This window comes from Rhizobium sp. SG_E_25_P2, assembly GCF_029892285.1.
Classification (GTDB): domain Bacteria; phylum Pseudomonadota; class Alphaproteobacteria; order Rhizobiales; family Rhizobiaceae; genus Rhizobium_E.
Window position 1 is genome coordinate 114570 of the sequence record NZ_JARXVM010000002.1, and the last position, 324045, is coordinate 438614.

Annotated in this window: 317 protein-coding genes, 5 tRNA genes and 1 other RNA gene (1 of these 323 cut by a window edge); 181 read left to right on the forward strand and 142 right to left on the reverse strand. The window is 61.6% G+C overall.

Annotation, left to right across the window (positions count from 1 at the left end; translation table 11 throughout):
* Positions 1-707 carry the 3' portion of a 2'-deoxycytidine 5'-triphosphate deaminase gene (locus tag M2360_RS04415; RefSeq protein ID WP_280773174.1) on the forward strand. The gene continues 385 nt to the left of window position 1, outside the view, so only the last 707 of its 1092 coding nucleotides appear in the window; its start codon lies beyond the left edge, outside the window; the stop codon is at positions 705-707.
* Here the strand turns inward: M2360_RS04415 and M2360_RS04420 are convergent, their stop codons facing one another.
* Positions 708-2060, reverse strand: a complete 1353-nt coding sequence (locus M2360_RS04420) for an HD-GYP domain-containing protein (protein WP_280773175.1) — start codon at positions 2058-2060, stop codon at positions 708-710.
* A 116-nt stretch (positions 2061-2176) separates the two neighbouring features.
* Here M2360_RS04420 and M2360_RS04425 point away from each other — a divergent pair.
* Positions 2177-2250: transfer RNA gene (locus M2360_RS04425), tRNA-Gly, on the forward strand.
* A 60-nt stretch (positions 2251-2310) separates the two neighbouring features.
* On the opposite strand, the gene M2360_RS04430 is transcribed toward M2360_RS04425, so the two are convergent.
* From M2360_RS04430 to M2360_RS04480, 11 genes are all read right to left on the reverse strand, one after another.
* Positions 2311-3456 (reverse strand): hypothetical protein, encoded by a 1146-nt coding sequence (locus M2360_RS04430; RefSeq protein ID WP_280773176.1) that lies wholly within the window; start codon positions 3454-3456, stop codon positions 2311-2313.
* Entirely contained in the window at positions 3440-3646 is a 207-nt protein-coding gene (locus M2360_RS04435; protein ID WP_280773177.1) for a hypothetical protein, read from the reverse strand. Before M2360_RS04435 ends, M2360_RS04430 begins: the two co-directional genes overlap by 17 nt.
* Positions 3643-3981: a hypothetical protein gene (locus M2360_RS04440; RefSeq protein WP_280773178.1), complete on the reverse strand. Its 339-nt coding sequence runs from the start codon at positions 3979-3981 to the stop codon at positions 3643-3645. The genes M2360_RS04435 and M2360_RS04440 overlap by 4 nt, the downstream gene beginning before the upstream one ends.
* Positions 3978-4412, reverse strand: coding sequence for a hypothetical protein (locus M2360_RS04445; RefSeq protein WP_280773179.1), 435 nt, complete (start codon positions 4410-4412; stop codon positions 3978-3980). Before M2360_RS04445 ends, M2360_RS04440 begins: the two co-directional genes overlap by 4 nt.
* A gap of 15 nt (positions 4413-4427) precedes the next feature.
* The gene (locus tag M2360_RS04450) at positions 4428-4772 is read right to left on the reverse strand and encodes an HNH endonuclease signature motif containing protein (protein ID WP_280773180.1); all 345 of its coding nucleotides are present in this window, start codon (positions 4770-4772) and stop codon (positions 4428-4430) included.
* Positions 4769-5311 (reverse strand): hypothetical protein, encoded by a 543-nt coding sequence (locus M2360_RS04455; protein ID WP_280773181.1) that lies wholly within the window; start codon positions 5309-5311, stop codon positions 4769-4771. Before M2360_RS04455 ends, M2360_RS04450 begins: the two co-directional genes overlap by 4 nt.
* The gene (dnaN, locus tag M2360_RS04460) at positions 5308-6447 is read right to left on the reverse strand and encodes a DNA polymerase III subunit beta (RefSeq protein ID WP_280773182.1); all 1140 of its coding nucleotides are present in this window, start codon (positions 6445-6447) and stop codon (positions 5308-5310) included. Before dnaN ends, M2360_RS04455 begins: the two co-directional genes overlap by 4 nt.
* The gene (locus tag M2360_RS04465) at positions 6444-6836 is read right to left on the reverse strand and encodes a hypothetical protein (protein ID WP_280773183.1); all 393 of its coding nucleotides are present in this window, start codon (positions 6834-6836) and stop codon (positions 6444-6446) included. Before M2360_RS04465 ends, dnaN begins: the two co-directional genes overlap by 4 nt.
* Entirely contained in the window at positions 6833-7111 is a 279-nt protein-coding gene (locus M2360_RS04470) for a hypothetical protein (RefSeq protein ID WP_280773184.1), read from the reverse strand. Before M2360_RS04470 ends, M2360_RS04465 begins: the two co-directional genes overlap by 4 nt.
* Positions 7108-7401, reverse strand: coding sequence for a hypothetical protein (locus M2360_RS04475; protein ID WP_280773185.1), 294 nt, complete (start codon positions 7399-7401; stop codon positions 7108-7110). Before M2360_RS04475 ends, M2360_RS04470 begins: the two co-directional genes overlap by 4 nt.
* A gap of 93 nt (positions 7402-7494) precedes the next feature.
* Complete coding sequence (locus tag M2360_RS04480; RefSeq protein ID WP_280773186.1) at positions 7495-7770, reverse strand: hypothetical protein; 276 nt, start codon at positions 7768-7770, stop codon at positions 7495-7497.
* Between the two features lie 375 nt (positions 7771-8145).
* Between M2360_RS04480 and M2360_RS04485 the strand changes: the two genes are divergently transcribed.
* Entirely contained in the window at positions 8146-8745 is a 600-nt protein-coding gene (locus M2360_RS04485) for a hypothetical protein (RefSeq protein WP_280773187.1), read from the forward strand.
* A 313-nt stretch (positions 8746-9058) separates the two neighbouring features.
* Here M2360_RS04485 and M2360_RS04490 read toward each other — a convergent pair whose 3' ends face one another.
* Together M2360_RS04490 and M2360_RS04495 are read right to left on the reverse strand one after the other, a co-directional pair.
* Entirely contained in the window at positions 9059-10072 is a 1014-nt protein-coding gene (locus M2360_RS04490) for a cadherin domain-containing protein (protein ID WP_280773188.1), read from the reverse strand.
* Between the two features lie 87 nt (positions 10073-10159).
* Entirely contained in the window at positions 10160-10846 is a 687-nt protein-coding gene (locus M2360_RS04495) for a LexA family transcriptional regulator (protein WP_280773189.1), read from the reverse strand.
* Between the two features lie 86 nt (positions 10847-10932).
* On the opposite strand from M2360_RS04495, the gene M2360_RS04500 reads away from it, so the two are divergent.
* Both M2360_RS04500 and M2360_RS04505 read left to right on the forward strand, forming a co-directional pair.
* Positions 10933-11184, forward strand: coding sequence for a hypothetical protein (locus tag M2360_RS04500; RefSeq protein ID WP_280773190.1), 252 nt, complete (start codon positions 10933-10935; stop codon positions 11182-11184).
* Positions 11185-11199: 15 nt separating this feature from the next.
* Positions 11200-11496: a hypothetical protein gene (locus M2360_RS04505; RefSeq protein ID WP_280773191.1), complete on the forward strand. Its 297-nt coding sequence runs from the start codon at positions 11200-11202 to the stop codon at positions 11494-11496.
* Here M2360_RS04505 and M2360_RS04510 read toward each other — a convergent pair.
* Positions 11403-12029 (reverse strand): hypothetical protein, encoded by a 627-nt coding sequence (locus M2360_RS04510; RefSeq protein WP_280773192.1) that lies wholly within the window; start codon positions 12027-12029, stop codon positions 11403-11405. The genes M2360_RS04505 and M2360_RS04510 overlap by 94 nt on opposite strands.
* 58 nt (positions 12030-12087) lie before the next feature.
* Here M2360_RS04510 and M2360_RS04515 point away from each other — a divergent pair, with 58 nt between their 5' ends.
* From M2360_RS04515 to M2360_RS04720, 42 genes are all read left to right on the forward strand, one after another.
* Complete coding sequence (locus tag M2360_RS04515) at positions 12088-12306, forward strand: hypothetical protein (protein WP_280773193.1); 219 nt, start codon at positions 12088-12090, stop codon at positions 12304-12306.
* A gap of 240 nt (positions 12307-12546) precedes the next feature.
* A complete protein-coding gene (locus M2360_RS04520; RefSeq protein WP_280773194.1) occupies positions 12547-13014 on the forward strand; it encodes a hypothetical protein in 468 nt (155 codons plus the stop codon).
* Positions 13011-13553, forward strand: coding sequence for a hypothetical protein (locus tag M2360_RS04525; protein ID WP_280773195.1), 543 nt, complete (start codon positions 13011-13013; stop codon positions 13551-13553). Before M2360_RS04520 ends, M2360_RS04525 begins: the two co-directional genes overlap by 4 nt.
* Positions 13550-14299, forward strand: coding sequence for a hypothetical protein (locus M2360_RS04530; protein ID WP_280773196.1), 750 nt, complete (start codon positions 13550-13552; stop codon positions 14297-14299). Before M2360_RS04525 ends, M2360_RS04530 begins: the two co-directional genes overlap by 4 nt.
* On the forward strand, positions 14296-15927 hold the full coding sequence (locus M2360_RS04535) for a DNA translocase FtsK (RefSeq protein ID WP_280773197.1): 1632 nt from the start codon (positions 14296-14298) through the stop codon (positions 15925-15927). The genes M2360_RS04530 and M2360_RS04535 overlap by 4 nt, the downstream gene beginning before the upstream one ends.
* Entirely contained in the window at positions 15924-16229 is a 306-nt protein-coding gene (locus M2360_RS04540) for a hypothetical protein (RefSeq protein ID WP_280773198.1), read from the forward strand. The genes M2360_RS04535 and M2360_RS04540 overlap by 4 nt, the downstream gene beginning before the upstream one ends.
* Positions 16226-17593, forward strand: a complete 1368-nt coding sequence (locus M2360_RS04545; protein ID WP_280773199.1) for a hypothetical protein — start codon at positions 16226-16228, stop codon at positions 17591-17593. Before M2360_RS04540 ends, M2360_RS04545 begins: the two co-directional genes overlap by 4 nt.
* Positions 17587-18228, forward strand: a complete 642-nt coding sequence (locus tag M2360_RS04550) for a transcription termination/antitermination NusG family protein (protein WP_280773200.1) — start codon at positions 17587-17589, stop codon at positions 18226-18228. Before M2360_RS04545 ends, M2360_RS04550 begins: the two co-directional genes overlap by 7 nt.
* 301 nt (positions 18229-18529) lie before the next feature.
* The gene (locus M2360_RS04555) at positions 18530-18826 is read left to right on the forward strand and encodes an HNH endonuclease (RefSeq protein WP_280773201.1); all 297 of its coding nucleotides are present in this window, start codon (positions 18530-18532) and stop codon (positions 18824-18826) included.
* A gap of 82 nt (positions 18827-18908) precedes the next feature.
* Positions 18909-19421, forward strand: a complete 513-nt coding sequence (locus tag M2360_RS04560; protein WP_280773202.1) for a hypothetical protein — start codon at positions 18909-18911, stop codon at positions 19419-19421.
* Entirely contained in the window at positions 19421-21157 is a 1737-nt protein-coding gene (locus tag M2360_RS04565; protein WP_280773203.1) for a terminase large subunit, read from the forward strand. Before M2360_RS04560 ends, M2360_RS04565 begins: the two co-directional genes overlap by 1 nt.
* Positions 21150-22409, forward strand: a complete 1260-nt coding sequence (locus M2360_RS04570; protein ID WP_280773204.1) for a phage portal protein — start codon at positions 21150-21152, stop codon at positions 22407-22409. The genes M2360_RS04565 and M2360_RS04570 overlap by 8 nt, the downstream gene beginning before the upstream one ends.
* A complete protein-coding gene (locus M2360_RS04575; protein WP_280773205.1) occupies positions 22396-23004 on the forward strand; it encodes an HK97 family phage prohead protease in 609 nt (202 codons plus the stop codon). Before M2360_RS04570 ends, M2360_RS04575 begins: the two co-directional genes overlap by 14 nt.
* Positions 23005-23050: 46 nt before the next feature.
* Positions 23051-24343 (forward strand): phage major capsid protein, encoded by a 1293-nt coding sequence (locus tag M2360_RS04580; protein WP_280773206.1) that lies wholly within the window; start codon positions 23051-23053, stop codon positions 24341-24343.
* A 59-nt stretch (positions 24344-24402) separates the two neighbouring features.
* Positions 24403-24765 carry a hypothetical protein gene (locus M2360_RS04585; protein WP_280773207.1) on the forward strand — a complete coding sequence of 121 codons (363 nt, stop codon included), beginning with the start codon at positions 24403-24405 and terminating at the stop codon, positions 24763-24765.
* Positions 24765-25316, forward strand: a complete 552-nt coding sequence (locus M2360_RS04590) for a head-tail connector protein (RefSeq protein ID WP_280773208.1) — start codon at positions 24765-24767, stop codon at positions 25314-25316. The genes M2360_RS04585 and M2360_RS04590 overlap by 1 nt, the downstream gene beginning before the upstream one ends.
* Positions 25279-25521, forward strand: a complete 243-nt coding sequence (locus tag M2360_RS04595) for a hypothetical protein (protein ID WP_280773209.1) — start codon at positions 25279-25281, stop codon at positions 25519-25521. Before M2360_RS04590 ends, M2360_RS04595 begins: the two co-directional genes overlap by 38 nt.
* Positions 25487-25834 (forward strand): phage head closure protein, encoded by a 348-nt coding sequence (locus M2360_RS04600; RefSeq protein ID WP_280773210.1) that lies wholly within the window; start codon positions 25487-25489, stop codon positions 25832-25834. Before M2360_RS04595 ends, M2360_RS04600 begins: the two co-directional genes overlap by 35 nt.
* Positions 25831-26334, forward strand: coding sequence for an HK97-gp10 family putative phage morphogenesis protein (locus M2360_RS04605; RefSeq protein ID WP_280773211.1), 504 nt, complete (start codon positions 25831-25833; stop codon positions 26332-26334). Before M2360_RS04600 ends, M2360_RS04605 begins: the two co-directional genes overlap by 4 nt.
* The gene (locus M2360_RS04610) at positions 26331-26726 is read left to right on the forward strand and encodes a DUF3168 domain-containing protein (RefSeq protein WP_280773212.1); all 396 of its coding nucleotides are present in this window, start codon (positions 26331-26333) and stop codon (positions 26724-26726) included. The genes M2360_RS04605 and M2360_RS04610 overlap by 4 nt, the downstream gene beginning before the upstream one ends.
* A gap of 15 nt (positions 26727-26741) precedes the next feature.
* Positions 26742-27191 (forward strand): phage tail tube protein, encoded by a 450-nt coding sequence (locus M2360_RS04615; protein ID WP_280773213.1) that lies wholly within the window; start codon positions 26742-26744, stop codon positions 27189-27191.
* Entirely contained in the window at positions 27191-27562 is a 372-nt protein-coding gene (locus M2360_RS04620) for a GTA-gp10 family protein (protein ID WP_280773214.1), read from the forward strand. The genes M2360_RS04615 and M2360_RS04620 overlap by 1 nt, the downstream gene beginning before the upstream one ends.
* 20 nt (positions 27563-27582) lie before the next feature.
* Positions 27583-27735, forward strand: coding sequence for a hypothetical protein (locus M2360_RS04625; protein ID WP_280773215.1), 153 nt, complete (start codon positions 27583-27585; stop codon positions 27733-27735).
* Between the two features lie 2 nt (positions 27736-27737).
* Positions 27738-29705 (forward strand): phage tail length tape measure family protein, encoded by a 1968-nt coding sequence (locus M2360_RS04630; RefSeq protein WP_280773216.1) that lies wholly within the window; start codon positions 27738-27740, stop codon positions 29703-29705.
* Positions 29702-30355, forward strand: coding sequence for a hypothetical protein (locus M2360_RS04635; protein WP_280773217.1), 654 nt, complete (start codon positions 29702-29704; stop codon positions 30353-30355). The genes M2360_RS04630 and M2360_RS04635 overlap by 4 nt, the downstream gene beginning before the upstream one ends.
* On the forward strand, positions 30352-30993 hold the full coding sequence (locus M2360_RS04640; RefSeq protein ID WP_280773218.1) for a hypothetical protein: 642 nt from the start codon (positions 30352-30354) through the stop codon (positions 30991-30993). Before M2360_RS04635 ends, M2360_RS04640 begins: the two co-directional genes overlap by 4 nt.
* Positions 30993-31424 (forward strand): hypothetical protein, encoded by a 432-nt coding sequence (locus M2360_RS04645; RefSeq protein WP_280773219.1) that lies wholly within the window; start codon positions 30993-30995, stop codon positions 31422-31424. The genes M2360_RS04640 and M2360_RS04645 overlap by 1 nt, the downstream gene beginning before the upstream one ends.
* A complete protein-coding gene (locus M2360_RS04650; protein WP_280773220.1) occupies positions 31424-33787 on the forward strand; it encodes a phage tail protein in 2364 nt (787 codons plus the stop codon). Before M2360_RS04645 ends, M2360_RS04650 begins: the two co-directional genes overlap by 1 nt.
* The gene (locus tag M2360_RS04655) at positions 33787-34182 is read left to right on the forward strand and encodes a hypothetical protein (RefSeq protein WP_280773221.1); all 396 of its coding nucleotides are present in this window, start codon (positions 33787-33789) and stop codon (positions 34180-34182) included. The genes M2360_RS04650 and M2360_RS04655 overlap by 1 nt, the downstream gene beginning before the upstream one ends.
* A complete protein-coding gene (locus M2360_RS04660) occupies positions 34172-37267 on the forward strand; it encodes a hypothetical protein (RefSeq protein ID WP_280773222.1) in 3096 nt (1031 codons plus the stop codon). The genes M2360_RS04655 and M2360_RS04660 overlap by 11 nt, the downstream gene beginning before the upstream one ends.
* On the forward strand, positions 37264-37659 hold the full coding sequence (locus M2360_RS04665; RefSeq protein WP_280773223.1) for a hypothetical protein: 396 nt from the start codon (positions 37264-37266) through the stop codon (positions 37657-37659). Before M2360_RS04660 ends, M2360_RS04665 begins: the two co-directional genes overlap by 4 nt.
* Positions 37649-38026 carry a hypothetical protein gene (locus M2360_RS04670; protein ID WP_280773224.1) on the forward strand — a complete coding sequence of 126 codons (378 nt, stop codon included), beginning with the start codon at positions 37649-37651 and terminating at the stop codon, positions 38024-38026. Before M2360_RS04665 ends, M2360_RS04670 begins: the two co-directional genes overlap by 11 nt.
* A gap of 71 nt (positions 38027-38097) precedes the next feature.
* The gene (locus M2360_RS04675) at positions 38098-39135 is read left to right on the forward strand and encodes a hypothetical protein (RefSeq protein ID WP_280773225.1); all 1038 of its coding nucleotides are present in this window, start codon (positions 38098-38100) and stop codon (positions 39133-39135) included.
* A 17-nt stretch (positions 39136-39152) separates the two neighbouring features.
* Entirely contained in the window at positions 39153-39518 is a 366-nt protein-coding gene (locus M2360_RS04680; protein WP_280773226.1) for a hypothetical protein, read from the forward strand.
* A 147-nt stretch (positions 39519-39665) separates the two neighbouring features.
* Positions 39666-40304, forward strand: a complete 639-nt coding sequence (locus M2360_RS04685; protein WP_280773227.1) for a hypothetical protein — start codon at positions 39666-39668, stop codon at positions 40302-40304.
* Positions 40305-40329: 25 nt separating this feature from the next.
* The gene (locus M2360_RS04690) at positions 40330-40506 is read left to right on the forward strand and encodes a hypothetical protein (protein WP_280773228.1); all 177 of its coding nucleotides are present in this window, start codon (positions 40330-40332) and stop codon (positions 40504-40506) included.
* 24 nt (positions 40507-40530) lie between these two features.
* Positions 40531-40800 carry a hypothetical protein gene (locus tag M2360_RS04695; protein ID WP_280773229.1) on the forward strand — a complete coding sequence of 90 codons (270 nt, stop codon included), beginning with the start codon at positions 40531-40533 and terminating at the stop codon, positions 40798-40800.
* Positions 40800-41018: a hypothetical protein gene (locus M2360_RS04700; protein WP_280773230.1), complete on the forward strand. Its 219-nt coding sequence runs from the start codon at positions 40800-40802 to the stop codon at positions 41016-41018. Before M2360_RS04695 ends, M2360_RS04700 begins: the two co-directional genes overlap by 1 nt.
* Complete coding sequence (locus tag M2360_RS04705) at positions 41019-41966, forward strand: hypothetical protein (protein WP_280773231.1); 948 nt, start codon at positions 41019-41021, stop codon at positions 41964-41966.
* Positions 41966-42238, forward strand: coding sequence for a hypothetical protein (locus M2360_RS04710; protein ID WP_280773232.1), 273 nt, complete (start codon positions 41966-41968; stop codon positions 42236-42238). The genes M2360_RS04705 and M2360_RS04710 overlap by 1 nt, the downstream gene beginning before the upstream one ends.
* 45 nt (positions 42239-42283) lie before the next feature.
* Positions 42284-42481, forward strand: a complete 198-nt coding sequence (locus M2360_RS04715) for a hypothetical protein (RefSeq protein ID WP_280773233.1) — start codon at positions 42284-42286, stop codon at positions 42479-42481.
* 144 nt (positions 42482-42625) lie between these two features.
* Positions 42626-43009, forward strand: coding sequence for a hypothetical protein (locus M2360_RS04720; protein WP_280773234.1), 384 nt, complete (start codon positions 42626-42628; stop codon positions 43007-43009).
* A gap of 452 nt (positions 43010-43461) precedes the next feature.
* Here M2360_RS04720 and M2360_RS04725 read toward each other — a convergent pair whose 3' ends face one another.
* The 5 genes from M2360_RS04725 to rocF form a co-directional block, all read right to left on the reverse strand.
* On the reverse strand, positions 43462-44142 hold the full coding sequence (locus M2360_RS04725) for a Crp/Fnr family transcriptional regulator (protein ID WP_280773579.1): 681 nt from the start codon (positions 44140-44142) through the stop codon (positions 43462-43464).
* A gap of 146 nt (positions 44143-44288) precedes the next feature.
* Positions 44289-47621, reverse strand: coding sequence for an efflux RND transporter permease subunit (locus tag M2360_RS04730; protein WP_280773235.1), 3333 nt, complete (start codon positions 47619-47621; stop codon positions 44289-44291).
* Positions 47622-47636: 15 nt separating this feature from the next.
* Positions 47637-48830, reverse strand: a complete 1194-nt coding sequence (locus M2360_RS04735; RefSeq protein ID WP_280773236.1) for an efflux RND transporter periplasmic adaptor subunit — start codon at positions 48828-48830, stop codon at positions 47637-47639.
* A gap of 317 nt (positions 48831-49147) precedes the next feature.
* A complete protein-coding gene (locus M2360_RS04740; RefSeq protein WP_280773237.1) occupies positions 49148-50194 on the reverse strand; it encodes an ornithine cyclodeaminase in 1047 nt (348 codons plus the stop codon).
* A complete protein-coding gene (gene rocF, locus M2360_RS04745; protein WP_280773238.1) occupies positions 50194-51114 on the reverse strand; it encodes an arginase in 921 nt (306 codons plus the stop codon). The genes M2360_RS04740 and rocF overlap by 1 nt, the downstream gene beginning before the upstream one ends.
* Positions 51115-51235: 121 nt before the next feature.
* Here rocF and M2360_RS04750 point away from each other — a divergent pair, with 121 nt between their 5' ends.
* Complete coding sequence (locus tag M2360_RS04750) at positions 51236-51673, forward strand: Lrp/AsnC family transcriptional regulator (protein WP_280773239.1); 438 nt, start codon at positions 51236-51238, stop codon at positions 51671-51673.
* A gap of 65 nt (positions 51674-51738) precedes the next feature.
* A complete protein-coding gene (locus tag M2360_RS04755; protein WP_280773240.1) occupies positions 51739-52497 on the forward strand; it encodes an alpha/beta hydrolase in 759 nt (252 codons plus the stop codon).
* A 121-nt stretch (positions 52498-52618) separates the two neighbouring features.
* Here M2360_RS04755 and M2360_RS04760 read toward each other — a convergent pair whose 3' ends face one another.
* The 5 genes from M2360_RS04760 to tkt all read right to left on the reverse strand — a co-directional run bounded on the left by M2360_RS04760 (position 52619) and on the right by tkt (position 60098).
* Positions 52619-53566, reverse strand: a complete 948-nt coding sequence (locus M2360_RS04760) for a zinc-dependent alcohol dehydrogenase family protein (RefSeq protein WP_280773241.1) — start codon at positions 53564-53566, stop codon at positions 52619-52621.
* A 76-nt stretch (positions 53567-53642) separates the two neighbouring features.
* A complete protein-coding gene (locus tag M2360_RS04765) occupies positions 53643-54839 on the reverse strand; it encodes a phosphoglycerate kinase (RefSeq protein WP_280773242.1) in 1197 nt (398 codons plus the stop codon).
* Positions 54840-54908: 69 nt separating this feature from the next.
* Positions 54909-56714, reverse strand: a complete 1806-nt coding sequence (locus M2360_RS04770) for a potassium/proton antiporter (protein ID WP_280773243.1) — start codon at positions 56712-56714, stop codon at positions 54909-54911.
* A 318-nt stretch (positions 56715-57032) separates the two neighbouring features.
* Positions 57033-58043: a type I glyceraldehyde-3-phosphate dehydrogenase gene (gene gap / locus M2360_RS04775; protein ID WP_280773244.1), complete on the reverse strand. Its 1011-nt coding sequence runs from the start codon at positions 58041-58043 to the stop codon at positions 57033-57035.
* 78 nt (positions 58044-58121) lie between these two features.
* Positions 58122-60098, reverse strand: coding sequence for a transketolase (gene tkt, locus M2360_RS04780; protein ID WP_280773245.1), 1977 nt, complete (start codon positions 60096-60098; stop codon positions 58122-58124).
* 321 nt (positions 60099-60419) lie between these two features.
* Between tkt and M2360_RS04785 the strand changes: the two genes are divergently transcribed.
* From M2360_RS04785 to ssrS, 3 genes are all read left to right on the forward strand, one after another.
* Entirely contained in the window at positions 60420-60704 is a 285-nt protein-coding gene (locus M2360_RS04785; protein ID WP_280773246.1) for a DUF4164 domain-containing protein, read from the forward strand.
* 23 nt (positions 60705-60727) lie between these two features.
* Positions 60728-61099 carry a cell division protein ZapA gene (locus M2360_RS04790; protein WP_280773247.1) on the forward strand — a complete coding sequence of 124 codons (372 nt, stop codon included), beginning with the start codon at positions 60728-60730 and terminating at the stop codon, positions 61097-61099.
* A gap of 52 nt (positions 61100-61151) precedes the next feature.
* Positions 61152-61308, forward strand: a non-coding RNA gene (gene ssrS / locus M2360_RS04795) — 6S RNA.
* A 14-nt stretch (positions 61309-61322) separates the two neighbouring features.
* On the opposite strand, the gene M2360_RS04800 is transcribed toward ssrS, so the two are convergent.
* Together M2360_RS04800 and ybgC are read right to left on the reverse strand one after the other, a co-directional pair.
* On the reverse strand, positions 61323-61535 hold the full coding sequence (locus tag M2360_RS04800) for a hypothetical protein (RefSeq protein ID WP_280773248.1): 213 nt from the start codon (positions 61533-61535) through the stop codon (positions 61323-61325).
* Between the two features lie 137 nt (positions 61536-61672).
* A complete protein-coding gene (ybgC, locus tag M2360_RS04805; RefSeq protein ID WP_280773249.1) occupies positions 61673-62113 on the reverse strand; it encodes a tol-pal system-associated acyl-CoA thioesterase in 441 nt (146 codons plus the stop codon).
* A 138-nt stretch (positions 62114-62251) separates the two neighbouring features.
* Here ybgC and M2360_RS04810 point away from each other — a divergent pair, with 138 nt between their 5' ends.
* From M2360_RS04810 to M2360_RS04820, 3 genes are all read left to right on the forward strand, one after another.
* Complete coding sequence (locus M2360_RS04810; protein ID WP_280773250.1) at positions 62252-64033, forward strand: IlvD/Edd family dehydratase; 1782 nt, start codon at positions 62252-62254, stop codon at positions 64031-64033.
* 100 nt (positions 64034-64133) lie between these two features.
* Entirely contained in the window at positions 64134-65369 is a 1236-nt protein-coding gene (locus tag M2360_RS04815) for a putative DNA modification/repair radical SAM protein (RefSeq protein WP_280773251.1), read from the forward strand.
* On the forward strand, positions 65369-66826 hold the full coding sequence (locus tag M2360_RS04820; protein ID WP_280773252.1) for a UdgX family uracil-DNA binding protein: 1458 nt from the start codon (positions 65369-65371) through the stop codon (positions 66824-66826). Before M2360_RS04815 ends, M2360_RS04820 begins: the two co-directional genes overlap by 1 nt.
* Positions 66827-66853: 27 nt before the next feature.
* On the opposite strand, the gene M2360_RS04825 is transcribed toward M2360_RS04820, so the two are convergent.
* Positions 66854-68326 carry an outer membrane beta-barrel protein gene (locus M2360_RS04825; protein ID WP_280773253.1) on the reverse strand — a complete coding sequence of 491 codons (1473 nt, stop codon included), beginning with the start codon at positions 68324-68326 and terminating at the stop codon, positions 66854-66856.
* 169 nt (positions 68327-68495) lie between these two features.
* Between M2360_RS04825 and M2360_RS04830 the strand changes: the two genes are divergently transcribed.
* Positions 68496-69491, forward strand: coding sequence for a KpsF/GutQ family sugar-phosphate isomerase (locus M2360_RS04830; protein ID WP_280773254.1), 996 nt, complete (start codon positions 68496-68498; stop codon positions 69489-69491).
* 14 nt (positions 69492-69505) lie between these two features.
* On the opposite strand, the gene M2360_RS04835 is transcribed toward M2360_RS04830, so the two are convergent.
* From M2360_RS04835 to M2360_RS04860, 6 genes are all read right to left on the reverse strand, one after another.
* Positions 69506-69964, reverse strand: coding sequence for an NfeD family protein (locus tag M2360_RS04835; RefSeq protein WP_280773255.1), 459 nt, complete (start codon positions 69962-69964; stop codon positions 69506-69508).
* Complete coding sequence (locus tag M2360_RS04840) at positions 69961-70965, reverse strand: SPFH domain-containing protein (RefSeq protein ID WP_280773580.1); 1005 nt, start codon at positions 70963-70965, stop codon at positions 69961-69963. The genes M2360_RS04835 and M2360_RS04840 overlap by 4 nt, the downstream gene beginning before the upstream one ends.
* Before the next feature lie 102 nt (positions 70966-71067).
* Positions 71068-72102, reverse strand: coding sequence for a ferrochelatase (gene hemH, locus M2360_RS04845; RefSeq protein ID WP_280773256.1), 1035 nt, complete (start codon positions 72100-72102; stop codon positions 71068-71070).
* Between the two features lie 128 nt (positions 72103-72230).
* The gene (locus tag M2360_RS04850) at positions 72231-74129 is read right to left on the reverse strand and encodes a 5'-nucleotidase C-terminal domain-containing protein (protein WP_280773257.1); all 1899 of its coding nucleotides are present in this window, start codon (positions 74127-74129) and stop codon (positions 72231-72233) included.
* Positions 74130-74216: 87 nt separating this feature from the next.
* Entirely contained in the window at positions 74217-74588 is a 372-nt protein-coding gene (locus M2360_RS04855) for a hypothetical protein (RefSeq protein ID WP_280773258.1), read from the reverse strand.
* Between the two features lie 217 nt (positions 74589-74805).
* Entirely contained in the window at positions 74806-76251 is a 1446-nt protein-coding gene (locus M2360_RS04860; RefSeq protein WP_280773259.1) for a homospermidine synthase, read from the reverse strand.
* A gap of 260 nt (positions 76252-76511) precedes the next feature.
* Here M2360_RS04860 and M2360_RS04865 point away from each other — a divergent pair, with 260 nt between their 5' ends.
* On the forward strand, positions 76512-77156 hold the full coding sequence (locus tag M2360_RS04865) for a hypothetical protein (RefSeq protein WP_280773260.1): 645 nt from the start codon (positions 76512-76514) through the stop codon (positions 77154-77156).
* Here the strand turns inward: M2360_RS04865 and M2360_RS04870 are convergent.
* Both M2360_RS04870 and M2360_RS04875 read right to left on the reverse strand, forming a co-directional pair.
* On the reverse strand, positions 77147-78040 hold the full coding sequence (locus M2360_RS04870; RefSeq protein ID WP_280773261.1) for a DUF3445 domain-containing protein: 894 nt from the start codon (positions 78038-78040) through the stop codon (positions 77147-77149). The genes M2360_RS04865 and M2360_RS04870 overlap by 10 nt on opposite strands.
* Positions 78041-78042: 2 nt before the next feature.
* Entirely contained in the window at positions 78043-78330 is a 288-nt protein-coding gene (locus M2360_RS04875) for a YciI family protein (protein WP_280773262.1), read from the reverse strand.
* A 122-nt stretch (positions 78331-78452) separates the two neighbouring features.
* Here M2360_RS04875 and M2360_RS04880 point away from each other — a divergent pair, with 122 nt between their 5' ends.
* Together M2360_RS04880 and M2360_RS04885 are read left to right on the forward strand one after the other, a co-directional pair.
* Positions 78453-79397, forward strand: coding sequence for a rhodanese-related sulfurtransferase (locus tag M2360_RS04880; protein ID WP_280773263.1), 945 nt, complete (start codon positions 78453-78455; stop codon positions 79395-79397).
* A 24-nt stretch (positions 79398-79421) separates the two neighbouring features.
* The gene (locus M2360_RS04885; RefSeq protein ID WP_280773264.1) at positions 79422-80603 is read left to right on the forward strand and encodes an amino acid aminotransferase; all 1182 of its coding nucleotides are present in this window, start codon (positions 79422-79424) and stop codon (positions 80601-80603) included.
* 19 nt (positions 80604-80622) lie between these two features.
* Here the strand turns inward: M2360_RS04885 and M2360_RS04890 are convergent, their stop codons facing one another.
* Positions 80623-82206, reverse strand: coding sequence for an iron ABC transporter permease (locus M2360_RS04890; protein ID WP_280773582.1), 1584 nt, complete (start codon positions 82204-82206; stop codon positions 80623-80625).
* A gap of 156 nt (positions 82207-82362) precedes the next feature.
* The gene (locus M2360_RS04895) at positions 82363-85890 is read right to left on the reverse strand and encodes a PAS domain S-box protein (RefSeq protein WP_280773265.1); all 3528 of its coding nucleotides are present in this window, start codon (positions 85888-85890) and stop codon (positions 82363-82365) included.
* Positions 85891-86108: 218 nt separating this feature from the next.
* On the opposite strand from M2360_RS04895, the gene M2360_RS04900 reads away from it, so the two are divergent.
* From M2360_RS04900 to M2360_RS04950, 11 genes are all read left to right on the forward strand, one after another.
* Entirely contained in the window at positions 86109-86561 is a 453-nt protein-coding gene (locus M2360_RS04900; RefSeq protein ID WP_280773266.1) for a phasin family protein, read from the forward strand.
* Positions 86562-86713: 152 nt separating this feature from the next.
* Positions 86714-86790 (forward strand) — tRNA-His (locus M2360_RS04905).
* 137 nt (positions 86791-86927) lie between these two features.
* Positions 86928-87959 carry a GlxA family transcriptional regulator gene (locus tag M2360_RS04910; protein ID WP_280773267.1) on the forward strand — a complete coding sequence of 344 codons (1032 nt, stop codon included), beginning with the start codon at positions 86928-86930 and terminating at the stop codon, positions 87957-87959.
* Positions 87960-88206: 247 nt separating this feature from the next.
* Positions 88207-88572 carry a response regulator gene (locus M2360_RS04915; protein WP_280773268.1) on the forward strand — a complete coding sequence of 122 codons (366 nt, stop codon included), beginning with the start codon at positions 88207-88209 and terminating at the stop codon, positions 88570-88572.
* A gap of 239 nt (positions 88573-88811) precedes the next feature.
* The gene (locus M2360_RS04920) at positions 88812-89948 is read left to right on the forward strand and encodes a transporter substrate-binding protein (protein ID WP_280773269.1); all 1137 of its coding nucleotides are present in this window, start codon (positions 88812-88814) and stop codon (positions 89946-89948) included.
* Entirely contained in the window at positions 89948-90529 is a 582-nt protein-coding gene (locus M2360_RS04925; protein WP_348529531.1) for an ANTAR domain-containing protein, read from the forward strand. Before M2360_RS04920 ends, M2360_RS04925 begins: the two co-directional genes overlap by 1 nt.
* Complete coding sequence (locus M2360_RS04930) at positions 90529-91377, forward strand: ABC transporter permease (RefSeq protein WP_280773271.1); 849 nt, start codon at positions 90529-90531, stop codon at positions 91375-91377. Before M2360_RS04925 ends, M2360_RS04930 begins: the two co-directional genes overlap by 1 nt.
* The gene (locus M2360_RS04935; RefSeq protein ID WP_280773272.1) at positions 91377-92297 is read left to right on the forward strand and encodes an ABC transporter permease; all 921 of its coding nucleotides are present in this window, start codon (positions 91377-91379) and stop codon (positions 92295-92297) included. Before M2360_RS04930 ends, M2360_RS04935 begins: the two co-directional genes overlap by 1 nt.
* Before the next feature lie 27 nt (positions 92298-92324).
* Positions 92325-93947 carry an ABC transporter substrate-binding protein gene (locus tag M2360_RS04940; RefSeq protein WP_280773273.1) on the forward strand — a complete coding sequence of 541 codons (1623 nt, stop codon included), beginning with the start codon at positions 92325-92327 and terminating at the stop codon, positions 93945-93947.
* Positions 93948-94130: 183 nt separating this feature from the next.
* On the forward strand, positions 94131-95075 hold the full coding sequence (locus tag M2360_RS04945) for an acetamidase/formamidase family protein (protein ID WP_280773274.1): 945 nt from the start codon (positions 94131-94133) through the stop codon (positions 95073-95075).
* Positions 95075-96763: an ABC transporter ATP-binding protein gene (locus M2360_RS04950; protein ID WP_280773584.1), complete on the forward strand. Its 1689-nt coding sequence runs from the start codon at positions 95075-95077 to the stop codon at positions 96761-96763. Before M2360_RS04945 ends, M2360_RS04950 begins: the two co-directional genes overlap by 1 nt.
* Positions 96764-96949: 186 nt before the next feature.
* Here M2360_RS04950 and M2360_RS04955 read toward each other — a convergent pair whose 3' ends face one another.
* The 4 genes from M2360_RS04955 to M2360_RS04970 are packed head-to-tail and all read right to left on the reverse strand — an operon-like array spanning position 96950 to position 101589.
* Complete coding sequence (locus M2360_RS04955; protein ID WP_280773275.1) at positions 96950-97876, reverse strand: ABC transporter permease; 927 nt, start codon at positions 97874-97876, stop codon at positions 96950-96952.
* Entirely contained in the window at positions 97873-98955 is a 1083-nt protein-coding gene (locus tag M2360_RS04960; RefSeq protein WP_280773276.1) for an ABC transporter permease, read from the reverse strand. The genes M2360_RS04955 and M2360_RS04960 overlap by 4 nt, the downstream gene beginning before the upstream one ends.
* Complete coding sequence (locus tag M2360_RS04965) at positions 98948-100417, reverse strand: ABC transporter ATP-binding protein (protein ID WP_280773585.1); 1470 nt, start codon at positions 100415-100417, stop codon at positions 98948-98950. The genes M2360_RS04960 and M2360_RS04965 overlap by 8 nt, the downstream gene beginning before the upstream one ends.
* Positions 100418-100467: 50 nt before the next feature.
* Positions 100468-101589 carry a BMP family ABC transporter substrate-binding protein gene (locus M2360_RS04970; protein WP_280773277.1) on the reverse strand — a complete coding sequence of 374 codons (1122 nt, stop codon included), beginning with the start codon at positions 101587-101589 and terminating at the stop codon, positions 100468-100470.
* 218 nt (positions 101590-101807) lie between these two features.
* Here M2360_RS04970 and M2360_RS04975 point away from each other — a divergent pair, with 218 nt between their 5' ends.
* Both M2360_RS04975 and M2360_RS04980 read left to right on the forward strand, forming a co-directional pair.
* Complete coding sequence (locus tag M2360_RS04975) at positions 101808-102779, forward strand: LysR family transcriptional regulator (protein WP_280773278.1); 972 nt, start codon at positions 101808-101810, stop codon at positions 102777-102779.
* Positions 102776-103828, forward strand: coding sequence for a 2-oxoglutarate and iron-dependent oxygenase domain-containing protein (locus M2360_RS04980; RefSeq protein WP_280773279.1), 1053 nt, complete (start codon positions 102776-102778; stop codon positions 103826-103828). The genes M2360_RS04975 and M2360_RS04980 overlap by 4 nt, the downstream gene beginning before the upstream one ends.
* A gap of 172 nt (positions 103829-104000) precedes the next feature.
* Here M2360_RS04980 and M2360_RS04985 read toward each other — a convergent pair whose 3' ends face one another.
* Positions 104001-104771, reverse strand: coding sequence for an AraC family transcriptional regulator (locus M2360_RS04985; protein WP_280773280.1), 771 nt, complete (start codon positions 104769-104771; stop codon positions 104001-104003).
* A gap of 203 nt (positions 104772-104974) precedes the next feature.
* On the opposite strand from M2360_RS04985, the gene M2360_RS04990 reads away from it, so the two are divergent.
* A complete protein-coding gene (locus M2360_RS04990; protein WP_280773281.1) occupies positions 104975-105757 on the forward strand; it encodes a helix-turn-helix domain-containing protein in 783 nt (260 codons plus the stop codon).
* Positions 105758-105801: 44 nt separating this feature from the next.
* On the opposite strand, the gene M2360_RS04995 is transcribed toward M2360_RS04990, so the two are convergent.
* Together M2360_RS04995 and M2360_RS05000 are read right to left on the reverse strand one after the other, a co-directional pair.
* Positions 105802-106581 carry an alpha/beta hydrolase gene (locus M2360_RS04995; protein ID WP_280773282.1) on the reverse strand — a complete coding sequence of 260 codons (780 nt, stop codon included), beginning with the start codon at positions 106579-106581 and terminating at the stop codon, positions 105802-105804.
* Between the two features lie 215 nt (positions 106582-106796).
* Positions 106797-107657 (reverse strand): IclR family transcriptional regulator, encoded by an 861-nt coding sequence (locus tag M2360_RS05000; protein WP_280773283.1) that lies wholly within the window; start codon positions 107655-107657, stop codon positions 106797-106799.
* 90 nt (positions 107658-107747) lie between these two features.
* Between M2360_RS05000 and M2360_RS05005 the strand changes: the two genes are divergently transcribed.
* The 12 genes from M2360_RS05005 (at position 107748) to M2360_RS05060 (ending at position 121940) form a co-directional block, all read left to right on the forward strand.
* Complete coding sequence (locus M2360_RS05005; RefSeq protein ID WP_280773284.1) at positions 107748-108185, forward strand: SCP2 sterol-binding domain-containing protein; 438 nt, start codon at positions 107748-107750, stop codon at positions 108183-108185.
* Between the two features lie 31 nt (positions 108186-108216).
* On the forward strand, positions 108217-109065 hold the full coding sequence (locus M2360_RS05010) for an alpha/beta hydrolase (protein ID WP_280773285.1): 849 nt from the start codon (positions 108217-108219) through the stop codon (positions 109063-109065).
* Positions 109066-109258: 193 nt separating this feature from the next.
* On the forward strand, positions 109259-110029 hold the full coding sequence (gene attM, locus M2360_RS05015) for an N-acyl homoserine lactonase AttM (protein WP_280773586.1): 771 nt from the start codon (positions 109259-109261) through the stop codon (positions 110027-110029).
* 44 nt (positions 110030-110073) lie between these two features.
* Positions 110074-111240, forward strand: a complete 1167-nt coding sequence (locus M2360_RS05020) for an ABC transporter substrate-binding protein (RefSeq protein ID WP_280773286.1) — start codon at positions 110074-110076, stop codon at positions 111238-111240.
* A 110-nt stretch (positions 111241-111350) separates the two neighbouring features.
* On the forward strand, positions 111351-113162 hold the full coding sequence (locus tag M2360_RS05025; RefSeq protein ID WP_280773287.1) for a sugar ABC transporter ATP-binding protein: 1812 nt from the start codon (positions 111351-111353) through the stop codon (positions 113160-113162).
* Positions 113159-114553, forward strand: a complete 1395-nt coding sequence (locus M2360_RS05030; protein ID WP_280773288.1) for a hypothetical protein — start codon at positions 113159-113161, stop codon at positions 114551-114553. The genes M2360_RS05025 and M2360_RS05030 overlap by 4 nt, the downstream gene beginning before the upstream one ends.
* On the forward strand, positions 114553-115914 hold the full coding sequence (locus M2360_RS05035) for an ABC transporter permease (RefSeq protein WP_280773289.1): 1362 nt from the start codon (positions 114553-114555) through the stop codon (positions 115912-115914). The genes M2360_RS05030 and M2360_RS05035 overlap by 1 nt, the downstream gene beginning before the upstream one ends.
* Before the next feature lie 48 nt (positions 115915-115962).
* The gene (locus M2360_RS05040; protein WP_280773290.1) at positions 115963-116664 is read left to right on the forward strand and encodes a bacteriorhodopsin; all 702 of its coding nucleotides are present in this window, start codon (positions 115963-115965) and stop codon (positions 116662-116664) included.
* Between the two features lie 48 nt (positions 116665-116712).
* A complete protein-coding gene (locus M2360_RS05045; protein ID WP_280773291.1) occupies positions 116713-118377 on the forward strand; it encodes a flotillin domain-containing protein in 1665 nt (554 codons plus the stop codon).
* Between the two features lie 66 nt (positions 118378-118443).
* Positions 118444-118875 (forward strand): hypothetical protein, encoded by a 432-nt coding sequence (locus M2360_RS05050; RefSeq protein WP_280773292.1) that lies wholly within the window; start codon positions 118444-118446, stop codon positions 118873-118875.
* Positions 118872-120788 carry a hypothetical protein gene (locus M2360_RS05055; protein WP_280773293.1) on the forward strand — a complete coding sequence of 639 codons (1917 nt, stop codon included), beginning with the start codon at positions 118872-118874 and terminating at the stop codon, positions 120786-120788. The genes M2360_RS05050 and M2360_RS05055 overlap by 4 nt, the downstream gene beginning before the upstream one ends.
* Before the next feature lie 27 nt (positions 120789-120815).
* Positions 120816-121940: a zinc-dependent alcohol dehydrogenase family protein gene (locus M2360_RS05060; protein ID WP_280773294.1), complete on the forward strand. Its 1125-nt coding sequence runs from the start codon at positions 120816-120818 to the stop codon at positions 121938-121940.
* 164 nt (positions 121941-122104) lie between these two features.
* Here M2360_RS05060 and M2360_RS05065 read toward each other — a convergent pair whose 3' ends face one another.
* Complete coding sequence (locus M2360_RS05065; RefSeq protein ID WP_280773295.1) at positions 122105-123193, reverse strand: alpha/beta hydrolase; 1089 nt, start codon at positions 123191-123193, stop codon at positions 122105-122107.
* Between the two features lie 311 nt (positions 123194-123504).
* Here M2360_RS05065 and M2360_RS05070 point away from each other — a divergent pair, with 311 nt between their 5' ends.
* Positions 123505-123903, forward strand: a complete 399-nt coding sequence (locus M2360_RS05070; protein ID WP_280773296.1) for a cupin domain-containing protein — start codon at positions 123505-123507, stop codon at positions 123901-123903.
* 239 nt (positions 123904-124142) lie between these two features.
* Here M2360_RS05070 and M2360_RS05075 read toward each other — a convergent pair whose 3' ends face one another.
* The 6 genes from M2360_RS05075 to M2360_RS05100 all read right to left on the reverse strand — a co-directional run bounded on the left by M2360_RS05075 (position 124143) and on the right by M2360_RS05100 (position 130522).
* Positions 124143-124595, reverse strand: coding sequence for a cyclophilin-like fold protein (locus M2360_RS05075; RefSeq protein ID WP_280773297.1), 453 nt, complete (start codon positions 124593-124595; stop codon positions 124143-124145).
* The gene (locus M2360_RS05080; RefSeq protein ID WP_280773298.1) at positions 124592-125830 is read right to left on the reverse strand and encodes an MFS transporter; all 1239 of its coding nucleotides are present in this window, start codon (positions 125828-125830) and stop codon (positions 124592-124594) included. Before M2360_RS05080 ends, M2360_RS05075 begins: the two co-directional genes overlap by 4 nt.
* 72 nt (positions 125831-125902) lie before the next feature.
* Positions 125903-127231 (reverse strand): adenylate/guanylate cyclase domain-containing protein, encoded by a 1329-nt coding sequence (locus tag M2360_RS05085; protein WP_280773299.1) that lies wholly within the window; start codon positions 127229-127231, stop codon positions 125903-125905.
* Positions 127232-127452: 221 nt separating this feature from the next.
* On the reverse strand, positions 127453-127812 hold the full coding sequence (locus M2360_RS05090; RefSeq protein ID WP_280773300.1) for a cytochrome c family protein: 360 nt from the start codon (positions 127810-127812) through the stop codon (positions 127453-127455).
* A gap of 8 nt (positions 127813-127820) precedes the next feature.
* Complete coding sequence (locus M2360_RS05095) at positions 127821-130061, reverse strand: xanthine dehydrogenase family protein molybdopterin-binding subunit (RefSeq protein WP_280773587.1); 2241 nt, start codon at positions 130059-130061, stop codon at positions 127821-127823.
* Positions 130062-130075: 14 nt separating this feature from the next.
* Entirely contained in the window at positions 130076-130522 is a 447-nt protein-coding gene (locus M2360_RS05100) for a 2Fe-2S iron-sulfur cluster-binding protein (RefSeq protein ID WP_280773301.1), read from the reverse strand.
* Positions 130523-130675: 153 nt separating this feature from the next.
* Here M2360_RS05100 and M2360_RS05105 point away from each other — a divergent pair, with 153 nt between their 5' ends.
* The 17 genes from M2360_RS05105 (at position 130676) to M2360_RS05185 (ending at position 146690) form a co-directional block, all read left to right on the forward strand.
* On the forward strand, positions 130676-131566 hold the full coding sequence (locus M2360_RS05105) for a LysR family transcriptional regulator (RefSeq protein ID WP_280773302.1): 891 nt from the start codon (positions 130676-130678) through the stop codon (positions 131564-131566).
* Between the two features lie 343 nt (positions 131567-131909).
* Positions 131910-133691 (forward strand): site-specific integrase, encoded by a 1782-nt coding sequence (locus M2360_RS05110; RefSeq protein ID WP_280773303.1) that lies wholly within the window; start codon positions 131910-131912, stop codon positions 133689-133691.
* Between the two features lie 103 nt (positions 133692-133794).
* Complete coding sequence (locus M2360_RS05115; protein ID WP_280773304.1) at positions 133795-135006, forward strand: phage portal protein; 1212 nt, start codon at positions 133795-133797, stop codon at positions 135004-135006.
* The gene (locus M2360_RS05120) at positions 135003-135437 is read left to right on the forward strand and encodes a gene transfer agent family protein (RefSeq protein WP_280773305.1); all 435 of its coding nucleotides are present in this window, start codon (positions 135003-135005) and stop codon (positions 135435-135437) included. Before M2360_RS05115 ends, M2360_RS05120 begins: the two co-directional genes overlap by 4 nt.
* Positions 135434-136954 carry a phage major capsid protein gene (locus M2360_RS05125; protein WP_280773306.1) on the forward strand — a complete coding sequence of 507 codons (1521 nt, stop codon included), beginning with the start codon at positions 135434-135436 and terminating at the stop codon, positions 136952-136954. Before M2360_RS05120 ends, M2360_RS05125 begins: the two co-directional genes overlap by 4 nt.
* Positions 136955-136957: 3 nt before the next feature.
* A complete protein-coding gene (locus M2360_RS05130; RefSeq protein WP_280773307.1) occupies positions 136958-137590 on the forward strand; it encodes a phage tail assembly chaperone in 633 nt (210 codons plus the stop codon).
* Positions 137587-137937, forward strand: a complete 351-nt coding sequence (locus tag M2360_RS05135; protein ID WP_280773308.1) for an HNH endonuclease signature motif containing protein — start codon at positions 137587-137589, stop codon at positions 137935-137937. The genes M2360_RS05130 and M2360_RS05135 overlap by 4 nt, the downstream gene beginning before the upstream one ends.
* Positions 137934-138392 (forward strand): hypothetical protein, encoded by a 459-nt coding sequence (locus M2360_RS05140; RefSeq protein ID WP_280773309.1) that lies wholly within the window; start codon positions 137934-137936, stop codon positions 138390-138392. Before M2360_RS05135 ends, M2360_RS05140 begins: the two co-directional genes overlap by 4 nt.
* Positions 138389-138727, forward strand: a complete 339-nt coding sequence (locus M2360_RS05145; RefSeq protein ID WP_280773310.1) for a head-tail connector protein — start codon at positions 138389-138391, stop codon at positions 138725-138727. Before M2360_RS05140 ends, M2360_RS05145 begins: the two co-directional genes overlap by 4 nt.
* Positions 138714-139142, forward strand: a complete 429-nt coding sequence (locus M2360_RS05150) for an HK97-gp10 family putative phage morphogenesis protein (RefSeq protein WP_280773311.1) — start codon at positions 138714-138716, stop codon at positions 139140-139142. Before M2360_RS05145 ends, M2360_RS05150 begins: the two co-directional genes overlap by 14 nt.
* The gene (locus M2360_RS05155; RefSeq protein ID WP_280773312.1) at positions 139139-139555 is read left to right on the forward strand and encodes a DUF3168 domain-containing protein; all 417 of its coding nucleotides are present in this window, start codon (positions 139139-139141) and stop codon (positions 139553-139555) included. Before M2360_RS05150 ends, M2360_RS05155 begins: the two co-directional genes overlap by 4 nt.
* A complete protein-coding gene (locus M2360_RS05160; RefSeq protein ID WP_280773313.1) occupies positions 139543-139869 on the forward strand; it encodes a head-tail adaptor protein in 327 nt (108 codons plus the stop codon). Before M2360_RS05155 ends, M2360_RS05160 begins: the two co-directional genes overlap by 13 nt.
* Positions 139866-140258 (forward strand): phage terminase small subunit P27 family, encoded by a 393-nt coding sequence (locus M2360_RS05165; protein ID WP_280773314.1) that lies wholly within the window; start codon positions 139866-139868, stop codon positions 140256-140258. Before M2360_RS05160 ends, M2360_RS05165 begins: the two co-directional genes overlap by 4 nt.
* Positions 140255-141871 carry a terminase TerL endonuclease subunit gene (locus M2360_RS05170; protein WP_280773315.1) on the forward strand — a complete coding sequence of 539 codons (1617 nt, stop codon included), beginning with the start codon at positions 140255-140257 and terminating at the stop codon, positions 141869-141871. Before M2360_RS05165 ends, M2360_RS05170 begins: the two co-directional genes overlap by 4 nt.
* 10 nt (positions 141872-141881) lie before the next feature.
* On the forward strand, positions 141882-144569 hold the full coding sequence (locus M2360_RS05175; RefSeq protein ID WP_280773316.1) for a hypothetical protein: 2688 nt from the start codon (positions 141882-141884) through the stop codon (positions 144567-144569).
* A 1480-nt stretch (positions 144570-146049) separates the two neighbouring features.
* Entirely contained in the window at positions 146050-146220 is a 171-nt protein-coding gene (locus M2360_RS05180; RefSeq protein ID WP_280773317.1) for a hypothetical protein, read from the forward strand.
* 152 nt (positions 146221-146372) lie between these two features.
* Positions 146373-146690, forward strand: coding sequence for a hypothetical protein (locus M2360_RS05185; protein WP_280773318.1), 318 nt, complete (start codon positions 146373-146375; stop codon positions 146688-146690).
* A gap of 19 nt (positions 146691-146709) precedes the next feature.
* On the opposite strand, the gene M2360_RS05190 is transcribed toward M2360_RS05185, so the two are convergent.
* The 3 genes from M2360_RS05190 to M2360_RS05200 form a co-directional block, all read right to left on the reverse strand.
* Positions 146710-147558 carry a serine protease gene (locus M2360_RS05190; RefSeq protein ID WP_280773319.1) on the reverse strand — a complete coding sequence of 283 codons (849 nt, stop codon included), beginning with the start codon at positions 147556-147558 and terminating at the stop codon, positions 146710-146712.
* Between the two features lie 235 nt (positions 147559-147793).
* Positions 147794-148192: a hypothetical protein gene (locus M2360_RS05195; RefSeq protein ID WP_280773320.1), complete on the reverse strand. Its 399-nt coding sequence runs from the start codon at positions 148190-148192 to the stop codon at positions 147794-147796.
* Between the two features lie 202 nt (positions 148193-148394).
* Positions 148395-148468, reverse strand: a tRNA-Gln gene (locus tag M2360_RS05200).
* 273 nt (positions 148469-148741) lie between these two features.
* Between M2360_RS05200 and M2360_RS05205 the strand changes: the two genes are divergently transcribed.
* From M2360_RS05205 to M2360_RS05215, 3 genes are read left to right on the forward strand one after another with little or no spacing between them, the layout of a single operon-like run.
* Positions 148742-150232 (forward strand): exopolyphosphatase, encoded by a 1491-nt coding sequence (locus tag M2360_RS05205; protein WP_280773321.1) that lies wholly within the window; start codon positions 148742-148744, stop codon positions 150230-150232.
* A gap of 3 nt (positions 150233-150235) precedes the next feature.
* Positions 150236-151012, forward strand: a complete 777-nt coding sequence (locus tag M2360_RS05210) for an RlmE family RNA methyltransferase (RefSeq protein WP_280773322.1) — start codon at positions 150236-150238, stop codon at positions 151010-151012.
* 22 nt (positions 151013-151034) lie between these two features.
* A complete protein-coding gene (locus M2360_RS05215) occupies positions 151035-151418 on the forward strand; it encodes a VOC family protein (RefSeq protein ID WP_280773323.1) in 384 nt (127 codons plus the stop codon).
* Between the two features lie 12 nt (positions 151419-151430).
* On the opposite strand, the gene M2360_RS05220 is transcribed toward M2360_RS05215, so the two are convergent.
* The 4 genes from M2360_RS05220 to M2360_RS05235 form a co-directional block, all read right to left on the reverse strand.
* The gene (locus M2360_RS05220; RefSeq protein ID WP_280773324.1) at positions 151431-152813 is read right to left on the reverse strand and encodes a DHA2 family efflux MFS transporter permease subunit; all 1383 of its coding nucleotides are present in this window, start codon (positions 152811-152813) and stop codon (positions 151431-151433) included.
* A gap of 212 nt (positions 152814-153025) precedes the next feature.
* Positions 153026-153439: a tellurite resistance TerB family protein gene (locus M2360_RS05225; RefSeq protein ID WP_280773325.1), complete on the reverse strand. Its 414-nt coding sequence runs from the start codon at positions 153437-153439 to the stop codon at positions 153026-153028.
* Between the two features lie 87 nt (positions 153440-153526).
* Positions 153527-154192 (reverse strand): helix-turn-helix transcriptional regulator, encoded by a 666-nt coding sequence (locus M2360_RS05230; protein WP_280773326.1) that lies wholly within the window; start codon positions 154190-154192, stop codon positions 153527-153529.
* Between the two features lie 132 nt (positions 154193-154324).
* Positions 154325-154984, reverse strand: coding sequence for a response regulator transcription factor (locus tag M2360_RS05235; RefSeq protein WP_280773327.1), 660 nt, complete (start codon positions 154982-154984; stop codon positions 154325-154327).
* A gap of 194 nt (positions 154985-155178) precedes the next feature.
* On the opposite strand from M2360_RS05235, the gene M2360_RS05240 reads away from it, so the two are divergent.
* Positions 155179-155526, forward strand: coding sequence for a DUF952 domain-containing protein (locus tag M2360_RS05240; RefSeq protein WP_280773328.1), 348 nt, complete (start codon positions 155179-155181; stop codon positions 155524-155526).
* Entirely contained in the window at positions 155523-156611 is a 1089-nt protein-coding gene (locus M2360_RS05245) for a quinone-dependent dihydroorotate dehydrogenase (protein WP_280773329.1), read from the forward strand. The genes M2360_RS05240 and M2360_RS05245 overlap by 4 nt, the downstream gene beginning before the upstream one ends.
* Here M2360_RS05245 and M2360_RS05250 read toward each other — a convergent pair.
* Genes M2360_RS05250 through M2360_RS05260 form a run of 3 tightly spaced genes read right to left on the reverse strand, consistent with a single transcriptional unit; the run spans position 156587 to position 158741 of the window.
* Positions 156587-157924, reverse strand: a complete 1338-nt coding sequence (locus M2360_RS05250; RefSeq protein ID WP_280773330.1) for an MATE family efflux transporter — start codon at positions 157922-157924, stop codon at positions 156587-156589. The genes M2360_RS05245 and M2360_RS05250 overlap by 25 nt on opposite strands.
* Positions 157924-158475, reverse strand: a complete 552-nt coding sequence (locus tag M2360_RS05255; protein WP_280773331.1) for a CAP domain-containing protein — start codon at positions 158473-158475, stop codon at positions 157924-157926. Before M2360_RS05255 ends, M2360_RS05250 begins: the two co-directional genes overlap by 1 nt.
* On the reverse strand, positions 158472-158741 hold the full coding sequence (locus tag M2360_RS05260; protein WP_280773332.1) for a DUF6460 domain-containing protein: 270 nt from the start codon (positions 158739-158741) through the stop codon (positions 158472-158474). The genes M2360_RS05255 and M2360_RS05260 overlap by 4 nt, the downstream gene beginning before the upstream one ends.
* A 95-nt stretch (positions 158742-158836) precedes the next feature.
* Between M2360_RS05260 and M2360_RS05265 the strand changes: the two genes are divergently transcribed.
* Complete coding sequence (locus tag M2360_RS05265; protein WP_280773333.1) at positions 158837-159772, forward strand: methyltransferase; 936 nt, start codon at positions 158837-158839, stop codon at positions 159770-159772.
* 83 nt (positions 159773-159855) lie between these two features.
* Positions 159856-160479, forward strand: a complete 624-nt coding sequence (locus M2360_RS05270) for a YitT family protein (RefSeq protein ID WP_280773334.1) — start codon at positions 159856-159858, stop codon at positions 160477-160479.
* 13 nt (positions 160480-160492) lie between these two features.
* Here the strand turns inward: M2360_RS05270 and M2360_RS05275 are convergent, their stop codons facing one another.
* Together M2360_RS05275 and M2360_RS05280 are read right to left on the reverse strand one after the other, a co-directional pair.
* Entirely contained in the window at positions 160493-160954 is a 462-nt protein-coding gene (locus tag M2360_RS05275; RefSeq protein ID WP_280773335.1) for a carboxymuconolactone decarboxylase family protein, read from the reverse strand.
* Between the two features lie 14 nt (positions 160955-160968).
* On the reverse strand, positions 160969-161472 hold the full coding sequence (locus tag M2360_RS05280; RefSeq protein WP_280773336.1) for an Rrf2 family transcriptional regulator: 504 nt from the start codon (positions 161470-161472) through the stop codon (positions 160969-160971).
* A gap of 116 nt (positions 161473-161588) precedes the next feature.
* Between M2360_RS05280 and M2360_RS05285 the strand changes: the two genes are divergently transcribed.
* Complete coding sequence (locus tag M2360_RS05285; RefSeq protein ID WP_280773337.1) at positions 161589-164099, forward strand: ligase-associated DNA damage response DEXH box helicase; 2511 nt, start codon at positions 161589-161591, stop codon at positions 164097-164099.
* Between the two features lie 190 nt (positions 164100-164289).
* Positions 164290-165012, forward strand: a complete 723-nt coding sequence (gene pdeM, locus M2360_RS05290) for a ligase-associated DNA damage response endonuclease PdeM (protein ID WP_280773338.1) — start codon at positions 164290-164292, stop codon at positions 165010-165012.
* A gap of 3 nt (positions 165013-165015) precedes the next feature.
* Here pdeM and M2360_RS05295 read toward each other — a convergent pair whose 3' ends face one another.
* The 4 genes from M2360_RS05295 to M2360_RS05310 are packed head-to-tail and all read right to left on the reverse strand — an operon-like array spanning position 165016 to position 170668.
* Positions 165016-165816 (reverse strand): TIGR02186 family protein, encoded by an 801-nt coding sequence (locus tag M2360_RS05295; RefSeq protein ID WP_280773339.1) that lies wholly within the window; start codon positions 165814-165816, stop codon positions 165016-165018.
* A complete protein-coding gene (locus M2360_RS05300) occupies positions 165813-166736 on the reverse strand; it encodes a sulfite exporter TauE/SafE family protein (protein WP_280773340.1) in 924 nt (307 codons plus the stop codon). Before M2360_RS05300 ends, M2360_RS05295 begins: the two co-directional genes overlap by 4 nt.
* Complete coding sequence (locus tag M2360_RS05305; protein WP_280773341.1) at positions 166733-166897, reverse strand: hypothetical protein; 165 nt, start codon at positions 166895-166897, stop codon at positions 166733-166735. Before M2360_RS05305 ends, M2360_RS05300 begins: the two co-directional genes overlap by 4 nt.
* A 45-nt stretch (positions 166898-166942) precedes the next feature.
* The gene (locus M2360_RS05310) at positions 166943-170668 is read right to left on the reverse strand and encodes a peptidoglycan-binding protein (RefSeq protein ID WP_280773342.1); all 3726 of its coding nucleotides are present in this window, start codon (positions 170666-170668) and stop codon (positions 166943-166945) included.
* A gap of 504 nt (positions 170669-171172) precedes the next feature.
* Between M2360_RS05310 and M2360_RS05315 the strand changes: the two genes are divergently transcribed.
* From M2360_RS05315 to M2360_RS05325, 3 genes are all read left to right on the forward strand, one after another.
* Positions 171173-172966: an acyl-CoA dehydrogenase C-terminal domain-containing protein gene (locus M2360_RS05315; protein ID WP_280773343.1), complete on the forward strand. Its 1794-nt coding sequence runs from the start codon at positions 171173-171175 to the stop codon at positions 172964-172966.
* Between the two features lie 103 nt (positions 172967-173069).
* Positions 173070-174278, forward strand: coding sequence for an acetyl-CoA C-acetyltransferase (locus tag M2360_RS05320; protein ID WP_280773344.1), 1209 nt, complete (start codon positions 173070-173072; stop codon positions 174276-174278).
* 15 nt (positions 174279-174293) lie between these two features.
* On the forward strand, positions 174294-176504 hold the full coding sequence (locus M2360_RS05325) for an FAD-dependent oxidoreductase (protein ID WP_280773345.1): 2211 nt from the start codon (positions 174294-174296) through the stop codon (positions 176502-176504).
* A 108-nt stretch (positions 176505-176612) separates the two neighbouring features.
* On the opposite strand, the gene M2360_RS05330 is transcribed toward M2360_RS05325, so the two are convergent.
* The 3 genes from M2360_RS05330 to M2360_RS05340 are packed head-to-tail and all read right to left on the reverse strand — an operon-like array spanning position 176613 to position 178572.
* Positions 176613-177110, reverse strand: a complete 498-nt coding sequence (locus tag M2360_RS05330; RefSeq protein ID WP_280773346.1) for a hypothetical protein — start codon at positions 177108-177110, stop codon at positions 176613-176615.
* A complete protein-coding gene (locus M2360_RS05335) occupies positions 177091-177528 on the reverse strand; it encodes a nucleotidyltransferase domain-containing protein (RefSeq protein ID WP_280773347.1) in 438 nt (145 codons plus the stop codon). The genes M2360_RS05330 and M2360_RS05335 overlap by 20 nt, the downstream gene beginning before the upstream one ends.
* Positions 177529-177582: 54 nt before the next feature.
* The gene (locus M2360_RS05340; protein ID WP_280773348.1) at positions 177583-178572 is read right to left on the reverse strand and encodes an MBL fold metallo-hydrolase; all 990 of its coding nucleotides are present in this window, start codon (positions 178570-178572) and stop codon (positions 177583-177585) included.
* A 169-nt stretch (positions 178573-178741) separates the two neighbouring features.
* Here M2360_RS05340 and M2360_RS05345 point away from each other — a divergent pair, with 169 nt between their 5' ends.
* Together M2360_RS05345 and M2360_RS05350 are read left to right on the forward strand one after the other, a co-directional pair.
* On the forward strand, positions 178742-179836 hold the full coding sequence (locus M2360_RS05345) for an AI-2E family transporter (protein ID WP_280773349.1): 1095 nt from the start codon (positions 178742-178744) through the stop codon (positions 179834-179836).
* A 9-nt stretch (positions 179837-179845) separates the two neighbouring features.
* Positions 179846-180934, forward strand: coding sequence for a putative zinc-binding peptidase (locus M2360_RS05350; RefSeq protein ID WP_280773350.1), 1089 nt, complete (start codon positions 179846-179848; stop codon positions 180932-180934).
* Between the two features lie 925 nt (positions 180935-181859).
* Here the strand turns inward: M2360_RS05350 and pbpC are convergent.
* On the reverse strand, positions 181860-183881 hold the full coding sequence (gene pbpC, locus M2360_RS05355; protein ID WP_280773588.1) for a penicillin-binding protein 1C: 2022 nt from the start codon (positions 183879-183881) through the stop codon (positions 181860-181862).
* A 66-nt stretch (positions 183882-183947) separates the two neighbouring features.
* Positions 183948-189332 (reverse strand): alpha-2-macroglobulin family protein, encoded by a 5385-nt coding sequence (locus M2360_RS05360; protein ID WP_280773590.1) that lies wholly within the window; start codon positions 189330-189332, stop codon positions 183948-183950.
* Positions 189333-189755: 423 nt separating this feature from the next.
* Here M2360_RS05360 and M2360_RS05365 point away from each other — a divergent pair, with 423 nt between their 5' ends.
* Positions 189756-190682 (forward strand): hexose kinase, encoded by a 927-nt coding sequence (locus M2360_RS05365; RefSeq protein ID WP_280773351.1) that lies wholly within the window; start codon positions 189756-189758, stop codon positions 190680-190682.
* Between the two features lie 184 nt (positions 190683-190866).
* On the opposite strand, the gene M2360_RS05370 is transcribed toward M2360_RS05365, so the two are convergent.
* The 3 genes from M2360_RS05370 to cpdR1 form a co-directional block, all read right to left on the reverse strand.
* Positions 190867-190941, reverse strand: a tRNA-Val gene (locus tag M2360_RS05370).
* A 104-nt stretch (positions 190942-191045) separates the two neighbouring features.
* Positions 191046-191513: a YccF family protein gene (locus M2360_RS05375; protein WP_280773352.1), complete on the reverse strand. Its 468-nt coding sequence runs from the start codon at positions 191511-191513 to the stop codon at positions 191046-191048.
* Positions 191514-191810: 297 nt separating this feature from the next.
* Positions 191811-192176 carry a response regulator CpdR1 gene (cpdR1, locus tag M2360_RS05380; RefSeq protein WP_182828370.1) on the reverse strand — a complete coding sequence of 122 codons (366 nt, stop codon included), beginning with the start codon at positions 192174-192176 and terminating at the stop codon, positions 191811-191813.
* A 254-nt stretch (positions 192177-192430) separates the two neighbouring features.
* Here cpdR1 and M2360_RS05385 point away from each other — a divergent pair, with 254 nt between their 5' ends.
* Both M2360_RS05385 and hisN read left to right on the forward strand, forming a co-directional pair.
* Complete coding sequence (locus tag M2360_RS05385; RefSeq protein ID WP_280773353.1) at positions 192431-193315, forward strand: N-formylglutamate amidohydrolase; 885 nt, start codon at positions 192431-192433, stop codon at positions 193313-193315.
* 276 nt (positions 193316-193591) lie between these two features.
* The gene (hisN, locus tag M2360_RS05390; RefSeq protein ID WP_280773355.1) at positions 193592-194365 is read left to right on the forward strand and encodes a histidinol-phosphatase; all 774 of its coding nucleotides are present in this window, start codon (positions 193592-193594) and stop codon (positions 194363-194365) included.
* 5 nt (positions 194366-194370) lie between these two features.
* Here hisN and M2360_RS05395 read toward each other — a convergent pair whose 3' ends face one another.
* Positions 194371-195336, reverse strand: coding sequence for an alpha/beta hydrolase (locus tag M2360_RS05395; RefSeq protein WP_280773356.1), 966 nt, complete (start codon positions 195334-195336; stop codon positions 194371-194373).
* A gap of 390 nt (positions 195337-195726) precedes the next feature.
* Here M2360_RS05395 and M2360_RS05400 point away from each other — a divergent pair, with 390 nt between their 5' ends.
* On the forward strand, positions 195727-196197 hold the full coding sequence (locus tag M2360_RS05400) for an Hsp20 family protein (protein ID WP_280773358.1): 471 nt from the start codon (positions 195727-195729) through the stop codon (positions 196195-196197).
* An 87-nt stretch (positions 196198-196284) separates the two neighbouring features.
* On the opposite strand, the gene M2360_RS05405 is transcribed toward M2360_RS05400, so the two are convergent.
* Positions 196285-197340, reverse strand: coding sequence for a beta-eliminating lyase-related protein (locus M2360_RS05405; RefSeq protein ID WP_280773360.1), 1056 nt, complete (start codon positions 197338-197340; stop codon positions 196285-196287).
* A gap of 424 nt (positions 197341-197764) precedes the next feature.
* Here M2360_RS05405 and gltB point away from each other — a divergent pair, with 424 nt between their 5' ends.
* From gltB to M2360_RS05425, 4 genes are read left to right on the forward strand one after another with little or no spacing between them, the layout of a single operon-like run.
* Entirely contained in the window at positions 197765-202489 is a 4725-nt protein-coding gene (gene gltB / locus M2360_RS05410) for a glutamate synthase large subunit (protein ID WP_280773361.1), read from the forward strand.
* A gap of 59 nt (positions 202490-202548) precedes the next feature.
* Positions 202549-202824 (forward strand): AbrB/MazE/SpoVT family DNA-binding domain-containing protein, encoded by a 276-nt coding sequence (locus M2360_RS05415; protein WP_170976382.1) that lies wholly within the window; start codon positions 202549-202551, stop codon positions 202822-202824.
* On the forward strand, positions 202821-203219 hold the full coding sequence (locus M2360_RS05420) for a type II toxin-antitoxin system VapC family toxin (RefSeq protein WP_280773592.1): 399 nt from the start codon (positions 202821-202823) through the stop codon (positions 203217-203219). The genes M2360_RS05415 and M2360_RS05420 overlap by 4 nt, the downstream gene beginning before the upstream one ends.
* Positions 203220-203258: 39 nt before the next feature.
* A complete protein-coding gene (locus tag M2360_RS05425) occupies positions 203259-204713 on the forward strand; it encodes a glutamate synthase subunit beta (RefSeq protein WP_280773367.1) in 1455 nt (484 codons plus the stop codon).
* Positions 204714-204750: 37 nt separating this feature from the next.
* Here M2360_RS05425 and M2360_RS05430 read toward each other — a convergent pair whose 3' ends face one another.
* Positions 204751-205935: a DUF459 domain-containing protein gene (locus M2360_RS05430; protein WP_280773369.1), complete on the reverse strand. Its 1185-nt coding sequence runs from the start codon at positions 205933-205935 to the stop codon at positions 204751-204753.
* Between the two features lie 76 nt (positions 205936-206011).
* A complete protein-coding gene (locus M2360_RS05435) occupies positions 206012-207187 on the reverse strand; it encodes a lytic murein transglycosylase (RefSeq protein WP_280773594.1) in 1176 nt (391 codons plus the stop codon).
* A gap of 234 nt (positions 207188-207421) precedes the next feature.
* Between M2360_RS05435 and galU the strand changes: the two genes are divergently transcribed.
* From galU to M2360_RS05455, 4 genes are all read left to right on the forward strand, one after another.
* Positions 207422-208309, forward strand: a complete 888-nt coding sequence (gene galU / locus M2360_RS05440; protein WP_280773371.1) for a UTP--glucose-1-phosphate uridylyltransferase GalU — start codon at positions 207422-207424, stop codon at positions 208307-208309.
* Positions 208310-208459: 150 nt separating this feature from the next.
* Positions 208460-209068, forward strand: coding sequence for an alpha/beta hydrolase (locus M2360_RS05445; RefSeq protein WP_280773373.1), 609 nt, complete (start codon positions 208460-208462; stop codon positions 209066-209068).
* Entirely contained in the window at positions 209065-209202 is a 138-nt protein-coding gene (locus M2360_RS05450; protein ID WP_280773375.1) for a hypothetical protein, read from the forward strand. The genes M2360_RS05445 and M2360_RS05450 overlap by 4 nt, the downstream gene beginning before the upstream one ends.
* 159 nt (positions 209203-209361) lie before the next feature.
* Complete coding sequence (locus tag M2360_RS05455) at positions 209362-209568, forward strand: hypothetical protein (RefSeq protein ID WP_280773377.1); 207 nt, start codon at positions 209362-209364, stop codon at positions 209566-209568.
* Between the two features lie 54 nt (positions 209569-209622).
* Here the strand turns inward: M2360_RS05455 and ureG are convergent, their stop codons facing one another.
* The 6 genes from ureG to M2360_RS05485 form a co-directional block, all read right to left on the reverse strand.
* Positions 209623-210240, reverse strand: coding sequence for an urease accessory protein UreG (gene ureG / locus M2360_RS05460; protein WP_280773379.1), 618 nt, complete (start codon positions 210238-210240; stop codon positions 209623-209625).
* Positions 210241-210302: 62 nt separating this feature from the next.
* Positions 210303-210974 carry an urease accessory protein UreF gene (locus tag M2360_RS05465; protein WP_280773381.1) on the reverse strand — a complete coding sequence of 224 codons (672 nt, stop codon included), beginning with the start codon at positions 210972-210974 and terminating at the stop codon, positions 210303-210305.
* Positions 210964-211425 carry an urease accessory protein UreE gene (locus tag M2360_RS05470; protein ID WP_280773383.1) on the reverse strand — a complete coding sequence of 154 codons (462 nt, stop codon included), beginning with the start codon at positions 211423-211425 and terminating at the stop codon, positions 210964-210966. The genes M2360_RS05465 and M2360_RS05470 overlap by 11 nt, the downstream gene beginning before the upstream one ends.
* A gap of 1 nt (position 211426) precedes the next feature.
* Positions 211427-211723: a putative quinol monooxygenase gene (locus M2360_RS05475; protein WP_280773385.1), complete on the reverse strand. Its 297-nt coding sequence runs from the start codon at positions 211721-211723 to the stop codon at positions 211427-211429.
* Between the two features lie 139 nt (positions 211724-211862).
* Positions 211863-212402: a peroxiredoxin gene (locus M2360_RS05480; protein ID WP_280773387.1), complete on the reverse strand. Its 540-nt coding sequence runs from the start codon at positions 212400-212402 to the stop codon at positions 211863-211865.
* A gap of 145 nt (positions 212403-212547) precedes the next feature.
* Entirely contained in the window at positions 212548-213402 is an 855-nt protein-coding gene (locus M2360_RS05485) for a transporter substrate-binding domain-containing protein (protein ID WP_280773389.1), read from the reverse strand.
* Positions 213403-213456: 54 nt separating this feature from the next.
* Between M2360_RS05485 and M2360_RS05490 the strand changes: the two genes are divergently transcribed.
* A complete protein-coding gene (locus M2360_RS05490) occupies positions 213457-215370 on the forward strand; it encodes a glycosyltransferase (RefSeq protein WP_280773391.1) in 1914 nt (637 codons plus the stop codon).
* Between the two features lie 28 nt (positions 215371-215398).
* Here the strand turns inward: M2360_RS05490 and M2360_RS05495 are convergent, their stop codons facing one another.
* The 16 genes from M2360_RS05495 to urtA form a co-directional block, all read right to left on the reverse strand.
* Positions 215399-216061, reverse strand: a complete 663-nt coding sequence (locus tag M2360_RS05495; RefSeq protein ID WP_280773595.1) for a TIGR02117 family protein — start codon at positions 216059-216061, stop codon at positions 215399-215401.
* 8 nt (positions 216062-216069) lie between these two features.
* Complete coding sequence (locus M2360_RS05500; RefSeq protein ID WP_280773393.1) at positions 216070-216312, reverse strand: hypothetical protein; 243 nt, start codon at positions 216310-216312, stop codon at positions 216070-216072.
* A 56-nt stretch (positions 216313-216368) separates the two neighbouring features.
* Positions 216369-218081 (reverse strand): urease subunit alpha, encoded by a 1713-nt coding sequence (gene ureC, locus M2360_RS05505; RefSeq protein ID WP_280773395.1) that lies wholly within the window; start codon positions 218079-218081, stop codon positions 216369-216371.
* A 4-nt stretch (positions 218082-218085) separates the two neighbouring features.
* A complete protein-coding gene (locus tag M2360_RS05510; protein WP_280773597.1) occupies positions 218086-218715 on the reverse strand; it encodes a Urease operon accessory protein in 630 nt (209 codons plus the stop codon).
* Positions 218716-218731: 16 nt separating this feature from the next.
* Positions 218732-219163, reverse strand: coding sequence for a lysozyme inhibitor LprI family protein (locus M2360_RS05515; RefSeq protein WP_280773396.1), 432 nt, complete (start codon positions 219161-219163; stop codon positions 218732-218734).
* Between the two features lie 69 nt (positions 219164-219232).
* Positions 219233-219649 carry a lysozyme inhibitor LprI family protein gene (locus M2360_RS05520; protein WP_280773399.1) on the reverse strand — a complete coding sequence of 139 codons (417 nt, stop codon included), beginning with the start codon at positions 219647-219649 and terminating at the stop codon, positions 219233-219235.
* Between the two features lie 130 nt (positions 219650-219779).
* Complete coding sequence (locus M2360_RS05525) at positions 219780-220085, reverse strand: urease subunit beta (RefSeq protein WP_280773401.1); 306 nt, start codon at positions 220083-220085, stop codon at positions 219780-219782.
* A 13-nt stretch (positions 220086-220098) separates the two neighbouring features.
* Positions 220099-220353, reverse strand: coding sequence for a DUF1272 domain-containing protein (locus tag M2360_RS05530; RefSeq protein ID WP_280773403.1), 255 nt, complete (start codon positions 220351-220353; stop codon positions 220099-220101).
* Positions 220354-220363: 10 nt separating this feature from the next.
* Entirely contained in the window at positions 220364-220666 is a 303-nt protein-coding gene (locus M2360_RS05535; protein WP_137154701.1) for an urease subunit gamma, read from the reverse strand.
* Between the two features lie 87 nt (positions 220667-220753).
* A complete protein-coding gene (locus tag M2360_RS05540) occupies positions 220754-221572 on the reverse strand; it encodes an urease accessory protein UreD (protein ID WP_280773410.1) in 819 nt (272 codons plus the stop codon).
* 88 nt (positions 221573-221660) lie between these two features.
* Entirely contained in the window at positions 221661-222635 is a 975-nt protein-coding gene (locus M2360_RS05545; RefSeq protein WP_280773411.1) for a PHB depolymerase family esterase, read from the reverse strand.
* A 108-nt stretch (positions 222636-222743) separates the two neighbouring features.
* The gene (gene urtE, locus M2360_RS05550; RefSeq protein WP_280773413.1) at positions 222744-223439 is read right to left on the reverse strand and encodes an urea ABC transporter ATP-binding subunit UrtE; all 696 of its coding nucleotides are present in this window, start codon (positions 223437-223439) and stop codon (positions 222744-222746) included.
* Between the two features lie 177 nt (positions 223440-223616).
* Positions 223617-224369 (reverse strand): urea ABC transporter ATP-binding protein UrtD, encoded by a 753-nt coding sequence (urtD, locus tag M2360_RS05555; RefSeq protein WP_280773415.1) that lies wholly within the window; start codon positions 224367-224369, stop codon positions 223617-223619.
* A 4-nt stretch (positions 224370-224373) separates the two neighbouring features.
* Positions 224374-225540 carry an urea ABC transporter permease subunit UrtC gene (urtC, locus tag M2360_RS05560; protein ID WP_280773417.1) on the reverse strand — a complete coding sequence of 389 codons (1167 nt, stop codon included), beginning with the start codon at positions 225538-225540 and terminating at the stop codon, positions 224374-224376.
* Positions 225537-227156 carry an urea ABC transporter permease subunit UrtB gene (gene urtB / locus M2360_RS05565; protein ID WP_280773419.1) on the reverse strand — a complete coding sequence of 540 codons (1620 nt, stop codon included), beginning with the start codon at positions 227154-227156 and terminating at the stop codon, positions 225537-225539. Before urtB ends, urtC begins: the two co-directional genes overlap by 4 nt.
* A gap of 271 nt (positions 227157-227427) precedes the next feature.
* Positions 227428-228717 (reverse strand): urea ABC transporter substrate-binding protein, encoded by a 1290-nt coding sequence (gene urtA, locus M2360_RS05570; protein WP_280773421.1) that lies wholly within the window; start codon positions 228715-228717, stop codon positions 227428-227430.
* A 229-nt stretch (positions 228718-228946) separates the two neighbouring features.
* On the opposite strand from urtA, the gene M2360_RS05575 reads away from it, so the two are divergent.
* The 3 genes from M2360_RS05575 (at position 228947) to M2360_RS05585 (ending at position 234249) form a co-directional block, all read left to right on the forward strand.
* Positions 228947-229795 carry an SHOCT domain-containing protein gene (locus tag M2360_RS05575; protein ID WP_280773423.1) on the forward strand — a complete coding sequence of 283 codons (849 nt, stop codon included), beginning with the start codon at positions 228947-228949 and terminating at the stop codon, positions 229793-229795.
* 159 nt (positions 229796-229954) lie between these two features.
* Positions 229955-233329, forward strand: coding sequence for an ATP-binding protein (locus M2360_RS05580; RefSeq protein ID WP_280773599.1), 3375 nt, complete (start codon positions 229955-229957; stop codon positions 233327-233329).
* The gene (locus tag M2360_RS05585) at positions 233326-234249 is read left to right on the forward strand and encodes a DNA-binding response regulator (RefSeq protein ID WP_280773425.1); all 924 of its coding nucleotides are present in this window, start codon (positions 233326-233328) and stop codon (positions 234247-234249) included. Before M2360_RS05580 ends, M2360_RS05585 begins: the two co-directional genes overlap by 4 nt.
* Positions 234250-234341: 92 nt before the next feature.
* On the opposite strand, the gene M2360_RS05590 is transcribed toward M2360_RS05585, so the two are convergent.
* Entirely contained in the window at positions 234342-234920 is a 579-nt protein-coding gene (locus M2360_RS05590; protein WP_280773427.1) for an EF-hand domain-containing protein, read from the reverse strand.
* Positions 234921-235474: 554 nt separating this feature from the next.
* On the opposite strand from M2360_RS05590, the gene tolQ reads away from it, so the two are divergent.
* The 13 genes from tolQ to M2360_RS05655 all read left to right on the forward strand — a co-directional run bounded on the left by tolQ (position 235475) and on the right by M2360_RS05655 (position 250358).
* The gene (gene tolQ / locus M2360_RS05595; protein ID WP_280773429.1) at positions 235475-236194 is read left to right on the forward strand and encodes a protein TolQ; all 720 of its coding nucleotides are present in this window, start codon (positions 235475-235477) and stop codon (positions 236192-236194) included.
* A gap of 18 nt (positions 236195-236212) precedes the next feature.
* Complete coding sequence (gene tolR / locus M2360_RS05600) at positions 236213-236683, forward strand: protein TolR (protein ID WP_280773431.1); 471 nt, start codon at positions 236213-236215, stop codon at positions 236681-236683.
* A 9-nt stretch (positions 236684-236692) separates the two neighbouring features.
* Positions 236693-237844, forward strand: coding sequence for a cell envelope integrity protein TolA (locus M2360_RS05605; protein WP_280773433.1), 1152 nt, complete (start codon positions 236693-236695; stop codon positions 237842-237844).
* A gap of 80 nt (positions 237845-237924) precedes the next feature.
* Complete coding sequence (tolB, locus tag M2360_RS05610; protein ID WP_280773435.1) at positions 237925-239229, forward strand: Tol-Pal system beta propeller repeat protein TolB; 1305 nt, start codon at positions 237925-237927, stop codon at positions 239227-239229.
* A gap of 150 nt (positions 239230-239379) precedes the next feature.
* Entirely contained in the window at positions 239380-239904 is a 525-nt protein-coding gene (gene pal / locus M2360_RS05615) for a peptidoglycan-associated lipoprotein Pal (protein ID WP_280773437.1), read from the forward strand.
* Between the two features lie 165 nt (positions 239905-240069).
* A complete protein-coding gene (gene ybgF, locus M2360_RS05620; RefSeq protein WP_280773438.1) occupies positions 240070-241053 on the forward strand; it encodes a tol-pal system protein YbgF in 984 nt (327 codons plus the stop codon).
* A 20-nt stretch (positions 241054-241073) separates the two neighbouring features.
* Positions 241074-242387: a tRNA lysidine(34) synthetase TilS gene (gene tilS / locus M2360_RS05625; protein ID WP_280773441.1), complete on the forward strand. Its 1314-nt coding sequence runs from the start codon at positions 241074-241076 to the stop codon at positions 242385-242387.
* 108 nt (positions 242388-242495) lie between these two features.
* A complete protein-coding gene (ftsH, locus tag M2360_RS05630) occupies positions 242496-244433 on the forward strand; it encodes an ATP-dependent zinc metalloprotease FtsH (RefSeq protein ID WP_280773443.1) in 1938 nt (645 codons plus the stop codon).
* A 375-nt stretch (positions 244434-244808) separates the two neighbouring features.
* A complete protein-coding gene (locus M2360_RS05635) occupies positions 244809-246023 on the forward strand; it encodes an OmpP1/FadL family transporter (protein ID WP_280773446.1) in 1215 nt (404 codons plus the stop codon).
* Positions 246024-246173: 150 nt separating this feature from the next.
* Positions 246174-247526 (forward strand): phosphoglucosamine mutase, encoded by a 1353-nt coding sequence (glmM, locus tag M2360_RS05640; protein WP_280773448.1) that lies wholly within the window; start codon positions 246174-246176, stop codon positions 247524-247526.
* Between the two features lie 192 nt (positions 247527-247718).
* On the forward strand, positions 247719-248573 hold the full coding sequence (locus tag M2360_RS05645) for a porin family protein (RefSeq protein WP_280773450.1): 855 nt from the start codon (positions 247719-247721) through the stop codon (positions 248571-248573).
* Between the two features lie 100 nt (positions 248574-248673).
* Positions 248674-249633: an acetylxylan esterase gene (locus M2360_RS05650; protein ID WP_280773451.1), complete on the forward strand. Its 960-nt coding sequence runs from the start codon at positions 248674-248676 to the stop codon at positions 249631-249633.
* A complete protein-coding gene (locus M2360_RS05655) occupies positions 249630-250358 on the forward strand; it encodes an alpha/beta hydrolase-fold protein (protein WP_280773453.1) in 729 nt (242 codons plus the stop codon). The genes M2360_RS05650 and M2360_RS05655 overlap by 4 nt, the downstream gene beginning before the upstream one ends.
* 40 nt (positions 250359-250398) lie before the next feature.
* On the opposite strand, the gene M2360_RS05660 is transcribed toward M2360_RS05655, so the two are convergent.
* Positions 250399-250932: a DUF992 domain-containing protein gene (locus M2360_RS05660; protein WP_280773455.1), complete on the reverse strand. Its 534-nt coding sequence runs from the start codon at positions 250930-250932 to the stop codon at positions 250399-250401.
* 254 nt (positions 250933-251186) lie between these two features.
* Between M2360_RS05660 and M2360_RS05665 the strand changes: the two genes are divergently transcribed.
* Positions 251187-252023 carry a porin family protein gene (locus M2360_RS05665; RefSeq protein ID WP_280773456.1) on the forward strand — a complete coding sequence of 279 codons (837 nt, stop codon included), beginning with the start codon at positions 251187-251189 and terminating at the stop codon, positions 252021-252023.
* 78 nt (positions 252024-252101) lie between these two features.
* Here the strand turns inward: M2360_RS05665 and M2360_RS05670 are convergent, their stop codons facing one another.
* Positions 252102-252926 (reverse strand): DoxX family protein, encoded by an 825-nt coding sequence (locus tag M2360_RS05670; RefSeq protein WP_280773601.1) that lies wholly within the window; start codon positions 252924-252926, stop codon positions 252102-252104.
* Between the two features lie 66 nt (positions 252927-252992).
* Here M2360_RS05670 and M2360_RS05675 point away from each other — a divergent pair, with 66 nt between their 5' ends.
* Both M2360_RS05675 and serA read left to right on the forward strand, forming a co-directional pair.
* Entirely contained in the window at positions 252993-254171 is a 1179-nt protein-coding gene (locus M2360_RS05675) for a phosphoserine transaminase (protein ID WP_280773458.1), read from the forward strand.
* Between the two features lie 86 nt (positions 254172-254257).
* Positions 254258-255853 (forward strand): phosphoglycerate dehydrogenase, encoded by a 1596-nt coding sequence (serA, locus tag M2360_RS05680; protein WP_280773460.1) that lies wholly within the window; start codon positions 254258-254260, stop codon positions 255851-255853.
* Between the two features lie 65 nt (positions 255854-255918).
* Here serA and M2360_RS05685 read toward each other — a convergent pair whose 3' ends face one another.
* Positions 255919-256266, reverse strand: coding sequence for a DUF2793 domain-containing protein (locus tag M2360_RS05685; protein ID WP_280773462.1), 348 nt, complete (start codon positions 256264-256266; stop codon positions 255919-255921).
* Positions 256267-256409: 143 nt separating this feature from the next.
* Entirely contained in the window at positions 256410-256685 is a 276-nt protein-coding gene (locus M2360_RS05690; RefSeq protein ID WP_137154728.1) for a DUF1153 domain-containing protein, read from the reverse strand.
* 250 nt (positions 256686-256935) lie between these two features.
* Here M2360_RS05690 and mnmA point away from each other — a divergent pair, with 250 nt between their 5' ends.
* The 4 genes from mnmA (at position 256936) to M2360_RS05710 (ending at position 260795) form a co-directional block, all read left to right on the forward strand.
* Complete coding sequence (gene mnmA, locus M2360_RS05695; RefSeq protein ID WP_280773464.1) at positions 256936-258132, forward strand: tRNA 2-thiouridine(34) synthase MnmA; 1197 nt, start codon at positions 256936-256938, stop codon at positions 258130-258132.
* Positions 258133-258263: 131 nt separating this feature from the next.
* Positions 258264-258340: transfer RNA gene (locus M2360_RS05700), tRNA-Met, on the forward strand.
* 170 nt (positions 258341-258510) lie between these two features.
* Positions 258511-259671, forward strand: coding sequence for a CaiB/BaiF CoA-transferase family protein (locus tag M2360_RS05705; RefSeq protein ID WP_280773466.1), 1161 nt, complete (start codon positions 258511-258513; stop codon positions 259669-259671).
* Positions 259668-260795, forward strand: coding sequence for an extracellular solute-binding protein (locus M2360_RS05710; RefSeq protein WP_280773467.1), 1128 nt, complete (start codon positions 259668-259670; stop codon positions 260793-260795). Before M2360_RS05705 ends, M2360_RS05710 begins: the two co-directional genes overlap by 4 nt.
* A gap of 61 nt (positions 260796-260856) precedes the next feature.
* Here M2360_RS05710 and M2360_RS05715 read toward each other — a convergent pair whose 3' ends face one another.
* Genes M2360_RS05715 through M2360_RS05725 form a run of 3 tightly spaced genes read right to left on the reverse strand, consistent with a single transcriptional unit; the run spans position 260857 to position 263072 of the window.
* Complete coding sequence (locus tag M2360_RS05715) at positions 260857-261393, reverse strand: MaoC family dehydratase (protein WP_137154733.1); 537 nt, start codon at positions 261391-261393, stop codon at positions 260857-260859.
* 5 nt (positions 261394-261398) lie between these two features.
* Positions 261399-262241 carry an amidohydrolase gene (locus tag M2360_RS05720; RefSeq protein WP_280773469.1) on the reverse strand — a complete coding sequence of 281 codons (843 nt, stop codon included), beginning with the start codon at positions 262239-262241 and terminating at the stop codon, positions 261399-261401.
* A 51-nt stretch (positions 262242-262292) separates the two neighbouring features.
* Positions 262293-263072: an IclR family transcriptional regulator gene (locus M2360_RS05725; RefSeq protein WP_280773471.1), complete on the reverse strand. Its 780-nt coding sequence runs from the start codon at positions 263070-263072 to the stop codon at positions 262293-262295.
* 147 nt (positions 263073-263219) lie between these two features.
* On the opposite strand from M2360_RS05725, the gene M2360_RS05730 reads away from it, so the two are divergent.
* From M2360_RS05730 to M2360_RS05750, 5 genes are all read left to right on the forward strand, one after another.
* The gene (locus tag M2360_RS05730; protein ID WP_280773473.1) at positions 263220-264287 is read left to right on the forward strand and encodes a Gfo/Idh/MocA family oxidoreductase; all 1068 of its coding nucleotides are present in this window, start codon (positions 263220-263222) and stop codon (positions 264285-264287) included.
* Positions 264284-264739: a MaoC/PaaZ C-terminal domain-containing protein gene (locus M2360_RS05735; protein WP_280773603.1), complete on the forward strand. Its 456-nt coding sequence runs from the start codon at positions 264284-264286 to the stop codon at positions 264737-264739. The genes M2360_RS05730 and M2360_RS05735 overlap by 4 nt, the downstream gene beginning before the upstream one ends.
* A 24-nt stretch (positions 264740-264763) precedes the next feature.
* Positions 264764-265498, forward strand: a complete 735-nt coding sequence (locus M2360_RS05740; RefSeq protein ID WP_280773474.1) for an SDR family oxidoreductase — start codon at positions 264764-264766, stop codon at positions 265496-265498.
* Between the two features lie 24 nt (positions 265499-265522).
* A complete protein-coding gene (locus M2360_RS05745) occupies positions 265523-266368 on the forward strand; it encodes a fumarylacetoacetate hydrolase family protein (RefSeq protein WP_280773476.1) in 846 nt (281 codons plus the stop codon).
* 106 nt (positions 266369-266474) lie between these two features.
* Positions 266475-267752 carry an L-fuconate dehydratase gene (locus M2360_RS05750; protein ID WP_280773478.1) on the forward strand — a complete coding sequence of 426 codons (1278 nt, stop codon included), beginning with the start codon at positions 266475-266477 and terminating at the stop codon, positions 267750-267752.
* 163 nt (positions 267753-267915) lie between these two features.
* On the opposite strand, the gene M2360_RS05755 is transcribed toward M2360_RS05750, so the two are convergent.
* Positions 267916-268776: a DUF2971 domain-containing protein gene (locus M2360_RS05755; RefSeq protein WP_280773479.1), complete on the reverse strand. Its 861-nt coding sequence runs from the start codon at positions 268774-268776 to the stop codon at positions 267916-267918.
* A gap of 379 nt (positions 268777-269155) precedes the next feature.
* On the opposite strand from M2360_RS05755, the gene M2360_RS05760 reads away from it, so the two are divergent.
* The 3 genes from M2360_RS05760 (at position 269156) to M2360_RS05770 (ending at position 270844) form a co-directional block, all read left to right on the forward strand.
* Positions 269156-269410, forward strand: a complete 255-nt coding sequence (locus tag M2360_RS05760) for a hypothetical protein (protein ID WP_280773481.1) — start codon at positions 269156-269158, stop codon at positions 269408-269410.
* A 45-nt stretch (positions 269411-269455) separates the two neighbouring features.
* Positions 269456-269881, forward strand: a complete 426-nt coding sequence (locus tag M2360_RS05765) for a nuclear transport factor 2 family protein (protein ID WP_280773482.1) — start codon at positions 269456-269458, stop codon at positions 269879-269881.
* Positions 269882-270211: 330 nt separating this feature from the next.
* On the forward strand, positions 270212-270844 hold the full coding sequence (locus tag M2360_RS05770) for a CatB-related O-acetyltransferase (protein WP_280773483.1): 633 nt from the start codon (positions 270212-270214) through the stop codon (positions 270842-270844).
* 21 nt (positions 270845-270865) lie between these two features.
* Here the strand turns inward: M2360_RS05770 and M2360_RS05775 are convergent, their stop codons facing one another.
* The 10 genes from M2360_RS05775 to M2360_RS05820 all read right to left on the reverse strand — a co-directional run bounded on the left by M2360_RS05775 (position 270866) and on the right by M2360_RS05820 (position 280156).
* Positions 270866-271276 (reverse strand): DUF2442 domain-containing protein, encoded by a 411-nt coding sequence (locus M2360_RS05775; protein ID WP_280773485.1) that lies wholly within the window; start codon positions 271274-271276, stop codon positions 270866-270868.
* Positions 271263-271511 carry a DUF4160 domain-containing protein gene (locus M2360_RS05780; RefSeq protein WP_280773487.1) on the reverse strand — a complete coding sequence of 83 codons (249 nt, stop codon included), beginning with the start codon at positions 271509-271511 and terminating at the stop codon, positions 271263-271265. Before M2360_RS05780 ends, M2360_RS05775 begins: the two co-directional genes overlap by 14 nt.
* 102 nt (positions 271512-271613) lie before the next feature.
* On the reverse strand, positions 271614-273335 hold the full coding sequence (locus tag M2360_RS05785) for an ABC transporter substrate-binding protein (RefSeq protein ID WP_280773489.1): 1722 nt from the start codon (positions 273333-273335) through the stop codon (positions 271614-271616).
* 73 nt (positions 273336-273408) lie between these two features.
* Positions 273409-273816 (reverse strand): DUF2160 domain-containing protein, encoded by a 408-nt coding sequence (locus M2360_RS05790; protein ID WP_280773491.1) that lies wholly within the window; start codon positions 273814-273816, stop codon positions 273409-273411.
* Positions 273816-274628, reverse strand: coding sequence for a carbohydrate ABC transporter permease (locus tag M2360_RS05795; protein WP_280773493.1), 813 nt, complete (start codon positions 274626-274628; stop codon positions 273816-273818). Before M2360_RS05795 ends, M2360_RS05790 begins: the two co-directional genes overlap by 1 nt.
* 4 nt (positions 274629-274632) lie before the next feature.
* A complete protein-coding gene (locus tag M2360_RS05800; RefSeq protein ID WP_280773494.1) occupies positions 274633-275499 on the reverse strand; it encodes a sugar ABC transporter permease in 867 nt (288 codons plus the stop codon).
* 1 nt (position 275500) lies between these two features.
* A complete protein-coding gene (locus tag M2360_RS05805; RefSeq protein ID WP_280773496.1) occupies positions 275501-276571 on the reverse strand; it encodes an ABC transporter ATP-binding protein in 1071 nt (356 codons plus the stop codon).
* 10 nt (positions 276572-276581) lie between these two features.
* Complete coding sequence (locus tag M2360_RS05810; protein ID WP_280773498.1) at positions 276582-277652, reverse strand: ABC transporter ATP-binding protein; 1071 nt, start codon at positions 277650-277652, stop codon at positions 276582-276584.
* Between the two features lie 61 nt (positions 277653-277713).
* The gene (gene glpD, locus M2360_RS05815; RefSeq protein ID WP_280773500.1) at positions 277714-279234 is read right to left on the reverse strand and encodes a glycerol-3-phosphate dehydrogenase; all 1521 of its coding nucleotides are present in this window, start codon (positions 279232-279234) and stop codon (positions 277714-277716) included.
* Between the two features lie 127 nt (positions 279235-279361).
* The gene (locus M2360_RS05820; RefSeq protein WP_280773502.1) at positions 279362-280156 is read right to left on the reverse strand and encodes a DeoR/GlpR family DNA-binding transcription regulator; all 795 of its coding nucleotides are present in this window, start codon (positions 280154-280156) and stop codon (positions 279362-279364) included.
* A gap of 158 nt (positions 280157-280314) precedes the next feature.
* On the opposite strand from M2360_RS05820, the gene M2360_RS05825 reads away from it, so the two are divergent.
* Positions 280315-281247 carry an SDR family oxidoreductase gene (locus M2360_RS05825; protein ID WP_280773504.1) on the forward strand — a complete coding sequence of 311 codons (933 nt, stop codon included), beginning with the start codon at positions 280315-280317 and terminating at the stop codon, positions 281245-281247.
* A gap of 17 nt (positions 281248-281264) precedes the next feature.
* Here the strand turns inward: M2360_RS05825 and M2360_RS05830 are convergent, their stop codons facing one another.
* Complete coding sequence (locus tag M2360_RS05830; protein ID WP_280773506.1) at positions 281265-282278, reverse strand: hydroxyacid dehydrogenase; 1014 nt, start codon at positions 282276-282278, stop codon at positions 281265-281267.
* Positions 282279-282391: 113 nt separating this feature from the next.
* On the opposite strand from M2360_RS05830, the gene M2360_RS05835 reads away from it, so the two are divergent.
* On the forward strand, positions 282392-283021 hold the full coding sequence (locus M2360_RS05835; protein ID WP_280773508.1) for an AAA family ATPase: 630 nt from the start codon (positions 282392-282394) through the stop codon (positions 283019-283021).
* On the opposite strand, the gene M2360_RS05840 is transcribed toward M2360_RS05835, so the two are convergent.
* The 4 genes from M2360_RS05840 to M2360_RS05855 all read right to left on the reverse strand — a co-directional run bounded on the left by M2360_RS05840 (position 283022) and on the right by M2360_RS05855 (position 287167).
* A complete protein-coding gene (locus tag M2360_RS05840; RefSeq protein WP_280773510.1) occupies positions 283022-284602 on the reverse strand; it encodes an ABC transporter permease subunit in 1581 nt (526 codons plus the stop codon).
* Positions 284592-285389 carry an ABC transporter ATP-binding protein gene (locus M2360_RS05845; protein ID WP_280773512.1) on the reverse strand — a complete coding sequence of 266 codons (798 nt, stop codon included), beginning with the start codon at positions 285387-285389 and terminating at the stop codon, positions 284592-284594. Before M2360_RS05845 ends, M2360_RS05840 begins: the two co-directional genes overlap by 11 nt.
* The gene (locus M2360_RS05850; RefSeq protein ID WP_280773514.1) at positions 285386-286357 is read right to left on the reverse strand and encodes an ABC transporter substrate-binding protein; all 972 of its coding nucleotides are present in this window, start codon (positions 286355-286357) and stop codon (positions 285386-285388) included. Before M2360_RS05850 ends, M2360_RS05845 begins: the two co-directional genes overlap by 4 nt.
* Positions 286358-286429: 72 nt before the next feature.
* Entirely contained in the window at positions 286430-287167 is a 738-nt protein-coding gene (locus M2360_RS05855; RefSeq protein WP_280773516.1) for a 5-formyltetrahydrofolate cyclo-ligase, read from the reverse strand.
* Between the two features lie 105 nt (positions 287168-287272).
* On the opposite strand from M2360_RS05855, the gene M2360_RS05860 reads away from it, so the two are divergent.
* Positions 287273-288121 (forward strand): MurR/RpiR family transcriptional regulator, encoded by an 849-nt coding sequence (locus M2360_RS05860; protein WP_280773517.1) that lies wholly within the window; start codon positions 287273-287275, stop codon positions 288119-288121.
* Positions 288122-288158: 37 nt separating this feature from the next.
* On the opposite strand, the gene M2360_RS05865 is transcribed toward M2360_RS05860, so the two are convergent.
* Both M2360_RS05865 and M2360_RS05870 read right to left on the reverse strand, forming a co-directional pair.
* On the reverse strand, positions 288159-288368 hold the full coding sequence (locus tag M2360_RS05865; protein ID WP_182828450.1) for a cold-shock protein: 210 nt from the start codon (positions 288366-288368) through the stop codon (positions 288159-288161).
* A gap of 292 nt (positions 288369-288660) precedes the next feature.
* Positions 288661-289680, reverse strand: a complete 1020-nt coding sequence (locus M2360_RS05870; protein WP_280773520.1) for an aldo/keto reductase — start codon at positions 289678-289680, stop codon at positions 288661-288663.
* Between the two features lie 151 nt (positions 289681-289831).
* Between M2360_RS05870 and M2360_RS05875 the strand changes: the two genes are divergently transcribed.
* The 3 genes from M2360_RS05875 to M2360_RS05885 are packed head-to-tail and all read left to right on the forward strand — an operon-like array spanning position 289832 to position 293254.
* On the forward strand, positions 289832-290638 hold the full coding sequence (locus M2360_RS05875; RefSeq protein ID WP_280773522.1) for a BtpA/SgcQ family protein: 807 nt from the start codon (positions 289832-289834) through the stop codon (positions 290636-290638).
* A gap of 10 nt (positions 290639-290648) precedes the next feature.
* The gene (locus M2360_RS05880) at positions 290649-291752 is read left to right on the forward strand and encodes a M42 family metallopeptidase (protein WP_280773524.1); all 1104 of its coding nucleotides are present in this window, start codon (positions 290649-290651) and stop codon (positions 291750-291752) included.
* Positions 291753-291760: 8 nt separating this feature from the next.
* Positions 291761-293254: an FGGY-family carbohydrate kinase gene (locus M2360_RS05885; RefSeq protein ID WP_280773526.1), complete on the forward strand. Its 1494-nt coding sequence runs from the start codon at positions 291761-291763 to the stop codon at positions 293252-293254.
* A gap of 9 nt (positions 293255-293263) precedes the next feature.
* On the opposite strand, the gene M2360_RS05890 is transcribed toward M2360_RS05885, so the two are convergent.
* The 6 genes from M2360_RS05890 to M2360_RS05915 form a co-directional block, all read right to left on the reverse strand.
* Positions 293264-294370, reverse strand: coding sequence for a GGDEF domain-containing protein (locus M2360_RS05890; RefSeq protein ID WP_280773528.1), 1107 nt, complete (start codon positions 294368-294370; stop codon positions 293264-293266).
* 130 nt (positions 294371-294500) lie between these two features.
* Positions 294501-295133: an NAD(P)H-dependent oxidoreductase gene (locus M2360_RS05895; RefSeq protein WP_280773530.1), complete on the reverse strand. Its 633-nt coding sequence runs from the start codon at positions 295131-295133 to the stop codon at positions 294501-294503.
* 113 nt (positions 295134-295246) lie between these two features.
* Positions 295247-295687 (reverse strand): RbsD/FucU domain-containing protein, encoded by a 441-nt coding sequence (locus tag M2360_RS05900; RefSeq protein WP_280773532.1) that lies wholly within the window; start codon positions 295685-295687, stop codon positions 295247-295249.
* Positions 295687-296616: a carbohydrate ABC transporter permease gene (locus M2360_RS05905; RefSeq protein WP_280773534.1), complete on the reverse strand. Its 930-nt coding sequence runs from the start codon at positions 296614-296616 to the stop codon at positions 295687-295689. The genes M2360_RS05900 and M2360_RS05905 overlap by 1 nt, the downstream gene beginning before the upstream one ends.
* 10 nt (positions 296617-296626) lie before the next feature.
* Complete coding sequence (locus tag M2360_RS05910; protein WP_280773604.1) at positions 296627-297661, reverse strand: sugar ABC transporter permease; 1035 nt, start codon at positions 297659-297661, stop codon at positions 296627-296629.
* A 178-nt stretch (positions 297662-297839) separates the two neighbouring features.
* Positions 297840-299501, reverse strand: a complete 1662-nt coding sequence (locus M2360_RS05915) for a sugar ABC transporter substrate-binding protein (protein ID WP_280773536.1) — start codon at positions 299499-299501, stop codon at positions 297840-297842.
* 439 nt (positions 299502-299940) lie between these two features.
* On the opposite strand from M2360_RS05915, the gene ugpC reads away from it, so the two are divergent.
* Genes ugpC through rbsK form a run of 3 tightly spaced genes read left to right on the forward strand, consistent with a single transcriptional unit; the run spans position 299941 to position 302449 of the window.
* Complete coding sequence (gene ugpC / locus M2360_RS05920; RefSeq protein ID WP_280773537.1) at positions 299941-301002, forward strand: sn-glycerol-3-phosphate ABC transporter ATP-binding protein UgpC; 1062 nt, start codon at positions 299941-299943, stop codon at positions 301000-301002.
* A 60-nt stretch (positions 301003-301062) separates the two neighbouring features.
* Positions 301063-301518, forward strand: a complete 456-nt coding sequence (locus M2360_RS05925; RefSeq protein ID WP_280773539.1) for an RbsD/FucU family protein — start codon at positions 301063-301065, stop codon at positions 301516-301518.
* Between the two features lie 7 nt (positions 301519-301525).
* A complete protein-coding gene (gene rbsK / locus M2360_RS05930; RefSeq protein WP_280773541.1) occupies positions 301526-302449 on the forward strand; it encodes a ribokinase in 924 nt (307 codons plus the stop codon).
* A gap of 145 nt (positions 302450-302594) precedes the next feature.
* Here the strand turns inward: rbsK and M2360_RS05935 are convergent, their stop codons facing one another.
* A complete protein-coding gene (locus M2360_RS05935) occupies positions 302595-302939 on the reverse strand; it encodes a flagellar export protein FliJ (RefSeq protein WP_280773543.1) in 345 nt (114 codons plus the stop codon).
* Between the two features lie 436 nt (positions 302940-303375).
* Here M2360_RS05935 and ctrA point away from each other — a divergent pair, with 436 nt between their 5' ends.
* A complete protein-coding gene (ctrA, locus tag M2360_RS05940) occupies positions 303376-304077 on the forward strand; it encodes a cell cycle two-component system response regulator CtrA (RefSeq protein WP_280773545.1) in 702 nt (233 codons plus the stop codon).
* Between the two features lie 154 nt (positions 304078-304231).
* Here ctrA and M2360_RS05945 read toward each other — a convergent pair whose 3' ends face one another.
* Positions 304232-304606: a response regulator gene (locus M2360_RS05945; protein WP_280773547.1), complete on the reverse strand. Its 375-nt coding sequence runs from the start codon at positions 304604-304606 to the stop codon at positions 304232-304234.
* Between the two features lie 115 nt (positions 304607-304721).
* Positions 304722-305372: a histidine phosphotransferase family protein gene (locus tag M2360_RS05950; RefSeq protein ID WP_280773548.1), complete on the reverse strand. Its 651-nt coding sequence runs from the start codon at positions 305370-305372 to the stop codon at positions 304722-304724.
* A gap of 245 nt (positions 305373-305617) precedes the next feature.
* On the opposite strand from M2360_RS05950, the gene M2360_RS05955 reads away from it, so the two are divergent.
* Positions 305618-306190, forward strand: a complete 573-nt coding sequence (locus M2360_RS05955; protein ID WP_280773549.1) for an EipA family protein — start codon at positions 305618-305620, stop codon at positions 306188-306190.
* 63 nt (positions 306191-306253) lie between these two features.
* Complete coding sequence (locus M2360_RS05960) at positions 306254-307501, forward strand: hypothetical protein (protein WP_280773550.1); 1248 nt, start codon at positions 306254-306256, stop codon at positions 307499-307501.
* Positions 307502-307523: 22 nt separating this feature from the next.
* Here M2360_RS05960 and M2360_RS05965 read toward each other — a convergent pair whose 3' ends face one another.
* Positions 307524-308357 carry an RNA methyltransferase gene (locus M2360_RS05965; protein WP_280773551.1) on the reverse strand — a complete coding sequence of 278 codons (834 nt, stop codon included), beginning with the start codon at positions 308355-308357 and terminating at the stop codon, positions 307524-307526.
* A complete protein-coding gene (locus M2360_RS05970) occupies positions 308354-308749 on the reverse strand; it encodes a hypothetical protein (RefSeq protein WP_280773552.1) in 396 nt (131 codons plus the stop codon). The genes M2360_RS05965 and M2360_RS05970 overlap by 4 nt, the downstream gene beginning before the upstream one ends.
* 27 nt (positions 308750-308776) lie before the next feature.
* On the opposite strand from M2360_RS05970, the gene M2360_RS05975 reads away from it, so the two are divergent.
* Positions 308777-309817: an RluA family pseudouridine synthase gene (locus tag M2360_RS05975; RefSeq protein WP_280773553.1), complete on the forward strand. Its 1041-nt coding sequence runs from the start codon at positions 308777-308779 to the stop codon at positions 309815-309817.
* A gap of 140 nt (positions 309818-309957) precedes the next feature.
* Complete coding sequence (rpoH, locus tag M2360_RS05980; RefSeq protein ID WP_280773554.1) at positions 309958-310863, forward strand: RNA polymerase sigma factor RpoH; 906 nt, start codon at positions 309958-309960, stop codon at positions 310861-310863.
* A gap of 89 nt (positions 310864-310952) precedes the next feature.
* Here the strand turns inward: rpoH and M2360_RS05985 are convergent, their stop codons facing one another.
* Positions 310953-313376, reverse strand: a complete 2424-nt coding sequence (locus M2360_RS05985) for a hypothetical protein (RefSeq protein WP_280773555.1) — start codon at positions 313374-313376, stop codon at positions 310953-310955.
* Positions 313377-313435: 59 nt separating this feature from the next.
* A complete protein-coding gene (locus M2360_RS05990; RefSeq protein WP_280773556.1) occupies positions 313436-314734 on the reverse strand; it encodes an adenylosuccinate synthase in 1299 nt (432 codons plus the stop codon).
* 178 nt (positions 314735-314912) lie between these two features.
* Between M2360_RS05990 and M2360_RS05995 the strand changes: the two genes are divergently transcribed.
* Complete coding sequence (locus M2360_RS05995) at positions 314913-315797, forward strand: DMT family transporter (protein ID WP_280773557.1); 885 nt, start codon at positions 314913-314915, stop codon at positions 315795-315797.
* Positions 315794-316246 carry a paraquat-inducible protein A gene (locus M2360_RS06000; protein WP_280773559.1) on the forward strand — a complete coding sequence of 151 codons (453 nt, stop codon included), beginning with the start codon at positions 315794-315796 and terminating at the stop codon, positions 316244-316246. Before M2360_RS05995 ends, M2360_RS06000 begins: the two co-directional genes overlap by 4 nt.
* A gap of 6 nt (positions 316247-316252) precedes the next feature.
* On the opposite strand, the gene galE is transcribed toward M2360_RS06000, so the two are convergent.
* On the reverse strand, positions 316253-317245 hold the full coding sequence (gene galE / locus M2360_RS06005; protein WP_280773561.1) for a UDP-glucose 4-epimerase GalE: 993 nt from the start codon (positions 317243-317245) through the stop codon (positions 316253-316255).
* 152 nt (positions 317246-317397) lie between these two features.
* On the opposite strand from galE, the gene M2360_RS06010 reads away from it, so the two are divergent.
* The 4 genes from M2360_RS06010 to M2360_RS06025 all read left to right on the forward strand — a co-directional run bounded on the left by M2360_RS06010 (position 317398) and on the right by M2360_RS06025 (position 323826).
* On the forward strand, positions 317398-318243 hold the full coding sequence (locus M2360_RS06010) for a uracil-DNA glycosylase (protein WP_280773606.1): 846 nt from the start codon (positions 317398-317400) through the stop codon (positions 318241-318243).
* Positions 318244-318909: 666 nt separating this feature from the next.
* Positions 318910-320064, forward strand: coding sequence for a polysaccharide biosynthesis/export family protein (locus tag M2360_RS06015; protein WP_280773563.1), 1155 nt, complete (start codon positions 318910-318912; stop codon positions 320062-320064).
* 47 nt (positions 320065-320111) lie between these two features.
* Complete coding sequence (locus M2360_RS06020; RefSeq protein ID WP_280773565.1) at positions 320112-322136, forward strand: hypothetical protein; 2025 nt, start codon at positions 320112-320114, stop codon at positions 322134-322136.
* A 448-nt stretch (positions 322137-322584) separates the two neighbouring features.
* Positions 322585-323826, forward strand: coding sequence for a capsular biosynthesis protein (locus M2360_RS06025; RefSeq protein ID WP_280773566.1), 1242 nt, complete (start codon positions 322585-322587; stop codon positions 323824-323826).
* Positions 323827-324045: the final 219 nt, after the last annotated feature.

Below are 324045 nucleotides of genomic sequence, written 5' to 3' on the forward strand. Positions count from 1 at the left end.
CGACCGGCTATAGCGGGCCGCTTTACCTCGAAATCTCGCCGAAGACCTTCCCCATCATCGTCCGGCGCGGCTCGCGCTTGTCGCAGATCCGCTTCCGCGAGGGACAGTCGCTGCTGCGCGAAGACGAGATGTTGTCTCTGCACCTGGCCGAAACGCTGGTCGCGGCCGAAAGCCCGATCATTTCAGGGTCATCGATCGCTTTGTCCATCGATCTCCAGGGCTCGGGCCCGGACGGTCTTGTGGGTTATCGCGGCAAGCGCCATTCCGCCGTCATCGACGTGGATGTGAAGGCGGCCCATGACATCTATGATTTCTGGGAGCCGATCTATAGCCGTGGCCGCAACGAACTGATCCTCGATCCCGATGAATTCTACATTCTCGTGAGCCGCGAAGCGGTGCATGTGCCGCCGCTCTACGCTGCCGAAATGGTGCCGTTCGATCCGCTGGTGGGTGAATTTCGCGTGCATTACGCCGGCTTCTTCGATCCCGGTTTCGGTCATGTCGAAGCGGGCGGCGCAGGCGCGCGGGCGGTGCTGGAAGTGCGCAGCCATGACGTGCCGTTCATTCTCGATCACGGCCAGATCATCGGCCGTCTCGTCTATGAGCATATGCGCGAAAAGCCCGAAGCACTCTATGGCACGGGCCTGGGCTCGAATTACCAGGCGCAGGGACTGAAACTCTCCAAGCATTTCAAGGCGCAAGCCTGATCAAGCGGCGTCTCTGACCGACAAGAGATCAGCGCGATTTATTGCACGCTCGAGCGCTTCGATGCAGGCGGGATCATGGGCCTTTCCCGCGCCGTCGTGCAGAATGCCGAGCGCCTTTTGCACCGGCATCGCGGCGCGGTAAGGACGGTCCGCCGTCAGCGCGTCGAACACATCCGCCGTCGAGATGATGCGGGTTTCCGCGCAGATCGCGCCACCGGAAATTCCTCTTGGGTAGCCCATGCCGTCCAGTCGCTCGTGATGAGCGCCAGCGATGCGGGCGAGATCGGAAAATGCGCCGATGCGCGACAGGATCTCTTCCGAATAGGCGGCGTGGCGCTTCATCGCCTCCCATTCCTCGCCTTCGAGACGCCCTGGCTTGTCGAGAATGGAGTTGCTGACGCCGAGCTTGCCGATGTCATGCAGGAGTGCTGCGCGCTTGATGCGCCGGCGGGCGGGCAAGTCAAAGCCCATTTCTTCGGCGATCAGATCAGTGAACAGTGCAACGCGATCGCTATGGCCTGACGTGTAGGGGCTTTTGGCGTCGATGACCTGGGCGAAGGCGGCGGCGATATCGTCGAGATAATCCTCATCGGCAAGTTTAAGGCTTTGTCCCGGTTCGAGGGAGAGAATGCGGGTTTCGAGATCAGGGCTGACGAGATCCGCCCAGAAATGCGGGCCGGCGACAGAGACGAATGCATCGACGACGTGAGGATCAAACCAAGCGCTGCGGCGTGTTCGCAATTCCGCTAGCGCCGCCTCCGGTCCCGCGCTCATGAAGAAGACGTCGATGACCTGTGCGGCAAGCGCGATGCGGGCAAAGATCGAGATCGCCTCGCCTTTAAGCCCCTGCGGACGTCCGCCGCCGTCAAAATGCTCATCGAGATCGAGAATGCCCTGTGCGACATCTTCTGAAAACCGCATCATCCGGGCGATTTCGGCGCCGCGCTGGCAGCGCGTTTCGATCATTTCCTGGGCGATCGCGCTGCCGTTTCTCAAGATATTGAGGACCGAGCGGAAGCGTTCGGCGAGCCCGGCCTGCAGGCCGGTATGGCTGATGACGAAACCGAGAACCTGACTGAGGCTTGAACCGACCAGCTTGAAATCGCGTTTGAAGCGCAGGTCGTCCGCCAGATAGAGTTCGCAGATCCGCGCAGCATTCGAGGAGCAGCCGAGATCCTTGAGCAGCAGTGTGTAATAGAGCTCTTCGAGCGCCTCCTCAGACAAACCCATCCGGGCGCCGATGGTCATACCGATCCGGCAGACTCTGATGCAATGGCCCGGCGGCTGGCCCTCTGTGAGGTCGAGCGCGTGGCTGAGCGCGCTCATGATCTCCGCCAGCCTGATTGCAACCATTGCCACGCTCCGTTTCAAGATGCAGACAGGATAGGGCGCTGGTCCTTCCACCGGGTTAAGGCGGATCGTTTCATCTTGACACATGGGCGGAAGTGATGACATTGAACGCCATCCGAGCGGGTGTAGCTCAATGGCAGAGCAGCAGCTTCCCAAGCTGAATACGAGGGTTCGATTCCCTTCACCCGCTCCAGAAACCTGCAATAAAATCAACAATATACAATAATGCGCGTGTCAACGTTTCAATTGCGTGTCACTGGCGGCTCTTTATGCGGGCCTTGGTGATTTTGCGACTCTCGGCAAGGCCGTCGCCACGGGAGTAGCGCGCGGTCATTTTTATGGATGTGTGAGAGGCCATGTTTCTGCCGGCTTCAAGCGAGCCGGTGGCCTCGACGGTCTCGGAAATTGCGCCCGCTCTGGCATCCATCGACCAGACATTATCGGGCACGCCGGCGGCGTCGCGGACCTTGCGGAACTTTTCCGTGTAGCGATTTTCCCAATAAGGCTTGCCGTGATCCTCGTCGATCACAAGCGGGCCGATCTCGGGTAGCGTGTAGGCCTTGAGAGCTTCGGTGACGAGCGGCATGGATGTGAGGTCGCGCGCCACGGCGGCCTTGGTCTTGCTGGTGCGGATCTTGAGCACCAGGCCCTTGCCGAGATCTCCGACCGTGAGGCCGCGCCAGCGGAACGGGCCGCCGTCCGGATCTGGCGTCCATTCGCCGATGACATCGATACGGCGGAGCGCGCTTTCGAACTTCAGCGCCTCGACGAAGCCGATCGAGGGGCATTGCAACTCGGCGCTCTTGAGCACGATGGCGCGGCACTGCTCATAGGTCATGGCGACCAAGCGCGGCTCCGGCTGATCAAAGCGCAGATCCGACAGGATGGCGCGCGCGCTCGCGCAATGTTTCAGCCGTTCGCCGGCGCCATAGGACAGGATGATGCGCAGGAGCTTGATTGCGCCGGCGGCGCGGCGGTGGCCTTTCTTTTTCCACTTTTCGTACCAGCGCTTGAAATCGGACGCCACCAGCACGTCGATCAAGCGCTCGCCGATGTTCTTTTCCAGCACGCGCAGGCTCGGCTCATAATCACGGATGCGCGTGCTGTGTTTGACGCTGTGCAGGGCTGAGGTTGGGTCGCGGCGAAAGCGCTCAATGAGCGCGGCGATCGTGCCATCAAATGGGATCGGCACTGCTGCGCCGCGCATTTCGGCGCGCAACTCCATCGTGCGCCTCTGGCATTCCACGCTGATCTGCTCGTCGGTCAGATCATTTGGCAGGCGCACGGTTCGCAGCACGGCCGGCGCGCCCTTGATGGCCCGTTTCGGGCTCCAGTAATGCGCCACCGTGCCGTCGCGATTGCGGCGGCATTGATAGCCTGGTCTAGTCCTCGATATCATCCCAGTTTTCCTTTCCATCCCGGGCGTGATCGCCCGGCAAGGAGTCAGCATAGTCATTCTCGTCGATGTCAAGCTTGGGGACGATAACGGTGGCTAGGGTGCGCAAATCGATCTTGATGACAGCGCCGGCATTGCGGGCGGCGCGGATGAGGCGCTCGATATCGGCCTGGCGGAATTGGCCGTGGCTCACTGAATATCCCCCACGCTTTGCTTGTATGGAGCCGTCAACTCCATCACGATTTTTTCAACGCTTCGCTGCGGAAGTATGGTTTTGATGCTACCGTTCCTAAAGTAAATCGGCACAATCCGGCGGGCGGACGGCCACCACACCATCCACATCTTCAGTTTCTTGCGACCTGGCTTCGCAGAAATAAAAATCGCTCTTCCTTCGATTATCTGCTGCCGCATTGCAGCAAGATCATCATCTGTAATCAAAAATCCATAGCGCTCTCGCGCTCGCTGCAAACAGTGCGCCGCATCAAGGAGCTCCACATCAGGAGCTGAAAAATCGTCCAGTTGACTCACGCTCCCCTCCTGATGACTGAAATTGTTTCCCGCCAATCTTTTGCATGCTGAAGCATGCGGTCTTGAGCTTGCCGCTGTCGGCTTTTGGCTGCGGCGTCGGTGCTGCATAACGCAGCAAATAGCTGCATTCCGGCCTTCGCCAAGTGCAGCGACTCCCTTTCCGCCTGGGGAAAACATGTGCTTTCCGAAGAATTCACTGCCAGTTGCGATAACTCGCGCTGCGCAGCCTGGAATGTCTCGATAATACTTAGATCATTGTCGACGCAAATCTGAATGCCATCGAAGAGCCTTGAAATTGCTCTGTTGCCATTTATACCGTCACTCAGCCCGCTGATAACATCGAGAATAAATCCGCGAAAAGCGTCCTTGGCAAATTGCGCCTCAACAGATTTTTTTGAAACTACTTTCCTCGCCAAAGCATCACTCTCCATGCCGGTCTCCTTCTCTCAATTCTCTTCCGTCTTGGGGGGGGGCGCTTTGCGCGCTTTGTCGCGGCGCTTCATGTTTTCGCGGTGCGTGACCATTTCCAGATGCGGGCCATCGGGGCGGACGCAGCGGCGGTTGCGGCAGATGTGATCGAGCTGTTTCTTGCCCGGCACATAGCCGTGTTCATTGGTCCACATGACGATGTGGACGGCGACCGTCTGGCCATCGAGCGACATGCGCGGATAGTCGCGCCCGCGACCCTTGTCGCCGGAGGTCGGGCCTTGCCAGATGTAGCAGCCGGTAGTTTCGTCGATCTCGACGCGGCTCATGATCTTGTCGCGGATCCGGTCGCGGCGGGATGTCATGGGGTTGCCATCCATGCTTGGAATTCCGCCCTGAGGCTGCGCCAGCGAGCGGCGGCGTCGGGGTCGGTGTTGAGTTCGGTGCGGCTCCTGACCTTGAGGAGGGAGCGCACGCGGGTGTCGATGCGCAGCTGGTCGCTGGCGTCTTCAAGGTCATGACATTCGCGCAGGAAGCGGATGAAAGCGGGCTTCTGGGTTTCGATCGCGCAGGCGCGGGCAAGGTCAGCTTTCCTCTCCTGCCGCTCGGCTTCGGCCTGGCGGGCGGCCACGGCGTCCGCCTTGGCGCGCAGCCTTTCGATGAGGCGATCATAGCAGCCAAGCAACCAATCGATATTGTCGATGGCGGCAAGGACGCGGTCGCGATCGATATGGGCGGCGGCGTGATGGACGGTGACGACAAGGGCGCCGGTTTCCGGCTCGTAAAGCCGGGTGGCGTCGGCGTCGGCTTCAATGCGGTAATCGGGCGCGCCGCCTGACAGCGTGGCGCGAAGACGATCCATGCGGCGCTGATTGACGCTTTTGGGCGAGGCGGCGGGCGTCACTCTTCAGGCCTCCAGCTCAGGCGGTACGGCATGATGGTGACGAGGTTCTCTCTATCGCGCGCCGGGCGCAGAACAAAGGCCGCATCCGGCGCCGCTAGCGCGATTTCGATCCGCTCCGCCTTGATGCGGTTCAGCGCCTCGATCGCCTGCGAGCCAATGATGGCGAAGGATATGGATGTATCGACATCGCATTCCATCTGATCGACTGCGTCGCCATCCTGGCTGCGCGCATGAAGCGCCATCGCGCCTGGCGTCAAGACCAGCCACACGCCTCCCTCGCCAGCTTTGGCGTTTGCGATCATCACGCGTGATAAGGCAGCCTCGAAGTGGTCGCGACCAAGCGTCGCGACGATGTCCAAACCCTCCGGGATCACGCGCCGCCAAACCGTGGGAAAGATGTCTTCGATGAGCTTCGTCACAAAACTGACCGCGCCGACGCGCGCCGCCATCAAATTGCTTGCCACCGATAGTTCGCAGCGGTCAGCATCAGCTGCAAGCTTGGCGATACGAAGCGCGCTTTCGGTGGGCAGCGTGACGCGGGGGATTTGGTCGATCTCAATGTCTTCGGCAAAGAGTTCTGGCGGCAGGAGTCGCTTTTCGAGCCGTTTCCCATCCGTAGCGACGACCGACAAGCCGTCTTCGCCGCCCTCTAACAGCACTCCGCAGATCTGAGGCCTGCTGATGTCGTTGCTGGCGGCGTAAGCGACGGCAGACAAAGCCGCCGACAACGCTGCGCCGGACATACGGAAACCAAAGGCGTTTTCTGCCGGCTCCAGACGTGGAAAATCACCGCCGGGAAGGATGGGCAAGCGCAAGCGCGCGCGGCCCGACGTAAACGATACGAACTGGCGCTCGGAGCCTACCGCTGCCGCCGTGATCTCGGTCGTAGGGGCGGAGCGAACGAATTCGAGAATGCTCCGGCTTTCGCAGGTGAAGGCGAAAAAACCGGGGCCAAACTCCGCTGGCAATTCGCCGATCATCTCGACGTCGAGATCGGAGCCGCGCACGATCAGCGTGTCTTCGCGCCGCTCGAACACGACGTGCTGCAGGATAGGGATGGTGTTTTTCGGCTTCACCACCTTGTCCACCTCGGCAAGGATTGCGGCAAATCGAGACTTTTCGACCGTGAACATCATGCCCGCGCCCTCGCCAGCAGATCGGCAATGGCGCATTCATGATGCGCGGGGGGCAGGGCATAGGCGCGCTCCAGTTCCTGCATGGCAAGCTTGATGTCGCCTTCGGCCATCAGGCTGTAGGCGCGCCGCACAGCAGCGGCGTCGACCAGATCGTCGCCAAAGCGCCGTTTGAATTCCGCCTCTATGGCGTCATCGTCAAACTCCTTGAGCGGCATGGCTTCGCCTGTCGCGGCGACGCAGATGGCGTCTCCGATTTCCTCGGCGCGTTTGACAGCATCCTCCAGATGCTCGGCTTGAAGGCCATGGGCGGGTTTGTCGCGAAAATAAGCCGTGAATGGCGGCTCGATGTCTGCTGACGCTTCCAGCCTGACAGTTGCTGCGGAGATCATGGCGCATACTCCTCATCATGAGCGCGCTCGGCGCGGGCAAAATCGGCGAAGTCGGGAAAGGCCTGGTTGAGCCTGTCGTGATGGCCGCCGGTAAACAGGCGGCAGAAATAGGCGGCGTCGCGATCGAGCTGGGCGGCGTATTTGAGCGCGGCGCGATGCTCTGATACCGCGACGCCGATGCGGCGGGTGGTGAACAGCGCAATGGCGATCGCCAGGACAAGGACGATCACAGCGAACCAGGCGAGCGGGGCAAGTGTGGCGAATGACAAGGTCACTGCATCACCTCCGCCGCAATCACGGCTGGCCATGTGGCTTGCGCGGCAAGCCAGGACAAGGCGATGGCGAGGCCGGTGATAAGGATGGCGGCGAGGAAGGCGTCGCGGCGCGCCAGAATGTGGCGGGCGGGCGGCAGATGGATGATATTGACATCCGTGCGCAGCTGGCGCGAGCAAGGCCTGATGCATGCGTCGCCGGCGGAGCAGGCGTCAAAGAGGGCGTGGCCGTCGGGTTCAACCGGGCGCGGGTCTGCGTTCGCCGGGGGAGCCGGCGTCATCGGTGTCGACATGAGCATGATCCTTCTGGAGATCGGGTCCGATATCGCCCGCCGGGGTTGGCCTCGCATGCTGCAAGGCGACGGGCGATGCCGGAGCCGGTCGCTTCAGGCGGCCCGGCGGCTCCAGCGGCGCTGCGCCTCGCGGCGGGCGTCGTTGCCCCAACGCTCGATCTGGCGATCGTCGAAGCCGGCGAGGGCCATGTCGTCGCGGGTGCATTGGGGATTTTCAAGGAAGAACTGGGTCATTTCTTCGCGGGTGTCGCGGAGATGCGTGACGGCGGCGGGGTGGATGTCGGCAAGCGTGATTTCGCCTGAGGCAAGGGCGGCGGCGACGGCCTGCTGGTGCTGGGCAAAGTGAAAGTCGGTGATGGGCTGGCGCATGCGGGTTTCTCCTTTGCGGTTTAAAACTTTGCGGTGAAAAGAACGGAAAGGACGCGCAATTTCCGCTTGACCGGCATCACAGCCGAGGCGCAATTTGAGCGCGTAATTGATCGGCGTCGGCCCGCATCGCACTGCGGACCGACGCCTGCCATCCCCACATGAAGCAACCATATGGAGACGATCGTGAGTGATGAAACAAAAAGCCTGCACACCGCAGGACCGCGTCAGCCCAATATCGAGATCAGATCGCAGGGGACGCGCCAGCCTGTGTTGACGACGAACAACGGCATTGGCGGAGCCGGCGCAGGGCATGGCCCACGGCAGCCAATTCCGACGCCCCCGAAGCCGGGAGGCGGCAAACCATGAGGATTTGAGATGAACCGCGACCTGGTCAAATTCAACGTTTTGAGAAATGCGCTCTACCACACGTCTCGCAGACTGACGTTTGACCGATGGAACCGATGGTTCAACTTCCTGATCATCGCGCTCGGCGCGCAGGCCGTGACCAGCTTCATGCTGCTCGTGCGCATCGATATGACGCAGACGGCGGTTGGGGCGCTGGTGGCAACGGTCGGCGCACTGCAGCTGGTATTCGACTTTGGCGGCAAGGCGCGCGATCACCAGAGCCTGCAGCGTGAATATTACCATCTGCTCGCCGATATCGAGGCGCATCTGGTCGCCGATGATGCGCAGCTCGCCAACTGGCAATCGCAGATGACGCGCATCGCCGCTGATGAGCCGCCCGTGCTGCGGGCGCTTGATTCCAAGGCCTATAACGACGCCATTGGCGCCACCGAACTGTTCGATACATCCGAACGGCTCTACATTCCGTGGACGCATCGCGTGCTTGGCCAGATCTGGTCTTATGACGGATGCGACTACAAGAAGTTGAGCGAGCTTCCGGCCACGCACAAGGCGCATCGCGTTCCCTTGAGCTTCGCTCCGGTCGAAGATACGACGCAAACGGCTGTCTGATTTTATCATCTGCACCACATCTCCTTTCCTGTTTTCTTGACCGGAGCCGGGCGGCGCGCAGGATTGGGGCCAATTGCGCCGCCCGGCGGCCATCCGCTCTTGCCGCCGGCGGGGCGGCAAGGGGTGGATTTCGGGCGGGCCGCACGGCGCTTGGGAGGAAAGCCGCGCGGCCCTTCGACAGGCTTGGAAGGAGGTAAGCGGTGTCGATGGCGTTAGTATTAGCGGTAATTAAACCGCTTGGCAATACGGCGCGGTAAAAAAACCGCCGACTGTTAGCAGCGGCGGTTCCGTCGTTGATTCGTGGCGCGGTTGATCAGAGGATGAAATCGGACGCTGTGAGCTGGCTGGACTTCACGCCCTCAAGAATGAGGGTGTCCTTGCCGTCGACGATCCATGTGTCGTCGCCGTGGGCCTTGATGTAGAAGAATTCGATGTTATCGAATGACGTGAATATCGTGAAGTCGGTAAGATCAATCCAGTCGGCGTTGCCTCTCACCTGAAAATCGGTGACGATGTCTCGCCCGTCACCTTCAGCAAAGTGAAATACATCCCGGCCTTTCCCGCCGGCGAGGATATCAGCGCCAGCGCCGCCATAAAGATGGTCGTTTCCTGCGAGGCCAGAGAGCTTATCTTTCCCGCCATCCCCAAAAATCGCCTCGCTCTTGAATGTGCCGGTGAGCGTGTCATTTTTCTTCGTGCCGATGATATCGTCGCCGAGTTCATAGACGTCCAAAATATTGATCGACATCGTCTGGAGTGATGTCTGCCCTAGCTCATCGGTCGCCGAGATCGTTATTTTGTACGTTGATTGTTTCTCGTAATCGAATTTTGTGGTGGCGGAAATGCGGTCGCCATCAAGTTTGAACCTTCCGTTCGCCGAGTCGACCAACGAAAACGATATGTCGCCACCCTCCGGATCCGTCGCCGACACCTCAGCGAATGAAGAGCCGGGCTTTTCATTTTCATTGATATCGTACTTGTTGAGGGCGATGTTTCGAGGGCGATAATTGAGTGTCGTGCCATCGCCGTCATCGACATCCCATACCCCGTTAGAGAACTGCAAATGCTCAACGAAGCGGAATTCATCCTTTCCGTCAGGCTTGCCGTCGCGTAGATCGCTTGTCTTTACGGTGAAAAAATAAACACCATTGATGATCGATTTCGAAATCGAAACGGCGTAATCATAGCTGGAGCCGGTCAATACTGCCGTGTCCGTCCCTTCCCCGCCAAGAACAAGGTCGTTGCCGCCGCCTGGGGTGAAATAGTCATCCGCAGCGCTGCCGTACAGTGTTTCGGAATTTCCGGTGCCGGGGATATCATTCGCCATGGTTTGCCTCCCTGATTAAACCTGGGCGAGCGCGACAATGCCAGACCGCACAGCAAGAAAGCAACCGCAAATATGTGAGCCGCCTTGTCATTCCCGCGTGACGGAAAACACAACGCGACCGATAATGCGAATGGTGTCGCCATCGCTTGCGCCGTCTTCAATCGAAATCGGCGACTGGTAGCGAGGATCGTCAGATTCCGGCAGCAGCCACGGCTTGCCCTCCTCATCAACGAAAAGTGTCTTCACCGTGTGCTCACACTCGCCGCCCGGCTTGCAGCGCTCAACTATATATCGCTTTCCGGGCACAGGCTCTTCATGCGTCTCAGACACATCCGCGAAGATAAGGACTGTGCGCTCTGGATACCGGCGGTTCATAGAGGGGCCACGAGTTTCTGCGCCGAAAAGTTTCACATGGGCGTAAAGTTTATCATTCGGAACGTAGACGGGGTATTGATCGTCTTCGGGCCATTCCCATGATTCAGACCATTGGCCGGCTTGCACATGGGCCGCCACAACAACGCGCCTGAAGTCGCCTTCCGGCTCGAAAACCTCTTGATCGCCGACGCCGTTCAAGAGCCAGGATGTCGTCGTCTTCAAGACGGGAGCGAGTTTGTCGAGCGTGATGGTGGAGACACCCACTCGCTTGCCGCTCTTGACGCTGCGTTGAATATTACGAATTGCATCCTTGCTGAGACCCGCTTTTTGCGAGGCAGAGGCGGCAGATATGCCGAGCGCGTCGAGGCGCTCTTCAATGCGGCTAAGTACTTCTATCATGGCGGTATTATTACCGTTTATGGAAATGTGAGTAAGCGGTAAAATAACCGTTGACGATGGCGGTTATTTAACCGATATTGCCGCTCATGTTAGAGATCAGCCAACTTCTCACACTTGCCGATGAATATGCGCGGCTTTGCGTGGTCGAGGAAAAGACCGTGAGCAGCCGCGTGTTTGATGATGGCAAAAAGCTGCGCGCACTTCGCGGCGGCTCCGACATTACCGTTGGTCGCTTTAATGCGGCCATGCAGTGGTTTTCCGACAACTGGCCTGAGGGCGCTGACTGGCCTGCCAGCGTGGCGCGGCCTGCGCCGCGCGCGCTGGAGGCCGCGGAATGAAACAGGAGAGAGACGATGCCGGAATGGGTGCTGCATGCCGCGATGGCGGTGAAACATTCGCGTATGGACTGGTTGGGTCTTTCCAACCTGATCTTGATTTCTTCCGCCCCGCCCTTGATGCTCGCGGCGATGACGAATTTTGGATTGTGGATGCTGACGGACTGGCGACTGTTCGAGTGGCTTCTGCGCCTTGCGCTCGGCGTCGCGGCGATCAGCGTTTACTGTGCGTTTCTGTGCACCAACATGTGGCTGATGAACTGCCTCGGGATTGTTTCGTCGCTGAACGCATATGCGACCTGGATCGCGGGGTAACGGCGGCTGCGGAACAGCCGGATGCGCGCGGGGAGCATGAACAGGGCGACGGTATGCCGCGTCGCCGCGACCTGTACGCCGGGCCCGGCGGGCGGACTGATCGCCGCATCGAGCGGCAGGGTCTTTTGGGCCTGATTCTGCGGGAGCGGGTTCTGCGGGCGGCGTCCGCCATATCCGTCGGTCAGCATATACTTTTCCTGCGCAAGGAGCGCGCCCCGGACTGCGGAGACGCTCAAAAGACGCAATTGCGCATCGGCGCGATTGTGGACCGTGACGCTCAGAGCGATCCATTGCGGCTGGCCTTCTATCGGCGTCTCGACAACCTCCAGTATGGGAAGCTTTCGCGCATTGGCAGCCTCGGCGGCGCGCGCCTGACGGCGGGCATAGCAGGCCGACAAGAGCGCGCCGATGGCCGAGAGAGCGGACAGTCCGGCTGTGATGTTCGCCAGCGCCGTGTCCGGGTTGGAAAAGACGGCTGCAAGACACTCCTCCATTCTCTTTCTCCTGTGTGGGTTGCATCCGCAGGAGACCATGCGCGCCGCCGGCTGTCCAGCGGGCGGCGGCGCGCCTTTGCACAGAAAGGCGCAATCCATGGATAGACGTTTTGACATGGGCGATTTCCGTGAGGTCGCCACCACCGGTCAATTTGGCCAATGGCTCGAAGGCAAGGATGTGCTCGACGGCTGGAGGCGCATCGGCGCGTTTCGCGATGCGCGCGGCGTTTACCTGGTGAGCGTCGAGCCGCTGATGCTGCACGGTCGGCCCGTGCGATTTGCGGACGACGCCCGGAGCGGCGAGGCCTCGACATGAACAGGTTGCCTTCTCGCCGTTACCATTCCCTCGGCGGCGAGCGCCTGCCCCCAGCCATTGCAGCGTTAGGCGGACCTTCCGCCAGAGCTGGCGGACCTTCCGATGGCTGGGGGCTTTTTTACTGCTCATGTCGCGGCTCTCCTTACGTGAGTTGATGGCGGCATAAATCCCGGCCTCGCGGGGAAAAGCGAGGAATCACGGCAGACGGTTTTTTCCTTGACCTTGGCGCAGGGGGTTTTCGTGCATTCTATCAGGACCATTTCCGATGAAGAGCGCCGGGCGCTCAAGGGCATGACGGCGGCGGCGCTGAAATTCGTGGGGCTCTCCGCCTTTCAGTTTCTGACCCGCGTGAAAGTGTCGGCGCTGTCGAAATACGGCTCCGCCGGCGAAGAGCATCGCGACGATTTCATCCCTGTTGACGTAGCTGTCGAGGCGGACCGGGCCTGCGGCGAGCCGCTGATCATCGGCGAGGCGGCGCGCATGCTCGGCTATCGGCTGGTGAAGGATGACGGCGCTGAAGACAGTGTCTCGCCGGCGCAGGTGGTGGCGCTCGGCGCGCAGGCCAGCCGGACGATCGAGGCGGCGTATCGGGCGGTCGAAGATCTGCGCATCGACGCGCGCGAGCGGGCGGAGCTGACGCCGATGCTGATCGAGCTGCAGCGCAAGACGGCGGATATGCTGAGCCGCGTGGCGGGAGGGGCGCGATGAGCAGCCTGGCCCTGGAGCGCGCGCGCGCCAAAAATCGCAAAATTCCCGACGACGAGGTGATCTACGCCGCCATCAAGGCCGGGCACGATCATTTCGAGATTGCCGCAGCGCATGGCGGCGAACCGGGGCTCATTCGCATGCATATCAAGCGCAAGGGATGGGACAAGGGCGCGCCGCTCGAACTGGGGATGCGGGTGTGGCCATCGGATGCGCAATTCTCCGCATGGATCGATGAGGGGTTGAGCCATTTCGACATGGCCGGGGCGACCGGATTTCACTGCGACACGATCCGTCAGCGCCTGAAAATGCGCGGGCTTTGGGAGGCCTATCAAGCCAAACAAAGCGCGATCAAGGCTATCGCGCGCCCATCGCGCAGCCAGCGGCGACCGGAAAATGACGGCAGGCGCGTGGTGCTGGACGGGATCACCAGACCTGACGGGACGCGGATCGCGGCGACGGTGTCGCTGCCGCGCGTGAGCATGATTGCGGGCTGGAAAGGCAAGCCGGACTGGCGGGACGGCGAGGGGGCGGGGGTATGAATGCGCTCACGCCACTGGATAGTTCCGGCACCATTACGCTCGTCGACATGGATAGTTCCGGCATCGTCGCGCTCATCGACCGGGCGCGAAGCCTTTTTGACGAGGGCGATGTGATGAATGCGCGGCTGATGGCTGGCGCTGCCTATGACCAGGCGGCGCAGGCGGTGAAGCTGGCGGAAAAGGTGCAGGCTTCAGAACGGCTGCTGGAGAAATCGCGGCGGATGCATGCGGACGCCTTGATTATAGAGTCCCAGTGCAAGATCCGGATTGCCGAACTTTGGAATGCCGCGAAGGCTGAAGGGAAAGTCTCGCCAGGTGGGCGCCCAAAGGCCGGGAAACAACGCCTTCCTACGGCGGTGGATTTTGGGGCCACTCGCAAGGAGTTGCATGAATTCAACATCATCCGCAGCGCGGAAGAGAGATCGCCGGGCCTGATCTCTAGACTGGTCAGTGAACGGCTCAAAATGAGGCTTGCCCCAAGCAGGGCGGATATTGTCAGAGCGGCAAAAAGCTGCGCCTCACAGGCTAAAAATAACCCATTTACCGGCCTGAAGTTACGCTCTGGCGAGAGGATCGCCGAATTGTCGTGGCGAGAAATTGAGCGTGTTTTGAAAGATCACGAAGAGGACATTAAGCTTCTTCGGCGTGTGATGGCGATCGGAGTTCCCGCCTCAGAAGAAGTCAAGGTTCGCGAGATCATCAGCGCCGACAAGCTACGCGAGATCGTTGGCGAGGTGCGCCGATGAACGCGCCAGCCATTGTGACCAACCAAGATTTCATTGCCAAGCAAGACGATATCGAATGCGCCATTCGCGAAGTGCAGCGCCTGTTCGACGACGGCGATCTGGCGCGCGCGCGGCACTTGGCGCGTCGGGTTTACAACGAGGCGGTTCAAGCGTCGGACCTGGCGAACAAGGCCAAAGTATCCGAAGAGCTGCGGGCAAAGGCGCGGCTGTTGCGGGCCAATGCCGTGCGGATCGAATCTCTCTGCACGATCTCGATTGCCGACTATGTCGACGATGCGCAGGCCAAAGGGATGATGCCGAAAAAGGGTAGGCCGAATAATATTTCCGTTGGAAATATTTTCACGCTGGACGATCTCGGCATGTCGCCGAAACAGCTGCATGAGGCGCGCGCGCTGCGCGACCATGTGCGCACACAGCCGGGCTTTATCGATGCGGTTATCCAGACGCAGCTTGACCAAGGGCTGGAGCCGTCACGCGCCGCCGTAAAGCATGCGATCGGCACCAAAACCGCCAGCAAGGAGGATCGCGGCGACAATCTTTACCAGACGCCGATCGAGGGCATTCGCACGCTGATGGCGCGTGAGCGGTTTTTGCCCATCGTGCTGGAGCCTTCCTGCGGGCGCGGGGCGATTTCCGGGCCGATGGGGGAGGCGGGGTATGACGTCATCCTCTCCGATCTCAATGATTACGCGACAGCGGACAGGCATGGCGAGCTGCAGCATGTGGCGGATTTCCTCAGCCTGACGCGCGACCAGGTGCTGGGCTGGACAGGGGGCGACGACTTCGACCTGGTGACCAATCCGCCCTATGGCGATGTGCTCAACGGCTATATCGCGCATGCGCTGAAGCGCATCAAGCCGCGCAAGATGGCGCTGCTGCTCAACCTGAATTTCCTGTGCGGCCATACGAGCGAGGACCGCAAGCTGGCGCGGGAGACGGCGAGCCGGATCATCGTGCATGTGCGGCGCCTGCCGATGATGCATCGCGACGGCTGGGAGGGCAAAGAGGCCACCAGCCAGATGAACACGATGTGGCTGATCTGGGAGCGCGACGCGGAGGGCGGCTATAGCGGGCCTGCCGTGACCGAATATGCCGATTATGAGGACTATGCCTCCGGGCCGGTGATGTCGCCGCTCGGCTGGGCGGATGTCGTGAGGGCCGGCGAGATCCCGATCGAGGAGGATGACGAGGATTTCACGCGTGAGACGCCGCGCGTGGCGATGGAGGACCGTGTGGCGGAGTTTCGTGCGGCCGCTGAGGCTTTCGTCGCGGCGCGCGACAGCGTGACGATGGTGGAGCTGCGCAAGGCATTGAGCGTGCGGCAGCTGCTTGCCGAGGCGCTGATTGCCGATCTCATCGAACGCGGTTTGATTTTAACGCCTGACGGCGATGGGTGGTGTTTGCGCGCCTTGCCTGGCGGCATTCAGCCGTACCCGGCGCAGGTCGACGACGAAGGCTATGCGCAAGCGCTGGTGCTGGTGCGCAAGACGGGCAAGGCGAGCGCGGCGATGCTGCAAAAGGCCATGCAGATCCGCTGGTATACGGCCAATGCGCATGTGGAGCGGATGGAGCGCGACGGCGTGGTGAGCGCCAAGAATGCGGCCGGGCGGCGGCAGGTGCTGGCATGAGCGCGGCGCTGCCAATCATCGACGAACTCAACGACATGGGCGCGCGGATGACCGTGGCGGCCTGGCTGCAGCGCTGCCCGCTCGGGTTGATCGCCCTGCATCACGACAAGATCCGCAAGCTGCTGATCAAGAAGGGCTTTGCCGAGGCGGTGACATGCCTGGAGGCGGAGCTGGCGCTGTCCATGAGCGTGCGCGCGCCGGACGGGACATTTCAACAGGGGCCGAATTTCAGCGCGCATCTGGCGCGGGGGGAAATGCGGATTGCGGCCAAGGGGCCGGAGAGGGACGGGGGGCTGGCATGAGCCAAGTCAGATTTTCAGTGATCCCCGCTTGGGTGGTGACGGATCCGCGCCTGAAAGGGCGGGATTTGCAGGTGCTGTGCCTGCTGGGCCGCCATACCGATCGCGGCGGATGGTGCCGGCGCAGCCAGGTGAAGATGGCCGGTGAAATGGGCGTGGCGCGCTCTACGGTGCAGGCGTCGCTCGATCGGCTGTATGGTCTCGGCGTCGTAGAGAAACATCAGCAGCAAAGCGCCGATGGCCGCGACAGCGCGCATTGGTATCGCGTCATTCTTGACCAGCCGCCGCCGGCGGGCTTTGCATTTGCTGCATGGCTGAATGAGGACGGTGAGAATGATATTTCCGAGACTGAGGACGTTGCCGAAAATGCTGGCTCCACCCCTGCCGATATATCGGCAGGGGGTGCCGGTCCAGAGCTGGCACCCCCTGCCGGCTCTGGACCGGCACCTATTAACGTCCCCTCTTTAACGCCCCCTGATCAACGAAAAGAGAGAGAGGGCGCGAGCGCGAGGTCTGGAGGAGCGAGAGCAGAGACGGCTGTGGATGACGAGGGCGACGACGAGGCGCGGCTCTTGCGCCGGGTGAAGGCGATGGAAGTTGGGCGCGGCGGCGGACAGGCCTGGCCGGGATGCATCGGATCATCGACGAGTTGGGCGGCGGGACATTTCGCCAAGCTGACGCCTGAGGAGCGGCGGACGGCCGAAGAACGGCGCGACGCCTATCTGGCGCTCTGTGCTGCGCAGAAGGTGAAGCCGGTGGCGCTGGGCGTGTATTTCCGCGACCGGAAATGGGAGGGCGTGGCGGATGCGACGATTGCAGCGCGGGCCGCGTCGCGCATCAAGGCCGCGCCGTTCGGGCCTGTGTGGGCAGGCATGAAGGCGCTGGCGCTGGCGGCGGGGCCGAAGCGGATCGAGCTTCCTGATGATGTGCAACGCGAGGTGACGGCGGCCTATGAGGCGTTTGCGTCGCGCTCAGCGACGACAGCGAGCCGCTATCTGATCAGCAAAGGCCTGCGGGTTGAGGGCGGCAGGCTGGTGTTTCCGGCTGATTTTCGCGAGCGGGAGATTGCGCGGCGGGTGACGAGCCAAGGATATCCCGAGGTGAACCATCTGCATGACGAGGCGGGAAAGCGCGAGGCCGTGGTGTGTGAGGCGCGGTTTGCGGGGCTCAAGGATCTCTGCGAGCCGGTTCCTGTCGGCTCGGCGCTCTATGAAGCGTGGCGGGCTGAGCATGAGCGGCGCGGCTGGCCTTGGCATCCGGACCCCGGCGGCATGCGGGTGGTGTATTTCCCCAAAGGCGGGCCGGAGGGATTTGACGCTTGGTCTGAGGCGGCGAAGTCGGCGGTGGATGGAGGCGAGGGATGCTGATGATGGCGCATATCCAGATCGACAAGGGCTTCGACATCCGCGCCATCAAGGACAGAATGACTGCTGAGGAGGCGACGATTGCGGTGTCGCGGATCGCCATGGCGAGCGAGACGGTGGCGGAGGAGTGCGACAGGCGGGTGTGGATCTGCCTGCATGTGCGCGCCGGTCGCGAGAAGATTGTGGAAAACCTCCTGATCAAGGCAGGCGTGAAGGCGCTCTCGCCGCGCTATGAACCAGAGGAAGTGGTGCGTCGCGGACGTAAGATCATCAAGCCTGGCGGGCCGATGTTGCCGGGTTATGTGATGGTGCATTGCGGGTATTTGTGGCAGGCGTTCGCCGGGCTTGAGGCGATCGAGCATGTGCATGGCGTGGTGGGCGGCGTGATGAAGCCGCTTGTGGTGAGTGAGAGAAGCCTGAATGATTTCATTGATTTGGCGGCTAAATCCGCCAAGGCGAAAGAGACGCCTTTGAACGGGTGGATGGTGGGCGAGACGGCGCGGATCAAGGCCGGGCCTTTCGTTTCTTTCGAGTGCAACATTGTGACGCTGACCAAGAAGAAGGCGGAGGTGGAGGTCAGTATTTTTGGCCGTGCGAACAAGATGACATTGCCGCTTGCGACTCTCGAAAAACTGTGAGAGTCATTTGTCACTAGGACGAGTTGAGATCCCTGTGCATCCTTTGACGCCATGGCAGGACCATGGCGGAGCGAGGCGAAAGCCTCCAGGCGGGTAGCCGGTCAACCCCTTTCCTGAGCCCCTCGGATGAGGGCAGCGATTCAGGGACAGTGCGTAAGCTATGAGATGATGACAGATGAGCCGGCGGAGACGCCGGCTTTTGTGTGTTTAGAGTATGGTTCTCAAGTCTCTGCCTCCGCGCCTTGGCCCTGATCGTTCGCGCTCTGGCGGAAACTCAAGACAAGAGGCGGAAGCCGAGCGCTTGAGAGAGCGCGACCGTTCGGTCAAATGGCGCGGTTGGTATAAGACCGAGAGATGGCGCAGGCTGCGCGAAGAGGTGCTTATCCGTGATGGATACATCTGCCAACAAACGGGCGTGATCTGCTCGGGCAAGTATCCTGCGCGGAACAGTCCCGTCGCTGACCACAAAGAGCCGCATCGTGGCGATGAGGCGTTGTTCTGGGATATCAACAATATCCAGACCGTCAGTAAGGAATATCACGACACGGTCAAGCAGAAGCAGGAGCGCGCCCAACCGCGCGGCATTCTCGACTTCTGATCAAAGGGAGGGGGAGGGTCGAAACCTCAGACCCCTCATCCTATGGACCCGCGTCCCCCACATTCAGAGATTTTTTCCTGTGGTGAGCGAAATTTCTTCGGAGGCCAAGATCTTCGACCTCTTTGGAAAAGAGGTTGAGCCGATCCGTGACCGGCGTGGTCGTCCGTCGTTTAAGAAAGACAAGGCGAATCAAGACTTTGTCATGGTGCGCGTTGCTGCGGGCTGGACGCATAAGCGCATTTCCGAAGACATGGGCATCGACGAAAAGACTTTGCGCAAACATTTTTCCCGTGAGCTGGAAATGGGGGCGGTCTTTGTGGATGGGCTTATCCTTGATGTCCTTATGAAGCGTGTTCGTGATGGACATACGCCTTCGATCAAAGAACTGCGGGCAAGGCTGCAAGAGGCTGGGCCGCAAGCGCCTCGCAATCGGCCTGGTCATGGCAAGAATGAAGCCGATGACGAAAGCGAAGAGGACGCCGATGTCGCTGAAGTCGCCGCGCCGGTTGGTAAAAAGGAGCAGCGCATTCAGGACGCGCAGATGATCCCCGAAGATTACGGCGATATCTTCGAGCGCATGAACAGGCGGCATTGATGAGCGGGGTTTCCTTTGCTTGTCCAGACTGGTTTGACCGGCTCAAGGATGGACGGACGCCTATCCCTGATCTTCCGCTCGATCCGGTTCTCGCTGATTGCGCTGTGGCGTTGTTCAACAAATTGCGAGTGCCCGATATTCGCGGCATGCCGACGATGGAGGAGGTCGCCGGTGAATGGATGCGTGACATCGTTCGCGCAGCATTCGGCTCCATAGACGCTGTCACCGGAAAGCGGTTTGTCGGCGAGGTCTTTAACCTGGTGCCGAAAAAGAACGGCAAGACGACAAACGCGGCAGCTCTCGGGTTGATTGCGTTGATGATGAACCGGCGCCCGAACATAGACGGGATGATTGTTGGGCCGACGCAGGAAGTGGCGCAAAAATGCTTTGAGCAGGCAAGCGCCATGATCGCCGCCGACGAATATCTGAACCGGCGTTTTCGCGTTATCGAGCATAAAAAGACAATACTGGATTTGCATGTGGATCCCGAAACCGGCGTTCGCATGAATGCGAAGCTCAAGATCAAGAGCTTTGATCCAAAAGTGGTGACTGGCTCCATTCCTGCCTTCGCCATTCTCGATGAGCTGCATGTCATGGCGCATGCGAGCTTTGCCAGCCGCGTCATCGGGCAGATCCGGGGTGGGATGATCACGAATGAAGAAAGCCTTCTGATCATCATCACGACGCAATCCGAGGTGCCGCCGTTCGGTGTTTTCAAAGATGAACTGAATTATGCGCGGGGCGTTCGCGATGGCAGGATCACCCAAGACGTTCGCATGTTGCCGATCCTCTATGAATTCCCCGAGGCCATGCAGATATCGCGCGACAAGCCCTGGCGCGATCCGGCGAACTGGCCGTTGGTGCTGCCGAATCTAGGACGATCGGTAACGGTTGATCGCCTTCGCTCGGAATGGAACACCGCGCAGGAAAAAGGTGAGTCGAGCGCGCGTGAGTGGGCCTCGCAGCATCTCAATGTCCAGATCGGACTAGCGCTGCATTCTGATCGCTGGATCGGAGCGGATTATTGGGAGGCGGCGGCGGATCGGCGCATCACACTCGACTATATCAAGCAAAACTCCGATGTTGTCGTTGTGGGCGGGGATGTCGGAGGTCTTGAGGATCTTTGGGGGCTTGCTGTTCTTGGCCGGCATAAGGTCACGCGCCACTGGATGCTTTGGGTGAAGGCTTGGTGCCAGCCGATCGTTCTTGAGCGGCACAAGGAGATTGCCGAAAAGCTGCGGGGGTTTGAGGCTGATGGCGATCTCGTCATTTGCGACCGCGTCACGCAGGACGCCGAGGAGGCCGCCGCCATCATTGTTGATCTTCGTGATTGCGGCCTCCTGCCGAACGAGGGCGGCATTGGGCTCGACCCTGCTGGCGTTCCCGCGTTGCTCGAAGAGTTGGCGCTTTATGGAGTTGGGTCGCCTTGCACGGCGTCTGTCAGCCAGGGTTACCGGCTTTCTGCGGCAATCTTCGGCACGGAACGGAAGCTGGCCGATGGAACTTTTAAGCATTGCGGATCTCCTTTGCTGCTTGATTGCGTTGGCAACGTCATGGCTGAAGCGCGGGGGCAGAACATCTATCTGCAGAAGCGTTCGGCTTCTGCAAAGATTGACCCGCTGATGGCGGGATTCAACGCCGTCGAGATGATGAGCCGGAACCCGGACGCCGCAGTCGCTGCGACATCGCCCTGGGATGACCCCAATTTTTCGCTGTTAGGATCGCTCAATGGGTAAGACCAAGGCCGCCAGGCGTGAACAGCGTAGCGCCACGATAGAGAACCCGACAGTTCCCGTGAGCGCCGAGAATTTCATGGCGTTTTTCGGGATCGCGACTGCGGATCTACCGCATGTGACGGTTGACTCTGCGCTGTCTGTTCCGGCTGTGCTGGCAGCGGTCACTTTTCTTTCTCGCACGTTGGCGGCCCTGCCGAAGCGTGTGAAGCGCGAAGCAAAAGATGGAGAGGAACTCGTCGGGGGACGTATCCAGGCGCTGGTCGATGATGCGCCAAACGACGAAGAGGGCGCATTCAAATTCTGGCAGTATTTTTGGCAGCAGGTGTTTACTGGCGGACGGGGATTGGCCTGGATCGAGAGAAGCGGCAATACCGTTCTCAATCTTTGGGCGCTTGACCCAAATCGAACAACGATTTCCCGCATTGGCGGAAAGCTCCGTTATAGCTGTGACGGTGTGACCTACGATGCCTCGGAAGTCATCGATATTCCGTTCATGCTCCGCCATGACCGCACGTTGCACTATGGTCCGATCGGGCGTGCCGCAAAAGCTATTCAGCTTGCTCTTGCGATGAACGATTATGGGTCGAACTTCTTCGCCGGCGGCGGTGTTCCACCGCTTTCGCTTGAAGGGCCTTTGCCTGCGGGCGGCGATGCTCTTAAGCGCGCGCAGTCGGATATCAGGCGCTCGATCGATGCGGCCAAGAGCAGCAACGACCCGGTGTTTCCGATTCCGGCTGGCTACAAGCTCAACCCTGTGGGCTTCGATCCGGCCAAGGGGCAGATGGTCGAAGCGAGGCTATTTCAGATTCAGGAAATCGCGCGTGCATGGCAGATCCCGCCCAACTTCCTACAGGATCTCAGCAAGGCGACGTTTGCTAATGTCGAGCAGGGCGATCTCTATCTGGTGAAGCATCTGATCGGGCAATGGGCGCAGGCGGCTGAAGACGAACTTAGCCTCAAACTGTTTGGCCGGTTTTCGAACCGCTATGTCGAGCACGATCTCGATGGATTGATGCGCGGTGACTTCCTGTCGCGCATGAATGGTCTTGCCCAAGCAATCCAGACCGCGCAGCTGACACCAAATGAGGCGCGCGCCGCGAATGGCCGGTCGCGGCATTCAAACCCGAAGGCAAACGATCTCTTGATTCAGGGGGCGACGGTTCCGCTCGGGACATCGTCACCGTCTGGCGGCGGCAATCCGCTGGGCGCCGATTCAAACGCAAATGGTGGGGATGGCAATGTCAGCCAATGAGATCGAACATCGCAGCGTTGTAATTCCCGTCGAGTATAGGGACGCTGATGGCGAGAAATCTATGGCCGTGGCTGGCTATGCTGCTGTCTTCGGTCAGAAGGCGCAGATCTGCGCTGATTTTGTCGAAGTTTTTGCGCGGGGCGCGTTTCAGAATTCTTTGCGTTCGGCTGATGTCAGAGCTTATTTCGGCCATGATCGCTCTCGCGTCCTGGGTCGCGCTAAGGCGCGGACGTTGCGCGTCAAGGAGGACAGTAAGGGCCTCGCTGTAGAAATTGATCTGCCTGATACAACGGATGGACGCGACGCGCGCACGCTAATTGCGCGCGGCGATATCTCCGGTATGTCGATCGGTTTTCGGACTGTTCGCGACGAGTGGGATATGTCGCAACAGCCGGCGCTCCGCACCATCCACGAAGCGACATTGCTCGAAGTCTCCATTGTGTCCGAGCCGGCCTATGACGGCACGTCCATCGCTCTCCGCTCGCTCGACGCTGCTCGCAGTGAGCAGCGGCAGAAGAATTTCAGCGCCGCCGCGCGTCGCGTCGGTATGAAAATTTCCCTCGACCTGACCACCAGGCTGAGGAGTAAAGCCTAGGCTCCCGCCGAAGCCCAATCCCTTCAACCCATCGAAAGGAAATGCGATGTCTGTTCGCATCAAGGAACTGCGGGAAAAGCAGGCGACCCATGTCGCCGAAGCCCGCGAACGTCTGGATCAGATCGGCAAGACCACCGACGAGGCCCGCGCCAAGGAGCTCGAAACTCAGCATGACGCCGCCATGGCGGAATATGACCGGCTGGAAAAGCTGATCGAGCGCGAAGAGCGCTTCGCCGTGATCGAGAAAAGCGTCGCTGAACGCGAAGAGGAAAGCCGCGCCGCGCGCCGGCCTGGCTCGAAAGCGAGCATCGAAGGGCGCGGCACCGACGAGGGCGAGAGCAAGCTCGAATATCGCTCCGTGTTTCACAAATTTCTGCGCGAGGGCGCCGATATCAGCGCTATGAGCACCGAAGAGCGTGCAGTGCTCAAATCCGGCATCGACGAGCGGGCGGCTGTCGAATTGCGCGCGCAGACTGCTGGCACCACGACCGCCGGCGGCTTCACCGTGCCGACTGAGCTGGACGCCAACATCATCCGGTCGATGAAGGCCTGGGGGCCGATGTATGACGAGGACATCTGCACGACAATTTCGACGGCGTCTGGCTCGGCGCTCAAGCTCCCGACGGTCGATGATACGGCGGTGACTGCGGTGTCGCACACCGAAGCAACGGCGCTAACCGATACCGGCGCAAAGGATGTCACTTTCGGCCAAAAGTCTCTCGACGCGTATGTGTTCGACACGCAGTTCGTGCGCTGGTCGATGGAGCTGTCGCAGGACTCGATCATCAATGTCGAGGCGCTGCTGGCCTCGCTCCTGGCCGAACGCCTTGGTCGCATTGCCAATAGCCAGTTGACGATCGGATCTGGCTCAAGTGCGCCGAATGGCGTCGTCACCGCTGCTACCCTCGGCAAGACGGCGGCAGCGACCGGGGCGATCACCTGGGATGAAATCATCGATCTCGAGCACTCTGTCGACCCCGCCTATCGGACTTCGCCGAAGGCCCGCTACATGTTCAACGATTCTACGCTGCAGGCTTGCCGGAAGCTCAAGGATGGCCAAGGCAATTATCTCTGGCAGATGGGCGATGTGCAGAAGGGCGTTCCGGGCTCGTTCAATGGTCGGCCCTACAGCATCAATCAGGCGATGGCGCCGATCGCCACCGGCGCCAAAACCGTGCTGTTTGGCGACTTCGGCAAATATTTCGTTCGCAAGGTCGGTGGCATCACCATCGGCGTGTTGCGCGAGCGCTTCTGGCCGGATCTCGGTATTGCCGGCTTGATCCGCTTCGACGGCGAATTGGGCGACAGCGCCGCCATCAAGTATTTGCAGCAGGCCTGAGATTGGCTTGTATCGGCGGGCGCTGTCTGCGCCCGCTTCACAAACCAATGGAGTGGATCATGAAAATCAAGATGCTTGAAAGCATGGCGGGCGTCGGATTTGCGCTCGCGATCGGTGAAGAGACTGATCGGTTTGGCGACGAAGAGGCCAAGCGGATCATCAAGGCCGGCTTTGCCGAAAAGGCAGCTCCCCCTGTTGTCAAGAAGCCGGCAACCAAGGCGGAATGGGATGCAGAGCGCGAAACGCTGCTTGCCGATCGCGCCAGCGAACAGGAGGAGCTTGCCATGCTTAAGGAGCAGCAGGCGGCTCTTCAGGCTCGCCTTGATCAACTGGAGGGCTTCCACGCTTCGGTGATCGCGTCGCTTCCGGCGACGGCGGGCGTCGAAACGACCGAAGCCGCTGCTGCTCCCGAGATCCGCTGATGGCCTGGTTGGCGGCAAAGGTTACCACACCGCCAAGCGGCGAGCCGGTGTCATTGGCGCAGGTTCGGCAGCGGCTGCGCATCGACGCGACCGACGATGATAATGATATCGAGAGCATGATCCGCGAGGCGCGAGATCATGTGGAGCGGTATTGTAACCTCCGGCTTTCGCCGCAGGTGATGGAATTGCAGTGCGATAGCTTTGGCGATTTCAACAGGATCTCCGTCAGTCCTATCCGCGGTCTTGGGGCAATTTCTTACATCGACGCCACGGGATTAGAGCAGACGCTCTCCAGCGATGTCTATGAGTTGATCTCGCCGATGGATCTTGAATTTGCCATCACGCTCCGCAGGCTGCGGGCGTGGCCGCAAATTGAGTCAGGGTCGCGGATCACAGTTGTTGTGAATGCCGGATTTAGCGACGTGCCGCCCGCCATTCGTTCGGCAATTTATCTTCATGTAGCCGCTGGATTCGAGAAGCGAGAGGATGCACCCGATCAGGGTGCGACAACCTTTGATCGTCTTCTCTCAAATTTTCGGCGCAGCTTTTGACGCTGTGGCGCGGGTTCGGTTCCTTGAGGATTTTGATTACCGACCGTCCGCGTTTTGCGGGCGGGTGGATATTGCGTATCTGGCCGGGATGGAATTGCCGGTGAAGCGCGAATGTGCGGATGCCGCGATTGCGGCGGGCAAGGCTGTCGAGATCAAGGGGCATCGACGCGATGAGCGGAAAGACTGGCGGCGGGGCGTTGAATGAGCGGGTGACGCTGTCGCGGCCTGTCGCTCAAGAGAATGACTATGGCGGCTCTGTGGATGGCTTTGAGACCGTGACGACGGTCGCGGCCAAATTCACGCCGATGCGCGGCGGCGAGACGCTGATTGCGGCGCGGCTGACGGGGCGGTCGGTGGTGGTGGCGCGCATCCGCGCATCGACCTTGACGCGGCAGGCGCGGCCTGACTGGCGGTTGACCGACGCGCGCGCTGCGACAGTCTATAACATCCGTGATGTTATCTTGTCTGACGATCGCGCCTATCTCGATCTGCTGTGCGAAAGCGGGGTTGCGTCATGAGCATGAAGATCAAGAACCGCGACCGGCTGATCCGCAAACTGGCGATGATTCCGCAGGTCGTGCGCGATGAGCTGACCAAAGCGCTCGACAAGTCTGGCAAGGAAATGAGCGACCTGGCGCAGCGGTTTGCCCCTGTCGACAGCGGCGCGCTCAAGGCCTCGATCGGTTACCAGTTCGGCGACTATGCGGCCGACAACGCCAATGTGCGCGGGGTCAATTCCGGCGGTGGCGGCCATGATCTGGCGGTGACCGTTCATGCCGGATCGAAAGACGCATGGTATGCCTCGCTCGTCGAATTCGGCACATCGTCGCATGAAATCACGGCAAAGAATTCGGCAGTGCTGGCCGATGGCGTCAAGATCTATGGACGCAAGGTCAAGCATCCCGGCTCCAATGCGCAGCCGTTCTTTTTCCCCGCCTATCGGCTTACCAAAAAGCGGGCCAAGGGCCGGCTAAAGCGGGCCATGTCGGCAGGCTGCAAAAAAGCGGTGCAGGGATGATCGGGCCTGAATTTCAGAAGGTGGTGCGTCTGGCGCTCGTCGCTGGCGATGTATGCGGCGGGCGCGTTCATGACCGCGTGCCGAGCACTGCCGTGTTTCCCTATGGGCAACTCGGCGAAGAGCAGGTGATCGACGACGGCAATTCCTGCGGCGATGCATGGGAGGTCTATCTTGACCTGCATTTGTGGTCGCGGCCTGACGACGGCTCCAAGCGTGAGCTGAAGGACCAGGCCAAGGCTGCGGGCGCCGCCATCAAGGGCATTGGGGCAAGCGCCATCGCAGGCCTGCGCATCACCGATATTGTGGCGGAATCTTTTCGGGCGATCGATGACCCGGACGGAATTACCAAGCACGGAATTCTCACTATCCGGGCGCTCGTTGACGAGGCCTGACAAAGGAGCGGACAGATGACTGCAGTCAAGACCATGAATGGCACCAGCCTTTTGGTGCAGATCAGCGACGGGGGCTCTCCGGAATCCTTTGTCCATGATTGCCTTGTAAACGCAGAGCGTTCGATCCAATTTTCATCCGATGGCGACGCCGTCACCATTCCCGATTGCGACGAGCCGGACAAGCCCGGCTGGAAAGAGCAGTTCAAGGACGGCCTGCAGGCAACCATCGAAGGGGCCGGCATGCTGCACACTGCGTCTGTCGAGAAGTGGTTTGACTGGTTTCGCTCCGGCGACCTGAAGCGCGTGCGCGTCCGCGTCGATGTAACCGCCGCCAATGGCGGCGGTTATTGGGCCGGCGACTGGCACCTGATGTCGTTCGGAGTCAGCGGCGCCCGTAAGAGCAAAAGTCAGGTGTCACTAACGCTTATGTCGAGCGGACCTGTCAGCTGGACGGACGCCACCTGATGCATGGTCTTGTTTCCCTGCCATTCGGGTCAGATGGCGTTGATCATGACTTCCGGTTGACGCTGTCCTGTCTTATCGCGGTTGAAGATGAAACCGGCGAGGCGATCACCGTTACGGCGGCGAAGCTGCACACCGCTACGGCGACTACAAAAGAGATCATGTCGGTGCTTGTCTGGGGGTTGGTCGGCTCTGGCCGCAATCTATCAGAGGCTCGCGACCTGGTGCGACTGGCGTTCGACGCCTGGCCGCGCGATGGTCTGACCAAGGTCGCCTATATGGTTGCAGTCGCAGGGTTGTCCCGCGCTTATTCTCCCTCGCTTTCGGGGGAGGCGGAAGCGCCAGCGAGCCAGAGCGGATCGACGCTGGCGTGATCTTCTCAAGATCCGCACTGATGGGCGTCGACTGGCGCTCACTCACACTTTCGGAATTCAACCTGATCTCGCGAGGTTGGGCTCGCGCCAATGGCGTGGATACATCCGAACCTCCGGACGAAGATGAATTCGAAGCGGCGCTCGCCGCTGTTAAAGCACTGGATGGCGGTTGATCATGGCGATCGAAGCGGAACGGCTGGTGGCGGTGCTGGAAGCGCGGTTCACCGAATTTGAAAAAGCGGTGGATCGCGCGCAGCAGAAATTTGCCGGAACCAGCGCCGCTATCGAGCAGCGCGGCGATGCGTTGGCGGCAAATATCACGCGCTCTGCAGCGCGCGGCGCTAGCGGGCTGGAGCGGTTGTCAAAGGCGACGCGCGACACGCAGGTGAATACTGGAAGCCTAACGGCGCAGTTTCAGGATATTGCCGTGCAATTGGCCGGTGGTCAGTCGCCGTTTCTCATCGCTTTGCAACAGGGGACGCAGGTTACGCAGGCGTTCGGCAATTCCGGCGTGCGCGGCGCAATTGCCGGCGTGGGCGGCGCGCTTCTTGGGTTGATTAATCCGGTGTCGCTGGTGACTTTGGGGTTGATCGCCGCCGGGGGCGCGGCGCTTCAGTATTTCATGAGTTCGGAAAATGGCGGCGCACAGACAGAGGACAGTCTTCGCCGGCAAGGCCAGCTCATCGACGATGTTGTACAGAAATATGGCGACGCGCTTCCGAAGCTGCGTGCCTATCGTGAAGAGCAGGCAAGGGCAGTGGAGGCGTCCAATTTGACTGCCGCTGCCGAAGGCCCGGCGCAGGCTGAGGCAAAAAAGATCGAGGACGTTCTCGCTACGATCAACCGTGAATATTCTGCCGCCATGCAAGACTTGCGGTCATATGGCGACGACACCAAAACGGTCGTTGCGGATCTCGCAAGCGCATTTTCAAGTCTGCAAACCAAGATCCAAGACGGCAAGGCGACCACAGAAGATCTGACTTCGGCGCAGAATGCGCTGCAAGCGGCGCTCGACAATTATGGAAAGCCTTCGGTGATTGAGTTCGGAAACGCCTTTGCCGGCATTCTTCCGCAGATTCAGGCGGCCATTTCTGCTGTATCTGACTTTCGGGCGGAAGCTGCCAATGCGGTTGGCGGGCTGTCGTTTGATAAGGCAATCAAGAATTCAACACTGCCGCAGCTTGATCCGCTTGGTTTTATCAACGAGGAACGCGACCGGCAGGCGCGGGCCAATGCGACCAGGTCGCAATATGAGATCGAACAGGAGCGGCTTGCGCGATCGGCGTCGCGCGGCGGCGGCGAAAAGACCAATTCTTACGAGAGCGCCACAGAATCCGTGAAGGAGCGGATAGCAACGCTGACGGCGGAAACGGATGCGTTGTCGCAGCTCAATCCGCTTGTCGAGGATTATGGCTATGCGCAGGAAAAGGCCCGCACCGAGGCGGATTTGCTTAGTTCAGCGCAGAAGGCAGGGCTGGCGATCACGCCAGAACTCAGGGCGGAAATTGCGCAACTGGCGGATGGATACGCCTCGGCGACGGTCGCATCCAAGCAGCTCGCCGAGCAAAGCCAGAAAACCAAAGCAGCGATGGCTTTCGCGAAAGATCTGACCTCTGGCGCTCTCAGCGACATGCGCTCCGCATTGGAGGACGGCAAGATCTCCTGGCAGGAATTTGGCGACATGGCGATCAATGTGCTCAACAAGATCGCCGATAAGGCGCAAGACGCGCTGGTCGACGCGCTGTTTTCCGGCGCGTCCGGTACGGGAGGTTTCAGCCTCTTGTCGCTCTTCGGACTTGGAAGTTCGGCCTCGACTGTGGCGACTAGCGGCGGCGGCGTGTTTTCGGCGACTGGCGCCGCCGCCAGCTCGGCGCGCGTCGCGAGCGGATTGCCTAGCGATCTTGTAAGTTCGGCGTCGGTGAACCGCCTCGGCGCGGCAAGCCTGAAGCCCACTTCTCAGCGCGTCGATGTGAGTGTCGGCGTCGATATGGATAGCGATGGAAATTGGAAGAGCCATGTAAAAAACGTCGCCCGCAGCGCCGCAGCGCCCGTGGTGCGCGACGGCATCAATCTCTACCGCAAACACCAGTTTCACGATGATGTGGCGCGGCATGCTGCCCGGCCGCGCGTGAGGGGCAAATGACAACGCTTCTTTATATCGCGACAGAGTTCTGGCGGCGTATTCGCTTTGCGGATCGTCCTGCATTCCAGTTGATGGAATATCGATCGGAATCCATGGACGGAGCCGGGAACGTACTCGGGTCGCGGCGTGGGCAGCCGAAGTGGATGGTTTCCGTCAAAACGCGCTCCGGCATGCATGACGATGATGTCTATGTCCAGGGATGCTGCGAGGCGCTGCTTGCGCGTAGCGGCGGATTTCTTGCCTATGACATCAGGCGGCCTTGGCCTGTTGGCGATGCTGACGGTGCGCTATCGCAGGGTCACGCGGGCACGATCCGGATCAATTCAAAAGGCAGCGACAATCGCAGTTTGTCGCTCAAGAATATGCCGCTAATCACCTTGCAGCCTGGCGATCTTTTTTCGGTGCGCAATAACGATGGCTATCGGCAGCTGTTTCGCGCGGCTGAAGAGGCGGGCATTACGAGCGCAAATACAACAGGACTTTTCCAGGTGCGGCCCTTCCTGCCTTCGTGGGTGCAGGTCGATGACGAGGTCGCAATTTTCCGCCCGCAGATGATGTTTAAAATCATGGCGGACAGTTATTCCGTCTCGCCCGGCGCGGGCAACGCCTCGGGCGGGCTGAGTTTTACGGCGATCTCGGTGTCGAAATGAAAGTCTATTCGACGGCGACAACGAATTATCGGGAGGCGTTGCGGGATTTCTGGCCTGTGCATCTGCTGTCGTTCCGGGTTCGGGATCGCGAGACCAGCGCTCACGTCTGGTATCACTTTTCGACCCGCGACGACGATGAGGAAATCGCGGTGGTGGATCCCGATACTGGCAATACAGTGCTGCGCAGCTATCGCGGCGGCGGGCATATCGTCTCGGTCGATCCGATCGTGCGGTACGAGGGTGTATCGATCCGCAATGTGAGCGTGCGGATGTCGGCGGTCTCGGACGCCGTTCGCGAGATGCTGTATGGCTATGACGCGCGCGATGCGCATGTGGAATGGCATATCGGCGAGACCGAGGAAGGGACGGGGCTGCTTGTCGATACGCCCAATCTCGAATTCGAGGGGCTGATCGACGAGGCGAACCGGGCCGACAGCGCGCTGTCGATCTGGGCGCAATCGCCGCCGGTATCAGACAGCGATTTCACGCTGTCGCTCGCGCCCTGGCATTCGGTGCTGCAGCGGGCCAACGCCGCCAAGCGGACGCTGGCCGTGGGGCAGGAGCGCGGCGGCGACGGGATATACCGCTATGCCGATGCGGCGCATCGCTGGAATGATCTGACATGGGGCAAAGTGTGATGGGCGGATCGATTGTTTCGCGCGCCGGCTGGCCTGATGACTGGCGGTCGCGGCTGATCCGTTTTCTCGAGAGCCGTGAGCGCGCCGGGTTCGAATGGGGCTCGCGCGACTGTTTCCTGATGGTGGCGGATGCTGTCATGGCGATGACTGATCGTGATCCGGCGGCTGAATTGCGTGGGCGCTATCGCACCGAGACGGGCGCGGCAAGGATGCTGCGCAGCGCTGGCTGCGCCGATATGCGCGATGCCGCCTTGATTTTGTTTCGCGCCATTGATGTCGTCGACGCCACATGCGGGACGATCGGGCTGATCGAGCAAGACGGGCGCTGGAGCCTCGGGATCTTCTGCGGATCGTATTTTTACGTGCAATCATCGCTTGGGCTTGGCATCCTGCCGCGCTCGGCGGCGGCTCTGGCTTTCGAGGTGATCTGATGCCGCAGGTGTTTGCGCCGCTCGTCGCAGCGATCGGGATCACGGGCACGGCTGCGACGGTTGTGTCGTCGGCGTTGGCGCTGGGCGCCACGACGGCGGCGCAATATGTCATTGGCCAGGCGACGACGCAAAAGCCGGAGAGCGGCACAAAGCTGCAGGCGGTCGGCGGCGGCACCATCAATCAGGCGATCCTTCTCGGCGAAAAGGAAACGGCGGGATCGCTGATCTATCGCGGCTCCTATGGCTATGAGAACCGCACGCCCAATTCGCATCATGTGCGGGTCTATGCCTGTTCGGATGCGCCTGCGGACGGAATGATGACGCATGTGTGGGCGGATGGCGGCAAGCGGGCGCTCGGCGAGACTGAGGAATATGAGGGCTATCCGGTTCCCTATTTCGATGAGGATGGCGCAAACCGGCTGTGGATCAAGGCGTTGACCGGATCGCAGACCACGGCGAATGGCTATCTGCGCGCAAAATTCGGCGAGGACGCATCGCGGCCCTGGATGGACGATATGATTGGCCGCCAGCGGACAATCGTGATCGTGACGCAGCGGCTCTACAAGAAAAAGCCGCGCGGGCTGATCGACTGCCGGTTCGTGTTTCGCGGCATGCCTGTCTATGACTGGCGGCAGGATTCGACCAATGGCGGATCCGGATCGCAGCGTTGGGGCAGCGAGGCGACCTATGTGCTTCGCCGCAACGCGATCGTGCTCGCCTATAATATCGCGCGCGGCGTGATGGTCGCAGGCGAGGTGATTTATGGCGGGCCGAACTTTCCGGCGCGGCGGTTTGACCGCGACAGCTGGACGGCGGCGGCAAATGTCGCCGACGAAGATCTTGAGCTTGCCAGCGGCGGGACCATCAAGCGCGGCGCGGGGGGCGCGGAGATCAGCCTTGACGAAGAGCCGTTGACGGTGATCGAGCGGCTGCTGGCGTCGGCGGGATACCGGATGGTGATTTCGGGCGGGGTGATGAAGCTTGCATCCATGGCGGCGGGCGCCAGCGTGATGTCGTTTACCGACGATGATGTGGTGGTGACGCAGGATGCGACGCAACGGCTTTTCCCGGCGCGCGAGGATATCGCCAATGTGATCACCGGCGCCTATACGTCGCCCGAGGATGCGGGGGAGTCTAAACCGTATAGGGAGCGCTCGCGCCCGGCCTATGTGACTGAGGATGGCGGCGAGCGGCGGGCGCGGGAGCTGAACCTGCCTTATGTGCGGCACGGCGTGCAGGCGCAGAAACTGGCGTCGCTGGCGCTCAATGACAACAGGCGGTTTCGCAGTCATGTGGTCTATCTGCCATCGATCGCGCGCAAGCTTGAGCCGGGCGATGCGGTGACATTCACCAGCGACGAATACGGCTATTCAGCCAAAAAATTTCTGCTCGGCGATGTGGTTCTGAACGATGACGGGCTGGTGTCGGCAGCCATTCGCGAGGCGGATGCGACGGATGCGGATTTTCCGACCTCCGACCAGCAGGTGGACACAGCAGGCGTCTATGGCGACATCGTTGCCGAGACGCAAGTTGCGGTGTTTACGGCGTCGCCGGCGGTGGTGAAAAACGCCAGCGGCAAGGCGCGGATCCCGGCGATCCGGCTGGCATGGGAAACCGAGGCCGACGATGTCGACGCCCGGTCCATGCGCTACTGGGTGCGGCGGCTTGGCGATACAGACATCATCGACTCGGGGCGGTTCGATTTCGAGGATGGGACCGGGTTGATTTCCGGTCGCCTGATCGATGCGCTGGTCTATGAGGTGCAATGCCAGATCGCGCCCTATTCGGATCGCGACACCGATCGCAGCGACTGGGTGACGGTGGCGGCGGGGTCGGTCAAGGGCCGGGCAAGCCGGATCGCCTCGTCGGGCTTTGCGCTGATGGCGCGGAAATCGCCGGCGCTCAACTGGTCCGGCGACACGGTTGGACAGACCTATGTCGAGACGATCTCGGTGACCCGGGCGATCCGCGTCAGCAATGACGACGCCAATCCGGTGCGGCTGCAGCTGTCTGGCCGGCTGCGGCTCAATTGCCAGGACGACGGTTCAAACGGCGACGGCGCAAGCTTTTTAATAGCCGTGCTGAAAGTGGAAGCGCGCGCGCCCGGCGCGAGCGACTGGCGCGATATTCGCAACGGCAAATCGCTGCGGCTGGAAAGCCGGGCGGCGGGCCGGGCGAATGTGAAGCCGAAAAACGGGACGATCCGCGAAGTGTTTTCGCACCTGCCCGGAAAGAAGGATGGCGGCGACTGGCGCTATCGCGTGACGCTGATCGTGCGGCACAAGCGCGGGGCGGGACGGGAATGGGACCGGGCGGCGGTGCTGGCCGGGGCGACGCTGGCGGCGAGCTGGGAGCGGGATTGATGGGCATGATCAGCATTTACCAGATCAGCGACGGGCGCGTGCTCTATAGCGAGGAAATCGGCGAGGATGAGACGCCGGAGCTTGAGGCGGGCGAGGCCTGGCTCGACGGGGAATATGACGGGGCGCTGTATTATGTGGTGGATGGCGCGGCGACCGATCGCCCGCAGCTGGTGGATGACGACCGCGATTACACGCTCGACGCCGATGGCGTCACGGTGCTGACGATCCCGCTCGTCGATGGCACGACAGTCTATTACGGGGATACGGAAAGCGTGTCTTCAGGGACCGAAAGCCTGCAGGTGCGCAGCGCCATCGCCGGCGATTTTACTTTCCAGATCCTGCCGCCATGGCCCTATGTCGAGGCCGAAATCGTGGTGACATCCGATGTTGTTTGATTTTTCGCAAAAGCCGGCGCCGACAGGATTTTCGGTGACAGCCAAGCCGCTCGGCAATGTGGCGGGCTGGGCTGCGGTCGATGACAGCCTACATGAATTCTACCGGCTTTACCGCTACGCCTCGGCTGAGGATGCGGATAATGACGCCGATGGCGAGGCTGTGGAAGAGACGGCGCGGCTGACGGTGCGCGACGACGCGCCGCTGACGGCGGGCCATGAATATGGCTATCGGGTCACCAGCGTCGACAGGTTTGGCAATGAGAGCGCGAAAAGCGCCGTGCGGACTGCGACGGCGCGGCTGGTGACGGATGCGGATCTGGATATCGACAGCACGCTCGGCAGCATTTCCACCGATATCGGCGCTGCGGTGGCGGCGGAGGCGGCGGCCAGGGCTGCGGAAATCGCGGCGGAAGCCGAGGCGCGCGCGGCGCAGGATATCGCCACCTATCAGGATCTCAGGGCGCAGGCGGAGGTGAATGCGGAGACCGCCTCCTATGTGATCGAACTGGCGATGATCGCCAGCGACGCGCAACAGAGCCTGCGGCGCGAGGTGGTGACGCAGGCGAATAGCGACCGGGCGTCATTTGTCGAACAGATCTCGACAGCGGTCAGCGCCAATGCGGCGCTGGCGTCGCGCGTGACGACGGTGGAAGCGGAGACGGCAACGCTTTCGGCGTCGATCGAAACGATCGAGCTTGCCTATGTGGCGGGCGACGAGGCGCTGGCGCAGACGATCGAATCGCTGGCGGTGGGCACCAATACGCAATTCGATCCGGTGGCGAGCTGGTATTTCGACGCGAGCGCCGATGGCTGGAGCGGCAACGGGACGCCTGTGGTGACAGACGGATATCTGGTTCCCGCTGCGCATGCGTCCGACCCCTATGTGGTCAGTCCGGAGGGGTTGACGGTTGCGGGCGGCAGCTATCGCCAGGTGCGGGCGCGGGCCAAAAAGACCGGCGCGCCCGCCTGGGAGGGATGGCTGTGGTGGAAGGGCGCCAGCGATACGACCTGGGACAGCGGGCGACGGGCTGCGATCACGGAGCCAGCCTGGGACGGTGCGGGGTTTGGCGAGATTACCGTCAATACCGGGTGGTCAGGCACGATCGCGCAGATCCGGCTCGATCTGACGGCTGCGGCGGATGCGTCCAATCTTGTGGCGCTGGACTGGGTGTCGGTGGGGCGGCCTTCGCCTGGCGCCAGCTCGGCGGCGCTGACGGCCGAACAGACGGCGCGGATTGCGGCGGATTCGGCGCAAGCGGGGCAGATCACCTCGCTGACCAGCCGCATGACCTCGGCGGAAAGCGGGATCACCGGCACGGCTGGCGGGCTTTCGGCGCTGACGGGGCGGGTGGAGACGGCGGAGGATGCGATCACGGCGCAAGCTGTCAGGATCGATGGCGTCGAGGCCTCGCTTGATGACAAGGCGTCGGTGACGGCGGTGGATGTGCTGACGGCGGAGGTGGCGGCGTTTGGCGGCGAGGACGGCGTGGCCAGTATCGGTCAGGCGACGCGGACGATCCGAAACGAGCTTGATCTCGCAGCGTCGGAAGCGATCGAGGCCAGCGTCGCCGACTTTCTGGCGCGGGAGGAATTGCGCCAGGCGACGGCGACAGCGACGCAAGGGTTGGGCACGCGGATCGACGCGACACAGACATCGCTGACTGTGCTGTCGGAAAGCGTCACCAGCCTGTCGACGGCGGTGGCCGGCAAGGCCAGCACGACAGCGGTGGAGACGCTGACGAGCCGGGTGACGGTGACGGAAGGCGCGATCGATGCGCTGAATGAGTCGGTGACGGCGCTCGACACAGAGGTCGATGGCAAGGCTTCGGCCTCCTCAGTGACGGCGCTCGGTAATCGGGTGACGGTGACCGAGAGCGGTATTACGACACTCAACAGCGCGGTGACGGCGCTTGGTACCGAGGTTGACGGCAAGGCGTCAGCCTCGTCGGTGACGGAAATCGGCAATCGGGTGACGGTGACCGAGAGCGGGATTACAGCGCTCAATTCGTCAGTGACGTCACTGACGACCACTGTTGCTGGCAAGGCGTCCGCCTCGTCGGTGACCTCGCTTGGCAACAGGGTTACGGAAACGGAGGATGGTCTTGAGAGCGTCGCGAATGCGACGACCAGTCTTTTTGCTGGCGACGACGCCGGCAACATCGCCTCGGCGCGGATGCGGATGGCGGCGGTGAGCGGACCATCGGGCTGGGCGCGCTTTGCAATACAGGTGCGGGCGCAATCGGATGACGACTGGAACAGCGCTGGATTTTTTCTTGATGTGCGCAATGACGGCTCCGATTCTCGCATCGTGCAAATCGCGGATCGGTTCGTGTTTCGCAATGGCGACGATGTGACGAGCGCGGTCATGCGGGTCGCCAGCGGCGTCATCTATCTCAATGAGGTCAATATTTCCGACGCGATCATCGGGACGCTGCAAGTCGGCGGCGCCAATATCGCGGATGGCGTGATCAAGGCGAGGCATATCGATGTCACAAGACTGTCGGCGCTGGCCGCCACCCTGGGCAATGTCGATATTTCCGAGGCTGATATCGGGAACCTCACGGTCAAGAACGCCAATATCGAGAGCCTGAACGGGTCAAAGCTGGTCGATCTGACGGTCGGGACCGGCAAGATCGAGAATGGCGCAATCACTGAAGTCGATTCGATCGCGCAGTTTTCTGATCTGGTGCAAAGCAACGATAATCCGGCGGCGAAAACGATCACGCTGGCCAATCCGTCCAGTTCGACTGTGTTTATCTGGCTTGAATTGCCGATCAGTCTTTTTGTGGAGGCTGGCGGCGCGAACGGAGCCGACACCCAAGGCAGCATGAATGCCAACTTCTCCTTGATCCGCAACTTTGGCGACAGCAATGCTTATGCACTATTCTCAAAAAGCTTCAGTCTGCTTGCGCAAGGCGGCGGCAATACAGATTTCGCTACCGAGTATGTCCGGGTCTTGGTTGCCGACATCGCTGCGCCAGCCAATGCGAGCTACCGATTCAAGTCAACATTCACCAACCTTGAGGGCACCAAAACCGGCGGTGTGACCAGCGGTCGAATTCGGTTCGGATATCCAAAAAAATGACCCATGTCACATTTTACGATCGGGACGGGCGTATCACGCGCTCGAAAACATGCGGCGTCGAGGACGATCTTGCTGCGTTTACGCCAGAGGGCGGAGGCGCATGGCCGGACTGTCTCGACGACGATCTGTGGATGTTTGTTGATCACGCGCCGACGCTGCGGCCGGAAATCGCGGCGAGCGCGACCTATGAGATCGTTGCCGATGGTGTGGCTGAGATCGCCATTCCACTGCCGGCGGGGACGATGGCGGATTGTGGCGGACGCGCTGTTGTGACCGATGTGGATGAGGACTTGCAATACACCACCACCATCGCCGGTACGCATGAGCTGACGCTCTCGCCGCCCTGGCCGTGGCGACGGAAGGTCATCACGGTGATTGCGCATGCGGTTTGATGATCGACCCACGACGGCGGCGCTTTTGGCAGCGATCGAGGCGGAGCGCGACCGGCGGCTGGCGGGCGGGTTCGACTGGGATTTCGGCGCGCAAGGCGTCCACCACATCGCAACAACAGCAGCGGATATGGCGGGCTGGGAGATTGTGACCAGAGCGGCGACAGCGCTGGCGCTGGCGGGATCCGACGCCACGATCGAGATCCATACCGAGACCGGGACGGCGCATGTGACCGGGCCGCAATGGAATGCGGCGATGCTGCATTACCGCATGACGATCGAGCAGCCGACACTGCTGGCGGCGCTGAAACTGCAGGCCATGCGGCCACTGCCGCAGGATACAGCCAACCCGGCGCACTGGCCGGCCTGACCTGACCCTATCGAGATGAGACGCGCCGCCCGGCCTGCCGGGGCGATGGCGCATGGCCTATGGAGAGACATATGGCGCAGCAGCCAACCTATAATGACGGCACGGTGACGGTGGGGGCGGGCGCCACGACCGTGACCGGCGTGGGCACCGCATGGACCACCTATGTCAAAGCGGGCGATTATTTCTGGGCGCAGGGGCGCTCGGTGCGGATTGCAACCGTCAACAGCGCCACGCAGCTGACGCTCGCTTATGGCTGGCCGGGCGACGCGATCAGCGCCGGCAATTACGAAATTATCTATACGCCGGCGCAGCAGGTGGCGCAGGCCAAGACGACGGCGCTTTTGGGGCAGCTGTCGAATGGCAATCTGTCGTCTATTGCTGGGCTGACTACGGCGGCCAATAAACTCTCCTACTATACCGGCGTCGGCGTGGCGGCGCTGGCGGATTTCAGTGCGTTCGGTCGATCGCTGGTGGATGACGCCGATCAGGTTGCGGCGCGGACGACGCTGGGACTGGTGCTGACAACGAGCGCCACTGACGCCACAGCGGGGCGGGTGCTGAAATATGGAGATTTTGGCGTCGGCACGCCGCTGCCAACGGCGTCCGGCGTAGATTATTCAAGCTTTTCGACATCGACGGGCTTCATTCATAACTCGTCGACATCCAATGCGCCCTCCGACGTGCCTGGCAGCGGCGAGAGCTGGTATGGATTTGCGGCCAACACATCCGGCGGCGGGCGCGGCGCGCAATTGCTGATCGGCAATGTGACGGGGCGGGCCTATGTGCGGGGGCACACGTCTGGCGCCTACACATCATGGGGTGAGCTTGCGCAGGTGGAGCGGGCGCAGACGCTGATCAACAAGACGCTGACCAATCCGACGATCAACGCCGCCACGATTTCCGGCACGATCGGCGGCGGCGCGACCTTCAGCGGCGCGCTGTCGTTCGACCTGCCGCCCCGGCTGCCGAGCTACACGGTGTCAACGCTGCCTTCCGCCTCCGCCTATTCGCGCGGACTGATCTATGTGTCCAATGGCGCATCCAACAAAAGACTGGCGATTTCGGACGGGACCGCCTGGCGGTTCCCGGATGGCGCCGTCGTATCCTGATCTAACGGAGCTGACCCATGCCTGTATTTACAGAAGAGACGCATCCTTACGAAATTCTCATCCGCTTCGACGAGGCGACGGGCGCGCTCAAAGGCGCGCATCAGCAGCGCATCACTGTCGTCAAGCGCGACGGCGCGGTGATTCAGGCGGTGATCGGCGAGGCTGCGCCTGTCGATCTTGTCGATTTCGGCGCATCCGGGCTGATGAGCGAGGCCATGGCGGCGGCGCTGGCGGCCAACGCCAATCTGCAAGGCCAGGTGGCGGCGCTGACAGCGGAGCGCGACGGGCTTGCTGCGCTGGCGTCGGCGCTGACGGTGGAGCGTGATGCGCTGACAGCCGAGCGTGATGCGCTCGCCGCCCGCGTGGCGGCGCAGGACGCCTGATTACCTGCCGCGCCAGATGAACCAGCCGGCGGCGATCAGCGCCAGCGCGGTGAAAATGGTCATGGCCTGATCGAACATCTCAAACATCGCGCGCCCTCACGCCTGCAACCGTCAGGATAGGCCGCGCTTTCCAGAAAGGAAAGATACATGGATCGCTCGAAACTTTTCGACGCCGTGCGCGACCCGCTGTTTGGCGGGCGCTTTACGCAGCCGCAGGTGGATGGCGTCGACGCCATTCTTGACGCCTGGGATGAGCAGGGCCTCACCGATGGGCGCTGGCTGGCCTATATGCTGGCGACCGCCTATCACGAAACCGGCCGCGCCATGGCTCCGGTGGTGGAAAACCTCAATTACTCGGCGGTTGGGCTGCGCAAAGTCTTTCCGAAATACTTTCCGACTGCCGAGATCGCCGCCGCCTATGCGCGCCAGCCGCAGCGCATCGCCAACCGCGCCTATGCCAATCGCATCGGCAATGGCGACGAGGCCTCTGGCGACGGCTGGACATTCCGCGGACGCGGCATGGTGCAGCTGACCGGACGGCGGAACTACGAAATCTATGGAGTGGCCAACCGGCCCGACATCGTGCTGGAGCTGGATTTTTCGGCGCGGATCCTGGTGCTCGGCATGCGCGACGGCGTGTTCACAAGCCGCAAGCTGGAGCAGTTCATCACCGGCGCGCGGTGCGACTATGTCGGCGCGCGCGCCATCATCAACGGCAGCGACAAGGCGCGCGAGATCGCGGCTTACGCCCGCGTGTTCGAGCGCGGCGCGGCCAAGGCGCTGTGACGACCAACCTCAGAAGGAGAGCGAGATGAAAACCTATTCGAAAGCGATCGGGGCGGGCATCGGCGGCGGACTGGCGGGCGCGGGCGTGAGCATCGCCGGGCTGCCGCCTGGATCGCCCTGGTACGCCTATGTGATCATGACCGTGGTGACCACAGTCCTGCCGGCTTTGATCACCTATTTCGCGCCGCAGAACGCGAAGTGACTTCAAGCTTCAAAGGAGAGCAGCATGCCCTATGACCGCAAAACCGCCGGCGCGGGGCCGGGAACATTCGGCCTCGACGGCGCGGCGATCAATCTCGCTGGCGGCGATTACACCGTGCCGGATACGGTGAAGGCGATTGCCGTCATCAACGCCGGCAATGTCGTCTGCCGCCCGCTGAATGCGAGCGCGGACATCACCATCACCGGCGCGCCGGTGGGGATGCTGTTGCCCTGGCATTGTAGCGCCATCCGCCAGACCGGCACGACAGCCACGCTTGCGACGGTGCTGGGCTGATGAGCGCGCTGCCGCAATTGGGGCTGGGGCAGCTTGGGCTGGGGCACACCCTTCCGCCGGGTGGTTCCCCTCGCGGGCTCAGCAACTGGATCTTTGCCGCAAGCACCTGGTCTGATGCTGGCTACTGGCAGGACTTCCGCAACTGGTCCGCGACCGGGCTTTTCATCAACAGCGAATATTGGGGCGGCGGGTCGTGGTCCGACGCGGCGGTGTGGTAAATGACATATAACATCCTCACGCCTATCGCAGATGGTGACGCCTATGACAGCGTCAAATCCCGTCTCGTTACGCTGGCTGAAACCTTCCTGGGCTCCGGTCAGGCATCTGGCGGCAATGCGCCTTCGACTTGGGCCGATATGCGGGCCAAGCTTAATTTGATTCTTGCAGCATTCGGTAAAACGCTGATTTCGGCTGGAGACAGTGGCGCGATCGCCAAGGCAAAGATCAACGGCATCGTGAATACCGAGGCGCTTCTCACCAGCGTCGCTATCCTCTGGTGGAACGCGGATAGGGCCGATCTGGTCAGCCTTTCTGGATCACAGGTCACGAACTGGACCGACAGCATGTCGGGAGCAACCGTTTCACAGGCATCGAGCTCCCTTCGGCCAATCTATTCCGCCACCTCATTCAACGGGTCTCCAGGCCTCACGTTTGACGGCGTTGATGATTATCTCGCCTTCACTTCAGGCGTCTTGGGCGCTCCCGTTGGCGGCAACCCAAGTGAGGCATTTGCTACCGTACAGCAGACTGCGCTGGCGGCCGACACCGGCAACCGGACAATATTGCAGTGGGGTGGCACGGACGGGTTCACACGCCGTTCTGTTCAAAGAGCGGTCGTAACCGGCGTCAATCGTGGACAGGCTGGCGTTGGCAAGGGGTCGTCACCAACCGCTCTTGTTACCGACACATCTGTGGACTTCTCAAGCCGACACGTCATCCGACAGAAAGTATCGGCAACCGATACTGGCGTCGATGTGGACGGCGGCTCCTTGGTAACGGCGGCTGTTGTCCCTGCGACTGCGGCTGAACGGATCGTTGTTGGCGGAGCATTCGCCGGCAACTCGGTCTGGTCTGGCCTGATCCGCGACGTAATCATCACCGGCGCTCTTTCCGGTGATGCGCCAACCTACATCGAAAACTTTCTCAAGACACGGAGAGCCCTCTAATGGCAAACAAGGTCGTCATTTTCCCAGAATCCAAAGAGGCTGAAGCGCGGGCATATGTTGCCGCGTGTGATGCCCACTTCGCCGCCACCTTCGAGCCGGGCGGCATTTTCGGATATGTCCGCAACGATGCGTTCGGTCAGTGGGTTGCCCCGCTGTACGGCCCGCCGTGGGAGTTCATTACCGGCGAGCCTTTCGCCGAGCCCGCCGAATGCGCTGCGCTGCGCGTGGATGGCGTGTTGCACGATTACGCGGTTTGGCCGGAAGACGAGTGATGCACACCCCTGCATAAAATGATTCCGTGAACAGAAGGAAAACCAATGACCAGCAACATCCATGCATTCACCGCGCCAGGCGCGAGCTATCCGGAATACATCTCTGTGAACAAGTCTGGCGACAGCTATTCTGTTTCTGTGCGAAGCCCGCGCAAGGAAGATGGTTCAGTCGGGGATGCTGCGACCATCACGTTGGACGGTGATCAGTTCCGCGCCTTGGCAAAAGCGCTGCAGAAGGCCTGACCCACTCTGAATCACCTGGGTCAAAACAGTACACCTCAAATCGAATTGCGGGGGGGTGTCAGATTCTCCAAAAAAGCCCGTCAGGATCCTGGCGGGCTTTTTTCGTCTCTAGAGTATAGCCAGCGCCATACCCATGAGGCATCGATGACCATCGAACAGGACCGCATCCAATCGCTCATTCTCGATCGCCTGACGCAAATCGACAGCCGGATGAACCGCATGGAAGAGAGGATGGATGATGAGAAGGATGCGGCGAGCGAGAGCAGGCGGCGCATCTATGATCGCCTGGAGCAGCAGGGCTCGACGCTGATCACGGTGTCGCACCGGATGGAAGGGCTTGAAAAAGCGGTGGCCGCCGACAGCGTGACGTTGTCGGATTTTCGCGAGACGCGCGCCAAGGCGGCGGCGGCGGGATGGGTCGGCGGTTGGTTGTGGCGCACCGGCAAGTATGTCCTGGGCGCCGCAGCAGCACTCTATGCCATGCGCCAGGACGTGGCGGCGTGGTGGCACTGGTTTATCGGGCGGTGATATCAGCGCTGCAGTGCGGCCAAAATGCCGAGGAACGCAGCAACCAATGTCGCGAAACAGATAGCGACCCATGGCTGGTTTTGTTGACACGCGCCGTTGATAGCGTTGATCGTTCTCGAAGCTTCCCAAGCTGAATACGAGGGTTCGATTCCCTTCACCCGCTCCAAATTTCCGCTGTTGTCTGTCTTATGATTGTCGGGTCAACTATGCCTGCGGGCCCATTCTGTGGGCGGCTTCACGTATTCGTGAATGCGAATTTCTTCGCGCTGCAAAATAATCTCTTGATTTTTGTGCGACGCAACATTACCTTGATACTTGTCAGACGGTTACTCCTCCTCCCAAACCCCTGACGACGACGGATAGCACTCCTCCTCCCAAGCTGTCTGTCATGATCAAGCCCGGCGCACCTCCTCCCGCGCCGGGCTTTTTTTATCTCACAGAGTAAATTTCGGTCAGATGCGGCGCAGCGCCTCGGCGTCGGTGATCTGCACCATGCGGCCGCGGATCGAGACGCCCGACGTCTTGAGCATGGAGAAGGCGCGGGAAAGAGCTTCCGGCGCGAGACCGAGCTTGCCCGCCAGAAGACTCTTCTGGAACGGCAGACGGAAGGAGTTGGAATTTCCGGCGCCGCTGTGCTGCAACATCTCCAGCAGATAATTGGCGACGCGTTGCGGCGCGGTGTGCAGCCGGTCATTGGCGACATTTTCGCGGGCGTCATGCAGGTGGTGCGCCAGCACACCCATCAGCGCCATCGAAAATTCCGGCTCTTCGGTCATGATCTGGCGGATTTTCGCGACGTCGAAACGGGCCAGCGTGACCGGTTCGGCGGCCTGGGCGTTGAAGGAATATTTGCAGCCGAGAAACATCGCGCATTCGCCGAAGGTCTCCCCGGGACCATAAACGCCGATATCGGCTTCCCTGCCTTCGCGCGACAGCCGAAACAGCCGGACATAACCCGACAGAACGACGTAGAAATTCTCGGCCTCCGCGCCTTCGCGAAACAGGACATCTTTCGCCTCTGCGCCAAAAACTGCCGCACTTTCCATGACCCGGCGGCCAAGCGCGGGGTTGAGCCCCGACATGAGCGGCGTCGACAGCAGGATCTCCCGGTCACGGTGATTCATTTTCAGCATCTTGTTCACGATTGTCCTCCGGAGTTGAACCGAAAATCTTTCCCTTTCATCAAGTGTAGCCAAATGGCCGGATTGGGAATTGATTTCGATCAACGGGCCAGAGCCGGAACAGCAAAAACCCGGCCGAAGCCGGGTTTTAGAGGGGGTTATTCCGCCGCGAGCGGCCTGTCGCCGATATCATTGGCCGGCGGCGAGGCTTTCTTGGCGGTTGTTCGCGTCGTTCCGGCATCGAGAATGTTGAGACGTTCCTCGATACCTGACAGCGCCCGACTGTTCTCGGTGAGGATGCGGGTGAGTTCGGCAGGCTCCAAAGCTTCTGGTTCCGGCTCGCGCTTGCCCACCAGCCGGCCGAAAACCCAGCCGAGAAGGCGCGAGACGTCGTCGATGATCAAAAAGACGCTCGGCACCACCACCAGGGAGAGCACTGTGGAGACGATGATGCCGCCGATCACCGCGATCGCCATCGGCGCGCGGAACGCGCCGCCTTCGCCGACGCCGAGCGCGGATGGCAACATGCCCGCTGACATGGCGATCGAGGTCATGATGATCGGCCGGGCGCGCTTGCGGCCAGCCTCGACCATGGCGTCCGAACGCTTCATGCCCTGATGGATCATCTCTATGGCGAAATCGACCAGGAGAATGGCGTTCTTCGCGACGATGCCCATGAGCATGAGAATGCCGATCAGCACCGGCATGGACAAGGCGTTGTTGGTGACGAGCAGCGCCACCGCCACGCCGCCGGTGGCGAGCAACAGCGAGAAGATGATGGTGATCGGTTGCAGCACGTTCTGGAACAGAACCACCAGCACGGCGAACATCAGCAGCAGGCCGAGCAGCATGGCGTTGCCGAAGCTCGCCACCATTTCCTTCTGCACCTTGGCGTCGCCGCTTTCGACGATCTTGACGCTGGGCGGCAGATTGGCGTCTGTGACGGCTTTCTTGAAGGCGTCCGTTGCAGGATCCAGCGCCACGCCTTTCGGCAGGCTGGCGCCGACGGTGACCACGCGACTGCGGTCATAGCGCTTGATGACGCTCGGTCCTTCGGAATAGGCGATGTTGGCCACAGACGACAGCGGCACCGAGGCGCCGGATGCTGTCGGAACCCTGATCGCCCGCAGTTCCGCCATGTTGCGACGGACGGAGAGATCGAGCTGCACGCGGATCGGGATCATGCGATCATCGAGGTAAACCTTCGAAAGCGCCGTATCGACATCGCCGATGGTCGCCACGCGCACGGTTTCCGACAGGGTTGCCGTCGTGATGCCCAGACGCGCCATGCGCACGGGATCCGGCTTGATCTGGATTTCCGAACGCGGCAGAGCGCCTTCCGAGCCGACATTCTGCAGTTTTGGCTCCTGGCGCAGCTTGGCTTCGAGCACGGCCACCGCATTGTCCAGGTCGTCGGCGTTCGACGAGGTGAAGTTGAAGGCGATGTCGCGCTCGCCGCGGTCGTTCAGCTTGAGCACCCGGGCGTCGGGGATGTCGGCGATCTTCTGGAAAATCTGCTCCTCAATCTCCCATTGCGGGATGGTGCGGCCCTGGATCTCCATCTTCGGCACGAATTGGCCGATGAGCGGCAGGCGCCCGGCGACGTCGTTGACCAGTTTCTTCAGAAGCGAATGTTCGATCTTCCTGAGATTGACATAGACCGCAGCGCGGCGCCGTTCGAGGTCGCCTTTGGGGGACGAGCCGCCAAGCACGAAGATATTCTCGATCGTCGGCATGTCCTTGATGCGCTTGTAAATCTCGGAGGTCGTGGCGTCGGTTTCCTCGAGCGAGGCGCTCGGCGGCAGTTCCAGCGACAGGATCACGCGGCCGGAATCTTCCGGCGGCATGAAGCTGCCCGGCACCTGCATCAGAAGGAAACCCGAGCCGAACAACAGGCCGAGCGTCACCACGAACGTGCCGTAGCGGCCATACCAGCGGCGAGTGAGCGCCCGGACGACGGCGGAGTAGCCGCGCATGATCCAGCCGTCGCCGTCATGCTCGTGACCGACGTCGGCATCGGAGGCGCGCATCAGATAGGCCGCCATCAGCGGCGTGATCAGTCGCGCCACTGCGAGCGAGAAAAACACCGAGATCGCCACCGTCAGGCCGAACTGGATGAAATACTGTCCGGCGATACCGCCCATGAAGGAGACGGGCGCGAAGACGGCGATGATGGTGAAGGTCGTAGCGATGACGGCCAGGCCGATTTCGTCCGCGGCCTCGATGGCCGCCCGATATGGCGTCTTGCCCATTTTGATATGGCGGGCAATATTCTCGATTTCGACGATGGCGTCGTCGACAAGAATGCCTGTGGCCAGAGTCAGCGCCAGGAAGCTGACGAGATTGAGCGAGAAGCCCAGCATATCCATGACCCAGAAGGTCGGGATGGCCGACAAAGGCAGGGCCACCGCCGAAATCAGCGTTGCGCGCCAGTTCCTCAGGAACAGGAACACCACGATGATCGCCAGGATCGCGCCTTCGATCAGCGTATGCATGGCGGCTTCGTAATTGCCATAGGTGAAATAGACGGCGTCATCCACCAACTCGATCCGCACCTGCGGGTCGGCCTTGCGAATGGCGTTCAGTTCCTGCGCCACCGTTTCCGCAACCGTCACTTCGCTGGCGCCCTTGGAGCGGAATACCGCGAAAGACACCACCGGGCTGCCGTTGAAGCGCGAAAAGGAGTCAGGCTCCTCATAAGCGTCGCGGATGGTTCCGAGATCCGCAAGCTTCACGAAGCGGCCATTGCCGACGGAAATCGTGGTGTCTGCGAGTTGCTTGACGTTGCGCTGGTCGCCCAGCGTGCGGATCGCCTGTTCCGCGCCCGCCAGCTGGCCGCGGCCCGAGCCGAGATCGGCGTTGGTGCTGCGCAACTGCGCGTTCACATCCGCTGCGGTTACGCCAAAGGCGTTCAACTTGTCCGGGTCAAGATCGATCTGGACCTCACGGTCAACGCCGCCATAGCGGTCGATACGGCCGACGCCCGGCTTGCCCTGCAGCGCGCGCTTGATCGTGTCTTCGACGAACCAGGACAGTTCCTCGAGCGTCATATCCGGCGAGGAGACGGCGAAGGTCTGGATCGCCGAGCCTTCGACGTCGATCTTGGTCACTTCGGGCGTGTCGGCGGTCGCCGGCAGATCCGCCTGGATGCGATCGACCGCGTCCTTGACATCCTGCAGCGCCTTGTCGGTCGGCACTTCCAGCTTGAACACCACGCTGGTGGTGGACACGCCGTCATTGACGGTGGATTGCATGTAGTCGACGCCGGTTATGCCGGCGACGGCATCTTCGATTTCACGCGTGACCTGCGTCTCGAGTTCGGAAGGCGAAGCGCCGGATTGGGTGACGCTGACCGAGATGACGGGGACGTCGATATTCGGAAAGCGCGTGATCGGCAGATCGTAGAACGCCTTCACCCCAAGAAACATCAGCAGGAAGAAGGCGAGGATCGGCGCAATCGGATTGCGGATGGACCAGGCGGAAAAGTTCATGTCCCATGGTCCTCGTCAGTTGGAAGCGGTTTGCTGGGCGCGAACAGGGGCGATATGGTCGCCGTCGCGGACGAAGACGCCTGCTTTCTCGACCACCACATCCTTGTCCTTCAGGCCCGACGCGATCTCGACAAAATCCCCATCGGCGACGCCGATGACGACTTTGGTCATGTCGACCTCTCCGTTCACGACCTTGCGGACGTAATCGCCGTCTTTCTCCGCTGTTACGGCCGTCAGTGGCAGCGACAGCACCTTGCGGCGGGAAATGATGATCTCGGCAGAGGCGAACATGCCCGCGCGCGCCAGGGACGCATCGGCGATGGAAATCTTCACCTTGCCGAGACGGCTCGTCTGATCGACGACCGGGTCGATGACGCGCACCACGCCTTCGACCTGCGTCGACGTGCCAGCGATCGCCAGAATGGCGGTCTGCCCCGGTTTCAGCTTCAGCAAGTCTCCTTCCGCGACATCGGCTTGAAGCTCGATGGCGCCGTCACGGATCAGAGTGAAAAGCGGATTGCCCGAGGCGCTGGCGATCGCGCCGACCTTGGCGTTGCGCTCGGTGACCAGCCCGGCCACCGGCGCCTTCACCTCGGTGCGGGAGAGGGACAAGTCGTTGTCGGCAAGCTGGCTTCTGGCGACATCCAGATCAGCCTTGTTGGCGGCGATTGTCTGCTCGGCGGCGCGGGTTCGGGCGCGGGCCGCATCGGCCTCCGACCGGAGCTGTTCCAGTTGCGTTTGGGAAACCGCTTTCGTTTTGATCAGCGTTTCCGCCCGCTCGGCCTGGCGGACCGCCTCAGCTTCGTTTGCTTTGGCTTCGGCGAGTTGGGCTTCCGACTGGAAGCCGACGGCTTGCGTCTTGGCGATCGTCGCGAGATATTGCTGCTTCTGCAGCTTCAGAGCGTCACGGCTGAGCGTGGCGAGCACCTGTCCCGCGTTCACGCGGTCGCCGACATCCGCCTTCAATTCCTCTATGCGCACGCCTTCGATCTGTGGTTGGACATAGACGGTTTCCACCGGCTGGATCGTGCCCGAGGCGATCACCCGATCGGTCAACTCGCGCAACGCGACGTCGGTGACGCGAATGGCGGGCAGATTTTGCGACGCCGGCGCCGCGACTGCGGCTGGCGTTTCCGCCCCCCAGGCAAAACCGCTCTGCACAAGCGCCGACGACGCGATCAAGGCGGCGAATAAGATGTTTCTAGGCATTGCTGAACTTTCCTGGCCGGTTGTCGCCGCGAGCCCCAACTTCAAGAGGCTTTACCGCATTCAATACGCATCCTGGATGAACCGGGATTGAATCATCCCCGACGCCTTGAATATCATGGGCGTGTCATGATCCTCCGCGCCGCGCATCCTCCTCGCGGTCGCATTCCTTCGACGCCTATTTGCCCACGGATTTGTTCCCGCACAAGAGACGCGACGATGGCATGGACGGCAAAAAATTGATCCACTTACAAAGAATGGCCGCCGATGTCGCCATTATGTCACGTTCAGCTGTGAATTGCGAGATGCGGCGGCTCTCGTCAGGCGACCGAACGGAGCAACATGCCGTAGAGATCACGCGGTTCGTCCGGATCGGCGAGCAGGTCTAGTTCCTCGTAGACGCCATTGGCGGCCAGTTGGTCGCGCACATAGCGCAGAGCCGAGAAATCCTCGATGGCGAAGCCGACGCTATCGAACAGCGTGATCTGGCGGTCGCTCTTGCGTCCCTCGGTCTGGCCCGAAATGACCCGCCAGATCTCGGTGATTGGATGATCGCGGTCGAGCTGCTGGATCTCGCCTTCGATCCAGGTCTGGGGCGGATATTCCACAAAGATGTCGGCCCGCATGACGATGTCGCGGGCGAGTTCGGTCTTGCCCGGGCAATCGCCGCCCACCGCGTTGATGTGGACGCCTTCGCCGACCATGTTGTCATGCAGCACCGTCGCGCTCTTCTTGTCGGCGGTGACGGTGGTGATGATGTCGGCGCCGGCCACCGCTTCTTCCGCCGTCTTGGCCTGCACGATGGCAAAGCCGCGACCGGCGAGATTGGCGGCGCATTTGCGCGTGGCGGCGGGGTCGATGTCGTAAAGCCGAAGCTTGTCGATGCCGAGCACGGCCTTGAAGGCCAGGGCCTGGAATTCCGATTGCGCGCCATTGCCGATGATCGCCATGGTCTTTGCACCCTTGGGGGCGAGATATTTCGCCGCCATGGCCGAGGTCGCCGCCGTGCGCAGCGCGGTCAGGATGGTCATTTCGGTGATCATCAGCGGATAGCCGTTGGACAGATCCGACAGCACGCCGAAGGCGGTCACGGTCTGGCGGCCGCTGCGGGTGTTGGAGGGGTGGCCGTTGACATATTTGAAGCCGTAAAGCGCGCCGTCGCTGGTCGGCATCAACTCGATGACGCCGTCAGCACAGTGCGAACCCACGCGCGGGGTTTTGTCAAACACTTCCCAGCGGCTGAAGTCCTCCTCGAGATAGGCGACAAGCTCGGTGATGAAACGTTCGACGCCGATCTTCATCACCAGCTTCATCATGCTGTCGACGCTGACGAAAGGCACGACATTCAGTTTGGGCATCGCGTTCATCAAAAGCTCCTTGTGGGTCTGTCCATCACCTGCTTGCCGAGAAGGCTTGCGGCGAGATCGGCCATCAGGATCGCGGTGCGACCCCGTTCATCGAGAAAAGGGTTGAGTTCGACCAGATCGAGGCTGCTGACGAGACCGCTGTCATGCAGTAGCTCCATCACCAGATGCGCCTCGCGGAAGGTTGCGCCGCCGGGAACGGTGGTGCCGACGGCGGGCGCGATCGACGGATCGAGAAAATCGACGTCGAGACTGACATGCAGCATGCCGTCTGCGTCCTTCACCTTTTTCAGGAAGCGCTTCAGCGGCGCGGCGATGCCTTCCTCGTCGATCATGCGCATGTCAACGATGTCGACGCCGGCGGCGGTGATCAACCGGCGTTCTTCGGGATCGACGCTGCGAATGCCGATCATCGACACATGGTTCGGGTCGACAGGGGCGACGACTTCGGGGAAGCTGCCGGCAAAGCCAGCTTGGCCGGTAAAATAGGCCACCGGCGTGCCGTGCAGATTGCCGCTTTCCGTTGTCTCCAGCGTATGGAAATCGGTATGCGCGTCGAGCCAGAGCACGAAGAGCGGCCGGCCCAAGATTTGCGCTCGTCGGGCCATGCCGGTCACAGTGCCTGCCGACAGGCTATGGTCGCCGCCCATGAAAACGGGGAACCCGTCTTCGCTCGCCTCGAAAGCGGCGGCGTCCAGCGCCTCGATCCAGGCGATGGTCTGGTCGAGCTTCTTGATTGCTTTGTTGGTGTGGCTGTGCTGGCGCGGCGCCATGGGCTTCACGTCGCCCGTGTCAACAACCTGATGGCCGAGTTCGGTCAGGCTTTCGGCCAGACCTGCCGCCCGATAGGCCGCCGGGCCCATGTCGCATCCTTTGCGTCCAGCGCCATCCTGCACAGGCGCGCCAACGAGTTTCACCAGCATCGCTAACCCCTCTTCATTCTCCATGATTTGACCATCGTCATCTGGCGAAGTGAACAGAGAGAATTGGCAAAAGAGCTGCTATGGCTTATCAAATTGGAAATTCAAACCGACAGGTTCCGCCATGGACGAGCTAGACCAGAAACTCATCACGCTTCTTCGGCACAATGCGCGGCGCAGCATTTCCGACCTCGCCATAGAACTGGGCGCGGCGCGGGCCACTGTGCGAAGCCGCATGGAGCGACTGGAAGCGATTGGCGAGATCGTTGGCTATACGGTGATCCTGCGCTCGGACACCAGCGCGCTGCCGGTGCGCGGCATCATGATGATCGAGGTCGAGGGCCACAAGACAGAGCGCGTGCTCAAGGCGCTCAACGGTTTTTCGGAAATTTCCGCCGTTCACACCACCCATGGCCAGTGGGATCTGGTGGCGGAACTGGGCGCCGCCGACCTGCCTGGCTTTGACGAATTGCTCAAACGCATCCGTCTCGTGCCGGGGGTGGCGAGCAGCGAGACGACGCTCTATCTCACCACGCCGCGCAGCACCCGCGCGCGGCTTTGAGGCGGCAGGGCTTTATGTGTTTCTTCACGTCAGGTGGATCTATGTTGGTAAGTTCGAGACGGTGGATGATGTGGTTCGCCAGACGTTTAGGTGATGTTTTCTCCCTGGCGCTCGTCATCAGTCTGTGCTGCCTCGCAGCAGATCGATCGCATGCCGAGGACGAAGAGCGACACCCAGTTTCAAAAGGGAAGACGGTCTATATTGACGGGGCCGCCAACATTCTAGCGGAGGTGGAAAACCCGAAAGGAAGTCTACTTCTTTTAGCCGGCGGCAGCGAGCGTCTGAATGTTCGCGCGGATGGATCTTTTACCGATCAAACACTGAGTGCGTTTGTGAGAAACCGAGACAGATTTGCAAAGAGTGGCTTCAACACGTTGCTCGTCGACAAGGAAACCAATCTCCGCGAAGCCGTTGAATATATGAAGCGTCTCAAGCGTCCGGTCACCATTGTTGCTATCAGCAACGCTACGCGACGGACGGCAAAAGCTCTTGTTCAGGGTGCAAAACCTGATCGGGTCGTTCTGGCCTCAGGCGAATTAAACGCGCAATCAGGGCCGTTGGTCGGAGTTGCAGATATTCTTCAAGATCCTGGGCGCTTGCCCCCAACATTGGTGATTCATCACCGGAAAGACGCATGCCGCGTTACAAATCCTGCGGGCGTGGCTCCATTTCACGCTTGGGCTGGGGACGGTGTGCGGAAAGTCTTTTGGATCGACGGAGGAGCCGAAGGAACAGGAGGATGTGCGTCCTTGGGTTATCATGGTTTTGGTGGGCGAGATGCAGAACTGGTTGCGGAAGTTGTCAACTTCGCTGCTGGAGAATGACCGATCCGGCAGAGGATTGTCGCCAAAGTCCAAACCAGGTTGGCTGCAAAATCGCAATCACCAACTTTCTCTGAAGTAACTGGCGAAAAATTCCCTCCCATCAGACATGCTTCCGCCAAATTCAGCTGAAAACCAGAACGGGCTTCTGCCTGCGGCCAGATTCTCTGACGAATGCGAGCGCGTCCCGCCAATCAAGCAGGTCGAAGCGTCGAGAAGGGCCCATGATCCGTTCATCGAGTTTGGGCCAAAGTTCGTCGAAGCGCTGCCTCCACTCCAAGGGGGATAGCCCGACCAGAGTGTCGCGGAGGTGAAAGCGCTCCAGCCGTCCGCCTTCGCCGACAGGAGTGACCGGCATTCCCGACAGCAGACCATAACCGACAAAAGGGACGCCGGGCCTAAGCGACGCCAGAATGAGCGAGGCGATCGGACCGCCCAGCGCATCGAAGACAATATCGGCGCGCCCGGCTGTCGACTTGATGCCGTCGAGCGCATCCTCCGACAGTGGTTGAACGCCGAGAGTGTTCAGACGGTCGATATGAACCGGATTTCTGTAGACGCCCGAAACGCTATCGGCGCCTTCTCGAAAGGACCAGTCAGCCAGAAGATTCGCGCAGACTGATCCAGCGCCGGTCAACAAAACTGTCTTGCCCCGCACCGGCCAAGTCTTGAGCAATATCTGCGCCGCCATGGGATTTATATAGGCGCGAGCGGCAATGTCGTCGGGGACGTCATCCGGGACCGGGATCAGCAGGTCCGGGTCGCAATCGAGATATCGTTGCCACGTTCCACATCCGCGCAATGGCAGGACGCGTCGACCGAGAAGATGTTTCGCTGAGACCGGCGCGGCGGTGACGACGCCAACCCCTTCATAGCCTGCTGTGCAGGGCAAGCGCGTCCGGTGCCTATAGGCTCCGGTTATCGGAATGAGGTCTGACGGATTGATAGGGGCGAACAACATCCGCACACGCGCCAGATGGCGCGGCAATGGGGAAAGATCTTCATCCTGCAGATGCAAAACGACGTCCGGCGGGCCAAAACTGCGATAGGCGAGCGCCGTGTTGATCGACACCTTACACTCTTTGATCGAGACGGACCTTGGAATAGAAAAGCCGGCGCTAGGCGCCGGCTCCGATCATGTGCGGTGTTCAGGACTTCAGCACATCCACACCCGGCAGCGGCTTGCCTTCCATCCATTCCAGGAAGGCGCCGCCGGCGGTGGAGATATAGGTGAAGTCGTCGGAGACACCGGCATGGTTGAGCGCCGAGACGGTGTCGCCGCCGCCGGCGACGGAGACGAGCTTGCCGGCCTTGGTCTCTTCGGCAGCGAATTTGGCGACCGAGACAGTGGCGGTGTCGAAAGGCGCGATTTCAAAAGCGCCGAGCGGGCCGTTCCACACCAGCGTTTCGGCCTTGGCGATCCAGTCGTTCACGGCCTTGATCGAGGCGGGACCGACGTCGAGCGCCATGGCGTCGGAGGGGATTGCCGAGACATTGACGGTTTCATTGGCGGCATGCGCCTTGAATTCGCGCGCCACGACCACGTCTGACGGCAGCACGATGGCGCAGCCTGTCGAGGCGGCTTCGGCGAGAATAGCCTTGGCCGTGTCGGCGAGATCATGCTCGCACAGCGATTTGCCGACGTCGATTCCCTGTGCGGCGAGGAAAGTGTTGGCCATGCCGCCGCCGATCACCAGCGCGTCGACCTTGTGCACGAGATTCTTGAGGAGATCGATCTTGGTGGAGACTTTGGCGCCGCCGACGATCGCCACGACTGGACGCTTCGGGTTGCCGAGGCCGGCTTCCAGCGCTTCCAGTTCCGCCTGCATGGTGCGACCGGCATAGGCCGGCAGGTGATGGGCAAGGCCTTCGGTTGACGCATGCGCCCGATGGGCGGCCGAGAAAGCGTCATTGACGAAAATGTCGCCATTGGCGGCCAGTGCCGTGACGAAATCGGGGTCGTTCTTTTCTTCGCCTTTGTGGAAGCGGGTGTTTTCGAGCAGAAGGATGCCGCCGTCTTCGAGCGCGGCGACGGCCGAATTCGCGGCCTCACCAATGCAGTCGCTGGCGAAATGCACGCGGCGGTCAAGCACGGCTTCGACGGCGGACTGGATGACGGCAAGCGAGAATTCCGCTTCCGGACCGCTCTTGGGACGGCCGAAATGGGCGAGCAGGATCACCTTCGCGCCCTTGTCCGAGAGTTCGAGGATCGTCGGGGCGACGCGTTCGATGCGGGTCGCATCGGTGACTTTGCCGTCCTTGCAGGGCACGTTGAGATCAACGCGGACCAGAACGCGCTTGCCGGAAATGTCGGTGAGATCGTCGAGGGTCTTGAAGGACGCCATGTTGTTTCCATTCGCTTGGGTGGGGTTTCCGGTGGGGACCATACACCGCCGAGCGCTGGATTCAAGCGCTCATTGACCGGCCCTGATTTCGTTCGACCGCGCCTTGATACGCGACCACAGATCGCGAAAATTGAGGAAAATCGGAAGCTTGCCGCCAGGCTCAACCGCTTCCATCGAAATTCCGATGGAGGAAATATGATTGTGCTCGTCGATATCGCGCACAATCAGGATGATCGAGCCAAACCGGACGCGATCGGCATATTCGGCGCGTCCGCCGAGCCGCGCCATCATCAATTCGCCCACGGTCATCGATTTTTCGATTTCGGTCAGAAGACCGGGACCATAGGCGGCGTCGAGTTCGCGGGCGGGGCGGCCGGGCGAGATGGAGAAGGTGCCGAAAAACTGTTCGTCCTCCGGGTCCAGTTCTGCCTTGTCGGCAAAGAGTTTGTCGAGCAGAGGAATGAAGGCGGGTGTGACGAAGAGGTAGACAATGTCGTTCTCTTTCAGCCGACCCGCATATTGATAGCGCATCGACCTGCTGTCGCGGATGATCAGCGATGGCATCGCCCAACGCGGCAGGCGCGCGCCGGTGGCCACCGGACTGCCGGGGATGACGCGATAGGAGACGAGTTCGTGATTGACCGCGCGAGGCAGGTCGAGTTCGAGCTTGTCGACCGAGCCGACCTGCTTGGGAATCAGCAGTCCCAGCCGCTTGGCGATCGGCTTGATTGTCCAGCCTTGCACGATCAGCGACACCAGCACGATGATGAAGGTTATGTTGAAGAAGGCCTGGCCGTTTTCCAGGCCATTGATGATCGGCAGGATCGACAGGAGGATGGACACGGCGCCGCGCAGGCCCACCCAGGCCACGAAGGTGATTTCCTTCTGCTGGAAATCGAAGGGCAGCATGCAGAGCCAGACGGCGATCGGCCGGGCGAACAGGATCAGGAACAGACCGAGCAGCACCGCCGGAATCGCGATGATGTGGAACTCCGACGGGGTCGCCAGAAGCCCGAGCATCACGAACATGATGATCTGGGCGAGCCAGGTCATGCCCTCCTGGAAACGCTTGATGGCGAGTTTGGCCTGCATGTCGCGATTGCCGGCGAACAGGCCCGCCACATAGACGGCCAGGAAGCCGCTGCCGCCGACCACGCCGGTGAAGGAAAACACCAGCAGCGACAGCGCCAGCACCAGGATCGGCGCGAGGCCCTTGTCCTGCACGAAACGATTGGCGACGGTGACGATGATCCAGCCGCCCGCCAGCCCGCAGATCACGCCGATGCTCATTTCCTCGAAGAAGCTCACCAGAACGCGCCAGTCGAGTTCGGAAACGCCGTGCCCAGACGCCACGAGTTCGACCAGCGTCACCGTCAGGAAAATCGCCATGGGGTCGTTGGTGCCTGACTCCACTTCCAGCGTCGAGGTGATCTGGTCGCGAATGTTGACGCCGCCGATCCGGAGCAGGAAGAACACCGCCGCCGCGTCCGTCGACGCCACGATCGAGCCAAGCAACAGTCCTTCAAGGAACGAGAAGCCCAGAAGGGCCATGGCGCCAAGCGCGAACAGCCCCGCAGTGATCAATACGCCCAAGGTCGCAAGCGACATTGCCGGCAGGGCGGCGATGCGGAAGGCGCGGCCGGGCGTGCCGAAACCGGAATCGAACAGGATGACCGCGAGCGCCAGCGAGCCGAGCCAATAGGCGGCCTGATTGTTGGAAAAGTTGATCCCGAGTCCATCCACGCCCGTCAGAAGGCCGATCCCCAGGAAGAGCAACAAAAGGGGCGCGCCGAAACGGAAGGCGATCAAGGAAGACATGGCGGCGATAAGCACCAGCGACGCGCCGACCAGAACGACCAGGTAAAACCCTTCCAAACCCGTCTTCTCCACACATTGCGCCCGTTCGAGCGGGGCGCGCTCGTCACCATGTTCTTGTCGAAACCATTGAGCCGCAGCCGAAAATCCGGGCGGTGACACGAACGGCGATCAACGCCGACGGCAAATCATCAAATGCATATTGGACGACAATGAGGCTGATGTCACACGCAAAGAGGAAAATTTTGCGCTGCAAAAATGATCGCGATCAAGACGATCTTCCAGGAGGAACGCCCATCGCCAAGGATATCCCGAAAACAAAATGCCCGCGGCCTGGGCCGCGGGCTGATGTCATTGCTCGGATCCGAATAATCGGGATCAGATGAGCTTGGCGAAGGCTACCGCCGTGTCGCACATACGGTTGGAGAAGCCCCATTCATTGTCGTACCAGGTCAGGATGCGCACGAAATTGCCTTCCATGACCTTGGTCTGGTCGATCGCGAAGATCGAGGAATGCGAATCATGATTGAAGTCGCGCGACACCAGCGGCTCTTCGGTGTAGCCGAGCACGCCCTTGAGCGAGCCATCAGCGGCGGCCTTGATGGCGTCGTTGATTTCCTGAACGGTGGTGTTGCGCTTGGCGACGAATTTCAGGTCGACGACCGAGACGTTCGGGGTCGGCACGCGGATTGACGAGCCGTCGAGCTTGCCCTTGAGTTCCGGCAGGACGAGGCCGACAGCCTTGGCGGCGCCGGTCGAGGTCGGGATCATCGAGAGGGCAGCTGCGCGGGCGCGGTACAGATCCTTGTGCATCTGGTCGAGCGACGGCTGATCGTTGGTGTAGGAGTGGATCGTGGTCATGAAGCCATGATCGACGCCGACGAGATCGTTGAGCACCTTGACGACCGGCACCAGGCAGTTGGTGGTGCAGGAGGCGTTGGAGATCACCAGGTGATCCTTGGTGAGCTGGTCATGGTTGACGCCGAAGACGACGGTCAGGTCAGCGCCGTCAGCCGGTGCAGACACGATGACGCGCTTGGCGCCGGCCGTCAGATGGGCTGCGGCCTTGTCGCGGCTCGTGAAGATGCCGGTGCATTCGAACGCGATGTCGACGCCCAGTTCCTTGTGCGGCAGGGTGGCCGGATCCTTGATCGCGGTGACCTTGATCGGCTTGCCGCCATTGATGATGATCGAATCGCCGTCGACCTTCACCTCGGCCGGGAAGCGGCCATGGATCGAATCGTAACGCAGGAGATGCGCATTGGTCTCGACCGGGCCGAGATCGTTGATGGCCACGACTTCGATGTCGGTCCGGCCCGACTCGATGATGGCGCGAAGGATGTTGCGGCCGATGCGGCCAAACCCGTTGATACCTACCTTGATAGCCATTGCTTTATATCTCCGCTTGGAAGTCTCAGAAGAAGTTTTTGAAGAAACAAGACCGGCGCTGGGGCCGGTCTGTCTAGATCATGCAAGCTTTGCGCTGACCGCGTCGACCACGGCTTCCGGCGTGATGCCGAAATAGCTGTAAAGCTCCTTGTAGGGGCCCGATGCGCCGAAGCCCTTCATGCCGATGAACACGCCGTCGGAACCGATGAAGCGATCCCAGCCCTGGCGGATGGCGGCTTCGATGCCGACCTTGACCTTGGCGGAGCCGAGCACGGAGGCCTTGTATTCGTCCGACTGGGCTTCGAAGAGTTCGAAGCACGGCACCGAGACGACGCGGGCGGCAATGCCCTTGGCGGCCAGCTGTTCCTGCGCCTTTACGGCGATCTCGACTTCCGAACCGGAAGCGAACAACGTGGCGCTGGCGTTTTCAGCGTCACGCAGCACATAAGCGCCCTTGGCCGACAGATTTTCCGCCGAATAGGTCGTGCGCAGCGGCATCAGGTTCTGGCGCGTGAGCGCGATACCCGACGGATGATCCTTGGCTTCGATCGCCGCCTGCCAGCACTCGACCGTTTCGGTCGGATCGGCGGGGCGGAACATTGCGAGGTTCGGGATGGCGCGCAGCGCGGCCATCTGTTCCACCGGCTGGTGGGTCGGGCCGTCTTCGCCGAGACCGATGGAGTCATGCGTCAGCACATGGATGACGCGGATGCCCATCAGCGCGGCCAGGCGGATCGACGGACGGCAATAGTCCGAGAAGATCAGGAAGCCGCCGGAATAGGGGATCAGGCCGCCATGCAGCGCAATGCCGTTCATGGCCGCGGCCATGCCGTGTTCGCGAATGCCGTAATGCAGGTAACGGCCCGAGAAATCGGTCGGCGTGATCGAGGCGGTCTGGCTGGTCTTGGTGTTGTTGGAGCCGGTCAGGTCGGCCGAGCCGCCGATCGTTTCGGCGATGACGCCGTTGAGCACTTCCAGCGCATCTTCAGAGGCCTTGCGGGTGGCGAGCGTCGGCTTGCCGTCGGCGAGCTTCTGCTTGTAGGCGGCGATCGCGGCGTCCAAGCCAGCCGGCAATTCGCCGGCGAAGCGGCGGTTGAACTCGGCCTTCTTGTCGGATGCCTGCAGACGACCCGCCCATGCCTTGTGCGCGTCGGCGGAGCGGACGCCGGATTCGCGCCAGGCGGTCAGCACATCGGCGGGCACCACGAAGGCTTCCGATTCCCAGTTGAGCGCCTTGCGGGCGGCGGCGATTTCGTCGGCGCCGAGCGGCGAGCCATGGACCTTGTGGGTGCCGGCCTTATTGGGGGCGCCAAAACCGATCACCGTCTTGCAGGCGATCATGGTCGGCTTGTCGGACTTCTGGGCGGCTTCGATCGCGGCGGCGATTTCTTCCGGCTCATGGCCGTCAACGGCGATCGTGTTCCAGCCCGACGCGCGGAAGCGCGCATGCTGGTCGGTGGAGTCGGCCATGGAGACCGCGCCGTCGATGGTGATGTTGTTGTCGTCCCAGAAGACAATCAGCTTGTTGAGCTTGAGATGGCCGGCCAGCGAAATCGCTTCCTGGCTGATGCCCTCCATCAGGCAGCCGTCGCCGGCGAGCACATAGGTGAAGTGGTTCTGCAGGTCTGCGCCGAATTCCTGCTCAAGCTTCTTTTCGGCAATCGCCATGCCGACAGCTGTGGCGATGCCCTGGCCGAGCGGGCCGGTGGTGGTCTCGATGCCTGAGGCATGGCCATATTCCGGATGACCGGCGGTCTTGGCGTGCAACTGGCGGAACGACTTGATGTCGTCGATGGTCATGTCCTCGTAACCCGTGAGGTAGAGGAGCGAATAGAGCAGCATGGAGCCGTGACCGGCCGACAGCACGAAGCGGTCGCGATCCGGCCAGTTCGGAGCCTTCGGGTCGAATTTCAGATAGCGGGTGAACAGCACGGTCGCCACATCGGCAGCGCCCATCGGCAGGCCAGGATGACCCGAATTGGCCTTTTCCACGGCGTCCATGGAGAGGAAACGGATCGCATTCGCCATCCGGTCGTGTGTTTCGCGTGAGATCATGTCGTCGACGGCTCCGGAAAATGGAAGGAGGCAGCCTTGTCGACTGCCGTCAAAGCAGGGGACACATAGCAGTTGGGCAGACTGAGTCAACAAAGACGCTGAAAATACGCGCATATGCGCGAGGCTTGCGGCCAATATTTGTGCGTAGGCGGGATTCGTTTGGCAGACCCGTCTTGGGCGCTATAGCAAGCGGCACTGCAACTCTTCCACAGAATAGCCTGATTTACCGACATTTTGATCGATTGACGGATCAAGCAGCCTTCCCTTACTATTGGGCCTCTCGCACGGTGAGCGTCGCTAGCGCGATTCGCAGCTTTTTGGATGACAGGGACGATGCAAGCAGGGCCAGCAGTCATGTCGGCTTTCGAGGAGTTGCGCCGCGCGCTCGGAGACCTCGACCGCGCGATTGACCGCCGGTTCGATCGCGAACGAGACTCCGCCGAACTCGAGGCGGAAGTCAGGCGCACGCATGCCGACCGATCGCGTCTGGCGCAGGAACTCGATCACGCCCAGTTCCGCGCCAATCGCCTTGAGGAGGTCAATCGCGAAGTCTCGAGACGTCTCGTGACAGCCATGGAAACAATCAGGGCGGTTCTCGACCGCTGACAGACCGGTATGGGTGCGTAGGCATGGCTCAAGTCACAGTAACGATCGACGGCAAGTCCTATCGCATGGCTTGCGAGGAAGGGCAGGAAGCGCATCTGACGGGCCTCGCTCAAAATTTCGATCACTATGTCATCCATCTCAAACGGCAATTCGGCGAAATCGGTGATCTCCGGCTGACGGTGATGGCGGGCATCATGATCATGGATGAACTGTTCGAAGCTAACCGCGCCCGTGTCGAGCTTCAGGACGAACTCGACGCGTTGCGCAAGAGCCGTGACGGCGCCAACGCCTCTGCTGAACGCAATGACGCGGCGGTTGCCGGCATGATCAGCGAGATCGCCCAACAGGTGAAAGAGATTTCAGCCAAGCTGGAAGGGCCGCGCGAGCCTGCCTAAGGTTTTTTGACGCGGTCCCTTTTGTTTGCTCAGAAAATCACTATATTACGTCTGCGGTCTGCGCCTCTCGGCAGGAAAAATTTTCCTTGGGGCCATACTCGATCTTATGGGAGCTGTCCCTGTTTTGGCCTGTGGGCTGGAGCACATGGCGCCCACCTACTTTTGTAGGCGCCCAGGATCGAACTTCCACCGGTTGCCGTGGATCGTACTCTTCCCCAGATCCTCACCCGCAGATGCGGGATTTCCTCAGATAGGGATTGCCATGGAAATCGGTCGCCCAGTCGCGACGGATCGCGCATTTTTTGTCGCTTGCCGAGACTGCTTCCGATTTGATTGCGACGCCGTCGCCTGGTGATATGCTTGAATGGCTGCCTGTCGCGGTGGCCGCGACAAGAAAAGCAAGAATAGTCATCGCCGTCATGACGAAGTATTGCATTGCAGGAGCCTCCCCTCAACTGATCATGCAGTTGATTAGGATGCTTTTAAGCATAGGTCTGTTCCCAAGGAAACAGGTTTCTTCTGGGGTTTCTTAATCCTTTTTGACGCAGCGCAGCAAAAAAGTATGAACAAGTCTCAGATATCGAGCATTTTCTTTTGCAAATCCGTGGGTAAGCGCCGGGGGCGACCTGCCGTGTTGATCAGCGCGATGGTCACCGTCGCCTCCATCAGGCGCTTCTGATCGATGAAGATCGTTTGGCGCAAAGTCATGCGCGCGCCGGTCACTGTATCAGTTCGGGTCAGGATCGTCAGAATATCGTCCATGCGCGCTGAGGTGAGGAAATCGATTTCCATGCGCCGGACCACGAAAGCGGCTTTCTCACCCTCAACCGTCATTTCCGATTGCTCGACGCCGAGGCAACGCAGAAAATCGGTGCGTCCGCGCTCCAGAAAATGCAGGTAGCGGGCGTGATAGACCACGCCCGAAAAATCCGTATCTTCGTAATAGACGCGCTGGGTGAGGCGGTGGCCATCCTTGGCCAGTTCACCGCCGAGCGGGATCATCTGCTGGGTCATTTGGCCATCCTTCGTGCTATCCACCGCCCTCTACACGGCCTCTGTCGAGAGTCCAAGACGGGAACGCGGCGTCTTCGCCCTTGTTTGGCCCCGGCGCCGACGATAGAGCTAGCTGCGCCAGCATGAAGGAGGAGCGCCATGTCCGGTCACCACGAGAAGCGTCGTCTGAGGTCGCAGGACTGGTTCGACAATCCCGACCATATCGATATGACCGCGCTCTATCTCGAGCGTTTCATGAATTACGGCGTCACGCCCGAAGAGCTTCGGTCCGGCAAACCCATCATCGGCATTGCGCAATCGGGCAGCGATCTCACGCCGTGCAACCGGCATCATCTCGATCTCGCCAAACGCGTTCGCGACGGCATTCGCGACGCCGGCGGCATCCCGATCGAATTTCCCACTCATCCGATCTTTGAAAACTGCAAGCGCCCCACGGCCGCGCTCGACCGCAATCTCGCTTATCTCGGTCTCGTGGAAGTGCTTTACGGCTATCCGCTCGATGGCGTCGTGCTGACGACGGGCTGCGACAAGACGACGCCGTCGGCGATCATGGCCGCCTCCACCGTCGACATTCCCGCGATTGTTCTCTCGGGCGGGCCGATGCTGGACGGCTGGCATGAAGGGGAACTCGCAGGTTCCGGCACGGTCATCTGGCGCATGCGGCGCAAATTCGGCGCCGGCGAAATCGATCGTGAGGAGTTCTTGCAGGCCGCGCTCGATTCCGCCCCTTCGATCGGCCATTGCAACACGATGGGGACGGCCTCGACCATGAACGCGCTTGCCGAGGCGCTCGGCCTGTCGCTGACCGGCTGCGGCGCGATCCCCGCCGCCTATCGCGAGCGCGGCCAGATGGCCTATCGCACCGGCCGCCGGGCCGTCGAAATCGTCTGGGAGGACTTGAAACCGTCCGACATCCTGACGCGCGACGCCTTCCTCAACGCCATCAAGGTCAATTCCGCCATCGGCGGCTCCACCAACGCCCAGCCGCATCTCGCGGCCATGGCCAAGCATGCCGGCGTCGAGCTCTATCCCGATGATTGGCAGGTGCACGGCTTCGACATTCCGCTGCTCGCCAATGTCCAGCCGGCCGGCGCCTATCTCGGCGAGCGTTACCATCGCGCCGGCGGCACGCCCGCAATCATGTGGGAGTTGATGCAGGCCGGAAAGCTCTCGGGCGACTGTCGCACGATCACCGGCAAGACCATGGCGGACAATCTGGAGGGCCGCGAAGCGGTGGACCGGGAGGTCATTCGTCCCTATGCCGAGCCTCTGATAGACCGCGCTGGCTTTCTGGTGCTGAAGGGCAATCTCTTCGATTTCGCCATCATGAAAATGAGCGTGGTCTCCGAGGATTTCCGCAGCCGCTATCTCTCCGAGCCGGGCCGCGAAGGCGTGTTCGAAGGCAAGGCTGTGGTGTTCGACGGATCGGAAGACTACCACGCGCGCATAAACGACCCGGCGCTGGATATCGATGATCGTACGATCCTCGTCATTCGCGGCGCGGGGCCGCTGGGCTGGCCGGGATCGGCGGAGGTGGTCAATATGCAGCCGCCGGACCACATCCTCAAGCGCGGCATCAAGAGCCTGCCGACCATCGGCGACGGCCGCCAGTCCGGCACCGCCGACAGTCCCTCGATCCTCAACGCCTCGCCCGAAAGCGCCGCCGGCGGCGGGCTGGCCTGGGTGCGCAGCGGCGATGTGATCCGCATCGATTTCAATGAGGGTCGCTGCGACATGCGGGTGGATGAGGCCGAGATTGCCAGGCGCAAGCAGGACGGCATCCCCGCCGTGCCAGCCGACGCGACGCCCTGGCAGCGGCTCTACCGCCAGACGGTCACGCAACTGTCCGATGGCGCAGTGATTGAGGGCGCAGCGGACTTCCGCCAGATCGCCAGGACGCCGCCCCGGCACAATCACTGATCCATTCGGTGGCCGATCCGGCTTTCGAACGCCTGCGTAGAAATAACGCAGGCGTTTGTCATCGCTTGCACTTTGAGTTTTCAGAACATAAAGTGAACGCATGGTTCAACTCAAGATTCGGGACAAGCTCGCGATCCTTTCGGATGCCGCGAAATACGACGCCTCCTGCGCCTCCTCCGGAACGACCAAGCGCAATTCGGCTGACGGCAAGGGGCTCGGCTCTACGGAAAGCATGGGCATCTGTCATGCTTACGCGCCGGATGGACGCTGCATCTCGCTGCTCAAGATCCTGATGACCAATTTCTGCATTTATGACTGCGCCTATTGCATCAACAGGGCGTCGTCGAATGTGCAGCGGGCGCGTTTCACGCCGGACGAGGTCGTCTGGCTGACGATCGAGTTCTATCGCCGCAATTATATCGAGGGTCTGTTCCTCTCCTCCGGTATCATCAAATCGCCCGACGACACCATGACGGATATGGTGCGCATCGCGCGCGATCTGCGCCAGACGCACAGTTTCAGGGGCTATATCCACCTCAAGACCATTCCGGACGCCGCGCCGGCGCTGGTGGAGGAAGCGGGGCTCTATGCCGACCGCCTGTCGATCAACATCGAATTGCCGCAGGATCAGTCGGTCACGCGCTACGCGCCGCAGAAGAGCCCGGTGTCGATCCGCAAGTCCATGGCCGATCTCCGCCTCAAGATCGACGAGCATTCCGAACCAAGCCCGATCACGAAGAAGAAAAAGCGTTTCACGCCGGCCGGCCAGAGCACGCAGATGATCATCGGCGCCGACGCCAGCACCGACGAGGATATTCTCGTCCGCAGCGAGAGCCTCTATTCCGGCTATCAGCTGCGCCGGGTCTATTATTCCGCCTTCAGCCCCATTCCGGATTCGTCCTCGGCGCTGCCGCTGATCAAGCCGCCGCTCATCCGCGAACACCGTCTCTATCAGGCCGACTGGTTGACGCGGTTCTATGGCTTTTCCGCCCGCGAAATCATGTCGGCGCAGCCGGGCGGCATGCTGGATCTCGACCTCGATCCCAAGCTCGCCTGGGCGCTCGCCAATCGCGGCGCCTTTCCCGTTGACGTCAACACGGCGGCGAAGGAAACGCTTTTGCGCGTGCCGGGCTTTGGCTCCAAATCCGTTGGCCGCATCCTGACCTCGCGGCGCATCAAGTCGCTGCGATATGACGATCTCGTGCGGCTCGGCGCTGTGATGAGCAAGGCGCGGCCTTTCATCGCCTGTCTGGACTGGAATCCGTCCGGGTTGACCGATTCCGAAGGGCTGAAGGCGAAGTTCCAGCCTGCGCCGCAGCAGTTGTCGCTGTTCTGATGGTTGCTGTGATCCTTCCGAAACTGGGCTTCGTCGAGACCTGGCGTGCGGAGGCGCGATCGCTGCTTCAGAGGGGCGTTCCGCCCGAAGCGGTGTCCTGGCGGCTGGACGGCGAGGGCGGCGATCTCTTCGGCGGATTCGACATGGACATTCAGGCGACCTGCAAGCCCATAGAGGCTCCGCGTATTCCCGCCGCTTTCCTGCCGCTTGCCGAGGCCGCGCTGTGTCATTCCGGCCCGGAGCGTTTCAGCCTGCCTTATCGCTTGCTATTTCGGCTGCAGGCCGATCGCATGATCCTGCAGGACCAGTCCGACCGTGATGTTGCGGCCCTCATGGCGATGGAGAAATCCGTCCGGCGCGACAGTCACAAGATGAAGGCTTTCGTCCGTTTCCGCGAAGTTGGAGGGGAGGGGATCAGACGGCGTTTCGCCGCCTGGTTCGAACCAGACCATTTTATCCTCGAGCGCACGGCGCCCTTCTTCGCCCGCCGTTTCGCCGATATGGACTGGATGATCGTGACGCCCGGCGCGGCAGCGCTGTTTATCGACGGCGCGCTGTCGATCTCCCCTTGCGAGGGCCAACCCGACATTCCCGACGATGCGGCCGACGAACTCTGGCTGACCTATTATCGCAACATCTTCAATCCCGCCCGGTTGAAAGTGAAGGCGATGAAAAGCGAAATGCCGGTCAAATACTGGAAAAATCTTCCCGAGGCCCGGCTGATACCCGAGCTCATCGCTGGCGCCGAACAACAGGTGCAGGCGATGCGCACGGCCATGCCGACGCTTCCGTCGCCGCGTGCGGAGCGCATTCTGAACCGGGTGGGACAGGCCGACACGCCGAAGACGGACAAAACTCCCGAAAGCCTGGACGAAGCGCGGACACAAGCGCGGCATTGCACCCGCTGCGACCTCTATTGCAACGCCACGCAGACCGTGTTCGGCGAAGGCAATCCGCGCAATCCCCTGATGTTCGTCGGCGAACAGCCGGGCGATCAGGAAGATCTCGCCGGACGGCCTTTTGTCGGACCCGCCGGCAAACTGTTCGACGCTGCTCTTGCGGAAGCAGGCATCGACCGTGCCCAGGCCTATGTCACCAATGCGGTCAAGCATTTCAAATTCGAGCCGCGCGGCAAGCGTCGCATCCATAAACGGCCTGATAAAGGCGAGGTGAGCGCCTGCCGCTGGTGGCTGGATCTGGAACGTCAGTTCACCCGGCCGAAGATGATCGTGGCTCTCGGCGCCACAGCCGCCTACGCCGTCACCGGGGATGGCGAGGATATCATCAAAAGACGCGGACGTGTAGAGCGCCTTGAAGACGAGACGCCCGTGTTCATCACCATTCATCCCTCGGCCGTGCTCAGGGCTGGGTCGCCTGACGCCGTGGCCGAAGCGCGCGACGCCTTCATTGCGGATATGACACGACTGGCCAGCGTTTTTTCCGATCTTGGCCCCTGAAGGCCACGACGCAGCGCCTTCGGCGGATCAACGTTTCAGCGACAAGCCCACCAGCCCCGTCAGCGTTTCCTGTGACGCCGAGCCCTTCTGCGCCGAACGCTCCCAGGCGAGGTCAGCCGTCAGGTCGAGCGACCGGGAAAGACCCCAGGTGAGGCCGGTTCCGAGATCATAGACGGTCTGGTTGGCGGCTGCCGACTTGTAGTCGCGCCAGGTTGTTCCCGCCGTGAGCTTGCCGCTCAAATCGGCAATGATGACCTGCGTCAGCGCCATATCGGCGGTATAGGCGATGGAGCCGCTGGATCCTGCCGACGTCGAGGGTTCGACTTCGGTCTTTAGGCCAAGCGCGACATCGGTTCCGCGCTGCGGCGACCAGTTTGCCTCGCCGTTGACGGTGAGGCCCGACAACGAATCGAGCCTGCCGTCCTCGAAATCGGCGATGGTATAACCAGCGCCGATTTCGCCGCGCAGCTTTTCGCCCATATCGAATTCAACACCGGTTTTGGCGGCGTAGAGATCGGCATCGCGCATATAGCCCGTGCTGTCGCGCTCATTGTCATAGATCATCCGGCCATAGGAAGCCTCAATGAACGGAATGAGCGCGGGCGACACTTCATAGCCAAGCCGGCCTCTCAGTGTGGCCGTGTTCTGATTGCGGTCGGACTGATCCAGGCTCTGGCCGCTGGAGAGAGTGGCGTCGCCAAAGGTTTCGCGTTCGAAATCGACACCCAGCGTGCCGCGGATCAGGCCGAGGTCGCGGGTCACGGCGGCGCTCGCGGTCCAGGTGGACACTTCCGCCTGGTTGGTTGCCCCGTCAATGGCGTTGGCGTCGCCGATATCCTCGCGGCCGAGGCTGTAGCCGGCGCTCAGATTGGCGATCGTATCATTGGAAATGTCGAGCCGCAGCGCGGCATTGATGCTGCCTTCCGGATCGTCGCTCTCAAAGCCGCTCAGCGTCTTCTGCCAGCTTCCATTGGTGTCGATCCGCAATTGATGCTCGGACCAATTGGAGGTCAACGATCCCTTCAGGCCTGTCTGCAGATAGGACCGTGTCTTGGTCCTGTCGCCAGATTTTTCCCGTTCGAAACCCGCGCCGCCGGTGATGGTTGGCCTGAGAGTGAAGGTTCCCAACGGAATGCCCGGCGTATCCTCGCTCTCTGGGCGGGGAGCGCCCAATCCGTCGACATTCTGTTCCGGCAGGTTCTGCCGACCGAGATCCTGGCGCAGGGCGGCGTCGTCCACCGCATTCTGGTCGACATCTGGGTCCGGGGACGGTTGGATTTCCTGGCTGGCGTCAGCGTCGGTCTGCTGATCGTCATTGGTTTGAGCGGAGGTATCCTGGCTCGCTGACCATTGCTGGTAGGGGGAAGGATCCCTCTGGGGCGTCACCGGAGCGCTTTGGGCGACCGTTTCCGACGCGCAAACAAGCGAAGCGCCTGCCGCGATCAGCAGCAAAGAGAAAAGGCGCGTCGATGAGCGGGCGTCGTGGGCGCGTTTGGACATGCGAACCGGCTGATTGGCGTCAATGATTACCCATTGGTAAAGGAGCAAGGTTAACGAAGTGTTGCCAATTGGGCCTATGCCGGCGCATGCGCGCGGCCGACCACGCTCTAAATCGATTTTTTCCAGGAGGGTCTCTGGACAAGCGCGGCGGAGGGAGTAAACCACCGCCATGAACGAGAACCTCTTGAAATTCACCGAGAGCGACGCCGCGCGCTCCGCGATCCGCACCATCAAGGCCGAGAAATCGGGTCTCGCCGATCTCGAAAAGGCGCTCGCAAACGGCCTGTCCGAGAGCTTCACGCAAGCGATCGCCCGGTTGGCCGGCATATCAGGCCGTGTGATCGTGACCGGCATCGGCAAGAGCGGTCATGTCGGCGCCAAGATCGCCGCGACGCTCGCCTCCACCGGCACGCCCGCCTTCTTCGTGCATCCGGTCGAGGCCAATCACGGCGATCTCGGCATGATCACGCCTGATGACGCCATCATCGCATTGTCCTGGGGCGGCGAAAGCACCGAGCTTCAAGGCATCCTCGCCTATTCCCGGCGCTTTTCGATTCCGTTGATCGCGGTCACGTCGGGGGCGGATTCGACATTGGCGCGCAGCGCCGACATCGTGCTGTGCCTGCCGAAATCGCAGGAAGCCTGTCCGCACGGTCTGGCGCCAACGACATCGGCGCTGATGCAACTCGCCATCGGCGACGCCATCGCGGTGGCGCTTCTCGAGGACCGGGGCTTCACGGCGGGCGATTTCAAGACATTCCATCCCGGCGGCAAGCTGGGCGCGACGCTGTCTCATGTCCGCGACGTCATGCATGCCGGCGAACGCGTGCCGCTGGTGCCCAAGGGCACGTCCATGCCGGAGGCGGTGCTGGTGCTGTCGCGCAAGCGGTTCGGTTGCGTTGGCGTCGTCGATGACGACGGCCGTCTCTGCGGCATCGTCACCGAAGGTGACATGGCGCGCAATCTGGCGCGTGATCTCTCGGTGCTTGATGTCGACGACGTGATGACGCCCAATCCGAAAACGGTGAAGGAAACGGTGCTGGCCGCCACCGCCATGGCGCTCCTGGAGCAGCACAGCATTTCCGCGCTGATCGTCGTCAATGAGGATCAGCGTCCTGTCGGCATCGTCCACTTCCACGATCTGCTCAGGATCGGCGTGGCCTGACGCATGGGCCGGCGCTAGCCGGCCTCCACCACCAGATCCGCACCGTCCGTGGCGATCACTTTCACTTTCGTTCCCGCCGGAAGTTCGGGTCCCTTGACGACCCAGATCGTGTCGCCGAGCTTGACCCGGCCAAAACCATTATGGATGGGGTCGATGAGATCTCCCATGCGGCCGATCAGGCTTTGGGCGCGCCGGTTGAGCAGGGGTTCGTCCGTTTCCCCACCGCGGCGATGCAGCCAGCCGCGGCCGATGAACAGGAACAGACAGGACAGGGCGGCAAAGGTCAGCCACTGGATTTCCCAGGACCACCAGCGGGCGTCCCAGACCGCCAGCGACACGCCGCCGATCGCCGCAGCCGCCAGCCCGACCCAGATCAGGAAATTTCCGGGCAAGGCAATCTCCGCCGCCAGCAAGGCCGCGCCGAAGATAACCCAGCTCCAAGGCCCCAATGACTGGATGAGACCCAGAATCATGACTGGCCGTCCGTGCGTGGCGCGAAGGGATTGACCACCGGCGTCGAAGCCGGCGCAGCGCGGGTGAGGGGCCGGGACGGAGCGCCGTCGGAGCCGAACACCTCTTTTGCAATTGCACCGATGCCGCCCAACGAGCCAATCAGCGAGGACGCTTCCATCGGCATCAACACGATCTTCGAATTGCCGGCGGTGCCGATCGCAGTCAGGGCTTCCGTGTATTTCTGCGCTACGAAATAGTTGATCGCCTGCACGTCGCCGGCGGCGATGGCTTCCGACACCATCTGCGTCGCCTTGGCCTCGGCTTGCGCCATGCGCTCGCGGGCTTCGGCTTCACGGAATGCGGCTTCGCGTTCGCCTTCGGCTTTCAGGATCGCCGCCTGCTTGGCGCCTTCCGCCTTCAGGATCTGTGAGGCGCGGAAGCCCTCGGCTTCAAGCACCTGGGCGCGTTTTTCGCGCTCCGCCTTCATCTGTCGCCCCATCGACTCAACGAGATCTGCGGGCGGAGTGATGTCCTTGATTTCGACGCGGGTGATCTTGATGCCCCAGGGATTGGCGGCGTCGTCGACGGTGCGCAGGAGTCGCTCATTGATCGTGTCGCGGTTGGAGAGAAGTTCGTCGAGATCCATCGAGCCCATGACCGAACGGATATTGGTCATGGTCAGGTTAAGGAGCGCCTGGTTGAGATTGGAAATCTGATAGGCGGCCTGGGCGGCGTTCAGCACCTGGTAGAAGGCCACTGCATCGGCGCGCACCGACGCGTTGTCCTTGGTGATCACTTCCTGGGTTGGAACGTCGAGGACCTGCTCCATCACATTCATCTTCGCGCCGATCGTGTCGATGAAGGGGATGATGAGGTTGAGGCCGGGATGCAGCGTGCGTGTATATTTCTTAAACCGCTCGACGGTGTAGTTATAGCCCTGCGGCACAGTCTTGATGCCCGCGAACAGGGTGAGGATGATCAGGCCGACCACGACGATGACGGCGATATCCATTCCGGACAGGAATTCCATGGCGTGTGCGCTCCCTCTTGCTGTTCCGCTCCATCCTATACGTATACGTCGGACGGCGGATGTTTATTTGCAAGGGGAGCGCAGTTTCGGCCGTCAGACCCAGCCCATCAATTCGCGACGCACCTGCGCCTCAAGCGCGTCCATGCCTTCTTCGCTATCGTTGAGGCAGGGGATATGGGTAAACTTGTCGCCGCCGGCGTGATGGAAGATCTCACCCGCTTCGCCGGCGATTTCCTCCAGCGTTTCCAGGCAGTCGGACACGAAGCCGGGATTGATCACGGCGATGCGCTTGACGCCGTCCTGGGCGAGTTTTTCCACCGTCTTGTCGGTATAGGGCTGCAGCCATTCCTCCGGCCCGAAGCGGGACTGGAAGGTGACCATCAGTTTTTCCTTTTCCCAGCCCAGCCGCTCGCGCAGCAGCCGCGTCGTCTTGTAGCAGGCGCAGTGATAGGGGTCGCCCTTCTTGAAGTAGGATTGCGGAATGCCGTGATAGGAGGTCACCACCAGTTCCGGCTCCCAGTCGAGGCTGGCCAGATGCTTCTCGATCGATTTCGCCAGCGCGTCGATATAGGCGGGATGATCGTGATAGGGCGGAACGGTGCGGAGCGCCGGCTGCCAGCGCATCGCCTTCAGCGCGTCGAAGGCCTTGTCGTTGACGGTCGCGGTCGTCGCCGCCGCATATTGCGGATAGAGCGGGAACAGCACAATCCGGTCGCAGCCTTGATCCTTCAGCGCGGTGATGCGATCCTTGATCGAGGGCTGGCCGTAGCGCATGCCCCAGTCGACCACCACATTGGGGAGGTCGGCGAGGCGGGTCTGCATCTTCTCAGCTTGCGACCGCGTATAGGTGCGCAGATAGCTCTCATCGAGATCCTTGTTCCAAATCGCTTCATAGGCCTTGCCGACTTTTTGCGGACGCTTGTTGAGCACGATGCCGAACAGGATCGGATACCAGAACCAGGGCGACCATTCGATCACCCGACGATCCATCAGGAATTCCTTGAGATAACGCCGCATCGACGTGTAATCGGTGCCATCGGGCGTGCCGAGATTGACGAGGAGAACCCCGACTTTTCCGATCTTGACCTGCGGATGGTTCGGCGGGAAGTGCTCTGGCGCGGCGCTCATATCCTGTCCTTCACATTATTGTTGTTTTACGCGGGGCGTCGCCCCTCGGATGAACCCGCATCGGATATAGAAAATAAAGGCGGCCCGGAGAAGTCCGGACCGCCTCGAATGCGCGCCGATGTCGCGGCTTACTTGGCCGGGACGGTCAACTCTCCACCGACGGGCAGGGCCCGCGGCTTGAGCGATTTGTTGGCCTCGGCGATCTTCTTCCAGTCGAAGCCGGTGCCATAGAACTTCTCGGCCAGATCCCAGAACGTGTCGCCCTTGGCGATCACATGCTTGGTCTCGGTCGGTTTGGCGGCCTCAGTCGCAGCAGGGGCCGCAGCCGGTGCGGTCTCTGCGGCGGGCTTGGCTTCAGTTGCGGGCTTGGCTTCGGCAGCCGGCTTCACCTCTGCGGCCGGTTGGGCGACAGGCTTGGCGAGTTCGGTGATGCGGCCGTCGAGATAGGGCTTGTAGGGCGAGTTCTTGCCGATGTAATCCGCGACCGTGTCTTCAAGGCTCGGACCGAAGTCATAGGCCTTGATTGCCTTTTCGGCGAAGACCTTGTAGCCGTCGCCGCCCTGGCGGGTGTAGTTGTTGGCCACAACGCCATAGGTCTTGGCAGGATCGATCGGCTTGAAGGCGTCGCCATCCTTCACCTGCACGTCCGACACGCGCGAACCGGCGGGCTTTGAGGCGTCAAAGGCGAATTTCAGGCCTGCCACTTGCGGGAAACGGCCCTTGCCTTCTTCAACCTGGCTGACGCCGCTTTCAAGCGCCGCGACCACGTCCTCACCCTTGAGCTGGAAGGTGGCGATGGTGTTCTGGAAAGGCAGCACCGTCAGAACCTCGCCCATCGACACGTCTCCACCGTCGATCGAGGCGCGCAGGCCGCCGCCATTGGCGAAGGCGATCTCGATGCCCTGATCCTTGACGCGGTCAAGCATGGCGTCGGCGACGAGATTGCCCATCTCGCATTCGCGGGCGCGGCAATTGTCGCGGGATCCGTCGATCGCCGCTGTGCTCGCGCCGATCACCTTGGCTTTCAGCGCTTCGATCGGCGCGCCGAGTTCCTTGACCTTGGCCACATAGGCTTCGTCGGGCTTGACCGAGGCGTCGAGCAGCTTCGGCGCGCCCGTTGCCGATTTCACCTTGCCGGCGTCGTCGAACACCAGCTTCAGTTCGCCGAGATATTTGGAATAGGCATAGGCCGTGACAACAGGCACTTCGATGCCAGCCGGATCCTTCACCATGGTCGGGTAGGGGCCGGCGGCCTTCTCGTCGGTGTTGGACAGCAGCGTGTGGCTATGGGCTCCGACGATCACGTCGATGCCATCAACCGCTGCGGCAATCTGCTTGTCGCGGGGATAGCCGACATGCGACAGCAGCACGATCTTGTTGACGCCCTGGGCTTCGACATCCTTCACCGCCGCCTTGAGATAGGTGATCTCGTCCTCGAACAGGATCGAGGGGCCGGGAGAAGACGTCTCGGGCGTATCGGTGGCGAGCACGGAGAGGATCGCGACCTTCTGGCCGCCGACATCGGCGATCACATACGGCTTCAACTTGCCGCCAACAGGCGAGCTCGCGGGCGCCATCACATTGCCGGAGATGATCGGGAACTTGGCCGCGTCGATGAACTTGGCGAGTTCTTCGGGACCGTCGTCGAATTCATGATTTCCGACCGCCATGGCGTCAAAGCCGATGCCGTTCATGAAGTCGGCGATCGCCTTGGTCTTGTAGGTCGAGTAGAACAGCGAGCCCTGCGCCTGGTCGCCGGCGTCGAGCACCAGCACATTGCCGTTGGCCGCCTTGATCGCCGAGCGAGCCTGATCGATGGCTGTCTTCATGCGGGCGATGCCGCCGAAGCATTCGCTTTTGCCTTCCTCTTCCGCCGAGCATGTCGAATCGTATTTGTTGATCGCCTCGATGCGGGAGTGGAAATCGTTGATGTGAAGGATGTTCAATTCATAATCGGCAAGCGCCGCGCCAGCGGAAAGCGCGAGCGCCGATGCCCCCAAAAGTGCAAGACGAAGCAATTTCTTCATGTCGTTCTCCCTGTTGCCGGATGTCATGCCGAAAGCATTATCCGGATCATATGACAGTCATTCATTGAAGGATCGCCTTGGTCGACGTTACATCACGCCCGGTTTACGGGTGAGCGTGAACTGAGCGCCGGAATCTGCTGTGCAGTTGAGTTGCTGGGGCGAAATCAGCGCGCAATTGACGCGCGACTGCTTGTTCTGCACATGCGATGTCAGGCTGATTTCATAAAGGTTCGGGCCCTGGCCCTTCACATAGGTGCCGGACGCCAGCAACTGGTTGGTATCGGTCGTCCGCGTGTTGAAGTTTCCGGCCTGGAAGGTCGACAGCAGGCCGTTGGGGTCACTCCAGGCGCCCTCGATCGTGACAGGTTGCGGCGCGGTCGGCAGGGGTCTTGCCTGTTCCGTGGCGCAGGAGGAAAGCGTGGCTGCGGCTGCGAGGGCCGCGAGGGCGAAAAACTTCATTGACGTCTCCCGAAGGCTGCGGCTGTCCTTCGGCGGGACAGTCGCCTCTGCTTTGTTTGCGCCATACTGGCGCTATTGCGCTGCGAAAGCAAGGCTTTGCGGGCAAGGGAGAGGCAGAAGGGCGCTCAGTCGGGATCGGGACGTCCCAAAACGCGTCGACCAAAAGAAACGCCCCGTGACACACGGGGCGCTTGCAAGTCGTTGTTGGCGCGATCTTTCAGCGAACGAGAATGTTGCGGAACTGCCAAGGGTCTGATGTGTCGAGGTCTTCGGCGAACAGGCCCGGACGGCCATCGAGCGGCGTCCAGTCGGTGTAATGGCCTTCGACCGGGCCGAGATAGGGCGACTGCACTTCCAGGCAGCGTTTGTAGTCCATCTCGTCGGCCTCGACGATGCCGGCTTCCGGGTTCTCGAGCGCCCAGACCATGCCGGCGAGGACTGCGGAGGTCACCTGCAGGCCGGTCGCGTTCTGGTAGGGAGCCAGCGAACGGGCCTCATCGAGCGACAGCCGCGAGCCGAACCAATAGGCGTTCTTCTCATGGCCATAAAGCAGCACGCCGAGTTCATCGACGCCATCCACCAATTCGTTCTCGTCGAGAACATGCAGGACAGGCTGGGCGTTGCCGCCATTGCCGAACATTTCATGCAGCGACAGCACGGCGTCATTGGACGGATGATAGGCGTAGTGGCAGGTCGGCCGGTAGGTTACGTCGCCATCCTTGTCGCGCACCGTGAAATAGTCGGCGATCGAAATCGACTCGTTGTGGGTGACGAGGAAGCCATATTGGGGGCCAGGCGTCGGGCACCAGCTGCGCACGCGGGTATTGGCGCCGGGCTGCTCGAGGAAAATGGCGGCCTTGCTGCCCTTCTTCTGCTTGCGGGCGTTCTTGGGCATCCAGTTTTCATGCGTGCCCCAGCCGAGTTCGGCGGGCTGCAGGCCTTCCGAAATGAAGCCTTCCACCGACCAGGTGTTCCAGAAGGTGTTGAACGGCTTCGGATTCTTGGTGCGCTGGGTGTCGCGCTCGGCGATGTGGACGCCCTTGACGCCGAGCTTCTTCATCAACTTGGCCCAGCCTTCGCGATCATCGGCTGCGGGTTCATCGAATTTCAGGCCGATCTCATGGGCGAGATTGACCAGCGCCTGCTTGACGAACCAAGACACCATGCCGGGATTTGCGCCGCAGCAAGACACGGCGGTGGCGCCGCCGGGGTTCTTGGCCTTTTCGGCCCGCGCAGTCTCGCGCAGCGCATAATTGGTGCGCGAAGCGTTGTCCTTGTCCTTGTCGAAATAGAAACCAAGCCATGGTTCGACGACAGTATCGATATAGAGCGCATTAACCTTGCGGCACAGCTTCATCAGATCGACGGAAGAGGTGTCGACCGAGAGATTGACGCAGAAGCCCTGGCCTTCGCCCTCGGTCAGGAGCGGCTTGAGCAGGGTCTTGTAGTTTTCCTTGGTGACATGCGCCTGGATATGCCTGACGCCATGCTTGGCCAGGATGCCGCTCTCGTCGGCGTTGGGATCGATCACCACCATGCGGTTCTTGTCGAATTTAAAGTGACGCTCAATAAGGGGCAGCGTGCCGCGGCCAATCGAGCCGAAACCGATCATCACGATCGGACCCGTGATTTCGCCATAAACCGGATGGGTGGATTCTGTCATTTTGGGCTGGTTCTCCTGTGGTCCATGATGGACACCACCACTAATCACATTTTCATGACACAAAAAAGAGCCCGATTCATTGCTGTCGCGGCGCTGCGGCTTCCCGGGACGTCGGATCCGGCCGAGATGAGAATTTAATAAGTTCTTGTCGAAAGCATCGCGCAATATAAAAATAGCATTGAAGTGTCTGCCTGATTCGTCTGATGACAACAGGAATGTATTGCGTTTCCCTTATATTTAAATTCGATAGGGAGTCGAGCATGCTTATAGCCAGACTATTTCCACCGAAGATCCTCGCAGCCTGTTCACTCCTGTTTGTTTTAGTGATTTCTGATGTTTCGGGCGTCTCCGAGCGCAAGGCCGTTCCCGTCACGCCGCGCTCGAAGGTCGCTGAACTCGACGCAACCGTTTTCGGCGCGAGCTTTCGCGCCGGTCTGCCCGATGTCGCGTGGGAGGCGTTGCGGGGAGCCGCCGAAGCCCCGAGCGCTGCGTCTGTGATCTCGGGCGCACTTCACGGTCTTCTGAGGCCGGCGACGTCGGCGCCGAAGATACGGCTGCAAAGCGCCGTGCTCGCCGAACTCTGTGACGCCGATCTCCGCGCTGCGGCTTGTCGCGGTCCGGAGCATGGCCAGCCCCGCTTCCAGCTCCGGCTGCGCGCCATGTTGACGCGCGATCAGGCGCTCGCCGCCGCAACGATGACGTTGGAGGATGGCGGCGAGCCCGCACGCACAAGCCGCGCTGGCGACTGCGCCGAGGGCAAGCCATGCCCGGTTGCCGTCGTTGAAAAGGGTGCGATGGTGGTGAGCGTCGGCTACCGTCCCGAAGAGACCGTGCCGGAGGATCTCACCGCATCGCTCGCGCCGGCCCGGATGGTCGGCGGCGTCATGATCAAAACCTATCGCTGAAGCTGATCGTCGCGCAGAAAGCGGATGATCGCGTCCCGACGTGCGACCATGCCTTTGTAGGCAAGTTGTTCTGGGGTGAACTCGCCGAGCTTGTCGGCCAGCGCCGAAGCGAGCGCGGCCAGCGCCGGATCCGTCTTCAGCCTTGCGATCGGATCGTTGTAGATCCTTATCGTGAAAACGATCGCGCCCGTCTTTGGCAGGCGACGCAACGTCTGGCGCTCGACCCGGATGAAATTGATCGCCGGCGTGAAGGTGTTGCGCTCGGCGCGCGCGCCTTTCTCTGGCGGCCAGAACAGGTCGCCCGACGGATAGATCGACCAGTTCAGCCGCATGGCGGGCAGGTCGGGCTGCAGATTGTCGAAAATGCGGTTGAGCATCATGGCGTTGCGGGTGCCGCCGGCGTAATCCGGCACATGCGCATGCACGCCCTCCATCGGCAGGCCCGCCTTTTCCTTGAGGGACCAGGCGGAGGGAAAGGCGACGAAGCCTGCCGTCAGGGTCCAGGCGCCGTTGCGCTTTTCGAGAATGGCGAGATCGTCCTGCACCAGTCGACCTGCGGTCACCAGGGGCGCATCGGCGGAACAGAGAGGGATGTCGCGTCCGGCCACGCTCACGCCATCCACTGTCTTCCGCCAGCGGTCGCCATGGCGGACCAGGAGATGGTCGGCCAAGAGCGCTAGACATTCCGCCTGCGCATCGCGCGAGGCTGGGTCGTCCTGAAACACCTCGTCGCGCCGCTCGGCGAGAAGCCGGTCCTTCTCATCGAGATAGACGGGGAGATCGTCATCCGGCTCGATCCAGTCGGCGGGGTCAATCGCCGAGAGACCGATGGCGAATGGTTTCAGCGCGCTGGCATAGGGCGTGTATCGGAGCGCCTCCGTCATGATCAGGTGTCCTTGAGCGCGTCAAAACCGGCGGCGACCGTGGTCACGGTGACGTCTGTGATGGCGTAATCGGCGATCCCGTGAATGACGAAAGGGTCTGTCGCGCAATAGGCCTCGATCGCGGCGCGGTCGCCGCGGGCAAAAATCACCCCGCCAGTGCGCGGCGTCTTGCGGCCGGAGCCTAAAAACCAGCCTTGTTCATAGCCTTGCTTCACCCAGGCCAGATGCGGCGTCATCTGCGCATCCGCCTGTTCGAGGGCAACTTTATAGGTGAGGTCGAGGATCAGCATGAACGGCTCCGGATTTTTCCGGCGCCGACTGTGGTCGAGACCCGCGCTGAAAGCAAGATCCGAGGGCCTTTCGAGCCGCCTGCGCCGTTGCGCTTTTTCGCCAAAAGGATTATGCCGCCGCCATGATCGAAAACGCCGCAAATCCCAGCTCTTCCCCTGCGCAGCCCTATCTCGTGGCGGCGCTGTACCACTTTGTCGCCTTCCCCCGTTTTCGCGACATACGCGAGCCGCTTCAGGCGCTGTGCGAGGCGGGCGGGGTCAAGGGCACGCTGCTTCTCGCCCATGAAGGCATCAACGGCACCATTGCCGGACCTGATGAAGGCGTGCGCGCCGTGCTGGCTTATCTCAGGGCGCAGCCGGAATTTGCCGGTCTCGAACACAAGGAAAGTCGCGCCTCCAAGGAGCCTTTCCTGCGCATGAAGGTGCGGCTTAAGAAAGAGATCGTCACCATGGGCGTCGAGGATATCGATCCGATGCGCGTGGTGGGGACCTATGTCGCCCCAAAGGACTGGAATGCGCTGATCTCTGATCCCGACACGATCGTGATCGACACCCGCAACGACTACGAGACCGATATCGGCCTGTTCAAGGGCGCGGTCGATCCGCGCATCAAGACCTTCCGCGAATTTCCGGACTGGGTCCGCGAGCATGAAGGCCTGCACAACAAGCCGAAGATCGCCATGTATTGCACCGGCGGCATTCGTTGCGAAAAGGCGACCGCCTTCATGAAGGAGCAGGGCTTCGACGAGGTCTATCACCTCAAGGGCGGCATCCTGAAATATCTCGAAGAGGTGGCGCCGGAGGAAAGCCTCTGGGAAGGCGCCTGCTTCGTCTTCGACGAACGCGTCTCCGTCGAACATGGGCTGAAGGAGGGCGGCCATCGCCTGTGCCGCGCCTGCCGCCATCCGCTGACCGCCGAAGACATGACCGCCAAGACCTTTGAAGCCGGCGTCAGCTGTCCGCATTGCCATGACAGCCGCACGGATGAGGATCGCGCCCGCTTCCGCTCTCGCGAAAAGCAGATGCAGCTCGCCCGCGCCCGCGGTTCACGGCATCTCGGCTCCTGAATTTCAACACGCTAGGAAAACCCCATGTTCGAAACGCTTACGCTCGCCCCGCCCGACAAGATCCTCAGCCTCTCGGTGCTTTACCGCAACGATCCGCGCGCGGAGAAAATGGACCTCGGCGTCGGCGTCTACAAGGACTCCGAAGGCCGCACGCTGATCATGAATGCGGTGCGCGAGGCGGAAAAGCGTCTCTATGACAGTCAGACCACCAAGACCTATGTCGGCATGGGCGGCGATGACGGTTTCAACAAGGGCATGCTCAAGCTGGTGTTCGGCGAAGACGCCGACGTCTCGCGCATGTTCGCCTGCCAGACGGCCGGCGGTTCGGGCGCGCTGCGCACCATCGCCGACCTGCTCAAAAAAGCCAAGCCTGACGCGACCGTCTGGCTGTCGGACCCGACCTGGGCCAACCATGCGCCGATCCTGACGGCGGGCGGTCTGAAAACCGCCACCTATCCCTATTTCGACGCGGCGACCGGCGGCGTGAAGTTCGACGCCATGGTCGAGGCGCTCAAGAAGATCCCGGCCGGCGACGTCGTGCTTCTGCATGGCTGCTGCCACAATCCGACCGGCGCCAACCTGACGCTCGACCAGTGGGCTGTGGTGGCTGACATCCTGGTTGAGAAGGGCCTGTTCCCCTTCGTCGATCTCGCCTATCAGGGTTTCGGCGACGGGCTTGAGGAAGACGCGGCCTCCGTGCGCCTTCTTGCCGCCAAGGTTCCGGAAATGGCGATCGCCACCTCCTGCTCCAAGAATTTCTCTGTTTATCGCGATCGCGTCGGCGCCGTCATCCTCATGGCCCCGGACGCCGAGCGCGCCAAGATCGCCGGCAGCCAGGCGCTGATCGTCACTCGCGTGCTCTATTCCATGCCGCCGGATCATGCCGCCGCCGCCGTCCGCATCATCCTCGAAGACGATGCGCTGCGGGCCAACTGGAAGACCGAGCTTGAAGAGATGCGCCTGCGCATGCTCAATCTCCGCACCGGTTTCGCCGAGGCGCTGCGCCGCCAGTCCAACTCGTCGCGTTTCGATTTCATCGCCGAACATCGCGGCATGTTCTCGCGTCTCGGCATCACCGAGGATCAGGTCAATCGTCTGCGCGAGGAATACGGGATCTATATGGTCGGCGACAGCCGCTTCAATGTGGCGGGTCTGAAGGAAGACCGGCTCGAAGACCTCGCCAAGGCGGTCGTCTCCGTACTCTGAAAAGCAACAAGGGCGGCTCTCAACGCCGCCCTTCCAGCGACCGGGACACCAGGATCACCGGCGCAAGCCCCGCGAGAATGATGATCAGCGCGGGAATGGCGGCATCCTCCACGCGGGCGCGCGAGGCGTCTTCATAGACCAGCGTCGCCAGCGTGTTGAAGTTGAAGGGCCGGAGCAGAATCGTCGCCGGCAGCTCCTTGATCGCGTCGATGAACACCAAAAGCCCCGCCGTCAGCACAGCCGGCCGCATGGCCGGGATAAGAATACGCGTCAGCGTCTGCATGGATGTCCTGCCCAGTGTCCGCGAGGCGTGATCGAGATTGACCGGCAGCTTCTGGAAGCCGGCGTCGACGGCGCCTTCGGCCATGGTCAGGAAGCGGCAGGTCAGCGCAAAGACGATAGCCGCCATGGTGCCGGTGATCAGCAGTCCGGTGCGGATGCCGAACTGCTCGCGGAAAAATCCGGCCACGACATTGTCCAGGCTCGCCAGGGGTATGAGCACGCCGAGCGCCATCACCGTGCCCGGCACGCCGTAACCGAACGTCGCCGCCCGGCCGGCAAGCGCCGTGATCCGGCCGCGACCGACGCGGGCCGAGTAAGCAAGCGTGAAACCTATGACCACGGTGATCAGCGCGGTCGCCCCGCCGACCATCATCGTATGACCGAGCGCCTTGTAAAGCGTCGGGTCCGCGAGCGTGTCGATCCGGCGCAGCGCATAGGTCATGAGCACCCCGCCCGGGATCACGAAGCCGCCGATGACGGGCGCCGCACAGACGAAGGTTGCCGCCCATCCTTTCGCACCCCTCAGGCGGGGCCGCGCAACGGCTGCTGCCGCCGCCGCCTTGCCCGAGACATAGCGCTGCAGCCGCCGCGCATGGCGTTCGACGAGGATGAGGCCGATCACGAAGACCAGCATCACGGCGGCGATCTGCGCCGCGCCGCCCAAGCTGCCGCGATTGAGCCATGTGTCGTAGATGGCGAAAGTCAGCGTGTTGACGCCGAGATATTCCACCGCGCCGATATCGTTCATCGTCTCCATCATCACCAGCGTCAGGCCGGCGGCGATCGCGGGCCGGGCCATCGGCAATTGCACGGTGAAGAACACTTTCAGCGGCGAGGCGCCCAGCGTGCGCGCCACATCCGCCGCCGATCGTCCCTGCAGCAGAAAGGCCGAACGTGTCGAGAGATAGACATATGGATAGAGCACCGCGCCCATCACCAACACCGCTCCGCCCAGCGTGCGGATGTCGACAAACCAGTATTGCGACGCCGAGGTAAATCCGCCCAGCGCTCTGACTGCGGCTTGCAATGGGCCGGCGTAATCGAAGAATTCGCCGGCGGCATAGGCGGCGAGATAGGTCGGCATCGCCAGCGGCAGCACCAGAGCCACCGTCAGCAAGCGGCGAAACGGAAAATCGAAGGTGGCGGTCAGCCAGGCGGTCAACAGGCCGGTGACGCCTGTGGCGATGGAGATCAGCGCAAGAAGCCAGAGCGTGCGCGAGAGCGCGCGCGGCAATATGGTGCCGGCGACATGGGCGAGATCGTCGGAACCGGATGACAGGGCGATCCAGACGATGGCGGCGAGCGGTGTCAGCACAAGCATCGACAAGACAATCGTGCCGATCTCAAGGCCTGGATGGCCGCCTCTGGCCCGCGGCCTGAAAAGACCGGCTGCGATGAGACGAGAAGCGCTCACTCTGTTCCTTTTCCGCCTGTCTGGCCCGATCCCGCGTCAGCGGGAGCCATATCGCCGCGCCGCTTAATTCGCAAGCACGCGCTGCGGCGGGAACAGGATTTCGACCAGCGTGCCCTCATTCGGCGCCGAGCGGATGGCGAAGACGGCGCGATTGGCCTCCGTCATCGCCTTGGTCAGCGGCAGGCCCAGGCCCGTGCCGTCGCCGCGTTTGCGGGCCGAGGGCGAGACCTGGCCGAACGGTTTCATCGCCTGCTCAAGTTCGCTCGCCGTCATGCCGACGCCGGTGTCGCGGATGCGCAAGGCTACCGCGCCATTCGGCTCATAGACGGTCGAGACGACGATCTGCCCGCCGGCCTGGGTGAAGCGGATGGCGTTGGCGAGAATGTTGATGGCGATCTGCTTGATCGAGCGGAGATCGGCGACCACATTCGGCACCGATTGCGACAGCGAGGTGCGGATGATGACGCGCTGGGCATTGGCCTGCTGCTGCACCAGCGACACCGCCTCCGACACGCATTCATTGATCGCCACCGCCGAGAGGTCGAGATCCATCTCGCCCGCCTCGATCTTGGAAATGTCCAGCAGATCGTTGACGATGTCGAGCACATGCCGCCCGGATCGGCCGATGTCATGAGCATATTCGACATAGCGCGGATGGCCGGCCGGGCCGAAATGCTCGCTGGCGATCATGTCGGAAAAGCCGATGATGGCGTTGAGCGGCGTGCGGATCTCATGGCTGACGCGGGCCAGGAAATCGCTCTTGTGCTGGTTGGCGGTTTCGGCGGCGCGTTTGGCGTTGCGCAGTTCCTCTTCCGACCGCTTCCACTGGGTGATGTCGCGGATCACGGCGAAATAGCTGTTGGAGCCCGGCATGCGACCGAGCGTCATGAACATCGGAATGAAGCCGCCCGAGGCCTCCCGGCCGATCACTTCGCGGCCGTCGTTCAACACGCTGGCGACGCCGTGGCCGCTCAAGCCAGAGAGATAATCCTGCACCGCCTTCTGGCTCTCATGGGCGAACAGCATGGCGAAAGGCTTGCCGCGCGTCTCGCCGTCGTCGAAATTGAACAATCCGCTCGCCGAGCGGTTCATCGAGCGGATGCGGCCCTCGGTGTCGAGCACGATCACGCCGTCGGTCGCCGTTTCCAGGATCGAATGCAATTCGTCGAGTTCGACCTTCATCGAGGCCATGCGGCGGGCGCTTTCCTCGTCTTCCTCCATGGGATCGGGCAGCAGCGCGGGCGCGGCCTGCAGCGACAGGGTCAGCGCGGACGCGCCTTCGAAGCGCACCGATTGCAGCCGCGCGGTCACCGGCACGCGCTCGCCGTCCGCGCGGTTCAACAGAACATGATCGTCTGAACGATGGATCAGTCCATCAAGCCCGCCCGCCGCTTCGAGCGCTGCAAGCGTCTCATAACCGGTGAAACGACGAAATTCGGTATTGGCGTGGATCAGCCGGTCGCCGGCATGGATCAGCATCGCAAGCGGCACCTGATCGGCGGCGGCGGCGGTCAGGCCCAACCGTTCGACTTCTTCGCGGGCCGAGGGCGCAGCGGCGATGTCTTCCGCCATATCCGTATCGTCGGCGCGGCTGGCGACGGCGACCAGTTCTTCCGTCGGCTCTTCGGGGCCGATAGGGGCGGTGAGATCGATATCCTCGGGGTCCGCAAATACGGGCTCGACGATGTCATGACCGGATTCGGCGTCCGCCGCCTGATCCGCACCGGCCGACGCCAGATCATCAGCGGCGCTCTGTTGCGCGTCCGTATCGCTTGCCGTCGCCACATCCGTATTCGGGCGTTTGCCGAACGGTTCGAGCTGGCGGGCGATTTCCTTCAACGCCGCCTGTTCGGCGGCGGACAGGCCGTCGCGACCGCGGGGGCGGCGCTCTTCGAGCTTGATGATCTTTTCGTTCAGTTCCAGCACCGGATCCGGTATGATCCGGATAGCCGGCTTCTCACCTTGGAACTCGTCTTCCCCGGACGATTCGTCGAAGATCGGCGCAGTATTGAGCGGCGGTGTCGCATCGTCGGCCGCAGAGGGCGCGACTGCTTCGACCGGGGCCGCGGCCACGATCTCGGCCTCTGTGGCCGGGGCGGAAAACGCCATGCCCATCGCATGCGGATCACGCTCGGCATCGCCGATACGGATGATGCCGAAGCCCCTGAAACCGTCGAATTCGCGATTGCGGGAATAGGTGGGCAGCGCGGCCAGATCCACCGGCGCGACATACTCAGTGCCTTCGATCGGCCAGCGGATGGTGCGGCCGGACCAGGTGTCGCGTCGCTCCAGCAATTGTCCGATCTCGCCATCGGGATCGAGCCCGAGCAGATTGGCCAGTTCCTTGAACGTCTTGCCCTTGACGGCGCCGGCGCGCTCGCCGACCGTGCGGACGAATTCCTCAGACACGTCCGAGAAGCGCCCCGTCGCGTCCAGTTTCCAGACGAAGCGGACTGGGCGGGCACTCTTGTTGGGCGTGAAGGCCGGGGCGATCTGTTCTTCGGTCTCGGTCTCGGTCTCGGTCTCGGTCTCGGTCTCGGTCTCGGTCTCGATAGCCGCAACCGGCGAAATGAGGTCAGATGCGGCGTGTGTCGCGTCTTCGGTCTCTTCTGTTGCGCTCACGCGCTGTTCGTCGACTCCGACGACTTCGGCTTCGGTTGAAGGCGCAAGTTCGACATCCGCCTCGATGGCGGGCTGTTCCAGGGGCGTCGAAAAATCCTCAGGCCCTTCGCCGTCTTCGGTCGCCACTGGCGGCTGGTCGGCCAGGGCGTCCGACAGCGCCGTCTCCGTGGGGGCGTCAGGATGGTCTTCAGTGCGTTCCGGCAGTGAATGCTGCTCCGGCTCCAGTTCTTGAACCAGTTCAGGCGCCGCAGGCTCTGGCGAGGAGACAGCGGTCTGGGCGATGTCGCCGGGCGGGTCCATCCGACCGAGCACCGTTTCGACGCAGAACAGGAGATGCAGCGCGGGATCATCCGACAATTTGCCAATCGCCGCCGGAAGATAGCCCGCCGACGATGCGATCGGGCGCTTGATCAGCCCGTCCGAACTGCGTTGGACCGCTGCGATAAGATCCTGTGTCGTGTCCTGGGGCACGCCGAGCGTCTGGAAGCCGGGGGAGGCGGCGAGCACGGAGCCCTCGGCGTCGAGTACGGCCATATGCGTGTCGGGATCATCAAAACCCCGGATCATGGACTGGATCCGCGCATCGAGCCCGTCGCCGGATTGGCGCGGCGCCGCAAACAGCACCGCGATGTCGCCGGGGCGGATTTCCACCAGCGCAGCTTCCGCGCTCAGCAACCGGCTCGAAAAGCCCGACGCGACCCGCATCATCAGATTGCGGCGGTCGCCGGGGCGAACGAGTTGGCGGGCGGTCGTGGCGAGTTGACGGAAGGAGACGCCGGCCCGATCGGGCCCGTCTTCCATGAAATCGTAGATATTGGAAAAGCCGAACAACCGCGCGCCGTCGCCATTGGCCCAGAGCACGGCGTCGAGGTCGCGCGAAAACAGCACGATCGCTTCTCCCGCGGCGAAGCGCGCGCGCACGATCGGGTGCACGGCGATGTCGATAAAGGGATAGTTGATCTGCGGCATGGCGAACCTTGGATACGCAATAAAAGGCGGCTGCTACTCTTAACGCTTTATTAATAGCTTGCCGGCCCCGAGGCGTCCACCGTGACTGCGACGAAATGCGCGGAAGGGTTAATCTTGTGCGGTGCAATATATGTTGCAATGCACAATAGGCGGTGCTATATAGAGATCACAGTGAAACAGCGGCGATCCCTAGGTCGCCCCAGATCAGGATGAAGATCATGCCCGCCAAGAAGACCGACGACGTGTTTGCCATGAATGCTTTCGACCCCTCGAAGTTCACCGACAACTTCCGCGACTTCGCAGAGAAGAGCTCGGTCAAGACCAAGGAAGCGCTCGCCAAGATGAAGGAAGCCACCGAGGAAGCCGGCAAGACCGTCGAAGCCACGATGCACAGCGCTCAGTCGGGCGCCGTCGAGTTCGGCATGAAGGCGATCGAGATCCTGCGCGCCAACACCGAAAGCTCCTATGCCCATATGGAATCGCTGCTCGGCGTGAAGTCCGTCGCCGAACTGTTCGAACTGCAGTCCGCCTTCGTGCGCAAGCAGGCCGAAACCGCCGTCGAGCAGGCAAAGTCGCTGCAGGAAACCTCCAAGAAGGTTGCCGAACAGGTGACCATGCCTGGCAAGGCCGCCGCCGAAAAGGCGATGTCCGGCTTCAAGCTCTCTGCTTGATCTTTTATCCATCGTGAAAGGCGTGGGCCCCTTGCCAGGCGCCCGCGCCTTTTACTTTTTCGGGCGCGAAATGAAAATTCTTGAAAAAAGTGCTTGAAATAAATCGGCAGGCCCTTTATGTCGCCCCTCACGAATGCAAGACATTCGGCAATGCGGTTGTAGCTCAGTTGGTTAGAGCGCAGGATTGTGGCTCCTGAGGTCGGAGGTTCGAGACCCCCCAACCGTACCATTCCTTCTCCATCTATAAGTCTTTGTCCACACATTGGCGCAGCGCTGCTGCGCGCGTCGCTTGAAATCGCCTGCGCCTTTGCGCAAGTGTCAGCGTAAGATGATGTGTCAGGGTGATTTGGACGACCGGAGAGCAGCATGAAGGCTTCAAAGGATGCTCCGGGCAAGGACCGGCTGAAGATCGGCTTCATCTTGTCGCGGTCCTTTACGCTGTCTGCTTTCGCGCTGTTTGTCGATACGCTCAGGCTCGCCAGCGACGAGGCTGACAGGTCTGGCCGCAAGCTCGCGGATTGGCAGGTGCTTGGCAATACAAGGCATCTGATCGCTTCAAGTTGCGGCGTGCAGGTGGCTCCCACGTCCGATCTCGTCGATCCCCGCGCTTTCGACTATATCGTCATGGTTGGCGGCCTGTTGAACAATTCGGCGCCGGTGGATGACGCGGCCATTGCCTATCTCAAGCGTGCGGCGAGCCTGAAGATCCCGCTCATCGGCGTCTGCACCGGCACTTTCATCCTCGCCGAAGCGGGATTGATGAATGGTCATCAGACCTGCGTCAGCTGGCTGCATTACGACGCTTTTCGCGAGCGTTTTCCAGATCTCTCGGTGCGCGCCGATCGTCTCTTCAATCTCGATCGCATGCGCGGCTCCTGCGCAGGCGGCAGCAGCGCCGCCGATATGGCCGCAGCGATCGTGCGTCGCCATATCAGTTCGGACGCCGAGCGCAACGCGCTGGAAGTGCTGCAGATCGAAAAGGCGCGCTCGGCGCTCGACATCCAGCCGCGCCGTCCCCTGTCGATCGACAGCGACGATCCCCGCCTCAAGGCGGCGCTGATCATCATGGAGCGCAATATGGAAAACGCGCTGTCGATTCCCAAGCTCGCCGCCGCAGTGGGTGTCTCCCGGCGTCAGCTTGAACGGCTGTTTCAGGAAAAGGCCCAGAGCTCCCCCGCTCTCGTCTACAAGCGCATGCGGCTTGAAAAGGCCAAGCAACTGCTGCTGCAGACAAAAGCGCCCTTGATCGATATCGCCACGCAAGTGGGTTACGACAACGCCTCGCATTTCGCGCGGCTGTTCCGTGAGGCTTTCGGGGAGCGCCCGACGCGCTTTCGCCTGGCGGCGAAAAAGAAATCCCAGGCGCCCGCCTCGGAGTCCGTCGCAAGCCTCAGTTGATTTTTGACAAAGCCGGCGAATATGCCGCAAGTCAGAGCCCGCGCGCGGGCCAATGCCCGCCATGGGTGTGTGTCCGATCGTCGTTTCCCTGCGGCCTGGGCTCGAAAACTTACACGCGGTTAATGCCCAAGCTTTGATTGTAGTCAGTCCCGCACCCCGTAACCTATTGTTATCACTATGTTCAGGCGATCGTGGCAGGGAATGTCGCGATCCGCTAAGGCCTGCGTGACACTTAAGGGAATGAAGAATGTCCAAGAAAATACTGACGGTCGATGATTCTATAACCATCCTCAAAATGCTTTCCCTGACCCTCACCCAGGCAGGCTTTCAGGTGACCCAGGCCGAGGACGGCGTGGCCGCGCTCGAAACGCTTCGCTCCGATGTCCCGGATCTGGTGGTCACCGACATCAACATGCCCCGGCTCGACGGCTTCGGCCTGATCGAGCGTATCCGGCGCGACCCGCGCTATCGCGCCATGCCCATTCTGGTGCTGACCACGGAAAGCGATGCGCAGAAGAAGGAGCGGGCGCGCAAGGCCGGCGCGACCGGATGGATCGTCAAGCCGTTCGACCCCGGTAAACTCGTCGACGCCATCGGGCGAGTCACGGCGTGACGCGTTTCGATATCTGGCCAGGGCGCGGATGCTTCCGTTCGCGCCCTGGCCATATTGTCTGGCAGAGTCTTGAACGCATGGCTTGACAAGCGACAACTGATTGTCATTTAATCATGACGTTCGTTTAGGCAGTGTCCAGACGAAGACATGACTTTCAAAGTCGCCGGGCAATATCGCCCCCATAACGCCCCTCGGTCGAGGGACCCGCGTTATGGGGTTTTTTCGTTTTTGGGGTTCTGATGCGCGAGCCGTTCAAGATTGGCGTTCTCTATTCGACCACTGGTCCCTACGGGGCGATGGGACGGGATGCGCGCGACGGCGCGGAATTCGCCTTCGACGATTATCGCAAGCGCGGCGGCGAGGGCGTTGACCTGGCCTTTTTTGATCCGCATGCCGATCTCGCCGCCTATCTCGACGGCGCGCGCAGCCTGATCCGCGATCACGGTTGCCGGCATATCGTCGGAACCATCACCTCGGCGGCGCGCAAAGAAGTCATTCCGCTGGCCGAAAAACATGACGGCCTGCTCTGGTATATGTGCCCCTACGAAGGATTCGAGGCCAATGAGAATGTCATCTATATCGGCGGCTGCCCGAACCAGCATCTGATCCCGCTGTTCGAACATCTCGTGCCGCGTCACGGCGCAAATCCCTATCTGGTCGGCGCCAATTATGTCTGGGGCTGGGAGATGAACCGGCTGGCGCGCGAACTCGTGACCAATGCCGGCGGCCGGGTGCTCGGCGAGCGCTATCTGCCGCTCGAGGAGACGGCGGTGGAGCGCATCATCGCCGACATCGCCGAGAAACGTCCGAGCTTCATTCTCAACAATCTCATTGGTCCGTCGAGCTACGCCTTTCTCGCCGCCATGCGCGAACTGGGCGAAAGAGATCCGGCCTTTCTGCCCGAAAACTGCCCGGTGGCGAGTTGCGACCTGCAGGAATGCGAACTCGAAGACATCGCCGCAGGCGCGGCTGTCGGCCAACTTTGCGCCGCCTCCTATTTCGACAGTCTCGACACCTCCGAAAACAAGGCGTTCAAGGCGCGCATGCACCGCTGGAGACCGCAAGAGCGGGTGGCGTCCAGCGTCTTCGCCAGCGCCTACACCGCCACCAGCCTCTGTATTGCCGCCATCGATGCGGCCGGCGCCGACGAGCCCGCCCGCGTCAGGGCCGAGCTGATGGCGAAAAGCTGGAAGACGCCGTTTGGCGACATGGCGTTCGATCCCGACACCAATCACGCTGCGCTGCCCTTCCATCTCGGCCGTATCAATGATCACAACGGATTCGACGTGATCGCCTCGCGCCCGGCGCTGGCGGCCGATCCCTATCTCACCGGCGCGAGCCGGAAGCCGGCTCCCAAATTGAGGGTTGTGTCATGATGACCAAGACGCCCAATTTCGCCGGCTGGCGCGCCGTGATCCTGTCGCAGGAAGACGGCAATACCGACAAGCTCACCCGGCAGCTCAAGCTTCTCGGCCTTGATGTTTCGCGCCAATGGCAGCCGCTCGACGCCGCCGCCCTGCCGGAGTTGGTGCTCGTCGACGCCGACCAGGGCTGGGACGAGCTCCTGCCGTGGCAAAGTGGCCGCCCGGCGCGTCCGGTCATCGCCCTTCTGGGGTCGGAAGCGCCCGGGCGCATCGCCTGGGCCATCAGTCAGGGGGCGGGCGCGATCATCGCCAAGCCGGTCTCGGCCGCCGCCGTCTATCCGGCCATGGTTCTGTCCGTGTCGATCCATGAGGAACGACTGGAGGCCGTGCGCCGGATAGCGCATCTCGAAGAACGCCTGAAGCTCAGGCCCGTGGTCTTCGCCGCGCTCACGCGCCTCAAGGAAGAGCGGGGGCTTGATGATGACCGCGCTTACGCCGCATTGCGTGATTGCGCCATGCGCCGGCGTATGCCCATCGAACAGATCGCCGCCTTCTTCCTCGGCGGCTCCGAACTCCTGCGCGAGGTGGGCTGATGCGTGTCTTGAAAGAAATCTGCCGCCAGCCTGCGGCGCTGTTCGGCCTGTTTGTGGTCGTCGCCGTTGTGGTTCTCGCGCTCGCCGCGCCGCTGATCGCGCCCTATGATCCCGACAACCAGATGTTCGACGGCCTGACGCTGGAAGGGGCGCCGATGCCGCCGGGCAGCCAGTTCCTGCTTGGCACCGACACGCTCGGCCGCGACCTGTTCTCCCGGCTGCTGTATGGCGCACGCACCTCGCTGGTCATCGGCCTTGTGGCCAATGGCGTCGCCGTCTGCATCGGGCTTCTGGTCGGGGTCATCGCAGGCTATCTGCGTGGGCTCGCCGGCAATCTCCTGATGCGCTTCACCGATTTGATGATGGCCTTTCCGGCGCTGTTGCTCGCCATCGTTCTCGCTGCGCTTCTGAAGCCCAGCCTGTGGATCGTCGCTATGGTGATTGCGCTGGTCAACTGGGTGCAGGTGGCGCGCATCGTCTATACCGAGACGCGGGGACTGGTGGAGCGCGACTTCATCATGGCCGAGCGTGCGCTCGGCGCCGGCCATGGCCGCATTCTCTTCCTGCATATTCTGCCGCATCTCGCGCCGACGGCCATCGTCTGGGGCACGCTCGGCATTGCCACCACCGTGCTGCTCGAAGCGACGCTCTCCTTCCTCGGCATCGGCGTGCAGCCGCCGCAACCCTCCTGGGGCAATATCATCTTCGAAAGTCAGAGCTATTTCCAGGCCGCGCCCTGGCTGGTCTTCTTCCCGGGCGCGGTGATCCTGCTGACGGCGCTCGCTTTCAATCTGGTCGGGGACGCGCTGCGCGATATTCTCGATCCGACCCAGCGGGGGAGGGGCTGATGCTGAGCGTCTTTGCGAAAAGGCTGATCCAGTCCGCCGCCATCCTGTTCGGCGTCGCCGCCATCACCTTCGTGCTGCTCTATGCGCTGCCGGCCGATCCCGCCCGCATGCTGGCCGGCCGCAGCGCTACGGCCCAGACGGTCGCCAATATCCGCCATGAGCTTGGCCTCGACCAGCCGCTGCTGTGGCAGTTCGTCCACTATGTCACGGGTATCCTGCAGGGTGATCTCGGCCGCTCCTATGCGCAGAAGACCGAGGTGATCACGCTGATCGCGGCGCGCCTGCCCGCAACGCTCACACTGATGGCCGCCGGCATCTTCGTCGAAGTCCTGCTCGGCACGGCGCTCGGCGCGCTCGCGGCGCTCAATCGCGGCGGCTTTGTTGATCGTCTTGTGATGATGTCGGCTTTCGTCGGCGTGTCCGCGCCCCAGTTCGTCGTGGCGCTGTTGTTGCTCTACGTCTTCGCCGCCACGCTCGGCTGGTTCCCGATGAGCGGCTACGGCACGTTTTCGCATGTCGTGCTGCCGGCCATGACGCTCGGCCTGCTGGGCGCCGGCTGGTATGCACGCATGGTGCGTTCGGCGATGATCGACGTGCTCAATCAGGATTACATCCGCACCGCCCGCGCCAAGGGCCTGTCGGGTCGGCGCGTCATTCTCCGCCATGCGCTGCCCAACGCCGTGCTGCCGATCATCGCCATGATCGGCATCGATATCGGCCAGTTCATGGGCGGCGTGGTGGTGGTGGAAGCCGTCTATGGCTGGCCGGGCATCGGCCAGCTTGCCTGGCAGGCGATCCAGCAGGTCGACATTCCCATCATCATGGGCGTCACGCTGACCTCGGCGCTCGCCATCATCATCGGCAATCTCATCGCCGATCTCATCGCGCCGGTCATCGATCCGCGCATCCGTTCACACTGAAGCTCAGGAAAAAGGGGAACACCAGACATGTTCAGACACTGGCTGCTCGGAACGACAACCGCCGCCGTGATGGCGCTTTCGCCCTTCGTGGCGCAGGCTCAGGACACGCCCGCCCAGGGTGGTGACATCGTCGTCACTTACAAGGACGACATCACCACGCTCGACCCGGCCATCGGCTATGACTGGGTCAACTGGTCGCTGATCAAGAGCCTCTATTCGCGGCTGATGGATTATGAGCCCGGCACGGCCAATCTCAAGCCGTCGCTGGCCGAAAGCTTCACCGTCGCGCCCGATGGCCTGACCTATACTTTCAAGCTCCGCAAGGGCGTGAAATTCTCCAATGGCCGCGAAGTTGTGGCTTCGGACGTGAAATATTCCATCGAACGCGCCGTCAATCCCAAGACGCAAGGCCCCGGCGCCGGCTTCTTCGGCGCGATCAAGGGTTTTGAGGACGTCACCGGCGGCAAGAGCGAGGCGCTTTCGGGCATCGAGACGCCCGACGCCTCCACTGTCGTCTTCCATCTGTCGCGCCCCGACGCCACCTTCCTGCATGTTCTGGCGATCAACTTCGCCTCGATCGTGCCGAAGGAAGCCGTCGAGGCCGCCGCCGGCGATTTCGGCAAGAAGCCTGTTGGCTCAGGCCCGTTCGTCCTCAAGGACTGGACGATCGGCCAGAAGCTCGAATTCGACCGTAACCCTGACTATTTCGTCAAGGACATTCCGCATGTCGACAAGGTGACCATCGAAGTCGGCCAGGAGCCGCTGGTCGCGCTTCTGCGCCTGCAGAAGGGCGAAGTGGATATTGCCGGCGACGGCATCCCGCCGGCGAAATTCCTGGAGATCAAGAATTCGCCCGAAGGCAAGCAGATGATCGTCGATGGCGAGCAGCTGCATACCGGCTACATCACCTTGAACACCAAGGTGAAGCCGTTCGACAACGTCAAGGTGCGCCAGGCCGTCAACATGGCCGTCAACAAGGAGCGCATTACCCGCATCCTCAACGGCCGCGCCACGCCCGCCAACCAGCCGCTGCCGCCCTTGATGCCGGGTTACGACAAGAGCTTCACCGGCTATGCCTATGACGTGGAAAAGGCCGAGGCGCTGCTCGCCGAAGCCGGCTATGCCGACGGTTTCGAGACGGTGCTCTTCTCCACCAACACCGATCCGCAGCCGCGCATCGCCCAGGCGATCCAGCAGGATCTCGCGGCCATCGGCGTCAAGGCGGAAGTCCGCGCGCTCGCCCAGGGCAATGTCATCGCCGCGGGCGGCACGGAAGGCGAAGCGCCGATGATCTGGTCGGGCGGCATGGCCTGGATCGCCGACTTCCCGGATCCGTCCAACTTCTACGGCCCGATCCTCGGCTGCGCCGGCGCGGTGCAGGGCGGCTGGAACTGGTCGTGGTACTGCAACGCGGATCTCGACAAGCGTGCGGTGGAAGCTGATTCCATGTCGGATCCCGCCAAGGCCGCCGAGCGCCAGAAAGTGTGGGGCAAGATCTTCACCGACATCATGGCCGACGCCCCCTGGGTGCCGGTCATCAACGAACGCCGCGTCGTCGCCAAGTCGCTCCGCATGGGCGGCGCCGACAATATCTACATCGACCCCACCCGCGTCATCAATTACGACGCGATCTATGTGAAGCAGCAATAAGTCTGACGCAGCGCGCGCCCCTCATCCGCCCTTCGGGCACCTTCTCCCCGTAAAACGGGGAGAAGGGACGTCTGGGCGAGGTTAGTGCCACATCCTCCTTCTCCCCGCCTGCGGGGAGAAGGTCCCGGCAGGGGGATGAGGGGCCGTCACCGACATAAATATCACTTTCCGGAGGACATCCCCATGTGCGTCGCCTGCACCCACACCATCCACCGCGCCCAGCACAATTTCGGCTGGAACAAGGACTTTGCGCCGGCGCTGACCGCCAGGCCCGGCGAAACTATCCTGTTTGAATGCATGGATTCGTCCGGCGGCCAGATCGGCCGCGACGCTGATCTCGACACGCTTGCGACGCTCGATTTCGGCAAGATCAATCCGGTGTCCGGCCCTGTTTATGTCGAGGGCGCTCAGCCCGGCGACGCGCTGAAAGTCACCATCCGCAAATTCCACCCCTGCGGTTATGGCTGGACCGCCAATATTCCCGGCTTCGGCCTGCTCGCTGACCAGTTCAAGGATCCGGCGCTGCATGTCTGGTCCTATGACACCGCAACCATGGCGCCCTCCGCCTTCGGTCCCGGCGGCCGCGTGCCGCTGAAGCCGTTCACCGGCACGATCGGCGTGGCGCCGGCGGAGCCTGGCCTGCATTCGGTGGTGCCGCCCCGCCGCGTCGGCGGCAATATGGACATCCGCGATCTCACCGCCGGCGTGACGCTCTATTTGCCCGTCGAGGTCGAGGGCGCACTGTTCTCGGTCGGCGACACCCATGCCGCCCAGGGCGACGGCGAAGTCTGCGGCACGGCGATCGAAAGCCAGATGAATGTCGAATTGACGCTCGATCTGGTCAAGGGCGCCAATCTCAAGACGCCGCGCTTCACCACCACCGAACCTGTGACCCGCCATCTCGACGGCGCCGGCTATGAGGTGACGACTGGCATCGGCCCCGATCTAATGACCGGCGCGCGTGAAGCTGTCATGCGCATGATCGATCTGCTGACGGCCGAACACGGCTACAGCGCCGTCGACGCCTATATGCTCTGCTCCGTCTGCGGCGATCTGCGCATCAGCGAAATCGTCGACATGCCCAACTGGGTCGTGTCCTTCTACTTCCCGAGGATCGTGCTCGCGTGATGCCAGTGACTTCGCCCGCCCCCGTTCTTTCCGTCCGCAATCTCACGGTCGACGCCCGCACGCCCGAAGGCCTGAAGCGCATTCTCGACGATGTCAGCTTCGACCTCAAGCCGGGGGAAACGCTGTGTCTGGCGGGCGAATCCGGATCGGGCAAGTCGGTCACCTCGCTCGCCATCATGGGGCTCCTGCCCAAGACGTCGCTCAAAGTCGCCTCGGGCCAGATCCTGCTGTCTGGGCGAGATCTTCTCGGCCTCTCCCACCGGGCGCTCCGGCAAGTGCGCGGCGGAGAAGCGGCGATGATCTTTCAGGAGCCGATGACGTCTCTCAATCCTGTCATGACCATCGGCGCGCAGCTTGAGGAAGCGATCCGCGAACACCAGAAGGATGCGAGTGAAAGCGCATCCTCGATCGCCCGCTCCATGCTGGAAGCGGTGCATATGACCAAGCCTGCCGAGCGACTCACGCAATATCCGCATGAACTCTCGGGCGGCATGCGTCAGCGCGTGATGATCGCCATGGCGCTGTCCTGCCGGCCCAAACTGCTGATCGCCGACGAGCCGACCACCGCGCTTGATGTGACGGTGCAGGCGCAGATCCTGACGCTGATGCGCGAGCTTCGCCGCGAATTCAACACCTCGATCCTGATGATCACCCATGACATGGGCGTGGTGGCCGAAATGGCCGATCGCGTCGCCATCATGCAGCGTGGCCGGATCGTGGAGCAGGGCGACGCGCTCGACATCTTCGACCGTCCGCAGCAAGCCTATACCCGCGAATTGCTCGCCGCCGTGCCCCGGCTCGGAGCCCATGCCGGCACGGATGCGCCGCCGCGCGTCACCGGCGCCGCCCTGCCGCCCAAGGCCGCTGCGCCCGTACTGGAAGTCCGCGATCTCTCGATCACCTATGGCGTCAAGGCCGGTTGGTTCGGCAAGGGTAAGGCCAATGCGCCGACGGTGGACAAGATCAGCTTCTCGATCGAGCCGGGCCAGACGCTCGGCCTGGTCGGCGAAAGCGGTTCGGGCAAATCCACCACCGGCAAGGCGGTGCTCAGCCTCATCCCCTTCACCGGCAGCGTCAAGCTCGCCGGACAGGAGATCTCCGGCCTGTCGCAGACAGCGCTCCGGCCGCTGCGCCGCGCCGCCCAGATGATCTTTCAGGATCCCTATGCCTCGCTCGATCCGCGTATGAGCGTCGGCGCGGCGATTGCCGAGCCGCTGGTTATCCATGGCATCGGCGACGCCAGCGAACGTCGCGATCGGGTTGCGGCGCTTTTGAAGCGCGTCGGCCTGACGCCGGACGCCGCCAGCCGCTATCCGCATGAATTCTCCGGCGGCCAGCGCCAGCGCATCTGCATCGCCCGGGCGCTCGCGCTCGAGCCCCAGCTCATCGTCGCCGACGAAAGCGTCGCCGCCCTCGACGTCTCGGTCCGCGCCCGCGTGCTCGATCTCATGCTGGAGCTCCAGGAGCAGATGGGTCTGGCCTATCTGTTCATCTCCCACGACATGGCGGTTATCGAGAAGATGTCCCACCAAGTCGCGGTGATGCGGGGCGGCAAGATCGTGGAGATGGGAACCCGCCGCGCCGTGTTCGAAAACCCTGGGGATGACTACACCCGCAGCCTGATGGCGGCGGTGCCTGTTCCGGATCCGAAACTCTATCGCGGCGTAAACAAAAGCAGGCAACGATAACGATTCATGGATGGCCTGGAACGCGCATCCGGTCAAAAAGCCGCGCGAGGCCTATGGCGGCGTCAAGGCGGCTGGCGCAGACGTTGAAGCGCGTCGCGATCTATCGGGTTCGCTTCTTGCGATTTGTCTGTTTGTTTTGTCGCATGTCGTCGTCCCGACACCCGCGTCACTTTCGGGCGGCATGCTTCAATGCTTGTCCTGGCGGAGATACACCGCGCCCAGCGCCGCCGGCTCGCCCGACCCTCTTCCCATTAGCGCGGCGAGCAGCAACATCGACAAGGTCAGGGCATAGGGCAACATCATCATCAGATAGACGGGCACATCCGCGCCCACCGCTTGAAGCCTGGGGATCAGCGCGTCGGCGCTGCCGAACAGCAAGGCTCCGAATATGGCGCGCGCCGGGCTCCAGTTTGCAAGAATGACCAGGCCGATGGCGATCCAACCGCGTGCGGCGATCATGTTCTCCACCCAGACATGGCTGGTGGCGATGGTCAGATAGGCGCCAGATAGACCGCAGAGAAGGCCGCAAGCGAGAACAGCCGCCAGGCGGGTCCACTGAATGTCGACGCCGGCCACATCGGCTGAGGCGGGATTTTCACCGGCAGCCCGAAGCCGCAGACCTGATCGCGTGGATGACAGCCACCACCAGATCCCGACGGCAATCAGCGGCGCGAGCAGTGAAACGACGTCCTGCGCCGCAATGAAGCGACCCAGGCTCGTATGCTGGTCGAAGGAAAACTTGTCCCCGAATTTGGGCAGTCCAGGGAAGGTCTTCTGGGTGAACGGTCGTCCGACGACCCCGGTGACGCCAAGCCCTATCGCGACGACCGCAAGCCCGGCCAGGGTTTGGTCGGCACGGAAAACCACCACCGCCAACCCGAACAGCAGCGAGAGCGCTATCGCCGCCGCAGCCCCGGCGGCAAATCCGATCAGTGGGCCATGGCCCGACAAGACCGCAATGGCCGCCGCCATGGCGCCCAGCGCCATCAGGCCTTCGGCGCCGAGATTGAGCACGCCCGCTCGCTCGCTGATGATCAGTCCTAGACAGGCCAGCAGCAAGGGAGTCATGTAGCTGGGGACGATGGCGGCCCAGCCGACCAGGAAGTCCATCATGGCGTTTCCCCCCGGCGTCGGGCCTTGTCCGGAAAATGGATCACATAGGCGCTGAAGAAATTCGCGGTCAGAACCGACATCAGCACCGTGCCCTGCGCAAGCACGATCACCGCTTCGGAAACGCCGTAAAACACCTTCAGGACATTGCCGGCGGTGTAGACAGCTGCGAGCGCCACGGCGACGAAGACCACCCAGAGCGGCCGCGACCGGGCGAGATAGGCGATGACGATGGCGCTGAACAGATAACCGGAACTCAGGGCCTGGCTGAGCCGATGTTCGGTTCCAGACAGGATGACCGCGCCTGCCAAACCCGCAAGCCCGCCCGAAGACAGGGTGACAATGACGGAAACGGCGGTGACCGGAAGTCCGGTCTGGATCGCGGTGCGTCTGTTGAAGCCGATCGCATTGGCGATATAGCCGAGCGGAGACCGTTCGAGCAGGCCATAGACGATCGCGGCGATGATCAGGGCGAGCACGAGACCGGAATGGATTTGTCCCCAGCCCAGCATCGAGAACTGGCTTTCGGCCGGGAACTCCACGGTGATCGGAAAACCGTTGGCGGGATCGCGCCAGACGCCGAACAGCAGGTGCTGCACGAGCAGGAAGGCGATATTGGCTGACAGCAATGTGGTGATCACCTCATTGACGCCGTAGCGCGTTTTCATCCACAGCCATGGCAAAATAAACAGGGCCCCGGCGCAGAACGCCGCGATCAGCCCGAGCGGCAGGCGCAGGGATGCGGGGCCGATCTGGTGGAGGGCCACCCAACTTGCGGCAATCGCGCCCATCCACATCTGCCCCTCGACGCCGATGTTCCAGAAACGGATGCGCATGGCGACCGCCGAGGCGAGACCGACAAGGATCAGGGGCGCCGACGCCGTCAGGGTTTGCGCCAGTCCCTCGCTGGTCAGGAATGTCTGAACGATGAATTCCTGAAGCAGATCGGCGGCTGGAACGCCGACGCCCATCAGGATGCCGGCCGAGAGGCCGAGCCCGACCAGCAGGCCGAGGCCATAGCCGAGCGCGGTGCGCAAGGCGCCGGGATCCTGTCGGCGAACGAGAAATGCGGTGTTAAGCATGGCCGGCCAGCAGGCCTCCGATCCAGTCTGGGGTGACATCGGCGATCACTCTCTCGCCGGCGATCGCGCCGCCGTTGATCACCGCGACCCGATGCGACAAAGCGAGAATTTCCTGTAGATCTTCGCTGATCAGCAGGCAGGCGGCGCCTTGTTCCACCGCTTTTGCTATTGCGCCGCGCACGAAAGCGCTTGCCTTGACGTCCAGTCCGCGCGCCGGCGAATGGGCGATGAGAATTTTCATGCCGGAATCGAGTTCGCGCGCGAGCAAAACTTTCTGGGCGTTGCCGCCGGACAGGAGTTCGGTTCGGCGCCCCGGCGCGGCTCCACGGATATCGAAACGAGCGATCGCCTGTTTGGCGTTCTCATCCAGGCGCTTGCGATTGAGCAGGAAACGGCGACCTGGCGCGCTTTGGGCAATGTCGGTCATGGCCAGATTTTCCGCCACCGTCATTTCCCGGATCAGGCCGCCGGCAAAACGGTCGGCGGGGATAAGTCGCAGGCCCATCGCCCGCCGCGCCTTTGGCGGCAGGTCGTTGACGATTTCGCCGGCGATGGCGATGGTTCCGGAAAGCGGCTTTTGCCCGCCGGAAAGACAGGCCGCCAGTTCTTCCTGTCCGTTGCCGCCCACGCCCGCCAGGCCGAGCACTTCTCCAGCCCGCAAGTGGAGATCAAGACCATGAGCCGATTTCTGTCCGGAAAAGCGGAGCCCACGCACCGAAAGACAGGTGTCGCCGACGCGGCTTGCCGGCCGCGTGTTCGCAGCGATCGCTTCCCCGACGATCAGTGCTCCAATCTCGGCTTCGCGAACATCCGCCATGGGCGCGGACGCCAGCACGGTTCGACCATGCCGCATGACAGTGAGCCGGTCTGAATAATCGGCGACTTCATTGAGTTTGTGCGTGATCAGCACCACCGCAAGCCCCTGATCGGCAAGTCGCCGCGTGAATTCCAGCAGCGAACGGGATTCGTCTTCGGTCAACACCGCGGTGGGTTCGTCGAGAATGAGGATCCGCGCGCCGAGGAGCAGGACTTTCAGAATTTCGGCGCGCTGGCGCTCGGCGATCGACAAAGTCGACACTTTGCGAGACGGATCGATTGTCAGTCCGACGTCCTTCGCCTTCTGCAGAAGCAGCATCGCCGCCTGTCGGGTAGACCGGGCTTGTGCGCCGAGTATGAGCAAAGCGTTCTCGGCGACCGTGAAGCTTTCAACCAGGCGAAAGTGTTGATGGACCATTCCGATCCCCGCCCGCGCGGCCTCGGCGGGTGAGGTCGGCGCAAAGCCCAGGCCATCAAGACGCTGCTCTCCCGCATCCGGCGCATAGATGCCGGCGGCGATGTTCATCAAAGTCGACTTGCCGGCGCCATTTTCGCCGACAAGCGCGTGCACTTCGCCCCAGGATAGGGTGAAACCGGCGTCGTCCAACGCCGGCTTGCCGTCGAACGCCTTGGAAACGCCGAGCATCTCCAAGGCGTTCGGCGTTCCCGGAGGCAATTTGCGCGCAAGACCTGGCGTCATTGGGCGGCGGCGGGCATGGTGCCGGTGACGCCTTCGACGAAATAGTCCATATTCCAGAGCGCGCCGTCATCCACTTTTTCGCCGGCCTTGGCCGCGAGCGAGCCATCCTGTTTTTTCAGCGGGCCCTGGAAAGGATCGAGCGATCCCGCGATCATCGCCTTGCGGGCGGCGTCGATTTTGGCCTTCGTCGCCTCGGAAACGCCCGGTCCAAACGGGGCAAGATCGACGACACCGCTCTCCAGCCCTTCGAAAGCTCCATATTCCTCGGGCGTCCATTTGCCTTCGGTGATCTCCTTGATGGTCGGAACAAGATAACGGTCCCACTGGAAGATCACCGATGTCTGGATGCCCTTGGGCGCTGCGGCGCTCATGTCGATCTGATAGCCGAACGACTTGGCGCCCCGCTTCTCGGCGGCGTCGAGCGCAGACGCCGCGCTCAGGTCTGTTGCGACCACGTCGGCCTTCTGGTCGAGAATGGCTTCGGACACCTGACCCTCCTTGACCGGGTCCCACCAGGAATTGGTGAAGACCGCGATCGTCTCGATCGTCGGATCCACGGATCGGGCGCCTTGCGCAAAGGCGTTGATGTCCCAGTTCACCACCCCGACCGGAAAGCCCGCCAGCATGCCGATCTTCTTGCTCTTGGTTGCGTCCGCCGCGGCGATGCCAGCCAGATACCAGCCTTGATAGGTGCGGGCGTAGAAGCTTTCCAGATTGGGGCCGTTGGTCGTGCCGGAGGCGTTGAGGAAGGCGACGTCGGGATAGGCTTTGGCGGCGTCGGCGATCGGTGCGGAGTAACCATAGGTTGTTCCGACGATAATGTTGAAGCCACGCTTGACGTAGAGATCGATCGCAGCCCGAAGTTTGGTCGCGTCTTCCGGAATGTTCTCCGTCACCGCCACCGGCAGGCCCAACTGTTCCTCGACCGCCTTGCGGCCCTTGTCGATCGCTTCGTTCCAGCCGCCGTCATTGACAGACGCGGCATAGATGAAGGCGACTTTCGGCTCGCTCTTCAAGGTGAAGGCCCACGCGCCTTCAGCGCTGAACGCCAGACCGGCAGTCAAGATTGCGACGGCGAGACAGCCGGCGCGCCCTTGGGAGGTGGATGTCTTTGTCATGTCTGTTCCCTTGTTTTTATTGGGTATTCTCAGAAGTCGCGGCATGCTTGGGCACTCCAAGCGTGCGCGCCGCCCACTCTGGCGAAATTGGCGTCCATCGCGCGGAAATTTCGTTCCTCGCTCTTGTGCGCTGCATTAAAGCCGATTACCGTCGTTCATGCAACATATTTAGTCATGGTCAATTTCTGGGCATATTGTCCATAATCATGGACGAAACAATGGACGTCGATGCACTGGACGCTTTTCTTAAAATCGCCGAACTTCGGTCGCTGTCGGCCGTCGCCAAGCTCTATGGGCAGCCGAAGTCGACGTTGAGCCTGCGCCTGAAGCAACTTGAAGGCGAGTTGGGGACGGAGCTGTTCTTGCGTGAAGGACGAGCGCTTGTCTTGACCGAAGCCGGCCAGACCCTGCGCGCCCATGCGGCGGATATCCTCGGCCGCTGCGAGGCGGCGCGCATGGCGGTCGCCGAAACGCTCGATGACGCCTCTGGCATGTTGCGGATTGGCGCGACCGGCGAGTTCGGCACCGCTTTCTATTCGCAGATGCTGTTCGCCTTTCGCCGCCGCTATCCGAAAGTTCAGCTCGATCTCAGTTTCTTCTCGCCCCACACGCTTTATCTGCCGGAGCGGCAGGAAATGATGGACGCGATCATTTCCTGGGATGACGGCAATACGGCTCGGGGCGGCGCCGAACAGCTCTGGGCTGACCGTTTCTGCCTTTACGCCAGCCGTGACTATCTCGCCAGGATGGGGGAACCGACAACGCCGGCAGATCTCGGCAACCACCAGGCGGTGATGTTTCGCCAGCCTTCCGGACCGCAGCCATGGCTTTTGCAGAAAGACACTGAAGTCGCGTCGGTTCTACCGCGTTGCGACCTCTTCGCCAATGAATATTGGACCGTGAAGTATTTCGCGGTCGCCGGCGAGGGCATCGCCTATCTTCCTTCCTTTTTCACCCAGATCGAATGCGAACGAGGCGATCTCATGCGCGTGTTGCCGGGATGGGAATCGGCGGCCCAACGCGTGACGCTTCGCGTCATGCGGCCGAGCGCACTGTCGCGGCGCATGGGCGCTTTCATCGATTTCTGCCGGGACTATTTTTCGCCGGGCTATGTGTTCAACGGCCCGCGCTACTACGTCGAGACCATCGTCAATCCCCCCGAAGACACCCCTAGAGGAGACCTGCCATGAAAGAACTGCCAACAGGGAACGGCGCGCGCCTGATCAAGGCCGGACTGGACCCGGTCCGCGTGCCATTCGACCAGATCCCCGTGATCGATCTCGAGGCCATGTTCAGCGGCGACGCAGAGGCCAAGGCGGCCCTTGCCGAAAGCCTGCGCAAGGCCTGCACCGAAGTGGGCTTTCTCTACATCAAGAACCACCACTTCCCGAAACACGTGCTGGAGGCGGCGTTTGCCGAAGCCGAGCGCTATTTCGCCCAGTCTGACGAAGACAAGATGCAGGCGCATGTGTCCAAATCCACCAATCTGCGCGGCTATGCCGCCATGCTGGAGGAAAACACCGATCCCACCGCGCGCGGCGATCTGCATGAATCCTTCGATATCGCGCTCGAAGTGCCGGCCGACGATCCCGACGTCCTGGCCGGCAAGGTGCTTTATGGCCCCAATCAGTGGCCGGAAAATCGGCCCGCCTTCCGCCATGCGCTGGAAACCTATCATGCCGAAATGATCAAGCTCAGCCATCATCTCCTGCATGCCTTCGCGCTGGCGCTCGGGCTTGAGGAAACCTATTTCGACGCCATGGTGACCAAGCCGCTCGCGACATTGCGGGTTCTGCATTATCCGCCGCAATTCGGCGAGATCGACGAACGCCAGATCGGCATCGGCGCGCATTCCGACTATGAATGCTTCACTATCCTCGCCCAGCAGGTGGGTATTCCCGCGCTTCAGGTGCTGAACGCCGCCGGCGAATGGATCGCAGCCGACCCGATGGAGGATTGCTTCGTGGTCAATGTCGGCGATCAGATGGCGCGCTGGACCAACGACCTGTTCGCCTCCACCGTCCACCGGGCCATCAATCGCTCGGGCAAGGAGCGCTATTCGATCCCGTTCTTCTTCGGGCCGAATTACGACACGATCGTCGAGGTCCTGCCGAGCTGTGTCGACGAGGCGCATCCCGCCAAATATCCGCCGATCAGTTCTGGCGATTATGTCAACGGTCGCTTCACCGCGACGTTTGCGAGCTATGCCAGCCAGCAGCAGGATGCGCCTGCCGTTTAACGATCCGAGAGCCCATCCCGCGTGTTCTCACAAGGGGTCGCAGCAATGCGGCCCCGATTTGCATCAATCATCGCGATCCCAATCGACCTCATCGTCATCTTTCATTGTCCGATGGGTCGATATTTATGTGGCCAGTTCACCGGGGAGACAAAAATAACCTCGCATCACGCTGTCAGCGCGACAGCCAGTCAGATGCCCCTTGGCGATAAAGGCGGGGTGAGACTGCGGTATGATTGCGGAAAAAGCGGCTGAAGTGTGCGGGGTCGGAAAAGCCGAGGCTGCTCGCGGCGACGCTGAGCGAGTCCTGTGACACCACCGTCAGGCGAATGGCTTGCTCAAGCCGGACGACATTCTGGAACAGGCCTGGCGACATTCCCGTGCAGGCCTTGAATTGTCGGAAAAAATTGGCGCGGCTCATGCCGATTTCGGCGACGATCGCGTCGATTTTGTCAAAATCGCCATGGTTCTGTTGAAAGAGCCTGACCGCCTTGCGGATCCGCCAGTCAAACAGCTGAGGTCGTCCAAACCTGCTCGCGGCATTGTTCACGGGATGAGTCTTATGGATGGTCGAGAGAACGAGTTGGGCCAGCAGGACCTCCATCTCATTGCGAGAAGGAGCGCCGCCGTTCAGGCAATCGACTGCAGCCATCAGAATATGGTAAGTCTCGCGCGACACATGGCCCGAACTCGATTTGAAGAAATCGAGCGGATTTAAATCCGCGCCGTCGGAATTCAGCGCCGCCAGCCAGTCGGATTCGATATAGAGCGCGAGGATCTGCGTTGGCGGCTGACCGGGCCGGAAAACAAATTCATGCGGCCGCCAGGCGTCCACCAGAACCACTGAATCGTCGGTAAGCGGGGCGGGCGCGTCGTCGACGATGAAATGCGAATTTGCCCCGCCGACCTTGAACAGCATATGGCAATGGGGATGTGCATGACGCACGAGGCAATGTCCGAGTTCGACAAGCGCAACTCGACCAAAACTTCCCAACATGACACGTACAGCCGAGGTCATGATCGCACTATACAGAAGTCCGCAGTTTGAAAAAGGGCAGAACCCCCACGAGCGATGAAGTCGTGAATTGACTTGCCGTGGGTGTGAAGCGATACGATAGCGCACGGCGCAAGATATGTGGGAGAAGCCAGTTGGAGGAAGACGAGTCCGCGCGACTGAGGCTGGTTCCCGCCGTGGAGCGCGCCTCCATCATTCTTGATATCGTGGCGGCCTCCAAGCGTTATCCCACCATTTCCGATCTCGCGCGAGAAACATCGCTGCCCAAAAGCACGGTGCATGGGCTGTGCACCACGCTTGCGCATCTCGGCCTGCTGATCCGTCGGCCGGACCAGACATTCGTTCTCGGTCCGCATCTGCTCAAATGGTCGAACGCCTTTGAACGGCAGACCGATGTCGCTGCGGAGTTTGCCGCGCTTTGGGATCAGTCGGACAGTTTTCAGGATGCGGTGGTGTCGCTGTGCATTCTCGACGAGATGGATGTGGTGTTCATCGCCGCGCGACAAAGAAGCGCCCTTGAGCGCTTCGTGGTTCGCCCGGGCATGCGGCTGCCGGCCGCTTTTTGCGCCGCTGGTAAGGCGATGATCGCGCGTTGGAGCGATCACGACATCGCCAGGGCCTTCATATCGTTTCCTCCGCCCTTGACCGAACGCTCGGTGGCTGATGTCGGCGGCTTGCTGAATGAAGTGAAGTCTATTCGCGCCGATGGCGTGGCCATCGAGATCGGCCAGTGCCAGCGAGGCGTGACCAATTTCGGCGCCGCGGTGCTCAACTCGCTCAATCGCACGGTCGCCGCAGTGCTCGTCAGCATCGATTCGGAAGACCTCGGACCCGCCGCCATCGAGAGCGGCTGCGCCAATGCCCGCGATTTGGCCACGCGGCTTTCGCTGCGGCTTGGCGCTGAAGTTTCCGGCTGAAACATACGCTTTTTCACTTTGAATTTTCAGCACGCGGTTTCGCATCAACTTGCCGCGCGGGTTTGAAGCCGCCCGCTCCCGCGCTTGCAGTCGGCATCCTGCAAATGGCCGCAAATCAGGTCGAGCACCATGTCGGTGCTGTCATGCTGGGGAAAGTGACCGTCCTTGCGCAAGATCACCCATTTCATCGGACCCCGCACACGCGTCGACAGCGCGGACATCTGGTGCTGTGCGCCATCGTCTTTCAGACCCTGCACCATCAGCAGCGGCGCGTCCAGCCCGGCGAGTCCGCCGAGAACATGGTCCGGATTGGCCGCGAGCGTTTCCTGCGCGGCGATCCAGCAGCGCAGGGCAAGGTCTGTGTCGCGATGTTCGGCTCCGAGTCGATGGACCTCGTCGATGTGATTGTGATCCGCGAAATGGGCGCCGGTCTGCTCGACCGGCCGATGATCGGCGTGGACCTGCGGCGAGATCGCAACGATGCTCTCCACCTTCAGTGGATTGGCGCAGGCAAACAACATCGCTACGGCGGCGCCGTCGCTATGCGCCACCAGGTCCGCCGTGACGATGTCGAGGGCGCGCATGATGGCGGGCAGAACCCGCAGGGCCTCGTGAGCAAGGAGCGCGGACGGCTCCACGCCCTGGCTGATCGGACTCCTGCCGCGACCGGGCCGTGAATAGGCGACGATGCGGCGTCCGGGATAGCGTGCTTCCAGCCCTTCGGCGATTTCCTCGAAAGACTCCAGGCTGCCGAGGCCATGCGTGATCAGGATGACCGCACGGCCGGCGGTCTTGCCGATATCCAGCAGGTCGATATTGCCCATATCGGTCGTCACGATCCGTCGCCGCAATTCGCGCGGTCTCGCCACGCGCGCAGCCGTCGTGCTCAGGTCTTGTCTGAAACAAAGCATTGATCCCCTCCCAAGGCCAAGGCCTGCGTTGTCCTTCCTCATGTGGACTTACCCAAACCCTTGGCGATGATGGCATTATCAGCGGGGCGTGATAAGCCCTCTGGCCCGCCTCAACTTGCCCCAGAATCTCATTTTTGTAGGGGGAGGGCGGGGCCGGCGCGTCCCGTGTTGCCGGTGGCTGACAGATCCGCCCCCATGCGATGGGAAAGCCGGGCCGCCATGCGCGTCACATTGTCGATGATCGCGGTGCGATCGGTCATCGCGTTCGCATCCAAAGAGAGGCTGACGGCCACGCCCGCAATCGGCCGGTTGCTTCCATCCAGCACGGCTGCGCCATAGCAGACCATGCCTTCGGCGACCTGCTCCTCATCGCAACTATAGCCGTCCCGCCTGATGTCGCGCAGTTCTCCGAGCAGTTCGTCGATGCTGCGGATGCTGCGAGCCGTTCGCGGTTCTGGCAGGCCAGGGGCATAAAGCCGACGGATTTCATAGTCGCTCATATGGCTTAGAAACGCCTTGCCCGTGGCGGTGAAAGCGGCGGGCAGGCGCATACCCACCCTGAATTCAAGGGAGGAGCGGGCGCGCTCGTTGTTGCGCGCGGCGATATAGACCACCTCCGCCCCGTCCTGCACGGTGAGGGTTATGGTGGCGCCCGGCAAACCGGTTTCGTGATCCCATATGGCCGCGAATTCGGTCGCGACATCCGATTGCAGCGCAAAGGCGTTCGACCAGCGTATGACATGGGGGCCGAGCTGGAAGGTTTGGTCGCTGCGCCGGATCAGAAGCTCCAGATTGACCAGTGTTTGGCACAATGAATGCACGCTGGAGCGGGCGATCTTCAATTCCCGAGACAGATCGGACAGGCTGAGAAAGCTCTTGGAGCGCGCCACCATGTCCAGGATGCGTGCGCCTCGTTCCAGCGCCGGCGATTGCTGAGTCTTGGTTTCCCTTGAAGCCATGAAGCGATCCGCAAATTCGATGAGCATCATTTTTCTTCTTGACATTCATATAGCTCGCCGACTAGCGTCCAGTCCAGTGAAAACTGTTCAGCTAATTGAACGTGTATCGGGATATTGGATGTGTGGCGGCTTTCAAGCCCGCATGCGGTGAAAGTGGAGGTTTCAGGCATGGTCATGAGCGTGCGAGACTGGGCTATCCGATTTGGAGACGCCTCGGATCGAGACCCGACGATCGGCGCCATGGCGCGCTATTTCACCTGCCGATATCTGTGGGACATGGGCGCGGCCAAGGTCATCGTGGATGTCCGCGACGGCAAGGTGCACAGCATCAACACCGATCCGCAACCGCTCGACGCCTATGATTTCGCTCTCCGGGCCAGCGCCGCCACCTGGCGCGAATTCGCCAAGGCCGTGCCTGAACCGATGTATCACGGCATCTGGTCGGCCAGCTTTCGCCGCGATCTGAAGATCGAAGGCAACATTCTCGTCATGATGCAGAACCTGCGCAATTTCACGGTTCAGTTCGAGCTGCTTCGCAAGGTCGGCGTGCCGGTCTGAAGACGTTCCCACACCTACAGGAATCACCGGAATGGCCAAGCACTCTCCCGTTATCGGTCGTTACGTCACCATCGAGGTGGACGGTTACGAATACAAGGTTTTCTATCTGAGAAACGGCAGCGGCGTACCACTGGTCTGCCAGCACACGGCGGGTTGCCACAATCATCAGTGGCGTGGACTTCTCGAGGATGAAGCGATCACCTCCAACTATGACGTAATCGCCTACGACCTCGCCCGGCATGGCAAATCCGATCCGCCGCTCAACAAGGAGTGGTGGAAGGAGGAGTATGTGCTGACCGCGCGGCACTATATGAATTTCATCATCACGCTCTGCGATGCGCTGGAGCTTGATCGTCCGATCTTCATGGGATCCAGCTTCGGCGGTAATGTGGCCCTGCAGCTTGCCCTTCATCACCCAGACAAGTTTCGCGCTGTGATTCCTGTCGAGGCGGCCGAACATGCGCCCGGATTCTATCTCGATTGGTGGCGCCATCCGCACGCCAATGCGGCCCAGGTCTGCGCGAGCGGCGTCTGGGATCTCATGGCGCCGCAAAGCCCGGACATGGATCGCTGGCTGACCTGGCATTATTACACACAGGGTTCGGAAGCCTTCAAAGGCGACCTGTTTTTCTATTCCGTCGACCATGATCTCAGGGGCAAACTCGGCAATATCGACACCCGCCGCTGCCCGGTGATCATGATGACCGGCGCCTATGACTATCTCACGCCGCCCGAAGCCACCGAAAACACCGCCCGTCAAATCCCGGGCGGCATCTACATCGAAATGGAGGATATCGGCCACTTCCCGATGTCAGAAAACTATCCGCTGTTCGCAGTCTATTTGAAAGAAGCGCTTCGTCTTATTGAAGCCCGCACCTGAAACCGATTCCGAAAGCGGGAACTGAACCATGAAGATCATTGAATTCGACGACAAGGGCCAGCGCATCGAAACCGAGGCTTCTGCGTCTTCGCGCTCCGGGGCCGGTTCCTCGCTGGCGCCGCGCCCGAATTTCTCCCCGGCCCCGAAGGAAGCGTCGCGCTCGCGGCGCAAGTCTTCGGGGATTGAATTGCATATGTTTCAGACCGGAACGCTGAAAACAAAGACCAAATACATCAAGATGAATCAGGGCGAGGATGCGTTCGAAATCCCTGTACCCTGGTTTCTGATCAAGCATCCCCAAGGTAATGTGGTGATCGACGGCGGCAATGCCGTGGAGACGGCGATCGACAAGCGCGGCCATTGGGGCGCGGTGGTCGACGCTTATGATCCGGTCATGTCCGTCGCCGACAACTGCGTCGACCAGCTGAAGATGGTGGATGTGAGCCCGCAGGACGTGCGCTACGTCGTGCAGTCGCATCTGCATCTCGATCACACCGGCGCGATCGGACGTTTTCCGAAGGCCCAGCATATCGTCCAGCGCAGCGAATATGAATACGCCTTCAAGCCGCACTGGTTTTCCGCCGGCGCCTATATCCGCGCCGATTTTGATCGTCCTGGTCTCAATTGGAAATTCCTCGGCGGAGAATACACCGACAATTTCGACCTGTTTGGCGATGGCGTCGTGCGGATGATCTTTACGCCCGGTCATTCGCCCGGTCACCAGTCCTTCCTGATCACGCTGCCGGAAAGCGGACCGATCCTGCTCACGATCGACGCCGCCTATACTGTGGATCATTGGGAAAACCGGGCGCTGCCGGGACTGGTCACCTCATCGACGCAGGCCGTGGACTCGGTCGCCAAACTGCGCCGCATCGCCCATGACGCCAACGCCATGGTCGTGACGGGCCATGATCCGGTGACCTGGCCTGGTTTCCGAAAGTCCCCCCAGGATTTTTATGACTGATCGCAGGACGGGATCGTCCGTCTTCAACTAGGAGGAGAGTTGGAATGCTACGAAAATTGATATGCGCGGCGGCGTTGATCGCCACGTCGACGACCATGGCGCTCGCCGAAGGCGTCGACGAGCTCAACGCCGATGTCGCCAAGCGCCTATACAACAAGGAAATGCTCGATCCCATGCAGCCGATCGGGCCCAGCAAGTGGCGCGATTTCAAGCCGAAGAAAGGTCCGCCGTGGAAAATCGGCTATGCCTCCTCCTATGCCGGCAACACATGGCGCGCCGCAGCCATGGATGAACTGCAGAAGGTCATCGTTCCCGAATGGCAGAAGCTCGGTTTGCTTTCGGAAGTGGTGATCACCCAGTCCAATCTCAACGACTCCACCCAGATCCAGCAGATCCGCCAGTTGGTCGATCAGGGCGCTGACGCCATCATTCTGTGCTGCTCGAACCCGACCGCGCTCAATGCATCGGTGAAATATGCGGCGGACAAGGGCGTTCCGGTCTTTTCGATGACCGGCTACCTGACCTCCGAATACGCCATCAACTCGTCGGTCAACTATCAGGTCGGCGGCTTTGAGATCGGCAAAGCCATGGCCGATCAGCTCGGCGGCAAAGGCAATGTCCTCGTCGTCGAAGGCATTCCCGGAACCTCCGGCTCCGACAGTCAGAATCGCGGCGTGCTCGCCGGCCTTGCTTCGGCGCCCGACATCAAAGTGGTCGGCTCTGTGGCCGGCATGTGGACCGATCAGGTCGCCCAGGGAGAAGTGCAGAAGTGGCTCGCCACCAATCCCGGCAAGCTCGACGGCATCGTCGTTCAGTCGGCGGCTGAAATGGGCGTGTTGCGCGCGGTGCAGCAGGCCGGTCGCGGCGAGATCCCGGTCGCCATCGGCGGCGAACTCGGCGCACTCTGCTACTGGCGCAAGAACCCCAACTATATCAACGCGTCCTATCAGCTCTGGCCGCCGGCCGACGATATCGAGCTGATGTGGCATATCATGATGCGCACATTGCAGGGCCAGGGCCCCAAGGTTCAGTCGATCCTCGTCGATCCGGTGAAGCTGACCCATGAAGACCTGACCAAGGTGATGGACGAGGACTGCAATCTCGACAGCGCTGAATGGGTGAAGGTCGGCGCCAAGCGTTGGGGTTACGATCCCTCCTATCTGGACGATTTCTTCCTCCGCCCAGCCGATCCCCGCTCCTTCAAGCCCTGACCGGCTGAAGGACTGGCCGCGCCTTGATCGGCGCGGCCACATTCAACGTCTCGCCCCTCAGAACCGTCTCCTTGTTTCATCGGCCGCGACCCGGCCAGATGGGAAGATCCATGACGTCCACTGTTCCAGAAATTGCACAGCCTTCCGGTCGCGAAACCATCCTGGTGCGTGGTGTGAAGAAGTATTTCGGGCCTACGCGGGCGCTCGATGGCGCTTCCTTTTCCGCCCGCGCCGGTGAGATCCATGCGATCGTCGGCGGCAATGGATGCGGCAAAAGCACCATGGCCAAGGTCGTATCGGGCATTCTGCCGGTCGACAGCGGCACGGTTTCCATCCTTGGGGAAACGCCGTCCACTCCGGCGGAAAGCCGGGCCCTCGGTATTTCGACCGTGTATCAGGAAGTGCTGGTCGCGGACGAAAGCTCGGTGGTCGACAATATCTTCATGGGGTCGGACCGGCTTTTCACCAAAACGCTCTCCCAGGAGAGCAAAGTGGCGCGCGCCGCCGAATTGATGCGGGAACTGTCCGGCGAGCCGGTGGATCCGCATGCTCTCGTGGGAACATTGCCGCTTGGGCTCAAGCAGTGGATCACCATTGCCCGGGCGCTGCTGTCCGAACCCAAGATCCTTATTCTGGACGAAAGCTCCGCCGCTCTCGACTTTGACTCCACCGAACGCCTGTTCGCCCGGATGCGCGCGCTCAGGGACCGGGGCGCCACCATTCTGATCGTGACCCATCGGATTGCCGAATTGGTGCGCATTTCCGATCGCGCCACCGTATTTCGCGACGGTCGCGATGTCGGCGTTTTGGACAAGGCCGACATCACCGAAAAGAACTTGCTTCGGCTGATGACGGGAGAAGACCGCTTCGGCAACAGCGCACAGGCCGAAGCGCCGATGCCCAAGACGACGGAGCGGGCCATGAAAGCGCGCCGGATTGCGTTGTGGCCGGAAGCCCATACATTCGATTTCGATCTTCGTCGCGGCGAAGTCGTCGGCATCGCCGGTCTGGATGGCCAGGGCCAGGACGCGTTTGTCCGTGTTCTCGCTGGCGTCATGGCCGCTCATCAGGGGCTGGTGCAGGTGGCCGGGCGCGACGGCGGCTGGGCGCCCGTGCGCGACCTCGCCGAGGCCGTGGCCGGCAAAGTCGCCTATGTCTCGGGCGACCGCAAGCGCGAGGGCATCTTCGCGTCGCTCTCCATTTTTGAAAACATGGTCATGCCGCTCTATCGCGAGAAGAAACGCGGCGGCGTTCTCGGCTTCATCGATCGCGGCACGCTGACCACGATCTTCAAGCGGGAGGCGGAAAACCTGCTGATCAAATTCGGCGTGAAAGAGGACCGCATCACCTCGCTGTCGGGCGGAAACCAGCAGAAAGTGCTGATTGGCCGCGGTTTCGCTATGCGGCCGGATGTGATCATCCTCAACGATCCGGCCCGGGGCATTGATGTCGGTGCGAAGTCCGAACTCTACCGGCATCTGCGCAACTATGCGGAAGAGGGCAGGGCAGTCGTCTACCTGTCCTCGGAAATCGAAGAATTCCTGGGATTTGCCACACGCGTGATCGTCTTCCGCGATGGAGCGCCGTTCGACGCGTTTGACGGCCGGGGTCTCGAGCCGAAAAAGGTGCTGGAGGCCATGTTCGGCCACACAGACGGCCAAGGCCTGGCATCGCCCGGCCACGGGCTGCGTCCCGGTCTTGCACACGCGGCCGGCGCGTCCGGTCCAGCAACTGAAAAGGTCCCGGCCGATGGGCTGCGCATCCGCGTCGATGTGCCTGCGCATCTGAAGCCGCTTGCGACGGCAGCGCCGTCCGCGACGGCAATCGACGCGTCGCCCCTATCGCCGAGCCCGGCCAGGAAACGAATTCGCATCGTTGAATTTGATGAAAACGGCGCGCGTATCGAAAGGGGGCGGCCATGACGCTTGCTGTCAGTCAATCTTCCGGCAAAGCGGGCGCTCCGGCGGATCTCCAGGGCGGGCGCTCCAATCCCTTCCTCCTGATGCCGATCACGCTGTTTTTTGCGCTGCTGTCGATTGCGGTGTTGAGGACGCCCAGTCTGATGACCGCTTCGGGCATCGGGGCCGCCGTCATCGTCGTGACGCCGTTGATTCTGGCCACCTATACGCTGATGGCCTCCACCATTTCGGGTCGCGGCACGGTCGACCTGTCCGTCGGGCCGCTGATCGGCTTCATCAACGTCACGATGATCCAGCTGCATGGCGCGGGCTTGTTGGAAAATCCCATCGCCGTGTTTCTGTATTGCATGGCTGTCGGCGCCGTTTATCAGTTCCTCTTCGCGCTGATCGTCATCTATGTCCGCGTCCAGCCGATCATCGTGTCGCTGTCCGGATATCTGGCGCTTTCGGGCATCAACCTCGTCATCCTGCCGCGGCCTGGCGGCATGGCGCCCCCCTTCATGGCGGAATGGGGTTATGGAACCACGATCTTTTCGCCCGTGCTGATCATTCTCATCGTCGCAACGGTTGCCTGGCTGCTGTTCACCGTGACCGCCTTTTACACGCATTTGCGTCTGATGGGCTCGGACGAGCGCGCAGCCTATACGTCCGGCGTGCCGATCACCGTGGTCCGCATCGGCGCGCATCTGATTTCCGGTTGCTTTGCGGGGCTTGCCGCCATCTGTTTCACGGCGCTGATTTCATCGGGCGACCCTTCGCAGGGCGCCACCTATACGCTGATCGCCGTCACCGCGCTGGTGCTCGGCGGCGCTTCCCTCGGCGGCGGGCGCGGCGGCGTGTTCGGTTCTGCGCTCGGCGCGCTCAACCTCTACATGATCACCTATGTCCTCTCGACCTTCAATTTCGGCGCGGTGCAGAGCTTCGTCACCAATTTGGCCTATGGCGCGATCCTGGTGATTTCGCTGCTCCTGACATTGCTGATCCCGGTCATCCAGCGACATTTCCGTAATTTTTCGCCGCTGCTTTATTTCGTGGCGCTGTCCGTGGTGGTGCTGGGCGTCATTCTACATGCGACCTTCGACTATGCGAGCCTGGGTGCGGCCCCCGCCTATATGCCGGGTCCGATGGACATCAAGGCGGCGATGACCGGCGCGCTCGAGGTCGCATCGCTCTCGCCTGAAACGGTCGCGCTGCGCCTGGGCGCGGCGCAGTCCGTCTTCTTCGTCATTGTGCTTGTGTTCATCGCCGTCTTCTTGCGGCTGGCCGTCAACCAGTCCTCCCGCAACAGTCTCGGACCGGCGGTCGCCGTCATCGTTGCGGCGCTTGTCCTCGGCGGCGCCTGGATTGTCCACGAGACCGCCCTTTCCAGCAATATGACGGAGGCCGTCAACTGATGGAGAAGCTGCCGCAAATCAGCCTTCCGGCTCAAATTCTCGGCCTGGCGATCGCCCTGCTGCTGGCCGGCTTGGGCGCCGGCTTCGGCTTTGCCCAGGGTATGGCGGTGCAGGTCGTCATCCTCTCGGCAATCGCCACGCTCGCGCTGTTTGTCTGGGCCTGGCGCTATATCATTGGCCAATTCGCGAGCGGCGAGACTGCTTCGGCCGAAGGGCCAGGTCAGCTCCAGCTCGCCTGGATGCAGTATCGCTGGCCGCTGATCGGCCTGGTCCTGGTTCTCGCCGCCTTCCTTCTGTTGTCGGTCGCCATCGAGGGTTTCTTCAATATCTGGAACGTCATTTCGCTGGTGATCCTTCTGGCGATTCTGGTGCTGACGCGCACGCTCGGCCGGCAGTTCCAGCAAAACCGGTCGGCCTTCATCGGCATCATGGTGCTGGCGGGACTGTTTTCCGTGGGCTCGATGAACATCGAGGGCTTTTCTTCCGGCAACAACATCAAGTCGATGCTGCTGTTCGCTTCCTTTCTTGGCATAGCCTCGATCGGTCAGACGCTGGTGGCGCTGCTCGGCGGACTGGATCTGTCGATCCCGTTTATTATCGGCGGGGCCAATGTGGGACTTCTCTATCTGATCGGACTCGGCGTGCCGCCATGGCTAGCGACACTGATCGTGCTGGCGATCGGAGCGGGTCTGGGCGTGATCAATGGACTGTTGAGCTATCGCCTGCAGGGCCAGGCGCTGATCGTCACGCTGGGCATGGGCTTCGCCATTTCAGGCGGCGTCCAGATCGTCACCTCTATCGGCTCGGCCTATTCCGGCAATGTCTTCGGCACGGTTCCGGCCTGGCTGTCGAATATCTCGGCCATGAACGGCTCCACTTTCGGGTTGCCGTTCCCGCCGGTCATCCTGATCTGGGCGGTCGTCACGCTCGTGTTGATCATCGGCCTGCGAACGACGGTCTATGGCCGCTATCTCTACGCGCTCGGCGTCAACAGGACATCGGCCAGCCGGGTGATGATCTCGGAGATGCGCTACTGGGTGATCACATACGCGCTGTCCGGCTTCTTCGCCGCGCTGACCGGCGGGTTGCTGCTTGGCTGGTCCGGCGGCGGGTTCATCGGGGTGGGAGACCAGTATCTATTTCTCACGCTCGCAGCCGTGGTGGTCGGCGGAACGTCGCTGCTCGGCGGAGCGGGCGGCTATGGTTTCACGGTCATCGGCGTGCTGGTTTTGCAAGTGCTGTCGAGCTTCCTGGTCGGCATAGGCCTCGATTTCAAATGGCAGCAGTTCATTTTCGGCCTGCTCATCCTGCCCATGGTGGCCCTCTATGCCCGGTCGCCGCACATCCGGACGCAGATCTAGGGAGAACCCAATGCGACATGACTTTGTCCTTCAAAGGAGACGATAAACATGGTGGTCTATCAGACAACCGATCTGACTGCGGCAAGCTTCTCCGTCGCCTTGTTCGGCCTGGCCGCGACCACGGCGCTTCTGCTCATGGGCACGGCATGGGTCGGTCAGAAATGGCGTTTGCCGGTGGCGCTCTGCGCGATTGCGGCGTTGATCGGCGTTGGTTCGATCTATGAGGCGCGGGCGGCCTGGCTAGCCGGTCACGGCGTGCCGGTGGTCTATCACTATGTCGGCTGGGCGGTGTCCATGCCGTTGCAGGTGATCGCGCTGTTCTTTGTCGTGGGCGCCGCCGGCGCGCTTTCCGTCGGACTGTTCTGGCGGATGGCGATCGTTTCGGCTCTCATGGTGTTCGTCCGCTATTTGGGCGAGGCGCAGTTCATGCATCCGACGCTCGCCTTCCTGATCGGGTTGGTGTTCTGGCTTTACCTGCTCGGCGAATTCTATTTCGGCCGAATGGACGACGTGGTCCGCGCCTCGACGGGCGACGAGCTGCGCCGCGGATATTTCTGGCTGAGGCTGATCGTGACGATCGGCTGGGCCATCTATCCGCTCGGAAATTTCCTTACCGCCTTTGCTGGCGTTGCCGACGACGGCAGCCTGTCGGTTGCCTACAACGTCGCCGACATCCTCAACCGCATGGCGTTTGGCGTTGCAGTCCTTGCGACGGCAATCCTCGCGACCGGGAGAAGCACCCATGCCTGAATTCCGCCCCTTGCCTGAAACCCCTGCTCATTCAAAAGGAATACGTCCATGAAGGGTGCAGACGTTATCGCCATCATCATTCTGGCGGCCATTGTCATCGCGGTCGCCGCCTATCTTCTGCACTGGCTCTATCGCCGTTCCACCAAGGATGTGAGCTTCGTTCGCACAGGTTTCGGCGGCGAAAAAGTCGTCATGGGCGGCGGCGCGCTGGTGTTGCCCATCCTGCATGATCTCACCGAAGTGAATATGAACACGCTGCGCCTGGAAGTCACCCGAGCGCGGGAGAAGTCGTTGATCACCAAAGACCGCATGCGGGTCGAGTTGACCGTGGAATTCTATGTCCGCGTTGCGCCGCACACCGAAGCTGTCGCCACGGCCGCCCGCAGCCTGGGCAACCGGACGATGAACGCCGAACAGTTGAAGGACCTGATCCAGGGACGTTTTGTCGACGCCATGGGCGGCGCGGCCGCCAAGATGACGCTGGAGCATATCCACGAAAATCGCCAGGCCTTCGTGAAGGAAGTGAAGCAGGAAGTCGCCGAGAGCTTGGCGCTTGATGGTCTCGAACTCGAATCCGTTTCGCTGACCTCGCTCGACCAGACCGACATCAAGCTTTTCGATCCGTCCAACACCTTCGACGCGGAGGGTCTGACGCATCTGACCGAGCAAATCGAAAGCCGCAAGAAGAAGCGCAATGACATCGAGAAGGATACCGCCGTCGCTATTCGCGCCAAGAATCTGGAAGCCGAAAAGCGCAGTCTCGAAATCGAGCGCGACAGCGAATACGCCCGCCTCTCGCACGAGGCCCAGGTGGCCATCGAGCGCGCCGCGAAGAAGTCGGAGATCGCGGCCGAGAATGCGCTGCGGGAACGCGAGATTGAAGCCGTCAAGCTCAAGGAGCGGGAATCCGTCGAGCGCAGCCGTATCGATATGGAACGCGAAGTCGAGATGCTGGAAATCCGTCGTCGCGAGACCATTGAACTTGGGGAGCAGGGTCGCGAAATCGCTTTGTCGCTAAAATCCAAGGAGCGCTCCGAAGCGCAGGCGCAAGCCGAGCAGGCGCGCGCAACCATGGTTGAGGCCCAGGAGCGCGTCCAGACGATCCGCGACACCGAGATCGCCAATCGCCAGAAGGCCATCGAGCTCATCGAGGCCGAACGGACAGCGGAAGCGGAGGCCGCGCGCATCCGCATTCTCGCGGAAGCCGAGAAGGACGCGGCGCAGGATCGAGCCGACGCCGATCGCATATCGCTCGCTGCGCTCGAGCAACGCATGACGGTGGAGGCCGAGGGCAAGGAAAAGCTCAACGCCGCCGAAAACATGCGCTCGGACGCCAGCCGCCGCTCGGCGTTGCACAAGGTCCTTGTCGAAAACCTGCCCGCCATCATCCGCGAAAGCGTCAAGCCGATGGAGAAGATCGAGGGCATCAAGATCATGCATGTCGAGGGTCTTCCGGGACTCTCCCAGACCGGTCCCGGCGCTTTATCGGCGGGCGTCGATGGCGGGGCTCCGCGCGACGGCAATCTTGCGGAACAGGTGGTCAGCTCCGCTCTGCGCTATCGCACGCAGGCGCCCTTCGTCGACACGCTGCTCGGCGAGATCGGTCTGACCACCGAAACCATTCACCGTCCGCATACGCTGAGCGACCTTTCCAAGGTTGTCTACACCGAACCCTCGGCGGCTGCGGCAACGGACAAAAGCCGTCCGAACTGACACGACAATGCCTGCCGGGCGCGCCCGGCAGGCCACCTTCGCCCTTAGGATTGGCTAGGAAGACGCATGATGATCGCAAACAGGCCCCACATCGAGCGCACGATCCTGATCTTCGCGATCTGGGGCGTACTCGGCTTTCTCGGACTCGGCGTGTTTCTCGAGGGCATGAAGAGCGACCTCTGGCCGCTGTCGTCGGCGGGCGTGCTGCTGATCGTTTTCGCTTTCGTCGCCCATATCATCGTCAACGGGATCTTCAAGGCGGAGTTCAGCCCCGGCGAAGCCGCGCTCGGCATTGGCGTCTATGGAATCCTGGGCCTTGTTTTCATCGTTTCCGCCGCCACCGGCGGCTTGACGATGGCGGATTACTATTCGGGCCTTACGCTGTTCGGCGTGCTCGCGGTCGGTTTCCTGGCCTATCTGTTCACGCGGCATGGCCTGCGCGGCGCCTTTTCTCGCTTTCACATCAAGTCAATTGGCGCGCAGGAGGAGAGCCTGTGATCTGGCTGCCGCTGTTTGGACTTTGCTACGCCGCCGCGACGCTCTACTGGGCCCGGCTCGGCGCGCGCGTCAATGCCGGCGACAGGGCATTCTTCACCGCCGGGGAGGGTTTTTCGCCCTGGATATCGGCGTTGATGATCGCGGGCGCCAGCCTATCCGGTTGGGTTGCGCTTGCGGGGACGGAAGAAATCGGCCGCCACGGTTTCGGGCTCGCCGCCATGCTGCAGGCGGGGATTGCGCTTGCGCTTCCCGGCGTCGTCTTCTTCAAGCGCGTCTGGCTGCTCGGGCGGCGCTTGCGCGTCTCGTCGCTGGCGGAATTGATCCGCGTCTATTGGCAGTCGGAGTTCCTGACCGCGTTTGCGGCCATCGTCGCTGTTCTGTTCGCGGTCGCATTCGCCGGCCTGCAGATGCACGCCCTGTCGCGCCTTATGGTGCTGCTCGGCGGCGGCGTCGTTTCGCAGGAGATTGCTTCGGTCCTGCTCGGTCTGTTGTTGATGGGCAGCGTCGTGATCGGCGGCCTGCGCGCCACAGGCTATCTGGGGGCCATTCAGGCCGTGCTGGCGGCCGCGGCCCTCGTGGTTCTTGCGGTTTTTTCACTGATCGACGCAGGCGGATTCGGCGCCCTCAACGCCGGCCTTGCCAAAATGGCGGCTGATCCGGCGACGGCGAACCGATTTATCGTCGCAGGCGTCGTTCAGTTCATCGCGGGCGTCGGCAAGCAAGCGGCGGCGGGACATGGGGCCACGGCGCTCGCAAACCTATCCTTCGCCATGGCGCTGATGGGTCTGCAAGCGAGCCCGATGATCATCAAGGCGGTGTTGTCCACATCCAGCGCTCGCGGGTTCGCCGCCGGGCAGACATGGCTGATGGCCGGAGCCTTCGGCGCGCTCGCGGCGTTTTGCATGGCCGTCATCGGCGCTCACGCGCTCGTTGACCCTGCGCTTGACCTCACAGGACTGATGTCGGCGCTGTCACCGTGGTTTTCGGCCTGGCTGTTCATCAGCCTTCTCGCTGGCGTGCAGCTGATGTCCGGACTGGCGCTTCTGGCGGCTGGAGAGACGTTGGTGCGCAATATCTACAAGCCGGTTTTCCATGCAAGCCTGTCGCAACGCGACACCGTGACCCTGACACGGGTGGTCATTGGCCTGTTGTTGCTCGCCAGCGTGCTGATGCAGGCGTTGACGCCTGTCGCTCTTTCGCTTTTGGCTTCCCTGGCGTTGCCGCTGTCATTCCAGCTCTGGACCCCGCTGCTCGGCATGACCTGGTTGCGCTGGATGACCCGGGCCGGCGCCGCTACCGGCGTGGGTTTCGGCATGGCGGGCGTGCTCCTGACGGAACCTGCGGGCAATATCGTCCTGTCCTTTTTTGGACTTGATCTGCCATGGGGCCGCAATCCATGGACCATTCATTCGGCAGTCTGGGGCATGGTCGCCAATATCATTGTCGCCATGCTGGTCTCCGCGTTCACGCAGCGTCGGGGCTTGGGGGAGGCGGGCGAGGAGGCGCGGCGGTTTCTTCTCTTGCAATTCGGCGGCAATCCGCGTGTGCGGGCGCTGCGCTCCACAGCCTGGTCGGTCACACTCGCCTGGTTGTTCCTGGCCCTCGGTCCCGGCTTGATCTTCGGCAACCACGCCTTCACCGACATCAATGGTCAATGGACGCTCGGCATGCCGTCGCTCTGGGCCTGGTCCGTGATGCTCTGGGTGGCCGGCGTCGGTGTCGTGTGGTTCCTGTCCTACAAGATGGAAATGGCGAGCCCTCCGACGATCGAGGCGCAAGCTTATACGCCGCGCCCTCAACTGATTCAGCCTCGCGTCGAGGCCGAGCTTGCTCGCCGCCGCGCGGTCATCATCGCCATCGCCATCGGTTGCAGCCTTGCGGTCATCGCGGCGCTGTCCTTCGGCGATGTCTGACATTGTGTTGACAAAAGGAAATTCGAGATGAAAGCCAGGATTGCTCTGCTGAGGTCCATGGGCGCCGCGCGTCCTTATCAGGACTCAAAACCGCTCGAAATCGTCGAGGTGGATCTGGACGAACCGGGCGCGGGAGAAGTCAGGGTGAAAATGGCTGCGGCCGGTCTCTGCCATTCCGATCTTTCGGTGATCAATGGCGATAGACCGAGAGACATGCCGGTGGCGCTCGGCCACGAAGCCTCCGGCGTCATCGAAGCCATCGGCCCGGGCGTCTCGCGTTTTGCCCCTGGCGATCACGTGGTTCTGGTATTCGTGCCGTCCTGCGGCCACTGCGTGCCCTGCGCGTCAGGCCGGCCGGCGCTTTGCGAGCCGGGAGCCGCGGCTGCGGCCAGGGGAACTCTGATCGGCGGCGCCCGGCGCCTGCGCTACAAGGGAGAACTGGTCAACCACCATATCGGTGTTTCCGCCTTTTCGACCCATGCGGTGGTGTCTGAAAATTCCTGCGTGAAGATTGATAAATCCATCCCGTTGGATCGTGCGGCGCTGCTGGGATGCGCGGTGCTGACCGGCGTCGGCGCGGTGCTGAATTCCGGGGAACTGAGGATGGGGCAAAGCTGCGCGGTGATCGGGCTTGGCGGCGTCGGGCTCGCAGGCCTGCTCGGCGCGATCGCGGCGGGCGCCGAAACCGTGATCGCTGTCGATACCGCTGAAAACAAACGCGCTTTTGCGCTCGAGCTTGGCGCGACGCATGCGATTGATCCGATGTCGGAAAACGCGGTGGCGGAGGTCAAGAACTTGACCGGCGGCGGCGTCGATCTGGCGGTGGAATTGGCCGGCGCCGCGCCGGCGCTGAAATTCGCCTATGACATCACCCGTCGTGGCGGAACCACGGTAACCGGCGGACTTCCCAATCCCAAGGCCGAGTTCAACATCCCGGCCGTGTCGCTGACTGTCGGCGAGCAAACGCTGAAGGGATCCTATGTCGGCTCGTGCGTGCCAGTGCGCGATATTCCGCGCTTCGCCGCCATGATGCAGTCAGGTCGCCTGCCGATCGAGAAATTGATGACGCACACGATCTCGTTGGAAGACATCAACGAGGGATTCGAGCGTCTCGCTTCGGGCGAGGCCATCCGCCAGGTCGTTCTGTTTTGAGTGTATTTGCCCTATCCGTCTGGCCGGAGCCGGGCGGATAGGCTTGGCGGATCTGACAAAACGACGTGTCCCGGCCACAGTCCGCGACACGTTTGCCCGATCTTCGGCGTCGTCAGGCGGGCTCACGCGGAGGCTGTTGGTGCTTCCGCGCGGCTTTGCCGAGCCTATGCCCCCAGGTGCTGTTCGAAGAATGCCTGGAACTTGTCGAACGGGATGATTTCCACCTTGTCGTAGAGGTCGACGTGGTTGGCGCCCGGAATGATCACCAGTTCCTTGGGTTCAGCCGCCGCTGCAAACGCTGTTTCGCTGAAGTAGCGCGAATGCGCGTTTTCGCCATGAACGAGCAGTAGCGGTCGCGGTGATATTTCCGCGATGTAGGACAGAATCGGCATGTTCATGAAGGACAGGGGCGTGGTGAGCGACCAGCCATTGCCCGAATTCACGGCGCGTTTGTGGTAGCCGCGCGGCGTCATGTAATAGTCGTGGTAATCGACCAGGAACTGCGGTTCGCCGCCTTTGAGGACATTATAGTCCTTCATATATTCCGGACTGCCCGCCTTTGCGTCCGTCCAGCGCTGACGACTCATTTGCTTGAGGCTCTGGCTGCGCTGTTCCAGCGTGACCACGTCGTTGTAGCCTTTCGACATAACGCGGGTCATGTCATACATGGTGCTGGCCGCCACCGCTTTTACGCGCTTGTCGGCGGCCGCGGCGTTGAGAGCCATGCCGCCCCAGCCGCATATGCCGATCATGCCGATGCGTTCCTGATCGACGTCAGGCAGATTGCCGATGAAGTCGACGGCGGCGCTGAAGTCTTCGGTGTTGATGTCAGGCGATGCGATGTTGCGCGGCTGGCCCCCGCTTTCGCCGGTGAAGGATCCGTCGAAGGCGACCGTTGCGAAGCCGCGCTCCGCCATCATCTGCGCGTAGAGACCCGAGGACTGTTCCTTGACAGCGCCGAATGGTCCGCCGACGACGATTGCGGGCAAGCGGGTTCCACCGCTCTTCGGCGTATAGAGATCGCCCGCCAGTTCAATGCCGTAGCGGTTGGTGAAGCGCACCTTCCGGTGGTCAACCTTGTCGCTCTTCGCAAAAACCTTGTCCCAGGCCTCTTCCGTCTGAGCCGATGCGGTTGCGGCGTAGGGGATGAGGGCGGAGGCAATCGCTCCGGCTGAGGCAACCTTCAACAGGTCGCGGCGGCCAAGGTCCATTGGATCATTGCCGTTCTGGGTGGTTGATGGGGTGCTGTCCATGTCGGGTCTCCGGTTTGAGCTTGATGTCACACCCCTTCACATGAGCGGTTCCCGTATCGAGAATAAGTCCCCGCATCTCGCTTGAAGTTATTTACGCGGTCGATCAATTATGTGGCGGACAATGGTCCCTGTCGATCAAACGTCTTGCCGACGCCGGCTGAGAAAACATCGCAGCTGTCGCAGACAGGCTCGACCTGCCACTCATGTCCTGCATCGATAGGGGTTTGTCTGCCGGAGACCTCATTTTCTGCGCGTTCATGTGGCATTCTGTGTCGATCGCACGACGCACTGAATGCAAAAGGGAGACGCAGATGGAAATTCGAAGAGCTGGTAGCCAGGCATCCGTCAAAGGGCCCTCTGACTGGTTCACCGGCACAGTCAGGATCGATCCCCTTTTCCCAGTCCGGGAACCGGCTGCTGCAGCAGGCAACGCCGTCACCTTCGAGCCGGGTGCGCGGACAGCATGGCACACGCATCCTTTGGGGCAGATCATCATTGTCATCTCGGGCGTTGGACGCGCGCAGCGGCAGGGCGGGCCGGTTGAAGAGATCCGCCCCGGCGATGTCGTGTGGTTTGAACCGGGAGAAAAACACTGGCACGGCGCGTCCCCCGCGACCGCGATGGCGCATATCGCCATTCAGGAGAGTCTGGACGGAAAGGCGGTCGACTGGCTGGAGCAGGTCAGCGACGCCGACTATTCCGCGTCATGAACTCCGTCTTTTGTCCGTGTTGCGGATCCAGAATGTGAGCAAACCTCGCCGCCTGCCTGAGGTTCGCGATATCAGTCTTGCAGCTTGCGATTTGACCTCGGCGGCGGCTCTCATGAACCGCCGCCGAGGTCTGTCGAGACTTCCTGCAAGAACACGTCCCGCAAAGATATAACCCGGTTTTGGGTCAGGACGTCCGCAAGAGCGGCTCGAAGGCGTCGGTCGCCTGTCGGTTTTCCCGGCTATGCGGAAAGAGCCGAAATGCGCATCGGATAGGCGCCGCGCGTGAGAATGGGGTCCACACCGCCATCAATTCGCCCAAGGCGAACGAGATCGCGGGTCGAGGAATAGTCCCCGTGAAAAAGCGCAAGGTTTCCCCACGGTATATAGTAGCAGATGTCGCCAATCGCCGCGTCGGGGAAGGGACCACGTGATTGAGGATCGAGCTTGCGCGGCAGGTAGGCAATCTTCTCGTTCGTCGAGTAGTCCGACACCTCGACCTCGAGCGGCAGCATCGATGCGAAGTCGCGAGCCGACGCGTTGTCATATAATGTGGCGGTAAAAACCTGGTTGCTGACGCTGAAGCGAATTTTCATGAGGCTGCGTTCCCCGGCATTTGTAAGTGGCGTCCACAAGGGGCACAGCGCCCCAGAAACCAGCAGCGTCCTGCGGGTCAACCGATTGCTGTGATTCATTTTGCTTTCTCCCAGTTGGAGCGCGCCGCCCCGGCTGCAAGTGAAGAGCCGCAGAGCAGGATCGCTGCGAAGAGGAATGAACTCCACCAGCCAATGTGATCGAACAGCAGGCCGCCGAGTGCAGCGCCGAGCGTGATTGCGAATTGTATGACGGCAACCTGCAGGCCGCCACCGGCTTCGGCGTGATCACTCATGACCTGGGAAAGCCAGGTGCCCCAGGCCACTGGCGCGGCCGTGCCTATGAGGCCCCACGCGCACAAAAGAAGCGTGACGGCGAGCGGCGATGCCGAGGCCGCCACCAGCCCCAGGGCAAGCAGCGCCATGGTCAGGGGCATGCCGATCGCCAGCGCATAGAGCCATTGCGGCAGCAGCCGGCTGATGGCCCATGTGCCTGCGACGCCACACAATCCCATCAGCAGCATCACAAGAGAGAGCAAGGTCACGTCAAACCCCGCGACGCTCTCCAGGTAGGGTCTGAGATAAGTGAAGAGTGCGAATTGGCCCATGAACAGTAACAGGATTGCCGTCATGCCGAGCGCGACCTGGCGGCGAACCAGCAGACGGAACACGTTGGCGGTGGGCTTTTCGTCCTTCGCTGGCAGATCGGGCATGGTCATCCATTGCCAGGTCAGCGCCACAAGAGCCAGCGGCGCGACGAGGAAGAAAGCGCCTCGCCAGCCGATCAACTCGCCGAGAAAGCTGCCAAGCGGCGCGGAAACTGTGGCGGCAATGGCGTTGCCTGCGTTTAGCGCCGCCAATCCTTTGGGCACCTGATCAGGCGGCAAAAGCCGCATGACAATGGCCGTCGACATCGACCAGAAACCGCCGATGGCAATGCCGAGCAGCGCCCGCCCCGCCATGAGGACCCAGTAAGTCGGGGCGAAGGTCACCACCAGGGCCGAGAAAACCAGCAGCGCGGAAAACCAGGTGAGCACCGTCTTGCGATCGATGCCAGCCGTCAGCCGGGCGATGAACAGGCTGGTGACGACGGCGAAGAATCCGGAAATGGAAATGGCCTGCCCCGCCTGTCCTTCGAGCATGCTCAGATCATGTGCGATCGGGGTCAGCAGGCTGACTGGCATGAATTCCGAGGCGATGAGCACGGAAACAGTCAGCGCCATGGAGCCGACGGCGCCCCAGGCTGCAATGGGCGCAGGCGAGGTCTGGGTCGCCGCATCGAAAGATTCGATGTCGTTGCTGATCTGGTCGGACCGTATGAGAGTGTGTTGTGTCATGACAGCCCTATACGCCAGGGGAACTTTGATGATTAGCTGATGCAATCCGCTTGGACTTATCGACAGATGACATCAATCGCTTGTGCTTGTTTGGCCCGGGCAGAAGACGTCTACTGGCGTATTCAGGTTGCGGATTTTGAAAATGCCCATATGGGTCAGGGGGAGGGCGCGGCTGATCTGATTTGCCGTCGCTCCGCTAATCAGACACGATGTGCCGGTTTCCTTGTTCAGTTCCTGTAATCTCTGGGCAAGATTGACCGCTTCGCCATAGAGCGTATAGGTCTGGCGTGCGCCGGCGCCGACTGTACCGGCTGCGATCAGTCCCGTTGCAATGCCAATACGCAGACGGATCTGTTTCCCATCGAATTGTCGTTGCTCGACCAATGCCAGAATGTCCTGCGCTGCCAGTATCGCTGAATCAGCATGATTTTCCTTCGACAAAGGCGCATTGAACGAAATCAGCAACGCATCCCCAAGGTAGTTGATGACCACGCCGCCGTGCTGGTCGATGATCTCTGTGACCGCACTGAAAAACGCGTTCAGCAAATGGACGAGCGTGCTCGGGTGCAGGCCTTCGGAGAGCTGGGTGAAACCGGCGATATCCGCAAACATGAGGGTAGCGTCACGGGCCTGGGGGGCCAAATGGCCATCATCGAGCAGTTCGCGCAGGATCGGCGCTGGCACATATCGGCCGAAAAGGCTCTGCACGCGGTGTCGTCCGGCTTCTGCCTTTGCATGGTCACTGACCACCCGCCGGGCGCGATGAACGGCCAATGCCGCGATCGCCGTCACAAGCGCTAGGATCAGCGCCTCCTGCAGACGCGATGCGATGCCTATAAAGTTGGGGTCAAGGACTGTCTGAATGTAGATTTCCGGGGATGGGGAAATCGGCAGATTGCTGTAGCTGACCACCCTGTCCATGCCCGACAGGATCCACCCGGTGGCAAACAGCAATCCACTGGCCGCCCAAGCCCCCGTCCACAGCACCAGTGGCGGCGAGAGCGTCAAAACCGCTGCAGCGATGACGATATAGTAGTGTTGGACGGAACTGGTGAGAAAAACCATGTTTTGTGGCACGTCACCGCCGCTGCTGAGCGGGACGAAGGCCAGAAGGACGGTGACCGCTGTCGCATCGAAGGCAAAGACGGCATAGCGAGCATGGCGCTCATAGCGAGTGCCGACAGCAGCCAGCGATGTGAGCCCGCCCAAAGCAATTAAGGATGTGATCGCGGCAATGCCAACATTGATGGGGAAATAGTAACTGAGCAGATAGGCGACAGCGATCAGCGTCACGGCGAGCGTTCGGCCTATCATTGCAATCCTAAAACCCTTTCGTTCCGCGTTGGACAACGCAGTCGCGATCGTATCGGATGGTGGCGTAAACCTGCTATCAATCGCCAAATTCGCTCCTCTCGCGATCGTCGCTGGCAACATCGTCGGGCATGACCAATGTTGTGGTCCCATAGAATTCCGGGCGCGATCTCTGTCTGCCGCTCAGAGCACAGGTTGATAGAGAGCCTTTCTCATGTCTCCACGTTGGCGAAGCAGATATGCAGCCCGGCAGATATGTTGCGATGTCATCGGTTTGACCGCTGCAACCTGTGTCTGCCGGGCCGGTGCGCTCAGCGCGTTGCGAGGAAGTCGATGATGGCCTTGCGCTCGTCGGGCTTGGCGAAGCGCTGGGTCATCCGCGTTCCCTTCACCAATCCGCCCGGATTGGTGAGGAACGTGTCGAGTTTGGCGGCATCCCAGGTGATGCCCGAGCCCTGCATGGCGGTGGAGTAGCGGAAGCCTTCCACGCTGCCTGCGGCTCTGCCGATGACGCCTTGCAGATGCGGTCCGACGCCGTTGCGCGTGCTGGCGATCTGGTGACAGGCGCCGCAGCGCTGCTGGAACAGCTTCTGCCCGCCGGCCGCGTCCTGCGCATGAGCCTGGAGCGCCGGCAGCACCGTTACGAGCGTCACGAGGGCAAGTTGCTTCATAGCGCGCTTCATCCTTGTTTCGCCTCGAAGGCCGTCTTCGACAAAGGCAGGCTGCGCGGTCGCTCGGTTGCCAGGACGGCCACGGCATTGGCGATGGCGGGCGGCACGCCCGGCAGACCGGGTTCGCCGATGCCGCCGATCGGCGCGCCGCTTTCGATGATGCGGACATGCACCTTCGGCATGCGGTCCGGCGTCAGGATCGGATAACTGTCATAGTTGCGTGCCTGGGGGAGGCCGTCGACATAGACGACTTCTTCCAGAAGCGCCGAGGAAACGCCGAGCGCCACGGCCGAATTGACCTGATGCTCGATCACCCGCGGGTTGACCACTGTGCCCGGATCAATGGCGACCCAGACGTCGTGCACCACGACCTGGCCATCCGACAGCGAGACTTCCGCGATTGTCGCGACTTCACTCCCGAAGGGGGAGGCCATGGCGACGCCGCGGGCGCGGCGCGTGCCGTCTTCCGCCGCGAATGGCCCTCGCTTCCAGCCGCCGGAGAGCTCGGCCACCGCCTGCAGCAGCGTGTGATGGCGGGGGCTGTTTTTCAGCAGGCCAAGTCGCAATTCATAGGGATCCTTGCCGCCGGCATCCGCCATCTCGTCAAAGAAGGTTTCGGAGAAGAAGTCGTTCATCGAATGACCGACCGAGCGCCAGAAGCCGATGATCGCGGGATCGTCGACATGGATCTGGGCGATACGCTTGTTGGGGATCGCATAGACCTTGCCGGCGATGCCCTCGACTGCCGAACTATCGACCTTGTCCGGCTGGCGACCAAACCAGCGACCCGTGGCGCCTTCGCCCACGGCCACCGCCGAGAACGCCGTCGGGTTGCCGTCCTGGTCGAGCCCCGCGCGGAAGCGAACCGCCGCCATCGGCCTCAGCGTGTCGCGCAGGAACTCTTCCTCACGGCTCCAAAGAAGCTTGATCGGTCGCCCGACAGCCTTTGAAAGCAGGATGGCTTGCGGATAGGGATTGGCGCTCTGATAGAGAAAGTGCCGGCCAAAGAAGCCACCCAGCATGGGCGAATGGATGATGACCTTCTCCGGTGCAATACCGGCGACCTTGGCGGCATCGCCCTGGAACATCTCCGGCGCCTGGTTGGGTATCCACAGTTCGAGCGTGCCGTCCGCGTTCCAGCGCGCGACCGCCGAGGGCGGCTCGAGCTGGCCATGGACGAGATGAGGCGCGTCATAAGTCGCTTCAACAACTTTTGCCGCCGCCGACAGGGCCGCCGCTGCATCGCCCTCTTCCTCGAAGGTCACGCCGTCGCCGGCCGTTGCTTTCAGCTTGTCCATATGGCCCGCGCTGGAAAAATCGGCGGGCATCGCATGCGGCGTTCCGGGAGCCGCCTCGTTCCAGGAGACTTGCAAAGCCTCCACGGCCATGCGCGCGCGCCACCAACTGTCAGCGACCACGGCGACGGCGCCAGGCAGCTTGTGCACCGAGTGCACACCCCTGCGCGACGCCACTTCGGACTCGTTGGCGAGAGCGCCGGGTTCCTGCCCCAGTCTTGGGCTGTGCTGTACGGCCGCATAGAGCATGCCGTCGACCTTGGTGTCGATCGCATACTGGGCCTTGCCTGTCGACTTCGCCCGGATGTCCAGCCGTTCGACCGGCTTGCCGATCCAGCGGAAGTTCTTGGGGTCGCGCAGCGTCACCGTTTCAGGAACCGGCAGGCCTGCGGCGGCCTCTGCGATCTCGCCATAGGCGAGGCTGCGGCCCGACGCGGCATGCAGCACGCGGCCGGGCTCGGTCGAAAGCTCCGCGACCGGCGCGGACAGTTTCTCGGCTGCGGCCTGCAGGAGCATGCCCCGCGCCGAGGCACCGAGCTTGCGCATGATGTCGTAGCTCGAACGAACCGAAAAACTGCCGCCCGTAAAGCGGAAGCCGCCGATCAGGCCATAGTCCGGGCCGGGCGGCGCCGCCTCGACGATGAAATTGGCGGGATCGACATCGAGCTCTTCGCCGACAATCTGCGCCATGGCGGTGAATATGCCCTGGCCGCCTTCGATGAAGGCGCTGCGGAAGAACACCGTGCTGTCGGGCCGAATTTCGATAAAGGCCGGAACGCGCGTTCCAGGGGCTGCGGCGGCGGCCTGGGCCAGCGCCGGGCGGACGGCTCCCGGTACGGTGACGCCGAGCACGAGCGCGCCGGCGACCGTGCCGAGAAAGCCGCGTCGCGAGATCTTGAAAGGTTTGTCGTCGCCAGCTGCGTTGGCGGCCGCATGGATCTGAATCTGGTTCATCATGATCGCTCCCATCAAGCCTGGGCCGCGTCGCGCACGGCGGCGGCGATGGCGTTATAGGTTCCGCAGCGACAGAGATTGACCATGGCGGCCGCGATGTCTTCATCGGTCGGCTTAGGGGTCTCTTTCAGCAGCGCAGTTGCGGCCATGATCTGGCCGGACTGACAGTAGCCGCATTGGGGGACCTGGTGCGCCACCCAGGCCTCGACCACTTTCTGGCCGACGGGATCACTGGTGATGGCCTCGATCGTGGTGATCTGCTGTCCGACCAAGCTGTCGATCGTCGTGACGCAGGAGCGTGTCGGCTGTCCGTCGACAAGCACCGTGCAGGCGCCGCATTGCGCCAGACCGCAACCATATTTGGAGCCGGTCATGCCGAGCGTATCGCGCAGCACCCAGAGCAAGGGAGTGTCGGCTTCGACATCCACTTGTTGCGGTGTTCCGTTGATAGTGAGTTCCATGGCGGGGTCCTTCGATCGGTTCGGGATAGGGGCTGGAACAGCGCGGGACCATTCCATGGCATACACTATCAAGCGCTTTTGATATGCATTAGACGGCATGGGTCGCTTAGATTAATCGACCAAGACCATGAATGGCGAAAAACAGGGGGCGTGATGGCCAGGGAAGACTTCAACGACCTGCTCTGGTTCCTGGCGCTGGCCGAAGATCGCAGCTTCACGAAGGCGGCGGCCAAGCTCGGCATCACGCAGTCGACTTTAAGCCATACGATCAAGCGTCTTGAAACGCGTATGGGTCTACGCCTTCTCACCCGGACGACGCGCAGCGTTTCGCTGACCGAGGCCGGAGAGAGGCTTTTCAACGCCTTGCTGCCGCGCATCACCGCCATCCGCGGCGAGCTGGAAGCCCTCTCTGATCTGCGCGACAAACCGGCCGGGACGGTTCGCATCACCTTGTCCGACCACGCGCTGGAGACGCTGGTCTGGCCGAAGCTGCAGCCGGTTCTCAAGGACTACCCGGATATCCGCGTCGAGCTCAGCCGCGACAATGGTCTGCGCAATATCGTCGAAGACGGCTTTGACGCCGGCGTGCGGCTGGGCGAGAGCATTGAAAAGGACATGATCGCCGTTCGCATCGGCCCCGACTGGCGCATGCTGGCGGTCGCATCGCCAGGCTATCTCGCCGACAAGCCCATGCCGCGACATCCGCAGGATCTGGTCGGCCACAACTGCATCAACATGCGCCAGGCGACCGGCGGTGGGCTCTATGCATGGGAGTTTGAGAAGGACGGTCAGGAATTGCGCGTGCGCGTTTCCGGTCAGCTCACATTCAACACGTCCTATCCCATGGTCGAGGCGGCCGTCAAAGGTCTCGGCGTCGCTTATGTGCCGGAAGATCTGGTCGTCGCAGGGCTTGCCTCGGGCGAGCTTGTCGTGCTTCTTGAGGATTGGACGCCGCCCTTTCCTGGATACTATCTCTACTATCCGAGCCGTCATCAAAACGCGCCCGCCTTCCGCGTGATCGTCGACGCCTTGCGGCAGAAATAGCAGTGCGCCGGCCTTACGGACAGGCAACGACCTGAACATGACGAATCGACGCCCCCCGCTTACCAATCGACCCGCGCCTGTTAGGCCTGTGTGAAAGCCAGCTGTCTCGCGCCCAGCGAGCAGCGAGAGCCGGGACGCATGATCGCCAATGACGCGAAATGGATTGCTGCGCGACAGACACGATAAGGGGAAAGGAATTTAGGGAGAATTGGCTGGGGAACCTGGACTATAATCCAAAATATTCTAAGGCGATGAATTCAAATAACATATTGCTATTATTGACCTTTCTAGGATATAACTGTTCCGGTTTGGTGTTCCGGAATCGTGTTACGGAAAGGCGAAAATGGCAAGAATTACCTACCTCGAAAGACGCGGTGCGGTCTATTATGCGCGCGTTGATATCCCGCTTGAACTTGTCGAGCACTATGGCACCACGACGAAAAAGAAGTCGCTCCGCACCAAAGATGAGAACGCCGCCAAGAAAGCCATGTGGCCGGTGGTTGAAGCATGGCGCGCTGAATTCGAGGACGTGCGAGCCCGGCGCCAGATCACCGCCGACGACAAAGCCGCCGCGACGTGGCAGCACTATGAGGCCGTCCTAGATCGCGACGAAGCTGCGCGCCGGGCGCTGCCCACGGAAGCGCAGATCAACGCCGCCTTGAAGACTGCCATTGCCGACGCCGAGAAGGCGGGCCTTGACGCAGCCGACCCGGTCGCCATGCTCGGCGCCAGTCTTGAGGTTCGGGTTCTGAATGCGCAGAAGGACTATGAGGCCGAAGCGCGCGCCGTCAAACTCAAGACTTTGCGCCAGCACCTTGCCAGCGGTGAAACCGCGCTGATCGGTGATGAAGTGACCGGCTATGTGGCAGGTAACAAGCTGCTACCCAACGCCGCCGACACCAAAGACATAGCCCGGCGCATGATTCGGGCCGAAATCGAGGGACTTGAGCGCACCCTTGAACGTGATCGCGGCGACTACAGCGGCGCCCCCAAAGACCCCATTGTTAAGCCGATATCGGGCGCCGCTCGCCAAACAGCAGCGCCGGGCGAAAGCATCATGGAAGTGTTTAAGATCTACGAGCGCGAAAACCCCAACGGAACCAAGCCGGACACGCTGGCACAGGCGCGGCGCGATATCGGAACCTTTGTTGATTATGTCGGTAGCACCTGCCCGGTGCATAGGATCGACAAGAAGGCCGTTCGCGAGTGGAAGGCGCTCTTATTGCAATACCCGGTGAAGGCGACCGAAACCAAAGCCTTCGAAGGCATGAAGATTGCGCAGATCGTCAAGCACAATGAGAAGGTCGGCAAACCGGCCATCGCGAGAAATACGGTCAACCGCTACCTGTCCAGCCTCGGCGCCTTTTGCGGATGGCTGATGGATCACGGCTATCTTCATGAGAACCCGGTAGCCGACATGTTCATGAAGAAGGACACGGACAAAAAAGTTTACCCGTTCACCGTTGAACAGATGAACACGTTGTTCAAATCGCCTTTCTTCACTGGCGTCCAAAGTGACGATGCGGTGCGCTTCTGGAACAAGCCAGGTAACGTCAGTATTCGCGATCACCGCTATTGGGTGCCGTTGATCATGGCCTTCTCAGGTGCGCGACCGGGAGAAGTTGCGCAGCTTGCCGTTAGCGACGTGCGAGAAGATCGCGGGCATTGGATCATGCATATCACCGAAGAAGGTGAAGGTGACAAAAGCACCAAAAACGAAGGTTCAATGCGCGTGGTGCCGCTGCATCCGATGCTGGTGAAACTCGGCCTGATCGACTACCACGCCAAACAGGTAGAAGCGGGTGAGAAGCGTCTGTTCCCGACAGCAGATCGCAATTCGCGCGGCCAGATGTTTGCCGACTTCAGCCGTGACTTCGGGCGATACCTGACAAAGCTCGGCTTGAAAGATGGCCGTGGCCTTTCTCTCTATAGCTTCAGGCATAGCGCCACCGACGCCCTACGCCGCGCCGGATACCTTGATGAACAATTCGGCTTCATCCTTGGGCATACGAAGGCGACCATGACGGGCCGCTACGGCATTCTTCCGCAGGGTATGCTTGAACAGCGCGTGGAACTGATCAACGCCATCAAATACCCGGACTTGAAAATAGATCACTTATTTTGATGGTTTAAGCTAAAAACATCAATTTCTGTGATTTTTAGGATTCACAGACGATTCGACCCGTGTCAGAATATTGCCAAGTCAAAGAAAGGGCTTGGCAATATCGATGCGAAACGCATTCAAGAACGTGTTGGAAATCTTCAAAGGTGAACGGTCGATAAAGAAGGCCGTATCTGCCGCCGATCCCGCAGTTCTCAGCTTTTTCGGTCTTTATCCAACCGCCTCGAATATTGAAGTCACGCCTTCCATTGCTATGCAGGTTCCCGCTGTATTCTGCGCAGTCGGGACTATCTCGGGAAAAGTCGGTGATCTTCCTGCGAAGTTGTTTGATCGCAAGACCCGTGAAGCCATCAAAGATCATGATGGTTACAAGCTGATCCACGACGAAGCGAACGCCTTCACGTCTGCTTCAGAGCTACGCCAGCAACTGACCCGTGACGCCTTGCTCACCGGCCATGGCTTTGCTGAAGTGGTCCGCTCTTTCGACGGGCGCCCGTTGGAACTCAACCGGCTGAACCCTCATTCGGTTCAATGTAATGAATATGACGACGGCACCCCCTATTACATCGTGTCTTCCAAGAACGGTGGGCAGGTTCGGTTTGACTTCACCGACATCCTGCACATTGCCGCACCGGACGGCTCGCCCGTCGTCAAAGCGCGCGAAGCCATCGCCCTGACCATCGCCTTCGAACGCCACATTGCCAGCTTGTTCGCCAACGGCGGGCGCCCTTCCGGCGTCATTCTGTCTCCGAAGGTAATCGATCAGGATGGCAAAAAGAACCTGGCTTCCTCGTGGTTCAGCAGCCACTCGGGAAACCGGGCCGGTGGCACCGCCATTCTTGATGAAGGCATGGATTACCGCCCCCTTTCCACCACGCTCGCAGATGCGCAGTTTGCCGAAAACCGCCTTGAGCAGATCCGCGAAATCGCCCGCGCCTTCAATATCCCGCCGACCATGATTTTCGAGCTTTCGCGCGGCACGTGGTCGAACGTCGCGGAACTGAATCAGCAGTTCCTGACCATGACCCTGAAGCCTTGGCTGACCCGGTGGGCTTGGGCTTATGCCCGTTGCTTGCTCACCCCTGAAGAGCGCGCCCGGTTCTACGTCGAATTCGTGACCGAAGACATCGTTTCGACCGATGAAGTCGCCCGGTCAACCGCCTTCAGTAACTACCGCAGCATGGGCGCCATGACCGCGAATGATGTTCGCGCAAAGCTGAATATGCCGCCCATTTCCGGCGGCGATGACAACGCCAATCCCTACACGACATCAAACAGCGCCGGGCCGGTTACGGCGCCGCAGGAATCCGCACAATGACAGACCCGACCAAACACCGCGCCTATTTTGGCGATGGCGAACACGACTTCGCTCTTTCGTTCGAAATTGTGGACGAGCTTCAGCGCAAGACCGGCGTTGGCGTCGGTGAGCTTTACCAGCGGATCACCGCCAGACTCTTTTACATCTCCGATATTGTCGAGGTGATCCGATGCGGCCTGATCGGTGGCGGCACCGCCCCTATTCGAGCGCAGCAGCTTGTAGACGCCTACGCGAAGAACCGCCCGTTCGCTGAAACCCTTCCACTCGCCCTCGATATCCTTGATGCACGGTGGGCAGGCATCCCCGAACACGTCGAACCCGCAATCTGGGTGAACGAAGCCGATGCTGGCGTCGTCCATCGCGGCGAATTTGTTGTGTCGAAAGAGGCGAGCAACGCCATCAATGACGCCCTTGAACAGGTGGCAGAATGACCGGCGCCGACAACCTGATCATCAAGGGTGAATTCTCTATCGATGAGGCTGGCACCGTGACCGGCATCGCATGGCCGTTCGATACGGTCGATACGCAGGGCGACCGTATTGAGAAGGGCGCCTTCAAGTTCGCCGCCGACGTGCCGATGTTCATGGAACATCAGGAAGGCGCTATCGGCATTTGGGATTCCTTCAAGGAAACAGACGCGGGCCTTGAAGTTACCGGGCGCCTCTTTCTTGAGTCGTCCCGCGCCGCCCGGGCTGCATACGACAAGCTTCGGAAGGGCCTGATTGACGGCCTGTCCGTGAGCGGCATCGTCACCGCCGCTCGCATGATTGCTGATGGCGTTCGATCCATCACCGACACCCGCATCCTCGAAATCTCGCTCTGCCGACGCCCGGTCAATCCGGGCGCCCGCGTCACCATCGTCAAATCCCTAAATGAGGAAGAAAACATGAAACCCGAAGAAATCCAGAATGAACCGGAAACGAACAGCGATCCGGTTGCCACGCCCGATGAACTGAAGCTTCTGAAGGCCCGCATGGACGCCATCGAAGCCAAGGCTTCCCGCCTTCGCGGCGTCAACAATAACAACGCATCCGCCGACAATGACAACGAAGAGGTGAAAGCCTTTTTCGACGGTCTGCGCAGCACCGGCATTCAGAAGGCGCTCACCACTGCGACCGGCGCCTCTCTGATTCCAAGCGCCCTAATGAACAAGGTGATCGTAAAACTGATGGCGCAATCGCCCGTTCGGCGCTTCGCTAACGTGATCACCGTGGAAGGCCCGTCTATCGAGGTTCCCAGCCTTGTCACCGACGTGACGATTGGCGAAGTCACGGAAACGTCGCCGCGCCCCGAATCCTCGCCGGAATTCGGCTCCAAGTTTCTGCGTGTCTTTGAATCGAGCGTTATCGTCCCGATCACGCGCCAGATGCTCGAAGATTCCGCCGTCATGCTGGAATCGTTTTTCGTCAACCGGCTGGCACAGGGCTACGCTGAAAAAGAACAGTCGCAGTTCATCGGCGGCAATGGCACGACGCAGGCCGAAGGCATCCTGACCGCTGCCGAAGTTCAGGCGCCCATCACCACAGCTTCATCGACGGCATTCACCGCCGACGAACTCATCGAACTCTTCTATTCGCTGAAGAGCGCCTATCGCGATAACGGCGTTTGGCTGATGCACAGCAAATCCCTTGCCAAGTTGCGCCAGCTTACGGATGCCAGCGGAACGCATATCTGGCAGAGCAGCCTTGCCGCCGGTCAGCCCGATTTGCTGCTTGGCCGCCCGGTCTTCGCTGCCGACCACATGCCGAACCCGGTGGCAGGCGCCACACCGATTGTGTTCGGCGACATCGGCGAAGCCTACACCATCGTTGATCGCGTCCGCCCCTCTATCGAGTGGGATTATCAGACCGGCTTCAGCACCGGCCTTGTGAAGGGCAACACCCGCGCCCGCTTCGGCGGCGGCGTCGTCAACGGCGAAGCCATCGTTAAGCTGAAGATGAAGGCTTAACCTATGACCATCCGGCTCGCAAAGTCTCCGATCACCCTTCAGGCTGGCGGCATCACCGCCATCTTGAAGCCGTCTTTGCGGGCCGGTTTTCTCATGGCCGAAAGATGGACCTTGGCCGAACTCGACAAGGGAATTGCGGAACTCGATTTCCCGATGATTTGCGGCATCGCAGCCCTTGGCGCCGACGATCCCGTGAAAGCGCTGCGCATCTTCGCACTTGAAGTATCCGACCGCAAAGCCATTCCCCGGCTTCAGGTTCATATCCCCGCCATTCGCGAATTCGTGTCGCGCTCGCTCGGCCTTGTCACAGACGAACCGACGCAGCCCCGCGCCGACGCCACCGCACAGACCACACAACCGAACCTGATCGAAGAGCTAACCGAACTCTTCGAATTCGCGACCGGCGTCCTGCATTGGACGCCTGCCGATACCTGGGCCGCAACGCCGGCTGAAATCATCGCCGCACAACGCGGCCATCTTGCCTATATGAAGCAGCTTCACGGCGCCGGGACCGACAAGCCCACTCAGTCCGAAACCTACACCACCGACCGCCTGAAGCGCGTTGAACAGCTTGGGTATGATCCCGCCTTTGACCGCGATGCATTCAACAGCCTTCGGCAAAAGGGTAGCGCATGAAGCCGCCCCGCCTTTGCCATTGCGGCCAGACCGTGCCAGCCGGTGAGCGTTGCCAGTGCCAGCGTAAGCAGGACCGCGAACGCAAGCGCCGCCACGATCAGAACCGGCTCAATTCCCGTGATCGCGGCTATGATCGCGATTGGGAAGAGCTACGCCGCTACTTCCTCGGCAAGTATCCGCATTGCCGCATGTGCGCAGCCATGGGCAAGACCACACCGGCAACCGTCGCTGATCATATCATCCCGATCCGCCTCGCACCCCATCGGCGCCTCGATCCGTCCAACCTGCAACCCCTCTGCGCTTTCCACCACAACAGCGTGAAGCAGAAGCAGGAGCGCAGCCAATGACGCCCGCCACCAACGCCAGCGCAATCGAGTTTGAAGACATCCACGCGCTTCCACACGTCTTCTCGGACCTTTGGCGCGCTGTGCTTCTGACAGCCATCGAAGACGCCGTTCATGGGCCACCCCATGCCGGTTCGCACACCCAAAAGCTTCGCGAGATCGGAGCAGCCCGCGCCTACATCCTGAAGCCGAACCCCGATTTCGCTGAAGTCTGCACCCTTGCCGGATGCGACCCTGAAGCCGTTCGCGACCGTGTTGCCGTGATGATCAGCAAGGCGCCATCACCTGACACGCTGGCAGCAGCGCAGGAAAAGAAGAAGCCCATCCACACGGTGAGATCCAGCCGCCAGACCGGGGGTGGGTCTCGACTTGCCAGCGCTATAGGGACCGGCGGGGGGAGACGCGCTCGCTATAAAGTCGAAAAGGAATTTTCCAACATGGACACCGAAGCCCGATGAGCATCGTCACCCTTTCCCTGTTCAAGGCCCATATCGGGCATGATGAAGTCATTGAAAGCGGCGCGCTCGGCAACCTCGCCAGCGGCACCGATGAACTGCTTCAGCACTTTATCGACGCAGCCGAAGAGCGCGTGATTGCGTTGCTCGGGCGCCCGCTGTCCGATTTCACCGTCATCCCGGCATCGGTCAAGCAGGCCGTTTTGCTGCTTGCTGCGCACAGTTTTGAGAACCGCGAGCCCTTCCTGATTGGTGTTTCCGGCTCCGAAATCCCCAATTCCGTGGTCGATTACTTGCGCCCATACCGTATCGAGGTGACGGGCCGTGTCATCGAATAAGACCCTCACCGAACAATCGCGCGATCTTGAGCGGCGCCTGAACGCGGTCCCGGCGCAAATCCTTGCCGCCCTTCGCCCGGCCTTGATCCGCTCGGCCAATGAGGTTGCTGCGAACGCGCGGGCGCTGGCGCCGAAGGACACAGGCGAGCTTGTCGATTCCATCGCAGTCACCGGACCCGGTGAGACAACCCCGGCTTATGCCGCGCAAGGTGGGCAGCGCACCGCAGGCCCTAATCAGGCGCTTGTGACCGTTGGGGATGCGTATGTTCGCTACGCCCACATGCTCGAATTCGGGACCGTCAAAATGGAAGCGCAGCCCTTCCTTCGCCCTAGCTGGCGGTTGGCGCGAACGCGCATCCTGAACCGCCTCACGCGCACCATCAACGCAGTCACCAAAAAGCTGAACCCGAAATGATCGAACCGACAATCGCCCTTCAAGAGGCCATCCGCGCCAAGCTGATCAACTCCCCGGCTGTGATCGCGCTTGTTCCCGCCGACCGGATCAAGGCCGGCACGACGCGCCCCGATGAATGCCCGTGCATCCGCATCGGTGAGGCACATACGATCATGCACGGCAATGACTATTCAGCGCAGCGCATGGCCGAAATCTTCATTGATGTTCACGTTTGGACCGTCAACGAAGGCGAGCGGCAGGCCAAGGAAATCACATGGGCGGTTCAATGCGCCCTTGATGGCAAGCTGACTGTTCCCGGCTGCGACTGCTTCGAATTCAAGATCACTGGCGCCCGCTACCCGCGCGACCCTGAACCCGACGCCTACGGTCATGGGGTTTTGTCGGTGGAAGCTCTTGTTCGTTGGGTGATCTGATGCGGGCCGGAAAGCTGAAGCACGCCCTCATGATCGAACGGGAAGTGAAGGCTGTTGATGCAGCCGGTTACGTCACTTCCACGTGGATGCTGATCGGCACCATCAGGGCCGAACTTGCGCAGCAGGCGACGACCGAAGGCGCCACCGGCTACGGCGAAGCGGGAACCGCTGGCCTGACATTCAAGACCCGATACCTCACCGGCCTGACCACGGCTGATCGCATCCGATACCTGGGCCGCGCCTATAACCTGAAGTCCATCACGGATTTCGGGCCGCGTGGTGGCCTAGAATTGACCGTGGACGCGCTCGAATGACCCGTGGCCTGAAGCCTTCGACCATCACGCCCGGAACATCGCCCGTCACCACGGTTCAGGCGCCGCCGTCTTATCTGTCAAAGGACGCGAAAGCGGAATGGCGCCGTGTCGCGCCGATCTTGATCACCGAACGCCGCGTGTTGACCGTCGCTGATCTAGGCGTCCTTGAAAACTACTGCATTGGCTTCGGCACCATGCGCGAACTTCACCGGCTGCTTCAGGTGGAAGGCCACGTTCTGCCATCCGGCAAGCGGCACCCCGCAAGCACCGCACTCATTCAAGCGCAGCAAATGCAGCTTCGCGCCGCCGCTGAACTTGGCCTGACGCCCTCGGCTCGATCCCGCGCCGCCCTTGGCGAACTCCCTGATGAAGATGAAGACTTTCTATGAGCACCCTTGTTATCCGCCCCGAATGGCTTTTTGACGGTTCCCCTATTCCCGATCCGCTCGGCTATGGCGAGCGCGCCGTTCAATGGCTGCGCAAAAACCGCCATCCGAAGAACCCCGCGCCCGGCCATCCTTTCCAGTTGGCGCCGTGGCAGGAGCGTATCATTCGCGCCATCTTCGGGCCGCGTAACCCGGACGGAACCCGGATCATCAAGAAAGTTGTGATTCAGCTTGGCCGCGGATCGCGCAAGACAGCGCTTGCCGCAGCTATCGTCCTGCTTTGCGCCTTCGGTCCTGAAGCGGTTCCCGGTGGCCTGATTCAGTCGGCAGCGATGCATAGGAAGCAGGCGCGCGAACTCTTCGAAGAGGTGGCGCTGATCATCAGCCAAGACAAGCGGTATAACGGCAAGGCCAAAATCCGCGACTACAAATCCCAGATCCAGAACAGCAAGACCCGCACCCGGTATGAAGCAATTTCTTCCGAAGGCATGGGCCATCACGGTTCCACCCCCAACGTGGTGATTGCCGATGAGCTTCACGCATGGACAACGGAAAAGCACCGCGAGCTTTGGCGCGTCCTGTCATCGGCAGCGGACAAGACGAGCAACAGCCTGACCGTCGTCTTGACCACGGCAGGCCGTGGGCAGGAAACGCTCGGCTATAAGGAAGTCGCCGCCGCGAAGCGCATCCAGCTTGGGCAGATCACCGACCCCCACACCTTGCCGATCATCTTCGAATGTCCCGCCGATGTTGACTGGCGTGATGAAGCGATCTGGCACCAGATGCTTCCCGGTCTAGCCGATGGCTATCCTTCGCTTCAGGCTCTCCGCGAACGCAGGATCAAGGCCGAATATTCGGTGATCGAACGCGAAGTTTTGCAGCAGCTTTACCTCGGCGTTTGGCAAAACCAGTCTTCATCGCCCTTTGTTGCGATGGAGGCTTTTGACCGGTGCGGATCGATCCCGGTGGATTTCAACGCCTTGAAGGGCCGCCCCTGCTTCATCGGCGTTGACCTCGCACAGGTGAACGACCTTGGCGCCGTGGTCGCGGCATGGCCGACCGATGACGGCGGTTATATCATCCGCCCGTGGTTCTTCGCGCCAGCCGACGCCATCGCGGAAAAATCCCGCACCGAAGGCGTGAACTATAGCGAGTGGGAAAAGGCCGGTTACGTAACCGCCACGCCCGGCGCCACCATCGATTTCGATTTCATCGAAGAGCGCATTCGGGAAATCTGCAAAGAGCACGATGTCCGCCAGATCGCCTTTGACCCGTGGCGAGCGCAGAAGCTTCAGCAAAACCTGATGGCCGATAACTTCCCGGTTGTCGATTTCAGACAGGGCTTCATTTCCATGTCGCCAGCTTGTGACGTAACGGAAAAGGCCATCCTTGACGGCAAGTTTTACCACGCCGCCAACCCGGTCTTGCGCTGGAACTTCGACAACGTCGCCGTGGTCAGAGACGCCGCAGGCAATCGCAAATTCGACAAGTCCAAGTCCCGCGACAAGATCGACGGCGCCGTGGCGGCGCTGATGGCTGTCCGTTGCGCTGCGATCTATCAGGACAACCGATCCACCTACAACAACCCCGATAACGGCGGCGTCTTCATCTTCTAAGGAATGACAAATGGTTGAAATTGCACCGCTCGGCGCTCTTGTGGTCGATATTGAAGCCCGCGTCGACAAGCTCGAAAAGGGCATTGCCAAGGCCAACGCTGCGCAGCGGCGCGGTGCCACCGAAATGGAAAACCGCGCCCGGCAATCGGCGCGGAAGATCGAAGACACTTATTCCCGGTCATTCGACCGGATCGGCAAGACCATCGAAAACGGCTTCGCCGCCTTCAGCCGTGGCAGCGCGGCGGTTGCTGGCGCTGGCGCGGCTGCGCTCGCCTTCAAGGAGATCGCGAATTCGGTTGCGGAAGTGGACCGCGAAGCCCGCAAGGCTGGCGTGTCTGCGAAGGTTTGGCAGCAATGGGCGTTTGTCGCCAAAGCGACCGGCGCAAGCGTTGACGGCGTCACCGACGCCCTGAAGGAAATGAACATCCGGGCCAACGAATTCGCGCTCACCGGCAAAGGCGGCGGCGCCGAATGGTTCACGCGCTTCGGCTATTCTGCCGAAGAAGTGGGCCGCAAGCTTCGCGAGCCGAACGCCTTCCTCGATGAACTGATCGGCAAGATCAAACAGCTTGATCAGGCGGGCCAGACGCGCGCCGTTGATGAACTGTTCGGCGGGACCGGCGCGGAAGAGCTATCGAAAGCCCTTGGCTTGTCCGTCGAGCAAATCCAGAAGCTACGCAGCGAAGCCGCGACCTTCAGCGCCGAACAGATCGAATCCGCAAAGCGTGTAAACGCCGCATGGGATACCATGTGGGCGAACTTCACGGTTCGCGCCAAGGCCGCAGCCATTGAAGGCGCGAATATCGCCGCCTCAATTGCGCAGTCTATCAGGGACGCAGGCGAAAGCGTTGGCGCCGATAAGTGGCTTGATGGCACTCGGCTTGCACCGGGCGCCCTTGAAGCCGGGCGCCGCGACTATGATCAGCGGCAGGAACTCGCGGAGCTGAACGACCTTCTGAAGCAGCGCGCCGAACTCATGGCAGAGCTTGAAGGCATGTCGCCGCTTGCCCGCTCACTCGGCTTTGACGAGAGCGTCAAGGCAAACCTTCGGGAAGTGGACGCCCGCATTCGCGAGGTGCAACAGGCATTGCAGGATACCCGCCCGGTCATCGATGGCGTCAAGGATTCCAGCGAAGCGCTTTCGCCCGCCTTCGACCGCAACGCCACGGCGGCAATAAACTTCAAAACCGCCCTGGCTGAACTGAAGGCGCTTGTTCCGGGCCTGAAGGCCGACTTTGACGCGCTCGCACAGTCCGACGCCCTGAACACCGCATATCAGAACGCCGCGCGCAACGCCCGCTCTATGGGCGAACTGTGGCAGGCGACGGACATTGCCAGCCGCGCCCGATCGATCGCGACCTATGGTCAGCACGACAATATCCTCGACTTGATTGGCGCCGCCGAAGGGACCGACAGAGGGCGCGGCTATAACGAAACGCTCGGCTATGGCGCCTTTACCGGTGGCGCGCAAAACCTTACAGGCATGACGCTTGATGAGATCATGGCGCTTCAGGGCCGCATGCTCGCCAACCCGGCCAACACCTTCAATTCATCCGCCGTGGGCCGCTACCAGATCACGCGCCAGACGCTTCAGGACGCCATGCGGCAGATGAACCTTGCCGGTGATCGGACCTTTGACGCAGCCACACAGGATGAAATCGCCCGCTGGCTTCTGCGCAGCACGGGCGGCAACGTTGACGCCTTGCGTGGCCGCTGGGAGGGATTGCAGCGCGTGGATGTTTCCACCATCCGCAACGCCTATGCAGGCACCCCCACCGCTGCGCAGAACCTTGACCCATCGCCGGGGCAGCAGCGCCAGACTGATCTTCTAAGGCAGCAGACCGACGCCCGCCGCAACCTGAACCAGACCGTTCAGGAAGGGCTTGATCAGGCCCGCTTTGAGCAGTCCATTTCCGGCATGTCGGAACGGCAGCGCCGTATCGAGCTAGAAGTTTATCGAGCGCAGCAGCAGGCCAAGCGCGAAGGCATCACGCTATCCGATCAGGAGCTTCAGAAGATCCGCGAAAAGATCGCGATGACGCAGCAGCTAGAGGCCAAGAATCAGCAGGTGGCGGCATCGACAGAAGGATTGAAGCAGGGGCAACAGTTCTTCGCGGAATCTTTCACACAGTCACTCTCCGGGCTTCTGACCGGCACGACCACATTGCAGGGCGCCGTTCAAAGCCTTCTGAATTCCCTGATCGACGCGACCCTGCAGGCTGCACTTCTCGGTAAGGGACCGCTTTCCGGTATCCTCGGCGGCGGCACCGGCTTGCTCGGTATGATCTTCGGCTTCAGCAGCGGCGGCTATACCGGTGATGGCGGCAAGTTCGAACCAGCTGGCATCGTGCACCGTGGCGAATATGTCATGTCAAAGGACGCGACCAAGAGGCTGGGCGCCGCGAACCTCGAAGCGCTTCATCGTGCTGCGCTCGGGAAGCCCGGCTATGCCAAGGGCGGGCTTGTCGGATCACCGGCCAAGCTGGCGCCCGTGTCATCGGAACATCGCGGCGGCGGCGTGACTGCGCAGGCCATCACCATCAACAGCCCTGTCACCGTCAACGCGACGGGCGGCGATGCGCAGCAAAATGCCGATCTTGCCCGGCAAGTTGCGAAGGAACATGAAAACATGATGCGCGCCGTGGTGCGGCAGGAAGTGTTCAACATGCAGAAGCCCGGAAACTTGCTGAACCGGTAGCGCCCTGCATATCCCGCTTGCACCCCATGGCGGGATATGCGATTCTATTAGCATAAACGTGCCAGCCAGCCGACGAACCTACCAGCTTACGCGCCTCGCAAAATCCCCTCAGCATTCTGCTATATAGAAACCGCTCATGGCGTCATCCATGCGCGCACCATACTGGCACCGTTTACAAGGGCGACACCGGGACTCTAGACCGGCGCCATCAGCTGGCCAGAAGCAACCGGAAGATCAGCCGACAAGCTCCCCTGAATAAGGACGCCCCGGCGGGTTATCGCCGCCTGCCTCGGCAGGGAATGGATGCAAGAAAATGACAAGCGCACTGTGGCACTCTTCGGAGGGACACAACGCTTGGCTACGGATCGATTGAAGGCAAGTCGGTTCGTAGTGCGCACTCTTCGGAGTGTAACCGCTTCGGTCGCAAGACCGGGATAGCGGGGCGAATATCAGGTAAGGGAAGCCGCCTGATGCAGATTGACTATCTTTAGCCCTTCACCACCTGTTGCACGGTAACAGATATCCCCCTCTGGTAAGAACACAAATGGCAGCTTCTATCTGTCTGTTCTTACCAGAGGGGGAAAGTCCTATTCCCGGTGGCATATGATCAGAGCAACAAACCACCGGCACCACGAAACAGGTCAAGAGAACGCCGCGAAGCGGCGGCAAGGCCGAAGGCCGCGCAGGCGAGCGCAGCGAGCAACAGGCGTTAGTCACCACCATTTGCATCGCTTCCCAAAACCGTATGCAGCTAAGATCACCAACACGGCAATAATTGCTGTCTGACCGGACGCCGACAGTTCGACCACGTCAATGATTTTGATTGTGAGGGAATTGGTTGTTTCGTTCACAGCGCGCACCTTTCACCAAAAAGGAAGGAGCACTCTTGCGCTGCATTTAAGTAGTTAGCTCCGATTCGGTGGGGCTGTCTAGCGGTTTGCTTTATCCAATCTAGCCGCACATGCCCGGTTCGGCTTCGGGTTTCTTTAACTGATTGAAATTGTTTTGGAAATATGTGATTCTATGTTCCGAATTCTGATCGTGGTGCAAATGTCAAGATATTTGCCTGCGACTGAAGAAAATTCAAAAAGCCTGACCGAACTTGCTATATATTCATCAGCAGCCGAAACGGCTTCCAACTCTTCCGGCTGCCAGACAAAGGACGACCTGAACCCCGCGTGTGCCTTCCACGCGGGGTTTCTTTTTGCCTGCCATGTCCTGAAACGCAAACACCCCCACTGCCGTGAAGCAATGAGGGTGTTTGTGGGAGAGTGCCAGCCGTAGCACGTCTGCCGTTGCGAGTATTATAATACCACATTTCAGCGCCTTGTGAATCCCCGGCTGCGAAATTTCTTGAAGGCCAAAGGTCAGTCACCGGTGCCTTAACCTACTGTATTCATTATTAAAATAGCGATTTCGGGTATTGACGCGATTCCGCAAATCAGCAAGATTCTGCCTGTCACCAATCGGAGGGTTACAGATGGATGATGTTTACGTCGCTGATGAAGATTACGCCCGGCTGCTTGACCACCTGCTTGATTGCAGGCTCGGGGAGATGCTTGCGGCTTACCGGGATGAACTGCGCAGCATGTTGACCATGGCGCTCGGGCTTCAGGCGGGGGTTTGGCCGGAGTCGTCTAAGGTCGATTAATTTTCGACCACCTTCATTTTTCCGAAGGGAGCCTACGACCGATTGCTATATAGTCGGCAGCAAACAGACATCACCGAATTCGAGCCGGGAAGATACCATTCCCGGCAACGGCACCTGTTTGCCTCATAGTCAGCAGAAGGAGTTAAGCAGCTATGACTATTGTATCTGACAGCCCGGTCACCCTCTCGGCACGAGACGAAACCACGTTCGAAATCGCCGCCATCATTGATGAAATGCGACTGTCCGCCGAACCCTTCGGCACCTATGACGTTGCCAAGCGCGTCATGGAGATTTCACATGCGCATTTTCTTGCGCAACTTCAGGGCGCCCTTGAGAAAGAATTGGCGCCCATCCGCGAAATGACATCGAAACTCGCCGACCACTTCAAAGCGATCAGACAGCAGAACATCAATCTACCGCCCGACGTGGTGAGCGGCATCAGGCGCGAATTTGGCGACAATCGCCACTGACAACAAAGCCCGCCGATCCTCACCGGCGGGCTTTATTATGTTTCCATGGCGGCATTTTAGCGTCGCCCGCTTTAACTAGCTCATTGATGGTTAGATGAACATTGCCGTCTTCTAATTCATCGAGGTCATCGAAGCCCAATTCTCTGTCGGAACCAATGCTAGTGACAAATGACAAATCAGTTTGGCCGTCAAAGCTTGTGCAATTTATTCCGACAACCCTGCCACTCGCATTGAACACCGGCCCGCCGCTCGCGCCACCGTGTATGTGGAAATCTACGCGGAAGTTTTGCCACGGCGTCATCGTGCCAATGCCACTTAGTGAGACTTCATGCACTATTCCTCGGTAGAAGCCCCCGTTTAGCCAAATTTCCCGTTTTTTTCCGTCTTCCACAATCGTGGATTCAGGAAATGCGTATGTGAAGACCGTGTCACCAACTTGGGGCAATTTTCCCGTAAGCGGTAGGCAAGGTTGACCGGCAACTTTTGCCGGCTCAACTTTAACCATACATATGTCGGCACGAGCTGACATCACACTGCGAATAACTTGTCTTATCTCATGCGTGCCATCAGCCGATTGCTGAACGATGACGTGGCGGAAAACTTGAGCCGCTTCTTTCGCATCGGGGTCGCTTCCATCCCAAGCATAGCTCCGCTTAAGTGAAAACTTATGTTCAAAGACATGTCGCGCTGTGATCAAAATGTCTTTGGCAACGAAGAACCCTGTTCCGGTGGCTGCCCACTTGCCGTCGTCGGGGTCGATCTCAAACATTGCCACGATAGATTGACCGACGTCACCTTGCCTATTGAAATCATCAATGACTGAATACTTATCGGGCACGTCTGTCCCGTCGAGTTTCTTAAAGGCCATCGCGCTTCACTTAATGACAGAATCGATTCATGCCGAAATCATCGCCCAATTTGCCGCAAATGGCAAAATTCCCAGAGCAATAGCGTCTCCCATGCGATGATCCAACACCTCGCCGAAATCGCCCGCCATGTAGACAAGGATGCCCACGCCATCCTCGTCATGGACCAGGCAGGCTTGCATGCGCCACAGACAAAGAAGCCCGCCTGTGAAGATCGGCGGGCTTTTTCATAAGTGCTTAAAGTTGGCGTAGCGCTTCTAGCTCGGGGAAAGCCTGCCACTTCAACGAAGGACTATTGCATGCGGGGCTGTTCGGCAGGTTGCTGACTAGCTGACCATTCCGCACCACCACCTCTACCGCCTGCCGACCAGTATAGCCGCCCATCCGGTTCTTGGCGTTCGCCTTCACGCATACCCAGTGTAATTTGCTGTGCTTGTTGAATTGCATGTAGGATATTTCGGCATCCCTGACCGAATAGGGATCAACGAGGTAGTCGCGGGCGTCGCGCACAATAGCAGCCTTTACCGATGCGGGGGCAGGCTTCGCCTCGGTCATCGCAGTTTGCAGTTCAGCTTGAGTCTGGCAACCCGATAAAGCCATTCCAGCGATGGCGAGCATTAGCAGCTTCTGTTTCATGAGATTCTTCAGGTGTGGGGTTATTGACGCGCGGAACCTAATCGCGCCTTCCGCAAGTTGCAAGTTGGTTATCGGCCACACTACACCCGTTCGGGGTGTTCAAATACGGCGGCGATGGTCCACGTGTGTCAGCCACAAGACTGTAACACTTAGCATCTCGCGATATTCGTTAAGTTGTTGAATTTACTTGAAAAAGAAGACATGGCTGGGGAACCTGGATTCGAACCAGGACTAACGGAGTCAGAGTCCGTGGGTCTACCGTTAACCTATTCCCCAGCAAGCGTTTTCACGCTGTCCTGCCGTCAGGCGCTTTGGAAGCGCTTGGCCGTCGGTGAGGCGGCTTCTAGCATATTGACGGCGAGGTTCAAGCGGAAAATCGGTTTCGTGTGAAAGAAATTTGTCAGGCGGGTTCGATAAAAGCGCCTTTCTGCGCAGGCGCAAAAACAAATTGTCGTTTCAGCGGCGAACTGGTACATTCCTTGCCAACACTGAACAGAGACTTGCGCCTGCCGCAGCCGATTGGCGCGCAGAGCGCCGTGGAACATTACCGTGAGTGACCCCGAATCCGGCGTAAAGCCGTCTGACGCCGGGGCGTCCGGGGCAGGATCGAAGCCGGGAGACAGCTCTTCCCGGCGTGCGAAACGTCGGCGCAAGCGTGCGCAGGCTTCCGCTATACGTCCGCCCGAAGCCGTCGAGACGCGCAAGTCCGTCGGCGAGACGCCCGATCCTGTTGCGCCGGGCAAAGCCCCGGATCGCAAGAAAAAGCGCCGCAAGCGGTCGCGGGGCGCGTCTGCGTGTACTCCGCCGCGCGCACAGGCCGAAACCTCCGCCGCTGCCGTCAAGAACAGCCAGGACAAGCCCGCGTCGACCAAGAAAAGCGGTCGGCATCGCCGGCGGCTGCAGGCGCGGCCCCTGCCGCAGGAAACCTCGCCGCGCGCGCATGGCAAGCCGTCTACCGATCGCGCCGAGACGGCGTCGCGCGCGGATCTTCCCCGACCGAAGCCTGCGGCGCCGGAATTTCCGCCGCCCGACACGCTCTACGCCGCGCTTGATCTCGGCACCAACAATTGCCGGCTGCTGATTGCCCAGCCGACGCGACCCGGCCAGTTCCGGGTCGTCGACGCGTTTTCTCGCATCGTCCGGCTCGGCGAGGGGCTCGGCGCGACCGGCCGCCTTTCCGAAGACGCGATGGATCGCGCCGCCGAGGCGCTCAAAGTCTGCGCCTCCAAACTTGCCGCCCGCAAGGTGCGCCGTATGCGGTTGATCGCCACCGAAGCCTGCCGCGCCGCCTCCAATGGCGAGACCTTTCTCGAACGGGTGGCGCGGGAGACCGGTCTCGAGCTCGAGGTGATCAATCGCGAGACCGAGGCGCGCCTCGCCGTCTCCGGCTGCGCCTCTCTGGTCGGCCGCGATGCGCGCTCGGCCGTGCTGTTCGATATCGGCGGCGGTTCGTCGGAAATCGCCATCCTGCAGATCAGCGGCCAGCGCTCGCCGCGGCTCGCCAATCACATCACCCACTGGACCTCGCTGCCGGTGGGCGTCGTGACCTTGTCCGAACGGCATGGCGGCCGCCATGTCACGCCCGACATTTTCGCCGCCATGGTCGCGGAAGTGGAAGATATGCTGTCGCGCTTCTCCGCGCCGCTGGCTTCGGAGCTCAACGGCGCCGATAGCGGCTTTCACATGATCGGCACGTCCGGCACTGTCACCACGCTTGCCGGCGTCTATCTCAACCTGCCGCGCTATGATCGCCGCCAGGTCGACGGCCTCTGGATGGACGCCGCCGATGTGACGGCCATGCAGGACCGGCTGGTCGGGCTCGATTTCGCCGGCCGCGCCGCCAATCCCTGCATCGGGCCGGATCGCGCCGATCTGGTGTTGGCCGGCTGCGCCATTCTCGAGGCCATCCGCAGGCGGTTTCCGGTCGAGCGCATGCGCGTCGCCGACAGGGGCTTGCGCGAAGGCCTGCTCACGGAAATGATGGCGGATGACGGCGCCTGGCGCAGAGCCAGGCCGCGCCCGCCCTTTCACAGGATCTGACCCATGACGAGCAAACCCACCGGCGGCAAGGGAACCGGCCGCAAGCTGACCCAGCATGTGAAGAAGAAGAAGCTGAAGGAATCGTCGCGCCGCTGGCTGCAGCGCCATATCAACGATCCCTATGTGCAGCGCTCCCGCCTGGAGGGATATCGCTCGCGCGCGGTCTACAAATTGCTGGAAATCGACGAGAAACATCACATTCTCTCGGGCGCCCGGCGCATCATCGATCTGGGCGCCGCCCCCGGCGGCTGGTCGCAGATCGCCGCCCGCGTCACCGATTCCACCAATGACAATATCCGCGTCGTCGCCATCGATTTTCTCGAAATGGACGCCATTCCCGGCGTGCATTTCCTGCAGATGGACTTTCTCGATGACGCCGCGCCACAGGCGTTGATGGATGCGCTGGGCGGCATTCCCGATCTGGTGATTTCCGATATGGCCGCGCCCACCACCGGCCACCAGCGCACCGACCATTTGCGCACCATGCATCTGTGCGAAGTGGCGGCGCATTTTGCTGTCCAGGTGCTGCGCGAGGGCGGCCATTTTCTCGCCAAGACCTTCCAGGGCGGCGCCGAGAAGGAACTTCTTGACATGCTCAAGCGGAATTTCCGGCAGGTCGTGCATGTCAAGCCGCAGGCCTCGCGGGCGGAATCGGTGGAGATGTTCATTCTCGCCAAGGGTTTCCGCGGACCGAAAGTCGGCGCCATTGGCCATGAAGAGGCTGCCGAAAGCGACATGCAGGCCGGCGATCACAGGGACAATCGCGACGACGAGGAATGATTGTCGTGGCAAGGGGGACGCAATGCTGCTCTATGTGACGCTTGGAACCAACGATCTCGCCCGCGCCATCCGCTTCTATGATCCGGTTATGGCCACTCTCGGGCTGACGCGGCAGGTCACCGAGGAGGATGAGGCAGGCTATGGCGCCGATGGCGATGTTCGCTGCCGCCTCTGGGTCACCTATCCCTATGACAAGCAGGCGGCGACTGTTGGCAATGGCTCGATGCTTGCCTTTGACGCCGCCGATCGCGCCGCTGTCGATTCCTTTCACGCCGCAGCGCTTCTCTCAGGCGGCGCCGACGAAGGCCTGCCCGGCCTCAGGCCGTTCGGGCCGGATTTCTACGCCTGCTATGTGCGCGATCCCGATGGCAACAAGCTGTCGGCCGTGTGCGAACGGCGCGCCTGATCAATCCGATCGTCACACATGGGCGACATGACCTGACACATTCGCCCCCGCATTGGCGGGCAACCGGCTGATCGGCCAGGCGGCAAGCAGGTTGAGCGCCGCAATGGCGATGAAGGCAGTGTGGAAGCTGGAGACGCCCAGCGGCGCGCCCGTGGCCAGCGCATGCAATTCCAGAATAATGCCGGCGACGGCGACGCCCATCGCGCCGGAGATCTGCTGCGCCACCGCGTTCATCGCCGCAGCGCGTCCCGACAGTTCCTGCTCGATATCGGCAAAGCCAAGAATATTGACGCCGGTGAAGAAGAAGGAGCGCACGAAACCTGCGGCAAACAGCACGGTGACCAGCACGAGATAGGGCGTCTCCGGCAGAAACAACGCATTGGCCGCCGTGCCGAGCGCCGAGACGCCTGCCGCAATCAGCAGCACATTGCGAAAGCCAAACCGGTGAAACACATGCCGGGCGGCGAATTTCGTCAGCAGCGCGCCGCCGGCGCCGATGAAGGTGATCATGCCGGAGTGAAAGGGCGACAGGCCGAAGCCCAGCTGCAGCATCAGCGGCAGCAGGAAGGGCACGGCCCCCATGGCGATGCGGAAGATCGAGCCGGCGGTCACGCAGGCGCGGAAGGTCGGCACCTGAAACAAAGTGAGGTCGAGCACCGGATTCGGATGCCGCCGCGCATGCCGGATGAAGGCGACAGTCGAGATCACCCCCACCGCCAGCGCGCCCACGCCGACGATCGGCGGCAATGCCGCCATGCTGATCACCGACAGGCCGAACACCAGGCCGGAGGCGGCAAGCCCGCTCATCACGAAGCCGCTGATGTCGAGCGGCGCCGTCTTCACCGGCGGAATGTCGGGAATGAACAGCAACGACAGGATCGCGCCGATCGCCCCCACCGGCAGATTGATGAGGAATATCCATTCCCAGCTGAAATAGGTGGTGATGAAGCCGCCGATCGGCGGTCCCACCAGCGGGCCGATCACGGCAGGGATCGTAAACAACGACATGGCCGAGACAAGATTGGCCTTATCTGTGGACCGCAGCAGGATGGCGCGGGCGACCGGGGTGGTCATGGCGCCGCCCAGGCCCTGCAGAAAGCGGGCCACCACGAAAAACGGCAGATTGGTCGCCAGCGCGCACAGCGCCGAGCCGGCTATGAACACGCCGATTGCGGTGATGAACACGCGTTTGGCGCCGAACTTATCTGCCGCCCAGCCGCTCAGCGGAATGAACACGCCGAGCGAGACGAGATAGGAGGTCATCGCGAGCTTCAGCGTGATCGGGCCGACGCCGAGATCGGCGGCGATGGCCGGCAGCGAGGTGGCGATCACGGTGGAATCCATCTGCTCCATGAACAGAGCGACGGCGAGAATGAGCGGGGCGAAGCGATGCAAGGCGCAAACCGGCGGAAAATGAATCAATAGGCCTGAAACAGCCATGGAAACATGGCGCTGGCAAGGTCGCCGGCCTCGTCAGTCGCCCTGCGACAAGCGGATCTTCACCTTCCGCTCCGGCATTGTCTCATGGGCTGCATCGGGCGGGCCTGCCGGCGCATGCAGCTTGATCATGCTCACAGCGCGCGCGCCGATCACCCGCAGCGGTTGGCTTACAGCCGGCGATAGCGGGCCGCAGCGGCGCGTTCGATCGCGGCGGCGGTCAGTTTGTCGAGTTCCAGCCGGGCGCGCAGCAATTGCAGGAAGCGCAATTCGGTCGGCTCGATCTGATGGTCGGCGATGGCGATTTCCACGGCCAGCGCATAGGCTGTGTCGTAGAGGCGCGGCGGCAGCGCGTCGCGAATGGTTTCGAGCGCGATGTCGAGCCCTTCCGCGCCGGCCAGGATTTCCTGCGCCTGGCGGCTGGTCGGGATGATGTCGTCCTCGCCGAAGCCTTCAAACACCGGCAAGAGCCGCGCCAGCCGGGCAATGCCCTTGAGTTCGGGATCGGGCATATGACCGTCCGATGCAGACGCCATCACCATCACATAGATCAGCGCTGCCTGCGCCGTCACTTTTTCCGCCATGACATCCTCACCTGAGCCCGTTTGCGCCACAGCAAGTAAGCCGCGGCGCGGGCGAAATCAAGATGGCGCGCGCGCGGGAGAATTTTCCTACTGGCTGGCCCAGATGATCCGGGCGATCCAGTCCACGTCCGTCGCCTCCAGCGTGCGGCCGGGATGGTCGGGATTGAGCGACATCAGTTCGATCGTGCGCGGGGTCTGGCGCGCCAGCACCTTGGCCATCACCTCGCCCTCTCGGGTGCGCACCACCACGCGGTCGTTGCGACGCACCTGCGCGCCGGGCTCGACGATCAGCACATCGCCGTCGCGATAGAGCGGCATCATGCTGTCGCCCTGCACCTCCAGCGCATAAACCCCCGGCTTGTGGGCGGGCGAGGCGGGAAACTCCACCACGTCCCAGCCCTGACCGGCGGGAAAGCCGCCATCGTCGAAAAAGCCGCCGGCGCCGGCCTGAGCGAAGCCGAGCAGCGGAATCGGCGAGACTTGCGGCGGAAAAGCGCCGTCCGGCAGGCCGGACGCCCTGATCACGGGATGCAGGAAGGACATGAAATCCTCGATCGTCGAGCCGGTGGCTTCGAGGATCTTATGGATCGATTCCGTCGAAGGCCAGCGCTGGCGGCCATCGACGGAACTGCGTTTGGATTTGTTGAAGGCGGTGGGGTCGAGCCCCGCCTTGCGGGCCAGGCCGGAAGGGGTCAGGTCATGCCGCGCTGCCAGGGAATCGATGGCTTCCCAGATCTTCTCATGCGAAAACATGGCGGACGGTCCGTCAATTGGCGGCCCGCGGCGACGCGTTACGAAAGGCGGGCGATGTCGTGGATCTCTGGCGCGGATCTTAACCATATCCCCGCGCGTGAGTAAAGGTTGCGAGGAATAAAATCCTGTGCGTCAATTCGCCTGCGGCAGCGCCGCGCCGATCTTGCCGATCTGGATTACGGCCTGCGTGCGACTGTCGACGTCGAGCTTGAGCAGGATGGCCGAGACATGCGCCTTCACGGTCGCTTCGGACACGCCGAGTTCATAGGCGATCTGCTTGTTGAGCAGGCCTTCGCCGATCATGCCGAGCACGCGGGTCTGCTGCGGGGTCAGCGTTTTGAGCCGACCGATCAGGATGTCGATCTCGCTGTCCTGGTCGCGGACCGCGTCATAGCCGGGCGGGGCATAGACGCCGCCGTCCAGCACCACAGCGATGGCCGCCCTGATGTCGTCGATGCCGCTTGATTTGGAAATGAAGCCCGATGCGCCCAGATCGAGCGCGCGGCGGATGGTGGCGGCGTCATCGGTGGCAGACACGACGGCGACAGGAATAGCTGGAAATTCGGCCCTCATCATCATCAGGCCGGACAGGCCGCTCACGCCGGGCATGGCGAGATCCAGCATCATCAGATCGGCGTCGGGATGCGTCTGGGCTGCTTTTCGCGCTTCCTCCAGCGATCCGGCCTCCACGATCGTGGTGTCCTGGCCCCCGAAAGCGAGCGCCTGTTTCAGCGCTCCACGAAACAAGGGATGATCATCGGCGATGATGATCGTCGCGGAAGATGTCTGCATTTTCCCCCCGTGAGCCTGCTGGCAAGCCCGGATTTTCTCGTTCCAAAGAGCTTATATCAGCCCTGTTGAAACGAAAAGCATTTTGTCGCGATCGCTCGCTCCAGGGCTGCAAGGCGCCCATCTCTTCCCGTCGCCTCGGCTGTTTTCTTTCGCCGCCAGATGGGTTAGGCAGCTGTGAGCATTGGGAGGCCGCCATGACCGAGCTGATTTACAAGATTGTGCCCGCCGAGACCTGGCGTCAGGCGGAAAGCGCCGGCGTTTTTGCAGGAGCCGGCATCGACCTCGCCGATGGCTTCATCCATCTGTCCACCGCTCAGCAGACCCGCCGGACGGCCGAACTGTATTTCACGGGACAGACGGGCCTGGCGCTCGTGGCGATCGACACTGAGGCGCTCGGGCCGGCGCTGCGCTATGAGGCCTCGCGCGACGGCGCGCTGTTTCCGCATCTCTACGGACCGTTGCCTCTTTCCGCTGTCAGGGCGACTTATGCGCTGACGCTTGACGCCGAAGGACAATTCATCTTTCCGGAGGACATGCCATGAAGGACGCGCTCTGGCCGCTGCTGCGATCAGGCCTGTTTCGCCTCGATCCCGAACAGGCGCATAATCTGTCGATCCGGGCTCTGTCGCTGGGGCTGGCGCCCGCCGCGCGCCTTGCTGCCGATCCCCGTCTCGCCGTTCAACTCGCCGGCCTCAGTTTCGCCAATCCGATCGGCCTGGCCGCCGGTTACGACAAGAATGCCGAGGCTCCCGAGGCCATTCTCAGGCTCGGTTTTGGCTTCACCGAGGTCGGCACGCTGACGCCGCGCCCGCAGGCCGGCAATCCCAAGCCCCGGTTGTTCCGCTTGGTGGAGGACGAAGCCGTCATCAACCGCTTCGGCTTCAACAATGAGGGCCATGCGGCGGCGCTGGCGCGGCTCGACAAGATCGACCCGCTGGCGCTGGTCGGCGTCAATATCGGCGCCAACAAGGACGCCGTCGATCGCGTCGCCGATTATGTTGCGGGCGTCAAAACCTTCTATCGCGTGGCGCGCTATTTCACCGCCAACATTTCCTCGCCCAATACGCCTGGTCTTCGCGATCTGCAGGCGCGCGATAGCCTCCGGGAGCTCTTGTCGGCGGTGCTTGCTGCGCGCGACGAGGAAGCGGCCAAGGCCGGCCGCTCCGTGCCGGTCTTCCTCAAGATCGCGCCCGATCTCACCGAAGAGGGCATGGACGATATCGCCGGGGAAGCGCTGGCAAGCCGCCTCGACGGGTTGATCGTCTCCAACACCACGCTGTCGCGCGAGGGCTTGCGCGACCAGCGCCAGGCCGGCGAGGCGGGCGGTATGTCCGGCAAGCCGCTGTTTGACAAGGCGACTGCGGCGCTGGCGCGCATGCGCAAGCGTCTGGGTCCTGATTTCCCGATCATCGGCGTCGGCGGCGTGGATTCGGCGGAGACCGCAGCGGAGAAGATCCGCGCCGGCGCCGATCTCGTGCAGCTTTATTCGTCGATGGTCTATGGCGGCCCCGGTCTTCCTGCGCGCATCGTCACCGGTCTGTCGCGTCTCCTCGATCGCGACGGTCTCGCTTCGATCCGCGAGATCCGCGACACGAGGCTCGATCACTGGCTGGCGCGAAAACTCTGAGCCCTCAGTTTCGGCACGGCGATGGCGAGAAATACGCCGCGCAGGAACAGAAACAGATTGAGCGACAGCCAGAGCCCGGTATTGCCCGCCAGAGGCACAAGTGACCAGAGACAGAGGCCGAAGCCGGCGAAGGCGAGCAGCATGCGGTTGCGCATCGCCTTCGACCAGGCGGCGCCGATGAAGACGCCGTCCATCAGAAAGGCGAGACAGCCGCTGATGGCGGTGATCGCCGCCCAGGGCAGGTGCTGATAGGCGATGGCCCGCACCGGCTCCGACGTGGTCAGGAAATCGATGATCGGCCGTCCTGCCAAAGCGAGGATCAGGCTGGTGAGGATCGCAAGCATCAGCGACCAATAGCCCGTCAGCCTCAGCCCCCGGTCGAATGCGGGACGATAGCCCGCTCCCAGCGATCGGCCGATGATGGTTTCGGCGGCATTGGCGAGGCCATCCAGCCAGAAGCCGGCGACCATGAAGAAATTCATCAGCACCGCGTTCGCAGCCAGTGTCTCCGCGCCGAATTGCGCGCCGATCCGCGTCATCAGGAAAAAGGCGCCGAGCAGCACGAAGGAGCGGATCATGATGTCGGCGTTCAGCGAAAACAGCCGCGCCAGTTTGCCCCGTTCCAGCAGCCCCGATATCCGGCGTGGATCCCGCGCCTGAAAACCCCTGAGCACGATGACGAGGCCCGCGATCATGCCGACGACTTCGCCTGTGACGGTGGCGAGAGCAATACCCGCGATGCCGCCTTGCATTGTGAGGCCGAACAGCACCGACAGCGCGATATTGACGCCATTGATCAGCGCCTGCAGGAGAAGTCCGGTCTTGGAGCGGCCCTGTCCCAGCAGAAAGCCGAGAATGGCGTAATTGGCGAGCGTGGCCGGTCCCGACAGGATGCGCAGCGAAAACCATTCTCCCGTCGCCCGCGCCGCGCCCTCGGTCGGGCTCATCAGCAGAAGGCCCAGCTTCAAAAGCAATGGCCCGGCGAGCATGACGGCCGCGCCGATCGCCAGCGCGCTGATGAGCGCCCGCCAGAACACCGCCTCCTGCTCCGCCGTCTCGCCGCGTCCCCAGGCTTGCGCGGTCAGCGCCGTGGTAGAGGCGCGCAGGAAGTTGAAGCTCGCAAAAATCAGGTCGAAAAGCACAGCGCCGATCGCCAGTCCCGCCAGCGCGTCGGCGTCGCCCAGCCGTCCGGCCACTGCCGTGTCGGTGATGCCGAGCAGCGGCGTGGTCAAAAAGCCGAGCGTCATCGGCAGGGCCAGACCCAGCACCATGCGATGGGTCACCTCGAAGCCGCCGCCCGCCCCCGCCCGCATCAGAACAGCTTCAGGGGAAAGCGGGCGAGCGGACCTTGGTCGGCGCGTGGGCGCGAGCCGAGCACCATGGCCCAATAAGGCCTGCCGTCAGCGCTGTTGGCGGCGCGGACGACGCCCAGCGTCTCGAAGCGGCCCATCATATTCTCATAGTGGCGGGGCGAGGTGATCCAGGCGGCGACGGCCGCCTCCACACTGCGCTGACCCGAGGCGATGTTCTCGGCCGCCGGCAACGGCACTTTCATGCGCCGCATGCGCGCGCCGAACTCTTCCGAGCCGAGCTTGTGGGCCATCTTGCCGGCGCTGGCCATATGTTCGGCCTGGTCGCGGGCGGCGGCGATCACGGTCGCGTCGGCGATGAGCGGCGGCAGGCCCTTCTTGGCGCGCGCCTGATTGACCAGCGGCAGCGCCTCGGTGGTCTGATCCATCACCGGGCCGACAGGGGCGACGGGGGATAGAGCGGTAGTGGTCGAACAGGCAGATAGCGCCGCGATCGCGGCAAGGCCGAAGCCGGCGGCAAGAACGCCGCGACGGGAAATGTCAGAAAAGCTCACGATTTGCGCCAACTCAGAATGCGGATCAGGATGAAAACGGGGATGACCACGACAGCGCCGATCAGCAGATAATCGCCGACGCGTCCCAAGGCGCGGAAGCCGGTGCGCCAGAGATCACCAATGAAATCCTGCGCCCAGAATAGAATGTCGGTGGGATAAACGCCGAATGTATGCATGGCGAAGCCGACCAGCAGCGACACGACGATCAGCTTGATCGCCACGCGCAGCGGCGTATCGCCCAGAAAACGATTGAAGCCTTCGGCCATGTCACACTCCAGTTTGCGGAAACGAGGAATCGCTTGACCGCGTCACACGGCGGAAATTAGACAAATCCGCCCAACATGAAAAGAAATCTCCCGCCATGGCTCCCAAACGCATTTTGACATCAGGCGATCTCGTCGCCGATCGCCGCGCCGATTACGCCGCCATGCTGGCTGAAAGCGGCGATGTCGCCGCAGCAGCCGAATTGATGGAGCAGGCGCTGGAGCTCGCGCCCGGCTGGACCGCCGGCTGGGTCAAGCTCGGCGACTATCGCGAAAAAGCGGGGCTGACAGATCTGGCTGTTGACGCCTATCGCCGCGTTGCGGCCTCGTCTGACGCCGCTCTGTTCGGCGCAGATCTCAAGCTCGCCGCGCTCGGCGCCGCCGAGACGCCGGCTCTGCCGCCCAGCGCCTATGTCGAAGGCCTGTTCGACGATTACGCCGACCGTTTCGAAAGCGCGCTCATCGACAAGCTCGGCTATTCCGTGCCGAGAAAGCTCGCCGCCCTGATCCGCAATCACAAGGGCCAAGTCCCCTTCGCGCTTGCGGTCGATCTCGGCTGCGGCACCGGGCTTCTCGGCCCAGAGATCGCCGATTGCGTTTCCGCGCTCGAAGGCTACGATCTCTCTGAAAACATGCTGGCCAAAGCGCGCGACAAGGGCGTCTACAACCATCTCGCCCGCGCCGATCTGTCCTTGTCTCCGGAGGCTTCGGGACTGTTTAACGGCCTCGTCAAGGCGCGCGCCGATCTGGTCGCCGCCGCCGATGTGATGATGTATCTCGGCGATCTCGACGCCGCCTTCGCCAACGCCGCAGCGCTCGCTGCAGCTGGCGGTCTCTTCGCCTTTTCGGTGGAGAAGGACGAGGCGGAAACAGGCTTTTCACTCCGCCCCTCGCTGCGTTACGCGCATTCCCGCGCTCATGTCGAGACTATCCTCGCCCGCCACGGTTTTGCGCCCATCGCCTCGGAGGAGACGGTGATCCGCATGGATGCGGGGCAGCCGATCACCGGCCTGCTGTTCCTGGCGCGAAAGTAAGGTCTGGCTGTTCCCCTGGCGCGGAAATTATGTCAGTATGGTTGACATAATTTGCAAAAGCGAAATCGGCGCGCGGGGATAGAATGGGAAAAATCGGCATCTGGAACACCGACCCCACCAAACATTCCTTGTTTGAGGATGCGCAGGGGGTGTTCACCGGCACCGTGCTTGCCTCTCTCGGCGTCATGCTGCTGACCAAAGCGGGCTTAGTGACCGGCGGCGTGGCCGGCATGGCCTTTCTCCTCAAATACACCTTTGGGATCAATTTCGGTCTCGGCTTCTTCCTGATCAACCTGCCGTTCTATTACCTCGCCTATAAGCGCATGGGCAAAGCCTTCACCATCAAGACTTTCTGCTCCGTGGCGCTGCTTGCGCTACTCACCCAGTATCAGCCGCAATGGCTGGAAATCGGTTATGTGCATCCGGTCTGGGCGGCGGTGCTCGGCGGGTTGTTGATCGGCATGGGCATGCTGGCGCTGTTTCGCCATCGCGCCAGCATCGGCGGCATCGGCATTCTCGCGCTCTATCTGCAGGATCGCTTCGGCTGGCGGGCGGGGCTGGTGCAGATGAGCATCGATCTGGTCATCCTCGCTCTCGCTTTTTTTGTGACGAGCCCCTTCATCGTGCTTTGCTCCGTGCTCGGCGCGGCGGCGTTGAATTTCTTCATCGCAGTCAACCACCGCACCGATCGCTATATTGCGATGTGACAGCGCGAGGCGATCAGGCGGCGCGGGCCGGCTGATCGATCGGATGCGGCGTCCGCGCGCCCACGGCCAGCCGGTTCCAGACATTGATGACGCCAATCGCGACGGTGATGTCGGTGATGTCCTTCTCAGAAAAATGCGCCGCCAGCGCCTGATAGGCGTCGTCAGGCGCGCCGGTGTCTGCAAGCCGCGTCACGGCGTCGACCCACCCCAGAAGCGCCCGCTCCTTGGCGTCATAGACGGGCGATTCCCGCCACACGCTCATCAGGTTGATCCATTGTTCGCCGAGCCCGTCATGGCGGGATTCCTTCACATGCATGTCCACGCAATAGGCGCAGCCATTGATCTGCGAGGCGCGCAGCTTGATGAGATGAATGAAGCGCCGCTCGAGGCCGCTGTTCTGGACATAGTTTTCCAAGCCCAGCACGGCCTTGTAGGCGTCAGGGGACGCCTTGGCGAAGTTGAAGCGGGGATGCATGGCAATTTCCTTTCTTAGGTCGAGGGGGATTTGCGTTCGTGGAGGTCGAGAAAGGCGCAACCGCGCGCGGCGATGGCGTCTCCCCGATCGCTTTCAGAGGTTTCGCGGGCCAGGTCCGCGATCGTCACCGACTTCAACTCCGCCCGGTAGGCGCGCTCGGCCTTCAGCATCGCCGAGGCGATGCCGCAGGGCCGCGTCGGTTTGCCCGGCAGCGGGTTTGGTCCCCGCTGGCGGATTTCGTTGCAGCGGAAGGCCGGCTCAGGCCCCTCCACGGCGAGCACGATGTCGAGAAGCGTGATGTCGTTCACCGCCTTGGCCAGCCGGTAGCCGCCGCGCGGGCCGGGCACGGTCCGGACGACGCCGGCCGCCGACAGCGCCTGAAGATGTTTGAGCAGGTAACTCGTCGATACGCCGTGAAACTCCGCCAGCGCGGCGGCCGGCAGAACGCCATCCTCGCTCAGTCCCGCCAGAAGCGTGACGCAGTGAATGGCCTGTTCGACGCCGTCGCTGAGTTTCATGGCTTTCTCCTAATCGTGGATAAAACATATCCATGATTCTCCTGCGCGTCAATCCGTCTTCGCCCTTGTCTCCGGCGGTTGAGCCTCTATCTTCCGGCAAGGCGAGGGAGTGACGGATGGACGCGAAGACAGAATGGAGCGGCGAGGGTGGTTTGCCGCCTCTGTTCACCCGTTGGTTTGCCGAGCGCGGCTGGTCGCCACGTCCGCATCAGCTGGCGCTGCTCGACAAGACGGCTGACGGTCGCTCGGCGCTGCTCATTGCCCCCACCGGCGCCGGCAAGACGCTGGCCGGTTTCCTGCCTTCGCTCGTCAATCTCCACCGGCGCGGCAAGCCCAAGCCCGGAACCGGCTTTCACGGCGTCCACACGCTCTACATTTCGCCGCTCAAGGCGCTGGCTGTCGACATTGAGCGCAATCTCGAACGTCCGGTCGCCGAGATGGGTCTGCCCGTCACCATCGAGACGCGCACCGGCGATACGCCGCAGCACAAGCGCTCGCGCCAAAGGCTCAATCCGCCCGATATCCTGCTGACGACGCCCGAACAGCTGGCGCTGCTGATCGCCTCAAAGGAGGCCGAGCGGTTCTTTAGGGAATTACGCTTCGTCGTGTTCGACGAATTGCATTCGCTGGTCACCTCCAAGCGCGGCCATCTCCTGTCGCTCGGGCTCGCCCGGCTGCGCAAGCTCGCGCCGGAGGTTCGCACGATCGGGCTGTCGGCCACCGTCGCCGATCCCGATGATCTCCGGCGCTGGCTGGTGGCGCAGCGGCCCGGCGAGAAAGGGCTTTCGGAACTGGTGACAGTGTCGGGCGGCGCCCGGCCGGTCATCACCATTCTCGACACGGAAGAGCGCATTCCCTGGTCCGGCCATTCGGCGCGCTACGCCATGGGCGAGGTTTACAAGGCGATCGGCGAGCACCGCACCACGATCCTGTTCGTCAACACCCGCTCGCAGGCCGAGATGCTGTTTCAGGAACTCTGGCGCATCAATGACGACAATCTGCCGATCGCGCTGCATCACGGCTCGCTCGACGCCAGCCAGCGCCGCAAGGTCGAGGCGGCCATGGCGGAGAATCGACTGCGCGCCGTGGTCGCCACCTCCACGCTGGATCTCGGGCTCGATTGGGGCGATGTCGATCTCGTCATCCATATCGGCGCGCCCAAGGGCGCCTCACGGCTCGCCCAGCGCATCGGTCGCTCCAATCACCGCATGGATGAGCCCAGCAAGGCTATTCTCGTGCCGGCCAATCGCTTCGAGGTGATGGAATGCCAGGCGGCGCTCGACGCCAATTATATCGGCGCGCAGGATACGCCGCCGGTGGGCGAGGGCGCGCTCGATGTGCTCTGCCAGCACATCATGGGGCTCGCCTGCGCCGATCCCTTCGATGCGCTTGAGGTCTATGAGGAGATCAGCAGCGCCTCGCCTTATGCGCATCTAAGCTGGGAATCATTCGAACGCGCGCTCGATTTCGTCGCCACCGGCGGCTATGCGCTGCGAACCTATGAGCGCTACGCCAAGATCCGCAAGACCAAATACGGGCTGTGGCGGGTCTCCCATCCGGCATACGCCCAGCAATATCGGCTCAATGTCGGCACCATCATCGAAGCGCCGATGATGAATGTCCGCATGGTGCGCAAGGGCAAGGGCGCGGTCGGTCGCGGCGGTCCGGTGCTTGGTCAGGTCGAGGAATATTTCCTCGAACAGCTTTCGGCCGGCGACACATTCCTGTTTTCCGGCAAGGTGCTGCGTTTCGAAGGCATCCGCGAAAACGAATGCCTGGTCTCCGACGCCTTATCGCAGGATCCGAAGATCCCGGCCTATGCCGGCGGCAAGTTTCCGCTCTCCACCTATCTCGCCGAGGGCGTGCGCGCCATGCTGGATGATCCGGACAAGCGCAAGACCCTCCCCGATCAGGTGCGCGACTGGTTGTCGATCCAGGCGGAGAAATCCGTGCTGCCGAAGCGCGACGAGTTGCTGATCGAGACCTTTCCGCGCGGCGACCGCTTCTACATGGTCGCCTATCCTTTCGAGGGCCGGCTCGCGCATCAGACTTTGGGCATGCTGCTCACCCGAAGGCTCGATCGCGTCGGCGCCAAGCCGCTCGGCTTCGTCGCCACCGATTATGCGTTGGCCATCTGGGGGCTCGAGGATATGGGCGCGCATTTCGCCAACCGCCGCCCCTCGATCCAGGACCTCTTCGACGAGGACATGCTGGGCGATGATCTCGAAGCCTGGCTCAACGAGACATGGCTGCTCAAGCGCACCTTCCGCTATTGCGCCGTCATCGCCGGCCTGATTGAACGCCGTCATCCCGGCAAGGAAAAGACCGGTCGGCAGGTCACGGTGTCATCAGATCTCATCTATGACGTGCTTCGCAACCATCAACCCGATCACATCCTGCTGGAGGCCACGCGTCACGACGCCGCGCAGGGGCTTTTGGACATTCAGCGGCTTGGCGATATGCTCAAGCGAATCAAAGGGCATATCCGGCTCAAGCGCCTCGAGCGGATCTCGCCGCTCGCTGTGCCGATCATGCTCGAAGTCGGCAAGGAGTCGGTCGGCTCCGCCGCCGACGAAGCGCTGCTGACGGAAGCCTCGGACGATCTGATACGGGATGCGCTGAATTGAACTGGACTGATCCGAGCGTTGGGCTAGCCCCCTCTGCCCTGCCGGGCATCTCCCCCTCAGGGGGGGAGATTGGCTGGCGGGACGACCTTCGCCCGGATTTCGGCGGTTGTTGTCAGGGCGAGAGCCATCCTCCTTTGATCTCCCCCCTTGAGGGGGAGATGCCCGGCAGGGCAGAGGGGGGTAACCCCGCATGACCCGCCTTGCCAGAAACCTCCAAACACCGCACGACCCCGCCGCCGCCTGCGAAGCCGAACTGAACGGCCAGCGCCTCATTTTCGATCCGCTCGGCGCGCTCGTGATGCCCGATCACGGTCTGCTCTGCGTCTCCGATCTTCATTTGGAAAAGAGCGCGGCCTATGCCCGTCGCGGCCAGATGCTGCCGCCCTGGGACACGCTCGCCACGCTCAGGCTTCTTGAAGCCGTCATTGCCCGCCATAATCCCAGCGTCGTCGTCTCGCTCGGCGACAATTTTCACGACCGGCGCGGCGCCGATCTGATGCCCGGGGAATTTCGCTCTTATCTCGAAAGCCTGATGTCAGGCCGCGAATGGATCTGGATCACCGGCAACCATGATCCCGATGGCGTCGGCACACTGTCCGGAACACAAGCCGACAGCCTGCATTTTGCCGGCCTTACCTTTCGGCATGAGCCGGGCGCTGCTTGCGAGGCGGGCGAGGTCGCCGGCCATCTGCATCCGGCGGCCACGCTGGTGCGCCGCGCGCGCGGCGTGCGCCGCCCCTGCTTCGCGCTCGATGCCCGCAGGCTGATCATGCCCTCCTTCGGGGTGATGACAGGCGGGCTCGATCTCGATCACCGCGCCTTCAACGGCTTGTTCGAAAAAGATAAGCTCACCGCGCATCTCTTGAGCCAAGGGCGGGTTCATTCTTTTGCCTACAAGGCTCTACGCGGATAAGAATCAATCCCGCCTGAACATCACGCTCGCCGTCCAGCCGGTCAGTCCGGCGAGGAACACCGCGAAGATTCCGTAATAGAGTGGATCATCCTCGGCGGCGCGGGTGATCATCTGCTCAAGGCCGGTCTTCTGCACATGCAGCTTGAGTTCTTTTTCGGCGACATATTGGCCCGATTTGAACACCACGGCGCGGATCGTATGGGTGCCGTTGGGAATGTCGGCGGGAATATGGATATTCGCCTGGAACAGCGAGGAGGACACGAAGGACACGCCTCCCGGATTGGTCTGGTAGAGCCTTGCCTTCTCCTTCAGCCCGAGAAAGGCGTCGCGATATTCGGCGAGTTCCTCGGCGCGGCCGGAAAAAGTCGAAGGCACCACTCTCACGCGGGGCAAGCCGACATTGTGGGTGTAGAGTTCGAGCGGCGTGCCGATATCGGCGATCACCTTGGTCGAGGCCATCGACAGCGACTCCGGCATGCGTTCGAAGGTCACGGCGTGGCGGTTGATCCACACGCCCATCACCCGCTCCTTCTTGCGGACGGTGACAAAGTCGCGGGGGCCTTCCAGCGAAACCACGATGTCATAGACGCCGATGGCGAGCAGATAGGGATCGACATTTTCGAGCGAGCCGAACACGGTGACGTCGGTGCCGGCGAAATCAGGGGCAATGGCGATTTCGCGCGAGGAGACGCCGATATTGATCGCTTCGCGCTGCACGGGGCGTGGCGGCCCGCCGATCGGTTCGGCCAGAGCCGGCGCCGACAGAAGCGCCAGCAAGGCGAGAAGAATCGTCGTCGCTTTCATTGTCCCGCCCCCGAACGCGCGATCGAATAGAGATCGGCCGGCGGCAGGAAGAGATCGATGGCGAGGCGCAGGCCGACGGCGAGGATCAGGAGCGCAAGCAGCGCGCGCAATTGTTCCGCTTTCAGTTTCTGGCCGACGCGGACGCCATATTGCGCCGCCACCACGCCCGACAGCATCAGGATGAAGGCAAGCACGATGTCGACCGTGTGGTTGGCCACCGCCTGCACGATGGTCGAATAGGTCGAGACGAAGATGATCTGGAACAGCGATGTGCCGACCACCACGCTTGTCGGGATGCGCAGCAGATAGATCATCGCCGGCACCATGATGAAGCCGCCGCCCACGCCCATCACCGAGGTCAATACGCCAACGGCGAAGCCGAGGCCCGCCACCGGGATGACCGACAGATAGATCTTGGATTTCTTGAAGCGCATCTTGAACGGCAGCCGATGCACCCAATTGTGCTGGGCGCGCTTGACCGTCACCGTCTCGTTGCGCCGGGCGCGGCGCATGGCGTTGACGCTTTCCCACATCATCAGCCCGCCCACTGAGGTGAGGAGAACGACATAGAGCAGCGAGATCACCAGGTCGAGCTGGCCGAGCGCGCGCAAGGCGGAGAAGATCCATATGCCCACCGTCGCGCCGGCCAGGCCGCCAAGCAACAGCACCGTGCCCAGCTTCAGGTCGATCGTGCCGCGCCGGAAATGGGTGATTGCGCCGGAAACTGAAGAGGCCACCACCTGATTGGCGCCGGTGGCCACCGCGATGGCCGGCGGCACATTGTAGAAGATCAGCAGCGGCGTGATGAGAAAGCCGCCGCCGACGCCGAACATGCCCGACAGGAAGCCGACTGCGGCGCCCATGCCGAGAATGATCAGGATATTGGCCGACAATTCGGCGATCGGCAGATAGATCGTCACGCGCGCTCCTTGCGGAAAAAAGGAGTTTGACAGAGCGGGTCGCCCCGGCCTGTTTCAGAGTGTTGCAGAATGGCTTTAAGGAACTGTTGCGCCGCGAAAATGGCGGTGTCAACCGCGACGGACAGGCCGTCGCGGATATAATGAATTAACCATTTCGCCATGGATTCCACCGGTTAAGTGGAATACCTCGCGTCAGGGGAGATGTGTCAGGACGGCTTCTTGTTGTGCTTGAGAAGCTCCTTGACAAGCGCCTCGTCGATCTTGCCGGTCGGCTCCTGGCCGACCTTCTTCTGGAAGGCCTTGATCGCCTCCACCGTCTTCTTGCCGATCGCGCCATCGGCAGGGCCGGCGTCGAAACCGTTGTTGTTGAGGATCGCCTGGATGTTGCGGATCACCTTCTTCATGTCGACGCTGGCGGTGGTGTTGGCTTTCGCCACCCAGTCGTCGGGCACAACAGGATTGTTGGCGTCCTCATTGACAGGGGCTGCGCGCCACAGGTCCACTTCGGCCTTGGCGGCTTTCAGTTTCTCGGCGCCAAGCGCATTGGCGACTTCGTCGCGCTTTTGCGCCGCGTCCTGATCTCCCTGCATGGCCGCGACCGCGAACCATTTGTAGGACTGGGTGAGGTCCTGCGGCACGCCGTTGCCGCGCGCATAGAGTATGGCGAGATTGTATTGGCTGTCGCGCACATTGTGCTCGGCGGCTTCCTTGAACCAGCGGGCGGCTTCCGCGAAATCCGGCTTGCCTTCCGCGCCAGTGGCGTTCAACACTGCGAGATTGTGCATGGCGCTGGTGTTGCCCTGCGCTGCGGCCTCTGCATAGAGCGTGCGCGCCTTGGCGATGTCGCGGTCGACGCCGAGGCCCTTCTCGTAAATGCTGGCGAGACGGTATTGGGCGGGCGCGAAGCCGGCGTCGGCGGCGCGCTGATACCAGGTTATCGCCGCCTTGGGGTCGGCGGCGAGGCCGCGCCCGTCAGCGAAACGTGCGCCGATTTCGAAAAAGGCGAGCGGATCGGCCTTTTTGGCGGCGGCGGCCAGCGAAGCGGGCTTGAGATCGGCGGGCGTTTCGATCTCGGCGGCCTGCTGCGCTTGCGCGGTCACCGGCGCGGCGCTTTCAGCGACCGGCGTCGGAGCAGTCAATTCGGTCGCGGTCGGCTCGGCGGCGGCCAGAGTGTCCTCGCCTCCGGCATCGACCTCCGGCATGGCCGGCGGCGGTGCGGAATTGGCCGCATCGGCGGTTTCCACCGGCGCCATCTCGGCCTGAGCCGGCGCGGAGTTTTCCGCGATCGTCGGCTGCACCGCGCTTTCGATATCGCCGCTGGTCTTGTCTTCCGCCGGCGCGGAGACGGCCTGCGGCGGCTCCGACTTGTTGTTGATCAGGTTGGACACCAGCGGATAGGACAGCATCAGGAGCAGCACTGCGCCCGCCGCCAGCAGCAGCGGTCGGCGCGCCTGTCCGTCGGCCTGTTTCGCCGCGCCCTTTGCGCTGGGTTTCGCCGTCGCCTTGCCGGATTTCAGCGGCTGCTGCATCCCGGCTTCGCGGGCGGCGGCCTGGGCGGCGCGGCGGGCGGCCGCGATCACATCGGCGGGGCCCGCCCCCGCCTCGGAGGCGCGACCGGATTTCTGGCCGGCGCGGACTTTTTCCATGATCTTGCGAACATCGGGCGCAGTTCCGCCGGGTTCGATCAGCATGCCGTCGTCGGGCTCGCCATCATCGGACGAATCAAGGGCGGGTGGGGGATCGACCGGCATGCGACCGGCGTCTGTCTTCTTTGACGGCCGCAGCTTGGCCGCGAGGCTGGCGATCAGGCTGGTCGGACGCGCCTTGGCCTGTTCCACGCGAGGCTCGTCGACCGGATCGAGCGCCTGGGCATCCTGAGAGACGGATGCTGCTGCGGCCTCGGCGAAATCCTCGTCTTCATACACGTCCACGGTCGCCGCCGCGCGCGGCGCGGGCCGCTGCTGCGGCGGGACGGCGGGTTGCGCCGCCGGCGCTGCCGGGCGCGGCGCAGGCGCATCTTCTTGTCGCGGAGCCATCTGGACATGCGCCTCTGGCGCGCGAGGCATGACCGGCGCCTCCTCGCGGCGCGAGCGTTCCGTCGCAAGCCCGATGTCGTCAAGCCGGCGGGCGATCTGCGTCAACGTCTGGTGAAGGGCCGAGAAGGTTTCCGCCGTGCGTTCTTCGCTTGAGCGCGCATAGGTTTCGAGCGCCCGGAGATCTTCGGTCAGGGCGGCGAAGGTCGACAGGTCGACGCCAGCGGCGCCCTGGGCATGCGATCCAGCCCGCGCATAGGCTTCCACCACGGCCTCAGCCGCCTGCCGCGCAGCCTCGACAATGAATTCATCGCTGGTGGCGATATAATCCTCGATCACCGCCATGCTGCGGGTCAACTCTTCCGGCGCAGCCTGCGTCGGCGCGGGTTGGCTCAAAAGCGAAGACAGAGAGGCGATCTGCTGCTCGAGATTTGCAAGCGCGCGCGTGTCGGAGGGCGCCGCAGAGGCGGTTTCTTCCAGCCGCGCCGCGATATCGGACAAGCGATTTTCGAGATGGCTGAAATCCGGCGCGACAAAGGTGGTCGGCTCGACCGGGCGGTCGAGATCGTCAAGCCGGCGCGCCAGGTGGTCGAGCCGGTTGATCAGCGGCGCGGAGTCATTGTCGCCGAGGCGATCGATCTTGCGCGACAGATCGGCGAGATGGCCGGCGAGACCGGAGTCGTCGCGATCTTCCAGGCTGCGTTCGATCAGACCGGAAAGTTCGGCGATCCGCAGTTCAAGCTTCTGGGTTTCCTCGTCGCCGGCGAGTTCCTCGATCCGGTTGGTCAACAATTCGATGCGCTGGGCGAGGCCAGATTCTTCGTTTTGGCGATGCAGCGCATCGATGTGTCGGCCGAGGTCGCCGATGCGTTTCTCGATCGACTGCAGCGCGGCGTGATCCTTGCCGTTGTCAGCCTGGCGGACGCTGGCGGCGATGGCGCGGGTGATTTCGTCCAGACGGCGGTCGAGCCCTTCGAACTGTCCGCCGAGATCGCTCTTGGCCTCCACGCTGCGGCCGACGGATTCCACTGCGTCCGCCAGCGTGATCAGCTTGTCTTCAAGCGAACGGATGGCCGGCGCGGCGTTGATTTCGCCGAGACCGGACTTGATGCCGTCGATGCGCCAGGCGATCTGCACCAGTTCTTCCCGAAGCGAATCCTGGTCCAGTTCGTCGACCTTGCGGGCAGTATGATCCCAGATCTGTTCGGCGCGGCTCCATTTGTCGTCCAGCCGCCGGAAACTGTCCTCCCGCGCCAGGCCGGTCGCCATTGTCCTGAGATCCTCGATCTCCGAAAGGAGATCGTCGACGCGCGGCGCTTGTTCGGTTTCCCCCAGCCGGCGAATGGTCTCGTTGAGCTTGAGGATTTCCTTGCGGACCAGGTCGCTTGCGCCGACGCCGCCGGCGGCTGCGCCCTTCAAGCCGCGGATTTCCTCGCGGATCGAGTCGAGGCTGTTGTGGCTCAGGCCCTGCCGCAGCTCAGCGCGCAACGCTTCGAGCGTCGCGGCGATCTCGGCGAGCGCGTCATGGGTTTGCGGATGTTGCGCATAGGCCGGCGGCTGGGGTGCGATGTCCCGGGCGCGCGGCGGTTCGCGCCGCATGTCGGCGTCGTCGCGGTCGCGGCGCATCGGGCGTTCGCGCGGTTCGGCGCGGCTCCGCTCCGCATCGGCGCGCAGCGTCCTGTCGGCGGCCGCCACGCGTTCGCGGACCGAGGACAGCATCCTTTGCCGCTCGAGAATCTCGTCTACGGAGCCTGGGTCCATGTAAGCAGGGCGGCTCGGCGGCCGCCTTTCGCCCACCAGGCCTTGGATACGCGCTTCCAGTCCCTCGATCGTTTTGCTCAACTGATCGAACGATGGCTTGCCGCCATAACTAGAATACTGTGATCGTGATCCGTTCATGTCTCAGCTCGCTCGACGTCCAGGCCGGAATTGAGGTTGACCGATCGCGTCTCAAATGTCGGCTTGGACAAGTCTGGCCCAAGCGCTTCGCGATAGCATTCGAGGCTTTCCTCTGGCTTTCCGCCTGCTTCGCTCGTAGACGCAATCTCAATCTTCCTTAACTGATGAAGCATGGATAGTTAAACAGGGTAAACAAAAAGTTAATTTCGGGGCTTTGCGTCGTAACGAAGTATGAAAACTAACTGATTTGCATGAAGTTGTAACTATCTTCTATCAGTGTTACATATGTGACGAAGCAGACTCGCTTATTTACTATTTATTAACCATTTTGCTTTCGCAAGGCCGGCGCAGTTGCGATTTGTGGCGTAAGTCCAAAAGTCACAGAAATCTGATGATGCGTCGTCTGGAAACGAGCCAGTCCGCGATTTTTGACGTTTACGCAAACGTCAAAATTTTGTAGTAGTGCTATTCAGATTGATTTACGGCGAAGGCGAGGAGGCGTTCATGCCCGTTTACAAGGCTCCGGTCGACGACACGATGTTCGTGCTCAATGATGTCCTGGGGATCCAGAAGTTCAACAACCTTCCCGGCTTTTCCGAGGCGTCGCCCGATGTCGTGGAAGCAATCGTTGCTGAAGCCGGGAAGCTGGCCGAGGAAGTGCTGTTTCCGCTCAATCTCTCCGGCGATCAGGAAGGCTGCGTCCGCCATGAGGATGGTTCGGTCACGCCGCCCAACGGGTTCAAGCAAGCCTATGAAGCCTATTCCCTGGGCGGCTGGATCGGGCTTTCGGTGCCGGAAGCCTATGGCGGCCAGAACCTGCCTTATGTGCTGCACACCGCCGTCGGCGAGTTCATGTCGTCCGCCAACATGGCCTTCGCCATGTATCCCGGCCTGACCAATGGCGCGATCGCCGCGATCCTGGTGCATGGGTCTGAGGCTCAGAAAGAGACCTATCTGCCGAAAATGGTCGAGGGCGTCTGGACCGGCACGATGAACCTCACCGAGCCGCATTGCGGCACCGATCTTGGGCTGTTGCGCACCAAGGCGGTTCCGCAGGCCGACGGCTCTTACAAGATTTCCGGCCAGAAGATCTTCATCTCCGCTGGCGAACACGACATGTCCGACAATATCATCCATCTGGTGCTCGCCCGTATCGAAGGCGCGCCAGAGGGCACCAAGGGCATTTCGCTGTTCATCGTGCCGAAATTCCTGGTGAATGAAGACGGCTCGCTCGGAGCCCGCAACGGCGTCAGTTGCGGCGCGATCGAACACAAGATGGGCATTCACGCCAACGCCACCTGCGTCATGAATCATGACGAGGCGACGGGCTATCTGATCGGACAGGAAAATCGCGGTCTGGCCGCCATGTTCGTGATGATGAACGAGGCCCGTCTCGGCGTCGGCCTGCAGGGGCTGTCGATCTCGGAAGCCGCTTATCAGTCGGCCGCCCAATATGCCCGCGACCGCATTCAGGGTCGCTCGCTTACCGGCCCCAAGGCGCCGGACAAGAAGGCCGATCCGATCATCGTCCATCCCGATGTCCGTCGCACGCTGATGCAGATCAAAGCGATCAACGAGGCCGGCCGCGCGTTTGCGCTCTATTCGGCGCTGCAGTCCGATATCGCGCATCGCTCCGAAGACGCTGCTGCGCGTCAGAACGCCGACGATATTCTTTCGATCATGACCCCGGTCCTCAAGGGCGTGATGACCGATCGCGGCTTCGACAATGCGGTAGCCGCCCAGCAAATGTTCGGCGGTCACGGCTATATCGAGGAATACGGCATGAGCCAGTATGTCCGCGACGCCCGCATCGCCATGATCTATGAAGGCGCCAATGGCGTTCAGGCCATGGATCTGGTCGGCCGCAAGCTCGGCGCCAATGGCGGCCGCGCCGTCATGGCCGTGTTCAAGGACATCGGCGATTTCTGCGAAGAGAACCGCGCCAATGAAAAACTCGCCCCCTTCACCAAGGCGATCAAGAAAGGCTTGAACGATCTTCAGGCCGCCACCATGTGGTTCATGAGCAACGCCATGGCCAAGCCCGACAATGCCGGCGCCGGCGCCACCGACTATATGCATCTCTTCGGCTTGGTCATTCTCGGCTATATGTGGGGACGTCAGGCCAAGGCGGCGCAGGAGCTTCTCGACGCCGGCGATGCGCGCGCCGAGTTCCTCGCCAACAAGTTGATCACGGCGCGCTTCTTCATGGAGCGGATGATGCCTGAGACGGCGCTGCGCAAGACCCGCATCGAAGCCGGCGCCGACAGCGTCATGGCCCTGGACGCAGCGGCGTTCTAAAGATTGCACGGGATGATGTTCCGGCGTTTGATGTCGTCTCGACGACGGCCATCGCCGGAACAAAGTTATGGAGAGCCGCAGCATGCGGCATTGGGAGACAAAAATGACCGAAGCCTTTGTCTTTGACCATGTCCGGACGCCGCGCGGCCGCGGCAAGAAGGACGGCGCCTTGCATGAGGTGCCGACGCCCCGTCTTGCGGCGCATACGCTTGCCGCGCTGCGCGACCGCAACGGTTTGGACACATCCACCGTCGACGACATCATTTTCGGCTGCGTCGATCCGGTGATGGAAGCCGGCGCGGTGATCCCGCGTTCGGCCGCCTTCGAGGCCGGCTATGATTTCAAGGCGCCGGGCATGCAGATCTCGCGCTTCTGCGCCTCGGGTCTCGACGCCATCAATCTCGCTGCTTCGAAAATCGCGTTCGGCGCCGACGATATCGTCATCGCCGGCGGTGTGGAATCCATGAGTCGCGTCGGCATGGGCATGGCGGGCGGCTCCTGGCCGGTCGATCCCTCCGTCGCCATTCCCGGCTATTTCATGCCGCAGGGCGTCTCGGCCGATCTGATCGCCAGCAAATACGGTTTTTCGCGCGATGACGTCGATGCCTATGCCGTTGAGAGCCAGAAGCGCGCCGCACATTCCTGGGCGCAGGGCTATTTCGCCCGTTCGGTCGTGCCGGTCACCGACGTCAACGGTCTGACTATTCTCGCCCGCGACGAGCATATGCGGCCTGGCGCCGACATGCAGTCGCTCGGCCAACTGCAGCCCTCCTTTCAGATGATGGGCGAAATGGGCGGTTTTGACGCCGTCGCCATCGATGCGCATCCGGATGTCGAGCGCATTTCCTATGTCCATCATGCCGGCAATTCCTCAGGGATCGTCGATGGCGCGGGCGCTGTCCTGCTGGGCTCCAAGGCCGGCGGCGAGGCGATGGGGCTGAAGCCGCGCGCCCGCATCCGCACTTTCGCCAATATCGGCTCCGAGCCGGCGATCATGCTGACTGGCCCTGTCGACGTCACCGAAAAGCTCTTGAAGCGCGCCGGCATGACCATCGGCGACATCGATCTCTTCGAGTTGAACGAAGCCTTCGCCGCCGTGGTCCTGCGCTATATGCAGGCTTTCGACATTCCGCATGACAAGATCAACGTCAATGGCGGCGCCATCGCGCTCGGCCATCCGCTCGGCGCAACCGGCGCGATGATCTTCGGCACCGTGCTCGACGAGCTGGAACGCCGCGGCCTGGGCACCGCGCTGGTGACCCTCTGCATCGGCGCTGGCATGGGCACAGCCACGATCATCGAGCGCGTCTGAGATTGGGAGAGAGAGATGACTTACAAGAATTTCACCCTCGACATTGACGCCGATGGCGCAGCGCTCGTCACCTGGGATATGCCGGGCAAGAGCATGAATGTCTTTACGCTCGAGGTGATGGACGAGATCGAGGCGATCCTCGCCGCCGTCGTGACTGACGAAAAGGTCAAGGGCGTCGTCTTCGCCTCCGGCAAATCCGCCTTCTCCGGCGGCGCCGATCTCACCATGATCGAGGGCATGTTCTCGATGCTGGAAGAGGCGAAGGCCGCCGATCCAACTGCGGCCGCGCAGAAACTGTTCGACGCCGCCGGCCGCATGAGCGGTCTCTGGCGCAAGATCGAGACTTGCGGAAAGCCCTGGGTCGCCGCCATCAACGGAACCTGCATGGGCGGCGCCACCGAACTCGCCATGTCCTGCCACGCCCGCGTTGCCTCAAACGCCAAATCGGTCAAGATCGCGCTGCCGGAAGTCAAGGTCGGCATCTTCCCGGGCGCCGGCGGCACCCAGCGCCTGCCGCGCCTGATCAACACCCAGGACGCGCTGCAGATCATGACCACGGGTTCGGACCTGACAGCCTCACGCGCCAAGGCGCTTGGTCTGGTCAACGAGGTGGTCGATCCCGACAAACTGATCGAAGCGGCCAAGACGCTGATCAAGAACGGCGTCGATCCGGTCGCGCCCTGGGACAAGAAGGGCTTCAAGGCGCCGGGCGGAACCATCTGGTCGCCGCAGGGCGTGCAGCTGTTCTCGGCCGCCAACGCCATTCTGCGCCGCGAAACGCATATGAATTATCCCGGCGCCGAAGCGATCGTGAAATGCGTCTATGAAGGCCTCCAACTGCCCTTCGACCTCGCGCTCAAGGTCGAGCTGCGCTATTTCACCCAGATCCTCAACAATGTTTCGGCCCGCTCCATGGTCCGGTCGCTGTTCGTGTCGATGCAGGAGCTCGGCAAGGGCGCGCGCCGTCCGGCAGGCGTTCCCGCCACGACATTCTCCAAGATCGGCGTGGTCGGCGCAGGCTTCATGGGCGCCTCCATCGCCTATGTCACCGCGCGGGCCGGCATTCCCGTGGTTCTGATCGACCGCGACCAGACCGCCGCCGACAAGGGCAAGGCCCATTCCGAAGAGCTGATCAAGGGCGCGATCGCCAAGGGCAAGTCGACCAAGGAAGAGGGCGAAAAGCTGTTGTCGCTGATCACCGCGACCTCCGACTATAGCCAGATTGCTGACGCCGATCTCGTCATTGAAGCGGTGTTCGAAGACCGCACCGTCAAGAAGGCGGTGATCGAACAGGTCGAGGCGGTGCTGCCGGAAAGCTCGATCTTCGCCTCCAACACGTCGACGCTGCCGATCACCGGGCTTGCGGAAAATTCCAAGCGCCCCGACCAGTTCATCGGCGTGCATTTCTTCTCGCCGGTCGAGAAGATGCTGCTGGTGGAAGTGATCCTCGGCGAAAAGACCGGCGACAAGGCGCTGGCCGCCGCGCTCGATTATGTCGCCGCGATCCGCAAGACGCCGATCGTCGTCAACGACACGCGCGGCTTCTACGTCAATCGCTGCGTCTTCCGCTACATCAACGAAGCCTATGACATGCTGATCGAAGGCGTGCCGGCGGTGATGATCGAAAACATCGCCAAGGCCGCCGGAATGCCGGTCGGGCCCCTGTCGCTCAACGACGAAGTCGCCGTTGATTTGAGCCAGAAGATCATGAAGGCCTCGATCGCCGATTTGGGCGAAGCGTCCGTCAAGCCGGAGCACATGACGCTGATCGACAAGATGGTCAACGATCTCGACCGTCGCGGTCGCAAGAACGGTCGAGGCTTCTACGACTATCCGGCGAAGCCCGCTAAGAAATCGCTCTGGCCGGGCCTCAAGGACTTCTATCCGCAGAAGAAGGCCGAAGAGGTTGATGTCAAGACGATCAAGGATCGTCTGCTCGCCACCATTGCGCTGGAAGCCGCCCGCACCATGGAAGAGGGCGTGGTCACCGATCCGCGCGAGGCCGATGTCGGCTCTATCCTCGGCTTCGGCTTCGCCCCTTACACGGGCGGCACGCTGAGTTATATCGACGGCATGGGTGTGAAAGCCTTCGTGGCGCTGTGCGAAAAGCTGGCCGCAAGTTACGGCGACCACTTCAAGCCGACGCTGCTGCTGCTGGACATGGCCGCCAAGGGCGAGAGCTTCTACAGCCGCTTCAATCCGAAGGCGGTGAAGGCGGCGGCGTAACGTTTTTGGCGTCGGGGGCATCCCTCCCGGCGCCGTCTCCCTTGGGCTTGTCCCGAGGGTCTGCTGTCAGTTCTGCTATTCCTTCTCAGCGTGGGGCCAGAGGCCTTATCAATCCGCCTCTTCAGCGCCGGGATCAAGACGTGGCTTCAGTCGCTGCATGTCTGCCTGGAACATTGCAAAAGCTTCAAGAGCGTCGCTGACGCGCTCCTCCACGATCTCCGGATCGAGCGAGAGCCCATAGGAATTCCTCTGCCGATGCCGAAACGCCCGCAATCCGTCCAATGCGCGATAGGTGTCATCTGAAAGCACACGATCGCGAATGCCCGGATAGTCGTTGTGCATCCGCCGAAGCAGCGTTGCATGCCAGCCGTCATCGCGCGACACCGCATTGCCGTCGATCCTCGAAGCGACCGTTGACATGACTCGTTCGCAGCCGGAGTAGAGTTTCTCTATTCCCGACGCGAGGCCGCTGACAGCCAGCCAGCGCATATGCGGCTCAAGGTCTCTTTTCGTCGCTTTATATGTAGTCAACGCCAGGCCCAGCATTTCTGCCTCGGCGGCAATTTCCCGGATGTCGTTGTCCAGATCAACGAAGATCGCCCGCATCGGTCACGGTCTCCAGGAAACGGTGGCGTCGATGCGCGGGAATTTCGTCGAGATAGACAACATCGAAGCGGAAGCCGGGCAGCCCATCCTCCACAAGTCCTTCGATCTTATATTTGAGGTGGCGCGGGCATTCGGTCACGAGCAGGTCGATGTCGGATTGCGCGTTGAATTTGCCCGACGAGAGCGAACCGAAGATTTTTGCGTCGACTCCGATGTCAGCCAGACGCGCGACAAGCTGCTTCGTCAAGGATACTGCTGACGCTCTCCTCGCACCAAGATCCATATCGGACAAAACCGCAATGCTCATGACCCGCCTCTGCTTGCCCGGGGGATTATTGGCCTGTCCGGCAATCGAGTCAACTTTTGCCGATTGCGTAGAATATTCCGCGTGCTTGGCGGCGCTGTGAACACGACACATGGCCGCGAGACCGGCGAGACGATCCCTCTCCCCGCCGTTCTCTCTCGATAAAGCTCAGAGCGCGAACTGATAGGTCGCCGGATTGTAGCGATAACCTTCGCCCTGTTTCTCGACATATCCCACCGCCGGGAAGGGCATGTGATAGCCGATAAAGGCCAGCCGGTCGGTGGCGATCATGTCGAACACCCGCTTGCGGGCTTCCGCCGCCTTGGCCTTGTCCATGTCGAATTTCACTTCCCAGTCAGGCCGCTGCAGCGACAGCACGAAGTGGTTGGCGGTGTCGGCGGTCAGGATCAGGGTCTGGCCCTCGCTTTCGAGGCGATAGATCATATGCCCAGGCGAATGGCCGAAGGCGGCCATACCGGTCACGCCGGGGGCCACATCGGCATTGTCCTTGACGAAGGTCGCTTTCTCGGCGAGCGGCGCGATGTTTTTCATCACCCCCTTATGGCCGTTTTCCGCCGGCGTGCCCATGCGGGCAGTGTCTTTCCAGAAGGCGAATTCCGCCTCGCCGAACACATAGCGCGCATTCGCGAAGGCCGGTTTTCCGCCTTCCATCAAGCCGCTGATATGGTCGCCATGCATATGGGTGATCACCACCAGCGTCACATCCTCGGGCTTGTAGCCGGCCGCCTGAATGCCGGCGCGCAATTGTCCGGCGCCCCATTCGCGGCCGCCTTCGCCCATGCCGGTGTCGAACAGGATGAGGTCTGCGCCGGTCTTGACCAGCACCGGCGAAAAGCCGTTGACGAATTTGTCGGTCGGCAGGAAATTGGCGGTCAAAAGCGCCGCTACGTCTTCCGGCTTCTGGTTGGTTCCGAAGGTTTCGTTCGGCTTGTCGGCGGCGCGGGTGCCGTCGCTAATGACGGTCACGTCCATCGCGCCGAATTTGAAGCTGTTGAAACGAGGCATTGCCGCAGGCGCAGCCTGGGCGGCGGCAGGCGCGGCGGCAAGAAGCGATGTGGTCAGGATCGCCGGGGCGGCGAGGGCCCCGGTTGCGGCGGTGGCGAACAGACTGCGACGCGAAATGGTCAGGATCGTCATGGCTTTTCTCCCTTGTTGAGCCCAGAAGTTTACGCACAAACTCCGGAAAAGATCGGTCACGTTCCGCTCACAGCTTCGTGAGCGCCCGCATCCATCCGGAATGACCGTGCTGTCCGGAACCAAACGACGTGTATCTCGTTGTCGAAGCACATCGGGGATCGGCTCACATATGCGCGCACGCGGCTTTCAGCTCAAAACCATCCGGCTTGCTCCGCAGTCGGGCATTGATCAGGCGTCTGTAATTGGCGCGCGGATCGCGCAAATCCTCATTGCGCTCATCGTCGGCGTTGCGGCGCTGGATTACGCCGAAGTCATCCTGGCGCCGATCCTGCTCGGCGTGGTGATCGGGCTGATGTTCTCGCCGGTCGCCAAGGCGATCGAGCGGCGCGGCCTGCCGGCCTGGGTGTCGGGGCTGGCCATCGTCATCCTGTTTATCGCGCTCGTCGTCATTCTGGTCGGGGCGCTCGCCATGCCATTGTCGGCCTGGGTCGACAAGGCGCCGGTGATCTGGGAAAGCCTGAAGCTGCATATCGCCGATTGGAAAGACATGATGGCGTCGTTCCAGTCGATGCAGAAGCAGTTGGGCTCCGCCATGGGCGAGACCGGCGGCGTCATGGTCAAGGTCGATCAGGGCGGCGGCGCGGTCGAAAGCGTCGTCACGCTCGGCCCCACCATCATCGCCGAACTGCTGTTGTTTTTCGCCAGCATCTATTTCTTCGTCGCCACGCGCGATCAGTTCCGCATAGCGTTGCTGAAGCTCTGCATTTCCCGCCGGGTGCGCTGGCGGATCGCGCATTTCTTCCGCGACACCGAGCAGTTGATCTCGCGCTATCTGATGACGATCACCTTGGTCAATATCGGGCTGGGCTGCGCCGTCGCCTTCTGTCTCTGGCTGGTCGGCATGCCGTCGCCGCTGTTGTGGGGCGTGCTCGCCGCCGTGCTCAATTACGTCGTCTATGTCGGGCCGGCGATGATGGCGATCCTGCTCACCTGCATCAGCCTCGCCACCCGTCAGGGCGGCATCGACATCCTCACGCCGCCGGCGATCTATCTCGGCCTGCACTTCATCGAATCGCAATTCGTCACCACCCAGGTGCTCGGCGTCACCATGACCATGAACCCGTTCCTGGTGTTTCTGGCGCTGGCCTTCTGGATCTGGCTTTGGGGGCCGGTTGGCGGCTTCATCGCGGTTCCCTCCCTGCTTATCCTCTATGCCTTCATGCGCAACACCATCAAGATGCGCGATCGCGTCAGCACTGTTTGAGGCCCGTTCATGAAAATCTTCTCCTGCCAGAATTGCGGCAACACGCTCCACTTCAACAACAATGTCTGCCTCAAATGCGGTTTCAAGGTCGGCTATATCGCCGATCTCTCCACCATGTCGGCGCTCGCGCCGGAGGGCGAGGCGTTTCGCGCCATGGCCGCGCCTGACAGGCTGTTCATCACCTGCGACAATGCCGAAAACGCGGCCTGCAACTGGCTGGTCGACAAGGACGAGGACGAAAGCTTCTGCCTCGCCTGCCGCTACAATCTCACCATTCCCGATCTCTCCGTGTCCGACAATCTCGGCCGCTGGCAGAAGATCGAGCAGGCCAAGCGGCATCTGTTCTATTCGCTGACCCGGTTCGAACTGCCGATCCCGTCACGGCTGGACGACCCCGACCACGGCCTCGCCTTCGAGTTCCTGGCCGACGTCGTCACTCCCGAAGGCGCGATCGAACCTGTCATGACCGGCCACGACAACGGCCTCATCTCCCTCAACATCGCCGAGGCCGACGACGCCGAGCGCGAAAAGCGCCGGACATCAATGGGAGAACCCTATCGCACGCTGATCGGCCATTTCCGCCATGAGATCGGCCATTTTTACTGGGATCTGCTCGTCAAGGACGGCGACCGCATTAACAGGTTCAAGGCGCTGTTCGGCGATCCCACAGAGGATTACGCCGCCGCCCTGCAACGCCATTACGCCGAAGGCGCGCCTGTCGATTGGCAGGAAAACTATATCTCGGCTTACGCCTCGGCCCATCCTTGGGAGGATTTCGCCGAGACCTGGGCGCATTGCTTTCACATGGTTGATGGGCTGGAGACAGCCCGCGTCTACGGTATCTCGCCGGAGATCGAATTTCTGCCCGGCGCCGGCCCCAAGCCGGGCCCGCATTTCGATGCCTACAAGGCCACCTCGATCCGTCCCGTCATCGCCTCCTGGATCCCGCTCACGGTCGCCATCAACGCGCTTAACCGCAGCCTGGGGCAGCCGGATTTCTACCCCTTCGTGGTCTCGGGCAAGGTCATCACCAAGATCGATTTCGTGCTGAGGCTGATCGTCAGCGCCCAGAAGGAGCAGGATCAGGAAGCGGCGTGAGGGTGCATGGCCTTTCCTCTTCTTCGAATGGACGTCCTGCTTCGCCCCTATTCCCCCTGCCGGGGCCTTCTCCCCGCGCCTGCGGGGAGAAGGCGGGTGGCGCGCCGACATTGCCCCGATCGCCCTTCTCCCCGCAGGCGCGGGGAGAAGGTGGCGGCAGCCGGATGAGGAGCTGTGCACGCCGTCAACCGCATACAGACTAAAACCCTCGTCGTCGTCATGCTCGGGCCTCTCCCGAGCATCTGCAACGCTTTGATTTTGCTCTATGGCTTAGATCCTCGGCACAAGGCCGAGGATGACGATGGAGCGGGGGGAAACCCCTCCCCAACCCCTCCCCACAAGGGGGAGGGGCTTGCGCTGCCTCACCCTCCAAACCCAAGCGACCTCTCCTCTGCTAGGCTGAACTGTGGGACGCCGGCGGCAGACCTGGGTTAAGCCCCTCCCCTTGTGGGAGGGGTGGGGGAGGGCCTTCTTCAAAAAATCACCCCCTCAAAAATATTTCCATCCCCCACCATCCCACGCCGCTTATCCTCATCTCGTCCCATCATCGGCTACACCGCGAGGCGTCGCGGCGAGATGGGGCCGGCGCTGGGGAAAGGGGGACGACGTGCATCCCTTTCTCCGGGGCTTCGAGAAACGACGACCCCCGAACACTGGGGACTTGACGTGAAAGCGTCCCCCCAGGGTGGCGTCTCGAAAGGGATGTTACAGTAAGGCCCGCTTTAGAGGCGGATTACCCGCAGGCTCGACCTGCGGCGACGAGCGTCAAGTTCGAAGCACAAACCGCCGAATGCGGGGCGCGATGAGCGTCATATAAAACTAACTTAACGAGGCGTTCTTCGCGCCCCGGCCGAGCCCTTATGGGCGAAGCGAGAGAATGACGGATAACTCCGGGCGGGATGACGCGGCGGAGCGATTTGGCGCGTCAGCGCACGAAGACGCGCACCGTCGAGGCGCGGCCCACCGCGTCGATCACCGTCAGCGTCGAATAGCCGGCCCCATCGGGACGCCATTGGTAATTGCGCTTGCGGCTGGAGCCGTCCATCGGCCGGCCATTGGCGAGCCAGCGGAAGGGCGGGCGGCCGCCTTGCAGCTTGAGTTGCAGCGGCATGGCGTCATCGCCGCCGAGCGCGAGGTCGACTTCCGCGCCCTCGGGCGGATAGACGATTTTCGGCGCGGGTTCGCGGGCGGAGAAGGAGACGAGGCCGTTGCCGGTCAGCGCAAAGCGCTTGAGGCTCGCGGGCAATTCCGCTTCGCTCAGCCGGAAGGCGCCGGCCGGGGCCGGCGGCAGCGCGGTCTGGGCGAGTTTGGCCTTGGCGAAGGCTTCGAAGAGAATGGGGGCGGCGGTCTGAAAGCCGGATATGCCGGGAACGGCGGCGTTGTCGGCGCGGCCCACCCAGACGCCGAGCACATATTTGCCGTCATAACCGACCGTCCAGGCGTCGCGATAGCCATAGGACGTGCCGGTCTTGTAGGCGAGGCCGCGCGGAATGGCGCCGAGCGGCGGCCGCATGCCCGAGAGCACATCCGACACCTGCCAGGCGGCGATCGGGTCCATGATCGGTTCGGCTTCGATCACGCCCGGCTCCTCGCGGACGCCATCGCCGAGCCGTACCGGAAAGCCGCGATTTGCGAGGGCGGCATAGAGCTGGACGAGATCGCGCAGGCTGACGCCCGCGCCGCCGAGCGCGATCGCCAGCCCCGGCGCTTCGCCCTGCGGCAGCTTGGGATTGACGCCAGCGCGGCGGAAGCGGCTGGTCAGCCTGGTCGGGCCAACCGCTTCGAGAAGCTTCACGGCGGGCACGTTGAGGCTCATCTGCAGCGCCTGGCGGATGGTGACGTCGCCCTGATAGCTCATGTCGAAATTCTTCGGCCGGTAGCCGAAGAAATCGGCGGGCCGGTCCTCGATGATCGTCTGCTGGGCGATCATGCCCTGCTCGAAGGCCAGACCATAGATGAAGGGCTTGAGCGTCGAGCCCGGCGAGCGCAGGGTCCGGGTCATGTCGATCCAGCCGGAGCGGGCGCCTTCGAAATAATCGGCCGAGCCAACTTCGGCGAGGATGGCGCCGGTGCGGCTCTCGGCCAGCAAGAGCGCCACCGAGATCTTCGGCCCCAGCCGTTCGGCGGCGTCGCGGGCCACGATCTCCAGCGCCGCCTGGGCGTCGCGCTTCAGCGTCGTCTGATGGCTGAGCGCGCGAGGGTCCTTGCGGATCGCTGCTTCGGCGAGATGGGCGGCGTAAGCTGGCAGTTGCCGCCGCTTGTTGGGCACGGGCGCCAGCCGGGCGCGGCCGGCCTCGCCTTCGCCGATCACGGCGGCGACCGCGAGCCGGGTCAGCACCCGTTCGCGGGCCGCTTCGGCATTGGCGGGAAAGCGGTCGGGCCGCCTGCGCTCCGGCAATTGCGGCAGGGCGACGAGTAGGGCCGCCTGCGCCACCGTCAGCCGCTTCGGCTCCTTGCCGAAATAAGCGAGGCTTGCGGCGCGCACGCCTTCGAGATTGCCGCCGAAAGGCGCGAGGTTGAGATAGAGATCGAGGATCTCGGCCTTGCTCAGCCGCTTCTCAATCTGGGCGGCGCGGGCGATCTGGATCAGCTTGGCGGGGATCGAACGGTCCTTGCGAGGCTCGATCAGCCGGGCGACCTGCATCGACAGGGTCGAACCGCCGGAGACGATGCGGCCATGGGCGGCCAGCTGGCCGGCGGCGCGGCCGAGCGCCCAGAGATCGACGCCGCGATGTTTCTCAAAACGCTGGTCCTCATAAGCCACCAGCATGCGAAGATAATGCGGATCGACATCGGCTGAGGTCACTGGCAGCCGCCATTTGCCGCCGCTGGTGGTGAAGGCGCGCAGCAATTGGCCGTCGCGATCCAGCACCTGGCGCGAGCGCTCCATCGCCGCCTCGAGCGGCGGCGGAAAAGCCCGGTCGGCCTTGGCGAGCCCGTAGACCATCCCGGCTGACAGGGCAGCCTGGACGGCGACAAGCGCGCCGAAGAGTTTTACCGTCCGGGCCAAGGCTCAGTCCTTCGTCACTTGCATCCGGCCTGCAGCGGTGCGGGCGGACAATTGCGGGCGATACATGTCCTCCACGGTCGCTGCCGGGTGATCATAGACGCCCGGATTGGTGGCGCGGACGACATAAGCGAGGGTGAAGTCGTTGCTGTCGCCGGGGGCATGGTCGAGCGCGGCCAGGAAGCGGTCGTAGCGGAATTCGAGATGGGCGGCCTGGGTCTCCGGCAGCCAGTCGAAATTGGAAAGCGAGGCGGAATTGACGAGACCGGGATTGTCGATCTCGAAACCGGCCGGCAGCATGTCGGAGACCATGATGCGGCTCGTCCAGTCATTGGCCTGCTTCACCGTGAGCACCACGACATAGCGCTCGTTCTGCTTGACCTCGCTCGGATTGGCCTCTTCGCCCTCGAGCGTGTAATAGGCGCGGGAGATCTCGAAGCCTTCGCCGCCGGCCGGCAGCGGCTCCCGGGGCGAGGCGACGGTGGTGATCATCGCCGTCACCGGCTCACTGGCCTCGTTGCGCAGCGTGATCGGCTCTGCGGTCAGCGCGTCGCCGGTCAGCCGGTCGCGCCAGCCGCCGGTTTTCAGCGCGCCGTTGACGCTGACGCGGATCGACTGGTCCTGATCCTTGAGCGCCCGGGCCGCCAACACCATCCAGGATTCCTCCTGGGTGGAAGTGTAGCGGGTCTGGCCCCATTCGCGGCCGACAAGGTCGGTCATGGCGGGCACGATGGCGCTTTGCGGACGGCTTTCGGCGGCCAGCGCCAGGATTGCGGCGCTGTCGCGCAGGTTGGAGCCATAGTCGGAGCGGGACCAGTCGACGCTGGTCAGCCCGGCCGAGAGATTGGCGACTTCCGCGAAGATCCGCTCGGAGCGCTGGTGATCGCCGTAAAGCGCGAGCGCTGCGGCGATATGAGCCTTGGCGAGCTGGGTCGGGAACTGATCCAGCATCGTGTCGGCGTAATAGCGCAGATCGCTGATCGCGGCCTTGCGGTTGCGGGCCAGCACATAGAGCGCATAGGCCATCTGATTGCCGCGGTCGGCGACATTGGTGTCATAGGCCAGCTGGTTTTCGAGATTGTCGAGCGCTGTGGCCAGCGCCTGTTCGGGCACGTCGAATTTCTGTTCGCGAGCCCGGGTCAGGAAGTCGGTCACATAGGAATCGAGCCAGAAATCGCCGGAGCCGGGCGACCACAGGCCGAAGCTGCCGGAGGACGACTGGTAGGACAGAACGCGCTGGATGGCGTCCTGCACCCGCTTCTTGACCTCGCCGTCGTCGGTGATGCCGGCGGCGGACGAGAGCTCGCTGAGATAGAGCAGCGGCAGCGCCCGGCTGGTGGTCTGCTCGGCGCAGCCATAGGGGTAGCGGTCGAGCGTCATCAGCAGCGACGCAATGTCGAAGCTCGGATTGCGGGTCAGGTTCACCGAGACGGAGGCGCCCTGCATGATCGAATTGGCGAGCAGCTGGTCGTCGACCAGCAATTGCCGGCCGGGCTCGATCCGCACCATGCGCCGTTCGGTCATCGGCGGCGTCGAGGGCCTGATGGTGACGTCGAGCGCCTGCGTGAAGCGTTCGCCATTGGGGCCGGAGAGCGCGATTTCGATCTGGCCGGTTCCCGGCTCGCCGCCGGTGATCGGCAGCGTGACATCAGCTTTGCCGCCTGATGCGAGCGTGATCGGCGCCTTATCCGCCTTGGACAGGACGGAGACCAGCGCGCCGCCATTGACGTCGAGCGTATAGTCGCCGGCTGGAGCATCGGTGTTGGCGATGTCGAGGCGCAGTTCGGCCTGATCGCCGGGAGCGAGGAATTTCGGCATGGCGGCGGTCACCACGACGGGGTCGCGGATGATCACGTCGCGGCTGGCGTGACCCAGGCCCGACTTGGTCCAGGCCACCGCCATCACGCGGGCCGTGCCGTTGAACTGCGGAATGTCGAAGCTGACCTTGGCCTTGCCTTCGGCGTCCAGCGTCACGGGACCCGCGAAGAAGGCGACCAGCTTTTCGGTCGGCGGCTTGCCCAGGAGTGCGGTTTCCGCGCCGTCGCCGCCGGTGCGCAAGCGTCCGGTGGCGCCGAGCGAGCCGTCGATCAGCCGGCCATAGAGGTCGCGGATTTCGACGCCCAGGCGGCGCTGGCCGAAATACCAGTCTTCGGGGTTCGGCGGCTCATAGCCGGTGAGATTGAGAATGCCGACATCGACGGCGGCGACCGTGACATAGGCTTCCTCGCCGATACCTGCGCCCTGAACGGCGACGGAAATGTCGAGCGGCTGGCGCGGCAGGGTCTTTTCGGGCGCGTCGAGGGTCATGGCGAGCTTGCGGTCGCCGGGGTCCACCGCCAGCCATTTGACGCCGATGGCGCGCATGGGCATGCGGCTTTCGCTGTTGTCGCCGGGGCGGAAGAGGGTGGCGGTCACATAGGCGCCGGCGCCCATTTCGGCGGTGACGGGAATGTCGATCTCGCCGCCATCCTTGCCGATCGTGGCGGTCATGGAGGTCACGAGGCTTTCGGTGCCGACATTGACCAGCGCTTCGCCCGCGAAACGCGAGGAGACGCGCAGCTTGGCGGTGTCGCCGACCTTGTAGTTCTCCTTGTCGAGCGCGATTTCGAGGCCGTCGGGCGTCTCTGTCGAACTCGCCGTCACGAACCAGCCGGCGTCGAACTCGACAGAGCTTGCGGGACCGTCGGCGGCGGCGCTCTCGATTTCGAGGCGATAGCGGCCCCAGGCCACGGGCACGCCGATCTCGCCGCCGTCGGCGGTCAGGTCGAGCTTGCCGTTGGCGACCTGCTTGGTGTTGGTGACAGGCTCATAGCGCCAGCCGGAACCGTCGCGATACCATTGGTAATTGCGTTCGATCTGCACCAGCTTCCAGATCAGTCCGGTGGCGGCCTGCTTCTGGCCCTCGCGGTCGAGCGAGATGACATGGAACTTGGCGAGCGAATTTTCCGGCACTTCGGCGTCGAATTCCGGCTTCACGCCGATCATCTCGTCGCCGGTATTGACCGGCAGCGTCAGATTGCGTTCGACGGCGCGGCCGCCGGCTTCGCGCATGCGGATGCTGATCTTGGCGTCAAGGAACTGGGTGGTCGAAGGCAGTTGCGGCAGCTCCACCGGAATGGCGGCCTTGCCCTGTTCGTCGAGCGTAGGCAGGCCTTCGAGGCTGTTGCGGCTTTCCTCGATCGCTTCCTCGTCGGCAAGGCCGAACTGGTACTTCGGGAAGGCCTCGCTGGCGCGGGTCGGCTTCAGCGAAATCTCGCCTTCGAGCTCCAGGCCGGCGCCCGGCGCGCCATAGAGATAGCGGCCGTCGATATCGACGGTGACGGGCTTGCCCGGCTCGATCGCCCTGTCGGCGGTGGTCATGTCGAATTCGATCCGGTCGGGCGTGAAATCCTCGACCAGGAAGGTCTGCTCGCGGATCGACGGCTGGCTGGGATCGGTATGGACACGGACTGTCCAGGCCCCGCGCATGGCGGTCTCCAGCATCGGCAGATCGACGGCGTAGCCGCCCAGCGCGCCGCCGGTTTCGACCAGACGCCGGTCCTCGACACCGTCAGGGCGGGTGACGATGAAGGTCAGCGGCAGTTTCTCGATCGCCTTGCCTTCGATGTCGCGGGCGAGCGAAGCGAGATGCACGGTTTCGCCGGCGCGGTAGATGCCGCGTTCGGTCCAGGTCAGCACATCGACGGCGCCGGGGGCGGTGCGGCCCGTCACGCCACGGTCGGAGAGGTCGAAGCCGGCGCGGGTCATATCGAGGAAGACATAGTCGCCGGCGCCGTTCTGGGCCGTCAGGATGGCCGGGGCCATGGCGGCCGAGCCGCGCATCAGGCCGGCGGAGAATACGGCTTGTCCCTGCGCGTCGGTGGTGGCGCTGCCCAGCACTTCATTGTTGCGGGCGAGCAGATTGAGGGTCACGCCGGCGAGCGGCTTGGCGCTGGCGAGCGAACGGGCGAAGACATGCAGCCCATCGGTTCCGGCATAGGTGGTGAGGCCGGTGTCGGAGACGACGAACCATTGGGTGGCCTTGCTGTCCCAGTCGTTGGTCTGGGCCTGGCTGGCGGTCGCGGTCAGCACATAGACGCCCGGCTTGCGCTCGGGGATCGCCTCGTCGACCGGGAAGGAGGTGACGACTTCCTTGTTGAGCTCGGGGGCGATGACAATGTCGCCGCTCCAGACCAACTGGCCCTGGTCGCTTTCGATCTGGGTGGCGCGATAGCCGTCGACCTGGGTGAGGAATTGCGAATTGTAGAGGATCGAGGCGATGTTGCGGTCGCCGATCCGGTAGAGCTTCAGCTGGGCGCTGTCGGTGTTGATGGAGACGAGCGGAATGCCGCGGCGGGCGGTGGAGGGCAGCACGAAGCTGTCGCCGGTGAAGCGGACGGTGGGCGCGCGGTCGCGGACATAAATGTCGAGATCGACCTGCTGGCGCAGCGCCTCATCCACCGAGGACGGCAGGCCTTCGCGGAGCGCCAGCTTGTAGCGCTCTCCATGCTGGAGGCCGCCGACACAGATTTCCGAGCCATTGGCGTCGACCGATTTGGGCGCTGCGCCATTGAGGGTGACGAAGGACGTATAATCGGTCCCCGCCTTCACCAGCGGTTCTGAGAACTGCACGCAGGCGCGGGGATCGGCGCTGTCGGCGTCGATGGTGTTGCCGGTGACGCGGAAGCCGTAGCGCTCGATATAGTCGGCGAGCGTCAGCTTGACGGCGGGGTCCTCGACAAGCGCGAGGCTCGCCTTCAGCGCATTGATGCCGTCACGGAAAAGCTGATTGTTTTCATAGGCCTTGGCGAGCGCGGCGAGCGCCTGGGCGCGCTGGCTGCGCGTGCGGCTCAGCTGATAGGCGTTGACGGAGGCCGACAGGCCGTCGGCGTTGACCGACCAGTCCTGATTGGAGCGGCCGGCGATCCCGGCCATCTCCAGCCAGAGGTCGATATTGCCGGGGTCCTGCACCAGCGCGCTCTTGAAGGTCGCCATGGCGTGCGGATAGACGCCGTTCGTCGCATCTTGGCGTGCAATGACGAGCAGCGCCTCGACGCTCAGGCCGGACTGGCCGTCGGCGGTGGCGAGCTGCTCCTTCTGTCGGGTGGCGTCATTGTCATGCTGGGCGCTGATGAAGGGCAGTTTCGGCGCGACGCCGAGATCCGGCTCGCTTTCAACCTGGGTCACGACGATCTTGCCGGCCACCGCGCCCGGGAAGGCGTTCATCTTGTTGAAGTCGGATTTCAGGAAGCACCATTTCACCTTGGTGTTATAGGTGAAGGCCTTGCATTCCTCGTCATCGACGCAGACCTGCTTGCACTGGTCGAGCGAGACATTCTGCACCGTGCGGAGGTCGAAGCCGAAATAATCGGCGTCCTTGACGGTGACCACCTCGCGCGTTTCCGCCGCCATCGAAGGCGCGGGAGCGAACAGCAGCGAGGAAACGAGAAGGGACGTCCAGAGTAGCGCGCGGGTCACGGTCTATTCTCCCATCAACAGCCCTCAAGGGGCGCAAGTCTTTCGAAACGGTCAGGCGTGTCGAGCAAAGAGCGGGAAATCACGTCATGGGCCGAAAGGAGCGCGGCGGCCAAGTCAGGCGCAGTGTTCCCATATCCGGCAGATCGTCGTCGTCCCCCGCGTCGACAGTTTTCGATCTTTCGTAGCACAAACGTCCATTGGTTCTAATATATTCGCCGGCCCACCCAAAAATAATTCGGCGAAAACAGTTCTCCTTGTTTGTCTTGACCAAAATCATGGAATGCAACGGCCTGTCCTGGGCACAGTGCGAGGCAGGGACTGTTTCAACTTTTCTCAACGCCTCTTCAGGAGCGCTGCATGCGAATTTTCACCATGGCCCTCAATCCCACCCTCGACGTGTCGAGCGACGCCGACCGCGTACAGCCGACGCATAAGGTTCGAACGCGCAATCAGCGCCTGCATCCCGGCGGCGGCGGCGTCAATGTCGCCCGCGTCGTGCTGGAACTCGGCGGTTCTCCGGAACTGATGATCCTGTCGGGCGGGGCGACCGGCGCCTTGCTTGAGGATGCGCTGGGCCGCCTGCCGATCCCACTCGAACTCTTGCATGTCAAAAGCCCAACCCGCATCGCCACCATGGTGCGGGAGGAGCAAACCGGCCTCGAATATCGCTTTGTGCCTGAAGGCGATCCGATCAGCGAGCGCGAGGCGCTTGCAGCGCTTCAGAGACTCGAAACCGTCTCCGACGCCTTTGTCGTCGCCAGCGGCAGCCTGCCGCCTGGAGCGCCCGTCGACATGTATGCGCGGATGGCCGCCATCGCCCGCAAGAACAATTGCCGTTTTGTGCTCGACACGTCGGGTCCCGCGCTCGCCGCCGGCCTTTCCGGCGAACCCGTTTTCTTCGTCAAGCCAAGTCTCAGCGAAATGGAGGCGCTGATCGGGGCGACGCTCGAAAAGGCCGATGCCGAGGCTGCGGCGCTCGAACTGGTCGGCAAAGGCAGCGCTCGTTATGTCGCGGTGACATTGGGGGCTGACGGCGCGATCCTGGCGGGGCCGGATGGAGCGATCCGGCTTGCCAGTCCCAAGGTGGAGGTGCGTTCGGCCGTTGGCTCAGGCGATTCCTTTGTTGGGGCGTTCGTCTGGGCGCTTTCGGAAGAAAAAGATTCGGCGGATGCGTTTCGCTGGGCGATTGCGGCGGGCGCGGCCACGGCGATGACGTCCGGAACGGATTTGTGCCGACGCGGAGACATCGAATCGCTTTTCGCGCGAATCACAGCGGTGACCTGATTCGCGCGTTTGATTCGTCTCTGGTCGAAGGCGTGTGAAGCGCTGGAGGGTTGCGGGCCGGTATTGGCGCGATGCGCGAATGCCTGGAACTGCTGATGCTCAGGCGCTTGGCTTTTTCGAACATTGGCCCTGAAACGGAGAAGCCCGCACAAGGCGGGCTTCTCAACGTTTTCAGTGATCTGGATGGTGGGCGTGACAGGGATTGAACCTGTGACCCCTACGATGTCAACGTAGTGCTCTCCCGCTGAGCTACACGCCCATCCGATGTCGGCGCATAGACCACAGTACCCTTTGCTCGTCAATAACTTTTTTCGGGTTCTGTGAAATCTCTGCTCCGGAGCCGCTCAGGAGGTCGTCTTCAGTTTAGCTCCTGTAGCTCGCCAGCGCTCTTGCAGCCTTGTCTTCCCGCACTGCTTTCGCAAGTTCCAGTGTGACGACGCGCCGCCCCACGGGCCATAGTGAAATCGCAGCCAGCTTGAAGCACTGCAATCCGAACGGAATGCCGATGATTGTGATGCAATAGACGATGCCGTGCAGCACATAGGCAAGGAAAAGAGCCAGGCCAAATGTACAGGCCCATATGACGTTGAAGAGGAAGCCAATCGCACCCGTCAGCGCCGTTCTGGTCGAAAGCGTCTTGTTGTCGAGGTCGCGGATATGAACGACGTCTTTGCCAAATGGCCATGCTGACATTTTGGCCATTTCAATAGCGGCGCGGGTCAGCGGCAGTCCAATAATTGAGAGGGCGAAGACCAGCGCGCCAACAAGCCAAATGAGCGCTGTCACTGCGCCGCCAAATACAAACCAGATTACGTTGCCAGCAAATCTCATTTCATCCCTCTGAAGTTGAGCTTTTGCGCTAAAGTAGCCCTGCAGGGGCACTCAAGAACCAAAGCGCTGAGTTCGCAACTCGGTGCAATTTTAGCGCAAACGAAAAAAGCCGCCCCATTTCAAAGGCGGCTTTCTCATATCAAAATGACTGTTTGTGACCGGACCATAGCGAAAATCGGGTTCTCTAACCCCTGCGCGAGCTATCGGCCTACAATGTCAACGTCGTGCTATAACTCTAAGCGATACGCCAATCCGATGTCGGCGCATAGAACGCATGGTTCATTGCGCCGAAAATCCTCAGGCGGCCGTCAGCATCTTGTTGACCTCATCGACGAGATCACGAAGGTGGAAGGGCTTGGACAGGACCTTGGCGTCCTTGGGAGCGTTGGAATCCGGATTGAGCGCCACGGCGGCAAAACCGGTGATGAACATGACCTTGAGATCGGGGTCGAGTTCGGTGGCGCGACGCGCCAATTCGATGCCGTCCATTTCCGGCATCACGATGTCGGTCAACAGCAGCGAGAAGGGCTCTTCCCGGAGACGGTCATAGGCGCTGGCGCCGTTGTCATAGGAGATCACCTTGTAGCCGGCTTTCTCCAGCGCCTTCACCAGAAAACGGCGCATGTCATTGTCGTCTTCGGCGAGAAGGATTTTCTGGCTCATTTTTTTCTTGTACCCGTTGTCACTCAACTCGAACGCATTTCTACGCGGACTCTAGAGGCTCCGTAGTAAAAATCCCGTGAATGTTTCGCGGTTCGCCGTCCTTTGTCAAATTTCCGTCTCCAGCCTGTGGATGACGCGAATTTGCTTTGCATTCCGCCGGGAAACGGCGAGCCCTTTTGGCTGCGGCTGGACTTGTCCCGCCGTCGCTGGCAACATGACAGAATGATGATTTGGGTCGAGGGCCGATTTTTCGCATGGTATGGGATTTTCGGGAGGGGGAATTATTCGAGATTCAGGAGCCTGACGACCATCAGATTCCGCTCGTCCTCAATTCTCCCCATAGCGGCCGCATCTATCCTCGCGCCTTCGTGGAGGCTTCACGTCTCGACTATCTGAGCCTGCGTCGTTCGGAAGACCATTTCGTCGATGAACTGTTTTCAGGCGGCGTGGCGCTGGGCGCGCCGATGCTGAAGGCGCATTTTCCGCGCGCCTATGTCGATGTGAACCGCGAGCCTTATGAACTCGATCCGCGCATGTTCGACGGCCCCTTGCCGCCGCACGCCAACACAGCGTCCGTGCGCGTGGCCGGCGGGCTGGGCACCGTGCCGAAGATCGTTGCTGAGAATATGGAGATTTACGGTCGTAAACTGCCCGTCGACATGGCGCTGGAACGCGTCGAACATATCTACAAGCCCTATCACGCCGCGCTCAGGCGGCTGATCGCTCGCACGCATGCCCGGTTCGGCCGCGCCATCCTCATCGATTGCCATTCGATGCCCGGAAATATCCGCATCACGGGCAGCGCCATGCGCCCCGACGTGATCATCGGCGACCGCTATGGCACCTCCGCGTCGTCGGACCTGTCGCGGCTGGCGCTCAAGTTGCTCGAGGATCTCGGTTTTGCCGCAGTGCGGAACAAACCCTATGCCGGGGGCTTCATCACCGAACATTACGGCCGGCCGGCGCGCGGGCTGCACGCCCTGCAGATCGAAATCAACCGTTCGCTCTATATTGACGAGGCCACGCTGGAGAAGCGGCCGGACTTCGCCAAGGTGGCCGGCGCAATGCGGCAATTCCTCGAAAATCTCGCCACGGAAGTCAGCGTTCCCCAGGTTTCCACCGCTTTCGCTGCGGAGTGATCACGGCCGCCTTCTGCGCCGCGACAAAAAAAACCGCGCCATAAGCGCGGTCAAGTCTAGGGAGGAAACACCCAAGGAGGGCATTTACAGCCGGTAAGGACTGTAGGAAAAAGATAACTGCTGCAGCGCAAAAAAGTCAACAGGAATGATGAACGAAAAATGACATAATTTGCATCTGCGGAAAATTTCTTGCCTTGAAAATCGAGGCGCTTGATTTTTCAACCCTTTGTCGCGCACATGCCTGCGCATGCTGACATTTCACCACAGGAGTGAGTGATGACGCCCGATCGCGCCTTTTTCGACCGCCTCGCCGACGCCGCGCGGGCGGAAACCCTGCCGCGTTTCCGGTCCGGCCTTTCGGTCGTGGACAAAGGCGGGCAGCATTACGATCCCGTCACCGAAGGCGACCAGGCGGCGGAAGCGGCGATCCGCACGCTGATCGAGGCGGAATTTCCCGATCACGGCATTCTGGGCGAGGAGCATGGCTCCGTTGGCCTCGATCGCGACCATGTCTGGGTGATCGACCCGATCGACGGCACCCGCGCCTTCATTTCCGGCGTGCCCGTCTGGGGCACGTTGATCGGCCTCTATCACAAGGGCCGCGCCGTGATGGGCCTGATCGACCAGCCCTTCACCGGCGAGCGCTATTTCGCCGATGGCGAAAAGTCCATCTATCGCGGCCCCGATGGGGAACGCGTCATCCGCACAAGCAATTGCGAGCGGATCGAACAGGCCAAGCTGTTCACCACCTCGCCGCATCTGTTCGAAGGCCGCGACGAGACCCTCTATCGTGCGATCGAGAAAAAGGCGCGGCTGTTCCGCTACGGCGTCGATTGTTACGCTTACGCGCTGCTCGCCGCGGGCCATGTCGATCTCGTGGTCGAATGCGCGCTGAAGCCCTATGACGTCGGCGGCATCATCCCTGTCGTCGAACAGGCCGGCGGCGTGATGACCGACTGGCAGGGCGGCCGTCCGGAAATGGGCGGCTATATCGTGGCGGCGGCGACGGAAGCGCTGCATCGCGAAGCGCTGGAGATGCTGAACGCCTGAGGCGTTCACTCCCCCGAATAGATCAGCGGATCGGAATCCGAGCCGGGTATGAAAGCCTTGATGGCGGCGAGCGTCTGGTCGCGGAAAATGTCGCGTTCCTGCAGCAATTCATGTTCGGCGCCTTGGATCGTCACCAGCTTTCCGGCGCGAAACCGCTGCGACAGCGCCTCGAAATACGGATAGGGCACGATCTTGTCGGCGCTGGGCGCGATCACCAGGGTGGGGATCTCGACGCGATGGAGATGCTCCATGCGGCTGACCGTTGTGATCGCCCGGATCATCGAGGCGATCCAACTCGCGGTCGGGGGGCCGATGAACAGGTCGGGATGGGCCGCCTGAATGGCGCGGTTGCGGCGATAGCGGATCGGATCCGAAGTCAGCACATTGCCAGCGAAGGGGCGGTCCAGCACGTCTTTGGAAAATTGCAGCGCGCCGAGGCCGGTGAAATGGCAGGCATTGGCAAGGATCTTCAACAGGCTGTTGGGAATGCCGATGCCCGCCGCGCCCACAAAGGGCGCGCAGAGCGCCATGCGCTCGATGCGGTTGGAAAGCCAGGGGGCGGCCTTCAGCGCCGTCAGGGCGCCCATCGAATGGGCGACAATGAAGAACGGCATCTTGGCGTCTGGCAGCACGACTTTTTCAATGAAGGCGTCGAGATCGCGCTCAAGATCGCCGAACCGGCGCAGATGGCCCTTGCGCGGCATTGGATGCAGCCTGGTCGAGCCGCCCTGGCCGCGCCAGTCGAAGGTTGCGACCCAAAGGCCGGCCGAGGTCAGGTCGCCAATGGTCTCATAATATTTCTCGATCGTCTCGTTGCGGCCATGCAGCAGGATCACCGTGCCCTGCGCCGGGGATTGGGTGGCGCGAAAGATCGCGTAACGCAGCTTTGCGCCGTCGAAACTATCGAAAAAGCCGGCGACATGATTGTCTGGCGGAAGATTGTCTGATGTGGCGCGGAGAATTGGGGGCATGGCGTCCGGAAATACAATTTTGGAGCAAGGCTAGCACGATTCGCCCGGCGAAAGCGGCAAACAAAAAGGCCGGAGACCGCTGGATGGGGACAGGAGCGGCTCCGGCTTGAATTTGATCGGCGCGGAAGGGACGTCATCGCGCCGGTCACGGGAGGAACGCTCCCATGACCTTGTTTCTACGGTTATGTCCGTGAACGTCCGCCGAACCCGCCGTTCATACTCCATTCATGTTTTTCGTCCGCCTCGCCGGGGCTTGAAACGGCGGAAAACGCCTCCCACCTAAGCTCTGCGGGACGCCGATGTCGGGTCCCGGAACCGGGTGCGCGGGGCCGAGGAACGGGCCGCGCGCCTGAACGACACATCGCACACGTTGCTCTCAAGGAGGACACCATGCGTCATTTCGATTTCTCCCCTCTCTATCGCTCCACCGTCGGCTTCGACCGCGTCTTCACGATGCTCGACAGCCTGGCCCAGCCGGAGCAGCCCACCTATCCGCCCTATAATATCGAGAAGACGGGCGATAACGCCTATCGCATCTCGATGGCGGTCGCCGGCTTCGACGAAAGCGAGCTTTCGATCGAGCTCAACCAGCATATTCTGTCGGTGAAGGGCGAAAAGTCCGACGACAAAGCAGATGGTGCCGAGCTCCTTTATCGCGGTATCGCCAAACGCGCCTTTGAGCGGCGCTTCCAGCTCGCCGACCATGTGGAAGTACGCGCCGCGCATCTCAAGAACGGCCTGTTGCATATCGATCTCGTGCGCGAGATCCCCGAGGCGATGAAGCCGCGTCGTATCGAGATCGCCGCTCCCAGCGCGGCCGAGGCCCCCAAGGCGATCGAAGCCCAGGTGATCAATAGCTAAGGCTTCATTGGCTAAAATTGCGGCGTCGAACGACGTCCAAATTCCGAGCCCCGTCGCGATCCATGCGGCGGGGCTTTTGCTTGCCGTTCAGAGGAGCGCGGCGATGGCCGCAACATCCTCTTCGCGCGTCGCGAAACTGGCGATGAAACGGCGGATCTTTTCGTTTGAAGCGAGTTCGCCTTCCATGCCGCGCGGGGTCTCCCAGTCATAGAAGCGAGCGCCTGCCTGACGCAGCGCCTCGGCCTTCTCGTCGGTCATGATCAGGAAGATCTGGTTGCCCTGAGTCGGCCAAGCGATTCGCGTTTGTGCGGACATTTGGGCGGCTTCGGTCAATTTCCGGGCCATGGCGTTGGCGTGTCGGGCCAGTTCTATCCACAGGTCGTTCTGGAGCCAGGCTTCGAACTGCGCGGCGACAAAGGCGGATTTCGAGAACAGGTTGGCGCCGCGCTTGCGCAGTCGCGGCATGGCGCGGGCGTCGGCGGGATTGAAGAAGATCACCGCTTCGGCGCACCAGCAGCCATTCTTGGTGCCGCCCAGCGAGAGGATGTCGACGCCGGCCTTCCAGGTCATCTCGGCGGGCGTGCAGCCGAGCGCGGCCACGGCGTTGGAAAAGCGTGCGCCATCCATGTGGGTCTTGAGGCCGGCGGCGGCGGCGATCGCGCTCAGGGCGCGGATTTCCTCAAGGCTGTAGACCGTGCCGGCTTCGGTGGCCTGGGTCAGGGAAAGCGCGGTCTTTTCACCCACATGCACGTCGTCATCCGGAAAAAGCGTCATTGCCAGGCGCAGGGCATCCGGGTCGATCTTGCCATGCCCGCCGGGCCCGCCGCCCACCGGAACCAGCTTGCCGCCGCCTGTTTGCAGTTCAACCGCGCCGCCTTCGTGGTGAATGACATGGGCTTCATTGTGGCAGAACATCACGCTTGCCGGACGGGCGACGGAGGCCAGCGCCAGGGAATTGGCGGCCGTACCCGTGGCGACGAAGAACACCGCCACGTCGCGTTCGAACAAGGCTGAGAGAGCGGCGGCGGCGCGGTCGTCGACGTCGCTCCCTCCATAGGGGGCGTGATAGGCGCCGGCGGCTGTGGATAGACTGGCGGCGATGGCGGGATGCGCGCCGGCCCAGTTGTCAGAGGCGAAAATCAAGAAAACCACCCTTTGCGTTTGTTCGGATTTGTTGTCATGTCGACATGAATGTGGCGAATTTGATTTTGCAAGAGGCGTTTGCCCAAAATCGAACCATTTTTCGGGGGTCGCCCCTTGCGGTGAAATCGCCTTTCTGCCATAGGATAAGAGAATTAGGACAGTCATGCTGTCCTATTTTGCTGCATGGATCCTGAAGGCCCGTCACACGGTCTTTAAACAAGCGGTCCAGCCTCCTGATCCGCCGGGGAAAGCGGGCAGGGGCAGAAGCCGGCAGCTGCGTGGACGCGGGGTCGAACTGGCCCGGGAATTGCAGCTTGTACAGGAAAATGCGAAGACATTCATCGTTCGCGATCAGGGCGCCCTCATGCGCGCTTTCGCGGGTTCACGCGGGCGCCGGAACGGCCCCATGGCAGGAGGAAAGAAGATGACGGACCATACGCCATCGCATGCATTCGGACAGTCGACCCGTCTTTCGGCGGAAACTGCGCTGAAAACGCCCTCTCACGCTATCGGCCTGCCGAAAAAACAGGGCCTTTACGATCCGCGCAACGAACACGACGCCTGCGGCGTCGGGTTCACCTGTCATCTCAAGGGCGTCAAGTCGCACCAGATCGTGCGCGACGGCCTGTTCATGCTCGAAAACCTCACCCATCGCGGCGCCGTCGGCGCCGATCCCCTGATGGGCGACGGCGCGGGCATCCTCGTGCAGATCCCCGACCGTTTCTTCCGCGAAGAAATGGCGGCCCAGGGTGTGACGCTGCCGCCGGCCGGACAATACGCCGTCGGCTTCCTGTTCATGCCGCAGGACGCCGAATTGCGCGAACATATCAAGAGCGTCATCAACGACGTCGTGGCCGCCGAAGGTCAGGCGCTGATCGGCTATCGCGAAGTGCCGGTCGACAATTCCTCGCTCTCCAAGGCCCCGGCGATCGCCGCCACCGAACCTTTCCATGTGCAGGTGTTCATCGGCGCCGGCGAAGGCGTGGCCGACAACGCCGAATTCGAACGTCGCCTGTTTACGCTGCGCAAGGTGATCTCCAACCGCATCTATGCCGAGACCCAGGGCGAGGACAACGGCTTCTATATCGTGTCGCTGTCGACCACGACCGTGGTCTACAAGGGCATGTTCCTGGCCTATCAGGTCGGCGCCTATTACAAGGATCTTGCCGATCCGCGCTTTGAATCGGCTGTCGCGCTCGTGCACCAGCGTTTCTCGACAAACACCTTCCCGTCCTGGAAGCTGTCGCATCCCTATCGCATGGTCGCCCATAACGGCGAGATCAACACGCTGCGCGGCAATGTGAACTGGATGGCGGCGCGTCAGGCGTCGGTGTCTTCGCCGCTTTATGGCGACGATATTTCCAAGCTCTGGCCGATTTCCTACGAAGGCCAGTCCGACACCGCCTGTTTCGACAACGCGCTCGAATTCCTCGTGCGCGGCGGTTATTCGCTGGCGCATGCGGTGATGATGCTGATCCCAGAAGCCTGGGCCGGTAACCAGCTGATGGGTCCCGAGCGCAAGGCGTTCTACGAATATCACGCTGCGCTGATGGAGCCGTGGGACGGTCCCGCCGCCGTCGCCTTCACCGATGGTCGCCAGATCGGCGCGACGCTCGACCGCAACGGCCTGCGTCCGGCCCGTTATGTCGTGACCTCAGACGACCGGGTGATCATGGCGTCGGAAGCCGGCGTTCTGCCGGTTGATGAAGAGCTGATCGTCAAGAAGTGGCGCCTGCAGCCCGGCAAGATGCTGCTGATCGACATGGAACAGGGGCGCATCATTTCCGACCAGGACGTCAAGGCGAGCATCGCCGGGGCGCATCCCTACAAGGACTGGCTCGACCGCAGCCAGTTGATCCTCGAAGAGCTCGATCCGGTCGAGCCGCGCGCCCTGCGCCGCGACGTGTCGCTGCTCGACCGCCAGCAGGCCTTCGGCTACACGATCGAGGACACCAAGCTTCTGATGTCGCCGATGGCGACCACCGGCCAGGAAGCTGTGGGCTCGATGGGCACGGATACGCCGATCTCGGCCATGTCCGACAAGGCCAAGCTGCTGTACACCTATTTCAAGCAGAACTTCGCCCAGGTCACCAACCCGCCGATCGACCCGATCCGCGAGGAGCTGGTGATGAGCCTCGTCTCCTTCATCGGTCCGCGGCCCAACATTCTCGATCACGCCGGCGCCTCGCGCGCCAAGCGTCTCGAAGTGCGCCAGCCGATCCTGACCAATGCCGATCTCGAAAAGATCCGCTCGATCGGCCACACGGAAGACCGGTTCGACACCAAGACGCTCGATTTCACCTATGACGTCGAACGTGGCGCGGAAGCCATGCCGGAAATGCTCGAACGTCTCTGCGAGCGCGCCGAGACGGCTGTGAAGAGCGGCTACAACATCATCGTGCTGTCGGACCGCCAGGTTGGTCCCGACCGCGTGGCGATCCCGGCGCTGCTGGCGACGGCGGCCGTGCACAATCATCTGATCCGCAAGGGTCTGCGCACCTCCGTGGGCCTGGTGGTGGAATCGGGCGAGCCGCGCGAAGTGCATCACTTCTGCTGCCTGGCCGGCTATGGCGCTGAAGCGATCAATCCCTATCTGGCGTTCGACACGCTGATCGACATGCACAAGCGCGGCGAATTTCCCAAGGAGGTTTCCGAGGACGAAGTCGTCTACCGCTACATCAAGGCGGTCGGCAAAGGCATCCTCAAGGTCATGTCCAAGATGGGCATTTCGACCTATCAATCCTATTGCGGCGCGCAGATCTTCGACGCCGTGGGTCTTGCGTCGGATTTCGTCGAGAAATTCTTCTTCGGCACCGCCACGACCATCGAAGGCGTCGGCCTTGATGAAGTGGCGCGCGAAACCTTTGGTCGCCATCAGTCGGCCTTCGGTCGTGATCCGGTGCTGGCCGCTTCCCTGGAGATCGGCGGCGAATACGCCTATCGCATGCGCGGCGAAAGCCATGCCTGGACGCCCGACGTGGTGGCCGAACTTCAGCACGCCGTGCGCGGCAACGCCGAGGATCGCTATCAGGAATTCGCGCGCCTGGTGAACGAATCCACCGTGCGCATGAACGCCATTCGCGGGTTGTTCTCGATCAAGAAGGCGGCAGAACTCGGCCGTCAACCGATCGATATTTCCGAGGTCGAACCGGCAACCGATATCGTCAAGCGTTTCGCCACCGGCGCCATGTCCTTCGGCTCGATCAGCCGCGAGGCGCATACGACGCTGGCCATCGCCATGAACCAGATCGGCGGCAAGTCCAACACCGGCGAAGGCGGCGAGGAAGCGGAACGTTATCTGCGCAAGCCCGACGGCACGTTGCCGCTCGAGCGTTCGGCGATCAAGCAGATCGCTTCGGGCCGCTTCGGGGTGACGACGGAATATCTCGTCAACGCCGACATGCTGCAGATCAAGGTCGCTCAGGGCGCCAAGCCCGGCGAAGGCGGCCAGCTGCCCGGCCACAAGGTCGACGCGACCATCGCCAAGACCCGTCACTCGACGCCGGGCGTCGGCCTGATCTCGCCGCCGCCGCATCACGACATCTATTCGATCGAAGATCTGGCGCAGCTGATCTACGATCTCAAGAACGTCAACCCGACCTCTGACATCTCGGTGAAGCTGGTGTCGGAAGTGGGCGTCGGCACAGTCGCGGCCGGCGTCGCCAAGGCGCGCGCCGACCATATCACCGTGTCCGGCTATGACGGCGGCACGGGCGCGTCGCCGCTCACCTCGCTCAAGCATGCCGGCAGCCCCTGGGAAATCGGCCTGGCCGAAACCCAGCAGACGCTGGTGCTGAACGGGCTGCGCAGCCGCGTGGCGCTGCAGGTCGACGGCGGTCTGAAGACCGGTCGCGACGTGATCATCGGCGCGCTGCTGGGCGCCGATGAATTCGGCTTCTCGACCGCGCCTCTGATTGCGGCGGGCTGCATCATGATGCGCAAATGCCATCTCAACACCTGTCCGGTTGGCGTCGCCACCCAGGATCCGGTGCTGCGCAAGCGCTTCAAGGGCCTGCCGGAACATGTGATCAACTATTTCTTCTTCGTCGCCAACGATGTCCGCGCCATCCTCGCCTCGATGGGCTATCGCAGCCTCAACGAGATCATCGGCTGCAGCGAACTTCTGAAGAAGGACGAGGCGATTACGCATTGGAAAGCCCAAGGCCTCGATTTCAGCAAGATCTTCCACAAGGTCGATGCGCCTGTCGAGGAAACGCGCTGGACCATGCGCCAGAAGCATCCGATCGACGACATTCTCGATCGCAAGCTGATCGAGGCGGCAATGCCGGCGCTCGAAACCCGCCAGCCGGTGGTGATCGAAGCCGATATCAAGAATGTCGACCGTTCGGCCGGCGCAATGCTGTCGGGCGAAGTCGCCAAGCGCTACGGTCACAAGGGTCTCAAGGACGACACGATCACGGTCAAGCTGAAGGGCACGGCCGGCCAGAGCTTTGCCGCCTTCCTGGCGCGGGGCGTGACCTTCGAGCTCGAAGGCGACGGCAATGACTATGTCGGCAAGGGCCTGTCAGGCGGCCGCATCATCATCAGGCCGCCGCAGAATTCGAAGATCTTGGCCGAGGACTCCATCATCGTCGGCAATACGGTGATGTATGGGGCGATCGCCGGCGAGAGCTATTTCCGCGGCGTGGCCGGCGAACGCTTCGCCGTGCGCAATTCGGGCGCCATTGCCGTCGTCGAAGGCGTGGGCGACCATGGCTGCGAATATATGACCGGCGGCGTGGTCGTGGTCATCGGCGAGACGGGTCGCAACTTCGCAGCCGGCATGTCCGGCGGCGTGGCCTATGTGCTCGACGAGAGCGGCGATTTCGCCCGCCGCTGCAACATGGCCATGGTCGAATTGCAGCCGGTGCCGGAGGAAGATGAACTGCTCGAAAAGCTGCATCACCATGGCGGCGACATCGCGCATAAAGGCATGGTCGACGTCTCCGGCGACATGACGCGGCATGACGAGGAGCGGCTGTTCCAGCTGATCTCCAACCATGCCCATTACACCGGCTCGACCCGCGCCAAGGCGATCCTCGACAATTGGGCCGATTACCGTCCGAAGTTCCGCAAGGTGATGCCGGTCGAATATCGCCGCGCGCTCGAGGACATGGAGCGGATGCAGACGCAGGAGGCCGCCGAGTAAGTTGGCGGCTGGCCATAGCCGTGATATGACACTGGCATATGACGGCTATGGAGGCTGCGATGAACGAGCATGCATCGCCCAAAAGTGCAGAAGGTGAAATCGAACTCAGCGTCTTCACCAATGGACGAAGCCGCGCGGTTCGCATTCCGAAGGAGTTCGAGTTTCCGGGAAAGAAGGTCATCATGATCAAGCAACCGGATGGGTCCCTTTTGCTGCGCACGGCGGAGACTGCAGGTCTGATCGATTATCTCAAGACAGCGGAACCATGGCTGGGCGGAGATTTTCTGGACCGTGACGACGAGGAGATTGCGCCGCTGGATGAGGTGGAGCTCTGATGAAATACATGCTGGACACGAACGCCATCTCGTCCATCGTTTCCAATCCGCAAGGGCCGGTGTTGACGAGGATGATGGCGGTGGGCGAGGCGAACGTGTTCACGAGCATCTTCGTACATGCGGAAGTCTGGTACGGGGTGAAGAAGAAGGGATCGGCGGAACTTGCAGCCAAGGTTCGTCGTGTCACCGAAAAGCTGTACGTCGCTCCCTTCCAGATGCCGGGAGACGCTCGATACGCCGATATCCGGCTCGCCCTTCGCCAGGGGCAAAACATCGGGCCGAACGATCTGTGGATCGCGGCGCATGCGCTGGCGCTGGATGCGGTGCTGGTGACGGACAATGACAGAGAATTTTCCCGGGTTCCGGGATTGAAGACAGAGAATTGGGTCAGGTAACAAGCCGGAGAACGGCGAGAAGAGGGCAGGCAAGGGACGATGGGCAAGGTAACGGGTTTTCTCGAGATCGACAGGCAGGTCGGCAAATATCAGCCGGCTTCGGACCGCATTCGCCATTTCCGCGAATTCACCATTCCGATGTCGGATCAGGAAGTGGAGAAACAGGCCGCCCGCTGCATGGATTGCGGCATCCCCTTCTGCCATGGTCCGACCGGCTGTCCGGTTCATAACCAGATTCCTGACTGGAACGATCTGGTGTTCAACAACAAGTGGGAAGAGGCGATCCGCAACCTCCATTCCACCAACAATTTCCCGGAATTCACCGGCCGCGTCTGCCCCGCGCCCTGCGAGGAAGCCTGCACGCTGAATCTCGAAGACGCCCCGGTGGCGATCAAGACCGTCGAGCAGGCGATCGCCGACAAAGCCTATGAAATGGGCTATATCGTGCCGCAGCCGGCCACCACGAAAACGAACAAGAGCGTGGCGGTCATCGGCTCCGGTCCCGCCGGCATGGCGGCGGCCCAGCAACTGGCCCGCGCCGGCCACGACGTGACGGTTTATGAGCGGGAAACCAAGCCCGGCGGGCTGCTGCGCTACGGCATTCCCGATTTCAAGATGGAAAAGAATTTCATCGATCGCCGCGTCGAGCAGATGAAGGGCGAAGGCGTGACCTTCCAGTGCGGCGTCAATGTCGGCGTGGATCTGAAGGTCGAGGACCTGCTCGCCAAATATGACGCTGTACTCTATTGCGGCGGCTCGGAAACGCCGCGCAACGCCGGCATTCCCGGCGTCGACCTGCATGGCGTGCATGACGCGATGCCGTATCTCGTGCAGCAGAACCGCCGCGTCGGCCGTGAAAATATCGACAGCGTCGGTTGGCCTTCCGCGCCGATCCTGGCCGGCGGCAAGCATGTGGTGGTCGTTGGCGGCGGCGACACGGCGTCCGACTGCGTCGGCACCGCGTTCCGTCAGGGCGCCGTGAAGGTGAGCCAGCTCGACATTCGCCCGATGCCGCCCGAGAAGGAAGACAAGCTCGCGGTCTGGCCTTACTGGGCGACCAAGATGCGCACCTCCTCCTCGCAGGCCGAAGGCGCTAACCGTGAATTTCAGGTGGCGACGCTCGAATTCGTCGGCGAAGACGGTGTTCTGACCGGCGTCAAGTGCTGCCAGGTCGACGAGCGGCGCAAGCCAATCGCCGGCACCGAGTTCATCATCAAGGCCGATCTCGCTTTCATCGCCATCGGTTTCCAGGGTCCGTTCATGGGCGGCGTCATCGCCGATCTCGGCGACCGGCTGACGCTGAACACCGATCGTCGCGGCTCGACCAATGTCGTCGCCGACGACAAGGACTACAAGACCTCGGTCGACAAATTCTGGACGGCGGGCGATGTGCGCCGGGGCCAGTCGCTGGTGGTCTGGGCGATTCGCGAAGGCCGCCAGGCCGCCCGCGCCATCGACGAAGCCTTGATGGGCGCGACCACGCTGCCGCGCTAATCCGGCGCATAGTCTGCATGACACTGAAACCCGCGGCTCAGCCCGCGGGTTTTGCGTTTGCGGGCCAGCGATAATCGTCGACCCGGCCGACGGGCGCGGGCGCGGTCTCGCCCTTTTCGATCAGGCGGTCGCGCGGTGTCTTTCCGGCGGACTGCGGCAGCAGCGTCTGGTCGAGGAGTTCCGCCGATCCGTCGAGATCGGGATCGGACAGGCTGATCGGGGGCAGGGCGGTGATCTCGTGGATTTCGGTCTTCGGGGCAGCGTCGAGCGGCAGGCCTGTGGCGTCGAGACGGACGAGGTCGCTGACGGCGTCGCCGCCGAGCAGTCGGGCGATGTCCTTTTCGAGATAGAAGGCCATTTTTCGCTTGCCCGCCTTGGTCAAGCTGACGCCATCGGAGCCGCGAAGGCGGACCGGCTGACCGTTGATGTCGGAGCCGGTGGCGATGTATTTGCCGCTTTCGTCGGCGAAGCCGTCCCAGATGTCGATAAAGGCCCCGCCCACCGCTTCCATCCGCGTCCGGTAGATATTGTTGAGCGTGGCGGCGTCGGCGCTGAGCGATGGCGATTGGAACGACGGCAGACCCGCCCAGATGAACGGTATCTTCGCACGGGCCGCCACCGAGGCGAGGTCATCGACGCGCCGCTGATACTCCCTGTCCCAGCCTTCGGACCGGAATTTTTCCGTCGCGCCGCCGAGATCGATCTGCTGGCGATCATTTGAGCCCAGCATGATGACGATGAGCGATGGTTTGTGCCTGTCGATCTTCTGGGAAAGCGTCTTTGGCCAATCAAGATGGTCGGACCGCACCAGGCCAGAGGCGCTGTCGGTTTCCTTGACGACCGTGATCGTCGGGTCCTGCGCAAAGGCGGCGGTGAGGCCGTCCGCGAGGCCCGAGGCCATGAAGTCGCCGATCACCACGATTTTGCGCGCATCGGCCTTCTTGACCAAGGGGCCGGCGGGCGCGGTCTTGACGGTTTGCACCGCGCGTTTCTTGGCGGCGGTGTTGCGGCGTGGCCGGACGCGTTGCGGGCGCGCGTCCTCGCGCTGCCGCAGTTGAGGGCGTCCGAGTATGACGTCGAGAATAGAGCGCCGCTGCCGGAATTCCTGGGCTTGCGCTGCGGACGCCGCGAGATCGGCGAGCGGAAGAATGAGCGCGAGGATCAGGATGATCACGCGCTTGGCGCAAGACGGTCTGGACGAAGTGTGGCTATGATCGGCCATCGGCGTCTCCCTTGCCGGCGGGAATGCGAAAGCCGGGCTGAGCCCGGCCTCCTCAGGCAGATGTAGGCGAGCGGCTTCAGCGGCGCAAGGCGTTCAACAGCGCTTCGGTCGGCTTGCCGTCCGGCTGCATGCCGAGTTGCGATTGGATGGCGGCGATGGCCGTCTTGGATCCCGAACCGAAATTGCCGTCGATCGCGCCGTCGTAATAGCCGAGCGCCTTCATCCGCTCCTGAAGCTCGAACTTCTCCTTGACGTCGAGCGTTCCGGCTGGGCGCGGCCAGTTCTGCTGCAGGCCGCCATAACCGGCGATCTCGTCGGCGAGCATGCCCACGGCGAGCGCGTAGGAATCGGCGGCGTTGTATTTTTTGATGACGAAGAAATTGCGCGTCATCAGGAAGGCGGGGCCGTTGGATCCCGCCGGCATCTTCAGGGTGGCGCGGTCCTTGCCGTATTTGAAGCCCTTGCCGTTCGGACGCAGGAAACCGAGCTTCTGCCACTCGGCCAGCGTCTTGGTCCGACCGGCATATTGGTCTGCGCCGGCAGGGGCGGCGACTTCATAGCCCCAGGTCTTGCCGGCCTGCCAGCCATTCTTGGCCAGCAGGTTGGCGGAGGTGGCGAGCGCATCGGGAATGGAATTCCAGATGTCGCGGCGGCCATTGCCATCAGCGTCATAGCCATAGAGCAGATAACTGGTCGGAATGAACTGGGTGTGACCCATGGCGCCGGCCCAGGAGCCTGTGAGACCTTCGGCCGACACATCGCCGCGCTGCAGGATCTTCAAGGCCGCGATCAATTGCGTGCGCGCGAATTTCGCCCGCTTCTTGTCGATATAGGCGAGGCTTGCAAGCGCGCGGGGAACATTGTGCAGCCTGTCGGGTTTTTCGAGAACCGCGCCGTAATTGCTCTCCATGGACCAGATCGCCAGAAGAATATGACGATCCACCCCGAAATGTCGCTCGACCGCCGCCAGAGTGCGGCCGTGCTTTCTCAGCATGTCTCGTCCGATGCCCGCCGTGTAGGGATTGACGCGGCTATCGAGATACTCCCAAATTCGGTGCTTGAATTCAGGCTGGTAATTGGCTTTTTCAATGACGGTGGGATCCGGTTCGTTGACGCCGCGAAAGGCCCGCACATAGGTGTCGCGACTGATGCCGGCCTGGGCCGCCACCGGATAAAACGCATTGATCCAGTTGACGAAGCCCTTATCCGCATGCGCGGGGGAGGCGGCAAGCGCGCCACATATCGCAAGCATTGGGGCGAAAACGCGAATTCGGGAGAGGATCTGTATGGGTTTCATGGCAATCATCCGGTTCATTCATGTTCCTGGACACCGACACCGCCGGTTAATGCGACAAAATACAGAGCCGTGGTCAACAAATTCTTTACCATCAGACGCGCCCGCGGTCACTTCTTTAAAAAAAAGTAGCAACCTTGTGGGAATACGTTCAAATATCGCACACAATCCAGATTCTAGAGATGGAGATCAGTGGTGGGTCACGCCAGAGTAAAAAAGGCTGTTTTTCCGGTCGCGGGCCTCGGCACGCGCTTTCTTCCGGCCACCAAGGCGGTGCCGAAGGAAATGATGACGGTGGTCGACAAGCCCGTCATCCAATATGTGGTGGATGAGGCGATCGAGGCGGGGGTCGAGCACTTCGTATTCGTGACCGGCCGTGGCAAGGGCGTGATCGAAGACTATTTCGACATCCAGTTCGAGCTCGAAGCAACCCTGAAGGCTCGCAACAAGAAGGCGGAACTGTCGCTGCTCGAAGCCATCCTGCCAAAGGCCGGCGCCGCCAGCTTCACCCGCCAGCAGGAGCCGCTCGGCCTCGGTCACGCCGTCTGGTGCGCCCGCGATATCGTTGGCCATGAGCCCTTCGCGCTCCTTTTGCCCGATATGATCATGAAATCGGAAAAAGGCTGCCTCTCGGGCATGATGGAGCTGTATAATCTCTCCGGCGGCAATGTCATCGCTGTTGAGGAATGCGCCCCCGAGCTCGCCCATCGTTACGGCATCGTCGCCACCGGGGATGCTGTCGGCGACGGCTTCCGCATCACCGACATGGTGGAAAAGCCGGCGCCGGGAACCCAGCCGTCGAACTTCATCATCAATGGACGCTATATCCTGCAGCCCGAGATCTTCGAGATCCTGGAGACGCAGGAGCGCGGCGCGGGCAACGAGATCCAGCTGACCGACGGCATGCTGAAGCTTTTGCAGCAGCAGCCCTTCACGGGATATCACTTCAAGGGCGCCACCTATGACACCGGCGCCAAGGATGGCTTCATCATGGCCAATATCGCCTTCGCGCTGTCGCGCGACGATATCCGCCCGCTGGTGGAAGCGGACCTCAAGGCGCTGGTTTCAGCGCTGAAATAATACCCCGTTCACAAGAGCGGCGCGCTTCGGGCGCGCCGCTGGCTTGGCTTTTTCTATTGCCTATAAAAATTATAGAATATCTTTTCTTTGGTCCGTCGATAGGCTATGCCAATCTCCAATCGTCGCATGGTGCGGCGAGGGCAAGAAGCGATGTCGACCCGATTGATCATTCCCGGTTTGAACGGCTCAGGTCCCGGCCATTGGCAAGATCATTGGTTAGGGGAAGACCCCGACGCGGTGCTCGTAAAGCAGGATGACTGGTCACGGCCCGATCTCGGCGAATGGTTGATCCGCCTGGAGATCGCGCTGCGCGACCATCCGGGCGCAACGCTGGTGGCGCATAGTTTTGGGGCGCTGGTCGCCGCCAATCTTGCCGGCAGGCCGTCTGCGGCGCTGGTTGGCGCTGCGCTTCTGGTCGCCCCTTGCGATCCGGACCGCGTGCGCAGGCTGCATCCCGGCGCGGTTGGCGCGGCAGCGTTACCGTGCGCGCCGGCGTCGTTTCCGACGACCGTTGTCGGCAGCCGCAACGATCCCTATATGCCTCTCGATGACGCCAGGAGTCTCGCCGACGGCTTGAATGGGGATTTCGTCGATCTCGGCCATGCCGGCCATATCAACATAAACAGCGGCCATGGCAGTTGGCCTGCCGGCTATCGGCTGGCCCAGCGGCTCGAAGATGGCGGCCGTCGCATTCTCGCCCAGGCCTTTGCCGCAGCTTCGTCCCAGGCCGCGCCCGCTTATCTCAGGAGTCAATCATGACGATCGCCAGCAAATCCGCCCAGCGGCCGATACGCGCCTTTTCCGCAGCAACCGCCGTTGAAAAAACGGCGATGGCCGCCGCCACGCTCGCGGCGTTCGCATTTGTCGGTCTGGTGCTGTTTGGCTTCATTTGACGGCGGCGCGACAGTTTGTCGGGCTAAAAAGAGGCAGATGCTGCTTGAAGCGCCGGAACTTTGCCCCATTTCTAACATTGAACCTATGGAGCGCCTTAATTATTAACCGCGGTCGTGTAGGAGGGATAGACGATCGCATCGTTGGCCAAGGAGGCCATCATGTCTACGCTGAACGCCAGTTGGAATTTCTTGTCCGGCCTCGCCGTACAACTTGGCGCGGAACCGGTTTCCCGCTCTGCTGAAAAGCGCAATTCCTCGCTGTTTGCCGAACGTCTTCGCAAGAAGAAGCGTTTTGTTCGCAGGCTCGACAAGAGCGAGCGCCAAGAGTTGATCGACAGCATTCGCCACGACGACTGGTTTGAATGACGCCACCGCGCTGCACCCGGGGATGAACCCGGGAGCTTGGCCGGATGCGGTCGATCAGGCCGCAAGTCCCCCATAACGTTTCACATAACCGACAATCTCGTCGAGGCCTTCGCCCCGCTTGAGGTCGGAGAAAACGAACGGTTTGCCGGCGCGCATGCGCGTGGCGTCCCGCTCCATCACATCGAGATCGGCGCCGACATACGGAGCCAGGTCCTTCTTGTTGATCAGCAGCAGGTCCGACTTGGTGATGCCCGGTCCGCCCTTGCGGGGGATCTCTTCGCCCTGGCAGACGGAAATCACATAAATGGTGAGATCGGCGAGATCCGGGGAAAAAGTGGCGGCCAGATTGTCGCCGCCGGACTCGATGAAAACGATATCGAGGTCGGGAAAACGACGATTGAGATCGGCGATGGCGGCGAGATTAATGGAGGCGTCCTCACGGATGGCGGTGTGCGGGCAGCCGCCGGTCTCGACGCCGACGATGCGGTCCGATGTCAGCGCCTGCATCCGCACCAGGGCGTCGGCGTCTTCGCGGGTGTAGATGTCGTTGGTGACGACGGCCACCGAGTAATCCTCGCGCATCGCCTTGCAGAGCTTTTCCGTCAGCGCCGTCTTGCCGGACCCGACAGGTCCACCAATGCCGATGCGCAAGGGGCCGTTTCTCGACGTCATCATCAAAATCCTTCTTCAGTCGCGCCGCGCTCGCGGTTGTTTACGGGCAGCGTTGATGGGCATTATGAACGGAACAATCTCGTCTGCTGGGTTTCATGCCGAAGCGAGGCGATGTCCGCGCCGATCGCCGCCGAGCCCAGGTCTTCCAGGCTGGAGCCGGCCGTATCGCGGGCGGTGGTCACGATGGCTTCTTCAAAACGAGCGAGAAGCGCCACGCCCTGACGTTGGCCGATGACGCCGAGCCGGATGGCGGCGGAAATCGCCTGGGACAAAAGCGCGTGATAGAATGCTGCGAGGCAATCTTCGAGCGGTATGGATTGCGCCGCCGCCGCCACGCCCAGAGCGACGCTATAGGGTGGCCTGGACCCAAGACTGTCCAGCGCCGGATGCGGCCATGCAGCGGCGGCGGCGGCGAAGGCCTCGCCCACCGTCATGATTTCCAGATGCCGTTCGGCCGAACCCGCCAAGGCTTCCGCAAGCGTCGCGGCGTCGGCCAGCCGCGTGGGATCATCGATGCTTCGCCAGGCTTCGGCGAGCAGCAATCCGTCGTTGCGCCAGGTTCCGCGCGCAAGAAGCGTCTTGAACCATAGCCGCAGCGCTTCCGGATCGCTGGCCTGCCCGTCCTGCACCGCGCTTTCTAGCCCACCCGAATAGGCGAAGCCGCCGACCGGAAAGGCCGGCGACAGCCAGGCCATCAGCCGGATAAGCGCGCGGGACGAGGCCTCAGTGGTCATGATGTCCGTGTCCGCCATGGCCGTGATAGGCGCCGTGAACGGGGCTGAACGGCTCGACAACCTCCTGGACCACAGCGCCCAGACCTTCGAGCATCGCCTTGATCACATGGTCGCGTTCGATGAGAATTCGGTCCGGATCGATCTGGGCGGCGAGATGGCGATTGCCGAGATGCCAGGCGAGCTGCATTTGATGGAGCGCATCACGCGCCTTGATTTCCAGCAGTTGTTCCTCGGCGGCGACAACTTCGACATAGCCTTCCGCGCCGTCGATCATCAGGAGATCGCCGTGATCCAGCACCACCGGTTCCTTGAGGTCGAGCATGATCACGTCGTCATTGGTCAGATGAAGAAGCTTGCGACGCAGATGCCGTTCGTCGTGGGTCAGCACGACAACGCCGACCGGATCTCCGGGCTCAGCGTCCTTGGACACGCGGGTGCAGCGATAGGGCATGTTAGCTGACCTCCACATCGGCGGCGTCGACGATCTCGAGCCGCTGTTTCAGGACTGCGCCGGAGATCGCAGCGCCGAAGGCGGCGATATGCGGCGTCTTGAAATGGTCCTCGAGATGGTCCCGGCTCTCCCAAGTCTCGACGAAAACCAGGCGATTCGGTTGGCGGACATCGGCGTGAAGCTCATAGGAAATGCAGCCGGCCTCTGCCTGGGTGGCTGATATCAAAGGGTCTGCGGCGGCGATCACGCGGGCGGTTTCTGACGGCTCCGTCTCCAGAACGGCGATGACATAGATCATTTCACATCTCCTGCATGGCTGTATCTGATGCCATTTTGGGCCGGGGCGCAACGTCTTTCCCAGGCTTTGCCCCAGTAAAACGCCCCGGAAATCGCTGGGATCTCCGGGGCGTAGCAGGAAGACGGGCGAGGAAGGCCGATCAGGCGGCCTTCTTCAAGCCACGCAGGTTTTCGAGAATATTCTGCGGCGCCGACACGCCGTAGGGGTCGGTATCGCAATTGTCGGAGAAGCCTTCTTCCTCGAACCAGGCTTCGACGACGCCGTCATTGATGATGGCGCCATAGCGCCAGGAGCGCATGCCGAAGCCGAGATTGTCCTTGGCGACCAGCATGCCCATCTTGCGGGTGAACTCGCCGGAGCCGTCCGGAATGAGCTTGATGTTGGCGACGCCCTGGCTCTTGCCCCAGGCGTTCATCACGAAGGCGTCGTTGACCGAAATGCAGTAGATTTCGTCGACGCCTTCGGCCTGGAACTCCGGATAGAGCTTTTCGAAATCCGGCAGCTGGTAGGTCGAGCAGGTCGGCGTGAACGCGCCCGGCAGGGAAAACAGCACCACGCGCTTGCCCTTGAAATAATCGTCGCTGGTCTTGTCCTCCCAGCGGAACGGATTGGGACCGCCAACGGCCTCGTCGCGAATGCGGGTGCGAAACGTGACGTGGGGAACTTTCTTGCCGATCATCTTCTATCTCCATATGGCCGTCGCGGCGGCGGGCGCCGCTGAAAACTTGTATTTTTAATACTAAGTAAAATTATGCCGCGATGCAGCAAAAATCACGGCGCCGAGGCGCGCCGCATGTCTGCCATGTCTTGTTCGCATGGCTTCTCTACAAGCCCTTCGGCAGATAGCGGAGATAGAGATCGGCCAGCCTGCCATTGCGGGCGAGAGCGATCAAAGCGTGATCGAGCGCTTGCACAAGGGCCGGATTGCCCGGCGCGGCCATCAACGCCATGCCCTCTCCGAGGAAATGCGAGGAGTAATAAGGGCCGCCGAGAAAGTCGCAGCAATTTCCGGCGTCGTTCGATTCCAGCCAGAATGACAATTGCAGGGCGTCGCCGAACACCGATTTGATCTCGCCTTTCCGAAGCGCCGCCAGCATGGCCGGGCGATCCGCGAAACCGATGAGCGACAGGGTGGGGAAAAAGACGCGCGCCATGGCTTCATGGGCCGAGCCCGTCAGCACGCCCACCGGCTTGTCGCCGAGATCCGCAGGGAGACGCTGTGGTCCGGCATCGGCGCGGCGCGCGGCGAAACGCGCCGGCAAACGCAGATAGATGCGGCTGAAATCATGACTGGCCCGCAAGTCGGGCGTGATCCTGGCCCCGGCGATTGCCACTTCGCCTTCGCCCTTGTCGAGACGGTTGACCAGATCCGCATAGGGGACGGCTTCGATCTGGCAGCGTTCGATCACGCCGAGCTCGGTGCAGATCTCCCGGGCAAGATCGACATGGAAGCCCGACAACTTTCCCGACTGGTCGATGAAGTTGAACGGCGGAAAATCGACTGTCGTTAAAAAACGCAGGCGCGGGACGCTGCGCAGATCGGGTTTTGGGACTTTCTCGCGGGGGTCGAACGGATAGAGAATTTCGTTGTCGGCAGCTGCCGCCGGCGCAGGATCGCCGGCACAGAGAACCAAAGCCGCCAGAAGCAAAAAACAACGTGACACAACCCCAGGCTTCATTATGATGGATCCGTTTTTCATCGAATTTTCTCTTTCACAGGATGTATCAGAGTCATGTTGGACGGGGAACGCTTTCATTTCGAGCATTGGCGCAGGCAAAAGGGCGCGCGCGCAAAACCGCATCCGCCGCAGCCGGATCGGCCGCTCAATCTCGAAAAAGAACGCGCCGTCCTCGCCAAACTAGGTCTTTCAAAGCCGTGGCTTGACGAATTGGAGCGGCGAGCCGTCCTGAGCGGCGCGACGCTGGAGCAGGAATTGCTGTCGGACGGACGCGTGCGGGAAGAGGCCTATTATGGCGCGCTGGCCCGCGGACTCGGTCTGGAATTCATCGGCGCCGTTCCGCCGGCATTGCTGGCCGATTGCGCCGAGATCGACACGCAATTGACCCGGCCGCAAATTGTCCGTTGCCGCAGGCCCGACGGATCGCCCCTGACCGTGATCGTTCCCGAATTGCTGCGCCTGTTTGAAGAGCGGGCGCAGTTCGAGCGGGCGCCGAGGCTGAAGGCGCAGTTTGCGGTCACCACGCCCAGCGCGATGCGCGCGGCGGTGCGCGAGACCGGGCGGCTCAGGCGGGCGGAGCAAGCGGCCTATGGATTGGCGCGCCAACATCCCGAATCCAGCGCGCATACGGTTTTGTCGAAAGGCCAGAAAGTCGCGGCCATCGTGATGCTGGCCGCCGTCTTCACGGCGCTGGCGTTTCATCCGGCGTATATGGTTCATGGCCTGCATCTCGTCTTTTCCGGGATGTTTTGCGTCATGCTGCTCATCCGCCTGGCGGCGCTGAAAGCGGGGGCGCCGCTCAATCGACGGCAGTCTTTTCCCGCCGATCTCGGGCCGACGCCTGTCTACACCGTTCTCGCCGCGCTCTATGATGAGGCCGCGGTGGCCAGCCAATTGATCGAGCGGCTGGACGGGTTGAACTGGCCGCGCTCGCGGCTCGACATCAAGCTTCTCTGCGAAGAACGTGACGACGCGACGATCGCGGCGCTCAAGCGGCTCGATCTCGGTCCCGAATATGAGGTGGTCGTGGTTCCCGACATCGGTCCGCGCACCAAGCCGAAGGCGCTCAATTATGGGCTGATCGAAGCGCGCGGCGAGTTTCTGGTGATCTATGACGCCGAAGACCGGCCCCATCCCGACCAGTTGATCGAAGCCTGGCACCATTTCCGCGCCGCGCCAGAAATCGCATGCTTTCAATCGCCGCTGGTGATCGGCAATGGCGGGGAGGGAGCGCTGCCGGCCCTGTTTGCGCTCGAATATTCGGCGCTGTTTCGCCGCCTGTTGCCGTTTCTCGCCGATCGTGGCCTGCCCATGCCTCTGGGGGGAACATCCAATCATGTCCGCACGGATGTTCTCCGGGGCGTTGGCGGGTGGGACCCCTATAATGTCACCGAGGACGCCGATCTCGGAATGCGGCTGCATCGCGCCGGGCACGGAACGGAGATGCTGACGCGACCGACGGTCGAGGATGCGCCGACGCGGCCGCGCGTGTGGATCAACCAGCGCAGTCGCTGGCACAAGGGCTGGATGCAGACCTGGCTGGCGCATATGCGCCATCCCCTGCGACTTTACCGGGATCTTGGAGCGCGAGGCTTCCTCGCCTTCCAACTGGTGGTGACTGGACAATTGGCGTCGGCGCTCGCCCACCCCCTGACATTGGCGCTCGTGGCGTCTTCGATCGCCCATGTCATGGCGTCCGAGCCCTATTCGCCGTGGGAGCAGGCGCTATTGGCCATAGACATCGCAAATCTTCTCGGATCCTACCTGGTGTTCATCCTGATGGGATGGGGCGCGATGCCGAGGGAGGAGAGCAAGCGTCTCGGCTCGGCGCGGTTTTTCGTGCCGGTCTATTGGCTGATGATGTCCTGGGCGGCGTGGAAAGCGCTCAGGGAATTGCGCGACCGGCCGTTCTTCTGGGCCAAGACGCCGCATGAGGCGAAGGCGTCGCCGCGCCGCGCCGGCGCCTGATGTCAGCGAGCTTCGTGGCCCCCGGTCTCTAGCGCTCACGTTTGTGCAGGTCGAGCGAGAGAGTGAGCAGTTGCGGCAAAGGCGTCCACCAGCCGGTGGTGGCGCCCGCCTCACGCAGCGCCGCCGCCGTCCAGGTGTTGCAGCCGACCAGCGCGTTGAACCAGCCTTCGGCTTCGAAAAAGGCGTCGCTCTGGCCATAGCCAGCGCCGGGGATGGGTGCCGGTCGTCCGTCTTTCAGCGTGAAGCTTCGCTCGATGTAGTCGAGCAGTCGCGCGTAACCCTCGGCGTCGAGCGCGATCGCCCTCACATCCGGCGCCGCGGCCAGCGACGCCCGGGCCAGAGCGACATGCATGACAGCGCTGTCGACCGTCAGAGCCCGGAAGACGGGCAGCGGTTTTAGATCTGCCCAGTCAGGCGTCTCCAGATAGAAGGCGCGACCGCCCCAGCCGAGGATCAGCCAGGCGGCGTCGGGATGGGAGATCGGCGCGCCCGCGGCTTCGACAAATCCGAAACGGGCGCGGATCGCGGCGTCGAGCGGGATGGCGATGTCGGTGTGGATCGGGTTGGAGAGGATAAGGATCGTGGTTTGCGGGGAAGCACGTTCGGCGGATGAGGATAGTGGCCTTGGGATGAGCGTGCCGAGGGTAATCAGCGCGAGGACGGTCAGCAGGGCACGGACAAATATCCTCACTGGAATGGTCAATCGACCAGTTCAAGGCGATGTTTGATGCGTTCGACGTCCTCGGCAAGACGGTCGACGCGAAGCCCAATCAATGCAACATTTTCGGCGTCGCCCGACTGTTCGCGTCTCATGCCGGCCAGGCTGATCTCTAGGCGCCCAAGTCGGTGGCCATGATCCCGCAGCGTTTCCTTTATGTCGCGTATATCAGTGCGGATGGCCCGCAAATGCTCCAGAACTAAGCTGTTGATCTCTTCCGCCATGTCTGGCTCCCTTGGATCGCGCCCCAAAGAATAGGCGCGATGCCGGAAAATGCAACTCAGAACAGGAAGTAGCGCTGCGCCATCGGCAGCACGGTCGCCGGTTCGCAGGTCAGCAGTACGCCGTCGGCGCGGACTTCGTAGGTTTCCGGGTCAACCTCGACATGCGGGGTCAGGTCGTTGTGGATCATCGACTTCTTGGAGATGCCGCCGCGGGTGTTTCTGACGGCGACCATCTGCTTGGCCGTTCCAATCCTGCCCTGCAAGCCGGCGTCCAGCGCCGCCTGGCTGACGAAGGTGACAGACGTGTTGGTGCGGGCCTTGCCGTAGGCGCCGAACATATGGCGGTAATGCACCGGCTGCGGCGTCGGGATCGAGGCGTTGGGGTCGCCCATCGGGGCTGCTGCGATCATGCCGCCGAGCAGCACCATGTCTGGCTTGACGCCGAAAAAGGCCGGCGACCAGAGCACGAGGTCGGCGCGCTTGCCGACTTCGATCGAGCCGATCTCGTGGCTGAGGCCATGGGCGATGGCCGGGTTGATGGTGTATTTGGCGATGTAGCGCTTGACGCGGACATTGTCGTTGTCGCCTTTTTCGTCTGGCAGGCTGCCGCGCTGGCGTTTCATCTTGTCGGCGGTCTGCCAGGTGCGGATCGCCACTTCGCCGACGCGGCCCATGGCCTGGCTGTCGGACGAAATGATCGAAAAGGCGCCCATGTCGTGGAGAATGTCTTCGGCCGCGATGGTTTCCTTGCGGATGCGGCTTTCGGCGAAAGCAATGTCCTCCGGGATCGATGGGCTGAGATGGTGGCAGACCATCAGCATGTCCAGATGTTCCGCCAGCGTGTTGATCGTATAGGGGCGGGTCGGATTGGTCGACGACGGAATGACATTCAGCGAGCCGCAGACCTTGATGATGTCAGGCGCGTGACCGCCGCCTGCGCCTTCGGTGTGGAAGGCGTGGATGGTGCGGCCCTTCATGGCGGCCAGCGAATCCTCGACGAAGCCGGATTCATTGAGCGTGTCGGTGTGGATCATCACCTGAACGTCATACTCGTCGGCGACGGTGAGGCAGCAATCGATTGCGCCGGGGGTCGTGCCCCAGTCCTCGTGCAGCTTCAGCGCCGAAGCGCCGGCCAGGATCATTTCCTCAAGCGCTGCGGGCAGCGAGGCGTTGCCCTTGCCGGCGAAAGCCAGATTCATCGGGAAAGCGTCGGCGGCCTCGATCATGCGCTGGATATGCCAGGGGCCGGGCGTGCAGGTGGTGGCGAGCGTGCCATGCGCCGGGCCGGTGCCGCCGCCAAGCATGGTGGTCAGCCCGCTCATCAGCGCATCCTCGATCTGCTGCGGGCAGATGAAGTGGATATGGGCGTCCATGCCGCCGGCGGTGAGGATCTTGCTCTCGCCGGCGATAGCTTCAGTGCCGGGGCCGACGATGATGTTGACGCCCGGTTGGGTGTCGGGATTGCCGGCCTTGCCGATGGCGGCGATGCGGCCGTCCTTCAGGCCGACGTCAGCCTTGACGATGCCCCAGTGGTCGATAATCAGCACATTGGTGATGACGGTGTCGACAGCGCCGTTGGCGCGGGTGACCTGGCTCTGGCCCATGCCGTCGCGGATGACCTTGCCGCCGCCGAATTTCACTTCCTCGCCATAGGTGGTGTAATCCTTCTCCACCTCCACGAAGAGTTCGGTGTCGGCCAGGCGCAATTTGTCGCCGGTGGTGGGGCCGAACATGGAGGCGTAAGCCGCGCGGGACATTTTAAAGGACATGGCGTCAAGCTCCTGAGGCGATGCGGAGGGAGGAAGTATCGAAATAACGGGTGAGGCGGCCTTCGCGGATACGGGCGTCGATCCAGCGACGCTCCGCTTCCCAAGGATGCCATTCCCAGCCGTGATGGCCGAAACCGGCGAGCAGGATCGTGTCGTCGGCGCGGGCGCGGCTCGCCAAAAATTCGGCGATGACGACCAGGCCGGTCGAGGGCGTCACATAGGGAGGCGGCGAATAGGCCGCGAGTTCGGCGTCGAGACGGTCATGGGTGGCGGCGGGCAGCACATAATGCGTCTTGCCTGCGTCCGCGCAGAAGGCGCCGAAGCCCGGGGAATAGTCGTAGCAGAAGTCATCGAGTTCCGGATGGCTGATCGCCAGCGGCGCGCTGAGGGCGGCGAATTTTTCCGGGTTGCGGATGCTCCAGATCTCGGAGGCGGCGGCCACGCAAGGATTGGCGCGCCAGCCGGGTTCTCCCAGCATCGTCTTGCCGGGCCGACCGGTGTTGCAGACGGCGACGATGTCTGTGCGTCCACCCAAAGGTCCGGCCGAGCGGCAATCATTGAAGCGGATGACGACGTCGGCGGTCTCTGTCAGGGACTGTTCGCCCTGACTGAGATCGGCATTGCCGACGATCATCACCCGCCGTGTCATCTCAGTTCTCCATGCCCTTGGCCAAGGTGTCGAGTTCCTTCGCGCGTGCGGTGGAAAGCTCGGCCTTGCAGCCCATCACCAGCATGGGCTCCATGGTGCCGCCGCGGGCCTGGAAGCCGAGGCCGTCGCATTGGCCGTCGCGATAATCGATCCAGGCGCGTTGGGCCTTCTTCAGCGCGGCGACAGCGCCGATGGATTCCTCGCCCATGGTCTCCTTGACGTCGGCGTCAACTTTCTTCTGAGACGCCATCGCACGCTTGTAGGCCTTGTTGAGCGCAGCGTCGGCTTTGTCGAAATCCTGCTCGACGCAGTAGTTCATCTCCATCTGCGTCTGGGCATTATTGCAATCCACATCCGGCGCGTCCTGCGCCAGAGCGGGCACTGCAATCGCCGCCATCGCCATCGAAATCAGCGCGATTGTTTTGCGCGTCATGTCGTCTTCCTCCCGTTTATCGTTCTGATCATTCGTTGGTTTCGAACCATGGTCTTGTCCATGCGCCTCTCATTGGCCCGGAAGGCGGATCAATTCCTTGAGTTGGGCGCTGCGCTCCTTCGTCAGCAAGAGCTGGCAGCGGATGTTTTCATAGGGTTCCAGCGTGCCGCCCCGCGCCTTGAAGCCCATGCCGGCGCAATGGGCGTCGCGAAACTGGATCCAGGCGCGCTGGGCTTTCTTCAGCGTCTCGGTTTCGGTGGGCTCGCCCTCGACCGGCGATTCCTTGTCGTTCTTCTGCGTGAAGGCCAACGCCTTCTTGTAGGCGGCGTTCAGGGCCGCATCGGCCTTGCCGTATTCATCGCCGATGCATTCATTGGCTTCCATCTGCGATACGACGTCGTCGCAAGCCACTTTCTCCTTGGCCGCAACGGTCAAGGGCGCGGCCAGAGCGCTCGCGGTCAGGATCGCGAGGAGGATCGTCTTCATTCTACACCTTCCAGCGGCGCATATCCGCCGCCATGGCTGGATTTTCCGAGCGCCGTCCGCATGTATTCAAGCATTGCGCGCCATCTTGCCGCAAATACCGTGAACTCTGCAAAACGCTGCGCCCGATCTCTCACAGCGCGCCCATCACCTGCTGGCGGAAGCCGTAGACCTCGCGCTTGCCGGACAGTGGGATCAGCGTGACAGTGCGCTTCTGGCCCGGCTCGAAACGGACGGCGGTGCCGGAGGGGATATCGAGGCGCATGCCGCGCGCCTTGTCACGATCGAAATCCAGCCCCTTGTTGGTCTCATAGAAATGATAATGGCTGCCGACCTGGATCGGACGGTCGCCGGTGTTGGCGACGTCGAGGGTGACGGTGGGCAGGCCGGCATTGAGTTCGATCTCGCCGGCGGCGGGAATGAGTTCGCCTGGGATCATCGATGTCTCCTGTTCAAGCGGCGCGTGAAGGCTGGCAGCCCTCGGCCTTGAAGATGCGTTTGATTGAGGCCGGATTGTTGGCGAGCTTGGCGGCCGGGCGGATCGGTCGGCGCACCAGTTCGCCGCCGCAATTCGGGCAGATACCGGCCAGCGTCTTGTCAGCGCAGTCGGCGCAATAGGTGCATTCGAAGCTGCAGATCATCGCCAGGCTGTCGGGCGGCAGATCCTTGTCGCAGCATTCGCAATTCGGTCGAAGCTCGAGCGCCATAAGCGTGTCCTCAGCGGATCGGTTCGTGAACGGTCACCAGCTTGGTGCCGTCCGGGAAGGTCGCCTCGACCTGCACGTCATGGATCATTTCGGCGATGCCTTCCATCACCTGGTCGCGAGTGATCACATGGGCGCCGGCTTCCATGAGATCGGCCACGGAGCGGCCGTCGCGGGCGCCTTCGACCACGAAATCGGAAATCAGCGCGATCGCCTCGGGATAGTTGAGCTTGACGCCGCGCTCCAGTCGCCTGCGGGCCACGATGGCCGCCATGGAGATCAGGAGCTTGTCTTTTTCGCGTGGAGAGAGATTCATCGGCTGCTCCGCATGGATGCTGGTCTTGACGCAATCAAACCCGGTCGCCCCGGTCTGGCAATACGCCAAATGACGGTGGACGAACGGTTAGAGATGCCACACTTTCGGCGGGGCGGCGCCGTTTCGCAAGAGCGAAATTGCCGGGATGAGGATTTTTCGGAGCTCGAAGCCCTCGGACGCGGTGAGCCGCAGGATCAGCTTGTCGTTCCAATGGCTTGCACCGCAGCCCTCGCGATCGAGGAGTGGCCTGACGGCGGCCAGTTTCGCCTCCGCGTCCGGCCCGCAATAGAGCAGCGTCGCGAAAGCCAGGCAACCCGACAACACCGCCTTGCGCGCGGCGAGATCGGCGATGTCTCCCTCCAGCCGCAATTCCTCGGCGTGGATCAAGCGGCCGGCGCGACGAATGCGCCAGCTGTCGCGAAACAGGCCCGACTGCACCGTCTCGCCCATGGCCTTTCGACCGAGCAGCACCGCCTCGAGACCGAGGAAGCGGGCGGAGGCGGCGAGATCCACGTCCAGGCTGCGCTTCAGCGCCCCTTGGTCAAACAGGATGGTTTCCTGCGGCAGCCAATGCAGCGCGGCGTTGTCGCCCACTTTGAGCACGGTGTCGACGGCGGCATGGCCGCCGGAAGACTTGTAAACCCGTTCGCAGGCCTGGGTGGTGACGGTGACATGCGTGTCGGCGCCAGCCTCGACGGACCAGTCGATGCGATCGCCGCCGGTCAAGCCGCCCGAGGTGTTGATCAGCACCGCCTCCATGCGCCCATCGAATGATTCGGGCATGCGAATCTTGGCCGCGCCATCCTGATAGAAAATGTCGAGCCGGGTGCGCCCCGCCAGCGCTTTGGCCGCAAGGCGGGCGCTGCCCTTGGCGCGTTGTGGACGGATCTGGGCGAGTGCTGTCAAAGGTCACCATGCAAAAGGCCGGCATGAGCGCCGGCCTCATCTTTCATCGTGTTTTTTCAAGCCTGAGGGGATCTGTCAATCGATTGGGCTATTTTGTCGACTGCTGAAAAAAGCGCCAGGCCTCTTCGGTGGCGTCGACGTCGTAGGAAACTTTGCCGAGGGCGTTGGTGATTTTCAGCAAGGCAGTCGACGAGGGCCAGGTATGTCCGCCATCCGCGATGACGACGGATGCGAGCGACGTCCCACCCGCGCAGCCGGCGACCGTTGTTCTCGTGACGACGCCGCTTTCCGATGTCGCCGGCGCATCCTTGCAGGCGGCGATGTCTATCCAGCGCGTGAAGGCGGCGTCCGCGCCATAGCCCCAATAAGGACGCCCGCCGCCCTCGAATGGATTGACCGCGTCAGCCTTGCCGGCGAAGGCGATGATGGAGACTGGCTTCTTCGGCTTGCAGGTCGCGGCGTCCGGTTCGAACTTGCCGCCATCCACGGCCTTGGGATAGCCGGCGCGCAGGCCGGAGATCATGCCCGCCGCGGCGATCTTCTCGTTGGCGTCGCACAGATACTGGCTCAGCATGCGCGCGCCGCCGGAAAAGCCGGTGGCGTAGATCCTGGTGGCGTCGATGCAGAATTTGGTCTCCAGCGCCGAGATGGCCTCGGAGATATATGCTTCGTCTTTCTGGTCGTCGCCCTGGGTGACGCCCGGCACATACCAGGAGACCATGCCGGGACGATCGGCGGGAATGACGCCCTGAAGACCCGCGACGATGGCGCCGTCGCGCTCGGCAATGCGTTCCCAGCCGCTGCGGTCGAGCTGTTCGTCGGCATTGGAATTGCTGCCATGCAGATCGAGGACGAGCGCGGTGGGTTTGTCCGGATTGTAGCCCGTGGGCGCGAAGAAGACGATTCGCCGCTCCTTGCCGCCGGACTGGATCGTCATCTCGTGGCGGCCCGCTTCCTGTTTCGCGCCGCAACCCGAAGCCGAGGCTTCGCTTGCGCCGAGGGCCGTCAGCAACATGGTCGCGGCGATGACGGCGCCGCGCCGGCTTTCGAAAAATGACTTCATGAAAATTCTCCTCCTTGGTTTGACGCTCCCCGCGTCAAAACCGAGTGTATAGTAGGGAGAATTTTCTGACCAGTCCGGCGACCGGGTTTTGGGGAAGCCGGTGGGTTTTCAGACCGTCAGATGCCGGCGGGCCTCCGGCGTATCCAGCGTCTCGGCAGGGCCTTCATGGACGATCTCGCCGCGATCCATAATATAGACATGGTCGGCGAGTTCGCGGCAGAAATCGAGATATTGTTCGACCAGCAGGATCGCCATGCCGGTGGAATCGCGCAGATATTTGATGGCGCGGCCGATATCCTTGATGATCGATGGCTGGATGCCTTCGGTCGGCTCGTCAAGCACCAGGATCTTCGGTCGGGTGACCAAAGCGCGGCCGATCGCCAGCTGCTGTTGCTGGCCGCCCGAGAGATCGCCGCCGCGACGACCGAGCATGGATTGCAGCACCGGAAACAGGCTGAAAATGTCGTCGGGAATGGTGCGGTCGCCGCGCTTGAGCGGCGCATACCCCGCCTCCAGGTTCTCCTTCACCGTCAGCAGCGGAAAGATCTCGCGTCCCTGCGGCACATAGCCGATGCCGAGCTTGGCGCGGGAATAGGGCGCAAGGCCATTCAGCGTCGCGCCGTTGAAGGCGATCGCGCCGCCGCTGACCGGATGCTGGCCGGTGATTGCCCGCAGCAGAGAGGATTTGCCGACGCCGTTGCGGCCGAGCACGCAGGTGATCTTGCCCATCTCGGCTTTGATCGAGACGCCGCGCAGCGCCTGCGCCGCGCCGTAGTGAAGATTGGCCTTTTCGACAGTCAGCATGAGAGATCTCCAGCGAAAGCTGCGGTGTGATATTCACCCCCCTCTGTCACTGCGTGACATCTCCCCCACAAGGGGGGAGAGGGGACGAATGCGGTCGGCGTCGCGCCGTTCTCCCCCCTTGTGGGGGAGATGCCCGGCAGGGCAGAGGGGGGCTGATCTTGATGCTCCGTCATCTCCTCACCGTCCCAGATAGTTTTCGATGACCTTGGGGTCGCTCGACACGAAATCGATCGAGCCCTCGGCCAGCACCGAGCCCTCGGCCAGGCAGGTCACCTTGACGCCGAGGTCGCGGATGAAGCCCATGTCGTGCTCGACCACAACAACGGAGCGGGTCTTGGCGATCTCTTTCAGCAGGATTGCGGTTTCCACCGTCTCGGCGTCGGTCATACCGGCGACCGGTTCGTCGACAAGGAGCAGTTTCGGTTCCTGGGCGAGGAGCATGCCGATCTCCAGCCATTGCTTCTGGCCATGGCTGAGATTGGCGGCGTAATCATCCTTGCGGGCGGTGAGGCGGACCGTTTCCAGGATCTCCTCGATGCGCGCCTTGTCGGCCGGTGACAATGTATAGAACAGGGTCGCAAAGACGCCGCGCTTGCGGTTGAGCGCCAGCTCGAGATTGTCCCACACCGTATGGCTTTCGAACACGGTCGGCTTCTGGAACTTGCGGCCGATGCCGAGCTGGGCGATTTCGGCCTCGTCCCTCTTGGTCAGGTCGATTTCGCCATTGAAGAACACTTCGCCCGAGTCAGGCCGGGTCTTGCCGGTGATGATATCCATCATCGTGGTCTTGCCGGCGCCGTTGGGGCCGATGATGGCGCGGAGTTCGCCGGGTTCGACCACGAAGGACAGCGAGTTGAGCGCCTTGAACCCGTCGAAGGAAACCGAGACGCCATCGAGATAGAGGATGCTCCTGGGCTTGATGTCGCTCATCGTCTTACTCCGCGGCTTCGGCCTGGGCGGCGAGGGTGGCGTCGCGCGCCTTCTCGTCGTCCGCGGCCTTCTGATAGGATTTACGGGTGGCGATATACTGGGTCACCGTGCCGATGATGCCTTTGGGCAGGAACAGCGTCACCAGCACGAACAGGCCGCCCAGCGCAAACAGCCAGTATTCGGGGAAGGCGCCGGTGAAGAAGGTCTTGCCGGCATTGACGAGAACAGCGCCGATGATCGGGCCGATCAGCGTGCCGCGACCGCCCACCGCCGTCCAGATCACCACTTCGATGGAGTTGCCGGGTTCGAATTCGCCGGGATTGATGATGCCGACCTGCGGCACGAACAGCGCGCCGGCGATGCCCGCCATCATGGCCGAGACGACGAAGGTGAACAGCTTGATGTTTTCCACCCGGTAGCCGAGGAAGCGGGTCCGGCTTTCGGCGTCGCGCACGCCGATCAGCACCTTGCCGTATTTGGAGCGGACGATGGCCGAGGACAAAAGCAGGCACAGCGCCAGCATCAGCGCGCTCATGAAGAACAGCGTTGCGCGGGTGCCGTCGGATTGAACCGAGTAGCCGAGGATGTCCTTGAAATCGGTCAGGCCGTTATTGCCGCCGAAACCCATGTCGTTGCGGAAAAAGGCGAGCAGCAACGCATAGGTCATGGCCTGGGTGATGATCGACAGATAGACGCCGTTGACGCGAGAGCGGAAGGCGAACCAGCCGAAGATAAAGGCGAGAATGCCCGGCGCCGCGATCACCATCAGCATCGCGAACCAGAACATGTCGAAGCCATGCCAGAACCAGGGCAGTTCCTTCCAGTTCAGGAACACCATGAAATCCGGCAGGATCGGATTGCCATAGACGCCGCGCGGGCCGATCTGGCGCATCAGATACATGCCCATCGCATAGCCGCCGAGGGCAAAGAAGGCGGCATGGCCCAGTGAAAGGATGCCGCAATAGCCCCAGACGAGATCCAGAGTGAGCGCCAGCAGAGCATAGGTCAGGTATTTCCCGAACAGGCTCATGACATAGGTCGGTATGCGGAAAGCGCTGTCGGCGGGCAACAACAGATTGGAGGCAGGGACCAGGATGCCGATCGCGAGAATGACCGCGATGACGATGACGATGCGTTGATCCAACGCGCGGAGGATAAAGCCGGTGATCATGCTTCGATCGCCCTTCCCTTGAGTGCGAAGAGACCACGCGGCCGCTTCTGAATGAAAAGGATGATGAGAACCAGAACCAGAATCTTGCCGAGCACGGCGCCGACGGTCGGCTCGAGGAACTTGTTGAGGATGCCGAGCGACAGGGCGCCGACCAGCGTGCCCCAGAGATTGCCGACGCCGCCGAACACCACGACCATGAAGCTGTCGATGATGTAGGATTGGCCGAGGTTCGGGGACACATTGTCGATCTGACTGAGCGCCACCCCGGCGATGCCGGCGATGCCGGAGCCCAGCGCAAAGGTCAGCGCGTCGACCCAAGGCGTGCGGATGCCCATGGAGGAGGCCATCCGGCGGTTCTGGGTGACAGCGCGCATCTGCAGGCCATAAAACGAGCGTTTCATCAGCACGAGCAGCGCGAAGAAGACCGAGAGCGAGAAGACGACGATCCAGAGGCGGTTCCAGGTAATCGTCATGCCGCCAAGCGGGAAGGAGCCCGCCATCCAGGAGGGATTGCCGACTTCCTGATTGGTCGGACCGAAAATGGTGCGAACGAGCTGCTGCAGGATCAGCGAAACGCCCCAGGTCGCCAGCAGTGTTTCGAGCGGTCGGCCATAGAGGAAGCGGATGACGCCCCGCTCGATGATGAGACCCACGACGCCGGTGACGAGGAAGGCGACGGGCAGCGCGATGGCCAGCGACAGGTCGAACAGGCCCGGATAATTGTCGCGGATGATGTCCTGCACCACGAAGGTGGAATAGGCGCCGAGCATGACCATTTCGCCATGCGCCATGTTGATAATGCCCATGACGCCGAAGGTTATGGCGAGGCCGATGGCGGCAAGCAGCAGAACCGAGCCGAGCGACATGCCGTACCAGATATTCTGAAGCGTGTCCCAGAGCGCGAGATTATCCTGGATGGATGCGATCGCCGCGTCTATGTCCGGTTTGACCGAAGCATCCGCCGTGCCGGCGGCGGCCATCAGGATGCCGATGGCGTCGCGGCCGCCGATTTTGTCCAGGATCGTCGCTATGGCCGCCTTCTTGGCGTCCGCGTCGAGATCCGAGCCGAGCACGGAGACCGACCGGGCGGTTTCCATGCGGGTCTTGACGACCGGATCGGTTTCCTTGGCGATCGCGGCCTCAAGAAGGCCGAGGTTTTCGGCGCTGGGAGATTTCAGCACGGCGTCGGCGGCCTGAAGCCGGACATTGCGATCGGGGCTTAGCAAGGTCAGCCCGCCCAGCGCCGAACGGATGGCGCGGCGGAGATTGTTGTTGACCCTGATCTTGGTCAGCGCGCCTTTCGGTTCTTCGCCGACAATCTCTCCCGACAGCGGGTCGACAAGCGAAAGATTGGTGCCGGCCGGTTTGGTCAGGAACACGGCATTGTCGGACTTGCGGAAATAGAGATCGCCTTCCCCGAGCGCCTCGAGCACCGGAACCACATTGGGATCGCCGGTGGCCGCCAACCCCTGGACGATGGCGGGAATGTCGGGCAGCTTGGCGGAGGCCAAGGCGTTGATCTGTGTCTTCAGGTCCTGCTGGGCCCATGCAAGCGTCGTGGCGACGCTCAAAAGCAGCGATATGGCCAGGAGAATGGTTCTGAATGCGCGTGACATTTTGGTGTCCACCAATGTTTCGCCGGAGAATGCGAGCGGTTCGTTTCAGGCGTCAGTTTTGAACCTTCGACGTCATCCTCGGTCTTGTCCCGAGGATCTGCGACGCGGGATGGAGATTGCACCGCCGTAATCAATGCAATGTGTGCGGATCCTCGGAACAACCCCGAGGATGACGTCTGCGCGCCTTGCGGCCCGGAGCCGTCGCAAACAGAGCGGGCAGCCTGTGACTGCCCGCTCCTTATCTCATCCTCTTGGGGTTTAGAGGATGCACTCAGGAGCCCTTGCCGCCGCACTTTCCGCTGACGACATTGAAGTTGCCGCAGGACATCGGCTTGCGCCAATCGGAGATCAGATCCTTGGAGTCGGGCAGGTAATCGGACCATTCGTCGCCGACGACGGCAGCCGTCTGCTGGACGATGTCGAACTGGCCGTCGGCCTGGATTTCGCCGATCAGCACCGGCTTGGTGATGTGATGGTTCGGCATGACGGTTGAGTAACCGCCCGACAGGTTCGGCACGGAGACGCCGATGATCGCGTCGAGGACCGGGTCGGTGTCGGTGGTGCCGGCGGCTTCGACAGCCTTCACCCAGGCGTTGAAGCCGATATAGGCGGCTTCCATCGGGTCGTTGGTGACGCGCTTGTCGTTCTTGGTGTAGGCGTGCCAGGTCTTGATGAACTCGGCATTGACCGGGGCGTCGACGGACTGGAAGTAGTTCCAGGCAGCCAGATGGCCGACCAGCGGCTTGGTGTCGAGGCCGGCGAGTTCTTCTTCACCCACCGAGAAGGCGACGACCGGGATGTCTTCGGCCTTGATGCCCTGGTTGCCGAGTTCCTTATAGAACGGCACGTTGGCGTCACCGTTGATGGTGGAGACGACAGCGGTCTTCTTGCCGGCGGAGCCGAACTTCTTGATGTCGGACACGATCGTCTGCCAATCGGAATGACCGAACGGCGTGTAGTTGATCATGATGTCCTCTTCCTTGACGCCCTTGGACATCAGGTAGGCCTTCAGGATCTTGTTGGTCGTCTGGGGATAGACGTAGTCGGTGCCGGCCAGAACCCAACGCTCGACGCCTTCGGTGTTGGCGAGATAGTCGACGGCCGGGATGGCCTGCTGGTTCGGAGCGGCGCCGGTGTAGAAGATGTTGCGCGACGATTCTTCGCCTTCATACTGGACCGGATAGAACAGGATGGAGTTCAGCTCTTCGAAAACCGGCAGGACCGACTTGCGCGACGACGAGGTCCAGCAACCGAACACGGCCGAAACCTTGTCCTTTTCGATCAGGTCGCGGGCCTTTTCGGCAAACAGCGGCCAATCGGAGGCCGGGTCGACGACGACGGCTTCGAGCTTCTTGCCGAGAACGCCGCCCTTCTTGTTCTGCTCTTCGACGAGCATCAGCATGGCGTCCTTGAGCGTGGTCTCGGAAATGGCCATGGTGCCGGACAGCGAATGCAGGATGCCGATCTTGATCGTATCATCGGCGGCAAAGGCGCCCTGGAAGGCGGTCGCCGACAGCATGCCGGCGACGAATGCGCTGGTGAGCATGGACTTGAGTTTCATGGAATTCCCCTCTCGCTTGGTGGCGCAACGGTTTAATGAAGTCTTAATTTCCGTTGTCTGCGGGGACTATCCGTCCGGATTGTGCAATGCGACATACGTCATTTGACGTAAGGGGAGGGGTAAAAGAGGGAAGAATTGCGCCGGCGTCGCGCTTTCTCCGCATGGGACGAAGACAGGATAGGGCTGCCGTGCTAGGCCGCGCAGAGGATAAAAACAGGGACCACGACCCATGCGACAGATTAGCGAAGACGGCCGGCGCATTCTATCCGACGCGGCGCAGCGGCATGGCGTGAGCCTTGACGCGGTCGAGCACCTCATTCTGGCGCTTGCGGCGAGCGGCGGATCGCAGGCGCAGTTCAACCATCCCGATCTCGGCGGCATGGGCCAGTGGTCGCAAGGCGGCATGATCATGATCGGCGACATGTTCAACAACGGCCTCAAGGCCAAAGTCGACTGGCTTTGCCAGGATCTGGCCGGCCTGTTGCGCGGACAAGACGTTTTTGCGCCAGCGCCGGTTTACCAGAGCCAGCAGCAGGGCGCCGGCGTGAGCCTGTTCGTGCCGGGTTCATATGGTCAGGCAAGCGGATGGCCTGAGGAACTCGGGCAACCGTCCTCGGTGGGATCGCAGAACAATCTGCGCTACGCCTTCTTCCCCGCGACGCGGCGACTGGCGATCGACATGGGCGGGGCGCTGACCATCTATGACACCGGCGATCACCAGATCGGCGGCTTCTCGCAGCAGCAGGGCGGCGACCAATCGCTGACCTTCACCTCGCAATATGGACTGGTCCGCGTCAGCGACCTGCCAGTCGTGCGCCTCGCGTCTCCTATATCGGAGCCGGTATCGACGCCGGACGTTCGGCAGGAACACCACCAGCCGATCGAACCGGCAACGGAAACACCGATGATCCAGGCGGCCGTCGCGCCGGTCCTAAACACGCCGGCCCCCGCCGCGCCAGCGAGCGTTGAAGACGATATTTTCTCCAAGATCGAACGCTTGGCGGCCCTGCATGCGAAGGGCATTCTCACGGATGAGGAATTCTCGACCAAGAAAAGCGAGTTGCTGGCCCGGCTTTGATCGTCAGTGTCCGTCCCTGACATCCTATCTCGCAGGGGTGACAGAAGCGAGGGCTTGCGGACAAAAGCCCATCCATGCTTTTGATGTTGCATGAGCGAAAATTACTCAAAATCGGGAGGCGCCGTCGATTTGGGCGCCGCTCTTGCCGCTAAGGGCCATATGACGGCGCGCCAGCGCATCATTCCCGTCCGGCGTGACTATAATCGCTGGGTGGCGAACCAAACGCTCGAAGATTATGCGCTGCGCTTCACCGCCAAAAGCGCGCGTCGCTATACGCCGAGCCGGATTTCGCAGACGGCGATCGGCGCGATATCTTTTCTGGCGCTGGAAGCGGTCGGCGGGGCGATAACCCTGTCCTATGGCACCACCAATGCGATCTTTGCGATCATCGTCGCCTCGATCCTGCTGTTGCTGATCGGCGTGCCGATCAGTCGCTATGCGATCCGCCATGGCGTCGATATCGACCTGCTGACGCGCGGCGCGGGCTTTGGCTATATCGGCTCGACAGTGACCTCGTTGATCTACGCGACCTTCACCTTCATCCTGTTCGCCATCGAAGCTTCGATCATGACCGGGGCGCTGGAGCTCGCCTTCGGCGTGCCGCTCTGGCTGGGCTACATCATCAGCGCCGTGGCGGTGATCCCGCTGGTCACGCATGGCGTCAAGCTGATTTCGCGTTTCCAGCTCATCACCCAGCCGATCTGGATCATTCTCAACATCCTGCCCTTCATCTTCATCGCATTCGCCGATTGGCAGAAATTCGAGGTCTGGCTGGGTTTTGCGGGGCGTGGACATGAATCGGGCGAAATCGGCACGGTGGCGCCCTTCGATCTCGCGATGTTTGGGGCGGCGTCCGCAGTCATTCTTGCGCTGATGGCGCAGATCGGCGAGCAGGTCGACTTTCTGCGCTTCCTGCCGGCGGAAGGCAAACCGCAGACCATCACCCAGAAGATCGCTCGTTTTCTCGCCGGCCCAGGCTGGGTGGTGGTGGGGGCGCCCAAACTTCTGGCCGGTTCGTTCCTGGTGGTGTTGGCGCTGAGTTCGGGCGTGCCGGCCGAACTGGCCGCTGATCCCGCCCATATGTATGTCACGGCCTTCGGCTATATGGTTCCGAACCAGACCGCCGCGCTGATCCTGACCGCCGGTTTCGTGGTGGTGTCGCAGCTCAAGATCAATGTGATGAACGCTTACGCGGGCTCGCTCGCCTGGTCGAACTTCTTTTCGCGGTTGACGCATAGCCATCCGGGCCGCGTCGTCTGGTTGTTCTTCAACGTCGCCATCGCACTGCTTTTGATGGAGCTTGGCATCTACAAACTGCTCGAAGAAGTGTTTGGCGTCTTTTCGATCGTCGCCGCCGCCTGGCTGTGCACGATTTCCGCCGATCTCTTCATCAATAAGCAGCTTGGGCTTGCCCCGCCCGGCATCGAGTTCAAGCGCGCCCATCTCTATGACGTCAATCCGGTCGGCATGGGCGGCATGCTGATCTCGGCGGCGGTGGCGCTGACGGCGCATTTCGGCCTTTTCGGCGATTTCGCCGCCGCATTGGCCATCTATCTCGTTCCGATCGTCGCCTTCATCGCTGCGCCGGCGATCGCCTGGGCCACGAAGGGCAAATATTACCTCGCCCGCAAGCCGCGTCAGGCCTGGAAATCACTGTCCTCGATCACCTGCTCGATCTGCGAACATCCGTTCGAGCCCGAGGACATGGCCTGGTGTCCGGCCTATTCCGCGCCGATCTGCTCGCTGTGCTGTTCGCTCGACAGTCGTTGCCATGATCTCTGCAAGCCGAAGGCCCGGCTCGAATATCAGGCGCGGGAAGTGGCGGCGACATTCCTGCCGGAACGCGTCATTACCGCGCTCGGCACGCGGCTCGGGCGCTATGGCATGATCCTGTTCGCGGCCTTGGTCAGCATCGGCGCAACCTTGTGGATGATCGCCCGGCATGCCGGGGCCGAAACGCCCGAGACGGCCATGGTGGTGAACGCCACCGTCATGCTGGTCTTCGTGGTGTTTTCCATGCTGGCGGGCATCGCCGCCTGGTTCTTCGTGCTCGCCCATGACAGCCGGGTGGTGGCCGAGGAGGAAAGCTCCCGCCAGACCACGCTGCTGCTCAAGGAAATTTCCGCCCACAAAAAGACCGACGCGGCGCTGCAACAGGCCAAGGAGACCGCGGAAGCCGCCAACCGCGCCAAGAGCCGCTATGTCGTGGGGCTGACCCATGAATTGCGCACGCCGCTCAACGCCGTGCTCGGCTATGCGCAACTTCTGGAGCGCGACGAGGCGATTCCGGACGCCAAGCGCTCGGCGCTCCGGGTGATCAAGCGCAGCGCCGACCATCTGTCCGGGCTGATTGACGGGTTGCTCGACATTTCCCGTATCGAGGCGGGTCGGCTGCAGGTCTATTCCAACGAAATCAACGTCTATGATTTTCTCGACCAGATCGTCAGCATGATGGCTCCGCAGGCCGAGGCGAAGGGGCTGGACTTCACGCTGAGGCGCGATCCGGCCCTGCCGCAATATGTGCGCACCGACGAGAAGCGTCTCCGGCAGATCCTCGTCAATCTCTTGTCCAACGCGGTCAAATACACCGCCGCCGGCAGCGTGGTTCTCGATGTGCAGTATCGCAATCAGGTGGCCACGTTCACGGTGTCCGACACGGGTTCCGGCATGCCGGAGGACGATCTCAAGGTGGTGTTCGAGCCGTTCCAGCGCGGCTCCGGCGCGCAATCGAAACTGGCGCCGGGTCTCGGGCTCGGGCTCACCATCACGCGGCTGTTGACCCAGACGCTGGGTGGCGAGATCACTGTCGAGAGCCGGTTGGGGGAGGGCACGACCTTCCGTGTCAGGCTGATGCTTTACGGCTTGGCGCGTTCGGAAAAGCCCAAGGCCGACCAGAAGCTGCTGACCTATACTGGGCCGCGCCGGACGGTGATGGTGGTCGACGATAATGAGGATCATCGCGAATTGATGCGCGAATTGCTGGCGCCGCTTGATTTCGTGGTGCTGACCGCCGAATCCGGGCCGGAATGTCTGATGCTGATCGAAGGGGCCAATCCGGATATTTTCCTGGTCGACATTTCCATGCCCGGCATGAGCGGCTGGGAACTGGCCGTCAGGCTGCGCGACATCGGCCAGACCGCGCCAGTCGTGATGTTGTCGGCCAATGTCGGCGACGGCGCGCCCGCCGCCGCGAGCGGCGATCACAATGACACGCTGTCCAAGCCCATTGATTTCCGCCAGCTGCAGGACAAGCTGGCGCTCTGGCTCGGCGTGGCCTGGGTCTATGCGGTGGCTGGGCCTGAGGCGACTCCGTCTGCGGATCTGCGCAGCCCGGGCGCGGGTCATCTGCAGGATCTGATCCGGCTGGGCGAAATCGGTTATGTGAGGGGGATCGAAAGCAAGCTCGGCGAGCTTGCCAAGACCGAGGAAAACAGGCACTTCACCGATGTCATGACAGCCCATATCCGCGCCTTCAACATGGACGCCCTGCTCGCCGATCTCAGAAAGCTCGAGCGCGAGGAGTCGTCGTCATGACCAGCCAGCAGGCGCCGCGCGACATTATCCTTCTGGTGGACGACAGTCCCGATTCGCTCAGTTTCCTGACCGACGCCTTGGAAGCCTCCGGCTATTCGGTGCTGATCGCCACGTCAGGGGCGGCGGCTCTGTCGATTTCCGAGCGGATCACGCCGGATCTCATCCTGCTCGACGCGGTGATGCCCGGCTTGGACGGGTTCGAGACCTGCGCCCGGCTGAAAGGCATGGGCAGCGTGGCGCAGGCGCCGGTGATCTTCATGACCGGACTGACCGAGACGGAACATGTGGTGCGCGCGCTGGGAGCCGGCGGCGTCGATTATCTGACCAAGCCGATCAATGTCGAGGAATTGCGGGCGCGCATCCGCGTGCATCTCGCCAATGCGCGCTCCGCCCAGAGCGCGCGGGTGGCGCTCGACGCGGCAGGCCGGCATCTTCTGGCGGCCCGGGACGACGGTAAAATCCTATGGTCGACCCCGCAGGCGACGCGGCTGGTCAATGCCGCCACCGGCCGCGACGACGGGCTGGATCTGGTGGCTGACAAGATCGGCGCATGGATTCGCGAGCGCCGGCTGGCGCATCCTCACGACGCCCAGGCGATCACCATCGAGACAGGCCGGGAGGCGTCCCTGTCGCTGACCTTCATCGGCGCGATCGGTCAGGACGAAAACCTGTTTCGGCTGACCAGTCAGACCCAGGCGCAGGACGATGAGAGGCTGCGCCAGCATTTCCAGCTGACGATCCGCGAGGCGGAAGTGCTGGCCTGGATCGCCAAGGGCAAATCCAACCGCGACATCGGCGAGATCCTCGGCCTGTCGTCGCGCACAGTGAACAAACATCTCGAGCAGATCTATGTGAAGCTGGGCGTCGAAAATCGCGCTTCGGCTGCGGTGAAGGCGGCGAATATCCTGATGCAGGGCTGACGCAACGAGATCGCCGGCGTGATTCTTGGCGGGAAGGGGACGAGAGCCCGTGAAGCGCGACCGGGCGTGGTTCGCCCGATCGCGAAGCGCCGTCAGGCGGCGGTTTCTTCGGTGAAGGAAGGCATGTTCATGCCGCCAGGAGGCGGGCCCATCGGGCCTTTCGGAGCATTTTCGGTTACGAAGGTCGTAAACTGCTCTTCGGTGACATAGCCCTGGCCTTCCGAATCGATCTTCGAGAACAGTTCCTGCGCGCGAGCGTCGTCTTCGCCGCCAGGAGCCTTGGCGAGGAATTCGGATTCGGTCAGCTTTGCGTCCGAATCGGCGTCGAGATCACTGTAAAGGCTGCTCGGATCGCCCATTCCCGCCATTGGCGGCATGCCGCCCTGCTGGCGCAGACCCATCATCGCGCCCATGGCGTCGCCGCCCATGCGGGATTCCGGCGCTTGCTTTGCGGCCGAGAGCTGGTCGAAAGTGACCGAACCGGTTCCTTCCGTGTCGATTTTGGAATAAAGTTTGGTTGCCGCTTCTTCCGACATTTTGGAAGGACGGCTTGACACGAATTCGGACTGGCTCAATGCGCCATTTTGATCAGTGTCGGTCTTGTTGAACATTTCCTGTTGTTTGGCAAGCATCGCCGCCATGCCGCCAGAGGCGGCGGATACGCTGGTCATCTTCGATCTCCAAGGTGCTTTGCGCAGCCTCTCTCCGTCCCACCTGGAAGATCCGCGCTATCCTGGCAAATCATTGCCTGCTCGTAATAGTATATAGGTCGAATATATTTACAATAAATATTGACATTTTTGGATTAGTTTTGTATTTATTGTTTTTAATCGAAGTTGATTTACAGTAATAATCAGTTAATTTGGTTTCCAAAACATATATTTATTTTAGTGGCTTTGAGGCAGGCAAGTCGTCGGCGAGATCCTTCAGACGCTCGCGTCCCCTACGCAGCCGGTATCGCCTGGATGTCGGATTGCGACAAGAGAGAATAACCTCCGCATTGTGATAACCATCTTTTAACGATAATGAGGTCTTACTCGGATCGCTCGGGTTTTGTGCGCCGCACGCCTTCGTTTCACCAAATTTGGCGTAAAAAAGGCGGTCCAGAGCTCAACGGTCAAGGCCAAAGGCTGCTCGGCGGCCGATTAGCGACGGACACCACATTGAACGCCGCCCGGCTCGGATCGCGATCGAGGCCGGGTGTTTGGATTCGGGGACTAAAGATATGGAAACGGCAAATCTGGCGGCAGCCCATGCGGACATGTCGCTCTGGGCGCTCTTCATGCAGGCGGGCTGGGTCGTCAAGCTCGTGATGCTCGGCCTGCTCGGCGCATCGGTTTGGACTTGGGCTATGGTGGTCGACAAATTGATCAGCTTCAACAAGTTCAAGCGCCAGCTTGATAGTTTTGAACAGGTTTTCTGGTCCGGACAGTCGCTGGAGGAACTCTATCGCACGCTGTCCGAGCGACAGGTTTCGGGCATGGCCGCGATTTTCGTCGGCGCCATGCGCGAATGGAAGAAGAGTTTCGAGCGCGGCGCCCGGTCGCCGATCGGCCTGCAGATGCGCATCGACCGCGCCATGGACGTGACGCTGGCGCGCGAATCCGAAGTGCTGGAAGCGCGGCTGTCGTCGCTCGCCACCATCGGCTCGGCCGGTCCTTTCGTCGGTCTCTTCGGCACCGTGGTCGGCATCATGACCTCGTTTCAGGGCATCGCCGCGTCGAAATCGACCAATCTCGCCGTCGTCGCTCCCGGGATCGCCGAAGCCTTGCTTGCGACCGCTATCGGCCTGGTCGCCGCCATCCCCGCCGTCATCGCCTATAACAAGTTCTCCGGCGACGCCGGCAAGCTGGTTGCGCGTATGGAAGGCTTCGCCGACGAATTCTCCGCCATACTCTCGCGCCAGATCGATGAGAGACTGCAGCCACGCCAGGCGGCGCAGTAAGGATCGGGGGACGTCGATATGGGTATGTCAGCAGGGACTCAGGGCGGTGGATCGGGCGGACGCCGCGGCAGCCGTCGCGGCGGCGGACGTCGCGCTCCGGTCAGCGAAATCAACGTGACGCCGCTGGTCGACGTCATGCTCGTGCTCCTGATCATTTTCATGGTGGCTGCGCCGCTGATGACAACCGGGGTTCCGATCGATCTGCCGGAGACGCAGGCCAAGGAAATGAACTCCGACACCAAGCCGATCACAATCTCGGTCGCCAAGGACGGGCAGATCTTTTTCGGCGACGAGACGGAAGTGGCCGTGCCGATCGATGAAGTCGTGCCCAAGCTTCAGGCCATGGCCAAGGCTGGCGCGGAAGAACGCATCTTCGTGCGCGGCGACGCCGGCACGGAATATGGGCAGATCATGGCCGTGATGGGCCGAATCCAGGCCTCCGGCTACAAGAATATCGGACTGGTGACCCAGCCGGAAACAGGCGGTTAAGGCTGATCCATGCGGAGTAGCGTCGTCACATCGGTGGCATTGCATGTGGTTCTCCTGGGCGCGATGCTGATCGGCATTACGCCCAAGCCAATGGACATGGCCATTTCCGAGGCCATGCCTGTTGACCTTGTGCCGATCGAGGACGTCGCACAATTGCAGCAGGGCGACAAGGAAGCGCCGAAGGCGGAGAAATCCGCGATCGACAAGACCGAGCGGCAGGACCAGAAGCCGGACGCCATGAATGCCGGCGAAAACGACTTCGACATGAAATCCGTGCCGACGCCGACCGAAAAGCCGAGCAATCTTTCCAAGGCCGGCGCGCCGGAGACCACCGAGGACCCCAATCCGCAGCAGGACAACAGCGAGCAGAAGGCCGACAGCCAGGCGGTCGAGGATACCGCCATCGAGCCCGCAATACAGGAAATGGCCTCCGCAGAAGTGCCTAAGCCCGAATTGACACCGGAGCCGACACCTGAGCCGGCCAAGGAGACGCCGGTCGAAGAGGCTGCGCAGGAAGAACCTTTGCCTGACGCTGTGCCGATCCCGACCACGCGGCCGAAAGAAGAGCCGAAGAAGGTCGAGAAGACGGAAGAAAAGAAGCCGGAAAAGACCGAAGAGAAGAAAAAAGAAGAGAAAAAGGACGCGAAGGTCACCGAGAAGAAGAAGGACCAGAATTCGAAGGCCAAGAAGTCCGACAAGGATCAAAAGACCAAGAAGTCGACGACCAAGAAGGAATCCGATTTCAGCGCCGACGAGATCGCCACGCTCCTCAACAAGACCGAGGACAATCCCGGCGGCGCCAAGCGTTCCGACAGCAAGAAGGCCCTGGGCGCGAAAATCGCGACCGGCGGGAACACACTGTCGCAGAGCGAATTGGATGCATTGAAGGGGATTATCGAAAAGAACTGGTCGATCATGCCGGGACAGGTCAGCTCAAGCGACATCACGATCACCGTTACTTTCGAGCTCGATCAGAACGGCGATGTCGTCGGGCGTCCGGAAGTGAAGGGGACAGGCGGCGATGGCTCGTCGCTCTCCGCACTCGAAAGCGGAGCGGTTCGCGCGGTCATGCGTTCGGCGCCATTCGACAAGCTCCCGAAGGACAAATACGACACCTGGAGCAAGGTGACAGTCAACTTCTATCCGAGCGAAATGATGTGAGGCGGGCGACGACGCGGGACAGGAGCGTCGAGCGCTTGCGACCAACGAGAACAAATGGGCTGAAAGGCTGAGAGAGGACGATGAAACACCTTTACCTCAAGTTTCTGGCGATCATGGCCGGATTTCTATGTCTCGCGGCAAGCGCCGCGCAGGCTGAAATCACCATCGACTTGCGCAAGGGCAACGTCGAACCCCTGCCGATCGCCATCACCAATCTGCAATCCAGCGGCGATCTCGGCGCTCAGGTGGCTCAGGTCATCGCCGCCGATCTCAAGCGTTCCGGATTGTTTTCTCCGATCGACCAGCGCGCTTTCGTGCAGCAGATCACCAATCCCGACGCGGCCCCGCGCTTCGACGACTGGAAAACGATCAACGCCCAGGCGCTGGTGACCGGCCGGGTCACCCAGGAAGGCGATGGCCGCCTGCGGGCGGAATTCCGTCTGTGGGACGTCTATGCCGGCCAGCAGCTGATCGGCCAGCAATTCTTCACCCAGCCGGAAAACTGGCGCCGCGTCGCCCATATCATCGCCGACCAGATCTATCAGAAACTGACCGGCGAAACCGGCTATTTCGACACTCGCGTGGTGTTCGTCTCCGAAAGCGGCTCCAAGATCGAGCGCGTGCGCCAGCTGGCGATCATGGACCAGGACGGCGCAAACATGCGCATCCTGACCAAGTCGCGCGCCATCGTGCTGACGCCGCGGTTCTCGCCCAACCAGCAGGAAATCACCTATATGTCCTTTGAGGGCGAGCAGCCGCGGGTCTATCTGCTGCAGCTCGAGACCGGACAGCGCGAAGTGGTCGGCAATTTCCCCGGCATGACGTTTTCGCCGCGCTTTTCGCCTGACGGCCAGCGGGTGATCATGAGCCTGCAGGAAAAGGGCAACGCCAACATCTTCACCATGGACCTGCGCTCGCGCACGACCACGCGCCTGACCTCGACGGCGGCGATCGACACCTCGCCGTCCTATTCGCCCGACGGCCAGCGCATCGTGTTCGAAAGCGACCGCGGCGGCCGCCAGCAGCTTTATGTGATGGGCGCCGACGGCTCCGGCCAGCAGCGCATCTCCTTCGGCGACGGCTCCTATTCGACGCCGGTCTGGTCGCCCAAGGGAGATTTGATCGCCTTCACCAAACAGTCGGGCGGAAAGTTCTCGATCGGCGTGATGAAGCCGGATGGTTCGGGCGAGCGCATCCTGACCACGGGTTTTCACAATGAAGGCCCGACCTGGGCGCCGAACGGCCGTGTGATCATGTTCTTCCGCCAGCCGGCCGGTTCCGGCGGCCCGAAGCTCTATTCGATCGATATTTCCGGTTACAACGAACAGCCGATCCCGACCCCGGCATTCGCCTCGGACCCGGCCTGGTCGCCGCTGCTTGAGTAACGCAACACGGAAAAATCGGCCTGGCCGGGCAAAAATATCGCTCCGGCCGGCGCCGATTTCCGGTTTGTTAACCATACGCGTTGAAGTGAGATTAACCCCATCGGGTTACAGTCTGGAAACCCTAAAAATTAAGAATTCAGGAGCAGGCCGATGAGCCACATTCAAACCTACCAGCCGGGAGCCTTGGCGAAGCTCGCGCGCAATCCTTTCGCAATCGCGCTGGTCGCCGGCCTGGCGCTCGCCGGCTGCTCGAAGAAGAACAAGCTGGATAGCGCGTCCGATCTCGGCCTGAACGGCGCCAATTCCGCGACCCCTGGGTCACAGCAGGATTTCACCGTCAATGTCGGCGACCGCATCTTCTTCGACACCGACTCCTCGTCGATCCGCGCCGATGCGGCCCAGACGCTCGACCGCCAGGCGCAGTGGCTGAACCAGTATCCGAACTATCGGATCACCGTCGAAGGTCACGCCGACGAACGCGGCACCCGCGAATATAACCTCGCTCTCGGCGCCCGTCGCGCTGAAGCCACCCGCGACTACCTCGCCTCGCGCGGCGTCGATGGCGGCCGTCTGCGCACGATCTCCTACGGCAAGGAAAAGCCGGTCGCCGTCTGCGACGACATTTCCTGCTGGTCGCAGAACCGGCGCGCGGTCACCGCGCTCAATGGCGGCTGATCCGGTTCAAACGGCGTAAAATCGAGATGAATGCGGGCGGTCCTTCGGGGCCGCCTTTTTGTTTTCCTTACTTTGGCCCGACTCCGTTGCTTTTTGGTCGTAAAATTGGAAAACATCCCGATGTTGCGCTGCTTCGCGCAATGTCACACCAAACAGGATGACACGATGAAAAACAGGGTCATGGCCGGCGTTCTGGCGCTTGCCGTCTCGATGATGGGGGTGTCGACCGCCGGCGCTTTCAATCTGTTCGGGTCGGACGACAGCCAGCCGCGGCGTCAGGAAAGAAGCGCCGTGGTGATGGCGCAGGCGGGCGACGCCGAAATGCGGGTGCAGCAACTGGAAGAACAGCTTCGGCAGCTCAATGGGCGCGTCGAGGAAATGAGCTTTCAACTGCTGCAAATGCAGGAACAGTTGCGCAAGGCGCAGGAGGACAACGAATTCCGCTTCCAGGAACTGGAAGGGGGGGGCAAGAAGAAAAGCTCCATCGAAGTCGTTCCGGGCGCCGGCGACGTCAACACAGCCAATGCTTCCGGCGCGCAATCGCCGGGAGCAAACGACACGCTCGATAGCGCCGACCAGCAGCCGATGGATAGCGCATCGACCGAGGATCCCGGCATCGGCGCGCCGCCTGCCGATCTCGGAACCATCGAATTCGACCAGAATGGCAATCCGATGACGCCGGCCAATCCCACGCCGCCTGCCGTCGACACTTCGGAGCTGCCGCCGCCGGCCACGCCGTCTTCGCCGGACACGGGGAACTTCACCGGTGACGAAGGCCAGTATCAGGCCGCCTATAACCGTATTCTCGCCGGCGATTACGCGGGCGCCGAAGCCGGTTTCGCCGAGTTCATCGCCAATCATCCCGACAGCAAGCGGATCGCGGACGCCAATTTCTGGCTCGGCGAAGCGCAATATTCGCAAGAGAAATACACCGATTCCGCCAAGACCTTCCTGAACGCCTACAAGAGCCACGGCTCATCGGGCAAGGCGCCGGAAATGCTGCTGAAACTCGCCATGTCGCTGGCTGCTCTCGACAGCAAGGACACGGCCTGCGCCACGCTGCGCGAAGTGACGAAATCCTATCCCAAGGCCTCGCGCGCGGTGATCTCGAAGGTCGCCAGCGAACAGAAGCGCCTCGCCTGCGGATGACCGGCTCCGACCCTGTCCGCATGGCTCCGCTTGACGCGTCGAGCGCGGATTGTGTGGAGGCGTCGCTCGAACATTTTCTCGATACTAGCAGCCGGCCCTGCCGGATTCTGATCGCGCTGTCGGGCGGCGGCGATTCCGTCGGTCTGTTGACGGCGCTTGCCCGGATCAGCGCGCGGCGTCCGAACGGCGGCATCGACCTTATCGCCGCGACGGTCGATCACGGTCTGCGGCCCGGTTCGCGCAAAGAGGCCATGGCGGCGGGCCGACTGGCCGAGAGCCTCGGCGTAGCCCACGCCATTCTCGATTGGACGGGCGAAAAACCGCACACCGGCATCCAGGCCGCAGCGCGCGAGGCCCGATACCAATTGCTCGCCCGACACGCCCTCGCCAATGCCGCCGATATCATCGTGACCGGGCACAATCTCGAGGACAATCATGAAACCCGCCAGATGCGGTTGGCGCGCAACGCCGATCAAAATGTCCACGGCATGGCGGAGGCGGTGCTGTTGTTTGGAGCCGTCTGGGCGGCGCGGCCGCTGATCGGCGTCCGGCGCGAGGCGATCCGGGACTATTTGCGCGCGCAAGGGACGCCATGGGCGGAAGATCCCAGCAACGCCAATCCGACATTCGAACGAGTTCGTTTGCGCCAGGCGCCGGATGGGCGCTCACCACGGGATTTCACCGCGCTGATGCGGATGCGGCGGCAGAGGATGCAGGCGGCGGCGCGGCTACTGGACGTCCGGGCGCGGGTGATCGGCCTCAAGGTCGGCCTTGTCGATCTCTCAGAGCTTTCCCCGAATGATCCGGCGCTTCTCGATGCGCTGGGCGCGCTCGCCGCCCTGCTCGGCGGCCGCGATCATCCGCCCGGCCGAGAAGGTCGCGCGGCGATGGCGGATTTTCTGGCGAGTTCGGGGCGACGGCAGATGACGATGGCTCGGGTGGCGTTCGACCGGCGCGGCGATCTTCTTTATCTTCAGCGGGAGAACCGGAACCTGCCGACCATAACGCTAGCGGCGGGGAAAGGCGCGATTTGGGACCATCGACTGCGTATCGCCAATGCGGGCGAGGGCGGGTTGCTGATCGGCGGCAACCCCGATGGCGAGGCCTTGATCGATCCGGGCTGCTTCGACGGGCTTCCCGCCAGGGTGCGACAACTCGCGCTGAGCACAGGCCCCCACGGCCGATGGAGCGGTGTAAAAGGCCCCCAAATCACCCCTTTCTTGTCCGGATGCGACAAATTTCTGCCGCTCGAACGACTGGAACTGGGCAATGTCCTTGCAAAACTCATGGGTTTGCCGCATTTTCCATCCCCTATCTTTCGGCATCAGGCGTGAAATTGACGCTGTCGCTGCTTGGCAAGAGGTGGAGGGGCTCCTATCTTTCACCTTGAAATGGCCGTATGCCGGGTTTAATCCGGCGGTCAAACTATTCCGGTGAGGTCAATGAACCCGAATTTCAGAAATTTCGCCCTCTGGGCCATCATCGCGGTCCTGCTGGTCGCGCTGTTCAGCATGTTCCAGTCCCAGGGTGAGCGCGTCAGTTCCAGCGAGATTTCCTATTCGGAATTCGTCAAGGCGGTTGATTCCGGTCGTGTGCAGCAGGTGACATTCGTGGGCAACCGCGGACAAGGCCGGTTCACGGACAATGGAACCGCTTTCCAGACCTATGCGCCGAACCTCGACGACTCGCTGATGCAGCGGTTGCAGGACAAAAACGTCAATATCATCGTGCGGCCTGAGTCCGATGGCTCTTCCAGCATTTTCGGCTATCTGATCAATCTGCTTCCCGTGCTGCTCATCATCGGCGTCTGGCTGTTCCTGATGCGGCAGATGCAGGGCGGTTCGCGCGGCGCGATGGGTTTCGGCAAGTCCAAGGCCAAGCTGCTGACCGAGGCGCATGGCCGGGTGACGTTTGAAGACGTCGCCGGCATCGACGAAGCCAAGCAAGATCTTGAGGAAGTTGTTGAATTCCTGCGCGATCCGCAGAAATTCCAGCGCCTCGGCGGACGTATTCCGCGTGGCGTGCTGCTGGTCGGCCCTCCGGGCACCGGTAAGACGTTGACCGCCCGCGCCGTGGCCGGCGAGGCGAATGTGCCGTTCTTCACGATCTCTGGTTCTGACTTTGTTGAAATGTTCGTCGGCGTCGGCGCGAGCCGCGTGCGCGACATGTTCGACCAGGCCAAGAAGAACGCGCCCTGCATCATCTTCATCGACGAAATCGACGCGGTCGGTCGTCATCGCGGCGCCGGTCTCGGCGGCGGCAATGACGAGCGCGAACAGACCCTCAACCAGTTGCTGGTCGAGATGGATGGTTTCGAGCAGAACGAAGGCGTGATCATTATCGCCGCAACCAACCGTCCCGACGTTCTCGATCCCGCGCTTCTGCGTCCGGGTCGTTTCGACCGCCAGATCACTGTTCCGAACCCGGACGTGAATGGTCGCGAGAAAATCCTCAAGGTGCATGTGCGCAATGTGCCGCTGGCCCCGAATGTCGACCTCAAGATCATGGCGCGCGGCACTCCCGGCTTCTCTGGCGCCGATCTGATGAATTTGGTCAACGAAGCCGCTCTTCTGGCTGCGCGCCGCAACAAGCGCCTCGTGACCATGGCCGAGTTCGAAGACGCCAAGGACAAGGTGATGATGGGCGCCGAGCGCAAGTCGCTCGCCATGACGCCCGAGGAAAAGCGCAACACCGCCTATCACGAAGCGGGCCACGCCATCATCGCTCTCAAGCTGGCCGGCGCGATCGATCCGATTCACAAGGCCACAATCATACCGCGCGGTCGTGCGCTGGGCATGGTGATGACCCTGCCGGAAAGCGATCGTTACAACTGGACCTATGAAAAGGCCGTCGCCCGCCTGACGATGTTGTTTGGCGGCCGCGAGGCGGAGATCATTACGTTCGGTCCGGAAAAGGTGACGACCGGCGCGTCTGGCGACATCCAGATGGCCACGGGTCTTGCCCGCTCCATGGTCATGGAGTGGGGCATGAGCGAAAAGCTCGGCCGCGTCCGCTATCGGCCCAACGAGCAGGAAGTCTTCCTTGGCCATTCGGTGAGCCAGTCGACCAATATGTCCGACGAGACCGCCAAACTGATCGACGAGGAAGTGCGGCGGCTGATCGAGGAGGGTGAGACCAACGCCCGCAATATCATCGCCGACAATCGCGATCAGTTCATCTCGATCGCGGAGGCGCTGCTCGAATTCGAGACTTTGACGGGCGACGAACTGCGTGACCTCATGAACGGCAAACCGCCGTCGCGCGACGCGTTCGACGATTCGTCGACGCCGAGCCGCGGTTCGGCTGTTCCCTCGGCCGGTACTCGAGGCAAGGACGGCGCGTCCGAAGCGGAAGGCGGATACGAGCCGCAACCGCAATAACGTTTCTTCAAACCTCGCCTTTCAGAAACCCCGCGACATCGCGGGGTTTCTTGTTTTTGCAGGTGATTCTCCTGTTCATTGGCTCCAACCCGACAAATTGAGGCCGCGCCATGACATTGGATGGACTGGGTCATTGAAAGTCTTGCTGTTGCGAAAATGCAACGAAGCCTGTTTTGACGGGTAGAAAATTCTAAAAATTAATGTGTGCTTTCGTTCTCTTGAAAAACTGATCCATTTTAGTCAAATTTGATGTTGTTTGCCGGATTCTTACGTAAATTTAGGAACCCGACCAAGCGTCAGTTTGCCGCAAGGCGCAATTGTAATCATGTCCATCGTGCATAGAATGCCTCCAACCTTGATCAGTGGGAGGATATCATGGGGAAAACAATGCTCCGCAAAGGCTTTTTAACGGTCATTTCAGCGGGTTTTATGTCGGGCGCGGCCTATGCGGGCGGCATCGAGCGTAACGGCTACAATATTGATCTGCTTTTCGATCCTTCCAATGTCGCGGTCGAGGGAACTGCAACTTATGTGACGCCGCATCGGACCTACGAGAACACCACGAATTACAGTGGCGTCGGCGGCACGGATCCCGATGTCCGCGACACCAAGGACTATTTCAACGGCAGCGTCGGCGTCAAAGCCCGCGTTGTCGAAGGCGTCGACTGCTTGGTTGATTACTCGCAGCCCTGGGGCGCCCATTCTGCGCCTGGCCTGGAATGGACCGGTTCGGGGGAAAATTCCGAGACCAAGATCAACAGCGACAACTACGGACTGACCTGCTCCTATAAATTTGACATGGGCAAGGGCCAGCTTCGCCTGATCGGCGGCGGCTTCTATCAGACGGTCGACGGCTTCAAGGAAAGCCTGGTGACGCCGGCAGAACTCGTGCCGGGATTTGATGGCACCGGTCGCCTGGATCTCGACTCGGATGGTTGGGGCTGGCGCGCGGGCGTCGCCTATGAAATTCCGGAATATGCGTTCCGCGCATCGTTGGTTTATAATAGCGAAGTGAAGCTCGACGAAATCACCGGCACGCTGGATATGTCGAATGTCTCGCCAGCGGTCGTGCCCAGCCTGGGCGGCGTCGTGTGGGATGTTTACGGCTCCACCAAGATGCCCGATTCGATCGAATTGTCGGTGCAGTCCGGCATCGCGCCCGATTGGCTCGCCTTCGGCAGCGTGAAGTGGACCGACTGGAGCCAACTCCAGACCATCCCCTTCTATCTCAAGGGTACGGACATCCAGGCAACGTCGCTCGACCTCTTCTATCGTGACGGCTGGACTGTCACAGGCGGCGTCGGCCATCAGTTCACCGAAAAGGTCTCGGGCGCGGTGTCGGTGACCTGGGATCGCGGAACGTCGCAGGGCTATGGTTCGCAGACCGACACCTGGTTGTTCGGCACGGGCGTGAACTTCGCGGCCACCAAGAATGTCGACATCAAGCTGTCGGGCGCGGTGGGTTGGATGAAATCCGGCTCGTCGGGAGCCTATGTCTACAATGGCGTCACCTATGGCGTCGAGAACGACTATGATTTCGGCACCGACTTTGTTGGCGCGATTTCCACCGGCATCAAGGTCAAGTTCTGAGCAGATCCAGCGGCGGATCGAGAGAAGCCCGGCTCCGGCCGGGCTTTTTCGCGTTAACATTCTGTTTGCGCGCGTGAGACAATTTGATGTGGCAGAGCGCGGTGTTTGTGGCATCTAGGACACCGACAGGAACTCAGCACTGGAATGACTATGACGAGACGCTATTTCGGCACTGACGGCATTCGCGGCCAGTCCAACAAATTTCCGATGACGCCGGATCTGGCCATGCGGGTCGGCATCGCCGCCGGAACGATCTTCCGCCGGGGCGGCCATCGGCATCGGGTGGTGATCGGCAAGGACACACGGCTATCAGGCTATATGCTGGAAAACGCGCTGGTTGCGGGTTTCACTGCAGCGGGTGTCGACGCGTTCGTTCTCGGCCCGATCCCGACGCCCGCTGTTGCCATGCTTACCCGCTCGCTGCGCTGCGATATCGGGGTGATGGTGTCGGCGTCGCACAACCCGTATCAGGACAACGGCATCAAGCTGTTTGGGCCGGACGGATATAAGCTGTCGGACGAGATCGAGGCGCAGATCGAGGCGCTGCTCGACAAGGACATTATCCCGCAACTCGCTGCAGCCGACGCCATCGGTCGCGCCAAGCGCGTCGATGGCGTGCATGACCGCTATATCGAATTCGCCAAACGCACGCTGCCGCGCGATGTGACGCTCAAAGGTCTGAGGGTAGCGATCGACTGCGCAAATGGCGCAGCCTACAAGGTCGCCCCGGCCGTGCTCTGGGAGCTCGGCGCGGAGGTGGTGACGATCGGCAATGAACCGAACGGCGTCAATATCAACGACCAGTGCGGCTCCACCCATCCCGATGCGCTGATCAAGAAGGTGCATGAAGTCCGGGCCGATATCGGCATCGCGCTCGATGGCGACGCCGACCGAGTGATCATCATCGATGAGAAGGGCAATATCGTCGATGGCGACCAGTTGATGGCGCTGATCGGCGAAACCTGGGCCAATGACGGCTTGCTGCGCGGCAAGGGGATTGTGGCGACGATTATGTCCAATCTCGGTCTTGAGCGCTTCATGCAGCAACGAGGCCTGCAACTGGCCCGCACCAAGGTCGGCGACCGCTATGTGGTCGAGCATATGCGCCAAAACGATTTCAATGTCGGCGGCGAGCAGTCGGGCCATATCGTGCTGTCTGATTTCGGCACGACGGGCGACGGGCTGGTTGCGGCCCTGCAGGTGCTGGCGGCCGTGCGCCGTCAGGGCAAAACTGTGAGCGAAGTCTGCCGCTGTTTCGAGCCCGCCCCGCAATTGCTCAAGAATGTCCGCTTCGAAGGCGGCAAGCCGCTTGAAGATCCGATTGTTCGCGATGCGATCGCGGATGCCGAAAGCGAACTTGCGGGACGTGGCCGGCTGGTGATTCGTCCGTCTGGAACCGAACCGCTGATCCGGGTGATGGCGGAGGGCGACGATGCGCTCCAGCTGGAGCGTATCGTCAATGGCCTCATCGATCTGATCGGACGCGTCAAGAACGCTGCTTGAAGCATTGTTTTGCGGATAATCTTCGAAATCCCGGCTGTTCTTCGCCGGGATTTTTTGTTTCTCCGCAATCGCTATTACCAGACATGGTAAACAGGCGTGGTTAAGCGCTATTTAACCTTTGCCATTCATTATCCAGTCACAGCACCCTCCCGAGGTCCATTGGGCCGGACCGGGTTATCTGGAGTTTGGATCATGAAAAAGCTTTTGACTTCCGCAGCCCTGATGCTGGCCTTCGCCGGCGCCGCATCGGCGGCAGACCTTTATACTCCCGATCCGCAGCCTGCCCCATACGAGCCGGTGCCGGTGGTGGAGACCAACGGCTGGTATATTCGCGGCGATGCGTCCTATGACGTGATGAACCTGCGCGGCGCCAAGTTCTACCAGGGTGGCAGCTCGCGCCGGATGGTGGACTTCCATGAAAGCGACATCGACAACACCGGCAATATCGGCGTCGGCGTCGGCTATCAGGTGAACGACCATTTCCGCGTCGACACCACGTTCGACTACCTGTTTTCGGCCGATTTCCGCGGCTCGACCACGGGCGGCGGCTCGGACTTCGGCGCCTGCACCGACACCTGCAAGTCGCGCGACGTCTCCGCCATGACCGCCTATAGCCTGATGGCAAACGCCTATGTCGATATCGGTCATTACGGCATGCTGACGCCTTATGTCGGCGCCGGCCTCGGCGGCACCTATGTCAAGTGGGACGATCTCAAGAACACCGCCTGCAGCGCCACCAATCCCGAGCTCTGCGACGACACCGTCACGCATAAGGGTAAGGGCAGCTGGCGTCTGACCTACGGCCTGATGCTCGGCACGGCTATCGACATCAACTGCAACCTCAAGGCCGATGTCGGCTATCGCTATCGCCGCGTCGATGACGGCGACATGTTCGGCTATAAGTCGAATGGCGGCCCGGGCAAGGACAAGGGCTTCGATATTCACGAAGCGCGCGCCGGCGTGCGCTACGCCTTTGGCGGCTGCGCCGAGCAGGCCTATCTGCCGCCGGCGGACATGCCCCAGCAGGAACAGCCGGTCTTCAAGTAAGCCTGGACGCCATCTTAAAAGCCGCCCTTCGGGGCGGCTTTCGCATTTCAGTCCCGCGCCTGCCGCGATAGCGCTGGGGATTATTTGGGAAGAACGCCGCATGGCCGACGAATCCACGCATGGCTATCCGTTCGATCCTTCTTATGGCTACAATCTGGCGCGCTTACGCGCCGTGGCGGCGCCGCCCGAGACAGAGGGTTTCGATCGTTTCTGGCGCGACCGCTATGCAAAGGCTGTGGCTGTCGATCCCAAGCCTGTTGTGTCGAAAAGCGCCGCCCGCCATGCGGATTGGAAGATCCTCGATATCCGTTTCCGCTCGACCGGCGGCTTCGAGCTGGGCGGTTGGCTGTGCCTGCCGAAACGCGGTCCGGTCCGGCGCGGTCTGGTGATCGGGCATGGCTATGGCGGCCGTGAGGCGCCCGATCTTGATTTTCCAGTCGAGGACGCGGCCCTGTTGTTTCCCTGCTTCAGGGGGCTGTCGCGCAGCGCCAAAGCCCCGATTTCCACTGATCCCAACTGGCATGTGCTGCACGATATCGACAAGCGCGACGCCTACATCATCGGCGGCTGCGTCGACGATGTCTGGGTTTCGGTGACGGCGCTCCTTCAGCTTTATCCCTGGCTCGACGGGCATATCGGCTATAGCGGCGTAAGCTTCGGCGGTGGGCTCGGTTGTTTCGCGCTCGCCCATGATCGGCGCATCGCCAGGGGACAGATCGAAGTTCCGACGTTTGGCGCGCAACCGCTTCGACTGAGTTTACCCAGCACGGGAAGCGCGCAGGGTCTGCAGGCTTACGCCAAGAATCATCCCGAGGTCTCGCAAACGCTGGCCTATTTCGACGCGGCGATCGCTGCGCGCCGCATCGCGCAACCGATGCTTTGCGCCGTCGCCCTGTTCGATCCCGCGGTGGCGCCGCCTTGCCAGTTCGCCATCGCCAATTCTTTGCAGAACGGTCATGAAATTTTCATCCTGCAAGCCGGGCATTTCGATTATCCTGACGCTCAGGAGGAGCAGGCAAAGCTCCGCAACAGGATCGGACGGTTTTTCGAGGACCTATGAACCGGGAATATCATCGCTGGCATAGTCCGCGTCTCGGGCGCGATATGGAACTGCTGATCTTCGGTCATGCTGGCGCGAAGGCGCTGATGTTTCCGACCCGCGAGGGACGGTTCTGGGAATATGAGCAGCTCGGCGTCGTCGCCAGTCTGGCCGACAAGATCGAAGCGGGTCAGATCCAGCTTTATTGTATCGAGGGACTGGCCCAGGAAACCCTTTATGACCGTTCCCGCTCGCCCGGTGAAAGGCTTCGCCGCTACCAGGCTTTCGAAAATTATGTGCTCGCCGAAGTCATGCCGCTGATGGCGCATCGCAACGGTCACGACTGCACCATGGCGGTCGGCTGCAGCCTCGGCGCGTTTCAGGCGGCAAGTCTCGCTTTCCGTCACCCGCAATATTTTCGCAAACTGGTGCTTCTCTCGGGCCGCTATGATCTGACGCTCAAAGTGGAAAGCTTCGGCGATCTGTTCGACGGCTATTATGATGAGGGCGTCTATTATCTCACGCCATCGCATTTCCTGCCGGGTCTCGAATGCGAGTGGCGGCTCGAATGCCTGCGGCGGATGGACATCATCGTGGCGGTCGGCGGCGAAGATCCGTTCCTCGACAACAACAGGCATTTGAGCCGGGTGCTGGAGGGCAAGGGCGTGCGTCATCAGATGCAGATATGGGACGGTCGCGCCCATCGCGGCGGCGCCTGGCGAAGAATGGCGCCGCTCTATGTATGACGGTCTGGGGCGACGATCGTCGTCCCAGACTTGTTCGTCGTTAATTGACCGGATGCAGTGTCACGGTCGCGCCGGCGGCGGCGACATTCAGTCCGAGCTGTCCTTCGACGCTGATGGGCTGAAGCTGGATCGAGCCTTCGGTGCCGCCCAGCAGCACATTGGCGCCGATGCCCGCGCCGACGGTGGCTTCGGCGGCCGCGCCGACATAGGTGCCGCCGAGCGAGCCGCGATGGTAGCCGGCAGTGGGGGCAATCACCGCCCAGACCATCTTGCCGCGCGTGGTGTAGCCGAGGTCGATGCCGAGCTTCTTGACATAACCCGAATAGCTGTCGCCGCGGGAGCCGCGCACTGAGCGGAAGGAGCAGTCAAGTTCCTTGGCGGAGCCGATCAGATAGCCCGCGCCCGAGCCGACGTCGCAGGAGAGATAGCCGATCTTGACGCCGCCGTGATGATCAGTCTCGGCCTGAACCTGCGGGGCTTCATCATAAGAGGTCATGTCCGCCGCCCGCGCCATGCCTGCAGCGGCGGAAAGAGCGGCGATCGCCGCGACGGTCGGGAGGATTTTCTTCATCATCGTTATTCTCCTCTGGGCGGGCGCTCGTCATTTGCCCCGCCGCAGCCTGTCAAAAACCGTTGATCCGCCGAAGCGGACGCTGAGCTAACGTTCCAGCAGGCGGATTGTTCGATCTTCATTGAGACTTTTCCGAGGCGGTGGCCGAAATCCTAACAAATCCTGAAGCGGCATGCTTAACGGCGTCTTAACCAGTCAGCGGCATAGTTGACGTCAAATCGCATCTTCGCCGCCCGTCGGCTGTCCGGAGACAGTTCATGTCCTTTGCTCTTCGCCTTGCCCTCGCATCCCTGCTCATGGCCTCCGCCGCCCCCGCGCTCGCCTTCGACCTGCCGCCGCCGGTCGACGCGCCGGAAATCGATGGGCCGATCTCCGACCCGGCTGGTTGGTATTTTCGTGGCGATATCGGCTACAATATCAAGCTCGACGCCGGCGATCCAACATACAGGACGTTCGACGCGGCAACGCAGACCTCGACCTCCAGCGGTTTCGACAAGAGCCGGATGGACCGTGATCCCGCTTTTTCCGCAGGCGTCGGCTATCAGTTCAACGATTTTCTGCGTAGCGACGTGACGCTCGACTATTTCAAGTCGACCCATAACGGCAAGAGCGACTGGACCAAGTGCACGGAAACGAATGAAAGCGCCAACGGCTATTGCCGCTACGATTCGCAGTCGGTTTCGGCGCTGTCGACGCTTGCCAACGCCTATGTCGATCTTGGCACCTACTGGGGGATGACGCCGTATGCCGGCGCGGGCGCGGGCGTCAGCTATGTGAAGTGGTCGAAAGTTTCGGGGAAACGGGGCTGCGTCGCTGATGATGATTCCGATTGCGGCGGTCTCGATTATTCCCACTCGACGGAAAACGGCGCCGACAGCTGGCGCTTTACCTATGCGCTGATGGCCGGCGCGTCCTATGACATCACCGACCGCATGAAGCTCGATCTTGGCTATCGCTTCTCGCAGATCGGCAGCGGCGACATGTTCTCCTTCAACGATCACGACGAATTCAACGGCGCCTTCGGAAACAGAGGGGAAGACGACGGCTTCACCCGGCACGAGATCCGCATGGGCGTGCGTGTTACCGGTTGGTAAGAGGCCGCGCCATTCACACGATATGAAGTTGGAGACCCGCCTTGCGAAAGGCGGGTCGTTGCTTGAATTGTTCCGGTTTCAGAATTCCCTGCCGATGAATCGGTCGAGCGAGAGCCGACCGCCGCCGAAGGCGGCGAATAAGAACGCCCCGCCAGTCCAGAAGAGCGATGCGAGCTCTGCTTTGGTCTGGACCTGTTCAAGGAATTTTGTGCCGCCATCGCCCAAGCGCTGCAGGCCTTCTGCGGTAAACAAGCCGTTGCCGCCCGCATTGACAATATCCAGGCCGGCTTGGGTCAGAAAAGCATGACCATAGGGGTGGGAGTAGTGGAACCACAGCGTGATTGCCAACATCACCGCATTGGCGAGGGCTAAGGGCCGCGTCAAGAGACCGAGAGCGATTAAAAGACCGCCGAAAAACTGCATGGCTGCGAGCACAGGCGACCAGAGCCAGCCGGGATAGAAACCCAAGCCTTCGACAAATCCGGACTGCGCGAGCGGGGCGACTATTTTTGGCCAGCCCTCGATCATCAACATGCCGCCAATGGCGATGCGAAAGGCCGTCCAGGCGAATGGTTCGGCAAAATCCGAATAGACATTGCGCATGAAGGGAAGAATGAACCGCGTCTCACGCGCCGCCGGTTGTGCAGGGATTGGGGAATAGGATGTTTGCAAAGTCATGATCGCCTCTTGGATCAATTGTCGCCGCAATGCTCTCTGAGCCTCCGGCGCCGTGTTGAAATCAATTGTTGAAACAGTCGAGGCCGGATCGGGATGATCCGGCTGAACAGGACTGTAGCGCGCCCGTCCGCAATTCCCTTGACGCGGATCAATAAGCCGTCCGCAGGCGCGATCCAAAAAAGACAAATCCTCTTCAAAAAACGACTTGACCCGACTCTGCCGCATCACTAAACACGGCGGCGGGACACCTCTCCCCAACGAGAGGCCATATACCTGGAAGGGTAGCTTATCATGGTAGAAAACGCCGCTCCGGCCGTTCGCCCGGCAAACTCGCACTTTTCTTCTGGCCCCTGCTCGAAGCGTCCGAACTGGTCGCTCGCCGCGCTCCAAGATGCAGCGCTGGGCCGCTCTCACCGTTCAAAACTTGGCAAGAACAAGCTCAAGCAGGCGATCGATCTCACCCGCGAAGTTCTCGCTGTCCCCGCCGATTACCGCATCGGCATCGTTCCTGCGTCCGACACCGGCGCGGTTGAGATGGCGCTGTGGTCGCTGCTCGGCGCGCGCGGCGTCGACATGGTCGCCTGGGAAAGCTTCGGCTCCGGCTGGGTCTCCGACGTCGTCAAGGAATTGAAGCTTGCCGATGTGCGCAAGTTTACCGCCGATTACGGCAAGATCGTCGATTTCGCTCAGGTCGATTTCAATCGTGACGTGGTGTTCACCTGGAACGGCACGACTTCCGGCGTGCGCGTCGCCAATGCCGATTTCATCCCTGCGGACCGCGAAGGCCTGACGATCTGCGACGCCACCTCGGCGGCGTTCGCGCAGAACCTCGATTTCGCAAAGCTCGACGTCGTCACCTTCTCCTGGCAGAAAGTGCTGGGCGGCGAGGGCGCGCATGGCGTGATCATCCTCAGCCCGCGCGCCGTGGCCCGGCTTGAAAGCTATGAGCCGGCCTGGCCACTGCCGAAGATCTTCCGCATGAGCAAAGGCGGCAAGCTGATCGAAGGCATTTTCCAGGGCGAAACGATCAACACGCCCTCCATGCTCTGCGTCGAAGACTATATCGACGCGCTGCTCTGGGCCAAGGAGATCGGCGGGCTCGGCGCGCTCATGGCGCGGGCCGACGCCAACGCCAAGGTGCTGTTCGACTTCTGCGACAAGAATCCGTGGCTCGCCAATCTGGCCGAAAAGGCAGAGACGCGCTCCAACACCTCCGTGTGCCTGAAGATCGTCGATCCCGAGGTTCTGGCGCTCGACGCCGCTGGACAGGCGGATTTCGCCAAGGGTGTGGCGGCGACGCTCGAGAAGGAAGGCGTGGCCGTCGATATCGGCGCGTACCGCGACGCTCCCTCGGGCCTGCGCATCTGGTGCGGCGCGACGATCGAAACCTCCGATGTCGAGGCGCTTGCGCCCTGGCTGACCTATGCTTTTGAAAAGCAGAAGGCCGGGCTCGCCGCCAAGGCCGCCTGATCCGATTTCCACGTCTTCCGCGCGATTCTGCGCGGAAGACGTCATGATCCCGACATTCCCCTTATTCTTTTTGAGGAGCCCATATCATGGCGCCACGCGTTCTCGTATCCGACGAACTCTCGGAAACCGCCGTCCAGATCTTCCGCGATCGCGGTGTTGAGGTCGATTTCCAGCCGCAACTCGGCAAGGACAAGGAAAAGCTCGCCGAAATCATCGGCAATTATGATGGTCTCGCCATCCGTTCGGCCACCAAGGCGACGGAAAAGCTGATTGCGGCTGCGACCAATCTGAAGGTCATCGGCCGCGCCGGCATCGGCGTCGACAATGTCGACATCCCCGCCGCCTCGCGTCGCGGCATCATCGTGATGAACACGCCATTCGGCAATTCCATCACCACCGCCGAGCACGCCATTGCGCTGATGTTCGCCGTTGCTCGCCAGCTTCCCGCCGCCGACACCTCCACCCAGGCGGGCAAGTGGGAAAAGTCCAAATTCATGGGCGTCGAAATCACCGGCAAGACGCTGGGCGTGATCGGCGCCGGCAATATCGGCTCGATCGTCTGCTCGCGGGCGCTGGGCCTCAAGATGCATGTGCTCGCCTACGACCCCTTCCTGTCGGCCGAGCGCGCCCAGGAAATGGGCGTCACCAAGGTCGAACTTGACGATCTCTTGGCGCAGGCCGATTTCATCACCCTGCATGTGCCGATGACCGACAAGACGCGCGGCATCCTGGGCAAGGATGCGCTGGCCAAGACCAAGCCGGGCGTGCGCATCATCAATTGCGCTCGCGGCGGTCTCGTCGATGAAGCTGCGCTCGCCGAAGCCATCAAATCCGGCCATGTCGCCGGCGCCGGTTTCGACGTGTTCGAAGTGGAGCCCGCAAAGGAAAGCCCGCTGTTCGGCCTTCCCAACGTGGTCTGCACGCCGCATCTCGGCGCGTCCACCACCGAAGCGCAGGAAAATGTGGCTCTGCAGGTTGCCGAGCAGATGTCGGACTATCTGGTGCACGGCGCCGTGTCGAACGCCATCAATATGCCGTCGATCACTGCCGATGAAGCGCCGCGCCTCAAGCCCTTCATTCGTCTCGCCGACGTGCTCGGCGCCTTCGTGGGTCAGGTCACCGACACTGCCATCAAGGAAATCGAGATCCTTTATGACGGCTCGACCGCGACGATGAACACCAAGGCGCTGACATCTGCACTGCTTGCGGGCCTGATCCGCAGCCAGGTCGCCGATGTCAACATGGTCTCTGCCCCGATCATGATCAAGGAAAAGGGCGTGATCCTGTCGGAGGCCAAGCGTGACAAGTCCGGCGTCTATGACGGCTATATCAAGCTGACCGTCACCACCGACAAGAACACCCGTTCGGTGGCCGGCACGGTGTTTTCCGATGGCAAGCCGCGCTTCATTCAGATCAAGGGCATCAACATGGACGCCGATGTCGGCGCCAACATGGTCTATATCTCCAACACCGACGTGCCCGGGATGATCGGCTTCATGGGCACGACCCTTGGCGCTGCGGGCGTCAACATCGCCAACTTCCAGCTTGGCCGCGACAAACAGGGCGGCGACGCCATCGCGTTGCTCTATGTCGACGAGCCGATCAAGGACGAGGTGATCGCCCAGCTGACCGCCAATCCGGCAATCCGTCAGGTGAAGCCACTGGTGTTCAACGTCGACTGATCCGCTCGAAACCCGATATTCAAGGGGCGCGGCCAATGCCGCGCCCCTTGGCGTTTTCACGTAGGTCAGGCCGTCGTCGCGAGCGTCGACCAGACGCCGCCGGACCAGACTTTGAGCGCGGCGGCGTCGACAAACCAGGCGAGCCAGCCCGGTCGGGGCGCATAAAACGCCCAGGCGTCGTCCTCGCGGGCGGCAATCGCGCCGCTCTTGCCGGCCCAGTCGCCAGTCGCCGAACTCGACACCCAATAACGATCGCCATTGGCGGGAGACGCGGGAGGCGCGCTGCGCGTATCCAAGATAGCCAGATGAATAATGCTGTCGAGCTTCTGCAGAGCTTCGTTATGGGTGATGTGTTTCTGGGCCTGTGACGACAGGATGAAAGGCAGGTCGAGATGGTTTGTCTGCTCGGTCACGGTCAAATCCTAACTTTTGGTTAACGGCAGGAAAGCCGTTCCATGCTAGGACAGGTTCAACAGGCGGGGATGCCGCAGACAAAAAAATTCAATAAAAAAGACCGGGACGAGCCCGGCCTCTTTGAAAACCCTATCGCCTGATGTCAGTGGCGATACTGCTGGATGCGCGTGGTGCGCAGCCCGGCGAGACCATGCTCGGAAATCGAGCTCTGCCAGGACAAGAACTCTTCCACCGTCAGAGTATAGCGTTCACAGGCTTCTTCAAGGCTCAACAGGCCGCCGCGCACGGCTGCAACCACTTCCGCCTTGCGGCGGATAACCCAGCGACGAGTATTGGAAGGCGGTAAATCCGCGATCGTCAATGGGCTGCCATCGGGGCCGATGACATATTTAACTCTTGGACGTATTGCTTCGGTCATTGGACTCTCTACACAAACAAAGACCATATGGGCGGTACTCTAGGACCCCACCTTTAAAATTTGCCTAAACGCTCCGGAAAAAATTTATGAAAAGCTTTGATAAATCAGCTCGGTTGCGGGCCGAGGGTCGGAAAGGCCTGTCGCTCCCGGCTTGTTGGCGCCTTATTTAGTTCCTATATCGCATCCGAATTTCATGCTAAATAGGGCTTTCAGACCCAGAGACAGCCTTTTCAGCGCAAGAGTAAACATCGTGAACAGCCTCGATTTCGATAAGCGTCCCGAAGACACCCGCGTGGTCGTCGCCATGTCCGGCGGCGTCGACTCGTCCGTTGTGGCGGGTCTTCTGGCGCGCGAGGGCTATGAGGTCATCGGCATCACGCTGCAGCTTTACGATCATGGCGCTGCCGTGCATCGGGCCGGCTCCTGCTGCGCGGGCCAGGATATCGACGATGCGCGCCGGGTCTGCGAAACGCTCGGCATTCCGCATTACGTGCTGGATTACGAGCGCCGCTTCAAGGAAACGGTGATCAATCCCTTCGCCGAAAGCTATGTCGCTGGCGAAACGCCGATCCCTTGCGTGGCCTGCAATCAGACGGTAAAATTTGCCGATCTGCTTTTGACCGCCAAGGAACTCGGCGCGGATGCGCTTGCCACCGGCCATTATATCCGTTCGGGCGCCAATCCCTCGCCCGACAATCCCGCCCGGCGGGCGCTGTATCGCCCGACGGATGCGGAGCGCGACCAGAGCTATTTCCTGTTCGCCACCACGCAGGATCAGATCGATTATCTGCGCTTTCCGCTCGGCGGCATGTCGAAGGCGGATGTGCGGGCGCTTGCAGCCGAGATGGGCCTGGTCGTCGCCGCCAAGGCCGACAGCCAGGACATCTGCTTCGTGCCGCAGGGCCGCTATAGCGACCTGATCACCAAATTGCGTCCGGACGCCAAACTCGGCGGCGAGATCGTCCATCTCGACGGCCGCGTGCTCGGCCAGCATGACGGCATCCTGCATTATACGATCGGCCAGCGGCGCGGCATCGGCGTCGCCACCGGCGAACCGCTCTACGTCGTGCATCTCGATGCCCGCAGCAAGCGGGTGATCGTGGGGCCGAAGGAAGCTCTGGATACACGGCGGATCTATCTGCGCGACATGAACTGGCTTGGAGACGCCTCCCTGACCGACATGGTCGGCGACGGCTTTGAATGTTTCGCCAAGGTGCGTTCGACGCGCCCGCCCAAGCCTGCGACGCTGCATGTCGACGCCACCGGCGTCTATGTCGATCTGCATGACGGCGAGCCGGGGCTCGCGCCCGGCCAGGCCTGCGCGCTCTATTCCGCGCCGGGCGAAGACGCCCGCGTTTATGGCGGCGGCTTCATCGACCGCTCTGAAAAAGATGCATCGTCGGAAGCGCTGCTGAAGCGGCTTCTGCAATCGGCCCAGGCGGCCTGAGCCTTGAATTGAAAAGGCTTTTCGAGGTTTTTTTGCCCTGCGGGCAGAAAGTCGCCGAAGGCGCTTGACAGGGGCGGAACCCGCTTCTATAAGCCGCGCCACGACGACGGGCAAAGCTCGAAGTCGCGTGTGGCGGGGTAGCTCAGGTGGTGAGAGCGTGGGATTCATAACCCCAAGGTCGGCGGTTCAAGTCCGCCCTCCGCTACCAAATATTCCAAGGTAGAGATAAGCCGGATGCATTTGCTCCGGCTTTTTTGTTGTTTTCCGTGGTTGCGTCTAGGCGCTTAACCGAACGATTCCTCTTGTCATTCATCCATATTTGAATAATCTATTTACTCATGAACTGAGTGGGCCGCTTCGGCTCGGGTGGAGGAGAGAATGCCTGAAATGATCGAGCCGCCGCTGGCGGGTCTCGTGGTCGTCGACATGAGCCAGTTTCTGTCGGGTCCCTATTGTTCGCTCAGACTTCTGGATCTCGGCGCGCGCGTGATCAAGATCGAGCGGCCCGATGGCGGCGATCTTTCGCGGCGGCTTTATCTCAGCGACACCGAGATCGGCGGCGATTCCACCATTTTCCATGCGATCAACCGGGGCAAGGAGAGCCTCGCGATCGACATGAAGAATCCGGCTGACCTCGACGCGCTGAAGGCGCTGATCGCCAAGGCCGATGTGGTGATCCAGAATTTCCGGCCGGGCGTGATCCAGCGTCTCGGGCTCGACTACGAGGCGGTGAAGGCGATCAATCCCGGCATCGTCTATGGCTCGATCTCGGGCTATGGCGAGGAGGGGCCTTGGGTGTCGCGGCCGGGGCAGGATCTGCTTGCCCAATCGCGTTCGGGCCTGATGTGGCTGAACGGCGATCATGATCAGGGGCCGGTGCCGTTTGGCCTCGCGGTCGGCGACATGCTGGCGGGCGCAGCGCTCTGCCAGGGACTGCTGGCGGCGCTGGTGCGGCGCGGGATTTCGGGCCGAGGCGCGCATGTCGAGACAAGCCTGCTCGAAGCGCTGGTGGATTTCCAGTTCGAAGTGCTGACCACCTATCTCAATGATGGCCGGCGCATGCCCAAACGCTCCGGCTTCCGCAGCGCGCATGCCTATCTCTCCGCTCCCTATGGCGTCTATCCCGCCCAGAACGGCTATCTGGCGCTGGCGATGACGCCGATCGGCAAGATCGAGACCCTGCTCGGCATTCCCGAACTCGCCGCCTTCAGCGACAATCCCTCCAGCTGGTTCACCGAGCGCGACGACATCAAGAAGCTGATCGCGGCCCGCATCGCCACCGGCACGGTCGAACATTGGCTGTCGCTGCTCGAGCCTGCCGACATCTGGTGCGCCAAGGTGCTGGACTGGGACGAATTGATGGAGCATGAAGGCTTCCAGACGCTCGACATGCTGCAGACGGTGACCCGCGAGGACGCCGTCTCCATACTCACCACCTCGTCGCCGCTCCGGGTCAACGGCCAGCGCCCGCATGGCGATCGCGCCGCCCCCCGGATCGGCGAACATTCGGACAGGATCCGCAAGGAGTTCAATCTATGACCATCACGCTCAGGGGCATGACCTGGAGCCATCCGCGCGGCTACGACCCGATGGTGGCGTCATCCGCGCTCTATCTCCAGCAAAAGGGCGTCGAGATTGTCTGGGACAAGCGCTCGCTGCAGGATTTCGAATCCTTCCCGGTCGAAGAACTGGCCCGCGCCTATGACCTGATCGTCATCGATCATCCGCATGTCGGCCAGATCACCGCAGAAAATTGCCTCGCGCCATTGGACATCGACGGCCGCGAACAGGAATTCGACGCCATGGCCGAGGCGTCTGTCGGCGAATCCTTCCGCAGCTACAATTGGCAGGGCCGGCAATGGGCCTTTCCGATCGACGCCGCCGCCCAGGTCCAGGCCTTCCGCGAGGATCTCGCCGATGCGGTGGAGACGCTGGACGAGGTGTTCGAGCTGGCGGAGCAGGGCGGGGTGATGCTGCCGCTCAAGCCGCCGCATTCGCTGATGACCTTCTACACGCTCTGCGCCAATATGATGAGCCCGTGCTCGACGGCCAAGGGCGACCTGATCGACGAGGAAACCGGGCTTGCCGCCTATACGGTGCTTTCCGAGCTCGTCGCGCTGATCGATCCCGCCTGTTTCGATATGGACCCGATCGCGGTGTCGGAAAAGATGGCCGAGGCCGACAGCGTGATTGCCTGCGCGCCTTATATCTATGGCTATGTCTCCTATGCGCTCGACGGCTTCCGGCCCAATCCGCTGTCGTTCACCGATATTCCCGAAGCGGGCGTGATCGGGCCTGCCGGCTCCGCGCTCGGCGGCACCGGCATCGCCGTGTCGGCTTTCTCCAGCAACAAGGACGCGGCGATCGACTTTGCCTATTGGGTGGCGTCGGCCGAGATCCAGAAGGGCGTCTATGCCGCGTCCGGCGGCCAGCCCGGACATGCCGACGCCTGGGAAGACGAGGGTGTCAACGAAAAGACCTTCGGCTTCTACGACAATACCCGTCCGACGCTGGAAGGCGCCTGGGTTCGGCCGCGACACAACGGCTATATGGCGTTCCAACATGCGGCGTCGGAGCGGATCAACAAGGGGCTGAAGGCGGGCGAGGACGGCAAGATCGTGGTCGCCGATCTCAACCGGCTGTTCCGCGACAGTTTTCTCTGAGACATGCCCACAGATCTGACGAAGCCGCCGCGACGCTCGCGGCGGCTTTGCTGTCCGTTGATCAGGCGTCCGGGCGCTGGCCCGAGCGGTAGCGCACCGTCTGGATATGCTCGCAATAGAGGACGAGTTCTCCTTCGCCCTTGAACACTTCGTAGGAGGCGCGGATCAGGCCGAGTTGGTCATATTTCGGCTCTTTGCCGAGATTGGTGCGGATCGTGTAGATCGTGTCGCCGATGAACACCGGCTTGATGAAGCGCAGCCGGTCATAGCCATAGGAAAAGGCGTTGACGCAGTTGGTTGCCACCAGACCCAGGCCGGCCGAGAACACGAAGGCCCCGGCCACCAGCCGACGGCCGAACATGCCCTCGGTCTCGGCGAAGATCTGGTCGCCGACATAAGGATGCATGTCGAGCACCAGCGCGTTGAACTGCATGGATTCTCCTTCCGAGATCGTTCGCCTGAGCGAGCGGATCTTGTGGCCGATCTCGAAATCCTCGTAAAACCAGTTCTCAGCGTTCCACACCGGCAGATCGGCGTGATCGGCCGGCATGGTGCGGGGATGCGTGCTTTCGACGCCAACGGTCGGGGAGGGCGCCATGGTTTTCAGGCTCCCAACCGCCAGATGCGGCGGGCATTGCCGCTTAGCAGCTTGGCCTTGTCCTCGGCGCTGACGCCTTCCAGCAGCGCATGCGTGGCCGCGACCCAGGTTGAAAGCGTGCCGGCCAGCGTGCAGACCGGCCAGTCGCTGCCCCAGACCATGCGGTCGAAGCCGAAGCTGCCGATCGTATGCTCGGCATAGGGCCTGATGTCGTCGAGTGTCCAGGTTTCGGTATCGGTATAGGCGACGATGCCGGAGAGCTTGCCGGTGATGTTGGGGCGCTTGGCGATCTCGGTCATTTCGGCTCGCCAGAGATCATAGCCGCCGCCCTTGATGTCGGGCACGCCGCAATGATCGAGAATGAACTGCACATCGGGATTGAGATCGGCGAGCGCCGCCGCCTTCTTCAGCTGGTGTGGCTTGACCACCAGATCGAAGGTCAGGCCGGTGCCTTTGAGGCGGCTGATATTGTCGCGAAAGACCGCGCCTTCGGAGAGTTCGTCCGGCATCACATGCAGCACGCGCCGGAAGCCCTTGATGACGGGGTTCTCGCGGGCGCGATCGAGATAGGCGGCGAAATCGGCATGCTCAGGCCGGCAGGCGGCGATGGCGCCGACCAGCAGCGAACCGTCGCGGGCGGCGACGGATGCGACATAATCGCTTTCTTTCTCGATATCCTCTTCCGCGACATCGACTTCCATATGCAGCACGGACTCGATGCCGAGCCGGCGGGCTTCGCGGGCATAGTCTTCATAAAGCGCATCGCGGTTCAGCGGGCCGGCGCCGGCCAGCCAGGGATAGGAAAGCGCCTGCTGGTCGACGATATGCAGATGGGTGTCGATGATCATACTGTCCTCCTCCACCGGCCTCGCCGGCTCCTCCGTCTGGCCGGCCCAATGTCAGCCGATTTCGAGACCGGCCGCTTTTGAAATCTCCTGGCTCGTTTCGAGCAGCAGCGCGATGGTCGCTTCCATATCCGGCGCTTCGGCATTCCTGATCGGCACGTAAGGCGTGGTCAGCGCCGCGATTGCGCGGCCATCCACCCCAATCACCGGCACAGACAGGTTGGTGACCGAGGCTGTCTGCAGGCTGGGCATGATCTCATAGCCGCGGGCGCGGACAGCCTCCAGCTTGGCGTCGAATTCGGGGCTTTTGTCGGCGCGGCCGCCATTGTCTTCATGTTCCCGCAGCATGACCGCACGCTCCTCGGGCGAGCGGAAGGCGAGCAGGATATGGCCCGAGCCGGTGTCGATCATGTCGATATGGGCACCTAAACGAAGCGACAGGCCCCAATAGCCCGGCGCTTCCTGCTGGGCGATGACGACGGCGGCGCCGCGATCGAACACGACGAGGTGATTGGCCTGGCGGCTCTTTTCCGCGAGTTCGCGCATCAGCGGCATGGCGTAGGAAACAAGACGGCGAACGGGGGCATGCATATGGGCAAGGCCGAACAGCTTCAGCGATAGCGCATAGCGATCGCCGTCGATGCGCGTCACATAGCCCCGCTTCACGAGACGGTCGAGCATGCGGTAATGTTCATTGGCGTTGCGGTCCATGCGCTTGGCGATTTCCGCTTGCGTCAGGCCGCCATCGACGCCGGCGAGCAGTTCGAGAATGTCGAGCCCCTTGTCGAGCGCGGGCGCCCGGTAGCGGTCATCGTCTAAGGCTTCCTTGGCCAATGCATCCTCCAGAACAAGATGAGGTTTTGTAGACCAGCGATGTGACCTTGACAATATGTGAATAATCTCTTCATATGTGAATGACGCAAGGGAGGAGCATCATGAACAACCGGGAAGGGCTGGCGCGCGGATGCGCCGGATCGATCCATGACGTTTGACCCGAAAGCGCTGTCGCAAACCTGGCCGCTGCCATCAAACCCCCGACCGATCGTCACTTTCGGCGCGGGCTCGATCGTCGGCGACGCGCATTTCCCCGCCTATCGCAAGGCCGGTCTGCCGGTGGCGGGATTATATGATCCCGACCTCGAAAAAGCCAAGGCTCTGGCGGAAAAATGGGGCGTTACCGCTTACGCTTCCGCTGACGAAGCCGCCGCTGTCGACGGCGCTATCTTCGATCTTGCCACGCCGCCTGCCGCGCATTGCGCCGTGCTGGAAAAACTGCCTGAAGGCGCGGGCGTGCTGATCCAGAAGCCGATGGGCGCGGATCTCGCCGCCGCCACCGAGATCCTCGACATTTGCCGTGAGCGCAATCTGAAGGCGGTGGTGAATTTCCAGCTGCGATTCGCGCCGATGATGCTGGCGCTGAAAGACGCCATCGCCAAGGGCTGGCTGGGCGAGGTGGTGGATGTCGACGCTTGGCTGGCGCTCGATACGCCATGGTCGCTCTGGGCCTTCCTCAAAGGCCTGCCGCGCATCGAGATGACCATGCATTCGATCCATTATCTCGACCTGATCCGGCAATTGCTCGGCGATCCCCAGGGCGTTCACGCCAAGTCGATCGGCCATCCCAGCCATGACATGGCGCAGACCCGGACTTCGGCGATCCTCGATTACGGCGATAGAGTGCGCTGCGCGCTCAGCATCAATCACGACCACCGTTTTGGCCGCAAGCATCAGGCCTGTGAATTCCGCATCTCCGGTACGGAAGGCGCGGCTTACCTTCAGCTGGGCGTGAATCTCAACTATCCCGAAGGCGAACCAGACATTTTGGAGATCTATCCCAAGGGCGGCGACGGCTGGGTGAACGTGCCGCTTGAGGGCAAATGGTTCCCCGACGCCTTTGTCGGCCGCATGGCCAATCTGCAGCGCTTCGTCGCGGGCGAGGATCAGGAGCTTGTCAGCTCCGTCGAGGATGGCTGGCTGACCATGGCTTTGGTCGAGGCCGCCTATCAATCCTCTGGCGCCCCCGCCACCCCCATAGCCGGGAGACCCTGATGGAACAGGAAATTTTCTTCGAAGACTATCAGCTCGGTCACGTCAGGCTTACCACCGGGCGGACGATCACCGAGACGGATTTCGTCGTCCATGCCGGCCATACCGGCGATTTCTTTCCGCATCACATGGATGCGGAATTCGCGAAAACACTGCCATTCGGCCAGCGCATCGCCCATGGCACCATGGTGTTTTCCATCGGCGTGGGGCTTACGGCAAGCCTTATCAATCCCGTCGCTTTCTCTTATGGTTACGACAGGCTGCGCTTCATCCGCCCCGTTTTCATCGGCGACACGATCAAGACGCGGGTGACGATCGCGGCCAAGGAGGATGATCCGAAGCGGAAGGATGCGGGCCGGGTGATCGAGCGCTGCGAGGTGGTCAACCAGCGCGGCGAAGTCGTGCTCGCGGCCGATCATATTCTCATCGTCGAGCGGCGCGCAAAGACTGCTTGAGATGTTTCAGAAGGACAGGATTTGATGAGCGACTATGTGAAGGGCAAGAAGGCTGTCGTCACGGCGGCGGCGCAGGGCATCGGCCGGGCGACGGCGCTGGCGCTGGCGGCGGCGGGCGCAGAAGTGCTGGCGACAGATATCAACGAGACCGTGCTGAAAGAGCTTGAGGGCACAGCTGGCATCCGCACGCTGAAGCTCAACGTGCTCGATGACGCGGCGGTGAAGGCGGCGATCGCTGAAAACGGCCCGTTCGACATTCTCGTCAACAGCGCCGGCGTCGTGCATGGCGGCTCGATCATGGAGATGAAGGACGAGGATCTCGACTTCGCCATGGATCTCAACGTCAAGTCGATGATCCGCATGATCCGCGCCGTGCTGCCGGCAATGCTGGAAAAGAAGGATGGCGCGATCGTCAATATCGGCTCAGTCGCCTCCTCCATCAAGGGTGTGCCGAACCGCTTCGCCTATGGGGTGACCAAGGCCGCCGTCATCGGCCTCACCAAGGCGGTGGCCGCCGATTATGTGGCGCAGGGCGTGCGCATCAACGCCATCTGCCCCGGCACGGTGGAAAGCCCCTCGCTGCAGGATCGCCTGCGCGCCCAGGGCGATTATGACGCGGCGCGCGCCGCCTTCATCGCCCGCCAGCCGATCGGTCGCATCGGCACGCCGGAGGAAATCGCCGATCTCGCCGTCTATCTCGCCGGCGCCACCTACACGACCGGTCAGGCCTATGCCATTGATGGCGGCTGGACCATCTGACGACAGCAACAAGGGAATATTGACATGAAACTCATGCGCGTTGGCCCGCTCGGCGCCGAAAAGCCCGCGATCCTCGCCGCCGACGGCACGATCCGCGATCTCTCCGCCCATGTGGCCGATATCGCCGGCGCGGCGATCGGTCCCGAAGGCCTGGCCAAGATCGCCGCCATCGACACCGCCAGCCTGCCCGTGGTCGCCGAGGGAACTCGCATCGGCGCCTGCGTCGGCGGCACAGGCAAGTTTATCTGCATCGGGCTCAACTATTCCGACCACGCCGCCGAATCCGGCATGGCGGTGCCGCCCGAACCGGTGATCTTCATGAAGGCCACTTCGGCGATCTGCGGCCCGAATGACGATGTGCTGATCCCGCGCGGCTCGGAAAAGACCGACTGGGAAGTCGAACTCGGCGTGATCATCGGCAAGACGGCGAAATATGTCTCCGAAGACGAGGCGCTGGATTATGTGGCCGGCTACGCCGTCTCTCACGACGTCTCCGAGCGCGCCTTCCAGACCGAGCGCTCGGGGCAGTGGACCAAGGGCAAGTCCTGCGACACATTCGGCCCGACCGGCCCCTATCTCGTCACCAAGGACGAAGTGGCCGATCCGCAGAACCTGAAAATGTGGCTGAAGGTGAACGGCGAGACGATGCAGAACGGCACGTCGGCCACCATGGTCTATGGCGTCGCCCATCTCGTCTCCTATCTCAGCCAGTTCATGAGCCTGCATCCCGGCGACATCATCTCCACCGGCACGCCTCCGGGCGTGGGCCTCGGCATGAAGCCGCAGCGCTTCCTGAAGGATGGCGACGTGGTGGAGCTCGGCATCGAAGGACTGGGAACGCAGAAGCAGACATTCGTGCAGGATAAGTGAGGGGAGTGGGGGGCGCGGCGTGCCGCGCATACCCCCCTTTGCCCTGCAGGGCAGAGGGGGGTAACCCCACCCAAAGACACATCAGACCGAACCAACAGAGGCATCAGTGACCAAGATCATCAGCCTGGAGACGCTCGATCTCCGTTTCCCGACCTCCCAGAGCCTTGACGGTTCGGATGCGATGAATCCGGATCCGGATTATTCGGCCGCCTATGTCATTCTCGGCACGGATGAGAGCGGGCTGGAAGGTCACGGTCTCACCTTCACCATCGGCCGCGGCAATGATATCTGCTGCGCGGCGATCGAGGCCATGCGGCATCTGGTGGTGGGGCTCGATCTCGCCTGGATCAAGGAAAATCCCGGCCGTTTCTGGCGGCATGTCACCAGCGACAGCCAATTGCGCTGGATCGGCCCGGACAAGGGCGCCATCCATCTCGCCACCGGCGCCGTGGTCAACGCCGTCTGGGATCTGCTGGCCAAGCAGGCCGGCAAGCCGGTCTGGCGGCTCGTGGCCGAGATGAGCCCGGAAGAGATCGTCGACATCGTCGATTTCCGCTATATGACCGACGCCATCACCCGCGACGAAGCGCTCGCCATCCTGCGCAAAGCCGAGTCTGGCAAGGCCGAGCGCATCGCGCGGCTCGAAGCCCGTGGCTATCCCTGCTACACGACGTCCGCCGGCTGGCTGGGCTATGACGACGACAAGCTGCGCCGCCTCTGCAAGGAAGCCATCGACGCCGGCTTCAACCATATCAAGATGAAGGTCGGCCGCGATCTCGAAGACGATATCCGCCGCCTGACCATCGCCCGCGAGGTGATCGGCCCCGACCGCTATCTGATGATCGACGCCAACCAGGTGTGGGAAGTCGACCAAGCGATCGACTGGGTGAAGAAGCTGGCCTTCACAAAACCCTTCTTCATCGAAGAGCCGACCAGCCCCGACGATGTGTTCGGCCACAAGAAGATCCGCGAGGCCATCGGCCCGGTGAAGGTGGCGACCGGCGAAATGTGCCAGAACCGCATCATGTTCAAGCAGATGATCGCCAATGGCGCCATCGACATCGTCCAGATCGACGCCTGCCGCATGGGCGGCCTCAACGAAGTGCTCGGCGTGCTGCTGCTGGCCGCCAAATTCGGCCTCCCCGTCTGGCCGCATGCCGGCGGCGTGGGCCTGTGCGAATATGTCCAGCATCTGTCGATGATCGACTATGTCGTCGTGTCAGGCGAAATCGACGGCCGGGTGATCGAATTCGTCGATCATCTGCATGAGCATTTTCTCGAGCCCTGCGTGATCGAGAACGCCGCCTATATGCCGCCCAAGGCTGCGGGGTTTTCGATTGAGATGAAGGCGAAGAGCCGGGAGGAGTATCGGTTTAGGGGGTGATGTTTGGGGGAGGGGGAGCCGGTCGAGGGGCCGGCTCAGGGGTGTCTCGCTTTCGCCCAAACTAGCCATTGTTGAAGTTATCCAGTTGCTGCTTCCAACACCACGTCTAATAGACCCGAAAGCTGACATCCAAACTTTTTAGCGATATAGCCTATCCTAAAATCTATTGTCTGAAGGGCACCTCGGATAGTGTTACATCAACATCGTATCCACGAGCTTTCATGAATGTTTCGACGCTTCTGGCGGTTAGATCTTGGTCTGTGCCTGGTCCAATACGAACTGAAATAATAGGGAAATTTTCCTCACAAGCCCCTATCTCGATATACGGTACGATTTTGTTCTGGAGAACTCTGAATTTCATGTCGCGAGGAGGAATTTTCTTCTGCACGACATATCTCCACTCTCTTTCATCTTTAAAGCCAAGGTGCTTGAACTTGGGGAGCAAGCGGGAGATACGCCCTAAGATATCGGCCTGTTGCTCCTCTTCACTGGAGGGGCCGAGAACTTCTTCCAGTTCAGCAATGTCGCGTAACTCAGCCTCTAAAGCATCGCGTAGCTTTTGTGCGGTCGACACTTTCGCATAGATTACCTGCTGTAGATGGGCCGAATTCTTTTTAAGCCGTTTTGTTAGCGTGGACTGTTCGAATGTGAGAGAAACGCCTTGGACAGCTCCACCGTAGCCGCGCCATTGGCTTAGATTGTCATCATCGCTACAAAAGCAAGCAACATAACTTTGTGCTTGGAGACCGCTTTCAAGCTCCTCAAAAGCACTCTTGATGGCTGGCCCCCAAGCTCGCATAGCCTTTTCTGAGGAAAGTAGTTTAATAGCTTTTTTTGAAGCATTCAGCGCATGCGTTAGTTCCGCTTTATCGTTGAGAAAGGACGCGTTGGACGCCCATAGACTCTTAAGCGTAACGATACCTTCTAAGCCGCTGAGTGTGGTGTAGTGACTGAGTTTCTTAGGCGGGACTTGGGTTTTTAGTGTCGTTTTTTTTGTAGAGGATAATGGGACGATTTTAGCCATTATCAGCTTCTCCGTTTCCAATTCACTGAGATTACAATCACTCAAGAATTTGCTGGACGATAGCTAGTTTTGAGGATTTCTCGATTGTTAATTACTGGGGTCTCACTTCGCGCTTTTGCCTGTACGTGTAAGTGGGCTGGCAACTTATTACCCCATGTCAGACGAATCCAACCTCGTCCTAAAATTTCCGTTTCGGGCCATAAGCGGAATACATTTCCACTTCACACCAAAACATCCCATGTTTCCGAAAGCCTTTAAAGGCCCGGTTGAGGCTGTGCATTCTGCCCCCCCCATTCAAACAACTCATGCCCCCATTCCACCCATGCGATGGATCACACCCCCTTCCTCCCATAGCATCGGCCAACTCCGGCCGCCCGCCATGCCCCTTCTGAACGCCGATCTCCTCCACCCCATCACCCTGCCGGATGGGACCGTCTATCGCGACACCGTGCATCTGAAACAGGCGATCGATCACCCCCGCATCGACGCAGGCGAATACAACTATTTCACCCATTCCGGGCGGGCGGCATGTTCGGGCAGATCGTCCTGCTGCTGGACACTGTTCCGGGCTTCGGATCTATCGATCCGACCTAACGCTTCTAATGATTTGTCAGGGGAGCAGGCGGGGGACTAGTCTTCCGCCCGGTCAGGTGTGGCCGCGCAGGTTTGGAGGACACAGGTGAAAAAAGAGATTTTCGATAGTTATATCAAGCGTTTCAACGAGGAGGATCCGACGGCTTTTGACGACTATCTCGCTTCCGATATGAAGATGTTGAACGGCGCCCTGGAGTTTACCGGCATCGAGGGCATGCGCGATCACTACGAAAATAAGATTTGGCCGTATTTCCGCGAAGAACTCAATGTGCTTCGCTTCGTCAGCGATGAAAAGCATGTGGCGATCCAGATGTGGACGCATTTCACGGCCCGTGTCGCCGGCGAGACGATTTTTGGGCCGGTTGTCGTTGGCGACACGTTCGATTATCGCGGCGTCATCATGTATGATCTCAACGAAGACGGACGCTTCAGCCAGATCATCGTGTCTTACAACAGTTTCGTCAGCACCAAAGTGAGCGGCGAAGTGGTCAATATGGGCATGCCGCACTGATCGCGGACGCGTGATCGCGCCGGGGCAGGCATCCGCCCCGGCCATGAGGGAGAGCGACGTGTAAACGTCGTCCGGATGTGGTCGCCCCAAGGGGTGCGGCGCCAGTTCCTGATCGGGACTGGCCGTGCAGTATTCATGATTGAGCGGGGGGGCAAACCGCAGGCCGCCATGCTCCCAATCCCCAATGGCCGACCCAATCGGCGCTGGAAGCGGATGCCGTCGGGCCGATCCCCCCATTCAAACAATTCATGCCTCCATTCCGCTCACGCGATGGATCACGCTCCCTTCCTCCCATAGCATCGGCCAACTCCATACTCTCCGGACCTCGCCATGCCCCTTCTCGACGCCGATCTCCTCCATCCCATCACCCTGCCGGATGGGGCCGTCTATCGCGACACCGTGCATCTGAAACAGGCGATCGATCATCCGCGCATCGAGGCGGGCGAATACAGCTATTTCACCCATTCGGGCCGCGTGGAGGAGACGGCTGGGATTTTGGCGCCTTATCTCGGGCCGGGCTGCCGGGAAAGACTGGTGATCGGCAAATTCGTGCAGATCGCCCGCGGCAGTTATTTCATCACCAGTTCCGCCAATCACCCAATGAATGGGGTCACCGCCTATCCGTTCCGCATCTTCAAGCCGGAAACCTTTGGCTACAAGGATCTGCCGGTCAGGGACACGGTGGTCGGCCATGACGTCTGGATCGGCCATGAGGCGGCGATCATGCCGGGGGTGCGGATCGGACCGGGCGCCATCATTGCGGCTCGCGCTGTGGTGACGCGGGATGTGCCCGCCTACGCCGTCGTCGGCGGCAATCCGGCCGGGATCATCCGCATGCGCTATCCCGACGATGTGATCGCTGACCTCATCGACCTCGCCTGGTGGGACTGGCCGCTCGACAAGATCGAGGCCAATCTGGCGCATCTCGAAAGCGGGGATATCGAGGCGCTGAAGCGAGCGTGAGGGATCGCCCCTTCAACTGTGTTAAGCCGTGACCTTGCGCGGCCTGCCGCCTTTGCGGCCGTTTTCCTGTGCGGCGGCCGTCTTGGCGGCGGAGCGGGTCTTGCCGCCGGCGGCGCCGAGTTGGGCGGCCATCCAGGTTTTCGATCCGAACAGGCCCTGCAGAAGCGCTGGCACATAGAGATCGGCGTCGAGGCGCGGCCAATGCAGGCCGAGGCCGGAGGGGCTGAGTTCGATCTCGGCGAGATCGTCTGCCGAGGCGTTGCCAAGCCCTTCCGCCAGATGCGGGGGGAAGGCGAGTTCTACGCCGGTGTCGAGCGCGATCACAATGCGGCCAGCGTGCTTGTCATAGCGGGCTGAGACAGCCGCGCCCGTGCGCCTGATCTCGGTCATGCGCGCTTCCGCTTGCTGAATGGTCTCGTCAGAAATCGCCATGAAACACGCTCCATTGTTTGCAAAGATCCGGCAGCATCGTCTTGAGCGCGGTCTCGATGCGGTTCAGATCCCCGGATTTAAAGCCGAAGGTTTCCCGCAGCAGCGGCGGCCCGTCGGGGCATTGCAGAATGAACACCGCTTCGCCGCCCGCGCCCATCACATGGACATGAGCGGGTCGGTGATCATTGGGATAGATAACCACGCGCAATCCATCGAAGCGAAACACGGTCGGCATGAGGCATTGTATCAAAACCCAAGCGGTTTGGAAAGAAATAGTCTAACAGCAAAAAACCGGGGCGTTTCCGCCCCGGTTCCAGAAGTCATGGCTTATGGCCGATTACTGCTGCCAGCTCTTCACCAGTTCGTCATAGTTGATGGTGAGGGGCTTTTCCTTCTCGTTTTCGATCTGCAGCTGCGGGGCGACGTTGCCCTTGGCCACGGCGTCGGCGTTCCAGTAGGCCAGATCATGCTCGTCGGCGAGCTTCGGGCCGATGTCGCCCTGGACGCCAGCGCGTTCCAGACGGCTCAGCACCTTTTCCTGCTCGGCGCAGAGCGAGTCCATGGCTTCCTGGGCGGTCTTGGCGCCCGAAGAGGCGTCGCCGATCGCCTGCCACCAGAGCTGGGCCAGCTTCGGATAGTCCGGAACGTTGGTGCCGGTCGGCGACCACTGCACGCGGGCCGGCGAGCGATAGAACTCGATCAGGCCGCCGAGCTTCGGCGCGCGGTCCGTGAAGCTCTTGTGCTGGATGGTCGATTCGCGGATCAGCGTCAGGCCGACATGGCTCTTCTTGACGTCCACGGTCTTGGAGGTGACGAACTGCGCATAGAGCCAGGCGGCCTTGGCGCGATCGTCAGGCGTGGACTTCAAAAGCGTCCAGGAACCCACGTCCTGATAGCCAAGCTTCATGCCGTCCTTCCAGTAGACGCCATGCGGCGAAGGAGCAAAGCGCCACTTCGGCGAGCCGTCTTCGTTGACCACCGGCAGGCCGTCCTTGACCATGTCGGCGGTGAAGGCGGTGTACATGAACATCTGCTGGGCGATTTCGCCCTGGGCCGGCACCGGGCCGGATTCCGAGAAGGTCATGCCCTGAGCGGCAGCCGGCGCATAGGCCTTCATCCAGTCGATATATTTCTGGATGGCGTAGACCGAGGCCGGGCCGTTGGTGTCGCCGCCGCGGGCGACGCAGGAGCCGACCGGCTGGGACTTTTCGTTGACCTTGATGCCCCATTCGTCGACCGGCAGACCGTTCGGCAGGCCCTTGTCGCCATTGCCGGCCATCGACAGCCAGGCGTCGGTGAAGCGCCAGCCGAGCGACGGGTCCTTCTTGCCGTAGTCCATGTGGCCATAGACTTTCTTGCCGTCGATTTCGCGACCGGTGAAGAATTCGGCGATGTCTTCATAGGCAGACCAGTTGACCGGCACGCCGAGGTCATAGCCATACTTGGCCTTGAAATCGGCCTTGTTCTTCTCGTCGTTGAACCAGTCGTAGCGGAACCAGTAGAGGTTGGCGAACTGCTGGTCGGGCAGCTGGTAGAGATCGCCGTCCGGCGCGGTGGTGAATTTCAGACCGATGAAATCGTTGAGGTCGAGACCGGGATTGGTCACGTCCTTGCCTTCATTCGCCATCCACTGGGTCAGCGAGCGGGCCTGCTTGTAGCGCCAATGGGTGCCAATCAGGTCGGAGTCGTTGACATAGGCGTCATAGACGTTTTCGCCCGACTGCATCTGCGTCTGCAGCTTTTCGACGACGTCGCCTTCGCCGATCAGGTCATGGGTGATCTTGATGCCGGTGATGGCGGTAAAGGCCGGAGCCAGCACCTTGGATTCATATTCATGCGTGGTGATGGTTTCAGAGACGACCTTGATGTCCATGCCGGCAAACGGCTTGGCGGCGTCGATGAACCACTGCATTTCCTTTTCCTGGTCCGCGCGGGACAGGGTCGACATATCGCCGACTTCCTTGTCCAGGAATTGCTTGGCGTCGTCCATGCCGGCAAAGGCCGTGCCGGCGAAAGCGAGCAGAATTGCCGCCGTCGATGTCATTAGATGCTTTCGCATAAGATCCTCCCATAGGTTTTGCGATTGCGTGTGAAGCGTGCCGGCTCCCCCGGCGCGCCCATTCCTCCGTGGCTCACGCCAGCTTGAACACGCCGAGCGCGTAGACAAGCGACAGAGCCAGAGCCCACCACAGATTGGCGCCGATCAGGCCCAACCATGCGAGATGAATAAATGCCGAGCCGAGCAGCGAGATGAACAGCCTGTCCCCCCGCGTCGTCTCGAAGCGCAGAATGCCGATACGAGGGTTTCCACCCGGCGAGGCGCTTTCCCACACCGCCATCAGCGCCAGAAGAAAGGCGATGGTCATGAAGAACAGCGCGCCGGGGAATGACCAGGCCATCCAGCCGCCCGGTATCAGCGGCGCGTACCAATCCACAGCGCCGTCCTTGACCGGCAGGCGCGAGGCGAGAAGGCCCACAGCGCCGGCATAGACGAGAACCACGATGGCGAGCGCAAACGGCCAGCGACGAGTAGCGTTCATCAGACCCTCCCCAGGGCAAAGCCCTTGGCGATGTAATTGCGGACGAAATAGATCACCAGCGCGCCGGGGATCAGGGTCAGCACGCCAGCTGCGGCCAGCACCCCCCAGTCCATGCCGGACGCCGAGACGGTGCGCGTCATGGTCGCGGCGATCGGCTTGGCGTCGGTGGTGGTCAGCGTGCGGGCGAGCAGCAGTTCGACCCAGGAGAACATGAAGCAGAAGAAGGCGGCGACCCCGATGCCCGAAGCGATCAGCGGCGTGAAGATCTTCACGAAGAAACGCGGGAAGGAATAGCCGTCGATATAGGCGGTTTCATCGATCTCCTTCGGCACGCCCGACATGAACCCTTCCAGGATCCACACGGCCAGCGGCACGTTGAACAGGCAGTGGGCGAGCGCGACCGCGATATGCGTGTCGATCAGGCCGAATGCCGAATAGAGCTGGAAGAAGGGCAAAGCGAACACCGCCGGCGGCGCCATGCGATTGGTCAGCAGCCAGAAGAACAGATGCTTGTCGCCGAGGAACCGGTAGCGCGAGAAGGCGTAGGCGGCCGGCAGCGCCACAGACACCGAGATGACCGTGTTAAGCGCCACATAGATGATCGAGTTGATATAGCCCGAATACCAGGCCGGATCGGTGAAGATCACCGTGTAATTCCGAAGCGTCGGATCGGCCGGCCAGAGCGAGAAGGCGCCGGTGATTTCGGCGTTTGTCTTGAAGCTCATATTCACGAGCCAGTAGATCGGCGCGAGAAGGAACAGGATATAGAGCGTCGAAACGATGAAGGCGCCGTAGCGAGGGGACTTGGTCATGGTCTCAGCCTTTCTGGTCGCTCGAGGTCATCACGGTGTAGAAGATCCATGACAACAACAGGATGATCAGGAAGTAGATGATGGAGAGCGCGGCGGCCGGGCCGAGGTCGAACTGGCCGACCGCCATCTTGACGAGATCGATCGACAGGAAGGTGGTCGAATTGCCGGGGCCGCCGCCGGTGACGACGAAGGGCTCCGTATAGATCATGAAACTGTCCATGAAGCGCAAGAGCACGGCAATCAGCAGCACCCGCTTCATCTTCGGCAGTTCGATATAGCGGAACACGGACCAGCGCGAGGCGCCGTCAATCCTGGCAGCCTGATAATAGGCTTCCGGGATCGAGACGAGGCCGGCATAGCAGAGCAGCACGACGAGGCTCGTCCAGTGCCAGACATCCATCACCACCAGCGTCATCCAGGCGTCGATGGGGTCGCGGACGTAATTATAATCCACGCCGATGGCTAAGAGCGAGTAACCGAGCAGACCGATGTCGACGCGGCCGAAGATCTGCCAGATCGTGCCGACCACGTTCCACGGAATGAGAAGCGGCAGCGCCATCAGCACCAGGCAAACCGGCACGCCCAGGCCCTTTTTCGGCATGTTGAGCGCAATGAAGATGCCGAGCGGCACTTCGATCGCCAGGATGATGAAGGAAAACAGCAGGTTGCGCTGCAGCGAAGACCAGAAGCGTTCCGACGACAGTGTGTCGGAAAACCACTCGGCGCCCGCCCAGAAGAATTCATTGTTGCCGAATGTGTCCTGCACCGAATAGTTCACCACTGTCATCAGCGGCACCACGGCGGAGAAGGCGACCAGCACCAGCACCGGCAGGACCATGAACCAGGCCTTGTTGTTCCAGGTCTTGTTCATCTCAGGCCTCCGTCTTCACGCGCCAGGAATCGGCGTAGAGGTTGATGGCGTCCGGGTCGAAAGTGACGCGGGGATCGGCAGGGATCTCGTCGTCCTCTTCGAGAACGGCGGTCAGGCTCTGGCCGGCAAATTGTGTCCGGATCACCTTGTGGCGGCCGATATCTTCGACCTTGGTGATGGTCACAGGCATGCCCTCGCGGCCGAGGCGAACGAATTCCGGACGGATGCCGAGTTCGATCTTGGCGGCGTTCGCAACCGAAGGCGCCGAGGTCAAGCTGATCGCATGGTCGCCGACGCGCACGGAGGCGCCGTCCAGCGTCGCCGGCAACACATTCATGCCGGGCGAGCCGATGAAATAGCCGACGAAGGTGTGGCTTGGCTTTTCGAACAGTTCCGCCGGCGTGCCGATCTGCACGATCTGGCCGTCATACATGACGACGACCTTGTCGGCGAAGGTCAGCGCTTCGGTCTGGTCATGCGTCACATAGACCATGGTGTAGCCGAACTGGCGGTGCAGCAGCTTCAGCTGCGACCGCAGCTGCCATTTCATATGCGGATCGATGACCGTCAGCGGCTCGTCGAACAGGATGGCGCTGACATCGGCGCGGACGAGGCCGCGGCCGAGCGACACTTTCTGCTTGAGATCGGCTGTCAGCCCCTCGGCCTTGCGGCGCGCCATCCCTTCGAGGTCGATGACTTTCAGGATTTCCTGAACTTTGGCGGTGACCTGCGCTTCGGGAATGCCGCGATTGCGCAAGGGGAAAGCGAGATTGTCGAACACGGTCATCGTGTCATAGACGACCGGGAACTGGAACACCTGGGCGATGTTGCGCTCTTCCGTGCGCAGCCGCGTCACGTCGCGGTCGCCGAGCAGCAGCCGGCCATGCGAAGGCGTGAGCAGGCCAGAGATGATGTTGAGCAGCGTGGTCTTGCCGCAGCCGGACGGGCCGAGCAGCGCATAGGCGCCGCCGTCGTCAAAAATATGATCCACTTCCTTCAACGCGTAATCCGACGGCTTGTCGGGATTGGCGGTGTAGGCGTGGCGAATGTGATCGAGCGTGATGCGCGCCATGGTCTTCTCCTCAGGCCGCGAGCGCAGCGTTGCGCCCGTCCTGGCGGAAGGCGAGCAGGTGGCGCGTGTCCAGATAGACCATCAGATCGGTGCCGGGGGCGATGTCATGCACGCCCTTGGTCAGCATGACCCAGGTCTCCGCTCCATGGTCGAGATGCACATAACTTTCCGATCCGGTGATTTCGGTCACCGCCACGCGCGCGGGCAGCGCGGCCGTCTCGATGCTGACAGGCTTGGGCGACAGATGATGCGGCCTGAAGCCGATGGTGAGCGGACCATCCGGCACATGCGACATGTCGCGGGGCGTGGAGATCTCGGCGCCGCCTTCCAGCGCCAGCACGTCGCCGCGCTTGACAGCCGTGATCATGTTGAGCGGCGGATCGGAGAAGGTCTGCGCCGTGAGCAGATCCGTGGGACGCCGGAACACCTCGACCGTCGGGCCATATTGGGTGACGCGGCCTTCATGCAGCGTCGCCGTCGCGCCTCCGAGCAGCAGGGCTTCGGTCGGCTCAGTGGTGGCGTAAACGAAGATCGCGCCGGTCTCGGCGAAAATGCGCGGCAGTTCGGCGCGCAGTTCCTCGCGCAATTTGTAATCGAGATTGGCGAGCGGCTCGTCGAGCAGCACAAGGCCGGCATTCTTGACGATGGCGCGGGCAAGCGCAGTGCGCTGCTGCTGGCCGCCGGACAGTTCGAGCGGCAGGCGCTTGAGATAGGGGGTGAGGCGAAGAAGTTCGGCCGCCTTCATCACCTGGCGTTCGATCTCGGCGCGATCAGCGCCCTTCACCCGCAGCGGCGAGGCGATGTTCTCATAGACCGTCATCGCGGGGTAGTTGATGAATTGCTGGTAGACCATCGCGACATTGCGCGCCTGCACGGCAACGCCCGTCACATCCTTGTCGTCGAAAACGATCGAGCCCTTGGTCGGCCGGTCGAGACCCGCCATCAGCCGCATCAGCGTCGTCTTGCCCGACAGTGTCGGGCCCAGCAGCACGTTGAGCGAGCCTTTTTCGAGCCGTATGGACACATCGGTGATGTGCCGCTCGGCGCCGACGTGTTTGCACACGCCCTTCAATTCCAGCATTGTTCCTCCTCCCCAGTCGGAATGCAGCCATAATCGGCCCTTCGGGCCTATGTCGTCATTCCTACTGTGCGGCGTTGCGGATGCTACGCCGGTCTTGCATATAGGCCTCAAGCGCTTTCACGCTGTCGGCGTCGAGTTTCAAGCCAAGCTTGGTGCGCCGCCAAAGAACGTCTTCGGCGTCCACGGCCCATTCCTGGTCTATGAGATAGTTGACTTCTGCTTCGGTGAGGTCGCCGCCGAAGATACGGCCCAGTTCGGCCATGCTATGGGCGTTTTTCGTCACGACAAAAGCCTTGGTGCCGTAAAGACGCACGAGACGTTCGGCGAGAGCGCCCGGCAGCCAGGGCTTGTCCGTCCGCAGCCGCGACACCAGTCCGCCAAAGCCGTTGCGGTCGAAATCTCCGCCCGGCAGCGTCGCGCCTTCGGTCCAGGGTTTGCCCTTGGCGCCGAGCACCGCCTCGATCTTTTCGAGCATGGATTCGGCGAGCTTGCGATAGGTGGTGATCTTGCCGCCGAAGACGTTGAGCATCTGCGGCTCGCCATCTGCACCGACCGCCTTCAACACGTAATCGCGGGTGGCTTCCTGCGCCTTGGAGGCGCCGTCGTCATAGAGCGGGCGCACGCCGGAATAGGACCAGACCATATCGGCGCGGGTCACAGGCTCCTTGAAATATTCGGACGCGCCGGCGCAGAGATAGTCGATCTCGTCATCGGTGATCTTCACATCGGCCGGATCGCCCTTGTAGTCGCGGTCCGTCGTGCCGATCAGGGTGAAATCCTGCTCATAGGGAATGGCGAAGAAAATGCGGCCGTCATTGTTCTGGAAGAAATAGGCGCGCGGATCGGCGAACTTCTTCTTCACCACGATATGGCTGCCCTGAACCAGGCGCACATTATGCGTGTTGGAGCCGGCGGCGTTCTGCAGAAGCTTGTCGACCCAGGGGCCGGCGGCGTTGACGAACAGCTTGGCCTTGACGGTGTCGCGCGCGCCAGTCAGCACGTCTTCGACCACGATGGCCCAGAGGCCCCCTTCACGACGGGCAGAGACCACCTTGGCGCGAGTGCGGATCGTCGCGCCGCGATCGGCGGCATCGCGGGCGTTGAGCGCCACCAGACGGGCGTCATTCACCCAGCAATCCGAATATTCGAAGGCCTTGCGGAACCGGTCCTTCAAAGGCTTGCCGGCAGGGTCGCGGGTGAGATCCAGCACCTTGGTGGCCGGCAGCGCCTTGCGGCCGCCGATATGGTCATAAAGAAACAGCCCGATGCGGATGAGCCAGCCGGGACGCATGTCCTTGTGCAGCGGCAGAACGAAACGCAGCGGCCAGATGATATGCGGCGCCATGCCCCAGAGCACTTCGCGCTCCATCAGCGCTTCGCGCACAAGGCGGAATTCATAATGTTCGAGATAACGCAGTCCGCCATGGATCAACTTGGTCGACCAGGACGATGTTCCGGACGCCAGATCCTTCATTTCCGCGAGATAAACGGAGTAACCGCGACCCACCGCGTCGCGGGCGATGCCACATCCATTGATGCCGCCGCCTGCAATGAAAACATCATGGATCACGTCTACCGTCACGATTCTCTCCCTTTTCGCATTGCAGCAATTATCGCAATTGCGAAACTAAAATCATTCAAAGCGAAAACAAAACGAATGTCAATCGAAAACAAACGAGGTAAAATTTTACCGAGCATTACTAGAAAGTTTACTGGCCAGTTGCGCTGCGCAGTTCGGAATGCGGGGCTGTTTCGATGAGGTTTACCCCGTTTTCACGACAGATTTTCTGCACGCTCGGCGGATAACAGCGGTCGGTCACGAAAGTGTGCACCTGCGAAATATGCGCGATTCTGACCGGCGCGGTGCGTTCGAATTTCGTCGAATCCGCCACGAGGATAACGTGGCGTGCATTGGCGATGATCGCCTGAGCTACCTTCACTTCGCGAAAATCATAGTCGAGCAGCGCGCCATCGTCATCGATCGCAGACGCGCCGATGACGGCGTAATCGACCTTGAACTGGCGAATGAAATCGACGGCGGCTTCGCCGACCACGCCGCCGTCGGCTGCGCGCACCACGCCGCCGGCAATGACCACCTCGAATTGCGGGTAAACGCGCAACCTGTTGGCGACATTGATATTATTGGTGATGATCATCAACCGTCCGTGATCGAGCAGCGCCTGACCCACAGCCTCTGTCGTCGTGCCGATATTGACGAACAGTGAGGCGTTGTCGGGGATCAGGCCGGCTGCGGCGCGGCCGATCGCTTCCTTTTCTCCCGCTGCGATCTGGCGGCGTTGTTCATATTGCATGTTCTCCGTGCCAGACGGAAACACCGCCCCGCCATGGATGCGGTTGAGCAGCTTCTTTTCACAGAGATCGTTGAGATCCTTGCGGATCGTCTGCGGCGTCATGTCGAAGCGCGACGCGAGGTCTTCCACGAAAACCTTGCCATGGGTCTTGGCGATGTCGAGGATCTGTTGATGTCGGGGCGACAGAAACATGCGCGCGGGTCCGTTGTTTCGTTTTCGCTCCGAAGATAGAACGAAAAAAACGAAAGTAAAGCCTGACGAACATTTCCGCGCGCCCCGCGCGCCGCGCAAGGTCCGGGAAACGGTGAGCGTGTAGCTGGTCTTCAAACGGAGTTGGGAAGGCAGGCGCGATGAAAAGAATATTGGTCACCGGCGGGGCTGGGTTTCTGGGTTCGCATCTTTGCGAGCGGCTGCTGGCGCGGGGCAATTTCGTCACTTGCCTGGACAACTATTTCACCGGCGCCGTCGACAATATCGCCCATCTGCGCGGGCACAACAATTTCGCGACCATCGAGCAGTCGGTCATCGATCCGGTCGATGTCCGTTTCGAAGAGATCTTCAATCTGGCCTGCCCGGCGTCACCCGTGCATTATCAGTCCGATCCGATCTACACCTTCAAGACCAGCATCATCGGCACGATGAACCTGCTGGAGCTGGCCTCAAAGACCGGCGCCAAGGTGCTGCAGGCCTCCACGTCCGAAATTTACGGCGATCCGCTCATCCATCCGCAGACGGAAGCCTATTGGGGCAATGTCAACACGATGGGTATCCGCTCCTGCTACGACGAGGGCAAACGCGGCGCCGAGACTTTGATGCATGATTATCACCGCACCCGCGGCGTCAAAATCCGCGTCATGCGCATCTTCAACACCTATGGGCCGGGCATGAACAAGGCCGATGGCCGCGTCGTGTCGAACTTCATCGTGCAGGCGCTCAGGGGCGACGACATCACCATGTTCGGCGATGGCCTGCAAACGCGCTCCTTCTGCTATCGCGACGATCTGGTCGAGGGCATGTTGCGGCTGATGGATGCGCCGGACGAGGTGTCCTACCCAGTTAATATCGGCAATCCCGGCGAATTCACCATGCGCGAACTCGCCGAGCTTGTGCTGGAACTCACCGGCTCCAAGTCGAAGATCGTCTATCTGCCGTTGCCGCAGGATGACCCGATGCAGCGTTGCCCGGATATTTCCCGCGCCAAGGACGTGCTTGGCTGGGAGCCGACCGTGCCCTTGCGCGAAGGCTTGAAGCGCACGATCGACTATTTCAAGACCGTTATCTGATCAGGAACAGGACCTGATCAGGACTTGTCGATCGGCTTTGAGCGGATGCGCATGACGGTTTCCCGTTCCGCCCGCTTGCAGGCCACCGGCGGCAGGCCGCGCGCGATCTGCCCCAGATCTTCCAGCACATAATTGCCGATGTTTTCGAGCGCCGAGGTCAACGCGCCGGCGCGGTGGGCCGAGAACAATATGTTCGGAACCTTGCGGATCGGATCATCCTTCGCGACCGGTTCTTCCGGAAACACATCCGTCGCCACCAGAATGCGGCCGGATGCGGCTGCTTCGGAAAGGGCTTTGAAATCGGCCACCGCCGCGCGGCTGAGCAGCAGGAGTTTTGCGCCCTGTTGCATCAGGCCGAGTTTTTCGGCGTTGAGCAGATGGGCGTTTTCGGTGGTGATGGTCGCGACCACGAAAACAAAGCGGCTCTTCGACAGCACCTCATCCAGTGACGCCGGGATCACGCCGAGGCGTGACAGCACGCCCTCGGGCAGCCAGGGATCGAAGGCGCGAACGGTGGGGTTGAAGCCTGCCAAAAGCTTGTGCGTGGCGCGGCCGAGATCGCCGAAACCGACAAAGCCGACATCCGAGCCTGCCAGCAATTCAGCCGTCTGGTTGCCGTCCAGCCCGTAAAGCTCCTCACCCTTGAGGAAATCGCCATGCGACGCGTGAATGCCGCGCGCAAGCGACAGCGCCATTCCCACAGCCATTTCCGCCACCGGCGCGGCGAAAACCGAGCTCGGCGCGATCACATGCACGCCGCGCTGGAAGCAGGCTTCATAATCGACATTGGGCAGAAAATTGGTTTCGACATTGACGATGGCGCGCAGCTTGGGCGCAAGATCCAGCCGGTCGCGCTCCATGGGTTGCTGGCTGATCAGCACCTCCGTCGCCGGCAGATGCTCCCGGTAGAACGCGTCGCGATCTTCGCCATTCCAGCTGATCACGTCATACGTCGAAAAGAACTTTTCCTTTGCCGACGCGCTGAACATATCCTCGGTGGCGCGGGGGGAGGGGTCGTAGAGTATGCGCATGTCTGATCTCCTCTTTGCGCCTTTCCTAGCCGTGGCCGGGTGGTTTGGAAAGCCGTCAAGATTTGCGAAACGGCCTCTGTTGCGCTAATCGGAACGGGACAAGGGAGGATGCCATGCGACTGTCCATCACATTCGAAACGCTCGTGGAAACGGTCGAGGCGCGCGGCGCTGAGGCGAGATCGGTGACAGCAATCGCCGGCCCGCCTGGCGCCGGCAAATCGACGCTCGCGGAGCAATTGGTCGAGGCGTTGAACGCGCGGGAGCCGGGCTCGGCTGCCGTCTTTCCAATGGATGGCTACCACTATGACGATCTCGTGCTGGTTCCGCGCGGTCTCAGGCCACGCAAGGGCGCGCCCGAAACCTTCGATGTCGCTGGCTTTTCCCATATGCTGGGTCGTCTCCGCGCCAATCTCGATGAAGAGATAGCCGTGCCGGTTTTCGACCGCGCAATCGAGATCGCCCGCGCCGGCGGCCGGATGATCCCGCAAAGCGTGCGGCATTTGATCGTTGAGGGAAATTACATCCTGTTGCGCGATGGCGCCTGGGCGGATCTCCACCGGCATTACGACACGACCGTTCTGATCGAGGTTCCCGAACAGGAACTGCGCCGGCGGCTGACCGAGCGGTGGAAGGATTTGACTGGCGACGATCTTACTTTCAAGCTCGACGGCAACGATCTGCCGAACGGGCGACTGGTCATGACGCAAAGCGTCGAGCCGGAATTCGTCTATCTGCAGGGCTGATCAGTTCGGTCGCATGCCGAGCCTGCTCAGCACACTCGTCTCGACCATCTGCACGGCCTGGTGAAACAGGGCCGAGACCAGCGTTGATGTCACCGCCACCGCCCAGATCATGCCGTAATCCATATAGCCTCGCGACTGGTTGATGAGATTGCCGAGCCCGGTGCCGGTCGCCAGCCATTCGGCGATCATCACGCCCAGAAGCGCGCGCGGCGCGGTCAGTCGCGCGGCCGCGAACAGATAGGGCAGCGAGGCGGGAATCGAGATCAGCCGCAATTCGCGCAAGGGCCCCGCGCCATAGGCTGCCGCCAGATCGCGCGCCGGGCGTGGCACCATCAGAAGGCCCTGCGCGAGCGTCACAAAGGCCGGAAAGAAGGTCACTGAAATGGTGATCCACAGGATCACCGCCTCGCCGCGTCCCAGCATCAGCACCAGAAGCGGCGTGAGCGCCACAAGCGGCATGGTCTGCGTCACCAGCGCCACCGGCATGAACGTGCGCGCAAGCTCGGGCGCCAGCCGGGTCAACAGCGCGAGCAGAAAGGCGAAGGCAAGGCCTGCGGCCATGCCGATCATGGTCATGGGCAGCGTCTGGGCGAGCGCTGCGCCGAGCTTCAGCAAAGCCTGGCCGCTCATGGGGCTTAAAAACAGATAGTGGATCAGATCCGGCGGCGTCTTGGCGATCATCGAGGGGACTTGCAGGGCGATCAGCGCCAGCCACCAGATGGCTATAGGCATCAGGAAGGAGGCGATCGCCAGCGCGATCCGCACACTCCGGCGTTCGCCGCCATCGGCGGAAAAACGCGGCGGGCTTGAGGGCATGGTGACGGCGCGGCTTGCGCCGGTGACCCGCCCGGCGATGAGGCTGAAGACGCCATAAGCTGCGCCGGCCATCAGCGTGGCGGCAAGGCCGATGCCCCAGAGCCGTTCCGGATCGGCTCGGCCCAGCGACCCCAGCAGATAAACGCCAAGGCCGAAGCGCCCGCCGCCGCCGAATTCGGCGAGGATGGAGCCGAGCACGGCATTGGGAGCCGCGATCTTCAGGCCGGCGAGAATGAAGGGCAGGCCGCTTCTAGCCTGCACATAGCGGAACAGGGCGAAGCGCGATCCGCCATAGGCGCGCACAAGATCGGCGGCGCGCGCATCCGCCTCGCTCATGCCGGTGACGGCCGCCGTCATGGTGACGAAATAGCAGCCGATGGCCGCGAGTACGATGCGCGGCGCCATGCCTGACAGCGTCAGCACCAGCACGGGCGAAATGGCGATGGCCGGCAAAGCGAAGATCGCGACATTGAAACCGCGAAACAGCCGCGCGGTGATCGGCATGGTCACGAACAGCATGGCTGCAACAAGCGCGATCAGATTGCCGATGACGAAGCCTGTCGCCGCGCCCTCGAATGTCGCCAGCGCATGCGGGCCGTAATCGGCTTTGTCGGCCCAGAAGCGCGCGAGAATGCCGCTTGGCGCCGGAAGCGCGCCCTGAGCCACCCATTGATATCGTCCTGCGACTTCCCAAAGTGCGAGCAGCAACAGCGCGCGGGTTGCGCGGTGGCGGAGAAGCCGGGACCAGAGCGCATCATCCGCCATGCAGGGCCTCGGCGACCTCGTCGCAGAGCAGATGAAATTCGGGAGACGAGAACAGACTGACCGGCCTTGGGCGCTCAAACGGCACGGCAATGGTCTTGACGATACGGCCGGGGCGAGCATGCATGACGACAACGGTGTCGGCCAGGAACACGGCTTCATCGATGCCGTGGGTGACGAGCAGTGCTGTGGTGCGGTTCCTCAGCCAGATATTCTGCAATTCGATATTCATCTGTCGGCGGAGAATCTGATCGAGCGCGCCGAAGGGTTCGTCGAGAAACAGCACTTGCGGATCGGTGACCAGCGCGCGCGCAATGGCGACGCGCTGGCGCATGCCGCCGGAGAGTTCGCCGGGCAGGCTGTGGGCGAAATTCGAGAGGCCCACCAGGCGGATCAGGTCCTCGATCTTGCCGGCGTGCTCCGCCTTGCTGCGTCCCAACAGATCGAGCGGCAGAGCGATATTGTCGGTGACGCTGCGCCAGGGTAGCAAAGCGGGGTCCTGAAAGGCGATGCCGGTGACGCCCTTGCGGGCGGCGATGACAGGCTTTTCGCCGCCGATCATCGCTTCGCCCGCATCTGCCGTCTCGAGCCCCAGCGCCAGCCGCAGCAGTGTGGACTTGCCGCAGCCGGAAGGTCCGATCAGGGCGGTAAACGACCCCGGAGGACAGAACAGTGACACGGCGTCGAGCGCCGTGGTCTTGGCCGTGCGGGTGGCGAATGTCTTCGTCACGCCGCGCAACTCTATGCCTGCCCCCGGAACCACGTCCGGCGCCGCCCCTGTCCTGCTCATAGTTCCTCGAGAATGCTCGTGTCGAAATGCTCGCGCTTGGCGGTGATGCCGACGGCGGCGAGCGCTGTGATATTGGCGGCGATCGCCTCTTCCGTCATCGCGAAAATGCCGTGGGGTGATTCAATCAGCGGCTTCTGGGCGGTGTTGAAATAGACTTCGTTTTCGATGGTGCGGCCCGTGCCCTTGAACCATGTGTCCTTGAACTGGAGCGGCGAGGCGGCGGGATCCTTGAGCGCCTCGTCCCAGCCCTTGCGGCTTGCCTTCATGAAAGCCTTGATGTCCTTGCGCTTGGTTTTCAGCGCCTCTTCGGTCACGACAAGCGTGTCGTTGAAGATGGTGAAGCCGAAATCATAGAGCAGGAAGGAGGTGGCGTCGACGCCGGCCTGCTTGATGGTGAAGGGCACATTGGTGGTGAAATCGAGCGACGCATCGATCTCTCCCTTGATCAGCGGCGTCGGATCATAGGCATAGGGAACAATATTGACCTTGGAGCGATCGACGCCCGAGATCTTCAGCATGGCCTCGACCGAGATGACATTGACCGGCGGCACGGCGAGCGTCTTGCCGATCAGGTCCTGCGGCGTCTTGATCGGTTTGGAGGCCAGCGAGACAATGCCGAGCGGGTTCTTCTGGTATTGCGCGCCGATGATCTTGAAGGGCGCGCCCTGTTCGACGATCGCCTTGATCGTGGTGTCGGGCGTGGTCAGCGTCAGATCCGCCTTGCCGGCGATCAGGGTCGATTCCGGGATGACGTCGGGGCCGCCGGGGATATAGGTGAGGTCGAGGCCCTCATCCTTGTAATAGCCCTTGTCCAAGGCGGTGAAATAGCCGGTGAATTCGGCGTCGTTGACCCAGGAGGCCTGGAAGGTGAAGGGCGTGGCGGCGCTGGCCATGCGCGCGGTCAGCGGCAGGGCGGCGCCGGCGGCCATCAGGCTCAGGAAATTGCGGCGATCAATGGTGAAGGTCATGGCGTCCGTTCCTCTGGTTGGTTTGTTTTTTATTGTTTTGGTCTTTCAGGCTTCAGTCTCTCTCGCCTGAGGTCAGGCGACGCCCATCATCCGGGCAAGTTCGCGCAGCGGAGGGGTGACGGCGAGTTGCTCCGCCTCGACGAGATTCCATTTGATGCCGCGCGGGCGGCGTCCACGCCGCTCCACCTCGATCATGCGGCTGGGCGTGGCGATCATGTCGACGAGAATGTCGGTCTCGCTGGGATGCAGCTTGTCCTCGACCACCTGCACATCGTGAACAGTGGCGACGACAGGCGTTGCGTCATCGGCCAGGCCGAGATCGGTGAACATGCCCCATTCCATGTCGAAGAAGCCATGACCCTTGCCGAAGCGGACGCCATCCATGGAGACGGCGGAAGCGCCGGTGGCCATGAAATCGAAGCGACCGAGTTTGGTGATCTCTTCGAGCGTGATGGGCTTGGCGAAATGCTCCATGCCATCGAGCCAGGCGGCGTAAAGTTCAGCGCCCTTGGGAACCATGCCCGGCGCCATGTAGAGAAAGCCGCGATAGATGCCATAGGTGGACATCACGAAGGGCTTGCCCTCCTCGATCATCCGACGGCGAAGATCAACCAGGCAATTGTCCGGCGTGATGAAGGCGAACTGGCTCTGCTTGTAGGCGGCGAGCGCGGTGATGCGATCGGTCGCTATTTCAGAGCCCTCATAGTCCGGGATCACTTCCGCGAAATTCAGGTGAAAGCGGGTGTCTGGCCTGGCCACATCTTTCAGCCGGTCCCAGATGCGTTGGCGAATGATGCGGGAGTGTGACATGCGGGCCTCGTTTGTTTCACTGTTTCATCATCATGAAACAACAGTTTCATTGTTGCAAGATGGGTGCTAATCTTTTTTTATGCGGCAAAATCGATTGGGGGGATGATGGCGTCACGACTGGTGTTGCGGATACAGGAGCGGTTCGACCGGCTGACGGCGGGCGAGAAGAAGCTTGCCCAGCTGATCATGGATCGGGAGGACGATATCCTCACCCATTCCGCGACCGAGATCGCCGAGATGGCGGGCGTCTCCAAAGCCACGGCGGCGCGCTTTTTTCAGCATCTCGGCTATAGCGATTTCAACGAGGTGAAGCTGCAGGCGCGCGAGGAGCGCAATCGCACCGAACCCTATGGCTATTCGGTGACGGAATCCGAACAGGTGGCGCTGGGCCGCACCATCGGCGCGCATCTGGAGCTGGAGCTCAAGAACCTCACCAAGACATTTGAGGAAATGCGCTCCGACAAGGTGCGCGAGGCGGCCGACCTGATCGAGAAGGCGCCGCGTCTCTGGGTGCTGGGCCTGGGCGCGGAAGAGGGCTATGCCCGCTATGCGCGGCTGCTGTTTTCAAGACTGCGCCACAGCGTGATGATCCTCGGCATCAATCAGGGCTCCTGGGCGGAGGATCTGGCGATGACCGGGCCCAAGGATGTGCTGCTGCTGTTAGCCTTGCCGCCGCATCCGCAGATCCTCAAGCCGATCGTCGCCTATGCCGAGACCACCCGTATGACGGTGATCACGATCACCGACCGGACATTTGCGCTGGAAGCGCAGCGATTTTCAAAAGTGGTTCTGCCATGCCATGTGTCGAGCTTCGGGCTGGGGCCGTCGCATACCGCGATGGGCAGCGTTATCCGACTGCTGGCGGTCACCTATACGGCGCATGCGGGCAAATCGGCCTTGCAGCGGCATGAAATCATTGCCGGCATCCAGGAAGAACTTGGGGGCGCGGAATGAACCGCGCCCCCGAAAATGTTACGGATCTATCGACAGATCAAGCGGCACGCAGATTGCCGGCGGCGGACTTGCCGGTGCGGCGGTCAGCGAGCACTTCGTAGGAGATTTTCTGGCCTTCGTTGAGCGTGGTCATGCCGGCGCGTTCAACGGCGCTGATATGAACGAAAACATCCGCTCCGCCGTTGTCCGGCTGGATGAATCCGTAACCCTTCTGGGAGTTGAACCACTTTACGGTACCAGTGTTCATAACAGTTCCTTTCGAGAACCTTCGTAGAATAGTGTGCTCTCTGCCGAGAGCCGGTGGTGGTATCGATAGATCGTTCGGGGATAAGTCGTGGGCCACGCCCGTGCGATGACGGGGGAGCCAAGCCAATCGGCCTCAAGAAAATCGATGGCGGCATTGGTGACAGAAAAAAATCGTCCGCACAAGACTCTCGCGCAATGCTTTTTTCACCAATTATCGCGAATAGGTTGCGCTAACGCTACTCTGCGCCCCAGGACGCGCGGGGGCGCAGAATTCTAGCGCGCAACCGGAAACGTCACACCGGCGCGTCGCCTCGAAGCAAGCCTTCCGACTTCAATTCTTCCCAAAGGCCCGACGGAATGTCCTTGCCGAGAATGTCGCGATTGGAGCGGACTTCCGCAACGCTCTGGCCGCCTGGAATCACGGAAACCACCTGCGGATGCCTGAGCGGAAAGTTCAGCGCCGCCTCGATCAGCCTGACGCCATGCGCCTGGCAAACGGCGTCGATCTTGCGGACACGCTCGATCACCTCTGTCGGCGCGTCGGAGTAATTATATTGCGCCGCTTCCGACGGGCCGCGGGCGAGGATGCCGGAATTATAAGGGCCGCCGAGCACGATGCCGATATTGCGCTGTTCGCACAGCGGCAGGAAGCTCTTGAGCGCTTCCTGTTCCAGCAGCGTATAGCGGCCGGCCAGCAGGAAGAGATCGAAATCGCCGCGCTCGGCCAGCGTCTGACACACCTGCCATTCATTGACGCCGCCGCCAAAGGCGCCGATGACGCCCTGATCCCGGAGCGATAGAAGCGCATAATAGCCGCCGCGCATGAATTCCTCGATGCGGGCGTCCGACGCCTCTTTGGAGCCATGGGTGAAGATGTCGACGTCGTGGACGAAGATGATGTCGAAGCGATCAAGCCCGGTGCGCTCGAAGGACGCTTCGAAAGAGCGCATGACGCAGTCATAGGAATAGTCATAGACCTCGCGGCGATTGGGCGTGTCGAAGAATTTGCCGATGCCGGTGCGTTGATCGGGCGGGCAGACAGACAGGAGCCTGCCGACCTTGGTCGAGATCAGATAGTCGTCGCGCGTCTTGGTCTTGAGAAAATCGCCGACGCGGCGCTCGGACAGGCCGAGGCCGTAAAGCGGCGCGGTGTCGAAGTAGCGGCAGCCTGTCTCCCAGGCGGCGTCGAGAACCGCATGCGCCTCTTCGTCCGAAACAGCCTTGTAGAGATTGCCGAGCGGGGCCGTGCCGAAGCCGAGTTCGGTGAAATCGAAGCCGCCATTGCCGCGACGGTCCCAGTGCCGGATTTTCATCGCTATCCTCCTGAATAAAGTCTCCTCAATGGGGAGTGTATCGATCCGCCTCATCTGAAAGCAATTGTTTTTATTGATTTTCAAAGGTGCGCCCGTGACAAGTCGCAGCTGAAATGGCAAGTTCCCGGCACGGTTTGGAGGAGATCGTATCGTGAGTGAAAAACTGAAACGCCTGTTTGGCGAGGTCAAGCCTGTCATCGCCATGGTTCATTTCGGCGCGCTGCCCGGCTCGCCGCTCTATGATCGCGAGGGAGGCCTGGACGCGCTGCTGGACGGCGTGCGCAAGGATCTGGCCGCGCTGCAGGACGCCGGCTTCGACGCCGTGATGTTCGGCAACGAAAATGACCGGCCCTATGAATTCAAGGTGGATACGGCGTCGATCGCGACCATGGCCTATGTGATCGGCCAGGTGCGCCAGGAGATCCGCATTCCTTTCGGCGTCAATGTGCTCTGGGATCCCGAAGCCTCGATCGCGCTGGCTGCGGCGACGGGCGCTGGCTTCGTGCGCGAAATCTTCACCGGAACCTACGCCTCCGACATGGGGCCGTGGACCCCTGACGCGGGCAAGGCCATGCGTTATCGCGACCGGCTGCATCGGCAGGATCTGGCGCTGCTTTACAATATCTCGGCGGAATTCGCCTATTCGCTGGACCGCCGCAGCGTCGCCGATCGCGCCCGCAGCGCCGTGTTCTCGTCCATTCCCGATGCGGTGCTGGTGTCCGGCAACATCACAGGCGAAGCGGCCGAGATGACCGATCTCGAAGCGGTCAAGCGCGTTCTGCCTGACACTTATGTCTTCGCCAATACCGGCGTCAAACACACAACCGTGCGCGACACGCTGAAGGTGGCCGACGGCGTGATCGTCGGCTCGTCGCTCAAATATGACGGCCATACCTGGAACGCCGTCGATCCTGAGCGGGCGGCCGAATTCATGCGTCTGGTCCGCCTGGATCGCTGAGGAGGCTCAGATGCGCAACAGGCTGAGAGCCGAACTCGAAACGCTGATGCGCATTCCGGGCCTGTCCGGCTATGAAGGGCGCGTCCGCCGTTACCTCAAGGCGCAATTGCAGGAGATCGGCCTTCAAACCCGCACCGACCGGCTGGGTAATCTGATCGCCACGATCAAGGGCGCCGAGGGCGCGCCGTCGGTAATGCTGTTCACCCATATGGATCAGCTCGGCTTCGTGGTGCGCAAGATCGAGAAGAACGGCTATGTCAGGGTCGAACGGCTTGGCGGCGTGCCGGAGCGCGCGCTCGCTTCGCAGGCGGTGCTGTTTTCGCTCGGCGAAGGCAGGGATATTCCCGGCGTGATCGCCAACAAGGCCCATCACGCCACCCAGCCCGATGAAAAATACAAGGTTCTGCCCTATCCGGAGCTCTATATCGACGCCGGCTTCAGAAGCGCCGAGGAGGCGCTGGCTGCGGGCATCGATGTGGGCACGCCCATCGTCTACCAGCCCGAAGTCATCGATCTCCGCAATGGTCGCATCGCCGGCACGTCTGTCGATGACCGGGCCGGCTGCGCCGTGGTTCTGGAGGCGGCGCGTGCGCTTGCCTCGGCCGAGGACAGGCCGACGGTGCATATCGTCTTCTCCGTGCTCGAAGAGTTCAATCTGCGCGGCGCGCTGACGGCGGCGCAGATGCTCGAGCCCGATATCGCCATCCAGATTGACATCATCCTGGCGGCCGATACGCCTGATATGGGCGCGCGCGGCGATGTTACGCTCGGTGGTGGGCCGGGCATGGGGCTCTATTCCTTCCATGGACGCGGCACGCTCAACGGCACGATCCCGCATCCGGCGCTCGTCCGGCTGTTTGAAGAGACGTCTGCGGGCGAGGGGATTCGCCTGCAGAAAAGCGCTCATATCGGCTGCCTGACCGATTCCTCCTATGTGCAGCTGGTGGGCCAGGGGGTTGCGTCGATCGATATGGGCTTTCCCATGCGCTATTCGCATTCTTCGCTGGAAATGTGCGACCTCGCCGATCTCGAAGAGCTGACGGATTTGCTGGTTGCCGCCATCGTCAGGATCAAGCCGGGCTTCAGCCTCGACCGGGACGATTTCGAACAATAGGGGGGACAATGGCCTATTATCTCGGCGTCGATATCGGGACTTTCGAATCCAAGGGCGTGCTGGTCGATGGCGCGGGCGAGATCGTCGCCCAGGCTGCGCGGCCACACAAAATGCTGGTGCCGCAGCCCGGCTGGGCCGAGCACGATCCTGACAAGGATTGGTGGGGCGATTTCTGCTTTCTGTCGAAGGCGCTGATCGCACAGAGCGGGATTGATCCCAAGCACATCCGCGCAGTCGGCGCTTCCGCCATCGGCCCCTGCATGCTGCCGGTTGATCGCGACGGCAATGCGCTGATGAACGGCGTGCTCTATGGCGTCGACACACGCGCCGCCCGCGAGATCGAAACGTTGAACGCCAGCCTCGGCGAAGCGCGCATTCTCGACGAATGCGGCAATGCCCTGACCTCTCAGTCGGTTGGCCCGAAAATTCTCTGGCTTAAGAACAACAGGCCCGATCTCTACGAGAAGGCCGACAAGTTCGTGACCTCCACGACATTCATCGTGCAGAAGCTGACCGGCCGAACGGTGATGGATCATTACACCGCCGCCAATTTCTCGCCGCTCTACCGGATCGACGAACAGGCTTGGTCGGACGCGCTCAATGACGGCATCGCGCCGCTCGACAAGCTGCCCGAGATCCTCTGGACCACCGATATTGCCGGCGAAGTGACGGCGGCCGCTGCGCACGCCACCGGGCTCGCCGCGGGCACCCCCGTCATTTGCGGCACGATTGATGCGGCGGCGGAGGCTTTTTCCGTCGGGGTGAGCGAGGCCGGCGACATGATGGTCATGTATGGTTCGACCATCTTCATCATCGAACTGACCGCAGCTCGCGTGCGCGACGCCCGACTGTGGTATGCGCCCTGGCTCTTTCCAGGCGAACACGCCTCGATGTCCGGGCTTGCGACATCGGGCACGCTGACGCACTGGTTCCGCGACCAGTTCGGCCGCGATCTCGATCCCGCCACGGCTTTCGGCGAGCTTGCCCGCGAGGCCGAAACCTCCGAGCCCGGCGCGAAGGGTCTCGTCTTCCTGCCCTATTTCTCGGGCGAACGGACGCCGCTTCACGATCCCGACGCCAAGGGTGTGCTGTTCGGCCTCAACCTCACCCATGGGCGCGGGGACATTTACAGAGCGCTGATCGAGGGCATCGCGCATGCCACCAATCATATCTTCGAGACCTATGCAGAAGTCGGCGCCCGCCCTAAACGGCTGATGGCCGTGGGCGGCGGGGTCAAGAACAAGATCTGGCTGGAGGCAACCTCCGACATTTCGGGCCTGCCGCAGAGGCTGGCGCGGCGCATGGTCGGCGCGTCCTATGGCGACGCCTTTCTCGCCGCGCTTGGCGTCGGCGATGTCAAGCGCGAGGATATCCTGGCGTGGAATCCGGTGGAGGCGGAAGTCGTCGCGCAGCCGCACGCGGCCCATGCCCGCAATCACCGGATCTTCCGCAACCTTTACCGGCAGACCAAAGATCTGATGCGGGATATTGCGGCCCCCTGATCCAGGGGGTCAGGTCTCGGCGTGCAGCCAGACGCGATTGCGGCCGTTCTGCTTGGCTTTGTAAAGCGCTGCATCGGCGGCGCTCATCACCTCGGTTATGACGCTTGTCGCTCTTGCGACGGCGACGCCGGCGCTGATAGTGGTGATGGCGTCTTGATGGTTCTCGATCCGTTTGCGGATGAGTTCAGCGATGGCCAGCGCCGCGTCGTTGCCCGATCCCGGCAGGAAGACGCCGAATTCCTCTCCGCCCAGGCGACCATAGATCGCATGTGACGGCAGATCGCTGGCGATCATTTCGGCTACCTTGCGGAGCACCTTGTCTCCCGTCGCGTGGCCTAATGTGTCATTGACCCGCTTGAAATGGTCAATATCAAGCAGGATGAACGCGTCGCCCGGTCGAGGCTCTGCTGGCAGGCCGCTGAAGAAGTGACGGCGATTGGGAAGACCTGTCAATTCGTCCGTGGCGATCAGCCGGTGCAGATCCGCCTCCGTCCGCTCCTTCACCATGATGATGATGAACAGGCAGATGATGAAAAACAGCACGATCAGCAGGAAAAACACGATGTTGAGAGCGTCAGGCGAAATCAGGAGCCCATTGATGCCGAGGACTATGGCGAAGCAGAGGAGCGCGCCCAAGCCAAGCGCCAGGGACAGTGGAATCTTGGCGCTCAGTTTTTCGCGCCGCATGTCGAGAAAAACCATCATCGCGCAAACGAAAAGATAAAACCCTGCTGAAAAGTTGAAGACGGAGGCGCGGATTCTGTTGTCGTCCATGCTGTCGGTGAACAGAATCACGAAGGTCAAGATGAATGGCGGCAGCATCGCCAGCCAAAGACGCGTCGTTTTTGCCCCGGTGGTCAGTTCTTTGAGCCCGATCCAAAGCAGGGCGTAGCCCGCCAAGCCCATCACGGTCATCAACATGATCCAAAATGTGCCTGCGAGAGTCCCGGCTTCCACCATGCCGGCCAAGGTTGTGGCGGCTGCCTGGAGGAAGAACGAAGCGGCGAGCACGCCGAGGCCTTCGATGTGATCGCCGTGCCAGCGGACGTATAAAAAGCAGATCGCCCCGACGAGCAGGGACGACTTGAACAGCAGGAGAATGGTGGCAAGATCCAAGACTTGGCTTCCGAATGCTTACTTCATGAAATAAGCATAAGCCGAGCGCGTTACGGTTTTCTGAACCGGTTCAAGATCGCGGAGCAAAAAAACAGAACGCGACGCGCGACGCGCCGCGTTCCCGGAGCCATCAGGCGACGGTGGAGACGAATTCATCCCTGGGGCGGCGGACTTTCTTGAGGTTCGCCAGCCAGTCGCCTTCCGTTGCGCGGTAGCCGAGCGGCAGAATGGTCACCGAACGCAGGCCGCGGGCGCGCAGGCCGAGAATGTCGTCGAGCGCTGCGGGATCAAAGCCTTCCATCGGCGTGGCGTCGACTTTTTCTTCCGCGGCCTGGGCGATAGCGAGGCCGAAGCCGATATAGGCCTGGCGGGCGGCGTGTTCGAAATTCACCTGCTCGTCACGATTTGGATAGTTGTTGAGCAGCATCTGACGGTAGTTTTCCCAGCCTTCATTGGTGACGCCGCGTTCCTCATTGACGAGATCGAACATCTTGTTGATGCGGTCCGTGGTGTAATTGTCCCAAGCGGCGAAAACGAGCAGGTGAGAGCCGTCGGTGACCTGAGCCTGGTTCCAGGCGATCGCCTTGATCTTTTCGCGTACATCCTTGTTGGTGACGACGATCACTTCGAAGGGCTGCAAGCCGCTGGAAGTCGGCGCGAGCCGCGCGGCCTCGACGATGCGGTCGACCTTGTCTTCGGAGACGGTCTTGGACGGGTCCATTTTCTTGGTGGCGTAGCGCCAGGAGAGTGTGTCGAGAAGCATGATTGCCTTCCTAAATGGTCATTGCCGAGATCACTTAGGCGCCCGCTCATCGGAAAACAATTAGCATGCTGATAAATATTTGCCGCCGGAACGAAGATTTCTCCCGCGCCAGATTAGATCACGCCTTTCTTGATGATAAAACAGCCGTAAGGACCGGGATCGGAGGTCCGGAACACCACAAAACTCTGCCGCGCCGCCTCGTAAAACGCGAAACGCTCCAAGGCCGCCATGCCCACGGCTCGGCCTTCCGCTGCATCGACCACCGCCTGCACGGCGTCGAAGATCGGCAGGACTTCGCCGGGATTGCCGACAACCTGCATGCGTTTCACCGGTTGCTCGACAAAGGTGTCGACCGGAAAAAGTTCGAGAATGGCGGCGAGCGCAGTCGGAATGTCAGCTCCGGCGAGATCGATGATCTCTCCGTAAACTGTGTCGCGCGCAATGGTCGCCGCCGGGTGGTTGACGTCGCAGATCAGGAACTCGTCGCCATGGCCCATCAGCATCAGCGCGTTCAGGGCTTCGGCGCTCAGAAGGCGCGGGATCTTTTTCAGCATCACTTCACCGATCCGGCTGTCATGCCCTTGATGATATAGCGTTCCAGGAAGATGCCGATCACCACCAGCGGCGCAATGGCTGCCGTCGACAGCGCCGCCATGGACCACCAGTTGATGCCTTGCGATCCGGTTTGGCTCGCCACCATCACCGGCACGGTGGTGGCGTGAGTCGAGGTGAGCAGGGCTGCGAAGAAATATTCGTTCCAGCACAGAACCAGCGCGAGAATAAAGGCGGCGACCATGCCCGGCGCAGCGAGCGGAAAGACGATGCGGAAGAAGGCGCCCCAGATCGACAATCCGTCCACCAGCGCCGCTTCCTCAAGCTCGACGGGAATGCCGGCAAACTGGTCTCGCATGATCCAGATGACGATCGGCAGCACCATCAGCGTATAAAGCATCACCAAGCCGAAGGTGGTGTCTAGCAGCGCCAGTTCCTTATAAAGCGCCAGGAAGGGCAGGGCCAGCACCACCGGCGGCAGGATCAGCTGCGACAGGAAGAAGAAGGAGATGTCCTTGTTGCGCATCCAACCGATCTTGTAGGCGAAGCGGGTCAGCCCATAGGCGGCGAGCGAGCCGATCAGCACGGCAAGCAGCGAGGCGCTAACCGAGGTGATGACGCTGTTGAAGAAGCGCTTCAGGAATTCATCGCGGACGGTGGAGGGACGGATAATTGTTTCCGGCGACAGGCCCAGCGACTGCCAACCCTTCCAGTTGGGGACGAAGTCCACCCAAGGGGTGATGGCGCCCTTCTGCACGTCCTTGGCGACTTTGAAGGAGGTGGTCAAGGTCCAGTAGATCGGAAACAGGCAGATGATCGTCCAGAGCGTGAGCGCTCCGTAGATGAAGAAACGGCCGAAATAGAATTTCGCGGTTCCGTCTTTTTCCGTGGGCGCGTCGGCGGCGCTGATGGCTTGGCTCAGTGTCGTCATGACGTCCTCCTCAATTTTGGTCGCTGGTGTTCCACCGGCTGGCGAGTTTCAGTAAACCGGTCACGAAGAGGATAATCAATACGAGATAGACGAAGGCCAGCATGGTGCCGTAGCCGACATTCGATCGCTCTCGATATTCGCGGAAGATGAAGCTGGTCACAGTGTCAGTGGCGCCGCCGGGGCCGCCAGCGGTCATGTTGATGACGATGTCGGCCAACTTTAGCTTGAAGATCACCCTGAGGACGACGGCGGTGATCGACACCGGCAGCATCAGCGGGAATGTGATGCGCCAGAAGGCCTGCCAGGGCGTCGCGCCATCGACGCGGGCGGCTTCCTGCACTTCTTTCGGCATGGCCTGGAGGCCTGCCAGCAGCATGATCAGCATGAAAGGGATATAGGTCCATGCGTCCATGATCATGATCGACACGCGGGCGATGCCCGGCGTCGAGAAGAAAGCCGGCTGGTCCCAGCCGAGATGTCGCGCGAGCGTGGCCAGCGGGCCGAAACGATACTCGCCGAGCGACTTTCCGACCATCCAGGACACCGCGACCGGCGACAGCATGAAGGGCAGCAGGAAGGCGACGCGAAAGAATTTTCGAGCGCGAATCTCGGCATTGAGCAAAAGCGCAAGGCCGAAGGCGATGGCGTATTCGACCAGGATCGCCAGCACATAATAGACCATGTTCAGGATGGCGTTCCAGAAATAGGGATCGCTCGACATTTTCACCAGATTGTCGACGCCATTGAAATGTTGTCCCTCGAAGGACGACAGGTTCCAATCGGTGAAGGCGATATACAGACCGAAAATTGTCGGGAAAATCACCATGAACACGGTGAACAGGAAAGCCGGCAGAATGAACAGCATCTTCTTGCCGTATTCGCCGCGGACCATCACCAGCGAATAGGCCAGCGCCACACACCACAGGAGCACCGCGTAGAGCACCGGGCGCCAATTGTCGAAGCCGATCGCCAGCGCGCCGGAGACATGCAGGCTTTGCACGGCGGCCGTTGCGACCAGCAGGGCGGTCGCGGCCCAAAACGCCATGCGGCCAAGCCGCTTGCGGCTTTCGGGAATTTCGTCGTCGGTGTTGACCGTGAATAGCCGGTCATTGACCAAATCAGCGCTGCTCGACATACGGCTCCGCCCGTTTTCATAGTTCCTGGGTAAACAGAAAGGCCGGCGGCGTAACGCCGCCGCCGGCCAAGATGCGATGATCGCGCGGTTACAGGCCCAGCGAGGCCTTGTAGAGAGCGATCTGCTTGTCGCGACCGATCTGATCGGTCAGCTTTTCCCAGGCGGCGGCGATCTTGTCGGCGCCTTCCTGCGCGGTCATCTGGCCGGCAAAGATCTTGGCCAGTTCGTCTTCGGCGACCGAATAGTACTGGAAGATACCGGGGATGCGCGGCTCGATGGCTGCGTTCGGGTGGTTGTAGCTGTCCTTTTCCGAGCCGAGATAGGACGAGATGAAGCCCTCGTCATAGCCTGCGGCAACCCATTCCTCGATGTTGAAATGCGAGTTGCGGTAGGGCTGCATGCCGGACGGATAGGCTGCGGTCCACAGCGAGATGTCCTTGCCGCCGAGATGGGCGGCTGCGGACCAGGCCGCCTTTTGCTTCACCGGATCGGCGTCGACGCGGGCCATGACATAGATGCCCCAGCCGATATAGGCCATGTTCGGCGCATAGTTCGGGCCCGAAGCGAGCTTGTCCCACTGGCCGGTCTTGGAGTTGAAGACATCGTCGGAGCCGGGAAGGATCGAGAAGCCGACCGAGTCGCCGATGACTGAGGAGTCTGACGTCTTGGCGGAAGAACCCACGTCGCCCCACCAGGCCAGCATCGAGCCGGTGCCGGCGAGGAACTGCTGGAAGGCGGTCGTGCCGGGATCGGCGTTGAGCTGATCGGCCGGCTCGGACGGCAGGGCGTCGATAACGTCCTGGATGGTGCGGACCCAGGCCGGGTTGTTGATACGCGGCTTCATCGTGTCGGCGTCGAACAGCCAGGCCTTGTCATCGGGATGCTTGGCGTAAGCCGTCGCGCGCGAGGCGAGGAAGTAGAAGCCGAAGCCGCCCCAGCCCTTGGGCGCGTCGAGATAGCCGTACAGATCCTGGCCGTCGAGCTGCTTGCCCTTGAGGAATTTGGTGACTTCCTGCACCTGCTGCCAGGTCTTGGGCACGCCCCATTCGCCCTGATGTCCCTCGTCCTTCCAGGCCTTGGCGAGGTCGGCGCTGGCGAAGACGTCGGTGCGGTAGTTGAAGTTGTGGCAGTCGCCGTCGACGGAGATGCGATATGTCTTGCCGTTCCAGGTGCCGACTGGAGCCTTGAGGTAGCCGACATAGTCGTCCATGTCGATCTGGGTCTTGACCCAATCGGGCATTTCAGACGCCAGACCCTTTCCGCAAACATCGCCCTCAAACGGCGCGCCCATTTCGAGAATGTCGAAATCGACGGTGCCTGTGGCGATGGATTGCTGCAGACGAGCGTTATAGTCTGCCTGGGCGAGGTCGATCCAGTTGATCTTGGCGCCGGTATATTGTTCCCAGGCATAGAGCAGGCCGCGGAACAGAACATTGTGGAGGTTCTGGTTGTTGAGGCCCATGAAGGACAGCTCGACGCCCCTGAACTCGCCTTCCTTGACCGCAGCCTTGGTGGCGCCGAGGCAGAGTTCACCGACCTTCTGCCAGTCGGCGTCCGTGGGCGAACCTGCGCCGACACCCGGAATCTTCAGAATTTCCGCACGCAGATTGTCCTGCGCCATCGCCGGGCCGGCGATGCCTGACAGAGCCGTGCCTGCAAGGCCCATCGCGCCGAGGCTCGCCGCGCCTTTCAAAAGGCTCCGACGGTTCATGGCCTGTCTGGCCAACAATTCGTAGAGTTCAACTTTCACGCCATATCCTCCCATGGTGGCTTACAATCCAGCCCGGCGCACTCCCCGCCTTGCCGTTTCGTCGAAGAAGTCTTGCATGTGGACCGCGCCTGACGCAAATTGTATTTTACCGACATCGATAAGGACAAAAGCGTCTGCTCCTCCGCAGTACACGCATAAATCACGCCTGATTTGGCGATTTGCAAAATAAATCTGTCCTATGCTGGCCGTCAATCATCAATTTCAATGGCTTGTATTGCATTGCGGTATTCGTGTTGCATCGCAATACATGCGTGGCCGGAAAAATCTGGACAGTCCATTCTGGGTCGGCTACACGGAAACCAAGGGGGCGGCGACCCATTGCGGTTGCTGTGCGCCCTTGGGGAGGTATTGTAAGTTTTGAACAACGATGGCCTGGCGGCTTCGGGTTCGAGACGGTATCCGCATTTCGGGAGGTGGAATGTCTCAAGTTCTGGTCCAGGACGTCAAGAAGGCCTATGGGTCGCTTGAGGTCATTCATGGCGTCAATATAGACATCGCCGACGGCGAGTTTGTGGTGCTTGTCGGCCCGTCTGGTTGCGGGAAATCAACGCTGCTGCGCATGGTCGCGGGCCTCGAAAGCATCACCGGCGGCAAGATCCTGATCGGCGACCGCGTGGTCAACAATGTGCCGCCGTCGGATCGCGACATCGCCATGGTCTTCCAGTCTTATGCGCTCTATCCGCATATGAAGGTCAAGGACAACATGGCCTTCTCGCTGAAACTGAAGAAGACGGATCCCGCCGTCGTGGCCGAACGCGTCGCCTCCGCTGCCGGCATTCTCGGGCTGACGCCCTATCTGGACCGGTATCCGCGACAGTTGTCCGGCGGCCAGCGCCAACGCGTCGCCATGGGCCGCGCCATCGTTCGCAATCCGCAGGTCTTCCTGTTCGACGAGCCGCTGTCCAATCTCGACGCCAAGCTGCGCGTGCAGATGCGCACGGAGATCAAGGAGCTGCATCAGCGGCTCAAGACCACCACAATCTACGTCACCCATGACCAGGTCGAAGCCATGACCATGGCCGACCGTATCGTGGTGCTGCAGGATGGTCGCGTCGAGCAGATCGGCGCGCCGCTCGACCTCTACGATACCCCGGCCAATCTGTTCGTGGCGACCTTCATCGGCTCGCCGTCGATGAACCTGATCAAGGGCAGAGTGAAGATCGTTGGCGGCGATGCGTTTGTCGAGGCGGGCGACCTGCTGCTGCCGATCAGCGCTGGCCGCGCTGTGTCGGAGGGCCAGGAGGTCACCTACGGCATTCGCCCCGAACATCTCGAACTCTCCGATGAGGGTTTCGAAGGAAAGGTCGGCGTCGTCGAGCCGACCGGGTCTGAGACGATGGTGTTCGTGCATGCCGGCGGTCGCGATATACTCGCGCTGTTTCGCGAACGGCATATGTTTTCGCCGGGTCAGACGATCCGCCTCAGGCCGCGCCGGGAAGCGGCGCATGTATTCGACAGCGCCACCGGCAAACGGATATGATCTGCCGGCGGCGCATGGTCGCCGTCGCTTCATTCATCGCAACCATCCAGGGAGGCCACTATGCTCAAAGGTCTATCGCCGCTTCTGAACGCGGATGTGCTTTATGTTCTTAAATCCATGGGTCATGGCGACTATATCGTCTTGTCGGATCTCAATTTTCCGTCTGAATCGGTCGCCCAGCAGACCGTCCATGGCAGTCTTTTGCGCATGGAGAACACCACGTCCGCTCAGGCGGCGGCGGCGATCTTGTCTTTGATGCCGCTCGACACATTCATCGACAATGCCGCCCAGCGTATGGAAGTGGTGGGCAATGCCGACGAGATCCCGCTTGTGCAGCAGGAAGTCCAGTCGGCGATCGACACGGCGGAAGGCAAGCATTGGCCGCTGGTCGGCGTGGAGCGTTACGCCTTTTACGATCTCGCCAAGAAAGCATATGCCGTGATCCAGACCGGCGAACGTCGTTTCTATGGCTGCTTCATGCTCACCAAGGGCGTGATCCCGCCGGATGCCGCGTGAGGCTGCCATGTCGCATGATATCGTAATCCTTGGCGTCTTCGTCGCCGACACCGCCTATCGCGCCGCTCGCCAGCCGAAGCTTGGAGAAACCATTCTCGGCAAGAGCTTCTCGCTCGGGCCAGGCGGCAAAGGCTCCAATCAGGCTGTCGCCGCAGCCCGCGCCGGCGGTGACGTCGCGTTCCTGTCCAAACTCGGCGACGATGCGTTTGCCGACATGGCGATGAAGACATGGGAAACGGCTGGCGTGAACCCGGTCGTCAGCCGTGACCCCGCGAGCTATACCGGCGCGGCCTATATCTTCCTCGAGGAAGGGACGGGCAACAACGCCATCATCGTCGCGCCTGGCGCAGCAGCGACGATTTCGCCGGCGGACATGGAGGCCCGGGCCGATCTGATCGGCAGTGCGAAGATTTTCGTAACGCAGCTCGAACAGCCGCTTGACGCGGCGGTGCGCGCTTTGGAAATCGCCAAGGCGGGTGGGGCGATCACCATCCTCAATCCGGCTCCGGCGCAGCCGCTCGACGCCTCCGTGTTCGCGCTTTGCGACTATGTCACGCCCAACGAGAGCGAAGCGGAAATCCTGACCGGCCTGCCGGTGACAACAGTCGACGAGGCCAGGGCAGCGGCCGAAAAACTCCTGTCGATGGGCGTCAAGACGGCGATTATCACGCTCGGCGCGCAGGGAGCGCTCTATCATACGGCGGGCGAATCCAGACTTGTCCCGGCGTTCAAGGTCGGGGAGGTGGTCGACACCACGGGGGCAGGCGACGCGTTCAATGGCGGTTTCGCCGCGGCGCTTTCACGCGGCTCTGCGCCCGTCGACGCTGTTGGTTTCGGGTCGGCTGTCGCGGGTATCTCCGTCACGCGCCCCGGCACAGCCCCGGCGATGCCATCGCGGGAGGAAGCCGAAGCGCTGCTGCGCTCCGCGTAACAATCAAACATTCAGCGTTAAAACCGCGGTCGCCATACGGCAACCGCGGTTTTAACGCGTGTTGGAATGACATCAAGCCGCGCCTGTGCACGCCCGCTGGTTTGGGCCGCGCGGCTTGATCTCACGTCGTCAGGGCGATGCCGCTTTAGGCGCGCATCTTCACGTCCCGTTCCTCGATCGCCGAGGCTTTGTCGAATTCGGCCTGCAACTCTTCCACCTGGGCTTCCGCAGCGTCCTGCTGAACCTTCAGTTCCTTGATGGAGACCTGAAGATTGTCGGCCCGCTGACGGGCGGCCTTGGCGAAAGTGGAATAGGCGAAGTGGTTGGGATCCGTGATTCCGGACTTCTTTTCCTCGTAGAGGATCTGGTTTTCCAGATCTTTGGCCATACGCTCAAATTCGGCCATCATCATCTGAAGCTGTTTCAACTGCCGGCGTTTTTCCTTCAGCTGGAATTCCTTCAGACGCACTAGGCTCTCACGCGACTTCATACGCAATACTCCATGGATAGCGAGACCCGCTTACAACAGGACTGCCCGTCGGGGGATTTTCATAATCCCTCGAAAAAAGTGCGCCGACGTTAATGAAAACATAACGGCGGTAACCTTTCGTTTACGTGCATCGTTAATGATAGCCAACATCATTTAAGGGTCGGTAAATGACTGGGGTCATGGATCGACTAAGTCCAAAGAATGAGTCTGCGGAGTCAGTTAGCCGGAGATCTTAACCTTACGCGTTAAGAGAGGTCGTCGGAATGTGTGATGAAAATCAGAGGGCTACGAAAAATCTTTAACAAATACGATACACCTTGCCAGGGTGAATCAGAATTTGTTAACCATTTGATGGCAGCCTCCAAATCAGGCAAAAGCTGGATCCTAGCCGGGTTAGGACGTTGCACCTTTCAAGGCGGCGGAAAAGGGGACGAAGATGCGGGTTCTACTAATTGAAGACGATAGCGCGACAGCGCAGAGCATTGAGCTTATGCTCAAATCCGAAAGTTTTAACGTTTACACGACCGATTTGGGCGAGGAAGGCGTCGATCTGGGCAAGCTGTATGATTATGATATCATCCTGCTCGACCTGAATCTGCCTGATATGTCCGGCTATGAAGTGCTGCGCACTCTACGCCTTTCGAAGGTCAAGACTCCCATCCTGATCCTGTCCGGCATGGCCGGCATCGAGGACAAGGTGCGCGGTCTCGGCTTCGGCGCAGACGACTACATGACCAAGCCGTTCCACAAGGACGAGCTGGTGGCGCGCATTCACGCGATCGTGCGCCGCTCCAAGGGTCATGCCCAGTCGGTCATCATCACCGGCGACCTGATTGTCAATCTCGACGCCAAGACGGTCGAAATTGGCGGCCAGCGCGTGCATCTGACCGGCAAGGAATATCAGATGCTGGAACTGCTGTCGCTGCGCAAGGGCACGACACTGACGAAGGAAATGTTCCTCAACCACCTTTATGGCGGCATGGACGAGCCTGAACTGAAGATCATCGACGTCTTCATCTGCAAGCTTCGCAAGAAGCTCGCAGCCGCCGCCGGCGGCGCCAACTATATCGAAACGGTCTGGGGCCGCGGCTATGTGCTGCGCGAACCCGACGGTTCCGAGCTTATGGAAAGCGCCTGATCCCTTAGCCTCGCCGTATTTCCCGCAAAAACCTGCCTCGCATCGCGAGGTGGGCTTTTGCTGTTTTTTGGAGGCGCAGCGCGACCTGGGGGCTTGCGGAGCTTATGGAGGCGCCGCGTCGCCATTCTCGTGGGAAAATTGTTGTATCGGACTGTCAGGCCACGGCTTCTATCGCGGCAATGCCCGCGAAGGCGGCGGCGAGCACTTTGCGATCGAAAGGCTTGAGAAGGAAATCGGACGCGCCGGCGCTCTTGCCCGCCATCAGGCTCCGCAGATCGGCCTTGACCAGGCTGTAGAGGATCAGCGGGCGGCGACCGTCGCGCATGTTGCGGACAGCGCGAATAAGATCGAGCGCGCCGGTCATGGCCGAATCGACGATCATGGCGTCCGGCATCTGGGCGTCGCTTCGCGCCAGCGCCTCAAGCGTCGAGGCGCATTCGCCACAGTCGTAGCCCATTTGTCCAAGTAATTCGGCGGCGATTTTTCTCACCGCTTCGCTCTCATCCGCAATCAGAACACGCAACTTCATTGTTCGCCCTATTGTCGTTCTTCCGCGCCGCCGCAAAGATTATGGAGAAACCCATAAACAAGCAGTTACTTTTGGAGCAGCGCACGCCTACAAACAAACGGAGCGATTGAGGCGTTTATTCGGCAGTCGCCATCACGGCCGTATAGACGAGGGAATCCTCCGTCTGCATCGCGGAAAGAACCATGCCAGCCTCTTCGGCGAGCAGCACGGTGTAATAGGGCTGTATGGCGTGGGCGTCGATCGCCTCCTCCACCTGCCCGGAATTGATTTCCATGAATTTCGGCGGCAGGCGCATCATCCGGCCCTTGGCGACAAGCGTGAACTTGGCCTCATGTTCAGGGTGTTCGAGCGTGACGTCGATGACGCCGCCGCGGGGAATCGAGCCATAGGCCACCAGGAACAGGTTCAGAAGCATCTTGACGCGGTTCTTGGGAATGATGGCGCGGGGGCCGCTCCAGACCACTTCGGTCTTCTTCTCGGCGGCGGCGAAATCCTTGGCCGCCTTTTCCGCTTCGCCGGTGTCGATGGACGCGCCGACCGACCCGGATGCGCCGAAGGCCAGACGGGCCAGCTTGAGCCGAACCGAAGCGTTCAGAGCCGAGGTGCGGATGAGATCGAGCGCATCGGCGTCGGATCCGCCTTCATCGAGCAGTTCAAGCCCGTTGTTGATGGCGCCGACCGGAGAAATCACGTCATGGCAGACGCGGCTGCACAAAAGCGCGGCGAGATCGGATCCTGCAAGGGTCAGGTTCGGGTTCTTGGCCATGTCGTTCTCCTTGGGGACATCCGGGAAATGCCCGGCATGGTCGCGTCATATTCTCGTCATTCAATGCTTGCGCCGCGCGCGCCGATCAATTGGGCGTTCACTGTCAGCCATAAAGACACCACATTTGGTAAACCGATTATTAAGCGGATGGCTGCACTATGCACATAATTTGTTTCGGGGCCTTGTTTCAACGCCGATGTTGGCGTCCGGCGCCGAATTGGCCAAATGAAGAGACGGACGGACAGATGACCAAACCGCCAAAACTCGCCCGCTTGATCGGCATCTTCTTCTTCATCCTTTCCCTTGTCGGCTATTCTCCGGCTCGCGCGCAAAGCGATCAATATACGATGATCGAGATCGTCGACGCCGGCCACGGCTTTTTTGGTTCGACCACGGGTGGACTGGCCAAGGTCATCGAGAAGGCCTTCCAGAAATACGGCCTGCCTAACGGCTACATACTAGGACAGGAAGGCGCCGGGGCCTTTATCGCCGGCGCGACCTATGGCGAAGGCGACCTCTACACCAAGAACGCCGGTCAACATAATGTCTATTGGCAGGGGCCGTCGCTCGGAATCGATTACGGCGGAGCTGGCAGCCGGGTAATGATGCTGGTCTATAATCTTCCCGAAGTGAACAGCTTGTACAAGCGCTATGGCGGCGTCAGCGGCCAGGCCTATGTGATTGCCGGTTTCGGAATGACGGTGATGGAGTCCCGCGACGTTCTGCTCGTGCCGATCCGCACCGGCGTCGGCGCGCGGTTAGGCCTGAATGTTGGTTATCTCAAGCTCACCCGCAAGCCGACCTGGAACCCGTTCTGACCGGCGACGTTTGCTCGAATGCCCGCTGCGAGATACAGTAGCGGATGACGTCCCGATAGAGATATGCGCTTTGGCGCGCTGAGCCTGTCGAAGGACGACTGTGGATCTGAACGGCGCGAGGCGGTCGTGATTGAATATGGATTGCTTTTCGGCCTCGGCTTTCTGACCGCTATCGTCGCGGCGCTGCTGGTCGCGCCCGCCATACATCGGCGAATTGTCGCCTATACCGAAAACAGGATCATGACGACCTTGCCGATCAACCGGCAGGAATTGCGCGCCCAGAAAGATATGGTCCGGGCCGAGATGGCTGCGGCCATGGCGCGCACAAGCCACGATCTCAGGGTGGAGCGCGAGAAACTCGGGGCGGCGACGATTTCCCGAGACGAAGTCGCTGCGGACGCCTCCCGGCTTTACGGCCAGAACAGTGATCTGCGTCAGACGATCGAAAGCATGAAGGTCGATGCCGCAGAGATGAGAGCGGAGCTGCGCAATGAGGAACTGGCGCTGATCCGGACGAAAGAAGCGTTGGCCAAGAGTGAACACGCCGCCAAGATGACGGAAGCCCGCATCGACGAGCTGCTGCACAGGGCCTATCGTCTCGGCGTCGAGATCGACAATCTCAAAATCGAACTCGCCAGCCGCGACACCGAAATCGAGGGCTTGAAACTTCGCGTCAATGGTCTACGCGATGAGCGCGAGACCTTGCGTGATGACCTCAAGGCGATGACGACGCGGGCGAAAGACGCTGAATTGCGGCTGGCTCGCGAAGAGAACAAGACCCGCCGGCTTGAAGAGAAGCTGAATGACGAAGTTTCGAGCAGCATCGACAAGGACACCGTGCTTGAGCGCAGGATGGGCGAAATCGCCAAGCTGAGAAACAGAATCAAGCAGCCGGGCGACACGACGCCGGGGCCGCTGCCTTTCGTGGAGCGCACGATTTTGATCGACAAGACGGGTCAACGCTCCGCCGCCGCGTCGGCCATGGAGAAAGCTGCCCAGCCCGTTCCAGGTAAACGGCAAAAGCCGACGGTCAAAGTCATCGACGCGCGCGCGGCAGCCGACCTTTCCGAGCAGATCAAAACCACCTCTCTGAAAGCCGCCGAGACGCTGATGGCGCTGGATCCGGCCGGGGACGATGCGATGCGTGAGGAAATCGCCGGCATCGCGGCGAAAATGATTGCGATTGTTGGTCAGGGCGAAGGGGCAGATTCGGCGATCCGCGCCATCATCTCGCCCACGCCTTCGGCCAATGAGCATGGGCGACTTTCGCTTGGCAACCGGGCTCGAAACGAACTCTATCCGGAAAGCTGAGCAAGCGGGCGCCCTGCGGCGATCAGATCCTTCGCATGGCCGAAGCCACGGCGAAGAGAGCTATGCCTGTGGCGACGCCGGCGTTGAGGCTATCGAGCCCCGGCGCCTGCGGAATGCGCGCCGTCCGCACAGCGTCCAACACCTGCGGCGGCAGGCCTTCGCCTTCGGTTCCTGTCAAAAGCGCCATGCGCGGCGCGGCCGGGATATCGCGGATATCAATATTGCCAGACGGAGACAGGCCCCAGATGTCGAAACCGGATGCAATCAAGGCGCTAATGAGGTCGGCGGCCGTGCCGGACTTGACGTAGGGAAGCTTCAGCGCCGCGCCGACGGACACACGCAGCGCCTTGCGGTAGAGCGGATCGCAGCAGGTTTCATCGAGAAACACGGCGTCGGCGCCGAAGGCAGCGGCATTGCGGAAGATCGCGCCGATATTGTCATGATTGGCGATGCCAATCGCGGCGACCACGAGGGCGTCGCGCGGCAGCCCGGCCAGCCGATCCTCAATTCTCGGCTCGCTGGCGCGACGACCCAGAGCCAGCACGCCGCGATGAATATCGAAGCCGACCACGGCGTTCATCACCGCGCGGTCGGCCACATAGATGGGCGTCTCAGCAGGAAAAGCCCCGATTATGTCGGATAGACCGGCGGCGCGATTTTCGAGCAGGAAGACGGCCTCGGCTTCAAAATCCCCGCCCCGGCGCGCCGCATCCGCCAGAAGCCGCAACACCACCGTGCCCTCGGCGATGAATTGTCCCTGCGCCCGGCGCAAGTCACGTTCACGGATGTCGCCGAACGCGGCGATGCGTGGATCGTCCCGATCCGAGATCCTGATCAGCCGGTCGTTCAGATTCATGGCTCGGGCACGGCGACGGTGATATCTGAGATCGTCTTACCCGTTGCGATGTCATGGACGATCATCACGCGGCGGCCGCTGGCGTCGGTGCCCGAAAACCAGACACGGTTGCCGTCGACGGTGGTGGCTTCGTTGACAAAACCTTTGGGCAGGGTGATGGTCTGGGTCGCAAGTGGCGCGGTGAGCGCCTGTGCCGCAGCGGGAGCCGTGTCCGCCTGTTGGGCGGCCGAATTGTTCTTGGCCTTGTAGACAAGCGCGCCGAGGACCGCCATAAGGGCGACAATGATGGCCGAGCTCGAAACGAAAAGCAGGCGCACCATCTTCCGGCGCACTTTTTCCAGCGTCGGATCGAGCGGCTTCTCTTCTTCCTCGGGGAGATTCGGATTGTTCATCGCAGGTCCTGATCGGGTTTGAGCTTCATGTCAGCCTCCTTTACTGAAGACGGCGGAGCGGGGAAAGTCCTGATCGCCGAAGAAACCGCATCCGGACGGCTTGATGCCTGGCTGGCGCAGGCGCTTGGACCGGAGTTTTCGCGAAGCCGGGTCAAAGTGCTGATTGAAAATGGCGATGTCACGCTCAACGGCAAGGAAACCACCGAAGCCAAACGCAAGATCGCGCCGGGCGATCGCGTGGAGATCGTGCTGCCGGAGCCCGAGGCGGCGCTGCCCAAGCCGGAAAACATCCCCCTCGACGTTCTCTATGAGGATGACGACGTTATCGTGCTGGTGAAACCGGCCGGGCTGGTGGTGCATCCAGGAGCCGGCAACTGGCATGGCACGCTGGTCAATGCGCTGCTCTATCATTGCGGCGACAGCCTTTCCGGCATTGGCGGCGTCAAGCGCCCCGGTATCGTGCATCGGCTCGACAAGGACACCAGCGGCGTGATGATCGCCGCCAAGAACGATCTTTCCCATCGTCTGCTCAGCGAACAATTCGCCGATCATGGCCGCACCACTGCTCTCGAGCGCGCCTATCACGCCGTCGTCTGGGGGCAGCCGCGATCGTCTAAAGGGACGATCGACGCGCCGCTCGGTCGGGCGTCGGACCGGGTGCGGCGCGCTGTGACCAGCAAGGACGCGCCGGATGCGCGCCATGCCGTCACCCATTACGAAATCGTCGACTTCTATGATCGCCGCGAGGACGGGACTTCTGTGGCCGCCAGCGTCATCTGCAGGTTGGAGACAGGGCGCACCCACCAGATCCGGGTGCATATGTCTCATATCGGCCATCCGCTGATCGGCGACGTCGATTATGGCGCGGCTTTCAAGACCAAGGCTAATCTGCTGAAACAACCGGCGCGTAAGATTGTTGAGAAGTTTCCAAGGCAGGCGTTGCACGCCTTCCTTCTGCAGTTCGTCCATCCGCATACAGGGACGGTGATGCGCTTTGAAGCGCCATTGCCCATGGATATGCAGATGTTGATAAAAGCGTTGCGTGGCGAGGATGAAACGGAATCGTAAGGTAGACTTATTTTTCACGATTTTGTGAAGTTTCAGCCTTGAAAGCGCCGCATCGCGATCATAGATCTCGACCATGGCGGATGCGTTTATTCCGCCTCACAAGGCTTGCCTGATAGGAAGCCGTACAAGAGGGGTGCTTCATGGCCCGGAATTCTCTGCCGATGTTGACCGCCGGGGAGGCTGGTCTCAACAGATATCTTGACGAAATCAGACGCTTTCCCATGCTGGAGCCGCAGGAAGAGTATATGCTCGCCAAGCGCTACAACGAGCATGAGGATCGCAATGCGGCTCATAAACTCGTCACCAGTCATTTGCGTCTCGTGGCCAAGATCGCCATGGGATATCGCGGCTATGGACTGCCGATCGGCGAAGTCATTTCCGAAGGCAATGTCGGCCTGATGCAAGCGGTCAAGAAGTTCGAGCCCGATCGCGGCTTCCGTCTCGCGACCTATGCCATGTGGTGGATCAAGGCCGCCATCCAGGAATATATTCTGCGTTCCTGGTCGTTGGTGAAGATGGGCACGACCGCCAACCAGAAACGCCTGTTCTTCAATCTCCGCCGCCTCAAGGGCCGTATTCAGGCCATCGAAGAGGGCGATCTAAGGCCGGATCAGGTTACTGAAATCGCCACCAAGCTGAAGGTCAGTGAGGAGGAGGTTATCTCGATGAACCGTCGCCTTTCGGGCGACGCGTCGCTTAACGCGCCGATCAAGGCTGCGGAAGGAGATTCGGGGCAGTGGCAAGATTGGCTGGTCGACGATCACGAAAGCCAGGAAGACATCCTGATCGAACAGGACGAACTGGATTCGCGTCGCGCGCTGTTGTCCAACGCGCTCAAGGTTTTGAACGATCGTGAAAAGCGGATTTTCCAGGCCCGCCGACTGCGTGACGAACCTGTCACCCTCGAGGAGTTGTCGACTGAATTCGATATCAGCCGGGAACGCGTTCGCCAGATTGAAGTCCGCGCCTTTGAGAAGGTGCAGGACGCCGTGCGCAAGGCTGCGCTGGAGCAGGCCAAGGCCTTGCGTGTCGTCGAACCGAGCTGACGCTCTGCGCCCGGCTGATTGTCCGCTATGAAAAACGCCGCTCTTGATCGGGAGCGGCGTTTTTGTGTGGAGATAGGGGCCGGAGGCAATTAGGGCGCGGCGGCTTGACTGCCCAGCGCCGACCATTCGCCGATGACCTTGTCAAACAGCGCCGTGCCGGAAGCCCCCTTCTCAAGCGTGATCAGGCCGCGGCGACCGTTGCGATAGGTGATAGGAATATCGATCCAGCCGCGGTTCTTCATCAGATCGATATTGACCTTCTGCGCCTCCGCGTCGCTGTTCAGCGCAACCATGTGGTAGTCGTCGGTGACCTTGGCCGGCACCGCGATCAACGGATTGCCTGCGTCTTGTTCCGTCTGCTTGAAAGCGATGCGCTGCACGCTCTCCACATTGCCTTCCTCGAAGCTCGCCGGAAGGTCGAAGACGATTTCCACGATGTGGCTGGCGGGAAGGGACGGATCCATGTTTTTCTTGAAGGTGATCAGCGCGGTCATCTTGCGGCCGGGCGCTTCCACCTTGGCCTGGATCGACGGCACGGGCTTATCGCCGTCATCTTCCGTCTTTTCGCTCCAGGCGACGGAGCCGGGCGTTGCCGATGGGGTCGATTGCCCAAGCCGCTCCTCGTAGAGGAACATCTTTTGGGTCACGCCTACGCCAGTCGCAGCGGCCGGCTTGGCGTCTGTCGGAGCCGCGGGGTCGGTTGAGGCGACCTCCTTGGACTTTTCTGTCTGGCCGGCGACGCTTTTGCCTTCTGGAAGCGCCTCGTCGACGATCGCCTTGCTGGCGTCGGATTCGGTTTCGCTCCCATCCGGCATCAGCCGCTGCGTGAATTTCTGCGGACCGGCGTCGAGCGAAGCGACTTCGGTCGGCTTGGCTGCGCTGGGGGCGGTGGCGGAATCGTCTGGGGCTTTGCTCGGCGTTACGGCTTTTTCGGCCTGAGGCGTCGCGGGTGTTTCGGCAGGTCCGGACGCCGACGCGATCAGTTCGCTGAGATCGTCGCGATAGGTCCACACGCCATAGGCTGCCCCGCCCAGAATTACGGCGCCAGCGAGGCCCGCAATGAGCGGAACCATCTTCCGTCCGGTCTTGCCGCCGCGATCCTTGGTCTTGCCGGCCTTGAAGCCCTTGCCAGCGGTCTTTTTGTTTTTCTTGCCGGCAGCGGCCGGAACCTGAACCCATTCGGGATCCGGCGTGGTCAGCGCCGCCATTTCGTCGAAACCGACGAGTTCGGCGAGCTCTGCGCGCGGCGTTTTATCCTGCGCCTGGGCGTCGGCGCCGGAAGCCAATGCGTCCTGTTTGGCTTTCAGCGCTTCGTCGAACGCATCGGTCTTGGGCAGTTCGGGCAGATCGTCGAAGCTCGCGCCCCAGCCGAGATCCTCTTCAGGCGGGCGCTTTCCGGGCGGTGGCGGCACGACCTGGCGGTTGATTTCTTCCTGAACGAAGGCGTTGAAGCCCGAGACGACATCGCTCTCGTCATAAACGACTCGCGGCATCTCCGGATCGCGGCGCGTGTCGGCCTGCCGGCTTGCGGGTTCGACTGCCCAATCCTGGGGGTCGGAAAATGCCTCCGCCGGTGCGGCAGTCTGCGCCGTGGCCGTCGGAAGATTCTCCAACACGGTCTCTGGCCATTCCGCGCGAACGGGTTCCGGCTCAGACCTCACAGGCTCTTGATAGTGCGGCCAGGTGAAGGGTTCTGCGTCCTGCTCAATCGGCTCGGCTTCGACCAAGGGCGCGGGCTCGGGCGCGTTCTGGGTGAATGCAGGCTCTACGCCAGCGTCGTCGCGCCGCCAATCGGCATCGTCGTCAACGCCGGTTTCCTCGCGGACTGCTTCAATCTGGTGGTCGGAGCCGTCATAATACGGCTCGCCCGCGTCGGCATAGACGGTCTGCTCCGGGCTTTCAGGCTGTTCGCCCGTCTCGGCTGAAGGAGATTGTTCGTCGCGATGGTCGTCGGCTGCTGCGGAGTCGAAATGTTCGTCAATTTTCGTCTCGGCCGGTTCGTCGCGCACGCCATATTCAAGGCTGGCCTGATCGGCTGCGCCGCCGTCCAGTTGGTCGGCGTCACCCGCATAGAAAACCGCCTCCGGTTCGGGAGAGGCTTGATCAGACGGTTCCGCGAAGACGGCCTCATTATCTGCCTGTCGCGCGATTTCTGCTGGAGCAGGTTCCGGCTGCAGTTCGTCTGCGACTGCGGGCTCCGGGGCTGGGGTTGCCGGTTCGGGCTCCCGCTCCGGTTCGCTCCAACTCTCGGCCTCGGGCTGGGCCGTCGGCTCTGCAATCGGTTCCGTCGCTGGCGGCAACGCCTCGGCGTAATCTGATTCGACCTCGCGAATCGCCGCGTCCAGCTTGTCGAGTTGGCGCTGGAACATGCTTTCCGGCGGGCGGGGCTTCATGTTTTCGAGTTGCCGCACCACTGCGCTGCGCGCCCGGTCATAGACCTTCACGCGCATGTCAGGTGTGTTTTCGCTCAGCCCGTCAACGGCTCGCCGGATAACTGCAATAAAATCGGCCATTCGATCTTTCTCAAAACCTAAGGGCCCGAATGGAGCGCTCCATTCCGGCCCCGCCGGGATTAGTCTTCAAAAGGATCCGTCACCAAAATCGTGTCGTCACGTTCGGGGCTGGTCGACAGAAGCGAGACCGGAGCGCCGATGAGTTCTTCCACCTGCCGCACATATTTGATCGCCTGTGCGGGCAGGTCGGCCCATTTACGGGCGCCGACCGTCGATTCTTTCCATCCTTCCAGCGTTATGTAGACAGGCTTGATCCGGGCTTGCGCCGCCTGTCCTGCGGGAAGATGATCGATTTCCACGCCGTCGAGCGTGTAACCGGTGCAGATCTTCAGTTCATCCAGCCCGTCGAGCACGTCGAGCTTGGTGAGCGCGATGCCGGTGATGCCGTTGGTGGCCACGGATTGGCGCACCAGGGCGGCGTCGAACCAACCGCAACGTCTCTTTCTACCGGTAACTGTGCCGAATTCATGGCCGCGCTCGCCGAGGAACTGACCGATCTCGTCGGTGAGCTCGGTCGGGAAGGGGCCTTCGCCAACGCGGGTGGTGTAGGCCTTGGTGATGCCGAGCACGTAATTCAGCGATCCCGGACCCATGCCGGAACCGGCCGCCGCTTGTCCCGCCACCGTGTTGGAGGAGGTCACGAAGGGATAGGTGCCGTGATCGACGTCAAGCAGCGTGCCCTGCGCGCCTTCGAACAGGATGCGCGCGCCCTTGCGGCGCTCGCGGTCGAGCAGCGCCCAGACCGTGTCGGAGAAAGGCAGGATCTGTTCGGCGACCGACGTCAACTCAGTCATGATCGCGTCATGGCTGATTTCCTTTTCGCCGAGGCCGCGACGCAGGGCGTTGTGATGGGTCAGAAGGCGATCCACCTTCATTCCGAGCGAATCCGGATCGGCGAGATCGGTCACGCGGATAGCGCGGCGGCCGACCTTGTCTTCATAGGCCGGGCCGATGCCGCGGCGGGTGGTGCCAATCTTGGTGCCGGAATTGGAGGCGGCGTCTTCGCGGATGCCGTCGAGTTCACGATGCAGCGAGAGAATCAGGGTCGCATTGTCGGCAACGCGCAGGTTTTCGGGCGTGATCGCCACACCCTGGGCGGCCAGCTTGGCGATTTCGGCTACCAGCGCATGGGGATCGATCACAACGCCATTGCCGATGATCGCGAGCTTGCCAGGCCGTACGACGCCGGAGGGGAGAAGCGAAAGCTTGTAGCTGACGCCATCGATAACGAGCGTATGTCCGGCATTATGGCCGCCCTGGAAGCGGACCACGATGTCCGCGCGTTCCGAAAGCCAGTCGACAATCTTGCCCTTGCCTTCGTCACCCCACTGGGAGCCCACCACCACTACGTTCGCCATCAGATCTGTCCTGTTTTCATACCGGGACCTCAGCTACAGCCGGTCCAAACCCGCGCACATATACTGGGTTCAATTCAGGAATGCGACCCGGAATTTACACTGATATCGGCTTTTTGCATGGTGTTGACCAGCAAGGGCGGTTAAAGGACGGGGCCGATCGTTGCGAAAGACGTTTCCCATGCCTGTCCACCTCAAAGCCTACCTCTTCCTCATCGTCACGACATTTGGATGGGCGGGCAATGCGGTGATCGCCAAATTTGCGGTCGGTCATGTCGGGCCTTTCACGCTTTCTGGCGCGCGCTGGACCATCGCCTTCGTGCTGATCATGCTGATATCAACGCCCCAGGTGCGCCGCGACTGGCCGGTGATCCGCGCCAATCTGCCACTGCTGCTGGGCTTCGGAGCGGCCGGTTTTGCAGGCTTCAACGCCTTTCTCTACTCGGCGCTGCAATATACCTCCGCCATTAATTGCGTGGTCGAGCAGGCGGGTATTCCCGGGGTGATCTTCATCGCCAATTTCCTGCTGTTCCGCATGAAGGTCAGTTGGGCGCAGGCGCTGGGTTTCTCGATCACGCTGCTCGGCGTGATGATCACCGCCACACACGGCGATCTCGGCTCGATCCTGTCGCTCGATCTGAATTTTGGCGACGGATTGATGATGGTCGCCGTATTGCTCTATGCCGGCTATACCGTGTCGTTACGCTGGAAGCCCGACATTCACTGGAAGAGTCTGATGGCGGCCTCGGCGCTGGGCGCGATGCTTGCTTCCGCGCCGCTGGCGCTGCACGAATTTTCCTCTCCCGACTTTATCATGCCGGATGCGATCGGCTGGACTGCGATTCTCTACACGGGCACGATCCCCTCGCTGGTATCGCAGATTCTCTATGTGCGGGGCGTCGAACTGATCGGGTCGAATCGAGCCGGGCTGTTCATCAACGCCATTCCGGCCTTTGGGACGGTGATGTCGGCGCTGTTTTTGAATGAGCCGTTGATGACTTTCCACATCATCGCATTGTGCATGGTGCTGAGCGGCATCGCCATCGCCGAGAAAGGCCGCAAATGAGTCGGAAGGCTGCGCTCGCGTTGATTGTCGCGGCGGCGCTGTGTTTCGTCTTCGGCGTCAGCCTGCCGCTGATGTCATTCGAGAAGCTTTATTTCTTCACCGAAAATCCGTCGCTCCTCGATCTCGTCGCCAGCCTGCATGATGGCGGCGATATCGCGCTTGCGGCGGTCGTGGCCTTGGTTTCGATTGTTTTTCCGCTGTTCAAGATGGCCGCAATAGCGAGCGAGGCGCTGTGGCCGGAGCGTCCAAACGGCCTGGCGGCGCGGCTGGTTCCGATGCTGGGAAAGTGGTCGCTGATGGATGTGCTTCTGGTGGCGATCGTCATCGCCGCCGCCAAGACGTCTGGTCTGGCCCAGGCTTTCAGCGAGCCGGGGTTGTGGTTCTATGCCGGCTCCACGCTCGCCGTCTCCGCCGCGCAAGCCTTGCTCTCGCGGCGGAACAAAGGCTGACGCTTCTCAGCGATGATTGCGCTTGGCCAGGCCCGCTTCCCAGTCGAGTGCGGTGCGCACGATGAATTCGAGATCGTCATGCTGGGGCTCCCACTTCATTTCGCGCATCGCGGTGGCGGGATTGGCGACGATTCGGACAGCATCACCCGGGCGGCGATCGGCGAAGCGGACCTCGAAGGGCTTGCCATGCACTTTTTTAACGGTCTCCAGCACTTCAAGTACGGAGAAGCCCTTGCCGTAACCGCAATTGGCCACCAGCGAGCCGCCGCCGGCGCGCATGCGCTCAAGCGCTTTCAGATGGGCGTTGGCGAGATCGCTGACATGGATATAATCGCGGACGCAGGTGCCGTCTGGCGTCGGATAGTCGGTTCCGAACACATCGATATGGCTGCGCTTGCCGAGCGCCGCTTCGCCCGCCACCTTGATGAGATGTGTGGCGCCGATGGTGGACTGACCCGTCCGGCCCCTGGGGTCTGCGCCGGCGACATTGAAATAGCGCAGCGCGGTATAGGTGAAATCATGCGCCTTGGCGGTGTCTCGCAGCATGATCTCGGTCATCAGCTTGGAGGACCCATAGGGCGATTCCGGGTTGAGGCGCGCATCTTCGGTGACGGGATCGATGCCTTCGGGCGTGCCGTAAACGGCCGCCGTCGAGGAGAAGACGAAATGCGGCACGCCATATTTTACCGCAGCCGCGATCAGCGCGCGGGATTTGACGGTGTTGTTTTCGTAATACATCAACGGGTTGGCGACCGATTCCGGCACGATGATCGAACCTGCGAAGTGAATGATCGCGTCGATCTTCTTTTCCGAAAAGATCTTCTCATGCAGCGCTTCGTCGGCGATGTCGCCTTCGTAAAGCGTTGCTTCCGGCGGGATCGCCCAGCGAAAGCCGGTCGAGAGGCGGTCGAGGACCGCAACATCCTCGCCGGCGTCCAGAAGCGCCCAGACCATGTGACTGCCGATATAACCCGCGCCGCCCGTAACCAGTACCGTCATGGAAACTCCCTTCGAAAGATAGTGTCGCGGCGTTCTAGCGCGCGGTTGCGATAGCGTAAATCGCTCTTTTGCACAGGTTTGGGCATTTTGCCGCCTTGGGACGCGATTGTCTGTTGCGCGTCGGTGCAAGCGGGCTAAATAGGTCCATGACCATGTCCTCCTCCATCGATGCGCTCAGCCCGGCCGAACTCGGCCAGTTGATGTATTTCTACGCCGAGTCCGGCGTCGAATGGCTGTTGGAAGACGAGCCCGTCGACCGCTTTGTGGAACTCGAGCGGCAGATCGCCGAGCGCAGCCGCGTCGCTGCAGCGAACCGCGAGACGAAGGCGGCTGAGACGCCGTCGCGAGAGCGCAGCGTCGCTGCAGCCTCGATCAAACCCGCCGCGCTTCCCGACGGCGAGGCCGTATCGGAAGCGCAGCGCATCGCTTCTGCAGCGCAGAGCGTGGAGCAACTCGTTGAGGCCGTGGGCGCCTTCACCGGCTGCAACCTCAGAAACAGCGCCCGAGCCAGCGCGTTTTTCAAGGGGGCGGCCGCATCGAAGATCGTCATTGCCGGGGGGTGTCCGGGACCCGACGACGACCGTCACGGCGCGCCGTTTTCCGGCGCTCATGGCGAGATGCTCAACCGGATGATGGCGGCGCTTGGCTGGGGGAGCGACGACGTCGCGGTGTTCAACGTTATTCCCTGGCGTCCGCCGGGAAACCGTGCGCCGACTCCCCATGAGGTCGAGATCTGCCGCCCCTTTTCGACGCGACTCGTCGAATTGCTTCAGCCGCGGGCTCTTTTGAGCATGGGGAATTTTTCGGCTCGGTTCTTTACCGGTTCCCAGGAAAGTATCCACAGTCTCCGGGGGCGATGGGTCAACTTGACCGTCAATGGTCAGATCGTTCCCTTGCTGCCGACATTTCATCCACAGGACCTTATTTCGGCCCCCGCCTGCAAGCGGTTGGCCTGGCGCGACCTGTTGGAATTCAAGGCGCGTCTGCCTCAGGCGTGATTTCCATGGTCTCTGTTGCTGCATTGCAACGCGCCGAGACACAATCACGTCACCTTGTTCTTGTAAATCCTGCATAGTTTGAATTTATTGCGTCGCACAATTATCTTTATGCGGTGCAATAGATTCGGGCGGGAGGACAGGAAAGGAAGGCTGCAATGCGCGAACTTCAACGTCCCGTTCACTCGGGTTTCGATACACTGAGGCTGCGGTGGACCGCGGAAACGAGGCTGTCGCGCTTGCGACGCCAGTGCTTTCCGGCCAATGAGCAAATAACCGCTTTGGCATTGGAAATGGCCCGTCGCCCATGCCGGTTGTTCGATCAGGGCTGCTCAAGGTGAGCAACTATCGGTAAAAAATCTGCTGCGTAAATTGCAAGCGCGCGGGGACGCTCTTGCAAAAAATCTCGCTTCGGCGTTTAACGGGCCTTGTAAGTCCAGAAGGATTGCGTCGGTTAGGGACTGTTTAACGAACTTGTTGCAAAACGGAACGCAGCCATTGGCGCGCCAGACCGATTGCGAATGTGAAGCGGATCACTACACAATGCGTTGGACGGATGCTGCAGTTGCGGAGAAGGCGGCATGAACGGCCGCCGGAGGGAATTTGAGTGAAATGCGTCAGACGCTAAAGTATTCCTCGAAAAAGCAGTTGTTCGCGAGAGTGTCGATTATGACCCTCGTCGCCGCATCGATATCCGTCGCGGCGGGCTGTTCGGCTGTTCCCAGCAACGGCCCGCTGGCGATTGAAGTGAACAATTCCGGCGCCGCCGGCTCGGCCTATACTGTTCCGAAGACAAATGTCGTCTTCGATGTGGTCAGTGTCGATCAGCGTGTCGCCAACTCCGTCACTACGCTCGGTTTGCCCTCTCTCGTGCGGACATTCGGCATCGGCGGCGCAGGCGGCCAGCCGGTCATCGGCATCGGCGACGAGTTGCAGATCACCATTTTTGAAGCAGGCGCGGATGGGTTGTTTTCCACGTCCGAACGCAAGCAGACGACGATTCCGGTGATCGTTCAGCCTGACGGGCATGGGCAGATTCCCTATGCCGGCACCGTTCGATTCGCCGGCAAGACGCTGGAGGGCGCGCGCGAGGAAATTTCCGCCGCGCTCAAGGCGAAGGCCGTCGAGCCCGACGTGATCGTCGGCATGAGCAAGAACACCTCGCGCACGGCTTCGGTGCAAGGCGACGTCAGAAATCCGAACATCATTCCGATTGGCCTGTCGCCTTTGCCGCTGACCAGCGCAATCGCCATGGCCGGAGGCGCATCAAAGGCGCCTTATGACACCTATGTGACGCTGACCCGCGGCCGTAAGACCGGGACAGTGCTGTTGCAGAGCATCATCGACAATCCCAAGGATGATATCAATATCAGCCCTCGGGACAAGATTTTCCTCACCTACGATCCCCAGAGCTTCACCATTCTCGGCTCGACGGAGAAGAGCGGCAAGATTCAGTTCCAGGCCAGCACAATCAGTCTTGTGGAAGCCACCGCCATGGCGGGCGGCGCGAATCTGGCGATCGCCGATCCGGCCGGCTACTTTATCTTCCGCTACGAAAGCGAAGCGGTCTACCGTGAAGTGGTTGGCGAAAGCCGGTTCCGGCAGTTGCTCTCCAAGGGTATGATGGCCAACAAGGATGGTCGCTATCCGATCGTCTATCGGATCGACATGAACGATCCGCAGAGTTATATCGTCACGCAGTCCTTCCCGATCCGGAACAAGGATGTCCTGTATCTCTCGCGCCATCCTGCAACCGATTTCGCTATCTTCGTGCGGATGATCGGCGGTCCGGTGGGGGTCGCCAGGAATATTCAAAAGCTGTAACGGCTCCCAGCGCAGCTCAGCTGGGTTGTCCAGCGCCAAGGGACAAGATGGCCAATGACAGTGGTCCGCTCTTTGCGGTAACTTCTCCTGGTTTATGGCGGCAGCGGCGCGATATCGAGACGCTGCTGGATTGTCAGCTTGCGCTTTGGACATTCCCGGCGAAAGGTCGAGAGGTGGACGGCTATATCGGCTGGGGCCGTCGCCCCTCCGGACTGCGCGCTTTGGCGTTGGGCGCGAAAACCCACCGTCCAGTCATCACTCTCGAAGACGGCTTTCTCAAAAGTTACGCGCCAGGCGGCGCCGAGCCCGCCCATTCGTTCGTCGTGGATCGTTCGGGAATCTATTTCGATCCATTGAAGGCCAACGATCTCTGTGATTGGATCGACCGGTCCGACGACGCCCGCGTCGATTGCGCGCGGGCGGTTGCGGCGATAGATTTCATTCGCCGCAACCGGCTTTCAAAATATAATAATTCTCCGCTGAAGGGTTTGGCGGAGGCGGGGCTTCAGGGCGCGCCCTATGTGCTTCTGGTCGATCAGGTGCCTGGCGACGCCTCGATACGCGGGGCAGGGGCCGACGATGACGCTTTCGAGGCGATGCTCCGGCATGCTCTCGATCACTATCCGGGGCATCGGATCGCGGTGCGGGCGCATCCCGCCGCAGCCGACCGGAGTTTGATCCTGAACGCCGCGACCGCCATCGGCGCAAACATCACCGCGACGCCCCGCATGAATCCCTGGCCCCTGATTGAAAACGCGGACGCGGTCTATACGATTTCCAGTCAACTTGGGTTCGAGGCGCTGCTGGCCGGGCGGAAGGTCCACACATTCGGGGTTACTTACTATTCTCACCGAGGATTGACCGAAGACCACGCGAAGGTCGAGCTTGTCCGTCCGAAACGCTCGGTCGAACAGTTGTTCCACGCCGCTTTCATCGATTATTCGCGCTATCTGGATGTTCACGATCGCCACCCGGTCGAGATCGAGACGTCTCTCGATCAGCTTCTCGTGGCGCGCGAGCAGCGTTCGCGGATTGCCAGACGGGTTTATACGGGCGGTCTTTCGCCATGGAAGCGTCGGGCGATGACGCCGTTCCTGATTGGACCGGAGGGGCCGCCGGTTCATTGCCGATCTCTTGGCGCCGCCGAACGGCAGGCCAAGGCGCATGGTGGGCAAGTCGCGCTGTGGGGCGCTGGCGCGCCGATGCCGGAGGAGACGCCAGCCATCCGGTTCGAGGACGGCTTCATCCGCTCGCGCGGTTTGGGCGTCAATCTGTCCCTGCCGTGCTCGCTCGCCATGGACGGAGCGCATGTCTACTTCGACGCCAGGGGCGAAAGCGCGCTTGAAAACATTCTGGCGACTCATCCCTTCCCGGCGGAGCTGCTTGAGCGAGCCAAGGCTCTGGTCGATCTTGTCGTGTCGCGCGGGGTTTCCAAATACAATCTGCAAACGGCGTTCGAGGCGCCGACGGTGGCGTCGGGACGGTTGAAGATCCTTGCGCCCGGCCAGGTGGAGAAGGACGCCTCGATCCGCTTTGGCTCGCCCGTAGTCAAGACGAACCGGGACCTCGTGGCCCGGATCAGGAAGCTGTATCCGGACGCCTTTATCGCTTATAAAGAGCATCCGGATGTGACGGCGGGCCTTCGCTCAGGCGGCGAAACGCCTGTTGATGCGGATTTGATTGTCACACAGGGGGACATCAAACACTGGATCGCCTGGGCCGACCGGCTGGAAACGATGACCTCGCTTGCCGGCTTTGAGGCGCTGATCCGGAACAAGCCTGTGGGGGTGCATGGCATTCCCTTCTATGCCGGATGGGGCCTGACGGATGATCGATGCCAAGTCGAGCGCCGCAAGCGCCGCCTCAACATCGACATGCTGGCTGCTGGCGCGCTGATTCTCTATCCGCTCTACATTCATCCGCTCAGCGGCATGCCTTGCAGCCCGGAGGCGCTTGTCGAGGAAATCGCCCTCGATCGCAAAACCAGGTCGTCTGCCATCACGCGATTGCGGGCATGGTTGGCGCAATCAATAAATCGAACCGCCGTAAAACTTCGTGATGCCTCGAATTGAGTGAATGAAGCCGAAACGCTCGCGGTTCGGGCTGCGGCATTTGTTTGCTTACATTTTAACGAAGGGTAAAAAAACAACGAATTCAGGCTGCTGCTCCAGGCTGATTCCAGAGGGCGGCTACCAGCTAGTGTTGCAGTGCATCATGTGCGATTGGCGAGCCGCCGCACGGGATTGTGACGCTACGGCATCAGCGCGTGAGCAAAAGCGTAAGGCGTAGTTGAAATGACGCATGGTTCGTGTAAACACGATGCAGCAGTTACCTCAGTGCATGTTTTAAAGACACTCCGATATGATGCTGCCCTTGGACAACATGAAAAAGCAAACGGTTGGACAACCAAAGGGCTCTAAGCCGAGAGCGCAAAATCGTATTGGACTGCCATTTATCGGGCGGCAGCCCAGAAAATTTCCCAATAAAAACTGTTCTCGCGTCATCTTTCTGCAAGGGCCGGTGGGCAGCTTTTTCCGACGTGCTCAGGACTACCTCAACGGGTCCGGCTTCGAAGCGTGGCGGGTCTGTTTCAACGCCGGCGACAGGCTTTATTCGCCCGGCGAGCGCGTTCTGAATTTTTCCGGTTCCCCGGAGACCTGGCGGTCTTGGTTCTCCGAGGTTCTGCGCGAAAACGGTTTTGACGCCGTGGTCATGTTCGGAGCCGAGCGGCTCATTCATCGCATCGCAGCAGAATGCGCTGAGGCCGAGGGCATCCCGGTGCTCTGCCTGGAAGAAGGCTATGTTCGGCCGGGTTACGTCACCATGGAGTTGGGCGGCAACAACTGGCGTTCTCCCATAGCCGGCAAGCTGCCGCCAACGGATTTCGCCGGCACGCGCCAGAGCGGTCCGAAAGCGGTCGCGTCGGCGGGGTCTTTCAGCGCCATGGCGTGGAGCGCGTTTCAATATTTCACCATTCGCGCGCTCATTTCGACGCCCGGCGAGCGCAAGCTGTTTCACAAGCAGAAGCGCACCCTGGTGTCCGAGGGCTTCTACTGGTTCAAGAATTATTATCGGAAATTCGCCCATGTCGGGCGGAACTACAGGATCTCGGAACGTCTGCTCGAGCATCACGACAAGCGTTTTTACATTGTTCCGCTACAGGTTCATGACGACTCTCAATTGGGTCGCGCCGCCAATGCCTGGAACAATCAGAAGCTGATCTTGAAGACGATCGTGTCGTTCGCGCGAAATGCTCCCGCTGATCATCAACTGGTGTTCAAGATCCATCCGATGGAGCGAGGACATACGCGCGATTGGAATTTCATTCGCCAGGTGAGCGCCCTGAATGATGTCAAGGACCGTGTGCATGTGCTGGACGGCGGTTCGCTGAGCCTCTTGACGCGGCACTCGGCCGGCATGATCACGATCAACTCGACATCTGGGCTTTCGGCGATTCATCACGGTGTTCCGCTCGCCGTCATGGGGCAGGCGATTTATCGGCATCCGGATCTGGCTTTCTGCGTACAACGCGGCCGCGACCTCGACCGTTTCTGGTCTGAAGGCTATGTCGCTGCGCCTGAGATTCGCGAACGATATCTCAGCTGGATGCAGCATGAATGCCTGGTCGGCGGCGATTTCTACGCCAAGGAGGGCATAGAGGCGGCGATTACCAGTTTACGGGTCAAGCTGGAAAGAACGCTCGCGATGCGCAATTCCGGCAAGGTTGTCGCGGCGAATTTCGGCACAGCGCGCGAAGGCTGATAAAACTGTTTTTCAAAGAAACGACGACGTAAAAAAGCCGCCCGAGAGGGCGGCTTTCAGACCGCTGACAAACCCGCCGTTTTTCCCGGCGGGTTTTCGCGTTTTTTGGTCTGCTCGTTCAGGCGGTGTTTTCGGGGATGGGATGAGGCGATCCGGAGAGGGTTGAGACCCTCATCCCCAGACGGGGGCCGGGGCTCTGGTCATTGCGGTGGCGATCTT

Excerpts from the sequence above, each read along its gene's own strand:
- M2360_RS05770 (WP_280773483.1), top strand. The coding sequence starts at position 270,212 with ATGCCCCTTCTCGACGCCGATCTCCTCCATCCCATCACCCTGCCGGAT.
- M2360_RS05335 (WP_280773347.1), bottom strand. The coding sequence starts at position 177,528 with ATGTGTCGTGTTCACAGCGCCGCCAAGCACGCGGAATATTCTACGCAA.
- M2360_RS04450 (WP_280773180.1), bottom strand. The coding sequence starts at position 4,772 with ATGACATCCCGCCGCGACCGGATCCGCGACAAGATCATGAGCCGCGTC.
- M2360_RS05860 (WP_280773517.1), top strand. The coding sequence starts at position 287,273 with ATGGCGTCACGACTGGTGTTGCGGATACAGGAGCGGTTCGACCGGCTG.
- M2360_RS04850 (WP_280773257.1), bottom strand. The coding sequence starts at position 74,129 with ATGAAGAAATTGCTTCGTCTTGCACTTTTGGGGGCATCGGCGCTCGCG.
- ugpC (WP_280773537.1), top strand. The coding sequence starts at position 299,941 with ATGTCTCAAGTTCTGGTCCAGGACGTCAAGAAGGCCTATGGGTCGCTT.
- M2360_RS05470 (WP_280773383.1), bottom strand. The coding sequence starts at position 211,425 with ATGCCCTATCGCTGCACCCGCGTGTCCAAGGACGCTGAGCCCGGAGAT.
- M2360_RS05385 (WP_280773353.1), top strand. The coding sequence starts at position 192,431 with ATGGTATGGGATTTTCGGGAGGGGGAATTATTCGAGATTCAGGAGCCT.
- M2360_RS05790 (WP_280773491.1), bottom strand. The coding sequence starts at position 273,816 with ATGAACGCTACTCGTCGCTGGCCGTTTGCGCTCGCCATCGTGGTTCTC.
- M2360_RS05650 (WP_280773451.1), top strand. The coding sequence starts at position 248,674 with ATGGCCGACGAATCCACGCATGGCTATCCGTTCGATCCTTCTTATGGC.
- M2360_RS05360 (WP_280773590.1), bottom strand. The coding sequence starts at position 189,332 with ATGGCGGCGGAAACGCGCGAGGTGGTCACCGTCAAGGACGCCGATTAT.
- M2360_RS04855 (WP_280773258.1), bottom strand. The coding sequence starts at position 74,588 with ATGAAGTTTTTCGCCCTCGCGGCCCTCGCAGCCGCAGCCACGCTTTCC.
- M2360_RS04535 (WP_280773197.1), top strand. The coding sequence starts at position 14,296 with ATGAACGCGCCAGCCATTGTGACCAACCAAGATTTCATTGCCAAGCAA.
- M2360_RS05065 (WP_280773295.1), bottom strand. The coding sequence starts at position 123,193 with ATGGACAGCACCCCATCAACCACCCAGAACGGCAATGATCCAATGGAC.
- M2360_RS04830 (WP_280773254.1), top strand. The coding sequence starts at position 68,496 with ATGAACGAGAACCTCTTGAAATTCACCGAGAGCGACGCCGCGCGCTCC.
- M2360_RS05285 (WP_280773337.1), top strand. The coding sequence starts at position 161,589 with ATGGACGCGAAGACAGAATGGAGCGGCGAGGGTGGTTTGCCGCCTCTG.
- M2360_RS04475 (WP_280773185.1), bottom strand. The coding sequence starts at position 7,401 with ATGTCGACACCGATGACGCCGGCTCCCCCGGCGAACGCAGACCCGCGC.
- M2360_RS04515 (WP_280773193.1), top strand. The coding sequence starts at position 12,088 with ATGGATAGACGTTTTGACATGGGCGATTTCCGTGAGGTCGCCACCACC.
- M2360_RS05100 (WP_280773301.1), bottom strand. The coding sequence starts at position 130,522 with ATGGAACTCACTATCAACGGAACACCGCAACAAGTGGATGTCGAAGCC.
- M2360_RS05165 (WP_280773314.1), top strand. The coding sequence starts at position 139,866 with ATGACCCGTGGCCTGAAGCCTTCGACCATCACGCCCGGAACATCGCCC.
- M2360_RS04995 (WP_280773282.1), bottom strand. The coding sequence starts at position 106,581 with ATGGGCAATATCGACCTGCTGGATATCGGCAAGACCGCCGGCCGTGCG.
- M2360_RS05345 (WP_280773349.1), top strand. The coding sequence starts at position 178,742 with ATGCGCGCACGCGGCTTTCAGCTCAAAACCATCCGGCTTGCTCCGCAG.
- M2360_RS05480 (WP_280773387.1), bottom strand. The coding sequence starts at position 212,402 with ATGATCGGCAAGAAAGTTCCCCACGTCACGTTTCGCACCCGCATTCGC.
- M2360_RS04575 (WP_280773205.1), top strand. The coding sequence starts at position 22,396 with ATGTCAGCCAATGAGATCGAACATCGCAGCGTTGTAATTCCCGTCGAG.
- M2360_RS04865 (WP_280773260.1), top strand. The coding sequence starts at position 76,512 with ATGCTTATAGCCAGACTATTTCCACCGAAGATCCTCGCAGCCTGTTCA.
- M2360_RS04820 (WP_280773252.1), top strand. The coding sequence starts at position 65,369 with ATGGTTGCTGTGATCCTTCCGAAACTGGGCTTCGTCGAGACCTGGCGT.
- M2360_RS05490 (WP_280773391.1), top strand. The coding sequence starts at position 213,457 with ATGTTGGACGGGGAACGCTTTCATTTCGAGCATTGGCGCAGGCAAAAG.
- M2360_RS04495 (WP_280773189.1), bottom strand. The coding sequence starts at position 10,846 with ATGATAGAAGTACTTAGCCGCATTGAAGAGCGCCTCGACGCGCTCGGC.
- M2360_RS04930 (WP_280773271.1), top strand. The coding sequence starts at position 90,529 with ATGCGTGTCTTGAAAGAAATCTGCCGCCAGCCTGCGGCGCTGTTCGGC.
- M2360_RS05715 (WP_137154733.1), bottom strand. The coding sequence starts at position 261,393 with ATGGCGCCCTCCCCGACCGTTGGCGTCGAAAGCACGCATCCCCGCACC.
- M2360_RS05175 (WP_280773316.1), top strand. The coding sequence starts at position 141,882 with ATGGTTGAAATTGCACCGCTCGGCGCTCTTGTGGTCGATATTGAAGCC.
- M2360_RS04690 (WP_280773228.1), top strand. The coding sequence starts at position 40,330 with ATGAAAACCTATTCGAAAGCGATCGGGGCGGGCATCGGCGGCGGACTG.
- M2360_RS04900 (WP_280773266.1), top strand. The coding sequence starts at position 86,109 with ATGCCCGCCAAGAAGACCGACGACGTGTTTGCCATGAATGCTTTCGAC.
- M2360_RS05720 (WP_280773469.1), bottom strand. The coding sequence starts at position 262,241 with ATGATCATCGACACCCATCTGCATATCGTCGACCAGCAGGCGCTTTCC.
- M2360_RS05475 (WP_280773385.1), bottom strand. The coding sequence starts at position 211,723 with ATGATCTATGTCATCGCCGTTCTGGAGACGGAGCCGTCAGAAACCGCC.
- M2360_RS05010 (WP_280773285.1), top strand. The coding sequence starts at position 108,217 with ATGGCCAAGCACTCTCCCGTTATCGGTCGTTACGTCACCATCGAGGTG.
- M2360_RS05445 (WP_280773373.1), top strand. The coding sequence starts at position 208,460 with ATGTCGACCCGATTGATCATTCCCGGTTTGAACGGCTCAGGTCCCGGC.
- M2360_RS04655 (WP_280773221.1), top strand. The coding sequence starts at position 33,787 with ATGGGCATGATCAGCATTTACCAGATCAGCGACGGGCGCGTGCTCTAT.
- M2360_RS05515 (WP_280773396.1), bottom strand. The coding sequence starts at position 219,163 with ATGACGCGCAAAACAATCGCGCTGATTTCGATGGCGATGGCGGCGATT.
- M2360_RS05080 (WP_280773298.1), bottom strand. The coding sequence starts at position 125,830 with ATGACACAACACACTCTCATACGGTCCGACCAGATCAGCAACGACATC.
- M2360_RS05195 (WP_280773320.1), bottom strand. The coding sequence starts at position 148,192 with ATGAAACAGAAGCTGCTAATGCTCGCCATCGCTGGAATGGCTTTATCG.
- M2360_RS05110 (WP_280773303.1), top strand. The coding sequence starts at position 131,910 with ATGGCAAGAATTACCTACCTCGAAAGACGCGGTGCGGTCTATTATGCG.
- ureC (WP_280773395.1), bottom strand. The coding sequence starts at position 218,081 with ATGTCCTTTAAAATGTCCCGCGCGGCTTACGCCTCCATGTTCGGCCCC.
- M2360_RS05325 (WP_280773345.1), top strand. The coding sequence starts at position 174,294 with ATGACTTACAAGAATTTCACCCTCGACATTGACGCCGATGGCGCAGCG.
- M2360_RS05795 (WP_280773493.1), bottom strand. The coding sequence starts at position 274,628 with ATGACCAAGTCCCCTCGCTACGGCGCCTTCATCGTTTCGACGCTCTAT.
- M2360_RS05955 (WP_280773549.1), top strand. The coding sequence starts at position 305,618 with ATGACCAAACCGCCAAAACTCGCCCGCTTGATCGGCATCTTCTTCTTC.
- M2360_RS05050 (WP_280773292.1), top strand. The coding sequence starts at position 118,444 with ATGATGATCGCAAACAGGCCCCACATCGAGCGCACGATCCTGATCTTC.
- M2360_RS05135 (WP_280773308.1), top strand. The coding sequence starts at position 137,587 with ATGAAGCCGCCCCGCCTTTGCCATTGCGGCCAGACCGTGCCAGCCGGT.
- M2360_RS04600 (WP_280773210.1), top strand. The coding sequence starts at position 25,487 with ATGAGCGGAAAGACTGGCGGCGGGGCGTTGAATGAGCGGGTGACGCTG.
- M2360_RS05965 (WP_280773551.1), bottom strand. The coding sequence starts at position 308,357 with ATGAATCTGAACGACCGGCTGATCAGGATCTCGGATCGGGACGATCCA.
- urtD (WP_280773415.1), bottom strand. The coding sequence starts at position 224,369 with ATGAGCGACATCAAGCCCAGGAGCATCCTCTATCTCGATGGCGTCTCG.
- M2360_RS04695 (WP_280773229.1), top strand. The coding sequence starts at position 40,531 with ATGCCCTATGACCGCAAAACCGCCGGCGCGGGGCCGGGAACATTCGGC.
- M2360_RS05210 (WP_280773322.1), top strand. The coding sequence starts at position 150,236 with ATGACGAGCAAACCCACCGGCGGCAAGGGAACCGGCCGCAAGCTGACC.
- M2360_RS05450 (WP_280773375.1), top strand. The coding sequence starts at position 209,065 with ATGACGATCGCCAGCAAATCCGCCCAGCGGCCGATACGCGCCTTTTCC.
- M2360_RS05780 (WP_280773487.1), bottom strand. The coding sequence starts at position 271,511 with ATGCCGACCGTGTTTCGCTTCGATGGATTGCGCGTGGTTATCTATCCC.
- M2360_RS05865 (WP_182828450.1), bottom strand. The coding sequence starts at position 288,368 with ATGAACACTGGTACCGTAAAGTGGTTCAACTCCCAGAAGGGTTACGGA.
- M2360_RS04955 (WP_280773275.1), bottom strand. The coding sequence starts at position 97,876 with ATGATGGACTTCCTGGTCGGCTGGGCCGCCATCGTCCCCAGCTACATG.
- M2360_RS05670 (WP_280773601.1), bottom strand. The coding sequence starts at position 252,926 with ATGCGGCAGAGTCGGGTCAAGTCGTTTTTTGAAGAGGATTTGTCTTTT.
- M2360_RS04935 (WP_280773272.1), top strand. The coding sequence starts at position 91,377 with ATGCTGAGCGTCTTTGCGAAAAGGCTGATCCAGTCCGCCGCCATCCTG.
- M2360_RS05000 (WP_280773283.1), bottom strand. The coding sequence starts at position 107,657 with ATGATGCTCATCGAATTTGCGGATCGCTTCATGGCTTCAAGGGAAACC.
- M2360_RS05125 (WP_280773306.1), top strand. The coding sequence starts at position 135,434 with ATGACCGGCGCCGACAACCTGATCATCAAGGGTGAATTCTCTATCGAT.
- M2360_RS04965 (WP_280773585.1), bottom strand. The coding sequence starts at position 100,417 with ATGCTCGGCGTTTCCAAGGCGTTCGACGGCAAGCCGGCGTTGGACGAC.
- M2360_RS04735 (WP_280773236.1), bottom strand. The coding sequence starts at position 48,830 with ATGCCTAGAAACATCTTATTCGCCGCCTTGATCGCGTCGTCGGCGCTT.
- urtA (WP_280773421.1), bottom strand. The coding sequence starts at position 228,717 with ATGAAACTCAAGTCCATGCTCACCAGCGCATTCGTCGCCGGCATGCTG.
- M2360_RS05400 (WP_280773358.1), top strand. The coding sequence starts at position 195,727 with ATGCGTCATTTCGATTTCTCCCCTCTCTATCGCTCCACCGTCGGCTTC.
- M2360_RS05075 (WP_280773297.1), bottom strand. The coding sequence starts at position 124,595 with ATGAATCACAGCAATCGGTTGACCCGCAGGACGCTGCTGGTTTCTGGG.
- M2360_RS04640 (WP_280773218.1), top strand. The coding sequence starts at position 30,352 with ATGAAAGTCTATTCGACGGCGACAACGAATTATCGGGAGGCGTTGCGG.
- M2360_RS05500 (WP_280773393.1), bottom strand. The coding sequence starts at position 216,312 with ATGGCGGAAGAGATCAACAGCTTAGTTCTGGAGCATTTGCGGGCCATC.
- M2360_RS05905 (WP_280773534.1), bottom strand. The coding sequence starts at position 296,616 with ATGACGACACTGAGCCAAGCCATCAGCGCCGCCGACGCGCCCACGGAA.
- M2360_RS05990 (WP_280773556.1), bottom strand. The coding sequence starts at position 314,734 with ATGGCGAACGTAGTGGTGGTGGGCTCCCAGTGGGGTGACGAAGGCAAG.
- M2360_RS04505 (WP_280773191.1), top strand. The coding sequence starts at position 11,200 with ATGCCGGAATGGGTGCTGCATGCCGCGATGGCGGTGAAACATTCGCGT.
- urtE (WP_280773413.1), bottom strand. The coding sequence starts at position 223,439 with ATGCTGACTGTCGAAAAGGCCAATCTTCACTACGGCGCGGCGCAGGCG.
- M2360_RS05925 (WP_280773539.1), top strand. The coding sequence starts at position 301,063 with ATGCTCAAAGGTCTATCGCCGCTTCTGAACGCGGATGTGCTTTATGTT.
- M2360_RS05975 (WP_280773553.1), top strand. The coding sequence starts at position 308,777 with ATGTCAGCCTCCTTTACTGAAGACGGCGGAGCGGGGAAAGTCCTGATC.
- M2360_RS04815 (WP_280773251.1), top strand. The coding sequence starts at position 64,134 with ATGGTTCAACTCAAGATTCGGGACAAGCTCGCGATCCTTTCGGATGCC.
- M2360_RS05535 (WP_137154701.1), bottom strand. The coding sequence starts at position 220,666 with ATGAATCTCTCTCCACGCGAAAAAGACAAGCTCCTGATCTCCATGGCG.
- M2360_RS05880 (WP_280773524.1), top strand. The coding sequence starts at position 290,649 with ATGCGCAACAGGCTGAGAGCCGAACTCGAAACGCTGATGCGCATTCCG.
- M2360_RS04895 (WP_280773265.1), bottom strand. The coding sequence starts at position 85,890 with ATGCCGCAGATCAACTATCCCTTTATCGACATCGCCGTGCACCCGATC.
- M2360_RS05755 (WP_280773479.1), bottom strand. The coding sequence starts at position 268,776 with ATGGCTAAAATCGTCCCATTATCCTCTACAAAAAAAACGACACTAAAA.
- M2360_RS05465 (WP_280773381.1), bottom strand. The coding sequence starts at position 210,974 with ATGACCACTGAGGCCTCGTCCCGCGCGCTTATCCGGCTGATGGCCTGG.
- M2360_RS05760 (WP_280773481.1), top strand. The coding sequence starts at position 269,156 with ATGCCCCTTCTGAACGCCGATCTCCTCCACCCCATCACCCTGCCGGAT.
- M2360_RS05730 (WP_280773473.1), top strand. The coding sequence starts at position 263,220 with ATGACGTTTGACCCGAAAGCGCTGTCGCAAACCTGGCCGCTGCCATCA.
- M2360_RS05710 (WP_280773467.1), top strand. The coding sequence starts at position 259,668 with ATGACCATCACGCTCAGGGGCATGACCTGGAGCCATCCGCGCGGCTAC.
- M2360_RS05580 (WP_280773599.1), top strand. The coding sequence starts at position 229,955 with ATGACGGCGCGCCAGCGCATCATTCCCGTCCGGCGTGACTATAATCGC.
- tolQ (WP_280773429.1), top strand. The coding sequence starts at position 235,475 with ATGGAAACGGCAAATCTGGCGGCAGCCCATGCGGACATGTCGCTCTGG.
- M2360_RS04790 (WP_280773247.1), top strand. The coding sequence starts at position 60,728 with ATGGCTCAAGTCACAGTAACGATCGACGGCAAGTCCTATCGCATGGCT.
- ybgC (WP_280773249.1), bottom strand. The coding sequence starts at position 62,113 with ATGACCCAGCAGATGATCCCGCTCGGCGGTGAACTGGCCAAGGATGGC.
- M2360_RS05900 (WP_280773532.1), bottom strand. The coding sequence starts at position 295,687 with ATGCTGAAAAAGATCCCGCGCCTTCTGAGCGCCGAAGCCCTGAACGCG.
- M2360_RS05800 (WP_280773494.1), bottom strand. The coding sequence starts at position 275,499 with ATGAACAAGACCTGGAACAACAAGGCCTGGTTCATGGTCCTGCCGGTG.
- M2360_RS04675 (WP_280773225.1), top strand. The coding sequence starts at position 38,098 with ATGGCGCAGCAGCCAACCTATAATGACGGCACGGTGACGGTGGGGGCG.
- M2360_RS05425 (WP_280773367.1), top strand. The coding sequence starts at position 203,259 with ATGGGCAAGGTAACGGGTTTTCTCGAGATCGACAGGCAGGTCGGCAAA.
- M2360_RS05215 (WP_280773323.1), top strand. The coding sequence starts at position 151,035 with ATGCTGCTCTATGTGACGCTTGGAACCAACGATCTCGCCCGCGCCATC.
- attM (WP_280773586.1), top strand. The coding sequence starts at position 109,259 with ATGTTTCAGACCGGAACGCTGAAAACAAAGACCAAATACATCAAGATG.
- M2360_RS05455 (WP_280773377.1), top strand. The coding sequence starts at position 209,362 with ATGTCTACGCTGAACGCCAGTTGGAATTTCTTGTCCGGCCTCGCCGTA.
- M2360_RS04530 (WP_280773196.1), top strand. The coding sequence starts at position 13,550 with ATGAATGCGCTCACGCCACTGGATAGTTCCGGCACCATTACGCTCGTC.
- M2360_RS05985 (WP_280773555.1), bottom strand. The coding sequence starts at position 313,376 with ATGGCCGATTTTATTGCAGTTATCCGGCGAGCCGTTGACGGGCTGAGC.
- M2360_RS04910 (WP_280773267.1), top strand. The coding sequence starts at position 86,928 with ATGAAGGCTTCAAAGGATGCTCCGGGCAAGGACCGGCTGAAGATCGGC.
- M2360_RS05745 (WP_280773476.1), top strand. The coding sequence starts at position 265,523 with ATGAAACTCATGCGCGTTGGCCCGCTCGGCGCCGAAAAGCCCGCGATC.
- M2360_RS04550 (WP_280773200.1), top strand. The coding sequence starts at position 17,587 with ATGCTGATGATGGCGCATATCCAGATCGACAAGGGCTTCGACATCCGC.
- M2360_RS06015 (WP_280773563.1), top strand. The coding sequence starts at position 318,910 with ATGACCCTCGTCGCCGCATCGATATCCGTCGCGGCGGGCTGTTCGGCT.
- M2360_RS05225 (WP_280773325.1), bottom strand. The coding sequence starts at position 153,439 with ATGGCGGAAAAAGTGACGGCGCAGGCAGCGCTGATCTATGTGATGGTG.
- urtB (WP_280773419.1), bottom strand. The coding sequence starts at position 227,156 with ATGTCACGCGCATTCAGAACCATTCTCCTGGCCATATCGCTGCTTTTG.
- M2360_RS05260 (WP_280773332.1), bottom strand. The coding sequence starts at position 158,741 with ATGGCCGAAGGCTTCAATCGTTTTCTGGGCGATACGCCGCTGCGCGTG.
- M2360_RS04650 (WP_280773220.1), top strand. The coding sequence starts at position 31,424 with ATGCCGCAGGTGTTTGCGCCGCTCGTCGCAGCGATCGGGATCACGGGC.
- M2360_RS04950 (WP_280773584.1), top strand. The coding sequence starts at position 95,075 with ATGCCAGTGACTTCGCCCGCCCCCGTTCTTTCCGTCCGCAATCTCACG.
- M2360_RS05025 (WP_280773287.1), top strand. The coding sequence starts at position 111,351 with ATGACGTCCACTGTTCCAGAAATTGCACAGCCTTCCGGTCGCGAAACC.
- M2360_RS05435 (WP_280773594.1), bottom strand. The coding sequence starts at position 207,187 with ATGCTTGCGATATGTGGCGCGCTTGCCGCCTCCCCCGCGCATGCGGAT.
- pal (WP_280773437.1), top strand. The coding sequence starts at position 239,380 with ATGAGCCACATTCAAACCTACCAGCCGGGAGCCTTGGCGAAGCTCGCG.
- M2360_RS05350 (WP_280773350.1), top strand. The coding sequence starts at position 179,846 with ATGAAAATCTTCTCCTGCCAGAATTGCGGCAACACGCTCCACTTCAAC.
- M2360_RS04660 (WP_280773222.1), top strand. The coding sequence starts at position 34,172 with ATGTTGTTTGATTTTTCGCAAAAGCCGGCGCCGACAGGATTTTCGGTG.
- M2360_RS05635 (WP_280773446.1), top strand. The coding sequence starts at position 244,809 with ATGGGGAAAACAATGCTCCGCAAAGGCTTTTTAACGGTCATTTCAGCG.
- M2360_RS05140 (WP_280773309.1), top strand. The coding sequence starts at position 137,934 with ATGACGCCCGCCACCAACGCCAGCGCAATCGAGTTTGAAGACATCCAC.
- glmM (WP_280773448.1), top strand. The coding sequence starts at position 246,174 with ATGACGAGACGCTATTTCGGCACTGACGGCATTCGCGGCCAGTCCAAC.
- urtC (WP_280773417.1), bottom strand. The coding sequence starts at position 225,540 with ATGATCACCGGCTTTATCCTCCGCGCGTTGGATCAACGCATCGTCATC.
- rocF (WP_280773238.1), bottom strand. The coding sequence starts at position 51,114 with ATGCTGGTGAAACTCGTTGGCGCGCCTGTGCAGGATGGCGCTGGACGC.
- M2360_RS05230 (WP_280773326.1), bottom strand. The coding sequence starts at position 154,192 with ATGTTTTCGCATGAGAAGATCTGGGAAGCCATCGATTCCCTGGCAGCG.
- M2360_RS06010 (WP_280773606.1), top strand. The coding sequence starts at position 317,398 with ATGTCCTCCTCCATCGATGCGCTCAGCCCGGCCGAACTCGGCCAGTTG.
- M2360_RS04490 (WP_280773188.1), bottom strand. The coding sequence starts at position 10,072 with ATGGCGAATGATATCCCCGGCACCGGAAATTCCGAAACACTGTACGGC.
- M2360_RS04635 (WP_280773217.1), top strand. The coding sequence starts at position 29,702 with ATGACAACGCTTCTTTATATCGCGACAGAGTTCTGGCGGCGTATTCGC.
- M2360_RS05430 (WP_280773369.1), bottom strand. The coding sequence starts at position 205,935 with ATGGCCGATCATAGCCACACTTCGTCCAGACCGTCTTGCGCCAAGCGC.
- M2360_RS05395 (WP_280773356.1), bottom strand. The coding sequence starts at position 195,336 with ATGCCCCCAATTCTCCGCGCCACATCAGACAATCTTCCGCCAGACAAT.
- serA (WP_280773460.1), top strand. The coding sequence starts at position 254,258 with ATGGCGCCACGCGTTCTCGTATCCGACGAACTCTCGGAAACCGCCGTC.
- M2360_RS05235 (WP_280773327.1), bottom strand. The coding sequence starts at position 154,984 with ATGCAGACATCTTCCGCGACGATCATCATCGCCGATGATCATCCCTTG.
- M2360_RS04540 (WP_280773198.1), top strand. The coding sequence starts at position 15,924 with ATGAGCGCGGCGCTGCCAATCATCGACGAACTCAACGACATGGGCGCG.
- rbsK (WP_280773541.1), top strand. The coding sequence starts at position 301,526 with ATGTCGCATGATATCGTAATCCTTGGCGTCTTCGTCGCCGACACCGCC.
- M2360_RS05835 (WP_280773508.1), top strand. The coding sequence starts at position 282,392 with ATGCGACTGTCCATCACATTCGAAACGCTCGTGGAAACGGTCGAGGCG.
- M2360_RS04705 (WP_280773231.1), top strand. The coding sequence starts at position 41,019 with ATGACATATAACATCCTCACGCCTATCGCAGATGGTGACGCCTATGAC.
- M2360_RS04970 (WP_280773277.1), bottom strand. The coding sequence starts at position 101,589 with ATGACAAAGACATCCACCTCCCAAGGGCGCGCCGGCTGTCTCGCCGTC.
- M2360_RS06020 (WP_280773565.1), top strand. The coding sequence starts at position 320,112 with ATGGCCAATGACAGTGGTCCGCTCTTTGCGGTAACTTCTCCTGGTTTA.
- M2360_RS04480 (WP_280773186.1), bottom strand. The coding sequence starts at position 7,770 with ATGCGCCAGCCCATCACCGACTTTCACTTTGCCCAGCACCAGCAGGCC.
- M2360_RS05775 (WP_280773485.1), bottom strand. The coding sequence starts at position 271,276 with ATGGCGATTTCTGACGAGACCATTCAGCAAGCGGAAGCGCGCATGACC.
- M2360_RS05590 (WP_280773427.1), bottom strand. The coding sequence starts at position 234,920 with ATGACCAGCGTATCCGCCGCCTCTGGCGGCATGGCGGCGATGCTTGCC.
- M2360_RS04885 (WP_280773264.1), top strand. The coding sequence starts at position 79,422 with ATGTTCGAAACGCTTACGCTCGCCCCGCCCGACAAGATCCTCAGCCTC.
- pdeM (WP_280773338.1), top strand. The coding sequence starts at position 164,290 with ATGACCCGCCTTGCCAGAAACCTCCAAACACCGCACGACCCCGCCGCC.
- M2360_RS05185 (WP_280773318.1), top strand. The coding sequence starts at position 146,373 with ATGACTATTGTATCTGACAGCCCGGTCACCCTCTCGGCACGAGACGAA.
- gap (WP_280773244.1), bottom strand. The coding sequence starts at position 58,043 with ATGGCTATCAAGGTAGGTATCAACGGGTTTGGCCGCATCGGCCGCAAC.
- M2360_RS05250 (WP_280773330.1), bottom strand. The coding sequence starts at position 157,924 with ATGCGGGCGGGGGCGGGCGGCGGCTTCGAGGTGACCCATCGCATGGTG.
- M2360_RS05575 (WP_280773423.1), top strand. The coding sequence starts at position 228,947 with ATGCGACAGATTAGCGAAGACGGCCGGCGCATTCTATCCGACGCGGCG.
- M2360_RS04755 (WP_280773240.1), top strand. The coding sequence starts at position 51,739 with ATGATGTGGTTCGCCAGACGTTTAGGTGATGTTTTCTCCCTGGCGCTC.
- M2360_RS05245 (WP_280773329.1), top strand. The coding sequence starts at position 155,523 with ATGAAGGACGCGCTCTGGCCGCTGCTGCGATCAGGCCTGTTTCGCCTC.
- M2360_RS05145 (WP_280773310.1), top strand. The coding sequence starts at position 138,389 with ATGAGCATCGTCACCCTTTCCCTGTTCAAGGCCCATATCGGGCATGAT.
- M2360_RS05375 (WP_280773352.1), bottom strand. The coding sequence starts at position 191,513 with ATGAGATTTGCTGGCAACGTAATCTGGTTTGTATTTGGCGGCGCAGTG.
- M2360_RS04585 (WP_280773207.1), top strand. The coding sequence starts at position 24,403 with ATGAAAATCAAGATGCTTGAAAGCATGGCGGGCGTCGGATTTGCGCTC.
- M2360_RS05645 (WP_280773450.1), top strand. The coding sequence starts at position 247,719 with ATGAAAAAGCTTTTGACTTCCGCAGCCCTGATGCTGGCCTTCGCCGGC.
- hemH (WP_280773256.1), bottom strand. The coding sequence starts at position 72,102 with ATGAGCGCCGCGCCAGAGCACTTCCCGCCGAACCATCCGCAGGTCAAG.
- M2360_RS04765 (WP_280773242.1), bottom strand. The coding sequence starts at position 54,839 with ATGGCGTCCTTCAAGACCCTCGACGATCTCACCGACATTTCCGGCAAG.
- M2360_RS05035 (WP_280773289.1), top strand. The coding sequence starts at position 114,553 with ATGGAGAAGCTGCCGCAAATCAGCCTTCCGGCTCAAATTCTCGGCCTG.
- M2360_RS05665 (WP_280773456.1), top strand. The coding sequence starts at position 251,187 with ATGTCCTTTGCTCTTCGCCTTGCCCTCGCATCCCTGCTCATGGCCTCC.
- M2360_RS05655 (WP_280773453.1), top strand. The coding sequence starts at position 249,630 with ATGAACCGGGAATATCATCGCTGGCATAGTCCGCGTCTCGGGCGCGAT.
- M2360_RS04785 (WP_280773246.1), top strand. The coding sequence starts at position 60,420 with ATGACAGGGACGATGCAAGCAGGGCCAGCAGTCATGTCGGCTTTCGAG.
- M2360_RS04925 (WP_348529531.1), top strand. The coding sequence starts at position 89,948 with ATGACCAAGACGCCCAATTTCGCCGGCTGGCGCGCCGTGATCCTGTCG.
- M2360_RS04510 (WP_280773192.1), bottom strand. The coding sequence starts at position 12,029 with ATGGTCTCCTGCGGATGCAACCCACACAGGAGAAAGAGAATGGAGGAG.
- M2360_RS05265 (WP_280773333.1), top strand. The coding sequence starts at position 158,837 with ATGGCTCCCAAACGCATTTTGACATCAGGCGATCTCGTCGCCGATCGC.
- M2360_RS05960 (WP_280773550.1), top strand. The coding sequence starts at position 306,254 with ATGCGCTTTGGCGCGCTGAGCCTGTCGAAGGACGACTGTGGATCTGAA.
- M2360_RS04525 (WP_280773195.1), top strand. The coding sequence starts at position 13,011 with ATGAGCAGCCTGGCCCTGGAGCGCGCGCGCGCCAAAAATCGCAAAATT.
- M2360_RS05545 (WP_280773411.1), bottom strand. The coding sequence starts at position 222,635 with ATGAAGTCATTTTTCGAAAGCCGGCGCGGCGCCGTCATCGCCGCGACC.
- M2360_RS04880 (WP_280773263.1), top strand. The coding sequence starts at position 78,453 with ATGATCGAAAACGCCGCAAATCCCAGCTCTTCCCCTGCGCAGCCCTAT.
- ctrA (WP_280773545.1), top strand. The coding sequence starts at position 303,376 with ATGCGGGTTCTACTAATTGAAGACGATAGCGCGACAGCGCAGAGCATT.
- M2360_RS05330 (WP_280773346.1), bottom strand. The coding sequence starts at position 177,110 with ATGCGGGCGATCTTCGTTGATCTGGACAACGACATCCGGGAAATTGCC.
- M2360_RS05785 (WP_280773489.1), bottom strand. The coding sequence starts at position 273,335 with ATGCGAAAGCATCTAATGACATCGACGGCGGCAATTCTGCTCGCTTTC.
- M2360_RS05690 (WP_137154728.1), bottom strand. The coding sequence starts at position 256,685 with ATGACCGAAGCAATACGTCCAAGAGTTAAATATGTCATCGGCCCCGAT.
- M2360_RS05120 (WP_280773305.1), top strand. The coding sequence starts at position 135,003 with ATGACAGACCCGACCAAACACCGCGCCTATTTTGGCGATGGCGAACAC.
- M2360_RS05885 (WP_280773526.1), top strand. The coding sequence starts at position 291,761 with ATGGCCTATTATCTCGGCGTCGATATCGGGACTTTCGAATCCAAGGGC.
- M2360_RS04580 (WP_280773206.1), top strand. The coding sequence starts at position 23,051 with ATGTCTGTTCGCATCAAGGAACTGCGGGAAAAGCAGGCGACCCATGTC.
- M2360_RS04670 (WP_280773224.1), top strand. The coding sequence starts at position 37,649 with ATGCGGTTTGATGATCGACCCACGACGGCGGCGCTTTTGGCAGCGATC.
- M2360_RS05675 (WP_280773458.1), top strand. The coding sequence starts at position 252,993 with ATGGTAGAAAACGCCGCTCCGGCCGTTCGCCCGGCAAACTCGCACTTT.
- M2360_RS05845 (WP_280773512.1), bottom strand. The coding sequence starts at position 285,389 with ATGAGCAGGACAGGGGCGGCGCCGGACGTGGTTCCGGGGGCAGGCATA.
- M2360_RS05530 (WP_280773403.1), bottom strand. The coding sequence starts at position 220,353 with ATGGCGCTCGAGCTTCGACCGAATTGCGAATGCTGCGACAAGGATCTG.
- M2360_RS05340 (WP_280773348.1), bottom strand. The coding sequence starts at position 178,572 with ATGACGATCCTGACCATTTCGCGTCGCAGTCTGTTCGCCACCGCCGCA.
- M2360_RS05605 (WP_280773433.1), top strand. The coding sequence starts at position 236,693 with ATGCGGAGTAGCGTCGTCACATCGGTGGCATTGCATGTGGTTCTCCTG.
- M2360_RS05970 (WP_280773552.1), bottom strand. The coding sequence starts at position 308,749 with ATGAACAATCCGAATCTCCCCGAGGAAGAAGAGAAGCCGCTCGATCCG.
- M2360_RS05045 (WP_280773291.1), top strand. The coding sequence starts at position 116,713 with ATGAAGGGTGCAGACGTTATCGCCATCATCATTCTGGCGGCCATTGTC.
- M2360_RS04485 (WP_280773187.1), top strand. The coding sequence starts at position 8,146 with ATGAACCGCGACCTGGTCAAATTCAACGTTTTGAGAAATGCGCTCTAC.
- M2360_RS05295 (WP_280773339.1), bottom strand. The coding sequence starts at position 165,816 with ATGAAAGCGACGACGATTCTTCTCGCCTTGCTGGCGCTTCTGTCGGCG.
- M2360_RS05910 (WP_280773604.1), bottom strand. The coding sequence starts at position 297,661 with ATGGCGTTTTGGGCCGCGACCGCCCTGCTGGTCGCAACGGCCGCCGTG.
- M2360_RS04445 (WP_280773179.1), bottom strand. The coding sequence starts at position 4,412 with ATGGAGAGTGATGCTTTGGCGAGGAAAGTAGTTTCAAAAAAATCTGTT.
- M2360_RS05525 (WP_280773401.1), bottom strand. The coding sequence starts at position 220,085 with ATGATCCCAGGCGAACTCATTCCCGCCGCCGGCGAGATCGAACTCAAT.
- M2360_RS04720 (WP_280773234.1), top strand. The coding sequence starts at position 42,626 with ATGACCATCGAACAGGACCGCATCCAATCGCTCATTCTCGATCGCCTG.
- M2360_RS04980 (WP_280773279.1), top strand. The coding sequence starts at position 102,776 with ATGAAAGAACTGCCAACAGGGAACGGCGCGCGCCTGATCAAGGCCGGA.
- M2360_RS04915 (WP_280773268.1), top strand. The coding sequence starts at position 88,207 with ATGTCCAAGAAAATACTGACGGTCGATGATTCTATAACCATCCTCAAA.
- tkt (WP_280773245.1), bottom strand. The coding sequence starts at position 60,098 with ATGATCTCACGCGAAACACACGACCGGATGGCGAATGCGATCCGTTTC.
- M2360_RS05805 (WP_280773496.1), bottom strand. The coding sequence starts at position 276,571 with ATGGCGCGCATCACGCTCGATCACATTCGCCACGCCTACACCGCCAAT.
- M2360_RS04500 (WP_280773190.1), top strand. The coding sequence starts at position 10,933 with ATGTTAGAGATCAGCCAACTTCTCACACTTGCCGATGAATATGCGCGG.
- M2360_RS04565 (WP_280773203.1), top strand. The coding sequence starts at position 19,421 with ATGAGCGGGGTTTCCTTTGCTTGTCCAGACTGGTTTGACCGGCTCAAG.
- ftsH (WP_280773443.1), top strand. The coding sequence starts at position 242,496 with ATGAACCCGAATTTCAGAAATTTCGCCCTCTGGGCCATCATCGCGGTC.
- M2360_RS05030 (WP_280773288.1), top strand. The coding sequence starts at position 113,159 with ATGACGCTTGCTGTCAGTCAATCTTCCGGCAAAGCGGGCGCTCCGGCG.
- M2360_RS05415 (WP_170976382.1), top strand. The coding sequence starts at position 202,549 with ATGAACGAGCATGCATCGCCCAAAAGTGCAGAAGGTGAAATCGAACTC.
- M2360_RS04610 (WP_280773212.1), top strand. The coding sequence starts at position 26,331 with ATGATCGGGCCTGAATTTCAGAAGGTGGTGCGTCTGGCGCTCGTCGCT.
- M2360_RS05825 (WP_280773504.1), top strand. The coding sequence starts at position 280,315 with ATGAAAAGAATATTGGTCACCGGCGGGGCTGGGTTTCTGGGTTCGCAT.
- M2360_RS04730 (WP_280773235.1), bottom strand. The coding sequence starts at position 47,621 with ATGAACTTTTCCGCCTGGTCCATCCGCAATCCGATTGCGCCGATCCTC.
- M2360_RS05105 (WP_280773302.1), top strand. The coding sequence starts at position 130,676 with ATGGCCAGGGAAGACTTCAACGACCTGCTCTGGTTCCTGGCGCTGGCC.
- tilS (WP_280773441.1), top strand. The coding sequence starts at position 241,074 with ATGGCTCCGCTTGACGCGTCGAGCGCGGATTGTGTGGAGGCGTCGCTC.
- gltB (WP_280773361.1), top strand. The coding sequence starts at position 197,765 with ATGACGGACCATACGCCATCGCATGCATTCGGACAGTCGACCCGTCTT.
- M2360_RS04870 (WP_280773261.1), bottom strand. The coding sequence starts at position 78,040 with ATGACGGAGGCGCTCCGATACACGCCCTATGCCAGCGCGCTGAAACCA.
- M2360_RS04545 (WP_280773199.1), top strand. The coding sequence starts at position 16,226 with ATGAGCCAAGTCAGATTTTCAGTGATCCCCGCTTGGGTGGTGACGGAT.
- M2360_RS05270 (WP_280773334.1), top strand. The coding sequence starts at position 159,856 with ATGGGAAAAATCGGCATCTGGAACACCGACCCCACCAAACATTCCTTG.
- M2360_RS05180 (WP_280773317.1), top strand. The coding sequence starts at position 146,050 with ATGGATGATGTTTACGTCGCTGATGAAGATTACGCCCGGCTGCTTGAC.
- M2360_RS05240 (WP_280773328.1), top strand. The coding sequence starts at position 155,179 with ATGACCGAGCTGATTTACAAGATTGTGCCCGCCGAGACCTGGCGTCAG.
- M2360_RS04665 (WP_280773223.1), top strand. The coding sequence starts at position 37,264 with ATGACCCATGTCACATTTTACGATCGGGACGGGCGTATCACGCGCTCG.
- M2360_RS05950 (WP_280773548.1), bottom strand. The coding sequence starts at position 305,372 with ATGGCCAAGAACCCGAACCTGACCCTTGCAGGATCCGATCTCGCCGCG.
- M2360_RS05520 (WP_280773399.1), bottom strand. The coding sequence starts at position 219,649 with ATGAAGACGATCCTCCTCGCGATCCTGACCGCGAGCGCTCTGGCCGCG.
- M2360_RS04890 (WP_280773582.1), bottom strand. The coding sequence starts at position 82,206 with ATGCTTGTGCTGACACCGCTCGCCGCCATCGTCTGGATCGCCCTGTCA.
- M2360_RS04940 (WP_280773273.1), top strand. The coding sequence starts at position 92,325 with ATGTTCAGACACTGGCTGCTCGGAACGACAACCGCCGCCGTGATGGCG.
- M2360_RS05485 (WP_280773389.1), bottom strand. The coding sequence starts at position 213,402 with ATGAAGCCTGGGGTTGTGTCACGTTGTTTTTTGCTTCTGGCGGCTTTG.
- M2360_RS04615 (WP_280773213.1), top strand. The coding sequence starts at position 26,742 with ATGACTGCAGTCAAGACCATGAATGGCACCAGCCTTTTGGTGCAGATC.
- M2360_RS04590 (WP_280773208.1), top strand. The coding sequence starts at position 24,765 with ATGGCCTGGTTGGCGGCAAAGGTTACCACACCGCCAAGCGGCGAGCCG.
- M2360_RS05280 (WP_280773336.1), bottom strand. The coding sequence starts at position 161,472 with ATGAAACTCAGCGACGGCGTCGAACAGGCCATTCACTGCGTCACGCTT.
- M2360_RS05945 (WP_280773547.1), bottom strand. The coding sequence starts at position 304,606 with ATGAAGTTGCGTGTTCTGATTGCGGATGAGAGCGAAGCGGTGAGAAAA.
- M2360_RS05070 (WP_280773296.1), top strand. The coding sequence starts at position 123,505 with ATGGAAATTCGAAGAGCTGGTAGCCAGGCATCCGTCAAAGGGCCCTCT.
- M2360_RS04680 (WP_280773226.1), top strand. The coding sequence starts at position 39,153 with ATGCCTGTATTTACAGAAGAGACGCATCCTTACGAAATTCTCATCCGC.
- M2360_RS05130 (WP_280773307.1), top strand. The coding sequence starts at position 136,958 with ATGACCATCCGGCTCGCAAAGTCTCCGATCACCCTTCAGGCTGGCGGC.
- M2360_RS05510 (WP_280773597.1), bottom strand. The coding sequence starts at position 218,715 with ATGATCGTCGGCAATGCCGATCTCAGTCAGGGCGAACAGTCCCTGACA.
- M2360_RS04715 (WP_280773233.1), top strand. The coding sequence starts at position 42,284 with ATGACCAGCAACATCCATGCATTCACCGCGCCAGGCGCGAGCTATCCG.
- M2360_RS05830 (WP_280773506.1), bottom strand. The coding sequence starts at position 282,278 with ATGCGCATACTCTACGACCCCTCCCCCCGCGCCACCGAGGATATGTTC.
- M2360_RS05305 (WP_280773341.1), bottom strand. The coding sequence starts at position 166,897 with ATGGCGAAATGGTTAATTCATTATATCCGCGACGGCCTGTCCGTCGCG.
- M2360_RS04645 (WP_280773219.1), top strand. The coding sequence starts at position 30,993 with ATGGGCGGATCGATTGTTTCGCGCGCCGGCTGGCCTGATGACTGGCGG.
- M2360_RS05320 (WP_280773344.1), top strand. The coding sequence starts at position 173,070 with ATGACCGAAGCCTTTGTCTTTGACCATGTCCGGACGCCGCGCGGCCGC.
- M2360_RS04465 (WP_280773183.1), bottom strand. The coding sequence starts at position 6,836 with ATGATCTCCGCAGCAACTGTCAGGCTGGAAGCGTCAGCAGACATCGAG.
- M2360_RS04975 (WP_280773278.1), top strand. The coding sequence starts at position 101,808 with ATGGACGTCGATGCACTGGACGCTTTTCTTAAAATCGCCGAACTTCGG.
- M2360_RS05855 (WP_280773516.1), bottom strand. The coding sequence starts at position 287,167 with ATGTCACACTCCCGCATCATTCGCCAACGCATCTGGGACCGGCTGAAA.
- M2360_RS05115 (WP_280773304.1), top strand. The coding sequence starts at position 133,795 with ATGCGAAACGCATTCAAGAACGTGTTGGAAATCTTCAAAGGTGAACGG.
- M2360_RS05310 (WP_280773342.1), bottom strand. The coding sequence starts at position 170,668 with ATGAACGGATCACGATCACAGTATTCTAGTTATGGCGGCAAGCCATCG.
- galE (WP_280773561.1), bottom strand. The coding sequence starts at position 317,245 with ATGACGGTACTGGTTACGGGCGGCGCGGGTTATATCGGCAGTCACATG.
- M2360_RS05705 (WP_280773466.1), top strand. The coding sequence starts at position 258,511 with ATGCCTGAAATGATCGAGCCGCCGCTGGCGGGTCTCGTGGTCGTCGAC.
- M2360_RS05315 (WP_280773343.1), top strand. The coding sequence starts at position 171,173 with ATGCCCGTTTACAAGGCTCCGGTCGACGACACGATGTTCGTGCTCAAT.
- pbpC (WP_280773588.1), bottom strand. The coding sequence starts at position 183,881 with ATGGTCTACGGGCTCGCCAAGGCCGACCGGGCTTTTCCGCCGCCGCTC.
- M2360_RS05095 (WP_280773587.1), bottom strand. The coding sequence starts at position 130,061 with ATGAACCAGATTCAGATCCATGCGGCCGCCAACGCAGCTGGCGACGAC.
- M2360_RS04835 (WP_280773255.1), bottom strand. The coding sequence starts at position 69,964 with ATGATTCTGGGTCTCATCCAGTCATTGGGGCCTTGGAGCTGGGTTATC.
- M2360_RS05840 (WP_280773510.1), bottom strand. The coding sequence starts at position 284,602 with ATGGCGGATGATGCGCTCTGGTCCCGGCTTCTCCGCCACCGCGCAACC.
- M2360_RS05935 (WP_280773543.1), bottom strand. The coding sequence starts at position 302,939 with ATGAAGTCGCGTGAGAGCCTAGTGCGTCTGAAGGAATTCCAGCTGAAG.
- M2360_RS05020 (WP_280773286.1), top strand. The coding sequence starts at position 110,074 with ATGCTACGAAAATTGATATGCGCGGCGGCGTTGATCGCCACGTCGACG.
- M2360_RS04725 (WP_280773579.1), bottom strand. The coding sequence starts at position 44,142 with ATGCTGAAAATGAATCACCGTGACCGGGAGATCCTGCTGTCGACGCCG.
- M2360_RS04740 (WP_280773237.1), bottom strand. The coding sequence starts at position 50,194 with ATGAACGCGATGCCCAAACTGAATGTCGTGCCTTTCGTCAGCGTCGAC.
- dnaN (WP_280773182.1), bottom strand. The coding sequence starts at position 6,447 with ATGATGTTCACGGTCGAAAAGTCTCGATTTGCCGCAATCCTTGCCGAG.
- M2360_RS05740 (WP_280773474.1), top strand. The coding sequence starts at position 264,764 with ATGAGCGACTATGTGAAGGGCAAGAAGGCTGTCGTCACGGCGGCGGCG.
- M2360_RS05810 (WP_280773498.1), bottom strand. The coding sequence starts at position 277,652 with ATGCTGGAATTGAAGGGCGTGTGCAAACACGTCGGCGCCGAGCGGCAC.
- M2360_RS06000 (WP_280773559.1), top strand. The coding sequence starts at position 315,794 with ATGAGTCGGAAGGCTGCGCTCGCGTTGATTGTCGCGGCGGCGCTGTGT.
- M2360_RS05660 (WP_280773455.1), bottom strand. The coding sequence starts at position 250,932 with ATGATGAAGAAAATCCTCCCGACCGTCGCGGCGATCGCCGCTCTTTCC.
- M2360_RS05870 (WP_280773520.1), bottom strand. The coding sequence starts at position 289,680 with ATGAAAATCCGGCACTGGGACCGTCGCGGCAATGGCGGCTTCGATTTC.
- M2360_RS05895 (WP_280773530.1), bottom strand. The coding sequence starts at position 295,133 with ATGCTTCTCGACACACTCTCCTGGCGCTACGCCACCAAGAAAATGGAC.
- M2360_RS04685 (WP_280773227.1), top strand. The coding sequence starts at position 39,666 with ATGGATCGCTCGAAACTTTTCGACGCCGTGCGCGACCCGCTGTTTGGC.
- rpoH (WP_280773554.1), top strand. The coding sequence starts at position 309,958 with ATGGCCCGGAATTCTCTGCCGATGTTGACCGCCGGGGAGGCTGGTCTC.
- cpdR1 (WP_182828370.1), bottom strand. The coding sequence starts at position 192,176 with ATGAGCCAGAAAATCCTTCTCGCCGAAGACGACAATGACATGCGCCGT.
- M2360_RS05060 (WP_280773294.1), top strand. The coding sequence starts at position 120,816 with ATGAAAGCCAGGATTGCTCTGCTGAGGTCCATGGGCGCCGCGCGTCCT.
- M2360_RS05155 (WP_280773312.1), top strand. The coding sequence starts at position 139,139 with ATGATCGAACCGACAATCGCCCTTCAAGAGGCCATCCGCGCCAAGCTG.
- ureG (WP_280773379.1), bottom strand. The coding sequence starts at position 210,240 with ATGACGTCGAGAAACGGCCCCTTGCGCATCGGCATTGGTGGACCTGTC.
- M2360_RS04920 (WP_280773269.1), top strand. The coding sequence starts at position 88,812 with ATGCGCGAGCCGTTCAAGATTGGCGTTCTCTATTCGACCACTGGTCCC.
- M2360_RS04945 (WP_280773274.1), top strand. The coding sequence starts at position 94,131 with ATGTGCGTCGCCTGCACCCACACCATCCACCGCGCCCAGCACAATTTC.
- M2360_RS05365 (WP_280773351.1), top strand. The coding sequence starts at position 189,756 with ATGCGAATTTTCACCATGGCCCTCAATCCCACCCTCGACGTGTCGAGC.
- tolR (WP_280773431.1), top strand. The coding sequence starts at position 236,213 with ATGGGTATGTCAGCAGGGACTCAGGGCGGTGGATCGGGCGGACGCCGC.
- M2360_RS04810 (WP_280773250.1), top strand. The coding sequence starts at position 62,252 with ATGTCCGGTCACCACGAGAAGCGTCGTCTGAGGTCGCAGGACTGGTTC.
- M2360_RS04825 (WP_280773253.1), bottom strand. The coding sequence starts at position 68,326 with ATGTCCAAACGCGCCCACGACGCCCGCTCATCGACGCGCCTTTTCTCT.
- ybgF (WP_280773438.1), top strand. The coding sequence starts at position 240,070 with ATGAAAAACAGGGTCATGGCCGGCGTTCTGGCGCTTGCCGTCTCGATG.
- M2360_RS04800 (WP_280773248.1), bottom strand. The coding sequence starts at position 61,535 with ATGCAATACTTCGTCATGACGGCGATGACTATTCTTGCTTTTCTTGTC.
- M2360_RS05850 (WP_280773514.1), bottom strand. The coding sequence starts at position 286,357 with ATGACCTTCACCATTGATCGCCGCAATTTCCTGAGCCTGATGGCCGCC.
- M2360_RS04960 (WP_280773276.1), bottom strand. The coding sequence starts at position 98,955 with ATGCTTAACACCGCATTTCTCGTTCGCCGACAGGATCCCGGCGCCTTG.
- M2360_RS04570 (WP_280773204.1), top strand. The coding sequence starts at position 21,150 with ATGGGTAAGACCAAGGCCGCCAGGCGTGAACAGCGTAGCGCCACGATA.
- M2360_RS04605 (WP_280773211.1), top strand. The coding sequence starts at position 25,831 with ATGAGCATGAAGATCAAGAACCGCGACCGGCTGATCCGCAAACTGGCG.
- M2360_RS04620 (WP_280773214.1), top strand. The coding sequence starts at position 27,191 with ATGCATGGTCTTGTTTCCCTGCCATTCGGGTCAGATGGCGTTGATCAT.
- M2360_RS04710 (WP_280773232.1), top strand. The coding sequence starts at position 41,966 with ATGGCAAACAAGGTCGTCATTTTCCCAGAATCCAAAGAGGCTGAAGCG.
- M2360_RS05170 (WP_280773315.1), top strand. The coding sequence starts at position 140,255 with ATGAGCACCCTTGTTATCCGCCCCGAATGGCTTTTTGACGGTTCCCCT.
- M2360_RS05040 (WP_280773290.1), top strand. The coding sequence starts at position 115,963 with ATGGTGGTCTATCAGACAACCGATCTGACTGCGGCAAGCTTCTCCGTC.
- M2360_RS04700 (WP_280773230.1), top strand. The coding sequence starts at position 40,800 with ATGAGCGCGCTGCCGCAATTGGGGCTGGGGCAGCTTGGGCTGGGGCAC.
- tolB (WP_280773435.1), top strand. The coding sequence starts at position 237,925 with ATGAAACACCTTTACCTCAAGTTTCTGGCGATCATGGCCGGATTTCTA.
- M2360_RS05585 (WP_280773425.1), top strand. The coding sequence starts at position 233,326 with ATGACCAGCCAGCAGGCGCCGCGCGACATTATCCTTCTGGTGGACGAC.
- M2360_RS04750 (WP_280773239.1), top strand. The coding sequence starts at position 51,236 with ATGGACGAGCTAGACCAGAAACTCATCACGCTTCTTCGGCACAATGCG.
- M2360_RS05275 (WP_280773335.1), bottom strand. The coding sequence starts at position 160,954 with ATGCATCCCCGCTTCAACTTCGCCAAGGCGTCCCCTGACGCCTACAAG.
- M2360_RS04875 (WP_280773262.1), bottom strand. The coding sequence starts at position 78,330 with ATGCTGATCCTCGACCTCACCTATAAAGTTGCCCTCGAACAGGCGGAT.
- M2360_RS05995 (WP_280773557.1), top strand. The coding sequence starts at position 314,913 with ATGCCTGTCCACCTCAAAGCCTACCTCTTCCTCATCGTCACGACATTT.
- M2360_RS04630 (WP_280773216.1), top strand. The coding sequence starts at position 27,738 with ATGGCGATCGAAGCGGAACGGCTGGTGGCGGTGCTGGAAGCGCGGTTC.
- M2360_RS05190 (WP_280773319.1), bottom strand. The coding sequence starts at position 147,558 with ATGGCCTTTAAGAAACTCGACGGGACAGACGTGCCCGATAAGTATTCA.
- M2360_RS04430 (WP_280773176.1), bottom strand. The coding sequence starts at position 3,456 with ATGATATCGAGGACTAGACCAGGCTATCAATGCCGCCGCAATCGCGAC.
- M2360_RS04625 (WP_280773215.1), top strand. The coding sequence starts at position 27,583 with ATGGGCGTCGACTGGCGCTCACTCACACTTTCGGAATTCAACCTGATC.
- hisN (WP_280773355.1), top strand. The coding sequence starts at position 193,592 with ATGACGCCCGATCGCGCCTTTTTCGACCGCCTCGCCGACGCCGCGCGG.
- M2360_RS04420 (WP_280773175.1), bottom strand. The coding sequence starts at position 2,060 with ATGGTTGCAATCAGGCTGGCGGAGATCATGAGCGCGCTCAGCCACGCG.
- M2360_RS04860 (WP_280773259.1), bottom strand. The coding sequence starts at position 76,251 with ATGACAGAATCCACCCATCCGGTTTATGGCGAAATCACGGGTCCGATC.
- M2360_RS05820 (WP_280773502.1), bottom strand. The coding sequence starts at position 280,156 with ATGTTTCTGTCGCCCCGACATCAACAGATCCTCGACATCGCCAAGACC.
- M2360_RS05090 (WP_280773300.1), bottom strand. The coding sequence starts at position 127,812 with ATGAAGCAACTTGCCCTCGTGACGCTCGTAACGGTGCTGCCGGCGCTC.